The sequence below is a fragment of the Pseudomonas sp. LBUM1646 genome (assembly GCF_059716165.1).
Map to the genome: position 1 here is coordinate 1,715,677 of NZ_CP166810.1, position 461,373 is coordinate 2,177,049.

The following is a 461,373-nucleotide window of genomic DNA, read 5'->3' on the forward strand; positions in this document are numbered from 1 at the left end:
CAGGCTGATGTCGATGCCACCGGCCAAATTGCCCAGCACACCGACGAACTGCCCCGGCAGGTTCACAAAGCACAAACCCACCAGCGCACTCGGGATCCAGGCTCCCAGGCCACGCCAGTTCCAGCCGTGGGTGAACCAGTAGCGGCCACCTTTCTCGCCACGGGTGAACACTTGCAGGTCATCCGGGCAGTAGAAGCCGCGACGCACCACCAGGCCGATGATCATGATCACCATCCACGGGGTAGTGCAGGTGATGATCAGCACGGCGAAGGTCGACACGCTCTGTACCAGGTTCGCCGCAAAGCGCCCGATGAAGATGAAGGCAATCGACATCACACCGATCAGCAATGTTGCCTTGACCCGCGACAGCACCCGAGGGAACACGCTGGACATGTCCAGCCCGGTGCCATACAGCGACGTGGTGCCGGTGGACATGCCGCCGATCACCGCAATCAGGCACACCGGCAGGAAGAACCAGCTCGGCGAAACGGCCAGCAGACCGCCGACGTAGTTGTTGGCTGCGATATAGTCCGGTGCCTTGATCGCCACGATGGTCGCGGTGGCCAGGCCGAACAGGAACGGGATCAGCGTCGCGATTTGCGCCGCAATCACCGCGAACATGATTCGGCCCTTCGGGGTTTCACGCGGGATGTAGCGCGACCAGTCACCGAGAAACGCACCGAAGGAAATCGGATTGCTCATGGCCACCAGCGCGGCGCCGATGAAGGCGGCCCAGAAACCGGCCTGTCCCAGGGCGACGGTGCCGGCGAACTGACTGTCGAAGGTCGGGGCGAATGCAAAGATGCCGAGCAGGAACAGCAGGCTGGCGGCCCACACCGCGATGCGATTGACCCACAGCATGAAGCGGAAGCCGTAGATGCACACGGTCAGCACGAGGATCGCAAACAGACCGTAGGCCAGGCCCAGGGTCAGGTCGGTTTCCGGCAGGCCGATCAGCCGTTTGGCGCCACCGATCAGCGCATCTCCCGAACTCCATACCGAGAGCGAGAAGAAGGCGATGGCGGTCAACAGCGACAGAAACGAACCGACAATCCGTCCGTGCACGCCGAAGTGCGCACCGGAGGACACCGCGTTATTGGTGCCATTGATCGGCCCGAACAGACCCATCGGCGCAAGGATCAGCGCGCCAAGCACTACGCCCAGCACAATCGCCCACACGCCCGCCTGGAAGGAAAGGCCGAACAGCACGGGAAAACTGCCGAGCACCGCTGTGGCGAAAGTATTGGCGCCGCCGAAGATCAAGCGAAACAGGTCGCTGGGTTTGGCGTCGCGCTCATGATCCGGGATCTGTTCGACCCCGTTTGTTTCAATGCTGCTAAGGCTTTTTTCTTTGTTGTTGTTATTCATGATCAGCTCCGATCATAAAGGCGCGCTCATCGTGCGTGAGCGTCACCTGTTTGGCTAAGGGGAGGGCAGCCCTTCCGGCATTGCGGACAAATGTTCATGGCAGGCTAGCCAATGGCCTTGTTGTTCTTGGCCAGACGCTTGTTTCTTGAAAACAATCGTCTCGCGCTCCTGGCTGAAGTGTTGCTCCCCTTGCATGCGCAGCTCGGTGGCCACGTCATGGATGAAAATCGCCACGTCACCCTGCAGGCTGACGAAGGCGTTGCTCGAGGTGCACGAGAGCACTTCGAAGCCATCCTCGGTGCGCCAGCTATCCCACAACGCCTGATAGGCATCGCGCGACAGCAGAGGCTGTTCGAGGGTGTAGAACACGAAGCTGGCATCGGTGCTGAACGCACCGAAGTAGGCTTCGCGATCGTTACGGGCGAAGGCGGTCACCAGATCGGCGGCCGCTTTCAAAACCTGATCGCGTTCGTTCATGACCAATCCTCAGCGGTGGGCCACGCCAGGCAGTACGCAGAGCATTTCGTACAGCAGGTTGGCGGCCAGCAGCGAGGTGTTGCCGGTGGTGTCATAAGCCGGCGAGACTTCTACCAGATCGCAGCCGACCAGGTCGAGGCCTTGGCAGCCTCGCACGATTTCAATCGCCTGAATGGTCGTCAGACCACCGATTTCCGGGGTGCCGGTGCCAGGCGCCCAGGCCGGGTCGATGCCGTCGATGTCGAAACTCAGGTACACCGGACCGCCGCCGACTTTCTCGCGAACTTCGGCCATCAGCGGTGCCAGGGATTTGTGCCAGCACTCTTCGGCCTGAACCACACGGAAGCCTTGTTTGCGGCTCCAGTTGAAGTCTTCAGCGGTGTAGCCCTGGGCGCGCAGACCAATTTGCACCACGCGGTCCGGGTCCAGAAGACCTTCTTCAACGGCGCGACGGAAGGTGGTGCCGTGGGCGATTTTCTCGCCGAACATGTGATCGTTCACATCGGCATGGGCGTCGATGTGCACCAGGCCGACCTTGCCGTGCTTTTTATGGATGGCCCGCAGGATCGGCAGGGTGATGGTGTGGTCGCCGCCCAGGGTCAGCGGGATCACGTCGTGTTCGAGGATGCTGTGGTAGGACTCTTCGATGATCCGCACGGCGTCCAGCAGGTTGAAGGTGTTGATCGCCACGTCACCGATGTCGGCGACCGACAGCGAATCGAACGGTGCAGCACCAGTGGCCATGTTGTACGGGCGGATCATCACCGATTCAGCGCGGATTTCCCGAGGCCCGAAACGGGTACCGGGGCGCAGCGAGGTGCCGATGTCCAGCGGCACGCCAATGAAGGCAGCGTCCAGGCCGGCAGCGCTCGTCAAGTGGGGGAGTCGCATCATGGTGGCGATGCCGCCGAAGCGCGGCATTTCGTTGCCGCCCAGTGGTTGGTGAAGAATCTTGTCCACGGGTAAGGCCTCATCGTCGTTGTTTTATTTATGTCAGTGCGCCGTTCACGGGAGAGACGGGCACCGCTGTGGGCCGATCATGCGAAATGTAGTGGGCGGGAAGAATCGCTACGGGCAAATACTTAGTTCAGATTTTTCTAAACTAATGGAAAATGTGACGATAGACTCACAACGCATTATCTCGTCGTGCCCTGTAGCAGCTGTCGAGCACCGCGAGGCAGCGTTCGGCGGCGCAGCCGTCGTGAAATCAGACAACGCGGTGTTTCAGGAAAACCTCGCGTTCAGGTTTTACGACGGCTGCGCCGCCGAACGCTGCCTCGCGGTGCTCGACAGCTGCTACGGGATCGGTTTTCTGCTGGAGTACCCCATGGCCAACGCTTTACCCGACCTGAAACTGTTGCGCATCTTCGTCAGCGTGGTCCGTCATCAGGGGTTTGCCAACGCCCAGCAAGAGCTCAACCTCTCGACCTCGGCGATCAGTACCTACATGAGCCAGCTCGAAGCGGCGCTTGGCCTGGTGCTCTGCCATCGCGGTCGCGGCGGTTTCAGCCTGACCAGCAAGGGCGAGTTGTTCCACCAGGAAACCCTGCGGCTATTGGGCGAACTCGAAGGTTTCGAGCAATACGCGGCAGCGTTGAAGGGCGAACTGCGCGGCACCTTGAACCTCGGCGTCATCGATTCCACCGTCAGCGACAAGGCCTTGCCCTTCGCCGAAGCCATCGGCGCCTACAGCCAGGAACACCCGGCGGTGCATTTGCATTTGTCGGTGATGAGCCCCTACGAACTGCAACTCGGCGTGCAGGACAACCGCCTCGACCTGGCCATCGGCGCGTTTTCCACGCGCATGAGCGGGCTGGTCTATATGCCGCTGTACCGCGAGCAGCACTGGCTGTATTGCAGCAGCCGTCACCCGTTGTTCACCGAGCGGCGTATTCCCGAACAAGTCATCACCCAGCAACGCATGGTCGGCCGTGGCTATTGGAGCCAGGCGGAACTGGCGCGTCACGGCTTCAAACACAGCGCCGCCACCGTGGAAAGTATGGAAGCGCAGCTGATTCTGGTGCTGTCCGGCGCCTACATCGGCTACCTGCCGGAGCACTATGCGCAGGCCTGGGCCGACAAGGGTGATTTGCGGGTGTTGCTGCCGGCGACCTTTGGTTATCAGGCACCGTTCTCGATGATCGTACGCCGTGGCCGCAGCCGCGAACCGCTGATCCAGACCTTCCGCGATTTGCTTAAAGCACAGCTCAACCAGGCTGCTTAAAGGAAAAAGAAGCATGCCCAGAATCCAATGCCCGCGCTGCCTGCGCCCACAAACCCATTGCCTGTGCCCGCTGATCCCAAGCCTCGACAGCCGCACCCGGGTGTTGCTGTTGCAGCATCCCAGTGAAGTGAACCATGCGCTGAACACCGCGCGTCTCGCCGCATTGGGCTTGAAGAATGCCGAGCTGATCGTCGGTGAGGTGTTCGAGGATTTGCCGGCGCTGTTGAACCAGCCCGGTTATCAGGCGCGGTTGTTGTTTCCTGCTGACGAGGCGCAGCCTTTGCAGTGCTATGCGGAAAATGATCAGCCGCTGTTGCTGGTGGTCCCGGACGGCACCTGGCGCAAGGCGCGCAAGATGTTGCACCTCAATCCGTTGCTGGCGGCGTTGCCCCGCGTGACCCTGGTGGATGGCGGCGTGTCGCGGTATCGCTTGCGCAAGGCGCCGGGGCCGGGGGCGTTGTCGACGGTAGAGGCGATTGCGCAGGCGTTGCAGACGCTGGAAGCGCCGACGTCGTTCGAGCCGTTGTTGAAACCGTTCGAGGCGTTGATCGAGGGGCAGATTGCGGCGATGGGGGAGGAGACTTACCAAAAGAACCACGGCGGTTAGATGATCGTTCCCACGCTCCGCGTAGGAATGCATCCCGTGACGCTCTGCGTCACATCCGGAAAGGGACGCGGAGCGTTCCGGGCGGCGTTCCCACGCGGAGCGTGGGAACGATCTAGCGTTCGCGCATCGCTTCGGTCCGGGCCTTAAGCACTGGTTTCAGCAGATAATCCAGCACACTTTTCTCCCCGGTAATAATGTCCACCGTCGCCACCATTCCCGGAATAATCAGCAACGGTTTCACATCCCCGCCCAAGTGGTTCTTATCGGTCCTGACCTGAATCAGGTAGAAGCTGTTGCCCTTGTCATCGGTAATCGTGTCCGCGCCGATCAACTCCAGCTTCGCGCTCAACCCACCATAAATCGTGTAGTCATAGGCACTGAACTTGACCATGGCTTTCTGGCCCGGGTGCAGGAACGCCACGTCCTGCGGCCGGACCTTGGCTTCGATCAGCAGGTTGTCTTCCAGCGGCACGATTTCCACCATGTCGCTGCCCGGCTGCACCACGCCGCCGATGGTGTTGACCTTCAATACCTTGATGATCCCGTGCACCGGCGACACCACCGTGGTGCGGGTCACCCGGTCGTCGATGGCGATGCTGGAGGCGGTGATTTTCGACAGGTCGGTGCGTTTTTCATTCAGCTCCTTGGCCGCATCCGAGCGGAAGGATTGCTCCGATTCGTCGATCTTGCTTTTGATCTCGTTAATCGCCGATTCCGCCCGAGGAATCGCCAACGTGGTGGCATTCAGCGAGCCGCGAATCTCCACCGCGCTGCGTTTGAGTCGCAGGATTTCAACCGGCGACACCGCCCCGGTGCCCACCAGCGGCGCGGACATGTTCATTTCTTGTTGCAGCAACGCCAGGCTGGAACTGAATTGCCCCTGTTTCGAGCGGAACTCCGCCAGTTCCTGGGTTTTTTGCCGAAGTTGTTCGGTCAATGTGCGTTGTTCGCTGGCCAGTCGCCGTTGCCGTTGTTCGTACAGCGAGCGTTCGTCTTCGGCCACTTGCGGCGCCTTGGCGATCACTTCGGGTGAGAGCTTGAATGGCCGCCCCTCGGCCTCGGCCGACAAGCGTTCGACCTGCGCGGTCAAGGCATAGCGATCCGCCTCGCTTTCGCCCTTGTTCGACAGAAACCGCGTGTCATCCAGGCGCAGCAGGGTGTCGCCCTTGTTCACCATTTGTCCTTCGCGGACGAAGATCTCGGTGACGATGCCGCCCTCCAGGTTCTGGATCACCTGGACCTTGCTCGACGGAATCGCCTTGCCTTCGCCCATGGTGACTTCTTGCAATACCGCGAACTTGGCCCAGACCAACGCAGCGATCAGCAACCCCGCCGCCAACCACACGGTGATCCGCGACAGGCGCGGGGAATCCTGCAACGCGGCGCCGGCGGTTTCCGGCATGTATTCGCTTTCCGCACTTTTGCTGAAGCTGCCGAAGTAGCCGCGATCCTTTGAAACGTCGGACGATGAGCGAGCCATGGGCAACTCCTAGACAGCCGCAGAGCCGACACGGCCCTTGCGCAGTGCATCGATGACCGCTTCTTTCGGACCGTCGGCGACGATCCGCCCGTTGTCCAGCACCACCAGCCGATCCACCAGGCTGAGCATCGAGGTGCGGTGGGTCACCAGCAGCAGGGTTTTGCCCTGGACCCAGCTATGGAGCTTCTGCCGCAGAACGTCTTCGCTGCTGTTGTCCATGGCGCTGGTAGGTTCGTCGAGCAGCATGATCGGCGGGTCGAGCAACAATGCCCGGGCCAGCAACACCGCTTGGCGTTGACCGCCGGACAGCAGTTGTCCGCGTTCACCCACGGGGCGGTCGAAGCCTTGCGGATGCTGGCGGGCGAGTTCAGTCACACCGGTCAATTCCGCCACTTCGAGCATCCGTGAATCGCTGACGTAACGGGCGCCGAGGGTCAGGTTGTCGCGCAGGCTGCCGGCCAACAGCGGCAAGTCATGGGCGACGTAGCCGATTTGTTGGCGCAGGTCGGCGACATCGAGTTGTCGCAGATCCAGGCCATCAAGCAGCAACTGGCCTTCTTCCGGTGTGTAGAAACCCATCACCAGTCGCGCCAGGGTGCTTTTGCCCGAACCGCTGCGGCCGATGATGCCGATCCGCTCGCCGGGTTTGACGCTGAAACTGATGTTGGCCAGCGCCGGAGCGTTCTGGCCGTTGTAGTGGAAGGTCACGCCGCTGACGTCCATCGCGCCTTGCAATTGCGTGCGCTCCAGCGGACGTTGCTTGGGATCGCGTTCTTGCGGCAACGACATCAGCGCATCGGTGCTTTTCATGGTCAGCTGCGCTTGCTGGTAGCGGGTGATCAAACCGGCGATCTGCCCCAGCGGTGCGAGCACCCGGCTGCCGAGCATGTAGGTCGCCACCAGCGCGCCGACGCTGAGGTTGCCGGCGATGATGCTGTAGACCCCGGCGACGATGGTCGCCATGCCGGAAAATTGCTGGACGAACAACGTGCCGTTGGTCGCCAGAGCCGAGAGGTTGCGCGCATGGCTGTCGAGGCGGGTGAGGGCGCCGTGGGTGCTTTCCCATTTGTGCTGGCGCTCGCTTTCGGCGCTGCACGCTTTAAGGGTTTCCAGGCCACCGAGGGTTTCGATCAGCAGCGCCTGGCGTTCGGCACCGAGGCTCAAACTCTTCTGCACGGTGTCGCGCAGACGCACCTGAATGATCATCGCGAAAATGATCGTGATCGGAAACGCCAGCAAAGGAATCACCACCAGCCAGCCACCGAGCAGGCCGATCACCACCAGCATCAACACGGCGAAGGGCAGGTCGATCAGGCTGGTCAGGGTCACGGCGGTGAGAAATTCGCGCAAGCCCTGGAAGTCGTGGATGCTCTGGGCAAAACCGCCGATGGTCGCCGGTCGGGCCTTCATCGACATGCCGGTGATGCGTTCGAACAGGGTTGCGGAAAGGATCACGTCGGTTTTCTTGCCGGCGGTGTCCAGCAAGTGTGCGCGGACCACCCGCAGCACCAATTCAAACCCGGTGCCGATCAGCAGTCCGATCGCCAGCACCCACAGGGTCGAAGTGGCCTGGTTCGGCACCACCCGGTCGTAGGTTTGCATCACGAACAAGGGCACCATCAGCCCCAGCAGGTTGATCAAAAAACTGGCGAGGATCGCATCGCTGTACAGCCACTTCGACAGCTTCAGCGTGTCGCGAAACCACGCTTCGACTCGCGGTACGAGCGGCGAGCGCAGGTCTTCGAGTTCATGGCGCGGCCGGGCGAATAACGCCTGGCCACTGTAATTGGCGGTCAGCTCTTCACGGCTGACCCATTGTTCACCGCCCTCCGCTTCGCTGGGCAGAATCAACAGCTGACCATCGTCGCCAAAGCGCCGCAGCACGGCGGTACGGCCATTGTTGAGGATCAACAGGACCGGCAGATTGAGCGCGGAGATATCCGCCAGATCTCGCCTCAGCAAGCGCGCCTGCAAACTGGCCCGTGCCGCTGCGCGAGGCAGCAGATCCAGGCTCATGCGTTGCTTGTTCAGAGGCAGGCCGGCACTCAGGCTGGCGCGGCTGACTGCCGCGCCGTGGAGTTTGCAGAGGATCAACAGACCGTCCAGAAGCGGGTCATCGAAGCTCAGGCGCGGATCGACACCACTGTTGCCGGGTTCCATGCTGGTCAAATTGATCGCTCCTGTTGTTGGCACAGACCTCTACACATTGCCCCGCGTAGGCGCTGCCGCAGGCTGCGATCTTTTGACTTTGGGTTTTTCAAGATCAAAAGATCGCAGCCTTCGGCAGCGCCTACCGGGTTTACTTCAGCTCAGGCAAACGGGCTTCGTTTTTCACTTCCGAGGAGGCAATCGCATCGGCGGGCAGCACCACCCGTTGTTTGCTCAGCAACTGACCCATGTTCGCCAGCACGCGGTACATCGAGTACTCCTCGGTGTAGCGCACTTCGGTGTAGCGGCGGTTGGCGTTGTAGAGCTCGTTTTCACTGTCGAGCAAGTCGAGCAGGGTCCGCTGGCCGAGGCCGAATTGATCCTGATAGGCCGCGCGCACGCGTTTGGTGGTGTCAGCGTATTCGCGAGCAGTCGGGGTTTGCTTCTTCGCATTGACCATGGCGTTCCAGGCCAAGTGGATGTTTTCGTTGAGCTGGCGCAGGGCGTTGTTGCGGATGTCCATCGCCTGGTTGATCTGGTGCGCATCGGAGGCCAGGCGCGCCTTGTCGCTGCCGCCACGGAACAGGTTGTAGTTCATCACTACGCCGACGCGCCACTCGTTGTCGTGGCCCTCATCGCCCTGCACGTTGTTGTTGGCGCCCACCGCGGCTTCGGCGTCGAAGCGTGGGTAGAACGGCGACTTGGCGACTTCGTACTGGCTCTCGGCCGATTGCACGTCGGCCTGGGCGGATTTCAGGTACGGGTTGTTCTCGACCATGCTCTGCTGGGCTTCCGGCAGGCTGGTCGGCAATTCGCCACGGGTCGATGCCGGGGTTTCGAGCTCATCGGGGATACGCCCCACAACGCTGTAGAAGTTCGACTCGGCGTCGGCCAGATCCACTTCGGCAGTGTCCAAGTTGTTCTGCGCCAGGGCCCGGCGAGCGGTGGACTGATCGGAGTCGGCGTTGCTGCCGACACCGCGCTGGGTGCGCAGGCCGATCTGGTCGTTGACCCGCATGTGGGCTTGCAGGTTGTTGGTGGCGAGCGTCACCAGTTCACGGCGCTTGAGCACTTCGAGGTACACCTCGATGGTGCGCAGGGCCAGATCCTGGGCGGTGCCCTGGGCGTAATAGGCCCGGGAGTTGGACACGCCTTTGGTGCGCTCGACTTCGTTGGCGGTGTTGAACCCGTCGAACAACATCTGTCGCAGGCGCAATTCCGACTGGGTGTAATTGAGGATTTCGGTGTGGTGATTACCGAAGGCCCGGGTGTTGGTGTTGTCGCTGTAACCGCGCCCGTAAGCGGCGTTCAAATCTACTGATGGATAGAAGCCCCCTTTGGCGACTTTCACTTGTTCATCCGCTGACAGACGCGCGTCCACGCGCGATGCAAGTTCGGGATGCGTCGCGATGGTGCTTTGAATCGCGTCGGTCATCGACATGGCCTGAGCCTGAGAAGTGCAGGCCATGGCCAGCAAAACCGCGCTGCAGAGGGGGGTTAAAAGGCGCATGGGTACTTCTCCCTGTTTCCTGATGGTGCTTACTTGTCGTCAAATACTTGACGCTTTTTAGGCGAAACCGTTTCACTCTTGTAACAACAGAGCTAAGAACATTCTAGGGAAAACCTAAGAACTATTTCTCATAAGGGTTATGTCAAAAAAAACTTATGCGCTCTGAAAAATCCAGCACATTGTTCAATCCGAAAGCCCTTGATTTATGAGCCTTAGGGAGCTTGTGAAGGGTTTGAGGAAAGTTCAATCCACTTAGCGACATAGGGCGGAGAAGTGCTGGAGGGGAGGGAGTGGGACGGTTTTTGAGTGACAGTTTTTTGTCACTCTGATGATTCAGAACCGTTACGCATCGCTCGCAGGGAGGTTGTTCCGCAGTTGGAACCCGATGCCATTGATTGCAGAGGGTTTTATGCCGAGCCGGACAAATGGCCCGCGAGTGACACGCTTGGCGAGAACGTCGCCAGGAACGCGGTTTACTTCGGTAAACGCGTTCCGGTAGACGATCCGCCAGACAGCCCGCTGTCGCCATGAGCACGTTTTTCGCGCAACCAGATGCCGACAGCGGTTGGCAGCGCAGGAGATTTGCACATGGCTACGCTCATTGGGATCGTCAGTAAGGTTATTGGTCAGGTGTTCGCGGTTGCGGCCGACGGTACTCGACGTGCGTTGGTCGAGGGCGACCGGTTGTTCGCCGGCGATCAACTGGTCACCGGGGCCGAAGGCGCGGTGGCGGTGCATCTGCAAAATGGCCAGGAATTGACGCTTGGGCGAGGCAGCAGCCTGCAAATGACCTCCCAATTGCTCGCGCATCAAGCGCCCCATGTGGACACGCCTGAAGCGGTGACGCCGAGCGAAGCACAACTGACCGACGTACAAAAACTCCAGCAAGCCATTGCGGCCGGCGCCGACCCGACCCAAACCGGTGAAGCCACCGCGGCGGGCCCGACCTCAACAGGTACCCCTGGCGGTGTCTTGGGTGGCGGTCACAGTTTCGTGCTGCTGGAAGAAGTGGGCGGGCGGATCGATCCGAACATTGGTTTCCCTACTGCCGGTTTCGGCGGCATTCCGGAGTTTCCTGAAGAACGGCACAACGCCGATGTGCAGCAAAACGACAACACCCCGGCGCCGCCGGTCAACAACCTCGTGACCCTCGGCGGCCTCGACTCCGTGGGCGGTGAACTGACCCTCAACGAAGCCAATCTGCCCGACGGCTCGGCGAGCAATCCGGCGGCCCTGACTCAGAACGGCACGTTCACTGTGACCGCGCCTGACGGCCTGCTGAGTCTCAACATCGGCGGCATCAGCGTGATCAGCGGCGGGGCGGCTTCAGGTTTTCCGCAATCGATCACCACTCAACTCGGCAACACCCTGACCATTACCGGCTACAACCCGGCCACCGGCGTGGTGAGTTACAGCTACACCCTCAACGGCAACGAAACCCATTCGGCCGGCGATGGCGCCAACAACCTCAGCGAACAATTCACCGTGGTCGCCGGGGACACCAATGGCGATACGGCCACGGGCTCGCTGGACATCAACATCACCGATGACGTGCCCAAGGCTGTGGATGACAGCAACGGCACCGCGTCTGAAACGCTGCTGACGTTGACCGGCAACGTGCTGACCAACGATGTGCAAGGCGCGGATCGCGTGCCCACCGGGCCGGTGACTCCGGGCACTTTTACCGGGACTTACGGCACCCTCGTTTTGAATGCCAACGGCACTTACACCTACACGCTGAACACCAGCGATGCCGATTTCAAAGCGCTGCACGGTGGCGGTAACGGCACGGAAACTTTCGCCTACACCATCACTGATTCTGACGGCGACACCAGCACCGCCAACCTGGTGCTGCAGATCCACAACAACGATGACCCGGTGACGCTTGGCGGGTTGAACGCTGATGGTGGCGAGCTCACCGTTTTCGAGAAAAACCTCAGCCTCGGCAGCGCCCCCGACAGCACCCAACTGACCCAAAGCGGAACCTTCACCATCACTGCCCTCGATGGCGTGCAAACCCTCAGCGTCGGCGGCATCACTGTCGTCAGCGGCGGCGTGGCGGCTGGCTTCCCGCAATCGATTTCTACCGGGTTGGGCAACACCCTGACCATCACTGGTTTCGATGCAACTACCGGCGTGGTCAGCTACAGCTACACCTTGAACGGCAACGATGCGCATCCGACTGCGGGCGGTGCGAATAACCTGCCTGAGCAATTTGCAGTGACCGTGGTCGATGACAACGGCACCACGGCGAACGGTTCGCTGGACGTCAATGTGATCGACGACGTGCCCAAGGCTGTGGACGACAGCAATGCGAGCACGGCTTCGGAAACCTTGCTGACACTGAATGGCAATGTGCTGACCAACGATGTGCAAGGCGCGGATCGCGTGCCCACCGGGCCGGTGACTCCGGGCACTTTTACCGGGACTTACGGCACCCTCGTTTTGAATGCCAACGGCACTTACACCTACACGCTGAACACCAGCGATGCAGATTTCAAAGCCCTGCACGGTGGCGGTAACGGCACCGAAAACTTCACCTACACCCTCACCGATTCTGACGGCGACACCAGCACCGCCAACCTGGTGCTGCAAATCCACAACAACGACGACCCCGTCATCATCAATGGGCTGAACGTCGAGGGCGGCGAACTCACTGTCTACGAGAAAAACCTCAGCCTCGGCAGCGCCCCCGACAGCACCCAACTGACCCAAAGCGGCACCTTCACCATCACTGCCCTCGATGGCGTGCAAACCCTCAGCGTCGGCGGCATCACTGTCGTCAGCGGCGGCGTGGCGGCTGGCTTCCCGCAATCGATTTCTACCGGGTTGGGCAACACCCTGACCATCACTGGTTTCGATGCAACTACCGGTGTGGTCAGCTACAGCTACACCTTGAACGGCAACGATGCGCATCCGACTGCGGGCGGTGCGAATAACCTGCCTGAGCAATTTGCAGTGACCGTGGTCGATGACAACGGCACCACGGCGAACGGTTCGCTGGACGTCAATGTGATCGACGACGTGCCCAAGGCTGTGGACGACAGCAATGCAAACACCGCTTCGGAAACGCTGCTGACACTGAATGGCAACGTGCTGACCAACGACGTGCAAGGCGCGGATCGCGTGGCCACCGGGCCGGTGACTCCCGGCACTTTCGCCGGGACTTACGGCACTCTGGTGCTCAACGCCAACGGCACTTACACCTACACGCTGAACACCAGCGATGCAGATTTCAAAGCCCTGCACGGTGGCGGTAACGGCACCGAAAACTTCACCTACACCCTCACCGATTCTGACGGCGACACCAGCACCGCCAACCTGGTGCTGCAAATCCACAACAACGACGACCCCGTCATCATCAATGGGCTGAACGTCGAGGGCGGCGAACTCACTGTCTACGAGAAAAACCTCAGCCTCGGCAGCGCCCCCGACAGCACCCAACTGACCCAAAGCGGCACCTTCACCATCACTGCCCTCGATGGCGTGCAAACCCTCAGCGTCGGCGGCATCACTGTCGTCAGCGGCGGCGTGGCGGCTGGCTTCCCGCAATCGATTTCTACCGGGTTGGGCAACACCCTGACCATCACTGGTTTCGATGCAACTACCGGTGTTGTCAGCTACAGCTACACCTTGAACGGCAACGATGCGCATCCGACTGCGGGCGGTGCGAATAACCTGCCTGAGCAATTTGCAGTGACTGTGGTCGATGACAACGGCACCACGGCGAACGGTTCGCTGGACGTCAATGTGATCGACGACCTGCCAAAAGCCGTGGACGACAGCAACGCCGGCACCGCGTCCGAAACCTTGCTGACGTTGAACGGCAATGTGCTGACCAACGACGTGCAAGGCGCGGATCGCGTACCAACGGGTCCAAGCGCAGGCCCGATCACCCCCGGCACTTTCACCGGCACATACGGCACCTTGGTCCTCAATGCCAACGGCACTTACACCTACACCCTGAACACCAGCGACGCCGACTTCAAAAACCTGCACGGCAATGGCAACGGCACGGAAACGTTCACCTACACCATTACCGATGCCGACGGCGATACCAGCACCGCCAACCTGGTGCTGAACATCCATAACAACGATGACCCGGTGACCCTCAACGGCCTCGATGTCGTGGGTGGCGAACTGACGGTCTACGAGAAAAACCTCAGCGACGGCACCAGCCCCAACACGCCGGCCCTGACTCAGACCGGTTCGTTCACCGTCACCGCCCTCGACGGCTTGCAAACCCTCGACGTCGGCGGCATTCATGTGGTGGTCGGTGGCGTGGCTGCCGGTTTCCCACAATCGATCGTGACGCCGCTGGGCAGTACGCTGACCGTGACGGGGTACGACGCAACCACTGGTGTTGTCAGCTACAGCTACACCCTGGTGGACAACGAAACCCACCCGACCGCCAACGGTGCGAACAGCATCACTGAAAACTTCAACGTGGTGGCCACGGACACCGACGGCAGCACGGCAACCAATCAAATCAACGTCAATATCGTCGACGACTTGCCGACGGCCCACCCGGACAGCGCGTCGGTGGCGGAGGGCGGGACGGTTTCGGGCAACGTGCTGGATAACGATATCGGCGGTGCCGACGGCCCGGCGCTCGGAGGTGCGGTGGTGGGCGTTCGCGCCGGCGGCGATACCTCGACCTCGGCCATCGGCGGCCTGGGCTCGAACATCAACGGCACCTACGGTTACCTGACTCTGGATGCCAACGGCAATGCGGTCTATCACAGCAATCCCAACGCGGTGAACGCCCCGGGCGCCACCGATACCTTCGTCTACACCGTGCGCGATGCCGATGGCGATGAAAGCACCACCACCATCACCATCGACGTGTCGAACAGCTGCATCAAAGCGGTCAGCGATACCGACGTGACCGTCTACGAAAAGGCCCTGGACCTGACAAAAGATGGCCAGGACCTGGCGGCCGGCACCGTCGTCGGCAGCGACCCGACCAGCACCGGCGAAACCGCCAGCGGCACCCTGGTCGGCTCGGTCACCGGGGCCATCGGTGCGATCACTTACACCCTGGTCGGTAGCGCCAATGGCAACTTTGGCCAGATCCAGCTCAACCCCAACGGCACCTATACCTACACCCTGACATCGCCTGCGAGCACCACGCCGCATGCCGATGACGGCGCCAATGCGCTGACTGAAAGCTTCACCTACCAGGCCACCGATTCGCTGGGCAACAGCACCACCAGCACCATCGTCGTGCAGATCGTCGATGACGTACCAAAAGCGGTAAACGACAGCAACGTTGGCGCGGCTTCAGAGACTGCGTTGACGCTCAATGGCAACGTCCTGGCCAACGACATTCAGGGCGCGGACCTCGTTGCCACCGGGCCGAATGCCGGGCCTGTCACCCCTGGCACCTTCGCCGGGACTTACGGCACCTTGGTGCTGAATGCCAACGGCACCTACACCTACACCCTCAACACCAGTGATGCAGACTTCAAAAACCTGCACGGCGGCGGCAACGGCACGGAAACGTTCGCCTACACCATCACCGATTCGGACGGCGATACCAGCACCGCCAACCTGGTGCTGAACATCCACAACAACGACGACCCCGTCACCCTCAATGGCCTCAACGTCAATGGCGGCGAACTGACCGTCTACGAGAAAAACCTCAGCGACGGCACCAGCCCCAACACGCCAGCGCTGACCCAGAGCGGCACCTTCACCGTCACCGCGCTGGACGGCTTGCAAACCCTCGATGTCGGCGGCATTCATGTCGTTGCTGGCGGCGTGGCGGCAGGCTTCCCGCAATCGGTAACCACGGCGCTCGGCAGCACGTTCACCATCACCGGTTACAACGCGAGCACCGGCGTGGTCAGCTACAGCTACACACTGGTGGACAACGAAACCCATCCGACCGCCAACGGCGCCAACAGCATCAGCGAAAACTTCAACGTGGTAGCGACGGACGCCGATGGCAGCACCGCTTTGGGGCAGATCAACGTCAACATCGTCGATGACTTGCCAACCGCTGCACCGAACACTGGCACCGTGGCCGAAGGCGCGACCGTCAACATCAGCGTGCTCGGCAACGACGTGCTCGGTGCCGATGGCGCAGCAGCGGGCGGGGCGGTGATCGGCGTGCGCGCCGGCAGCAGCACCGCGACTTCGGCCGTGGGCGGCCTGGGCACCAACATCAACGGCACCTACGGCTACTTGACCCTGGATGCCGCAGGCAACGCCGTGTACCACAGCAACCCGAACTCGGTCGGCGTGGCGGGGGCCTCCGATACCTTCGTCTACACCGTGCGTGATTCCGACGGCGATGAAAGCACCACCACCATCACCATCAACGTCACCGACAACGCTCTCAAAGCCGTGGTCGATCAGGACGTGACAGTCTTCGAAAAAGCCCTCGACCTGAGCAAGGATGGCCTGGACCTGGCACCCGGCACGGTCACTGGCAGCGACCCGACCAGCACGGGCGAAACCGCCACGGGCACCCTGGTCGGTTCGGTCACCGGCGGCACCGGTCCGCTCACTTACAGCGTGGTCGGCAGCGCCACCGGGACCTACGGGCAGATCCTGATCAACCCGGACGGCAGCTACACCTACACCCTGACGTCGGCGCCGAAAACTTCGCCGAATGCCAACGACGGGCCGAACACCCTGAGCGAAAGCTTCACTTACAAAGCCACCGATGCGCTGGGCAACAGCACCACCAGCACCATCGTGGTCAACATCGTCGATGACGTGCCAAAAGCCGTGGCGTCGGACCGTTCGGTGACGGCGGTGGAAATCGATTCCAACCTGCTGCTGGTGATTGACGTCTCTGGCAGTATGGTCGACCCGTCCGGCGTGCCTGGCCTGTCGCGACTGGAATTGGCCAAGCAGGCGATCAGTGCCTTGCTCGACAAGTACGACGACCTCGGCGATGTGAAAGTACAGATCGTTACCTTCAGCAGTAGCGCCACCGACAAGACCTCGGTCTGGGTCGATGTGGCCACCGCCAAGTCGATCATCTCTGGCCTGACGGCAGGTGGTGGCACCAACTACGATGCCGCTGTGGCGATGATGCCAGCCGCGTTCAACACTGCCGGCAAACTGACCGGTGCACAGAACGTCGGTTACTTCTTCTCCGACGGCAAGCCGACCTCCGGCCAGGAAATCGGCACGGCGGACGAAACCGCTTTGAAGAACTTCCTCGACGCCAACGGCATCAAGAACTACGCGATTGGCCTGGGCAGCGGCGTCAGCAACGCCAACCTCAACCCGGTTGCCTATGACGGCAGCACCCACACCAACACCAACGCGGTGGTGGTGACCGACCTCAACCAACTCAACTCGGTGCTCTCGGGCACTGTGCAGGGCGCACCGGTCACCGGCACGCTGCTGGAGGGCGGCACGTTCGGCGCCGATGGCGGTTTTATCAAAACCCTCGTGGTCGATGGCACCACCTACACCTACGACCCGAAAGGCAACAGCAACCAGGGCGCGCTGACGTTCAGTGGCACTAACCACGGCACGTTCAACACGGTGAACAACACCATCAGCATCGCCACCAACAACAGCGGCACGCTGGTGGTGAACCTCGACACGGGTGAGTACACCTACACCTCGCAGAAAACCACAGCGGTGATGATCACCGAAAACATCGGCTTCACCGTCAGCGACAACGACGGCGACCTGGCCAGCTCGACGCTGACCGTCAAAGTCATTCCGAATGCGCCACCGGTGGCGGTCGATGACCACATCATCACCAACGTGCTGTCGAGCACCATCGTGGTACCGGGCGAACTGCTGCTGGCCAACGACACCGACGCCAATGGCGATCCGATGACCGCGACCCCGACCACGTTCAACACCGGTTGGGTGGCCAAGGGCGCTGACTTCACCGGCACTGGCGCCATCAGCTTTGCCGGCAACGGCAACAATGCCGCCAATCAGGCACTGGCCGATGTGCGTAATTCCTTTGCGGCGAACTCGGCAGCCATGACGGCGGTGCTGGTGATCAGCGGCTACCTGGGCGCGGTCACTACGTCCAACGCCAACGATGAAGACCTCATCACCGTCAAACTGAAACAGGGCGAAACCCTCAACCTCGACCACAACCTGGCGGGTGGTCACATCACCATGGAGTACTCGCTCAATGGCGGTGCGTTTGTGACCATCGCCGATGGCGCAACCATCACCGCGACATCCGATGGCACCTACCAGATCCACGTCACAAACATCACCAACACCAGTGGCAGTAACACCACGGGGTCCGAAAACTATCAGCTGACCATGACCGTCAACTACGCCGGGGCCCACGACCTCACCCCGGACTACCACGGCACCTACACCGCCAACGACAACCATGGCGGCAGCGACACGGCGAACGTGACCATCAGCTACCAGGACGGCCACACCCTCACCGGCACCTCGGGCGATGACGTATTGGTGGCCGGCACCGGCAACAACATCCTCAACGCCGGCGACGGCAACGACGTGCTCACCGCAGGCTCAGGCAACAACGAACTGCATGGCGGCGCCGGCAATGACTTGCTCTACAGCGGGGCAGGCAACGACCTGCTCGACGGCGGCACTGGCACTGACACCGCCAGCTACGCCCACGCCACGGCCGGCGTCACCGTCAACCTGGGCCTGCTCACCGCGCAAAACACAATTGGCGCGGGCACCGACACCCTCACGGGCATCGAGAACCTGACCGGCTCCAATTTCAACGACACCCTGACCGGAGACAACAACAGCAACGTGATCAACGGCGGCCTGGGCAACGACACGCTCAACGGCGGTGGCGGCGACGACATCCTCATCGGCGGCCTGGGCAACAACACCCTCACCGGCGGTTCGGGGGCCGACACCTTCCAGTGGCTGGCCGGCAACAGCGGCCACGACGTGGTCACCGACTTCACCCCCGGCACCGACAAACTCGACCTGTCACAACTACTGCAAGGCGAAAACGGCACCACCGCCTCGCTGGATGACTACCTGCACTTCACCGTCACCGGCAGCGGTGCAAGCCTGGTCACCAGCATCGACGTCAGCGCCATGGCCGGCGCCACACCGACCCAGACCATCGACCTGGCCGGCGTCAACCTGGCCAGCCACTACGGCGTTACGCCGGGAGCGGGTGGGGTGGTTGCTGGCGGGCATGACACGGCGACCATCATCACCGGCATGCTCAATGATCACTCGTTGAAGGTGGATACGGTTTGATGCGGTAGGGCTGAAACGACGAAACCCGCCATCCTCTTGATAGGGGTTGGCGGGTTTTTTTGTGGTCGCAGGATCGTCCCACGCTCCGCGTGGGAATGCCTCAACGGACGCTCCGCGTTCGGCTCTAGAAGGGACGCGGAGCGTCCCGGGCTGCATTCCCACGCGCGAGCGTGGGAATGATCAGTCTGCGCTAACTCTGCGGATCGAGATTATCCAGTGCCTGATTCACCGCCAATTCGCCGAGCATGATGACCTGCGCGATACCGAGCAGCGTGTGGCGGTGAGGACTTTCCAGGAAGCCAGCCAAATCGTTGGGCATGACATTGGCCGAGGCCAGTGATTCATAGGCGTGAGATGTCGGGGGAGACGAAGAAGAGTGAACGGGGTTTGCGCGGCGGATTGGGTGTGGCTTTGAACACGGCGAAGCTCCTTGATTGTGGGATCCGCCACCGTTCGCGATCAAACGAATCAAGGTGGCAGCTGTACACAGGTTGATCGACCGGAAATCAAGGGATCCGGCACACCCGAAGGTGTCCCACGCACAACCACCGCAACGCGATAGTCCAGGCAGACCACCTGAACCAGGTCTTGGACGCTGGCGTGCCCTGATTGAGTCGGACGGTTAACGCCGATCAATGACTCATCAACGACCCTGAAACGATAAAGCCCGACCCCATAGCGCACAAGCCGGCGGATTCTGGCGCTGCTGTAGGTAACGACGCAAGGATGTGGAGCCTGAGTCAGTGTCTGGAGATGTCGATTAAATATCTGTGTTTAAGGCTCGCTTATAGAGCTGACTCATGCGTCGAAAGTCTCCGACGAGCGGTAGTAAAACCTGTAATTTCTGACAGTAGCCAGCATCGCGAGCCTGGCATTAAATCGACTCATAGCAACGACGAGCAGTGTCCTTGAACGCTTACTGCTAAAGGGCTGACGCCTTGTCGTTAACCGTTCAGGAGTCTGTGCGATGTCAACGCGTGATAAGGACGTGAAATCAGCCAAGGTGCAGGAAGAGCCCGCGTTCGAGCCGGACGCACCGACGGTCCCTGCCATTCTCAAAGACGAAGACGGCAACGAAAGCACCGACGGCTTGATACCGCGCTCAGCCTTGAGCGCGGAGCTGATGTTAATTGTGCCGCCGTGGTCATTTTCCACCGCGCCTGATTTGCAAGATGCCATCACCGTGGGGTGGAGACTATTGGGAGCGCCGTTCAACGGAGTCAATACCTACACGTATGATCCGCCCATTGATCCGACGCCTAAATTCGTTTTCGTACCCATGGCCGAACTGGAGCATGGCGTGTATGACTTGTCTTACGAGTTGAACGTCGGGGGCAACAAATCGGAATCGCGGAAAAAACGCATCACCATCGACAGACTTCCGCCCAATGACAATCAAGAGCCTCATAGGCTCGTCATGCTGGGGGTCGTGGGCGACATCACTGACGACTACCTCACACAGCATGGGGAAGTGCGCTTTCGTATGACCCCCTATGCAGGCATCAAGGCCAGAGATCGCGCGATTTATTACTGGACCGACACCAATAATCCGCCCAGTGACGAGGTCGAAATCCGCGAGCAGGCGTTCAGCCAGCAGGATATTGATACCGGGCAACTGATCATCACTGTTTATGAAGCGGATATCCGTAACGGAGGGCCGGGGCCGCGCTGGATTTACTATCGCCTGCGGGACTGGGCGGGTAATCGTGGGCCGAGATCATCTCTGTTGCCGCTCTATGTCGATTTAAGTGCGGGTCCGGGTGTGCTGAAACCACCGACCGTTCCGCTTACCATTAGAGGGCTCATCGATCGTCAACATGCTCGCGAAGGGGCTGTCGATGAACGGGGGGTGACCGTTGAAATAGATCCCTACGACAACCCTGATGCGTCCCATAAGGTGCTGATTTCGTGGAATGGGGTCGAACTGGATCCTTTGGATGTCGACCCTTTGAACTTTCCGCTCCAGGGCTATGTACCTTGGGACGTGTTGCGACGGTTCCCAGGGCCGCAGGATGTAAGGGTTTCATACAAGGTGCGTCGCGGCGCTTCAGATAGCCCCCCTTCGCCGGGCATCTGGGTGCCGGTGAACCTGACCATTGCCGGGCCGGATCACCCCAATGCCCCGCAGTTGCTGAATGACGATTTGCCAAAGGTCGACGTGTATGGGGCCAGGTCAAAAATCAAGAATACTTTGGTCGCCGAAGACTTCGGTCTGTGCGCGCTGGCCGAGCTCGCGCTGTATGACGACCCCGAGGTCGATCAACTGATTGAACTGTACTGGGGCGCGATCAGTGCGCCGGTAGCGCACTACCGAGTCGAGCCAGGGGACGTCGCCGGTAAGATTGTGCCGTTCACCATCCCCTGGAGTGCAATCGATACCGATAAGGACAATCCGCAATTGCCGGTTTATTACACCACCAGTAATGGGGTTAACCAGCAGCAGGCACCGCATCAGAACATCAGTGTTTCTATCGTTATTATCGCTGACTTGAAAGAGCCCAGGTTCCCTCACGCAGATCGCAATGGCGTACTTGATTGCTGCGCCAAGCCAAGATTGTGGGACGGCGTTTGGGTGGAGATCAGGGGGGATACGGCGTTTGATGATGGCGACACTGTAGAACTGGTCTGGCAGGGGTGCAGGAATATGAACGGAACTTCATTCATCCCAGGTGTACGGGACACGTTTCCCAAAGAGTTGAATGCGCAAGAGGCTCGCGACGGTTTCCAAATACACGTTGATGACTACGAGAAGTTAATCGCGCCGATGATTGATAACGGTTCTGCACTTGTACATTACACGCTGAGGAAACTAAGCGGAGGAATAGGAACGTCTAAGTCTGAATTCGTTATTATTAACAGGACCATGCCGAGTGGTGAGGTGTGTTCGCGTGATAACGAAACGTGTCGAGAGTGATTCTTAGTAGTTTCAATTAAATGGTTCGCCTGACTTGCTCTTGCTCTTTGAAGTGAGATCGAAGCGCTGTTGGTCTGGCGATTGGTCGTTGCATCATCCTACTTATGTAAGGAACGTTAAAATGTCCAATTTTCAAAAGCTGACACCCGCGCAAAAAATACGTCGCAGTTATCAATTCATGCTTCTTAACAGCCCTAAAACCAAGGATCCGGCACCCAGGATGCATGATGACAATCCCCTATTGCCCCAAACGCCTGCTGATCAGACTAATCAACTGCCTGCTCAATATAGAGGATTGCCGCTAAAAGTGTGGCTTGATGGATTTTCCGAGTCAGGAAATTTGCCGGAAGTCGTGGCGATTCAATTGAAATGGAATGGCACTAAAGTAGGTGAACCAATTGTCACTAGTACACCAATTGATTCAGGTGATTTTCCACTTGAGTTGGTACTGCCGGGTCAATATACGGAAGTGCAAGGGCTTTACGAGCTGAAGGTTGAAGTCGATTTCGGTGGGAACCCTGAAGATACAGAATCGTTGATGATTAATATTGATTCCACCGCGCCCATTCCCAATGGGGTGGTCAGCCTTCCCCCCGATGTAGAACGCGACGGTATTACAAAGGCATACCTTGAAGCCAACGGATCTGTGCGCGTGGCTATTCCCGCCTATGCTTCAAGGATCGGTGATGTTATTGAAGTGTATTATGGTGACTCATTGCCGTCGGCGATTAGGTTTGGCACGTTTGAGCGAATTGATAACGTTACACCGATTAGTTTTGAATTGACTGCGGAAACTATCGGCTCGCTCGAAGGGAAACATACAATATTTTATTACCTGACTGACCGACCCGGTAATCGGAGCGGACATTCACCGTTCAAAGATGTAGAGGTCATCCTGACGGATCCACCACTGAACCTGTCGTCGCCAGACATCCCATTGGCCGTCGACGATATCGACCTTGCGGACGCCTACGCAGGCGTCGGCGTTGGCATTTTGGGGGAATACACCAATTATCTGCCGGGAGATCAACTGGTTGTAACGTGGGACGGTCTGTTGCAAGGACCACAGATCATTCCCGGTTTTCCTTTTTACGTCACGTTGCCGTATAGCGTTATAAAAAACGGCGATGAGGGGGACAAGACGGTGACCGTCAGTTACCAGATTCTGCGGGCGGGTAAGTATTACCCGGTACCGCCAGCACCTGCTCCCTCCAGTAACGTGAATGTTGACCTGAGAAAACCTGGTCCGGACCATCCGAATCCGGAAAATCCTGATCCCGTTAACCCTAACTTGCTCCCGGTCGTCGTTAGAGGGGGCGGGGTGAGTCCAGATGAGGACAAACTAAAACTTGATGATGCAACTTTCCCAGCAACCGCAACACGATTAATTTATGACAATTTTAAAGTAGGGGATTTCGTGCAGCTCCATTGGAAAGGCGTAGCGGTACCTGAAGATACTAGTGCGCGGGGGCAAGGAGGCCTCTGGAAAGTGGAGGCTGCCGATACGGCTGCAACCATCATGGCGTTTACTATCCCGTGGACTATTATTGAAGAGGGTGGCAACTTGGATAAGCTGCCTGTGCATTACACAGTGGGTCACGATGTTAATGAAAATATAGAAACGTCGGTTTCCAAGGAGGTCGAGGTATTTATTAGAAATGGTGTCGTTCCTCCTCCGAGGTTCTTGCATTTGCATCCGATTTTCCCTAATAGGATTGTTTGCGATTCGATACGGTACGATAGTTTATCGAATCCTGTTATTGAAGTTGCAGTAGGCGGAGGAGAGCGTCAGTTGGCAGATCAGGAGTTGACGTTTACGTATCAAGGGTATACCGAAGCTACCGGTACTGATCCAATACCAGGGAATACACAAGAGGTTAAATATAGGCCTACTGCCCAAGAGGCCGCAGCCGGTTTTATTGTAAGAATTCCTTATGAACCTTTCCGGGTGACAAAAAGTGCATGGGGAGATATTACTTACAAGGCAATCATCGATGGTTTTGAAACACCTTCGGCGCGACACCTGGTCAGGGTGCACATGTTACTGGGGAGTGGTGATACGTGTGCAATCCCGACCCCTTGATTGACTGCTGATGGCGGGAGGCAACTTGTGCCTCTCGCTTTTTAATCGGAATCTACTTTCGATTTCTTTGGTCTTGGAAGGTTTTTTCGTATGTATTTAAGGATTTATCCTACATTTTTTAGCGAGCTATGGCGGTATTGTGCGCGTTTTTATAGTTGTCTCAACTCGTTTGCTTGTGATGGGACGTGATGATGGAAATAAGAGGATAAAATCAGATGAGTGTTAATAATTCGAGTATTTACTGTTTGGCTTCGGCTGGCGTACTGAGAAAACTGGTGGTGACACCGGTTTTTTTTTTATTGAGCCCTTCGTTGCTTGCGGCAACAATTGTCGATAACGGTGCAACCCTTGATATTGATTCAACCACTGCATCTATCGACTATCTGGTCCGCAACAACAGCATTTTGAACATGGCGGGAGCCGTCACCCAGAGCGTCACGATTCAATCTGGATCGACGCTGAATATCAACCGGGCAACCATTGTTGGCAATCCGGGCGACACGGGCATCACGATCAACAACAGCCGCGCAGTGATCGACAGGGCCACTGTGAGCAGTGACACCATCGGCCTGGCCGTCAATCGACCGAACGCTGCCACCACTGGCTCAACGGTATCGGTCTCGAACAGTCAGATCAGTGGCGGGCGTATAGGGGCTCAAGTCACCGGGTTGAGCAGTCTTGAACTGGTCAACACGCAAGTGACAGCCGCGGCTGCCAATGGTATCGGTTTGAATATTCTCGGTGGCGATGTGCGTGCCAGCGCCGCTACTCAGATCCTCGGTGCTACCAACGGTGTCCGGATGGCCAATGACCCCGCCAGGGTCGGGGCCAATTCCCTGGTTCTGGACGGTTCGAGCGTGGAAGGTGTCAGCGGTTCTGCGATTCTCGTCGAGCGAGGCATCAACGCGAATATCGAAGTATTGAACAATTCGTCCCTGACGGCCGGTAACAACACCCTGCTTGATGTACGAGGGGCTTCGACTGCTGCTATGAAAGTGGCCAACAGCACCCTCGAAGGCAACGTTCAAATCGCCGGAAACAGCACCGCCAACCTCACCTTCGACCAAGGCCACATGACCGGCGACGTGCTGGTCGAAAGCGGTTCCACCGCCAACGTCACCCTGAACAACCAGTCCCAATTCACTGGCCGTCTGGACACGGTCAACGGCGTGACGATCAACAACCAATCCAACTGGACCCTGACCGGTAACGACTCGGTTGGCACCCTGGCCATGAACGGCGGCTCCGTCAGTTTTGGCGCCGCCGACGCCGCCACGTTCTATCAGTTGAATGTCGGCACCCTGGCCGGCAACGGCACCTTTGCAATGAAGGGTGACTTTGCCAGCGGTGAGCGCGATTTTCTGAACGTCACCGTTGTGGCAACAGGCGATTTTGGCCTGGCCATCCAGGCTTCCGGTCTGGACGCGGTGACGCCTCAGCAGTTGAATGTTGTACGCATCGGTGCGGGTGATGCCCATTTCTCACTGGTCGGTGGCGCGGTTGATCTGGGCGCCTGGTCCTATCAGTTGTCCAGCGCCACCGACGGTACCGCCACCGACTGGTTTCTCGACCCCACCACCAAAACCATCAGCCCCGGCGCGCAGTCGGTGCTAGCCCTGTTCAACACCGCGCCAACCGTCTGGACCAGCGAGTTGAGTTCCTTGCGCAGCCGCATGGGCGAACTGCGCTTGAACAACGGCCAGTCCGGTGGCTGGGTGCGCACCTATGGCACCAAGGTCAACGTCGCCGACGGTTCGGGCGTGGGCTATCAGCAGACGCAACAGGGGCTTTCCCTCGGCGTCGATGCGCAATTGGGCGACAGCCAATGGCTGGTGGGTGTGTTGGCGGGCTATAGCCAATCCGACCTGGACGTCAATCGTGGCACCTCCGGCACGGTGAAAAGTTACTACCTGGGGCCGTATGTCACCTGGCTCGATGCTGACACCGGTTACTACTTTGATGGCGTGCTCAAGTTCAACCGCTTTCACAACGAATCGAAAGTCAGCCTGAGTGACGGCAGCCGCGCCAAGGGCGATTACAACAATATGGGCGTGGGCGGTTCGGTGGAGTTCGGCCGGCATATCAAACTGGATGACGGTTACTTCATCGAGCCGTTCACTCAGGTGTCGGCGGTGGTCATCCAGGGCCGCCATTATGACCTGGACAACGGCATGCAAGCCGACGGCGATCGCGCACGTTCGTTGCTCGGCAAACTCGGCGCCACGGCCGGACGCAGCATCCCGCTCAATAATGGCGGCATCGTGCAGCCGTACGTGCGGGCGGCGATGGTGCATGAATTCGCCAAAAACAACGAAGTGCAGGTCAACGACAATCAGTTCAACAATGACTTGTCGGGTTCCCGTGCGGAGTTCGGAGCCGGTGCGGCGGTTTCGTTGTCCGAAACGTGGCAGGTCCATGCTGATTTCGGTTACAGCAAGGGCGAGCATTACGAGCAGCCGTGGGGGGCGAATGTTGGGGTGAGGTATTTTTGGTAGATATTATTGGACAGCCAAACCCCCGCACCTTCAGCCTGTGTGAAAACCTGGTAATCCGCTAGCCGATTAAAGAAAATGCCCGTATCGCAAGATACGGGCATTTTTTTTCGCTATATCCAAGGTGAAAACCGCTCCCAGAGCGCTCTGTTTCCACTCTCGCTGGACGAACTCATTCCCGATGAGCATCTGCTTCGGATGATCGAGGCCTATGTTTTGCTTTTGGACTTTGAGCCGTTGGGCTTCGACAAAGCCAGGCCCAAGTCCACGGAGCGCCCTTCGTACGATCCCGCCGATTTGCTCAAACTCTACTTGAACGGTTATTTCCAGCGCATCCGTTCGTCGCGGCGGCTGGAGGCTGAGTGTCAGCGCAATGTTGAAATCATGTGGCTGCTTGGCCGGTTGGCCCCTGACTTCAAAGCCATCGCTGACTTTTGTCTGATAACAGTGCTCTGAAGCAATGGATCTTTGGCAATGGCCGGTTTTTGCTGCGCCACTTGCAAGGCCCTCGCGCAGAAATGGCACTGGCGGTGCAGGCCTGCAACTTGAAAAAAGCCCTCCAGGTGCTGGGGGCACAAAAGCTGATGGCGCTAATGGGCTGAGAGGCCCTTTTATTATTCAGACTTCAGAAAAGCAAAGGCCCCGATAAGTCGGGGTATTTGCTTTTAGCCGGGGCAGATTGCGTTTTCACATAGCCTGAAATTGGCGGTTTTTTTATTCCGGGGTTACGCCGGCACTATCTCGATATCGTCAATCTCATAGTCATTACCGACGCCTGTTGTGGCAGAACTGAATACATCAAGCGTCGATCGTGTCGTGGTGCGCGTGAAGTAGCCTGACAGGGTGATGAAGTTGAACGACGTGATGTTGCTAGGGCCCGCTATGACGACGCCGTCGGCTCTGATCGATATTGTAGGGCTCGCAAATCTTCCGTCGTATCGAGCGATCTTGAGTGAGAAGCGATAGCGCTGTTGGGGACGCAAATTTGTTAGGGTTTTTTGGATGATCACGCCACTCGAAGTGTTGGTGTAGGTGTAGTTATTGAGTCGCCAGTTCCCGCTGGCATTGCGCAATGTGAGATCGCGGGTATTGGCTCCCGGGCCCGCTTGCCAGCCATTCCAGGTCTGGTTATTGAAGTCGGTAAAGTCCCTGGCCAGCGTTGCGTGTATGGTGAAACTTCGTACGGGTGAGTTCAGGCCACTGCCATTGGTACTCCGCACGGTAATGTTATGAGTACCGGTACTGAATGACCTTTGAGGCAAACTCCACGAGTTGTTTGATACGGGTACCCTCTGCAAGAAACTTTGTCCGTCATACAGGTCTACCTGAGTATTGCCGGGAGCGCTGCCTGCGATTGCCACCGAACCTTGGTAGGTGCTGCCGCCCGGGCTAACACTGCTGCCTATGGTGTCAATGACTGAGGTAATTGAAGGCTTAACGCCATTCTCCACTTTGAAGGTTCGCGGTGGTGTGGATACGGGCCCCTCGCCATACAGTGCCAGAACGGTGAGGCTGTAGGTTTTGACGGTCAGCGAACTGATCACTTTGTCCCAGTCGCCATTGGTCCTGGCCTTGGCGTCGCCCAGCGGATTGGCACCATCCCGTAGGCGGATTTCCTGATTGGGGCTGGCCTTGCCACTGACAGTGACCGTTTTGTCGAATGTGACGGAGCCCTCTGCGACGGTGCCTTTGGAGCCGGTCACGTTGGCAATGGTCGGCCGGACGGCGTCTTCCACTGTGAAGGTGCGTGGTGGTGTGGATACGGGCCCCTCGCCATACAGTGCCAGAGCGGTGAGGCTGTAGGTTTTGATGCTCAACTCAGTGATCGAGTGTCTCCATTCACCTTTTTCATCAGCGGTCGGGTCATCACCCAGTGGGGTGGATTTGTCGAATATCCGCACGTTCTGATTGGGGCTGGCAATACCCGACAAGGTCACGGCCTTGTCGAAGGTCACGCCATTGGGAGCGACCGCCCCCCAAGTGTCAGTGACGGTGCTGATCACCGGAACGAGGGCTTGTGCGATCGTAAAGTTACGAGGGGGACTCGACTCGGGTTCGCTGCCGTAAAGTCCCTTGACGACCAGGCTGAACGCTTTGACTGCCGGCGCCGTGTGAGTGTAGGTCCATTCGTTGTTGCTATCGACGGGACGATCTGCGAGAACAGTGAGGCCGTCTAGGATCCAGACCTTCTGATTCGGGCTGGCCTCGCCCTTCAGCGTAAAGGTCCTGTCGAAAGTGACGCCTTCCTGAGGGATTTCACCCCGGGAGTCGGTGAGCGAGAGGATGCTTGGCGTGATGGTCTCCACTGCTCTGAACACTCGGGGCGCGGACTCCGGTCCACTGCTGTACAGGCCTTTGGCGGTCAGGTTGTAGGGTTTTATTTGTAATTCATTCAACCAGTAATCCCAATCGCCGTCGGCACTGACATCGACCACCTCAAGCGGTTTGGCGCCGTCGAAGAGTTGAATCTTTCTACCCGGGTGAGCCTTGCCATCGATTTTTACGCGGTTGTCGAAGGTGACTCCGTTTGGCGCAATCGGGCCTTTGGAGTCTGTGACTGAAATAATCTCTGGTTCTATGGCCCGGCCAATCTGCAGTAGCAGCGTCTCGGAAAAGTAATATTGTTCAGGCTTGCCGCGTTGGATGCTGTAACGCACCGCGACGATTTCACTGATGTTCGGCGTGATGAACGTTGTATCGACTCGAAAATTAATGGGCTTGCCGACTGTGAGACTGGTGATGGGGACCGAGGCGCGGGTACTGCCGCTGGCAGTCGGGCCTTTCCAGTAATAGGTCAACTCATCTCCGATAGCGGTTGCCGGGTTTTCCACTCGCACAGTGGCGCTATGGGGGACCGCTACCGGATCGAGAAAGCCATCCGGCGCTTCCACCACCGTGGGCGCAGGGTACTCGCCAGGGATTGCTGCGATCCTCAGGTACCGGTGCTCCGACTCGTAGACGCCATACAGTTGTATATCGTCCCTGGCCACTCGGTAAACCCGGTAAAACAGGTCGAAGCTGCCGTTTTTCAGCGCCGTGATGTGTTCGTTTTCGATGTGCAAGGTAATGATTTTTACCGCTGCGTCGCCATCACTGACGGGATGTTGATATTCAAATACATAAGGCTGGCTATTGGATCGGCTACCCACCCCGATCAGATAGATAATGTCGCCATTGGCCATATCGGTGTACCCGATGTCCACGGTGCCAACGTTGGTGTCGGGGTCCAGCGTATCGCCCTGTGCTTCACGTACGGTCGGTGCCGGTAAATCCAGGAACTTACCGATGATATTGGCAAAGGTGCGTTTGGAGGACAGTGGCGGACTACCGTTTTTCTTGATCAGTGTGTAGGAAGCTTCCACTGAACCATTGGCAATCGCTCTAAACAGCGCATTGGGCGCGGGCACTTTCAGGATCATCGGCGGTGTGCTGGTGATCTGCGCCGGTACTATGTGAGTTAATGTCTGGCCCGTTGAGGTCAGCCCCACGCATTTCATCTCGATCGTGTCGTCCAGTTCAAACTCGCCGCCTTCAACGAGAATCTGCACAATGACATCGTCGTAGCCCAAAGTTTCGAGATCTATCACGCCGCCGGACGCTTGCTGGATGATCGGCGCTTCCAGCCGCCAGGCGCCAGCGTCGACGGCAACCGTCGTGGTTTGCGACCATTTTTCGGCGAAGTTCCAAAGTTCGTCTACGACGTCGTACTGCACCAGCAGGGCATCGCTGTCGCCGGCGGCCAGGATCGCCTCTTGATCGGCCTCTATGACGATGGGCATTGTCCCCGAGGCTTGCTCCTGGGTGACGAGATGTGGTGGCAGCAACACGCTACCCCATTTCACTTGTACGGTATCGCGCGGGGCGATGTTCGGGTAAACGGGGACGGTCATAGGCACGCCTCTCTCTGCCCACACGGTATCAATGCCGTTTCTGATGACATCCGCAGGCAATTGCGCGATCTTCAGCTCTGAATGGCCGGGTTTGTGCGGTTCCTTGTCATGGCCTGCGGGCCGGTCCAGTTTGACCCGCAGCCGCATTGACACCGACGGCTCGTCGGGAACGGTTTGACCGTTGCGGGTCAACAGGTAGTAACACTCTCCCCAGTCAGGAACGATGCTCGTAGTGGGCAGGTAAAAGAACAAAGGCTTGTTGACTTCTGTGGGCAGAACTTCTTTGGTGAAGATCTTTCGTTCTTCCCAGTAGATGTCATGTCGATCACCTGCCTGCATTCCGATGTAGGGATTGATGGCGCTCAACATACCGGCGGGATGGTCGGTGACAACGGCAATGTTGATTCCTCCATCGCCGTCGACGACGGGGTAAGTCATTCCGGCAATCTGCAAGGGGTGCAGTGCCAGCGGGGATATCTCGGTTTCTAAGCGCGGGAAGAGAAACAGGCTGTAAGCATTCATGCCGCTGGCTCCTTATCGATAGCGATGTATCGACGTCAAATGAAAACAGGTCGTTTCATTTGGCGACTTCTCGTCAGGCGCGACTACTGTCAGATCTGACAGTTGCGACGAATGGTTTATTCCAGTTTTTTTTATATCCCCGTCCATGACTGGCGGTTCAAGGGACACGCTTTATTGTTAAGTCATCGACCTCGTAATCATTGCCGAAACCACTCGCCTGATAGCTGTTGATCCTCAATTCGATCTGATTTGTTTGTGCCGTGAACTCTACCTGCAGTGTTTGCCATGTGGTGGTCAGCACGGTGGTCGGTGACAGTTCTCCTTGTGATGTACTTAATGAAAGCGAGGGTATCGTTCCCCCAAGCGCGCGACAGATGGCGGCGATTGAAAACCCATAGCGTTGTCCAATCTTTAGATTGGGAATGGATTTTGTTAGAACGATGCCTTGGGAACTATTGCTGAATGTATTGTTAAACAGGCGCCGATTGTTATCGGCCAGCCGGACCGACCAGTCTTGCGGGTCGGTCGCGGGCCCTCGTTCCCAGCCCCCGAATGTTCCATCTTCAAAATCCGTAATTTCTTCAACCAAGGAGCCGTCTACTCCAACCCGGAACACCAACGCTTCTGAATAACTGACCCGCGCAGGCGGCCCGACCCTGGCAATCTCATACCACGCCGTGATGCTGCCCTCCCGATTCGGTTCGATATGCTCGGCGACAAACCTTGCATTGAGTGCGAAGGGCACATCCTGGCCGGCGTTGTTTGATGTGATGTTGATACTGTCGCGGGTCCTTCCGGTCACCGACCCGACCCAGCTGAACGTCACCGTGTCTCTGGGTTGGGTGGCTTCGGTGGGTTTGGGCACGGTGAGTTGACTCACGCCATTGGGCAGGTTATCAGGCTCGAGCGCGCCATTTTCCTCACCGAGAACAATGGGTTTGACCAGTTCGAGCAAGGGTTCGCCAACGATCAACACGGCTGCCGGACGGGACCCGCGCCGGTCGATCCGGCCATCTTCGTCACTGAGCAGGTTGTAGGACAGCGCCAGCGTGCCGCCTTCGAGTATTTTGAGGTGTTTGCCGTCCACCGTGATGAACAAGTCTTTTTTGCCCACGATTTCTTCATCAGTCGGGAAGTACCAATCCAACTCAGGCTCGTAACTGCTCTGGTCGGACCGAGTGCCGCTCCATTTGAGCTCAATAGCCATGTCAAGTTTGATGGCGTCATCAAAGGGAATTCTGATGAGGACACTGCTCAGGTCCGGATCTATAGCGCCCTGCATTGCCTTTTCAGCGATGGGTGCCGCAAGGCGTCTCGGTTCGCCGACCATGTTGATGAAGCGGCCCTTGGAGCGCTGGATAATCGAGCCATTGCGTTCCAGTTCGTAGGAAAACACCGCCTGGGTTTTGGCCAGTGACCGGCCGCTGGCGTTTTCCAGGGACACGAAAACCACCGTGGGTGGCGGGCTCAGAATCTCGCGTCTGACTTTGAGATCCACGGGGTCACCCTCAAGAGGAGTACCCCGCAGGTTCATGATGATGAAGTCGTGCTGTGCGAACTCATCGACTGATTCGGCCCACACCTGCGCGACCATATCGTCTTCGCCCAGGGTGTCCAGGTCCAGGTCATTGCCGTTGGTTTTGGCAATGATCGGTGCGCGCAGCCGAGAGTTACCGGTATCGACCTCAATGCGCGTTTCCTTGCACCAGTCTTCGGACTGGTTTTTCACCAGGTCCCTGACCATGAAGGTCACGGCCAGGCCGTCAGGGCCGGTATCCTGCGCATCGAGAATGGTCTGTTCGTCCACGGTAATAACGATGGGATGGTCGACGGGGTCGTTGATCTGTTCCCGGGTGACAGGCGCCGAAAGCACATACTTGCCGCCCCAGCTCAGCGTGCAGACATCGTCCACGGCGATGTTCGGGTAAGGCTTTGGGTTGTCGCTGTCAGGGTGGGCCTGGATGGTGATTTTAACGCCGTCCCTGGCGGTGTCCTTGTCGACACCACCCATCACAATCTGCGGATCGATGTACTGGAACAACCCGGAATGTTGTCCTTCCACCGGGTCCAGGTCCTGGCCACCGGGCAGTTCGAGTTTGACGTAGAGCCTGACGGGCGGAATGAACGTCTCAGGCGTCTGAAGCGGCCGTGTCACTCGGTAGCTCAACAAATATGAACCTGTCTGCAAGCGTCCGGGGTTGACCCACAAAATCGTCGGTTCGCCCACTTCTGCGGGGTCGCCAATGGTGTGCTGGTCAACCGGAGTGTTGTTGAGTAGCAGCTCGACCTTGTCACCCAATCCCTTGGCGGACCAGACGAGAATCTGCACCTTCAACCCCTTGTCAGGGAAGTTGCCTTGGGCGGCCGCGAGGTTGATGCCCCACTCACCGGAAGGCAGCTGCGGTTCGGTGCGGCCAGGGATTTCCGGTTCGAGCAGGGTAGCGGGGGCAAATTGTTTTGGGGGTTGAACGAGCATGACCATGACTCCTGTTTAACGACCCACGCTGAACACCAGAAAATTGGAAAGACTGGTTTTATCCGTCGCTGCACGCCAGATCCGATAACGCACCGTCACTGTTTTGCCACGGTTCGCTTCGATGTGTTCAGCAACAAACGCGGCGTTGAGCGGGAAGTCCACATCCTTACCCTCAGTGAGAGCGGTGATCGTTTTAGGCTGCTCGGTCTCGCCGCTTTCTTCGCCAACCCAGGTAAAGGTCACGATGTCATTGCGTTTGGTAGGATTATCGGCCGGGTTAGGGGCGGTGAGCTTACTGATGCCGCCGACCAGGTCGCCAGGCTCCAGCACACCCTCCTCTTCACCCAGGACGATGGGTTTGACCAGTTCGTACTGGGGGGCGCCCACATTCAGTTGTTCGGCATACAGAGAACGGCGGCTGATAATCTCCTCGCCTTCTGCACGCAGATGGTTGTAGGACAGCACCAGCGTGCCGCCTTCAAGTGTCTTGAGGTGCTTGCCGTCAACGGGGATGAAGAAGCCTTTTTCGGCCTTTACTTCATCTTCATTCGGGAAGTACCAGTCCAGTTCCGGGTCGTAGGTGCTCAGGTTGGGGCGCAGGCCAAACCAGTTGACTGCGATGGCATGCTCCTCTTTGATGAGCTCGTTGAAGGGGATATTGACTTCGATACTGGGCAGATCCGGGTCAAGGGTGTCTTCTACTTTGCCCTTCGCAATCGGGGCCGCCAGCTGTTCAGTGTCACCGACGATATTGACGAAACGGGATGGGGACGTTTGGACAATGGAACCATTGCGTTCCACTGCGTAGAAACAGCTCGCTTGGGTTTTGGCCAATGCCCGGGCGGCGGCGTTGGGGAGACTGAGGGAAAACAGTTTTGGAGGGGTGTTAGTGATGGTTTTTCGAACCTGAGTGTTTTGCGGTTCACCTCCATAGGTGGTGCCCATGAGGTTCACGATAATAGTGTCGTTCTGCTTGAACTCATCGATTGATTCAGCCCAGACCATGACCTCCAGATCTTTACCATCCAACGTGTCCAAATGAAGGTCATACCCATCGGTGTTGCTGATGATGGGGGCAGGCAGCGGCGAGGTGCCGAGCTTGACCTTGATTTGCGCTGCCGTGCACCAGTCTGTGGAAACGTTACTCACCCGATCCACGACTCTGAACGTGACGGCCAGGCCTTCCGGGCCTGTGTCCTTTACTTCAAGGATGGTTGGCTTGCTGACGTGAATGACCAGAGGATTTTCGTCAGGTCTGTCGATCTGGTCCTGAGTCACCGGTTCTGAAAAAACGTACCGCCCGCCCCAACTCAAGGTGCATACGTCGCCCACGGCGATATTGGGGTAGGGGATTTTGGAGGTGGTTCCCGGCGTGGCCTTGATCGTGATGTCGATACCGTCATTGACGTTATCCTCGTTCACTCCATCACGCAGGATATCCGGATCAATTTCCATGTAGAGATTGGAATGGCTACCTTCCACCGGGTCCAGGTCCGGGCCTCCGGGCACATCAAGTTTTATGTAGAGCCGCAGCGGTGGCTCGAACGTCTCGGCCGCCTGATCGCGCCGCGTTATCCGATAGGAGAGCGTATGCGAACCTGTCTGGATAGCCTCCGGCGCTACCCATAATGTCGCGCGTTCACCCACTTCGACCGGTTCGTTGATGACGTGTTGGTCAACCATGGTGTTGTTCAGCAAAAGCTCGACCTTGTCGCGCAAGCCCTTTTGCGCCCAGACGGGAATCAAGACTTTCAGCCCTTTCTCGGGAAAGTTTTCCTTTGCCGCTGCGACACTGATGCCCCACTCGCCGGAAGGCATCTGTGGTTCGGTACGGTCGGGGATGATTGGTTCGCGTAAAGCTTGTGGTGCGAGGATTTTCTTTTGTTGGATAAGCATGTTCAGTACTCCTGTCGAAGGCGGGGACGATGGAGTGATTTGAATCTTTTGGCGCAAACGTGGGCAACTGTCAGATCTGACAGTTGCGACAAACGGTAGGGTTAAAGCGTGCGGCTAAACCTGTAGGAGTATGGCTTGCCCGCGGTGAACGATAACGCGGTCTATTGGCGAGATCACATCGGCTCCGGCGGCCCGATCAACCGCCCCATCACCCCAAAAAGTCCCAGCTCTCGAATCACCTCCAACTCTCCATGCGTCTCCACCCTCTCTGCAATCAACGGCAAATCAATGCTGTTGGTCGCCCGAAAAATCGCCTCGATGAATAGCCGCTTATCACTCTGCTCATCAATCCCCCGAATGTAACTCCCATCAATTTTCAAGTACGCCAAACCCAACTGCGTGAGGTTGCCGATCTGACTGAAGCTGCCCCCAAAGTGCTGCAATCCGATGCGGTAGCCGGTGCTGAGCAAGCTGTTGCTCAGGCGTTGCAATTCCTCTGGGGGCGGCAATTGCCGTTCATCGATTTCCAGGATCAGCAGCGGCGCGAGCTCCGGCAGGGAGTCGAGGGATTGCACGATCTGTTGCAATGATTGCGGATCGCGCAGGGTGGTGCCGGACAGGCTCAGCGCCAACGGCCAGCGATTGGCGGCAAGGTACTCTAGGGTGGCGTCGAGCATGGCCAGGTCGAAGCGGGCCGACCAGCCGAGACGTTCGATCCACGGCAGGAAGTGCCCGGCGGCAATCGCTTCGCCCTGCGGGTCGAGCAGGCGGGCGAGGACTTTGTGGTGCAGCACCTGGCTGGTGTCAGCGCATTGCACCACCGGTTGGAAGTACAACTGCAGCTTGCCGTGGGTCAGGGCGTCATCGATCCAGTTGCGCCAGTCGTGCTGGGACTGGTTCGGTGCGGTGTTGGCGTGATCGAGGTGAATCCATGGCCGCTCGGGATGTTGCTGCGCCTGGGTCAAGGCTTGATCGAGGCGCAGCAGCACGTCGCCGGCCGGTTCGCCCGGTTGGTAGGCGACGATGCCCAGGTGCGCCACCGGCATGCTGTCGCTGGCGCCGGTCAGTCGCAGGTTTTCCAGGGTGGCGCTGATCTCGGCGCACAGGCGCGCGGCGTCCTTGTCGTCCAGGCCTGGGGTCAGCAGGCTGAACTCGCCACCGCGATTGCGTGCCGCCAGCCAGGTACGCCGCTCCGAGAGCTGCGTCAGGCGTTTAAGCAATTCGCCGACGGCACCGATCAAGGCATCGGTACGCTGACCGCCCAAGCGCTGGTTGAGGCCCGCGAGGTCGTTGATCCGCAGCATCAACAAGTGACCGTCGCTGCTCTGTTCGCTGACCAGCAAGTGGTCGGCCAATTGTTCATCCAGCAAGCGTCGATTTGCCAACCCGGTGAGGCTGTCCTGATAGGAATCGGCCCGCAGTTTTTCACTGCGCGCCGCTTCTTCGGCGAACAGTGCCTTGAGCTTCTCGACCATCTGGTTCATCGCCAGCACCACCCGTTTCAGTTCAGGGGTACGCGGCAGTTTCGGCAGGCTGAGAAATTCCCGTTTGCTGATGGCCTCGGCCTGTTTGACCATTTTGTCCAGCGGCCGCAATTGCCGACGCAGCAACCAGCCGCCGAACATTGCGCTGAGCAGTCCGCACAGCAGCAACCAGACCAGGCTGCCGAGGGTGCTGTCCCAGAGTTTGGCCAAGGCGAACTGCGGATTGCTCAACACTTCGACACGCGCCACTTGCTCCCAGCCGCGCATGATCAGCGCGTCGCCCCCTTGCGCGTGCAGGTTCACCAGGCGGACGAACCAGTCGGGCACGCCCTCGATCCGCGCCGGGGCGTCACGTTCCACCAACACCTGTTCATCGGCGATGTTGACCACCCGGATGCTGCTGAAATAGCCGCTGTCGAAAATCGAGCTGACCATCAATTCGATCATCGCCGGGTCGTCGATCTGCGTCGTCAGCGACAACCCCAACGCGGTGGCGGCATCCTGGGCGTGGGAGCGCAGTTGGCCGAGCATCTGCTCGCGGGAGCTTTCCAGGCTGACAAAAAAACTGCCGCTGAACGCCACCAGCAGAAACAGGCAAATGGCGAGAAACAATTGTTTGCGCAGTGACATAAAACGCTCCTTGCTGTGGCGGCTAGCCGTCGCCTACGGCGAACCCTTCGGCCTGCATCTTTTTCAATACGTCTTGCCAGCGCGACAGCTTTTTCGAATCGCTGCTGCGCTTGCCGCCATTGGCGCCGGGCAAATACAGGCCTTCGGCGTTGAAGGCGTACACCGGCAGCAGGTCTTTGCGTTGCGAGGCGGGGCGGATCTCGCCGATCAGGTTGTCCAGCACCAGCGGATCGGCCGTGGGGCTGCTGTAGAAGGTCAGCACCATGTGCGCCTGGTTCTGGGTCAGGGCCTTGACGTAGGTGATGCGCAGTTTTTCGCTGGGAACCCCGAGCTGACGCAGGCTGAAATATTTCGCCAGGGCGTAGTCCTCGCAGTCGCCGGCGCCCTTGATCAACGATTCTTCTGGCGTGGCCCAGTAATCGATCTGCTGCCAGATGCGGCTGTCGTCCTGAAAACTCAGTTGCTGATTGAAGAAGCGATTGACCGCGTTCAATTGCTCGCGTTCTGGCTGGTTGCGTTCGCTGTGCAGCATCTGGTTCCAGACCTCGATCCGCCCCTGGGCCGGGCCGAGGGGGCCGTAGCGTTTTTCGGCGGTCTGCAGGATCAGCCCGAAATCCCAGTCGGCGCACACACGGCCCAACCCGGCGAGCAAAAAAATCGCCAGCAGAGAACCGCCGAACCGAAGTCGGAGCGTTGGCCATCCTGGACTACGCCGACTGCAAGACATATCTGGCTGCTCGGGTGCAGATGACTGGAGTTTAGGTGGTGTTTTTTGAAAGACAGGGTAGATCGTCGGGTGGATACGCGGACTGGTAGCAGCTGCCGAGCACCGCGAGGCAGCGTTCGGCGGCGAAGCCGTCGTCAAACCAGGCAACGCGGTGTGTCAGTAAAACTTCGCATGTAGGGTTTACGACGGCTTCGCCGCCGGACGCAGGCTTCGCCAGCTGCTACAGGGAGTGTGTTCAGGATTTGCGTAGGGTCTTCTGCTTGAGGATGTAGATGCTCACCAAAACAGCACTGGTCAACATAAACCCCCGCGCCCAAGGCAGCGGCACCAGATAGCAGGAGAACAGAATGCTCACCCACATCAGGCCGATGGCGTAGACCTTGCCCTTGAGCGGGATGCCGTTGCCGTCCAGGTAGTCGCGAATCCACGGCCCAAGCCGCGGATGCTCGACCAGCCACTGATAGAAACGCGGCGAACTGCGGGCGAAACAGGCGGCTGCCAGCAGCAGGAACGGCGTGGTGGGCAACACCGGCAGGAAAATCCCGATCACCCCCAACGCTACGCTCAGCCAGCCGATGGCCAGCAGCACGTAGCGCAACATCAGGGAGCGGTTGCCTATGGGGTTGTCCATAGGCAAAACCTTAGTGGTGACGTGGCTTGAGGATCGCCGGTTTTTCGTCGGGTGCCTGGCACAGCAGGTAGAGCGCGGTCAGGGCTTCCGGGATCTGCACGATCATGTCGTCCATGAGGTTGGCGTCCTTGGCGATGTCTTCGAACTCAGGCTGTTCGTCGAACAGACCGGAACCGACCATGATCGGCAGCAACATTTCGCTGACTTCGTCTTCGGCGGTTTCGAACCAGGCCGCTTCGCGCAGGAACACGCCCTCCATGAAACCGATGCACCAGCCGCGCAGGTCGGAATCGTCCGGCTCTTCGCCCAGGTCCAGGTCGCACGGCAGCTCGAATTCTTCATCGGAGGCCAATTGGCGAGCGATGTGAGCCTTGAGGGCCAGCAGGGTGGATTCGATCGCTTCACGCTCGGTGTCGTCGGCGTAATGCGGCTCTTCGGCGAAGAGGGCGTCGATCCATTCACGGTCGGGAACGCTTTCGGAACAGATCGACAGCGCAGTGAGGTAGCCGTGGGCGGCCACGTAGTCCAGCGCCTCGTCATGCAGCTCGTCGGCGTCGAGGAAGACTTGCAGGCGGGTTAGTTGCTCAGCGAAGGACATTAAAAGCTACCTTGGGGAATTAAACAGATGCGCGAATTCTAGGCCTTCTTGAGCCCTCAGGCCAGCCGCGCGGGATATTTGCCCTCGATGCGCACCACCTCTCACCTGTAGGAGCTGCCGAAGGCCGCGATCTTTTGATTTTGCTTTTTAAAGACAAGATCAAAAGATCGCGGCCTTCGGCAGCGCCTACAGGGGCTCAGAGTTTGTCCTTATGTGTCTTCTCAGCGGCACCCTTTGCCGGGGAGGGCTCGGGTATACTCGCGCGTTTTGTGATGCCCTGCTGGCGTCGCGGCTGAGATGTGAAGCGTCATGCAACGCGCACTTACGATTTGTCAGTGCAGCCTGCGTGGTTCTGAACCAGCCTTGCAGGGATGTTTCGGTGATTTTTGGAGTTTTTATGCTCGAACAGGCTCAACGCGTCCTCAAGGACATCTTCGGCTACGACAGTTTCCGTGGCCGCCAGGGTGCAATCATTGAGCGCGTGGCCAATGGCGGCGACGCCCTGGTGCTGATGCCCACCGGTGGTGGCAAGTCCTTGTGCTTCCAGGTCCCGGCGCTGCTGCGCGAAGGCCTGGCGGTGGTCGTTTCGCCGCTCATCGCGTTGATGGACGATCAGGTCGCGACCCTCGAAGAGCTGGGCGTCGCTGCCGCGGCGTTGAATTCGACCCTGAGCGCCGAGCAACAGCGCGACCTGGCTGCACGGATCAAGCGCGGCGAAGTGAAAATGCTCTACCTGGCGCCCGAGCGCCTGGTGCAGCCGCGGATGCTGGCCTTCCTGCAAAGCCTCGAAATCGCCCTGTTCGCCATCGACGAAGCGCACTGCGTGTCGCAATGGGGTCACGATTTCCGCCGCGAATACCTGCAACTGGGGCAGTTGGCGGAACTGTTTCCCAACGTCCCGCGCATCGCCCTGACCGCCACCGCCGACAAGCGCACCCGGGAAGAAATCGTCGATCGCCTGCATTTGCAGGATGCCGAGCGCTTTCTGTCGAGCTTCGACCGGCCGAATATTTTTTATCGCATCGTCCCCAAGGAGCAGCCGCGCAAGCAATTGCTGGCGTTCCTCGCCGAGCGGCGCAGTGATGCCGGCATCGTTTACTGCCTGTCGCGAAAGAAAGTCGACGAAGTGGCGGTGTTCCTCAGCGAACAAGGCTTCCCGGCGCTGCCGTACCACGCCGGCCTGCCCAACGAGACGAGATCCCATCACCAGAAGCGCTTCCTCAACGAGGAAGGCCTGATCATGGTCGCCACCGTGGCGTTCGGCATGGGCATCGACAAACCCAACGTGCGTTTTGTCGCTCACCTCGACTTGCCGAAATCCCTTGAGGCGTATTACCAGGAAACCGGTCGCGGCGGTCGTGACGGCTTGCCGGCGGACGCCTGGATGGCCTACGGCCTGCAAGACGTGGTGATGCTCAAGCAGATGCTGCAAAACTCCGAAGGCGACGAGCGCCACAAGCGTTTGGAGCAGCACAAGCTCGACGCCATGCTCTCGCTCTGCGAAGAAACCCGCTGCCGGCGCCAGACGCTGCTGGCCTACTTCGACGAAGACATGCCCGAGCCTTGCGGCCACTGCGATAACTGCGTCGACGGCGTGCAGACCTGGGACGCCACCGAGCCGGCCCGCCAGGCGCTCTCAGCGATTTATCGCACCGGCCAGCGCTATGGCGTCGGCCATCTGGTGGACGTGCTGCTGGGCAAGGACAACGAAAAAGTCCGCAGCTTCGGCCATCAGCATCTGTCGGTCTACGGTGTCGGCAAGGCGATGGGCGAAAGCGAATGGCGCTCCCTTTTCCGACAGCTTGTTGCCCGGGGTCTGGCGGACATCGACCTTGAAGGCTACGGCGGCCTGCGCCTGAGCGACACCTGCCGGCCGCTGCTCAAGGGCGAAGTGACCCTGGAACTGCGCCGCGACCTCAAGCCGCAAACCACCGCCAAAAGCAGCAAGAGCCAGGCGAGCCAACTGGTCCGTGGCGAAGAGCGCGAACAGTGGGAAGCCCTGCGTGCCCTGCGCCGCAAACTCGCCGAAGAGCATGGCGTGCCGCCTTACGTCATCTTCCCCGACTCGACTTTGCTGGAAATGCTCCGCAGCCAGCCGACCTCGCTGGCGGAAATGGCCACGGTCAGCGGCGTCGGCGCGCGCAAGCTGGAACGTTACGGAGAAGCCTTCCTCGAAGTGCTCGGCGGTCAGGTCGAGGCGCCGAAAGTCGTGGCCGACGTGCGCCACGAACTGATGACTCTGGCCCGGGCCGGCATGACGCCGCTGCAGATTGCCGGTCAGCTGCAATGCTCGGAAAAGAACGTCTACACCATGCTCGCCGAAGCGATCGGCAAGCAGCAATTGTCGCTGGAGCAGGCGCTGGACCTGCCGGAAGAGTTGATGGGCGAAATCCAGGACGCGTTCCTCGACGGCGAAGGCGAGTTGCCACCGGTAGCGGAAATCGCTGCGTTGTTCGCCGGTCGGGTGCCGGAAGGGGTTTTGTACTGTGTGCGGGCGGCGCTGCAATCCGAATTCGAGATTTAACTGACCCTGCGCATAGATGTAACGATTCAGTACAGAGCAAGCCTTGCCTATAGCCAAAGGTCATGCTTAGCTGACTAATAATTAGTTTTTCTCTATTTCAGTCTAATCATGAGTTTTTTATGCCGTTAACCGATCAACACCGTTTTGGCATGCAATTGGCCCAGATGTCTCGCGGCTGGCGTGCCGAACTGGACCGCCGTCTGGCTGGCCTGGGCTTGTCTCAGGCGCGCTGGCTGGTGCTGCTGCACCTGGCGCGTTTCGATGACGCCCCGACCCAGCGCGAATTGGCGCAAAGCGTCGGCGTTGAAGGGCCGACCCTGGCTCGGCTGCTCGACAGCCTGGAAAGCCAAGGCCTGGTGCAGCGCCAAGCGGTGCTGGAAGACCGCCGGGCGAAAAAAATCGTCCTGTGCGCCCCGGCCCGGCCGTTGATCGAACAAATCGAAACCATCGCCACGCAACTTCGCCACGAGCTGTTCGACGGCGTCGATGAGGCGGATTTGAAGGTCTGCATGCGTGTGCACGGTCACATCCTGGCCAACCTCGAAAAGTCTTGAGGTAAAACCACGCGCCGGATTTTTGAGATACCCCGTTGGGCAGACTATAAAGAACTACTAGGCAATATCGTGTTCGTACCGGATGTGCGAACGCGTACAGGTTGGTTCTGCTTAATCTAAGGGATGCTCATGCTCGAGAGTTGGCACGTGGTTTTGCGGTATTGCACCCAGCTGCTTGTGGTTGGTGGTGCGGTCACTTACTCGGCATTGGCACCGGCCCTGGGGTTGGGTGACATCACCCTGCATTCGGCGCTGAACCAGCCGTTCAGCGCCGATATCGCGCTGGTGGATGCCGGCGGTCTGGCGGAAGGCGATCTGTCGGTCAGCCTGGCCACGGCCGACGAGTTCGGCCGTGCAGGCGTCGAGCGAGTGTTCTTCCTCAATAACCTGAAATTCGCACCGATCCTGCGGGGTAACCGCACGCTGATCCGGGTGACCTCCAGCAAACCGGTCAATGAACCCTTTCTGAATTTCCTGGTGCAGCTCAATCAGCCCAACGGGCGTTTGCTGCGCGAGTACACGGTGCTGATCGATCCACCGGGTTCACCGGGGATTGTTCCCGCGACTGACGAACCGACGGCCAGAGCTCCGGCATCCGGATTCCCAAGTGTCGAACCAAGCGTCGCGCCGGCGCCAGTCCCCAAGGCCAAGCCTTCGGCGAAAGAACTGGCGCTAGCCCAGATCACAGCCCAACCGACCGCTGCGCCAGCAAACGATGCCGTAGCCGAACAATTGGCCGCCAGCGTGCTGCAAAACCAGCAACTGCAAAAAACCATTGATGAGTTGAATGCCAGGCTCAAGACCCAGGACGGGCAAATCGCGGACGAGAGAAAGCAGGTCAGTGACTTGCAGACCCGGTTGTCCGAGGTCGCGCAGACGCCTGCCGCTGCGCCAGTCGTCGTGGCGCCTGCACCTGTCGTGGTTGAAGAGCCCGAGGCAAACCACTGGCTGTTGATTGCCGGATTGCTGGCGTTGGTGCTGCTCGTGTTGCTGGGGCTGTTGGTTCGCCGCCAGCGGCAGCAGGCGTTGACCGAGCCGTTATCGATAGCGCCCGATGAGCCAGTACGTGAGGTGCTGCCACCGTCGGTCAGCCTTGTGAAAGCCCCCGTTCACCGCGAAGAAACACCCGCCGGCGACGTGCTGGAAGGCGTTGGCATCTACCTGGCTTACGGTCGGTTTTCCGAAGCGGCCGGTCTGTTGCGTGAGGTGTTGGCCAAGGAACCGCAGCGCACCGACCTGGCAGTGCAACTGTTGGAGGTGCTGGGTAAGCAGGCCGACGTGGCGGCGTATGACGCGCAGGAAAGCAGCCTGCGCGATGCCGGGTTCGACCCGCAGCAGTTGGCGGACATCCGTGCTCGCTACCCGAAACTGGCAAATGCCGCACCGGTCGTGGCCATCGCACCAATCGCGGCCATTGTGCCTATCGCAGCAGCAGAGCCCGAAGCGGCACCTCGCGATGAGTTCCAGCTGAATCTGGACGACCTGTCGATGGATTCCAATTGGGATCTGGTCAGCCCTTTCGAAGACTCACCGGCGGCTAAACCCGCGAGTCAGCCGTTGCCGGACGAACCTGCGTTCACTTCAAATCTGCACGTCATGCCTGATGTGTTCGAAATGCCCGACGAACCGACGCTGGGCGAGCCTGAGTTGGAATGGGATGCCATACCCGATTCAGAACCGCAGGACGATAGCTTCCTCGACGCGTTCAACGAGCCTGGCCTGCCGCTGGAGCTTGAACCCGTTACGGAGCCTGAGCCGGGCAGCGTCGGCAAATTGGAACAAGCCCAGACCTGCATCGACGACGGCGATCTGGACAGCGCCATCGAGCTGCTCAACGAACTGCTCAAGGAAGGCGACGAGCCCCTGAAGCAGACCGCTCGCAATCTGTTGGCCGGAATTCGTTGAAGATCAAAAGATCGCAGCCTTCGGCAGCTCCTACAGGTGTACACAAACCCCTGTAGGAGCTGCCGAAGGCTGCGATCTTTTGCTTTAGAACGTCTGCCCCAGATTCAAATAAACCGCCTGCTCATCCGCGTCATTGAGGCCATAGCTGAAGTTCAGCGGCCCCAGTGGTGTGTCGAAACCGATAAACACACTGGCGGCGTTGATGTAGCCGCTGTCGAACTCATTGTCGTTGTTCCATGCCCGACCGCGTTCCAGCGAGCCGCCGATGTACAGTGGGAAGTCCAACGGCAGGTACGAGCGCGGTGTCAGGCGTCGGTAGTAAACCCCGCGCATCAGGCTGACGTTCTGCCCGGAGATCGCGTCCTCACGAAAGCCCGACAACTGCCGCGCACCGCCGAGCAGGAAGCTTGAAGTCACCACATTGGCCTCGTCCAGGGTACGGCCATAGCGCCCGCCGAGAATGAGGGTGTCCGGGCCGCTGCTCATGGCCTTGTCCAGTTTGAATTCCCATTGCCGGTAACGTTGATCCGAGCCCAGCCCCGGTTCGAATTGCCGGAACGCGAGGCTGATGTCCTTGCCTTCGTGAGGGAAGTAGACGTTGTCGAAGGAGTCGAACGAATACTTCAGCTCATAGAAGCCCTCGTTGAAGCTTTCACTCGGCAAATCCTGATCGCCGATGCGCACGTCCGCCTTGCCCCAGGCCTCGCCGACGCCGAAGCGGATCTCGCCGCTGTTGCCGATCTGTCGGCCGACGTTCAGGCCGAAGCCATAACGTTCGACGCGGTACTGGGCGATCGGGTCGTTATCCAGGATCGACTCGACGTTCTGCGCTTCAAACGCCGCATACGGCGCGATGAAGTAGCGCGAACCGACGTCCAGTGGTTGATAGAACTCGCTGTAGAGTTCCTGTTTATCGCCCAATTGCGCCCGGGTAAGCCATTCGGCGCCGAGGCGATTGATGCCGTTGACCCGGTAACTGGCGCCGAGGTTGAAGGCGCTATCGCCACGCATGTCGTCCGACAGGTTCAAGCCGACCCGCAGGTAATCGGTACCACTGCGTTTGCCTCGGGCGCTGATCACCAGGGTGTGATCCTCGCCCTTGTGCACCACGCGGTATTGCACTTGCTCAAAGTAGTCGAGGCCGTACAGCGTGCCCATGTCGGTTTGCAGACGGCCCATGTCCAGCGGCTCGCCGACGTGTTGACGGATGTAGTAGCGGATCACGTCGTCGCCGACTTTCGAGTCGTTCTCCACTTTGATCGCGGTAATGATCGGCGTGCGCTGGCTCGGTGCCCGGGCGGCGGTCAGTTCGGCGTCCAGCGGTTGCGCCGGTTTGAGTTGGGCCAGGCGTGGTTCGAGGAGTTTGGTCGCGCGGTAACCGGCGTCGATCATGTCCTGGGCGCGGCCGAAATCAGTCACGCCGAAACTGGCGAGTGGCGGCTGGATCAGTACGTCGTTCTTGTGCAGGGCGGCCAGCTGTTCTTCGGAGTTGCGTCGGGTCATCAGGGTGATCGATTGGTTCAGCACATCGACTACGGTGGTCAGTTGTTTGCGGTTGCGCAGCGGGGTGCCGATGTCGACCACGATGGCGATGTCGACGCCCATCTCCCGCGCCACATCCAGCGGAATGTTGTCGGTCATGCCGCCGTCCACCAACAGTCGACCGCCCAGTTCGACCGGGGCGAACACCGCCGGGATCGACATGCTGGCGCGGATCACCTGGGGCAGGTGGCCTTTGCGGAACACGACTTTTTCGCCGGTGGAAATGTCGGTGGCGACCGCGCGGAACGGGATCGGCAGTTTGTCGAAATCGCGGGTGTCACTGGCGTGGGCCAGCAGGCTTTCCAGTAGCAGCGCGAGGTTCTGGCCTTGAATTACCCCCAGCGGCAGGCCGAGGCTGCCGTCATCGCGGAAACTCAGTTTCTGTTTCACCAGGAAGTCCCGGTCATCCTGCTTGCGCCGGAACGGCACGTCTTCGCGCGGCGGAGCGTCGGACAAGGCTTGTTGCCAGTCGATGTTCAGCGCCAGTTTTTCCAGCTCATCGATCTTGTAGCCCGACGCGTAGAGCCCGCCGACCACCGCGCCCATGCTGGTGCCGGCAATGGCATCGATCTTGATGCCCTGTTCTTCCAGGGCCTTGAGCACACCAATGTGCGCGAGGCCACGGGCTGCGCCGCCGGACAACACCAGGCCGATTTTCGGTCGGGGCGCCTCGGCGGCTTGGACGATCAAAGGGAAGAGGGAGAACAGCAGGCAAAAGAATAAACGGCGCATCGTGAATCTCGGGGCAAGCGACAAAGGCGGCTATTATAGCGGCGCCTCTCTAGCTCAGGAGTTTCAACGATCATGACCGTACAAAAAGCGGAAATCGTCATCACCTACTGCACGCAATGCCAGTGGCTGTTGCGCGCTGCCTGGCTGGCCCAGGAACTGCTCAGCACCTTTGGCGATGACTTGGGTAAAGTGTCCCTGGCGCCGGGCACGGGCGGGGTCTTTCATATTTTTTGCAACGACGTGCAGATCTGGGAACGTAAGGCCGACGGCGGTTTTCCCGAGGCCAAGGTGCTGAAGCAGCGGGTCCGGGATCAAATCGATCCGGACCGCGACCTCGGGCACAACGACCGCACTCAGTGAGAGGCTGCTTCAGCCGCCACGGTTTTCTTGCTGCTGCCGGATAAGCGGCTGGATACCACGATTGCGACGATGATCAACGCGCCGCCGAGCAACATGCGCAGGGTCGGATTTTCATTGAACAGCAGCCAAGCCATGGTGATGCCGTAGACCGGTTCCAAGGCAAACACCACCGCGGCAGTCCGCGCCTTGATCACCGCCAGGCTGGCGACGAACAGGCTGTGGGCGACGCCGGTGCAGAACACCCCGAGCAGGCCGATCCACAACCAGTCGAGCGCGCGCACCTCGCTCAACTGCGGTGCCGCTACGGGCAGCAGGCACAACGCGACCACCACGTTCTGGCACAGCGCAGCCTGCACCGCCGGGATACGTCCGGAACTGGCGCGGTTGGTCAGGGACAGCAGGGCGAACAGCAAGCCGGAGCCCACCGCCCACAGCAGGCCGGTGGTGGCGCCGCTGGCCAGGTCGAAATCCGGGGTGACCAACACCAGGCCGACGCTGACCAGCACCACCAGCAGGATTTCATTGACGCGGATTTTCTCACGGAAAATCAGCCCTTCGAGGATCACGGTAAATGCCGGGAAACTGGCAAAGCCCAAGGTCGCAATCGCCACCCCCGCGACTTTGACCGCGATGAAAAAACTCACCCAGTGTCCGGCCAGCAGCAAGCCGCTGAGCAGCAGCCGGCGCCAATCGACGGCTTCGAGTTTTTGCCAGCGAGTGTTGCTGGCGAATCGCGCAAAGAAGGCCAGCGCCAACACGGCGAATGCGGCACGGCCGAAAACGATGACTGCGGGGGAGGCGGCCGCGAGTTTGCCGAACACGCCGGTCAGGCCAAACATCAATGCGCCGATATGCAGGGCGCCCAGGGCGGTACGGGGAGTCATTGCAGTCCTTGTTAAACGTATTAGGGCGACGACACCGCCGTCCTGTAGCAGCTGGCGAAGCCTGCGTTCGGCTGCGAAGCAGTCGTGAATTCAGACAATGCGGTGAATCAGAAAGACCGCGCACTCAGGTTTAACGACTGCTTCGCAGCCGAACGCAGGCTTCGCCAGCTGCTACATTTAATCGCGCAATGGCCAGGTAAGTCTGTCGGCAGACTATCGTCTTTTGTCGCCAGCCTCGCGCCGCAATGTCCCCGGCGAAGCGCCAAACTCGCGCAACACCGCCGCCGCAAACGCACTCTGGGAACTGTAGCCGACGCGGCTGGCAATCTCGCCAATGGGCAATGGCGTATCCCGCAACAAACCCACCGCCATGTGCAGCCGTCGACTGCGAATGTAGTCCATCGGCGTCTGCCCGCATTCCGCCACGAATCGTGCGTGCAACCGCGCACCCGATAAACCGGCAATGCGCGCCAGATCCGCCACTTGCAGCGGATAGGCCGCGTGTTGATCGATGTGCTCATTCATCGCCGCGTACGGCAGGCGCCGCCCACCGATGACCTGCGGTTTGACACTGTTCAGGCTGGCCAGCAACAACACCGCACCTTGCTGGGCAATCAGCGGATCGCTCACCGGGCTGCCTGCCAGCCAACTGACCAATTGGCTTTGCCCGGCATCCAGCGGCAGCCGCCCGGCGTTGTCGAGCAAGCGGCGGCTGGCGTCGGCATGTTCCCCCAGCGATTGCGAAACCCACTGATCGCTGGGCACATCCAGCACCAGACAACGACTGCCATTGGCGCTGCCACAGGCGTGGTGCATGCCGGACGGGACCACCACGAAACTTTGCTGGATCACTTGACTGCCGTGCCCGCCGACCTCGAAATCCAACGCACCCGAGAGCCCGAACACCAATTGCGCGTGGTCGTGGCTATGGATGATCAGGTCTTCGGTGTACTGGCGCAGCGTGAGGATCGGTCTCATCGCAGGTCTCCTGGCAAGATGCGGCCAGTCTACACCGGCCGGGCGCTGTCACAGGATTGACTCGTCACTGTCATGGGCAATTAACCCGACCGGCGCAAGCTTGTAAAAACATCGCAGAGGGTTGCCCATGACCAGCGCCGAGCTCGCCAAACCCAGCCGTAAACAACGTGTGCGCACCCTATGGATTTCCGATGTGCATTTGGGCACACGGGATTGCCAGGCCGAGCACCTGTCGCAGTTTCTCAAGGGCTACCACGCCGACAAGATCTACCTGGTGGGCGACATCATCGACGGCTGGAAACTGCGCGGCGGCATGTATTGGCCCCAGGCCCACACCAACGTGATCCGTCGCCTGCTGACCATGAGCAAGCGTGGCACTGAGGTCATCTATGTCACCGGCAACCACGACGAATTCCTGCGTCGTTATTCGAAGCTGATCCTGGGCAATATTCAGTTAGTGGACGAAGCGGTGCACGTGACCGCCGATGGCCGTCACCTGTTGGTGATCCACGGCGACCAGTTCGACGTGATCACCCGTTATCACCGCTGGCTGGCCTTCCTCGGTGACTCGGCCTACGAATTCACCCTGACCCTAAACCGCTGGCTCAATCACTGGCGCGCGCGTTATGGCTACGGTTATTGGTCGTTGTCGGCGTACCTCAAGCATAAGGTGAAAACTGCGGTCAGCTTTATCAGCGACTTCGAAGAAGCCATCGCCCATGAATGCGTCAAACGCGAGTTGCATGGTGTGGTGTGCGGGCACATTCACCATGCCGAGATTCGCAAGGTCGGCGGGGTGGACTACCTCAACTGCGGGGACTGGGTGGAGTCGTGCACGGCGCTGATCGAGCATTGGGACGGCTCGATCGAGTTGTATCGGCTGGCGGATGCTCAGGCGCGGGAGGCGGAGTTGAAAGCGGTCAAGGTCGCCGAGCCGGCGTAAAAGCAAAATCAAAAGATCGCAGCCTTCGGCAGCTCCTACGCGTTTGTGGGCGCTGCCGAAGGCTGCGATCTTTTGATCTTAGGCCGGCGCGTATTCTTCCATCGCGGCCTTGTAGATCGAGTTCTTCGGCTGGGCAAACAACCGTTCCATCATCGGCTCGAAGAAGCTCAACGGCAGATTCTCATACCCCGGATCAAACGCCGCCGCATCGTATTTGGCACAGAACTCAATGGTCGCCTGGTACTGCGGATGCCCGCTGAATTGCTCGCGCAGGTGCCGATCCATCCCCAGGTGATGGAAGAAGTAGTAGCCCTGGAAAATCCCGTGTTTTTCCACCATCCACAAATTCTCGGCACTGACGAACGGCTTGAGGATCGCCGCCGCGATGTCCGGGTGGTTGTAGGAACCGAGGGTGTCGCCGATGTCATGGAGCAGGGCGCAGACCACGTATTCTTCGTCGCGGCCATCGCGAAAGGCGCGGGTGGCGGTTTGCAGCGAGTGGGTCAGGCGATCCACCGGAAAGCCGCCAAAGTCACCCTCGAGCAACTTCAGGTGCGCCACAATCCGTGTCGGCAATTGCCTGGCATAGGCACTGAAGTCGGCGGCGATGATCGCCCAGTCCTCTTGCGTGCCGTCCTGCATGTGGGTGAAGCGGGCATTGGCGTTCATCGGCAATCTTCTTGTTTTGGCAAAGTGATGGATTGAGTGTAGAACTTGGATCCACTGCCGCAGTGGCTGCACAGGACGCATTGTTGGCCCGCGGAGCCTAGAACGGCACGCGGCCCAGAATCATGTCGCGGTACATGACGAAATCGCCGAGCAGGCTGTAGAGCGGATGCTGGAAGGTGGCAGGACGATTCTTCTCGAAGAAGAAATGCCCGACCCAGGCGAAGCTGTAACCGGCCAGCGGCAGGGCGATCAGCAGCAGCCAGGCGCCTTTGCCGATGGTCAGCGCCAGGATGAAAATAACCAGGGAGGTGCCGATGAAGTGCAAGCGTCGGCAGGTGCTGTTGCTGTGTTCGCTGAGGTAATACGGGTAAAACTCAGCGAAGCTATTGAAGCGCTTGATGTTTTCCACGACTGCGATCTCTGTGGTTATTGTTCTGGCAACAAGTTGTTCTGCGGGTAGCTTATTTGAGTCTAGAGTGATCATTGGCATCAGCCAGTGACAATAGGCGCCACTTTAGTATCCTTCGGTAATTGGCCGTAGCATGCGGCTCATCATTTAAGTAAACGCCATGAGCGAACGAACGACTTCTGCAAGCTGGGCGATGGGGATTGTCAAAGCACTGGAAATGGACGGCCTGGATTGCCGGGTTTTGTTCAAGCAGCTGGGGCTCGACTACGCGTCGCTGGATGATCCGGATGCGCGCTTCCCGCAAGATTCCATGACGCGGCTGTGGCAGCGCGCGGTCGAGCTGTCCGGTAATCCGGCGATCGGCCTGAACATGGGCAAGGTGGTGCGACCGGCGTCCTTTCATGTCGCCGGTTACGCGTTGATGTCGAGCCAGACGTTGGCCGAAGGTTTTCAGCGGCTGGTGCGTTATCAGCGGATCATTGCCGAAAGTGCCGACCTGAGTTTCCGCTTGCTGGACGAGGGCTACGCGCTGATTCTGACGGTCCACGGCGACCACCTGCCGCCGACCCGGCAAAGTGCCGAGGCCTCACTGGCCTGCGCGCTGGCGCTGTGCGGTTGGCTGACCGGGCGCACCCTGCAACCGCGCAAGGTGTTGGTGCAGGGTGATGAACCTGCCGATCTCGCCCCCTATAAACAAGCCTTCCACGCGCCCTTGGTGTTCAACGCGCCTTACGACGCGTTGATCTTCGAGCGCGCCGACATGGAAGCGCCGCTGCCGACCGCCAACGAGGCGATGGCGCTGCTGCATGACCGGTTTGCCGGCGAGTACCTGGCGCGGTTCTCCGAAAGCCGCGTGACCCACAAGGCCCGGCAAGTGCTCTGCCGTTTACTGCCTCAGGGCGAACCGAAGCGCGATACCGTGGCGCAGACGTTGCACCTGTCACAGCGCACGTTGCAGCGACGCTTGCAGGAAGAGGGCACGAGTTTCCAGACCTTGCTTGACGACACTCGCCGCGAATTGGCCGAGCAGTACCTGGCGCAGCCAACGATGACCCTGCTGGAAATCGCCTACCTGTTGGGGTTTGCCGATCCGAGCAACTTCTTCCGCGCCTTCCGTCGCTGGTTCGACGCCACGCCCGGCGAGTACCGGGCGCGGCTATTGGATGCGCCGAAACAGGTCAGTGACGCCAGAACGCCGGAATACACAGAACGAACACCGTAATGATCTCCAGTCGGCCGAGCAGCATGCCGAACGAGAGGATCCACTTGGCGGCATCCGGCAGGGTCGCGAAGTTACCCGCCGGGCCAATGGTTTCCCCCAGCCCCGGGCCGACGCCGGACACGGTGCTGGCGGCGCCGGTCAGCGCGGTCATCCAGTCCACGCCCAGCAGCGACAGCAGCAGGGCGATCACGCAGATGGTAATGGCGAAAAAGAAGGAAAAGGTCAGGATCGAGCGCACGATCTCTTCGTCGAGACGGTGGCCGTTGTACTTTTGCTTGATCACCGCGCGGGGGTGAATTAGCTGGTTAAGGTTGGCCTTGAGCAGGATGTAGGCGACCTGGAAACGGAAAATCTTGATCCCGCCCGCCGTCGAGCCCGAGCAACCGCCGACAAAGCCCAGGTAAAAGAACAGCATCAGCGAGAAATTGCCCCACAGGCTGTAGTCCCCAAGCGCAAACCCTGTCGTCGTGACCACCGAGGTCACGTTCAGCGCCACATGCCGCAGCGCATCCAGCCAATGCAGGTTGGTGGTCCACCAGTACCAGGTGCCGAGCACCAGCCAGGTCACCAGCAACATGCCGAGCAAACCCTGCACCTGCTGATCCTTGATCAGGGCCCTGCGGTTGCCGCGCAAGGTCGCCACGTACAGGGTGAAGGGTAGGCTGCCGAGAATCATGATCACCACCGCGACCCAGTGCACCGCCGGTTGACTCCACTTGGCCAGGGACTGGTCGGAGGTAGAGAAGCCTCCGGTGGAAATCGCCGACATCGCGTGGTTGATCGCATCGAACAGGCTCATCCCGGCCCACCAGAACGCCAGGCTGCCGACAATGGTGATACCGACGTAAGCCGCCACGATCAGGCGCGCCACCATGTGCGAGCGGGGCATAACCTTTTCGGAGCGGTCCGACGACTCGGTCTGGAACAGCCGCATGCCACCGATGCGCAGCAGCGGCAGAATCGCCACCGCCATGCCGATAAAGCCGATACCGCCGAGCCAGTGCAGCAGCGAGCGCCACATCAGGATGCCGGGGGACATGCTGTCCAGGCCGCTGAGCACCGTGGAACCGGTGGCGGTAATGCCGGACATGCTTTCAAAGAACGAGTCGGTGTAGCTGATGTGCTGGGTCAGCAGGAACGGCAGTGCGGCGAAGATGCACACCACCACCCAACTGCTGACGGTCAGCAAATACATGTCTCGCGGGCGCAGGTGAATATGCTCGGGGCGGCCGGGGATGACTAGGGCCAGGCCGGCGACGAAGGTGATCATGCTGGCCCAGAGGAACGACGGCAGATCGCTGGTGCGGTCGAAAATCACCAGCGTGGCCATGGGCACGACCATGGCGATGGCCAAGGTGATCAGGAAGATGCCGATGATGAAACCAATGATCCGTAAGGTCGGCAACGCCATGAAGTCCGCTCGGGCTGAAATAGGGAAGGTCGCCATTCTACCTGTGGGGCAGGGCATGTAAACCGGCACTCCCGGAGTGGTTGCAGCTAGAATAGCCAAACATTTTTTTCAGGAGGTGGCCGATGCAGGCTCTCGACGCTTTGCTCAACCGTGTTTCCGTCCCACGACTGCTGGACCCTGCGCCGACTGCCGAGCAACGGGAAGTCCTGTTCGCCGCCGCCATGCGTGCACCGGATCACGGCCATTTGCAGCCTTGGCGCTTCCTGACCGTCGAAGGCGCGGCGCGGGAGCAAATGGGTGAGATGCTGGCCGAGGCGGCGAAGCTGCAGGACAGCGAGGTGTCCGAAGCGGGGCTGGACAAGGCGCGCAATGGTCCGCTGCGCGCACCGCTGGTGGTTGTGGTGATCGCGCGGTTGCAGGATCACGTCAAATATCCGAAGTCCGAGCAACTGCTGGCGGCGGGATGTGCGGCGCACGGGATTTTGCTCGCGGCTTATGCGCAAGGCATTGGCGCGGTGTGGCGTACGGGTGAGTTGGCGTATTCGGCACATGTGGCCAAGGGCTTGGGGCTGGCGGATGGGGAGGAGGTGATTGCCTTCCTGTACCTCGGCACCCCGCAGAAAGAGCCGCGAGTGGCGGAGAAGGTTGAGCTCGCCGAGTTCGTTAGCGCCTGGCCTGTCGCCTAACGATCGTTCCCACGCTCTGCGTGGGAATGCAGCACGGGACGCTCTGCGTCCCATTGGAACGCGGAGCGTCCCTGGAGGCATTCCCACGCGGAGCGTGGGAACGATCTCTAAGCAGGCACTCCCGGCACCAACGGCAATTCCAGGCTGGCGATAAACCCGCCTTCGGGGTGATTGGCCAGCACCAGACTGCCGCCATGACGCTCTGCGGCACGGCGTGCGATGGCCAGCCCCAGGCCATGCCCGGCGGCGGTCTGTCCCGGCGCGCGGTAGAACGGTTCGCCCAGCAGGTTCAAGTGTTCGGCCCCGACCCCCGGCCCATGGTCACGCACGCTCACCACCATCCGCTCGCCCTGGCGTGAGGCCTGCATTTCAATCGGCTGGCCCACCGGGTTAAAGCGCTGGGCATTGCGCAGCAGATTGTCCACGGCGCGCTCGATCATGGTCGGCCAGCCTTTGAGGTTCAACTGCGGCTCGGCTTCCAGGCGCACGGTCTGTTCCGGGAAGCCCAGTTGTGCATCCTTTTGCAGGGTATGAAGCAAGGCGTTGAGATCGACCTCTTCGGCGCTGGCGTTATCGGCATCGACCCGGGCCAATACCAGAATTTCGCTGATCAGCGCTTCCAGTCGGTCGCATTCACGGGTCAGGCGCGGCCAGAGTTTTTCCCGTTCTTCGGGGTTGGCCCGCTCGGCCAATGCCAGCGCAATCCGCAACCGGGCAAGGGGTGAGCGCAGTTCGTGGGACACGTCCCGCAGCAGTTGCCGCTGGCTACCGATCAGGCTTTGCAGGCGCGCACCCATGCGGTTGAAATCGTTGGCCAGCACGCCGAACTCATCGCGACGGTTGGCCAGTTTCACCAGACTGTTTTGCTGATAGGTGGTTTGCCCCAGATCATGCACCGCGCCGCGTAAACGGCTGAGTGGGCGGGTGATCGAGAGCGTTACCAGCAGACTGAACAAAGTCAGCACCACCAGTGCAATCCCCAGCGCACTCAACGGCCAGAGCAGGCTTTCGCGGTGCCACGAGTCCAGTTCCGGGTGCGGGATGCGGTAGATCAGCAGGTAGGTGTTGCCGGTTTTTTCACTGGTGTACTCGGCGGTCAGGCGCCGCCACGGCAGGCGGCGATCATCGTCATTCTGTCGCGCCTCGAAAGCCGCTGCCCGACGCGGGAAGGTGCCGCGCACCACCGGGTCGCCACTCTCGTTGAGCACCTGGACGTCGATGTGATACTGGCGTTTGCGCTGTTCGAGGATGTCCTGGGCGGCATCTTCGCCCTGGGCTTCGTAGGTTTGCGTCCACTCTTCGGCCAAGGTGTTGAGGCCCGGATGGCGGCTGAGAATCCACGCGTCCTGGTTGAGCATGTGCCCCAGCAGAATGGAAAGCCCTGCCACCAGAGCGATGGCCAGCCAGAAGCTGGCCAGAATACGCCAGAACAATGAGCGCACAGGAAATCCTCAAACAAAGAAAGCCCAACGGCGATAAACCGTTGGGCTGGATCGAAACACTAGAACATTATTGCGCTTTTTGCGGCTGTTGCGCTTTCCAGGCCTTGAACTCGGCCCACTCGGCGCGGCGCTCGGCTTGTTTCTTCTGGATCTCGTCGAATTTCTTCTGTTGATCCGGTTTCAACACGGCGCGGACATCGGCTTCGGCTTTCTGATGCTTGGCGGCCATTTCGTCTTTCATGGCTTTCTGATCGGCTGGGGAGAGCTTCTCCAGGTACTTGTCGACCAGTTGTTTGCGATCATGCATCTGCTCGCCCATGATTTTGCGGATCTGCTCACGCTGTTCGCGGCTCAGGTCCAGTTGGCTGTACGGGCCTTTACCGTGCATGCCGTGCATCTGACCGCCGTGGCGCGAACCGTCCATCGGGCCGGCACCTTCAGGCATGGCCATGGCAACGGTCGGCAGGGCGGCAGCGAACATCAGAGCGATAAGAGTCTTGCGCATGGTGAATCTCCTTGTCTCGTTCCCGGTACGTTCCGGATGAGTTCAGATTACGGAGATCAAGGTCAGCGGCGGTCAGCGGAGCGTAAAGCTTGGGTAAAGACGATTTCTCGCTGACCTGACAAAACTTACAGGCTGCTACAGAGATAGCGTCGAAATTAGAGGCTGTAGTAATAGCCGCGGCTACGCAGGGCCACGATGCGCGGGCGCCCATCGGGGTGCGGGCCGATCTTCTTGCGCAGGTTGCTGACGTGCATGTCCAGGCTGCGGTCATACAGGGTCAGCTTGCGGCCGAGGGCGATCTGCGCCAGTTCCTGTTTATCCAGCGGTTCGCCGGGTTGTTTGATCAATGCTTCAAGCAAGCGGCTTTCGGAGACGGTGAGGGTGAACTCCTGTTCATCGATGCTGACCACGCCGCGCACCGGGCTGAAACACAAGTCGCCCAGTTCGAGCTGGCTGGACACCGCGGCCGGATGACTGCGGCGCAATACCGCGCGCAACCGGGCTGTCAATTCTCGTGGGTCGCACGGCTTGGCCAGGTAATCGTCGGCGCCGAGTTCCAGGCCGAGGATGCGGTCCAGCGGCTCGCCGCGGGCCGAGAGCATCAGCACTGGCAAGTCAGGATGGTCGCTGCGCAATTGCTTGAGAAGCTCCAGGCCACTGCCGTCGGGCAGCATCACGTCCAGCACCACGGCGGCCGGGGAGGTTTCGGCCAGCGCACGGCGGGCACTCTGGCCATCGTGACAGGCACGGACCACAAAACCTTCCTGGCTCAACCAACTGCTCAGGAGCTCGCACAGCTCCTGGTCATCATCAATTAATAACAGCTCGCTCATGACTCACTCAATTTAGCCATTGCCGACGTTTTCGACTTGCTCCACTGGCAAAGATACCGCAGAGCAGGGCCAATAGCGCTACTCCGCCACCGGTGACGAACCATTGCTGCTGATCGGTCAGCAAGCGTGGCAGGGGGCTGCTAGCCAGGGCTTCCTTGAGTTGCAGCTTCAGACGCTGGTTCTCTTGGCGCAACCGGCTCAGCTGGGCGCTTTCGCGTTCGGCATCGGCACTTTGCAGTTGTTTGTTCAGTTCTTCTCGCTGCTGCTCGCTGACTTTCAAGCGTTGCTGCAACTCGGCGATCTGGCTGCCGGCGCTCAACGACAACGGCGTGGAATTGCCGCCAGCGGCTTCTTCACCGTGCACGGGAGCCACGATCGACAACGTCACCAACATCAGACACAACGGACCCTTGCGCATCACGACTCCTGATTCCAATCGAGTTATTGGGCAAGTTGTCGGCAGGCAAACGAGAATAATGAGCGATTGAGAGCGCGATGAACCGATAAGGTTCATCGCGTGAGGGGGATTTACGGCAGTACTTGCTTGAACGGTTTGACGGAAACGTTGGCGTAGACGCCTGCAGCGACAAATGGATCGGCTTCGGCCCAGGTCTGTGCGGCGGCCAAAGATTCAAATTCGGCGACGATCAGGCTGCCGGTGAAACCTGCGGCACCCGGGTCATTGCTGTCCACGGCAGGGTTCGGGCCGGCCAGCACGATGCGACCTTCGCTCTTGAGCTGTTGCAGGCGCTCAAGGTGCGCAGGCCGGTTGGCCAGGCGGGCTTCCAGGGAGTTGGCGACGTCTGTGGCAACAATGGCGTAGAGCATGTCAGTCCTCGGTTTTTGGCGTTGTAGTGTCAGCGTCATGCAGGTGGCGGGACAGGTAGATGCCCTGCGCGACCAGGAACAGCAGGGTCATGCCCAGGCTGCCGAACACCTTGAAGTCGACCCAGTAGTTCTGGAAAGTGAACGCGACGAACAGGTTGGCGGCGCCGCAGAACAGGAAAAACCCGATCCAGGCGATGTTCAGGCGAGTCCAGACTGCATCCGGCAGGGTCAGCGCGTGGCCCATGATGCGTTTGATCAGCAGTTGGTCGCCGATGAAGTGGCTGCCGATGAACGCCAGGGCGAACAGCCAGTTGACCACCGGGGCTTTCCATTTCAGGAAGGTTTCGCTGTGGAAGGCCAAGGTCAGGCTACCGAAGACCAGGCAGGCGATCAGGGTCAGCCACTGGCTCTTTTCCAGCTTGCGCTGTTTGATGAAGAGCGTGCCGTACACCACCAGGGAACTGATGATCAGCATCGCCGTGGCACTGTAAATACCGCCTACAGTAACCTCATGACCGGCAATGTCGACGACCCGTGGATCGATTTTGAAGACGATGAAAAACAGCAGAAGCGGGATGAAGTCGATGAATTGTTTCACAGTGGCAGCCAGAAGCAGGATGTGTCGGCATAATAACAAACATATTGGCGCGCGATAGCGCCAGCTGATTTGAGGTTACAAAGCCCTGTGAATGTTGATTTGCACTGCCATAGCACGGCCTCCGATGGCGCCCTGGCGCCTGCGGTACTGGTTGCGCGTGCGTTCGAGAAAGGCGTGCGAGTCCTGGCCTTGACCGATCACGACACCCTGGAAGGCCTCGACGAGGCCCGCAGCGCCGCGACGGCGTTGGGGATGCAACTGGTCAACGGCGTCGAATTGTCCTGCACCTGGGGCGGCGCGACCATTCACGTGCTGGGCTACGGCTTTGACGTGAATGCCGTACCGTTGGTCGAGGCGATTGCCAAGTTGCACGATGGCCGCTGGCTACGGTCCGAAGAAATAAGCCGCAAATTGGCGCTCAAGGGCATGCCCGGTGCGATGGAAGGTGCCCGGGCGATGCAGCAGGCGCTGGGCGACAGCGGCAACGCGCCGGCCCGCCCGCATTTTGCCGACTGGATGGTGCGCGAAGGCTACGTCAAGGATCGCGCCGAAGCGTTCCGCAAATGGCTCGGCGCCGGCAAGCTGGGGGACGTCAAGCAACACTGGCCGACTCTGGAAGACACCGTCGCAACCCTGCGCGCCGCCGGTGCCTGGGTCAGCCTGGCGCACCCGTGGCATTACGATTTCACTCGCAGCAAGCGTCGCCGGCTGATTGCCGACTATATTCAAGCAGGGGGCCACGCTATCGAAGTGGTCAACGGCCATCAGCCCGCCGAACAGGTGGGCAGCCTGGCCATTCTTGCCCGCGAGTTCGGTCTGCTGGTCAGCGCCGGCAGTGATTTTCATGGCCCTGGAGGCTGGTCGGAAATCGGTGAATACCGCCCGGTTCCGGAGGATCTGCCACCGTTATGGTGTCGATTCAAACATGACCCAATTATTGCCGCCGTCTGAACAGGTAGAGAATGTGAGTCAATTTTTCCAGATTCATCCGGAAAACCCGCAAGCGCGCCTGATCAAACAGGCTGTCGAGATCATCCGCAAAGGCGGGGTGGTGATTTATCCCACAGACTCGTCCTACGCCATTGGTTGCCAGATCGGCGACAAGAACGCTGTGGAACGTGTGCGCCGCTTGCGCCAGCTGGATGACAAGCACAACTTCGCGCTGATTTGCAGCGACCTGTCGCAATTGGGCATCTTTGCCAAGATCGACACCGGCACCTTCCGTATCCTCAAGGCCCATTTACCTGGGCCTTATACGTTTATCCTCAACGCCACCCGCGAAGTGCCGCGCCTGTTGCTACACGCCAAGAAGCGCACCATCGGTCTGCGGGTGCCGAGCCATCCGATCGCCCTGGCGTTGCTGGCCGAGTTGGGCGAGCCATTGATGAGCGTGACCCTGATCATGCCTGGCGACACTGACCCGCTGAGCGATCCCCATGAAATGCGCCAGTTGCTGGAGCACCAGGTGGACCTGATCATCGATGGCGGTTTTGGCGGGATCAAGGCGTCCACGGTGATCAACCTCGCCGACGGCGAACCCGAAGTGATCCGCGTCGGTTGCGGCGACCCTGCGCCGTTCATGGCCGAGGCGTAGATGTCTGCAGTAGAACCCGTCGACAGTCAGGCCGGAGCCCAGCAAGAGCTGCCCTTCGCCATGGTCTATGGCCAGGCGGTCATGGAAATGCCGCTGGACCTGTACATCCCGCCGGATGCCCTCGAAGTCTTTCTCGAAGCCTTCGAAGGCCCGCTCGATTTGCTGCTGTACCTGATCCGCAAACAGAACATCAACATCCTCGATATCCCGGTGGCGGAAATTACCCGGCAATACATGGGTTATGTCGAGTTGATGCAGTCGGTGCGCCTGGAACTCGCCGCCGAGTACCTGGTGATGGCGGCGATGCTGGCTGAGATCAAATCGCGGATGCTGCTGCCGCGCGCCGAATCCATCGAAGCTGAGGAAGACGATCCCCGGGCCGAGCTGATCCGCCGCTTGCAGGAATACGAGCGATTCAAGGCAGCCGCCGAAGGCATCGATGGCCTGAGCCGGGTCGGTCGCGACGTAGTGGTGCCCAAGCTCGATGCCCCGGAAGCGAGGGCGCGCAAGTTGGTGCCGGACGTGAGCCTGGAAGAGTTGCTGATGTCCATGGCCGAGGTCCTGCGCCGGGGCGACATGTTCGAAAGTCACCAGGTCAGCCGCGAGGCGTTGTCCACCCGCGAGCGGATGAGCGACGTGCTGGAACGGCTCAAGGGCGGCGGTTTCGTGCCGTTTGTCGAGCTGTTTACCGCAGAAGAAGGAAGGCTGGGGGTGGTGGTGACCTTTATGGCGATCCTCGAACTGGTCAAGGAATCCTTGGTCGAGCTGGTACAGAATGAGCCGTACGCGCCGATCCACGTGCGGGCCCGAGCCGAATAACGAGTTGAATCATGAACCTGACTGAACCCCGCGAGCTGGCGCCACTGCTTGAAGCCTTTCTGTTGGCCTCGGGAAAACCGCAATCGCTTGAACGCCTGTTCGAACTCTTCGAAGAGGGCGAGCGGCCCGAACCGCCGGTCTTCAAGAAAGCCCTGACGATTCTGGCCAAGTCTTGCGACGGCCGTGCCTTTGAATTGAAGGAAGTCGCGTCCGGTTATCGCCTGCAGATTCGCGAGAAGTTTTCGCCCTGGGTCGGCCGGTTGTGGGAAGAGCGCCCGCAGCGTTATTCCCGCGCCATGCTCGAAACCATGGCGCTGATCGCCTATCGCCAGCCGATCACCCGGGGCGAGATCGAAGATGTGCGGGGCGTTGCGGTCAACAGCCACATCGTCAAAACGTTGCTGGAGCGCGAGTGGATTCGTATCGTCGGTTACCGCGATGTGCCAGGCAAACCGGCGATGTTCGCCACCACTAAGGTGTTTCTCGATCACTTCAACCTGAAAAACCTCGACGACCTGCCACCGCTCGCTGAACTGCGCGAGATGGAGCCTGATCCGATACTCGATTTCGACGACGCACCGGTGCCAGCCGGGTTGCAGGAACTGGCGGATGCCAGTGCCGAGCCGGAAGAGCCCAAGGAAGAAACCAGTTTCCATACGCTGTTGCTGGAACTGGACACCATGGAGGAGGGGATCAAGACCGACTTTGATGACTTGTTGCGGGATGGGGCGGTGACTGAGACTGAAGAAGTGTTGGAACAGCCTGAGCCAGAGCCGGAAATTGAAGTTGAACTTCAAATCGAGCCTGAAGCCACAATCGAAGAAGAGCCGGAAGACGAACAGGAAGACGACGTGCTCGGCGTTGCCGAAGCCCGCGAAAAACTCCTGGCCGCCGTCGCCGCTCTGGAACAACACAAACCCGAACCAGAGCTGAGCGACGAAGAAGCCGAAGCCCGTGCCCTCGCCGAAGCGATCGAAGCCGAACGTCGAGAATTCGAAGACGATTAACCTTCCACTGATCGTTCCCACGCTCCGCGTGGGAATGCCGCCACGGACGCTCTGCGTCCGCTGTGACGCAAAGCTTCACGGGATGCATTCCCACGCGGAGCGTGGGAACGAGCGGAGTCAAAAAAATGAGCTCAACCAAAGACCCCTGCATCAGCGTCTGCAAATTCACTGATGACATCTGCGTGGGTTGCGGCCGCAGCAAGCGCGAAATCAAGGCCTGGAAGAAACTCGATAAGTCCGACAAGCGCACGGTGCTCGCCGAAGCGGCGCTGCGTTTGATCAAGCTAGGCGCCACCGGTCGGCGGAAAGGCAAGTAAGTCTGCATTCATCAGCTAGTCTCTGATGCGCGAACGCTTGCATGAGCGTATGATTCGCGACCCTCCGGCGATCCCTTCGTCCGAGACCCAGCTTTCAACGCTTCAGGTCCCTCACTTCAGAGCGTCCTGAACAGACCACACCGGGAGGTGCCCAGATGAGTATCAACGACCAGAAAGACGACGCCGAAATCGGCCCAGCAGGCGAAAAACTGCAGAAAGTCCTCGCCCGTATCGGCGTCGGCTCGCGCCGTGACGTAGAAGCCTGGATCAGCCACGGCCGCATCAAGGTCAACGGCAAAGACGCCACCCTTGGCCAGCGCGTCGACATGCACGACGCCATCACCATTGATGGCCGCGTGATCAAGCGCGAAGAAGCCGCCGAGTCGGTACGCCGCGTGATCATGTACAACAAGCCCGACGGTGAAATCTGCACCCGCCTTGACCCGGAAGGCCGTCCGACCGTATTCGACAAGATGCCAAAACCGAAAGAAGGTCGCTGGATCAACATCGGCCGTCTGGACATCAACACCACTGGTTTGCTGATGTTCACCACCGACGGTGAACTGGCCAACCGCCTGATGCACCCTTCCTACGAAATGGACCGTGAATACGCGGTACGTGTGCGTGGCGAAGTCGATGACGAGATGATCGAGCGCTTGAAAGCAGGTGTTGTCCTCGAAGACGGCCCGGCCAAGTTCACCGACATCAAGCAAGCCCCGGGTGGCGAAGGTTTCAACCACTGGTATCACTGCGTGGTGATGGAAGGTCGCAACCGCGAAGTCCGTCGTCTGTGGGAATCCCAGGGCCTGGTGGTCAGCCGCCTGAAGCGCGTACGTTTCGGCCCGGTGTTCCTCAACTCCGACCTGCCGATGGGTCGCTGGCGCGAAATGAGCCAGTACGAAGTCGACATTCTGAGTGCTGAAGTGGGCCTGACGCCTGTGGCCATGCCGCAGATGAACGCCAAGAGCAAAGACAAGCTCGACCGTATGCAGCGTAAATCGTCGCGTCCGATGGGCAAGACCGAGCGCGTGCGTTCGTTGCGTCCAGCCATCGGTAACCAGACCGCTGCTACACCGCGTGATACCCGCGAACCGCATATCGAAGGCGAGCGTCCAGCCCGCAAACCCGCAGCGCCACGCGCTGACGGCGAGCGCGGTCCACGTACGCCACGTCCGGCCAACGGCCGCACCGAACGCGGCGAAGGCCGTGGTGCACCAAGCGGTGGTCGTAGCGATCGCGGTGCCCCTCGTGGTGAAGCTCGTGGTGATTCGAGTCGCGGTACGCCAGTGGCAGACCGTCCGGCCGATACCAAGCGTCCGGCCAAGGCTCCGGCGAAGAAACGTCCAGGCATCGTCCTGGTCGACAAGGACACGCCATCGGGCAAACGCCGTGGCGCGCCAGCCGGTTCCGGCCAGCGTCCGGGCTTTGGTCGTCGCAAGCCGGAGTAATCGGTAAGCGCATCATAAAAAACGCCAACCTTCGGGTTGGCGTTTTTTTTTGCGTTCGGCTTTGATTGATCGTTCCCACGCTCTGCGTCACTAGTGTCCGGTAAAAACTGAAGGGGGAGCTTGCTCCCCCTTGCTGTTGGCGGACTTCAGTCATAATCGGATTTTTCAGACTCGATTTTGACTCATGTTCTCCAGCACCCGTTTAGCCCAACTGCTCAGTGCGATCCCTCGCCCGTCCTTCCAGCAATCCACCGAAAAGTACCAGGCGGATCGCTACGTCAAACGCTGCACATCCTGGCAATTGCTGGTAACACTGGTCAGCGGCCATGTAACCCAAGCCTTAAGCCTGCGGTCATTGGCGACTTTCTCCGAAACGCTGGCTGCGCATAGCTACCATCTCCAAGCCGGCCCCATTGCCCGCTCGACCCTGTCAGATGCGTTGAACAAGCGTGATTACCGGCCGTTCCAAGACCTCTGTGAGAACCTGTTGCGCGGTGTCGGCCGTCAACAGCGCAAGGAAGTCGGCGCCATGGTTAGTCTGATTGATTCCACTTCGATTACCTTGCGTGGACCTCACTTTGATGACTGGACTGCCGCAACTAAAACCCGCATCACACAAGGCCTCAAGGTACACGTAGGGTTGGATCTGGCTCAGTTGGCCCCGGTGTACGTGAACATTACCCCCGCCAACGTCAACGACATGAGCGATGCGCTGAATATGCCGATTCAGGCCGGCATGACTTATGTCTTTGACAAAGGTTACTGCGATTACAACTGGTGGTACCAGTTGCAGAGCAAAGGTGCTTATTTCGTCACTCGGTTTAAGAAAAATGCCAACTACGAGGTGCTGCACGAGCACTCAACCGTTGCCGAACAAAGCCCGGTCATGAGTGATGAGGTCGTTCAGTTCGGCAAAAAACGTCTGGGTGGCAAACGTGTGAATGACTATCGAGACGAACCAGTAAGACGTGTCGTGATTGAACGCGAAGGGCACGTGACACCGTTAATCCTGGTGACCAACGACTTTGCCAGAACAGCTGAAGAAATCGCGGGTTTGTACAAGAATCGCTGGAAGATCGAGTTGTTTTTCAAGTGGATCAAGCAACATCTGAAACTCAAGCGGTTCTATGCTTTCTCCGAAAATGCCGTTCGCCTGCAGATTTACAGTGCTTTGATCAGCTACTTGTTACTGCACCTTTTTCACCGTCGCTCAGGGTTTCCCGGCTCGTTGTTTGAGCTGACGGTGCGGATTGCACATGTCCTGCATGAACGGCCCGCTACCCAAGAATTCAAAGACCGACGAAGGCAGGAACAAGAAAAACTAAAGGCTGCCCAGGGCAACCTTCAGCTTTGAAACATGTTTACCGGACACTAGTGACGCTCTGCGTGGGAATGCATCAATGGACGCTCCGCGTCCGCCTCGGAAGGGACGCGGAGCGTTCCAGGCTGCATTCCCACGCAGAGCGTGGGAACGATCATTTAAAAGACAAACCGCCCATCAAACACCGGCTCATCATCCAGCGCCAACACGCCTCCGGAGAAGATCAGGTCCAGGTGATGACTGCCCTTGGCCCCGCCGCCCAACCCGAGGTGTAAGCCGCAATGGCGTTCCTCGAACCCGGCGTTGCGCGCATAGAGGTCCTTCACGCCTTCGTTGGTGCCAATGCCCAGTTCCTCAATCCGCCGATTCGACGGATTGGCGTCCAGGTACTTATTGAAATCATGTTCCAGCCCCGGCACGTCCGTGGCGATTTTGCTGATGGTCGAGTTCTCGATCCACAGTTCCAGCGGTGATTCCAATACTCCGTATTTGCGAGCGAACGGAATGGTGCTGAGGAACGTTCCCATGAACTTCACTCGGCCATTAATCTCTTCGCTATGAGTAGCTATCTCGCCGGGTGCCAGGTCAAAGTTGCCGACACCGTTGATGTCCGTCCACTTCTTGATACTGCTCAGCGGTGTTTCAAACCATGAGCCGTGATCATCTTTGAAACTTAAGGTGGTGGCGTGGGACATGCGCTGGATCAAGTGGCTGTTCAACCCGGCAATGCGCTGCGGAGTGACACTGAAGGTGTCGTAGAAGTAATCGCCGTAATCCTTGAATAGCAGCGACTTCTTCCAGTTTTCTGCCATCACCCCTTGCAGCGCGCGGACAAACTCCGGGCCGTCAGGACGTGGATTGGGCAGGGTGGAAGAGTCGTAGAAGAAAATGTACAGATCGCTGTCAATAATCGCCTGAGTCAGCAATTCGGTGGGTTCAAGGTCCAGGCGCATGGCGCTGAAGCTGAACCGTTGGCTGTTACCGGCCTGTTCGGCGATGGCGCCGGTCAGTGCCTCGTAATCAGCGGTGTGGCCGAGCAGGACCTTTGCCGGGTTGATGCCGACAAGGGCCGGGTGGTGTTCGAGGTAGTAAAGGAAATGCGAGATAGCCCGTTGCTTATCCATGTAGTCCTCCCTGACAAACCGAGATGTGGCAGACACGACCGGCCGGATCGTGCCTGCCGGGATGGCTTACAGAGGCCACATCGCCGTGCCGAACGGAACAACCGCGTCGGCTTGCATCATTTCAACGGCGGCTTCATGGGTCGGCGCTTCAAACCAATCGTCCAGTTGCAGTTCAGTTTCCAAGTCTTTGTCCAGTTGCATTGTGAATCTCCTAGATGACTTTGATGACTGTTGAATACGAACAGCGGGGTTGTTTTCAATCGGTGAATACAACTCCAACTTGTCGGTCGATGCAGCTCGGCAAGTCGCTGAAAACCTAGTTCACCGGTTTTTAAAATGCAAAAAAATAATTAAATAAGATTTGTTTGAACTATTTATTCCATTTTTTCAGCGCGAACTTCTTAATAAAAAACAAAAAACTAACTCGACCTTTTCCTTAGGAAGCTTCCTACCGTCAATTTGCAGTCAGCCTGCTGCTGGATCTGATTTGGCAAATTTACGTTACAGCCTGTAAAGAAATATTGACGAAATCCGCGACCAAACCCCGTCGGGGGAGTCCTTCACAGGAGCTGTAAGGAAAACCTTCCGACTCTGAGCCTATCAACGCTCTTGCAGGGCTCTGGCGCGCTTGTTTCAGCGGCGTTTGAAGGGTGAGATGCGCCCCATGCCTGCCGTGCAGGTGCATAACAAGAAGGAGGCGCAATGAACGCCGTGACTGATCTCCATTTCTCCCCGTGGGTCGATTTTTTCATCGCCCGCGCCGACGACCTGCAAAGGTCTGACTCTTTTTTTGCAGCCGCCCGAGACGCTCGGAGCGGACACAGGCAATCCCGGCAACCGACGCGCTGATCCAGCGGGTCTGGCAGCAGGGGGTTAGCGGTGTACAATGCGCCGCGTTTTAACTGTGACCTCCTGCGCATCTGCGCAAACTTCAAGGCTACCCGTCTTGTTCACTCCGCCGCGCCACAAGCGTGTCGGGTTCGATTTCGTCACAGATAAAAACAAACAGGTGACGCATGACCGTTGTAAATACGCTGAACTCCTGGTGCTTGCGCTGGGGTTTGATCGGCGCTGCTTGAAATTGAAACCGAGCAGCAACGTCTACTGAACATCATCAAACCTTGCGTGAGACCCTTTTCATGAGTGGACAAAACTCGCATTCAGGCGAGCTGAAACGCGGCCTGAAAAATCGCCACATCCAACTGATCGCCCTCGGTGGCGCGATCGGTACCGGGCTGTTCCTTGGCTCGGCCGGGGTGCTCAAATCCGCCGGCCCGTCGATGATCCTCGGCTACGCCATCTGCGGCTTCATCGCTTTCATGATCATGCGCCAGCTCGGCGAGATGATCGTCGAAGAGCCGGTGGCCGGTTCCTTCAGCCACTTTGCCCACAAATATTGGGGCGGTTTCGCCGGTTTCCTGTCGGGCTGGAACTGCTGGATTCTGTACATCCTGGTAGGCATGTCGGAGCTGACTGCGGTCGGCAAGTACATCCACTACTGGGCGCCGGACATCCCTACCTGGGTCTCGGCAGCCGGGTTCTTCGTATTGATCAACCTGATCAACCTGGCCAACGTCAAAGTGTTTGGCGAGGCCGAGTTCTGGTTTGCGATCATCAAGGTCGTGGCGATTGTCGGCATGATTGCCCTGGGCAGCTATTTGCTGGTCAGCGGCAACGGCGGTCCGCAGGCATCGGTAAGTAACCTGTGGTCCCACGGTGGTTTCTTCCCGAATGGCGTCAGCGGTCTGGTGATGGCCATGGCGATCATCATGTTCTCCTTCGGCGGCCTGGAAATGCTCGGTTTCACCGCAGCTGAAGCCGACAAACCGAAAACCGTGATCCCGAAAGCCATCAACCAGGTGATCTACCGGATCCTGATTTTCTACATCGGCGCTCTGGTCATTCTGCTGTCGCTGACGCCATGGGACAGCCTGCTGGCGACCCTCAACGCGTCTGGCGACTCCTACAGCGGCAGCCCGTTCGTGCAGGTGTTCTCGATGCTCGGCAGCAACACCGCCGCACACATTCTCAACTTCGTGGTCCTGACGGCGGCATTGTCGGTGTACAACAGCGGCACCTACTGCAACAGCCGCATGCTGCTGGGCATGGCCGAGCAGGGCGACGCACCGAAGGTACTGGCGAAAATCGACAAGCGCGGCGTGCCGGTGCGTTCGATCCTGGCGTCGGCGGCCGTGACGCTGATCGCGGTGTTGCTCAACTACCTGATCCCGCAAAACGCCCTGGAACTGTTGATGTCCCTGGTGGTGGCGACCCTGGTGATCAACTGGGCGATGATCAGCTTCTCGCACTTCAAGTTCCGCCAACACATGAACAAGACCCACCAGACGCCGCTGTTCAAGGCCCTGTGGTACCCGTACGGGAACTACATCTGTCTGGCGTTCGTGGCGTTCATCTTGTGCGTGATGCTGCTGATCCCGGGGATCCAGATCTCGGTGTATGCGATTCCGGTGTGGGTCGCGTTCATGTGGGTCTGCTACGGCATCAAGAACAAGCGCAGTGCCCAGCAGGCGCTGCATGCAGAAGGCTCAAGCGTGAAGTAGGCGCTGAGCGCAGCAACAACAAACCCGGCCATGTGCCGGGTTTGTCGTTTCTGCGTCAGGCATTATTTCTGGTCGAGAAAGCTCTGCACCGAAGCATTGAAAAACGCCGGGTCCTGGATAAAGGCGAAATGGCTGACATTGGGCAGGATCAGCAGGCCGGCACCGGGGATGGTCGAGGCCATGTATTCGGTGTGCTCGCGCTTGATGGCCTCGTCATGGTCGCCGTTGACGATCAACACCGGGCTTTTGATTTTCGCCAGGTCTTCGGTGGTCCAGTTGGGCTGGCTCGCCCACATATGGCTGATTTGCTCGACGAACGCATCGTACTCTTTGGGCGTGGGCGACAGCTTCGCGTACTCCTTGCCGGCCCGTTCGATGTAGGCGGCGAACGTCGGGTTCTTCTCGACACCTTCCTTTACCCCCGACGTCTGGGTGTTGGCGGCGAAGGCGAACACCTTGCCCACGCGCTGTGGATAGCGCATCGCCAGATCAAGCCCAAGAATCGCGCCGTCACTCCAGCCCACGAAGTCGGCGCGCTCGATCTTCAGTTTATCGAGCACTGCGATGACGTCGTCTGCCATCAGGTCATAACCAAAAGGGCGCGCATCACGGGAACTGCGGCCATGGCCACGGCTGTCGAGGGTGATGACAGTATGTTTGGCCGAGAGAGCCTTGACCTGATAGCCCCAATAATCGGAGTTGGCCAGGCCGCCGTGAAGCAACACGACGGGCGAACCGTGGCCGGTGATCGAGTAATAGAGCTTGATGCCGTTGACGTCGGCACGGCCGGTTTTGGCGCTGGTGATCGGTGTGGGGGTGGCTGGCAATGTTTCCCAGCGTTCGGCGGCGTGAGCCGCGTTGAAGGACAGCAGCAGGCAGAAAGCAGCAAGCAAGCGACGAGGCATGGGGTTCTCCGTAAAAAGGCCTGATCAGTTTGATCCGAACCCTTTAGCGTAGAACCCAGTTGTCAGGAGGTCATGTGCGGGGTTTGTTGTTTTGCCGTTTTGTTTGTGAAGGAGCCAGCCGGTCATTCGCGGTATCCTGCACGTTCTGTATACGGACGCTTTTTTCCATGCTGGTGATTTCCAACAACGTGCATCTGCCGGATGCCGAGATCGAATTGACCGCTATTCGCGCCCAGGGCGCCGGTGGGCAGAACGTCAACAAGGTCTCCAGCGCCATGCACCTGCGCTTCGACATCCCGGCCTCGTCCTTGCCCGAGTTCTACAAGGAGCGGTTGCTGGCGCTGCGCGACAGTCGTATCACCAGCGAAGGCGTGTTGATCATCAAGGCCCAGCAATACCGCACGCAGGAGGCCAATCGCGCCGATGCGCTGGAGCGGTTGGTGGAGTTGATTCTCAGCGCCACCAAAGTAGAGAAGAAGCGCCGCCCGACCAAGCCGACCCTCGGCTCGAAGAAGCGTCGGCTGGAATCGAAGACCAAGCGCGGCAGCATCAAGGCCGGGCGCGGCAAGATCGACTTCTAGCGGGTCTCTCTTTCTTCGCGATACTTTGGCGCTTGCCGGTACAGGTAAACGCTCAGTGCCAAACCGCTCAGCGCGGCGAGGGCGGCAAACAGGAAGATCGAAGCAAAACCAAACCCCGCCGCAATCGCACCGGCCAGTGGCCCGGTAATCCCCAGTGACAAATCGATGAACAACGAATAAGCGCCGACCGCTGCGCCGCGACTGGAGGCGGGCACCAGGTTGACCGCTTCTACGCCCAGCGCCGGGAATACCAGCGAGAAGCCGAAACCACTCAGCGCCGCACCGGCCAACGCCCAATTTGCATCCGGTGCCAGCCATAGCAGCAGCAACCCCAGTGTTTCCACCGACAGGCAGGCAATCGCCACGCGAAATCCGCCGAGGCGGTTGATCAGGTTGCCGAACAGCAGGCGCGCGCCAATGAAACTGGCACCGAACAGGCTCAGACAAAGCACCGCATTCGACCAATGCTGCGTGGCGTAATACAGGGTGATGAAGGTGGCAATGGTGCCGAAACCGATCGAGCCCAGCGCCAAACCACAGCCGTGCGGCAGCACCCGACCCAGCACGTGCATGAACGGCAGGCGCTCACCGACGACAATCGGCGCAGCGGTTTTCGGCCAAGCCAGCGCCAGGCCCAGCACCGCCAGCAGCACAATGCTCACGCCCATGCTCCACAAGCCCAATTTATCGACCAGCCACACACCAAACGGAGCGCCGATGGCGATGGCGCCGTAGCTGGCGATGCCGTTCCAGGAGATGACCTTGGCGGTGTTCGCCGCGCCGACCCGGCCGATGCCCCAGCCGATCGAGCCGGAGCCCACCAGGCTTTCCGCGCTGCCGAGGATCAGGCGGCCGATCAACAGGCTGATCAGGCTCAGCATCGGCAGGCTTTGGGTCCAGGCCGAAATCAGCATGAACACACCGCTCAAACCGCAACCGGCGAGGCCATACATCACCGCCAGTTTGCTGCCCTTGTTGTCGATAATGCGCCCGGCGTAAGGCCGGCTGAGCAGGGTGGCCAGGTATTGCACGCTGATCACCAGCCCGGCGATCACCGCGCCAAAGCCCAGGTCGCTGTGGACGTAGCCCGGCAATACGGCCAGGGGAATGCCGATGTTGAGGTAACCGATGAAGGTGAACAGGACGATGGAGACGACTTGCAGCGTGACCGCCAGGGGGCGCTGGTTTTCTGACATGGGTAAAAGTCCACGGGGCAGCAGGATAGATAGGCTGCTTATGATAGCGGCGCGAGGGGCGGGCGGTCGTGGAAAAGTAAAACTATTTGCCGGAAGGTTGAATCAGGATTTGGCGGGGGCGACCAGTTGCGTGGTGACCAGGGCGGCGAGGGCGTTTTCTTCGCTGCCGAAACGGGCCAGCAGGGCGGCTTGTTTTTCGGGGGAGAGGCGATTCCAGATCTCGATCATCTTCTCGGCGGTGCCGATCAGGACGCTGGCCTGGGTGTCGGTGAAGTCATCGGTCATGGGGCAGGGCTCGGGTTTCAGGCGGTGTGGAAAGCGCATGTTAGCGCTTTCCACACGGTCTGGCATTGCAGGTGGATCAGTCTTCGCTGTCAGTCTTTCGACGGTCAGTGGCTTCTTTCGGCTCAGGCTGTTGGGCACTGGCTTGTTGCGGGGTTGTCTGCTCAGTTTCGTGCAGGCTTGGGAAGGGGAGATTAGGGATCTCGTGCATGTTTCGCGCTCCTCGCAAAGTCTGTTGATAGATCTGGTAGATCCGCGCTTTTAAAAAGCTTGGGCAGGATACAGCAGGAGAAATGACAAACAGACTTTTATCTGGGATTTCTGCGACCAATGGCCGCAGGGGGAGCGAAAAGCAAAAGATCGAAGACCCTACATGATCGTTCCCACGCTCTGCGTGGGAATGCCTCACTGGACGCTCCGCGTCCGCTTCGGAAGGGACGCGGAGCGCCCCGGGCTGCATTCCCACGCGGAGCGTGGGAACGATCAGTGTCGAGGAGGGTTACTTGCAGACTTCGGCAATCGCCTCGGCCAACAGCGCCAGGCGCGTCGCATCAATCCCCGCCACGTTCGCCCGGCCGGAACTGACCATGTACACGCTGTGATGATCTCGCAGCTGTTTAACCTGCTCCGCCGTCAAGCCGGTGTAGGAGAACATCCCGCGTTGCACGCCAATGTGTGCAAAGCGTTCGCGCAAGCCATGGGGTTCCAGGGCTTCCACCAGACCGCTGCGCAGCTGGGCGATACGCAAACGCATGGCTTCCACTTCGTCGGCCCAGAGACTTTTCAGCGCCGGGTCGCCGAGGATGGTCGCCACCACAGCCGCGCCGTGATCCGGCGGTGTCGACCACAGGTTACGGGCGATATTGGCCAGTTGACTGCGAATATCCACCAGCTTGTCGGCGGTTTTCGCGCAGACAATCAGTGCACCGGTGCGATCGCGGTACAGACCGAAGTTCTTCGAGCAAGAGCTGGTGATCAGCACTTCCGGCAGTGCGTCAGCGAACAACCGGGTCGACCAGGCGTCCTGTTCCAGGCCATCGCCAAAGCCTTGATAAGCGAAGTCGATCAGGGGCAGCAGCTCACGGCGACGAACCACGTCCAGCACCCGGCGCCAATCGTCATGGGACAGGTCGAAACCGGTCGGGTTGTGGCAGCAGGCGTGCAGCAACACCACGTCGCCCTTGGGCGCTTCATTAAGCACCGCCAGCATGGCTTCGACATCGAGACGGTTGTCGCTGCCCACGTACGGGTAGTGACTGACCTTGACCCCGGCCGTGGCGAAAATCGTTTCGTGGATCGGCCAGGTTGGGTTGCTCAACCACACGCCACGGCCCGGCAGCATTTGCGCGATGAAGTCCGCGCTCAAACGCAGCGCGCCCGTGCCGCCCGGCGTCTGGGTGACACCGGCGCGTTGCTCGGCGATCAACGCCGAATCGGCGCCGAGCACCAGTTCGTTCATGACCTTGCCGAACGCCGGTTCGCCATGGCCACCGATGTAAGTCTTGGTGGTTTGACGATCCGCCAGCCGCGCTTCGGCAAGTTTCACCGCTTGAGGAATTGGCGTCAGGCCCTGGGCGTCTTTATAGACACCCACGCCCAAGTCGAATTTGCGCGGGTTGGGGTCCTGCGCATAGGCCTCCATCAGGCCGAGAATCGGGTCGCCGGGTACTCGGCCGATGGCGTCGAAATGCATTATTTGCGGCCCTCTGCATCCTTGGCCACGTCGTCAGTGCGTGCGGCCATGATGAAGTCGTTACGGTGCAGGCCCTTGATGGAGTGGCTCCACCAGGTCACGGTGACTTTGCCCCACTCGGTCAACAGACCCGGGTGGTGACCTTCGGCCTCGGAGATTTCACCGACCGCGTTGGTGAACGCCAGGGCGTGCTTGAAATTCTTGAACAGGAAAACTTTTTCCAGCTGCATCACGCTGTCGCGCACTTCAATGTTCCAGTCAGGGATCTGCTTGATCAGTACCGGCAACTCTTCGTCGCTGACCTGAGGGGCGCCGGCCTGGCAGGCTTCGCAGTGGGCTTGGTTCAAAGTGGACATAGTCTGTTTCCCGATTCGATTCTTGTTAGACGTTACTATTTTTCAGCGCTTACCGCGACTGCCGGCATGCTCAGGCGGCTTTTGGCTTTGGCGGAAATTTCGGTGCGTGCAAGCCCAGCTGCATACCTTGCTTGACCATGCCCATGATGTCTTCGTGGGCCAGGTCGAACAGGCGCTTGAGGTTGGGCAGCACAAAGTACAGCGGCTGCAGGATGTCGATGCGATACGGCGTGCGCATGCATTCCAGCGGATCGAAGGCCTGATGCTCTGGCTCGTCCGACATGCAGTAAACGGTTTCTTTAGGTGAAGACAGAATGCCGCCACCGTAGATGCGTTGGCCCTGTGGCGTATCGACCATGCCGAATTCGATGGTCATCCAGTACAGGCGCGCCAGGTACACGCGTTCTTCCTTGGAAGCCTGTAGGCCGAGTTTGCCGTAGGTGTGGGTAAATTCAGCAAACCAGGGGTTGGTCAGCAGCGGGCAGTGACCAAAGATCTCGTGGAAAATGTCCGGCTCTTGCAGGTAGTCCAGTTCTTCGCGGGTACGAATAAACGTGGCCACCGGGAACTGCTTGTTGGCGAGCAATTCGAAAAAGGTCTGGAAGGGGATCAGTGCTGGAACCCGGGCAACTTGCCAACCGGTGGTTTCACCGAGGACTTTGTTGATCTCACCGAGTTGCGGAATGCGGTCGTGGGGCAGACCGAGTTTTTCGATACCGTCCAGGTATTCCTGGCACGCACGCCCTTCAATCACTTTCAGTTGGCGAGTGATCAGCGTGTTCCACACCGCGTGTTCTTCGGCGGGGTAGTCGATAAAACCTTGCGCATCGGGCTCGCGGGCCACGTATTGCGTCTGCTTCATGCTGCTCTCCTGCTAGGGGAATTCGTTCTTGTTATGTCCAGCTATGGACCTAGAGATACCCCAAGGCGTGCGGCAATGCAGCAGGTCGTTCGGGTCGCGCATAGGAGAATTCCGTGATTTTCGTAAAGTTTTCGTTACGAATTGGCGGCTATGGCGCAGGTATTGAGTTTTCCGGGTTTGAAAAGCGCTCTACCTGTCACATAATCTTGACGACTAACTGAACGCTTTCGCAGAAATTTTCGGCGGCAAGCCTCGATCACCCCTGTTCAGGCCTTTTATATGCGTATCAAAGTCCACTGCCAAAACCGCATCGGCATCCTGCGCGACATTCTCAACCTGCTGGTGGAATACGGGATCAACGTTGCGCGTGGCGAGGTCGGCGGTGAGCATGGCAATGCGATCTACCTGCACTGCCCGAATCTGATCAACATCCAGTTCCAGGCGCTGCGTCCGAAGTTCGAGGCGATTGCCGGAGTATTCGGCGTCAAGCGTGTAGGGCTGATGCCCAGCGAGCGTCGGCACATGGAGCTGAACGCGTTGCTCGGCGCCCTGGAGTTCCCGGTGCTGTCGATCGACATGGGCGGCTCCATCGTTGCGGCCAACCGGGCGGCGGCGCAGTTGCTCGGGGTTCGGGTGGACGAGGTGCCGGGGATTCCCTTGTCCCGTTACGCCGAGGACTTCGACTTGCCGGAACTGGTGCGTGCCAACAAGTCGCGGATCAACGGGTTGCGGGTGAAGGTGAAGGGCGACGTGTTTCTCGCCGACATCGCGCCACTGCAATCGGAACACGATGACAGCGAGGCCATGGCCGGCGCGGTATTGACGTTGCATCGGGCGGACCGGGTCGGTGAGCGTATCTACAACGTGCGCAAGCAAGAGTTGCGCGGTTTCGACAGCATCTTCCAGAGTTCGAAAGTCATGGCGGCGGTGGTGCGTGAAGCCCGGCGCATGGCACCGCTGGATGCGCCGCTATTGATCGAAGGCGAAACCGGCACCGGCAAAGAACTGTTGGCGCGGGCTTGTCATCTGGCCAGCCCTCGTGGCCAGTCGCCGCTGATGGCACTCAATTGCGCCGGCCTCCCGGAATCCATGGCCGAGACCGAGTTGTTTGGCTACGGCCCCGGTGCTTTCGAAGGGGCGCGGGCGGAAGGCAAGCTCGGGCTGCTGGAGCTGACGGCCGGCGGTACGCTGTTTCTCGATGGCGTCGGGGAAATGAGCCCGCGTTTGCAGGTGAAATTGCTGCGCTTTCTGCAGGACGGTTGCTTCCGCCGTGTAGGCAGTGATGAAGAGGTCTATCTGGATGTGCGGGTGATTTGCGCCACACAAGTAGACCTCTCCGAGTTGTGCGCGCGCGGCGAGTTTCGCCAGGATTTGTATCACCGCTTGAACGTGCTGTCGTTGCACATCCCGCCGCTGCGCGAATGCCTCGACGGTTTGACGCCGCTGGTAGAGCATTTCCTCGATCAGGCCAGTCGGCAGATCGGTTGTCCGCTGCCGAAGCTGGCGCCGGCGGCCATGGAACGGCTCGGTCATTACCATTGGCCGGGCAATGTCCGGCAGTTGGAAAACGTATTGTTCCAGGCGGTTTCCCTGTGCGAGGGCGGGACGGTCAAGGTCGAGCATATTCGCCTGCCGGATTACGGCGTGCGTCAGCCGCTTGGCGATTTCTCGCTGGAGGGCGGGCTGGATGCGATTGTCGGGCGCTTTGAAAAAGCGGTGCTGGAGCGGTTGTATTCCGAGCATCCGAGCAGCCGACAATTGGGTAAGCGATTAGGGGTTTCGCACACCACGATTGCCAACAAACTGCGCGAATACGACGTAGGCAAAGAGCCAGGCGCATAGCCCCGTTGTGACTGATCGTTCCCACGCTCTGCGTGGGAATGCAGCCCGGGACGCTCCGCGTCCCAAAAGCCGACGCAGAGCGTCCATTGAGGCATTCCCACGCAGAGCGTGGGAACGATCAGTCCGAGGTTTGCCGCGAAGCGGCATAACACCGCCGGTTTTTCGACTTCGACACAATTCCCACCTCCTCTCTAAATCCCCCAAGTCCTTTGTTTGCCGGGTCCGGCGCCGTCAGAAAAAAGTTGGTCTGCAAATTGCTTAAGGCTCAGCAGTACAGCAGTGGGCGGCAAACGTCCGGCATGCAGAGGAAAGAGTGTGGACAAGTACCTTTATGTGGCAATGACCGGCGCCAGCCAGAATGCACTGGCGCAGAAGGCTCATGCGAACAACCTGGCGAACATCTCTACCAACGGTTTTCAAAAGGACCTGGAACAGGCCCGTTCGATGCCGGTGTTTGGTGACAGCTTTCCGGCGCGTGCCTTTGCCATGAGCGAACGTCCGGCCACCGACTTCTCGCCAGGTTCGATGGTGGAAACCGGTCGTGACCTCGACGTCGCCGTGACCGGCAACGGTTGGATCGCCGTGCAGAGCCCCGATGGCGGTGAAAGCTACGTGCGCACCGGCAGCCTGAACATTGACGCCCTCGGCGTGCTGCGGGCCGGCAATGGTATGCCGGTGATGGGCAATGGCGGGCCGATCGCCGTGCCGCCCGAGCAGAAAATCGAAGTGGGCGAGGATGGCACCATCAGCATTCGTTCGATGGGTGAAGGCCCGCGCGTGATGGCCGAAATCGACCGCATCAAACTGGTCAACCCTGACCTGAAGAACATGACCAAAGGCCTGGATGGTTCGATCCACACCAAGGACGGCAAGCCGGCGCAAGCCGATGCGGGCGTCAAGCTGGTGTCCGGGTTCCTTGAGTCGAGCAACGTCAATGCCGTGGAAGAAATGACCTCGGTGCTGGCTTTGTCGAAGCAGTTCGAGCTGCACATCAAGATGATGAACACCGCCAAAGACGATGACCAGGCCATGGCTCGGGTCTTGCAGATCAGCTAATTATCAGAACGTCGCGCCGTAAAACAGGCGCACGAGGAGAATCGAATGCTTCCGGCTCTATGGGTTGCCAAAACAGGTCTGTCCGCCCAGGACACTAACCTGACCACCATTTCCAACAACCTGGCGAACGTCTCGACCACGGGTTTCAAACGTGACCGCGCCGAGTTCCAGGACTTGCTGTACCAGATCAAACGCCAGCCCGGCGCCCAGTCGACTCAGGACAGCGAACTGCCGTCCGGTCTGCAATTGGGTACCGGTGTGCGCATCGTCGGCACCCAGAAAAACTTCTCCGCCGGCAGCCTGCAAACCACCGAGCAGCCGCTGGACCTGGCGGTCGACGGTCGCGGTTTTTTCCAGATCCTGCAGCCGGACGGCACCACGTCCTACACCCGTGACGGCACTTTCCACCTCGACTCCAACGGCCAGATCGTAAACGCCAGCGGTTTCGCCCTGGAACCGGCCATTGTCATTCCGAACAACGCCCAGACCTTCACGGTCGGGACTGACGGCACGGTGTCCATCACCGTTCCCGGCAACCCGGCCTCCCAAGTGATCGGCAACCTGCAAACCGCCGACTTCATCAACCCGGCCGGTCTGCAAGCAGTGGGTAACAACCTGTTCCTGGAAACCGCCGCCAGCGGTGCGCCGCAAGTCGGCACCCCGGGCCTGAACGGTTTCGGTACCACGCTGCAGAACACCCTGGAAGGGTCCAACGTCAGCACCGTTGAAGAGATGGTCAACATGATCACCACTCAGCGTGCCTACGAGATGAACTCCAAGGTGATCTCCACCGCCGACCAGATGCTCTCGTTCGTAACGCAGAATCTGTAATCAAGTCTATGGGGCGGCCATGAGGTCGCCAGCAACACCGTGAGGTAGGGTCATGAATCGCTTTGTATCTGTTCTGGCAATGAGTGGGGTGGTCGCGCTCGCGGGCTGCGTCGCGCCGACGCCCAAGCCCAATGACCCTTACTACGCCCCGGTGTTGCCGCGCACGCCGCTGCCGGCTGCCGCCAACAATGGCTCGATCTACCAGGCCGGTTTCGAGCAGAACCTGTACAGCGACCGCAAGGCGTTCCGGGTCGGTGACATTATCACCATCACCTTGAACGAGCGGACCCAGGCCAGTAAGGGTGCCAACTCGCAGATCGACAAGACCAGCAAGACCAATATTGGCCTGACGTCGTTGTTCGGTGGCGGCCTGAGTACCAGTGACCCGATCGGCAGCGGCAGCCTGAGCCTCGACGCCGGTTACAGCGGCGACCGTGCCACCAACGGCGCGAGCAAGTCTGGCCAGAGCAACAGTTTGACCGGCTCGATCACCGTGACCGTCGCCGACGTCTTGCCCAACGGCATCATCGCCGTGCGTGGCGAGAAGTGGATGACCCTGAACTCCGGTGATGAACTCGTACGGATTGCCGGTCTGGTGCGCGCCGATGACATCGCCACTGATAACACCGTGTCGTCGACTCGCGTCGCCGATGCACGCATCACCTACTCGGGCACCGGTGCGTTTGCCGATGCGAGTCAGCCAGGCTGGTTCGACCGTTTCTTCCTCAGCCCGCTGTTCCCTTTCTAGGTGGCTACGTTGAACTTCAGAAGTCTCATGGTCGCTGCCTTGTTGATGTCCGCAGCCTTCACCGCTCAAGCCGAGCGACTGAAGGACATCGCCAGCATTTCCGGCGTGCGGACCAACCAATTGATCGGTTACGGCCTGGTGGTCGGGCTTAACGGCACCGGTGACCAGACGACCCAGACCCCGTTCACCCTGCAGACCTTCAACAACATGCTCTCGCAGTTCGGCATCAAGGTACCGCCGGGCTCGGGCAACGTGCAGTTGAAGAACGTCGCGGCGGTGTCGATCAGTGCTGATCTGCCGGCGTTTGCCAAACCGGGTCAACAGGTTGACATCACGGTCGCGTCCATCGGTAACTCCAAGAGCTTGCGCGGCGGCACCTTGCTGTTGACGCCGCTCAAGGGTATCGACGGCAACGTCTACGCCATCGCCCAGGGCAACCTGGTGGTCGGCGGTTTCGATGCCGAAGGTCGCGACGGTTCGAAGATTACGGTCAACGTTCCATCGGCCGGTCGTATTCCGGGCGGTGCGTCGGTTGAGCGTTCGGTGCCGAGCGGCTTCAACCAGGGCAACAGCCTGACCCTGAACCTCAACCGTTCGGACTTCACTACCGCCAAGCGTGTGGTCGACAAGATTAACGACTTGCTCGGCCCTGGCGTGGCCCAGGCCATCGACGGCGGTTCGATCCGCGTCACGGCGCCACTGGATCCGAGCCAGCGGGTCGACTACCTGTCGATCCTCGAAAACCTTGAAGTCGATCCGGGCCAGGCGGTGGCGAAAGTCATCATCAACTCGCGGACCGGCACCATCGTGATCGGCCAGAACGTGAAAGTGTCCCCGGCCGCCGTGACCCACGGCAGCCTGACCGTGACCATCACCGAAGACCCGATCGTCAGCCAGCCTGGCCCTCTGTCCAATGGGCAGACGGCGGTCGTGCCGCGCTCGCGGGTTAACGCCCAGCAAGAAGCCAAGCCAATGTTCAAGTTCGGCCCGGGCACCACCCTCGACGAGATCGTGCGTGCGGTGAACCAGGTCGGCGCGGCGCCGGGTGACTTGATGGCCATCCTTGAAGCACTGAAGCAGGCCGGCGCGTTGCAAGCCGACCTGATCGTGATCTGAGGACGGCGACCATGGACATGCGCAAGAGCGGTACGCTCAGCACCAGCGATTCGGGTTCTTACTCGGACCTCAATCGTCTGAACCAGCTCAAGATCGGCGACAAGAACAGCGACGCGAACATGCGCAAAGTGGCGCAGGAATTCGAATCGCTGTTCCTCGGTGAAATGCTCAAGTCCATGCGCTCGGCCACCGACGAACTGGGTAAGGACAATCCGCTCAACACGCCAGCCGCCAAGCAATACCAGGAAATGTCCGACCAGCAGTTGGCTGTTTCCATGTCCCGCGAAGGCGGTGGTATTGGTCTGGCGGACGTGTTGTTGCGCCAGATGTCGAAGAATAAACCGCTGGCCCCGGGTGAGGCTGCGGCGAATTCGGCGGCCAAGCAGGAGGCGGCGAAAGCCAAGGCCGAAGCGATCACGACGCCGGTGGCTGCCGGTACGAGCGCCACGAATGGCCCTTTGTCGCGCCTCAACGGCGAGCGTCCGTTGTGGGCTTCGCGCGGGGTCAAGTCGCCGACGGCGACGGCCGCTCATAGCAATGACGTGGCGCTGCTCAACCAGCGACGCCTGGCTTTGCCGCCGAAATTGGCCGACCGCTTGCTCGCCGGCCTGGTGCCGTCGACCGCGACCAATGCCACGACCGCCGCGACAATCAACAAAACCCTGTTGCCTGAACGCGCCACCACGCCGACCGGCGCCGGCCCGCTGTACAACGGCGATTGGCTGCCCTCGGCGACGGCATCGGCGTCGAGCGGGCAGATGCAGATATACGGACGCGCCATGGCGCAGATTCCGTTGGCGCCGGCGAAGAAAGCCTTCAGTTCTGCCGACGAATTCGTCAACGCCATGCTGCCGATGGCCAAGGAGGCCGCCGACCGCATCGGTGTCGATCCGCGTTACCTGGTGGCCCAGGCCGCCCTGGAAACCGGTTGGGGCAAATCGGTCATGCGCGCCCAGGATGGCAGCAGCAGTCACAACCTGTTCGGTATCAAGACCGGCAGCAGTTGGAAGGGCGATTCGGCACGGGCAATCACTAGCGAATTCAGGGATGGCGCAATGGTCAAGGAGACGGCGGAGTTCCGTTCCTATGCCTCTTACAAGGACAGCTTCCATGACCTTGTGACTTTGCTGCAATCCAATAATCGCTATCAAGATGTGGTGAAGTCGGCCGATAACCCAGAACAGTTTGTGCGCGAGTTGCAAAAGGCCGGTTATGCAACCGACCCGAACTACGCAAGCAAGATTTCGCAGATAGCCAAGCAGATGACGAGTTACCAAAACTACGCTGCGGCGGGCGCTTCCACCACGCCTTTATAGGCACAAGGCATAAGGTCTGAACCATGAGTTTGCTCAATATCGGGATGTCGGGTCTGGCGGCGAGCCAATCCTCTTTGGCTGTGACAGGCAACAACATTGCCAACGTCGACACCGCCGGTTATTCGCGTCAGCAAACCGTGCAGGGCACCAAGGCCTCGCAGCAGTACGGGAATGTCTTCATCGGCACCGGCACGACCCTGGCGGATGTGCGCCGGGTGTACAACGCCTACCTCGATTCCCAGTTGCAGACCGCCACTTCGCTCAACAGCGAAGCCGCCTCGTTCCAGGCCCAGGCCACGCCGCTGGATGCGTCGCTGTCGGACGTCAACACCGGCCTGACCGGCGTGTTGCAGAAATTTTTCACCTCGATGCAGGGTGTATCGACCTCGGCGACCGACGATACTTCCCGCCAGTCGGTACTGACCGGCGCCCAGGCGTTGAGCAGTCGTTTCAATACCATTGCCAAGCAGTTGAACGACCAGAACACCACGATCAACGGCAGCCTGGCGGACATGGCCGCGCAGGTGAACAAGCTGGCCACCTCGATTGCCAGCCTCAACCAGAAGATCGGCGAAGTCTCCACCAGCGGCGGCCAGCCGAACGACTTGCTCGATACCCGTAACGAAGCAGTGCGCCAACTGTCCGAAATGGTCGGTGCACAAGTCGTCGAGCGCGGCACCAGCTACGACATCTACGTCGGCAGCGGCCAGCCATTGGTGATGGGCAACACCACCAATACCCTGGAAACCGCCCCGAGCAAGGACGATCCGACCCGCATGGGCCTGCAGATGAACCGCGGCTCCAGCACCATCGACATCACGTCAGTGGTCAGCGGTGGCGAAATCGGCGGCCTGCTCACCTACCGCAAGGACGTGCTCGACCCGTCGCTCAACGAATTGGGGCGTGTGGCGTTGGTGGTCGCGGACCAGATCAACAGCCAGCAAGCGCAAGGCATCGACAAGAACGGCGATTTCGGCGCGGCCATTTTCAACAACATCAACAGTGCCGCCCTGATCAGTCAGCGCAGCATTGGCAATGCGAGCAACAGTGCCGGTTCCGGTAACCTCGATGTCACCATCAAGGACACCGGCAAGCTGACCACCAGCGACTATCAGGTGACGTTCACCAGCTCCACCGCCTACAGCGTCAAGCGTTCCGATGGCACTGACATGGGAAGCTTCAGCACCACGACTACACCGCCACCGGTGATCGACGGTTTCAGCCTGTCCCTGAACGGCGGAGCCCTGAGCGCTGGCGACAGCTTCAAGGTGACCCCGACTCGCGGTGCCGCGACCAGCATCCAGACCGTACTGACCGACCCGAAAAAGATCGCGGCGGCCGCCCCGTTGACCGGCGTAACCAGCGCCAGCAACAGCGGCACCTACACCCAGCCAACGCTCAGCAGCACCCTGGACATCTACAACCCGGCGTCCCAGACGGAGTTGCAGTCCGCACTGAAAAACTCGACGCCGGTCAAAATCACGTTCGGTGCCGCGGGCGGTGCCAGCCAGACCTATACCCTGACCGACGCCCAAGGCCACTCGCTGGGCAGCGGCACTATTGTTCCGGGCCAGAGCAATACCCTGAACCTGAAAATCGGTATGGTCGACGCCAGTGGCAACGCGATCACGGACGGCGGCACCCCGCCGATCCAGAAAACCTTCACTGTGCAGACCACGGTCGGCGGCACGCCGAAGGTCAACGAAAGCTTCACGATTTCCCTGACCGGCGCGGCCTCTTCGGACAACCGCAACGCGCAATCCCTGGTGGCGCTGCAAACCAAGCAAACCGTGGACACCGGTTCGGCGAGCAAGGGCATCAGCCTGACCGACGCTTACAACAAACTGGTGACCAACGTCGGTACCCAGGCTGCCCAGGGCAAATCCGACAGCGCCGCCACCACGGCGATCCTGGCTCAGGCCAAGGGCGCCCGTGATTCGCTCTCCGGGGTCGACCTGGATGAGGAAACCGGCAACCTGGTCAAGTACCAGCAGTACTACACCGCCTCTTCGCAGATCATCAAGGCTGCGCAGGAAACCTTCAGCACGCTGATCAACAGCCTTTAAGGAGTCGTAATTCATGCGCATTTCTACCGCCCAGTATTACGAGACAACCGCTGCCAACTATCAGCGCAACTTCAACAAGGCGATCGAGACCAGCAACGAAGCCAGCAGCCTGACGCGCATCAACACCGCCGCCGATGATCCGCTCGGTGCCGGGCGTTTGCTGCAGTTAGGCCAGCAGAGCGCGATGCTGAGTCAGTACAGCAGCAATATCAGTTCCACCAAGAGCTCGCTGAGCCTGCAGGAAACCACCCTGGACTCCATTGGCACCGCCTTGACGCGCGCCAAGGAAATCGCCCTCAGTGCCAACAACGGCATCGCCACCGATGATGACCGTAAAGCCTATGCGGCGGAATTGAACGAGATCAAGCAACAAGTGCTGGGCTTGATGAACTCCAAGGACTCGGCTGGCAACTACCTGTTCGCCGGCTCGAAAACCGACACCGCGCCGTACTCGCAGAATTCCGATGGCTCCTACACCTACAACGGTGACCAGACCAGCATCAACCTGGGCATTGGCGATGGCTTGTCGGTGGCGACTAACACCACTGGCTGGGACGCGTTCCAGCAGACCGTCAACACCAGCCGCACCCAGACCACCATGACCGCACCGGCGGTGGATGATGGTCGTGTGGTCCTGTCCAATGGTCAGGTCGGCACCAGCGCAACGTACGACGCCAAGTTCGCCAGCGGCCAGCCGTACACCGTCAGCTTCCTCAGCAGCACCCAGCTGAAGATCACTGATGCGCTGGGTAACGACGTAACGACCGAGGCCAGCCAGAACGGCTTGATCAGCAACAGCAACGGCGCCAACCAAGTGGTCAGCTTCCGTGGTGTCGACCTGAACCTGAACATCAACCTCAAGACGGGCGATGTGGCAGATACGGTCATTGCCGGCCACAGCTTCCAGCTGTCGGCCAAGCCGGACACGTTCAACGCCACGCGCAGCGCCGGCAACCCGTCCACGGCGGTCATCACCGGTTCCACCGTGACAGACCCGGCGGCCTACAACAGCGCTTTCCCGGCGGGCGGGGCGATCCTCAAGTTCACCAGCGCCACTGCATTCGATCTGTACGCGGCGCCAGTGACTGCCGACAGCCGTCCCGTATCGTCGGGCGCCGTGGTAGCCGGACCTCCCGCCACGGCCACCGCCGCGGGCGTGACGTTCGCCCTGGGCGGCGGCGCACCGGCTGCCGGCGACCAGTTTGCCGTGCAGTCCAACAATCACCAGACCCAAAACGTGCTCGACACCCTGAACAATATGGTCACCGCCATGAGCGTGCCGATTGACGGAAACACGGTCGCCAAGCAGCAGTTCCAGGCAGCCATGGATTCGGGCCTCGCGAATCTGGAAAGCGCCAGCAACCAGTTGGGCACGGCCATGACTTCGATCGGTGCTCGCGGTCAGTCGCTGGACGATCAATCCATCACCAACCAGAGTCTGGACCTGGCGAACACCGCCACCCAGGGAGCGATCCGCGACTCCGACCCTGCCGAAGTCATGACGCGTCTGACCCTGCAACAGACCATGCTGCAAGCCGCGCAACTGGCATTCAGCAAGATCACTTCGCTGGGCCTGTTCAACAAGATCTGACGGTGTTCGGGCGCGCCGGCGCCCGATTGCCTTGACCCTCCAATACCTACCGTCTTTTTTCGCGGTTTCAAAGGGCTCGCTTTCCTGAGCGGGCTCGCACCGCCTGTGAGCCCGCCGTGAATTCACTTCCCCTCGTCAGCCTGGTCATTCCCGCCTTCAATCCGCGCTTTTTTGGCCGGGCGTTGCACAGTGCCGTGAGTCAGGGTTATGGCAATCTTGAAATCATTGTTTGCGACGACAGTCGCGGCAATGAGATCAAAACCCAGGTCGATCAGGTGGTGGAGCAGACGGGAGTGGCCGTGCGTTATGTGCGCAATCCCCAGACGCTCGGCATGGTGGGCAACCTGCTTGCCGGTCTTGAGCAGGCTCAGGGTGAGTTCATCAAGTTTTTGTGTGATGACGACCAGTTGTTCGCCTCCTGTGTCGAGCGCCAGGCGTACATGCTGACCGAGCGCGCCGAGGTCAATCTGGTGTTGGCCCAGCGTTTGTTCTGGGACGCCGATGATATGCAACTGCCTTCGCGGCTCGAGAACACGCCGCTATCGCCATTGTGTGGGTTGTTCAAGGGTGAAGACCTGCTGGCGATGTTCGAGAATTTTCCGGTCAACATTCTGGGCGGATTCAGCAATGCCATGTTTCGTCGGGCGGACGTACTGGAGCTGCTGCCAGCGCTGACCCAGGCGGGTCATTGTTTTGTCGCGACCCTCGATTTCGCGCTGTTTGTGTGCCTGATGCGCCGCGGTAACGTGGTCGTCTTCAACCATGTGCTGAGTGTCGAGCGGCTGTATCCGGAGCGCATGAGCGCACAGCAGCCGATGAAGGATGCGGTAGAAGCCGAGCGTGATTGGCTGTTGCAAATGCTCAAGGCCCGCAGCGGCGAATCCGCCCCCGCGCCGGGATGGGTTCGTTACCTGCCGGTGACGCGGCTCGACGAGTCGCCGCGGGTCTGGGAAGAGTTGCCGCTGAGTCGATCCCTGGGCACCAAGCAAAGCACCCAGGAATGGCACGTCGGCATTGACAGTGTCAGCTTCTCTCAGCTGTACGCGCAGTGGCTGGCCTGTCGCACGCTGACAGAGCCCCAGCGGTTGCTGTTGCCGGACACATTGGCGAGCTGGGCCTGGCAACCGAAGATCGTCACCATCATCCTCGATGAAGACGCTAGCCGCTCGGCCCTGGACTTGACGCTGGACAGCCTCGCCGGGCAACTCTATCCCCCTGAATTGACGCTGGTGTTGTCCAGCACTTGTACCGATGCCGAGCTGGACGGGCGGGTGTTCCGTTTGCCGTTGCAGGAGAACTGGCAGCAACAGATCAATGACCTGTTGCCGCAGCTGGACGGGGCTGACTGGTTCTATTTGCTGCAACCCGGTGATCGCCTGGTGGAACCGGCATTGCTGATGCTGGCGGAACGCATCGTCGTCTCGGGCCATGTGACGTGCATGTACAGCGACGAAGGCGGCTTGGCTCAGGGCGAATCGGCAGAGCCCGCGTTCAAGCCCGATTTCAACCTGGACCTGTTGCGCAGTTATCCCTATGTCGGGCGAGCGCTGGCGTTCGAGCGTGAACGTTTCCTGGCGCTGGGTGGCCTGGATCCGCTGCACGGCGAACTGGCGCCCCATGATGTGCTCTGGCGCATGGTCGAAGCAGACGGGCCGCACGTCGTCGAACATATTGACGAAATCATGCTGGAGTCGACGTTCAACCTGTCTAAGTGGCTGGCGTTGCCGCAAGTGATGGAGGGCAACGCCCTGGTCGTGGAGGCGCATTTACGGCGCATGGGAATCGCCCATGGGATTCGCAGCGGCAGTTCGCCGTTGCTTAATCGTATTGACTACCTGCACGAGCGCCGGCCGCTGGTGTCGATCATCATCGTCAGCAAGGATCAAACGATCGCCTTGCAGCGGTGTGTCGAAAGCCTGCTGGAGAAAACCGCCTACAGCGAATATGAGTTGCTGCTGGTCGACAACGCAAGCGAGAGCGCCGAGGCCCGCGCGTGGCTGGCCGGCATGGCGCAATTGGGCAGTGACCGGGTGCGAGTGCTGGAGTATGCCGCGCAAGGCAACACGGCGGCGGTGCGCAATTTTGCGGTAGGACAGGCCCGGGGCGAGTACGTGTTGCTGCTCAACCCCTACACGGTGATCACCCAGGGAGAATGGCTGCACGAACTGCTTAATCATGCTCAGCGACCTGAGGTCGGCGTGGTGGGCGCCAAGCTGTTCAACCCGGACGGTCGTGTGTTGCATGCCGGCCTTACGCTTGGCCTGCGAGGCCCCGCAGGGCCGCAGTTTTATGGTGAATCCCTGCAGTCCGCCGGCTACATGTTCCGGTTGCAGGTCGCCCAGGATTTGAGCGCGGTCGGCGCCGACTGCCTGATGGTTCGAAAGGCCGTTTTCGACAGCGTCGGCGGGCTGGATGAACAGGATCTGACTCGCACCCTCCATGAAGTCGACCTGTGCCTGAGGGTGGGGCAAAGTGGCTACCTGGTGGTCTGGACCCCTTACGCGCAACTGGCGCTCGGGGCGCAACCGGTCACCGACGAGCCAGCCGATGAGCAAGTGCTGCTGGATCAAGAACAAGAGGTGTTCTACAAGCGCTGGTTGCCGATCATTGCGCGTGACCCGGCCTACAACACCAACCTGGCGTTGAAAGGGCTCAGCGGGTCGAGTTTCAGTCTGGAGCCGGGCTTGCGTTCCGGTTGGAGTCCGTTTTCCAAACCGCTGTTACCCAAGGTTCTGGCATTGCCGGTCAATGCGTCGGCCATCGGACACTATCGGGTGACGCAGCCGCTCATCGAACTGGAAGCGGCGGGCCGGGCTCAGGGGCGTATTCACTACAACCTGCCGAGCATCATTGAGGTCGAGCGTCAGTCGCCGGACGTGATCATCTTGCAGGGGCGTTATACCGAAGGCCCGATCAACGAGATTCCAAGCCTGCAAACCTACTCCAATGCCCGGCGGATCTACGAACTGGATGACTATGTCATTCACGTTCCCCATCGCAATGCGCATATCCGCAACATGCCTGCCAAGGATGAAATGGAGCGGCTGGTCCGGCGTGCGATCGGCATGTGTGATCGGGTGGTGGTTTCCACCGAGCCGCTGGCCAATGCTCTGTCGGACATGCACCACGACATTCGTGTGGTCCCGAACATGCTGGCGAGTCACTTGTGGAGCCATCTGCACAGCCAGCGCCGGACCTCGAAAAAGCCTCGGGTCGGCTGGGGCGGCGGTACCAGCCACCATGGTGATCTGGCAGTGATTGCCGAGGTGGTCCGTGAGCTGGCCAATGAAGTCGATTGGGTGTTCTTCGGCATGTGCCCGGATGACCTGCGTCCGTACATGCATGAGTTCCACGGTGTCATCGACCTGAAAAACTACCCGGCGAAGCTGGCCAGCCTGAACCTGGACCTGGCGTTGGCACCGCTGGAGTTTCATATTTTCAACGACTGCAAGAGCAACCTGCGTCTGCTGGAGTACGGTGCTTGCGGTTACCCGGTCATTTGCACCGACACTGAGGCTTATCGCGGCTACTTGCCGTGTACCCGGGTCAAAACCAACACCACGGACGAATGGCTGCAAGCCATCCGCATGCACCTGGCCGACCCTGACGCCAGCTACCGCATGGGCGATGCGTTGCGCGAGGTCGTTCTGCGCGACTACATCTTGCGTGGCGACAACCTGCGCTACTGGGAAAACGGCTGGTTGGCGGACTGATCGTTTCGCATGCTCTCCTAAAAAACAGGCGACCTTGAGTCGCCTTTTTTTTGCGTGGGGGTTTAATCGTGTTCGAGCCTTTTTTCATTGCGCCCGTCATACAGACGGCGTCTCCCACGCGGCTCCACGCACAGTCCAATTGAAAGAGCTGGCGCGTTTCCTGCAAGTCCCCCTCCATATCGCCATAAAACGAGCACTGGCGGCGTTGCCGGCAGCACCATGCGCGGCGTTCAGCGTTTTATCCAGAAGGCCTGCAAAAGCTTGATACAGCTTGCTCGGGCCCTGTGACGAACAAGAGGGAAAGAGGATGAAGGCAGTTATTTTGGCGGGTGGCCTGGGCACGCGAATCAGCGAAGAGTCGCACCTCAAGCCCAAGCCGATGATCGAGATCGGCGGCAAGCCAATTCTCTGGCACATCATGAAGCAGTACTCCGCGCACGGAATCCACGATTTCGTGATCTGCCTTGGCTACAAGGGCTACGCGATCAAGGACTTCTTCGCCAACTATTTCCTGCACACCTCCGACGTCACCTTCGACATGCGCAACAACCGCATGGATGTTCATCAGAACTACAGCGAGCCATGGCGCGTCACGCTGATCGATACCGGTGAAGAAACCATGACCGGCGGGCGTTTGCGTCGTGCATCGCGCTACCTGGAGGATGAACAGGCGTTCTGTTTCACCTACGGCGACGGCGTCTCGGACCTGAATATCGGCGCCTTGGTGGATTTCCATCTGGCCCACGGCAAACTGGCCACCGTCACGGCGGTCCAGCCACCCGGACGCTACGGGGCCCTGGAGCGCAACGGCGACACGGTATTGGGCTTCACCGAGAAGCCTCGCGGCGACGGTGGCTGGATCAATGGCGGCTTCTTTGTGCTGTCGCCCAAGGTTTTGCCCTACATCACGGGCGATCACACCTCATGGGAAGCCGAACCGCTGACGGCGCTGGCGAGCGAAGAACAATTGCAGGCCTTCCAGCACGACGGCTTCTGGCACCCGATGGACACCCTGCGTGACAAAAATCACCTTGAGGCGTTGTGGCAGAGCGGGGAGGCCCCATGGAAGCAATGGGATTGAGCCCGGAGTTCTGGCGTGGCAAGCGGGTTCTGGTCACCGGTCACACCGGTTTCAAGGGCAGTTGGCTGACCCTGTGGCTGCAAAGCCTCGGTGCCGAGGTCAGCGGGTTTTCCCTTGATCCGTCCACCGAGCCGAGCCTGTTTGAACTGGCGCGGGTACACGAAGGCATCAACGATCAACGGGGCGACCTGCGTGACCTGGGCGCCTTGCTTGAGGTGATCGCCGACACCGAGCCAGAGATCGTCTTGCACCTGGCCGCCCAGCCATTGGTGCGCGAAGGTTATCGTGACCCGCTGGGCACGTACTCCAGCAATGTCATGGGCACCCTCAACCTGCTCGAAGCGATTCGCCAGGTCGGCAGTGTTCGTGCCTGTGTGCTGGTGACCACCGACAAGGTCTACGCCAACAAGGAATGGCTGTGGCCGTACCGCGAAGACGAAGCCCTCGGCGGTCATGATCCTTACAGCAGCAGCAAGGCCTGCTGCGAATTGCTGGCGCAGTCCTACGCCGCTTCGTTCTTTGCGGCTGATCGTTATGACGAACATGGGCTGGCCCTGGCGACCGCGCGTGCCGGCAATGTGCTGGGCGGCGGTGACTTCGCACCGGAGCGGCTGATCCCGGATGTGCTCAAGGCCTGGTCGGCAAACGAGCCCGTGACCTTGCGCTACCCGCAAGCGGTACGGCCGTGGCAGCACGCGCTGGAGCCGTTGGCCGGTTACCTGCTGCTGGCTGAGCGCTTATATAACCAGGGGCCGGTGTTCGCTGGCGCCTGGAACTTCGGTCCCGGTGAAGCCGATATGTGCACAGTCGGGGAAGTGGTCGCGCGCCTGGCCAGTCGTTGGCCACAGGCACCGGGCGTGCGCCTAGAAACCAGCGACATGCATGAGGCCGGCCTGTTGCGCCTGGACAGCAGCCGTGCGCAGCAATTGCTGGGCTGGCGCGCCAGTTGGTCACTTCGCCAGTGCCTTGAACAGACGCTGGACTGGCACCTGGCCTGGAAAAATGGCGAGGACATGCGCGCGGTCACCCTGAATCAATTGAATCTCTACAAGGATCGGTCATGAGCGAGCTCACACTCCAGGCGCTGAAGCTGGAAGGGTTGTTTCTGATCAAGCAGAAAGTGTTCTGTGATGATCGCGGCCGGTTTGCCCGTTTGTTTTGCCAGACCAGTTTGACGTCCCAGGGCCGGCCGTTCGCGATTCGCCAGATCAACCATTCGCGTACCGCCGAGCAAGGCAGCGTTCGCGGTATGCACTATCAAAAAGCCGGGTTTGCAGAGTCCAAATTGATTACCTGTGTGCGCGGCGCGGTCTGGGATGTGGTGGTTGATCTGCGTCCGCAGTCGCCTACCTATTTGCACTGGCATGCTGAAGAACTGCGCGCCGACGACGGGCGCAGCCTGTTGATCCCGGCGGGCTTCGCGCATGGTTTTCAATCCTTGACCGACGACTCGGAAGTGCTCTATCTCACGGATGCGGACTACGCACCGGCCCATGAAGCCGGCCTGTCGGTCAACGATCCCGCGCTGGCTATTCCCTGGCCGCTGCCCGTCAAGAACTTGTCGGCCAAGGATGCCAGTCATCCGCTGCTGGACGAGACGTTCCGCGGTGTCGAGCTGTGACGGCCCGCGCGATGAACGTGTTGGTCACGGGGGCCACTGGCTTCGTCGGCCGGCATCTGGTCAGCGCGTTGCTCGCCAAGGGTTTCAAGGTGCGCGCGGTTTCACGCAACCTCGAAGCCGCCCGTGTGTTGCCATGGTTTAACGATGTGGAATTCGTCGCGGCGGATATCCAGGACCCGGACCTGGATGTGGCGGCATTGGCCGAGGGGATCGACGTCATCGCCCACCTGGCCTGGACCGGCTTGCCGAACTATCAGGCGCTGTTCCATTTCGAGCGCAACTTGCCGCTGGATTACACCTTTCTCAAGCGTGTGATCGAGGCGGGCGTCAGCCAGGTGCTGGTCACCGGCACCTGCTTCGAGTACGGGCTGCAAAGTGGTCCGCTGAGTGAGGCGGTGGCCGCGCAACCCAACACCCCCTATGGCTTGGCCAAACACACCTTGCGGCTGTTTCTCGAAGCCTTGCAGCGTGAGCGTCCGTTCACCTTGCAATGGGCTCGACTGTTTTATCTGCACGGCGAGGGGCAGAACCCCAACAGTCTGTTGGCCAGCCTCGACCGGGCCATCGACGCCGGTGATCCGCAGTTCAACATGTCGGCGGGCGACCAGTTGCGTGACTACCTGGAAATCAGCCAGGCCGCCGGCTTGCTGGCGGCGCTCATCGGCCGTCGCGATGTCGCGGGCGTCATCAATTGCTGCAGCGGGCAACCGGTGTCCGTCAGGGCACTGGTTGAGCAGCATGTGCGTCAGCGTCAAGCGTCCATCGCCCTGAATCTGGGGCACTACGGTTACTCCGCCCATGAACCCATGGCGTTCTGGGGCGTGGCCCAGCGGATTTCGCAACTGGCAGGAGAAGAACATGCAGCGTGAGCTATATCGAGTGAGCGGGCTGCCGGTTTTGCAGAACCGTACGTTTGCCAGCGCCGAACAGGCCCAGGCGTCGGGCAGCGCCGATATCGTGCTGGTGCAGGACAGCCAGAGCGGGCTGATCTTCAACCAGGCGTTCGACGCCAGCAAACTCAGCTACGACGCCGACTACCAAAACGAACAGGCCCACTCGGTGCAGTTCCAGCAGCACTTGAATGATGTCGAGGCCATCCTCGCTCATCATTTCAAAGGCCAAAGCCTGATTGAAGTCGGTTGCGGCAAAGGCTATTTCCTCGAGATGTTGCGCGGGCTGGGCTATGCCATCACGGGTATTGACCCTTCCTACGAAGGTGATAACGCCGAAGTCATCAAGGCGCCTTTCACTCAAGAGTTGGGGCTGAATGCCGACGCGATTGTCTTGCGTCACGTTCTGGAACACATCAGCGACCCGGTGAGTTTCCTGGCCGACATCGCCAGTGCCAACCAGGGCGGGCAGATTTACATCGAGGTGCCGTGCTTCGACTGGATCGTCGAGCACAACGCCTGGTTCGACGTGTTCTACGAGCATGTGAACTACTTCCGTCTCGCAGACTTGCGCGGGCTGTTCGGTACGGTGCACGAGGCCGGGCACCTGTTTGGCGGTCAGTACCTGTACATCGTCGCCGACCTCTCGACCTTGCGCCGCACCCCGGTCGAGTCGCCGCGTCTGCTCACGCTCGCGGACAACTTCACCGCCAGCATCGGTCGCGCGGTGCAGATCATTCAGGCCAGCGGCAGTCAGGCCGCAGGCATCTGGGGCGCCTCGTCCAAAGGGGTGATCTATTCGCTCTTCCTGCAGCGCGCCGGTGTGACCGTCGAGCATGTGGTCGACATCAATCCCTCCAAGCAGGGGCGTTACCTGCCGCTGAGCGGGGCGCGTGTGTCCTCTCCGCAAGAGGCCCTGGACGGTCTGCCCGAGGGCGCCAACCTGTTTGTGATGAACTCCAACTACCTCGAAGAAATCAAGCGGATGACTGGTGGACGCTACGTCTATCACGCCGTCGATAGCGCTTCGTTCCTGTGACCATTGAGAATTCCAACATGACTGACAACACCATCCATAAAGCCTTCGAAGCCGAATGCCAGGCCGAAATCGCCCGTCAGGCCGATGACCAGAAAGTCACCCAATTGGCCCGCGACTTCTTCAATGAATCGGCCCGCCACAAGTACAGCTACCACTTCTCGTGGATGGGGCGTCCGATCATCCAGTTGCCGCAAGACATGATGGCGATGCAAGAAATCATCTGGCAGGTCAAGCCAGACCTGGTGATCGAGTGCGGCATCGCCCATGGCGGTTCGATCATCTACTACGCGTCCCTGCTGGAGCTGCAAGGCCACGGCGAAGTCCTGGGCATCGACCTGGACATCCGCCCGCACAACCGCGAAGCCATCGAAAGCCACCCGATGAGCAAGCGCATCAAGATGATCGAAGGCTCGAGCATCGACCCGGCGACCGCCGCTCAAGTGCGTGCGCTGGCCGAAGGCAAGAAAGTCATCCTCGTGCTGGATTCCAACCATACCCACGACCACGTCCTGGAAGAACTGCGCCTCTATGCACCGCTGGTGTCAGTCGACAGCTACTGCGTGGTGATGGACACCGTGGTTGAAGACATGCCGGCCGACTTCTTCCCGGATCGACCATGGGGCCCGGGCGACAACCCGAAGACCGCCGTGTGGAAATACCTGGAAGAAAACCAGGACTTCGAGATCGATCAGCAGATGCACAACAAACTGCTGATTACCGTGGCACCGGACGGCTACCTGCGTCGGGTTCGTTAAGTCGCAAACATCAACAACGCGTTACTTTGGCGATATGCCGGTTGTGGGGAGAGGTTATGCAAGGCGAGTACAGTTCTGAACACACGTTGCCACTCAATGAGCTGTTGACGGTGGTGCTGATTACCCACAACCGGCCGGCGTTTTTGCGCCGGGCGTTGAAGTACTACAGCACCTTGCCTTGCAAAGTCCTGGTACTGGACTCCACTGCCGAGCGGCCCGACGGCGATTTTTCCGCGGTCGATTATCATCACGTGCCACAGTTTGCCTACTGGGGCATGCAGGCCAAACTGGCCTATGGTGTCGAGTTGTTGACCACGCCATATATGGTGCTGGCGGCGGACGATGACTTCATTCTGCATGACGCGTTGTTCGACTCGGTCGGCTTCCTCGAAGCAAACCCCGATTACGGCATGTGCCACGGCTATTGCCTGATGTACCTGACCCTTGCCGATGGCGTGAGCTATTACCGTCGTGACAAAAAGGTTTGCGAAGACTATTCGTCCGAGCGGGCCCAGGACCGCGTGCTGGATTACATGAAGCAGTACCTGCCGCCGTTCTACGCCGTGACCCGCACCGACCTGATGAAAACCTGGCATTCGGCATTGCCGCCGGGCACCGGTTTCGAATGGCAGGAAATCGGCCACGTGTACTTCCTGTTGGCGAGCGCCAAGGCGCGAATCCTGCCGACGGCCTACGTGGTGCGCGAGATCAACTATGGCGTCTCCGAGCACAGTACGGAGGTGTATTACTCGCTGACCTACACCGATGCCAAATCGGTGGCCGAGCGCGAAGCGTTTGCCGAATTCCTCGCTACGTTGCCCACCGGCATCAAGGATCTCGATGCGCAGCAGGGCAAGGCGTTTGCCCTGGAAAGCTTCGAAGCCATGGTCGACAGCCTGAAAACCGGCCGGGCACTGACAGCGGAGCTGATTATTCAGTCCACCTGGAATCAGGCCATGAAGGCGCCGGTCCGCCGCTTCGGGCCGTTGCAGTACGTGGAGATGCCGTTCTACAACCAGGCGTTTTTCGACCGTCTGACCCAGTTTGAATTTCTGCTGCACGCCATGCCGGCCGGGCGCATTCAGCTCGAAGGCCTGGAAGGTGTATGGACGCGTCAGGAGCACTTGCTGCGCGCTCGCAATAACGATACCTCGGAAAGTGTGGTCGATCGTTTGTGGCAGGCCCACGACGCCAATGCCTTCAACCGTACCGTGGTCAAACGCCTGGCGGCGCAACTGGAGTTGTTGGGCGAGGACGACGATGCGCAGACGATGCGTGACTGGATCGCGCGCCTTGAAGCGGTATCGGTCGAGGACCATCACCCGACGTTCGACAAGATGACGTCCGGGCGTCTGCTCAACTGGTTGGCGCCTCGTCAGCCCGATGCACAACAGGCCGGTTCGATTGCCCAGCATCTGGCAGCCCATGATGGCGGTCCGCAGTTCGGGATCTTTTTGCTGGACCTGGACAACGACATCGACAAGTTGCAGGTCACCCTCGACAGCCTGGTCGAAGGTCACGGCAAGGCGTTCAAAATCGTCGTGCTCACCACCGGTGAACCACCGGCGGCGACGACTGCGCAAAACACGCTGCACTTCGTCCGCGTCACGCAAAGCAACTTTGTCGACAAACTCAACCAGAGCGCCCATCAATCGACCTGCGACTGGCTGTTGCTGGCCGAGGCCGGTGACGAGTTCACCGCCGGCGGTCTGTTGCGCGCCAGCCTGGAACTGATGTCGGCCACCGACATCCGCGCCGTGGCCACTGATGAAATCCAGCGCACTGCCAAAGGCGCACTGGTGGATGTGTTCCGTCCGGGCTTCAACCTTGACCTGTTGCAAAGCCTGCCAGCCTTGATGGCGCGGCACTGGCTGATCCGCCGGGAAGTACTGATCGAGGTGGGCGGCTACCAGCCAGATTTCAGCAAGGCGTTGGAGTTCGACTTGTTGCTGCGCATCATCGAGCAGGGCGGCCTGAACGGGTTGGCCCACCTCGATGAGCCGTTGCTGATTTCCCAGGCACCGGTGCTGGAAGAAAACCCCGAAGAGCGCCTGGCGTTGTCGCGCCACCTGGGAAACCGCGGCTACAAGGCCAAGATCACCTCGCCGGTGCCCGGCACCTACCAGATCGATTACCGTCACACCGAGCGTCCGCTGGTCTCGATCATCGTACCGGCCGGGGACGATGTGGCGGTGTTGCAACGCTACCTGGACAGCGTGCTACTGAAAACGCGCTACACCCGTTACGAAGTGTTGGTCGCGGCAAACCCGAACCAGTCGGCGGACATTAATGATTTCCTGGGTACGCTGCGCAATTCGAAGGTCCGTGTGTTGTGCGCCGATCAGCCGTTGAGTGAGGCGGCCTTGTACAACGCCGCCAGCCAGCAGGCGCAGGGCGAATACCTGGTACTGCTGGCGGTCGACAGTGAAGTGGTCAATCCGAACTGGATCGAGTCGCTGCTCAACCATGCCCAGCGTCCGGAAGTGGGTATCGTCGGGGCCAAACTGATCGATCGTGATGGCAAGGTCACGCAAGCCGGCCTGATTCTGGGCATGAATGGCGGAGTCGGTTCGGCCTTTGTCGGTGAAAAACAAGACGCGGCCGGCTACCTGCATCGGTTGGCGCTGGAGCAGAACTACTCGGCCGTGTCGAAGGCGTGCCTGATGGTGCGCAAAGAGCTGTTTGGCGCCTTGGGTGGCCTGGACGATGAGACCTTCGCGCAAGGTTTCAGCGATGTGGATCTATGCCTCAAGGCCGGCCAGGCGGGTTACCTCACCGTGTGGACGCCACTGGTGCAGGTCATTCACTCGGGCGTGATGCCTCAGGCACCACAGGCCCTCGAAGCACTGCGCGAAAAATGGAGCGCTGCGTTCGCCCAGGACCCGGCCTACAACGCCAACCTGGCCTTGACCGGCAAAGGTTTTACCTTGGGTGAAAGTGCCCCGATCAATTGGGCGCAGTTGCTCGCATAAACCTGGCAGACAGGTACAAGGACTCAAGGCATGTTCAACGGTAAATCGATTTTCATCTCCGGCGGCACCGGTTCGTTCGGGCGCAATTTCATCCGTCGCTTGCTGGAGCAATACCAGCCCAAGCGCGTGGTGGTGTTCTCCCGCGACGAGCTCAAGCAGTACGAGATGCAGCAGACGTTCAACGCACCGTGCATGCGCTACTTCCTCGGTGATGTGCGCGATGCCGAGCGTTTGCGCCAGGCCATGCGCGGCATCGATTACGTGGTGCATGCCGCAGCCCTGAAGCAAGTACCGGCCGCCGAGTACAACCCGACCGAATGCATTCGCACCAACGTCAACGGCGCGGAAAACATCATTGCCGCCGCCATCGACAATGGCGTGAAGCAGGTCGTTGCGCTGTCCACCGACAAGGCGGCCAGCCCGATCAACCTGTACGGCGCAACCAAGCTGCTGTCGGACAAACTGTTCGTCGCCGCCAATAACATTGCCGGCGAACAGCAGACCCGCTTTGCCGTGGTGCGCTACGGCAACGTCGCCGGTTCGCGTGGCTCGGTGGTGCCGTTCTTCAGCAAACTGATCAACGAAGGCGCGACCGAGCTGCCGATCACCGACGAGCGCATGACGCGCTTCTGGATCACCCTCGATCACGGCGTGCAGTTCGTGCTCGACAGCTTTGCCCGGATGCATGGCGGTGAAGTATTCGTGCCGAAGATTCCGTCGATTCGCATCGTCGATCTGGCGCTGGGCATGGCCGAGCACCTGCCGCACAAGCATGTAGGGATTCGTCCGGGGGAAAAACTCCATGAGCTGATGGTGCCGCTGGACGATGCGCGCATGACCCTGGAGTTCGCTGATCACTACACGATCCAGCCGTCGATCCGCTTCACCAGCGTCGACGTGGATTTTGCCGTGGACAAACTGGGCGAGCAGGGCCGACCGGTCAGTGAAGACTTCGAGTATCGTTCCGACACCAACCCGCAGTTCCTCTCGGTCGGGCAGATCGCTGACCTGCATGCGGACCTGTCGGCATGATTCCCTATGGCCGGCAGAGTCTCGACCAGGCGGACATTGACGCGGTCGTCGCCGTGTTGCAGTCCGACTGGCTGACTCAGGGGCCGACCATCGAGCGTTTCGAGCAGGCCATGGCCGAGCGTTGCCAAGCCGATTTCGCGGTGGCGGTGTGTAACGCCACGGCGGCGTTGCACATCGCTTGCCTGGCGGCGGGGCTTGGGCCGGGCGATTGGTTGTGGACCACGCCCAATACCTTTCTGGCCTCGGCCAATTGCGGTCGTTATTGCGGCGCCGAGGTGGACTTCGTCGACATCGACCCGCTGACCTGGAACCTCGATGCCTACGCGCTGAAGGCCAAGTTGGAAGCGGCTGAAGACAACGGCACGCTGCCCAAGGTGCTGGTGGCGGTGGCGTTCTCCGGGCAGAGCTGCGATATGCGCATGCTCGCCGAACTGGCCGAGCGCTATGGTTTCACGATCATTGAAGACGCCTCCCACGCGGTCGGCGCGTCCTATGCCGGGCGACCGGTGGGCTGCGGTGATTTCGCGGCGATGACGGTGTTCAGCTTCCATCCGGTGAAAATCATCACCAGCGCCGAAGGCGGCATGGTGCTGACCAATCGCCGGGACCTGGCCGAGCGCCTGCAGCGCCTGCGCAGCCACGGCATGACCCGCGACCCCGAACAAATGACCGAACCCAGTCATGGCCCTTGGTATTACCAGCAGATTGAACTGGGTTTCAACTACCGCATCACCGATCTGCAAGCGGCCCTCGGGTTGTCGCAACTCAGTAAACTGGATGACTTCATCGAACGCCGGCGTGAATTGGCGGCGCGTTATGACCGCTTGCTGGCGTACTTGCCGCTGACCTTGCCCAGCGCTCAGCCAGAAGCGGAATCGGCGTGGCATCTGTATGTGGTGCGCCTGCAGCTTGATCGCATCAACCTCAGTCATCGGCAGGTGTTCGAAGGGTTGCGCGCGGCTGGGGTCGGGGTGAATCTGCACTACATTCCGGTGCATTTGCAGCCTTACTATCGTGACCTGGGTTTCGCTGACGGTGACTTCCCGGAAGCTGAGCGTTATTACGCCGAGGCGATTAGCCTGCCGCTGTTTCCGTTGCTCAGCGACGAGCAGCAGGACTATGTGGTCGAGCAACTGCGACGGCTGACGGAATAAATACCTTGAAAGGCTGCTGGGCAGCTCCTACGGGGATAGCACTTGGCCTGAGAGATAAGCGGATGGGAACTGTGCAATGCGTGAACTGAGTGAGCAGGAAAAATTCTGGCAGGGCGACTTCGGTAACCAGTACGTTGACCGCAACGTCGGACAGCCATTGGTGGCGGCCAACCTGGCCTTGTTTGCCAAGGCATTGACCCGTGCCGGGCGAATCGAAAGCCTGGTGGAACTGGGCACCAATGCCGGCAACAATTTGCAGGCGTTGCGTCAGTTGTTGCCGCAATGTGAACTGTTCGGCGTGGAGATCAACGAAAGCGCTTGCGCTCAGGCGCAGGCACTGGGGATCGCGCAGATCTGGCACGGCTCGCTGTTCGATTTCCCCCGCGAGCGCGGCTTTGACCTGACTCTGAGCAAAGGCGTGCTGATTCATCTGGCGCCGGAGCTGTTGCCGGCGGCGTATGCGCAGCTGTATGAATTGAGTCAGCGTTATATCCTGATCGCCGAGTACTACAACCCGGCGCCGGTCGAGGTGTCCTATCGCGGTAACAGCGGCAAGTTGTTCAAACGCGATTTTGCCGGGGAAATGCTCGATCGTTACGCTGATTTGCAACTGGTGGATTACGGTTTCGGTTACCACCGCGACCCGCAATTCCCGGTGGACGACATCACCTGGTTCCTTCTGGAAAAACGCCCGTGAACAGCATCGCAATCATCCCGGCCCGCGGTGGCAGCAAACGCATACCGCGCAAGAACCTCAAGCCGTTCGACGGCGTGCCGATGATTGCCCGTTCGATTCAAACCGCTCTCGATTCGAAGCTGTTCGCCCAAGTGGTGGTCAGCACCGATGACGAAGAAATCGCCGAACTGGCCCGGGCCTGCGGTGCGCACGTACCGTTCATGCGGCCCGCGCCATTGGCGGATGATTTCACCGGCACGGCAGCGGTGATTGTCCATGCGCTGCAAGCGTTGCAGGGACAGGATTTTGATTTTGCCTGTTGCATCTACGCCACGGCACCGTTGTTGCAAATCCGGTTTCTGCAACAGGGGCTGGCGCTGCTGGAGCAGCATCCGGACAAGTCCTTCGCGTTCTCGGTGTGCGACTTCGGTTTCCCGGTGCAGCGCGCCTTGACCCTTGACGATCACGGCGCATTGACCGCGTTGTACCCGCAGTTCAGCCAGACGCGCTCGCAAGATCTGCCGCCGGCCTATCAGGATGCCGGGCAATTCTATTGGGGGCGCAGCGACGCCTGGTTGCGCGGCGAGGTGTTGTATTCGCCGCAAAGCCTGCCGGTGATTCTGCCGCGTTATCTGGTGCAAGACATCGATACACCTGAAGACTGGAAGCGCGCCGAGTACCTGTATGCCGCGTTGAAGGCCGGTGGTGAGTTGCAATGAGTGCTTTGAAATGAGGGTGCTGATCCGCGCCGACGCTTCGCCGACCATCGGCAGCGGCCACATCGCCCGCTGCCTGACCCTGGCCAGGGTGTTGCGCCAGCAGGGTGTGTACGTGGCGTTTGCCTGTCGCCAATTACCGGGCCATCGGCTCGACAGTCTCGCCGCCGAGGGTTTTGAAACCTTCGCACTGCCGGACCGGTATCTCGATGAAGACCCGCACCAGGCCATCGAATCCCTGTTGCCGTGGCAGGCGGATATTGCGGCCCTGGGCCTGGCGCTGGAAAACCATCCCGCCTTCGACTGGATCATCGTCGACCACTACGGCCTCGACCATCACTGGCAGACCGCGGCCCGTCGCTGGGCGCCACGGATCGCGGCGGTGGATGATCTGGCAACGCGCACCTACAGCGTCGATCTGCTGCTCAACCAGAATCTTTCGGGCACGCCAGCGGCTTACGCGGGCCTGATTGCTCCCGACTGCCGGACCTTGCTCGGCCCACGCTTTGCCATGCTGCGCGATGAGTTCTGCTGCCCGGCGATTGAAATCAAACCCCGGGCCAAACGCGTATTGGTGAACTTCGGCGGCTTCGATGCGGCGATGCAGACCCATCACGCAATGCTGGCGCTGGCGGACTTCGCGGCGCTGGAAGTCGACTTCGTCGCCGGTGCCGACAACCCGGCCTGGGACGCGATGCAAGTGCTGGCAGCCGATCGTGCGAACTGGCGCTTGCACAGTTTTGTCAGCGACTTTTACCGGTTGATGACCGAGGCCGACCTGTTTATCGGCGCCGGTGGCGGCACCAGTTGGGAGCGCGCCGCCATGGGGCTGCCGACAGTTTGCATTGCCGTGTCAAATAACCAGCAGGCCAACGGTGAGGTCATGGCCACTTCAGGCGCCCATGTGTTCCTCGGGGCGCGGGAGCAGGTCAGCGTTGAGCAATTGCGCCAGGCCATCGGTTTTGTCGCGGGCAATCAGGGTTTGCGCCAGAGCCTGGCCGAGCGTTCCCGGCAGTTGGTCGATGGTCGTGGTGTGCAACGAGTGGCGGCAGCGCTGCTCGGTGCGGTGTTGCCGGTGCGCGCGGCGACCGTGGACGATGCGCGATTGTTGTTCGAAGGGCGTAATGCCGAAGCTGTACGGCGTTGGTCACTGGACAGCCGCATCATCGATTGGCCGTCACACCAGGCCTGGCTGGCTGCAAGTTTGAACAACGAGCAGCGCTTGCTGCTGATCGCCGAAGCGGGCGAAGGCCCGGTCGGCGCGTTGCGTTACGACCTGCGCGGGGTCAGCGCCGAAGTCTCGATTTATCTGTTCGAAGACCGTTTCGGTCTGGGCTGGGGCAGGGCGCTGCTGGCTCGGGGCGAAGCCTTCGTGAAGGCCCATTGGCCGCAACTGCAAACCATCACCGCGCAAGTATTGCCTGCCAACCAGCCGTCGCTGAGTCTGTTTCGCGAAGCCGGTTTTACCCAGAGTGCTTGCGTGTTCACCCGCGTATTGAAGGATCACGTAAATGACTAGTTTCAAGATTGGCGACCGTTGGATCGGTGCCGATGCGCCGCCGTTCATCATTGCCGAGATGAGTGGCAACCATAACCAGTCCCTGGACGTGGCGCTGCAAATCGTCGAAGCCGCCGCCAAGGCCGGTGCCCATGCCTTGAAGCTGCAAACCTACACCGCCGAGACCATGACCCTGGACCTCGATGAAGGCGAGTTCTTCATCAAGGACCCGAATAGCCTGTGGACCGGTACGTCGTTGTACGCGTTGTACGAGAAGGCCCATACGCCATGGGAGTGGCACGCACCGATTTTCGCCCGCGCCAAGGAACTGGGCATGCTCGCCTTCTCGACGCCGTTCGACGATACAGCCGTGGACTTCCTCGAAAGCCTCGATGTACCGGCCTACAAGATCGCCAGTTTCGAGAACACCGACCTGCCGCTGATCCGTCGAGTCGCCGCCACCGGCAAGCCACTGATCATCTCCACCGGCATGGCCAGCATCGCCGAACTTGACGAAACCGTACGCGCCGCCCGCGAGGCCGGGTGCAAGGACCTGGTGTTGCTCAAGTGCACCAGCACTTACCCGGCGACACCGGCCAACAGCAATGTGCGAACCATTCCTCATCTGCGGGAATTGTTTGGTTGTGAGGTCGGGCTGTCCGATCACTCCATGGGCGTCGGCGTGTCCGTCGCCGCCGTGGCACTCGGAGCGACGGTGGTGGAAAAACACTTCACCCTTGACCGTGCAGCCGGTGGCGTGGACGCCAGTTTCTCCCTGGAACCGGCGGAACTGGCCAGCCTGGTGATCGAAACCGAGCGTGCCTGGCAGGCCATGGGGCACGTGCATTACGGCGTGACCGAGGCCGAACGCAAATCGCTGGTGTACCGGCGTTCGCTGTACGTCACCCAGGACATGGCCGCCGGAGAACCCTTCACCGCCGCCAATCTGCGGGCCATTCGCCCGGGGCTGGGGCTGGCGCCCAAACACGCTGAAACCCTGCTGGGTCGCCGCGCTCGCCAGGCGATCAAGCGCGGAACGGCGCTGGACTGGTCATTGGTCGAATAACCCTTGTCGGGTTGATTCGGCAAAATAGCGTGACCTATGAGTCATAACGCGCATCTTCACTGTATTGTATTGACCGGGGAGATGGCGCCTGGCCCTTTATCGGGTCCAGTGATAGCCCTTGACGCTTCCTGCTGTCGCCCGTTTCGGGCGGCTGAAAATCTCTGTATGTCGGCGCCCCTCGAATCCTTGCGAGCGGTGGTATTGGGCTGTTTATTATTGGGAAGCCGTAATGATTGGCATAAAAAGCATTGCGAGCTACGTTCCTGTAGCCGGCGTGGACAATTACGCACAAGGTGCAAAATTCGAGAAGGATGAAGAGTTCATCCTGGGCAAGATCGGTTCGGCCTTCCTGCCGCGCAAAGACGCTGAGCAAGAAACCTCGGACCTGTGTGTCGAAGCAGCCAACGCGCTGTTCGCCAATAACCCCGATTTGAAACGCGAAGCTATCGACGTGCTGATCGTCGTCACCCAGAACGGTGACGAAGAAGGCCTGCCGCACACCGCCGCCATCGTTCAGGACAAGCTGGGCCTGTCGACCAACGTGGCCGCGTTTGATATTTCCCTGGGCTGCTCGGGCTACGTCTACGGCATCTACGCGATCAAGGGCTTCATGGAAGCCACGGGCCTGAAAAACGGCTTGCTGGTGACTGCTGATCCGTACTCCAAGATCGTCGACCCGGAAGATCGCAACACCACCATGTTGTTTGGCGATGCCGCTACCGCAACCTGGATGGGCGAAGATGCACCCTGGCAACTGGGCAAGGCCAAGTTCGGCACCGACGGTTCCGGCGCGCCGCACTTGAAGGTCACCGATGGCGTGTTCTACATGAACGGTCGTCAGGTCTTCAACTTCGCGCTGCTCAAAGTCCCGGCGCATTTGCATGAGTTGCTGGATGAGTCAGGCCTCAAGGCTGACGATATCGACGCGTTCTGCATTCACCAGGGCAGTGCGGCGATTGTCGACGCGGTCGCCCGCCGTTTCGAAGGCGAGCCGGAGAAGTTCATCAAGGACATGGTCGAAACCGGCAACACCGTGTCGTCGAGCATTCCGTTGCTGCTGGAAAAACACGTTCTGGATTCCGACTGGAAGCGTGTTGCGCTCAGCGGTTTTGGGGTGGGGCTGTCCTGGGGGTCGGCGATCATCTACCGTCCTTGAACCAGGCTCTTGCAGGAGCTGCCGATGGCTGCTCCTGCGGGATCATTCAGTGGTCCTGAAAAATCAAACGGGCCAATACAAAAATAGCGTTCAGGGGTTAACCTTGAACGCTATTTTTTTGCCTGTAAGAACAGCGAGGCAACATGAGCGAAAGCTTTGACGACAATGCTCGGGTGATAGAGCGGCGCTGGCCGACGCTGTATGCGCGATTGATGCTGGAAGACAGTACGGCGATCCAGGCCGAGTTGTCCGAAGGGCTGGGTTCGACGCTGAGCATTGGCGGGATTCAACTCACCAGTCGCCATGATCGTGTCCGCGAAGCTCGCGTGCAGGCCGCCAGTCTGCCGATGGACAAGGCGCAATTGCATGTCTATGGCACTGGCTTGGGCGATTTGCCGACGGTCCTGCTGGAGCGTGCCGAGCTTGAGCGGCTGTACGTGCATATTCTTAACGGCGCCCTGTTCGCCTTGGTGCTGCAGCTGCTCGACCAGCGCCAATGGCTCGACGATCCGCGGGTGGAGCTGCTGTATGCCGGTGATCAAGCGGATATCTACACACCGTTTTTTGCGCTGCCCTCCGAAATGGTGCTGGCAGACGACTTCAACGCGAAGATTCGTGATCGCCTGGTCAGTGAAGTGCACCTGAGTTTCAACAACCGCGAGTTTGATCCGCAATCCCCGGTGATTCTCCAGCGCTTGCAGGACAGCCTCGAAGTGCTGCTCGCCGACGATGATGTCGCGCAGTTGTTCGGTACCTGTGCGGGCCAGGAAATCTATGTGATCGGTACCGGGCCCAGCCTGGAATCGCATTTCGAGCAATTGGCGACGATACGCCAACAGGCGCAGCGACCGCTGCTCATTTGTGTCGACACCGCTTATCGACCGTTGCGCGAGCACGGGATCAAGCCAGACCTGGTGGTGAGCATCGATCAGCGCATCAGCTTGCGGCATTTGCCCTTCGAAGACTCCGACGGCATCCCGCTGGTGTACCTGCCCATGAGCGATCCACAGGTGTTGAAAGCCTGGAAGGGCAAGCGCTATGGCGGGTATTCGGCCAGCCCGATCTACGCCACGTTGCGTCACCAGCACAGCAGGGCACAACTCTATGTGGGCGGCAGCGTGATTCATCCCGCCGTGGACCTGGCGGTGAAGATGGGCGCCGGGCGCATTACCCTGTTTGGCGCCGACTTCGCCTTCCCGATGAACAAGACTCATGCCGGCTGGGGTGATGGTGATCTGGGACCAGGGGTCAATCTGGCCCGACACTGGGTGCGCGACGGGCATGGCGAGCGGGTCAGGACGCAACTGAATTTCCGCAGCTACCTGTGTGAGCTGGAGCGCTACATCGCCGGGCACCCCGAGGTGCGCTTCTTTAACAGTAGTCGGGCGGGCGCGATGATTGCCGGCACGCAGTTCAATCAGGAGTTCGTGCAGTGAGCGCGCTTTCGCAATGCGTCAACGAATGCCGGCAATGCGCCGGGTTGTTTCGGCTGGGCCGCGATGTCGAGGCAGCGTTGAGCATGGTTGACGTGTTCGATGAGGCGCAGCGACTGTTGTCGACGGCGCCCCGGGAGGTCCAGCTGCAGTGGGCGCAGGTGCTCACCCATCTGTTGGCCTGTCAGGAGCGCCAGGATTGGCTGGGTCTGGCTGACTTCATGGAGTACGAACTGGTCGAATTGCTGGAAAACGTGCAGGTTTGAAAGCCGGGGACGGCTCTGGTTGGGATGTTTGGGGGTCGGACGGTTTTATGGCGTCATTTTTCGGGTGGTCAGGGGCTGCTAAGCCTTTGTTTTCTAGGGGGTGGCAGTGTGATGGCAATATTTTTTCAAAAAGCCCTCAAGCAACCTGCATTCCCGACGATAACTATTACGAAGGTTCTCTAGGCCATACCCGGCGGTTGCCAGGGCCGGAAGCCGCAGTACCCAACCAACGAGGATTTCGTCATGGCTTTAACAGTAAACACCAACACCACGTCGTTGAACGTTCAGAAAAACCTGAACCGCGCTTCCGACGCTCTGTCGACTTCGATGTCCCGTCTGTCCTCCGGCCTGAAAATCAACAGCGCAAAAGACGACGCTGCCGGCCTGCAGATCTCCAACCGTATGTCCAGCCAGATCCGCGGTCAGAACGTAGCGGTTAAAAACGCCAACGACGGTATCTCGATGGCTCAGACCGCTGAAGGCGCTCTGCAAGAATCGACCAACATTCTGCAACGTATGCGTGAACTGGCTGTACAAGCACGTAACGGCACCAACGGCACTGCTGACCAAACCGCAACCAACGCTGAATTCGCTCAGATGTCTGACGAATTGACCCGTATCGCGGCTTCGACCAACCTGAACGGCAAAAACCTGCTGGACGGTTCGGCTGGCACCATGACCCTGCAAGTGGGTTCCAACACTGGTACTGCCAACCACATCGACCTGGTACTGAGCAGCAAGTTTGACGCCACCAGCCTGTCGGTTGCCAGCGGCACTGTAGTTCTGACCGGTGCTACCAGCGCTACTGCGGCCACCAACATCGACAACGCGATCACTGCAATCGACGCTGCAATCGCTGCCATCGGTGCAACCCGTGCAAACCTGGGTGCTTCGCAAAACCGTCTGACCAGCACCATCTCCAACCTGCAAAACATCACTGAAAACGTTACTGCTGCACAAGGTCGCGTACAAGATACCGACTTCGCCGCAGAAACCGCTAACCTGACCAAACAGCAAACTCTGCAACAAGCTTCCACCGCTGTTCTGGCCCAGGCTAACCAGCTGCCATCCGCTGTACTGAAACTGCTTCAGTAATATCGGATTGAGTTTTGGCGGGGGAGTGCGCTTGCGTGCTCTCTCGCTTTTTCCGTTTAAGAGGTGATGGTCATGGACATGAGCGTGAAGCTGAACTTGTCTTACCCGGCCGCTAAACCGACGGTCAGCACTACCGATAAGCCGTCCGAAAAGCCTCGTGTCGAAAGCCCAGAGGCTGTCGCTGCTACGGGTAAAAGCTCGGATTCGAACAATTCGGACAACTCGGATAAGTTGAAAATGGCCGTTCAGGAGATCGAAAAGTTCGTTCAGTCGGTCAAGCGTAATCTGGAATTTTCCATCGATGAAACATCCGGCAAAGTCATCGTCAAGGTGATTGCCAGCGAGTCCGGTGAAGTCATTCGACAGATTCCGTCGGCAGAGGCGATGAAGCTTGCTGAAAGCCTGCACAACGCCAGTAACGTATTGTTCGATGCCAAAGCCTGACACTGGCATGAAACGTGTTTGTACGATCATTGTCCGCGCGTAGTGGTCAAAAGACCGGCGACACACAGATAGGGAGATGCACATGGCAAGTCCAATTTTACCGGGTTCGGGTCTAGGGTCCGGTCTCGACATCGGTGCGATCGTGACCGCGCTGGTCAACTCCGACAAATCGGCCAAGCAGACGCTGATCACCAATCAGATGTCCATCAACACGGCCAAGATTTCTGCAACCGGTGCGTTGAAATCGGCACTGGGGGCGTTCCAGACCGCCATGACCAACCTCGGCAAAAGAGACGCGCCTGCGTTTTCCGGTTTTACCGCGACGTCGAGTACGCCAGCAACGTTGACCGTTACCTCGGATAACACCGCGGTAAACGGTAGCTACAACGTTACAGTCACGAACATGGCAACCGGTTCGAAAGTGGCCAGTGCGGCGTTTGCCGGCGGTGCCAGCAGTGCCATTCCGACTGGTACGTTGAAAATCAGTCAAAATGGTATTGATTACCCGGTGACCATTGCCAGTGGCGCGACCCTGCAGACCACTCGCGACGCAATCAACACCTCTTTGCAAAGCAAAGGCATCAGCGCCAACATCGTCACCGACGCCAACGGTTCGCGATTGGTCATCGGCTCCACGGTGACTGGCGCGGGCTCTGACCTCAAGGTCAGCGGCATTGCCGGCCTGGAGATCGATGGTTCCACCAGCCTGGGGACGACCCCGGCCGCTGGCGCATCGGGCAACATCGGCGGCTTGGCCGAGGATGCAATGGTCGTCATCGATGGCCTGACTGTTACCAGTAAAAGCAACACGATCAGCGGGGCGGTTGGCGGCATCAGCATGACCCTGGTGGCGGAAAGCCCGACACCGGTCAAGGTGACTGTCGGCACCAACAGCGACGGTCTGAAGACTTCGTTGCAAACGTTCGTCGACGCTTACAACAACGTGATCAATACCCTGACCACGCTGACCAAGCCGAGCCTCGATGATGAAGGTAATCCGACCATCGGCGCAGCAATGACCGGTGACTCCCTGCCACGTAACCTGATCACTGCCGTGCGCAATGAGCTGGTGGCGCCGGGTGCGGGCGGTCAGTTGTCGGCACTGTCGCAGTTGGGCATCCAGACCGATCAGAAGACCGGCACGCTGACTATCGATGCAACCAAGTACGCCAAGGCCATGGCGACCCCAGGCATGAGCAGTTCGGTCCAGAACCTGTTCACCGGTACTGATGCAAAGAATGGCCTGCTGGCGCGCATGTCGGATGCCATCACGCCTTACTACCAGACTGGCAAGATCCTGGATCAGCGCAACAGCAACCTGACCAAGATCCAGAAGGACCTGAGCAATCAGCAGACGGCACTGGACTTGCGGGTGGCTAACCTGACGGCCTCGCTGACTGCCAAGTACAACGCGATGGACCTGTTGGTCGGCCAGATGAAGGCTACCGCCAGCAACATCACCGGCTTCTTCGCGTCGTTGAACGCTCAGCAGTCCAGCAAGTAATCATGGGCTGACGACAAAAACCCGGCTACGCTTTTCGGCGTGCGCCGGGTTTTTGTCTTCTGATCTTAAAGTTTTCAGGCTCGCAGACGATACACTGGTCATACGAGTCATTGAGTGGCAACGAGGTAGAGCATGAATCCGATGTTAGCCCTTCGGCAATATCAGAAGGTTGGGGCGCAGGCCCAGACGTCCGAAGCCAGTCCGCACCGCTTGGTGCAAATGCTGATGGAAGGCGGCCTGGATCGCATTGCCCAGGCCAAAGGCGCGATGGAGCGCAAGGACATTCCCGGCAAGGGTTCGTCGATCAGCAAGGCCATTGGAATCATCGGTGGCTTGCGCGAAGGCCTGGATCTTGAAAAAGCCGCCGATACCGTTGGTGAGCTCGACCGTCTCTACGCTTACATGATGAAGCGCCTCGCCGAGGCGAACATCAAGAGCGACCCGCGGATTCTCGATGAAGTCGCCGGTTTGCTGCGCACGGTTAAAGAAGGCTGGGATGCCATCGCCGCGCCAGGTCCGCAGTTTTAAGGAGATCACCATGAGTCTTGTATTGCAGCGAATCGAACAAACCCGCGAAGCGCTGGTCGGTGCACTGGCCGAGCGCAACTGGGAGGCGATCGGTCAATTGGACCTGGATTGCCGTTCCTGCATGGAAGATGTCTTGAGTGAAGCTTCGCTGGACGAGGTGGCGTTGCGGGACAACCTTGAGGAGTTGCTGGGGGTCTACAAGCAACTTCTTGAGGTGGCCATGGGGGAGAGGCAGGCGATAGTCGACGAGATGTCTCAGATCCACCAAGCACAGAATGCCGCAAAGGTTTACCATCTGTTTGGTTAATCCGCGGTTAATCCAAACATAGTGCGCCATAAATTTGACTGTGCACGGTTTTTTGACTTAACTAGTGGCTGTATCCAGATTTCAGGCGTCTACAGGCATAACGTGTCTGCAAGCGTCTAGCTTGCCCCCTCATTTCGGGCATTGAGTTGACTAGGGAAGTTGCTATTGCATGTGGCGTGAAACCAAAATTCTGCTGATTGATGACGATAGCGTCCGTCGCCGCGATTTGGCGGTGATTTTAAATTTTCTCGGTGAAGAAAATTTACCCTGCGGAAGCCATGACTGGCAGCAGGCGGTCGGCTCGTTGTCATCAAGTCGTGAAGTCATTTGTGTGCTGATCGGGACGGTCAATGCTCCTGGCGCGCTTTTGGGTTTGTTAAAGACACTCTCAACCTGGGATGAGTTCCTTCCGGTTTTGTTAATGGGCGATAATTCTTCCGTTGACTTGCCTGAAGACCAGCGTCGCCGAGTGCTTTCGACCCTCGAAATGCCGCCCAGCTACAGCAAATTGCTCGACTCCCTGCACCGTGCCCAGGTCTATCGCGAGATGTACGACCAGGCCCGCGAGCGCGGTCGTCACCGTGAACCCAATCTGTTCCGCAGCCTCGTCGGCACCAGCCGTGCGATTCAGCACGTGCGCCAGATGATGCAGCAAGTGGCCGACACCGATGCCAGCGTGCTGATCCTCGGTGAGTCCGGTACCGGCAAGGAAGTGGTCGCGCGCAACCTGCATTACCACTCCAAGCGCCGTGACGCGCCGTTCGTTCCGGTCAACTGCGGGGCGATCCCGGCCGAGTTGCTGGAAAGCGAACTGTTCGGTCATGAGAAGGGTGCCTTCACCGGCGCGATCACCAGCCGCGCCGGGCGTTTCGAACTGGCCAACGGCGGCACGCTGTTCCTCGACGAAATCGGCGACATGCCGTTGCCGATGCAGGTCAAGCTGCTGCGGGTCCTGCAGGAGCGCACCTTCGAGCGGGTGGGCAGTAACAAGACCCAGAGCGCCGATGTGCGCATCATCGCGGCGACCCACAAGAATCTCGAAAGCATGATCGAGATCGGCGCCTTCCGCGAAGACCTCTACTATCGCCTGAACGTGTTCCCGATCGAGATGGCGCCGCTGCGTGAGCGTGTCGAAGACATCCCGTTGCTGATGAACGAGTTGATCTCGCGCATGGAGCACGAGAAGCGTGGTTCGATCCGTTTCAATTCGGCGGCGATCATGTCCCTGTGCCGTCACGGCTGGCCGGGCAACGTCCGTGAGCTGGCCAACCTGGTGGAGCGCATGGCGATCATGCATCCATACGGAGTGATCGGCGTGGTCGAGTTGCCGAAGAAATTCCGCTACGTCGACGACGAAGACGAACAATTGGTCGACAGCCTGCGCAGCGATCTGGAAGAACGGGTGGCCATCAACGGGCATACCCCGGACTTCACCGCAAATGCGCTGCTGCCGCCCGAAGGCCTGGACCTGAAGGACTACCTCGGTGGTCTGGAGCAAGGGCTGATTCAACAGGCGCTGGATGATGCCAATGGCATCGTGGCGCGTGCCGCCGAACGTCTGCGCATTCGTCGCACCACCCTGGTGGAGAAGATGCGCAAGTACGGCATGAGTCGTCGTGACGGTGATGAACAGGCGGATGATTGACGCCTGTTTTTCAAATCCTTCATTTATAAGCGGTTTTTTTTAGGCACGGGTATTGCTACATCTCTCGCAACGTTCCGTTTCACTGACGGTCAGCCAAGCGAGAGAGCACGATGCCCCAAGCCGCCCAGATGTCTCCTGTCCCTGACGCTTCGGGGCAACCGTCGTCCGTAGAGCAGACAAGCCGGCTGGGTCTTGAGCAGGCATTTGCGCTGTTCAACCAGATGTCGAGCCAATTGACTGACTCCTACAGCATGCTCGAGGCCCGGGTCACCGAGCTCAAGGGCGAATTGGCGGTGGTCAGTGCCCAGCGCATGCAGGAACTGGCGGAAAAAGAACGCCTGGCCAACCGCCTGCAAAACCTCCTTGATCTGTTGCCCGGTGGCGTCATCGTTATCGACGCCCAGGGCATGGTGCGCGAAGCCAACCCGGCGGCTTGCGAGTTGCTCGGCCTGCCCCTCGAAGGTGAGCTGTGGCGCCAGGTCATTGCCCGTTGCTTTGCGCCCCGTGAAGACGACGGTCATGAAATCTCCCTCAAGGACGGTCGGCGCCTGTCGATTGCCACGCGTTCGCTGGATGCCGAGCCCGGTCAGTTGGTGTTGCTCAACGACCTGACCGAAACCCGCCACCTGCAAGATCAACTGGCCCGCCATGAACGCCTGTCGTCCCTGGGCCGAATGGTTGCCTCGCTCGCCCATCAGATTCGCACCCCGCTTTCCGCAGCCCTGCTGTACGCCAGTCATTTGACTGAACAAGAGTTGCCGGTCGCCACCCAACAGCGCTTCGCCGGCCGTTTGAAAGAACGTCTGCACGAACTCGAGCATCAGGTGCGCGACATGCTGGTGTTCGCTCGCGGCGAGCTGCCGCTGACCAATCGCGTCACGCCTAAAGAGCTGCTGCAATCGCTGCAAGCGGCGGCGCTGACCCATGTTCAGGACCTGCCGATCCGCTGGCAGTGCGACAGTCATGCGGGGGAGTTGCTGTGCAATCGCGACACCCTGGTCGGGGCGATTCTGAACTTGATCGAAAATGCGATCCAGGCCAGTGGCGTTGCAGTGCGCCTGAAGGTTCATCTCTATACCCGTGGCAGCAATCTGCGCCTGTGTGTCAGTGATAGCGGCAGCGGCATCGATGACACGGTACTGGCGCGCCTGGGCGAGCCATTTTTCACCACCAAGACCACCGGGACCGGGCTGGGCCTGACCGTGGTCAAGGCAGTGGCACGTGCTCATCAGGGAGAATTGCAGTTGCGCTCGCGGCTCGGTCGCGGCACCTGTGCGCTGGTGTCCCTGCCGTTGTTTACCAGCGCATCGGACGCGGAGTGAAGGGCATGGCAATCAAGGTTTTACTGGTCGAGGATGACCGCGCGCTACGGGAAGCGCTGGCGGATACGCTGTTGCTCGCGGGGCACGATTACAAGGCCGTCGGTTCGGCGGAAGAGGCGCTGGCGGTGGTCGGTGTCGAGGCGTTCAATCTGGTCGTCAGTGACGTCAACATGCCCGGCATGGATGGCCATCAACTGCTCGGATTGTTGCGGGTGCGGCAGCCGCAATTGCCGGTATTGCTGATGACGGCACACGGCGCCGTGGAGCGGGCCGTCGATGCCATGCGCCAAGGCGCGGCGGATTATCTGGTCAAGCCGTTCGAACCCAAGGCTTTGCTCGATCTGGTGGCGCGGCATGCGCTCGGCAGTCTCGGCGCCACCGACGGTGAAGGGCCCATTGCCTTCGAGCCGGCCAGTGCGCAATTGCTCGAACTGGCGGCACGGGTGGCACGCAGCGACTCGACGGTGTTGATCTCTGGCGAGTCCGGCACCGGCAAGGAAGTGCTGGCGCGCTACATTCACCAGCACTCCCATCGCGCCACTCAGCCGTTCATTGCCATCAACTGCGCGGCGATCCCCGACAACATGCTTGAGGCTACGTTGTTCGGTCATGAGAAAGGCTCGTTCACCGGCGCCATTGCGGCCCAGGCCGGCAAGTTCGAACAGGCCGATGGCGGGACCATCCTGCTCGACGAAATTTCCGAGATGCCCATGGGCTTGCAGGCCAAGTTGCTGCGGGTGTTGCAGGAGCGGGAAGTCGAACGGGTTGGCGCGCGCAAGCCGATCAGCCTGGACATCCGCGTCGTCGCTACCACTAACCGTGATTTGGCCGGTGAAGTGGCGGCGGGGCGTTTTCGTGAAGACCTTTACTATCGGCTGTCGGTTTTTCCGCTGGCTTGGCGGCCATTGCGCGAGCGCACCGCCGACATCCTGCCGCTGGCCGAGCGTCTTTTGGCCAAACACGTCAATAAAATGAAGCATGCGGCGGCCAGACTGTCGCCGGAGGCGCAGGCGTGTTTGATCGGTTATCCGTGGCCGGGCAATGTCCGTGAGCTGGATAACGCAATCCAGCGCGCGTTGATCCTGCAGCAGGGCGGTTTGATCCAGCCGCAGGATTTCTGCCTGTCGGGGCCGGTCGCTTGTGCACCATTACCCGCGTTGGCGTCGATGCGGGCCGTGGAGGTCGAAACCGAATCGGCCAGCGCCCTGGGCGACGATCTGCGCCGTCACGAGTTCCAGATGATCATCGACACCTTGCGCTCCGAGCGCGGCCGTCGCAAAGAGGCCGCCGAGCGTCTGGGCATCAGCCCGCGCACCTTGCGCTACAAACTGGCGCAAATGCGTGACGCCGGAATGGATGTGGAAGCTTATTTGTTTGCCACCTGACTCCATTTTGTGGCTGCGTCCGGCTGCGAAGCAGTCGTAAACCCTGAGCCCCGGTTTTTCTGCAGCGCCGCGTTGACTGATTTCACGGCTGCTGCGCAACCGGACGCAGGCTTCGCCAGCTGCTACGGATCGCGGTCGACGTCAATCATTGGTGTGAGTGCGCGAATGGGTTTTTGTTTAGAGCGGCCGCCGAGCTGGCACCCTTGTTGCTAACACCTCACTACCCGCCGAGTGAGTGTCAAAAAATTGCGGGTCGCCAGAGAGAGTAGAGCATGAGCCAAGGTATTGAATTTAATCGATTGATGTTGGACATGCGCTCCATGCAAATGGACGCGATGTCGGCACCGAAATCGACTGCCGCAGTTCCCGAACTGGGTGGCAGCAGCTTTGCCGACATGCTCGGTCAGGCCGTCAATAAAGTGAACGACACCCAGCAGGCGTCAAATCAGCTGTCCAGTGCCTTTGAAATTGGCAAAAGCGGCGTTGATCTGACGGATGTGATGATTTCCTCGCAGAAGGCCAGCGTGTCTTTCCAGGCGCTGACCCAAGTGCGGAACAAGCTGGTTCAGGCTTACCAAGACATCATGCAGATGCCGGTTTAAGGACGAGATTGAGTCATGGCAGAAGCAGTCGCTGATAATGTTCCGGCCAAGGCCACCCCAGTAGACGGCAAACCGCCGCTGTTCGGGTTGTCCTTCCTGGAAAACCTCTCCGAGATGACCATGTTGCGTCAGGTGGGCCTGTTGGTCGGCCTGGCTGCGAGCGTGGCGATTGGCTTTGCCGTGGTGTTGTGGTCGCAGCAGCCGGACTACCGGCCTCTGTACGGCAGTCTTGCCGGTATGGACGCCAAGCAGGTCATGGAAACCCTGGCCGCCGCTGACATCCCTTATACCGTTGAACCGAACTCCGGTGCCTTGCTGGTCAAGGCCGATGATGTATCCCGTGCGCGGCTCAAGCTCGCCGCGGCTGGTGTCACTCCCAGCGACGGCAACATCGGTTTTGAAATTCTCGACAAGGACCAGGGCCTGGGCACCAGCCAGTTCATGGAAGCGACCCGTTATCGTCGCGGCCTCGAAGGCGAACTGGCCCGCACCATCTCCAGCCTGAACAACGTCAAGGGTGCCCGCGTGCACCTGGCGATTCCGAAAAGCTCGGTGTTCGTGCGTGATGAACGCAAGCCAAGTGCTTCGATTCTGGTGGAACTGTATTCCGGCCGCTCCCTGGAGCCCGGCCAGGTACTGGCGATCATCAACCTGGTCGCCACCAGCGTTCCTGAACTGAGCAAGTCGCAGATCACCGTCGTCGACCAGAAGGGCAACCTGCTGTCCGATCAGGCGGAGAACTCCGAACTGACCATGGCCGGCAAGCAATTCGATTACAGCCGCCGCATGGAAAGCATGCTGACCCAGCGTGTGCACAACATCCTGCAACCGGTGCTGGGCAATGACCGCTATAAGGCCGAAGTCTCGGCCGACGTGGATTTCAGTGCCATCGAGTCGACCTCCGAACAGTTCAACCCGGACCAACCGGCGCTGCGCAGCGAGCAATCGACTTCTGAACAGCGCACCGCCAGCAATGGCCCGCAAGGTGTGCCGGGTGCCCTGAGCAACCAGCCGCCATCGCCGGCCTCGGCGCCGCAAACCACCGGTGGCGCTACCGCGTCGGCCGGCATGGTGCAGCCAGGTCAGCCATTGCTCGATGCCAATGGTCAGCAAATCATGGACCCGGCCACCGGTCAGCCTATGCTTGCACCGTACCCGGCGGACAAGCGTCAACAATCCACCAAGAACTTCGAGCTTGATCGCTCCATCAGCCACACCAAACAGCAACAGGGCCGTTTGAATCGCCTGTCGGTGTCGGTAGTGGTCGATGACCAGGTCAAGATCAACGCGGCCAACGGTGAAACCACCCGCGCGCCGTGGAGCGCCGACGAATTGGCGCGCTTCACTCGTCTGGTGCAGGACGCCGTCGGTTTCGACGCCAGCCGTGGCGACAGCGTCAGCGTGATCAACATGCCGTTCTCCGCCGAACGCGGTGAAGTGATTGCCGATATTCCGTTCTACTCCCAGCCTTGGTTCTGGGACATCGTCAAGCAAGTGCTGGGTGTGTTGTTCATCCTGGTGCTGGTGTTCGGTGTGCTGCGTCCGGTGCTCAACAACATCACCGGTGGCGGCAAAGGCAAACAACTGGCCGGTCTGGGCAGCGATGTAGAGTTGGGTGGCATGGGCGGCCTGGACGGCGAACTGGCCAACGACCGCGTCAGCCTCGGCGGCCCGCAAAGCATCCTGTTGCCGAGCCCGAGCGAAGGCTATGACGCACAGTTGAATGCAATCAAGAGTCTGGTGGCAGAAGATCCGGGTCGTGTGGCCCAGGTCGTGAAAGAGTGGATTAACGCAGATGAGTGATAACCGAGCCGCTGTCGCCAAACTGTCCCGGGTCGATAAAGCCGCGATTCTGCTGCTGTCCCTGGGTTCGACCGACGCCGCCCAAGTGCTGCGCCACATGGGGCCCAAAGAGGTCCAGCGTGTGGGTGTGGCCATGGCGCAAATGGGTAACGTGCACCGTGAGCAGGTCGAGCAGGTAATGAGCGAGTTCGTCGACATCGTCGGCGACCAGACCAGCCTGGGCGTCGGCTCCGACGACTACGTGCGCAAAATGCTCACTCAGGCACTGGGCGAAGACAAGGCTAACGGTCTGATCGACCGCATCCTGCTGGGTGGCAACACCAGCGGCCTCGACAGCCTGAAGTGGATGGAACCGCGCGCTGTCGCCGATGTGATCCGTTACGAGCACCCACAGATCCAGGCGATCGTCGTGGCGTACCTCGACCCGGATCAGGCCGGTGAAGTCCTCGGCAACTTCGACCACAAGGTGCGCCTGGACATCATTCTGCGAGTCTCCTCGCTGAACACTGTGCAGCCAGCGGCCCTGAAAGAACTCAACCAGATTCTCGAGAAGCAGTTCTCCGGCAACTCGAACGCCTCGCGCACCACCCTGGGTGGCATCAAGCGTGCGGCCGACATCATGAACTTCCTCGACAGCTCGATCGAAGGTCAACTGATGGATTCGATCCGCGAAGTCGACGAAGACCTGTCCGGTCAGATCGAAGACCTCATGTTCGTGTTCAACAACCTGTCCGATGTCGACGACCGCGGAATCCAGGCATTGCTGCGCGAAGTGTCCTCCGACGTGCTGGTGCTGGCCCTCAAGGGTTCGGACGAAGGCGTCAAGGAAAAGATCTTCAAGAACATGTCCAAACGAGCGGCGGAACTGTTGCGCGACGACCTCGAGGCCAAAGGCCCGGTGCGCGTCAGCGACGTGGAAACCGCGCAGAAAGAAATCCTCACCATTGCCCGCCGTATGGCCGAAGCCGGAGAAATCGTTCTCGGCGGGAAGGGCGGCGAAGAGATGATCTAAGGTCACTATGTCGTCCAAACATGATGAGTCCAACACCGACCTGATCCGTGGCAAGGAGGTCGGTGGTTTCGACGTCTGGTCGCTGCCCAGCTTCGACCCGCATGTGCCCGAGCCCGAGCCGGAACCCGAGCCCGAGCCGCCTGAAATGGAAGAAGTGCCGCTGGAAGAAGTCCAGCCACTGACTCTGGAAGAACTCGAAAGCATCCGTCAGGAGGCCTACAACGAAGGCTTCGCCACGGGTGAAAAAGAAGGGTTCCACAGCGCCACGCTCAAGGTCCGTCAGGAAGCCGAAGTGGCCCTGACCGCCAAGATTGCTGGCCTGGAGCAACTGATGGCCAACCTGTTCGAGCCCATCGCCGAGCAGGACACCCAGATCGAAAAGTCCCTGGTCGACCTCGTGCAGCACATCACCAAACAGGTGATTCAGCGGGAACTGGCCATCGACTCCACGCACATCGAAAGCGTCATGCGTGAAGCGCTCAAGCTGTTGCCGCTGGGCGTGGGCAATGTGCGGCTGTACATCAATCCCCAGGATTTCGAACAGGTCAAAGCCCTGCGCGAGCGCCATGAAGAAACCTGGCGCATCGTCGAGGATGAGGCGCTGCTGCCCGGTGGTTGTCGGGTCGAGACTGAGCACAGCCGAATCGACGCCACCGTCGAAACCCGCGTTGCCCGGGTCATGGACAAGCTGTTCGATCAGTTGCACGAACAAGCCTTGCACCCCGCGACGCCGGACATGAGCCTTGAATTGCCCGTTGAGGCCAAGCCTGCGGCCGAGCCGGAACCGGAATTACCGCCAGAGCTGGACTCCCCCGATGCGCCTTGACCGCACCAGCTTCGCCAAGCGCTTGGGCAGTTACGCCGAGGCTACGGAGTTGGAAGGCGCGCCGATCCTTGAAGGTCGCCTGCTGCGCATGGTCGGCCTGACCCTTGAAGCCGAAGGCTTGCGTGCTGCCATGGGCAGCCGCTGCATGGTCATCAACGACGACAGCTATCACCCGGTGCAGGTCGAAGCCGAAGTCATGGGCTTCTCCGGCAGCAAGGTATTTCTGATGCCGGTCGGCAGCGTCGCCGGCATTGCGCCCGGTGCGCGCGTGGTGCCGCTGGCCGATACCGGTCGTTTGCCGATGGGCATGAGCATGCTCGGTCGGGTGCTCGATGGTGCCGGACGTGCGCTGGACGGCAAGGGCGGGATGAAAGCCGAAGACTGGGTGCCGATGGACGGCCCGACGATCAACCCGCTCAAGCGCCACCCGATCAGCGAGCCGCTGGATGTCGGGATTCGCAGCATCAACGGTTTGTTGACGGTCGGTCGCGGTCAGCGGCTCGGCCTGTTCGCCGGTACCGGCGTTGGTAAGTCGGTGCTGCTGGGCATGATGACGCGCTTTACCGAGGCCGACATTATCGTGGTCGGGCTGATCGGTGAGCGGGGTCGAGAAGTTAAAGAGTTCATCGAGCACATCCTCGGTGAAGAAGGGCTCAAGCGTTCAGTCGTCGTCGCCTCGCCGGCGGACGATGCGCCGCTGATGCGTTTGCGCGCGGCGATGTATTGCACGCGGATCGCCGAATATTTCCGCGACAAGGGCAAGAATGTCCTGTTGCTGATGGATTCGCTGACCCGTTTCGCCCAGGCCCAGCGGGAAATCGCCCTGGCCATCGGCGAGCCGCCGGCAACCAAGGGTTATCCGCCGTCGGTGTTCGCCAAGTTGCCGAAACTGGTGGAGCGGGCCGGTAATGCCGAGAAGGGCGGCGGTTCGATTACTGCGTTCTACACCGTTTTGTCCGAAGGCGATGACCAGCAGGACCCGATCGCCGACGCCGCGCGAGGCGTGCTCGACGGGCACATCGTGCTGTCCCGGCGCCTGGCCGAGGAAGGTCATTACCCGGCCATCGATATCGAAGCGTCGATCAGCCGGGTCATGCCGTCGGTGGTTACGCCGGAACACATGGTGCGCGCCCAGTACTTCAAGCAGTTGTGGTCGCGTTATCAGCAGAGCCGGGACTTGATCAGCGTCGGTGCCTATGTGGCCGGCGGGGATCGCGAAACCGACCTGGCGATTTCCCTGCAACCGCAACTGGTTCGCTACTTGCGTCAGGGCCTGAACGACAAAATCGGCCTGGGTGAAAGCGAAGCCTACCTCGGCACGATCTTCGCCCCCGCGGCCGGCGGTTAACCGGTCATGGCCCAGAGTCGAGCAGGGCGTCTGGCACCCGTGGTCGAAATGGCCGAAAAGGCCGAGAAGACTGCGGTCCAGCGCTTGGGTCACTTCCAGGGCCAGGTGCGCCTGGCCGAAAGCAAACTCGCCGACCTTGAAGCCTTTCGCCTCGATTATCAGGAGCAATGGATCGTGCGCGGCAGCAGCGGCGTTTCCGGCCAGTGGTTGCTGGGTTATCAGGGCTTCCTGGCGCAATTGGGCACGGCCATCGATCAGCAACGACAAAGCCTGGTCTGGCATCAAAACAACCTGAGCAAGGCGCGGGATGCCTGGCAGCAGGCGTTTGCCCGGGTCGAAGGCTTGCGCAAACTGGTTCAGCGTTACATGGACGAAGCGCGCAAGCTCGAAGACCGGCGCGAGCAGAAATTGCTGGACGAGTTGTCCCAGCGGTTGCCGCGGCAGGATCCGTATTAGGCGATCTTTTGATTTTGCTTTTTAGACTCAATGATTTCCCGCCTTGCCCCCATCCCCGGCAGGTGCTAAACCTTGTACACGCACGTTAGCCAATGACAAGGAAGCCGTTAAATGTCAGTCGTTACAGAAGTCTCCCAAGATGGGCAAAAGCTGACGATTTCGATCAAAGGACGATTCGATTTTGCCAAGCATCAGGAATTTCGCGAGTCCTACGAAAATCTCGAACCAAAACCCGAGTCCTTCGAAGTGAACCTGAAGGACGCCACCTACCTCGACAGTTCGGCGCTGGGCATGTTGCTGCTGTTGCGTGATCACGCCGGTGGCGAGAATGCCGAGATCACGTTGACCCACGCCAACGCCGATGTGCGCAAGATTCTGGCCATTTCCAACTTCGAACAAATTTTCGACGTGGCGTAACTGCCATGCAGTCTGTGTTCGAACCACTGACGATCCTGATCGCCGAAGACAGCGCGGCCGATCGCATGCTGCTATCGAGTATCGTCCGGCGTCAGGGCCATCAGGTACTGACGGCGGCCAACGGTGCCGAGGCGGTTGAAGCGTTTCGTCAGCAGCGGCCGCAACTGGTGCTGATGGACGCCATGATGCCGGTGATGGACGGTTTCGAGGCGGCGCAGCAGATCAAGGTACTGGCCGGGGAAACCCTGGTGCCAATCATCTTCCTGACCTCGCTGACCGAGAGCGAAGCCTTGGCCCGTTGTCTGGAGGCCGGGGGCGACGACTTTCTGGCGAAGCCCTACAACCAGGTGATTCTCGGCGCCAAGATCAAGGCGATGGACCGCTTGCGGCGCTTGCAGGCCACCGTACTTCAGCAGCGTGACCAGATTGCCCGGCACCACGAGTATTTGCTCAACGAGCAGCGAGTGGCCAAGGCCGTGTTCGACAAGGTTGCCCACTCCGGCTGCCTGAACGCGCCGAATATCCGCTACCTGCAATCGCCCTATGCGCTGTTCAACGGCGACCTGCTGCTGGCCGCGTTTACCCCGGCCGGCGACATGCACGTGATGCTCGGCGATTTCACCGGCCATGGTTTGCCGGCCGCCGTCGGCGCCATGCCCCTGGCGGAAGTGTTCTACGGCATGACCGCCAAGGGCTACGGCTTGTCCGAAATGCTGCGGGAGATGAATGCCAAGCTCAAGCGCATCCTGCCGGTTGACATGTTCTGTTGCGCCACCTTGCTGTGCCTGAGCTTCCAGCGCCGTTCGGTGGAAGTCTGGAACGGCGGGATGCCGGACGGTTATCTGCACCGCACGGCCACTGGCGAGCGTACGCCTCTGACGGCGCGGCACTTGCCCCTGGGGGTGTTGAGCCCGCCAACCTTTGACGATCGCACGGAAGTGTTTCCGATGGCGGTCGGCGATCGGGTATTCGTGTTGTCCGACGGCGTGATCGATACCTGCGATGCCAGCGACCAGTTGTTTGGCGTGGAGCGCCTGGAGCGGGTGTTTGCCGACAACCGCCGGCCTGACGCGTTGTTCGAAGAAATCCAGCAGGCCCTGCGCGACTTCCGCGGTGAAGCCCGGGACGATGTGAGCATGGTCGAGGTCAGTCTGCTGGAGGCGGCACAACTGAGTCCGCCAGCGCTGGTGTATTCCGACAGCGGCCAGTCCTGCCCGCTGGACTGGTCAGTCAGTTTCGAGTTTCGCGCCGCCACCCTCAAACGCTTCAATCCGCTGCCCTATCTGCTGCAATTGTTGCTTGAGGTCCATGGCCTGCGGGCGCAAAGCGGCGCGTTGTACAGTGTGCTGGCCGAGCTGTATTCCAATGCTCTGGAGCACGGTGTGCTGGGACTGGATTCCAGCCTCAAGCGCGATGCCTCGGGTTTTGCGCGCTATTATCAGGAGCGCAACACACGCCTGGACCAATTGCAGGACGGCTACGTGCGCTTGCATCTGGCGGTAACGCCAAAGGGCGAGGGTGGTTGCCTGTCGATCCGGGTCGACGACAGTGGCAAGGGCTTCGATGTGGCTCGAGTGATGGAGCGGCCCGTGGAGGGCGTCCGTCTATCGGGGCGCGGCGTCGGTCTGATCCGCCAGTTGAGCCGCAAGGCAACCTGGTCCGACGATGGCCGTAGTGCGCACGTGGAGTTTTATTGGGAGGCTCTGGCATAATCCCGCGAATTCTTGATCAAGGAGTGAACAAGTGGCTGATACACATCTGGATCGCGACGTGCTGAGTGCGTTGCAGGAGGTCATGGAGGACGAATATCCGGCGTTGCTGGATACCTTCATCGCCGACTCCGAGGAGCGTTTGCGCGTTCTGCGCAAGGCTGAGGATGCCGCGCAGCTGATGAATGCTGCCCATAGTTTCAAAGGCAGCAGCAGCAACATGGGCGCCATTCGCCTGGCCGAGCTCTGCGATGAGCTGGAGCAGCGCGCCAAGCAAAAAAGCCTCGCCGGCATCGAAAAACTCGTTGGCGAGATTGACGGCGAATTCGCCATCGTCCGCCCTCTCTACGAAGCCGAACGTCAACGTTCTTTGGCTGAGTAGCCCGACCGTCCGGCGCATCAGGCGCCGGTTTGGCAAACCTGGCTCGACCCTTGCACTAATCTTCCTCAACTGTACCTACGATCCCAGTGCAGCGGAGACCGCGTCATGCCCGTTACCCCCAATTTGCTTCTTCAGGCCGCTGCAAAGGCCAAGCCTCAAACCACCTCCGCCAATACCCCGGTGGTGGCCGCTGAGCCTGGGGATAAGGCGTCCAACTTCGCCAACGTCTTCGCCAATCAGGCGCGGAACAAGCCTGCCGTAGTGGCTGACGCATCGGTCAAGCCGGCTCGGGACAAAACACCGGACAGCCCCGCGAAAAAGGACGTCAGCAACACTAAGCCTGCCGCCTCGGAGCCAGCCGTTGCCGATAGCGGCAAATCCTTGCCCGCCGACAAACCGGCGCCTTCCTCGACGGACGACAAGAGCGCCAGCGACAGCGATCCGGACACGACCGATACACCGGTTGCCGTCGATGCGCCGCCGGTCGACCCGACGCTGGACCCGGCCTTGATGCAAGCGGTTCAACCAGTGGTTCCCGCGCCAGCACCCGAGACGCCGCCGGTAGTTGCCACCGCACAACCGCAAGTCGAGGTGGCCGTTGCTGTCGCCGTTAACGCCGTGCCAGTGCAGGCCGCCGCGACCACTGACACCGATTTCGATCCAGAGGCCGACCCGCTCGATGCGCTGCCGGCCCTGCGCATGGCCATGGAGCAGAGCGGTCACGTGTCCGCCTCCAGCCAATCCCAGGCCAAAGCAACACCGGCCCAGGTATCCGCCGACGGCGAGCTGACCTCTGCGCAGAATTTTGCCGCCGGCATGGCGACCATGCTCGATGTACAAACCGACAAGGACAGCACCAGTCAGGGGGGCGAGAAGGCGTTCAGTGGCTTGCTCAATGAAGGGCTCAAGGACCTGACGTCCTCCAGCAGCGACACCCGTGTCGATGATTTCGCCAGTCGTCTGGCGGCGTTGACCCAGGCCGCCACGCCGAAAACCGCTAATGCGCTGCCGGTCAATCAACCGATCGCCATGCATCAGAGTGGCTGGACCGAAGAAGTGGTGAACCGGGTCATGTACCTGTCCAGCGCCAATCTCAAGGCGGCCGACATTCAGTTGCAGCCGGCCGAACTGGGGCGCCTGGATATTCGGGTGAACATGGTGCCGGACCAGCAGACCCAAGTGACCTTCATGAGCGCTCATCCGAGTGTTCGCGAAGCGCTGGACGGGCAAATGCATCGCTTGCGTGACATGTTCGCGCAGCAGGGCATGGGCCAGGTCGATGTCAATGTGTCCGACCAGTCCCGTGGCTGGCAGGGCCAGGGGCAGGATCAACAGGCTCAGCAGGGGCAGCAGGGGCAGGGCGGTCGCACCAGCGCCAGCGGTGGTCGGGTTGAAGCCATGGATGACGAGATTGTGCCAACGGTTGCCGAAGTGGCGGCCAGCACGACCAGCGTCATTGGCTCCAGCGCCGTCGACTATTACGCCTGATTTGTCCCTGATCGTTCCCACGCTCTGCGTGGGAACGCGGCCTGGGACGCTCCGCGTCCCCCCGCTGAAGCGATTGCTGCGCGTCCATTGAGGCATTCCTTTGCTGCGCGAGGGAACGATCATCTCCAATAGCTCAACGCCTTCCCCGACACTTCTGGCATAACACTTGCTCTTGCCTTGCCGTGCGACTGTGAAAACCTGAATAGTGACGGATTATTGGCATGGCGAAGAGCGAAGCAGCAGCAGCGGTAAAAGACCCTGCAACCAAAGGCAAACTCAAGCTGATCATTGTGATCGTGGTGGCGGTGCTGCTGGCCATCGGCTTGTCCGTGGGGGCCACGTGGTACTTCATGCACAGCGCCCAGAGCAAACCGGCCGCCGCGGCTGAAACGGCCCCGATCGGCAAGCAACCGGCGATCTTCGAACCGATGGCGCCGGCCTTCGTTGCCAATTACAACCAGAACGGTCGCCAGCGCTACATGCAGGTGAGTATCACCATGCTGGGCCGCAATCAGGCTGATCTGGAGGCGCTCAAAGTGCACATGCCGGTCATCCGCAACAACCTCGTCATGCTGTTCTCCGGCCAAGACTTCGCTACCCTTGCGACCCCGGTCGGCCAGGAAATGTTGCGTCAGAAGGCCACCGCCAGCGTCCAGGAAGTGGCGCAGAAAGAGCTCGGCAAAGTGGTGATCGAACAGTTGCTTTTCACTAATTTCGTACTGCAGTAGGAACACGACATGGCCGTGCAGGACCTGCTGTCCCAGGATGAGATCGATGCGCTGTTGCATGGCGTCGACGATGGTCTGGTACAGACCGATACCGCTTCCGAACCCGGCAGCGTCAAAAGTTACGACCTGACCAGCCAGGATCGGATCGTCCGCGGACGCATGCCGACCCTGGAAATGATCAACGAGCGTTTCGCCCGCTACACCCGCATCAGCATGTTCAACATGCTGCGCCGCTCGGCAGACGTCGCCGTCGGTGGCGTGCAGGTGATGAAGTTCGGCGAATACGTGCACTCGCTGTACGTGCCGACCAGCCTCAACCTGGTCAAGATCAAACCATTGCGCGGCACCGCGCTGTTCATCCTCGACGCCAAACTGGTGTTCAAGTTGGTGGACAACTTCTTCGGCGGCGATGGCCGTCACGCGAAGATCGAAGGGCGTGAATTCACCCCGACCGAGCTGCGTGTGGTGCGCATGGTGCTGGAGCAGGCCTTCATCGATTTGAAGGAAGCCTGGCAGGCGATCATGGAAGTGAACTTCGAGTACATCAACTCGGAAGTGAACCCGGCCATGGCCAACATCGTCGGCCCGAGCGAAGCGATCGTGGTGTCCACATTCCACATTGAACTCGATGGTGGTGGCGGCGACCTGCACGTGACCATGCCGTACTCGATGATCGAGCCGGTGCGCGAAATGCTCGATGCCGGCTTCCAGTCGGACCTCGATGACCAGGACGAACGCTGGGTCAACGCCCTGCGCCAGGACGTGCTGGATGTCGATGTGCCGATCGGTGCTACGGTGGCCCGTCGTCAATTGCGCCTGCGGGACATCCTGCACATGCAGCCGGGGGACATTATCCCGGTCGAAATGCCGGAAGAAATGATCATGCGCGCCAACGGCGTGCCTGCGTTCAAGGTCAAGATGGGCTCGCACAAAGGCAACCTTGCGTTGCAGGTGATTGAGCCGATCGAGCGCCGTTGACCGGCGCTCCAACCCCTATTTGCCAAATGACTGCTTCTGATTGAAGAGTTGCCCGCCGAGGACACATGATGAACGACGATATGAACGCCCAGGACGACCAGGCACTGGCTGATGAATGGGCCGCTGCCCTGGAAGAAACCGGTGATGCCGGCCAGGACGATATCGATGCGCTGCTGGCCGCCGATACCGGCAGCTCGGCGTCCAACCGTCTGCCGATGGAAGAATTCGGCAGCGTGCCGAAGAACAACGACCCGGTGACCCTGGACGGCCCGAACCTGGACGTGATTCTCGACATCCCGGTATCGATTTCCATGGAAGTCGGCAGCACCGACATCAACATCCGCAACCTGCTGCAACTCAACCAGGGCTCGGTAATCGAGCTCGATCGTCTGGCCGGCGAGCCGCTGGACGTGCTGGTCAACGGCACCCTCATTGCCCATGGCGAAGTGGTCGTGGTCAACGAGAAGTTCGGCATTCGCCTGACCGACGTGATCAGCCCAAGCGAACGCATCAAGAAGCTGCGCTAAGTGAGCAAGGTCCTGGGGTTGTTGCTGGCGCTGCCGTTCAGCGCTTTGGCTGCCGAACCGGTGGCCACGGCTGCTGTGGCCGCTGCACCGGTGGTCAACAGCGGCGTAGCCGGGCAATTGACGCAATTGGTGTTCGGCTTGCTGCTGGTGCTGGGGTTGATCTTCTTCCTCGCCTGGCTGTTGCGTCGGGTCCAGCAGGCTGGGCCGGCGGGCAAGGGACAGGTGATCGAGATTGTCGGTTCCCGCGCGCTCGGGCCGCGTGACCGCCTGATGCTGGTACAGGTCGGCAACGAACAGATTCTGCTCGGTCTCAGCCCCGGTACCATCACTGCGTTGCATGTGCTCAAGGAGCCGGTGCACCTGCCGAGCGCGACTGAAAAAACGACCCCGGAGTTTGCCCAGCGCCTGATGGAACTGTTGGGCAAGGATCAGAAGGATAAGAAGTAATGGGTGCGCTACGCATCGTCTTGACGCTGGCCCTGATGCTGGCGGCGCCGCTGGCGTTCGCCGCCGATCCGTTGTCGATCCCGGCCATCACCCTGGGCACCAATGCACAGGGTGCGCAGGAGTACTCGGTCAGCCTGCAGATTCTGCTGATCATGACTGCGCTGAGCTTTATTCCTGCGTTCGTCATGCTGATGACCAGCTTCACCCGGATCATCATCGTCTTTTCGATCCTGCGCCAGGCCCTCGGCCTGCAGCAGACACCGTCGAACCAGATCCTCACCGGCATGGCGCTGTTCCTGACCATGTTCATCATGGCGCCGGTGTTCGACCGGGTGAATAACGATGCCCTGCAACCGTACCTGGCGGAGAAACTCACCGCCCAGGATGCCGTGCTCAAGGCGCAAGTGCCGATCAAGGACTTCATGCTCGCCCAGACCCGCACCAGCGATCTGGAGCTGTTCATGCGCCTGTCCAAGCGCACGGACATCGCCACGCCGGATCAGGCGCCGTTGACTATTCTGGTGCCGGCGTTCGTCACCTCGGAGCTGAAAACCGCGTTCCAGATCGGCTTCATGATCTTCATTCCGTTCCTGATCATCGACCTCGTCGTGGCCAGCGTGCTGATGGCGATGGGGATGATGATGCTCTCGCCGCTGATCATTTCCCTGCCGTTCAAGATCATGCTGTTCGTTCTGGTGGATGGCTGGGCGTTGATCATCGGCACGTTGGCCAGCAGCTTCGGCGGTGTTTCGCCATGACCCCCGAAGTCGCCGTAGACATCTTTCGAGAAGCGCTGTGGCTGACCACCATGATGGTCGCCGTGCTGGTTATCCCGAGTCTATTGGTGGGCTTGCTGGTGGCGATGTTCCAGGCGGCGACCCAGATCAACGAACAAACCCTGAGCTTCCTGCCGCGCCTGCTGGTGATGCTGGTGACGCTGATTGTGGCCGGCCCGTGGCTGGTGCAGACCTTCATGGAATACATCCTGCAGTTGTACGGCAGTATTCCTCAGGTCATCGGCTAAACCATGTCGCTGCTGCAACTGACCGATACCCAGATCAGCACCTGGGTGGCGACGTTCATGTTGCCGCTGTTTCGCGTCGGTACGCTGCTGATGGTCATGCCAATCTTTGGTACGACTCTGGTGCCGCGACGCGTGCGGGCATATTTCGCCTTGGCGATAACGGTGGTCATCACACCGGGCCTGCCACCCATGCCACCGGTCAATCCGCTGGACCTGAGCGGGCTGTTGCTGATTGGCGAGCAGATCATCATCGGCGCGGTGCTGGGCTTCTCCTTGCAACTGTTCTTCCAGGCGTTCGTCATCGCCGGGCAGATTGTCGCGATCCAGATGGGCATGGGCTTCGCGTCCATGGTCGACCCAACCAACGGCGTGTCGGTGGCGGTGATCGGGCAGTTCTTCACCATGCTGGTGACGCTGATGTTCCTGGCGATGAACGGCCATCTGGTGGTTTTCGAAGTCCTTACGGACAGCTTCACCACGCTACCGGTCGGTAGCGGTTTTCTGGTCAATCATTTCTGGCAGTTGGCCGGCAAGCTCGGCTGGGTGCTGGGGGCGGCGTTGCTGCTGGTGCTGCCGGCGATCACCGCGTTGCTGGTGGTCAACATCGCGTTTGGCGTGATGACTCGCGCGGCGCCGCAGTTGAACATCTTCTCCATCGGCTTTCCGCTGACGTTGGTGCTCGGGATGTTCATCCTCTGGGTCAGCCTGGGGGACATTCTCAACCAGTATCAACCCATGGCCTCCGAGGCCTTGCAGTTTTTACGCGAACTGGCACAGGCGCGCTGAGTCATGGCTGAGAGCGAAAGCGGTCAAGACAAAACAGAAGACCCCACGGACAAGCGCAAGAAGGACTCCCGCGACAAAGGCGAGGTGGCGCGCTCCAAGGAACTCAACACCCTGGCGATCATGCTGGTCGGCGCCAGCGCACTGCTGATTTTCGGCGGGGCCCTGGCCCAGGACATGATGGAACTGATGCGCATCAACTTCTCGCTGCCGCGGGAAGTGATCATGGACCAGAAATCCATGACCAATTACTTGCTGCACTCGGGGCAAATCGGCTTGTGGGCGATTCAGCCGATCATGATTTCGCTAGTGCTGGCGGCGATCATCGGCCCGATTTCACTGGGTGGTTGGCTCTTTGCCTTCAATTCCCTGGCGCCCAAGTTCAGCCGGATGAACCCGCTCAGTGGCCTCAAGCGAATGTTTTCCACCAAGGCCCTGGTGGAGCTGCTCAAGGCGTTCGCCAAATTCATCATCATCCTGTTCGTGGCGCTGGCGGTGTTGTCGTCGGACATCGATGACTTGCAGCGCATCGCCCATGAACCGTTGGAACTGGCAATCATCCACAGTCTGCAAGTGGTGGGCTGGAGCACGTTGTGGATGGCTTGCGGGTTGATCATCATCGCCGCGGTCGACGTGCCGGTGCAGTTGTGGGAAAGCCACAAGAAACTGCTGATGACCAAGCAGGAAGTGCGCGACGAGCACAAGGACCAGGAAGGACGACCGGAGGTCAAGCAGCGGATTCGTCAGCTGCAACGCGAGATGTCCCAGCGCCGGATGATGGCGGCAATTCCCGATGCCGACGTGGTCATTACCAACCCGACCCACTACGCGGTGGCCCTCAAGTACGACCCGGAAAAGGGTGGGGCGCCGATGCTGATCGCCAAGGGCAGCGACTTCCTCGCCTTGAAGATCCGCGAAATCGCCGTGGCCAACGAAGTGCTGCTGCTCGAATCGCCGGCCCTGGCGCGTTCGATCTACTACTCCACCGAACTCGACCAGGAAATCCCCGGCGGCCTGTACCTGGCGGTGGCTCAGGTGTTGGCCTACGTCTACCAGATCCGCCAGCACCGTGCGGGCAAGGGCAAACGCCCGGATCCGCTCAAGGATGATTTGCCGATTCCACCGGACTTGCGCCGCGACTCTTAAAAGATCGCAGCCTCGTTTCACTCGACAGCGCCTACAGGGGGTCACATTTCATGTGGGCGCTGTGTAGGCGCTGTCGAGTGAAACGAGGCTGCGATCTTTTGACCTTCCGCTCGTCAGAAAACCTCCCGTACCTGTTAGTTCTGACAGTAGACAGCCTTTTCTCAAAGCGATGTCATGAGTCCGGGAATCTTCCCGTTGATATACGGCTCAGAGGAAATCGTTATGGAAGAGGTAGCGCGCGAATATAAAAAGCTTCAGGGAATGGAGTTAACGTTTGTTAGGGGTGTTCTGGAGGAGCGGCTCGATGAAGCGGCCGGCTATATGATCGGCTATACGGTCACCTTCAGATTGTCGCTGGACTTCACACATTTCGTGCAGAGGGCGAATGCCTATATTCCGGGCTATCTAGACTCTAGGATCAACGCCATTCGACCCGTACTGGGCGGCCTGGGCTATCACAACGGTTATAACTATTTTAACGGTCAGGCAGGCAATATCCGTAGTACAGAGGATTTGTTCCGCGTCTTTGATCATGCTAGTAACTACCTTGATGACTGGGCTGAAGGGGATTTGCGGGAGCGATATCACAAACCAAAATTCGAGCTCGTCAAGGGCCAATTTGAAGTGACAGCAGGCAAGGACTTTCAGCTACGTGAAAAACGCCAGATTGAGATAAGTGATTTGCCGATTATTCAATTCGAATGGGCGCTCGATTTGATGGTCGGGCATGATTTTCAGGCTGATTCGCAACAACCCCGTGTCTCGGAGGGGGCGAGGTCGCCCGGTTCAGTCGCGGTTCTGGGGTATGCCCAGGAGGAGTCGGTACCGGTGGAAGGTCTGCTAATGCGCCGGGGTACACAGTATATGAACGCTAAAAAACTCAGTTATGGCGCTATTTCACCCGAGCAGATTCTGACGGCGCAGTGATTGTGCTGGCCTGAACCTGTGGGAGCGGGCTTGCTCGCGATGAGGCTGTGTCAGTCAATGAAGATGTTGGCTGATGCACCGCCATCGCGAGCAAGCTCGCTTGTATGTTTAGACTTGAAGGGGTGGGCTGAAGCCCTGCCCTAACTCTGCGGGTCGAGGTTATCCAGCGCTCGATTCACCGCTAATTCCGCGAGCATGATGTTCTGGGCGATCCCCAGCACCGTGCTGCGCTGCGAGCCTTTCAGCCCTGTTGCGAAATCGTTGGCCATGACGCTGGCCGAGGCCAGCGACTCACTGGCGTGGGCGAGCAAGCTTTCGGTTTTGTTGTCCGGGGCGACCATGAACATCGTGCTGGGTTTTCGCTCGCTGGCGTTCAGGCGGGCGCTCAGGTTGATGTACTCCTCGAGGGCGCGGTCGGCGGCTTCCTGAAGTTTTTGTCGGTCGATTGAGGTGTCGTCGATATCGGGTGGGTTCGGTGTTGGTTTGAACATGGATGAAACTCCTAATCCATTAAAAAGAGCCGTCACCTTCGCTACCAGACGAAGGGTGGCGGCCACACGCAGGTTGGTAGACCGGGATTAGGAACGGTCGCCCGAAGGCGCCTGCGCATGACCACCATAAAACCGAGACGAAAAGTCTCGGCAAAGGATAGTGCTTTGCGACCTAATCCCGGGCTACCAACCCGATCGCTGTTTTTCAGCGACCCGGAAACGATAAATCCCGGCCCTCAAGCGCACAAGCCGGCGGATTCTGGCGTAGTCGTAGTCCGTGGCGCAAGAATGTGTAGGGCGAGTAAGTGTCTGGAGATTTCGCTTAAACACCGCTGTTTAAGATCGTTCCCACGCTCCGCGTGGGAATGCCTCTACGGACGCTCCGCGTTCAGCCCTGGGTGGGACGCGGAGCGTCCCGGGCTGCATTCCCACGGGTCGCGCAGAAACGATCATCCCCGCCCCGACAAAAGTTGGAAGGCTTCTTGCAGTAGCCGCTCTGCGTCTGCTTCAGGCGTCAAAAGTTTGCTTTAAAGGAACGGGGAAAACCGGTGGATCGCTCTCAGTTAATCAACAGTGCTCGCACAAACGTCGCCGACTTGAGTCGGGGCAATCTGGGTGTGCCGCTGTTGCTGCTGGTCATGCTGGCCATGATGATGTTGCCGGTGCCGCCGTTCCTGCTGGACGTGTTTTTTACGTTCAACATCGCCTTGTCCATCGTCGTGTTGCTGGTCTGCGTCTACGCCTTGCGGCCGCTGGATTTCGCGGTGTTCCCGACCATTCTGCTGGTAGCAACACTGATGCGCCTGGCGCTGAACGTGGCCTCCACGCGGGTGGTAATGCTCCACGGCCAGGAAGGGCATGCCGCCGCCGGTAAGGTGATCCAGGCCTTCGGTGAGGTGGTGATCGGCGGTAACTACGTGGTCGGTATCGTGGTCTTCGCGATTTTGATGATCATCAACTTCGTCGTGGTGACCAAGGGTGCCGGGCGGATTTCCGAGGTGAGCGCGCGCTTCACCCTCGATGCGATGCCCGGCAAACAAATGGCCATCGACGCCGATTTGAACGCCGGCCTGATCGATCAGAACCAGGCCAAATTGCGCCGCATGGAAGTCGCCCAGGAAGCCGAGTTCTACGGTTCCATGGACGGTGCCAGCAAATTCGTACGCGGTGACGCCATCGCCGGCCTGCTGATTCTGTTTATCAACCTGATCGGCGGCATGGCGGTCGGTATCTTCCAGCACGGCATGACCTTCGGTGACGCTGGCCGGGTTTACGCACTGTTGACCATTGGTGACGGTTTGGTGGCGCAATTGCCATCACTGTTGTTATCGACAGCGGCGGCGATCATGGTGACCCGTGCTTCCGGCTCGGAAGACATGGGCAAGCAGATCGGTCGCCAGATGTTCGCCTCGCCGAAAGCGTTGGCGGTGGCGGCAGGCCTGATGGCGGTCATGGGCCTGGTGCCCGGCATGCCGCATTTCTCCTTTCTCAGCATGGCGGCCCTGGCGGGTGGCGGTGCTTACCTGTTCTGGAAGAAGCAGAGCGTGGTCAAGGTTCAGGCTTTGCAAGAGGTCAAGCGTCAACAAGAGCTGCTGCCATCCCCGGCCCGCGCCCAGGAAACCAAGGAATTGGGTTGGGACGACGTGACCCCGATCGACATGATCGGCCTGGAAGTCGGCTATCGCCTGATTCCGCTGGTGGATCGCAACCAGGGTGGTCAACTGCTGGCGCGGATCAAGGGCGTGCGCAAGAAGCTGTCCCAGGATTTGGGCTTCCTGATGCCGACTGTGCACATTCGTGACAACCTCGACCTGGCGCCAAGCGCCTATCGCCTGACCCTTATGGGCGTGATCCTCGCTGAAGCCGAGATTTACCCGGATCGCGAGCTGGCGATCAACCCGGGGCAGGTCTACGGCACGCTCAACGGCATAACCGCCAAAGATCCGGCTTTTGGCCTGGAGGCGGTCTGGATCGAAATCAGCCAGCGCGCCCAGGCCCAGTCCCTTGGTTACACCGTGGTCGATGCCAGTACGGTAGTGGCAACCCACTTGAACCAGATTCTGTACAAGCACTCCAGTGAGCTGATTGGCCACGAGGAAGTGCAGCAACTCATGCAATTGCTGGCCAAAAGCTCGCCGAAACTGGCTGAAGAGCTGGTGCCGGGTGTGGTTTCGCTGTCGCAACTGCTCAAGGTGTTGCAGGCGCTGCTCGCCGAACAAGTGCCGGTTCGGGACATTCGCAGCATTGCCGAGGCTATAGCCAACAATGCCGCCAAGAGTCAAGATACTGCCGCTCTGGTGGCGGCGGTGCGGGTCGGCGTATCCCGCGCAATCGTCCAAAGCATTGTAGGGACTGAGTCGGAGCTGCCAGTTATCACCTTGGAGCCAAGGTTGGAACAGATATTGCTCAATAGTCTTCAGAAGGCAGGACAAGGCTCGGAAGAGGGCGTTCTGCTGGAGCCAAGCATGGCAGAGAAGCTGCAGCGCTCGTTGATCGAAGCGGCACAGCGTCAAGAGATGCAAGGTCAACCGGTGATTCTGCTGGTAGCCGGTCCGGTTCGCGCGATGCTTTCGCGGTTCGGCAGGCTGGCAGTCCCGGGTTTGCACGTGTTGGCGTATCAGGAAATCCCTGACAACAAGCAAGTGACCATCGTTGCGACAGTAGGGCCCAACGGCTGAGGTAGTGGTTTATGCAAGTTAAGCGTTTTTTCGCCGCCGATATGCGTCAGGCCATGAAACTGGTTCGTGATGAGCTGGGGGCTGATGCCGCCATTATTGGCAACCGCCGGATCGCCGGCGGTGTCGAGCTGACGGCTGCCCTGGATTACAAATTGTCGGCGCTGGCCCCGCGCGTTCCGAACATGGAGCTCGAGGATGAGCTGCGCAAGACCCAGTCGCGCATCGTCACTGCCCAGGCCGAACTGAGCCTGCGCGGCGAAGGCGAGACCGACGGTGACAAGACCACCAATCGGCAGTTGTTCGCCGGCCTGCCGTTGACCGCCGCCGAGCCGCTGATCGAACCGACTTACGAACAGCCACGCCGTGCTGCGCCGGCCCCTGCGCCAGCCGCCGGTGGTGTTGACCCGCGGGCTTTCGATTCGATGCGCTTCGAGCTCAACAGCCTGCGCGAACTGATGGAAGTGCAACTCGGCTCCCTGGCCTGGAATCAGCTGCAAGGCAGCCGTCCGGCCCAGGCGAACCTGTGGCGTCGCCTGCAACGCATCGGCTTGTCCGGCCCGTTGTCGCGCGATCTGCTGGCACTGATTACCGATATTGAAGAGCCTCGTCAGGCCTGGCGCATGTTGCTGGCGCACCTGGCGCGGATGATCTCCACACCGGAAGTCGAGCCACTGGAAGAGGGCGGCGTGATTGCCATGGTCGGCCCTGCCGGCATGGGCAAGACCACCACCCTGGCCAAGCTCGCGGCCCGTTACGTGCTCAAGTACGGCGCGCAAAACATCGCGCTGGTGAGCATGGACAGCTACCGCATCGGCGCCCAGGAACAACTCAAGACGTTGGGCCGCATTCTCAATGTGTCGGTGACCCACGTCGATCCGGGCCAGTCCCTGGTGCAGGCGCTGGAGCCATTGCTGCGCAAACGCGTGGTGCTGATCGATACCGCGGGCCTGCAAGCCAGCGATCCGGCCCTGCGCATGCAGCTCGAAAGCCTGGCCGGTCGCGGCATCAAATCGAAAAATTATCTGGTCCTGGCAACCACCAGCCAGAAACAGGTTCTAACCGCTGCTTATCACAGTTACAAGCGGTGTGGGCTGGCCGGCTGCATCCTGACTAAACTGGATGAAACGGCGAGTCTGGGCGAGGTGTTGAGCCTGGCCATCAGTCATGAATTGCCGGTGGCTTACCTCACCGATGGCCCGCGTATTCCAGATGATCTGCATCTGCCGCGGCGTCACCAGTTGGTCAGTCGCGCGGTCAGCGTGCAAATGCAGGAAGAACCCAGCGAAGAAGCCATGGCTGACATGTTCGCTGATATTTACCACAGCCCGACCAAGCAGGTTGGCTGAGGTACTAATGAACAGTTTTTGTACCTACATCGATGGTCTGCCATGCATTGTTCAGTTAATGAACGCGCAGCCAGTAATGTGGCCTCCGTCTATGCAAGACAAGGTAAAGAAATAACATGGGCAGCATGCATCCCGTACAGGTGATCGCGGTGACCGGCGGCAAAGGTGGCGTCGGGAAGACTAACGTGTCAGTGAACTTGTCCCTGGCTCTAGCAGAGCTTGGCCGGCGCGTCATGCTGCTGGACGCCGATCTGGGTCTGGCGAACGTCGACGTTCTGCTGGGACTGACGCCCAAACGTACCCTGGCCGACGTGATCGAAGGCCGCTGCGAGCTGCGCGACGTTCTGTTGCAGGGCCCGGGCGGTATCCGCATCGTCCCGGCCGCGTCCGGCACCCAGAGCATGGTTCATCTGAGCCCTGCCCAGCATGCCGGCCTGATCCAGGCCTTCAGCGATATCGGCGATAACCTCGACGTATTGGTGATCGACACCGCTGCGGGTATTGGTGACTCGGTAGTCAGTTTTGTCCGCGCCGCCCAGGAAGTGTTGCTGGTGGTCTGCGACGAGCCGACCTCCATCACCGACGCCTACGCCCTGATCAAACTGCTGAACCGCGATTACGGCATGAACCGCTTCCGCGTCCTGGCCAACATGGCCCAGAGCCCGCAAGAAGGTCGCAACCTGTTCGCCAAGTTGACCAAGGTCACGGACCGCTTCCTCGACGTCGCCTTACAATACGTCGGCGCCGTGCCTTACGACGAAAGTGTGCGCAAGGCCGTGCAGAAACAACGCGCCGTCTACGAAGCCTTTCCGCGCTCCAAGTGCGCCCTGGCGTTCAAGGCGATTGCACAGAAAGTCGACACGTGGCCGCTACCGGCCAACCCGCGTGGGCATCTGGAGTTTTTCGTCGAGCGCCTCGTGCAACAGACCGCAGGACCCGTCCTATGACAGCCAGTGGCTACAACCTCTACAAGAAGTCGGCACGTGATGCGCAATACGAGCTGATCGAGCGTTACGCGCCACTGGTCAAACGCATTGCTTATCACTTGCTGGCGCGTCTGCCGGCCAGTGTCCAGGTGGAAGACCTGATCCAGGCCGGGATGATTGGCCTGCTTGAAGTGTCGACCAAATACGACGCCAGCAAAGGCGCGAGTTTCGAAACGTACGCGGGCATTCGAATCCGTGGCGCGATGCTCGATGAAGTACGCAAGGGGGACTGGGCACCACGTTCGGTCCACCGCAATACCCGTATGGTTAGCGACGCAATTCGCTCGATTGAAGCTAAAACCGGCCGTGATGCTAAAGATCACGAAGTTGCGGCCGAACTCCAATTGAGTCTCGACGATTATTACGGGATTTTGAACGATACCTTGGGCAGCCGCCTGTTCAGTTTCGACGACCTGTTGCAGGACGGCGAACACGAAGGGCTGCACGAGGATGGCGCCAGTGCTCATCTGGAGCCGTCACGCGATCTGGAAGATGAACGCTTCCAGACTGCGCTGGCGGACGCGATTGCCAATTTGCCGGAGCGTGAGCGACTGGTGTTGGCGCTGTACTACGACGAAGAGCTGAACCTCAAGGAAATCGGTGAGGTCCTGGGTGTCAGCGAATCGCGTGTCAGCCAGTTACACAGCCAGTGCGCGGCCCGTTTGCGGGGGCGTTTGGGGGAGTGGCGAGCGCGCTGAAGGCAGTGTGGGGACACTGCGAACGAGGCTGGTGTGGTGTTGAACTGCAGCGGTCTCGATTTGTTGTGCTCCAGACAGTCATTTGAGTGCTTTGCCGGATTGATTGAAATGGCGCGTCCAGGTGCTGGGCGCGTTTAAGACTGCTTGGAGGTCGAATTGGACAAGAACATGAAAATCCTCATCGTTGATGACTTCTCAACGATGCGGCGGATCATTAAAAACCTGTTGCGTGACCTTGGGTTCACCAACACGGTCGAGGCTGACGATGGCACCACTGCCATTCCGGTTCTCAACAGCGGCAGCATCGACTTTCTGGTAACAGACTGGAACATGCCCGGCATGACCGGCATCGACCTGCTGCGCCACGTGCGCGCCGATGAGAAGCTCAAGAGCCTGCCCGTGCTGATGGTGACCGCGGAAGCCAAGCGCGAACAGATCATCGAAGCGGCCCAGGCCGGTGTTAACGGTTATGTGGTCAAACCCTTCACGGCCCAGGCGTTGAAAGACAAAATCGAGAAAATTTTCGAACGCATCGGTTGAGCAACTGCGCCACGGGGGAGCTATGGAGCATAACGAATCTTCACAGGGCGATTTTGAATCGACCCTGAAAAAACACGCGGTCGAACTGGTCGAAAGCCTTGAAAAAGGCAGGTTCGGCGACGCTGTGCAACTGATCCATGAGCTCAACCAGACCCGTGACCGCGGCCTGTACCAGGAAGTGGGCAAGCTCACTCGCGAACTGCATAGCGCGATCGTCAATTTCCAGATTGACCCGAACATGCCGCAAGCCGAGGAAGTCTCGCAGATCACGGATGCCACCGAGCGTCTGGGTTATGTGGTCAAGCTGACCGAGGCCGCTGCCAACCGCACCATGGACCTGGTGGAAAACGCCACGCCGCTGGTCAATGGCCTGAGCAATGAAGCCCAGGCGTTGAGCACCGACTGGGGACGGTTCATGCGTCGCGAAGTCGGGGCTGAAGAGTTCCGCGAGCTGGCGCGGCGGGTCGACGGATTTCTGACACGCAGCAGCGAAGACAATCGCACGGTGTCGAGCAACCTGAACGACATTCTGCTGGCTCAGGATTACCAGGACCTCACCGGTCAGGTGATCAAGCGCGTGACCCAATTGGTCACCGAAGTTGAAAGCAACCTGCTCAAGCTCGTGCTCATGGCCAGCCAGGTAGACCGCTTTGCGGGTATCGAGCATGACCGTGAAGCGATGCTGGCTGAAAAAGATCCGCAAAAACATCTCTCTCAGGGTGAAGGTCCGCAGATTCATGCCGATAAAAGAGAAGACGTTGTGTCCGGTCAGGACGATGTGGACGATTTGTTATCCAGCCTAGGATTTTAGAGTTTTAGCATTTTAGGTTTTTTAGGTTTTTAGACCTCAGGAGCACCCCCTTAATGAGCTTCGGCGCCGATGAAGAGATCCTTCAGGATTTCCTGGTTGAGGCCGGCGAGATTCTAGAGCAACTGTCCGAGCAGCTGGTCGAGCTGGAAAGCCGACCGGATGATGCGGACTTGCTCAATGCAATTTTTCGCGGTTTTCACACTGTAAAAGGGGGCGCCGGCTTCCTCCAGCTCAATGAGCTGGTGGAATGCTGTCACATCGCCGAGAACGTGTTCGACATCCTGCGCAAGGGTGAACGACGCGTCGACTCGGAACTGATGGACGTAGTTCTCGAAGCGCTGGATGCGGTGAACGGCATGTTCACCGAAGTCCGCGAACGCAGCCCGATTACGGCTGCCACTCCAGAATTGCTTGAGGCCTTGGCCCGTCTGGCCGAGCCGCAAACTGCCGATGCAGCTCCGGTTGCCGACGTGGTGGAAGAACCGGCCGCTGAAAGCGAGTCGGGCGACATCACCGATAATGAATTCGAACAACTGCTGGACTCGCTGAACGCCGTCAAGGCCCAGGCCGAAGCTCCCGCCGCTGCGCCAGTGCCGAGCAGCAATGCTGCGGCCAGCGACGAAATCACTGACGCCGAGTTCGAGTCGTTGCTCGATCAGTTGCACGGTAAAGGTCAGTTCGCGGTGGATGCCGTAGCAGCTCCAGCTGCGAAGGCCCCGAAAGCGGCCGGCGACAGCTCGGACATCACCGACGACGAATTCGAAGCACTGCTCGATCAACTGCACGGCAAGGGCAACTTTGCTGTCGATGCGCTGGAAACCGCGATTGCTTCGGCGCCGGTTCCGGCTGCGCCAACCGCTAAAGCGGCCGGCGGCGATCTGATCTCCGATCACGAGTTCGAATCGCTGCTCGACGAATTGCACGGTAAAGGCAAGTTCACCGAGGTTGGCACTGGCGCAGTCGTGACTGCTCCTGCTGCCAAGGCGCCCGCTGCTGCACCGAAGCCAGTCGCCAAAGCGCCTGAGCCTAAAGCCGAAGCGCCAAAACCGGCAGCGGCTCCTGCTCGCGCCGCACCGTCCGCGCCGCCACCGGAAAAACCGGCCAGCGAAGCCGAGACCACCGTGCGGGTTGATACCGCGCGTCTCGACGAAATCATGAACATGGTTGGCGAACTGGTACTGGTGCGTAACCGCTTGGTCCGTCTGGGCCTTAACAGCGGCGACGAAGCCATGTCCAAGGCTGTGTCGAACCTCGACGTGGTCACGGCTGACCTGCAAACCGCGGTCATGAAGACCCGGATGCAACCGATCAAGAAGGTCTTCGGGCGCTTCCCGCGTCTGGTTCGCGACCTGGCTCGCCAGCTCAAGAAAGAGATCAACCTGGAACTGGTCGGCGAAGAAACCGACCTCGACAAGAACCTCGTCGAGGCCCTGGCCGACCCGCTGGTCCACTTGGTGCGCAACTCGGTCGACCACGGTATCGAAGAGCCGGCCGAACGCGAAGCGATGGGCAAGCCTCGCAGCGGCAAGGTGATTCTGTCTGCCGAACAGGAAGGCGACCACATCCTGCTGTCCATCTCCGATGACGGCAAGGGCATGGACGCTGATGTTCTGCGCGGCATTGCTGTGAAGAAAGGCTTGATGGACAAGGATGCAGCGGACCGTCTCAGCGAGTCGGACTGTTTCAACCTGATCTTCGCGCCGGGTTTCTCGACCAAAACCGAGATCTCCGACGTGTCGGGTCGTGGCGTGGGCATGGACGTGGTGAAAACCAAGATCGCCCAGCTCAACGGCACCATCAATATCTACTCGACCAAGGGCAAAGGCTCGAAGATCGTCATCAAGGTGCCGTTGACCCTGGCGATCATGCCGACGCTGATGGTCATGCTCGGCAACCAGGCGTTTGCGTTCCCGCTGGTGAACGTCAACGAGATCTTCCACCTCGACCTGTCGCGCACCAACGTGGTCGACGGTCAGGAAGTGGTGATCGTACGGGACAAGGCGCTGCCCTTGTTCTACCTCAAACGCTGGCTGGTCGCCTCTGCCGCTCACGAAGAGCAGCGCGAGGGCCATGTGGTGATCCTTTCGGTGGGCACCCAGCGGATCGGCTTTGTCGTCGATCAACTGGTGGGCCAGGAAGAAGTGGTCATCAAGCCATTGGGCAAAATGCTCCAGGGAACCCCGGGCATGTCCGGCGCCACCATCACCGGTGACGGCCGCATTGCGCTGATTCTCGATGTGCCGAGCATGCTCAAGCGTTACGCCGCACGGCGTATTTGATTCTGCCGCAGCGGGGCGACAACGCCCCGCTGCGTCTAACGGAGTGTTTATGGTAGTCAAAGTCCTGGTGGTGGACGATTCGGGGTTTTTCCGCCGCCGCGTCTCGGAAATTCTTTCAGCGGATCCGAACATCCAGGTTGTCGGTACGGCGACCAACGGAAAAGAGGCGATCGATCAGGCGCTGGCCCTCAAGCCAGACGTGATCACCATGGACTACGAGATGCCGATGATGGATGGCATCACGGCGGTGCGGCACATCATGCAGCGCTGCCCGACCCCGGTCTTGATGTTCTCCTCGCTGACGCACGAAGGCGCCCGGGTCACCCTGGATGCGCTGGACGCGGGTGCGGTGGATTTCCTGCCGAAAAATTTCGAAGACATCTCCCGCAACCCGGAGAAGGTCAAGCAACTGCTGTGCGAGAAGATCCTCAGCATTTCGCGCAGTAACCGTCGCGCCAATACCTACACGGCCCCGGCTCCGGTGGCGGCACCTGCACCGACGCCTGCGCCTTCGAGCGTCAGCAGCTACGGCAGCAGCGCACCTGCGCGTCCGGCACCGGCACCTTTGCCGATCCGTGCACCAGCGTCTTCCGGCCCATCGTCGCCCGCGCCGAAACGCAAAGCCTACAAACTGGTGGCCATCGGTACGTCCACCGGTGGCCCGGTTGCGCTGCAACGGGTGTTGACCCAATTGCCGGCCAACTTCCCGGCGCCGATCGTGTTGATCCAGCATATGCCAGCAGCCTTCACCAAGGCCTTCGCCGAGCGTTTGGACAAACTGTGCCGCATCAACGTCAAGGAAGCCGAGGATGGCGACATCCTGCGTCCGGGCCTGGCGCTGCTGGCACCGGGTGGCAAGCAAATGATGATCGATGGTCGTGGCGCGGTGAAAATCCTGCCGGGCGACGAGCGTCTGAATTACAAGCCGTGCGTGGACATCACCTTCGGTTCGGCGGCCAAATCCTACGGTGACAAAGTTCTGGCGGTGGTGTTGACCGGCATGGGCGCCGACGGTCGCGAAGGCGCGCGTCTGCTCAAACAGGGTGGCAGTGCGATCTGGGCTCAGGATGAAGCCAGTTGCGTGATCTACGGCATGCCGATGGCCATCGTCAAAGCGGATCTCGCCGACGCGATTTACAGCCTGGACGACATTGGCAAGCACTTGGTTGAGGCCTGTATCTGATGGATGTACTCAGCCTTATCGGGATCATCATGGCGTTCGTCGCCATCATTGGCGGCAACTACCTTGAAGGCGGTCACCTCGGCGCTCTGGCCAACGGCCCGGCGGCGTTGATCGTGATCGGTGGGACCGTCGGTGCGGCGCTGTTGCAATCGCCGATGAGCGCGTTCAAGCGCTCCATGCAGATCCTTGCCTGGATCCTGTTTCCACCGCGTGTGGATCTGGCCGGTGGCATCGATCGCGTAGTGAACTGGAGCCTGACGGCACGCAAGGAAGGCTTGCTCGGGCTGGAAGGGGTGGCCGACGCCGAACCGGACAACTACTCGCGCAAAGGCTTGCAACTGTTGGTCGATGGCGCCGAGCCGGAAGCGATTCGCAGCATCCTGGAAGTGGATTTCTACACCCAGGAAAGCCGCGACATCGAGGCCGCCAAAGTCTTCGAAAGCATGGGCGGCTATGCGCCGACCATCGGCATCATCGGTGCGGTGATGGGCCTGATTCACGTCATGGGCAACCTCGCCGATCCGTCGCAACTGGGCAGCGGCATCGCCGTGGCGTTCGTCGCGACGATCTACGGCGTGGCCAGTGCCAACCTGGTGTTGCTGCCGGTTGCAGCCAAGCTCAAGTCCATCGCGTTGCGTCAGTCGCGTTATCGCGAAATGTTGTTGGAAGGGATTCTGTCGATCGCCGAAGGTGAAAACCCTCGCTCTATTGAGTTGAAGCTTCAGGGCTTCATGGATTGATGGGGGAAATGGACCATGGCTCGTCGCCGTCAACCTGAAGAACACGTCAATCATGAGCGTTGGCTGGTGTCCTACGCCGACTTCATCACCCTGCTGTTTGCGTTCTTCGTGGTCATGTACTCGATCTCTTCGATCAACGAAGGCAAGTACAAAGTCATCTCGGAAGCGCTGATCGGCGTGTTCACCGATTCGGACCGTGCCCTCAAGCCGATCCCGATCGGTGAAGAGCGACCGGTGACCGTGACCCCGGCCAAGCCGCTGGTCAAGGATGCCGAGCAGGTCGACGCCGGCATCTCAGGCGCCAGCGATCCGCTGAAAACCATTGCCGACGACATCAGCGCCGCGTTCGGCGATTTGATCAGCTCCAACCAGATGACCATTCGCGGCAACGAGTTGTGGGTCGAGATTGAACTCAACTCCAGCCTGTTGTTCGGCAGCGGCGACGCGATGCCCAGCGACATGGCCTTCAACATCATCGACAAGGTCGCGGCGATCCTGAAACCGTTCGACAACCCGATCCACGTCGAAGGTTTTACCGACGATCAACCGATCCGCACGGCGCAGTACCCGACCAACTGGGAACTGTCCTCGGCCCGTTCGGCGAGCATCGTGCGCATGCTGGCGATGCAGGGTGTGAACCCCGGTCGCCTGGCGTCGGTGGGCTACGGTGAATTCCAGCCCGTGGCCAACAACGCCACCGCCGAAGGCCGCGCGCGCAACCGTCGGGTAGTGCTGGTGGTTTCGCGAAATCTCGATGTACGTCGCAGCCTCACAGGCACCGGAACCGCTAATGCAAAACCGGATGCCGCATTGAAGCGTGCTGGCACACAAACTGCACCGACCCCGGTCAAGTCGCCGGGACGAGAGAGCGCCGTCAATTCTCCGTCACCCGCATTAATACGTTGAGCTATTTCTCGGTCGACCTGATCGGCCGGGAGGAACAATCCGAATGAGAGTCTGGGCAGTTGCCAATCAAAAGGGTGGTGTTGGTAAAACCACTTCCTCTATCGCTTTAGCCGGGTTGCTGGCCGAGGCGGGCAAGCGCGTGGTCATCGTCGATCTTGACCCGCACGGCTCGATGACCAGCTATTTCGGCTACGACCCCGACACTCTGGAACACAGCTGCTACGACTTGTTCCTGCACAAGGGTAGCGTGCCCCAAGGCTTGCCTGGCCAGCTGTTGATGCCCACCAGTCACGAGAATATTTCCCTGTTGCCGTCGAGCACTGCGCTGGCGACCCTTGAGCGTCAGTCGCCGGGCCAGAGTGGCTTGGGCCTGGTGATCGCCAAGAGTCTGGCGCAATTGTGGCAAGACTTCGATTACGCGGTCATCGACAGCCCGCCGTTGCTCGGTGTGTTGATGGTCAATGCCCTGGCCGCCAGTCAGCAGTTGGTGATCCCGGTGCAGACCGAACACCTGGCCGTCAAAGGCCTGGAGCGCATGGTCAACACCCTGGCGATGATCAACCGTTCTCGCAAGCAGGCACTGCCGTTCAGCATCGTCCCGACCTTGTTCGACCGCCGCACCCAGGCGTCTCTCGGGACCTTGCGCGTGTTGCGCGACAAGTACCCGGAAGAAATCTGGCAAGGCTACATCCCGGTGGACACCCGCATGCGTGATGCGAGCCGGGCCGGTGTGACGCCTTCGCAGTTCGACGGCAAGAGCCGTGGCGTTCTCGCGTACCGCGCACTGCTCAAGCACCTGCTGGCCGCACAACTCGTCCCGGCGGTGGTCTGATGAACCCAATCCCCGTAGGAGCTGCCGCAGGCTGCGATCTTTTGATCTTGCTTTGTGGCGTCTCTGAAATTGCTAAAAGATCGCAGCCTTCGGCAGCTCCTACACTGGTGCGCGCATGAACCGGCCGGTGAAGGTCACCTCGCGTCCGCAACTGGCGCTCCAGTCTTATCTGGACAGCTTGCTGATGGAGGCAACTGAAGAGTTGCCGCTGGAAGTTGAAGCAGTTTCGGAAGTCGTAGCGGTTGTCGAAGCGGTCGAGGTCGAAGCGGCACTGGACGAGTTCCAGTTGGCGGTGCTCGAAGAACAGGCTCGTGATGCGCGTCCAACGGCGGCCGTTGCTGCACCCGCGGTTGCGCCAGTCGCCGAGAAAGCACCGGTCGCCGTGATCGAAGCCCCGGCCCCGATCCTGGCGCCGGTCTCGACCATCGCACCATTGCTGCAAGCCTTGGTGCCGCCCGTCGTTGAAGTTCACTTGCCGCCGAGCAACACGCCGCCACCGGTGGAAACCGATGGTCGTCCGTCCTGGGCCGCCGAGCCGTTCGAATGCCTGTTGTTCGACGTCGCCGGGCTGACCCTGGCGGTGCCGCTGGTGTGTCTGGGTTCGATTTATTCCCTGGCCGGCCACGAGTTGACGCCGTTGTTCGGTCAGCCGGAATGGTTCCTCGGGATCCTGCCGAGCCAGGCCGGCAACCTGAAAGTCTTGGATACCGCACGCTGGGTCATGCCGGACCGTTATCGCGATGACTTCCGCCAGGGCCTGCAATACGTTATTTCGGTTCAGGGCTACGAGTGGGGGCTGGCGGTGCATCAGGTCAGCCGCTCGTTGCGCCTGGACCCGAACGAAATCAAATGGAGAAGTCATCGAGGTCAGCGGCCATGGCTCGCCGGCACGGTGATTGAGCACATGTGTGCATTGCTGGACGTTTCCGCCCTGGCCGAGTTGATCGCCAGCGGTGGAGCAAAGCACATGGGCGGCAGCAAGCCGCTACACAAATCGACATAGCAGCCGACATAACAAGTAGGCGACGGCATTGTTGAATGCCGCCACACAGAACACACACCGCCAAGCGCGGTTTTTCGAGGGGTCAGGGTATGAGTAGTCACGCGACGAATGCAAAAGGTTCTGAAGATCCGATCCTGCAATGGGTAACCTTCAAACTGGACAATGAAACCTACGGCATCAACGTGATGCGCGTTCAGGAAGTCCTGCGTTACACCGAAATCGCCCCGGTCCCGGGTGCCCCGAGCTACGTGCTGGGCATCATCAACCTGCGCGGTAACGTGGTCACCGTGATCGACACCCGTCAGCGCTTCGGCCTGATGAACGCCGAGATCAGCGACAACACCCGTATCGTCATCATCGAAGCCGACAAGCAAGTCGTCGGGATCATGGTCGACAGCGTGGCCGAAGTGGTTTACCTGCGTCAGTCGGAAATCGAGACCGCGCCAAACGTCGGCAACGAAGAATCCGCCAAGTTTATCCAGGGCGTGTGCAACAAGAACAACGAACTCCTCATCCTGGTCGAACTGGACAAGATGATGAGCGAAGAAGAATGGTCGGATCTGGAGAACATCTGATTGATTCTTGAGGTTGCAGTCATTGTCCTGTTCTTGTTTTGGGCAGGCACGCTGGCCATGTTCCTGGCGTACATCCGCGGCCAGCGACTGATCGCCGCGCAACAGGCCGAGGGCGATGCGCTGCGCGATCAGCGCATCAAGGACCTGGCCAAGCGCGTCGACAACTACCAGAGCGGCAACGTGCGCATGGGTGAAGACCTGCACGAACTGCGCGCGGTGGTCAGCCCGTTGCCGGACAAACTGGCCCAGCTGGAACAACGCGACCCGTCGAGCCTGTCGTTTGCCCAGGCGGCGCGATTGGTGGGCATGGGCGCGAGCGTCGATGAACTGACTCAGTCGTGCGGCTTGACCCAGGCTGAGGCGGAGTTGATGAGTAAGATGCACAAGAACTGAGAAAGATCAAAAGATCGCAGCCTTCGGCAGCTCCTACGGGTGTACGCAAACCCTTGTAGGAGCTGCCGAAGGCTGCGATTTTTTTTGCGTTTAAACGCTGATTTTCCGGGGCGATGAGATCGTTCCCACGCTCTGCGTGGGAATGCCTCTTGGGACGCTCCGCGTTCCGCTCTTGAACTGTGACGCGGAGCGTCACGGCTGCATTCCCACCGCAGAACATGGGAACGATCAGTAGTCGTCGCCGCGATCGGTGACGTCCTTCTCAACCATCGGCGCATTCGGATCCAGCCCCTGTGGGAACTTCCCCTTCAAATTCCACGCAAACGCAATAATCTCGGCAATCGTGCGATACAACTCCTCCGGAATACTGTCTCCCAGTTCCATCTTCGCCAGCAGCCTCACCAGCTCCGGGTTCTCGTAAATCGGCACTTCGCATTCGCGGGCAATTTTCAAAATCGCTTCGGCCAGTTCTTCGTCGCCCTTGGCGGTGAGGGTCGGGGCGTGGCTGCCGTCGTATTTAAGGGCGATGGCCTGGCGAGGAGTGTTGGGGTTTCTCATGCGGTTTCGTCGACCCAGCGTTGTTCGAGGCGGGTTTGTGCGCCTTGGGGTGGAGTGCCGAGGTGGCAATCGAGGTCGCCGACGTTGAGGCCGGACGCCAGCAAGCGTTCGCGCAGCGCGGCCAGGTTGCTTTCGATCAGGCTCGCGGTGTACGGGCGTTCGGCCCACAGCTGGCTGGACAGGCTGCCCTGAATCAACTGCGCCTGAACCTGCAACGGCCCTAGCGGCTCCATGTCGAATGCCAGCTCGACCCGCCACAGTTGTTGTTTCGGTTCCCGTTCTTCACGCCGTTCGTTTTGCGCTTCTTTTTCCGGCGCTTCTTCGCGTTGGAACTTGACCTGCAACGGCACGATGTCCTGCAGGTTGCGCATCGGGATTTCCAGCTGCCAAGTGCTCATCAGCCGCCCATCGTCAGTGACGCCGGTTTGTTCCAGGCTCGACAGTTGATGGCTTTGCAGGCGCGAAACGGCGGCGGCTGCCAGACGCAACAAATGCTCAAGATCGCCTTCGCCATCCTGGTTTTGCAATAACCGATCAGGCAGCGGGAAATGGGTTGGCAGCGGTTTGGCGCTGACCTGGCCGAGCATGCCCAGCGCACTGCGCACGAAATTTGGCATCGCCTGGGCCAGGGTATTGGCGGCAATGATCGCGGTGAGGTTGGTGTTAGGCGGGGTCAATTGCGCGATCAGCTTGAGCAGGTCGGCTTTCATGTCCGGGGCCAGCGTCGGGGTCTGGCCGGTCAGCAGCTTCGCTTCGAGGAACATACCGCTGTTGGCCAACGCCAGGGCCAGGCCTTTTGGCGTACTCAATTGCTGCACGTCCGGCAGCCCGGCGAGCAGTTTGTTCACGGCGGCTTGCAGGTCGGCGGAGGTCTCGTCGGTCTGCGGCAGGTTCTGCAAGGCACTGAGCAAACCGTCCAGCGACCCCTGGCGGCTCTGCTGGGTGGTCAGCTGCTGCGACACCGCCAACTGGTCCTGGCGATTGCTCAGCGGCAGGAATTTCAAGGTCTGTGTGTCTTGCACCAAGGCACTCAATAGCGTGCCAATGCGCAGCGGCTGAGGACTGTCGATGGTCAGGGTGCTGCCGCTCAGTGTGGTGTTGAGCAGGCTCACCATTGAACGAAAAACCGTGGGCTGGCCCGGCGTCTGCGGCAACACCTGGGAGGTCAGCACTTTGCCTTGCAGCAAGGTGCCAACCGGCAGTTGCGCGGTGTCGAGGCGGGTGAGGGCGGCAACGTTGGAGGCAATCGCCTGTTGCACCGTGATCGCCAGGTTGCTGGCCGACGGTTGGGTGATCGCGAGGTTGGTGCCGGTGGGCAGCGGTTGCGTGCTGGTGGCCTGGACCGTGGTCTGGCGGCCGCTGTCGAGGGTGACTTTGAGCAACAGTTGAAAGGTCTGATCCGCCTGCTTCAGCGACAGCACTTCAGCGTTGGCGGTCTGGCCGGCACTGATCAGGCCCTCCATCGGCGTCAGCAGCTTGAGCAAGTCGCCACTGACCACCTGCGGACGTGTGGCGGTCGGCGCAGTCTGGGGGACTGGGAGGATGTTCATTTCGCCTGTCATACGCGGTCACAACCTTCGGAAAATGCGCTCTTTAGAGTAAGGCATGGCATGTATAATGCCGCCCGTCTTTCAGGGAGCGGTGAAAACATTGCAATTGTTTTGACGCAGCTCTCTAAAACCGGCCGCCAATGCATCTATGCTGCATCTCTTTAGCGGCCGCGCCACTGCCGACTTGAACCGCCGACTTGAAACGCCGATTTGAAACGAAAAGGCCCGTGATCTCTTGAACAGTCCACTCCTGCAAACCGTCGACCTCGCCTGTGAGCGAGACCTTCGGCTGCTCTTCGAAAATCTCGAATTGAGACTGTCCAGTGGCGAAATGGTGCAGATCAGCGGCCCGAACGGCAGCGGGAAGACCAGTTTGCTGCGCCTGCTGTCCGGGTTGATGCAACCGACCGCCGGTCAGGTGCTGCTCAACGGTCAGCCGCTGAACGAGCAACGCAGCGAGTTGGCGCGCAACCTGCTGTGGATCGGCCATGCTGCCGGGATCAAGGATTTGCTGACCCCGGAAGAGAATCTGAGTTGGTTGTGCGCCCTGCACCAGCCGGCGAGCCACGAAGCGATCTGGCAAGCGCTGGCGGCTGTCGGGCTGCGAGGATTCGAGGACGTTCCGTGCCACACCTTGTCTGCCGGCCAGCAACGCCGTGTGGCCTTGGCGCGCTTGTATCTGGACAGTCCGCCGCTGTGGATCCTCGACGAACCCTTCACCGCGCTCGATAAACAGGGCGTGGCGCAACTCGAAGAACATCTGGCCGCCCACTGCGAAAGCGGTGGCATGGTGATTCTGACCACCCACCACACCCTGAGCCGCCTGCCGGCCGGCTATCGCGACATTGATCTGGGGAACTGGGCCGTATGAGTGTTTTCGGCCTGTTGGTCGCCCGTGAGGCTCGCTTGCTGTTCCGCCGTCCGGCAGAGTTGGCCAATCCGCTGGTATTCTTCGCCATCGTGGTGTCGCTGTTCCCGCTGGCGGTTGGACCCGAGTCTCAATTGTTGCAAACCTTGTCTCCGGGACTGGTCTGGGTAGCAGCCCTTTTATCGGTTTTGCTCTCGCTGGACGGGCTTTTCCGCAGTGATTTCGAAGACGGATCGCTTGAACAGTGGGTCCTTTCGCCGCACCCCCTGGCTCTTCTGGTTTTGGCCAAGGTACTGGCACACTGGGCCTTCTCTGGCCTGGCACTGGTTTTACTTGCGCCACTGCTGGCGTTGATGCTCGGTTTGCCTGCCGCCTGTCTGCCGGTGTTGCTGCTTTCTTTATTGCTGGGTACACCGGTGCTGAGCCTGCTCGGTGCGGTGGGCGCGGCGCTGACGGTCGGATTGAAGCGCGGTGGCCTGTTGCTGGCGCTGCTGATTCTGCCGCTGTACATCCCGGTGTTGATTCTTGGCAGTGGCGCCTTGCAGGCTGCACTCCAAGGCATGCCGGCGACCGGTTATCTCTTGTGGCTTGGTAGCCTGACCGCCCTGGCGATAACGCTTACACCTTTTGCAATAGCTGCTGGCCTGAAGATCAGCGTCGGCGAATAATAATGAGGTCTGGTTATTTTTTAACCGATTTTTGTTAAAAAAAGCAGACCCTTGGCTCTTCAATAGCGAAGAGCACCCGTGATGGAAACAGTAATGAACTGGACCTGGTTTCATAAGCTCGGCTCGCCCAAATGGTTTTACGGCATCAGTGGCAAACTGCTGCCGTGGCTGAGCGTCGCGGCGTTGCTGCTGATTAGCGTCGGCATCGTCTGGGGCCTGGCTTTCGCGCCGCCGGACTACCAGCAAGGCAACAGCTTTCGCATCATCTATATCCACGTTCCGGCCGCCATGTTGGCGCAGTCCTGCTACGTGATGCTGGCGGTGTGCGGTGTGGTCGGGCTGGTCTGGAAGATGAAACTGGCCGACGTCGCCCTGCAATGCGCGGCGCCGATCGGTGCCTGGATGACCGCCGTGGCGCTGGTCACCGGGGCGATCTGGGGCAAACCGACCTGGGGCTCGTGGTGGGTCTGGGATGCGCGACTTACGTCCATGCTTATCCTGCTGTTTCTGTACTTCGGTCTTATTGCGCTGGGCAACGCCATCAGCAATCGTGACAGTGCGGCCAAGGCCTGCGCGGTGTTGGCGATTGTCGGTGTGATCAATATCCCGATCATCAAGTACTCGGTGGAGTGGTGGAACACCCTGCACCAGGGCGCAACCTTCACCCTCACCGAAAAACCGGCGATGCCCGCCGAGATGTGGCTGCCGCTGCTGCTGACGGTGCTGGGTTTCTACTGTTTCTTCGGCGCGGTGCTGTTGCTGCGCATGCGTCTTGAAGTGCTCAAGCGCGAAGCCCGGGCGAGCTGGGTGAAAGCCGAAGTGCAGAACAGTCTGGAGGCTGCTCGATGAGTTTTGCTTCATTCGGCGATTTCCTCGCCATGGGCCATCATGCCCTGTATGTCTGGTCGGCCTATGGCATCTGCCTGGCGGTGCTGGTTTTTAACGTGGCGGCGCCGATCCTGGCCCGCAAGCGGTATCTGCAACAAGAGGCGCGTCGTTTGCGCCGGGAGAACGGCAAGTGAATCCGCTGCGCAAAAAGCGTCTTATCATCATTCTCGCGATCCTGGTTGGGGTCGGCGCAGCCGTCGGCCTGGCCCTGAGCGCCCTGCAGCAGAACATCAATCTGTTTTACACGCCGACCCAGATCGCCAACGGTGAAGCTCCGCAAGACACGCGCATTCGCGCGGGCGGCATGGTCGAAAAGGGCTCGCTGCAACGCTCCGGCGACTCGCTGGACGTGAAATTCATCGTCACTGACTTCAACAAATCCGTGACCATCAGCTATCGCGGCATCCTCCCGGACCTGTTCCGCGAAGGGCAGGGCATCGTCGCCCTGGGCAAGCTCAACGCCGAAGGCGTGGTGGTGGCCGATGAAGTGCTGGCCAAGCACGACGAGAAGTACATGCCGCCGGAAGTGACCAAAGCCCTGAAGGACAGCGGCATGTCGGCACCCACTCCTGCGAAAGAGGGCTAACCCATGACGTCTGGAATCTTTATCCCCGAATTGGGCCAACTGGCGATGATCCTGGCGCTGTGTTTCGCGCTGGTTCAGGCCATCGTGCCGTTGATGGGGGCCTGGCGTGGTGACCGCCTGTGGATGAGCCTGGCCCAGCCGGCCGCCTGGGGGCAGTTTGCCTTCCTGGCGTTTTCCTTCGGCTGCCTCACTTATGCGTTCATGACTGACGACTTTTCGGTGGAGTACGTCGCCAGCAACTCCAACAGCGCCTTGCCGTGGTACTACAAATTCAGCGCCGTATGGGGCGCGCACGAAGGCTCGTTGCTGTTATGGGCCTTGATCCTCGGTGGCTGGACCTTCGCCGTATCGGTGTTCTCCCGACAGTTGCCGCAAGTCATGCTCGCCCGCGTGCTGGCGGTGATGGGCATGATCAGCACCGGTTTCCTGTTGTTCCTGATCCTCACCTCCAACCCGTTCGCGCGGATCCTGCCGCAAATCCCGGCGGACGGTCGTGACCTCAATCCATTACTGCAAGACATCGGCCTGATCGTTCACCCGCCGATGCTGTACATGGGTTATGTCGGTTTCTCCGTGGCCTTCGCGTTTGCCATCGCCGCGCTGCTGGGCGGTCGTCTTGATGCGGCGTGGGCGCGCTGGTCCCGTCCGTGGACCATCGTGGCCTGGGCCTTCCTCGGTATCGGCATCACGTTGGGTTCGTGGTGGGCCTATTACGAACTCGGCTGGGGCGGCTGGTGGTTCTGGGACCCGGTGGAAAACGCCTCGTTCATGCCTTGGCTGGTCGGTACGGCGCTGATTCACTCGCTGGCGGTCACGGAAAAACGTGGCGTGTTCAAGAGCTGGACCGTGTTGCTGGCCATCGCCGCGTTCTCGTTGAGCCTGCTCGGGACCTTCCTCGTGCGTTCCGGCGTGCTGACCTCGGTGCATGCCTTTGCCTCCGACCCTGAGCGCGGTGTGTTCATCCTGATTTTCCTGCTGTTTGTGGTCGGCGGTTCCCTGACGCTGTTCGCCCTGCGCGCGCCGGTGGTCAAGAGCCATGTCGGGTTCAACCTCTGGTCCCGGGAAACCCTGCTGCTGGGTAACAACCTGGTGCTGGTGGTGGCGGCGTCGATGATCCTGCTTGGCACCTTGTACCCGTTGATCCTCGATGCGATGACCGGTGCCAAGCTGTCGGTCGGCCCGCCGTACTTCAATGCGCTGTTCATTCCGTTGATGGCGTTGCTGATGGTGGTGATGGCGGTCGGCATGCTGGTGCGCTGGAAAGACACCCCGGTCAAATGGCTGGTGGGCATGTTGACCCCGGTATTGCTCGGCAGCGCCGCGTTGGCCGTGGTGGCTGGCGTTGCTTACGGTGATTTCAACTGGGCGGTGATCGCGACCTTCATGCTCGCGGCCTGGGTGTTGCTGGCCGGTGTCCGCGACATTCTCGACAAGACTCGCCACAAAGGCCTGATCAAAGGCCTGCCGACCCTGACCCGCAGCTATTGGGGCATGCAGGTCGCTCACCTCGGCATCGCCGTGTGTGCGCTCGGTGTCGTGTTGTCGAGCCAGAACAGTGCCGAGCGCGACTTGCGCCTGGCGCCGGGCGAGTCCATGGACCTGGCCGGTTACCACTTCATCTTCGAAGGCGCCAAGCACTTCGAAGGGCCAAACTTCACCTCCGACAAGGGCACGATCCGCGTGATCCGCGATGGCAAGGAAGTCAGCGTGCTGCACCCGGAAAAACGCCTCTACACCGTGCAGAACTCGGTGATGACCGAAGCCGGGATCGACGCCGGTTTCACCCGTGACCTCTATGTCGCTCTCGGCGAACCGCTGGGCGATGGCGCCTGGGCCGTGCGTGTACACGTCAAACCGTTCGTGCGCTGGATCTGGTTCGGCGGCCTGCTCACAGGTTTAGGCGGGTTGCTGGCGGCGCTGGATCGCCGTTATCGGGTCAAGGTGAAAAGCCGCGTGCGTGAAGCGCTTGGTATGACGGGAGCCACTGCATGAGACGTTGGTTGATGCTGTTGCCCCTGGCAATTTTCCTGGTGGTGGCTGTTTTCCTGTATCGCGGTCTCTACCTGGACCCGGCCGAGTTGCCCTCGGCGATGATCAACAAGCCGTTCCCGGAGTTTTCCCTGCCAGCCGTGCAGGGCGACAAGACCCTGACCAGGGCCGATATCCTCGGTAAACCGGCGCTGGTCAACGTCTGGGGCACCTGGTGCATTTCCTGCCGGGTCGAGCATCCGGTGCTGAACAAACTGGCCGAGAAGGGCGTGGTGATCTACGGCATCAACTACAAAGACGTCAACGCCGACGCTTTGAAGTGGCTGGCGGAATTCCACAACCCCTATCAACTGGACATCCGCGATGATGAAGGCACTTTGGGCCTGAACCTCGGCGTCTACGGCGCTCCGGAAACCTTCTTCATCGACGCCAAGGGCATCATCCGCGACAAGTACGTCGGTGTGATCGACGAACAGGTCTGGCGCGAAAAACTGGCGGCCAAGTATCAGGCGCTGGTCGACGAGGCCAAGCCATGAAGCGCTGGATTGCCGCTGCAGTATTGGGCTTGAGCATGGCCGGCGTGGCGCACGCGGCCATCGACACTTACGAGTTCGCCAAAGAAGGCGACCGTGAGCGTTTTCGCGAGCTGACCAAAGAACTGCGTTGCCCCAAGTGCCAGAATCAGGACATTGCCGATTCCAACGCCCCGATTGCCGCTGACTTGCGCAAAGAGATTTTCCGCATGCTCGGCGAGGGCAAGGACAATCAGCAGATCATCGATTTCATGGTCGATCGCTACGGTGATTTCGTTCGCTACAAACCCGCTCTGAACGCCAAGACCGCTTTGCTCTGGTTCGGCCCGGCCGGCCTGTTGCTGGGCGGCTTCGTCGTCATCGCCGTGATCGTTCGCCGTCGTCGCGTGCAACGCGCTGACACCCCGGACACGCTTTCTGCCGAGGAGCGTGAGCGCCTCGATCACCTGTTGGATAAAAACCAAGAATGATTGATTTCTGGCTCGCTGCAGGTCTGCTACTTCTGGTTGCCCTGAGTTTTCTGTTGATCCCCGTTCTACGTGGCCGTCGCGCCCAGCTCGAAGAGGATCGTACCGCCCTGAACGTCGCGCTCTATCAAGAACGCCTGGCTGAGTTGCAGACTCAGCAGGAAGAGGGCGTGCTCAACGCCACGCAAATGGACACCGGCCGTGCCGAAGCGGCCCGTGAGTTGCTGGCGGACACCGAAGGTGTTGCCGCGCCACGGGTATCGCGACTGGGCAAACCGTTGCCGCTCCTAGCCGCAATATTGGTGCCGGTGTTGGGCTTGGGTCTGTACCTGCATTTCGGCGCCAGCGACAAGGTCGAACTGACCCGTGAGTTCGCCCAGGCGCCACAGTCGATGGAAGAGATGACCCGTCGTCTGGAACGCGCAGTCGCTGCTCAACCGGATTCGGCGGAAGGCTTGTACTTCCTCGGTCGCACCTACATGGCTCAAGATCGTCCCGCCGACGCGGCGAAGATTTTCGAGCGTACCGTGAACCTCGCCGGTCGCCAGCCGGAACTGCTCGGCCAATGGGCGCAGGCCCAGTACTTCGCCGACGGCAAGAAATGGTCGGACAAGATCCAGGCCCTGACTGACGAAGCGTTGAAAGCCGATCCGAAAGAAGTCACCAGCCTGGGTCTGCTCGGTATCGCCGCATTTGAAGCTGAGCGCTTTCAGGATGCCATCGACTACTGGAATCGCCTGCTCGCGCAACTGCCGCCGGACGACAACTCCCGTGGCGCACTGCAAGGCGGGATTGCCCGGGCTACCGAAAAGCTTGAAGCGAGCGGCGGCAAAGTGGCCCAGGCACCTGTCACCAAAGGCGCGTTGCTCAAGGTCCGTGTCGATCTCGCGGCTGACCTGAAAGCCAAGGTTCAACCGGGTGACAGCGTGTTCATCTTCGCCCGCGCCACCTCCGGTCCACCGGCGCCATTGGCTGCCAAACGCCTGACCGTGGCTGACTTACCGGCCACTGTCGAACTGGGTGATGCCGACGCGATGATGCCGCAGTTGAAACTGTCGAACTTCCCTGAAGTCCAACTGGTTGCGCGCATCTCCCGCGCCGGCCAACCGACTGCCGGCGAATGGATCGGTCGCAGCCAGCCCTTGGCCAGCAGCACCACCGCGCCGCAAAAACTGACCATCGACAGCCCGGATAAATAACAGGAAGCGCCCCTATGACCGCCATCGCTCGTATCACCCTGCTCAGTATGGTTTTGGGGTTAAGCGCTTGCGTGGTCCAGCCGCAGCAGCCTGACCGACTGCCACCGATCCCACCGTCGCAGCCGCGGCCGACGCCGTCCCCGACACCAACGCCGGGCAAACCGAGCATTCCGGCCAAACCGGCCAAGCCGCTGCCTCGCACCTCGGCCAGCTTCGCCCCGCCACCGGGGGGCAACAGCCACTGGGATGCGAAGATGGGCGTCTATGTACTCGACGACCAGCCCAACACCTTCTACCGCCAGCGCACCTACTACCGCTGGAACAACGGCTGGAGCCGCTCGATCAGCCCGAACGGGCCGTGGGAAGATACGGACATCCATGGCGTGCCGGGTGGGTTGGGCAGGCAGTTTGGGGAGTAAATAGAAACGGCGATCTCAGGATCGCCGTTTTTTTTGTCTGGATTTCGAAAAGATTGCAGCCTTCGGCAGCTACGGGACCGCGTACGCGCGTACTCCGCTTTTGTAGGAGCTGGCGAAGCCTGCGATCTTTTGATCTTGATTGAGCGCACTGCGTCGTCAAAGAATGGAGCGGTAATTGTTCAGCGCCTCGACTGACCGGACCAAGCCTTGGCGCGACAGAAGATTGAGATAAGTACTGACATCCATCGACGGCATTTTTAATTGTTTGCGTTGCCGTTGAGCCGTGGCCACAACGGCTGCCGGGTCCAGATCAAACAGGTTATCGACGAACTCGTCAGGATGCTGTGCCTCGATGCCAAATGGCTCCAACTCGGTACAGGGAAAGTCTTTTTGATTGAAGGTCACGATGACACTGGCGTTGCAGCGAATGGCAGCCGCCAGGACATGACGGTCATTCATGTCCGGTAGGGTCAACCCTTCAACAAGATTTTCGTAACCAGTGACACAGGCATCGGGGATTGCCAGATCCATCAGCTCGGATGTTCGATCCAGTTGCTCTGTTGTCAGGTCTGGACGGTTCTTCAGCAGATTGCGTTTCCATTCGTTGTGTATCTCCAGTGACCACCGCGCCCTAAAACGTCCTGAAAGCGCGAGCCACATCAGGAAATCTCTCAACGGGGCGGGGTACAAAACACATGCGTCATATACAGCGGTAAAAGGGGAGTGCCTCACTCGTATCCTGTCCTTAACGCTTGTGCTTGCTCGGCGAGAAGCGTCATTGCTTGCTCGCTGGCGGTGTCGCGCCGGTTTTTATAATCCATCAAATCGGCAAAGCGCACACGTCGGTGCTTGCCTGTTTTGTGGTAGGACAACTCGCCGGATTCCAGCAGTTTAATGAGGTGTGGGCGTGAGACATTGAGCAGGTCCGCGGCTTCCTGAGTCGTCAGTTCTGCGTGAACCGGGACGACTTTGACGGCATTACCCTCCGCCAATGCGGCCAGGATATCGACCAGCAACCGAAGGGCTGACGTGGGCAGTTCGACGCTATGGGCTTCATTTCGCTCGTCGAATATCTGGATGCGTTGGGTTTCGAATTGTGTCGCGAGATAGGCGGCGAGGGCGCGCTGACCTTCGATAGCGGCCTGAACTTCGCGTGCCATGGGCAGGTTTATCGGTGGATGGATGACTAAGGACATAATGATTTCCAACATTCAAAGTAGCGATGCTGGAAGGCTATTCGAATCAAACGAAAATCGCAATAAACGAAACTGAAGCTTGTTTAAGACTTTTTTGCCATCAACGCCTGAACGTAATCGGCAAACGCCCGAGCCTTGGCACTGGCCATTCTTCCCGTTGGAAACACCGCCCACAGGTCCTGATTCGGCAGTGCCCAATCGCTCATCACCTCCACCACCGCGCCACTGGCCAGCTCCGGCGCAAACATCCACTCGGACGCCATGGTCAGCCCCAGATGAGCCAGGACCGCTTCACGCAGGCCTTCGGCGGCGTTGACGCGGATTCGGCCGCTGATGATCACTGGGTGTTCTTCGCTGGTTTTTTTGAACGGCCAATTCGCACCGCCGCCCAGGCTATAAACTATGGCTTGGTGTTTAGACAGGTCGGTAGGGCAGGCAGGTTTGCCGTGCTTTTCGAAGTACTGCGGCGTGCCCAGCACCACGCGCCGGCATTCGGCGATCTTGCGGGCGGTGAGGCCGGAGTCGCTCAAGGTGCCCATGCGCAGGGCAACGTCGACGCCTTCTTCCACCAGATTGATGTTGCGGTCGTCGAGCATAAGGTCGATGTTCAGTTGCGGATTCTGATCGAGAAACGGCCCCAGGTGCGGCACGATGTGTTGCCGGCCGAAGGTCACGGCGGCGCAGATTCGCAGGTTGCCGGTCAGCCCGCTGGCGGCACCGCGGGCGGCGTTGTCGGCCTCGTTGGCTTCTTCGATGGCACGTTTGGCTCTATCGAAAAAGGCCAGGCCCGCCTCGGTCGGTGTCAGGCCACGGGTCGAGCGCAACAACAGTCGCACGTCGAGCCGGGTTTCCAGGTGCGCGATGGTTTTCGACACGGCGGGCTGGCCGATATTCAGGCGCCGGGCTGCGGCGGAAAACGAGCCGGTTTCCACCACGTAGACGAAGGTTTCCATAGCGGCCAGGCGGTCCATCGGTTTTCCTTTTTTCTGTGAATCAAATCAGCCGCGAATCGCAGCCAGCATTGCGTCAGGCTCTGGTCGCTGAGTGTAATCCGGGTTGACCTCGGCGTAACGGATCACGGGAATGTCCAGCCTTCCAATCACACTCTGTAAAACAACCGAACGTCGAGCTTTCGATTTTTGTGCTTGAGTAAAGATAACTCTAGAGTTACTTTTGTTTGGGCCGGAGCAAGGAGGCTGGTGGTGCAAAGCAGGTTATTGATCAAGGAACTGGAGGAGGCGGGCTGGACACTGGATCGGGTCACCGGCAGTCATCACATCTTCACTCACCGTTACAACCCCTACACGTTTCCCGTCCCGCACCCGAAGAAGGATTTACCGATCGGGACGGTCAAAAGCATCAGGAGGCGAGCCGGGCTGTATAGCCCGCCAGCCAGTTACGCAGGAGATCCATAATGCAATATCCTATCTGTATCGAGTGGGGCGACGAGAACACCGCCATCGGTATTCAGATCCCCGATATTCCGGGCGCAGTGACTGCCGGGGATACGTTTGAAGACGCCTATAACGCAGCAGTCGAGATTGCCCACATCATGCTGCAAGAGATTGCGGCTGACGGGGAGCCGATTCCGATGCCGACTTCAGCGGCTGCACATCGTGGCAATCCTGAGTTTGCCGATATGGGCTGGGGAATGCTGGAGTTGGACATTGCGCCTTACATGGGCAAGACCGAGAAGGTCAATGTCACGCTGCCCGGTTATGTCATCCAGCGTATTGACCGTTATGTACGCGAGCATAACGTCAAAAGCCGCTCCTCCTTTCTGGCGGATGCGGCGATGGAAAAGCTGGTTCGGCACTGAGAGGTGACGGTTACATCGCCTTCGCGGGCAGGCCCAAGGCCTGCCCGCGATTGCTTTAAAACCTCACGCCGTCGCCAGCGAACGCTTCTGCGAAACACTCAAAAACCGCAACAACGCCACCAACGGAAACGCGCTACCCACAATCACAATCCACAACCAGCCGCCATGCTCATACACCGCACTGGCCACAGACGAACCAAACGCGCCGCCGATGAAGATGCTGGTCATGTACAGCGCATTCAAACGGCTGCGGCTCTTGGCGTCGAGGGCGTACACCGCGCGTTGGCCGAGGACCATGTTCATCTGCACGCAGAAGTCGAGCACCACGCCGGTGACGGCCAGGCCGATCACGCTGTAGATCGGGTGTATGAAGGCCGGCAGGAAGCTCAGGCTGGCGAACACCAGGGCCAGCAGTGAGGCTTTGCGGGTGTGCCCGGCATCCGCCAGTCGACCAGCAATAGGTGCGGCAATGGCACCGATGGCGCCGACCAGGGCGAAGATCGCGATCTGGGTTTGGCTCAGGCCATGATTACGCGCCAGTTCCAGTGGAACGGCGGTCCAGAACAGGCTGAAGGTGGCGAACATGCAACCCTGGTAAAACGCCCGTTGGCGCAAGACCGGTTGTTGGCGCAGCAACGTCCACAGCGAACCGAGCAATTGGCCGTAAGAGGCGCTGTGATCAGGCTGACGCTTGGGGATCGTCAACGCCAGCACGATGCTGATCGCCGCCATCAACGCCGCCGCAATGATAAACATCGCGCGCCAGCCGAAGTGATCCGCCACCACGCTGGACACCGGACGCGCCAGCAGAATACCCAACAGCAACCCGCCCATGATCCCGCCGACCACCCGGCCGCGAGACTCTTCCGGCGCCAGGTGCGCGGCCAACGGAATGAGGATCTGCACCGACACCGAACTGAAACCCACCAGCAACGAAATCAGCAAAAACACATTCGGCTGATCGGTAAACGCCGCGCCCAGCAGGCTGGCAATCGCCACCAGCGTGGTGATGATCATCAGCTTGCGGTTTTCCAGCAGGTCACCCAGCGGCACCAGGAAAAACAGGCCCAGCGCATAGCCAATCTGGGTCAGCGAAACGATGAAGCTGGCCATGGTGCTGGTCAGGCCAATGTCCGGCGCAATCAGGCCTATGATCGGCTGGGCGTAGTAGATGTTGGCGACAATGGCGCCGCAGCAGAAGGCGAACAACATCACCATGCCTTTGGTCATTGTCACGGCGCTGTGGGGCGCCTGAGTCGCTGGGTTCATAACGTGTCTCGCTAAACTGGAGGAATGCGCGAAGGCTAAAGGGCTGACCAAAACGGCGGAAGAGAGGTTGGAGTGATAGTAATCATTCCTTTGCGGAATGAATGACGGACGCGTGTGCTGTCCATCGATGAACCTTGCGTCAAAACATTCAGGTCCGATGATACATTCACTTACATCTTGTTCGATAGCGTGCTTATGTTCTCTCTTCACGTTTCATAACAGGAAGGCACTTCCATGAATGCGATGTTTCGTCACCTGATTCGCGGTGCATCAGTGGTTACCTTGATCAGCTTGTTCACGGCAGCTGCCGCCCAGGCCGCTGAAGCACCGGGCATGCGCATCGGCGTACGCGGCGAGATTACCGGTGTCAGCGATGACACCTTGAAAGTCCACGCCAACAGTGGCGAAAACGTGGTGATCAACCTGACCAAGGACACCAAAGTCCGTGCCGTCACCTTGGCCAATATCGAAGACATCAAACCCGGCAGCTATATCGGCTCAGCGGCGATTCCCCAGGATGACGGGACGCTCAAAGCCCTTGAAGTCCACGTCTTCCCACCCGAATTGGCCGGCAGCGGTGACGGCCATCGGCCCTTTGACTTGGCCAAAGGCAGCAGCATGACCAATGGCAGCGTTGGCGATCTGGTGGTCAGTAATGGCCGCACGCTTACCGTCAATTACAAGGGCGGCCAGCAGAAGATTCTGGTGCCGGAGGATGTGCCGATTGTGAACCTGATGCCGGGGGATCGCAGCTTGCTCAAGGTCGGGGTGAAGATCGTGACGTTCGTAACCCAGAGTGCGGACGGGACGCTGACAGCGCAATCCATCTCGGCCGGTAAGGATGGCGTGACACCGCCGATGTAACCCCCGTAACCGATCGTTCCCACGTTCCGCGTGGGAATGCCTCAATGGACGCTCCGCGTCCGCTGTTGGGACGCGGAGCGTCCCGGGCTGCATTCCCACGCAGAGCGTGGGAACGATCAACGGCGGATCGCCGTCGTGCGGTGGGTTTGGGTGACACAGCGGCCACAAAAAAGGCGACCTCTGCAGGTCGCCTTTTTCATGACTGTTTAACTCTTACTGTGCATAAATCTGATCAAAGATCCCGCCATCATTGAAGTGGGTCTTCTGCACGGTGCGCCAGTCGCCAAAGGTCTTCTCTACAGACAAGAAATCAACCTTCGGGAAACGATCCGTGTACTTGGCCAACACCGCCGGGTCGCGCGGACGCAGGTAGTTCGCCGCCGCAATTTCCTGGCCTTCCGGCGACCACAGGTACTTCAGGTATTCCTCGGCTGCCGCGCGAGTGCCTTTCTTGTCGACGACTTTATCGACCACTGACACCGGCGGCTCAGCCTCGGCGGAAACACTCGGATAAATCACTTCAAACTGGTCGCGACCAAACTCGCGGGCAATCATTTCCGCTTCGTTTTCGAAGGTCACCAGCACGTCGCCGATCTGGTTGGTCATGAAGGTGGTAGTCGCTGCGCGGCCACCGGTATCGAGCACCGGCGCTTGTTTGAACAGTTTGCCGACGAAGGCTTTGGCCTTGTTTTCGTCGCCGCCGTTTTTCAGCACATAGCCCCAAGCCGAGAGGTAGGTGTAGCGGCCGTTGCCCGAGGTTTTCGGGTTCGGCACGATCACTTGGACGCCGTCCTTGAGCAGGTCGGGCCAGTCTTTCAGGGCTTTCGGGTTGCCTTTACGGACGATGAACACGGTGGCCGAGGTGAACGGCGCGCTGTTGTTCGGCAGGCGGGTGACCCAGTTGTCCGGAACCAGTTTGCCGTTGTCCGCCAAGGCGTTGATGTCGGTGGCCATGTTCATGGTGATGACGTCAGCCGGCAGGCCATCGATCACCGAGCGTGCCTGTTTGCTGGAGCCGCCGAAGGACATCTGCAAGGTGATGTTTTCGTTGTGCTCGGCTTGCCAGTGTTTCTGAAACGCAGTGTTGTAGTCCTTGTAGAAATCGCGCATCACGTCGTAGGAAACGTTAAGCAGGGTCGGTGCGGCCTGAGCCACGCTGGTCAGTGCCAGGCCAGCGGCCAGAAGTGAGGCGCCAAAGAGTTTTTTCACTGCGCATTCCTTGTTCTAAATAGGTGTTTTTATTAAAAGTGAGGCAATTTGCCAGCGACTATAGCCGGGCTTGCATAGGCCTTTAAAGATTAAAAAGCACTTTGCTTATTCCATTTTTTTGAACAGCTGATTGCCACATCGCGAGCAAAACGCCGCGCCATGCTCATGGCTGTTCTTCTTGCACACCGGGCAGTCGTGTTGCAGTTGTTCGCCGCGCATGGCGTTGGCCAATTCGGCAGTGAAAATCCCGGTCGGCACGGCGATGATCGAGTAACCGGTGATCATTACCAGCGACGAAATTACCTGGCCCAGCGGGGTCTTCGGCACGATGTCACCGAAGCCCACGGTGGTCAGCGTCACGATAGCCCAATAGATGCCTTTGGGAATGCTGGTGAAGCCGTGTTCCGGGCCTTCGATCACGTACATCAGCGTACCGAACACCGTGACCAGCGTGCAGACGCTGACCAGAAACACCACGATCTTTTGCTTGCTGCCGCGCAATGCCGACATCAAGTAGTTGGCTTGCTTGAGGTACGGGCTGAGCTTGAGCACACGGAAGATCCGCAGCATCCGAATGATCCGGATGATCAGCAGGTACTGTGCATCGGCGTAATACAGCGCAAGGATGCCGGGTACGATCGCCAGCAAATCCACCAACCCATAAAAGCTGAACGCATAACGCAAAGGCTTGGGTGAGCAGTACAGGCGCAGGCCGTATTCGATGGCGAAGATGATCGTGAAGCCCCACTCGATGTACGCCAGCACATCGGCGTAGTTCTGGTGGATCGCGTCGATGCTGTCGAGCATCACGATCACGATGCTGGCGAGGATGATCAACAGCAAGATGCCGTCGAAGCGCCGCCCGGCCTTGGTGTCGCTCTGGAAAACCATGACGTAAAGCTCTTCACGCCAGTTTTTGCTGATGTCCATGGATAACGCCTGAACCAATAATCAGCGAAGCCTAGGGTGATTCTCCCCGGTAGCGCAAGGCGCACTGTCTTTGGCGGCCTGGCGCAGCAGCCGAAGGCCGGCGCGAATCAGCCAACAGGCGAGGATGAACGGTGCGGTCAGCGTGGTCAGGCCCACTGCGGCGAAACCCGGTGTCAGCAGCACCGCCAGCACAATGCCCAGCAGTGGTAGCCAAGGCTGGCGACGGATCTGGCTGAAGGCGAGGGCGGCGAGCACTGGGTTGTAGCTGCTCAAACCGAGCAGAGCGCTGGAGGTTTCGTGATGCAGCAGGGCGAATCCGAGACCGGCCAGCGAACCGAGCAATGCCCAGAAAAAGGCACGGCGGTCGGCGATCAGTAAACCCACGGCAATCAGTGCGCCAGCCAATGGATGACCGAGAAACATCACCTGCCCCAACCCTTTCACTGAAGCAGCAATCACGTTAACGGTGTTCATTTCAATCAGCGGCGCAGGATGTAGTGGCGCAGCAAACGCGAGCAGCATCCAGCTCAAACCAACGAACGGCGCGGTATAGGCGGGCAGGCACTGATGATCCCGGCAACGCTTGAGCCATTGCTCGGTCAGCATCGCACTCAGGCCTGCGCAGGCGATGATCAGCGGCGGTAACAATGCGGACCAGGGGAAATACAGGCTCAGCAGCAAGCCGAGCAAGACACCGTTGTAACTGAACAGCCCGGCCTGACGATCGGCCTTGGCATAGCCGCGCCGTTGCGCGGTGAGCAACCCGGCGACACCACCCAGCAGCGCACCGCCGAGCAAGGTCGGCGCGGTAAAAAGAATCGCCAACAGGCACAGCAGACCGCACAGCGGGTGGCGCTGGAGAAAGATCTGACTGAAGCCGTTGAGCAGGGCAGTGGCCCAGTCGGGGCAGTGGGTGTTGAAGTGCTTGGCAGGCATGATAAGGGTCGTTCAGTACTGATCGTTCCCACGCTCTGCGTGGGAATGCCTCAATGGACGCTCTGCGTCTGCTCTTGGGATGCAGAGCGTCCCGGGCTGCATTCCCACGCGGAGCATGGGAACGATCATCGTGTGGGGTTAAATCAGGGTTTCGATACGCAACGAGTTGGTCGACCCCGGCTGCCCAAACGGCACACCCGCCGTGATCAACAACGTATCGCCGCGCTGCGCCATGCCTTGGGCCTGGGCAATCTCCAGCGCCGTCGAGCACACCTCATCCACCTGCCGCAGCCGATCATTGACCACGGAGTGCACGCCCCACGCCACGGTCAAGCGGCGCGCGGTTTGCAGGTTCGGCGTCAGGTTCAGGATCGGCACCGTCGGCCGCTCCCGCGCCGCACGCAAACTCGATGTGCCGGACTCGCTGTAATTCACCAGCACCGCCACCGGCAACACGTTACTGATGCGGCGAATCGCACAGCTGATCGCATCGGAAACAGTCGCCTCAGCCTTCGGTCGGCTCACGTCCAGTTGCGCCTGATAATCCGGACCGTTCTCCACCTGACGAATGATCTTGCTCATCATCTGCACAGCTTCCACCGGGTATTCGCCGGACGCGGTTTCCGCCGACAGCATCACCGCATCCGCACCTTCCGCCACGGCGTTGGCGACGTCCGTCACCTCGGCGCGGGTCGGGGCCGGGGAGAAGCGCATCGACTCGAGCATTTGCGTCGCCACCACCACCGGTTTACCGAGTTGGCGGCAAATGGTGATGATGTTTTTCTGAATCTGCGGCACGCTCTCAGCCGGCACTTCCACGCCCAGATCACCGCGAGCAACCATGATCGCGTCGCTCAATTCGGCGATTTCACGCAGTTGAGTGACCGCTGACGGCTTCTCGATCTTGGCCATCAAAAACGCCTTGTCGCCGATCAGCGCGCGGGCTTCGCGGATGTCTTCCGGGCGTTGCACAAACGACAACGCCACCCAGTCCACACCCAGCTCCAGACCGAAGCTCAAATCGCGACGATCCTTGGCCGTCAGCGGGCTCAGGTTGAGCACCGCTTGCGGCACGTTCACGCCTTTGCGATCCGACAATTCGCCGCCATTGAGCACGGAGGTATCGATCGCGTCGGCGTACTTGGTCACCACCCGCAGACGCAGCTTGCCGTCGTCCAGCAGCAGGTCCATGCCGGGCTCCAGCGCAGCGATGATTTCCGGGTGTGGCAGGTTCACCCGGCGTTGATCGCCCGGGGTTGGATCGAGGTCCAGGCGCAGGGCCTGGCCGCGATGCAATTGCACCTTGCCTTCGGCGAACTTGCCGACTCGCAGTTTCGGGCCTTGCAGGTCCATCAGAATCCCGAGCGGGTAATTCAGTTGACGCTCGACTTCGCGAATCCACTGATAGCGCTGCGCATGGTCGGCGTGATCGCCGTGGCTGAAATTCAGGCGGAAGATATTCACCCCGGCCTCGACCAGCTCACGGATGTCATCGATCCCGTCCGTGGCCGGGCCGAGGGTGGCGAGGATTTTGACCTTTTTATCAGGCGTCATTTTTTGTGCTCTCGAGAATCAGGATGGCGCGGAAGTCGTTGACGTTGGTGCGGGTCGGCTCGGTGACGATCAGGGCGTCCAGCGCCTCGAAATAGCCGTAGCCATTGTTGTTGTCCAACTCGTCGCTGGCGCTCAAACCGAGGGCGACGGCGCGGGCGTAGCTGTCCGGGGTCATGATCGCGCCGGCGTTGTCTTCGGAACCGTCGATGCCATCGGTGTCGCCGGCCAGCGCGTAGACGCCGGGCAGGCCTTTGAGGCTGTCAGTCAGGCTCAGCAGAAACTCGGCGTTGCGCCCGCCGCGACCATTACCGCGCACGGTGACCGTGGTTTCGCCGCCGGACAGAATCACGCACGGCGCTGCCAATGGCTGGCCATGCAGGACGATCTGCCGCGCGATGCCGGCGTGGACCTTCGCCACTTCCCGGGATTCGCCTTCGAGGTCACCGAGGATCAGCGGACTGAAACCGGCTTGACGGCACTTCACCGCCGCCGCTTCCAGGGATTGCTGTGGGCGGGCGATCAATTGGAAATGACTGCGGGCCAGGCTCGGATCGCCGGGTTTGACGGTTTCCGATTCCGGGATTTGCAGCCAGGTGCGCACGGACACCGGGACTTCGATGGTGTAGCGCTTGAGGATCGCCAGGGCTTCGGCCGAGGTGCTCGGGTCGGCCACGGTCGGGCCGGAAGCGATGACCGTCGCGAGGTCGCCCGGTACATCGGAAATCGCGTAGGTATAAACCGTGGCGGGCCAGCAGGCTTTACCGAGGCGGCCGCCCTTGATCGCCGAGAGGTGCTTGCGCACGCAGTTCATCTCGCCGATGGTCGCGCCGGATTTGAGCAGGGCTTTGTTGATCGATTGCTTGTCGGCGAGGGTGATGCCCGCCGCAGGCAGGGCAAGCAGTGCCGAGCCGCCGCCGGAGAGCAGGAAGATCACGCGGTCGTCTTCGCTCAGGTTGCTGACCAGTTCCAGCACCCGCTTGGCCACGGCCAATCCAGCCGCGTCTGGTACAGGGTGCGCGGCTTCGACCACTTCGATTTTTTCGCAGGGGGCGCCGTGGCCGTAGCGGGTGACGACCAGGCCCGAGACTTCACCCTGCCAGCAGCGCTCGACCACTTGGGCCATGGCGGCGGCAGCTTTGCCGGCGCCGATGACGATCACGCGACCGCTGCGATCTTTGGGCAGATAGGCTTCGAGGACTTGCTGCGGATGGGCCGCGTCGATGGCTGTGGCAAACAGTTCGCGCAGCAGGTGTTGCGGATCGACCGACATGGCGGGCTCCCAATCTTATTGTTCTTGGTATGGTGCTAATGATCGTTCCCACGCTCTGCGTGGGAATGCCTCAATGGACGCTCCGCGTCCGCTTCGGCAGGGACGCGGAGCGTCCCGGGATGCATTCCTCTGCTGCGCGTGGGAACGATCAGTCGATCAGTGTCGAGCAGGGCTTACTTCTTATCGCGAATCGAGAAATTCGCCATGTGTTCCAGGCCCTTGATCAGCGCCGAGTGATCCCAGTTGCTGCCACCGATGGCCGCGCAGGTGCTGAACACTTGCTGGGCGTTGGCGGTGTTCGGCAGGTTGATGTTCAGCTCGCGGGCGCCTTGCAGGGCCAGGTTCAGGTCCTTCTGGTGCAGGCTGATGCGGAAGCCTGGGTCGAAGGTGCCTTTGATCATGCGCTCGCCGTGCACTTCGAGGATCTTCGACGACGCGAAACCGCCCATCAGCGCTTCACGAACCTTGGCTGGATCGGCACCGTTTTTCGAAGCGAACAGCAGGGCTTCAGCCACAGCCTGGATGTTCAGCGCGACGATGATCTGGTTCGCCACTTTCGCGGTTTGACCGTCGCCATTGCCACCGACCAGGGTGATGTTCTTGCCCATGGCCTGGAACAGCGGCAGGGCGCGTTCGAAGGCGTCGGCATCGCCACCGATCATGATGCTCAGGCTCGCGGCCTTGGCGCCGACTTCACCGCCGGACACCGGCGCGTCGAGGTACTGGGCGCCTTTTTCGTTGATCTTGGCGGCGAAGGTTTTGGTCGCGGTCGGCGAGATCGAGCTCATGTCGATGACGATTTTGCCTTTGCCGACGCCGGCGGCAATGCCATCGGCGCGGAACAGCACGTCGTCGACCTGCGGGGTATCCGGGACCATGATGATGATGAATTCGGCTTCTTGCGCGACTTCTTTCGGGTTGGCCAGGGCGACGGCGCCACCGGCAACCAGATCGGCCGGAGCGGCGTCGTGGTGGGCCGACAGGAACAGGCTGTGACCGGCTTTCTGCAGGTTCAACGCCATTGGGTGGCCCATGATGCCGGTGCCGATAAATCCGATTTTAGCCATGAGAAAATCCTCTCTTGTATTTATGTGTTCCCCCGGAGGAACTGCCGAAGGCTGCGATCTTTTGATCTTGATCTTGAAAGGCAAAATCAAAAGATCGCAGCCTTCGGCAGCTCCTACAGGGATGTCATGTTCGCTTAGATCGCGTTATGGGTTTTCAGCCAGCCCAAACCCGCTTCAGTGGTGGTCAGCGGCTTGTATTCACAACCAACCCAACCCTGATAACCAATGCGGTCCAGGTGCTCGAACAGGAAGCGGTAGTTGATTTCACCGGTGCCCGGTTCGTTGCGCCCAGGGTTGTCCGCCAACTGCACATGGTTGATTTCGCCCAGGTGCGATTGCAGGGTGCGGGCCAGGTCGCCTTCCATGATTTGCATGTGGTAGATGTCGTATTGCAGGAACAGGTTGGCGCTGCCGACCTGTTCGCGAATCGACAGGGCTTGCGCCGTGTTGTTCAGGTAGAAACCCGGGATGTCGCGGGTGTTGATCGCTTCCATCACCAGTTTGATGCCCACCGCTTGCAGCTTGTCGGCGGCGTACTTGAGGTTGCTGACGAAGGTCTTTTCCACGGTGGCATCGTCGATGCCTTGTGGACGAATACCGGCCAGGCAGTTGACCTGGGTGTTGCCCAGCACTTGGGCGTAAGCGATGGCCAGATCGACCCCGGCGCGGAACTCTTCGACCCGATCCGGCAGGCACGCGATACCGCGTTCGCCCTTGGCCCAGTCACCAGCCGGCAGGTTGAACAGCACTTGGGTCAGACCGTTGGCGTCGAGCGTGGCCTTGATCTCGGCGGAGCTGAAGTCGTAAGGAAACAGGTATTCGACACCACTGAAGCCGGCCTTGGCGGCCGCTTCAAAACGGGCAAGAAAATCCTGTTCGGTGAACAGCATGGACAGGTTGGCTGCGAAACGCGGCATGGTGGTCTCCCGTATGTGTGTGAAGGCTGATCGTTCCCACGCTCTGAGTGGGAATGCCGCCCCGGACGCTCTGCGTCCAGCCGTTATGTGACGCGGAGCGTCACTGGATGCATTCCCACGCAGAGCGTGGGAACGATCATGCGATCAGCTGTTAATCGAGCAACGAAATCGCGGTTGGCGCATCGTTGCCGACCAGCGCCAGGTCTTCGAATTCGTTGACCGCGTTGATCTCGGTGCCCATGGAAATGTTGGTCACGCGCTCCAGGATAATCTCGACGATCACCGGCACCTTGAACTCTTCCATCAGTTCCTGAGCCTTGCGCAGGGCAGGCTGGATCTGACCTGGTTCGAACACTCGCAGTGCCTTGCAGCCGAGACCTTCGGCAACTGCTACGTGGTCGACACCGTAACCGTTGAGTTCCGGAGCGTTGAGGTTATCGAAGGACAGCTGCACGCAGTAGTCCATGTCGAAACCGCGCTGAGCCTGACGGATCAGCCCCAGGTACGAGTTGTTTACCACAACGTGGATGTACGGCAGTTTGAACTGCGCGCCCACCGCCAATTCTTCGATCATGAACTGGAAATCATAGTCGCCCGACAGTGCCACGACCTTGCGGCTCGGGTCGGCCTTGACCACGCCCAGCGCTGCCGGAATGGTCCAGCCCAACGGGCCGGCCTGACCGCAGTTGATCCAGTGACGCGGCTTGTAGACGTGCAGGAACTGCGCGCCGGCAATCTGCGACAGACCGATGGTACTTACATAGCAAGTGTCTTTGCCGAACACTTGGTTCATCTCTTCGTACACGCGCTGTGGCTTGACCGGCACGTTGTCGAAGTGGGTCTTGCGATGCAGGCTGGCTTTGCGTTGTTGGCAATCTTGCAGCCAGGCGCTGCGGTTTTTCAGCTTGCCGGCGGCTTGCCATTCGCGAGCGACTTCGATGAACACGGTCAGCGCGGCAGCGGCGTCGGACACGATGCCCAGATCCGGCGTAAATACACGGCCGATCTGGGTCGGTTCGATGTCAACGTGAATGAACTTGCGGCCTTCGGTGTAGACGTCGATCGAACCGGTGTGGCGGTTAGCCCAACGGTTACCGACGCCCAACACCACGTCCGACTTCAGCATCGTCGCGTTGCCGTAGCGGTGCGAGGTTTGCAGGCCAACCATGCCGACCATCAACGGGTGATCGTCCGGAATCGTGCCCCAGCCCATCAGGGTCGGGATCACCGGGATGCCGGTCAGCTCGGCGAACTCCACCAGCAACTCGCTGGCGTCGGCGTTGATGATGCCGCCACCGGCCACCAGCAATGGGCGCTCGGCCTGGTCGAGCATGGCCAGGGCCTTCTCGATTTGCACGCGGTTGGCGGTGGGCTTGGCCAGCGGCAGGGGTTCGTAGGCGTCGATGTCGAATTCGATTTCGGCCATCTGCACGTCGAACGGCAGGTCGATCAGCACTGGGCCTGGGCGGCCGGAGCGCATCTCATAAAAGGCTTTCTGGAACGCATACGGCACCTGGCCCGGTTCCATGACGGTGGTGGCCCACTTGGTCACTGGCTTGACGATGGCGGTGATGTCGACGGCCTGGAAGTCTTCTTTATGCATGCGTGCCCGCGGTGCCTGGCCGGTGATGCACAGGATCGGGATCGAGTCGGCCGAGGCGCTGTAGAGCCCGGTGACCATGTCAGTCCCGGCAGGGCCGGAAGTGCCGATGCACACGCCGATGTTGCCGGCCTTGGTGCGGGTGTAACCCTCGGCCATGTGCGAAGCGCCTTCCACGTGGCGAGCGAGGACGTGATCGATGCCACCGACCTTCTGCAAGGCGGAGTACAGCGGGTTGATCGCGGCGCCCGGGATGCCAAAAGCGGTATCAACCCCTTCGCGGCGCATCACCAGAACGGCGGCTTCGATTGCTCTCATTTTGCTCATGGTTTTGGTGCCTCTTACGTTTTGTAATTGTATACAAGTGGCTTTGCGCAGAGTGTATTCACGGCGGACGGCGCAGGTCAATCCATTTTCTCAAGCGACTGTTTCATTCGTCGGAAGCCCGTTCTGCTGTGGCTTTTCGTCGCATGTAGCGCTTTTCGAGAATTATTGTATACAAATAAATAATCTATTGTGTTCTATTTGTTGCATCGAGCTGCGGCACAAAACCGCAGCCCATCAGCTTTCCCTATAACAAAATGAGGACGGCACCATGAGCGCTTTAACCTTGAAAGACGCAGTCAACCTGACCAATCAGGCCATCGCCGCAGGGCGTGCAGTATCCGCAGCGCCACTGACCATCGCGGTATTGGATGCCGGCGGCCATCTGATCTCTTTGCAACGCGAAGACGGCGCCAGCCTTCTACGCCCGCAAATCGCCATCGGCAAAGCCTGGGGCGCGATAGCGTTGGGCAAAGGCTCGCGCCTGCTGGCGCTGGATGCCCAACAGCGCCCGGCTTTTATTGCCGCGCTCAATAGCATGGGGCAGGGCAGCGTGGTGCCGGCACCGGGTGGTGTGTTGATTCGGGATCAGGACGGCAACGTGCTGGGCGCGGTAGGCATCAGCGGCGATCTGTCGGATGTGGACGAGCAGTGTGCGATTAGCGCGATCGAGGCCCAGGGCTTGCGGGCGGATGCCGGGGTGACGGCTTGATCTGAAGTAAATCGACACCGCCGGCAGCGCGGTGGTGACGAAGCGGGGCGGGGTCGATAGACTGCCGCCCCTCTCGTTTTTGTATCAAGGAAGATCTGCGTGAAGACGCTACTTGGCATCACCCTGGCCGCAGCCATGACCCTCAACACTGCCTTTGTGCACGCCGACGAACCGCTGGATGCCGAAGACATCGCGTTCCAGGCACTCAGCCCGGTGGTCACCGCGCTGCTCAACGCCGACGACGTGGATGAGCTAATGGCCAGGGCCGAAACGCTCGAAGACACCGACACCTTGCAGGCCATCGCGGTTTATCTGGCGGCCAGCCGTGAAGATCCCAAGCAAATGCTTGCGCCCTATCAGGTGGCGGCGCTGTTTGCCCGTCGCGGCGATGACAAACTGGCGCAGCGCTTCTTGAGGGAAGCCGATGATCGCGGCATGTGGTTCGGCCCGATGTTGGCCAGCGACGAAGACTTTTCCGACCTGCGCCAGACCGCCACTTACAAAACCGTGTTGGCCAATGCCCAGCAGCGCTATCAGAAAATCGCCCCCGGCAAGGTCGGCGCGATTTCGGTGCTCAATCCTGCCGCCAGTATTCCTGTGCCCGCCGCGTGCCGGCCGGTGCTGGTCTGGTTGCATGGCTACGGGGTCAACGGTGAGGTCGATGAGCGTTATCAGTCGCTCGCCGACACCGGCGCGATCATTCTCGGCATCAACGGTACCGAGATGATCAATGCGCTAGACAGCTTCCGCTGGATCGGTCCGGGCTTTGAAGGCACCCATAAAGCGGTGCAGAACGGCCTGAAAGAACTCGAGGCGCAGCAATGCATCGATCGCAAGCATGTTTACCTGATGGGCTTCTCCCAGGGCTCGCAACATGCCGGCGCGCTGTTGGCGCAGCATCCGGATGACTACGCCGGCGCACTGCTGTTGTCGCCCGGTGGTATGCAGCCAACGCCGACCGTGAGCAAGGCGCATGGCAAACGGGTGTTCGTGATCAACGGCAAGATGGAAGGGCCGGGCAACCAGCAGATGGCCACCGATTTCCGCAAGCTGTTCAGTGACGGCAACGAGGTTAAATCCCGCACCCATGAAGAAGGGCACACCTTCCCGGATGACTGGCGTACATCATTGCCGCAGGCGTTGCGTTGGTTGATGGGCAGCGAAGCTTAAAAGCAAAAGATCGCAGGCTGCCGAAGGCTGCGATCTTTTCGTTACGACCGGATCTAACGATCCGGCTCACACCCCTTGAGCACCAGTCGAATAATCGTCTGCGCCGCCGCTTCATAATCCGCCTCATCCAGCTTCGTCTTGCCGGTGACTGCAGAAATCTGCCAGTCGAAGTCGGCGTACGTCTGGGTCGCGGCCCAGATGCTGAACATCAGGTGGTTGGGGTCGATGGGGGCGATCTGGCCACGGTCGATCCAGGTCTGGATACAGTCGATGTTGTGCTTGGCCTGGCCGTTGAGGCGTTCGACCAGATCGGCGCTCAGGTGCGGCGCGCCGTGCATGATTTCGCTGGCGAACACCTTGGAGGCGAAAGGCAGGTCGCGGGAGATGCGGATCTTGGAGCGGATGTAGCCGCTCAGCACTTCACTGGGCACGCCGTCAGCGTTGAACGGCGTCGAGGCCTGCAGGATCGGCTCGATAATGCTTTCCAAGACCTCGCGGTAGAGGTTTTCCTTGGATTTGAAATAGTAGTAGACGTTGGGCTTGGGCAGTCCCGCCTTGGCCGCGATATCACTGGTTTTGGTCGCAGCGAAGCCCTTGTCGGCAAATTCTTCACTGGCGGCACGCAGGATCAGTTCTTTGTTGCGCTCGCGGATAGTGCTCATAAACCAGGGGGTTCCTTGCCTGTTCTGGCGGTTGCGCATGGTAGCACCGGCCTCGCGCGGCGCTCAAGAATGCACCGTGCGGCGCTCGGCCGCGCTATGCTGCGCGGCATTCAATATTCAAAGGAAACCTGATTCATGGCAGGAAGCAGTTTGCTGGTGCTGATCGACGACATCGCCGCGGTACTCGACGACGTAGCGTTGATGACCAAAATGGCCGCGAAGAAGACCGCTGGCGTGCTCGGCGACGACCTGGCGCTCAACGCCCAGCAAGTCAGCGGTGTGCGCGCCGAACGGGAAATTCCGGTGGTCTGGGCCGTGGCCAAGGGCTCGTTTCGCAACAAATTGATCCTGGTGCCGTCGGCATTGGCGATCAGCGCGTTCATTCCGTGGCTGGTCACGCCGTTGTTGATGGTCGGTGGCGCTTATTTATGCTTCGAGGGCTTCGAGAAACTGGCCCATAAGTTCCTGCACAGCAAGGCTGAAGATGACGCCGAGCACGCCCAACTGGTCGAGGCTGTGGCCGATCCGGCGACCGATCTGGTGGCGTTCGAACAGGACAAGATCAAAGGCGCGATCCGCACCGACTTCATCCTCTCGGCAGAAATCATCGCCATCACCCTCGGCACCGTGGCCGACGCTCCGCTGACCCAGCAAGTGATCGTGTTGTCGGGCATCGCCATTGTCATGACCGTCGGCGTTTATGGCCTGGTAGCGGGCATTGTCAAACTCGACGACCTCGGTCTGTGGCTGACCCAGAAACCGGGGCAGATGGCCAAAAGTATCGGCGGGGCGATCCTGCGCGCGGCGCCGTACATGATGAAAAGCCTGTCGGTGATTGGTACGGCGGCGATGTTCCTGGTCGGCGGCGGGATCCTGACCCACGGCGTGCCGGTGGTGCATCACTGGATTGAAAGTGTCAGCGCGAGTGCCGGTGGTGCCGGGTTTATCGTGCCGACGTTGCTGAATGCGGTGGCGGGGATTGTGGCGGGTGCGGTGGTGTTGGCCGGTGTCATGATCGTGAGCAAGATCTGGCGCTCAGTCAAAGGCTAAACCTGTAGGAGCAAAGCTTGCTCGCGATGATCGTTCCCACGCTCCGCGTGGGAATGCAGCCCGGGACGCTCCGCGTCCCATCAGATGCCGAACGCGGAGCGTCCGTTGAGGCATTCCCACGCAGAGCATGGGAACGATCTTCAGGAAGCAGAAAGGCCATTCGACTCGCATCGAATGGCCTTTTTTGTTGCCGCCAGATTTTGTACCGCCAGAGTTACTCGGCGATCTGCAACTTACGCGACTCGGTGTACACGTAACGCACCTTTTCGTACTCGAACGGTGAGTTCAGTTGGCCGTAGCGGAAACTGGTCTGGTAGCGCTTGTCGACGCCGCGCAGGACCCAGATTTCCGGGTGGTTGGAGCTGACTTCGGAGACGTTCAGGAAGTTGATCGCCGACTCGCCGGTGTAGTCGACCACCAGCCCTGCGGTGTCGCGCAGGTTGGACGGGCCGAGGATCGGCAGGACGAAGTAGGCACCGCCCGGTACGCCGTAGAAACCCAGGGTCTGGCCGAAGTCTTCGCTCTGGCGCGGCAAGCCCATGGCGGTGGCCGGGTCCCACAGGCCGGCAACGCCGATGGTGGTGTTGAGCAGCAACCGTGCGGTGGTTTCCAGCGAGCGATGGCCCTTGAGCTGCAGCATGCTGTTCAACAGGTTCGGTACGTCACCGAGGTTATTGAAGAAGTTGCTCACACCCGTGCGCAGAAAGCTTGGGGTGACGTAGCGATAGCCGTCCACCACGGGCAGGAACACCCATTGGTCGAAACGGTAGTTGAAGTGGTAGACCCGACGGTTCCACTCTTCCAGCGGGTCGTAGACGTTCAGCGCGTTGAGCGTCGAACGTTCGAACTCGCGCTGGTCCAGTCCCGGGTTGAACTTGAGTTTGCTCAGCGGTTCCTTGAAGCCATCGTTGTCGATCACGACCGGTGCGTTGGCTTTGCTGTTGTCGGCATTGGCGACGCCTGCACAGAGTAACGCTGCGATAAGCAGGAGATATTTAGCCACGGAAGAACTCCAGCATGGCGTCGCTGTTGACGCGATAGTTAAGGTTGCCGCAATGGCCGCCCAGTGGATAAACGGTCAAACGGTCACCGAACGTCCGGCGCAGGAAGCCGAGGTCGCCGGGGCCGAGGATCACATCGTCAGCGTTGTGCATGACCGAGATTTTCGGGCTGTCGTGCAGGTAGTCCTTCAGCGCATACAAACTCACCTGGTCGATCAGTTGCAGCAGGCTGCCGCCGTCGGTGCGGGCGCGCCACATCGGGATGACTTGCTCGGTGATGTAGCAGTCGAAGTCGCACTGCAGCGCACGCTTGAGGAACGGCGTGAGGCTGGTGCCTTCGGTGATCGGGTACTTCGGCGGGGTGATCAGGCCACGACGGTTGATCAGGTCCGAGGTGAAGGCAATGTCGGCCGCCGAGAAGCGGAACGAGGTGCCGATCAGCATGGCCATCTGTTCGTTGCTCAAGTGCTGCTTGGACTGTTGGAAGTCGTAGAGCAGGGCATCGTTGAGGTCGATGTAGCCTTTTTGCTGGAAGTAGCGGGTCAGTTTGTTCAGCACCAGTTCATAGAAGGTGGTGCTGTTGTTGATGCCCTTGACCTCGGTCTGCACCAGTTTGTCGAGGTTGGTGATCGAGGTGTAGAGGTTGACCGGCGGGTTGAGCAGCAAGACTTTCTTGAAGTTGAAGCTGCGACGGGTTTCGTCCAAGTGGGCGACGAACGCGGCATCCAGCGCGCCCAGGCTGTAACCGGTCAGGTAGTACTCGGTGACCGGCGTCTTCGGGTTTTGCGCCCGCACGGCCTGCATCACCCGGTACATGTCTTCGGCGTCTTCCTTGGTGATACCGGGCGTGGCAAAGCGTGATGCGGCGCTCATGAAATCGAAGCTGGTCGGCGACGACAGCTGCACCACGTGATAACCGGCCTTGTAGTAAAGCTTCTTCAGGTATTCGTTGAGGCTGCTGTCATAGCGCGCGCCGGTGCCGGCGATCAGGAAAATCAGCGGGGCGGCGTGATCCTGGGTGGCCATGCGGTAGGTGAGTTTCTTCACTGGCCAGAAATTGTCCGGCAGGCTGAACTCACGCTCCGGGCGTAGCCTGACGCTGCGGTCCTGCTGATTGATGTCTTCGTTGGCCGGCAACTCCGGGCGCAATTCCGGTGGCGTCGTGGCTATCGTCGCCTCGAACGGGTTGGTCAAAGGGTAGCCATAGCTGGCGGCGTCGACGTCGACCGCCAGTGCGGACGCACTCAAAATAAGGCCGCCAAACAGGGCGGCGAAGCGCAAGGAACGGAGCATGACTAAATCCCTTAGAGGAAAGGTGCCGATTGAGGTTCGCAGGCTATGACCACGGGGTGTGCGCCAAAGTGCCATGGATCGGCACCAATCAGGCCTAAATTCGGAGTAATAGTAGCTGGACGATACACTTTGCAGTGATTGCCTGCCCAGTTAACTGTTGTTAACGCTTGCACAAGGCTGCCGGGCGATTAAGCTGGCCGCCGTTTTCGTTTATTGGAGTGCTTCATGTCCCGCCGTCTGCCCGTGGTTCTGCTGCTTGTTTTGCTGCCTTTATGGCTGGCCGCCAGTTATGGCGCGCGTTATGGCTTCATGGAGGATGCGCAATGGGTCGGCCTCTGCGTGGACGAGGCGAGTCGCTGGGAATGCCAGGTCCGCTCGAACCTTGGGCTGATGATTCACTTCAAGGTATTGGGCTGGGGCGCATTGGCTGCGGCGCTCATCGGTTTTGTCGTGCCGGGTCGTGCCGGGTGGTGGCTGGCGGTGTTGGCGCTGATGTTGGGGTTCCCGGCGTTGGCGTTGTACAACACGACGCTAGCGGTGTTTGCGGTGGTGATTGCGGCTTTGCGGTTGGTCAGGGCCTCTCGTAGCGCCTGATACGAAAAGATCGCAGCCTTCGTCAGCTCCTACATGGAATGCGTATCCCTGTAGGAGCTGCCGAAGGCTGCGATCTTTTGATCTTGCTTTACCGGTGTTTACCCTTTGCGAACCCGCAAACAACGCCACAACGCCGCCACCATCAACACACTGACCAGCGCCCAACCCCAGGCCTGCTGGTTCTGCAACCCTTCACGGAACAGCTGCGGCGCAATGCCGGCACCGATGATGAAGGCCAGCAGCGCAATCTCCCGACGCGGCGCACTCACCGGACGGCACAGATACACCAGCGCCGGCAGGATAAACGCGACGCTCGGGAAGCTGCGATAGCGCGGGTCGAACACCAGCTCCAGCATCATCACCGCTGCGGCAAAGCCAGCCGCTGCGACTAACCAGCCCGCCCGACGTTCCAGCACTTCGAAGGCGCGTCCACGCCAACCGCTGCGGGCACTCAAGGTCAGCGAGGCATGGGCCAGCACCAACAGATTCAACGCCGTCAGCAAGCCGACCCACAGCCATTCACTGGCAAACCGCGTGGTGACCCGCGCCAGATCGCCCCAGGCGCCGATCGAGCAGGCCGCCAGTGCCGCCAGTAGTGGCAACACCAACGCCGCGCGGGTGCTGCGAATCCGACCGCCCAGCAGCAACGTGCCGAGGAAAATCAAACCACCCACCGCCAGCCATTGCGACCAGTACGGCACGTTCGACACCGGACCGGCCAGCACGCCCTTGTCCTGGCGATCGGCATCGAACAGACCCCAGTAACCGCCGACCGCACCTTCGCTGGCGCGTTTCCACGGCTGGTCAAAGGCTTCGATCAGGTTGTAATGCCAGCCTTGCTGCTCGGCCATGGCGACAAAACCACGAATGAACTTGGCCTCGTTGACCCGGCTCGGCAGGGCGGTTTCACGCTGGCGGCCTTCGCTCGGCCAGCCGGTTTCGCCGATCAGCACGTCCTTGGGCGCGAACTTGTTGCCGAACACCTGGCGCACTTCGGCCACGTGTTGCAGGGCTGCGTCGATGTTCGACGGATCATCTTCCCAGTACGGCAGCAAATGAATGGTCAGGAAATCCACCGCCGGGGCGACTTCCGGGTGCTTGAGCCAGAACTCCCAGACATCGGCGTAGGTGACCGGCTGCTTGATCTGGCTTTTCACCTGATTAATCAGCTTCGCCAACTGCGCGCCGGTGACTTCCTTGCGCAGCAGCGCTTCGTTGCCGACGATCACTGACGTCACGACGTCCGGGTTGGCGTTGGCCGAAGCGATCAACAGATCGACTTCTTTGGCCGTGTCCACCGGGTTGCTGTTGACCCAGGCGCCGATCATCAGCTTCAACCCGTGCTTGCGCGCCAGGTCGGGCAGGGCTTCGAGCCCGGTCATGGAATAGGTGCGGATGCATTCGAAGCTTTTGGACAGCAGCGCGAGGTCGGCGTCCATGCGCTCCGGGCGCAACTTGAACGGCTGATCGAACGGCGACTGATCTTTGTCGAACGGGGTGTAGGACGCGCATTGCAACTTGTGCGTGGCGCTGGCCACGTCCGGCAGGATCACCGGTTTGCCGAGGCCGTACCAGAAACCGCCGAGGGCAAACAGCCCGAGCAGGCAGGCGAAAAGATAAGCAAAAAAAGGAAAGCGTGATGTCGCGGGCATGGTCAGGCCGTCTGGGAGCAAAGCCGCGCATGTTACCTGCATTTGCCCCGGGCTTGGTGCCCTGCATGATTTTGACATGCAAAGTTCGGGCGGATCGGGCAGGGTGGTTGCGGCGACCACGATTAATGGCGTTCTGATGTCGTTTCTCGATGCCTTGAGGTCGCTGGTAGCACAGGTCGCTGTTGTCGTGAGGTTGATTATCGGAGCGTCAGTACTCCGCTGACGTTCTAACGATTTTGCGGTGAGGCGTGATGGGGGCGCTGTGCACCATAACAATACGTTGACGCCGCTCGGCATCCGTCGGGCGCAGCACTTTCGGGGAAGTAACGATGAAGATGCGACGACTTTTAGGCGCGAGTGCCGCTCTGGTGCTTGCGATTGGCTCCACATTCGCCAATGCCGAGAGCAAAACCCTGAGCATCGGTTACGTTGACGGCTGGTCCGACAGCGTCGCGACCACTCACGTGGCCGCCGAAGTGATCAAGCAGAAACTCGGTTATGACGTGAAGCTGCAAGCCGTCGCGACCGGGATCATGTGGCAAGGCGTGGCCACCGGCAAACTCGACGCCATGCTGTCCGCCTGGCTGCCTGTGACCCACGGCGAATACTGGACCAAGAACAAGGATCAGGTCGTCGACTACGGCCCGAACTTCAAGGACGCGAAAATCGGTCTGATCGTGCCGGAGTACGTGAAAGCCAAGACCATCGACGATCTGAAAACTGATGACAGCTTCAAGGGCCGCATCGTCGGTATCGACGCCGGTTCAGGCGTGATGCTCAAGACCGACCAGGCGATCAAGGACTACGGCCTGAGCAACTACACCCTCAAAGCCAGTTCCGGCGCCGGCATGATTGCCGAGCTGACCCGTGCCGAGAAGAAAAACGAATCCATTGCTGTCACCGGTTGGGTGCCGCACTGGATGTTCGCCAAGTGGAAACTGCGCTTCCTCGACGACCCGAAAGGCGTGTACGGCGCGGCTGAAACCGTGAACAGCATCGGCAGCAAAGAACTGGCGACCAAAGCACCGGAAGTCGCCAAATTCCTGAAAAACTTCCAGTGGGCCTCGAAAGACGAAATCGGCGAAGTCATGTTGGCGATTCAGGACGGTGCCAAACCTGAAGCTGCAGCGAAGGATTGGGTGGCCAAACACCCGGAACGCGTTGCCGAATGGATCAAGTGATTTAGCACAAAGCGTCTAGTCAGTACCTTCCAGAGCCCCTTGGCATTTTTGCCAGGGGGCTTTTTCGTTTCCGTGTTTTTACAGGGTACAAAGCAAGCTAATTATTTTGTTCTGAAAATTGGCGAAACCGTCATGTCGTTCTAATACTAAGGTCGTCTGGAACCCGTCCCGCAGCCGCATAGAGTGGCTACGTTCTAACAATAATCTGTGCTGCGAGGATAAAAACAATGAACGACAGCATTTACCTCTCGATTCAAAACAGCCCGCGCTTCAAGGAGCTGGTTAGTAAGCGAGAAAAGTTCGCCTGGATTCTTTCGGCGATCATGCTTGGGCTTTACTCCGGCTTCATCCTTTTGATTGCTTACGGGCCGCATATTCTGGGGGCGAAAATCAGCCCTGAATCTTCGATTACCTGGGGGATACCGATTGGTGTCGGGCTGATTCTCTCGGCCTTTATCCTGACTGCAATCTACGTACGACGCGCCAATGGCGAATTCGACGACCTGAACAATGCGATTCTCAAGGAGGCTCAGCAATGATCCGGCGTCTAATAGCTTTATTGAGCATCGCAGCCTTCGCTCCGGGCGCCTGGGCGGCTGAAGCCCTGACCGGCGAAGTGCACAAACAACCGCTCAACGTGTCCGCGATCCTGATGTTCGTGGCGTTTGTCGGCCTAACCCTGTGCATCACCTACTGGGCCTCCAAGCGCAACAACTCGGCAGCCGACTACTATGCGGCCGGCGGCAAGATCACCGGTTTCCAGAACGGTCTGGCCATTGCCGGTGACTACATGTCAGCGGCGTCCTTCCTCGGTATTTCCGCCCTGGTGTTCACCTCCGGCTACGATGGCCTGATCTACTCGATCGGCTTCCTGGTGGGCTGGCCGATCATTCTGTTTCTGATCGCCGAGCGCCTGCGTAACCTGGGTAAGTACACCTTTGCCGACGTGGCGTCCTACCGTCTCGGGCAAACCCAGATCCGCACGCTGTCCGCTTGCGGTTCGCTGGTGGTGGTGGCGTTCTACCTGATCGCGCAAATGGTCGGTGCGGGCAAGCTGATCCAGCTGCTGTTCGGTCTCGACTACTACGTCGCAGTGATCCTGGTCGGTATCCTGATGTGCATGTACGTGCTGTTCGGCGGCATGCTGGCGACCACTTGGGTACAAATCATCAAGGCGGTGTTGCTGCTGTCCGGTGCCTCGTTCATGGCGCTGATGGTAATGAAGCACGTCAACTTCGACTTCAACATGCTGTTTTCCGAAGCGATCAAGGTTCACCCTAAAGGTGACGCGATCATGAGCCCGGGCGGGCTGGTGAAAGATCCGGTGTCGGCGTTCTCCCTGGGCTTGGCGCTGATGTTCGGTACCGCAGGCCTGCCGCATATCCTGATGCGCTTCTTCACCGTGAGTGACGCAAAAGAAGCGCGCAAGAGTGTGCTGTATGCCACTGGTTTCATCGGCTACTTCTACATCCTGACCTTCATCATCGGTTTTGGCGCGATCCTGTTGGTCAGCACCAACCCGGCCTTTAAAGATGCGGCTGGCGCGCTGTTGGGCGGCAACAACATGGCGGCGGTGCACCTGGCCAACGCGGTGGGTGGCAGTATCTTCCTGGGCTTCATCTCGGCAGTGGCGTTCGCGACCATTCTGGCGGTTGTGGCTGGTTTGACCCTGGCGGGTGCGACGGCGGTGTCTCATGACCTGTACGCCAGTGTGATCAAGAAGGGCAAGGCCAACGACAAGGACGAGATCCGCGTTTCGAAAATCACCACCGTCGCTTTGGGCGTGCTGGCGATTGGTCTGGGCATTCTGTTCGAAAGCCAGAACATCGCGTTCATGGTCGGTCTGGCGTTCTCCATCGCGGCGAGCTGTAACTTCCCGGTGCTGTTGCTTTCGATGTACTGGAAGAAGCTGACGACGCGCGGTGCGATGATCGGTGGCTGGTTGGGTCTGATCAGTGCGGTGGGCTTGATGGTGCTTGGGCCGACCATTTGGGTGCAGATTCTGCATCACGAGAAGGCGATCTTCCCGTATGAGTACCCGGCGTTGTTCTCCATGGCGATTGCGTTTATCGGGATCTGGTTCTTCTCGATCACTGATAAATCCACGGCGGCTGACAATGAACGTGCGCTGTTCTTCCCTCAGTTTGTGCGTTCGCAGACTGGGCTGGGGGCGAGTGGGGCGGTTTCGCACTAAGGCTCTTTAGGTTTCTATATATAAGTTGAGCTACACAAAATGCCCTGGTCGAGAGATTGGGGCATTTTTTATTGGGCTGTTATCGTTCTCTGTAGGAGCAAGGCTTGCCCGCGATGGCGGCCTTCGGGCCGACCATGCTTTTGTTGGTGATACGAGTACATATCCATTCCTGCGGTAACGGCGACTTAGGGTTTCGCCCTTACGGCGACTCACTTTTTTTCAAACGCCAAAAAAAGTAAGCAAAAAAGGCTCGCCCCGGCGTCCGGCCCCTCGCCTAGGCTCGGCGTTCCTTCGTTCCGGTATTCATCTGGGGGCATTGCCCTCCGGTCTGCTTCGCTACGACCTACATGCAATGTGTTCGACTACGTCGAACGGCGCTGCGCGCCAATCCCCAGATGAACACCTCCACTCAGCCTCCCGAAGGGGCGGGTAGAGCAAGATCAAAAGCAGGCGAGCTAACGCTCGGCCTAATGAGTGGTGAAGAGCGGCGCGGTGTGCGTCGTTCTGCTTTTTGATCGTTCCCACGCTCTGCGTGGGAATGCCGCCGGGGACGCTCTGCGTCCCGCTATCGACGCAGGCTTGAATTCTGCGCTGGTGACGCGGAGCGTCACAGGATGCATTCCAACGCGGAGCGTGGGAACGATCGGCGCGTCCGCCAACGCGCAGGCCGGCCGGTAGGCCGCCTCGCTTTTCGGTGTTCGCCCCATCGAGAGGCCGAGTGGAGGTTCTGCGCAGTGGGCAACCCGGCATGGATGCCGGGTTAGCCGCCCCCGGCCATGGATGGCCGATGGCGGCGGGCCCACGGAGCAGGACCGGAGCGAGGGCATGCCGAGCCTGGGCGAGGCACCGAACGAAAGGGGCAAAAGCGTTTTGGTTACTTTGGCGCTTTTCCAAAGTGACCCGCTGTAAGAGCGGAACCAATAGTCGCCGTGGCCAAATAATCGGATATGTACACAACCGGCACAAACAGAAACGGCCTCTATATAGAGGCCGTTCCCGGTACAACTTAAGACGTTATCGCAAGACAGGTCTTATTTGCGGTCTTCCAGCTTGGTGATATCACGCGACTCGTAGCCGGTGTACAGCTGGCGCGGACGGCCAATCTTGTACGGGCTGGAGAGCATTTCTTTCCAGTGGGAGATCCAGCCGACGGTCCGCGCCAAAGCGAAGATCACGGTAAACATGCTGGTTGGAATGCCGATCGCCTTGAGGATGATCCCCGAGTAGAAGTCGACGTTCGGGTACAGCGAGCGTTCGATGAAGTACGGGTCGGTCAGGGCGATCTCTTCCAGGCGCATGGCCAGTTCGAGTTGCGGATCGTTCTTGATGCCCAGTTCCTTCAGTACTTCGTCGCAGGTCTGCTTCATCACGGTGGCGCGTGGGTCACGGTTTTTGTAAACACGATGACCGAAGCCCATCAACTTGAACGGATCGTTCTTGTCTTTGGCCTTGGCGATGAACTTGTCGATGTTCGACACATCGCCGATTTCATCGAGCATGCTCAACACGGCTTCGTTCGCGCCGCCGTGGGCAGGGCCCCACAGTGCAGCAATACCGGCGGCGATACAGGCAAACGGGTTGGCACCCGAGGAACCTGCCAGACGTACGGTAGAGGTCGATGCGTTTTGCTCGTGGTCGGCATGGAGGATGAAGATCCGGTCCATGGCCTTGGCGAGTACCGGGCTGATCGGTTTGATCTCGCACGGGGTGTTGAACATCATGTGCAGGAAGTTTTCCGCGTACGTCAGGTCGTTGCGCGGGTACATCATGGGTTGACCCATGGAGTACTTGTAAACCATCGCTGCCAGGGTCGGCATCTTGGCAACCAGGCGGATCGCGGAGATTTCGCGATGCTGCGGGTTATTGATGTCGAGGGAGTCGTGGTAGAAGGCCGAGAGGGCACCGACTACACCGCACATGACGGCCATTGGGTGGGCGTCGCGACGGAAGCCGTTGAAGAAGGTCTTCAACTGCTCGTGAACCATGGTGTGGTTCTTCACGGTGCTGACGAACTGGGCCTTCTGTTCTGCGGTCGGCAGTTCGCCGTTGAGCAGCAGATAGCAGGTTTCCAGGTAGTCCGACTTTTCCGCCAGTTGTTCGATCGGGTAGCCGCGGTGTAGCAGGATGCCGTTGTCGCCGTCGATATAGGTGATCTTCGACTCGCAGGAGGCGGTCGACATGAAGCCAGGGTCAAAGGTGAAACGGCCCGTGGCCGTCAGGCCCCGAACATCAATTACATCGGGACCAACGGTGCCGGTTAAAATGGGCAGCTCGACGGGGGCTGCGCCCTCGATGATCAACTGCGCTTTTTTGTCAGCCATGTGGCCTCCTATTTATGCTTGAAATCATCAGACAGACCCCCCACGCAGGGCCCGCACCACTATAGTGAGATAAATTCGAATGTCAATTTGCCTAAAGTCTTGCTCCAGAAGGCTTTAACCGGACTTTTTCCTCGAAATTACCTGCCATTTACGCCTTTTATCCGACTTGTGCAATGCGCTATTAGGGGAAGGTGAACGCGTTGTCATTAGTAGCCTAACTGTCTATACTCGGCCACCGACCGCCAGGGGCTTTTGGGCCTGCTTTACTGGGGGTCGCATCCCTGGGTGGTGGTTACCTGACCAGTGCACTCCCCAACAACTTTGCCCTGATTGTTAGGGGCTCTTCAGTGTGAAAAAAGCCGTGAAAAGCCAACGACCTGTAAACCTAGACCTAAGGACCATCAAACTCCCCATCACCGGCGTTACGTCGTTTCTTCACCGTGTTTCCGGCATCATCCTCTTCCTGGGCATTGGCTTCATGCTGTACGCATTGAGCAAATCCTTGGGTTCCGAGGAAGGTTTTGCCGACGTGAAGGCAACCTTGACCAGTCCGCTGGCCAAGTTCGTAGCATGGGGCCTCCTGTCCGCTCTGCTGTATCACCTGGTAGCCGGTGTGCGCCACTTGATCATGGACATGGGCATCGGTGAGACGCTGGAAGGCGGCAAGCTGGGCTCGAAAATCATTATCGCCGTGTCTGCGGTGTTGATCGTTCTGGCGGGAGTTTGGATATGGTAACCAGCGTTACGAACCTGTCGCGTTCAGGCCTCTATGACTGGATGGCACAGCGCGTGTCTGCGGTTGTTCTCGCGGCTTATTTCATCTTCCTGATCGGATACCTCGCTACGCACCCTGGCATTGGCTACGCCCAATGGCATGAGCTGTTTGCAAGCAACGGAATGCGTATCTTCAGTCTGCTGGCCCTGGTGGCCCTGGGCGCACACGCCTGGGTTGGCATGTGGACCATCGCGACCGACTACCTGACGCCGATGGCGCTGGGCAAGTCCGCGACTGCAGTACGTTTCCTCTTCCAGGCAGTATGCGGCGTTGCGATGTTCGCCTACTTCGTCTGGGGTGTGCAGATTCTTTGGGGTATCTGATTCATGTCTAATACAGTTAATACGCTTTCGTTCGACGCCATCATCATTGGCGGCGGCGGTGCCGGCATGCGCGCTGCGCTGCAATTGGCACAGGGCGGTCACAAGACTGCCGTAGTCACCAAGGTTTTCCCGACTCGCTCGCACACCGTATCCGCCCAGGGTGGTATCACCTGCGCCATCGCCTCGGCAGATCCGAACGATGACTGGCGCTGGCACATGTACGATACCGTCAAGGGTTCCGACTATATCGGTGACCAGGACGCTATCGAATACATGTGTTCCGTAGGCCCGGAAGCGGTCTTCGAGCTCGAGCACATGGGCTTGCCGTTCTCCCGTACCGAACAAGGCCGCATTTACCAGCGTCCGTTCGGCGGTCAGTCGAAAGACTTCGGTAAAGGTGGCCAGGCTGCCCGTACCTGCGCCGCTGCCGACCGTACCGGTCACGCACTGCTGCACACCCTGTACCAGGCCAACCTCAAGGCTGGCACCGTATTCCTCAACGAATACTACGGCGTCGACCTGGTGAAGAACGAAGATGGTGCCTTTGTCGGCATGATCGTCATCTGCATCGAAACCGGCGAAACTTCCTACGTCCGCGCGAACGCCACCGTATTGGCGACCGGCGGTGCAGGTCGTATCTACTCGTCCACCACCAATGCCCTGATCAACACCGGTGACGGCGTAGGCATGGCTCTGCGTGCTGGCGTGCCGGTGCAAGACATTGAAATGTGGCAGTTCCACCCGACCGGCATCGCCGGCGCCGGTGTACTGGTTACAGAAGGCTGCCGCGGTGAAGGCGGTTACCTGATCAACAAGCACGGCGAACGTTTCATGGAGCGTTATGCTCCGAACGCCAAAGACCTGGCTGGTCGTGACGTGGTTGCTCGCTCGATGGTTAAAGAAATCATCGCCGGCAACGGTTGCGGCCCGGATGGCGACCACGTAATGCTGAAACTCGATCACCTCGGTGAAGAAGTTCTGCACAGCCGTCTGCCAGGCATCATGGAACTGTCCAAGACCTTCGCCCACGTCGATCCAGCCGTGTCGCCGATCCCGGTCGTTCCAACCTGCCACTATATGATGGGCGGCGTGCCGACCAACATTCATGGTCAGGCAATCACTCAAGACGCTGAAGGCGTAGACCAAATCATTCCTGGCCTGTTCGCGGTAGGCGAAGTGGCTTGCGTATCGGTTCACGGTGCCAACCGTCTGGGCGGCAACTCGCTGCTCGACCTGGTGGTATTCGGTCGTGCTGCCGGCCTGTTCCTGGAACAGACCCTGAAAGAAGGCGTCGACTACGCTCGCCCGCGCCAGTCCGACATCGACGCTGCCCTGGCACGTCTCGATGGCCTGAACTCGCGTACCGAAGGTGAAGACGTCGCCACCCTGCGTAAAGAACTGCAAAGCTGCATGCAGAACTACTTCGGTGTATTCCGTACCGGCGAATACATGCAGAAGGGTATTGCTCAGTTGGCTGATCTGCGTAGCCGTATCGCCAACGTCAAGATCAACGACAAGAGCCAGGCGTTCAACACCGCCCGTATCGAAGCGCTGGAACTGCAGAACCTGTTGGAAGTGGCCGAAGCTACCGCCATCGCCGCAGAGATCCGTAAAGAGTCCCGCGGTGCTCACGCCCGTGAAGACTTCGAAGAGCGCGATGACGTTAACTGGCTGTGTCACACCCTGTATTTCCCGGGTGAGAAGCGCGTTGCCAAGCGTGCCGTGAACTTCTCGCCAAAAACAGTCCCGACCTTTGAACCAATGATTCGGACTTATTAAGGGTGGCCGCCATGTTGAAAGTCAGTGTTTATCGCTACAACCCTGATCAGGACGCTGCGCCGTTCATGCAAGAATTCCAGGTCAATACCAACGGTAAAGACCTGATGGTGCTGGACGTGCTGGCTCTGATCAAAGAGCAGGACGAGGGTTTCTCCTATCGTCGCTCTTGCCGTGAAGGTGTTTGCGGTTCCGACGGCATGAACATCAACGGCAAAAACGGCCTGGCGTGCGTCACGCCGCTGTCCGCTGTCGTAAAAGGTAACAAGCTGATCGTTCGTCCGCTGCCAGGTTTGCCGGTTATCCGTGACCTGGTCGTCGATATGAGCATCTTCTACAAGCAATACGAGAAGGTGAAGCCATTCCTGCAGAACGACACGCCGGCTCCGGCCATCGAACGTCTGCAGACCCCGGAAGAGCGTGAAAAGCTCGACGGTCTGTACGAGTGCATCCTGTGCGCTTGCTGCTCGACCTCTTGCCCATCCTTCTGGTGGAACCCGGACAAGTTCCTGGGTCCAGCTGCTCTGCTGCAAGCGTACCGCTTCCTGGCAGACAGCCGTGACACCAAGACTGCCGAGCGTCTGTCTTCGCTGGATGACCCGTTCAGCGTATTCCGCTGCCGCGGGATCATGAACTGCGTCAACGTCTGTCCGAAAGGCCTGAACCCGACTAAGGCCATCGGTCACGTACGTAACATGCTGCTGCAAAGCGGCGTGTGATACAGGCTGTAACCGCAGGACCGCTGTACCCGTAGATGCTACGGCGCAGGCTTCAACCGGCGCCGTAGTTTTAACCTGAGCAGCAGCCCATAAAGCTGCGGCTCTTATTTTGAAGAAATGAGACAAGCAGGGGCATCCGGGCTGGTACCCGGACTATCAGCGTGATCCTAAGTGGCTTGTTTTAGTCGCTGCATTCGGACTTCTGCAAGTTTGCTCGGTGTCGACGCCGGTGGTGTTCCCCTAACCGAGGGTGACCAAGCATGCAAGAAAGCGTGATGCAGCGCATGTGGAACAGCGCCTACCTATCCGGTAGTAACGCTGCCTATGTGGAAGAGCTCTATGAGCTCTACCTGCACGACCCTAACGCTGTGCCAGAAGAGTGGCGCACCTACTTTCAGAAGTTGCCTGCTGACGGCAACACTGCCACCGATGTTTCGCACTCCACAATTCGCGATCATTTCGTCTTGCTGGCAAAGAACCAGCGCCGCGCCCAACCGGTTTCCGCCGGAAGCGTGAGCAGTGAGCACGAGAAGAAGCAAGTTGAAGTGCTGCGATTGATCCAGGCCTACCGTATGCGTGGCCACCAGGCAGCCCAGCTTGACCCGCTGGGGCTGTGGCAGCGTCCTGCACCTGCAGACCTGTCGATCAATCATTACGGCTTGACCAATGCCGATCTTGATACGACCTTCCGTGCCGGCGACCTGTTCATCGGCAAAGAGGAGGCGAGCCTACGCGAAATTCACGAAGCGTTGCAGCAGACATATTGCCGCACCATCGGCGCTGAATTCACGCACATCACCGATTCCGAGCAGCGTCACTGGTTCCAGCAGCGTCTGGAAAGCGTGCGCGGTCGTCCGACGTACTCCGCCGACATCAAGAGCCACCTGCTCGAACGCGTCACTGCCGGCGAAGGTCTGGAAAAATACCTGGGCACCAAATACCCGGGTACCAAACGTTTCGGTCTGGAAGGCGGCGAGAGCCTGATTCCGATGCTCGACGAGCTGATCCAGCGTTCCGGTTCCTACGGCACCAAGGAAATCGTGATCGGCATGGCCCACCGTGGCCGTCTGAACGTGCTGGTCAACACCTTCGGCAAGAACCCGCGCGAGCTGTTCGACGAGTTCGAAGGCAAGAAGAAGGTCGAGCTGGGTTCCGGTGACGTTAAATATCACCAGGGCTTCTCGTCCAACGTCATGACCACCGGCGGTGAAGTTCACCTGGCCATGGCCTTCAACCCGTCCCACCTGGAAATCGTTTCTCCAGTGGTCGAGGGTTCGGTTCGCGCCCGTCAGGATCGTCGTAACGACCCTACCGGCGAGAAGGTTCTGCCGATCTCCATCCACGGTGATGCTGCATTCGCAGGTCAGGGCGTGGTGATGGAAACCTTCCAGATGTCGCAGACCCGCGGTTTCAAAACCGGCGGCACCGTGCACATCGTGATCAACAACCAGGTCGGTTTCACCATCAGCAATCCGGAAGACTCGCGCTCCACCGAGTACGCGACCGACGTTGCGAAAATGATCCAGGCGCCGATCCTCCATGTAAATGGTGATGATCCGGAAGCCGTATTGTTCGTGACCCAGCTGGCCATCGACTACCGCATGCAGTTCAAGCGTGACGTGGTGATCGACCTGGTTTGCTACCGTCGTCGCGGCCACAACGAAGCTGACGAGCCTAGCGGCACCCAGCCTTTGATGTACCAGCAGATCACCAAGCAGCGCACCACCCGTGAGCTGTACGCCGAACGCCTGACCCAGGCCGGTGTGGTTGATGATGCACGCGTACAGGCCAAGATCGACGAATACCGCAACGCGCTGGACAACGGTCTGCATGTTGTGAAAAGCCTGGTCAAAGAGCCGAACAAAGAGTTGTTCGTGGACTGGCGTCCGTACCTGGGCCACGCCTGGACTGCACGTCACGACACGCGTTTCGATCTGAAAACCTTGCAGGAACTGTCCGCCAAGCTGCTGGAAATCCCGGAAGGCTTCGTGGTTCAGCGCCAGGTCTCGAAAATCTACGAAGACCGTCAGAAAATGCAAGTCGGCGGCCTGCCGATCAACTGGGGTTACGCCGAAACCATGGCGTACGCGACCCTGGCGTTCGAAGGTCACCCGATCCGCATGACTGGCCAGGACATCGGCCGCGGTACGTTCTCGCACCGTCACGCCGTATTGCACAACCAGAAAGACGCCGGCAGCTACATTCCGCTGCAGAACCTGTACAAAGGCCAGCCACGTTTCGACTTGTACGATTCGTTCCTGTCCGAAGAAGCCGTACTGGCGTTCGAATACGGTTACTCGACCACCACGCCTGAGGCGCTGGTGATCTGGGAAGCCCAGTTCGGCGATTTCGCCAACGGTGCCCAGGTGGTGATCGATCAGTTCATCACCAGTGGCGAGCACAAGTGGGGCCGTCTCTGCGGTCTGACCATGCTGCTGCCGCACGGTTATGAAGGTCAGGGTCCGGAGCACTCTTCGGCACGTCTGGAGCGTTACCTGCAACTGTGCGCTGAGCACAACATTCAGGTAGCGGTACCGACCACGCCGGCCCAGATCTACCACTTGCTGCGTCGTCAGGTGATTCGCCCGCTGCGCAAGCCATTGATCGTTCTGACTCCGAAGTCGCTGTTGCGTCACAAGCTCGCCATATCGACCCTGGAAGATCTGGCCGAAGGTTCGTTCCAGACCGTTATCCCGGAAATCGATGTTCAAGACCCGAAAAAGGTCGAGCGCATTGTTCTGTGTAGCGGCAAGGTCTACTACGACCTGCTGGAAAAACGCCGTGCCGAAGGTCGTGATGACATCGCCATCGTGCGTATCGAGCAGCTGTACCCATTCCCTGAGGACGACTTGAACGAAGTCCTGGCTCCGTACACCAACCTCAAACATATCGTTTGGTGTCAGGAAGAGCCGATGAACCAGGGTGCCTGGTACTGCAGCCAACACCACATGCGCCGCATCGTTGGCAATCACAACAAGGCGCTCGTTCTCGAGTACGCCGGCCGTGATGCTTCTGCTGCACCGGCTTGTGGTTATGCATCGATGCACGCTGAGCAGCAGGAAAAACTGCTGCAAGACGCCTTTACTGTTTAACGCCTTCGCGCACCTGAAACCGAATTTAAGGACCCACAGATAATGGCTATCGAAATCAAAGCCCCCACTTTCCCGGAATCGGTTGCCGATGGCACCGTTGCCACCTGGCACAAAAAACCAGGCGACGCCGTCAAGCGTGATGACCTGATCGTCGATATCGAAACCGACAAAGTGGTACTGGAAGTGTTGGCCACCGCCGACGGCGTGCTGGGCGCTATCGTCAAGAACGAAGGCGACACCGTTCTGTCCGACGAAGTCCTGGGCTCCATCGAAGCGGGCGGCGCTGCTGCCGCTCCAGCTGCTGCCGCTGCACCGGCCGCTGCACAAGCTGCTGCCCCGGCTGCCGAAGGCGAAGACGATCCTGTTGCTGCACCGGCTGCTCGCAAGCTGGCTGAAGAAAACGGCATCAACATCGCTTCCGTTGCCGGTACTGGCAAAGGCGGTCGTGTGACCAAGGAAGACGTAGTCGCTGCTGTTGCTGCCAAGAAAGCTGCTCCGGCCGCCGCACCTGCCAAGGCTGCTGCTCCGGCTGCCGCTGCTCCTGTGTTCGCCGCTGGCGACCGCATCGAGAAGCGCGTACCGATGACCCGCGTGCGGGCCACCGTTGCCAAGCGTCTGGTAGAAGCTCAGTCGAACATGGCAATGCTGACCACTTTCAACGAAGTCGACATGACTGAAGTCATGGCCCTGCGTTCGAAGTACAAGGACCTGTTCGAGAAGTCCCACAACGGCGTACGCCTGGGCTTCATGTCGTTCTTCGTCAAGGCTGCCACCGAAGCGCTGAAACGCTTCCCGGCTGTCAACGCGTCGATCGACGGTGCTGACATCGTTTACCACGGCTATGCCGACGTTGGTGTGGCTGTTTCCAGTGACCGCGGTCTGGTTGTACCGGTCCTGCGTAACGCCGAACTGATGAGCCTGGCTGAAATCGAAGGCGGCATCGCCGCTTTCGGCAAGAAGGCTCGCGACGGCAAGCTGTCGATGGACGAAATGACCGGTGGTACGTTCACCATCACCAACGGTGGTACCTTCGGTTCGATGATGTCGACTCCGATCGTCAACCCGCCGCAAGCGGCCATCCTGGGCATGCACAACATTCTGCAGCGTCCTATGGCGATCAACGGTCAGGTCGTTATCCGTCCGATGATGTACTTGGCTCTGTCCTACGATCACCGTCTGATCGATGGCAAAGAAGCTGTGACCTTCCTGGTTACCATCAAGAACCTGCTGGAAGACCCGGCTCGTTTGCTGCTGGATATTTGATAGAAGCAGCCGCGAGTTTCAAGCTGCAAGCTGCAAGAAACGGCAGTTTGGCTTGGAGCTTGCGGCTTCACGCTTGCCGCAAAAAAGAGGATTTTTTGAATGTCGCAGAAATTTGACGTAGTAGTGATCGGTGCGGGCCCTGGCGGCTACGTGGCTGCCATCAAAGCAGCGCAACTGGGTCTCAGCACTGCCTGCATCGAGAAATACACCGACAAGGAAGGCAAACTGGCTCTGGGCGGTACTTGTCTGAACGTCGGCTGCATTCCATCCAAGGCGCTGCTGGACAGCTCCTGGAAATACAAGGAAGCCAAAGAAGGCTTCGCGATCCACGGTATCAATCACGCTGGCGTGACCATGGACGTGGCGGCAATGGTTGGCCGTAAAGCCAACATCGTCAAAGGCCTGACCTCTGGCGTTGCCACCCTGTTCAAGGCGAACGGCGTCACTTCCCTGCAAGGCCACGGCAAATTGCTGGCCGGCAAGAAAGTCGAACTGACCAAGCCAGACGGCACCGTTGAAATCATCGAAGCCGAGAACGTGATTCTGGCTTCGGGTTCGCGTCCGATCGACATTCCACCGGCTCCGGTTGACCAGAACGTGATCGTCGATTCGACGGGTGCACTGGAATTCCCGGCCGTACCTAAGCGTCTGGGCGTGATCGGCGCTGGCGTAATCGGTCTGGAACTGGGTTCGGTCTGGTCGCGTTTGGGTTCTGAAGTCGTGGTTCTGGAAGCTCTGGAGAAGTTCCTGCCAGCAGCTGACGAAGCGGTTTCCAAAGAAGCCTACAAAACCCTGACCAAACAAGGTCTGGACATCAAGCTGGGCGCTCGCGTCACCGGTTCCAAAGTGAACGGCGACGAAGTCGTTGTGAACTACACCGACGCCAATGGCGAACAGAGCATCACCTTCGACAAGCTGATCGTTGCCGTTGGTCGCCGTCCAGTGACCACTGAGCTGCTGGCAGCTGACAGCGGTGTGAACATCGACGAACGTGGCTTCGTTTTCGTTGACGACCAGTGCGCAACCAGCGTTCCGGGCGTTTTCGCAATCGGCGACGTGGTTCGCGGCATGATGCTGGCGCACAAGGCGTCCGAAGAAGGCATCATGGTTGTAGAACGCATCAAGGGCCACAAAGCCCAGATCAACTATGACCTGATCCCGTCTGTTATTTATACTCACCCGGAAATCGCGTGGGTCGGTAAAACCGAGCAAGCCTTGAAAGCTGAAGGCGTTGAAGTTAACGTCGGCACTTTCCCGTTCGCAGCCAGTGGCCGTGCCATGGCAGCCAACGACACCGGCGGTTTCGTGAAAGTCATTGCTGATGCCAAGACTGACCGCGTACTGGGCGTCCACGTGATTGGCCCGAGCGCTGCAGAACTGGTTCAGCAGGGCGCAATCGGCATGGAATTCGGCACCAGTGCCGAAGACCTGGGCATGATGGTTTTCTCCCATCCGACCCTGTCCGAAGCCTTGCACGAAGCTGCTCTGGCAGTGAATGGCGGCGCCATTCACATCGCCAACCGCAAGAAGCGTTAAGACAAGACAATAAGAAACCACGGCGGAAGGCCCGTCGTGAGCCTTGCGTGCAAGACTCACCGCGGAATGTCCGCCGGACGCAGCCTTGCGTAGTCTCACCGGTTATCCGGAACACCTACGCAAGCAGCAGTCACAGGTGGTGCGGCACTTCAACAGTGCAGCACCGAATGCGCAGTACCTAACGAAGACGGTAATAAGCATGAATCTTCACGAGTATCAGGGTAAGCAGCTGTTCGCTGAGTACGGCCTGCCAGTATCCCAGGGTTTCGCCGTAGACACCCCGGAAGCAGCAGCAGAAGCGTGCGACAAAATTGGCGGGACCGAATGGGTTGTCAAAGCCCAGGTTCACGCAGGTGGTCGCGGTAAAGCGGGCGGCGTTAAGCTGGTTCGCAGCAGAGAAGACGCCAAAGCATTCGCTCAACAGTGGTTGGGCAAGCGTCTGGTGACTTACCAGACTGATGCCAATGGTCAGCCAGTCACCAAGATCCTGGTTGAATCGTGCACTGATATCGCTAAAGAGCTGTACCTGGGCGCTGTCGTTGACCGTTCGAGCCGTCGCATCGTGTTCATGGCTTCCACCGAAGGTGGCGTGGACATCGAGAAAATCGCTCACGACACTCCAGAAAAAATTCTGAAAGCCACGATCGATCCACTGGTTGGCGCTCAGCCATTCCAGGGTCGCGAGCTGGCATTCCAGCTGGGTCTGGAAGGCAAGCAAGTTGCTCAGTTCGCCAAGATCTTCGTAGGTCTGGCCAAGCTGTTCAAGGATCACGACCTGGCTCTGCTGGAAGTGAACCCGCTGGTGATCAAGGCTGACGGCGATCTGCATTGCCTCGACGCCAAGATCAACATCGACGCCAACGCCATGTACCGTCAGCCTAAGCTGAAGACTTTCCACGATCCGTCGCAAGACGATCCGCGCGAAGCGCACGCTGCCAAGTTCGAACTGAACTACGTAGCACTGGAAGGCAACATCGGTTGCATGGTCAACGGTGCTGGCCTGGCCATGGGTACCATGGACATCGTCAACCTGCATGGCGGCAAACCAGCCAACTTCCTCGACGTGGGCGGCGGTGCTACCAAAGAACGCGTTACCGAAGCGTTCAAGATCATCCTGTCCGACACTAACGTCGCTGCAGTATTGGTCAACATCTTCGGCGGCATCGTTCGTTGCGACATGATTGCCGAAGGCATCATCGGTGCAGTGAAAGAAGTCGGCGTGAAAATCCCGGTTGTTGTTCGCCTTGAAGGCAACAACGCTGAGCTGGGCGCTAAAGTACTGGCAGAAAGCGGTTTGAACATCATCGCTGCTACCAGCCTGACCGACGCTGCTCAACAAGTTGTCAAAGCTGCGGAGGGCAAATAATGAGCGTCCTGATCAATAAAGACACCAAAGTTATCTGCCAGGGTATTACCGGTTCGCAAGGTAGTTTCCACACCCAGCAAGCCATCGAGTACGGCACCAAGATGGTTGGCGGCGTAACGCCTGGTAAAGGCGGCACCGAGCACCTGGGTCTGCCAGTGTTCAACACCGTGAAAGAGGCTGTAGCTGCCACTGGCGCCACCGCCAGCGTGATCTACGTTCCAGCTCCTTTCTGCAAAGACTCCATCCTGGAAGCAGCGTTCGGCGGCATCAAGCTGATCGTTTGCATCACTGAAGGCATTCCTACCCTGGACATGCTGGATGCCAAGGTCAAGTGCGACGAGCTGGGCGTAGTCCTGATCGGTCCTAACTGCCCAGGCGTGATCACTCCAGGCGAATGCAAGATCGGCATCATGCCAGGTCACATTCACTTGCCAGGCAAGGTCGGTATCGTTTCCCGTTCCGGCACCCTGACCTACGAAGCTGTTAAGCAGACGACTGACGCCGGTTTCGGTCAGTCGACTTGCGTCGGCATCGGTGGTGACCCGATCCCGGGTTCGAACTTCATCGACATCCTGAAACTGTTCCAGGAAGACCCGAAGACCGAAGCGATCGTCATGATCGGTGAGATCGGCGGTTCGGCTGAAGAAGAAGCGGCTGCCTACATCAAGGCACACGTGACCAAGCCGGTTGTTTCCTACATTGCTGGTGTGACTGCCCCTGCGGGCAAGCGCATGGGCCATGCTGGCGCAATCATCTCTGGCGGCAAAGGCACTGCAGACGAGAAGTTTGCTGCCCTGGAAGACGCAGGCGTTAAAACCGTGCGTTCGCTGGCAGACATCGGCAAGGCTTTGTCCGAGCTGACTGGTTGGGCGGTCAAATAAGCCACGTGCTTAGCTGACGCTTCACCAAACAAAGGCCACCTTCGGGTGGCCTTTGTCGTTTCCGGGGTTTGTGGATCGTTCCCACGCTCTGCGTGGGAATGCCGCCAGGGACGCTCCGCGTTCCGCCTTCGAATGCGACGCAGAGCGTCGCGGGATGCATTTCCACGCAGAGCGTAGGAACGATCTGTCCTGAGGTAGGAAAATTAGATATGTAAACGCGACATCGAAATGTCGCGTATCGGATAGTTCGCCCTCTAACAGTGCGTTTGTCAGGCAAATTCGTTAGGCTAGCAGCCATTTTTGCGTCCGCCGCCCACAAGGCCGCTACGCGCTAAACGGGTCAGTCCTATACGGATCGACAGCATTTCCCTCACCCATAAGGGAAATCCCTCTCTAAATTCCGATTCAGTAGTGTGGTATTTCCTTAATGAAAGTGTTGAAAGGCCAGGACATCCTGGCACTTGGTTTTATGACGTTTGCCCTGTTCGTCGGGGCTGGCAACATCATCTTCCCGCCCATCGTCGGTTTGCAGTCCGGGCCGAATGTCTGGATGGCGGCGCTGGGCTTTCTGATCACGGCGGTCGGCCTGCCGGTGATCACCGTTGTCGCCCTGGCCAAGGTCGGCGGCGCGATGGATGCGTTGAGCAGCCCCATCGGTAAAGTCGCCGGTGGCATTCTGGCCGCCGCGTGCTACTTGGCTGTCGGCCCGTTGTTCGCCACGCCACGCACCGCCACCGTGTCCTTTGAAGTGGGCCTGGCGCCGCTGACCGGCGAGAGCCCGCTGGCGCTGTTCCTCTACAGCTCGGTGTACTTCCTGCTGGTGTTCTTCATCTCGCTGTATCCGGGCCGTCTGCTGGATACCGTAGGACGCTTCCTCGCACCGCTGAAGATTATCGCCCTGGCCGTGCTCGGCATCGCCGCATTCGCCTTGCCTGCCGGTGATATCGGTGTGGCCACGCCTGAATACGTAGCGGCACCGTTCTCCCAAGGCTTCATCAATGGTTACCTGACCATGGATACCCTGGGCGCGCTGGTGTTCGGCATCGTCATCGTCAACGCGATCCGCTCCCGTGGCGTCGAGTCGCCAGCCTTGATCACCCGTTACGCGATCATTGCCGGGATGATTGCCGGTGTGGGTCTGGCGCTGGTTTACGTCAGCTTGTTCCGACTCGGTTCGGGCAGCCATGAAGTGGCCGCCGGTGCCGCGAATGGTGCGGCGGTCCTGCATGCCTACGTGCAGCACACCTTCGGTTCGCTGGGCAGCGGTTTCCTCGCGGTGTTGATCTCGTTGGCCTGTCTGGTGACCGCGGTCGGCCTGACCTGCGCCTGCGCCGAATACTTCAGCCGGGTGCTGCCACTGTCCTACAAGACATTGGTCATTATCCTGGCCGTGTTCTCCCTGTTTGTGTCCAACCTGGGCCTGACCAAGCTGATCGCGTTCTCGATCCCGGTGCTGACCGCGATCTACCCACCGTGCATCGCCCTGGTGGCCCTGAGCTTCTGCAAAGACTTCTGGCGTGAACAGGGCCGCATCGTCGGTCCGGTGATGCTGGTGTCGTTCATCTTCGGCCTGATCGACGCGCTCAAGGGCGCGGGCCTGGCGGACTGGATGCCGACGCAGCTGTCGCACCTGCCGTTGAGCGAGCAAGGTCTGGCGTGGCTGGTGCCGTCGGTCATGACCCTCGTTGTGGCGGCGGCGTGCGACCGCATGCTCGGCAAGCGCGCCGAAGCTTTGGCTTAAACCTGATAGCCCGTCACAAGCGGGCTATGGGTTAAAACAGAAATGCCCCGTATCAATCGATACGGGGCATTTTTTATGGGCGTGAGGCAGTGTCTTTTCCCACGAACCAACGTCGAATCACTACCTTGCTCCTACAGGTTTCATCGTTGCCCATACATCACAGGGAATTGCATGTCGTTCATCCACGCCAACCTGATCCACCTTCTCGCCGCGCTCTGGTTTGTCATCTGCTGGGGCGGTTACACCCGTTATGCAACGTGGAAGGGCCGTGATACCGCGTGCCTGGCCAGCGTGTTGCACCTGTACCGCGAAGACTGGATGCGCCGCATGTTGCTGCGCGACAACCGCATCGCCGACGCCAGCGTGATCGGCAACCTGGAGCGTAACGCCTCGTTCTTCGCCTCCAGCACGCTGATTATCCTGGCGGGTATTCTCACGGTGCTCGGTGCCTCGGAAAGAGCGGTGTCGTTGCTGGCGGATATCCCGATGGTGCAGCAGGCGTCCCAGGGCATGTCGGAGATTAAGTTGCTGTGCCTGGCGCTGGTGTTTGTTTATGCGTTCTTCACCTTCAGTTGGTGCATGCGTCAGTACAACTTCGCCGCGATTCTGGTGGGCTCGGCGCCGATGATCGGCGAGCGGCATGTCTCCGAGCAGGAGCGCAAAGCCTTCGCGGCTCGCGCGGCGCGGGTGATTTCGATGGCGGCCAACCAGTTCAACTTCGGCCTGCGCTCGTACTATTTCGGCATGACCATGCTGGCGTGGTTTGTCAGCCCCTGGCTGTTCATGTTGATGAGCGCCGGCGTCGTGCTGGTGTTGTATCGCCGGGAGTTTCATTCGGACGTTCTCGACGTGATGGTCTATACCCCTACAGAGGCGCCATTGCCCGAAGCCAACAAAGAGGCCGCTTGATGAGTATTCCGTTCTGGTGTGTGTTTATCAGCGCATTGCTGATCTACGTGGCCCGCATGCCGGTGGCCAAGGCGATGAAAGAGCAGGGTGGTTACAACAATCACCTGCCGCGTCAGCAACAGGCGCAACTTACCGGTTTTGGCGCCCGCGCGTTGGCAGCACATCAAAACAGTATCGAAGCATTCATCTTGTTTGCAGTCGGCGTGCTGATGGCGCACACCACGCAGACGGCGGGCTGGCTGATTGATTCGCTGGCGATCATCTTTGTGATCGCACGCGTTATTTATTTGCTGTGCTATTGGGGCGATCTTGCGTGGCAGCGCAGCCTGGTGTGGATTGTTGGGTTGGTGTGTTCGTTATTGTTGATAATTAGTCCGACTTTTAGAACGGTATTGCTCTAACGGAAGATCTGCCGGATATGCAGATCAATGGGCGTGAGCCTGATGACGTTGTAACATCCGGCTTCGGTTTCTCATGGAAGGCAGTTCTTGAACGGATTTCAAACGTGTCAGCCACCACGCCGCCGACGCGGCTGGTGGGTATGGGCCCTGATGGCCGGCAGTGCGTTAGCGCAGGCCTCGCCATCCGCTGTGCCCGTCGAGCCCAAGCCCGAGTCCAGGCGATTCGGTGATTTCCTGGTTGTCCCGCCGACATCCTCAGAGAGGCTTGGTGGCTACGGACCGCAGTTGTCTATCAGTTTTCGTTCCCGCAAGTACAGGCCCTTCGGTTCCTGGGAAGTCGGGGGTGTGCGGCCGATCAAGGCGCTGAGCGAAGGTCAGCCCATGCTGTTGGCAGTCACCTCGGGCTATAGCGGCGTCGGTACGCTGCTCATCAGCGTACAAAATGGTGTGCCCTTGTCGCGCCTGTTAAGCCCAATCAACGATCTGAAACATCCCGACTGGGGCGTGCCGCAACCAGGGCGTGAGGAGGTTTTGCTGTTTAGGGAGTCCGGCCGTGCGCTGGATACCAACACCGGCGAAGTGCTGTGGTTTGACACCCGGTTCAAGGCCAAGGTCTACAGCCCTTGGGGCGCGCTGATGTCGGTGTCTCCGGACAATCGGCTGGCGGCGTTCCTGACATTCAAACAAATACTGGTCGGCGGGCGTGAGGACGGCCTTGACGCTGCCTATCAGTTGCCGGCCGATGCCAACGTCGGTGAACTGGCCGACATTTACGATGCCGCTTACGCCCAGGCAGTTCAGGCGCATAAGGACGGCCTGCCAAGCATAGATAACAAGCGTCTGGCCCAGGACATGACGATTGCTTGGTTCGCAACGCGCTTCCACTGGCAGGCCAAAAACGGCTCGTGGGAGTTGGTCGGTCGTGGCCTCGGCCCCGCATTACCCCTTTCCGAGCGCTAAGCCTGATGAAAAACTCACTAATGGGTCGTGGCGTCTTGCTGCTGATCGGTATCGCCGTGTCTCTGGGTGGCTGCGTCAGTCAGGGTGGCGGGCACGACAGGGAGTTCCTGTCCGAAAACCTGGACGCCGACCAGGCGTTGCTGACATTTGATGTCGCGTTCGCGTTGGAGCCGGATTACGAGCCGTCCCAGGGGCGGTTTTATGGCGATGACCGTATCACTTACAGTGGCTTCCCTCATATCGAGGTGCCTTATTTCCAGAAAGGCCTGGATGTCGATATGGGGCTGACCGGGCTGCCCTATATCCTGCCGATTCCTTATCCGGTGCCCAAGATCGAGACTGGGCGTAGCAAATACAAGGTGTTTGGCCAGCGGCTGGACGAACAGCACTATCGTTTCGTGGTGCCGAGCAAATCGATGTGGAACAGCGGCCACACCTTTGCATTGTTATTTCAGCGTCGTGAACGGCGGGACACCATCACCTTTCGCTTCGATCCGCAGACCTCCTGTGTATCGTCATTGAAGGTGATAACGCCGGACTACGGTTATCCATTGTCCGTCAGTGCCAAGTTTAAAAACGAGGTGGGCTGTTTGACCGTGTGTGATGGTCGGCCGGGCTATCCGGGCGATTGTGCCTTTCAGCCGCAGCCAACTAGCGGCGGATGAAGTTGCTGTAACAGTAAATTTCAGGCAAAAGAAAACCCGCACTTGGCGGGTTTTCTTTAATCACGCTAAAAACTGTTTTAGTTTTTAGGTGCTTCGGTAGGAGTGGCCGGAGCGGACTCCTGGGTAGCTGCTTTGTTCGATTCGGCCTGAGCTTTGGCAGCTTCGGCGTTTTCTTTCGCAGCGTCGTTCACTTTATCCTGAGCTTTGTTCATATCTTGCTGAGCTTGCTCAGCATGTTGGTTGGCATCTTGAGCTTTGTCCTCGGATTTTTTATCGCAGGCAGCGAGACCGAGGGAAGCGGTCAACATCAAGGCAATAGCTAAAGTCTTACGCATGGGGTGTTTCTCCTTATGGAAAATATCTACTGGCCTTTCGAGCACAGCCGTCAGCGATAAGTTCCTCATTTCATACAGATATATAAGTTTTAAGCGCGATGGAACTTTTACCTGATAACCAAATGCTTTGATCCGACACTAAGAAGAGTTCTTATCCAATGGCCGAAAACCCCGTTTTTGAGCGCGCGACGCGTTTTTTATCTGCACTGCGACATTGTCAGGTGCTTGGTTTAAGAGTTCACAGCGCGAGTACGGACGGACTAACGGTAGTCCTGCCCTACAGCCCGCAAATTGTCGGAAATCCGCAAACCGGGGTCATTCACGGTGGCGCTCTGACGTCGCTGATGGACACCGCTTGCGGCATGTCGACCCTATGCGTGTTGCCGGAATTCGAAGTCTGCCCGACCCTCGACTTGCGCATCGACTACATGCACGCCGCCGAACCCCATAAGGATGTTTACGGTTTCGCCCAATGCTACCGGGTGACCACCGATGTGATCTTCGCCCGGGGCTTTGCCTATCAGGACGACCCTGAGCACCCCATCGCCCATGTGGTCGGCACGTTCATGCGCATGGGCAAGGGCATCAAGGGCACCAAAGGCTTTGGTGGCTCCATCGCCGGAGGTGCGAAATGACCGACTCCTTCAAGGAACAACTTCAACAGGCCCATGAGCAAGGGGACTACGCCTCGCTGCTGCACTTGATTCCTTACGCCAAATTGATCGGCATCGAATGCTCGCGGGTCGGCGATGAGCTGCTGTTTCGTCTGCCGGCGAACAAGGACAACATTGGTAACCCTTTACTACCAGCGATTCACGGCGGTGTGATCGCCGGGTTCATGGAGCTCTCGGCAGCCTTGCATCTATTGATCTTCACCGGCACGCCCGGTGTGCCGAAGATCATCGACTTCTCCCTCGACTACCTGCGCACCGGGCAATTTCGCGATACCTGGGCGCGCTGCCAGGTGTGTCGGCAGGGACGGCGGGTGGCCAACGTGGCGGTGACAGCCTGGCAAAGCACCGAAGCCGAGCCGATTGCCACGGCCCGAGGGCATTTCAAAATCGAAGAGCCCTTGAAATCCTGAACTCAGCCCCAAACTCTGATGACAACCCGCCGTCGACCCTGAAGGTCGCGGCCACTGCCATCTGATTGGAGTTTGATGACCATGAGTGTGGAAACTCAAAAGGAAACCCTGGGCTTCCAGACCGAGGTGAAGCAACTGCTGCACCTCATGATCCATTCGCTGTATTCCAACAAGGAAATTTTCCTTCGCGAATTGATCTCGAACGCCTCTGACGCTGTCGACAAATTACGTTTCGAAGCCCTGTCCAAGCCTGAGTTGCTGGAAGGTGGCGCCGAACTGAAAATCCGTGTGAGCTTCGACAAAGACGCCAAAACCGTCACCCTCGAAGACAACGGCATTGGCATGAGCCGCGAAGACGCGATCACCCATTTGGGGACTATCGCCAAATCCGGTACTGCCGATTTCATGAAACACCTGTCCGGTGATCAGAAGAAAGATTCGCACCTGATCGGTCAATTCGGTGTGGGTTTCTACTCCGCCTTCATCGTCGCTGACAAAGTCGACGTGTTCAGCCGTCGTGCCGGTGCTGCTGCTTCCGAGGGCGTGCACTGGTCGTCCAAAGGTGAGGGTGACTTCGAAGTCGCCACCGTTGAGAAAGCCGAGCGCGGCACCCGTATCGTCCTGCACCTGAAATCCGGTGAAGACGAATTTGCTGATGGCTGGCGCCTGCGCAACGTGATCAAGAAGTACTCCGATCACATCGCTTTGCCGATCGAGTTGCCGAAAGAAGTGGCAGCCGTTGAAGGCGAAGAGGCTCCGGCTGTTGAGTGGGAAACCGTCAACCGCGCCAGTGCCCTGTGGACCCGTCCTCGCACCGAGATCAAGGACGAGGAGTACCAGGAGTTCTACAAGCACATCGCCCATGACTTCGAGAACCCGCTGAGCTGGAGCCACAACAAGGTCGAAGGCAAGCTGGAATACAGCTCGCTGCTTTATGTGCCGACCCGTGCTCCGTTCGACCTGTACCAGCGTGAAGCGCCGAAAGGCCTGAAGCTGTACGTGCAGCGCGTGTTCGTGATGGACCAGGCCGAGTCGTTCCTGCCGCTGTACCTGCGCTTCATCAAAGGCGTGGTCGATTCCAACGACCTGTCGCTGAACGTGTCGCGGGAAATCCTGCAGAAAGATCCGATCATCGACTCGATGAAGTCGGCGCTGACCAAGCGCGTTCTGGACATGCTGGAAAAACTGGCGAAGAACGAGCCTGAGCAATACAAAGGCTTCTGGAAAAACTTCGGCCAGGTCATGAAAGAAGGCCCGGCTGAAGACTTCGCCAACAAAGAGAAAATCGCTGGCCTGCTGCGTTTCGCTTCCACTCAGGGCGAAGAAGGCGAGCAAGTGGTCGGTCTGGCTGACTACCTGGCCCGTGCCAAGGAAGGTCAGGACAAGATCTACTACCTGACCGGCGAAACCTACGCCCAGGTCAAAAACAGCCCGCACCTGGAAGTCTTCCGCAAGAAAGGCATTGAAGTGCTGCTGCTGACCGACCGTATCGACGAGTGGCTGATGAGCTACCTCAGCGACTTCGACGGCAAGAGCTTTGTCGACGTGGCGCGCGGCGACCTGGACCTGGGCAACCTGGACTCGGAAGAGGACAAGAAAGCCGCGGAAGAAGTCGCCAAGTCCAAAGAAGGCCTGGTTGAGCGTCTGAAAACCGCACTGGGCGATTCCGTCGCTGAAGTGCGGGTTTCCCATCGCCTGACCGATTCCCCGGCGATCCTCGCTATCGGCGAGCAGGACCTGGGCATGCAGATGCGTCAGATCCTCGAAGCCAGCGGGCAGAAGGTTCCGGACTCGAAGCCGATCTTCGAATTCAACCCGGCTCACCCGCTGATCGAGAAACTCGACGCCGAACAGAGCGACGAGCGTTTCGGCGACCTGTCGCACATCCTGTTCGATCAGGCGGCACTGGCGGCTGGCGACAGCTTGAAAGACCCGGCCGCTTACGTGCGCCGTCTCAACAAGCTGCTGGTTGAACTGTCGGTTTAACTGCGTTGTACAAAAACCCGCTTCGGCGGGTTTTTTTATTCTTGAGTCTTAGGAGTTTGAGATGAGCCAAGTCACTGTGCGTTCCGTGGTCTATCAGCTTGATGGCCAGTCATACGAAAGCCGTCTGGCCTTCGATGCCGACCACAAAGGGCCACGCCCGGGTCTATTGATGGCGCCGAACTGGATGGGTATCAGCGCCGGTGCCGAAGAGATCGCCAAGTCAGTGGCGGCCAAGGGTTATGTGGTGCTGATTGCCGACCTGTATGGCCAGTTGGTTCGTCCGCAGAACGGCGACGAGGCGGGCGCGGCGATGATGCCGTTGAAGAATGACCGTGGTTTGTTGCGCCAGCGTATGCAGGCGGCGTTCGAGCAGTTGCAAGGGCAGGGCGAGGCGGCGGTCGATACCTCGAAACTGGCGACTTTCGGTTTCTGCTTTGGTGGTTGCTGCGCGCTGGAACTGGCCCGCAGCGGTGCGCCGGTGAAAGCGGCGGTGTCGTTCCATGGCTCGCTGGATACGCCGAACGTGAGCGATGCAAAAAACATCAAGGGCTCGGTGCTGGTACTGCACGGGGCGTCCGATCCGCTGGTGCCGAAAGAGCAATTGCCGGCGTTCGAAGACGAAATGAACGCGGCGGGCGTGGATTGGCAACTGCTGAGTTACGGCGGTGCGGTGCACTCGTTTACCGATCCGCACGCCAATGTGCCGGGCAAGATGATGTATGACGCGAAGACCGCAGGGCGGGCGTTTGTGTCGATGCATAACTTGCTGGATGAAGTGTTCAAGGGCTGATGATCGTGATGATCGTTCCCACGCTCCGCGTGGGAATGCAGCCCGGGACGCTCTGCGTCCCATTGGAACGCTCTGCGTCCCTAGAGGCATTCCCACGCGGAGCGTGGGAACGATCATGTCAGCGGGGCAGTTCGATCCGCTCACTTTCCCCCGGCACCGTCGGCCAATCCCCGGCCGCCCAGCGCCGGCGCGCGTCATCAATGGCCGCCGGATCGCTCGCCACAAAATTCCAGTTGACCCGCCGTGGCCCATCCAGCGGCGCTCCGCCGAACAACACGGCATGACAGTCGCTCTCGGCAAATAACGTCATCTCTTCCCCAACCGGCAACACCACCAACGAGTGCGGTTCTATCAACTCGCCTTCGAGTTGCACCTCGCCGTCCAGCACATACAGTGCGCGTTCTTCGTGTTCGGTGGGAATCAGCAACGTCGTCGCGGTTTGCAGGTTCAGTTCGGCATACAAGGTAGGAGAAAGCACCGGCACCGGCGATTTGAGGCAAAAGCCTGACCCGGCAATCATCCTAATCTTCACTCCGAGGTTATCGCTGACCGGCAACGTGGCTGCCGGGTGATGGCTGTAGTGCCCCGGACCCTGCTCATGCTCCTTCGGCGATGCCAGCCAGATCTGCAAGCCGTGCATCGTGAAGCCGCTGTCTTTCAGTGCCTCAGGCGTACGTTCAACGTGGGCAATGGCGCTGCCGGCAGTCATCCAGCTGACATCTCCGGTGCCAACAACCTGATCGGAGCCGAGGCTGTCCTTGTGCTGGATTTGCCCCTGAAACAAATAGGTGAGGGTCGACAGACCGATGTGCGGATGTTGTCGGATGTTCATGCCTTTACCCGCCGGATACCGGGTTTCGAGCATGTGGTCGAAAAACACGAAAGGCCCGACGCTGCGGCATTTGGCTGACGGCAACGGGCGAAGAATCGGCTGGCCTTCGACATCTTCGGCGCGGGGGCGGATCACGAGGGGCGGGTTCATACTGCATTCCAGGCTGGGCGGGTGATGCACAGAGCATAACCCGCCGCTGACATCGTGGTGATTACTGGCTGTCGAAGCCCTGTGGGGCGTGGGTTTCGATGGTGACGTCGGTGGTGGTCATCAGTTTATGAATCGGGCAACGATCAGCAACTCGTAGCAGTTCTTCGCGCTGGGCGTCGCTGAGCACGCCTTTGAGCGTGAGGGTAACGTGCAGGGCATATTTGCCTTTCTGCTCTTCGCTGTTGTCGCGTTTGACCTCGACACCTACGCCGGTCAGCGGGATGTCTTTCTTCTTGGCGTACATCTTCAGAGTCAGCGCCTTGCAGGCACCGAGCGCGGCGTCGAAATAGTCGTGAGGCTCCGGCGCCGAGCCTTCACCACCCGCGGAGACGGGGGCATCGGCAAACAGTTCGTGGTCATCGATCTGGACGCTGTGACGAAAGCCTTCACTGGAAACGGTATTAACGGTAACAGTCATGGGAAACCTCATCGGCAGTAGGAAAAGTCATTCGAGCAAAAACGGACCCTGAAGGTATAGAGCATGTGTGCTGTGCTGCGTTCCACTTTCTTGCCGGCTGAACCCTGGTTGGCGCTGTGGGGTCTATGTCGCTAATGCCCCCGGAGATTGCCCGTGCCCCAGACTCGCTTGTGCCTCGCCTGGTTGTTGATGCTTTGCAGCGCATCCGCTAACGCCCGCGAATACGCCTACAGCGATGCGCACCTGCATTACGTGGATTTCTTCCAGGAAACGGCGGGAATGCCGACCTTGCTCAAGGCGATGGCTGACAACTCCATTGATCACGTGATGATTTCCGGCATCCCGGTAGCGAAGAAATGGCATGAAGACGAACCCAAGCGCCCGCGCTACTACGCCGGTGACGACGCCGATGCCTATTGGTACAGCGCAACCGATGTGATCGTTGCTGCTGCGGTGAACAAGCTTACGCCCGAGCAACGTCAGCGTTTTCACCCGTTCCTGTCAGGCTTCAACCCCAACGATAAAAACTCCGAGGCGCACATCCAGCGCATGCTCGATCTCAATCCGGGGCTGTGGCAAGGCATCGGTGAAGTCTTTACCCGGCACGATGACCTGACGGCGCTGACCTCCGGCGATACGCCGCGCGCCAACAACGAGGCGATGACGCGGATCTATCACCTCGCCGCCGAGAACGACCTGCCGGTGATGCTGCATTCCAACATCACCTCCAAGCGTGAGAAAAATCCGTTGTACCTCGCGGAAATCGAAGAGCCGCTGCGTAATCACCCGCACACCCGGTTTATCTGGGCTCACGCCGGTACCAGCGTCGAGATCCATCGGCACCAGACGCAGCTGGATTTTCTGTTGCCGACCCTGACCCGAATGCTAGAGGCGTACCCGAACCTGTTTATCGACCTGTCGTGGAGCATGCTCACCCCGTATCTATTGGATGAGCAGGGCAAACCTCGGGAGGAATGGCTGAAACTGGTGGAGCGCTTCCCGGAGCGATTCATGCTCGGTTCGGATGTGGTGGGACGTTTCAACAAGCTCGGTCAGGAAATGCGCAGCTTTAATCCGTTTCTCGACGCCTTGCCGGAGGACGTTGCGCGAAAAGTCGCGCGGGACAATTTTCTGTTGATCCTGCCGCGCGCCGTGCGCTGAATCGTTACCGCCCGAGTATCGAAGTAGTAAGGCGTTTTGATATCACGTTTTGGTCTTACGCAAAATTTCCCGGGGCCGATACCGTCTACAGCAACCCGCTGCAGGGATATGCAGTGTTTATTGGAAGGAACCAGAGCAATGAGTATCCGAAGTCTCAATATTGCGCCGCGCGCGAGCCTGGGTTTTGGCCTGCTGGCGTTGATGGTGTTCGGTCTGGGGGCGTTCGCCTTGCAGCAAATGTCGAGCATGCGGGCTCAATCCGATCAGGTCGATAACAACTGGCTGCCCAGCGTGATGGCCGTCGGGGAAATGAGTCAGGACATGTTGCGGCTGCGCGCCTTGACCATGCGCCTGCTGATCAACCGCGATCCGCAAGCACTGGCGCAGAATGTCGGCAAGCTCAACGAACTCAAAGGTGTTCTCGGTGATGCACAACAACGCTATAACGCGTTGATCGTGCTGCCCGAGGAGCGCTCGCTGTTTGATCGCTTTAAAGCGTCCGAGCAAAAGTACCTGCAATTTCAGGGGCAGGTGATGAACCTGTCCAGCCAAGGGCGGGTTGAGGAGGCGGCGGTCATCGTCAACGGCGAAATGAGCCCATTGGCCGATGACATCGCAGTCACCCTCAAATCCCTGGTGGAATTGAACAAGCAGAATGCCAACCTGGCAACCGAAGCGGCGCGTCTGGTGTTCAGCAGTTCGCGGGTCTGGGTCGGGGTGATGGTTGGGATCGCGGCGCTGATGACCATCGGCCTGGCAGTGCTGCTGACCCGCAGCATCGTCTTGCCGTTGTCCCAATCGTTACGCGTAGCCGAAGTGGTGGCGGGCGGCGACCTGACCGGCGACATCAGCATCACCGGCAAGGACGAGCCGGCGCGGTTGCTGCACGCGCTCAAGAGCATGCAGCAGAGCCTGCGCGAGACCATTCGGCGCATCTCCGACTCATCCAGCCAATTGGCTTCGGCTTCGGAAGAACTCAGTTGCGTCACCGAAGACGCCACCCGTGGCTTGCACCAGCAGAGTCTGGAAATCGAGCAGGCTGCCACGGCGGTCAATCAGATGACGGCGGCGGTGGAGGAAGTGGCGAGTAATGCGGTGGCCACCTCCGAAGCGTCTCGTGAGTCTGACCGGATTGCCCAGCACGGCCGTGAGCAAGTGCATCAGACGGTGCTGTCCATCGAGTCCCTGGCGGACGATGTCACCGCCAATGCGACCCAGGTCGAGGACTTGGCGCAAAAGGTCTATGGCATCAGCAAGGTGCTGGATGTGATTCGCTCGATTGCCGAGCAGACCAATTTGCTGGCCCTGAACGCGGCGATCGAAGCGGCACGTGCCGGTGATGCCGGGCGTGGTTTTGCCGTAGTGGCAGATGAAGTGCGGGCGCTGGCCCATCGCACGCAGCAGTCGACCCAGGAAATCGAGCAGATGATCAGCGGCATCCAGCAAGGCACCGATTCTGCCGTCAGCTCGATGCAACAGAGCAATAGCCGGGCGCGTTCTACCCTGGAAGTGGCGAAGGCCGCAGGTATCGCGTTGGAAGAGATTGCTTCGGCGTTCACCTTGATCAACGAGCGCAACATCGTGATCGCCAGTGCCTCGGAGGAGCAGGCTGCGGTGGCGCGAGAGGTGGATCGTAACCTGATGAACATCCGTGACCTGGCGTTGCAGACCTCGGCGGGGGCGAACCAGACCAGTGCGGCGAGTCAGGAGTTGTCGCGGTTGGCGGTGGATTTGAACACGATGGTGGCGCGGTTTTCGGTCTGATTGACGATCTACAGATCAAGATCAAAAGATCGCAGCCTTCGGCAGCTCCATGGGAATACATTCCGATCGTTCCCACGCTCAGCGTGGGAACGATCAGCAAAAAAAAGCCCCGCAATCGCGGGGCTTCTCATGTCGATCCGGATCAGCTGCCTTTGACAGCCTTGCCGTTGACCGTACCGTCGAGGAGCATGATGTTGTACTCCTTGCCGTCGGTTTCAACCTGTTGCAGGCGGACCAGAAGGTAATCCCAGTCCTTGGCGAACCACATCACGGTGATGCGTTTGCTTTGTGTCGGATCGCGCACGCGCTCGACCTTGATCGCATCGATCTGGCCGGCCTTGGTGTCGACTTTTTCCGAACCCAGCACGCGGAAGTCATAGGTATCGACTTCGCCATCATCGACGACCTGGTAGCTCATGCTTTTCTTGCCAGCGGCCACGTCGTGTTGCAGGGCCAGCTGATAAGTGGATTTGTCGACCATGCCGCGGTTGAGCGGGATCTTGACCGCGTCACCGCGATCGGTGCCGGTGACCATTTTGGTGGTCCAGTCGAAGTCCAGGTCAGCCTTCTTGGCTTTGCCCAGGCCACCACGTTCGAAGTGGTAGGACTGAGGCAACAAGGTGTCCTTGTCCAGGGTCAGGGTGCTTTGTTCGGACAGGCTGGCGATCATCATCGATGCCTTGAAACTGAGTGTCCAGACACCGTTGGCGCCCTTGGTCAGGCTGCGTTCGGCGGTGCCGCTCATGGGCAGCTGTTTCCAGTCGGCGGTGTAGCTGGCGGAGAAAGGTTGAAGGTCTGCGGCCTGCGCGAAGGGCAGGGCGAGCAGAGCGCAAGCGAAGAGCAAGGCGCGACGCATAATATCTCCTAGGTTCGAATCAAGTGGCCGCTGGCCGCGAGTAACTTTTCATCCAGTAAAGCACCTTGTTCGCCGAGGGATAAACGCCCTTCGGCAAACCAGCGTACGGCCATCGGGTAGATCAGGTGTTCCTGAACGTGGACCCGCTGCGCCAGACTCTGCGGCGAATCGTGCAACTCTACCGGTATTACTGCCTGTACGACCAGAGGTCCGCCATCGAGTTCCTCGGTAACAAAGTGCACGGAGCAGCCATGCTCGGTGTCTCCGGCCTCCAAAGCGCGCTGATGAGTGTGTAACCCTTTGTATTTGGGTAGCAGCGAGGGATGGATGTTGAGCAGGCGACCCTGATAGTGGCGCACGAAACCAGCGCTGAGAATGCGCATGAAGCCGGCGAGTACCACGAGTTTAGGGTTGAAGGCGTCGATCAGTTCGATCAGCGCGGCATCGAAGGCCTCGCGGCCTTCGAAAGCCTTGTGATCCAGGGAGCGGGTATCGATACCCGCGTCCCTGGCGCGTTGCAGGCCGAAGGCATCGGCGCGGTTGGAAATCACCGCAGCGATGCGGGCCGGGCTGTCGCCGGTCCGCGTGCTGTCGATCAAGGCCTGCAAGTTACTGCCGGTGCCGGAGAGCAGCACCACGACATCACAGGTGGCGGACATTAGTGCGCCTTAAGGTTCTTCAGTTCGACCTGAGCCGCGCCTTCGGCAGCGGTGGAGATCTGACCGATCACCCATGGCTGCTCGCCGGCTTCACGCAGGACGTTCAGGGCGGTTTCAACGTGCTCTTGAGCCACGCAGATAACCATGCCGACGCCGCAGTTCAGCACGCGGTGCATTTCGTTTTCGTCGACGTTGCCTTTCTCTTGCAGCCAGTCGAACACCGCAGGGCGGGTCCAGCTCGCGACGTCAACGACGGCTTGAGCGCCTTTTGGCAGCACGCGCGGGATGTTGTCCAGCAGGCCGCCACCGGTGATGTGGGCCATGGCTTTGACGGCGCCGGTTTCCTTGATCAGCTTGAGCAGCGGCTTCACGTAGATACGGGTCGGGGCCATCAGCAGGTCGGTCAGCGGTTTGCCGTCGAGCTGGATGTTTTCGATGTCGGCACCGGACACTTCGATGATCTTGCGGATCAGCGAGTAGCCGTTGGAGTGCGGGCCGGAAGACGGCAGGGCGAGCAGGGCATCGCCGGCAGCGACTTTGGAGCCGTCGATGATTTCGGACTTTTCCACGACGCCGACGCAGAAGCCGGCCAGGTCGTAGTCTTCGCCTTCGTACATGCCAGGCATTTCAGCGGTTTCGCCGCCAACCAGGGAGCAGCCGGACAGTTCGCAACCGGCGCCGATGCCGGTCACGACCTGGGTCGCGGTTTCGACGTTGAGTTTGCCGGTAGCGTAGTAGTCGAGGAAGAACAACGGCTCGGCGCCGCACACCACCAGGTCATTGACGCACATGGCGACCAGATCGATGCCGATGCTGTCGTGCTTGTTCAGGTTCAGCGCCAGGCGCAGCTTGGTGCCCACGCCGTCAGTGCCGGAAACCAGCACTGGCTGCTTGTAGCCGGCCGGGATTTCGCAGAGGGCGCCGAAACCGCCCAGGCCGCCCATGACTTCCGGGCGCGCAGTGCGCTTGGCGACGCTCTTGATGCGTTCGACCAATGCTTCACCGGCGTCGATGTCTACACCGGCGTCCTTGTAGCTCAGGGAGGGTTGCTTGCTCATGATCCAGGCCTTTAGGGGGGATTCAGGGGTAACGACCGAGTCCAGTGGGACCGCCGAAACAAACGAAGGCGAGTGCCTGCGCGAATTCCAGGGTGCCCGGCTGTTGCCGGTCTGCGAAGGCGCGCGATTTTATCAGGCTTGAGAGGCAGCGGCCATCCTCAGGCCGACGGCAGGGGCATATCGGCTGAAAAAAACCATTATTGCTCGCGTGAGTGACGTCTCTCATAGCTGTATAAGGTATCGCCATTAACCGTCTATCGTTATGGCAGTGCGAAAAACTTATCGAGGTCGGGTGAATGTTTTGCGCGGGGTGGTGGTCACAGCCTTGCTCTATACGTTCACGCGGCCAGTTCCAGCCGCTCTTGTCGTCAGGAATCTTCCATGCGTTTTTTTTCTAAATGTCTATTTGCCGGTTGTTTGTCGCTTGTCACCCTGGCGAGTCATGCCGAACCGGTGAAAAACCTTTATCAGGTCCGTCAACCGGTCAGCGGCCAGAGCCCGGAGATCCGCGATCAGGCGACCCAGGCGGCGCTGGATACGCTGGTGTTGCGCCTGACCGGTGATCCCAAGGCTGTGCAAAACCCGGGGTTGGCGGCGATCCGCAAGGACCCGCAGCAAATCATCAGTCAGTACGGCTTTGATGCCGGGCCGCCGGAAGTGCTGAAGGTCGATTTCGACCCGGCCACCACCGATCAGGCACTGCGTCGTGCCGGGCTGTCGTTGTGGGGCGCGAATCGGCCGTCGATCCTGGGTTGGTGGTTGAATGACTCCACCGAGGGTTCGAGCCTGGTGGGTGATGGCCAGGCCAGCGCCGCGCCATTGCGGCGTGCGGCGCAACACCGGGGTTTGCCATTGCGCTTGCCGCTGGCAGATTTGAGTGAGCAACTGGTGGCCACGGCGCCAAATCTTGAAGGCGCCGATGCAGCCCCGTTGCGCGGTGCATCGGAACGCTACAACGCGGACGCCTTGCTGGCGGTGCATGCCCATGAAGAGGGCGGCCAGTGGCAGGCCAAGTGGCATTTGTGGCTGGGCGACCAGAAAGAAGCGGGCACTGTGCAGGGCGCGGACCAGGCTGGTGTGACCGATGCGGTCATGCTGGCGGTGGCGGAGCGTCTGGCGCCACGGTTTGTGGTCAAGGCTGGCGCTTCGGGCGAACAATTGCTCGAAGTGCAGGGCATGAACCTGGAACACTATGCGGCGCTGGGGCGATTGCTCGATCCTTTTGGCGCGCGCCTAGTCAGTGTCGACGGCGATCATGTTGTTTATCGGGTCAACGGCAGTGCCGAGCAGTTGCGCTCGCAGTTGTCGCTGGCGAAGTTGCAAGAGGTTCCGGCCGGTGAAGCGCCTGCGCCTGTCACGCCGGTGGCGCCTGCGGCCGACGGTTCGGCGCCCGTCGCAGCACCGACTCCGGCACCGGTGCCGCAACTGCGATTCCGTTGGTAAGGTTTTCTTTCTTTATATAGAAGCATGGGGAGTTGTACATGGCCGATACGCGGCGGTGGTTCTGGTTGGGTGGGGTGGTTCTGCTCTGCGTTTTTGTCTGGCTGTTGCATCCGATCCTGACACCATTCCTGGTGGCGCTGCTGTTGGCCTATCTGTTCGATCCCCTGGTGGATCGCCTGGAGAAGGCCGGTCTGTCACGGACCTGGGGCGTGGTGGCGGTGTTTGCGCTGTTCACCTTGATCTTCACCACGTTGCTGCTGGTGTTGGTGCCAATGCTCGCCAAGCAGTTGTTCCGTTTGTACGAACTGGCGCCGCAAATGCTCGATTGGTTGCAGCACACCGCACTGCCGTGGGCGCAATCGAAGTTTGGCCTGTCGGATAACTTCTGGAAGTTCGACAAGCTCAAGGCTGCGATCAGTGAGCACATGGGCCAGACTACTGACATTGTCGGCGTGGTACTGAGCCAGGCGACGGCTTCCGGGCTGGCGTTGATCGGCTGGCTGGCGAATCTGGTGTTGATCCCGGTGGTGAGCTTCTACCTGCTGCGCGACTGGGATCTGATGATGGCCAAGATCCGCAGCCTGTTGCCCCGTGATCGCGAAGAGCGCGTGGTGACCCTGGCCGGCGAATGCCATGAAGTGCTCGGGGCATTTGTACGCGGGCAGTTGCTGGTGATGCTGGCGCTGGGCGTGATCTATGCGGCGGGCCTGATGTTGCTCGGGCTGGAGCTGGGGCTGTTGATTGGCTTGATTGCCGGTCTGGCGGCGATTGTGCCGTACATGGGGTTTGTCATCGGGATTGGCGCGGCGCTGATTGCCGGTCTGTTCCAGTTCCATGGCGACCTGTATCCGATGCTCGGCATCGTCGCGGTGTTCATGGTCGGGCAAGCGCTGGAAGGCATGGTGCTCACGCCATTGCTGGTCGGCGACCGGATCGGCCTGCACCCGGTGGCGGTGATTTTCGCGATTCTGGCCGGTGGCGAGCTGTTCGGTTTCACCGGCGTGCTGCTGGCGCTGCCAGTGGCGGCGGTGATCATGGTGCTGGTGCGCCATGTGCATGATTTGTATAAAGATTCGGATATGTACAGCGGTGTCGACGAACCCGAGCTATAAGCTGGCCTGATCGCTCGTGGCGGGCGGCCTGGTTCCCAGCCAGGTTGGCCCGCTTCCCTCTCGCGGCTGTCACATGCGCCGCCAAAGAAACTGTCACAAAACCAGTGCATTAACGCAAACCTTTGATTTTGCTTGTGGTCTGCCGCATTGTGCGGGCTGCCTCACGGGTATAAACTTCGCAAACTTTACACAGAGGCCACTAACGGTTCCTTTGGAACTGTTCAGTCAGCATGAAACCGATTCAGCTGCCCCTAGGTGTGCGTCTGCGTGATGACGCTACCTTTATCAATTACTACCCAGGCGCCAATGCCGCTGCACTCGGCTATGTCGAGCGGCTATGCGAAGCCGACGCCGGCTGGACCGAAAGCCTGATTTACCTTTGGGGCAAGGACGGGGTAGGGCGCACGCACTTGTTGCAGGCCGCCTGCCTGCGTTTCGAGCAAATGGGCGAACCGGCGGTATACCTGCCGCTGGCCGAGTTGCTGGATCGCGGCATTGAAATTCTCGACAACCTTGAACAATACGAACTCGTCTGCCTCGATGATCTGCAAGCCGTCGCTGGCCGGGCGGATTGGGAAGAGGCGCTGTTCCATCTGTTCAATCGTCTGCGTGACAGCGGTCGGCGTTTGCTGATTGCCGCTTCGACCTCGCCGCGTGAACTGCCGGTGAAGCTGGCGGATCTCAAATCGCGCCTGACCCTGGCGTTGATCTTCCAGATGCGTCCGCTCTCCGACGAAGACAAATTGCGCGCCTTGCAACTGCGCGCATCCCGTCGCGGTTTGCACCTGACCGACGAAGTCGGGCACTTCATCCTGACTCGCGGGACCCGCAGCATGAGTGCGCTTTTCGAGTTGCTTGAGCGCCTCGATCAGGCCTCTCTTCAGGCGCAACGCAAGCTGACCATTCCCTTCCTGAAAGAAACGCTAGGCTGGTAAATCCAAGGTCTGTAGCGGGTTTTGGCAAGTTTCAGGCGCCAGAAAATTCGCTTTCCTACAGGGTTGCAGGCTGCGCAAACATTCAAAATGGACTTAAGCGCTTAGATGTAAACGAGAAACCGAGAAGTCACAAAAAGATCGATTGAATTTGCAAATGAGGTTGATAGCGGGCATAGTCTCGGCTTCTTTACAACCATCAGCCACGGTCGTGCCCATGCTAAATCGCTTTGCACCCCTCGTGCCTCTCGCACTCGTCACCCTGTTGTTCGGTTGCGCTGCTCACTCTCCAGTGTCCCAGCAAGAGCAACAACAGCAGGTTAAAAACTCAGTTACCGCCCAATCTTCCGTCCTTTATCAGGACGCTCTTTATCAGGAAGAGACGGCTACCGAAAAAGAACTGGCAAGCTTCGCCGACGGCAAGTCTTACCAGCTTCCGGTTCTGGCCGACAGCATCCTCGAACGTGGCATGTCCCTGATCGGTACCCGTTACCGTTTCGGCGGTACCTCTGAAGCCGGTTTCGACTGCAGCGGTTTCATCGGCTACCTGTTTCGTGAAGAGGCCGGTATGAACCTGCCACGCTCCACTCGCGAAATGATCAACGTGGATGCCCCGCTGGTTTCGCGCAAGAACCTGAAGCCTGGCGACTTGCTGTTCTTCGCCACCAACGGTCGTCGCGGTCGCGTCAGTCACGCCGGGATCTACCTTGGTGACGACCAGTTCATCCACTCCAGCAGCCGCAAAAGCGGTGGCGTGCGGGTCGATAACCTGGGCGACAGCTACTGGAGCAAGACCTTCATCGAAGCCAAGCGCGCACTCGCGATGGCTCCGACTGTAGTCACTGCTCGCAAGTAAGCACACTTTATGTAAGGCGAACTTAAAGTCTTACTTGAAGTTTGGCGCATAGGCGCTAGAATCCTGATCTATTATTGATGGCAAACCGCCTGCGCCCTGCGCAGGCGGTTTTCTTTTCTGTCCTTCCGGCAGAAAAAGCCGCAGCCAGATCAGGATGCTCTGCTTATGACGATGTCGGCCCGCCTCACCCTGATGTTCTTCGCAGCGCTGCTCAGCGCCTGCGCCAGCCGTACACCACCGCCGTCTTCGCCGGTGGTTCGCGCTCCGATTGTTTTCAGTACCTCTCAATCATTCTCGCCTGAAGCAGAAGATGTGTTGTTCCGCGCCCTCGGCCTGGTCGGCACGCCGTATCGCTGGGGTGGCAACACGCCGGATTCCGGGTTCGATTGCAGCGGCCTGATCGGTTACGTCTACCGTGACGTTGCCGGCATTTCCCTGCCGCGCACCACCCGCGAGATGATCAGCATGCAAGCGGCCAATGTCGGCAAGGAAGGCCTGCAAACCGGCGACCTGATTTTCTTCGCCACCAACGGCGGTTCCCAGGTCAGTCATGCCGGGATCTACGTCGGTGAAGGGCGCTTCGTCCACGCGCCGGCTACTGGCGGCACGGTGAAACTCGACAGTCTGTCCAAAGCCTACTGGCAGAAAGCCTACCTGAGCGCCAAACGTGTTTTGCAACCTGAGCACCTGGCGCGTAATCAGTAATTTTTCCGGCAGAGGTTGTCATGACCGCTCGCACGCTTAACCTCGACGATTCCCTGTATCAATACTTGCTCGACGTTTCCCTCAGGGAAACGCCGCTGCTCAAGCGTTTGCGCGATGAAACCCAGGCGCTGCCGATGGCGCGCTGGCAGGTGGCGCCGGAGCAGGGGCAGTTCCTCGCCTTGTTGGTCAAGCTCACTGGCGCCAGGCGTTTGCTGGAAGTCGGCACCTTCACCGGTTACAGCGCCTTGTGCATGGCGGCGGCGTTGCCGGATGACGGTTCGCTGATCTGTTGCGATATCCCCGGCGACTACAACGCCACCGCGCAGCGTTACTGGCAGGAGGCGGGTTTGGCCACGCGCATCGACCTGCGCCTGGCGCCGGCGCTGGACACCCTCGCGCAACTGGAGCTACCAGGGCAGTTCGATCTGGTCTTCATCGATGCCGACAAGGCCAACTACCCGAGTTATCTGGAACACGCCCTGCGTTTGCTGCGGGTAGGTGGTTTGGCGGTGTTCGATAACACCCTGTGGAGCGGGCGGGTGCTGGAGAGCAATCCCGAGAGCGCCGACACCCGGGCGATCCAGGCACTGAATCGAGCCTTAAAGGATGACGCGCGGGTGGATTTGTCGTTGTTGCCGATTGGCGATGGGTTGACGCTTTGCCGCAAAAGGTAAGTGCCTATTGAAAAGATCGCAGCCTTCGGCAGCACCTACCTACATGGAGTGATGAAGACTGCGATTTTTTTGCGTTTATTTAACCGCCGAAACCCGCCACACCTTGTTCCCCACATCATCCGCCACCAGCAAGTCTCCCTGCTGATTGATCACCACACCCACCGGCCGGCCCAAGGCGTTTTCATCCTTATCGAGGAAACCGGTCAGCACATCCACCGGTTGCCCGGTCGGCTTGCCCGCCGTGAACGGTACGAAAATCACTTTATAGCCGCTGTGCGGTTTACGGTTCCACGAGCCGTGCTGGCCGACGAATGCGCCGTTGGTGAACGGTGCCGGCAGCTTGCTGCCTTCGGCAAAGGTAAAGCCCAGCGAGGCGGTGTGCGGGCCGACGGCGTAATCCGGGGCGATGGCCTTGGCCACCATGTCCGGGTTCTGCGGCTCGACGCGCACATCGACGTGCTGCCCGTAATAGCTGAACGGCCAGCCATAGAACGCGCCGTCCTTGACCGAAGTGATGTAGTCCGGCACCAGATCGCTGCCGATCTCGTCGCGCTCGTTGACCGAAGTCCAGAGTGCGCCGCTGCTGGGTTCCCAGCCCATGCCATTGGGGTTGCGCAGGCCCGAGGCGAAGATCCGGTGGTTGCCGGTGGCGCGGTCGACTTCCCAGATCGCTGCCCGACCTTCTTCCTTGTCCAGGCCGTTTTCGCCGACGTTGCTGTTGGAGCCCACGGTCACGTAGAGCTTGCTGCCGTCCTTGCTGGCGATGACGTTCTTGGTCCAGTGGTGATTCAGCGTGCCGCCCGGCAAGTCGATGACCTTCATCGGCTCGGACTTGATCGCGGTATCGCCGGTTTCATAGTGAAAACGCAGCAATCGATCGGTGTCGGCGACGTACAGATCATTGCCGACCAGGGTCATGCCGAACGGCGAGTTGAGGTTTTCCAGGAACACCGTGCGGGTTTCGGCCACGCCATCGTGGTCCTTGTCCCGCAGCAGTGTGATGCGGTTCGGGCTCGGCACGCCGGCACCGGCGCGGCCCATGACTTTCTTCATCACCCAGCCGCGAATGCCTTTGCTGTCATCAGGCTTGGGCGGCGCGTTGGTTTCGGCCACCAGCACATCACCGTTGGGCAGCACGTAGAGCCAGCGCGGGTGATCGAGGTTTTCGGCAAATGCCGCCACCTGCGTTCCCGCCGCAGCCGTGGGTTTGGCGCCGGCCGGCCAGCCGATCGCCGGGGCGATGTTCACCGTCGGGATCAGGGTTTTGTTCGGTTCTGGCAGCTTGGGTGATGGGCCGGTGCCGTCCGTGACTTGCAGGCTGGAGGTCTCGCCGCAGGCAACAAGCCCTCCGGCGAGCGCGATGACGATAACGAGCTGGGGCTTGCGCATGCTGATCTTCCCTATGAATGCACTGATTTAATCTAGAGAAGTAAACAGCCGCGATGGTTCAACCCATCAGCCACGGGCCTCTTTGAGCAGCACGGCGATGCCGGGGTGATAGTGGCCGGCTTCGTTGCGCAACTTGCGGTAGGCGTAAGGGAAATACCAGGCGACGGCGCAGGTGTGTTCCTTTTGCAGGTCGTCGACCATGTCCTGGAGTTCTTCCGGGGTGGCGCTTTGCTGGGCCTTTTGCGGGGCGACGAACAGGCAGCCGAGTTTCAGGTCGCTGGCGAAGCTGATGCGCTTGGCGTCGCTGGTGATATCCGCCAATGCCTGTGTCAGGTTCAAGCTGTTGACCCGCGGCCAGCGTTGGCTTGTCTGCAACCAGGCACGCTCGTCGCTGGTGGCGATAAACAGATCGGCGCGCCCGTTGCGTTCGCCTTCTTCGGTCTGTTTGCGGGTCGGCGCCTGTTGCAGCGTGACCATTTCCGCCATCCAGGCCGCCGCGGAAAGCAGGCCACGGTTGGCGTTTTCGTCAAACCAGTACGGCGCATCGTTATCGCCGCGCACGGCGTTGTAACGGTCGATACAGTCAAACCAGCGTTCCAGCAGCGGGCGCAGGAATTCCAGCTTCGGATTGCTGATGATCATGCCTTGCATGTGGCTCACCCTTGTTATTGTGTTGTGAGATTGTGGCTCTTTGATATCACCGCTAAGAGTGTGGCACAACAATGGCGGCAGATAATTGATCGACGGCAGTTATTCGCCCAGCGGCGTCCCGGCTTTAATTGACGCTCCACCCCCAACCCTCTAACCTTCGCGGCTTGTTTCAGGTGCTCTGTGACCGTGGTCGACAGAGTGAAACAGGGAAGCCGGTGAGTGCGTTCATTCGACGAATGAACAACCACGATCCCGGCGCTGCCCCCGCAACGGTAAATGAGTGAAAAACTGCGCTTTGAGCCACTGTGTTGAAAAACATGGGAAGGCGCGCAGCCAGGCGCAAGCCGCTCATGAGCCCGGAGACCGGCCTGATCCATCCAGCGGCATCACGGTGGGCGATGCCAGGCTTTTTGCCGTCTATTCTTGTGCCTGCCCGCCGTTATCCAGTCTCAACGGAGAGCTCCCCCATGACTGATACCCCCGATCGTGACGAACGCCACCTGGCGCGCATGCAGCGCAAAAAAGCCGTGATTGACGAACGCATCGCTAACTCGCCGAACGAATGTGGCCTGCTGCTGGTGTTGACCGGCAACGGCAAGGGTAAAAGCAGCTCGGCCTTCGGCATGCTCGCCCGCTCCATGGGCCATGGCATGCAGTGCGGTGTGGTGCAGTTCATTAAGGGGCGCAACAGCACCGGCGAAGAGTTGTTCTTCCGCCGCTTCCCGGAGCAAGTGCGCTTTCATGTGATGGGCGAGGGCTTCACCTGGGAAACCCAGGACCGCCAGCGCGACATCGCCGCCGCCGAAGCCGCGTGGGAAGTGTCCCGCGAACTGCTGCGCGATCCGTCGATTGGTCTGGTGGTGCTGGATGAACTGAACATCGCCCTCAAGCACGGTTACCTCGACCTCGATCAAGTCCTCAGCGACTTGCAGGCCCGTCCGCCGATGCAACACGTGGTGGTCACCGGTCGCGGCGCCAAGCCGGAAATGATCGAACTGGCCGACACTGTCACCGAAATGGGCGTGATCAAGCACGCGTTCCAGGCCGGGATCAAAGCGCAAAAAGGCGTCGAACTGTGAATCAACCCCGTCATTGCCCGGCGGTACTGATCGCCGCGCCGGCCTCCGGTCAGGGCAAGACCACCGTCACCGCCGCACTAGCCCGATTGCATCGCAATCAGGGGCGCAACGTGCGCGTGTTCAAATGCGGCCCGGACTTCCTCGACCCGATGATTCTCGAGCGCGCCAGCGGTGCGCCGGTGTATCAATTGGACATGTGGATGGTCGGCGAGCAGGAAAGTCGTCGACTGTTGTGGGAAGCCGCCGGTGAAGCCGATCTGATCCTGATCGAAGGCGTCATGGGCCTGTTCGACGGCACGCCGTCCAGCGCCGATCTGGCGCGGCACTTCGGCGTGCCGGTGCTCGGCGTGATCGACGGCACCGCCATGGCCCAGACCTTTGGTGCGCTGGCGTTGGGGCTGGCGAAGTATCAGCCGGACTTGCCGTTTGCCGGTGTCCTGGCCAACCGCGTCGGCACCTTGCGTCACGCGCAATTGCTCGAAGGCAGCCTGACCGAAGGCTTGCGCTGGTACGGTGCGTTGTCCCGGGAAACCGGGATCGAATTGCCGAGTCGTCACCTCGGCCTGGTCCAGGCCAGCGAGTTGAACGACCTCGATCTGCGCCTCGATGCCGCTGCCGACGCGTTGGCCAGCAGTTGCGAGGTAGCGCTGCCACCGGCCGTCGAATTCGCCGCCCCGGATGTGCTCGAAACCGAGCCGTTGCTGGCCGGCGTGCGCATTGCTGTGGCCCGTGACGAAGCATTTGCCTTCACCTACGGCGCCAGCCTGGATCTGCTGCGAGCGATGGGCGCCGAGCTGGCGTTTTTCTCGCCGATCCGCGATAGCCAATTACCCGAAGCCGACAGCCTGTATTTACCGGGCGGTTACCCCGAGCTGCACCATGTGGCGTTGTCGCAAAACACCTCGATGCTCAACGCTATTCGCGCGCACCACGTCGCGGGTAAACCGTTGCTGGCCGAATGCGGTGGCATGCTGTATCTGCTCGATTCCTTGACCGATGTCGAAGGCACTCGCGCTGAACTGGTCGGCTTGCTGGCGGGGGATGCGGTGATGCAAAAGCGTCTGGCGGCGTTGGCGTTGCAGGCGGTCGAGTTGCCCGAAGGTTCGTTGCGCGGGCATACCTATCATCATTCTTTGACCAGTACAGAACTTGAGCCGATTGCCCGGGGCCTGAGCCCCAATGGCGGGCGCGGGGCAGAAGCGGTTTATCGTCAGGGGCGGATGACCGCGTCCTACGTGCATTTTTATTTCCCGTCCAATCCGCAAGCGGTGGCGGCGTTGTTCAAGCCATGAAGTCAGATGATCTTGCGTTCAGCGAAGCTGAGCGCGCGGCGGTCTACCGAGCTATCGGCGAACGTCGCGACATGCGTCACTTCAGCGGCGGCACCGTCGAACCGCAACTGCTGCGCCGCCTGCTCGAAGCCGCACATCAGGCGCCCAGTGTTGGCCTGATGCAACCCTGGCGCTTCATCCGCATCAGCGATAAAGCCCTGCGCGGCCAGATCCAGCAACTGGTGGAAGAAGAACGCATCCGCACCGCCGAAGCCCTCGGCGAGCGCACCGATGAATTCATGAAGCTCAAGGTCGAAGGCATCAACGACTGCGCCGAAGTGCTGGTTGCCGCGCTGATGGACGACCGCGAGCGTCACATCTTCGGTCGTCGCACCTTGCCGGAAATGGACATGGCCTCGCTGTCCTGCGCGATCCAGAACCTCTGGCTGGCGTCCCGCGCCGAAGGGCTGGGGATGGGCTGGGTGTCGCTGTTCGAGCCGCAAGCCCTGGCGGACCTGTTGGGTTTACCCGCCGGCGCCAAGCCGTTGGCTGTTCTTTGCCTGGGCCCGGTCAAGGAATTCTATCCGGCGCCGATGTTGGTACTCGAAGGCTGGGCGCAGGCGCGTCCGCTCAGTGAACTGCTGTATGAAAATTATTGGGGAGTGAGTCAATGAGTGTGGCGTTGTTGAGTGTCGCCGCGGTTGCGCTGGATGCGCTGCTGGGTGAACCCAAGCGCTGGCATCCGCTGGTGGCGTTCGGCCGTTTTGCCGATCGCATCGAGCAACGTTTCAACTCCGGTGGCCGCGGCTGGCGCAGTCATGGCGTCACCGCTTGGGTGATCTCGGTGTTGCCGCTGACCTTGTTGGCCACGGCGCTTTCATGGGCGCCCTACGTGGGTTGGCTGGTCGAGATTCTGGCGCTGTATTGCGCCCTCGGCATGCGCAGCCTCGGCGAACACGTCGAGCCAGTGGCCAAGGCCCTGCGCAGTGATGATCTGGAAGAAGCGCGCAAACGCGTGGGTTATCTGGTCAGCCGCCAGACCAGCGAACTGGATAAAACCGAAGTCGCCCGCGCCGCCACCGAGTCGGTGCTGGAAAACGGCAGCGACGCAATATTCGCCGCGCTGTTCTGGTTTGCCGTGGCTGGTGCGCCGGGCGTGGTGCTCTATAGACTGAGCAACACCCTCGACGCCATGTGGGGCTATCGCAACGAACGCTTCGAACGGTTCGGCTGGGCGGCGGCAAAAATCGACGACGTCCTCAACTACATTCCTGCACGTCTGGTGGCATTGACCTACGCACTGCTGGGCAAAACCCGACTGGCGTTGAAATGCTGGCGCACCCAAGGCCCGACCTGGGACAGCCCGAATGCCGGGCCGGTGATGGCGGCGGGTGCCGGTGCGCTGGGTGTCGAGTTGGGCGGGGCGGCAATTTATCACGGCGAACTGCATCAGCGTCCGCAACTCGGCGAAGGCCCGGCGGCGGATGCCGATTCCATTGACCGTGGCTGGCAATTGGTCCAGCGCGGCGTATGGTTATGGCTGCTGATTCTCTGCGTGGGAGCTGAATTCTATGCTTGAGCACGGTGGCCGGTTGCGCAAGGCGGCGCTTGAATACGGCATCGCCGAAGCCGATTGGCTCGACCTCTCCAGCGGCCTGGCGCCGTGGCCGTTTCCGGTCCCGGAAATTCCGCTGCGGGCGTGGGCGCGACTGCCGGAAACCGATGACGGTCTGGAGCAGGCCGCCCGTGATTACTACGGCGCCACCCAAGTGCTGCCGGTGGCCGGGTCGCAGATGGCGATCCAGTTGCTGCCGCGTTTGCGTCGGGCCGGCAAGGTCGGCGTGTTGTCGCCTTGTTATGCCGAGCACGCTGAGGCGTGGCGCCGCAATGGCTACATCGTGCGTGAAGTGCTGGAGCAGGAAGTCGACTTCTTTCTCGACAGCCTCGACGTGCTGGTGGTGGTCAACCCGAACAATCCGACGGGCCTGAGCCTCAGCCCTAGTCGTCTGCTCGACTGGCACTCGCGACTCGCCCAGCGCGGTGGCTGGCTGGTGGTGGACGAAGCGTTTATGGACAACACGCCACAACTGAGCGTCGCGCCGTTTGCCAATCAGGTCGGATTAATCGTGTTGCGCTCCTTCGGCAAGTTTTTTGGCCTGGCCGGGGTGCGTTTGGGCTTCGTGCTGGCTGAGCGAAAACTGCTCAAATTGCTCGCCGAGCAAGTTGGGCCATGGGCAGTCAGCGGACCGACCCGGGTGCTGGGTCAGGCCTGTTTGCAAGACACCGAAGGCCATGCCCGGCAACGGCTGCGCAGTGACAAAGCCAGTCAGCGCCTGGCCGCACTGCTCGAACGTTACGATCTCAAGCCCGAGGGCGGTTGCGCCTTGTTTCAATGGCTGATCACCGAACGCGCCGAAGAGTTGCATACCTTCATGGCCCGGCGCGGCATCCTGCTGCGGTTGTTCACGAATAACAGCAGCCTGCGTTTCGGTTTGCCTGCTGACGCCATCGAAGAAGCCCGCCTCGAACAAGCCCTGCAAGCTTTCGCCAAGGAACTCCAATGACTACGTTGATGGTGCAGGGCACCACGTCCGACGCCGGTAAAAGCACGCTGGTGACGGCGCTGTGTCGCTGGGTCACGCGCCATGGCGTAAGCGTTGTGCCGTTCAAGCCGCAGAACATGGCGTTGAACAGCGCCGTGACCGCCGACGGTGGCGAGATTGGCCGCGCCCAAGCGGTGCAGGCCCAGGCTGCCAATCTTGAGCCGCACACTGACATGAACCCGGTGCTGCTCAAACCCAACAGCGACACCGGCGCCCAAGTGATCATCCATGGCCGCGCCGTCACCACCATGAACGCCGTGGCCTATCACGATTACAAAGCCATCGCGATGCAAGCGGTGCTGGCCTCCCACGAACGGCTGAGCGCGGCCTATCCGGTGGTGATGGTTGAAGGCGCGGGCTCGCCGGCCGAGATCAATCTGCGCGCCGGCGACATCGCCAACATGGGGTTTGCCGAAGCGGTGGATTGCCCGGTGGTGCTGATCGCCGACATCAATCGCGGCGGGGTTTTTGCCCATCTGGTGGGTACGCTGGAGCTGCTGTCGCCGAGCGAACAGGCACGGGTCAAAGGCTTCATCATCAACCGTTTTCGCGGCGATATTGCCTTGCTGCAACCGGGCCTCGACTGGCTCGAAGAACGCACCGGCAAACCGGTGATCGGCGTGCTGCCTTATGTGATGGACTTGCACCTGGAAGCCGAGGATGGCATCGACCAGCGCCAGACCGACAAGGCTGATCAAGTGCTCAAAGTGGTGGTGCCGGTGCTGCCGCGCATTAGCAACCACACCGATTTCGATCCGTTGCGTTTGCATCCGCAAGTGGACCTGCAATTTGTCGGCCCCGGCCAGGCGATTCCGGCTGCGGACCTGATTATTCTTCCAGGCTCGAAAAGCGTACGCAGCGACCTTGCGTACCTGCGGGCCAACGGTTGGGACACGGCGATCTCCCGGCACTTGCGCTATGGCGGCAAAGTGCTGGGGATTTGCGGCGGCCTGCAAATGCTCGGCGAACACGTCCATGACCCCCTGGGCCTTGAAGGCGCGCCGGGTTCCAGCGCCGGTTTGGGTTTGCTGGCGTTCGAGACCCTGCTCGAAGAAGAGAAGCAGTTGCGCAATGTGCGGGGGCGGCTGTCGCTGGAGAATGCCGAGGTCAGCGGCTATGAAATCCATGCGGGCGTGACCACTGGGTCGGCGCTGGAACATGCCGCCGTGCAGTTGGACGATGGTCGCTGCGATGGCGCACAAAGTCTCGACGGGCAGATTTTCGGCACCTATCTGCATGGGTTGTTTGAATCACCGGCGGCGAGCAGTGCGCTGTTGCGTTGGGCCGGTTTGCAGAACGTGCAGGAGGTGGATTATCACGCCTTGCGCGAGCGCGATATCGAGCGGTTGGCGGATTTGGTGGAGACGCATTTGGATACCCAACTACTGCGAGAGCTTTGCGGATTTTGAGGGTGCCTTCGCGGGCAAGAACACCGATGATTTTAAGGAATGAACCATGCTCCAACTAATCCTCGGCGGCGCCCGCTCCGGCAAAAGCCGCCTGGCTGAAAAACTCGCCACAGACAGTCAACTCCAGGTGACCTACATCGCCACCAGCCAACCCCTGGACGGCGAGATGAACGAACGGGTCGCCCATCACCGCGCCCGTCGTCCCGCCGAATGGGCGCTGATCGAAGAACCCCTGGAACTGGCCCGCGTCCTGCGCGAAAACGCCAGCGCCGAGCGTTGCCTGCTGGTGGATTGCCTGACCCTGTGGCTGACCAATCTGCTGATGCTCGACAACCCCGAGCGCCTGTCGGCCGAGCGCGATGCCTTGCTGGACTGCCTGGCCTCATTGCCGGGTGAAATCGTTTTTGTCAGCAACGAGACCGGAATGGGTGTCGTGCCGCTGGGCGAATTGACTCGCCGCTATATCGATGAAGCCGGTTGGCTGCATCAAGCCCTGGCTGAGCGCTGTCAGCGAGTCGTCCTGACCGTCGCCGGCCTGCCCCTGACTCTGAAAGGTACTGCGTTATGACTCAATCCTGGTGGCTGAACCTGTGCAAGCCGATCGATGCGGCAGCCGTTGAACAGGCCGAGGCTCGGCAGCAGCAACTGACCAAACCGGCAGGCTCTCTCGGTCGGCTGGAATCAGTCGCCGTGCAACTGGCCGGGTTGCAGGGGCAGGTCAAGCCGAGCCTCGATCAGCTGTGGATCGCGATCTTCGCCGGTGACCATGGCGTGGTCGCAGAAGGGGTGTCGGCGTTTCCCCAGGAAGTCACCGGACAGATGTTGCACAACTTCGTCACCGGCGGCGCGGCGATCAGCGTCCTGGCGCGGCAATTGGGCGCTCAACTGGAGGTGGTGGACCTCGGCACCATCACGCCGTCGTTGAACCTGCCAGGCGTGCTGCATCTGAATGTCGGCCCGGGCACAGCCAACTTTGTGAACGGCCCGGCCATGACCGTCGCCCAAGGCGAGTTGGCGTTGCAGGCCGGGCGCGACAGCGTGCTACGCGCCAGAGCTGCGGGTGCGCAGTTGTTCATCGGCGGCGAAATGGGCATCGGCAACACCACGGCGGCCAGTGCCTTGGCCTGCGCCTTGCTCGATTGCCCGGTGGCGCATCTGACCGGGCCGGGTACTGGATTGAACGCGGCGGGTGTCAGCCATAAAGCGCAAGTCATTGAGCGTGCGCTGGCGTTGCACGGCGCTCAACGCGGCGATGCATTGCAAACCCTGTTCAACCTCGGTGGGTTTGAGATTGCGGCGTTGGTCGGTGCCTATCTGGCCTGCGCCCAAGAAGGCGTGGCGGTACTGGTGGACGGCTTTATTTGCAGCGTCGCCGCATTGGTGGCGGTGCGCTTGAATCCGCAGTGCCGCGAGTGGTTGTTGTTCGGCCATCGCGGCGCCGAGCCGGGCCATCGTCATGTGCTGGAAACCCTGAATGCAGAGCCGTTACTCGACCTCGGTTTGCGCCTGGGCGAGGGCAGTGGCGCGGCGTTGGCGGTGCCGTTGTTGCGCCTGGCCTGCGATCTTCATGGGCAGATGGCGACCTTCGCTGAAGCGGCAGTGGCGGATCGTCCGGCATGACCTTGCGCCTGGATTTGCTGCGCCATGGCGAGACTGAACTCGGCGGTGGCCTGCGTGGCAGCCTCGACGATGCACTGACCGACAAGGGCTGGGCGCAGTTACGTGCAGCGGTGATCGGGCAGGGGCCTTGGGATCGATTGATCAGCTCGCCGTTGCAGCGTTGTGCGCGTTTTGCAGAAGAGCTGGGCGGGCAACTCGGTTTGCCGGTTCAGTTGGAAAAAGACCTGCAAGAACTGCATTTCGGCGCGTGGGAAGGGCAGAGCACGGCGCTGCTGATGCAAACCAGTGCCGAGGCGTTGGGGCTGTTCTGGACCGATCCTTATTCGTTCACCCCGCCCGAGGGTGAACCGGTGGCGGACTTTTCCACGCGAGTGCTGGCGGCGGTCGAGCGGCTGCACGCGGCCTACGCGGGCGAGCGGGTGTTGCTGATCACCCATGGCGGGGTCATGAAGTTGCTGCTGGCCCGGGCCCGTGGCTTGCCTCGCGAGCAGTTGCTCAACGTTGAAGTGGTCCACGCTTCGTTGCATTCGTTGGCGGTCGGCTCCGGCCCGTTGTTAAGGGAAGCGCGCTGATCATGTTGCCGTTCTGGATCGCCCTGCAATTCTTGAGCAGCCTGCCGATTCGTCTGCCGGGGATGCCGGCGCCTCAGGAATTGGGGCGCTCGTTGCTGTTTTATCCGCTGGTCGGCTTGCTGTTTGGCGGTCTGTTGTGGGCGTTGAACGGGGTGATGTCGGGCACGCCGTTGCTGCTTCACGCCGCGCTGCTGCTGACCGTTTGGGTACTGCTCAGCGGCGCACTGCACCTGGACGGCCTGGCCGACAGCGCTGATGCGTGGCTCGGTGGTTTTGGCGATCGTGAACGCACGCTGACCATCATGAAAGACCCGCGCAGCGGGCCGATTGCGGTAGTGACGCTGGTGTTGGTGTTGTTGCTGAAATTCGCTGCGTTGCTGGCGTTGATCGAGCAGGGGAACGGCCTGGTTTTGATTGTTGTTCCCTTGATCGGGCGTGCGGCGTTGTTGGGGTTGTTCCTGACTACGCCTTATGTGCGGGCTGGCGGATTGGGGCAGGCACTGGCTGATCATTTGCCGCGCAGGACTGGTTGGCAGGTGTTGGCGGTCAGTGCTTTGGTTTGTGTCGTGATAGCAGGCTTCAAGGGCTTGGCTGCGCTCGCACTGGCGGCGGTAGTGTTTGTCTGGTTACGCCAGGTGATGATGCGGCGGTTGGGCGGAACTACTGGCGATACAGCGGGGGCGTTGCTGGAATTGCTGGAGATGGCGGTGTTAGTCGGGTTGGCACTCCTGTAGGAGCAAAGCTTGCTCGCGATGGCCGCGCCTCGGTCTTGCTGGCAGAGCGCGTTATCGTTCTTCGCGGGTAAGCCTTGCTCCTGCAGGTAATTCGGCAAAACGCGCGATCCTGTTGCAGGTTTTATGTATCAAAAATTTGCTTTCATTTAACCGCGGGTATATACACGCACCATGCTCGACTCCCAATGTTTATGTACCAACCTGCGTCGCGCTGCCCGTGGCGTCAGCAGGCATTACGACGGCGCTCTCGACGGCTTCGGGATCAACGTTGCCCAGTATTCTTTGCTGTGCAATTTGCAGCGTCTGGATCAACCGAGTATTTCCACCTTGGCCGAGGCCATGGGGCTGGATCGCAGCACCCTGGGGCGAAATCTGCGGGTGCTGGAGGGCGAAGGGCTGGTGACGCTGGTCGAGGGCGAGGACATGCGTAATCGTATCGTCACGCTCACCGAGGCCGGCGCTGAACGACTGAAAGCAGCCTTGCCGGCCTGGGAAGCGGCGCAGCAGCGGTTGATCGACCGCCTGGGTGCCGAAAAACGTGAAACCTTGCTCAAATTGCTGGACGAACTGGCTTGATGCCGGTTTGTTCGATCTTAAGCGGGTATATACCCGCTACCGGAGAATAAGAATGACCTCGATGTGGCGTACTTGCGGTTGGGTGTTAGTGGGGAGTGCGCTGATTCTCGCGTTGTCCTTGGGCGTGCGGCATGGCTTCGGGCTATTTCTGGCGCCCATGAGCGCCGAGTTTGGCTGGGGCCGTGAGACGTTCGCTTTTGCCATTGCCTTGCAAAACCTGATCTGGGGCTTGGCGCAGCCGTTCACCGGCGCATTGGCCGACCGCTTCGGTGCCGCTAAAGTCGTGTTGGTCGGTGGCGTGCTGTATGCCGCTGGCCTGGTCTGCATGGGCTTGTCCGACTCGGCGGTGACCTTGTCCCTGAGCGCCGGCCTGTTGATCGGCATCGGCCTGTCGGGCACCTCGTTCTCGGTGATCCTCGGCGTGGTCGGGCGGGCAGTACCGCCGGAGAAACGCAGCATGGGCATGGGTATCGCCAGTGCGGCGGGTTCTTTCGGCCAGTTCGCCATGTTGCCCGGCACACTGGGGTTGATCGGCTGGCTCGGCTGGTCCGCCGCGTTATTGGTGTTGGGCCTGTTGGTGGCGCTGATTGTGCCGCTGGTGAGCATGCTCAAGGACAAGCCGCTGCCGGTGCTCGGCCATGAGCAGACCTTGTCCGAAGCCTTGCGTGAAGCTTGCTCCCATTCCGGGTTCTGGCTGCTGGCGTTCGGCTTTTTTGTCTGTGGTTTTCAAGTGGTGTTCATTGGTGTGCACCTGCCGGCCTATCTGGTGGATCAACACCTGCCAGCCACGGTCGGCACCACGGTGCTGGCGTTGATCGGGCTGTTCAATATCTTCGGCACTTACACCGCAGGCTGGCTCGGCGGGCGGATGTCCAAGCCGCGTTTGCTCACTGGTCTGTATCTGTTGCGCGCGGTGGTGATCGGGCTGTTCCTCTGGGCGCCAGTCACCACGACCACGGCGTATCTGTTCGGCATGGCGATGGGCTTTCTGTGGTTGTCCACGGTGCCGTTGACCAACGGCACGGTGGCGACATTGTTCGGCGTACGAAACCTGTCCATGCTCGGTGGGATTGTTTTCCTGTTTCACCAGTTAGGCTCATTCCTCGGCGGCTGGTTGGGCGGGGTGGTGTATGACCGGACCGGGAGCTACGACTTGATCTGGCAGGTAGCGATTCTCTTGAGCTTGCTGGCTGCAGCCTTGAACTGGCCGGTGCGCGAGCGGCCGGTGGCGCGGTTGCAAACCCGGATGAGTGCGATATGAACAGTCTCTGGCCGCGGATCATAGTCGCCGGAATCGGCGCCTTGCTGCTGGCCCTGGCGTGGTGGGGCTGGCATCAGGGCGGGTTGGCGCTGATGCAGTTGGGCATGGGTGCTTGCTAGGGCGTTGCGAGGGCGAGTAACTTCGCTTACTGACGATTTTTCAAGGATGCACCGACATGCTGAAACGCTGGCTTGCAGTCCCCGCGTTACTGATGGCGTTTACCGGATTGGCCCAGGCGGCCGACTGTCCGGAGCTGTTGCAGGGCTCATTGCCCAAGTTGCGCGCCAAGGAATCCATCGATCTGTGCCAGCGCTTCGCCGGCAAGCCGCTGGTGGTGGTCAATACCGCCAGCTTCTGTGGTTTCGCCCCGCAGTTCAAAGGCCTTGAGGCGCTGTATCAGCGTTACAAGGACCAAGGGTTGGAGGTAATCGGTGTTCCGTCCAATGACTTCAAGCAGGAGTCCAAGGACGGCGCCGAGACCGCCAAGGTCTGCTACGTCAACTACGGCGTGACCTTCACCATGACCGAACCGCAGAACGTCCGCGGCGCCGATGCAACCCACCTGTTCAAGGTCCTTGCCGAGCAAAGCAGCGCGCCGAAGTGGAATTTCTACAAGTACGTGGTCGATCGCCAAGGCAAAGTGATCGCCAATTTCTCCAGCCTGACCAAACCCGATAACCCTGAATTCATCGAGGCCGTAGAGAAGGCCATCGCCTCGAAACCCTGATCGACGGCCACTAAAAAGCCCCGCCTCTGTACAAGAGAGCGGGGCTTTTTCGATTCAGGTGGCGAGCGGTTCAGCCTCGCCTTGAATCATCAGAAGCGGTAGGTCGCGCCAACACCAAAACCGTTCGCATAGTTTTGGTATTTAGCATCGTAGCTCTGGCCACGGTCGTTGCTGTTGGCGATCTTGACCGACTCTTCACGCAGGTACGAGTACGCTACGTCGATGGTCAGGTCGTCGGTCGGGCTCCAGCCGGCGCCCAGGCTGAAAATCTTGCGATCGCCAGTCGGGATGCGTGGGGAACGGTCGACGTTGTTGGTCGGTGCCTGGTCGAAGGACAGGCCGGTACGCAGTACCCATTCCTTGTTCAACTGGTAGGACGCGCCGATAGCGTGAGCCCAGGTGTCGTGCCAGTTCTGTTCTTCGGTGATGGAACCGAATTGACCGTTCAGGATGGCCGGAACACCTTTGTTTTCGACGGTGATTTCCTTCAGGCGGCTCCAGCGAGTCCAGGTGCTGCCTGCGTACAGGGTCCACTTGTCGTCGAGCTGATGAGTGACTGAGAAGTCCACCGATTCAGGGGTGGTCAGGTCCAGCGAGGCGTCGTACTTCTGGCTTGGGTTTTGACCCACGGCACCGAGGACGCCGTAGTTGACCTTGGTGTTGCCTTCGAGCTTGTACTTCACTTTCGAGTGGTAGGTCAGGCCGACACGGGTGCTGTCAGTGGCTTGAACCAGTACGCCAATGTTGTAGCCCAGTGCGGTGTCATCGCCTTTGATCTTGACCTGGCCATCCGGAGCTGCCTGGGTAATCGACAGGTTCGATTCCAGCTTGCCGTCGATACGGTTGATGGTCGGGCCGAAACCGATCGACACCTTGTCGTTGAAGGCGTAGCTCACGGTCGGTTGCAGGGTCACGACTTTCACATCGCTGGTGCTGCCGAAGTAGCGGCCGGCAAAACCGTGCTCGTAGTCGGTCACCAGGCCGAACGGTGCATACACGCCAACACCGACTGCCCATTTGTCATCGATAGGCTTGACGTAGTAGCCCATCGGCACCGCGATGAACGGGACCATGTCGCCGTCGTTGCTACCGCTGTTAGGGCTGGAGCTGGCTTTGCTGATGTTGGTGTGTGCGTCGAGCATTGCAGCACCGCCGGTGACTTGTTCGCGCTTGATGCGTGACATGCCGGCAGGGTTGCCAAAAATTGTGCTTGCGTCATCGGCAGATGAAGATCGCCCGGCAAAACCTGTACCCATCCCGCTGATACTTTGTTCGTTGATGGCGAAGCCACTTGCGAAAAGCTGGGTGGATGCCAAGGCAACGGCGAGGCTAAGGGTGGTTTTGAGCATTACTTTTTTCATTATTAGAACTCCTGGTGATCACCGGGGCGAAAATTACCAACATTTTCGTCCCAGCGCTATAGCCTGTATGTGTTGAGTTAGAGCGGTTTTGTAGGACAATCAGACCAGATTCGCGACCCGTTGCGGGATCTTCTGAAACCGGGCGGTCAGCAAGCGACCTGATTCAGCGATGAAACACAGGTTTGCCAGGCACACGTAAAGTCACGCAGGCGTCCCTGAGGCTGAAAGGTCTGGCGCCAGATTCGAGCCATGCCCAGCACATCATCGGGATCGGGGAGGGGTGTGTTTTGCTCTTCTACCAACAGCCAGGCGATGGCGGTGGCGTAACGCAGGTTGACGGTCAATTCCAGGTGCGGACTGCTTAAAAAGGCATGCTGGCTGGCCAGGCCACGAACCAGGCTTGCGCGTTCAGGGTCGAGGGCCAGGTAGTGATCCCAGAGTGCCCGGTGACGCGGCTCGGCGATTCGGTACAGGCCATGTCCACGGCGGTCATGCAGGGCGGAGCCAAGGGCTGACTGGCTGGCGGCGATGCCCAGCAGCAGGGATTCGGCAGTCGCGCTATGGCGCCCGAGGTAGATCAAGGTCGGACGGATCACATAACGGCACAGTTCGCTGGCAGCGATACCCATAAAGCCCTCGAAACATGAAATGGGCGGCGATACCTGAAGGGGGGCTTGGCAGCGGTGAATCGACTCAGGCTCGCCGAAAGCGGATTAAGCCGCTTGAGTTGAAGTGTAGTGTCATATTCGCGACGTAAAGGCCTGTTTTTAAAATATTTCCGGCCGCCAGTTATAACCGTTATATCGGTTAGTACTTAGGCGCTGGGTAGGAAAAGAGAAATATCAGGCAATAAAAAGCCCCGCTTTTTGAGCAGGGCTTTTGAGGTTTTCAGTCTTTCTGGCGTCTCAGGCAACCAGTGCCTGGCGAGTACGATCGATTACGGCCTGCAGCGGTTCAGCGCTGGAGTATTGATCGGGGTACAGGCGTTCGCTGTGACGGGCGATGCCGTGTTCGTTGACCAGAGTGAAGCTGAAGCAGCCTTTGCGAGCGGCCATGATCAGGCAGTTCATTGGTGCAAAAGCGTTGGTTAGGGTGCGAATGGCATCCTGAGTGTGGATTTGAGTAGACATTATTAGGTGTTCCTACAAGCGACACGGATAAGAGCCGTGCAAAATTAATACGTTCCAGTGACGACGACCACCATTGGTCGAACGAAGAACCCGACTGGAACAAAGCAGCCAGTTTGAAGCGCTGATAATTGGCGCGCTTGGGCTGGCAGGTAGGTACTTAGGAGGGCAGGCAACACATCAAGGGCAAAGGTTCTGGGCCCGGGGTGAAGATCCTGATCAATTTGCAGGCTGGTTCGGTCAGAGTAAGTGAGCTTCGCAACACCCTTTGCATTCATTTCAAAGGCAGTGTCGACGCAAGGTTTACCTGGAAACCATCGAGGTGGTCGATCCCGCTTTGTCGGTGGAGGCTTCTCAAGGGAAGGCTGACCGGGGGGATTTGTTCGACCAGAATTGACTTTCAGCTTGGTACTAACGCCGCGGATACTAACGGATTGAATTGGAGAAAGGAAGTGTGTTAGCCAAAAAGATTCTCGGTAGCGCCATTCAAACGCTTCGAGGGGCGTAATTATAGGCTGTAAATAAGGGCGCTTGCCCTGTAATGGCACAGGATTTTACCGTTGGTCGTCGAGCTTCAGTCGCCGTGAATCGCGGTTTTGCCCAGGCTTATCCCCAGGCTTGGCTGCAAAATGCGCCGAAAAAGCGCATCGATATAACCGCCGCGAAGGTACTTGTGCACATAAGTTGCGCAGACTGTCACGCCACTGTCACCTTGGCTTCAAACGCAGTGGGTGCCTGTAATGAAAATTTAAGTCAATGAAAAACATCGCTTTTTTTTACTGGTGAAAAAATCGTCAGTTTGACTGCGAGCCCCATTCCACAGGGCTTTGCGAGAGTTCAAGGGCGGTTGTCCACTGAGTTATCCACAGCTTCTGTGGATTGTCCCAAGCGCTTGCTCTAGGACGGGCGTGCCGGGTTTTTTTCGACTTTACCTGTAAGAAAAAAAGAGTAGAGTGGCGCGCCTTCCGATCTGCCCTACAGTGCTTTATGAAGTTTCGCTCAGTATCAACCGCTGTTACCGCAACGTCCCCGACTGTTACCCCTCCCAAGCGCTTTTCCATGCGTGTGGCCGAGTGGCTTTTGGATAGCCCGCGCCTGGGCGATAACCCCAACGTCAAACACTTCGCTGGACGTTTGCTCAAGCAACCGGCCCGTGAGGGCGTGGTGGCCGCGCAAAGCCGTCTGGGTCAGTTGATGTGCCGCGAGTGCGGCAACGCCCGGGATCGGCGCATCGGTCACGACATGCTGCGCCAGGCCGCCCGCGCCGGTGACCGCCGCGCCCAGCAGGAATTGGGGCTGACCGAAGACTGAGCTGTCCAAGACCTGACGCCTTGGTTAACCTTCAAGCTTTATCTCATCGGCAGGAGTGGCTATGGCTATCGACTTGACCAGCATATTGCTCGGTCTGGCAGGCGCGGCATTGCCATTGCTGGCACTGGCCTGGCAAATCCAGCGCCGGGCGAGCGCCGGGCAGGCCGACGTGGCGTTGCTGGAAGAACGGCTGGCCATGGCCCAATTGGCTCAGGACGGCTTGAATGCCCAACTCGATGCGTGCCGCGACGAAATCGGTGACCTGAGCCAGGCCAACTCCACCAAGCAAGCTGATCTTGCTGCGCTACGCCGTGAAGTCGAGCTGCTGCAAATCGAGCGCGACGATGCCCGCGACGCGTCCCACGCCTGGAATATCGAGCGCGCCGGCAAAGAGGCTGAGTTGCGTCGCCTGGACGCGCAAGCCGCTTCGCTCAACGCCGAGCTGCGTGAGCAACAGGAAAGCCATCAGCAACGCCTCAACGACCTTCAGGGCTCGCGCGACGAGTTGCGGGCGCAGTTCGCCGAACTGGCGGGCAAGATCTTCGACGAGCGCGAACAGCGTTTCGCCGAAACCAGTCAGCAGCGCCTCGGGCAATTGCTCGATCCGTTGAAGGAACGCATCCAGTCCTTTGAGAAGCGCGTCGAAGAAAGCTATCAGGCCGAGGCCCGTGAGCGTTTTTCCCTGGCCAAGGAGCTGGAGCGCCTGCAACAACTGAACCTGCGCCTGAGCGACGAAGCCACCAACCTGACCCGCGCCTTGAAAGGGCAGAAAACCCAGGGTAACTGGGGCGAGCTGATTCTCGAACGGGTGCTTGAGCACGCCGGCCTGGAAAAGGGCCGCGAGTACCAGACTCAGGTCACCCTTAAAGGCCCGGATGGCGAGCGTTTCCAGCCGGATGTGATCATTTACCTGCCCGGTGACAAGCAGGTGGTGGTCGACTCCAAGGTCAGCCTCACGGCGTACCAGCAATACGTCGCGGCCGAAGACGATGCCATCGGCCAGATTGCGATCAAGCAACACGTGCTGTCCCTGCGCAATCACGTCAAAGGCTTGTCCGGCAAGGATTACAAGCGACTCGATGGCTTGCACAGCCTGGATTTCGTTCTGCTCTTTGTTCCCATCGAAGCGGCGTTTTCCGCGGCATTGCAGGCCGAGCCGACGCTGTTTCAGGAGGCGTTCGACCGCAACATCGTGATCGTCAGCCCGACCACGTTGCTCGCCACGCTGCGGGTCATCGACAGCCTGTGGAAGCAGGAGCGCCAGACCCAGAACGCCCGGGAAATCGCCGAGCGGGCGGGGTGGCTGTACGACAAGTTCGTGTTGTTCATCCAGGACCTGGACGAAGTCGGCAATCGCTTGCAGCAACTGGATAAAGCCTACAGCTCTGCGCGCAACAAGCTGACGGAAGGGCGCGGCAACCTGGTCAGTCGCAGCGAGCAACTGAAGTTGCTGGGGGCGCGCGCGAGCAAGAGTTTGCCCGTTGATTTGCTCGAGCGGGCGATGACCGATGTGGACGGATTGGCCGAGTTGCCGGAGTAACCGATCGTTCCCACGCTCCGCGTGGGAATGCCGCCATGGACGCTCCGCGTCCGCTACTACAGCTGTGACGCAGAGCTTCATGGGATGCATTCCCACGCGGAGCGTGGGAATGATCTGTGTTTACCCGCTACAACGGTAAATGCCGACTCAACAACGCCCTCAACGCCGCCGGCTTAACCGGTTTGGCCAAATAATCCAGCCCCGCCGCATGCACCTGCGCCACGGTTTCCGGGCGTCCATCGGCACTGATCACCACCCCCGGCACCGGCTCGCCCAAGCGCGTGCGTAACCACGCCATCAACTCAGTCCCGGTTTCGCCGTCGTCCAGGTGGTAATCCACCAGCGCCAATTGCGGACGCATCCCGTCGCCGAGCAACGTCGCGCACTCTTCACGATTGCGCGCGGTCCAGACCTGGCAGCCCCAGCGGGTCAATAGGCTGTTCATGCCAATTAAAATGCTGTCTTCGTTATCGATACACAGCACCTGCGCGCCCGTCGGCAATTTGCCGTTCAGTTCAACCACCGTGTTCGGCACCACGATCTGCGCGCGGGCCAGCGGCACGGTGACGCTGAATACGCTGCCGTGCCCTGGCCAGGAACGCACCTGCAAAGTATGGCCGAGCACCCGGCACAAGCCGTCGGCAATCGCCAGGCCCAGGCCCAAGCCTTTTTCAGCGCGGGTCTGGTGGCTATCGAGGCGTTTGAACTCTTCGAAAATTACTTGCCGTTTATCTTCCGGAATCCCCGGCCCACGGTCCCAGACTTCCAGGCACAGTTCGCCCTTGCGCCGCCGAACTCCCAGCAGCACCGGGCCTTTGGCGTAGCGAAAAGCGTTGGTCAGGAAGTTTTGCAGGATCCGTCGCAGTAACTTGATGTCACTGTCGACCCGCAAGGTGCTGCCGCGCAGACGGAATTTCAGACCTTGTTCCCGAGCCAGTGCCTTGAACTCGGCACCGAGGATATCGAACAGCTCATTGAGCACGAACGGCTTGGGGGCGGGGTTGATCTTGCCGTTTTCCAGACGGGAAATGTCCAGCAAATCACTGATCAAGTCCTCGGCCGAGCGTAACGAACTGTCGAGGTGATGGATCAGTTTCTGCGCCTCGCCGGACAAGCCGTCGTCCTGATGGGTCAGAGCGGCGGAGAACAGTCGTGCAGCGTTCAACGGTTGCATCAAGTCATGGCTGACCGCCGCCAGAAAACGGGTTTTCGATTGGTTGGCCGACTCGGCAGTGCCCTTGGCTTCAGTCAGGGCGACGTTGAGTTGCGAGAGTTCGTGGGTCCGCGCGGTCACCCGTTGCTCCAGGCCTTCGTTGGCCTCGGTCAGCGCCTGCTCGGCCTCGCGGAACGCGGTGATGTCGGTGAAGCTCATGACGAAACCGCCACCAGGCATCGGGTTGCCGATCAGCTCGATCACACGGCCATTGGGGAAAAGTCGCTCAGAGGTGTGGGCCCGCCCCTGGCGCATCCAGTGCAGACGGCGAGCAACGTGGACTTCCGCTTCACCCGGGCCGCACAACCCGCGCTCGGCGTTGTAGCGAATGATGTCGGCAATCGGCCGACCGACGCTGATCAAGCCGTCAGGGTAGTTGAACAGCTCCAGATATCGCCGGTTCCAGGCCACCAGTTTCAGCGATTGGTCGACCACGCTGATGCCCTGGGTGATGTTCTCAATCGCGCCTTGCAGCAAGGCGCGGTTGAACTGCAACACTTCTGATGCTTCGTCGGCGATACGGACGACGTCTTCAAGCTGCATTTCCCGACCTTCGATGGCGGCTTTTACTACAGCGCGCGTCGAAGAAGCGCCAAGCACACCGGCCAGCAAGCGTTCGGTATGCGCGATCCATTCACCGTCGGCGTTCTGGTTCGGGTTGAAGCCTTTGCCCTGGCGATAGGCGAAACGGATGAAGCTTTGGCGGGCGCGTTCTTCACCGACAAAACGCGCGGCCAGTTGCAGCAAATCATCGATTTGCACCGACAGCATCGAGCGCGCGCTAGGCCGGGCACTGATTTCCTGACCAATGAAACGACCGGCCTGCCAGTGCTCTGAAACTCGCGTGCGCGACAGCACCGAGACCCAGGCAAACAACGTGAAGTTGGCCGCCAGCGACAGCACCACGCCTTGGGTCAACGGGGTGAGCGGCAGGTGCAGCGGGTTGCTGTGCAACCAGGCCAGCCCCGGAAAAGTGCTCAGGGACAGGCCGAGGCTGTGGGCGGCGATCGGCAGAATCAAGGTGTAGAACCAGAGGAATGTCCCAGCAGCGAGGCCGGCAAATACACCGCGACGGTTAGCCTGTTTCCAGTACAGCGCGCCGAGCATTGCCGGGGCTAGTTGGGTCACGGCGGCGAAGGCGATCTGGCCAATAGTCGCCAGGCTGGCGGTCGAGCCGAGCAGGCGATAACTGACGTAGGCCAGCAGCAAAATCACCACGATGCTGACTCGACGCACCGACAGCATCCATTGGCGGAACACTTCGAATGGCCGCTCGGCGTTGTTGCGTCGCAGCAACCACGGCAACAACATGTCGTTGGAGACCATGGTCGATAGCGCCACGCTGGCCACGATCACCATGCCGGTGGCCGCCGAAGCGCCGCCGATAAACGCCAGCAGCGCCAGCGCCGGATGGGCCTGGGCCAGCGGCAGACTGATGACGAAAGAATCCGGGAGTACAGAGCTCGGTAGCAACATCTGACCGGCCAGGGCGATCGGGACTACAAACAGCGCGGCCAATGCGAGGTAGGCCGGGAACACCCATTTGGCCAGGCGCAAATCCTGGGGCTCGATGTTCTCCACCACCGTGACGTGGAACTGCCGGGGCAGACAGATGATTGCCATCATCGCGACGCCGGTCTGCACCACCATCGACGGCCAGTTGATGGTTTCCTTCCAGTACTCTTCCAGGCGCGGGGCGAGCATGGCCTGGTCGAACAGGTCGTCGAAACCGTCGTACAAGCCGTAGGTCACAAACGCTCCGACCGCAAGAAACGCGAACAGCTTGACCAGCGATTCGAAGGCAATCGCCAGCACCATGCCGCGGTGGTGTTCGGTGGCGTCGAGGTTGCGGGTACCGAACACAATGGTGAACAGCGCCAGCACCAACGAGACAATCAGCGCTGTGTCCTGGGCGCGAGTGCCCATGGCATCGGCTCCGGCGCCGATCAGCAGGTTCACCCCGAGCACGATGCCCTTGAGTTGCAACGCAATGTAGGGCAATACGCCAACCAGGCAGATCAGTGCCACCACCACGGCCAGCGACTGCGACTTGCCATAGCGCGCGGCGATAAAGTCGGCGATGGAGGTGATGTTCTCCTGTTTGCTGATCATCACCATTTTTTGCAGGACCCACGGCGCGCACACCAGCAGCAGGATCGGCCCGAGGTAGATCGGCAGGAAGGACCAAAGCTGTTCGGCGGCCTGGCCCACGGCGCCAAAGAAGGTCCAACTGGTGCAATAAACGGCCAGCGACAGGCTGTACACCCACGCGCGCACTCGCGGCGGCAACGGCGTGCTGCGACGGTCGCCGTAGAAGGCGATGGCGAACATGATGGCCATATAGGCCAGGGCAACGGCGGCGATCAGCCCGCTGGACAGCGACATGGGAACTCCAGACAAAGACACCCGAGACTCCAGCCCGGTCAGACAGTCTCGCACGATGGCAGGGGTTCGTCAGTGTCGACCAAGGTCGTGGCGTGGCGGGGTGTCGCAGGGAGTTTGCGTTGGATCGTTTGTGTCTGTACCGGCCCCTTCGCGGGCAAGTCGAATCGTCGCACCGCTCGCTCCTACAGCGAAGGCGTCATCACTGACTCAACGCAATCTCGATCAACCGATGCAACTCCTCAACCTCCAGCGCCGCCGTCGAAAACAGGATGCGAAACACCGTCGGCGCCGCGATCAGGTTGATCAGCCGATCGACACTCGGCAGCGGCTGGTCTGGATAACGATCCAGAATGGTCTGCAACTGCCCGCCAATAATGGTCACGCAATAACCCGGCGTAGCGCTACATTGCACGTCGCGCAGCATATTGCGGCCGGGCTCTGAACTCATCTCATCCAGATACTGCTCGCCCCAGGCGCGCAGATCACCGCGCAGGTGGCCGGTGTTGGCCGGCTCGCTGTCGGGACGCATGTGGGCGAGGGCGACATCCGCCAGCAGCACCGCCAGATCGCCCCAACGTCGGTAGATGGTCGATGGCGTCACTCCGGCGCGTGCGGCAATTTGCGGCACGGTAACGGTCGCACGGTCCTGCTCTTCCAAGAGAGCACGGACCGCCGAATGAACCGACTCTTGTACCCGGGCACTGCGGCCACCCGGGCGTAAACCTTCTTTAATAGCCATGCGGCGGACCTTAACACAAAGAATTTGCTTTAAGCGCTAGCGAGTAGCACACTCCGCAAAAGCAAAAACTTAGCTTTTGCGGAGTGTGCTCATGTCTCGTTCAACGTCAAACCGTGTGAGCCTGTGGTTTCTGGCGATCACTTTACTCAGTTTTCTCGCCGCTTCCACGGCACCGACGCCGTTGTATCACTTGTATCAGGAGCAGTTGCAGTTCTCGGCGGCGACCCTGACCCTGATCTTCGGCGTGTACGCCCTCAGCTTGCTGGCGGCGCTGCTCACGGTGGGTTCGCTCTCGGATTTCCTCGGACGCAAGCCGGTGATCTTCACCGCCCTGTGGCTCAACATGCTGGCGATGTTGCTGTTTATCAACGCCGACAGCGTCGCCTGGTTGATCAGCGCTCGCGTGCTGCAGGGCTTTGCAACCGGGATGGCCACCGCCGTGTTGAGCGCCGCGTTGTTGGACACTGATCGCCAGCAAGGCCCGCTGGTCAACAGCGTTGCGCCGTTGCTGGGCATGGCCGTGGGCGCCATGGGTTGCGGCTTGTTGGCCGAGTTTGCGCCGCTGCCGCTGCAATTGACCTTTTGGCTGTTGCTCGCGCTGTTTGTGCTGCAAGCGCTGTACGTCTGGCGTCTGCCGGAAAGCGTCAGCCCGCAGCCAGGTGCCTGGGCCTCGCTGCGCCCGACTTTGCACGTGCCGATCCAGGCACGGCGTACGTTGTGGTCGGTGCTGCCGATCAACACGGCAGTGTGGGCGCTGGGTGGTTTCTTCGCTTCTTTGGCGCCGTCACTGGTGCGCACGGCCACGGGCTCGACCTCGAACCTGATCGGCGGCGCGACGGTCGCCGCGTTGACAGTGACCGGCGCGTTGATGATCTACACCTTGCGCAATCGGCCGGCGGACAAGGTGCTGCGCCTGGGTGCCAGTTTGCTGCCGGCCGGCATCGTGCTGATCCTGACGGCCGTCCACAGCGCCAGCCTGTCACTGTTTTTCATTGGCACCCTGGTGGCCGGTTGCGGTTTCGGTGCCGGTTTTCTCGGTGCCGTGCGCAGCCTCGTGCCGTTGGCCTTGCCCCATGAGCGGGCGGGGCTGATGTCGGCGTTTTATGTGCTGAGTTACCTGGCGTTTTGCTTGCCGTCGTTGCTGGCGGGAAGTTTGACGCGCACCTTTGGGCTGATTGCGACCACCGATGGTTATGGCACGGTGCTGATCGTGCTGGCCGTTGGTGCGTTGCTGGGGTTGATGCGTCAGCGTGCTGTGAAAGTCTGTGGCGCCGATGCAGGATGACCGTTAGCCTTTGGCCACTCATTCGACGGACCGCCCCATGAAAATCATCCGCAGCAAATCCTTCACCGCCGAACGCGCCTGGGGCGCGCTGGACATCGCCAACATGAACGGCATCACCACCCGTTTGCACTGGACGGACCAGCCCTATAAATGGCACGTCAACGACGGTCAGGAAGTGTTCGTCGTGCTCGATGGGCAAGTGCAGATGCATTACCGCGAAGACGGTGTCGAACAGCAGACCTTGCTGGACGTCGGCGATATTTTTTATGCGTCGGTGGGCACCGAGCATGTGGCGCATCCGCTGGGCGCGGCGCGGATTCTGGTGATCGAATCAGAAGGCAGTGTCTGACGTATATCTACAAAACAGATAACAGTTAGAGATATTACCCGTTATATAGATATTCGATTCGGATCTACCATGGGCTCTACCTCATCAGAGGACAGGAGTTCGCCATGATCTGCCCCAATGCTGCCAAGCCCGGTTACAAACCTTTAAGTCTTCTTCCACGACCGCTGGAAGCGATTCGCCAATTCACCCCGAACTGGTTTGCCGCGACTATGGGCACTGGTGTGCTGGCCTTGGCGCTGGCGCAATTGCCCGTTGCGATCCCCGGTATACACGCGGTAGCCGAGGGCTTGTGGCTGTTCAACATCTTTCTGTTTGTGTTGTTCACGGGGTTGTACGCCGCACGCTGGGTGCTGTTCTTCGATGAGGCACGGCGGATTTTCGGACACTCCACGGTGTCGATGTTTTTCGGCACGATTCCCATGGGGCTGGCGACCATCATTAACGGCTTCCTTGTGTTCGGTTTGCCGCGTTGGGGCGATGGGGTGATTCAGGTTGCCGAAGTGCTGTGGTGGCTGGATGTGGCGATGTCTCTGGCCTGCGGCGTGTTGATTCCGTACATGATGTTCACCCGTCAGGAACACAGCATCGACCAGATGACCGCCGTCTGGCTGTTGCCTGTGGTGGCTGCGGAAGTGGCCGCCGCCAGCGGTGGTCTGTTGGCGCCGCACTTGGCCGATGCCCATTCGCAACTGGTGGTGCTGGTGACCAGCTACGTACTGTGGGCATTTTCCCTACCGGTGGCGTTCAGCATTCTTACCATCCTGTTATTGCGCATGGCGCTGCATAAATTACCTCACGAAAACATGGCTGCTTCGAGTTGGCTGGCGCTTGGGCCGATCGGCACGGGCGCGCTGGGCATGTTGCTGTTGGGCGCCGATGCACCCGCGATCTTCGCCGCCAACGGTTTGCCGGGTATCGGTGAAATCGCCGCCGGGCTGGGGTTGGTGGCCGGGATCACCCTGTGGGGTTTCGGGCTGTGGTGGATGCTGATCGCGGTGCTGATCACCGGGCGTTACCTGCGCGCCGGTATTCCGTTCAACCTCGGCTGGTGGGGTTTTACTTTCCCGTTGGGCGTCTATTCTTTGGCCACGCTGAAATTGGCGAGCACTCTGAACCTGACGTTCTTCAGCGTCTTTGGCTGCGTGCTGGTGGCGTTGCTGGCGGTGATGTGGCTGATCGTCGGCAAGCGAACCGTGCAGGGCGCCTGGCGTGGCGAGCTGTTTGTCTCGCCGTGCATCGCAGGATTAAAGAAATAATCTGCGAAGATTAGGTAATGTGTGGCCTGGATCGGCGTTCAACATTCCAAGAACAGTCTCCACGCCACTCTCTACCCAACATCAGGGAAACACGGAAGATGAGTCACCCCTCACAGTTCACCTTACTTCGCACCCGGCGTTTCCTGCCGTTTTTCGTGACACAGTCCCTCGGGGCGTTTAACGACAACATCTTCAAGCAGTCGCTGATCCTCGCCATTCTGTACAAGTTGACCATCGACGGTGATCGCTCGATCTGGGTCAACCTGTGTGCACTGCTGTTCATCCTGCCGTTTTTCCTGTTTTCGGCGCTGGCCGGACAGTTCGGGGAAAAATTCGCCAAGGACGCGTTGATCCGTCTGATCAAGCTCGGGGAAATCGCCATCATGGCGGTAGGGGCGGTCGGTTTCCTGTTCGATCACTTGTCGCTGATGCTGGTGGCGCTGTTCGCCATGGGCACCCACTCGGCGCTGTTTGGGCCGGTGAAGTATTCGATCCTGCCCCAGGCCTTGCGCGAAGAGGAGCTGGTGGGAGGCAACGGCCTGGTGGAAATGGGCACCTTCCTGGCGATCCTCGCCGGGACCATTGGTGCCGGGATCATGATGTCGTCCGGTCACTACGCGCCCATCGTCTCTACGGCGATTGTCGGTGTCGCGGTGCTCGGTTACCTGGCCAGCCGCAGCATTCCGCGCGCGGCCGCTGCGTCGCCAGAGATGCGCCTGAACTGGAACATCTTCACCCAGTCCTGGGCCACCTTGAAGCTGGGCCTGGGCCAAACCCCGGCGGTGTCGCGTTCGATTGTCGGCAACTCGTGGTTCTGGTTTGTCGGGGCGATTTACCTGACGCAGATTCCTGCCTACGCCAAGGAATGGATGCAAGGTGACGAGACCGTGGTGACGCTGATCCTCACCGTGTTCTCGGTGGGTATCGCCCTCGGTTCGATGCTCTGCGAGAAGCTTTCCGGGCGCAAAGTCGAGATCGGTCTGGTGCCGTTCGGTTCGTTTGGTCTGACGGTGTTTGGTTTGCTGCTGTGGTGGCACTCCGGCGGAATTCCGGACAGTGAGAACGGCTATGGCTGGATCGAAGTCCTTGGCTTTGGCCACACCTGGCTGGTGCTGATCGATATCCTCGGGCTCGGCGTTTTTGGTGGTTTCTACATCGTGCCGTTGTACGCACTGATTCAGTCGCGCACCGCCGAGAACGAGCGGGCACGGGTGATTGCCGCCAACAACATTCTCAACGCCCTGTTTATGGTGGTGTCGGCGGTTGTTTCGATCGTGCTGCTGAGCGTGGTCAAGCTGTCGATCCCGCAGCTGTTCCTGGTGGTGTCGCTGCTGAACATCGGCGTCAACGCCTACATCTTCAGCATCGTTCCCGAATTCAGCATGCGTTTCATGATCTGGCTGCTCAGCCATTCCATGTACCGCGTGGAGCATCGCAACCTCGACCTGATTCCCGACGAAGGCGCAGCGTTACTGGTTTGCAACCACGTATCGTTCGTCGATGCGTTGCTGATTGGCGGCGCGGTGCGTAGGCCGATTCGCTTTGTGATGTATTACAAGATCTACAACCTGCCGGTGCTGAACTTTATCTTCCGTACGGCGGGGACAATTCCTATCGCCGGACGCCAGGAAGACATTCAGATCTACGAAAAGGCCTTCAAGCGGATTGCCCAGTATCTGAAGGACGGCGAACTGGTGTGCATCTTCCCGGAAGGCAAGTTGACCGCTGACGGTGAGATCAATGAGTTCCGGGGTGGGCTGACGCGGATTCTCGAAGAGACACCGGTACCGGTGATTCCGCTGGCGTTGCAAGGGTTGTGGGGAAGTTTCTTCAGTCGCGACCCGGCCAAGGGCGTGTTTCGCCGGTTGTGGTCGCGGGTGACGTTGGTGGCAGGGCCGGCGGTGGCGGTTGAGGTGGCTGAGCCGGCGAAGTTGCAGGTGATGGTTGGGGAGTTGCGCGGCACGGTTAGATAGTTGTCGTGATTGAGGGCCTCTTCGCGGGCAAGCCTCGCTCCTACAGGTTTTGTGGTGTGCTCTGTAGGAGCGAGGCTTGCCCGCGAAGGCGATCTAAAGGTTATGCGCTGACCTTAAGCCCAATGAGACCGGCAATAATCAACGCCACACTGGCCAACCGGAACAGCGCCATGGATTCACCAAACAGAATGATCCCGGCGATCACCGTGCCCACCGCCCCCACACCCGTCCAGATCGCATAGGCCGTGCCCAGCGGCAATTCCTTCATGGCAAGGCCAAGCAAGCCAAGGCTGATGGCCATGGCGGCGACGGTGAGTGCGGTGGGGAGCGGGCGGCTGAAGCCGTCGGTGTATTTCAGGCCAACGGCCCAGCCGACTTCGAACAGGCCGGCGAAAAACAGAATGATCCAGGACATGAGAGACCTCCATCGATTGACGGGGTCGTCCCCAGATTAATGACTCGATCGAGCCGCGAGGTCGTCCTCGCGTTGCGCCATAGAGTGCCCATCATTAATCCGAGGATCAAGTTTGCCGCTTATTCAGTCGCCTGCCGCGCCGCCGTTTCCCGATCTTCTTTCTCGCTCATGCGGCGGAAATAGGTCGAGAGCAGCGCCCCGGAAATGTTGTGCCACACACTGAACAACGCGCTCGGCACCGCCGCCAATGGCGAGAAGTGCGCACTGGCCAGCGCGGCGCCCAACCCGGAGTTCTGCATGCCGACTTCCAGTGCCAGAGACTTGCGCTGGGGTAGCGGCAGCTTGAACAGGCGCCCGGTGAAGTAACCCAGCAGGTAGCCGAAGCTGTTGTGCAGCATCACCACCGCCATGATCAGCAGGCCGGACTCGGCGATCTTCGCCTGGCTGGCCGCCACGACCGCGGCGACGATGATCACGATGCTCACCACCGACACCAGCGGCAACACTTCAACCGCGTGGCGCACCTTGTTGCCCAGCAGCCGCTGCGCCACCACGCCAAGCACGATTGGCAGCAGCACCACTTGCAGGATCGACCAGAACAACTCCATGAACGACACCGGCAACCAGGCCGAGGCCAACAGCCAGATCAGCGCCGGGGTCAGCAGCGGGGCGAGGAGGGTGGTGACGGCGGCGATGGCCACCGACAGCGCCAGATCGCCGCGAGCGAGCCAGGTCATCACATTGGACGACGTGCCGCTTGGGCAGCAGCCGACCAGGATCACGCCGACCGCGATTTCCGGTGGCAGGTGAAACACCTGGCAGAGCAACCACGCCATACCCGGCATGATCACGAAATGCGCGACGACGCCCAACGCTACGCGCCACGGATGGCGAGCGACTTCGGCGAAGTCTTCAAGTTTGAGGGTCAGGCCCATGCCGAACATCACCAACCCCAGCAGCGGCACGATGGCGCCTTTGAGGCCAATGAACCATGTCGGTTCCAGGAACGCCAAGACGGCGAAAATCAGCACCCAGTAAGCGAAGGTGTTGCCGACAAAGCGGCTTAAAGCGGCGAGGGCACGCATGGACTGTTCCTTATTGTATGAAAGCGTTAGGGAGCTAAGCATACGTGGCCTGTAAAAAGATCGCAGCCTTCGGCAGCGCCTACTTTGGAATGCGTTTCCCGTAGGCGCTGCCGAAGGCTGCGATCTTTTTTACAGGCGCCTGCCAGTCAAGGCGGGCGCCCTTCAAGGCGGTCAGATGCCCTGCGGAGTCTCTTCCCCACCCAACGCCTCAACCAGCGCCGGCAGGAAGTCGCCGAAGGTCAGCATCATCAGGGTGAAGCTGGCGTCCAGTTGGCCCAGGGCTTCGTCGCCGCCGTCCTGTTCCGCCTGATCCTGCAGCAAGTCTTCGAACTTCAGGCGCTTGACGGTCATTTTGTCGTCGAGCATGAACGACAACTTGTCCTGCCACGCCAGGGACAGCTGAGTGACCACTTTGCCGGTGCTCAGGTGCAGCTGGATTTCGTCGCTGGTCAGGTCTTGACGCTTGCAACGCACGATACCGCCGTCTTCGTGGGTGTCGCGCAGTTCGCACTCGTCCAGCACAAAGAAGTCGTCCGCAGCTTTCTGGGTCTTGACCCAGTCGGTCATGGTGGCTGTCGGGGCCATTTTTACGGTCAGCGGACGTACCGGCAGCGAGCCGATCACTTCACGCAGGGTCGACAGCAGGTCTTCGGCGCGTTTCGGGCTGGCCGAGTTGACCAGGATCAGGCCTTGTTTTGGCGCGATGGCAGCGAAAGTCGACGAGCGACGGATAAAGGCACGCGGCAGGAAGGCCAGGATGATTTCATCCTTGATCTGGTCGCGTTCCTTTTTATAGACCTTGCGCATTTGCGTGGCTTCGATCTCTTCGACCTTTTCCTTCACCGCATCACGCACGACGCTGCCCGGCAGAATGCGTTCTTCTTTACGGGCGGCGATCAGCAGGAAATCACCGCTGACGTGCGCCAGTGGAGCATCTTCGCCTTTGCCGAATGGCGCGACGAAACCGTAGGTGGTCAACTCCTGGCTTGCACATGGACGGGCCAGTTTGGTCGCCAGTGCAGTTTCCAACGCCTCGGCATCAAAAGGCAGATCTTGGGTCAGGCGATAGATAAGCAGGTTTTTGAACCACATGGGGCAAGTCTCTCCTTTATACAAAGGGGGGCATTATTCTCTTCGCGGCGCCATAGGCCAACCCTTCTCTAAGCCTTTGGAAGGCCTGAATAAATTAATTAAAAAAGTGCTTGCCAGAGGTGGGGGTGCTCCGTAGAATGCGCGCCACACCGAAGCGAAGGGTGATTAGCTCAGCTGGGAGAGCGTCTGCCTTACAAGCAGAATGTCGGCGGTTCGATCCCGTCATCACCCACCATTCGTTCTTAGTGTTACGCGCAGCGGTAGTTCAGTCGGTTAGAATACCGGCCTGTCACGCCGGGGGTCGCGGGTTCGAGTCCCGTCCGCTGCGCCATATTCGGTAACCTGGAATGCTGAACGCCAGGTCACCACGGAAAAGCCCGCTAACGCGGGTTTTTTTCTGTCTGTTGTTTCTGCGGGACGTGTGATTTCACCGGTTTTCAGATTTTTTGATAAATTTATCAATTAAATCAACACTTTACGAAAACCTGTGGCATAATGCGCCCCGTAACGAAGGTACTGGGTGATTAGCTCAGCTGGGAGAGCGTCTGCCTTACAAGCAGAATGTCGGCGGTTCGATCCCGTCATCACCCACCATTACTTTCAATGCTACGCGCAGCGGTAGTTCAGTCGGTTAGAATACCGGCCTGTCACGCCGGGGGTCGCGGGTTCGAGTCCCGTCCGCTGCGCCATATTCGGTAACCTGGAACGCTGAACGCCAGGTCACCACACAGAAAGCCCGCTTAATGCGGGCTTTTTGCTGTCCGGAATTTGGCAAGCCGTACGGTGACCTTGTAGCCGCTGGCGAAGCCTGCGTTCGGCTGAGAAGCAGTCGTAAACCTGAGTGCGAGCTCTGCCTGACACACTGCGGTGTCTGAATTCACGACTGCTGCGCAGCCGGACGCAGGCTTCGCCAGCCGCTACAAAGGTGTGCTGTCTACTGCTGCTCGGCGTTGCGGCTGTGTCGGTAATCACTCACTGCTTCGTACACCGCCTTACGTAGCCGATTAATCCCACCAATCGGCCGATGCGCCTCCAACCCAAACCACGGGTTGAACGACTGATTGTCGCATTGCAGATTCAGCGCCGGGGTGTCGAAATCCTGCGCGGGGACGTTGATCCGCGCCACGGTTACAAAAGGTGCGTCGCTTTCGCTCCACTCGATGCTGGTGTCTTCGATGGGCATGTATTTGTTCGCATCCTGGCGCTGGATCTGCAAGACGAAACACGCCGGTACCCGGTCGGTCGACAACTGTTGGTTCAGCGCATTGCGCAGGAAGTTCGGCAGGTCCTGATTTTGCTTGGGCAGGACGTAGGCCGGGCAGCTTTCCGGGTCGGGCATGACGCGGAACTTGGCATTATCTGCACCAAACTTGTAGGGCGAAACCGAGAAATAGGTAGTCCGGGTCGGACTTTCTGGCGCGGGGGAGAGTGTCGCCAAGGCGATAAACAGGTGGCGAACCTGCCAGGTGCGCGGGTCCCAGCCCGGAAAGAATGCCAACGCCGTTTTGCCGTCAGCCTGGGCCGCCACATTCTGACGGTACTCGGCGACATCGCTGACGAAGAAATTCGGATGGCTGAACATTACGAAGTCTTGTTCGTTGCGAGCCGCCTGGTCGGCCAGCAATTGTTTGCCTGGCACATCAAGCAATTTGATGGCCATGCCTCGGGCGTCGCGGATGCTGTCGAATTGCGGGTAGGCATTGCCATTGGACAGTCGCACGGCCGCTTGCCATGTTTTGCCGGGTTCGCTGAACACGCCTTGACGCAGCTCCACTGCCAGCTCCGGCAACACCTGGACCTCGGCTTTCACGCAGCCATGGGCCTTGGCGTGGGCATCGCGCAGGTAGCGGGTGCTTTCGCGATGCTGATCGACGATGCGTACGGCGGTCTGGATGATGTCCTGGGTCATCGCCGATTCACCGTCCGGGATCCGTTCCTCGGCGGAGACCGCGCCGCTGTGCTGCCAGGCAAACCACGCGGTGGCGAGTGCCCATCCGAGCAATCCGAGGGCCAGCAACCACAGCAGGGTCTTGGCGAGGAAGGCGCCGAGGCGCAGCCAGAGCGTGATCAGCATGAGTAAGTCCTTTTGATGGAGGCAGGGGTCATGGCAGTTGCGCTTCCAGCGGACCACCCAACACTTTCAGGTATTCCAGCAACGCCCAGCGTTCCTGCGGTTGCAGCAAACGGCCGATGACGCCGTTACCGCGCTCACCGGCACGGAATTCGTGACCGCTGTTGTGATTGCCGGTGATGCGGGTGTCGAACACAAAGCCGTTGCTAAAGGCTTCGGTGCGATAGCCCAGGTGCCGGGGGTCGTACTCGAAAGTGCCTTTGTAGAAGGTGGTTGCGCGTTCGTCCTGGGGCGAAAGCAACTGATAAATGCTCGGCACCGAACCGTTGTGCAGAAACGGCGCCGTCGCCCATACGCCCGCCAGCGGCCGGGCCTTGTAGGCGCGCAGTTCCTGGACACCGATTGGCAGGCCGAAACCATCCAGGTTCGGCCGCTCTGCCGGGGTGATATTGGCCTCGCGATAAGCCCGGTTCTCGACAAGCGCAGTAACGTACGCGAGCCCCTTGGCTACCGAGAGTTTGCTCAGGTCCAATGGCTCGGTCGGCTTGGGATGCAGCTGAACGTCCAATTGGCCGAGCTCCGCCGGATCCCATTGCAGCGCCGTCAGATCGAATCGATGGTCGGCGATATTGTTGGCGGCGGTGGGGTCGGTGCCGATTGCGGCGACTGGCAGCAGTTTGAGCTGTTGCACCGCTCGCCCGTTGACTGGAGTCACACGCGGTACATGGCAACTGGCGCAGTTCTCGGCAAACAGCGCGCGTCCTTGGGCGGCTAAGGGCTTGTCGACGCTGCCCAGCAGCGCTTCCGGCCAGGCGGGCGGCTTGAGCCGTTGCAGGGTTTCTTCGATCAGGTTCAGGTCGCGAACGCGAACGCTTGAGGGGTAGCGTGCATCGCCTTTGAGCGGCTGGCCGTTGGCGTCGAAGAAATTCAGCGTCGCGCCGACACCCAGTGCCTCGCCGATATTGCGCGCCATCGGTTGCTGCGCCGAGCCGTTCCACTGCACCCAATCGAAGGTCCAGATGTCCCACAGTTGCGGATAGTCCACCGGGGCGTTAGCCACGCGATAGTTATCCGGCGAAATCGCATCGCCAAAGCTGGCATTGGCGATGCGCCCGAAGGCGTCGGTGCGACCGGGGCCTTCTTCGGTTGGATAGAGCCCGCGATGGGTGTCGTTCCAGGCGACTTTCAAGAACGTATCGAGTGAGCTTTTGAAGTCTTTGCGTAGGACTTGATGCCGAGCGTCGTAGTCCGCGCCCAACACTTTGCGTGCGAAACGTTCGAATTTCCATGGGTTGTAGTAGGTCGAGGCGAGGCTGGCCACCAGCGCCTGGCCGAAACTGCCACCGCGCAGTGTCGGAACGCTGGATGGCAGCACATGCTGCGCTGAGCCGCCGTCGATCCGCACGGCCTGGCCGTTAAAGCGCAGTTCGCCGGTGTGGCAGGCGGCGCAGGTGATGTCCAGGAACTGATCCTGGCTGCCAGGGTTCTGGTGCCGAGCGAAACCCACCGGCAGGTTGCCAGGGTTGTTCGGTGTGGCTTTCTGGGCTGGATCGATCAGGAAGCCAAAGCGTGCCAGGTACTCGGGGGCGGCAAATCGCTGTTGCGAGAACGGCAACTCAAGCGCTTCGAACCACTCGTAACGCAAGCCTTTGACTTGGGTGCCCTGGGGCGTGAAATAGTAAGTCTGACGGTCGGCGGCGCTCCACTGCTCCAGGTAATGCACCTGTTGGGCAGGGGAGTAGGCCGGCAGTTTGGGGTTGGCGACGTAGTACAGAACCACGGCCAGGCCAAGCCCCAGCAATATGGCGATCAGAACCAGCAAGCGGAGTAAGAGGCGCAAGATAAACATCCTTGTCGATTTGTAGCTCTCTTATGCCTCAGCTTCTTAGGGGGCGGCAAGTGGCCATTACGCCAAGTGTTGTAGGAACCGGCATCTGCGTCCGTGGGAGCAAGATGACAGAAACTTCACCCAGCCCATTCCCGAAATGCTTTAAAAGACCTGAACTTATCAGCAGATTCCTGCTCTCATGCCGGTAGCCATTGGTCGTGGCCGCCTGATAAGCTCGCGGCTTTATTCGATTGCCCTTTAGGCGCATGAACAAGGAAATAGCATGAAACAGCATCGGTTGGCGGCGGCGGTGGCCCTGGTAAGCCTGGTACTTGCGGGTTGTGATTCGCAGACCAGCGTAGAGCTGAAAACCCCGGCGCAAAAAGCTTCCTACGGGATTGGCCTGAACATGGGCAAGAGCCTGGCTCAGGAAGGCATGGATGATCTGGATTCCAAGGCCGTAGCCCAAGGCATCGAAGATGCCGTCGGCAAGAAAGAACAGAAGCTGAAGGACGACGAACTGGTCGAGGCCTTCGCAGCACTGCAAAAGCGTGCAGAAGAACGCATGGCGAAAATGAGCGAAGAGTCGGCATCCGCCGGCAAGAAATTCCTCGAAGACAACGCCAAGAAAGCCGGTGTAGTGACCACTGCATCCGGTCTGCAATATGAAGTGGTTAAAAAAGCTGACGGTCCTCAGCCTAAGCCGACCGACGTAGTGACTGTTCACTACACCGGCAAGCTGACCAACGGCACGACCTTTGACAGTTCGGTTGATCGCGGTAGCCCGATTGATCTGCCGGTCAGCGGCGTGATTCCAGGTTGGGTCGAAGGCCTGCAACTGATGCACGTCGGCGAGAAGTACAAGCTGTACATTCCTAGCGACCTGGCTTACGGCGCGCAAAGCCCAAGCCCGGCAATCCCGGCCAACTCGGTGCTGGTATTCGACCTGGAGCTGCTGGCGATCAAAGATCCAGCAAAACAAGACGCCGCCAAGTAAGCGTCGTCTGCTGCAAAAAACAACGCCTCGCATTATGCGGGGCGTTGTTGTATCTGGGGTTTGGCCAGGTGCGAACAAAGCGAACGGATGCTGTAGGCTGGAGTCATAGCCATTGAGGACGCCCGTGCTAGCCACACCGAGGCGCCAAGTCAATGAAATCTTGGGTTTTTTTATGTGAGTAAAAAACGCCCGATCTGAGTTGAGCCCTTATAAAACGGGGCTTTCAGCCGTGAAATGCAGCTCTGTTCACAAGGTTATCCACAATTTGTGTGGATAACATTTCAGCGGGAGGAAAAGATGAAAGCACCCTGGAATTTCGCTCGCTTCCTACCACTGGCCGGGCGCCTGCTGGCTAAAGGTCGACTACCAACCCTGCTGTTCGCCGTGGCCAGCAAAGGTGCCAGCGAAGGTGGGCGCCTGGGGAAACTCAAGGATGACCTGCGTCTGCTGCAGGCCCTGTGCCTGGCCTACTGGCGTGGCGAGTACCGGGCCATCAGCCGCAAATCGATTCTGACGGTCGTGGCCGGTCTGATGTACTTCCTCAGTCCTCTCGACGCCATCCCGGATTTCATCCCCGTATTCGGCATGCTCGACGATATCGCCGTGCTGGCCTGGGTCATGAAAACCCTCGACGACGAACTCAATGCCTTCCGCGCGTGGCGCAATCGGCAGTTGCCGGAGAAGCTGGCCGTGGTCGAACGCCTGCCCGATACCCCGGAACAACTCCAGCTTCAGGGGCCGAAAGAGGACTGAGCCGAATCAGGCTCATCCATAGATTCTTGCCCCCCGCGACCTTGGCCGCTGTTAGGATTACACTTCAAGGGAAAAGTGCCGACTCGCTAAGTGTCGTTGTCCTACGGGGAAGTCATGGATATTCAGATAATCACACGCGAAGGCGAGCCCGAATATGCGGTTCTACCGTGGGCTCAGTACCAGGCTTTACTGAAAGCAGCAGGCATCGAGCAACAACCGCCAAGGGCCGCCGTAGAGCGTCAGACGGTCGTTGCAGACCAGATCCTTCCGGGTCTGGATCAACTCCGCAGTTTGCGCGAAGGGAAGGGCATCGCCATCGAGGCGCTGGCCCGCACGGTAGGCATCAGCCCGTCTTATCTGGCCTTGATCGAAAGTGGCGAGCGTCTTCCTGACGCTGCGATTCGCCGCAGCCTGGCCTGGGAATTGACGGTGCCAGGATGGAGGGATGAATCGTGAGCGTACGCATCAGTCGTCAACATTGGGACGGGTTGTTGGGTGAACTGGACCAGGCGCGCCGCCAGCGCCATCTTCTGACTTACCGAGCGCTGTTGGAGCGTTTGCAATTGCCCACCCCGGCCATGCAAACCCTGACTGCCGCCCTTGAACATCTGGCCGCACTGGACGCCAAGGCCGAGCAGCCCTTGCGCAGCTCACTGGTGATCAGCCAGGGCGCCAGCCGCCTGCCGCGTACAGGTTTCTTCGAATGCGTCGAGCGCCTGGGGCGTTTCTCCGGCCCATCAGACGGCGTCGCCGCCGCTTCGTGGCACGCCTCGGAAGTGGTGCGAGTATTCGAATACGAGTACCCCGAATCCGCGGAGGCCTGAGTGTTTTTACGACTCAAGGCGCGGGCCTCTTACTGGCTGGCCCGTAGGCTGTTTCACTGGTCGTGGTTTGTGAAACAGCCACGCGGCTGGAAATGGCTTGAGGGCCAGTTTGCGCGCATGGCTAACCTTGGTGATGTTGGTGCTCAGAGCTTCTATGGCCACATCCTGACCTTTCGTGGCGTTGGCCTTGGCGCTCGCGAGGAGGGCGTGCGATTACTGCGCCTCGCGGCTTTGGCGGGGGATGGCAAAGCCGCGTATCAGGTCGGTGTGATCAGTTTGGCGGGCACGCCGAGCAAAGCGCCGGACCCGGTGGAAGCAGCGCGGTTTTGGCGGATTGCGTTGAAGGCTGGGCATCCGTTGGCGGAGATCAAGTTGAAAGGATTACCGAGCGACAGTTCTTCGCAGTGATCCGGTGATCGTTCAACAAGCAGACGCGGCGCCTCACCATCGCCCACGAAAAATACCCGCACGCGTCTTTACGCTTGTCGCGCGCAACGACTACCCCTTATAAAAGCAACTTTTCCCTCTCGAAGTAAAAGGATACGAGCATGAGCAATGCCTGGAACGAAGGGTATTTCACCGACGAAGGCTACACCTACAGCTATAGCCGGGAAATCAATCCAGTCTTCCTGCGCTATTGCTTGTTGTTGCGCGGTTTTGCCAGTCTGGAGACAACCGACGGCTATCACTGTGAATTGGGTTTTGGCCAAGGCGTCTCGATCAATATCCATGCCGCAGCTAACCCAGGATCCTGGATAGGCACCGACTTCCATCCGGGCCAGGCCGCCCATGCCAATACGCTTGCGAGCGCTTGGAACAGCGATGCGAAGCTGTATGACGACAGCTTCGAGCAACTGCTCGCCCGTCATGATTTGCCGCAATTCGACAGCATCAGCCTGCATGGCATCTGGACCTGGGTCAGCCGCGACAACCAAAAACTGATCGTCGAATTCGCCCGTCGTCACCTCAAGCCAGGTGGTCTGCTGTACATCAGCTACAACTGCTTCCCCGGCTGGTCGCCTCAGGCGCCATTGCGTCATCTGTTCAGCCTGCACGACCGTTTTGGTACAAACCGCTCCGAACGCCCGGACCAGCGCATAGATGCCGCATTGCAATTCTCCGAAGCGCTGCTGGCGGCCAACCCCAACTACGCCAGCGCGGCACCGAACCTGAACACTAAGCTGCAGAGCATCAAAGGTCAGGATCGGCAGTACGTCGCCCATGAATACTTCAACCGCGACTGGAACTGCATGTACTTCACCGACGTGGTCGATGCCCTGGCGCCTGCCAAACTCGACTTCGCCACGACGGCCGTGCCACTGGATACGGTAGACCCGCTCAACTTGAGCGCAGAAGGCATGGACTTCCTGGAAGGCATCGATCATCCGATCGTGCGCGAACAAGCGCGGGACTACTTCGTCAATCAGAGCTTCCGCCGAGATCTGTACCTGCGAGGCGCCAACCGACTGTCCGCTTCCGAACACCGCCAAGGCATGCTCAATACACGTTTCGTCCTGCTGCAACCGGCCGAAAGCGTCTCCGACACCGTCAAAGGCCCGGCAGGAGAAGCGTCGCTGCAGGCCGAGATCTACGGCCCCGTACTCGAAGCGCTGGCGGCCAACGCCTATGTACCCAAAACGTTGCGCCAGTTGTCAGCGGCCGTGCCTTCGATGCCTTATGACGACCTGGTCCAGGCCATCACCGTATTGGTAGGGATGAGCGCAGCGGCACCGTGCCAGAGCGAAGCGGCCGAAAACCTGGTACAGGCCCGCTGCAGCACACTCAACCTGCAACTGTGCAAACGCTCGCTGCTCAGCAACAAAATTCAGGTCCTGGCCAGCCCGGTAACGGGCGGCGGCGTGCCGATCAGCCGCTTCCAGCAACTGTTTCTGATATCGATCAAACAAGGCAAAAAACACCCGGCGGAATGGGCACAACTGGCCTGGAGCATCATCAGCGAACAAGGCGAAGGCCTGCTCAAGGACGGCAAGGCGCTGACCACCGCGGAAGAAAACATTGCGGAACTGACCGAACAGGCGCACGCATTTGCCGAGGAATCGCTGGTGGTTCTGAAGGCGTTGAGCATCGTTTAACCCACAGAAATTACTGATCGTTCCCACGCTCCGCGTGGGAATGCAGCCCGTGACGCTCCGCGTCACATCAGCACTCGACTCGACACCTGCGGTGTAATTGGAGCGCAGAGCGTCCCAGGAGGCATTCCCACGCAGAGCATGGGAACGATCATCTGAAACAGATTTCAGGACAGATGGATCAATCTACTCAAGGAAGATAAAACAGTGAAAAAAGCTCTCGGCCTCCTGGTTCTAACCTGCCTCACCACCAGCGCATTCGCCAACGATAACTCCATCGGTTTCCAGTCCTCGACCCTGCCGGACCCGCAAAACGAGCGCCCGCTGGAGATGGTCGTCTGGTACCCCAGCACAACCACCGCCACACCGCAGTTGTTCGGCGACAACCCCGTGTTCATCGGCGCCCTTGCCGTGCCCAATGCACCGCCGACCACCGGCGAGCACCCATTAGTGGTGCTCTCCCACGGTTACGGCGGCAACTGGATCAACCAGACATGGCTGGCCAGCGCACTGGCCCACAAGGGCTACATCGTGGTCGCGGTCAACCACCCCGGCAGCACCAGCAAAGACCGCAGCCCCCAAGCCGCCGCACAGCTATGGCAACGACCTGCCGACTTGAGCCGAGCCATCGACGCAGTCACGGCCCGGCCAGAAAAATTTGGCGCAGTCGCCAAGCGCCAAATTGCAGCCGTGGGCCATTCACTCGGCGGCTGGACCGTCCTGGAAATCGCTGGCGCACGCTTCGACCCCGATCGCTTTGCCAAGGACTGTAGCACCCAACCGAAGTTGGCCAGTTGTAGCGTTTACCAACAGATGAACCCCGCCGGCACCCCCGCCTCGAAGGCCCAACTGGCAGGCGATTTGAGCGACAAACGCGTCAGCTCCATTGTTTCATTGGACCTGGGCCTGTCACGGGGGATGACTGATGAAAGCCTCGCGGCGCTGCCGGTGCCGACGCTGGTGATCGCAGCGGGCGTGCCGTCTGAAGAGCTTCCTGCGCAGTTGGAATCCGCCGATTTGGCCAGGCGCCTGCCTCAAGCTTCGAAGCGCTATGTCGAGATTAGCGACGCCAGCCACTTCAGCTTTATGGCGTTGTGCAAACCTGGGGCGGTGGCGATGCTTGAAGAAGAGGTGCCGGGTGACGGGATTATTTGTGGGGATGGGGAGGGTGGGAGGGCTCGTGGGGTGATTCAGCAGCAGGTTACTTCGCTGATTGACGAGTTTCTGAAGCGGTCTGAGTCATAACGTTATGGAATCCTGCCCACGCTGTGGATCAATCCAGCACGTCAGACCCAAGGCAATCTTGATAGGCGCAGCAAGTCCAGAGAAGCGCTTAAACGGAGAAGAAAAAGCGGGCTATCGCCGTTTGGATCAACTTGCAGTTGATGAATGCGATCCTGTCGAACTGAAACCTGCGCCGCTGGAGCAGTTTGTCGATGGGTTTTATTGCGATGGTTGTGAGGTGGGGTTTGTGGCAAGTGGGCTTGTGCGGGATGGCGATTGATATTCACTAAAGTCGATATCAGGTGGATAAGATCGCTATTTTTTTTCGGTGAAATGAAATGCTAACCGACCAACAGGCCCGCTTGTCTCTGAAAGATCTTATTCAGAAGTACCTAAAGGGGAGCGATCCCGATTATGAGCGGCTGATAGAGGACGTCGAGAATCCGTCGCGCCAAGTACCCATAAGGGGTGTGCTTGAGAGCATTAGAAGGTTCAACAATGTGCAGCTAACGGAATCAGAGCTGGAGCTGATTCGGGAGCTTCTTTACATGTTTGGGTAGTCGATCTGTCACGAGCGCGATTTCCAGTTCGCTTTGAATTTACCGCCGTCGACCAAAAGCGGACACAGGGCGCCATAACTTAGGCATGCATCCCATCAGTCTGAGTGGGTGGGGTCCAGACACATCTTCACGTGTGCGGTCAGTCCATTGAAATCTTCAAATGCCAGATCCCTAAACCCGGGCTCCACCCGTTCGAGGTACTGCCAGATTGGAAGGCTCGCATTCGCTGCCTGGAGCTCGATCAGGTCGGAGCGTTCGAGGCAAATCATCCAGTTCGTGCCGGGTAGGGGCTCTCTGATATGGGCAATCAGCAGCCAGCGCTCACGGCCTTCATAACTTGAAACAGCCGCCTCCAAGCGTTTCATCGTGGCCTCGTCTTCCTGCTCGAAACGAAACACCACCCACGGTAGCTTGCCAGGAACCTCCACATATTCGCGACCATTCCAGGTCTGGGCTATTCGCGAACCGTATTTCCTCCATTCGAGAGTGCCCAGATCAGCGAGGAAATTCAGCAATTTACCCTCGGGAAGTTGTATTCGTGAGGCATCGCCACTCTTCATTTTTCTGGAGTCCAATAATTGATTGCCCGGCTTTTGCACGGAGTATGAGTGAATTCAAAGGGCTGCTTTGAGTTGATATCGGCCACCGAGTGGGGAAATCAAAGCTTGGCTTCAGCGAAACCTTTCACCACCGTTGCCTTTTTATCGAGCGAATTTTCTAGGCAAGGTCTTCGGAAATTTCCTTCACGTTGTGGCGGTTCTGGTGAACGGGTGCGCGGCGAGTTAGATCGGTAGGCTTTGGTGGTCGCTGCATATTCAGCGGCAGGGTGTAGGAACCCTCAAGACTTGTAAGGTGACATTGGCGTCGATGCTTGATTGCGGCCGTTGAATTGCGTCCGTAAGATTCGTTGTGGCGGCTGTGTGCGGGCACGCTTCGGTGTGGTCGAGTTTTGCCTTAAAAGTCTCGATATTCCTACCCCGCACATAGCTGCCACCCTAACCTGTAGGAAGGTGGATGGCAGTTTTCATCACACTTTTAAGGTTTCAAAAATGACAACACTTCATCCCGATCCACCCTACGAAAAACCAATCCCTCACCCCGAAAGCCGCTTCATGGCGCTCACTAGCAATTGCGACGACATGCCGACCTTGTTCGTCGATACCCGCGCGCCGCTTGATGTTTTATACGACGCTGCCAATTACCGAATCCGCGCGGTAACTCAAGTGCTGGAGAACCTGTCCATGCGTGGGTCGATCGACTGCGAATCCTTCATTCTCAGCGACTTTGCCTTGCTGTGCGCCATTCCGTTGAGAGATGGCTGTGATGTGCTGGATGTGCTTGGCCGGCGCTTGCGGGCGATGCCGTCGGAGTAGCGTATTGATCGTTCCCACGCTCTGCGTGGGAATGCAGCCCGTGACGCTCTGCGTCACTTCGGTGTAAGGCTGGACGCCGGGGTGGGGCTGGAACGCGGAGCGTCCCTGGAGGCATTCCCACGCGGAGCGTGGGAATGATCGGGTTAGCGGTGGCCGGCGATTAGTGTTTCTTCGGCTTCGGGCACCGCGAGGCTATCAATCACATGCACGCTATACCCCGGCACGTTCTTCGCGTGATGCTTGGCCTGTGATGCCATCTCCGCCAATTGGCTGGCATCGAGTTGTCCACAGGCTTGCGGATGCAAATGCACCACGCCGATCGATAGCGACAGCAGCGGAAATTCCTGTCGTATACCTTGGCGGTTGGGCGCGATGAAGCAGCCCGCTTCCAAGTGTTCAGCGCGATAGAAGCGTCGGCACTGGCTGTGGAAATCATCCAGCAACTGGTTCAACCGTTTACGCCAGTCTTCCGGCCCGAGCACCAGCAAAAAGTCATCACCGCCGATATGCCCGACAAAGTCGCGGGATGGGTCGACGCGGTCGTTCAGACATTGCGCCAGACACAGTAGGACTTCATCCCCACGGCCGTAGCCGTAGATGTCGTTGAAGGGTTTGAAGCTGTCGATGTCCACGTAGCAGATCACCGATTCCCGCGCTTGTTGCAGCAGGCGTGTCAGGCATTGCTGGATCGGTACGTTGCCGGGCAGCAGGGTCAATGGGTTGGCGTAGCGGGCTTGCTGGATCTTGAGTTCTGTAATCAGTTTGAGTACGTCGATGACCCGGCCCAATCCGAGATAGCCGCCGTTTAGGGTGATGATGAAGTCTTCTTCGATGCGTTGCCGGGCGCGGCTGGTGATCAGGCGGCTGACTTGTTGCAGCGACTGGCTCATCTCGACGGCGAGGAAGTCGTCGTTCATCAGGCGGCTGATGGGTTTGCGGGCGAAGAGGTCGGTGGCAAAGGGCTTGAGCAGCGCGTCGGAGAGCGAATGGCGATGGACGATGCCACACGGCTGGCCTTGTTCGTCGAGCACCGCCAGTGAGTTGAGGTTGGCTTGGCGGCGGAACGCTTCCAGCACCTCGGCTGTCGGTGTTTCGCGGTCCACGGCCGGTTGGTCGTTGAGCAGGGCGCTGAGATCGCTGCTGTCGTCGCTCAGTGCCACCGCAGTGCTTTCCTGTTTGGGCATCAGCGTCCGAGCGTCCCGAGGCGGATGTTCCTGGGGGCGGCAAAGCAAATAACCCTGCACCAGATCGACACCCATTTCGGTCAATACCGCGAGCTCTTCCGGTAACTCGATGCCTTCGGCGATCACCTGCGCGCGGGAGGCCTTGGCGATTTGCAGGATCGAGCCGACGAATTCACGCTTGAGCGCGTCCTGGTGAATGCCGTCGATGAAGTGCCGATCAATCTTGACGTAGTCCGGCCGCAGCTCGGACCACAAACGCAAACTCGAATAGCCTGCGCCCAAGTCATCCAGCGCGATGGAAAATCCCATCGCCCTATAGTGATGCAAGGCGTTTTGCAGCAACTGGAAATCATCGGTCGGGGTTTGTTCGGTGAGTTCGATTACTACCTGACTCGGGGGAATACCGAAGTCCTGCAGCAGTTGCAGCGTGCGACCCGGTTGGTGCGAGGTTTCGAGAAGGGATTCCGGCGACACGTTAAGGAACAACTTGCCCGGTAGTTGCTGTTCGTTGAAACGTCGGCAGGCGCTCTGGCGGCAAGCGATTTCCAGTTCACTAAGACGCCCGGCCTGACGGGCCACGGCGAACAGGGCGATGGGGGAGTGCAGCGGACTGTTGGAGGGGCCACGGCTCAGGGCTTCGTAGCCGACAATTCGTCGTTCAGAGAGGGAGATGATTGGCTGGAACAGGCTGTGCAAACCGCTTTGAGCCAGTATTGAACTCAAGGCACTCAGCTGTTCGGTTGTGGTCATGGCGATCTCTGGCGATAAAAAAAGGACTGGGAGCAGCTAGCTCCCAGTCCTTCATTTCACGACAGAATGATGACTGTTTGATGACGCTCCGGGGAGCGTCAGCATTAAATTGCCATCATCTTAGTGCTTGGCCACCTGGTTGCTCAGTTTCAGGTAATCCAGCAGCACTCGCCCGGTTTCGCTCAAGTAGGCGTCGTCTTCCGGCTTGATCTTGTCCGGCTCGGCCGCGATTGCATCTTCGTCTTCTTTCTTCAGCTCTTTGAGCGGTTCTTCGCCCTTGGCCTTGCGACGGATGTTTTCCATGACCAGTTGCTTGGCTTCGATGTCCGCATGTTGCTTGCGACGATCGGCTTCATTGAGGCTGACGGTTTTTTCTTCCATCAGCTTCTGGGCCAGGGCCAGCTTGTCACGGATAAACACGAACTCGGCGTCTTTGGCCGAACGCACGTCATGCTCGGATTTGAGCTCGGCGATGTAAGGCTTGAACGGGTCGGTTGCCGGCTTGATCGAGGCCTTGATGGTGTCCCATGGCATGGCTTCCGGCAGTGCGCTTTCGCCGATTTCCTTGGTGTCGATGATCGACGGGAAATCCACATCCGGCAGTACGCCCTGATGCTGGGTGCTCTGCCCGGAAACCCGGTAGAACTTGGCCAGGGTCAGTTTCAGTTCGCCATGGTTCAGCGGCTGAATGGTCTGCACGGTGCCTTTGCCGAAGGTCTGGCCGCCGATGATCAAGGCGCGGTGGTAGTCCTGCATGGCGCCGGCGAAAATCTCCGAAGCCGAGGCCGACAGGCGGTTGACCAGCAACGCCATCGGGCCTTTGTAGAACGCACCTGGATTTTCATCTTCCAGCACGTCGACCCGGCCATCGGCGTTACGCACGAGTACGGTCGGCCCCTTGTCGATGAACAGACTGGTCAGCTCGGTGGCTTCCTGCAAGGAACCGCCGCCGTTGTTGCGCAGGTCGATGACCACGCCGTCGACCTTGTCTTTCTGCAACTCGGTCAGCAGCTTCTTGACGTCGCGGGTGGTGCTCTTGTAGTCCGGATCGCCAGCACGGAAGGCCTTGAAGTCGAGGTAGAAGGCCGGGATCTCGATGACGCCGAGCTTGTAGTCCTTGCCATCCTGTTTCAGGTTGAGCACCGACTTCTTCACGGCCTGATCTTCTAGCTTCACGGCTTCGCGGGTGATCGGCACGATTTTGCTGGTCTGGTCGTTCGGCGCATTGCTGGCCGGGATCACTTCCAGGCGCACCACGGTGCCTTTCGGGCCGCGGATCAGCTTGACTACTTCGTCCAGGCGCCAGCCGACCACGTCGACCATCTCTTTGTTGGCCTGGGCCACGCCGATGATCTTGTCGGCCGGAGCCACCAGTTTGGTCTTGTCAGCCGGGCCTGCCGGCACCAGGCGCACGACTTTCACCTGGTCGTTATCGCTCTGCAACACGGCGCCGATGCCCTCGAGGGACAGGCTCATGTTGATGTCGAAGTTTTCCGCGTTATCCGGCGACAGATAGTTGGTGTGCGGGTCGTAGGACATGGCGAAGGTGTTGATGTACGCCTGGAAGATGTCTTCCGGACGGGTCTGGTCCAGGCGCGCCAACTGATTCTTGTAGCGCTTGGTCAGGGTTTCCTGGATCTGCTTGGAATCCTTGCCGGAGATCTTCTGGCGCAGCACTTCGTCCTTGACGCGTTTGCGCCACAGGTCGTCCAGCTCGGCGGTGGACTTGAGCCACGGGGCATCCTTGCGATCGATCAGCAAGGTTTCCTTGGTGGTGAAGTCGATCTTGTCGACGCCCTTGTTCAGCTCCGCAAGGGCAAAGTCCAGACGCGCTTTGACGCGGTCCAGGTAGCGCTTGTAGATGGTGAACCCGGCATTCAGGTCGCCGCTTTTGAGGAAGTCGTCAAACTGGGTTTTCCACTTGTCGAATTCGGCAATGTCGCTGGCCATGAAGTAGCTGCGCGACGGGTCCAGCAGCTTGAGGTAGCTGTCATAGATGATCGCGGAGCGCGCGTCATCGAGCGGCGGCTTGCTGTAATGATGGCGCTTGAGCAGTTCGACGACGTTCAGACTGGCGATTACTTCGTCACGATCAGGCTGAAGATTGTCCCAGCTATTGGCTGCAAACGAATTGCTCGACATCGGCAACAAGCCGATACCGATAAATAGGGCTAGGGCGGTGCTGGGGAACAGTTGCTTCATGCTGATTCGACGCGGGGACAATTGATCACGCATATTAGGCCGTCTTTGAAGTCGCCGGTTCCACAAAGGGCCGGTCACATAATGCAAGAAAGCCCGGCGCTACAGCTACGGGCTCAGTCCAGACTCACTATGGAGGCACTGTGAAAGCATTGCAAGGCGTTGACGGTCAAGTGGAGTGGGTTCAAGAGCCGAGTCCTACGTGTGATGTAGGACAAGTTCGGATCCGTGTGGCGGCAGCGGGCCTCAATCGCGCCGATTTGTTACAGAAAGCCGGGCTTTATCCGCCACCTCCGGGAGCCAGTCAGGTGCTGGGTCTTGAGTGTTCGGGGGTGATCAGCGAGGTCGGTCCGGGCTCGTCCTGGCAGGTGGGTGATCGGGTCTGCGCCTTGCTGGCCGGGGGCGGGATGGCCGAAGAGGTGGTTGTCGACGGACGGCATGTGCTGCCGGTGCCTGAAGGTTTGTCGCTGGCTGAGGCCGCAGCGCTACCCGAGGTCTACGCGACTGTTTGGTTAAATTTATTTCATCTGGCCGGCCTCAAACCCGGTGAGAAAGTTCTGCTGCACGCCGGAGCAAGTGGAATCGGTTCAGCTGCCATTCAGTTGTGCAAGGCGTTTGGCAACCCGTGTTGGGTCAGCGTCGGGTCCGCCGAGCGTTTGGCGTACTGCGAAGCCTTGGGCGCCCAGGGTGGCGTGGTACGCACCGGGGATCTGGAGAGCTTGAGAGATTTGGGGCCATTTGATGTGATCCTGGATCCGGTGGGCGGCAATTACGCAGCGCTGAATCTCAAGCTGACCGCCCTCGATGGTCGTTGGGTGCTGATCGGTCTGATGGGTGGCCGTGAGGCGAAGCTGGATCTGGCGCAGGTGTTGGGCAAGCGCGTGCAACTGCTGGGTTCGACCTTGCGCAGCCGGGACGATCAGTTCAAGGCGGATCTGTTCAGTGATCTGAGCCAGCATGTATGGCCGCTGTTTGCGGAAGGGCGGTTGAAGCCACAGTTGGCCAAGGCGTTTGCGATCAAGGATGCCGAAGCGGCGTTTGCGGAGTTGGCGAGCAACAAGGTGGCGGGGAAGTTGGTGTTGGTGATTGACGAAAGCCTGACCTGAACCCGGTCACTGATCGCTGATCGTTCCCACGCTCCGCGTGGGAATGCAGCCCGGGACGCTCCGCGTCCCAAAAGCGGACGCAGAGCGTCCATTGAGGCATTCCCACGCAGAGCGTGGGAACGATCAGACAAGGACGCGGAGCGTCCCGGGCTTCAGGTGGAGGTTATTTCCAGAGGTGGATTGGCCAGCCGGCCTTTTCGGCGTGTTCGAGCAACACAGCGTCCGGGTTGACCACGTGCGGGAAGTCCACCTTCAGCAACAACGGCAAGTCATTGCGTGAGTCCGAGTAGAAACTCGCGCCTTCGAGGTTTTCCTCTTCAGCATCCAGCCATTCCAGCAACCGGGTGATCTTGCCTTCGCGGTAGGTCAGGGTGCCGACCGTGTGGCCGCTGTAAACACCATGGGCCACTTCCAGTTCGATGCCGAGAATCTCGTCGATGCCCAGGCGATCGGCAATCGGCCGGACCAGGTGCGTGCCCGACGCCGAGATCACCAGGATCCGGTCGCCGGCCTTGCGGTGGGCGGCGATGGCTTTGGTGGCATCGCTGAAGATAATCGGTTCGATGAAGTCTTCCACCCAAGGGCCGACCAGGTGATCGACCTCTTCCGGCGTGCGCCCGATCATCGGCTCGAGGCTGAAGGTCATGTAGTCCTCCATCCGCAGCTTGCCGTGGCTGTAGGCGTCCATCAGTTCGTTGTTCTGCCGCATGAACGATTCGGGATCGACCCAACCCAGCCGGCCCATCTGTTCGCTCCAGAGGGTGGCGCAGTCGCCGTGGATCAGGGTTTCGTCCAGATCAAAAATTGCCAGGGCCATCAGTTTGGTTCTCTCCGAGAACAGCTTCAAGCCATAAGCTTCAAGCTGCAAGAAGTGGATTTAGGTGGTCAGCAGTCTACAACTTGAAGCTTGTCGCTTGCAGCTTGCGGCTGCTTTCATGCTACTTCGCACAGGGCCGTCGGATCGATGGAAAGCGCCAGGCGCTGACCATCGGGATGCAGATCGGCCGCCGAGCGGTTCAGCACATCCACCACCAATTCCACGCCCCGGGCTTCGACCCGGTAGCGAATCACGTTGCCCAACAGGCTGTGGCTGCGGATCTGCGCATCGAGTTCGCCATTGAGGCTCAGCTCGATGGCTTCCGGGCGAATCGCGATGCGATGGGTGATCGGCCGTTGCAGCAGCTTCGAGGCGGCGTCGGCGTCCAGCAGGTTGTAGTTGCCGATGAAGCCGGCGGCGAACACATCCACTGGCGCCGTGTAAAGGGTCTCGGCATCCCCGCTTTGTACGATCTTTCCCTGATTCATCAGGAAAATCCGGTCAGACATGGTCAGGGCTTCTTCCTGATCGTGTGTGACGAAGATCGTGGTCAGGCCAAGTTCGCGCTGGATTGCACGGATCTGTTCGCGCAGGTGCTTGCGAATCCGCGCATCCAGGGCCGACAACGGTTCATCCAGCAACAACAAGCGTGGACGGGTGACCAGCGAGCGGGCCAGCGCGACACGCTGACATTGGCCGCCGGACAGTTGATGCGGATAGCGGGCGGCGAAGTCGTTCAGCTCCACCAGTTTCAGCACTTCGGCGACGCGCTTGTGGCTGTCGTCGGCGTTGACTTTTTGCATGCGCAAACCGAAAGCGACGTTCTGCTCCACGGTCATGTTCGGGAACAGCGCGTAGCTCTGGAACACCATGCCGATCCCGCGTTTCTGCGGGCTCAGCGGCACGATATCGACGCCATCGAGCAGGATCTTGCCGCCATCCACCGAGGTCAGCCCGGCAATGCACCGCAGCAGTGTGGACTTGCCGCAACCGGACGGGCCGAGAAGGGTGACGAACTCACCTTTCTGGATTTCGCAGTTGATGTCGCTAAACACGGTCGTGCCCGCGTAGTTTTTCTGAAGATGTTGGACGCTGACATAGCTCATTCGCTTTTGTCCTTGTTCAAGATATTGGCCGCCCAGGTCAGAACCAGCACAAAGAAGAAGTAGGAAATCACCAGCGCACTGGTGAAGTGGCCGCTGCTGTTACGCATGTTGTTGAGGTACACCTGCAGGGTTTCATAGCGGGTGCCGACGAGAATGTTGGCGAACACGAACTCACCGAACAGGAACGAGAAGGACAGCAGCAACGCCACCATCAAGCCCTTGCGCAAGTTCGGCAGCACCACCAGGAACGCCGCTTGAAAGGTGCTGGCACCGAGCAGTTGGGCGGCGTCCATCAGGTCGCGCAGGTTGATCGCTTGCAGGTTGTTGGTGATCGCCCGGTACATGAACGGCAGCGCCACGGTGAAGTAGCAACCGATCAGGATCCACGGTGTCCCCACCATGGCAAACGGCCCGGAACCATACAGCTGCAGCAGCCCCACCGACGACACTACCGGCGGCACCGCGAAGGGCAGCAGAATCAGGATGTTCATCAGCGCATCAAGTTTGGGGAAGTGGTAATGCACCACGAACAGCAGCGGCAGAATCAACACTACCGAAAGAATCAGCGCGCCGACGCAGACCAGCAATGACTGACCGAAGGCATGCAGAAAGCGCGGATCACTCCACAGCTGCACATACCATTTAAAGGTGAAGCCGCTGGGCAGGATGGTCGCTGACCAACTGCTGGCAATCGAGTAGATCAGCGTTCCGGCAAGCGGCAGCAGCAGAATGGCAAACAGCAGATACACCACGACCCGGTGGTAGACACCCACAGGCCCTAATTCAGCGCGAGACATGGTAGCTCCTCTTCAACAGCAGCTGATGCACGATGGTCACCAGGGTCATCAACGCCACCAGCACCACGGCCAAGGCACTGGCCAGGTTCGGGTCGAGGGAAATGTCGCCAGAAACCATCGCCGCGATGCGGATTGGCAGCACGTTGAAGTTGCCGGTGGTCAGGGCGTAGACCGTGGCGTAGGCGCCGAGGGCGTTGGCCAGCAGGATCACGAAGGTGCCGAGCAGCGCCGGGGTCAGCACTGGCAAACCGATGTGGCGCCAGAATTGCCAGCCACTGGCGCCGAGCAGTTCGGCGGACTCGCGCCAGTCTTCGCGTAACGCGTCGAAGGCCGGGTAGAGCAGCAGCACGCCCAGGGGAATCTGGAAGTAGGTGTAGAGAATGATCAGCCCGGTCTTCGAGTACAGGTTGAAATCCTGAATGATCCCGGCCTGCTTCAGCATGATGGTGAAGCTGCCGTTGAAGCCCAGCAGAATGATGAAGGCGAAGGCCAACGGTACGCCGGCGAAGTTGCTGGTCATGTTGGCGAACGCGTTGACGAAGTTACGCAGTTTCGAATCGACCCGGCGCAGGGAATAGGCGCCGAGTACCGCGATGATGATCCCGAACACGCTGGACCAAAAACTGATCTCAAGGCTGTACTGGATCGCCTGCAAGTAGAACTTCGAACTGAAGATTTTGGTGAAGTTTTCGATGCCCCAGCCGAATTCTTCCGATTGCAGGCTGTTGATCATCACCCAGACCAGTGGGGCGATTTCGAACACGATAAAGAACAGTGCGAAGGGCACCAGGCACAGCGCTGCCAGCCATTTGCCGCGGGTTATGGAATTCACTTGAGCAGCTCCCGGCACACAGGTTTGTCGTGGGCCACACCCAACAGTTCGCAGACGGTGCCGCAGATTTCAGTCTGTTTTGGTGCGGCACCGGCGTTGAAGCTGAAGGCGTCGCCGAGGACGAACAGCGGCACTTCGCGTTCCTCCGGCAACAGGCCGTTGTGGGAGCGGTCGTTGTTCATGCCGTGATCGGCGGTCACCAGCACCTGGTAACCGGCGTCGAGCCAGCCTTGCAGGTAATCGGCGAGGATGATGTCGGCCGAGCGGGCGCTGTTGCGGTATTGCGCGGTGTCGAGGCCGTGCTTGTGCCCGGCGTCGTCGATGTTCATCGGGTGGATCAATAAAAAGTTCGGAGCATGACGCAGGCGCAGGTTTTCCGCGTCGGCGAACAGGTGCGAATCGGGGTAGTGATCGCTCCAGTAGAAGTGAGCGTGCTGGATCGGCAGTTCCGGGTTGTCGGTGTGGCGATCCCGGGCGGCCACGAACGGCGAACGGTTGTACAGCTCGCTGACCCAGTGATAAGCCGCCGCAGCGGTGGTCAGGCCAGCGTCGCGGGCGTAGTGATAAATACTGCGCTGGTTGGACAGGCGCGAGACGTTGTTGTGAACGATGCCGCTGTCGATCGGCGTAACGCCGGTCAGGATGCATTCATACAGAGGTCGGGACAGGGCCGGCAGTTCGCACTCCAGTTTGTAGAGCGCTGCGCGTCCTGCGCCAACGTAAGCCTGCAGGTGCCCCATGGCGTGGCGTGCGACCTCGTAATTGAGGCCGTCGAGCACGACAAGGATGACGTTGTGCTTCATAGGGGCGATGACTCCGAAATCAAAACTGAACGGTGTAGGAGCTGCCGCAGGCTGCGATCTTTTGATCTTGATTTAAAAAAACAGATCAAATGATCGCAGCCTGCGGCAGCTCCTACAGATGAAGCATTACTTCATTTCTACGATGACTTCTTCGTTCCACTTCTGCGGCAGGGCCTTGGAAGTCTTCTCCCACGCATCCGCGTCCTTGATCGGGGTCACGCCTTTGTACTGCTCGTTCGGCAGCAGCTTGGCTTTGACTTCGGCGGGCAGTTGCAGATGCTCGGCGCGGATCGGACGGGCGTTGCCGCGCGCCAGGTTGATTTGGCCGGCGTCACTAAAGATGTATTCGCGGGTCAGCTTGGCGGCGTTCGGGTTCTTCGCGTATTTGTTGATGATGGTGGTGTAGCCGGAAATCACCGAGCCATCGGATGGAATCAGCACGACGTAGTCATCCGGGTTGGCCATCTTGGCTTTGTAGCTCAGGCCGTTGAAGTCCCAGACCACGCCGACTTCGATTTCGCCTTTTTCCATGGTGGCGATGGTCGGGTTGGCCATCGACAGACGACCTTGCTTGGCGATGTCGGCGAACAGCAGCAGCGCCGGTTGCAGGTTCTTCTCATCGCCACCGTTGGCCAGCGCCGCGGCCAGTACACCGTTGGCGGCTTGGGCGGCGGTGCTCACGTCACCGATGGAGACTTTATATTTGCCGTTCTTGAGGTCAGCCCATTTGGTTGGGGCTTCAGAACCGTGCAGCAGCTTCTTGTTGACGATGAACGCGATGGTGCCGGTGTAGGCCAGGGCCCAGTTACCGTCCTTGTCTTTCGCCCAGTCCGGGACTTGTGCCCAGGTGGTGGGTTTGTACGGTTGCACCACGCCTTGCTTGACCGCGATCGGGCCGAAGGCGGCACCGACGTCGCCGATGTCGGCACTGGCGTTGTCTTTTTCAGCAGCGAACTTGGCGATTTCCTGGGCCGAGCTCATGTCGGTGTCGATGTGTTTCAGGCCGTAGTTCTTGGCCAGGTCTTCCCAAGTGCCTTTCCAGTTGGCCCAGTCATCGGGCATACCGACGCTGTTGACGGCGCCTTCCGCTTTCGCAGCGGCTTCCAGAGTTTTCAAATCCGTATCAGCAGCCATGGCGGCGGTGCACATGGCAATAGTCGAGCCTAACAGTGATGCCAGGAAAAGCTGTTTCATCCGAAGCTCCTTTGGGCGTTTTCAACGCTGCGATTGCGGTTGTGTTGGTCTAGGTCAGCAATACCTGAGCCAATTTAAGGGGACTGCATGACACTTTCATGTCGCTGGTCGCCCTACAGGACTTTTATTTGCCCGGAATTGGCGGGTGCCCGGTAAGCGTAGACCATGGTTAAAGGCCCGCAGGGCAAGGGACTTGGCCGATGTATTGCAAGGTTTTCACCGTTGTTCGGGATGACCGTTGGGCAGCTGTCATCTCTCAGTCATCTGCACTGCCTAGGCTTGCAGAATGTTTAAAGGAGCCGGTTTTCGCGTGCGGTTCTGCCCCGAAACAGTGCTGGTCTAGTCCAGATAGGTAACGTTGATGCGTGATGAGGCAACAAAAGCGGTGACAGCCATTGGCCAGGTGCTGCAGGAGCAGCTCGACCACGGCCTGCTGGCGGCTGGCAGCAAGTTGCCGGCCGAGCGCAAGCTCAGTGAGTTGTTTGGTACGACGCGGATTACCGTGCGTGAGGCGTTGTTACAGTTGGAAGCGCAGGGACAGATTTATCGCGAGGAACGCCGTGGCTGGTTCGTCTCGCCGCCGCGCCTGGCCTACAACCTGATGCAGCGCAGTCACTTTCACGCGATGGTCAGTGCCCAGGGGCGGGTGCCGTCGACGGAGGTGATTTCGGCGCGTTTGCAGCCGGCATCGGCGGCGGTGTGTGCGTGGTTGCAGTTGCCAGCGTTGTCCAGCGTGATCCAGATTTGCCGTGCGCGGCGGATTGATGGGCGGCTGGTGTTGTATGTGGAGCACTACCTGAATCCGCAATATTTCCCGGGGATTCTGGAGTTTGATTTGAATCAGTCGATTACTGAGCTGTATGCACGGCACTACGATTTGCACTATGGGCGGGTGCGGTTTGAGATTGTGCCGACGTCATTGTCGGTGGATGCGGCGGCGGCGTTGCGGGTGTCGGTGGGGAGTCCTGGGTTGCGAATTGCCCGGGTTAATTATGATCAGCATGAGCGGTTGATCGATTGTGATATGGAGTTTTGGCGCCACGATGCGATTCATGTTGGGGTTGATGTGGTTTGACCTTGGCGGCCTGCGGGCCGACCAGGTTTTTTGGGGGGGGGAGTACATATCCGTTTTTGCGGTTACGGCGGCTGGCGGTTTCGCCCTTACGGCGAGTCCCTTTGGCAAACGCCCCAAAGGAACCAAAGGTCTCGCCCCGAGCGTCCGGCCCCTCGCTTAGGCTCGGCGTTCCTTCGTTCCGGTATTCATCTGGGGGCATCGCCTCCGGTCGGCTTCGCTTCGACCTCCTCTCGATGTGTTCGACTTCGTCGAACGGCGCTTCGCGCCTCCCCCCAGATGAACACCTCCTCTCAGCCTCCCGAAGGGGCGGGCAAAGCAAGATCAAGAGCAGGCGAGCTAACGCTCGGCCTAATGAGTGGTGAGGAGCGGCGTGGTGTAAGCCGCTTTGCTTCTGTTTTCTGTAGGAGCGAGGCTTGCCTGCGAAGGCGGTCTGACAGCCCGCCAGTCGCTCGCAGGCGTAGTGGTTTCTGTAGTTATCGTCTTGAGTCTTCAGCACTCAAGGTTTGGCATTGGCATAGAGATAATCAGTCGCCAACGAAGCCAGCGTCCGCACCCCAACCACCAGCGCCGACTCATCCACAAAGAACCCCGGATTATGATTCGGCGCCGCTTTGCTCATGTCCTGGTCTCGCGGTGTCACGCCGAGAAACACAAACAATCCCGGCGTTTCCTTGGCGTAGAACGAGAAATCCTCCGCGCCGCCCACCAGCGGTCCTTGCACCACGTCATCCTTCGCGGCCCAGCGCAGGGTTGGCAGCATTTTTTCGGTCAGCGCCGGGTTGTTAATCGTTGGGTCGTATTTCTCGATGATGGTGACTTCAGCTTTCGCGCCGCCACTCTCGGCGATTTTTTCGACGGTCTGGCGCACGTCGGCGTGCAGTTTCTGGCGGATGCCGTAGTCGTAGGAGCGGATGGTGCCGGTCATGTCCACGGACTCGGGGATGATGTTGTAGCGGGTGCCGCCGTTGATGGTGCCGATGCTGACCACCGACGGATAAGAGGAGATGTCGGTGCGGCGGCTGACCACGGTTTGCAGGCCGACGATGGTTTGCGCGCCGACGGTGATCGGGTCGATGCCGTCCCAGGGGCGGCCGGCGTGGGTTTGTTTGCCGAGGATTTTGATGCGCAGGTCGTCGGAGCTGGCCAGGGTCGGGCCGGGGCGGTAGGCGATCTGGCCGGCGGGGACGCCGGCCCAGACGTGCAGGCCGAAGACGGCGTCTGGTTTTGGCGATTTCATCACGCCTTCCTCGATCATCATTTTCGCACCCCAGGTGTTTTTGCCGTCGGGGATGAAGTCGCTCGGGCCTTCTTCGGCGGGCTGGAAATAGAACACCACGGTACCGGGCAAGGTGTCGCGCATGCCGGTCAGGATTTTCGCTGTACTCAGTAGGATCGCGGTGTGGGCGTCGTGGCCGCAGGCGTGCATTACGTCGACTTCTTTATCGAGGTAGGTGCCCTTGGCTTTCGAGGCGAAGGGCAAGTCCGAGACTTCCTTGACCGGCAGCGCATCCATGTCCGCGCGCAGGGCCACGGTCGGGCCGGGCAGGGCGCCTTTGAGGATGGCGACCACGCCGGTTCGGGCGACGCCGGTCTTGACCTCCAGGCCCATGGCCCGCAGTTGTTTGGCGACCAGTTCCGCGGTGCGTTTTTCGGTGTTGCCCAACTCGGGGTGAGCGTGGATGTCGCGGCGGGTTTCCAGCAGTTCGGGTTCGAGGGCTTTGGCCTGGTCGGCGATCTGGTTGCGGGTGCTGTCGATCGTGGCGGCGCCCGCATGGCCGGCGAATAGGGTGAGCAAAACGGTTTGAGCAATGCGCGTCAGTTGCATCGGGTTTCTCCATGACTATTGTTTTTATGGCTTCCCTGCCTGTGACCCAAACGATGTGCCTAAGTGCTATTCCTTCTGCGGCCCGCCGCCCGCCGTCATCACTTGCACGCTCATGCGCGGCGTCGCCAGGTCCAGCCCGGCCTCATCCAGATGTCGTTTAAGCGACAGGTTGAACGCTCGGGAAACTTCCCACTGTTTGATCGGCGCGGTCTTGAAGCGGGCGCGAAGAATCGCATTACCGGACTCGAAACTCTCGACACCCTGGATCTCCAGCGGTGACCAGATGTTGCGGCGTTGCAGTGGGTCGGTGCGCATTTTCTGGCCGACTTCGCGCATCAGTTTGATTGCTTCGTCGATGTCCATGTTGGAGGGCACCGCCACCCGGAAGATCGCGTAGCCGAATTCCCGGGAGTAGTTCTTGATGCTTTTGATTTCGCTGAACGGAATGGTGTGGACGATGCCGTCGATGTCCCGCAGGCGCACGGTGCGGATGGTCAGGCCTTCGACGGTGCCGAGGTGGCCGCCGACGTCCACGTAGTCGTCGATGGCCAGGGAGTCTTCGATGATGATGAACAGCCCGGTGATCAAGTCCGCGACCAGCGATTGCGCACCAAAACCGATGGCCAGGCCGATCACACCGGCACCGGCCAGCAGTGGCGTGACGTTCATGCCCATGTTCGCCAGCGCGACGATCAGCGCGATGATGAAAATCGCCACGAACAGCACGTTGCGGATCAGCGGCATCATCGTTTGCGCCCGGGCATTGGCCAGGCCTTTGCGCGAACGGGTGAGGGCGTGGTGCACGGCGGTGTCGCTGAGGATCCAGATCAGCCAGGCAAAAATCAGCGTGCCGGCGAGGCTGAACAACTTGACGCTGACTTCATGGCCCTCGCCTTCGGTGAAGGCAATCAGCGACATGCCCCAGACCCGCAGGCCGAGCTCGATGAACACCAGCCATACCAACAGATGGGCGAGGGTGTAGCAGAAACTTTTCAGGCGTTCGGAATACAGCGCGTGACGCTTCACCCCGCGTTGCGGTTTCAGCGAATGCCGACGGACCAGCCCGTTGATGACCATGCACAACACCAGCAGCACGGTGCAGATCAGCGACTGGCGCAACGCGGTGCTGGTGTCGCCCGCCGAGATGAAGGTGGCGAACAGCGAAATGCACACCAGCACCAACGCCGGCACGTACCAGAAGGTACCGAGAATATCGATCGTATCGCTCAAGGCCCGGCGAGTCAGGCGCCGGGACAACGGTTGGTTGCGGATCAAATGCGCGATCGGTCGGCGGAAACGCAGGATGAACAACCCAGTGGACAACGCCGCCAGCACATTGGCGACGGTGGCGGCAGTGTGGGCGAGGTGGCTGCCGAGGCTGGCCACCAGACGCGGGTCGCTCAGGGCTTCACCGAACGCGGCGAAACTGCCGATCAGCCACAGTGGCCGGAAGGCCTGATGGCGCAGGATGTACAAAGCGCGATGGCGGTGCGGCCCGTCGAGCACGGAAAAGGCAATCACGCAGATCGCCGAAAAACAGGTGCCGACCACCAGCGCGTAAGCCAGCACCATCGCCAGGCTTTTGCCCAATGACGAAGGCAGCGCGTAGGTCATATAAACGGTCATCACCAGGGCAATCAGCCACGGCCCGAGTTTGCGCAGGGCGAAGCGCAGCATGTCGAGGGCCTTGGGGTGTTGCGGCAATTCTTCGGTGAGGCCGAAGCGCATGCGCACCCGGTGGCTGACCCAAATCAGCGCGGCAGCCAGCAGGCTCCAGACCATCAGGATCATGGCGAAGGCAAAGATGATCGGCAGCCATTCGTTGGCCGGCAGCATCAGCGCGGACAGTTCATCCTTGGCCAGTTCGAATTCTTCGGACCAGCGCGTGATAGGGCTGTCAGCCCCGGTGAACTGCTTTTCGAAACTGGCCAGGGTGCCGCCGATCAGCCCGAGTACACCTTCTTCAGCGGTCGGTTGGGCTTTTTTGGTGACGTCGCGCAGCTTTTTCAGGTCCGCCAGCAATTTGGTCCGTTGCTGGTCGTTTTCCAGGGACTTGATGACTTCGTCGAGGGATTGTCCCAGGGGTTCCTGGGCTTCAGGCTGGGTTTTCGCCGAGTTGTTGAGCAGGCCCGGCAAACTGACCGCCTGGGCGGACGCCATCGGCAGCAGCATCATGAGGCCGACAAGGAGTAAACAGGGCAGGGCGAAAAGACGAGCGAACACTAGGCGGTCAACCTCGGGAAGAGCGGATCGGCCGAGTGTACGAGCCCGTCAAAATCAATGCGAGCCGGGAGCACGGAATTTATTCGTTGAGTTTGGCGAGGATCTTGTAAACCACGGTGGCGAGGATCAGCAACATACCGAGCCACATGGCGAAGACGCCGGCATTCTTGTCACGGAAATTGAAGCCGATGGCCAACATGATCATGCCGGCGAGAATGGGGATCAGCATGGCGTGGAACGAGGACATCGAGATCATGGCGACTGCCTTGTCGTAGGGGATAACTTAACTCTAGGTGGCTTTTGGGCGACCGGTGGTGAGGTGTGTAGGAGCTGCCGAAGGCTGCTCCTACAAAGGCGCGGTTATGGCAACTCGCGGCAAGCGTAGAACGCGCTCAGCACTTTGACCAGGTGAGCCAGGTCGTGGCTGCCACACAGTTCGCGGATCGAGTGCATGGCGAAGGTCGGCAGGCCGATGTCCACGGTGCGTACGCCCAGGTGGCTGGCGGTGATCGGGCCGATAGTCGAGCCACAGCCCATGTCGCTGCGTACCACAAAGCTCTGCACCGGGACTTCTTCGGCCATGCACAGATGGCGGAAAAACCCGGCGGTTTCGCTGTTGGTGGCGTAGCGCTGGTTGCTGTTGACCTTGATCACCGGGCCGGCGTTGAGTTTCGGGCCGTGGTTGGCGTCGTGCTTGTCGGCGTAGTTCGGATGCACGCCGTGGGCGTTGTCAGCCGAGACCAGCAGGGATTTCTGAATGGTGCGTACGAATTCATCACCTTCAGGCAACAGGCGACGCAGTGTCTGCTCGAGCATCGGGCCATCGGCGCCGCACGCCGAGCAGGAACCGACTTCTTCGTGATCGTTGGCCACCAGCACGCAGGTTTCGTCGGTTTCGGTGGTCAGCAACGCTTGCAGGCCGGCGTAGCACGACAGCAGGTTATCCAGGCGCGCACCGGCAATGAAGTCGCCATGCAGGCCAATGACCGCAGCGCTTTGGGTGTCGTAGAAGCTCAGCTCGTAGTCGAGCACCACGTCGGCGTTGAGGCCGTGTTCGCGGGCGAGTTGGTCGGTGAGTACAGCGCGGAAGTCCACGCGTTCGTCACCGGCAAATTGCGCGAGGATCGGCGGTAGCTCGGTTTGCGCGTTGATCGCCCAGCCCATGTTGGCTTCACGGTTGAGGTGAATGGCCAGGTTCGGGATGGTGGCGATTGGCGCCTTGAAGTCGATCAACTGGCTCTCGACCTTGCCGTCGCGGCGGAAGGTCACACGACCGGCCAGGGACAGGTCACGGTCGAACCACGGCGCCAGCAGTGCACCGCCATAGACTTCGACGCCCAACTGCCAGAAACCCTGGCGTTGCAGCTCCGGCTGCGGCTTGACCCGCAGGCACGGGCTGTCGGTGTGGGCACCAACCAGGCGGATGCCGCCGTGCAGGGGCGAATGACGGCCCATCTTGAACGCGACGATCGACGAATCGTTACGGGTGACGTAGTAACGACCGTTGGTTTCGACGGTCCACGGCTCGCGCTCGTCAAGACGCGAAAAACCTGCCGCTTCCAGACGCTGAACAAGGCTGGCAGTGGCATGAAACGGGGTAGGGGAGGCCTTGAGGAAGTCGATCAGGCCTTGGTTCAACTCTTCGCGCATAAGAAACTCCAGACAGCAATGGGCGGGAGTTTAACGTATTGGCCTGGGGCTTTGGGCATGACGTGTGTCGCCAGCGTCAGCTGGCGGCTTCGACCCGTTTTCTCAGGTACTGCATGATCACCCGTTCATCTTCGGGCTTGTCCGGTTTGGGCAGCTCCTCCGGCCAGCGACTGCGGGCGTTCAGCAGCTTTTTCTGACTGCTCTTGTCCCAGCGCAGGATCTCCCGCGAGGCACATTCCCACCATTCATGTCGGCAGGCGGTGTAGTACGGATCAACCGGCGCGGCGCTGCCATACAGCAGGTCGCGGCCGACCTTGCGCAGGGCGCCGCTCTGGTTGCGCAGCTTCCATTTGATTTTCAGCCGTTGCCAGGCCGATGGGAAGGGTTTGACCCGCGGCACGTCACGGCAAAACTCTACCAGTTCCTGGCTGAACTGTTCGCCATGCCGAGAGAAGAAATAGGCCTGCATCGCATGGAAGAAGCGTTTTTCCGCGAAGTAGTGATAGATGTACTTTTTTGCTTCGCCCACGGGCTTGCCGTGCATCGCGAACGACAACGCAATCTGCTCGATGGTGTGGATGTCGAAGCCGTCCCGGGTCCATTCGTCGATCAACTGGATGGATTCGTCGAACAGGGCGCCGTCGCGGTCGGTCACGCCGCACAGTCCGCTGTTGTACAGCTTGAATCCGTTGTCCGGGGTGATGCCGCGGGCACGCAGGCAGAGGCCGAGTTTGGTGTAGCTGTCGCGCTCGCAAACGTCCTGCCAGTTGTACTCGAAGCGGTCCATCAGGTATCGACCGGGCTGGATGTGCTGGAAGACCTGGTTCGGGTCACTGGTGAACAGCGTGTCGGTATCGACGAACAGGGTTTTTTCCGCAAGCTTCAGCCCTGCGGCAATCGCGCAGGCTTTGCGGCGGTGGTGATAGCCGTTCTTGCCTTGCCACAACGTCAGGATTTCCTGGCTCAGCAACACGGTTTCGACCGGCCAGCCAGCATAGTCCTCGGGTCGGTCCGTAAGGATTCTGATGCTGGGAATTTCACCGTTTTTGGCGTGGGACAGCGCGGTCAAAATGCTGAACTTGGCTTCGCGACGGTAAACGTCCTGGTTGCCATAGATAAGGTAAAGCAATTGGTGGCGGGTTTTCTTGACGGGTGTTGCCAGGGAATCGGTACAACGCATCCGGATGGGTATCCTTTTGTTAAAGCGGGCGACTGCTTGTCAGGCAGTGCTTAAAACGGTGCCGGACACTCGAAACGCAAGCGTTCGCCGGTTTGAGGATGTGTGAAGCTGAGCATGCTCGCGTGCAGACACAGGCGCGGCCAGGCGGCGAGGGCCTGTTCGTGGGCGTAGAGCCCGTCACCCAGCAACGGATGGCCGATGGACAACATGTGCACGCGTAACTGATGAGAGCGGCCGGTGATCGGCGTCAACTCGACACGGCACCAGTCGCCACAACGTTCCAGCACGCGCCAGAAGGTCAGGGCGTTCTTGCCGAATTCGTGGTCCACCACATGCCGTGGCTTGGTCGGCGGATCGTAGCGTAGGGGCAAGTCGATGCTGCCGCTGTCCAGTTCCGGCTGACCCCAGGCCAGGGCGGTGTAGGCCTTTTCGGTTTCGCGGTCGTGAAATTGCCGAGACAGTTCACGATGGGTGTCGGGGTCACGGGCCAGCAGGATGATGCCGGAGGTTTCCCAGTCCAGGCGATGGACGATCCGCGCTTCCGGGTAGCCGTTTTCTTGCAGGCGGGTAATCAGGCAGTCCTTGTTGTCATCGGCCCGGCCAGGGACGGAGAGCAACAGGGTCGGTTTGTTCACCACCAGAACGGCGTCGTCCTGATGGATGATGTGGATATTGGACAACGGCATTAAAACAGCCTCGTAACAAACGCCAACGGCGGCTCAGAACCCCTTATGTCCAATGCAGGCGCTGCCGAAGGCTGCGATCTTTTGATTTTGCTTTTAAAAACAAGATCAAAAGATCGCAGCCTTCGGCAGCGCCTACAAAGGCCCGAAGGGCCCTGAGCCGCCGTGGCTCCCGCTCGATCGACTAGCGATCTGGCAGGGTGATATTGAGTTCCAGAATCGAGCAGCTACCCTGGTTTTCCAGGGCGACGTGCACGTCATCGGACCCGATATTGACGTACTTGCGGATCACTTCTACCAGTTCCTTCTGCAAGGCTGGCAGGTAGTCCGGGGTACTGCGCTGGCCGCGTTCATGCGCCACGATGATCTGTAGACGCTCTTTCGCTACCGACGCGGTACTAACCTTTTTACTGGCACGAAAGAAGTCAAAAAGATTCATTATTTACCTCCAAACAGGCGCTCGAAGAAGCCTTTCTTCGTCACATCGAGGAAACGATGTTCCTTTTCTTTGCCAAGGAGGCGGTCGACCGCATCGCCGTATGCCTGACCGGCATCGCTCTGGTCGTCGAGAATCACGGGCACACCCGAGTTGGAGGCTTTCAGCACCGCCTGGGATTCCGGAATGACGCCCAGCAGGGTCACAGCCAGAATCTCTTTAACGTCTTCAACGCCGAGCATTTCGCCGTCGCTGACGCGTTGCGGGTTGTAGCGGGTCAACAGCAGGTGTTCCTTGATCGGGTCTTCACCCCGTTCGGCGCGACGCGACTTGCTGGCCAGCAGGCCCAGCATGCGGTCCGAGTCACGCACCGAGGAGACTTCCGGGTTGGTCACGATAATCGCTTCATCAGCGAAGTACATGGCGAGGTGAGCACCTTTCTCGATGCCGGCCGGGGAGTCGCAGACCACGAATTCGAAGTCTTCTTTCAACGCCATCAGGACTTTTTCCACGCCTTCGACGGTCAGCGCGTCTTTATCGCGGGTCTGACTGGCGGCCAGTACGTAGAGGTTTTCCAGGCGCTTGTCTTTGATCAGGGCTTGCTGCAGGTTGGCTTCGCCGTTGACCACGTTGACGAAGTCATACACCACGCGACGCTCGCAACCCATGATCAGGTCGAGGTTACGCAAACCGACGTCGAAGTCGACGATAACTGTTTTGTGACCGCGCAGAGCGAGGCCGGTACCGATAGCGGCGCTGGTGGTGGTCTTACCCACACCACCCTTGCCGGATGTAACCACGAGAATCTTGGCCAAGGTGTTTCACCCCTAAGGAAAAAGGACTTTTAGCCCCTGAAAAACATCTCTTGAAAAACTACTGCAGTCGGACAGCCTTGGCTGGAATCCGGTCCTGGGCGGCACTTACCTCCGGTAAACACTGCTTTTGGCCTTTTTCCTACTTCGTTTGAGCCGTTTTCGCTACGTTTTAGAGATGCTTGGAAAATGCGGCAGTATCCGTTAAAGCCGAATGATGTTCAACACGTCGCCCGACAGGCTGACTTGTACGCCCGAGCCCCACAACGGATCGCGGCGCAGATCCTCGGAAACCTTGTAATGGCCTGCGATGGAGAGCAGCTCAGCGCTCATCTGCTGGCAGAAAATCCGGGCTTTCGTGTCGCCCTTGACCCCGGCCAGCGCACGACCGCGCATCGGGCCGTATACATGGATGTTCCCATCGGCGAGAAGTTCCGCCCCCGGACTGACCGACGAAACGATGACCAAATCGCCACCTTGGGCATATATCTGTTGGCCACCACGTACTGGCGAAGTGATTACCTTCGTCGGTTTGATGGTCGGTTCCGGTGGTTTTTCCGGTTTTTTTGCAACGACGCCTTCGTTCGGGTCCAGCGGCCGCTCACGGGCGCCGGACGGTGGCAGCACCGGCAGGTCGACGGCGATGGCGGCAGCGATGTCTTCGATGCGGCTGGCACGGATCGCCAGGGTGCGCAGGCCATGGGAACGGCACACGCGCATCAGGCCAGGCAAATCGACGGCGCCTTCGCTGGCCGGGAGCTTGTCCAGGGCCAGCACCAGCGGTGCATTGCTAAAGAAATTCGGCGCCTGGGCGACCTTGGCGGCCAGTTGTCGATCGAGGTTCTCGAGGTCGTTACGGGCCAGTTCCAGCACCGTAATGGCGAGCATGCTGCCCTTCAACTGGAACACAGGATCTTGGTCTAGCGGTTCGGTTTGGCTCATGGTCGGCATACAACGGCTTGTCACTAAAAGTGCCGAGACTTATAACGAGAACGCCCGCAGGCCGCAAGCCGGGTCGAACGATGTAGAATGCGCGGCCATCGTCTTTCCGGAAGCTTTAATGGATCGCCCGCGTTTTCGTACCGCCTTTCTTTCTCCACGTTTCTGGCCCCTGTGGTGCGGGCTGGGGCTGTTGTGGCTGATTGTCCAGTTGCCGTATCCGGCGTTGCTGCGGGTCGGCCGCCTCTTGGGTGCCTTGATGTACCGGGCGGCCGGCGACCGACGGCGCATCGCCAAGCGCAATCTTGAGCTGTGTTTCCCTGAAAAGTCCGCTGCCGAGCGTAAGCGCCTGCTCAAGGAAAACTTCGCTTCCACCGGCATCGCTTTCTTCGAAATGGCCATGAGTTGGTGGTGGTCGCGCCAGCGCCTGGCCAAACTGGCCCATGTCGAAGGCCTGGAGCATCTGAAAAAAGCCCAGCGCGATGGCAAGGGAGTGATTCTGATGGCCGTGCATTTCACCACGCTGGAAATCGGCGCGGCGTTGCTCGGTCAACAGCACACCATTGATGGCATGTACCGCGAACACAAGAATCCGTTGTTTGACTACATCCAGCGTCGAGGTCGCGAGCGGCACAATCTCGATTCGCTGGCAGTGGAGCGCGACGACGTGCGCGGCATGCTCAAGCTGCTGCGGGCCGGCCGGGCAATCTGGTACGCACCGGATCAGGACTACGGTGCCAAACAAAGTATTTTTGTGCCGTTGTTCGGGATTCAGGCCGCGACCGTCACCGCCACCAGCAAATTTGCGCGGTTGGGCAAGGCGCTGGTGGTGCCGTTCACCCAGGAGAGGCTGGCGGACGGCAGTGGTTATCGACTGGTCATTCATCCGCCGCTCGAAGGCTTCCCCGGCGAGACCGAAGAAGCCGACTGCATCCGCATCAACCAATGGGTCGAAGGCGCCTTGCGCGATTGCCCTGAGCAGTACCTCTGGGCCCATCGCCGCTTCAAGAGCCGCCCGCCGGGCGAGCCGAAACTGTACGCAAAACGCGGTTGAACCACCGATCCCCTTAAGCACCATGGAGTGTTGCGATGCGCCCAGCTGAACCGGTTACAGGGTTGATTCTTTCCGGCGGCGGGGCTCGAGCGGCGTATCAGGTGGGCGTGCTGGCGGCGATTGCCGAATTGCTGCCACCGGGCGCGGACAATCCGTTCCCGGTGATCGTCGGCACTTCGGCCGGGGCGATCAACGCGGTCAGCCTCGCGAGTGGGGCGATGGACTTTCGTGGCGCCATCGAGCGCCTGACCGCCTTCTGGCAAGGTTTCCGCAGTCATCTGGTGTTGCGCAGCGACTGGCCCGGCGTGATCCATCAGGCCAGCCGCTTTGTCAGCCACAGTTTGCTCGGCATCGGCGCCCAGGTGCCGGTGGCGTTGCTCAACAGTTCGCCGTTGCGTGGCTTGCTCAACGACAAATTGCAAATGAACGGCATCGCTGAAGCCATCGAGCAAAAGCAGTTGCAAGCCGTTGCGGTCACCGCGTTCGGCTATGAATCCGGTCAGGCGGTGACCTTCTATCAGGGCGGCGGCACCATCGGCGCCTGGTTGCGCCATCGGCGGATCGGCGTGCCGACGCAATTGACCGTTGAACACTTGCTCGCCAGTTCGGCGATTCCGCTGTTGTTCGCTCCAGTGAAAATCGGCGAAGAGTTTTTCGGTGATGGCGCGGTGCGCCAGTCGGCACCGATCAGCCCGGCCCTGCACCTGGGTGCGAGCAGGGTGCTGGTGGTGGGCGTCAGCGGCAACCCGCGAGGGGTTGACCCGGAGCAGCCGCTGCAACGGGCCTACACCGGCCAGCAGCCAACCCTGGCGCAGATTGGTGGGCACATGCTCAACAGCACGTTCATTGACAGCCTGGAAAGCGATATCGAACTGTTGCAGCGTCTGAATCAGTTCAGCCACTTGATGCCCGATGGCACACCGACCCGTGCCCTGGGCGTTGCACCGGTGGAAGTGTTGGTGATTTCGCCGAGCCAGCCGATCGATGAAATTGCCGCGCGGCATCGTCAGGAATTACCGGCAGCGTTGCGCCTGTTCCTGCGCGGACCGGGTGCGACCAAGACCAGTGGGGCGGGGGTGTTGAGTTATCTGCTGTTCGAGGCGGGGTATTGCAGCGAGTTGATTGATCTGGGGCGACGGGATGCGTTGGCCAAGCGGGATGAGTTGTGTCGGTTTTTGGGGTTGGTTTAAAGCAAAAGATCGCAGCCTTCGGCAGCTCCTACAGAGACCGCATTCCAATGTAGGCGCCGCCGAAGGCTGCGATCTTTTGATCTTGATCCTGAAAAACAAAAGACCACAACCACCACCCACCCCGGATGCGCACGTAGCGGATAGCAACTGCGGTCTCTTGCCTTCAACGCATCAGAAGTGGAGCTTCACCAGGAAGCTCGTCACGTTCTGATTGGTGGTAAACGCATTGGTGTCATCAATCCCGTACTTGTCTTTCCAGTAGTCGTACTCGACACCGACATACAACTGCTTCTCACCGAAATTCAACGCCTTGCCCAGGTCGTATTTGACCTGCGGGTTGAAGTGCAGGTTGGCGTGGTATTCGCCACGGGCATTTTTGTCGTTGTCGACCACCCAGTCCATGTAGCCATCGATCAGGATGTTCGAGTCGCCAATCGGGATGGTGTAGGACCAGACCGGGGTGATCTGCCAGACGTTGTTGCCTGGACGATCGCCATCAGGATGGCGCTGGTAGAAGTTCAACTGGAAGTAGTCGAAACCGGGAATCGCCAGGTCGAAACCCGGGCCGATCAGGTAAGACTCGGAATCACCTTCGCCGAACTCATAAGTCATCGCCAGCAAGACGTCTTTGATCGGGCCGAATTCGATCTTCTGGTCCAGGACTTTGCCCAACGAAATGCGCGGCTGGAACTCACCGTAATAGGTGTTCGGGCCGTTGTTGAAGTCCTTGTCACCGTTGTAGAAGATCTTGTCGATGAACAGGAAGTTATCCCCATATTTCCAGGCATCGGCGTGCTCGAAAGTGACCGTCTGCTGAATGGCCGGGTTGACCTTAAAGTCTTTGCCATACAGGTAGGTCAGGCTGTTGTTTTGCCATTGCAGCAGGTCGCCGGCCATTGCTTGGCCCCCGGCCAGCAAGGATCCTGCGAGCATCAGGCTGGTGCACGTACGTTTCATTCGGTTGCTCCCAAAAAGTAGGTGGTTCCACGTTTTTTTTCTTAGGTCGGCGCTCTGGTGTGGCGCCTTTTCTTGCCGCTGTAAAAATTCATCCATTCGGTCAGCTTTAGTGCTGTTAGCAAGAGCTGAGCCAAGGCTTTCGAAAAGCCAAAAAACTCCCGTTCGGCTGTTCGAAAACAGTCGATTACGGGAGATTTTTGAATGCCTTGCTACCGTCCAGTGCCGGGATAAGTTGGCTTTCTGGTCAGGAATTAAATCCGGGCTTTTTTTTAGACTGGATTTGGGCGGCCGCGGAGAATACTGACTCCTTGGCCAGGTCTCAAGTGCCCCGCAACAGCGCACCGACGACAGGTTTGGGGCACGGTTGGCGACGGGTGGCCTGGCGTCGTTAAACAACAGGCTTGAGTGGGTAAAAACCATCTGGTGCTTCCTCTTGTTTTTATTGTTGAGGCGCAGGCAGTCGCTGGCTGCCACAAGGCAGCCATTTCACAGGTTTCGATCAGTGCGGGTGGGCGGCGCAGTCGTTGATGGCCGCGCGCTCTTTACCACCGAGAATGTTGAACAGCAGGTTCAAGGACAGGGCACTCAAGGTCGCCATGGCGATGCCGCTGTGGGTGATCGGGCTCATCCACAAAGGCAGGTGCGCGAAGAATTCCGGACGTACCACCGGGATCAGGCCCATACCGATGCTCACCGCTACCAGCAACTGATTACGACGATCGCCGATGTCGGCTTCTTGCAGAATCTTGATCCCGGTCGCCGCGACCATGCCGAACATCGCAATGGCTGCGCCACCGAGGACCGCCGGGGGAATCGACGCCACCAGGAACGCCGCTTTCGGCAGCAGGCTGAGCACCACCAGCAAGCCACCGGCGACGATGGTCACCGAGCGGCAACGCACGCCGGTCATCTGCACCAGGCCGATGTTCTGGGCGAACGAGGAGTGGGTGAAGGTGTTGAAGAATCCGGCAAAAAACGAAGCGCCGGCATCACAGAGCAAACCGCGACGCAGCATCCTTGGGCAGACTTCCTGGCCGGTGATCTTGCCCAGGGCGAGGAACATCCCGGTGGACTCGACGAAGATAATCACCACCACCAGACACATGGACAGGATCGGTGCGAGTTCGAATTTCGGCATGCCGAAATGTAGCGGCGTGACGATCTGCACCCACGGCGCTTGAGCCATGCCGCTGAGGTCGACCATGCCGATCACGCCGCAGAGTGCGTAGCCCAGGCACATGCCGATCAGCACGGAAATGTTGACCCAGAAACCGCGCATGAAGCGGTGGATCAACAGAATGGTCGCCAGCACCAGCGCGGCGATGGCCAGGTATATCGGGGAGCCGAATTGAGCCGCGCCAGCACCGCCGCCAGCCCAATTCACGGCGACGGGGAACAGCGACAAACCGATCGAGGTGATGACTGTGCCGGTCACCAGCGGTGGGAAGAAACGCACGACTTTGGACATGAACGGCGCAATGAGCATGCCGAAGAACCCGGCGGCGATGGTCGCGCCGAAGATCCCTTGCAAGCCGATTCCGGGCATCCCGGCCATGGCGACCATGCTGCCGACCGCGGCGAAACTGGCGCCCATCATCACCGGCATGCGAATGCCCATCGGGCCGATGCCGAGCGATTGCACGATGGTCGCGATGCCGGCCACCAGCAGGTCAGCGTTGATCAGGAAGGCGATTTCTTCACGATTCAGGCCAGCAGCCTGTCCGATGATCAGCGGGACCGCGATAGCACCGCCGTACATCAGCAGAACATGTTGCAGACCGACCAGGATCAGTTGCAAAAGGGGCAAACGCTGAATGGCGGGTGCGTCGGGGATGCGCGCTTCGGATAGCTCGGACATGCAACACCTCGGATCTTTTTTATTCTTGTGATTTTTGTATCAGGTTGACCGCGGCGCGGCCGATCGCGGGCAAGTCGGAACGCCGCCCGCTCGCTCCTACAGGTCAGCGTGGACCTTATCGGAGCGAGGCTTGCCCGCGAAGCTTTTCAACGATTAATTGGTCTGGGCTCCCTGAACAATCCAGGCACCAATCAGGTCACGTTCCTGCTGGGTCATCTGTGTGATGTTGCCCAGTGGCATGATCTGGCTGGCGACGGCTTGCGCCTGGATCCGCGGGGCCAATTGCTGGATTTGTTGCGGGGTGTCGAACATCACGCCGGCCGGGGCTGCACTGAACAGCGGGCTGGTCGGTTTGGCCGAATGGCACACGGCGCAGCGTTCCTGAATCACGCTGTGCACCTTGTCGAACGCTGGGCCCTGATTCGAAGCTTGTGCCGGTGCAGCAGCAGGCGCGGCAGGCTTGGCTTCAGCAGGTTTGGCACCACCACCGAGGGCGGTTTCCGGCAGCGGCTGGTACTCGATGGTGCCAGGGGCCTTGGCCACTTCCGGTGCGCTCGGCATTTGTGCCGGGCCAGTCACGTACGCTAGGCAAATCATGCCGACAGCCGCGACAGGCAGGGTCCAGGCAAACTTGTGGCTGTCGTGACGGGTGTTGAAGTAGTGACGCACCAACACCGCCAGCACCGCGATCCCGGCCAGGATCAGCCAGTTGTATTGGCTGCCGTAGGTGCTTGGGAAGTGGTTGCTGATCATGATGAACAGCACCGGCAAGGTGAAGTAGTTGTTGTGCCGCGAACGCAGCAAGCCTTTGGCCGGCAGTGCCGGATCGGGCGTGCGGTTCTCGGCAATCGCCGCTACCAACGCACGTTGCGCCGGCATGATGATGCGGAACACGTTGCCGACCATAATGGTGCCGATGATCGCGCCGACGTGCAGGTACGCACCACGACCGCTGAACACTTTGCTGAAGCCGTAAGCGGCCGCAATGATCAGCACAAACAGGATGCCGCCGAGCAGGGCAGGGCGTTTGCCCAGGGCGGAGTCGCAGAGGAAGGAGTAGACGAACCAGCCGACGAACAACGAGGCGATGCCCAGGGCAACCCCTTCAGGACCGCTCAGGCTGCTGCCCGGTGCCAGCAGGTACAGCGTCGGGTTGGAGTAGAACACCACGCACAGCAGCGCGACCCCCGACAGCCAGGTGAAATAGGCTTCCCATTTGAACCAATGCAGGTTGTCCGGCATGGTCGGTGGAGCCAGTTTGTATTTTTCCAGGTGATAGATACCGCCGCCGTGGATCGCCCACAGATCGCCCGCCAGACCACTTTTCGGGTTGACCCGATTGAGGTTGTTTTCCAGCCAGACGAAATAGAACGACGCACCGATCCAGGCCACGCCAGTAATCATGTGAACCCAGCGCACGCTCAGGTTCAGCCATTCCAACAGATGTGCTTCCACAGTCTTTACCTCTCGCCTGTCACTCTGTTGTCGAGTGATCAGACCTTCTCTTATTGGTGGGGGGCAAGGATCAAACGCTCATCCTCTTTGAAAAAATGCTCATCGCAGTTATTGCCTGTGCCACTGCGATCAACCACCAGGAAGTCATCCCGCTTTTCGATCGTCAGCACCGGATGGTGCCAAACGCCGCGATGGTAATTAATGCCCTGCCTGCCGTTGGTGACGAAGGCGCGGACCAAGCCTGATACAGGTTCATCGCCAAGCGGCGCGACCACGATCAGAAAGGGGTTGCCGAGCAGCGGGATGAAAGCCTGGCTGCCCAGCGGGTGACGCTCCAGCATGCTGACGGTCAGCGGCATGTCCTGCGCGTCGGCGCGGAAGATGCTGATGATCGCGTTGTCTTCTGGCGTGGCGGTTTGCACCGTCGCCAGTTTATGAAAGCGCATGGTCGAACCGTTGTTGATCATGAAGTGATCGCTGCCGTCGGTTTCGATCACGTCACCGAAAGGGGCGAAAGCTTCTTTGGTCAGCGGTTCAATCGTCAGTGTGCGCATGCTGGTCTTCTTAATCTTTTGGATTGATCGTTCCCACGCTCTGCGTGGGAACGCCTCACCGGACGCTCCGCGTCCGCTTTGTGACGCAGAGCGTCACGGGCTGCATTCCCACGCAGAGCGTGGGAACGATCATTGTGTTACTTCGCGACCTTGCCGAGAACCCGCAGGCGACTCACACCACCATCCGGGAACACGTTCAGGCGGATGTGGGTGATCGGTCCCAGCGCCTTGATCTGCTCGGCGAAGGTATGTTCGGCGTGCATTTCCAGTTTCTGCGCCGGCAGCAGTTCGCGCCAGAACAGCGATTGGGTTTCGATCTGGCTGTCGGTGCCACCCTTCACGAAAGCGCCCTGGATCGAGCAGGTATCCGGGTAGTTACCCTTGAAGTGCAGGGTGTCGACGATGACTTTCTCGACTTCGCCGGCATGACCCAGCGCAACGATTACCCAGTCATTGCCCGGGGTGCGACGACGTGCGGTTTCCCAACCGTCGCCCATGTTGATGCCACGGCCCGGGTTGAGGATGTTGCTCATGCGGCCGAAGTGTTCGTCGGAGCAGGCGAGGGCGCGGCCACCATTCAGGGCTGCTGCCAGGTCGATCTGCTCGTTGTCGCCCACAGCAGACCAGTCGCGGTGCGGCACACCGTACACACGCAGACGCGCTACGCCGCCATCCGGGTAGATGTTGAAGCGCAGGTGGCTGAAGGCCTGGTCGTTGTTGATTTCGTGGAAGTGATGGCTGTTGCCTTGCAGCTCGACGGCGGACAGCACTTCAACCCACTGGGTGTTTTCAGTCGGTTCGCCGTCTGCCAGGAAGCACGCTTCCAGGGAGGCCGATGGCGGGAAGTTGCCGGTGAAGAATGAAGTGTCGATGTCCACGCCTTTGATCGAACCCGGTACGCCCAGGCGGATCACGGCGCTGTCATAGCCTTCGAAGCGCTTGCGGCGCGATTCCCAGCCGTCCATCCACTTGCCGTTGTCATCGAACACGCCTTCTTTCCACACGGCCGGGGTCGGCTGGAACAGGCGGTTGGCATCAGCGAACCAGTCATCGGTGACCGAGATGATTTTGGTGCCCAGGCGGGCGTCGGCCAGGTTGACGAACTTCTCGAAAGGTACGGCGTAAGCTTTCATTCTTCTTGTCTGCCTTTAATAAAGTTGGCTTGGGATGCTTGCAGGGCCCTGGGCACTTTCCGCGTTTGATGGTGCTCGGGCCAAGTTCGCTAGAGAGTCAGTAATCGGAACAACGCTATCTTGTTGATCTCCGCCAGCGCGCATTTGAATTCGGTGTCTTCCGAGTTGTGAATGCGCGTTTCGAATGCCGCGAGGATCTGATGCCGGTTGCTGCCTTTTACCGCCATGATGAAGGGAAACTTGAACTTGGCTTTGTAGGCGTCGTTCAGCTCGGTGAAGCGCTGGAACTCTTCGGCCGTGCATTGGTGAATACCGGCGCCAGCCTGTTCATTGGTGCTGGCTTCGGTCAGTTCGCCCTGGACGGCAGCTTTGCCGGCCAGGTCGGGGTGAGCGTTGATCAGGGCCAGTTGATTGGCGTGATCGGCGCTCAACAGAATGTCGCTCATGCGCTGGTGCAGGGTTTCGATCTCGTCGATCGAGGCGTCCTGGCCCAGGTCGAAGGCCTTCTCGGCCACCCATGGCGAATGTTCGTAGATGTCGGCGAACGCGGCGACGAATGCATCGCGGTTCAGGGTCGACGGTTTCAGCGTTTGAAAGGTGCTCATTGGGCAGCCCCTTGGTACGGATAAGTTTCGTGCCAGTGGCGAGCGATGTCGACGCGACGGCTGAACCACACCTGTTCATGACTTTTAGCGTATGCGATAAAGCGCTTGAGCGACGCCAGACGCGCCGGACGGCCGATCAGGCGGCAGTGCAGGCCGATCGACAACATCTTCGGTGCTTCGGCGCCTTCGGCGTACAGCACGTCGAACGCGTCTTTGAGGTACTCGAAGAAATCGTCGCCCTTGTTGAAACCCTGGACCTGAGTGAAGCGCATGTCGTTGGTGTCCAGGGTGTACGGGATCACCAGGTGCGGCTTGCCGGTCGGGTTGTTCGGCTCCCAGTAGGGCAGGTCGTCGTCGTAGGTGTCGCAGTCGTAGAGGAAACCGCCTTCTTCCATCACCAGCCGACGGGTGTTCGGGCCGGTGCGGCCGGTGTACCAGCCCAATGGGCGCTCGCCGGTGAGTTCGGTGAGGATGCGGATCGCTTCGAGCATGTGCTCGCGTTCCTGGGCTTCGTCCATGTACTGGTAGTCGATCCAGCGATAGCCGTGGCTGCAAATTTCGTGGCCGGCCTCGACCATGGCGCGGATCACGTCCGGGTGACGCTGGGCGGCCATGGCCACGGCGAAGATGGTCAGCGGGATGTCGAATTCCTTGAACAGCTTCAGCACCCGCCACACACCGGCGCGGCTGCCATACTCGTAAAGGGATTCCATGCTCATGTTGCGCGCGCCTTGCAGCGGCTGCGCCGAGACCATTTCCGAGAGGAAGGCTTCGGACTCTTTGTCGCCGTGCAGAATATTGCGCTCGCCACCTTCCTCGTAATTGAGCACGAAGGACAGGGCGATGCGGGCATTGCCCGGCCAGTGTGGGTGCGGAGGGTTACTGCCGTAACCGACCAGGTCGCGTGGGTAGTCAGCGCTCACTGCAGTCTTCCTTCTTATTCGTGGCTTATACAAAGTCAGGGTTGTGTGGCGGCCCGGCGATCAGTTGACAGGCTGGCGTCACAGCGATGGGCTGATTGTATACAACTTTATATCAACTTTGTAAGCCTGAATTTTTGCATTTTTCATGAACTGTCATCTTTCGATGGTATTGCAAGAAACCTGCCTGATTGGTCAGGTAATGGATAGGAGGTCCGCTGTACGCATGGTTTGTGGTCAGATTCGCCGGGAATCCCGGAATGACGGTGGCTGCGATAAAAATGTCGTTTTTATTGTGTACAATTTTTTTGAAAAGTGTCTTAATCAGTCGCTCGCCGCAGCTTTTCGTGCTCCGAAACGGTGCGGTCTCCTTTTCAACTGACTTCGGGAGGCGCGAGGTCTGACTGCCCTAAGCAGCCAGGCGCGCAGAATCAATGGGACGTTTGACTACACACGTTTTAGACGCTGCACACGGTTGCCCGGGCAGCTCGATCAAGGTCGAGTTGTACCGCGTTGAAGGCTCGCAGCTGGAATTGGTCGCCAGCGCGATCACCAACAGCGATGGCCGTGTCGATGCACCGCTGCTGCAAGGCGATGACTACCGTTCCGGGGTCTATCAGGTTCAGTTTCATGCGGGCGATTACTATCGCGCCCGTGGCGTCCAGCTGCCGGAGCCTGCGTTCCTCGACGTAGTTGTGCTGCGCTTCGGCATCTCTGCCGAACAGGATCACTACCATGTGCCGCTGCTGATTTCGCCCTACAGCTATTCGACCTACAGAGGAAGCTAGGCTCCCCCAAGAATCTGCGCATAAAGCTTCTTTGGTCTTTTGCCCGCCCACACTGCGGGCTTTTTTTTGCCTCCAGAAAAGTCAAAAGATCGCAGCCTTCGGCGGCGCCAACAGGCGCGTAGGAGCTGCCGAAGGCTGCGATCTTTTGGTCTTGCTCTGCTTACCGGCTTAACAACGACGCCGCACCCGCACCACTGAACAACCCGGCACTGATCCGGTTAAACCAACTCTGCCCCTTGCCACTGCGCAAATACCGCGCCGCCCCATGGGCACCCAGCCCATACGCCAATTTGCACAGCAGATCCAGCACGGTCCAGGTCGCAATCATCACCAGCAACTGCGGCAGAAACGGCTGCTCGGCGCTCAAGAACTGCGGCAGGAAAGCGGCGAAGAACAGAATGTCCTTCGGATTGCTCGCGCCCAGTACAAACGCGCGCCCGAACAGGGCACGAAAACGCGGCACCGGCGCAGCCTGGGGCACTTCAGCGCCCACTGATGGCTGACGCGATTGCTGCCAGCTCTGCCACGCGAGGTAGAACAGGTACAGCGCGCCGACAATCTTCAACGCGCTGAACAGCTGTTCCGACGCCAGCAGCAGGGCGCCCAGGCCCAGCGCCGAGGCACTGAGCAGACAAATCGAGGCAATCACCCCACCGAGAAACGCCGGGTACGACCGACGCAAACCGTAGTTCAAACTGTTGCTGATCATCAGCAAAGACAATGGCCCCGGGATCAGGATCACCACCAGCGCAGCGCCGCTGAACAGCAGCCAGGTTTCCAGACTCATCACTTTCCTCCTAATGTGCAAAAGCCCCACCCGACGGGTGAGGCTGTTTGAAACGATGACCGCTTACAAGAAAATGAACTTGGCGATGAAGATCGCGCAGAGCACCCACAGACTGACGGAAATTTCCTTGTACTTACCGGTGCCGGCCTTCAGCACCACGTAAGTGATAAAGCCCAGCGCGATGCCGTCGGCGACCGAAAAGGTCAGCGGCATCATGATCGCGGTGACGATCGCCGGAATGCTGTCGGTCGCTTCATCCCATTCGATGTGCGCCATACCGCTCATCATCAGCATTGCCACGTAAATCAGCGCGCCGGCGGTTGCATAAGCCGGAATCATGCCAGCCAGCGGTGCGAAGAACATCGCGGCAATAAATAGCACACCTACGGTCACTGCGGTAAGACCAGTCCGACCACCAGCGGCGACACCCGCGGCACTTTCTACATAACTGGTGACCGGCGGAACACCGACCATCGCCCCGAATACGCTGGAGGCGCTGTCGGCTTTCATCGCGCGGGAGAGGTTTTCGATCCGACCGTCAGCGTTCACCAGGTTGGCGCGCTGAGCGACGCCCATCAGGGTGCCGGCGGTGTCGAACATGTGCACAAAGAGGAACGCCAGCACCACGCTGATCATGCTGACGTTGAACACGCCAGCAACGTTCATCGCCATCCAGGTCGGTGCCAGGCTCGGCGGGGCGGACATGATGCCTTCGTAGTGGACGAGGCCCAGGCCCCAACCGGCGGCGGTCACGGTGATGATGCTGATGAGGATCGCGCCGAAGACTTTGTGGTAGCTGAGCACGGCGATCATCAGGAAGCAGATGGCGGCCAACAGCGGGCCGGGCTCGCGCAGGGAACCGAGCTTGATCAGGGTCGCCGGGCTGTCGACAACGATACCGGCGGTTTTCAGGCCGATGATCCCCAGGAACAGCCCGACACCGGCGCCCATGGCGTAGCGCAGGCTCACGGGAATACTGTTGAGCAGCCATTCGCGAATCTTCGAAAAGGTCAGGATCATGAACAACACACCAGAAACAAACACCGCGCCGAGGGCGGTTTCCCAGTTGTAGCCCATGGTGCCGACCACGGTGTAGGTGAAGAACGCGTTCAGGCCCATGCCCGGCGCCAGGCCGACCGGCCAGTTGGCGTACAGGCCCATCAACAGGCAACCGAGCGCGGCGGCGATACAGGTGGCGACGAACGCGGCGCCGTGATCAATGCCGGCGTCAGCCATGATGTTCGGGTTGACGAAGATGATGTAAGCCATGGTGATGAAGGTTGTCAGACCGGCAATCAACTCGGTCTTCACCGTGGTGCCATGCAAGCTGAGTTTGAAGAGACGTTCCAGCCAGCCATTGCGTAATGGCGGCGAGAGGTCCAGCGACGGGGCTTCGGATTTGCGGCTTTCCACAGCGAGTACTCCTCAAGAGTTTTATTTTTATTTCCAGGGCCGGACCCATGAGGGTGGCAGCGGCCCTTTGAGGCACTTGCGAATTTGTTGACCGCTTGGTCAGGAACTCGCACGAAGTGGATTATGCTTTTGTATACAAATAAAGCAAATAATGTTTTTGGTTTTGTCGACGAAAATTTTGGCGATAGGGGTATATCGATGGGAAGGAGTACAAAGTGATCGTTCCCACGCTCTGCGTGGGAATGCCGCCATGGACGCTCCGCGTCCGCTGTGAGAAGCGACGCAGAGCGTCGCGGGATGCATTCCCACGCAGAGCGTGGGAACGAGCGGTTACTCGGTGGCTCCCTGGCTTTTCCCCAACGCCAGATTCACCGCCAACCATCCATTCACCGCTGTCTCCCCAGCTTCGGCGAACACCCGCTCCAGCAATTTCACCTGCTCACGCCGCAGCGACTGCTCAAACTTCGCGCCATCGTCAGTCAGTTCCAGCAGTCGTTTCCGCTTGTCCGTTTCTGATGCCACGCTGTTGACCAAATGCATTTCCAGCAACTGGCGCAGTGGAATGTTCAGCGCCTGCTTGCTCACGCCGAGCAACGCGAGCAATTCCTTCACGCTCAGGTTCGGGTAGCGGGCGATGAAAAATACGATGCGCTGATGCACTCGGCTCAAGCCACGACGCTCAAGCATTTCGTCGGCCTTGGCGGTGAACGCCTGGTAGCCGAAGAAAAACGCTTCCATGGCGTGCTGCTGAGTCGTGGGGTTTTTAAGGTCAAGCATATTGACGTATCCGCTCAAGCTGTCGTAATTTCGGTCAACCAGTTTGACTTATTTTCCTCAGGCTTCGCTACCGGTGACCCCATGGCTTTTTCCGAACGTGTCTCGCGCCTTAAAAGTTCTTTGATCCGAGAAATCCTCGCTGCCGCCCAGCGCCCGGAAGTGATGTCGTTCGCCGGCGGCTTGCCGGCCGAAGCCATGCTGCCGAAAGTCGAGTGGGCCGATATGCCGCTGTCCATGGGCCAATACGGCATGAGCGAAGGCGAGCCGGCGCTGCGTGAAGCCTTGGCGGCCGAAGCGCGGAAGTTGGGCGTGCCATGCGAGGCGAGCCAGGTATTGGTGGTCAGCGGTTCCCAGCAAACCCTCGATCTGGCAGCCAAGCTCTACATCGACAAAGGCACCGAAATCCTGCTGGAAGCGCCGACCTATCTGGCGGCGCTGCAGATTTTCCAGTTGTTTGGCGCCGACTGCATCACCGTGCCGCTGGAAGCCGATGGTCCCGACCTGGTGCAATTGCGCGCGCGCTTGGAAAAACACCGTCCGGCGTTTATCTACCTGATTCCGACCTTCCAGAACCCGTCGGCCGTGCGCTACAGCGAAGCCAAGCGCGATGCCGTGGCGGCGTTGCTGGATGAGTTCAGCGTCACGTTGATCGAAGATGAGCCCTACCGCGAACTGACCTTTGACGGCGCCAGTGCCACGCCGATTGTCAGTCGCTTGAAAAAGGCCAGTTGGATCTACACTGGCACCGTGTCCAAAACCTTGCTGCCGGGCCTTCGGGTCGGATATCTGATTGCCAGTCCGGACTTGTTTCCGCACTTGCTGCGGCTCAAGCAATCGGCGGACCTGCACACCAATCGGGTGGGGCAGTGGCAGGCGCTGCAATGGATCGGCACCGAGAAATTCCAGCATCATCTGAGTGAGTTGCGGGACTTCTATCGGATTCGTCGGGATGCCTTCCAATCAGCGCTGGAAACACATTTTTCCGATCTGGCGGATTGGAACGTACCGCAAGGCGGGCTGTTTTTCTGGCTGACGCTCAAGCAACCGCTGGACACCCGCACCTTGCTCCAAAGCGCGCTGGCAGCAGATGTGGCGTTTATGCCCGGGGAGCCGTTCTTCCCTGACCCGGATAACAATCCCGGTCATTTGCGGCTGAACTTCAGCCACATTGATCCGGCGCGGCTGGATGAAGGGCTCAAGCGGTTGGCGGCGGTGGTGAGGCAGGCTCAGGCGGCAAAGGCAGCCTGAAGTCATAAAAAAACCGGCTTGAGGGCCGGTTTATTTTGGTCTGGGGTTTGCGATGGCGTCCGCAAACGCACCACTGAAAAATCAGGCTGCGGCAAACCGCTTATCCAGATAATCAATAATCACCTTGGACTCATACATCCAGGTGGTCTGCCCATTCTCTTCAATCCGCAAGCACGGCACCTTGATCTTGCCACCTTGGTCCAGCAGGGCCTGGCGATCCTGTTCGTTGTTCTTCGCATCGCGTAGCGCCACCGGCACGTTCAAGCGGCGCAGGGTGCGGCGGGTTTTCACGCAGAACGGACAGGCGTGAAACTGGTACAGGGTCAGGTCCTTGGCGGCGGTGTTGACCTGCGCTTGAACCTCGGCCGGGCGCTGTTTTTTGCCCGGGCGGGTGATGAAGTCGATAAAGATGATCAGTTGGCCAAGGCCGACACGAAGCGCTTTTACGAACACGTTGAAAGCCTCACGGTGGGAATTGAGAAAGGCGCGCAGCTTACCTGATTTTTCACAGGCGAAAAAAAACCGGCGATGAATGCCGGTTTTCTTCGTACTGCGGATTACTTGATCAGGCTGAGAAACTCGCTGCGAGTCGCGGCGTTTTCCCGGAACTCACCGAGCATCACCGAAGTGATCATCGACGAATTCTGCTTCTCGACACCGCGCATCATCATGCACATGTGCTTGGCCTCGATCACCACTGCAACGCCCAGGGCGCCGGTGACTTGCTGGACCGCATCGGCGATCTGGCGGCTGAGGTTTTCCTGGATCTGCAGGCGACGGGCGTACATATCGACGATCCGCGCGACTTTCGACAGCCCCAATACCTTGCCGCTCGGGATATAGGCGACGTGGGCTTTGCCGATGAACGGCAGCAGGTGGTGTTCGCACAGCGAGTAGAGCTCGATGTCCTTGACCAGCACCATTTCGCTGTTGTCGGAGCTGAACAAGGCACCGTTGGTGACTTCTTCCAGTGTTTGTTCATAGCCGCGGCAAAGGTACTGCATGGCTTTGGCGGCACGCTTTGGCGTGTCGAGCAGGCCCTCGCGGGAGACGTCCTCGCCCAATTGGCCGAGAATCGCGGTGTAATTCTGTTCCAGTGTCACAGGGGCTGATTCCATAAGGGTTTCAGAGGGGTACTGTTTCTGTTCGTACCAATTTTGTACCAATCAGGCTCTTTTCAAGCTTCCCGAGTTCACTCCAGTCAGTGCTGGAGTTGATCCATCGGGCGTAGGTCGATAGCAGCATCTGAACGCTATGACCGAGCTGAGTGGCGATAAACGCAGGGTTCATCCCCGACATGAGGGACATGGTAGCGTATGTGTGACGGCAGTTGTATTGCCGGCGGGCGCGAATGCCCAAATCGGTCAGCGCCGCCTGGAAGTGCTTGTCGGTCACACTGGACTGTTGGATGAACTCAAAGTTCTTGGTCGGCGGGAACACGAAGGGCGACTCGCCCTGCTTGCGACGGCTCTGCGTCACGCGCTGCTGGGCCACGCGCTTGGCCTCCTCGATGGCGTGCAACGCGCGGCTATTTAGCATGACTTGCCTGCCATTGCGGGTTTTGGTGCGCTCCTCAATCTTGTAGTCCGCGACGATCCGACACACGTTGACCAGCCGCTGTTCCTTGTCCACTTCGTCCCAGCGCAACGCCGCCATCTCACTCGGACGCATACCGGTATAAAAAGCGAACTCGAAGTGCGCCGCGTAGATCCGCATCGAACGGGTCAGCGTCTTATAAAGGTGGTCGATGATCGCGTCCGCTTCCGCCACTGTGAAAGGGTCGATGGGCTTCCTGGTCTTCGTTGGCAGTTCGATGGACTCGACGGGGTTGCGATTGAGCAGACCATCTTTCACTGCTGTGCCGAACAAGGTCGTTAGCCGTTGGATGGCCGAGCGCTTCACGCCCGACGATTTCCACTCAATGTCACCGACGATCTTGCGCAGCATCACCGAGGTGATGCTGTCGATGGGAAGCAATGCCAGATAAGGCATCCAGTACAGGTTGAGGGAGGCGAGGTAGTTCTTGCGCGTGCCTGCGATCTCGCGGCTGTTTAATCACTCCTGGGCATACTCCCCGAATCGGGAAGTTGCCGAGTAAGTGGCGTAGGTGGAGTTGGGGAACAGTTCGGTATAGCGCTGATCGTCGAGTACGCCGTGCTTGATCAGTCTCGTTTCGTTAGCGCGTAGATCAGTACCTGAGCAAATACGACACCGGCAACCTGGCTGCGAATCTGGGCAACTCGCCGGAAGCGGATGGGGATGGCCAGCGCTATCGCGGTCGCGGCCTGATTCAGGTGACCGGCCGCAACAACTACCTGCGCTGCAGCCTGGCCTTGTTCGGCGATGAGCGCTTGCTGCGAACCCCTGAACTGCTCGAGCTGCCGCAATGGGCCACCGAGTCGGCTGCGTGGTTCTGGTGGGTACGCGATTTGAACGCCCTGGCGGATCGGGATGAGTTCGACGCGATCACCCGCAAGATCAACGGCGGCCTCAATGGCCTGGCGGATCGACTGGAGTTGTGGGGCCGGGCGAGGGCGGTGCTATGCGTCTCGTCGACCTGATCCCGGCACCGTATCAGTTGCTCGCCAAAGGGATGCTGCTGGCCGCGTTGGCCGGCGGATCGGCCGCGCTGGCTTGGCAAGTCCAAGACTGCCGCTACGGCCAGCAGCTGGAGCAGCAAGCCCGGCTGCAGGCGGAAGCCCTTAACCAACAGACGCTGGCGGCGGCGACCCAACAACAAACCGAGCAGGACAAACGTCTGGCCCTGGAGCAACGGCTTTCTGCCAGTGAACAAACACATTACCGAGTTCTGAGCGATGCCCAACGTGATCAAGGTCGCCTGCGCGACCGCCTTGCCACTGCTGATCTGCGCCTGTCAGTCCTACTCGACGCCACCGCTGTTGCCGGCAACGACTCAGTACCAGCCACCACCGCCATCGGCGGCGTGGTTCATGGCGCCACAAGAGCCCAACTTGACCCGGCGCATGCTCAACGAATTATCGGCATCAGCGATTCCGGCGACCAAGGACTGATCGCGCTGGCGGCCTGCCAGGTCTATGCCAAAGAAGTATCAACACCGAAGTGAAAAAGAGCGGCCGGGGTGGATGCGTCAACATCCAGCCCGACCGCCGTCCCTGCAGAATGTCCCTGCAAGTCCAGCCAAGGCTCTTACTCCGTGCACGAAGCGCGGCGAGCCTAGAACCTGTTTATCCATACAGTAAAGGTCTTGCTCTCTATGTCTACCCCCATCATCCCTTGGATGGGCGGCAAACGCCGCCTGGCCGACCGCCTCATTCCGCTCTTCCCACCACACGAATGTCACGTCGAAGTCTTTGCCGGCGGTGCCGCGCTCTACTTCATGCGACCCCAGGCCGCGCCGGTTGAAGTCCTCAACGACATCAACGGCGACCTGGTCACGCTATACCGCGTCGTACAGAATCACCTGGAAGAATTCGTGCGCCAGTTCAAATGGGCACTCAGTTCGCGCCATGTGTTCGAGTGGCAGAAGATGACCCGCCCCGAAACCCTCACCGACATCCCGCGCGCCGCCCGATTCTTCTATCTGCAGCACCATGCCTTTGCGGGCAAGGTCACCGGCCAGACCTTCGGTACCGCCACCACCGGTCCGGCCATCAACCTGTTGCGGATCGAGGAAAACCTCTCGGCCGCCTGGCAGCGCCTGTCCGGCACCTATGTCGAACACCTACCCTGGCTTGAATGCGCCGAGCGCTACGACCGCGCCCATACCTTTCACTACATGGACCCGCCTTATTGGCAGACCGCTGGTTATGGTGTGGACTTTCCATTTGAAAACTATGAGCGAATGGCCGACTTTATGCGCCGTTGCAAAGGCAAGGTGATGGTCAGCATCAATGACCACCCGGATATCCGCCGAGTGTTTGAGGGCTTCCACTTTGAGACGCTCGACATCCGCTATAGCAACACTAATCAGCGCCAAGGCAAGGCCGAGGTCAGCGGCGAGCTGGTGATTATGAACTGGGAGCCCGCGGCGCTGGGAGGGTTGTTTTAATAATGCTGGTTAACGACCTGATTTGCTTGCGATAGGTTTGGAGTGGCGCGTTGCTGGGCGCGCGAGTTAGCGATGCGAGGCCTTTTGTTCGATTCGTTATAGGCGTCGTACGATCCGGTTTCTCCATGTCTCCGGATCGGGGAGTTGTTCACTCGCCTTTGAACCCCGGTAAGCCCTGAGCGGCACGCCACTCTTTTACTGTCTGCGTCACGCCTTCAGCGGAATTATCTTCCCCTGGTTCTGGGTAAAAAATGAGGTCGGTACCATCAGGGTGACCAGCAAGTTTCCTGAATTGTGCCAGAAGCTCACCAAGTTCTTCGTCTGAGCCTCCTTTGTTGGTAGCACGTATCCTTTGAATGAACTCGATGAACTCGGCTTCCGTGTAATCAGAAATGTTTGCCATGATGCGCCTACTTCTTCCTGTGCTGATTGATATGATTCTTAGGGGTGTTTACGCGTAAGTTATCTACATCATAGACGGCACCACCATCTACGATGCGCTCAACGTGGTGGATCTCAAATACACCTCGGGTTCCTACGGCTTCTCTCTCACGAACGGCAGGGGCATTGCCTGACATCAAACGGTCTTGAGCGTCTTCATTGAATTGGCTGAAAAGCTCCGGGTCATTCTTCACTGCATTCCAAAATGCAGTTCTGAATGTTTTGAAGCTTGAAAATTGACGTCCCCGGAGTACATCCGCGATTCGTGTCGGAATGGGTGCGCCCAAACCTGTATTCGCTCCAGCGAGCCAGATGCCAGCAACATCTTCACCCAACCCCGTTACGGTCCCCGAGCTAAGTCGGGCGCTGAGCATGATGTATATCGGTTGTATGTCAGTGCTTGGAAACCAGATTATGGCGTCCTGATACTCAGGTGGATGTTCTGGATTCACCAATGCCTTGTTGGATTGTTCGGTGGGCGGGTACACCCAAACAGAAGGAAGCTGCGGCGCTCCCTCCAGAGCAGGAATACCCAGCACATCGTCAGGATTCGATGCTGGAGTCCAAGTGAGGCCAATGCCGTTGCCGATGTCCGCGACAAACTTCTCGCCGTCCTTGGCTGCCTTGATGACAGGGACGTTTTCCCACTCCTTTTTCCCGCCTGTATAGAATCCGTAAGCATTAACTGAGCCATCCGGCAAGGTCTTCACATTGATACGGACGCGCGTACGGCCCGTATCAAGTGAGGCGTATTGCTCATTTTTGTAAAAGGCGCTGTCAGGCGAGATGCTAGTGTTCGGTATCAGCAACGCAACAGTACCCATCGCAAAGCCAGAAGCAACAACGCCTGATCCTTTTAGGAGACTCAGAGATAGCGATCCACCAAGACGTCGAGCAATTGCACTGCCAGTAGCAGACCCGCCCACCAGTTGCAGTAGGGTGCCTTGGGCGGTAATGGCGGTGCCGGTGGCCAGCACTGCCCATAGTCCGTAGTCGGCCAATTTCTCAACGGGCACAAACCCGGCTGGGTTGTTGTGATTGATGACACCGTCAGGAAGGTTGCAGCTCTTGGCAAACACACAGCCCATCGTGTCTGGCTTATCTTCCGGCTCCGGTGCAAGGTCTTTGTATTCCGCCCAACGCTGGGCGTGGGTATCGACAGGCTCGCCGCCGCTATAGCTATAGCCTTTCGGCGGGTTGGGTACATAACCGCTCATGCAGCGTCCTTGTTCGTCCTTGGAGGTTCCCGGCCTGAGGCTGGGGCAGAATGACGTTAACGGGAAGCGCAAGCGCTGGCTGTAGGACAATTCCTGTTAGCTGCGCTTATTTCCCTGTTCCATGTCATTGCAGAGAGCGGATGGTGACTGAACGAGCCCCATGAAAGACAGGACACCGTTTCCCTCTTACGATAAGGGATAGGCAAACGGTTATGTTTATGACTAACAGCAACGATAAGAGTGGTGAGCTTTTGGGTCAGGAGCGGCGACGCCGCTGGAGCCCGGAGCAAAAACTGGCCATGGTTCGCGAGAGCCTTGAGCCAGGGCAAAGTGTGTCGGTCGTCGCTCGGCGCAACGGCATCAATGCCAACCAGTTATTCCTGTGGCGCAAGCTGTATCAGGACGGCAGCCTGTCGGCGGTCAGTGCTGGCGAAGCCGTGGTGCCGGCCTCCGAGCTGAGCGATGCGCTCAAGCAGATCCGTGAGCTGCAACGGATGCTGGGCAAGAAAACGATGGAAGCCGAAATCCTCAAAGAGGCCGTGGAGATCGCCCGGTCGCGAAAATGGATTGCGCACTCACCCTTGTTGCCGGGGGACGACCAGTGAAGCTGGTCAGCGAATGTCTCGGTGTGGCGCGCTCGCAATTAACGGTTCGAATCAAGCAATCGGTATCGCCCAAAGTACGGCGAAGCAGGCCTGTGAACGATGTAGAGCTGGTCGCTGAAATCCAGCAAGAGGTCAGCGAACTGCCCAGCTATGGATACCGTCGCGTCTGGGGACTGCTGCGTCGTGCACGTGAAAAGCGGTCGCTGCCCGCGATCAACGTGAAACGGGTTTACCGGGTCATGCGTGATCACAATCTGCTGCTTGAACGCCGGATCAAACAGCCCGGCGTGCCGCGTCGGCACGAAGGCCGTATTGCGGTGGAAACCAGCGATACGCGTTGGTGCTCGGACGGCTTTGAGTTCCGCTGCGAGGACGGCGCCAAACTGAGCGTAACCTTCGCCCTGGATTGCTGTGATCGCGAAGCCATCGGCTGGGTCGCCAGCCCGACCGGGTACAGCGGCGATGATATCCGCGACTTGATGCTGGAAAGCATGGAGAAGCGTTTTGGTGATCAACTGCCCGCCACCCCAGTTCAATGGCTAAGCGACAACGGCTCGGCGTACACCGCCGAACAGACACGCCTGTTTGCTCGACAGATCGGCTTGCAGCCGGTAACCACCCCGGTACGCAGCCCGCAGAGCAACGGCATGGCCGAGAGCTTCGTGAAGACGATCAAGCGAGATTACGTGGCGCACATGCCCAAGCCAGATCGAGAAACGGCGTTGCGTAACCTGGCAATTGCCTTCGAGCACTACAGCGAGCAGCATCCGCACAGCGCCTTGAACTATCGCTCACCGAGGGAGTTCAGGCGCTTGGCGGCGGCATTAATTTAACAGGGAGTTGGTGTCCGGTTTTGTAGGGGCAAGTCCAGTACCTAAGCCCCGTTTTTATTGCCCCTGACGACCTAGAAGTCACCTCATGACATGGCGGTGTAATTCTGTTCCAGGGACATGAAACTACCTGTGGGATTTTTCGCAAAGGGCAAGGGTACGGTGGCGGACACGGCGCTGCAAGCGTGGCGCGACAGCTTTACTCGTCGCGACCTTCCATCATGGTCCGTTTGAGCAGCACATAAACCGCGCCGGCGCCGCCGTGTTTCGCTTGGCATGAGGTGAAGCCGAGCACTTGGGAATGCTGGCGCAGCCAAGTGTTGACGTGGCTTTTGATCATCGGCCGCTTGCCGTCCAGGCGCACAGCCTTGCCGTGGGTGACGCGCACGCAGCGGATTTCGAATTTGGTGGCTTCGGCGAGAAAGGCCCAGAGGGTTTCCCGGGCTTTTTCCACGTTCATGCCGTGCAGGTCGAGGCTGCCTTCGAACGGGATCTGGCCAATCTTGAGTTTGCGGATCTGGCTTTCCTGAACGCCGTCGCGGGCCCACATCAGCTCGTCTTCCGGGCCGACATCGATCACGAACTGGTCGGACAGGCCGTCAACGGTGGTGGCATCGGTGCGCACGGTGGCGGCCTGGCGCAGCTTGGCGATTTGCGCGCGGTCGCTTTTGGGTTTGCCGGTTTCGGCGCGATCGTGCTTGATCGGCTTGATGCCTTGGGTCGCACTTTTGAACAGGGAAAAATCGTCGTCTTGCATGTCAGCCTCCGCGAAGGCCGCCAGTTTACCCAAGTCACGACGCTATCCATAACAATTGGGCCCGGCAAGTTGCCGAGCCCAAGAATTCAGTCGTGTTTTTTCATCAAATGCGGGGCCATGTTCAGCGCTTGCGACTGGCGCGAGCGGCGCCGGCAGCGGCGCCACAGCCACACGCCGATGTACAGCACGAACAGGCCAATGACCACGATCACCGCCGCACCGACCTTATTGGTATTCAACTCGCCCATGGCGGGCGCGTGACCGAGCAGGCTGCCAACACCGGCCAGCGTCATCAACACGCCGAGCATCGCCAGCAGGGCGGCAATCGCTGCGCCGATTCGAAAACGCCAGTTGCTTTGGCCTTTGGGCCGCAAGCGGCGTGCGTCAAAACCATCGGATAACTTCATTCCGACCTTCCTCAATGGGTATCGGCCCTTCGACCGGGAGTTGACCGGGATGTTCCTGAGGCTAGGGCAATTGCAGCAAATGAGAGGCTTTTGCGGATGAGCGGCGGCAAGAACCGCTCATCGAACGTTGATCAGATCAGATCGTGGGTCAGGGCAAGGGTGGCGAAGTTGTCCGCCATGATCGCCATCTCGGTCTGCTGAACGTGCTCGGCGCTGAGTACACCGCCCTTGTAAGGCAGGTCGCGGGTAGCACAGGCATCCTCGACCAGGGTGCAGCGAAAGCCCAGGTTCTTCGCGGCGCGCACGGTGGTGCTGACGCTGGAATGACTCATGAAACCGCAGACGATCAGGTCCAGGGAGCCGAGGTCTTGCAGGCGATCGTACAGCGTGGTGCCGTGGAACGCGCTCGGCAGCAGCTTGCCGATGATGGTTTCGTCGCTCGTTGGCTCGAGCCCCGGAATGAACTCGCCGCGCTCGCCCTGTGGATCGAACAACCCGCCGACAGTGCCGAGGTGACGCACATGCACGATCGGCCGACCGGCTGCACGGGCAGCGGCCACTATTTGCTTGATGTTCGCGACGGCGGCATCCATGCCGCTCAGGGCCAGCGGGCCGCTGAGGTATTCTTTCTGGGCATCGATGATGATGAGGGTCGCCTGGCTCAGTTTGGCCGCCGGATAACCGCGACCGCTGAGTTGAAACATCGTTTGTGGAACGGACATTCTGGGGCTCCTTGGAGTGGGGCTTTTGCGACATTGTCCTCTGGCTGAGCGGTTCTGTGAATCGCTACCATCGTAGGCACCGTCGTTGTTGGCTTGCAGCCTTGTCAAGATGCTTATTTTGTTCAATAGCCAAGCGAAAAAATGGATAAGTCCTACATCTGATCCGGTGTTTTTCCTGCGTCGTCGTGGCGCGTTTTGGCTGTTAGAATCGCCAGTCGTTTTATTTGCCAGTCGTTTTATTTGGAGCTGCCGCTGTGATCACTTCCCGACTTCGTACCCTGCGCGACCATATTCGTTGGGCCGTCAGCCGCTTCCATGGGGAGGATCTGTTTTTCGGCCATGGGACCGACAACGCCTGGGACGAAGCCCGTCAACTGGTGTTGGGTGCGCTGCACCTGCCGTGGGAAATTGCCGACAGCTATCTGGACTGCAATCTGGAAGACGATGAGCTGGTCAATCTGCAACGGTTGCTCCGGCGCCGTATCGAAGAGCGCATTCCCACCGCTTACCTGTTGGGCGAGGCGTGGTTCTGTGGCATGTCGTTTATCGTTGATGAGCGTGTGCTGATCCCGCGTTCACCGATTGGCGAGCTGATCGAAAAGCGCTTTACGCCGTGGCTGGGCACCGACCCAGCGCGGATTCTCGACCTGTGCACCGGCTCCGGCTGCATCGGTATCGCCTGTGCCTACGAGTTCCAGAATGCCGAAGTGGTGTTGGCGGACCTGTCGTTCGAAGCGCTGGAAGTGGCCAACCAGAACATCGAGCGTCATGGCGTCGATGAGCGGGTGTATACGGTTCAGGGCGACGGCTTTGATGGTTTGCCAGGGCAACGTTTCGACCTGATCGTGTCGAACCCGCCCTACGTCGATGCGGAAGATTTCGCCGACATGCCGGACGAATACCAGCACGAACCGGAACTGGGCCTGGCGTGCGGTGACGACGGCTTGAACCTGGTACGCCGGATGCTCGCCGAAGCGGCGAATCACCTGACCGAGAAGGGTTTGTTGATTGTCGAAGTGGGCAACAGCCAGGTGCACGTCGAAGCGCTGTACCCGGAAGTCGACTTCGCCTGGCTCGATTTCGAGCGCGGTGGGCATGGGGTGTTCATGTTGACCGCAGAGCAGTGCCGCGATCATCAGGCGGTGTTCGCTTCTCGCGTTTAACCCGTAAAGATCGTTCCCACGCTCTGCGTGGGAATGCCTCCACAGACGCTCCGCGTTCGGCTTGAAAAGGGGCATGGAGCGTCCCGGGCCGCATTCCCGCGCAGAGCGTGGGAACGATCAGTCGTCAACGGTGCGTCGCAATCCAGATCAACAACCCCGCCTGAAACACCGAAAACGCCACCAGGCACGTAATCGTGAAACGCAGTCCGGCGTCTTCACGCTTGTACTTGCTGACTTTCTCTTCGTGCTTCTTGAGCTTCACTTCCTGCTCGGCCAGATTCTGCTCGGCCTGCTGAAGCATTTGCGCGGCTTCGAGAATTTCCACCTGTTGCAGCTTTTCACTGTTCCAGTCGGCCAGCAAGTCGCCGACCTGGACCTCTTTGACGCTGCCCTTCAAATGCTGGGCATCGGCGTAGGCCACATCAAAACCGTGTACGCGCAAAAAGTGATCGCGGCGCAGGCGCGTGTCTTCGTTCAGCGCGTCCTTGTTGTTCAGGTCGGCACCGTCGACGGTGTAGCCGGGCCAGCGCTTTTTCGCCCAACTAATGCCTTGAGCGGCGAGGTAACGCCCGATACCGCGGTTCATCGGTTCGATCTGCAACCCGCTCTCAGGCCCGAAATGCACGCGTTGGGTCTCGTGATCGACCCACACGTCCAAGTGATTCTGCTCTTTGCGCACCCGCTGGCCCGGCAGCTTGATGGTCAGGCGCATCAGGCTGCGTTCCTTGCTGTTGCGCTCGGCATAACCAAACTCGACAAAGCGCAACGGCCGGCTCCCGGTGTTGCGGTCGGTCTTCAGCGGCGCCAGGCGGAGCATCTTGTGGTGCTCGGCGTGGACGTCCGCCCACGGCAGCTCGACCGCTGGCGGTGCGTCTTTTTCAGCGGTGGTGTCGGGTGAAATCTGGGTATCAGTCATAACGGCGAGATCCTGTCCAAGCTCTGCTTGCCGCCAGTCATAGCGCTGGCGACAAAGGCTTATCGGCCGTTTTTTTCAAGACTGGAGGGCTAGGGAGCGTTCTCAGCTAGTTTTCACGCCGCGTTGTCGCCTTAAAGCGGGCCAGGCAAGGCGCAGGCCGCGGGGAATGGTTGTTCCCTTTCCAAGGCCTGCAACGCAGCCTGGCCCGCTTTAAGGAACAACCTGAAGGGCCGGGCCTGCTGTTGTGCAGGGCTGCGTTGCTCGAAGCTTATTTGGAATGACCAAACCACGCTTCTCGCGCCTTGCCCTGCACCGCAGCAGACCCGGCGCGGCGTGAAAACTAGCTGAGAACGCCCCCTGACAGCGCTTAACTGGAGCGAAGTCCGTCAATAAAACCGAGAATTCGCGAGCCGAGTTCGGCGGCCAGGGGCAATTGCGGATCCTTATAGGAGGCCAGTTGCCGTTTCACGTCGTTGGGCACGATGCGCATCACGTGGTTCATGCCCTCGATCACCGCCAGCTCAGCGTCGGGCTTGGCAGCCTTGAGCAGCCGTGCGTCACCGACACCGACCTGGATATCGCTGGTGCCCTGGATGATCAGCGCCGGCATCTTCAACTTGGCAAACGCCGCGGCCGGGTCTTGGCGGAACAGCGAAATCAGGTATGGCTGCACACTCGGGCGGAAAATCACCTGCAACTGCGGTGGGACGTTGTCGTCGGTGTGCCCGGCCTTAAGGCTGTCGAGCAGTTCATTGCTGCGCAGCATCAGCGGGGGTGGCAGGCGATTGCTCAATTGCTGGCGTAGCACCTGATCCACCGGCCGGGCGCTGCCGGACATGGAAATCACCGCCGCCGCACCGACACTCGGCGCCGCCAGGGTGGCAATCAAGGCGCCTTCGCTGTGGCCGAGCAAAATCAGTTGGCCAAAGCGCGGATCTGCTTTCAGTTTCTGGCTCCAGGCCTCGGCGTCGGCCACGTAGGCTTCCACTGAAAGATTGCGCTCGTCCGGCGTCGCGGCAAGGCTCGCTGCCACACCGCGTTTGTCGTAGCGCACGCTGGCGATATTGTGTTTGGCCAGCACCCAGGCCAGGCGCTTGAGGCTGTCGTTGCGTCCGCCGTCAGGGTTATTTCCGTCGCGATCCGTAGGACCTGAGCCGGAAATGATCAGGACAACCGGCACCGGTGTGTCGGATTTAGGCAGCAACAATGAGCCGAAAAGCTCTCCGGTGCCGGTATCCAAAGTAATCGGTCGTTGTAGGACAGTCGCCTGAACGAAGCCGGTAAACAGGGTAAGGCTCAAGGCTAGAACTCGCAGCATCATCACGCCATCATGAACAAGATGCCGGTTGGACTCGCGGGCACCCATAAGGTTCGAGGATGAACTACTTGGGTAGCCTGCGTATACTGGCGCGCATTACGTATTCAGGTTCGATTTCACGGAGCGTCCCGCATGTCCGGCAATACCTACGGCAAGCTGTTCACTGTCACCACCGCTGGCGAAAGCCATGGTCCGGCGTTGGTCGCCATTGTCGACGGCTGCCCGCCGGGTCTGGAGATTTCCCTGGAGGATCTGCAGCGTGACCTTGACCGCCGCAAACCCGGCACCAGCCGCCACACCACCCAGCGCCAGGAAGCCGACGAAGTCGAAATCCTCAGCGGTGTGTTCGAAGGTCGCACCACCGGTTGCGCCATCGGCCTGCTGATCCGCAACACCGACCAGAAGTCCAAGGACTACTCGGCGATCAAGGATCTGTTCCGTCCGGCCCATGCCGACTACACCTACCACCACAAATACGGCGAACGCGATTACCGCGGCGGCGGTCGCAGCTCGGCGCGGGAAACCGCGATGCGCGTGGCGGCCGGGGCGATTGCGAAGAAGTATCTGGCCAGCCAGGGCATTGTCATTCGTGGCTACATGAGCCAGCTCGGCCCGATCGAAATCCCGTTCAAGACCTGGGATTCGGTAGAAGAAAATGCGTTCTTCAGCCCCGACCCGGACAAAGTGCCGGAATTGGAAGCCTATATGGACCAGTTGCGCCGCGACCAGGATTCGGTCGGCGCGAAGATCACCGTGGTTGCTGAAGGCGTGATGCCTGGCCTCGGCGAGCCGATCTTCGACCGCCTCGATGCCGAACTGGCCCACGCGCTGATGAGCATCAACGCGGTCAAGGGCGTGGAAATCGGCGCCGGTTTTGCCAGCGTTGCCCAGCGCGGCACCGAACACCGCGATGAAATGACCCCGGAAGGTTTCCTCAGCAACAACGCCGGCGGCATTCTCGGCGGGATCTCGTCGGGCCAGCCGATCGTGGCGCACCTGGCGCTGAAGCCGACATCGAGCATCACCACGCCGGGCCGGTCCATCGACATCCATGGCAACCCGGTGGACGTGGTGACCAAGGGCCGCCACGACCCGTGCGTCGGCATCCGCGCCACGCCGATTGCCGAAGCGATGATGGCCATCGTGCTGATGGATCACCTGCTGCGTCACCGTGGGCAGAACGCCGATGTCCGGGTGAGCACGCCGGTGTTGGGTCAGCTTTAATGGCTGACCTGACAGCCGCTGTGGTCTGACGACTTTGGCGGCGCTCCCGTACTGGCGGCTTTCCAGTTTCTATCTGTTCTATTTCGCCTTGCTCGGTTCGACAGCGCCATTTCTGGCGCTGTACTTCGATCACCTGGGCTTTTCCAGCGCGCGCATCGGCGAGCTGGTGGCGATCCCGATGCTGATGCGCTGCGTGGCGCCGAACATCTGGGGCTGGCTCGGCGACTACACCGGCCGGCGTCTGGCCATCGTGCGTTTTGGCGCCGTGTGCACGCTGCTGACGTTCTCGCTGATCTTCGTCAGCAAGACCTACGCCTGGCTGGCGATGGTCATGGCCCTGCACGCGTTCTTCTGGCATGCGGTACTGCCGCAGTTCGAAGTCATCACCCTGGCGCACTTGAAAGGCCAGACCTCCCGCTACAGTCAGATCCGCTTGTGGGGTTCCATCGGTTTCATCATCACCGTGGTCGCGCTTGGACGGGTGTTCGAATGGTTGAGCCTGGATGTGTACCCGGTGGCGCTGGTGCTGATCATGGCCGGGATCGTCGTCAGCAGTTTGTGGGTGCCCAACGCGCAACCGGTCCAGAGCGAGCGGGTGACGGGGGAGGGTTTCCTCAAGCAATTGCGCAGCCCCGGGGTGTTGGCGTTTTACGCTTGCGTGGCACTGATGCAGATGAGCCACGGGCCGTATTACACCTTTCTGACCCTGCACCTTGAGCGTCTCGGTTATAGCCGTGGCGTGATCGGTATGCTCTGGGCCGTGGGCGTGGTGGCTGAAGTCTTGATGTTCCTGGCCATGAGCAAAATCCTCGCGCGGTTCTCGGTGCGCCGGGTGCTGATGGCGAGTTTTCTGCTGGCGGCCCTGCGTTGGTTGCTGCTAGGTTCGTTTGCCGAATTTCTTTGGGTACTGCTGTTCGCCCAAGTGCTGCACGCGGCGACGTTCGGCAGCTTTCACGCGGCTGCCATCCAGTTCGTGCAACGTAGTTTCGGTGCCCGTCAGCAGGGCCAGGGCCAAGCGTTGTACGCGGCACTGGCCGGTACCGGCGGCGCACTCGGCGCGTTGTATTCCGGCTACAGCTGGAACGCCCTCGGCGCCACATTGACCTTTAGTATTGCCAGCCTCGCAGCCTTCGCCGCTGCCGTTATCATTGCCACACGTATGCAAGAGGACCGGCCATGAGCCTTACCCGTGAACACCTCGCCCAGGAAATCATCGACGCCGGGCGTTTTTTGTATGGTCGCGGCTGGTCGCCGGCCACCAGCAGCAACTATTCAACGCGCCTGTCGCCGACCGAAGCGCTGCTGACGGTGTCCGGCAAGCACAAAGGCCAGTTGGGCCTCGACGATGTGCTGGCCACCGACCTGTCCGGCAACAGCCTGGAACCGGGCAAAAAGCCGTCCGCCGAAACCCTGCTGCACACCCAGCTCTACAGCTGGCGCCCGGAAATCGGTGCGGTGCTGCACACCCATTCGGTGAACGCCACGGTGCTGTCGCGCCTGACGCCGGAAGATTTCATCGAATTCGAAGACTACGAACTGCAAAAAGCCTTCAGCGGCGTCTCGACCCATGAGTCGTTGGTGCGGGTGCCGATTTTCGACAACGATCAGGACATTGCGCGCCTGGCCGCCAAGGTGCAGCCTTGGCTGGACGCCCATCCCGATTGCGTTGGTTACCTGATTCGCGGCCACGGTCTCTACACCTGGGGCGCGCGCATGAGCGACGCCCTGCGGCAGATCGAGGCCTTTGAATTTTTGTTCGAGTGCGAGTTGAAGACCCGCAGCGTCATGAACCGCCAAGGCTGACTTCACCAGAAGTCGCCCATTTGCCTGATGAAGCGCCGCGCCCGACCGGTCTGAAAGAACCGGACGGCGCGGCCGAAACCGAGGAATTGCCCCATGAGCAGCCTGTCCGTTTATCACGTCTCCAGCCCTGAAATACCGAACAAGGTTCTGACCCACTTCGAAGACATCGCCTCGACCCTGGCCGAACAGGGCGTGCGATTCGACCGCTGGCAAGCCACCGCGAAAATCCAGCCCGGCGCCAGCCAGGAAGAAGTGATCGCCGCGTACCAGGAACAGATCGACAAGCTGATGACCGAACGCGGTTACGTCACCGTCGATGTGATCAGCCTCAACAGCGATCACCCGCAAAAAGCCGAACTGCGGGCCAAGTTCCTCGATGAACACCGCCATGGCGAAGACGAAGTACGATTTTTCGTCGCCGGCCGTGGGCTGTTTACCCTGCACATCGACGATTACGTCTACGCCGTGCTCTGCGAGAAAAACGACCTGATCTCGGTCCCGGCCGGTACGCCGCATTGGTTCGACATGGGCGAGCATCCGTATTTCGTCGCGATTCGCCTGTTCAACAACCCCGAAGGTTGGGTCGCGAAGTTCACCGGCGAAGACATCGCCAACCGCTTCCCGCGCCTGGAGGACTGAGTCGATGCCGATCAAAGCGATTCTCACCGACATCGAAGGCACCACCAGCGCGGTGAGTTTTGTGTTCGACGTGCTGTTTCCCTACGCGGCTAAACACTTGCCGGACTTTGTTCGCCAAAACGCTGCGCGAACGGATGTCGCCGAGCAACTGGACGCGGTGCGCCGGGACAGCAACGAACCTCAGGCCAATATCGAGCGGGTGATCGAAATCCTCCTGGGCTGGATCGCCGAAGACCGCAAGGCCACGCCGCTCAAGGCGTTGCAAGGCATGGTCTGGGAGCAGGGTTATCAGGCCGGGCAGTTGAAGGGCCACGTGTACCCGGACGCCGTTGAAGCGCTGAAGCGCTGGCATCAGGCCGGTTATCAACTGTTTGTGTATTCCTCGGGCTCGATCCAGGCGCAGAAACTGATCTTCGGCTGCTCCGAGGCAGGGGATCTGTCGCCGCTGTTCAGCGGTTACTTCGACACCACTTCGGGGCCGAAACGCGAAGCGCAGTCCTACCAACGTATCACCCAGGCGATTGGTGTGGATCCAGCGCAGATTCTGTTCCTGTCCGACATCGTCGAAGAGCTGGACGCGGCGCGCGCGGCGGGCATGGCGACTTGCGGATTGGCGCGAGAGGGTGGTGAATTGGCAGGGCACGTGACCGTTGACAGCTTTGCGCGGATCGATCCTTCCTCCGCATAACCCGCAAAACCTGTGGGGATGGTGTTACTCCAGATACAACTCAGGCCGTGAAGCGAAAGCTCCCACGGCCTGTTTGTTTAAAGCGGCGAACGATTTACACCGAATGATAAGTCGGCAAAGCAAACCGCTGCTGACTTTGCAGCATGGAGATCTGTGGCAGTTCGCTGGCCTGTTCAGCCAGGTCACGGCGAATAGCACTGATCACCCACGAAAGCTGATCGCCAGCATGCAATTGCTGGTAGGAAATCGAACGTTTAAAGACTTTGCCTTCGGTGCTGCGCAGTGTCAGCAGAATGCCGCCGTCAGGTCGTGCCTGGGTGGTCACGTCGAAGTTGGAGAACAGCGAGGTAAATTTTTCTTGGATCAGGCTCATGTCTATCAGCTCCGTTAGCACTTGATTAGCAAGCATGGAGAGGTAGTTGCAGCGATTGTGCCAGCACTGATTTTTTTTAAAATCGTTATAAATCAATAAGTTATTTATATGTCGTTTTTTTGCTTTCGTGCAATCTGCATGAATGGCCATCGTGCATCCTGCATTTTGCGTGGTCGCACGCAATTTGATGGAACCAATGGCACGGCCAGGGTTCGCGTTTTCAGAGGCATCGAAGGCGGATACAAAACATTGCAAAAACCGCGTGTACAGCTCCAGAACCGCTGACGTATTTTCGGGCTGAATCAACGCCGCCCGACAATAAGAAGATCGAACGGGAGCTACCATGAGCGACACGATCACCTGGGGCATGATGCTCCGCAAATTGCCGACCATCGCCAAAGCCATTCCCCGCGTGGTGAAGGGCATGAAGGTCGCTAACGTCAAGGACCCGACCCAACCGTGTGGCCTCGGCTGGAGCTTCGAGCAAGCGACCTTGCGCAATCCCGACGGCTTCGCCTTGCTGCAAGACGCGGTGGCGCTGACGTATACGCAGGTCAATCAGTGGGCCAACCGCATTGCTCATCACCTGATCGGCCAAGGGATTGGCAAGGGCGATGTGGTGGCGATCTTCATCGAGAACCGTCCGGAACTGCTGGTGACAATCCTGGCGGTGGCCAAGGTCGGTGCGATCAGCGCGCTACTCAATACCTCCCAGACCCGCGATACCCTGGCCCACAGCCTGAACCTGGTGGCGCCGGTGGCGATCATTGTCGGGGAAGAGCTGGCGCCGGCCTATTCGGCGGTTCGCGGGCGGGTCGACATCGCGCCGACACGCACCTGGTTCGTCGCCGACCGCGATACTTACAGTTATCCGGGCATTTTGCCCGACAGCTTCATCAACCTGATGATGGCCAGCGCTGACGCCCCTGACGGCAACCCGGCCAGCAGTCAGCAGGTGTTTTTCGACGACCCTTGCTTCTACATCTATACCTCCGGCACTACAGGGTTGCCCAAGGCTGGCGTGTTCAAGCACGGACGCTGGATGCGCAGCTCCGCCAGCTTCGGTCTGATCGCCCTGGATATGCAGCCGCAGGATGTCGTCTATTGCACCTTGCCGCTCTATCACGCCACCGGGCTTTGCGTGTGCTGGGGCTCAGCCATCAGTGGTGCCGCGGGGTTCGTCATTCGCCGCAAGTTCAGCGCGAGTCAGTTCTGGAACGATGTACGCAAGTACCGCGCGACCACCCTCGGTTATGTTGGCGAATTGTGCCGCTACCTGGTCGATCAACCTGTCAGTGCCGACGACAACCGACACGGCGTGACCAAGATGATCGGCAATGGCCTGCGCCCCGGTGCCTGGCGCGAATTCAAGACGCGATTCGGGGTGCACCACATCTGCGAGCTGTACGCGGCCAGCGACGGCAACATCGGTTTTACCAACATCCTCAACTTCGACAACACCATCGGTTTTTCCCTGATGTCCTGGGAACTGGTGGCGTACGACCACGACAGCGGCGCGCCGATTCGCAATGCCAAGGGTTTGATGAGCAAAGTAGCCAAGGGCGGGCAGGGCTTGTTGCTGGCGAAAATCGACGACAAGGCGCCGCTGGACGGCTACACCGATCCGCAGAAAACCGAGAAAGTCGTGCTCCACGATGTGTTCGCCAAGGGCGACCGTTACTTCAATACCGGCGACCTGCTGCGCAACATCGGTTTCGGTCACGCGCAGTTTGTCGATCGTCTGGGCGACACCTACCGCTGGAAGGGCGAGAACGTCTCCACTACCGAGGTCGAAAACATTCTTTTGCAGCACCCGAACATTTGCGAGGCGGTGGCGTATGGCGTGGAAATCTGCAACACCAACGGCCGAGCCGGGATGGCGGCGATTACCCCCGCCGAATCCCTGGCGACCCTGGATTTCACCGAGCTGCTGACCTTTGCGCGCCAACACATGCCGGCGTACGCGGTGCCGTTGTTCCTGCGGCTGAAGGTGAAAATGGAAACCACCGGGACCTTCAAATACCAGAAGACCCGGCTCAAGGATGAAGCCTTCGACCCGAGTAAAACCGGCGATGACCCGATCTACGCCTGGCTACCCGGCACCCAGACGTACGTGCAAGTCACTGAGCAGGTGCTGGCGGATATTCGTGGTGGCAAGTACCGCTATTGAATCTGGCTATGGCCGCTCTTGAGAAAAAAGGAGTGACAGGTGCCGGAGCGCTCGGGAAACTGTCGACTTTCCGATTGACCGAATAGAGAGTTCTCCATGTCAGACCAAAGCCGCCAGATGACGCCCGAAGAAGCCGCTGAATTTGCCGAACAGGTGTTCAACAAAGCGCGCGAGGGCGATGCGGCCATGATGGCTGCGCTGCTGACCAAAGGCCTGCCGCCGAACCTGCGTAACCACAAGGGCGACACCTTGCTGATGCTCGCCGCCTATCACGGCCACGTCGAAACCGTGAAAGTGCTGCTGGAACACAAGGCCGACCCGGAAATCCGCAACGACAACGGCCAGAGCCCGATTGCCGGCGCCGCGTTCAAGGGCGACCTGGCGGTGGTCACGGCATTGGTCGAAGGCGGCGCGCAAGTGGAAGGTTCGTCGTTCGACGGCCGCACGGCGCTGATGATGGCAGCGATGTTCAACCGCGTTGAAATCGTCGATTACCTGATCAGCAAAGGCGCCGACCCGCAAGCCAAGGACGCCAATGGCGTTTCGGCGCTGGACGCGGCGAAGACTATGGGTGCCGTTGATACCACTGCGCAATTACAGAAATTGTTGGCGTAACCCTCTAGGAGCAGGCTTGCCCGCGATGGCGATCCTCGAGATCGCCATCGTGGGCAAGCGTTGCTCCTACAGAACCATTGCGGGGCCTTTTGCGCTATCCTTCGCGCCCTAAAATTTCCCTCGCTACAGGATTCATCCCCCATGAAAACCGCACTCGTCGAACTCATCAGCAAAATCAGCTCCGGGTGCATGGGCGATGACGAAATCCTGAAGATCGCTGACGAAGCGGCCCAGGCCTACGCCGATCCCGAGGCTTTTCTGACAGCCAACCCGGACATCAACTTCGACGACACCTTCCCGATGCCATTGGGCGAATGGGTGGTGGTGGGCAGTCTGCCGGAGACCGTGCTGTTCCAGGCCGATACCTACATGGACCTGTTCGCCCAGATTGTCGCCTCGTTCGGCCCCGGCGTAGATTTCAACATCAAACCCAAGCAACTGGCCAAAACCGAAGCCCTGACCGCGCTCAACCGCATTCAGGTGCAGATGGACAGCATGAACAAGGAGAACGGCGGTTACACGCTGATGAACTTCAGCCAGTTGCTCGACGACGAACTGCAAGTGGTGCTGGTCTACGGCAACGACGTGCCGCGCGTACTCGAACTGTGCGCCCAGGTCGGTATCGCCGCCGCACCATCCCTGGAAGCGTTGAAAGTGGCCATCCACGTTTAATGCAATAAAACGGAACCCTCGCACGGGCCGACTATCCTAAGACTGCATGCCACTATCTTGGGAGCGACACCATGGGTTCCAGTTTCAACGGTCTGGTTGGCCTGATCATTCTTGCCCTGGACATCTGGGCCATCATCAACGTGCTGAAAAGCGGCGCCGAAACCGGGATGAAAATCATCTGGGTGCTGCTGATCCTGCTGCTGCCGGTACTGGGCCTGATCATCTGGGCCATCGCCGGGCCACGGGGCAATGTCCGCATCTGACAGACATGACGCCGAAACCGTCGGAGCAAAGCTTGCTCGCGAAGAACGATGACGCGGTCTAACAGGATTACCGCGTCATCGTTCTTGGCGAGCAAGCTTTGCTCCTACAGGATCGCGGCGAGTCATCACGTGACGTTCGACCTGTCATGTTCCGCAACGTAGAATGCGCGCCTTTCCCGGGCAATCGAGCCTTTCGATTGGCCATCATGGGCGGGTAACCGTCCGTTGCCGCCGCATTCATCGGAGCACTTCCCATGACCACCACCAAAACCAGCGAATACCTGGAAACCCTCTACGAAGGCTACGGCCAGCGTTTTCGCATGGAAAAACTGCTGCACGAAGTGCGCACCGAGCACCAGCACCTGGTGATCTTCGAAAACCCGCGCATGGGCCGGGTCATGGCGCTGGACGGTGTGATCCAGACCACCGAAGCCGACGAATTCATCTACCACGAAATGCTCACCCACGTGCCGATCCTCGCCCATGGCTCCGCCAAGCGCGTACTGATCATCGGCGGTGGCGACGGCGGCATGCTGCGTGAAGTGGCCAAGCACCGCAGCGTCGAGCACATCACCATGGTCGAGATCGACGGCACCGTGGTCGACATGTGCAAAGAGTTCCTGCCGAACCACTCCAAGGGTGCTTACGACGACCCACGGCTGAACCTGGTGATCGACGACGGCATGCGTTTCGTCGCCACCACCACTGAAAAATTCGACGTGATCATTTCCGACTCCACCGACCCGATCGGGCCGGGCGAAGTGCTGTTCTCGGAAAACTTCTACCAGGCGTGCCATCGCTGCCTGAACGAGGGCGGCATCCTGGTGACCCAGAACGGCACGCCGTTCATGCAGCTGGGCGAAGTGCAAACCACTGCCGGGCGCCTGCGCAGCCTGTTCCCGGATTGGCACTTCTATCAAGCGGCCGTGCCGACCTACATCGGCGGGGCGATGACCTTCGCCTGGGGCGCGACCAACACCGCCTATCGCAAGTTGTCCCGCGAAACCCTGCAACAGCGTTTCGCCGGCAGCGGCATCATCACCCGCTACTACAACCCGGAAATCCACATCGGCGCGTTCGCCATGCCGCAATACGTGCTGAACGCGATCAACAAGCCAAGCAACGACTAAAATCTGTGCGTACCCCTGTAGGAGCGAAGCTTTGCTCCTACAGGTTTATGTCGTTTTCATGCTTGCGTGCTGTAATCCGTTTGAACGATCAGTCAGGCCAAAAGTCCAGATAGTTGTAAGCCCATTTACGGGCTTTATCGAGGAGGCACTGATGCAAAAGTGGAAAATCACTTTCGTGGATGATCACGGTGAAACAGTCGATGAAGTCTTCGAGTGCGACGAGTGCCCGGATAATGAGCACGCCGCCAAACTCATCAAGGCCCGACTCCTTCCTGTTGCTGCCGAACTGGATCTGAACGATCTGGAAGGGCGAATCGCTGACGCCAGTGTCAAAAGTCTCAAGGCCCAGAACAGCATTCAAATCCTCGGCATCACTCCTGTCTGAACCTCACCTGTCCCATTCTCAACCAGGCCTTGGCAGCGGCTCCGACTTGGGGCTACTCTGCAAGCGAGATCAGCGAACGGATCGCTAAGGTCTGGTCTTGTCAGCTACATGCTTAAATCCCGGCGGCAACCTGGTTGCCGTATCGCCTTCACCATTCGGTTGCGGGCGTCGGGAGTACGGAAAGTCTATCCATAGGGTTTTAGGAGGACGTTTCATGAGCACAGCCTATCAAGAAGACATCAGCACCAGCGTACTGCGCCGTATGAAAGAAGGCGGTTTCGACTTTTCACGATTCCATCCCATCGAGTTCTACGCGATTTTCCCGGACGAGGAGCGGGCACGCAGGGCGGCAGGTCATTTCTGTGGTGAATCCTTGAATGCCCAGATCAGCGTGCGCGACGACGGCGCATGGCATCTGGAACTGAGCAAAGTGATGTATGCCACCTACGACGGCATCGGCGACTTTGAGCAGGACTTCGAGGCTGTGGTTGAGCCTCTGGGCGGCATCATCGAAGGGTGGGGCGTCAAACAGGAGGTACGAGGGCTACTCGCATAACATTATGAACAGCGACAACATTCAGCAACGGCTGACCTTCGGGTTGGCCGTTTTCGTTTGTGCGTTTAGGAAGATCAAAAGATCGCAGCCTCGTTTCACTCTGTAGCAGCTGTCGAGTGAAACGAGGCTGCGTCATGTCTGAGCTCACTTTCATTTCACTACATTTCAAAACCCAAAAAAAAGCCGCCTAAACAGGCGGCCAAAGGGAAGTTCGAGAGGTTTTGCAACGAATGCGCCGATTATCCGCACCATCCCCCGGGCAGTGAAATCAACTCTGACTATGCTGGTGATAGTCGACAACATTGCTTCGCAATGAAGCGGGGGCGATCAGGTTGGGGCGTTTGCCGCACAAGATTGGTGCGGTGCTTTTGGGGCGATTATCCAACTGATTGATATCAAAGCGTTTATGCCGATGGCACGGGCCTTGCGAAGCCTAGATGTCCGGGTGACAAGGAGTACGGCATGATCCGCACCTATTTTGATGAGATGTACGATGCCGGCGGCCAGGTCCGCCCGCATTACCGGGAGTTTGCCCGTTGGCTGGCCGAAACGCCTGACGAGCTTTTGGCACAACGGCGACGCGAGGCCGATCTGTTGTTTCATCGTGCCGGGATTACTTTCACGCTCTACGGTGATGAGCAGGGGACAGAGCGCCTGATTCCCTTCGACACCATTCCCCGCAGTATCCCCGCCAGCGAATGGCGGATCGTCGAACGTGGATGCATCCAGCGGGTCAAGGCGTTGAACATGTTCCTCGCCGACCTCTATCACGAGCAGCGCATCATCAAGGCCGGCATCATCCCGGCCGAGCAAGTGCTGGCCAACGAGCAATACCAGTTGGCGATGCAAGGGCTGGATCTGCACCGGGATATCTATTCCCACATTTCCGGCGTCGATCTGGTGCGTGATGGCGACGGCACGTACTACGTGCTCGAAGACAACCTTCGTACACCGAGCGGCGTGAGCTACATGCTCGAAGACCGCAAGATGATGATGCGTCTGTTCCCCGAGTTATTCGCGGCGCAGCGTATTGCCCCCATCGACCACTATCCGAACTTGTTGCTCGACACCCTGAAAAGCTCCAGCCCGATCGATAACCCGAGCGTGGTGGTGCTGACCCCTGGCCGTTTCAACAGCGCGTTTTTCGAGCACGCCTTTTTGGCGCGAGAGATGGGCGTTGAGTTGGTGGAAGGCGCGGACCTGTTCGTGCGTGACGACAAGGTTTTCATGCGCACCACGGACGGGCCGAAAGCCGTCGACGTGATCTACCGGCGCCTCGACGACGCGTTCCTTGATCCGCTGGCGTTCAACCCGGATTCGATGCTTGGCGTGCCGGGGCTGCTGTCGTCCTATCGCTCCGGCAACGTGGTGCTGGCGAATGCCATCGGCACGGGGGTGGCGGACGACAAGTCGGTGTATCCATTTGTCACGGACATGATCCGTTTCTATCTGGATGAAGAGCCGATCCTGAAGAACGTGCCGACGTTCCAGTGTCGCAACCCTTCTGAGCTGTCCCACGTGCTGGCCAATCTCCCCGACCTGGTGGTCAAGGAAACCCAGGGCTCCGGCGGTTACGGAATGCTGGTGGGGCCGGCGGCGACGGCGGCGGAAATCGAGTCGTTCCGCGCGCGGATCAAAGCCAAGCCCCACGCGTATATCGCGCAACCGACGTTGTCCCTGTCGACCTGTCCGACCTTTGTCGAAAACGGCATCGCGCCACGCCACATCGACCTGCGTCCGTTTGTTTTATCTGGCCGCGAAACCCGGGTTGTACCCGGCGGTTTGACCCGTGTTGCCCTGCGTGAAGGTTCCCTGGTGGTGAATTCATCCCAGGGCGGCGGAACCAAGGACACCTGGGTGGTCGAGGATTGAAGGAAGCCTGCCATGTTAAGTAGAACTGCCTCGGATTTGTATTGGATGTCGCGTTACCTGGAGCGAGCGGAAAACCTCGCGCGGATGCTCGACATCAGTTATTCGCTGTCGCTGATGCCGCAGGACGGCCGTGGTGACGGTCTGCACGAACTCGCCATGCCGCTGCTGATCACCGGCACCCTGGAAGATTACCTGGAGCGCCACGGCGAGCTGCATGCTGAACGGCTGCTGCATTTCTTCGCCCTGGACGCCGCCAACCCGGCGAGCATCTACAGCTGCCTCGGTTCGGCGCGGGCCAGTGCCCATGCGGTGCGTGGGCGAATCACCGCCGACATGTGGGAAAACATCAACGCCACCTGGCTGGAAATTCGCGGGATCGCGGAGCAGGGCTTGAGTCGCTACGGCATGAGCCGTTTTTGCGAGTGGATCAAGGAACGTTCCCACCTGTTTCGCGGCGCATCCTACGGCACGATCATGCGTAACGATGCGTTTCGCTTTATTCGTCTGGGGACGTTTATCGAACGGGCCGACAACACCTTGCGTCTGCTTGATGCCCGTTACGAAATGGCCGGCGATCAGGCCGAAGCGGTCAGTGACGGAACGGCGCACGCGTATTACCAATGGAGTGCCTTGCTGCGAGCGTTGTCGTCGTTCGAGGCCTACACCGAGATCTACCGCGATGCGCCCGGCGCCCGGCATGTCGCCGAATTGCTGCTGTTGCGCGCCGATGTGCCGCGCTCCCTGCGCGCCTGCACCGAAGAAATCGACCAGATCCTCGCGCAATTGCCGGGGGCCAACGGCCGCCCGGCACAACGTCTGGCGGCAGAAATGGACGCGCGCCTGCGCTACACCGGCATCAACGAAATTCTCGAGGAAGGCCTGCACGCCTGGCTTACCGAATTCATCCCGCTGGTGCGCCAGTTGGGCAACGCCATACACAGTTCCTACCTGGAGGCTGCATGAGACTTTCCATTAGCCACGAGACCACCTATCACTACGAAGATCAGGTGCGGGCGAGCATCCAGTACCTGCGACTGACTCCTCACGACAGCGAACGCCAGCACGTGCTCAGCTGGCAGCTCGACCTGCCGCGCCCGGTGCGCGCGCAACTCGATCCGTTCGGCAACATCCTGCACGTGCTGACCATGGACGAACCCCACGAGGCAATCATCATTGGCGCCCGTGGCCAGGTGGACATCGACGAACTGCGTGAGGCCGAGCATGAGAGCCAGTCGGCGTTGCCGTTCCTGCGTTTCACCCGGCTGACCGAGCCCGACGAAGCCTTGCGCGCGTTCGCTGAGAAGGAGTGCAAAAAACGTCGCGATCGCACGGCACTGATCGACTTGATGCAGGGCCTGAACCAGTACATGACCTACACGCCGGGCTCCACCGAAGTCGACACGACTGCGGCCAAGGCCTTCGCCGGGCGTTCCGGCGTCTGCCAGGATCACACCCACGCGTTCCTCGCTTGCGCCCGCAGCCTGGGCATTCCGGCGCGCTATGTGTCGGGGTACTTGTACAGCGAGAACAGCGAACACCTGGCCAGCCATGCCTGGGCCGAAGCCTGGCTGGATGATGCGTGGTACAGCTTTGACGTGACTAACCAGTTGGCTCGACCTGAACGCCATCTGAAACTGGCGGTGGGCCTGGATTACCTGGACGCCTGCCCGGTACGCGGGATGCGCCGGGGCGGTGGGTGCGAGCAGATGCATGCGAAGGTGTTTGTTTCGCCGACACCGGTGTTCGCGCCGGTGATTTCCGTCCAGCAACAGTAATCCTCACGCTGATCGTTCCCACGCTCCGCGTGGGAATGCAGCCCGGGACGCTCCGCGTCCCAGAAGCGGACGCAGAGCGTCCATTGAGGCATTCCCACGCAGAGCGTGGGAACGATCGGGCAACGATCGGCTTGCTGTCAGGGCTGAATCTTGCGCCCCGCCATATGCTTCAAATACCCCACCAACAAATCCAGATCTCCCGCCGGCAATACCTGCTCGGAAAACGCCGGCATCTTCGCCTGCGGCCACTGCCGCAAACTCTGTGGATCCCGAATGTAGCGCTTGAGGAAGTCCGCACCGAAGTACTCGGTGGGGTTGTACGGAATATTCAGGTCCGGCCCGAACTGCGCATCCCCCGCGCCATTAAGTCGATGGCACGCCAGGCAATTCTTTTGGAACAACGCAAACCCCAGGTTCACCGGATCGCCCGCCTTCAACGCCGGATCCGGCAGCAGGGCAGGGAAGCGCTGGGCCACTGGCGCCATGCGCTTGATGCTGGCGACTTCGAACGGCCATTGTTCGGGGCTGATATTACCGGCCTGCGGATCGGTCCAGACCAGATAAAACGGCCCGGCGCTGTGCTTGCCCTCGGACAGAGGTGGCCACGGCTTGGCCGGGTCTTCGATCGCCAGCCAGGCCTGTGCGCCTTTGGCATTGAGCAACGGTGCCGCCGCCAACTCGGCGGCGAAACCGTCCAGCGCCACGGCTTGCAGGTGGTCGTCAGGCTTGATACCCGTCAACAACGCCGCCAACGGCACCGCGCGATAGCTCATGTCCCGTTTGTAGGAAACGTCATTGCTGATGCTGATGGTCTGGACCTGAGGATGCTTGAGCAACTCCTCGGTCTGCCAGGTGCGACTGCTCGCGCCCAGCTCGAGGTTCAGCTGTGCGGCGTAAAGGGGCGTGCCGAACAGCAAGGCCCCGAACAGAATAAGTGCTTTCAAGTGATCGCCATCCCTGTCGTGGAAAGTGCCGTAAAGGTTGGCACACCCACGCTGGCCCGGGTAGCGAGCCAGTCACATTTTTATGAGGCGATAGCAAATCCTTGCGCTGTTTTTTTGCCAGCGACTAGCCGATCACCTTGGTCAGGTTCGGCAAAATCAACAACAGCGTAGTGGCGAATAGGATGAGTCCGGCTTGACGTACTTTCGAATGCTTGAACATGGCTGACCGCCTTTTTTGTTATTTCCTGATGCCTGCCTGCATATCTCCATGACGGCAAAGCGCTGCACTTCCTGTAGGACGAGTGCCTCGGCAAAACCCGACGACAACTTCGTACATGTTCACCTTAGAGCCCGCGTCACGCTTGGTTTAGATCCATTTCGTATGGTGTGAGCGTTAAAAGCGCTTAAAAAGGCATGAGGCTTATTGCCAGCTGCTTGGGCGCCCTTTGGCTAGACAGCTTCGTCACCTGAATCGGTTAATCCGATAGCTGACTACCGTCCGTCTGAGCGTGACCGTCAACGTCGGTGAGCGTTGCGGTCATTGAATCCATCGCTGCTCGGCATAAGGTATTAGTTCATTCAAGATCAAAAAATCGCAGCCTGCGGCAGCCCCTACGTTGGAAGGGTGTTCACCCTGTAGACGCTGCCGCAGGCTGCGATCTTTTGATCTTTCGTACTTAATTACCATCAAGTTCGAGGACCACATGACCGAAGCTTTGATTTTCGACGCGTTACGCACGCCCCGTGGCAAAGGCAAAGCCGATGGCGCGTTGCACAGCGTCAAACCGGTGAACCTGGTGGCCGGGTTGCTGACGGCGTTGCAGCAACGCACCTCGCTCGACACCAGCCAGGTCGATGACGTGGTGCTCGGTTGTGTCACGCCGATCGGCGATCAAGGCTCCGACATTGCCAAAACTGCGGCGCAGGTGGCCGATTGGGACGTCAGCGTGTCCGGTCTGCAGATCAATCGCTTCTGTGCCTCGGGGCTCGAAGCGGTAAACCTCGGCGCGATGAAAGTCCGTTCTGGCTTCGAAGATCTGGTGGTGGTCGGCGGTGTCGAGTCGATGTCCCGGGTGCCGATGGGCAGTGACGGTGGCGCCTGGGCGCTGGACCCGGAAACCAACTTGCACAGCCATTTCACGCCGCAAGGCGTCGGCGCCGACCTGATCGCCACCCTCGAGGGTTTTAGCCGTCAGGACGTCGATGCCTACGCGCTGCACTCCCAGCAAAAAGCCGCGCGGGCCCGGGCGGACGGTTCGTTCCACAAATCGCTGGTGCCGGTGCAGGACCAGAACGGCATCATCCTGCTCGATCACGATGAATTCATCCGCGCCGAATCGACCATGGAAGGGCTGGGCAAACTCAAACCGAGTTTCGAAATGATGGGGCAAATGGGCTTCGACGCCACGGCGCTGCGGGTCTATAGCCACGTGGAACGAATCAATCATGTGCACACGCCGGGCAACAGTTCCGGGATTGTCGACGGTGCGGCGCTGGTGCTGATCGGCTCCGAGGCCAAGGGCCGAGCGCTGGGCTTGCAGCCACGGGCGCGGATCGTCGCCACGGCGGTCACCAGCACCGACCCGACCATTATGCTCACCGGCCCGGCGCCGGCCACCCGCAAAGCCTTGTCCAAGGCTGGGCTGCGGGTCGAAGACATCGACCTGTTCGAGGTCAATGAAGCCTTCGCCTCGGTGGTGTTGAAGTTCATCAAGGACATGGCCATCGACCCGGACAAAGTCAACGTCAACGGCGGCTCGATCGCCATGGGGCACCCGCTGGGCGCCACCGGTTGCGCGATCCTCGGCACCCTGCTCGATGAACTGGAAACCCGGCGCCTGCGCTACGGCCTCGCGACCCTGTGTGTCGGCGGCGGCATGGGCATTGCCACCATCATCGAACGCCTCTGAGCCTCGACTTCAAGGAAACCTTTCATGACTGAAGCCATTCGTTACGAAAAAGGTCAGGACCAGATCGTCGTCCTGACCATCGACATGCCGGGCCAGAGCGCCAACACCATGAACGCGGTCTACCGCGAAGCCATGGCCACCTGCGTCGCCCGATTGGTTGCCGAAAAGGACAGCATCGCCGGCGTGATCATCACCTCGGCCAAGAAGACCTTCTTTGCCGGTGGCGACCTCAATGAACTGATCAAGGTCGGCAAACCCGAAGCCAAAGCCTTTTACGACATGGTACTGACGTTGAAGGGGCAGTTGCGCACCCTGGAAACCCTCGGCAAACCGGTGGTCGCCGCGATCAACGGTGCAGCGCTGGGCGGCGGTTGGGAAATCTGCCTGGCCTGCCATCACCGCGTGGCGCTGGACAACTCTTCGGTGCAACTCGGTCTGCCGGAAGTCACTCTCGGCTTGTTGCCGGGCGGTGGCGGGGTGGTGCGCATGGTGCGGATGCTGGGCCTGGAAAAAGCCCTGCCGTACTTGCTCGAAGGCAAAAAAGTCCGGCCCCAACAGGCGTTGCAGGCCGGTTTGATCGATGAACTGGCGGCGAATCCTGATGAACTGCTGGCCAAGTCGCGCGCGTGGATCATTGCCAATCCGACGGCGGTGCAGCGTTGGGATGTGAAGGGCTATCAGATCCCGGGTGGCACGCCATCGAACCCGAAAGTCGCGCAGATGCTGGCCATCGCGCCGTCGATCCTGCGCGCCAAAACCCAGGGCTGCATGCCCGCGCCGGAGAAAATCCTCTGCGCTGCAGTGGAAGGCGCCCAGGTGGATTTCGACACGGCGCACCTGATCGAAACCCGCTACTTCACTGAATTGACCACCGGCCAGGTGTCGAAGAACCTGATCGGCACGTTCTGGTTTCAGCTCAATGAAATCAATGCTGGCGGTTCGCGGCCGCAGGGTTTTGCGCCTTACGTCACTCAGCGCGTAGGTGTGCTGGGCGCGGGGATGATGGGCGCCGGGATCGCTTTCGTCAGTGCCTCGGCGGGCATCGACGTGGTGCTCAAGGACATCAATATTGCAGCGGCGGAGAAGGGCAAGGCGCATTCGGCGACGCTGCTGGACAAGAAGGTTTCTCGTGGCCAGTTGAGCATTGAGCAGCGGGATGCGGTGCTGGCGCGGATCAAAACTACGGAAAGCGATGCCGATCTGGCTGGTTGCGACCTGATCATTGAAGCGGTATTTGAAGATCGCGAACTGAAAGCCAAAGTCTCTTCGGCGGCACAGAAAGTCGTCGGTCTGGACGCGGTGATTGCCTCCAACACCTCGACCTTGCCGATCAGCGGCCTGGCCACCGCCGTGCCGGATCAAACGAAATTCATCGGTCTGCATTTCTTCAGCCCCGTGGAGAAAATGCCTCTGGTAGAAATCATCAAAGGCGCGAACACCAGCGACGAAACCCTGGCGCGCGGTTTCGATTTCGTCCTGCAAATCAAGAAAACGCCGATAGTGGTCAACGACAGTCGCGGCTTTTTCACCTCACGGGTGTTCGGCACCTTCACCAATGAAGGCATCGCCATGCTCGGCGAAGGCGTGAGCGCGCCGATGATCGAGACCGAAGCGCGCAAGGCCGGGATGCCGATCGGTCCTCTGGCCATCTCCGACGAAGTTTCCCTCAGCCTGATGAGCCATATCCGTCAGCAAACGGCCAAAGACCTGCAAGCAGAAGGGAAACCGCTGATTGAGCACCCGGCGTTCGCCGTGATTGACTTGCTGCTCAACGAATACAAGCGTCCGGGCAAGGCCGCAGGAGGCGGTTTCTACGATTACCCGGCCGCAGGGCCAAAGCATCTGTGGCCAGAGTTGAAGATCCGTTTCGAGAAAGCCGACGGGCAGATTTCGCCGAAGGACGTGCGTGATCGCCTGCTGTTCGTGCAAGCCATCGAAACTGTGCGCTGCGTTGAGGAGGGCGTGCTGACCTCGACGGCGGATGCCAACGTCGGTTCGATCTTCGGTATTGGCTTTGCGGCCTGGACCGGCGGGGCGCTGCAATTCATCAATCAATATGGCGTAAGAGACTTTGTCGCCCGCACCCAGTACCTGGCCGAGCAGTATGGCGAGCGGTTCGCGCCGCCCGCGTTGCTGTTAGAAAAAGCGGCAAAAGGGGAGACGTTCTAAGGGACCGATGACGCATTCCGGGGCTTGCCTTGCCACCGTGTTTCAAGGCAGGCTCTGGGGTGTGCATTATTCCCATCACGTGTCAGGTATTTTTTATGTCGTTACGCATCTGCATTCTGGAAACCGACATCCTGCGTCCAGAACTGGTCGATCAATATCAGGGTTACGGGCAGATGTTCCAGCGCCTGTTTTCGCAGCAACCCATCGCTGCCGAGTTCACCGTCTATAACGTGATGCAGGGCGACTACCCCAGCGATGAACTGACTTACGACGCCTACCTGGTCACCGGCAGCAAGGCCGATTCCTTCGGCACTGACCCGTGGATTGAAACCCTCAAAACCTATTTGCTGACCCGCTACGAACGCGGTGACAAACTGCTGGGCGTGTGCTTCGGTCATCAGTTGTTGGCGTTGCTGCTGGGTGGCAAGAGCGAGCGTGCGACCCAAGGCTGGGGTGTTGGCATCCACAACTACAAACTCGCCGCCAAGGCCCCGTGGATGAGCCCGGTGATGGAAGAGCTGACTTTGTTGATCAGTCACCAGGATCAAGTCACGGTGCTGCCGGAAAACGCCACCGTGATCGCGTCGAGCGATTTCTGCCCGTTCGCCGCGTACCACATCAACGATCAGGTGCTGTGCTTCCAGGGGCATCCGGAGTTCATTCACGATTACTCTCGGGCGCTGTTGGAGATTCGTCAGCAGCATCTGGGGGAGCAGATTTATACGAAAGGTGTGGCAAGCCTTGAGCATGCGCATCACGGCACTACGGTTGCGGAGTGGATGATGCGGTTTGTGGCGCACAAGCCTCAGACGATTTGAAACTAAAGGCTTCGCGGGCAAGCCTCGCTCCTGTAGGCGCCAGGCTTGCCCGCGAATTTCACTGACGCCTCGGTTTTGACTACAGCCACCCAGACTTCTTGAAACTCACCCACAAACTCACGCACCCTACGGCAATAAACCCCAACACCCCGAAATACCCGTAATGCCAGCTCAACTCCGGCATGTTCTGGAAGTTCATCCCGTAAATCCCGGCCACCGCCGTCGGGAACGCCAGAATCGCCGCCCACGCGGCAAACTTGCGCTGCACCACGCTCTGGCGTGACGCCTCCAGCAACACCCCGACCTCGATGGTCTGGCTGGCAATATCCGCCAGGGTCATCAGGTCTTCCATCTGCCGCGTCACATGAATCTGCACATCGCGGAAATACGGCCGCATGTTCTTGTCGATGAACGGGAAGCTCAGCTTCTGCAATTCTTCACCGATCTCCACCATCGGTGCCGCATACCGACGCAGGCGCAGAACGTCGCGACGCAGGCTATGAAGTTTCTGGATATCGTGCTCATTCAGCGCGCTGCACAACACATTGCGTTCCAGCTCATCGATCTCGGCATGAATCGCTTCGCCCACCGGTTGGTAGTTTTCGATCACAAAATCGAGGATGGCGTAGAGCACGAAATCTTCCCCATGCTCCAACAACAACGGGCGCGCCTCACAGCGTTGTCGGACATGGGCGTAGGACGCCGAGTGACCGTTGCGCGCGGTGATGATGTATCCCTTGCCTGCAAAAATATGAGTCTCGATGAACTCCAGTTTGCCTTCATGACGGATTGGCGAGTACGTGACGATAAATAGCGCATCGCCGAAGGTTTCCAGCTTCGGTCGACTGTGTTTTTCTAGTGCGTCCTCGATGGCCAGTTCGTGGAGGTTGAACTGGCGTTGCAGGTTGGTCAGCTCCTGGGCGTTGGGCTCTTCGAGGCCGATCCACACAAAATGGCCGGTCTTGGCGGCCCAGGCTGCGCCTTCATCGAGGGTGATATTGGTGATTTTCTTACCGGCGCTATAAACCGCAGCAGCAACAACTCTACCCATGATGGTGGTTCACTTCTTATTCAATGGCAGTGGCAGGCAGTGTGCAGCTTAGCCTTCTGCTTGTTCAGATTCAGTGAAATCTGCAGAGTTCGCCGGCAAGCGTTTCGCAGACAAAAGAAAACCCGCACAGGGCGGGTTCTGTAGCAGTTGCCGAGCTTGCGAGGCTGCTTTCGGCTGCGCAGCAGTCGTCAAACCTGAGCACAGGGTCTTCCTGAAACACCGCGCTGGCTGATTTTTTACGACTGCTTCGCAGCCGAACGCAGCCTCGCAGGCTCGGCAGCTGCTACAGGGCGCGTGCTCGCGTGATTTTATTCAGGCGGCTTGCAGTTGCCGATCCATCGAGGCGATGCACTCGCGCATCTGCTCGCGGCACTGGGCGATCAGCAGCGGCATGTCGTCCATGCTCAACCCGGCGGTAGGAATCGCCGGCAGCGAGCGAATCAGAATTTTCCCACTGCGCCAGCGGTTCAATCGCATGTGTTTGACGTAACTGCTGACACACACGGGAACGATCGGCACCCCGGCGGCAATCGCCATCTGGAATGCGCCTTTCTTGAACGGCAGCAGGTCCTCGCCGAGGTTGCGCGTGCCTTCCGGGAACACCCAGATCGAGGTGTCTTCATGCTGCAAGGTGTGGGTGGTGGTCAGCATTGACTGGCGCGCCTTGTGCGCATTACCGCGATCGATCAACACATTGCCTGCCAGCCAGAACAACTGGCCAAACAGCGGCACCCACTTCAGGCTCTTCTTGCCAATGCACACGGTGCGGCGGGGCACCACGTTGCCGAACACAAACAGATCGTAGTTGGATTGATGGTTGGCGATGATCACGCAACTGTCGGGCTTGTCCATCAACGGTCCGACGTCGGTCTTCACCCGCAGGCGCAAAATACACATCGCCGGCCAGGCATAGAGACGCGCGCATAAACGGCTGTTGTCCGGGTTGAACGGTCGGCACAGGCCCAAGATCACCCCCAGCACGCCGGCGAGAATAAAGTGCAGGCCCATCAATAACATACGAAACACAAACAGCATTTACAGGCCCCACCGGGACAAAAGGTGGCGCAGTGTACGGATGTGCACTGTTTTCGGCAATTGCCGCTATAGAGGTGGGAGATAGGCGATGTTTAAGCGCATGTTTCCGACTTGTGGGTCAGACGCGGCCTAGAGCGGTTGCAGTCTTTTCAACAGAGCACGTACGAAAAAGCCCGACACGACGCTCGGGCTTTTCGTTGAAGCTGGCGTGGGCTTAACCCAGATGTTCCTGATCCTGGATGATCGCGTTGTCCAGCGTCTCCAGCAGCGCCTTGCGCACTTTCAGCTTGGTGTTCTTGTGTGCGGTCATGTTGATCTTCTTCAACTGACGCGCCGCTGCCAGCGCTGCACCTTGCAGCTCCTCCGCCGACACCACGACATCGAGGAAACCCGCAGCAATTGCGCTCTGCGGATTAAACATCTCGCCATTGATCACCGAACGATGCAGCGCCGAGTTGCTCAGGCGATCACGGGCCAGCTCGATCCCGGCGTGATGCATGGTCATACCGATCTGCACTTCGTTCAGGCCGATGCTGAACGGGCCGTCGACACCAATGCGGTAATCCGCCGACAACAACAGGAACGCACCCTTGGCCACTGCATGCCCAGGGCACGCCACGATCACCGGAAACGGGTGCGACAACAGACGACGCGCCAGCGTAGAACCGGCCGTCACCAGCGCCACGGCTTCTTTAGGCCCGGCCGTCATCACCTTCAAGTCATAACCGCCCGACAGAATCCCCGGCGTACCGGTAATGATCACCACCGCACGATCAGTCACCGCCTGATCCAGCGCAGCGTTAAACGCAGCAATCACGTCCGGCGAAATGGCATTCACCTTGCCGTTGCTCAACGTCAGGGTCGCGATACCGTCTTCGAGGTGGTAGGAAATCAACTCACTCATGACGCTATTCCTTGTATGAAAGTTGAGGCAGACGTTACCCACCGACGCAGGCCAGGTAAAGCGCCGTGACTGACCCGCCGGTCATGCTTTCCCCGCTGTGCAAGCGTAGCCCGCCACGCCTGCCGCGCATTCCCCTCTATATAGGAGAGGGCGCGACGCCGGAGATTGGCGGGTTTGCCATGCCCCGGAACCTGCCGCAGCGCCTGAATCGCTAACCGCATGAAAATTCTGAAAAAAATATTTGCCATCGGAAAAGCTTTCGACTACATTAGCGCGCCTCGACAGACAGAACATGTTTGAAGAGATACGGTGAAGTGTCCGAGTGGCTTAAGGAGCACGCCTGGAAAGTGTGTATACAAGAAATTGTATCGAGAGTTCGAATCTCTCCTTCACCGCCAAATTCGATGTAACCAGAACCCCTGATTTCGAGAGAAGTCAGGGGTTTTGTGGTTTCTGGGGTCTGGGTTTTGGATAGGGCATTTAGAGACGCTTCTGAAACTGATGTAGGAAAAACGAAGGTGGTGTAGGAAGGGGGGCTGGAAAGACAGGTGGTCGGGGGGCTTTGATAGGTTTGGCACCTCAAATGAGCTGCCTCGGGGTGGGGCTGTTCGTTTTATGCCTTCCGGGTACAAAATGAATCAAAGGGCAGCGTATACGGCGCACCCCTCTACCCGGACCGACGGAAAGACGCACGCTATGCAGGAACTCACCATGGAACAGGCCGAGCTGGAAAAGATTCACGTGGAAATCGTCAAGTTGATGGCGGAGCAGCGCAAGCTGAATGCTGAAGCGGGAAAGATGACCCGTGAAACTTTTTGGTATCCGGTGGCTGTTGCAACTGGGTTGATTGGAGCGGTAGCGACCGTCACTGCTCTGTTGATTAAGCTTCTTTAAGCTTCCAGCCCTGTAATTAGATGAATAATGAATCTCGCATTGCGAGCGTTTAGCCAGTTGTTGGTAAACATACTCTCGCCATTGAGTGGCGTGATGGGACGCATCATCGAGTCGATTTGACCGGGCATATTCAAACTTTCGCGATATTAAAGCCTCGTTTCGAGGCGAACTCCATCTCGCCTGTTCTAGACTGCTGGCCCCATCGGACGGAATCGACTGATGGTTGTGTACCGCATCCAGTGGCGAGTAACTCGGCCAATGATCCGGTAACCTTGCCGGCGTTTGAGGCGTTGGCTGAGCATTTGTCCAAGTTGCCTTGAGTAACTATCCATGAACAAGGAAACCGCATGATCACCACCACAACCCACACCATCGAAGGCCGGCAAATCACCGCCTACCTGGACATCGTCAGCGCCGAGTCGGTGCAGGGCGTTAACGTGATCCGCGACATGTTCGCCGGGATGCGGGATTTTTTCGGTGGGCGTTCGCAGACACTGGAGCGTGCATTGAAGGAGGCGCGCATCCAGGCGACCGACGAGCTCAAGGAGCGGGCGCGGGCGTTGCAGGCGGATGCGGTGGTGGGGCTGGATTTCGAGATCAGTATGCCGGCCGGCAAGGGTGGGATGGTGGTGGTGTTTGTGACCGGGACGGCGGTCAAGTTGAGATGAGACAGCCCGTGGCGGTCAGCGCACGGGCGTCGTCAGGCTGATCAGACGGTATGCGGGGCGCGCTCGCCCTTGGTGTAGACCTGGTTGAAAAAATAGTTGCTCATGTTCATGTTTCCCGACTTTTGATAGGTAAACAACTGGCCGAGGTCGATGGTTTTTTCGAAGTTGTCCTTGTTCAGAACAAAGCCACCCGTGCCCAGGTACTCCCTGTCCTCCTTCACAAAATCGAACGAACTTTTAGCGTATTCGTTGGCGGCATCTTTCAAGGCGCCAGACTGATTCATGTAGTCGGAAAGACGGGTAAGGTCCTCGGCGCTGATCGAGCCGGAGAGGGACGTGGCCTTGAGTTGGCCTTGTGGATCGACGGTAAAACCGAAGTCTTTTTCCTCAAGTGCCGGGTCGATGTTTTTCAGATCGTCCAGAAACTGCATGTAGGTAGTCTTGAGGTTGTCATGGGCTGCCATCAGACGGTCACGGGCAGCCGGAAAGTCTTTGGTGGGCTCGGTGCGGCCGATATAGGTAATGACAGCGACCAGGGGCGTTCCTGGTTCGGTGGGCTGTGACGGCGACGGATTGCTCGGGTGATAGATGACGCCAGGCGTCAGCGGCTTGCCTTCAGGGTTTTTCATGTCGATGGCGCCGGAGTCGATCATCTCCTTTATTTTTTCGCCACCTGCTTTACCGGCCGCGATCTGCTCGGGGGTGAGCGTGATGGGCGTGGTGTTGATCAGCAACGGCATTCCCTTGATTTCCATGTTCTCTCCCTGAGTTTTTTACGTAGGAGTAAGGGCAACGGCCTGTAGGCGAAAATCTTGAGCCTGGCGGGACAGGTGGTGTGTTTTTGTTTATTGCGCGACCTGCTTTGTACGACGCCGACGTCGGCCATTCGTCGGGCACCGGGCGATCTGAATCACAAGTCCAGTAATGACCGGCTAGTCTCAAAAGCCTTGGTGGTCGATATTTTTCAGGCAAATTAGGGCTTGCCGGTATCGACCCTGTTTTGAAAGGGGCGAAGAGATGGCGGATCCGTATATCGAAGACGACGGGGCTGAGTTTCCAATCAACAATTGCGTGCAGTGTGGCCAGACGGAGTATGTGGCTGGCTTTGGCGAGGATCAGGTCAAGACTGGCAAGATCAAATCGGCGGCGCCTCGAGCAACGAGGTCGAAGTTTCTGCCCAAAGTGGCAGCGCCTTCCAGGAAGTAACCGGTAGCAAAGCAGACCCCGCCATTGAGCGGGGTTTTTCATACTTGGTGGGCAAGGTTTTGGGAAAGGCCCTACAGCTCAAATCGCGCTTTTTCTTTCACAAACTTTTCACAAGGTCTTACGTAGTCTCAACTCATCCGTTAGAAAGCAATATTCCAGCCCGTTACCCCAGCGGGCTTTTTTTTGCCCGTCATAAAACCTTTTCCATAAATACTGTCCAACCGTTGCCTATAGCGAGGTTGCGCCTGATTGTGTCTGGACTTTGCCTTCGCTAAAGCATTCAATCTCCGCCTTTTCGTTTCCCCCTATTTTTGAGGTTTTCGTCATGCGTTTAACACTGCCTGCTCTGGTTCTGGGGCTTTTGGTTGCTCAAGGTGCGATGGCTGCCGGTCAAGGTACTGCCGCGCTCGGCGGTGGTCTGGGTGGCGCGTTGGGTAATGTCGTCGGCCAGAACATGGGCGGCAGCACCGGCGCAGCGATTGGTGCTGGCGTAGCGGGCGCGGCAGGCAGTGCCATTGCCGCTCCGAAGGGTAGCCGCACCAAAGCGGCCATCGGCGGTGGCGTCGGCGCGGCAGGTGGTTCGGTCATCGGCCACAGCCTGGGTGGCAAGACCGGTGCAACCATCGGCGCCGGCCTGGGTGGCGCAGCGGGCGGCGCGGTAGGTACCAACCTGTCGAAGGGCCACAAGCGCCACTGATTCTGAGGGTCAGCAAAAGAAGCCTGGCGTAATGCCGGGCTTTTTCGCTTCGGAACGTTTTTTGCGAATCTGTCTCCAATCTCTTACAAGCTCTCGCTCGGTTAGCGGGTACTGTAGTGGCAGGTTGAGATAGTTGTGCTCCCCCAATACGGAAATTCTGAGGTTCATATCATGCGTTTGACATTGTCCACGTTGGTTTTGGGCCTTTTGGTCGCTCAAGGTGCCATGGCGGCCGGTGACGGCACCGCGGCAGTCGGCGGCGGTCTTGGCGGCGCGTTAGGTAACGTAGTCGGCCAGCAAATGGGCGGCAGCACCGGCGCAGCGATCGGCGCGGGTGTGGGCGGCGCGGCAGGCAGCGCAGTCGGCGCACGCAAGGGCAGCCGCACAGAAGCGGCGATCGGAGGTGGTGTCGGCGCGGCGGGCGGTTCGGTCGTCGGCCATAGTCTTGGCGGCTCCACCGGTTCCACCATTGGCGCAGGCCTTGGCGGCGCGGCGGGTGGCGCAGTCGGCAACAACCTGGGCAGCGACAGCGGCAGTTCCCATTCCGGTGGCGGCCATAAACACAAGAATAAACACAAGAACAAGCATCACTGATTCAGCATCGACTGACAGCAGAAACCCGGCCCGGCGCCGGGTTTTTCGTTTCTGTGGGCAGGGCTCTGGAACGTTTGGTCGCGGGACACCTCGAACTTCATACACTCCCCAAACTATGTGAGGCGCGCCATGACGCTTGAAGCCGAAGATGATGCTGACGAACTCAACGATCCTGGTAATGAAGATCCGGGTTCGTTGATGGACGATGCAACGGTGCCGCTCAACGATTCCGATGATGCGGGGGATGTGGGCAACACCGAGTATGAAGAGGTAGACTCAGACGAAGATTGACCGATCGTCCCCTGGGACGAACGCTTGCATAGCCGCTTCCTCGAATGAACAAGGGCCTGCTTTTCAGGCCCTTCGAGAGGTGCTTAATGAACGCTGATCCGAAAGTCGCTGACATTGATGAAACGCCGGAATACCCACTGCCTTCTCCTACTGATTCCCTGAGTCGTGATCAGCGTCCGCCTGATGACGAGGATGACACGGGGGTTGAGCAGGTTCCGGATAATGATGTGAAGCGCGGGGATGTTGAAGCGAGTCCTGATGATCCGGATATTGCGGGGGAGGATGGGTCGGGGGAGCCGAGTTGAGGGATATAGGGGTTGAGCCACTCGACCCCTAGCACCCCATGCTAGTGCGCTGGTTAATCGATCCACCGTTCGTACGGATTCAAATAAATCTATTCCCTTTAATCACATAAAGCCCATCGGTGCCTGGCAATATTTTTTCAATTTTTTCTATTGAAATATATTCTTCGAATTCGGCTTCTAGGATTTTTTTGTCAGTGTATTTTTTGTACTGAAGCGGTAGTTCACACGCATACATATATAGACGCCAAACATCGAAACCGTCAGTCCTTCCATTCGGGCCATAATCAAAATCTATACAGGCTTCTGGTAAATAGATAGCGCAGCCTACTCCATGTAATTCATAGGTTATGTTGTCAACGATCGTTCCGCATCGTTCTATCTTGTTAGTGCGCCATAGCCTCAAAATGCATCGAGTACCAAATTTATCCTCAAGTAATGCAGTAGCCTTATCTACTTTAGATAGAAAATCGACGATAAGCTGTTCTAAGTGGACGTTTCTGTAACTCATCTTCTCCGATGCTCCAGTCTGTCATGGCCAACGTTATTCGCAGACTCTAAAACCTCTTCGATGCTGTTGAGGGTTCCATCGTGTCCTCTGATGTCTTTCACAAGCTTTATTATCACGCTAGTCAATGTTTGTCTTGCAGCTGCGGCTCGATGATGTCCGTCAAGTATATAAAGCTTGCCATCGTGTTCGGCTACTTCAATAGGAAATCTAGCGTCAAAACCATCGTTACGCATATCTTTTGAGAAACTCTCTACTTTTTTTGTAGAACCTTTGCCTGAAATTGCATGCGTTCTATTCAGGGTCCTTGCGTCTACGCCATGAATCACATCAGGTAAATGTGGCTCCCCCTCATCAACCCCAACCTCCGCAGCCGGATCCTCCTCCCCAATCCCCGGCCGCTTACACCCATCCCCACCCGGACACTCATTCAACCCCAACGGATCAACCCACCCTGTCGGATTAACCCCATACCGATACCCGTTCAACCCCCCGGCCAATTTCACCGGATCCGGCGTCAGATACCGTCCAACATCCGGGTTGTAATACCGATGCCGGTTGTAATGCAGCCCCGTCTCCGCATCGAAGTACTGCCCCTGGAACCGCAGCGGTTGATCCAGCACTTGATGGGTATCGCGGTTCAGGCGGGTCAGGCGGCCGTAGGCGGTGTATTGCGCGGCCCAGACGATTTCGCCGCTGTAGTCGGTCAGTTCCTGAGGGGTGCCGAGGTGGTCGAGTTGGTAGTAGAACGGGCAGGCTTGGCGCGGGCCTTTGCCGTCGAGCATGGCCAATGGGCGGAAGGTGCCGGGTTCGTAAACGTAGCTGCGGTAATGCTCGTGACTGCTTTCAGCGACGATCTGGTCGCCTTGCCAGAAGAACTCGGTGGTTTTTCCATCGACGGTTTTGCTGATGCGGCGCCCGAAGGCGTCGTAGCGATAGTTCGAGCAACGTCCGTCCGGGGTCGTAACGCCAACCAGTCGGTGCTGGCAGTCATACCGATATTCGGTGACGAGTTTTTGCGCGGTGCCACGCCGTTCACGAATCAGGTTGCCGAAGGCGTCGTAGTCGTAATGCCGATCACCCTGCATCAGCAGGCGGTTTCCCAGAACCTTCGCCGCTCCCGGACGGTCCTGCATCAGCAAATTGCCTGCTGGATCGTGGGCGAAGCTTTCCGGCAGGTGGTCGCGGGAGTGGCGGACGCGAATCAGGCGGTCGAGCGGGTCGTACTGGTAGCTGCGTTGGCCGTGGCGAGTGTCGGCGATGTGGTCGAGATTGCCGTTGGTGCTGTAGGCATAATCGCGTCGGTACAGCGGTTGTCGCTGTTGGCTGACGGAGTGGGCTTTCAAGCGACCCTGCTCGTCATATTGGTAATCGCTGAGTAACAGGCCCTGTTGGCGGTGCTGTTCGCGACCGGCAGAGAACGTATGCGACGTCAGCCGCGCGCCATTCAGGTCGATGGCCGTCAGCACGCCGCCCTTGGCGTGGTGGTAATCGAGTCTGCTGCTGTCGGGCAGACGAATGTGGTTGAGTTGGCCGCAGGCGTTATAGCCGTAACGCAAGGTGCCCCAGCCCTGGTGCTCGGTGATCAGCCGGTCTTGACGGTCGTATTCGAACTCCAGCGGATGATCGTGACTGTCATCAACACTGACCAGTCGGCCGAGGCTGTCGTAGCGATACTCAACCGTCGTCCCGTCAGGCAGCGCCTTGACCAGCAACCGGCCTGTCGCATCCCTTAGATAGCCGGTGAACAACTGAGAGCCGTCGTCGCCGAACTCGGTTTTCTCCAGCAGATTTCCATTGAGGTCATAGGCGTAAGCCGTACGGCGGCCATCGAAGCCGGTTTCTTGTCGGATCAAACCGCTGGGGGTGTAGTCCAGCTGATATTTTTCGCCGGATTCGTTCTCGATTTCCGTCAGAAGCAATCGCACGTTGTCGTAGCGGTACTTCAGTTGGGTACCGTCAGGGCTGATCCGGCGGCTGACCAGATGCAGGTCGTCGGCGTATTCGTAACGGGTGATGCGGCCGAGTTCGTCCCGTTCGGCGGTGATTTTTCCGTAGGCGTTGTAGCTGAAAGCGCGGGTCGCCCCTGCGGGACGTGTCGTCTGGATCAGTCGACCGACGGCGTCCCATTGGTAGCGGGTAACGGCGTCATGTTCGTCCTGGCTGGTAATCCGCCGGCCCAGCGCATCGTAGGAAAAGTGTCGCCGACCACCCTGCGGCAACGTTTCTTCGACCAGCTGCCCCAAACCGTTCCAGACAAACACAAGCCGGCTGGTGTCCGGATAACGGATCGACAGCAGCCGACCCTGAGCATCGTAGTGATAATGGGTGACCTGCCCATCCGGATCGGTCACCTCAGTCACATCACCCTGAGCATTACGCTGATACTTCCACACCGCTTTGCCACGACACCGCGCATGCAGGAAACCATTGCGATACTCGTAGGACGTCGGCTCGCCTTCGGGTGGAATCAGCGCAACAAGGCGTCCGACCTCGTCGTAGCGATAGCGGGTAATCGCCCCCAACGGATCCTGCTCGGCAATCAACCGACCTTTATCGTCGTAAGACTTGAGGTGCTCTCCGCCGCTCGGTTCGACCCGGCGCACCAGCCTCGCCTCGTCGTCATGGGCGTAAACTTCTTCACTGCCATCGACGTTTTTAACCACAACGCCGCCCTGGTCGTCCCAGACGTAAGCGGTGTCCATCTGCGAAAAGGTCGCCCGGTGCCGGACACATCGCGCAGCCTTTCCAGACCTTTCCCACTCCCAGAAGAAACTCGCCCCGCCGGCCAGTTGCCGCTGGAGGATCACGTGCTGGTCGTCGTAGTCATACCGTTCGCTTTCGCCAGCGGCATTGGTCGCTTCGATCAGGTGATGGCGGGCGTCGTAGCGGTAGGAAACCAGCGTTTGTTCTGTACGCCAGGCGTCACTCAGCGCCGAGGCAGGGTGAAACGTCTGGTACTCGACGGCGACGAGGTGCCGGCGCTCGTAACACAACAGCAGTGAGCGCCCGGCGCCGTTGTCGAGGCGCTGGATGCGATCCTGGCGATCTCGGATGATGTGTAGCCGGTTGCCATAGGCATCACTGATCGCCGTCAGTCGCCCGTTATGAAAGTGGTAAAACCTTGGAGTCTCAGCCGCCAGTGCAACGATCAGTTCCTGCGGCTCATCTCCCCGATAAATCGCCGCTCGTGAGAGGCTGTTATGGATCGTCGGGCGCTCGACACTCGGCAGCAGAAATGTCGTACGGCGGTTTTCATGGTCGATCCAGATAACGCAATCGCCATCGATTTCCAGTCGATGGGCGAGGGAGTGACTCCAGCCCCAGCCCAGCCCGCAATCCAGTTCCACCGCACTGGTGCGATACAGCCGGGTGAAATCAAATGCCAGCAACCCGTCGAGAGAACCATCGGTCAGGGTCAGCAGTTCTTCGCCGGTGACCATCGACACCGGGCACCCGTTGGTGCAAGTCAATGGCCCGCAATCGGCGCTATCGCCGTTGGGGTTTTTCGCCTGATCCGGCGCATCGTCATGGGGTTCGTGCCGGACCATTCGGGTTTGCGCGTCGGTTTTATCGCGAGCGATAGGGGCCGGATTTTTCACCACCAGGACCGGTGACTCACCACTGCGGATCTCTAACGGCAACGTCGGCGTCGGGTTCAACGGCGCATGGCGCGCATTGACCGCCAACGGTTTGAACGCACCTGCGTGGGCGGTCAGCCTGGATTCGGTGGTCAGTTCGGCCAGGCGCAAGGTGGCGGCCGCCAGCCATTGCCGCGCCCGTGGGGATTTGATTTTGCCCAGCACTTTGGCGCTCAAACCCCGCTTTACGCCTAACGTGCCAGTCACCCGCGCCAGTAGGAAAGCGATCAGCAGGTCTGTGCGAATTTCTGCCACCACCTCGGCGACGAATTGCGGCGGCAGCATTCTCAGCCAACTGGTAAACGCAGCGAGGTGAATGAACAGCAGCGGCTCATCGCTGAGCACCAGCAAGCCATTGGCGATGGCGTCTGCGGAGGCATTGAGCAGCGCGTCCAATTCGGCCTGGCTCAGGTACTCCAACAACTTTTCACTGTTGGCTTGCAGGTCGGCGAGCAGGGCGTAGACCTGTTTCACGTCATCCCAAACGCCCTGCAGTGAATTCCCGACACCCAGCCAATTCGCCTCTTGCAGCAGGCCGTAGCGCTCAAGGAAACCGGCGCTGGCGAATTCGGTCCACATTGGCTCGAACTCATTGCTCCACTCGGCACGCAGCCAGCTTTCGAGTTCATTGATCAAGCCTTGATACGAGGCGTAGAGCACCTTGACGTGCTCGGCGGAAACATCGGGAAAGAAGGTGATGCGATAACGCTGGCCCCGCGAGCAATCGGAAACTTCGAGAATGCCGCTCGGGCCGATGGTCTCGTGAATAGGCTCGCCAAACGTCAGTTCGCCGTTGCGATCCGCGATCACCGGTTCGAGCATCACCGGCGTGTTGCCGATCGGCACGAAGCGCGCGGCCTCGAACATATGCACCAAGGTCAAAGGACCTTCGGCGGGGCACTGGGTAACGACAGCGCTGACCGGTTTGGTGGAGTTCAGCGGCGCGCTGAGTTGAACGTCGTTGCCAACCTTGAACACCTGTTCGACGTCCAGTGCCCAGCCGGTCCAGAAGTTTTCCGCCCAGCCTTCGTAGTCGTTCAGGCAGAGGCGGAACTCACCGAGCAAGCTTTCGATGTCAGGTCGCTCCGGGTTCATGGCGGCGACCACCAGCAAGCCGATGGTGTTGTTCAGGGCCAGGAGTCCATTGGGGTCGAACATTCGCAGTCACTCGCGCGCTTCAATTTGGAAGCGCCAGACTTTGCGCAGGATCAGCGAGGAAAGAAGTCAGGAAAGGAGGTGTTTGCTGTAGGGATAATCGCTAAATCATGGTTGTAGGTTTTTTCATCCACAGGGCATTGCCCGTTGCCCTATGCCAGCCGCGCTCGTTATGCTGCTGAACCCTTTAATCGATCCGAGTACTGGCCGTACCTGAGCCGCCTGGGATGTCATTAAAAACGGATCAGATGCGATGAATGCACCACTGAAAGCGCTTGGCCCGATCAAAGCCGTGATTTTCGACATGGATGGCTTGCTGCTGGACACCGAGGGCATTTACACCGAGGTCACGTCGATGATTGCCGAGCGTTATGGCCGGACCTTCGACTGGAGCGTCAAACAGAACATCATTGGCCGGGGCGCCGGTGACCTGGCGCGCTACGTAGTCGAGGCGCTGGATTTGCCGATCACCGCCGAAGAGTTCCTGGTGATCCGCGAGCCCCTGATGCGCGAGCGTTTCCCCAAGGCACTGGCGATGCCGGGCGCCGAGGAGCTGGTTCGGCACTTGAAGGCCAACAACATTCCGATTGCGGTGGGCACCAGCTCTTCCCGTCAATCGTTTGGCCAGAAAACCACGTTGCACCGCGACTGGTTTGCGCTGTTCGACTTCATTGTCACCGCCGATGACCCTGAAGTCGGTGCGGCCAAACCGGCGCCGGATATTTTCCTGACGGCCGCACGACGCCTGGGTGTCGCACCCGAGGACTGCCTGGTGTTCGAGGATTCGCCGTTTGGTGTCACGGCGGCGAAAGCGGCGGGGATGACCGCGATTGCGATCCCGGATGCGGCCATGGCCGACGAAAAATACGCACACGCCGATGGCATTCTTCGTACGTTGAAGGCGTTCACGCCGAGTGCCTGTGGCTTGCCAGCGCTTGAATGGGCCTGAAAACCAGGCATAAAAAAACGCCGGCAATGATTGCCGGCGTTTTTGTTTCAGCGATCTAGTCCATCAAGCGCCAAAACCACCGTCGATCGACAGGCTGGCACCGGTGATGTAACCCGCTTCGGGGCCGACAAGGTAGGCGACAAAACTGGCGATCTCTTCCGCTTTGCCGTAACGACCTACGGACATCATCGGGATCAGGCTATCGGCGAAGTCACCGTCGGCCGGGTTCATGTCGGTATCGACCGGGCCCGGTTGCACGTTGTTGATGGTGATGCCCCGTGGGCCGAGGTCGCGGGACAAGCCTTTGGTCAGGCCGACCAGCGCCGATTTGCTCATGGCGTACGGGCCACCGCCGGCGAAAGGCATGCGGTCGGCGTTGGTGCTGCCGATGTTGATAATGCGGCCGCCTTCGGTCATGTGTTTGGCGGCGGCCTGGGTGGCGATGAACACGCTGCGCACGTTGATGGCCAGGGTCTGGTCGAAGTCTTCGAGCTTGAAATCTTCCAGCGGTGCGACGGCCAGCACGCCGGCGTTGTTGACCAGGATGTCCAGGCGACCAAAGGCTTCGACGGTAGCAGTCACGGCGTTGCGAATGGCTTCGGCGTCGGCGCTGTCGGCTTTAATGGCGAGGGCTTTGCCGCCGTTACCGGTGATGCTGTTTTGCAATTCTTCAGCTTTGGCAGTGGAGCTGACGTAAGTGAAGGCAACCGCGGCGCCTTCAGCGGCCAGGCGCTTGACGATGGCAGCGCCGATACCGCGTGAGCCACCTTGAATCAAAGCCACTTTGCCGCTGAGGTTCTGAGTAGTCATATCGATCTCCGGAAAATTCAAGGCGGGCTGCCTTGTTGATGGAGTCGAGTATCGGCCTCGCATTACCCGCTGGGTAGACTGTAATTGTATAGTCTGTGTAAACCAGAAGTTTATAGTGACGATCATGGAAACTTTCAGCAGCATCGAATGCTTTGTGCGCAGCGCCGAAGTCGGCAGCTTCGCCGAAGCTGCGCGGCGCTTGAGCCTGACTCCGGCAGCGGTGGGCAAGAGCGTCGCCAAGCTTGAAGCCAGACTGGGTGTGCGGCTGTTTCAGCGCAGCACGCGCAGCCTGACCTTAACCGAGGCCGGCCAGTTGTTTTTGAGCGAAGTCAGCGCCAGCCTGCACACCATTCAAAACGCCGTGGCCAACCTCGCCAGTGCCGAAGGGCGCCCGGCCGGCACGCTGAAGGTCAGCATGGGCACGGTGTTCGGGCGTCTGTATGTGGTGCCGCTGCTGGGGGAGTTTTTGCGGCGCTTTCCGGCGATCAATCCGGACTGGCACTTCGATAATCGCCAGGTCGATCTGATTGCCCAGGGTTTTGATGCGGCGATTGGCGGCGGGTTCGAGTTGCCCCTGGGCGTGGTCGCTCGAAAGTTGACCCCGGCCCATCGGGTGCTTGTGGCGTCAGCCGAGTATCTGGCCGGACGCGAAGCCATTGTCGAACCTGACGATCTCAAGCAGTGCGACGGGATTCTGATTCGCTCCCCGCAAACCGGTCGCGTGCGCTCCTGGCAGTTGACCAGTCGTACTCAGCAACACAGCCCGCTGGTGCTCAAGGCACGAATGACCATGAGCGATTCGGAAGCGGCCTGCGCCAGTGCCGCCCAGGGGTTGGGCATCGCGCTGGTGAGCATGCCGTTTGCCGTGGGTTATCTGCAGGCCGGGACGTTGCAGCGGGTATTGCCGGACTGGTATGTCGATGATGGCAATATTTCGATCTATTACGCGGAACATAAACTGCTGCCCGGCAAGACTCGGGCATTTGTGGATTTCATTATTGAGCAGTTTGCGGGGCAGGGGTTGGGGGAGCGGTTTAGTGCTCTTTGAGCCAGGTTCCAAACCGAGTCGTGGCCTTCGCGGGCAAGCCTCGCTGCTACACGGGGTTGCGCGAACCCTGTAGGAGCGAGGCTTGCCCGCGAAGAACGATAACGCGGTCTACCGCCCAAACCGCCCCGGCCAACCAATAATCGTCTTCGGCCGCGGCGTCGCATACGTCCGCACCTTCGACGTCGACAACCCCAACCGCACCAACGACTCGGCAATGGTCACTGCCGCCGTCACCCCGTCCACCACCGGTACGCCGGTGCGCTGGCGAATCTGCTCATCCAGCCCGGCCATGCCGCCGCAACCCAGGCAAATCACCTCGGCCTTGTCCTCCAGCACCGCCAATTCCGCCTGGCGAACAATCGCCTCCAGCGCGCGCTGCGGATCAGACTCCAGCTCCAGAACTGCCAAGCCACTGGCTCGCACGGACGCGCAGCGGTCCCACAGCCCCGACAACTTGAGGCGATCCTCGATCAGCGGCACGGTGCGGTCCAGCGTGGTAATCACCGAGTAGGCATGACCGAGGAACATCGCCGTACTGGCGCCCGCATCGGTGATGTCCACCACCGGCACGTTGAGCAACTCCTGCAAGCCTTCGCGACCGTGTTCACCGTAACCGGCCTGGATCACCGCATCGAAGGGCTGGTCGTAGGACATGACCCGGTCCATCACCGCGATGGCCGCCAGGTAGCTCTCGAAATTTCCTTCGATGGAATCGGCGCCGAAATGCGGGGTCAGGCCGATGATTTCGGTGCCGGGCGCGGCCACGGACTGAGCCTGGCGGGCGATGGCCTGGGTGATGGATTCGGTGGTGTTGACGTTGACCACGAGAATTCGCATGTGAAGTCCTTATAGCGGGGTAGTTCGGCGGCCCGACATTGCCAGACCGCGATGGGATTAATGGCCGACGTTATCGACGGCGATGCATTCACCGCTGACATCGGCGTAATGCGGCTGCCGCTTGGCGATGATCAGATAGAGCATCCCGGCAATCCCGGCACCAATCAGCCAGGAGAACGGCGACACGAGGTGGAAACCCGGCACCAGCGCCAGGACGATGGCGATCAAGGCTGCAGGAATAAACGCCGCCACGGCTCGGAGATTGACGCCACGGCTGTAGTAATAAGCGCCGTTGGGGTCTTCGCTGTACAACTGCGGCACGTTGACCTGGCCTTTTCGTACAAGCCAGTAGTCGACCATGATCACCCCGTACAACGGGCCGAGCAGGGCGCCGAGACCGGACAGGAAATACACGATCACCAATGGGCTGTTGTAGAGGTTCCACGGCAGGATCAGCACGGCGATGGTCGCGCTGATCAGCCCGGCACGGCGGAAGGTCAGGTATTTCGGCGCCAGGTTGCTGAGCACGAAGGCCGGGGCGACGAAGTTGGCCATGATGTTCACCGCCACGGTGACGATCAGGAACGCCAGGCAACCGAGCACCAGGAAGAAGGTGTTGGGGATCGAGGCGATGATTTCGGTCGGGCTTTCGATGATCCGGCCATTGATCTGAAATTGCGCACCGCAGAGCAGGACGGTGATGCTGGCGAACACCAGAATATTCACCGGCAAGCCCCAGAAGTTTCCGACCTTGATGGTCTTGCGGCACGGCGAGGAACGGGCGAAGTCGCAGAAGTTGAGGATCAGCGTGCCGTAGATCGACAGCCACAACGCACCGCCGGCAAAGATATTGCGCCACATCTCGCCGCCAGTCAGCGGTTCACGAGTCGACCAGGCAATGGTCGCATCGGCCTGGAAGTACATCCACCCGGCGAGGGAGGCGACGGTCAGCAGAATCACCGGCCCGGCAAATGCCTCATAACGCCGGACCATTTCCATGCCATACGCCAGGATCGCCAGTTGCACGAACCAGATGGCAACGAAACATATCCAGCCCAAGGTCGACAGGCCGAGGATCGAGTTGTGGTCGTAATCGGCGAAGCCGGGATGGACCGCCGTCAGCAACACACGAAAGACCACCGAGGCCAGGTACGTCTGAATCCCGAACCAGGCGATGGCGATAACGGCGCGGATCAACGCAGGAATTTGCGCCCCGTGGATGCCGAAACTGATCCGGCTGATGACAGGAAACGGCACACCGGTCTTTTGGCCCATATAACCCGACAGGTTCATGAAGCAATACACCAACGCCGCGCCGATCCCCAGGGATAGCAGAATCTGCCAACCCCCCAGCCCCAAGGCATACAGGCCGATGGCGAACGAGTAGTTGGCGATGTTGTGAACGTCGTTAGTCCACAGGGCAAAAATGCTGTAGCGGCCCCAGCGCCGACCTTCGGCCTTGGTCGGCGCCAGGTCCTTGTTGTGCAGGCGTGGGCTGAGGACCACCGGGGCTTGATGCGTTTGATCGTGAGTATTAAAGGCTGGTGGGGAGGAGGGCAGATCCAGCGCGGTGTTGTTATTGGATAGGCTAGTACGCATTCCGGCAGGCTCCTGAGGCTTGGCATCGCGATGACTGTGCATGAGCGCAGGCTCGACAAATCTTCGTCGCGGGCAATAAGCATCATTGGTTACGGGGCATCTGCAGCCTGTACGGGATAGGGCGCTTCAGGCTTGCGGATCGAAAGTGTGTGTATGTTTTGATTTTAATTGTATACAAAACATAAGTGCACTAAAGCCAGATCTATGCCAATTCAGGATCTATGAAGTTGTTCTGTAATTTCGTTTTGTTATTTAAAGAAGATAAGTTGCTGAAATAAAGGCGATATAAATTGACCGATTGAACAGGTATTTATTTTTTGGCGGGATTTGTGAAAAACGTCGTCTGAGGAACTCAGGAATGGAGGATGTAACTTTTTGGGGCGAACAAATAAAAAGTGCACACATAAATGGCACCTATGGTGACATTCGTGTGTACACATTCATGAAGACATCCACGCACCCTGTAGGAGCAAGCATTGTTCCTACAGGGGAATTGCACGAGGCTTGGTTTATGCCTTGGATTTGCTGATGATGTTCCCCGCATGCAATCCGCATTCTTTCTGCGTCGCTTCTTCCCACCACCAACGACCTTCGCGCTCATGCTGGTTCGGCAGCACTGGGCGGGTGCACGGCTCGCAACCAATGCTGATAAAGCCGCGCTCATGCAGGCTGTTGTACGGCAGCTCCAGCATGCGGATGTAACCCCAGATCTCTTCGCTGGTCATTTGTGCCAGCGGGTTGAATTTGTACAGGGTGCGCTCGGGTGTGGAGAACGCGGTGTCGATTTCCATCACGGCGACGGCGCTGCGGGTGCCCGGGCTCTGGTCCCGACGCTGGCCGGTAGCCCAAGCGGTGACGCCGGACAGCTTGCGGCGCAACGGTTCGATCTTGCGGATGCCGCAGCATTCGCCATGGCCATCCTTGTAGAAACTGAACAGGCCTTTTTCCTTCACGAACGGTTCAAGTTTCGTGTAGTCCGGCGACACCAGTTCGATGTCGATCTTGTAGTGCTCGCGCACCTGATCGATGAAACGGTAGGTCTCGGGGTGCAAGCGGCCAGTATCGAGGCTGAACACTTTCACGTTCTTGTTCAGCTTCCAGGCCATGTCCACCAGCACCACGTCCTCGGCGCCGCTGAAAGATATCCACAGGTCATCGCCAAACTCGGCGAACGCCAGTTTCAGGATGTCTTGGGCGGATTTGTTGGCATAGGTCGTGGCGAGTTCCACGACATCGAACGATGGGCTCATCAGGGCGGCTTCCTACAGGTCGGTGGCGCTGGGCGCTCTATATGGCGTCGATGGTAACAAAATCCCACAGCCCCTGGCGCGCCCTCTGCGTTGCGCGGGCTGGCCCGAGTCGCTAGAGTTCGGCAGTCCTTTTGCTCGCTCGACTCAATAATCAATACAAATGGGAGTGTCTTGTGGAAATTGCCTGTCTGGATCTTGAAGGTGTGCTGGTCCCGGAAATCTGGATCGCCTTCGCCGAAAAAACCGGGATCGAATCCCTCCGGGCCACCACCCGGGACATTCCCGACTACGACGTGCTGATGAAGCAACGCCTGCGGATCCTCGACGAGCACGGCTTGAAGCTCTCGGACATTCAGGAAGTGATCGCCACGCTGCAACCGCTGGACGGCGCCATCGAGTTCGTCAACTGGCTGCGCGAGCGCTTCCAGGTGGTGATCCTGTCAGACACCTTTTACGAGTTTTCCCAGCCGCTGATGCGTCAACTGGGCTTCCCGACCTTGCTCTGCCATCGGCTGATTACCGACGACGCCGGGCGGGTGACCAGTTATCAGTTGCGTCAGAAGGATCCCAAGCGTCAGTCGGTATTGGCCTTCAAGAGCCTCTACTACCGGGTGATTGCGGCGGGGGATTCCTACAACGACACGACGATGCTGGGCGAGGCCGATGCCGGGATTCTGTTCCATGCGCCGGACAATGTGATCCGCGAGTTTCCGCAGTTTCCGGCGGTGCACAGCTTTGCGGAGTTGAAGCAGGAGTTTATCAAGGCTTCGAATCGCGCCCTTAGCCTGTAAACCCGGTTGCGGTCGCTGATCGTTCCCACGCTCTGCGTGGTAATGCCTCACCGGACGCTCCGCGTTTGCTTTTGGGACGCAGACCGTCCCTGGCTGCATTCCCACGCGGAGCGTGGGAATGATCATGGTGTCGGTTACAGGTTTTGCAGGGTATCGAGCAACACCTTCACTTTGGTGATCGATTCCTGATATTCGGCCTGCCACTGCGAGTCCGCGACAATCCCGCCGCCGCCCCAGCAACACACCTGCCCATCCTTGACCAGCAAACTGCGAATAGCGATGGAGCTGTCCATCTCACCGCGCACGTCCAGGTACAGCAACGATCCGCAGTACAACCCACGCCGGGTCGGCTCCAGTTCATCAATGATCTGCATCGCACGGATCTTCGGCGCGCCGGTGATCGAGCCACCGGGGAAGCTGCCCGCGATCAGGTCCAGCGCATCCTTGTCATCCGCCAGTTCACCAGTGACGCTGCTCACCAGGTGATGCACATTCGGATAGCTTTCCAGGCTGAACAACTCCGGCACCCGCACCGAACCGATGCGGCAAGTGCGCCCGAGGTCGTTGCGCAGCAGGTCGACGATCATCAGGTTTTCCGCGCGATCCTTGGGGCTCGCCAGCAGCTCGGCGGCGTTCGCCGCGTCTTCGGCGGGGCTCAGGCCGCGAGGCCGGGTGCCTTTGATCGGGCGGGTTTCCACTTGGCGTTCGCTGACTTTGACGAAGCGCTCCGGCGACAGGCTCAGCACTGCGCCGCCGTCGGGCAGGCTCTGGAACCCGGAAAACGGTGTCGGGCAGGCTTCACGCAGTGCGCAATAGGCGACCCACGGATCACCCTGGCATTGCGCGCGAAAGCGCTGGGCGAAGTTGACCTGATAGCAGTCGCCGGCCTGGATGTATTGCTGGATGCGCTCAAGGGCTTGGCGATAGTCGTCGGCGCTCAGATCGGCCTGCATCGGCGCCTTCAGCTTGAACGGCTCGACCGGGTGGGATGCAGACTGAGTAAACATGGCGATCAAACGCTGCCGCTCGCTTTCGATCAGCGTCGGGTGAAACACCAGTTGACTGGTCAGCCGTTGGTGATCGCTGATCAACGCCCAGTCATACAGGCCGAAACGCGCATCCGGCAAGTGCAAATCGTCCTGGGCCTGGCTCGGCAGATTTTCCAGATGACGGCCGAAGTCGTAGCTCAGATAACCGATCAGGCCACCGGCGAAGGGCAGCTCATCCGGGACTGACGCTTCGCCGAGCTGTGTCAGATTATCCCGAAGGCGTTGCAGGAAATCCGCTCCGCTTTCCTCCGACAGGACGGCCAATTGCTGCAGCGGCCAGGCGCTGAGCAAGTCAAAACGCCCGCGATCGGCCGTTGGTCGGCCACTATCGAGCAGCACGGCGCCGGGGGCATGACGGATCGCCGCGAAGTACTCGGCGGGGTTGGCGCGATAGGGGAGCGGGTATACGGAACAGGTCAACATGGGCGGCGCGGATCAGCCATCGAGGCGGGGTGGCGATTGTAGTCCTCCGCAGGATTTGCTCCTAGAGGGGATGTCGGGGATTGGCAGATTGGTGACCGATCGTTGCCACGCTCCTCGTGGTAGCGCCGCCACGGATGCCCCGCGTCCGCCTGTGACGCGGAGCGTCACGGGATGCGTTCCCACGCAGAGCGGGAACGATCATCAACTACCCCTCAACCGGCGGAATATGCCCAAACATCTCCTGAACAAATTCCACCCGTTCCTGCACCGTCTCGGTAATCCCGCGGGCCTTCAACTCTTCCAGCCGTGCCTCGACCGCATGGGTGCGCAACGTCAGCCCGCAATCATTGGCAATCTGGATGTTCAACCCCGGCCGGGCATTGAGCTCAAGGATCAGCGGGCCTTTCTCCTGATCGAGCACCATGTCTACGCCGATGTAACCCAACCCGCACAGTTCATAGCAACCGGCGGCGAGCTTCATGAAACCGTCCCAATAGGGCAGTTGCACGCCATCCACGGCGTTGGTGGTGTCCGGGTGTTTGGTGATGATGTTGTTCAGCCAGGTGCCGCGCAGAGTCAGGCCGGTGGCCAGGTCGACACCGACGCCGATGGCGCCCTGGTGCAAGTTGGCCTTGCCGCCCGACTGGCGAGTCGGCAAGCGCAGCATGGCCATCACCGGATAACCCATCAGCACAATGATGCGGATGTCCGGCACGCCTTCGTAACTGATGCTTTTGAAAATCTGATCGGGTGTCACTCGGTATTCGATCAGCGCCCGGTCACGGTGGCCGCCCAGGGAATACAGGCCGGTGAGGATGCTGGAGACATGGTGCTCGATTTCCTCATGGCTGATGATCTTGCCGGACACCGTGCGATAGCGGCCCTCGAAACGGTCGGCCACCACAATAATGCCGTCACCGCCCGCGCCCTGGGCCGGTTTGATCACGAAGTCGTTGCGCCCGCCGATGATCCGGTCGAGGTTGTCGATTTCTTTCTCGGTGGAAATGATCCCGTACAACTCCGGCACGTTAATGCCGGCGGCAATCGCGCGTTCCTTGGTGATGATCTTGTCATCGACAATCGGGTAGAGGCTGCGCTTGTTGTACTTGAGCACGTAGTCCGCGTTGCGCCGATTGATCCCCATGATGCCCCGGGCTTCCAGGGCCTTCCAGGTCTTCCAGAAACCGAACATTACGAATCAGCCTTGAGGAACGCTTTGAAGCGGATCAGCTCGGTCAGGCGGTAGCCGCGATAGCGACCCATGGCCAGCATGAAGCCCACCAGGATCAACAGGATCGCCGGGAAGGTGAACACGAAGTAGACCAGCTCCGGCACGCTCATGATCAGGTGCGCCAGGGACGCGGCGAACAGCGTTCCGATCGCCACTTTCATCGCATGCCCGGCACCGCGTTCTTCCCAGGTGATCGACAGCCGTTCGATGGTCATGGTCAAAATCACCATCGGGAACAGCGCCACCGACAACCCGCGCTCCAGGCCGAGTTTATGGCTGAACAGACTGATCGCCGCGATCAATACCACGACAAAAGTCAGCACCACCGACAGCCTCGGCAGCATTTGCAGTTTCAAGTGTTCAAGGTAGGAACGCAGCGACAGCCCGAGCGCCGTGATGATGGTAAACAGCACAATCCCGAAGCCCAACTGCGTCTCGCGGAAGGCCAGGGCGATCAGCACCGGGGTAAAGGTGCCGAGGGTCTGCAGGCCGATCAGGTTGCGAAGAATCAGGATCACCAGCACGCCAATCGGGATCATTACCATGATCATGAACGTCTGCTGGGTTTGCAGCGGCAGGCCGTACAGCGAGTACTCGAGGAAGTTGGCGTCGGTGTTTTCGTCGGTCAGCTTGGCCAGGCGAATGGCGTTCATTTCGCTGTTGTTCAGGCTGAAGGTCACGTTGGCTTTCTTGCCGCCATCGACGGTGATCAGGTTTTCATCGCCGGTCCACCACAGCAGGCGGTCGGTCGGCATGCCCTGTTCACCGGTTTCCGGGTTGAAGTACAGCCAATCGGTGCCATTGAAACTGCGCAACCACAGTTCAGGCATTTGCGGCTGATCGGCGACCAAACGGATGGTGTGAACCTTCTCCACCGGCACGTGGGCGATGGACAGCACCAGTTCGACGATCCGGGCTTTGTTCGAGGTCGACGGGTCACCGCCGAGCAACAGCTTCACGTTGTCATCGCTGAGATTGTTGACGCGCTTGATCGCTTCGCCGACGAAGGTTTCGACGTCGGCCGAGTGCTGGCGGATCGGTGCGAGCAAGGCTTCGGCCGCGATTTTTTCCGCGCCTTCGACGGCGATGCTGTCGCGGAAGGTCGGGCCTTTGATCTTGGACTTCTCGCCACTGTAGCGTTTGGTCAGCACCAGGCGGTAATAAAGGGTCTGGTTGCCCTTGGCCCGGCGCGCCGACCAGGTGACCTTGCGGTTGCCGTCGATCCGGTTCACGGCCACGCCGTAGTTATTGGAGATAAAGCTTTCGTTCAGGCTCACAAAGTCGCGGCTCAGGGGCGGCACGAACATCTGGATCTTGACCGGGTCCTTGGCACTGGCGACGAACTCGACCTTGGCGTCGATGTTCCACAAGTCGTCCGTGGCGTCTTCGGTGACGGGTATGCCGAGCACGAAGATCTGATAGGCCGTAACTGAAATGCCCAGCACCACCAATATGGCGATGAGGATTTTCAGATGGAGGTTAAGAGAGCGCATTGGAATTACTCTGCGGTATGAGCGTCGGTGGCGCAGGCGGGTTTGCCAGCAGCGTATTTAAGACTGGGGTCGACCAGCGCATCAAAGCGTTTGAGCGCTTCGGAGCCGATCAGGAGCGGGTATTGGAAGGCGCTGCGGTCGGTCAGGTTCACTTCGATGCTGCGCAAGGCCGTACCCATGCAGATATCCAGTTCGATCACCGGGCGGGCGGTGTACTTCTTGCCTGCTTCCGGGTCGTAGTCGCCGGCCCGGCGCTTGATCTTGCTGACTCGGGCCAGGGGGCGTTCGATCGGGTGCGAATGCGCGGCGTCGATCGCGAGATAGAAGCGCACCCAGGATTCGCCATTGCGTTTGAAACGCTTGATGTCCCGCGCACTTAAAGAAGCGGTTTTCGCCCCGGTGTCGAGTTTGGCGGCGACTTCCAGATCAATGCCGTTCAGCGAGGCGTACTCGTTGAGGCCGTACACAGTCTTTTCCCCCGCAGCAGCTACACCGGGCAGGAAAAGAAAATAAAGGAATGTGGTGAAGGGCTTGAGTCTCATAAATCCTGGGTGCGCAGCGGTCCGTACTTCGATTCAAGGCCCTGGCATCACTGCGCAAGCTCCCTCGTATGCCTATCAGCTATTTATGACAAGCCGTGCAGATGCAGATGACAAGCAAAGGCGGGCGGCATTCTAGCACGGTGGTTTTATGGCGCCACCGCTGGCAGGGGGCTATAAACAAGGGAGCTGCTTCGTTATGGTGCGGGCGGTTATTAGACGATTGTCGACAATACCTATTTATCCTTTGACTAAACGGCCTGTATTCGCTAGTTTTTGCCGCATTAGCTTTCAAGGTGTCGACAATATGCTGGATCAACTCGATCCCCCAGTGATTGCGCAGGACGACTCGGAAACACTTTCCGAGAACGTCTTCCGGCGCATCCAGGCGGCCATCGTCAAAGGCGAGATCGCTCCCGGCAGCAAAATCTCCGAGCCGGAGCTGGCCCGCACCTATGGCATCAGCCGCGGGCCGCTGCGCGAAGCGATCCATCGCCTGGAAGGTCAGCGCCTGCTGGTGCGCATACCGCACGTCGGGGCGCGGGTGGTATCGCTGAGCCATGCCGAGTTGCTGGAACTCTACGAAATCCGCGAATCCCTGGAAGGCATGGCCTGTCGCCTGGCCGCCGAGCGCATGACTCTCGAAGAAATCGACGAGCTGCGCCGGGTCCTCGAAACCCATGAGCGCGATGCGGCGTTCCAGGCCGGGGTCGGCTACTACCAGCAGGAAGGCGATTTCGACTTTCATTACCGGATCATCCAGGGCAGCGGCAACCGCACCCTGACCCAGATGCTCTGCGGCGAGCTGTATCAACTGGTGCGCATGTACCGCATCCAGTTTTCCACCACACCCAATCGCCCGCGCCAGGCCTTTGCCGAGCACCACCGGATTCTCGACGCCATCGCCGACCGTGACGGTGAACTGGCCGAGTTGTTGATGCGCCGTCACATCGGCGCCTCCAAACGCAATATCGCCCGTCACTACCAGGACGGCGCTAATAAGACAGCCACTGAACGAGGTGAGTCATGAGTTCGAACAAGAGCACTCCAGGCCAGCGTTTCCGCGATGCGGTCGCCAGCGAGCATCCGTTGCAAGTCGTTGGCGCGATCAACGCCAACCACGCGCTGCTGGCCAAGCGCGCCGGTTTCAAGGCGATCTACCTGTCGGGTGGCGGGGTGGCTGCCGGCTCCCTCGGCGTGCCTGACCTGGGCATCACCGGCCTGGACGATGTGCTGACCGACGTGCGCCGCATCACCGACGTCTGCGACCTGCCTCTGTTGGTGGACGTGGACACCGGTTTCGGTTCCTCGGCGTTCAACGTGGCGCGTACCGTCAAGTCGATGATCAAGTTCGGCGCGGCAGCGATTCACATAGAAGACCAGGTCGGCGCCAAGCGCTGCGGTCATCGCCCTAATAAAGAAATCGTGTCGCTGCAGGAAATGGTCGACCGCATCAAAGCCGCCGTCGATGCCCGCACCGATGACAGCTTCGTGATCATGGCGCGTACCGATGCGCTGGCAGTAGAAGGTTTGGAATCCGCCCTGGATCGCGCCGCCGCGTGCATCGAGGCCGGCGCCGACATGATCTTTCCGGAAGCCATCACCGAACTGGACATGTACAAGTTGTTCGCCAACCGCGTGAAAGCGCCGATCCTGGCCAACATCACCGAATTCGGCGCGACGCCGCTGTACACCACCGAGCAACTCGCCGCTGCCGACGTATCGCTGGTGCTGTACCCGCTGTCGGCGTTCCGCGCGATGAACAAGGCCGCGGAAAACGTCTACACCGCGATCCGCCGCGACGGCACGCAACAGAACGTGATCGACACCATGCAGACGCGCATGGAGCTTTACGATCGCATCGACTACCACACGTTTGAGCAGAAGCTCGATGCGCTGTTTGCCGCGAAGAAATAATGACGAAAGAACCTTTGTAGCAGCTGCCGAGCCTGCGAGGCTGCGTCCGAGGCCGAAGGACTCGCCAAACCAGGCGATTGAGTTTTTCCGGTGATGCCGCGTATGCCGGGCTTACGACGGCTGCGTCGCCGAACGCTGCCTCGCGGTGCTCGACAGCTGCTACAGAGGGCGATGTAAACCGAAAGAAATTGCAGATTCCCTAAAAATTTCAAGATTGGAGACAGCAATGGCCGAAGCAAAAGTACTCAGTGGCGCCGGGCTCCGTGGCCAGGTTGCCGGGCAAACCGCACTGTCCACCGTGGGCCAGTCGGGCGCCGGCCTGACCTATCGCGGCTACGACGTTCGCGAACTGGCGGCTGACGCGCAGTTCGAAGAAGTCGCCTACCTGCTGCTGTACGGCGAACTGCCGACCAAAACGCAACTCGCTGCTTATATAGACAAACTGAGCAAGCTGCGCGACCTGCCGCAAGCGCTGAAAGAAGTGCTGGAACGCATCCCCGCCGACGCCCACCCGATGGACGTGATGCGCACCGGTTGCTCGTTCCTGGGCAACATCGAACCAGAGAAAGACTTCAGCGCCCAACACGACATCACCGACCGCCTGTTGGCCGCGTTCCCGGCGATCATGTGCTACTGGTATCGCTTCAGCCACGACGGCAAGCGCATCAATTGCGTGAGCGACGAACAGTCGATAGGCGGCCATTTCCTGCACTTGCTGCATGACAAGAAACCGAGCGAGTTGCACGTCAAAGTGATGAACGTGTCGCTGATCCTCTACGCGGAACACGAGTTCAATGCTTCGACCTTCACCGCCCGTGTCTGTGCGTCGACCCTGTCGGACATGTATTCCTGCGTTACTGCCGCCATCGGTTCCCTGCGCGGTCCGCTGCACGGCGGCGCCAACGAAGCGGCGATGGAAATGATCGAGCGCTTTTCGTCGCCGGAAGAGGCGATCAAAGGCACCCTCGGCATGCTCGAGCGCAAGGACAAGATCATGGGCTTCGGCCACGCGATCTATAAAGACAACGATCCGCGCAACGAGGTGATCAAGGCCTGGTCGAAAAAACTCGCCGACGAAGTGGGTGACACGGTGTTGTTCCCGGTCTCCGAAGCCATCGACAAGACCATGTGGGAGCAGAAGAAACTGTTCCCGAACGCCGATTTCTACCATGCGTCGACGTACCACTTCATGGGCATTCCGACCAAATTGTTCACACCGATTTTCGTCTGCTCGCGCCTGACCGGCTGGGCCGCGCATGTGTTCGAACAACGTGCCAATAACCGCATCATCCGCCCGAGCGCCGAGTACGTCGGCGTCGAACAGCGCAAGTTCGTGCCAATCGAACAACGCTGACCGGTGGGCCTGAGGCAGCTAACTGAAAGAACCGAGCACCCCTGTAGGAGCTGCCGCAGGCCGCGATCTTTTGATCTTCGGCGATTTTTGAATCGCTAGAGAATCAAGATCAAAAGATCGCAGCCTGCGGCAGTCCCTACGCGGGATCGGAGTCACTTCAGCATCGATGCCAGGCCCCACCTTTTGCAACTACCGTGACCGAGTCCTGACCTGATGAACACAGAATTCCGCAAACCGCTGCCCGGCAGCCATCTGGATTACTTCGACGTCCGTGCGGCGGTCGAAGCCATTCAGCCTGGCGCCTACGACACTCTGCCATACACCTCCCGCGTGCTCGCGGAAAACCTGGTGCGTCGCTGCGACCCGGCCACGCTCACCGATTCCCTGAAGCAATTCATCGAACGCAAACGCGACCTCGACTTCCCGTGGTTCCCGGCGCGTGTGGTGTGCCATGACATACTCGGCCAGACCGCTTTGGTCGACCTCGCCGGCCTGCGTGACGCCATCGCCCTGCAAGGTGGTGACCCGGCGCAAGTGAACCCGGTAGTGCCGACGCAATTGATCGTCGATCACTCCCTGGCTGTCGAGCGCGGTGGCTTCGATCCGGAGGCGTTCGAGAAGAACCGCGCCATCGAAGACCGTCGCAACGAAGACCGTTTCCACTTCATCAACTGGACCAAAAAAGCCTTCAAGAACGTTGATGTAATTCCGCCGGGCAACGGGATCATGCACCAGATCAACCTGGAGAAAATGTCGCCGGTGATTCAGGTGCGCGACGGCGTGGCCTTCCCGGATACCTGCGTCGGCACCGACAGCCACACCCCGCACGTCGATGCGCTGGGCGTGATCGCCATCGGCGTCGGTGGTCTGGAAGCCGAGAGTGTGATGCTCGGCCGTGCGTCGTGGATGCGCCTGCCGGAAAGCGTCGGCGTTGAACTGACGGGCAAGCTGCAACCGGGCATCACCGCCACCGACATGGTGCTGGCGCTGACCGAGTTCCTGCGCAAACAGAAAGTCGTCGGCGCCTGGCTGGAGTTCTTCGGCGAAGGCGCCTCGGCGCTGACCCTCGGTGACCGCGCGACCATTTCCAACATGGCCCCGGAATACGGCGCCACTGCAGCGATGTTCTACATCGATCAGCAAACCATCGACTACCTGAAGCTCACCGGCCGTGAAGACGAGCAGGTGCAGTTGGTCGAGAACTACGCGAAGACCACCGGCCTCTGGGCTGACAGTTTGAAGCATGCGCAATACGAGCGCGGCTTGAGCTTCGACCTGTCCTCGGTGGTGCGCAATATGGCCGGCCCGAGCAACCCGCATGCTCGCGTCGCGACCTCGGATCTGGCCGCTCAAGGCATCTCCGGCGAGTGGACCGAAGTGCCGGGCCAGATGCCGGACGGCGCGGTGATCATCGCCGCCATCACCAGTTGCACCAACACCAGCAACCCGCGCAACGTCATCGCCGCCGGCCTGCTGGCGCGCAATGCCAACAAGCTCGGTCTGACCCGCAAGCCATGGGTCAAATCGTCCCTGGCGCCGGGTTCGAAAACCGTCGCGCTGTACCTCGACGAAGCGGGTCTGACCAGCGAACTGGAGCAACTCGGTTTTGGCATCGTTGCTTTCGCCTGCACCACCTGCAACGGGATGTCCGGCGCACTCGATCCGGTGATCCAGCAAGAGATCATCGACCGCGATTTGTATGCGACTGCCGTGCTCTCCGGCAACCGCAACTTCGACGGGCGGATTCACCCGTACGCCAAGAACGCGTTCCTCGCTTCGCCGCCGTTGGTGGTCGCTTACGCCATCGCCGGGACCATCCGTTTCGACATCGAAAAAGATGTGTTGGGCGTGGTCGATGGTAAGGAAATCCGCCTGAAAGACATCTGGCCGAGCGACGAGGAAATCGACGCCGTGGTCAAGGCTTCGGTCAAGCCGGAGCAGTTCCGTCAGGTCTACATTCCGATGTTCGCCATCCACGAAGACACCGGCCCGAAAGTCACGCCGCTGTACGATTGGCGCGAGATGAGCACCTACATCCGCCGTCCGCCGTACTGGGAAGGCGCGCTGGCCGGCGCACGTCCGCTCAAGGGCATGCGCCCGTTGGCGGTGCTGCCGGACAACATCACCACCGATCACCTGTCACCGTCGAACGCGATCATGCTCGACAGCGCGGCGGGTGAGTACCTGGCGAAAATGGGCTTGCCGGAAGAGGACTTCAACTCTTACGCGACCCACCGTGGCGACCACTTGACCGCGCAGCGCGCCACCTTCGCCAACCCGAAACTGTTCAACGAAATGGTCCAGGAAAACGGCAAGGTCAAGCAGGGTTCGCTGGCTCGCGTCGAGCCGGAAGGCCAGGTGATGCGCATGTGGGAAGCCATCGAAACCTACATGGAACGCAAGCAGCCGCTGATCATCATCGCGGGCGCCGACTACGGTCAGGGTTCGTCCCGGGACTGGGCGGCGAAGGGCGTGCGTCTGGCCGGTGTGGAAGCGATTGCCGCTGAAGGTTTCGAGCGTATTCACCGCACCAACCTGGTGGGCATGGGCGTGTTGCCGCTGGAGTTTTTGCCGGGCACCGATCGTCACACCTTGGCCATCGACGGCAGCGAAACCTACGACGTGATCGGCGACCGCACCCCGCGGGCGCAGTTGACGTTGGTGATCAATCGTCTGAATGGCGAGCGCGTTGAAGTGCCGGTGACTTGCCGACTCGACACCGCCGAAGAAGTGTCGATTTACGAGGCGGGCGGCGTGTTGCAGCGTTTCGCTCAGGACTTCCTCGAAGAATCGGCGGTCGCCGTTTAAAACACGATGGGCAGGCAGGGGATTTCAAGTCCCCTGCCTGCTTTGAAGGAGTACCAATGACTCACGCACCGCAGATCAAAATCCCCGCCACCTACATGCGCGGCGGCACCAGCAAAGGCGTGTTCTTCAGCCTGCAAGACCTGCCCGAAGCGGCACAGATTCCCGGCCCGGTTCGCGATGCGCTGTTGCTACGGGTGATCGGCAGCCCCGACCCGTACGACAAGCAAATCGACGGCATGGGCGGCGCGACCTCCAGCACCAGCAAAACCGTGATCCTGTCGAAAAGCATCAAGGCTGATCACGACGTCGATTACCTGTTCGGTCAGGTGTCTATCGACAAGCCTTTCGTCGATTGGAGCGGCAACTGCGGCAACCTGTCGGCAGCGGTCGGCTCATTTGCCATCAGCAATGGCTTGGTGGATGCCAGCCGCATCCCGCACAACGGCGTTGCCGTGGTTCGCGTGTGGCAGGCCAACATTGGCAAGACCATCATCGCCCACGTGCCGATCACCAATGGTGAAGTGCAGGAAACCGGTGGTTTCGAACTCGACGGCGTGACCTTTCCGGCCGCCGAAGTGCAAGTCGAATTCATGGACCCGGCGGCGGAAGAAGAGGGCGGCAGCGGGTCGATGTTCCCTACCGGCAACCTGGTAGATGACCTCGAAGTGCCCGGCGTCGGGACCTTCAAGGCGACCATGATCAACGCCGGTATCCCGACGATTTTCATCAACGCCGAAGACCTCGGCTACACAGGCACCGAGCTGCAAGGCGCGATCAACGGCGACCCGAAAGCCCTGGCGATGTTTGAAACCATCCGTGCCTACGGCGCGTTGCGCATGGGTTTGATCAAGGACCTGGACGAAGCGGCCAAGCGTCAGCACACGCCGAAAGTGGCGTTTGTGGCCAAGCCTGCGGACTACGTGGCGTCGAGCGGCAAGGCGATTGCGGCGGGTGATGTCGACCTGTTGGTACGTGCGTTGTCGATGGGCAAATTGCACCACGCGATGATGGGCACGGCGGCGGTGGCGATTGGTACTGCGGCAGCGATTTCCGGGACGTTGGTGAACCTGGCGGCCGGTGGTATCGAACGTAATGCCGTGCGCTTCGGGCATCCGTCCGGGACCTTGCGTGTGGGCGCCGAGGCCAGCCAAGTGAACGGCGAATGGACCGTGAACAAAGCCATCATGAGCCGCAGTGCGCGGGTGTTGATGGAAGGGTTTGTGCGCGTGCCGGGCGACTCTTTCTAACGAACACATTCCCCTGTAGGAGCTGCCGAAGGCTGCGATCTTTTGATCTTGATTCTAAAAAGCAAAATCAAAAGATCGCAGTCTTCGGCAGCTCCTACAGGGATCGCATTTCAATAATAAGAATGATTAGTCCTGAACCGAGGTCCCATTAACGAACCACTTCAAGAGTGAATCGAACATGAGCGCCAACGTCGACCTGAACAACCGCCCCGACTACGACACAGTCCTGCAGGACATTGCCGACTACGTCCTCAACTTCAAGATCGAGTCCGCTGAAGCACTCGACACCGCCCGCAACTGCCTGATGGACACTCTCGGCTGTGGCCTGCTGGCCCTGCGCTTTCCCGAATGCACCAAACACCTGGGCCCGATTGTCGAAGGCACCGTCGTGCCGTTCGGTGCCCGTGTCCCCGGTACGTCATTTCGTCTCGATCCGGTCAAGGCAGCGTGGGACATCGGCTGCATCGTGCGCTGGCTCGACTACAACGACACCTGGCTCGCCGCTGAGTGGGGCCATCCGTCCGATAACCTCGGCGGGATTCTCGCGGTGGCTGATCACCTGTCGCAAAAACGTTTGGCCAATGGCGATGCGCCGCTGACGATCCGCGCAGTGCTGGAAGCGATGATCATGGCTCACGAGATTCAGGGCGTTATCGCCTTGGAAAACTCCTTCAACCGCGTAGGACTCGATCACGTGCTGCTGGTGAAAGTTGCCTCCACGGCAGTCACCGCCAAACTCATGGGCGCCAATCGCGAACAGCTGTTGTCGGCGTTATCCCACGCGTTTGCCGACGGTCAGGCGCTGCGCACCTATCGTCATGCGCCGAACGCCGGGTCACGAAAATCCTGGGCCGCCGGCGACGCTTCCAGCCGAGGCGTGCGTCTGGCGGACATCGCCATGCGGGGCGAAATGGGCATCCCCGGCGTGTTGACCGCCAAACAGTGGGGCTTCTACGACGTACTGTTCAGCCACACCAATAACGACCTGGCGCTCAAGCCTGAAGACAAACGCGCCTTCAGCTTCTCCCGCCAGTACGGCAGCTACGTGATGGAAAACGTGCTGTTCAAGATCAGCTTTCCGGCCGAGTTCCACGCGCAGACTGCCTGTGAAGCCGCCGTCACCCTGCACCCGCAAGTCAGGAATCGCCTGCACGAAATCGACAAGATCGTCATCACCACTCATGAGTCGGCGATTCGGATCATTTCCAAAGTCGGTCCGCTGGCCAATGCCGCGGACCGCGACCACTGCATTCAGTACATGACCGCCGTGCCGCTGGCCTTCGGCAACTTGGTGGCCGAGCAGTACGAAGACGACTTCCACGTCGCGCACCCGATCATCGATGTGCTGCGCGAGAAAATGGTCATCGTTGAAGAGCCGCGCTTCACCCGCGAATACCTGGAGGCTGACAAGCGTTCCATCGCCAACGCGATCCAGGTGTTTTTCAAGGACGGTTCCAGCACCGAGAACGTGGTGGTCGAATATCCAATCGGCCATCGCCGTCGTCGCATCGATGGCATTCCGTTGTTGGAAGACAAGTTCAAGGCCAACCTGGCGACGCGTTTCACCGCTCAGCGCAGTAATGAGATCTTTGCGTTGTGCAAGGACCAAGCGAAGCTGGAAGCAACGCCGGTGAACCGGTTTGTCGACCTGTTCGTGATCTGACGCCAACCCGTGCAGGCGCTGCCGAAGGCTGCGATCTTTTGATCTTTGCCGTTAAAAGAAAAATCAAAAGATCGCAGCTTTCGGCAGCTCCTACGGGGGGATTTACTCAACCTTTTAGCCATTTTTCGACCGGCAATTTAGTAATCGAAAACCCCGCCAAAAGCACCGCCGAATACCCCATCAACTCCCGCGACAGGCTTTGCCCCTCGTACCAAGCACCAATCATCACCGCGAACACCGGAAAAATAATAAACACGAACGACAGAATGATCGGGCTCAGTCGTTTGAGCAGCATGAAATAAACGATAAACCCGCCCACCGACGCCACCAGCCCCAGGTAGAGCAGGGCGCCCCATGAGCGCGAGGTGATGTCGTCGAACACCGGCGCCTCAACGTTCAGTCCCGCCATGAACAGCATCAAACCTGCGAGGCCGATGGGCAGCGTGTTGTAGGTGATCACGCTAATCGCCGCGCCTTGTTTCTTGGTGATCACGTAACACAGCGCATGCATCACCGCCGCCGCCAGAATCGCCAGCACCCCGAAGAACTCGGCATGATCCAGGTGCAGCCCCTGGCTGCGGATAATCATAAACAGACTGCCAAACCCGATGGCGATACCAACCACCTGCGAGGGGTAGATTCGCTCCCGCAAAAACACCGCCGAAAAGATCAGGATGAACACCGGCATGCAACTGAACAGCAGCGCCGTCAGCCCCGAGGACACGTGCATCTCGCCGTAGTTGAGCAAGTAATACGGCAGGCTGAAATACGACAGCGTGACGAACACGAAAAACCAGCGACTCTGCCGTGGGAACAGCAGCGGTTCGCGACGTAGCAGGGCGAAGCTCAGAAACAGCGGAAAGGCGATCAGAAAACGCAGGCCGGCGGCGGTCAGTGGCGGCACGCTTTCGACGGCGATCTTGATCCCCAGCCACGTGGTTCCCCAGCTCAGGCACACGATCAGGAACAGCACGCTGGTGACCAGTCCGGCCAACCAGGGTTTTCGAATACTTGAAGCGGTGCTAAGGGCCATGGACATGTTCGTGCTCCTTCGTCATCGGAATTGACCTGGTGACTGAATAGGTCTATCCCTGATTGAACCTGTTTTCAGCACGCTATTCGGGATGGAAATGACTGTCAAAGTAAGTATTGCCACGGTGTCAATCCTGCGCGAGGGCCTGGCCCATGGGCGCGGCGTCAAGTACAAGCGCCTGGCCGAGGCCCTGGAAAAAAGTATCGGTGAAGGCGTGATCGAACCCGGGAGCAAACTGCCGCCCCATCGTTTGTTGGCGGACAGCCTGGGCGTGACCATTGGCACCATCAGCCGTGCGTATGGCGAACTGGAACGGGTAGGGTTGGTGGTGGCGCGTGTAGGAGATGGCACTTATGTGCGTCAGCGCGGGATGGAACGGCCGCGGGATGCTGGCTTTCGCAATGTCAGCGACGAGCCTCAGCCGTTCTTCGACATGAGTCGGAATCAGCCGATTCCGGGGCAGGAAGCTGCCTTTCTCAGTCAGGGCCTGCAGGCCTTGGCAAGTGATCCACACACTTTGCAGCTGCTCAGCGGTTATACGGCCGATTGCGGGTTGCCGCGTCACCGTGCGGCAGGCGCGGACTGGCTGCGGCATCTGGAATTCGTCCCGAATCCCGAGCAAGTCATTTGCGTCAATGGCGGCCAGCACGGCTTGCTTTGCGTGTTGATGGCGCTGCTCAAACCCGGTGACACGTTGGTGACCGAGCATTTGACCTACCCAGGGCTGATCAGCGTTGCACGCATGCTCGGGATCAAGCTGATTGGTGTCGGCATGGATGACGAAGGGTTGTTGCCCGAAGCGCTGTCGGACGTCTGCCAGCATCATCGGGTATCAGCGCTGTACTGCACGCCGACGATCCAGAATCCTACGGCGGCAGTGATGTCGGTCCCACGGCGTGAGGCGATTGCCGAGGTCTGTCGTCAGCACAACTTGCTGATCATCGAGGACGAAGCCCATGCGGTTCTGGCTCAACAACGACCCTTGCCGTTAAGCCATTTCGCGCCGGAGCGTTCGGTGCTGATCGGCAGTCTGAGCAAAGCGGTTTCGGCTGGTTTGCGGGTCGGTTATCTGCACGCACCGCTGCCGTTGATCGGGCGATTGAGTGCCGCGTTGCGCGGGACGTGCTGGATGGCCAGCCCGCTGTCGATGGAGCTGGCGACTGCGTGGATTGAAAACGGTATCGCCGAGCAATTGCTGGGGCAGCAGATTGCCGAAATCAGCCGCCGCAAGCGATTGGTCAGCGCAGTGTTAGAAGATGTCAGTTACAAGACTCATCCCAATAGCCCGCACTTCTGGATCGAAGTGCCCGAGCCGTGGCGTGCATCGCAGGTTGCAGCGGAGCTGAAGGAGAATAATTATCTGGTGGCCACTGCCGAGGCGTTTGCGGTGGGGCATGGCGCGGTGCCGCAGTTTATTCGGGCGAGTGTGTGTAATTCGGCGGGGGATGATCGGTTGTTGCTGCAAGGGTTTGATGCGTTGGCGGGGGCGTTGAGGGAGACCGTGTAATCGTTCATCGCGGGCAAGCCTTGCTCCTACAGATCAAGCCTTGCCCGTCGTCGAAAAACTACTTGAACCGTCGCTCCACCCCTTTCTCCACGAGGATCTTCGCCGAAATCTCTTCCACGGAAAAATGCGTGGAGTTGATGTGGGGAATGTTCTCGCGGCGAAACAGATTCTCTACTTCACGCACTTCGAACTCGCACTGGGCATAGCTCGAATAGCGGCTGTTGGGCTTGCGCTCGTTGCGGATCGCGGTGAGGCGGTCCGGGTCGATGGTCAGGCCGAACAGCTTGTGCTGGTGGGCGCGCAGGGCGGCCGGCAGAGTCAGGCGCTCCATGTCGTCTTCGGTCAGCGGGTAGTTGGCCGCGCGGATGCCGAATTGCATGGCCATGTACAGGCACGTCGGCGTCTTACCACAACGCGACACGCCCACTAGGATCAGGTCGGCCTTGTCGTAATAATGCGTGCGCGCACCGTCGTCGTTGTCGAGGGCGAAGTTCACCGCCTCGATCCGCTCCATGTAATTGGTGTTACTGCCGATGGAGTGGGATTTGCCGACGGTGTAGGAAGAATGCTCGGTCAGTTCCTGTTCAAGCGGCGCCAGGAAGGTCGAGAAAATGTCGATCATGAAACCATTGGACGTTGCGAGGATCTCACGAATGTCCTGATTGACGATGGTGTCGAAAATAATCGGACGAAAACCATCGTTTTCGGCGGCTTTGTTGATTTGTTGTACCATGGCCCGCGCTTTATCGACGTTGTCGATGTACGGTCGCGTGAATTTGCTGAAGGTAATGTTTTCGAACTGCGCCAACAGGCTTTGCCCGAGGGTCTCGGCGGTAATACCCGTGCCATCGGAGATGAAGAAAGCAGATCGTTTCATTTGCACCTTGGGCCTTAAGCTAGTGAAGATTTCTGGATATGATAGGCGCGATTTGCTGGCCGCCAGTGGCCCGCATTCTCACTTATTTTCCAGGTCCAGGCCATACAGTCGGCAAAGGCTCCCCCGAGCCGCCGGCTTCTGAGCTTTTCCAACACAGTTAGTGGAGAGATCACCTTGGTAGAGTACGTAGTTTCCCTCGATAAGCTCGGCGTCCATGATGTAGAGCACGTAGGGGGCAAGAACGCATCCCTGGGCGAGATGATCAGTAACCTTGCAGGTGCCGGTGTTTCGGTGCCCGGTGGCTTCGCCACGACAGCTCAGGCTTATCGTGATTTTCTGGAACTGAGCGGCCTGAACGATCAGATCCATGCCGCGCTCGACGCCCTGGACGTCGACGATGTCAACGCCCTGGCCAAGACCGGCGCCCAGATCCGCAAATGGATCATGGAAGCCGAATTTCCCGAGAAACTTAACGCCGAGATCCGCACCGCATTCGCCACGCTGTCGGCCGGCAACCCTGACATGGCCGTGGCCGTGCGCTCTTCCGCTACTGCCGAAGACCTGCCGGACGCATCCTTCGCCGGTCAGCAGGAAACCTTCCTGAACATCCGTGGTGTCGAAAACGTCATTCGCGCCGCCAAAGAGGTGTTCGCTTCCCTCTTCAACGACCGCGCCATTTCCTACCGCGTCCACCAGGGCTTCGACCACAAGCTGGTAGCCCTGTCGGCCGGTGTGCAGCGCATGGTCCGCTCCGAAACCGGCACCGCCGGCGTGATGTTCACCCTCGATACCGAATCGGGCTTCCGTGACGTGGTGTTCATCACCGGCGCCTACGGCCTGGGTGAAACCGTCGTCCAAGGCGCGGTGAACCCGGACGAATTCTACGTCCACAAACAAACCCTTGAAGCCGGTCGCCCGGCGATCCTGCGCCGCAACCTCGGCAGCAAGGCCATCAAGATGATCTACGGCGAAGTGGCCACGGCCGGCAAATCGGTCAAGACCATCGACGTGGACAAGGCCGATCGCGCACGTTTCTGCCTGACTGACGCCGAAGTCAGCGAGCTGGCCAAACAAGCGATGATCATCGAGAAGCACTACAAGTGCCCGATGGACATCGAATGGGCTAAAGACGGCGACGACGGCAAGCTCTACATCGTTCAGGCCCGTCCTGAAACCGTGAAGAGCCGCACCCAGGCCAACGTCATGGAACGTTACCTGTTGAAAGAAACCGGCACCGTGCTGGTTGAAGGGCGTGCCATCGGCCAGCGCATCGGCGCCGGCAAGGTCCGCATCATCAAGGACGTGTCCGAGATGGACAAAGTCCAGCCAGGCGACGTGCTGGTCTCCGACATGACCGACCCGGACTGGGAACCGGTCATGAAGCGCGCCAGCGCCATCGTCACCAACCGTGGCGGTCGTACCTGCCACGCGGCGATCATCGCTCGCGAACTGGGGATCCCGGCTGTAGTCGGTTGCGGTAACGCCACCCAGCTGTTGAAAGACGGCCAGGGCGTGACCGTTTCCTGCGCGGAAGGCGACACCGGTTACATCTTCGAAGGCGAACTGGGCTTCGACATCAAGAAAAACTCCGTGGACGCCATGCCTGATCTGCCGTTCAAGATCATGATGAACGTCGGCAACCCGGACCGTGCCTTCGACTTCGCGCAACTGCCGAACGCCGGTGTGGGCCTGGCCCGCCTGGAGTTCATCATCAACCGCATGATCGGTGTTCACCCGAAAGCGCTGTTGAACTATGACGGTCTGCCTCAGGACATCAAGGACAGCGTCGACAAGCGCATCGCCGGTTACGACGATCCGGTTGGCTTCTACGTCGATAAACTGGTCGAAGGCATCAGCACCCTGGCCGCAGCGTTCACCCCGAAAAAGGTCATCGTGCGTCTGTCGGACTTCAAGTCCAACGAATACGCGAACCTGATTGGCGGCAAACTCTACGAGCCGGAAGAAGAAAACCCGATGCTGGGCTTCCGTGGTGCGTCGCGTTACATCAGCGAAGCGTTCCGCGATTGCTTCGAACTTGAATGCCGTGCCCTTAAGCGCGTGCGTAACGAGATGGGCCTGACCAACGTTGAAATCATGGTGCCATTCGTCCGCACCCTGGGCGAAGCGAGTCAGGTGATCGATCTGCTGGCCGAAAATGGCCTGGCCCGCGGCGAGAACGGTCTGCGCATCATCATGATGTGCGAATTGCCGTCCAACGCGATCCTCGCTGAAGAGTTCCTCGAATTCTTCGACGGCTTCTCCATCGGCTCCAATGACCTGACCCAGCTGACCCTGGGCCTGGACCGTGACTCCGGGATCATCGCTCACTTGTTTGACGAGCGTAATCCGGCGGTCAAGAAGCTGCTGGCCAATGCCATCCAGGCCTGTAACAAGGCTGGCAAGTACATCGGTATCTGCGGTCAGGGTCCTTCGGACCACCCGGACCTGGCCAAATGGCTGATGGAACAGGGCATCGAAAGCGTTTCGCTGAACCCCGATTCCGTACTGGAAACCTGGTTCTTCCTGGCTGAAGGCCAAGCTTCGACCTGATGGTGTGTGAACGACCGCTCACTGTAGGAGCAAGGCTTGCCCGCGATGGCGTCTTCAAAATCGCCATCGCGAGCAAGCTGTGCTCCTACAGGGGGTAGCCGTTTTTTGAGATTGAAGTAGGGCGGGCTCCTCTGGATGCCGCCCTTTTTTGTGCAAGAGCATTATGCAAAGCAGCAGCAACCTATTTCCTGTCGCCCTGATCAGCGCCGAGCGGCGCGGCGATCTGAGCGAAGACGTGTATCGATTGAAACCCGGCAACAGCCCCGACGGCACCGTCGAGCTGGCGGTGACCCGCCTGGGCATGGCAGACGGCTCCGACACGCGTGGTGTTCCGGTGATTTTGCTGCACGGCAGCTTTTCCAATCGCCGGTTCTGGTTTTCCCCCAAAGGCCTGGGTTTGGGCGCCTATCTGACGCGTCTGGGATTCGATGTTTGGATCCCGGAGATGCGCGGTCACGGCCTGTCCCAACGCAACCAGGACTACCGCAAGAACCGCGTCTCGGATTACGCCCGTTACGATCTGCCGGCCATCGGTGCGTTCGTGCGCGAGCAAAGTGGCCAGGTCCCGCACTGGATTGGTCATTCCCTCGGCGGCATTACCCTGGCCGCCGCCTTGGGTGGTCAGTACATCGGCGAGCCGGTGGTGGCCTCGGCAGCGTTTTTCGGTACGCAGGTCAGCCGCACCTACTGGCCGTTGAAGATTCCGCCGGTGGAGTGGAGCGGGCGCTTTATCCTCAAGCGATTTGCCCAGCTGTCCGGTTCACGGCTCAAGCGCGGCCCGGAGGACGAGCCGATTGGCCTGGCCCTGGAAAGCATGCGCTGGTACGGCCTGTTCGGGCGCTTTGGCGATGCCGACAAGGATTGGTGGGCCGGTTTGGCCGAGGTGGAGCTGCCGGTATTGGCCGTAAGCGCGGCCGGCGATCACCAGGATCCGGCCTGGGCTTGCCGCAAGCTGTTCGATCAGCTTGGCTCCGAGCACAAGCAGTTCATCAACCTGGGGCGCGAGCAGGGGTTTGCCGACAATTTCGGCCACGTTGAAATGCTGATCAGCAAAGCTGCCCAGGCCGAAGTCTGGCCATTGGTGGCCCGCTGGCTGGCCGATCAACAAACGCCGCTGTTGGGCGAAAAGCCGGATTTGGCCGCGGCGGTCTGAGCCCAGTGCTCTAACAAGGGCATTTCGCTCTGATCGGCTTGCGGCTAAGATATGACGCATTGCGCTTTTTCGGTCACTTTGCGACATCCTCGATTGTCTTCCTCTTTACAGGAGTTTCTCGATGAACCATTACGTTACGCCTGACCTGTGCGACGCCTATCCGGAGTTGGTGCAGGTACTGGAACCGATGTTCAGCAATTTCGGCGGCCGTGATTCCTTCGGCGGCGAAATCGTGACCGTCAAGTGCTTCGAAGACAACTCGCGGGTCAAGGAGCAGGTCGAACTCAAGGGTAACGGCAAGGTGCTGGTGGTCGACGGTGGCGGTTCCCTGCGTCATGCGTTGCTGGGTGACATGCTGGCCGAGAAAGCCGCGAATAACGGTTGGGAAGGGCTGGTGATCTACGGTTGCATCCGCGACGTCGATATCATCGCGCAGACCGATCTGGGCGTGCAGGCCCTCGCTAGCCACCCGAGGAAGTCCGACCGGCGTGGGCTCGGCGACCTTAACGTTTCGGTGACGTTCGCCGGTGTGACGTTCCATCCAGGCCACTACATCTATGCGGACAACAACGGCGTGATCATCTCGCCAAGCCCGCTGAAGATGCCTGAATAAAGCGTCGATGCGAATTTTCGTGGCAAGCATGGGGTGAGGATGTTCGAGGAAGAAAACGCGCAGTGGGGGCTGGTGCATGCCCTGGTGCTGGATGGAAAAGGCGGTGCGCGTTCGATAGCCCGGACTGAACTCGACGAATTGCAGCTGCAGGCTCATGAAAGCCTGTGGCTGCATTGGGATCGCAGTCACCCGCAAACCCAGACCTGGTTGCGTAAATCCAGCGGCCTGAGTGAATTCAGCTGCGACCTGCTGCTGGAAGAAAACACCCGTCCGCGTCTTCTACAGCTTTCCGACAGCGAACTGCTGTTATTTTTACGCGGGGTCAACCTGAATCCGGGCGCCGAGCCAGAGGATATGGTCTCGGTGCGGATCTTCGCTTCGGCCCAGCGGGTGATTTCCCTGCGTTTGCGTCCGTTGCGCGCCACCGATGAGTTGCTGGTGCAGCTTGCGGAAGGCAAGGGTCCGAAAACCGCCTCCGAACTCATCCTTTATATGGCTCAGTACCTCACCAACAAGGTGCAGGATCTGGTCACTTGCCTCTCGGAAGTGGTCGATGAGGAAGAAGAAAAACTGGATGCCGACGAACGGTATGCGCCCGAGCATGGAGCCATTTTGCAGATCCGTCGCCGAGCGGCCGGGCTGAAACGATTCCTGGCCCCGCAGCGGGAAATCTTCGGGCAACTGACGCGGATAAAACTGCCCTGGTTTGTCGAAGATGACGGCGATTACTGGAACGAATTGAACAACAGCCTGACCCGCTATCTCGAGGAGCTGGAATTGACCCGGGAGCGAGTGGGGCTGGTCCTGGAGGCCGAAGACCGGCGTTTGAGCGTGCGCATGAATCGCACGATGTACCGCTTCGGGATCATCACCGGGATCTTTTTGCCGATGAGTTTTCTGACCGGTCTCTTGGGCATCAATGTCGGCGGCATTCCGTTCTCTGCCAGCCCGTATGGCTTCCTGATTGCCTGCCTGATGATGGTGTCGGTGGCGCTCGGGCAGTGGTGGTTATTCCGACGTTTGCGCTGGGTCTGACCATGAGCCATGTGACCCGAGCAAATTTGATCGCGTCTTTCACAGACATCACGAGAGGTGCGTATGCACGATCCGTTTGAACAGTCTTTGCGTGACATGCTCAAGGCATCTCCGTCCACTCGGGACGACGATGCGTGCCTTGGCCGTGTACTGAAAACCGCCAACCGCCAGGTCGGCGCTGGCGATCTGTTCAGCCTGCTGGGCCGCTGGCTGCCCGCGCTGATGATTGCCTTGAACAATGGATCGGCCCACGTCGCGCCGGTCTCCCGCCACCGTAAACCTACCGTTCGCACTGCTGATAAGGCTGATTGAATATGGAACTTGATCTCTGGACTCAGAGCCTCGTCACTGCAATGACTGCGTTGTGGACCAAGGTTGCGAATTTCATTCCGAACCTCTTCGGTGCACTGGTTGTCCTACTGCTGGGCTTTGTCGTAGCCAAGCTTCTGGACACTTTGTTGTCGAAATTGCTCGCCAAGCTGGGCCTTGATCGCCTGATGGGCGGCACCGGTTTGACCAAGTTGCTGTCCCGTGCCGGCCTTCAGGTGCCCATTTCGACCCTGATCGGCAAAATCGTTTATTGGTTTGTTTTACTCATTTTCCTGGTTTCTGCCGCAGAATCCCTTGGACTTGAGCGAGTTTCAGCTACGCTGGATATTCTTGCGCTGTATTTGCCGAAAGTATTTGGCGCCGCGCTGGTGTTGCTGGTGGGTGTGCTGCTGGCGCAATTGGCCAATGGGCTGGTGCGCGGTGCGGCAGAGGGAGTAGGGCTGGATTACGCGTCGGGCCTGGGGCGAATTGCCCAGGGCCTGGTGATTATCATCAGCCTCTCGGTTGCCATCAGCCAGTTGGAGGTCAAGACTGACCTGCTCAACCATGTGATCGTGATCGTATTGATTACCGTTGGTCTGGCTGTTGCGCTGGCCATGGGCTTGGGAAGCCGGGAAATTGCCGGTCAGATTCTTGCGGGAATCTATGTGCGTGAGTTGTATCAGGTTGGGCAACAAGTGCGTGTTGGCGAGGTCGAAGGCCAGATCGAAGAGATCGGCACGGTTAAAACCTCATTGCTGACCGATGAGGGTGAGCTAGTCTCTCTCTCCAATCGGATCCTCCTGGAGCAGCATGTGAGTAGCCGCTAACCCGGCAAACCCTGCTAATGTATGCCGCCGCAAAATGCCCTGTAAGGGCTGCGGCGGACATTGACCTGACTGTCGGCCCGACTTGTTTTGAATAAAGCTCAATCGCTCTCCACGCGCTACGACCCCCGCGAGCTCTCTGATGAGGAGTTGGTCGCGCGCTCGCATACCGAGCTGTTTCACGTAACACGCGCCTATGAAGAACTGATGCGGCGTTACCAACGAACATTATTTAACGTCTGTGCACGATATCTTGGGAACGATCGCGACGCAGACGATGTCTGTCAGGAAGTGATGTTGAAGGTGTTGTACGGCCTGAAGAACTTCGAGGGGAAATCGAAGTTCAAGACATGGCTATACAGCATCACGTACAACGAATGCATCACACAGTATCGGAAGGAACGGCGAAAGCGTCGCTTGATGGACGCTTTGAGTCTGGACCCCCTCGAGGAAGCGTCTGAAGAGAAGGCGCCGGCCCCCGAGGATAAGGGTGGACTTGATCGCTGGCTGGTGTATGTGAACCCGATCGACCGTGAAATTCTGGTGCTACGATTTGTCGCAGAGCTGGAGTTTCAGGAGATCGCAGACATCATGCACATGGGTTTGAGTGCGACAAAAATGCGTTACAAACGTGCTCTAGATAAATTGCGTGAGAAATTTGCAGGCGTTGCTGAAACTTAGTTCAGCGCAAATATCTCTTACGTGTAGGCAAGTTCTGATAGACTTGCCGCCGAGTTGTCCCCCGGTTTGCGGGACTGCTTCACAATCACCAGATGGGGATTTAACGGATGAAACTGAAAAACACCTTGGGCTTTGCCATTGGTTCTCTTATTGCCGCTACTTCGTTCGGCGCGCTGGCACAAGGCCAAGGCGCAGTTGAAATCGAAGGCTTCGCCAAGAAAGAACAATTCGACAGCGCTCGTAACTTCAAGAACAACGGCAACCTGTTCGGTGGTTCGGTTGGTTACTTCCTGACCGACGACGTTGAACTGCGTCTGGGCTACGACGAAGTGCACAACGTACGTGCAGACAACGGCCGTAACATCAAGGGCGCCAACACCGCTCTGGACGCTCTGTACCACTTCAACAACCCGGGCGACATGCTGCGTCCGTACGTTTCGGCTGGTTTCTCCGATCAAAGCATCGGTCAGAACGAGTCCGGTCGTAACCGCTCCACCTTCGCCAACGTTGGCGGCGGTGCCAAGCTGTACTTCACCGAGAACTTCTACGCCCGTGCTGGCGTTGAAGCTCAGTACAACATCGACCAGGGCGACACCGAGTGGGCTCCAAGCGTCGGTATCGGTGTGAACTTCGGTGGCGGCTCCAAGCCTGCTGCTGCTCCAGTTCCAGCACCAGCTGAAGTCTGCTCCGACAGCGACAACGATGGCGTTTGCGACAACGTTGACAAGTGCCCGGACACCCCAGCCAACGTAACTGTTGACGCTGATGGCTGCCCAGCAGTTGCTGAAGTTGTTCGTGTTGAGCTGGACGTGAAATTCGACTTCGACAAGTCGGTAGTCAAGCCTAACAGCTACGGCGACATCAAAAACCTCGCTGATTTCATGAAACAGTACCCATCCACCACCACTACTGTTGAAGGTCACACTGACTCCGTCGGTCCTGACGCTTACAACCAGAAACTGTCCGAGCGTCGTGCAAACGCCGTTAAGCAAGTTCTGACCAACCAGTACGGTGTTGAATCGACTCGCGTTCAGTCTGTTGGCTACGGCGAATCCCGCCCAGTTGCTGACAACAAAACTGAAGCTGGTCGCGCTGTAAACCGTCGCGTAGAAGCGCAGGTTGAAGCTCAAGCTAAGTAATTAGCTCGCAGCTCTGAAAAGCCCGGCTTAGGCCGGGCTTTTCTTTGTCTGCGATTTGAGTTTCAGCTTGGGTTTAGCGTCTTTTTTAAAAGATCGCAGCCTGAACCATCTCCTACAGAGCGGTACGCCGAACCCATGTAGGAGCTGCCGAAGGCTGAGATCTTTTGATCTGATCACCCGCCGCCACCGCGCCGATCACCAGAATCGCCGGGCTCTTCAGCTCGAAGCTGTGGGCATCTTCTTCCATGGCTGTCAGAACACTGCGACATTCGCGTTGATGCGGCAGTGAAGCGTTTTCGATCATCGCCACGGGCGTATCCGCCGCCATTCCCCCAGCCAGCAACTGCTCACGGATCTCACTCAGTTTCGCCACGCCCATGTAAACCACCAGCGTAGTGCCACCTTGGGCCAAGGCTTGCCAGTTCAGACTGCTGTCGTCCTGGGTGTGGGCGGTGACCAGCGTCACGCCGCGTGCCACGCCGCGCAGGGTCAAGGGGATATCGCATTGCGTCGCCCCAGCGAGTCCGGCGGTGATGCCATTGACCAGCTCGACATCGACCCCACGCTCGCGCAGCCACTGCGCTTCTTCGCCGCCGCGCCCAAAAATGCACGGATCGCCGCCCTTGAGCCGCACCACACATTTGCCGTGGCGGGCATAGCGCAGCATCAATCGATGAATAAACGCTTGAGGCGTCGAACGACAGCCGCCGCGCTTGCCGACGGGAATGATCCGCGCACCTGAGCAATGCTCCAGCACCGCTTCGTTGACCAGGTCATCGATCAGCACCACATCCGCTTCCCGCAAGGCCCGAACCGCCTTGAGGGTCAACAATTCAGGGTCGCCGGGACCTGCACCCACCAGCCAGACTTTTGCGTTCATCGTATTTTCCTCACGAGATAACAGCGACCGGTTGCGCAGTGGCGGCCAGCAGACGCTTGATTTCCGGGACGCAGGAGCCGCATTGCGTGCCACAGCCCAGTTCTTGTTTCAGGCCCTGCAAGTCCAGACCACGGCTGATGCCGGCGCAGACTGCGCTTTGGCTGACGTTTTTGCAGTTGCACAGGGTTTTATTGCCGGCGGCCGGCGCGTCGACGTTGCCCGGCGGCGCACTCAATGGCGCCAGCAGCCAGCGCCGCAGTTGTTCGTCGGCCCGACCTTCGAGCCACAGGCTTTGCAGCCAGTGCTGGGCGAGGGTTTCACCCGCCAGGCGAATCGCGGTGATCCGGCCGTTCTCGATGCGCACGCGTTTGCCAATCGAGCGCCGAGGGTCGTCGTAGGCCAATACTGGGCCGTCGTTCAGACCCAGGCATTGATCGATTTCCCGCAGCAACTGCGCGTCGGGCGGCGTGGCGCTGGCAGCACGTATCAGCAGCGCCGGGCGTTCACGGCCGGCGAGGCTGAGGCTGACGTAGGAAAACGCTTCGCAGAGTGGTCGTAGGGTCTCGAAATGCTGCTGAACATCGCCTTCGATCAAGGCGAAAAGGTGCCAGGGCAGTTGCACCGGTTCCAGGCGTACGCCGCTGTGTTTCAGTTCCGGCTGTTTCGACAACGGGTCGAACGCCGGTTGGGTGATCGCATTGACGCCACCCTTGAGAAAACGATCGCCCCAATGCATGGGCAGAAAGGCCTGCCCCGGACGCACGCTGTCATCGCTGCCGACGGCGACAATCACCGCGCCGCGACGGCTTTTCAGGCTGACCAGATCCCCCGGTTGCAGCCGATGCCGGCGCAGTTCGTCCGGGTGCAGGCTCAATACGGCTTCGCTGACATGCCCGAACAATTGCGCCGCGGTGCCGGTGCGGCTCATGCCGTGCCATTGATCGCGCAGGCGGCCGGTGATCAAGGTCAGCGGGAAACGTGCATCGCGCTGCTCTTTGGCTGCGCGGTAGGGGTCGGCGATGAACTGCGCACGACCGCTGGCGGTCGGGAAAATCCCGTCCAGGTACAACCGCGCCGTGCCTTCGCTGGCGCCGGTGGGGAAGGGCCATTGCTGCGGGCCGAGCCGGTCCAGCAGCGCGTGGCTGATGCCGGACAGGTCCAGATCCCGGTCTTGGGTCAGTTGCTTGTATTCGTCGAAAACCTCGGCCGCCGTGTCAAAGGCAAACAGGCCGGGTTGTGCAGGGCGCAGACGTTTCTCCAGGCGTTGTGCGAAGTCCACTGTAATCGCCCAATCCGACCGCGCTTCACCGGGTGCGCCAATGGCCTGGCGGACGTGGGAAATTCGCCGCTCGGAGTTGGTCACTGTGCCGTCCTTTTCACCCCAGCTTGCGGCAGGCAGCAGCAGGTCAGCGAACCTGGCGGTTTCAGTGGTACGAAAGGCTTCCTGCAAGACCACGAACGGGCAAGCCTCCAGTGCAGCGCGCACGGCGGTTTGATCCGGCAAGGATTGCGCCGGGTTGGTGCAGGCGATCCACAGCGCCTTGATCTGGCCGCTGCGCACCTGTTCGAACAGCTCGATAGCCGTGAGCCCGGTGGTTTCGGGTAATTGCTCAACTCCCCAGTAAGCCGCTACTTCGGCGCGATGTTCGGCATTGGCGGCTTCGCGATGGCCGGGCAGCAGGTTCGATAAACTGCCGGTTTCCCGCCCGCCCATGGCATTCGGCTGACCGGTCAGGGAGAAAGGTCCTGAGCCGGGACGACCAATTTGCCCGGTGGCCAAATGCAGGTTGATCAGTGCGCTGTTCTTCGCGCTACCGGCGGTGGACTGGTTCAGTCCCATGCACCACAGCGACAGAAAACTCGGTGAAGTGCCGACCCATTCGGCGCATTGCTGCAGTTGCTCGATACCAATCCCGCACAGTTGCGAAACCATTTGCGGGGTGTAATCGCGCACCAGGTTTTTCAGCTCGGCCAGGCCTTCGGTGTGAGCTTTGATGAAGTCGCGATCGATCCAGTCTTCCCACAACAGCACGTGCAAAATCCCATGGAACAAGGCGACATCGGTGCCTGGCAGAATCGCCAGGTGCAAGTCAGCCAAATCGCAGGTGTCGGTACGACGTGGGTCGATGACGATGACTTTCATCTGCGGGCGGCGGGATTTGGCCTCTTCCAGGCGTCGGAACAGGACCGGGTGGGCGTAGGCCATGTTGCTGCCGACAATCATCACACAATCACTCAATTCCAGGTCTTCGTAGCTGCATGGCGGTGCATCGGCACCCAGGCTGCGCTTGTAGCCGACCACGGCCGAAGACATGCACAACCGCGAATTGCTATCGATGTTATTGGTGCCGACCAGCGCCCGCGCCAGTTTGTTGAAGGCGTAGTAATCCTCGGTCAGCAACTGCCCGGAGATGTAGAACGCCACGCTGTCCGGGCCGTGTTCGGCGATGGTGTCGGCAAATACGTTGGCGGCGTGATCGAGGGCGGTGTCCCAATCGGTGCGGCTACGGGGCAGGCCTTTGCCCAGGCGCAGTTCCGGGTACAGCGCCCGGGCCGTCAGGTCGCCGGTCAAGTGCAGGGTCGAGCCTTTGCTGCACAACTTGCCGAAGTTGGCCGGGTGGGCCGGATCGCCGCTGACGCCAAAGATGCGCTCGCCGTCATGCTCGATCAGCACACCGCAACCGACCCCGCAGTAACAGCAGGTCGAGGCGGTGATTTGGCGCTCCATCAGCCTGCATCCCGCAGGGACAACAGCACCCGGCCGTTTTCCACCCGCGCCGGATGATGATGGGCGCAGCCAATGTCCGGCGCCTGGGCTTCGCCGGTTTGCAAGTCGATCTGCCAGTTGTGCAGCGGGCAGGCGACGCGTTTGCCGTAGATCAAACCCTGGGACAGCGGCCCGCCCTTGTGCGGGCAGCGGTCATCGAGGGCGAAAACCTCATCGTCGCTGGTACGAAAAATCGCGATGTCACCTTTCGGGCCGGCGATAATCCGCGAGCCGAGGGCATTGATCTCTTCCAGTGCGCAGATATCCAGCCAGTTCATGCCAGCACCTCCAGGTTTTTCACGGGGATGACGTCGAATTCTTTTTTCAGCAGCGGCTGTTCCAGGCGTTCTTTCCACGGATCCTGTTCGAACGACAGGGAGAATTGCAGGCGATCATTCAAGGCTTTGCGGCGCTCAGGGTCTTCCAGCACGGCTTTCTTGATGTGTTCCATGCCGACCCGTTGCAGGTAGTGCACGGTGCGTTCGAGGTAGAAGGCTTCTTCCCGATAGAGCTGTAGGAAAGCGCCGTTGTATTCGCGCACTTCTTCGGCGGTTTTCAGCTTGACGAAGAATTCGGCGACTTCGGTTTTGATCCCGCCGTTGCCGCCGATGTACATTTCCCAACCCGAGTCCACGCCGATAATTCCGACGTCCTTGATCCCCGCTTCCGAACAGTTGCGTGGGCAACCGGAGACCGCCAGTTTCACCTTGTGTGGCGACCACATGTTGAACAGGTCGTGCTCCAGTTCGATGCCCAGTTGCGTCGAATTCTGCGTGCCGAAGCGGCAGAACTCGCTGCCGACGCAGGTCTTCACGGTGCGGATGGATTTGCCATAGGCGTGGCCGGACGGCATATCCAGGTCTTTCCAGACCCCCGGCAGGTCCTGCTTCTTGATCCCCAGCAGGTCGATGCGCTGACCACCGGTAACCTTGACCATCGGCACGTTGTACTTGTCGGCGACGTCGGCAATTCGGCGCAACTCGGACGGGTTGGTCACACCGCCCCACATCCGCGGGACGACAGAGTAGGTGCCGTCTTTCTGAATGTTGGCGTGGGCGCGCTCGTTGATCAGCCGCGATTGTGGGTCGTCCTTGGCTTCCCCGGGCCAGGTGGAAATCAGGTAGTAGTTAAGCGCCGGACGGCAGGTGGCGCAGCCGTTGGGCGTGCGCCAGTTCAAGTAGCTCATGGTGGTGGCGATGGTCAGCAAGTGCTGTTCGCGGATGGCGTGGCGAATCTGCCCGTGATTGAGGTCGCTGCAGCCGCAGATGGCTTTTTCGCTTTTCGGTTTGACGTCCGCCGCGCCGCCCACGGTGTTGATCAGGATCTGTTCCACCAGTCCGGCGCAGGAGCCGCACGAGCTGGCAGCTTTGGTGTGTTTCTTCACGTCATCGACGCTGAACAACCCGTGTTCCTGAATCGCCTTGACGATGGTGCCTTTGCACACGCCGTTGCAGCCGCAGACTTCGGCGGTGTCAGCCATGCTCATGGCTTTGTCCTGGCCCTGGTGTCCTACGTCGCCGAGGGCGTTTTCGCCGAACATCAAGTGATCGCGGATCTCGCCGATGGCGTGATTCTCACGGATCTGTCGGAAATACCAACCGCCATCTGCCGTATCGCCGTACAGACAGGCGCCGACCAGCACGTCATCCTTGATCACCAGTTTTTTGTAGACCCCACCAATCGGGTCGGACAGGGTGATGGTCTCGGTACCTTCGCCGCCCATGAAATCGCCGGCGGAGAACAGGTCGATGCCGGTGACTTTCAACTTGGTCGAGGTCACCGAGCCCTTGTAGGTGGCGAAACCCAACTGCGCGAGATGATTGGCGCAAACCTTGGCCTGTTCGAACAGTGGGGCGACGAGGCCGTAGGCGATGCCACGGTGGCTGGCGCATTCACCGATCGCGTAGATGCGTGGGTCGTAGGTTTGCAGGGTGTCGTTGACCAGAATCCCGCGATTGCAGGGGATGCCGGATTTTTCCGCGAGTTCGGTGTTGGGGCGAATGCCGGCGGCCATCACCACCAGGTCGGCGGGGATGATGTCGCCGTTTTTGAACTGTACCGAGCCGACCCGGCCATTGCCGGCATCGTGCAGGGCCTGGGTCTGTTCGCAGAGGCGAAAGTGCAGGCCGCGGGCTTCGAGGGCGGTTTGCAGCAACTGGCCGCTGGTTTTGTCCAGTTGCCGTTCCATCAACCATTCACCGATATGCACCACGGTGACGTGCATGCCGCGCAGCATCAGGCCGTTGGCGGCTTCCAGGCCCAGCAGACCGCCGCCGATCACCACGGCGTGCTTGTGGGTTTTCGCAGTGTTGATCATCACTTGGGTGTCGGCGATGTCGCGGTAGCCGATCACGCCATGCAAAGTGTTGCCGGGGATCGGCAAGATGAAGGGCGTCGAGCCGGTGGCGATCAGCAGGCGATCGTACTCGGCTTCGGTGCCGTCCTCGGCGATCACCCGGCGCTTGATCCGGTCGATCTCCACCACTTTGCGGTTGAGCAGCAACTTGATGTTGTTGCTCAGGTACCAGTCCAGATCGTTGAGCACGATCTCTTCGAAGGTTTGTTCGCCGGCCAGCACCGGCGACAGCAGGATGCGGTTGTAGTTGGTATGGGGTTCAGCGCCGAAGACCGTGATGTCGTACAGCTCGTTGCTCAGCTTGAGCAGTTCTTCCAGGGTGCGAACCCCGGCCATGCCGTTGCCGATCATCACCAGTTTTAGTTTTTTCATCAGGTTCTCCGGGAGCTCAGACTCGCCTCATCAGGGCTTTCAGGTCGTGCTCGACAAATTTCGCGCAAACAAAAAAAGGCGTCCCGCTAGTTGCCTAGCGAGGACGCCTTTGTCCTGGTCCCGTTCTCTCGGGAAGCGCAGCCTTCGTCGTTGAAGGCTGGGCTTTATGTATGGTGGGAAAGGTAATGCAGTGGTTGTGCCAAGTCCGTTCAGTCCAGCATTTGCCGTGAATGAGTCGACGGCAAAGCCTCTGTGCTGAAAGTTTTCGCACCGATTCAAGGCGCGTCGCCCGAAGTTGGAGCGCCCTTGGTGTTAGCCATGGAACAGCAAAAACATCAGCACCAGATTCACCACCAGCGACACCAGCGCCAATGTGCGCCAGACCTTCAACGGCTCACGCTCCAGTAATGGGCGGGGACGCACACTTAAACTGCGCCGCTCACCCTGTTCCAGCAGCAATAACCATTCTTCCGCCGTTTCAAAACGCTGCTGCGGATCAACCGCGACCGCGCGCTCCAGGCTTAACGCCAGCCACTCCGGCAAGTCCGGTCGATAGCGACTGGCACTGACCGGCACCCCAAATCGCGGGCGTTGAAACGCCTCAATTTCGCCGTAGGGATAGTGCCCGGTCAGCAGGAAAAACAGGGTCACGCCGACCGCATACAAATCCTGTTGCGGTGTCGGCGCTTCTCCCTGAAACGCTTCCGGCGCGATGTAGCTCGGCGTGCCGGGCAGGGCGCAGGGCTGATCTTCGGACAGGCCGGGGCAATAGGCGAGGCCGAAGTCCAGCAAGCGCAACTCGCCGTCGTCCCCCAGCAGCAGGTTGTCCGGTTTGATGTCGCGATGCAGGATCTGCCGGCGATGTAGCATGCCCACCGCCCGTAGCAGGCGTTCGGCCGAATTTCGCCATTGGGGCAGCGGCAGTGGTCCGACATCGGCGTGCAGTTGCGCCAACGTAGATCCGGAATATTCCCGCATCACGTAGTACAAATGCTGACGCTGAGTGGCGGCATGGACTTCAGGAAAATGCCGCCCGGCCACCCGTTTGAGAAACCATTCTTCCGACAGCAATGCCTGCCCGGCCAGATGATCATCGTGTAAATGCCCGGGCAAGGTTTTCAGCAGCCAGGGTTGTTGTTGCCCGTCCCGCACCCGATACAGCAGCGATTGCTGGCTCTGGTTGAGGATGCCTTCGACCTGCCAGCCTTCAAAGGACTGACCCGGTTTCAGCACGGGCGGCAGCGGCCATTGCTGCAAGTGAATCAGCGCATCGCCAATGCTCGTTTCACCGAGGGCATCGACCCGCACCAGCAGAGCGCTGGCGTTGTCCTGGCTGCCGGCCAGGTGCGCGGCGTTGACTAAGGTCTGCGCGGCGTTGTCCAGATCGGGCTGATCGCGCAGGATTGCCGCAATTGCCGTGTCGCCCAGCACCGCCCAGATACCATCGCTGAGCAGCACGAAACTCTCATCGACGCGTAATTCGCCATCGAGAAAATCCAGCACCAGATGCTGATCGAGCCCGAGTGCGCGCTTGAGCACATGCTGCATGCCTTGCTGATCCCAGACGTGATCCTCGCTGACCCGCTGCAACTGATCAGCGTGCCAGCGATACACCCGGCAATCGCCGACATGAGCCAGGGTAAAACGCCTACCGCGCATGACCAAAGCACTGACAGTGGTCAGCAGCGGTTGCCCACCGCCATTGGCTTGCAACCAGCGATTCTGCGCTGACAGCAGGCGGTCGAGTGCCTGGGCGACGCCCCAGGTTTCCGGGGTGGCGTAGTAGTCCAGCGCCAGCGCCTGCAAGGTCGAACGGGCGGCGAGACCGCCGTCGGCGCACTGACTGACGCCGTCGGCGATGGCGAACAGGTAACCTTTGCTCGCCGCCAGCGCCGGGGCCGGGGTGACCAGGCGCAGGGCGTCCTGGTTCTCCGCGCGGGGGCCGATGGCGCTGGCTTCGGCGAAACTCAGTTGCAGGCTCATGAGTGCCTCAGACCCGGGCCGCCGTCACGGCTGCCGAACCCCAAGTGGTCCTCCAGCGACGTTTCACACCGTACAGACCGAACCAGGCGAGCACACCCAGGCTGGCGAACAACCACAGCGCCAGTTGATAGCTGCCGGTGCTTTGCTTGATCGCGCCCATGCCTGCCGCGAGGGCGAAGCCGCCGATGCCGCCGGCCATGCCGATCAACCCGGTCATTACGCCGATCTCCCGACGAAAACGCTGCGGCACCAGTTGGAAAACCGCCCCGTTACCCGCACCCAAACCGAGCATGGTGCAGACGAAAAGGGCCAGTGCCGCGTAGGAACTTGGCAAGTTGAAACCGACTGCGGCGATGCAGATCGCCGCCACCGTGTACATGCCCAGCAAGGTCCGAATGCCGCCAAAACGGTCCGCCAGGGCGCCGCCCAACGGACGCATCAGGCTGCCGCCGAACACGCAGGCGGCGGTGTAGTAACCGGCGGTCACCGGGCTCAGGCCATATTGGTCGTTGAAATAACCGGGCAGGGCGCTGGCCAGGCCGATGAAGCCGCCGAAGGTCACGCTGTAGAAAAACATGAACCACCAACTGTCACGGTCGCCGAGGGCCTTGAGGTAGTCGGCCATGGACTTGGCTTTCGGCCGTTCCGGGGCATTCCTGGCCAGCCAGGCGAAGACGATCAGGGTCAGGATCAGCGGGATCAGGGCGAAGCCGAACACATTGCTCCAGCCGAATGCCGCCGCTAGGACCGGGGCGATCAGCGCCGCGAGAACGGTGCCCGAGTTACCGGCGCCGGCAATGCCCATGGCCTTGCCTTGATGCTGCGGCGGATACCATTGCGATGCGAGCGGCAGGGCGACGGCGAAGGATGCGCCGGCCATGCCGAGGAACAGGCCGAGCACCAGCGCCTGTTCGTAGCTGTGGATCCCGAGTTTCCAGGCACCGAACAGTGCGCAGATCACGATCACCTGGCCAATGATCCCGGCGGTTTTCGGTGACAAGCGATCCGCCAGCAGGCCCATCACAAAGCGCAGTACAGCGCCGGCCAGAATCGGCGTGGCCACCACCATCCCGCGTTGTTGGGTGGTCAGGTGCAGGTCAGCGGCGATTTGCACCGCCAGTGGGCCGAGCAGGTACCAGACCATGAAACTCAGGTCGAAATAGAGGAAGGCCGCGAACAATGTCGGGGTATGGCCGGATTTCCAGAAGCTTGAATTCATCGCGCACCTCAGCTGTTAAGCGTCTCGAGAAGGAGTCATTAGCTTGCAGGTGGGGCGCCGCCACGGCCGCACCACCGACCCCGGTCTCTGGGGCCAAAACGAAAAAACGCCGCCACCGGATCCGCCATGGGCGAATGAGGTGAGCGACGTCTTTGTCGTAGGTGGGGCAACCGCCGTTGGTTACCTGTATCGATTACATAGCGAGATCTGTGCCAGGTTCGGCATGATCGTTCCCACGCTCTGGGTGGGAATGCCGCCATGGACGCTCCGCGTCCGCTTTGGATGCTGGGACGTGGAGCGTCCCGAGATGCATTCCCACGCGGAGCGTGGGAACGATCGGTTAACCCAACAGTTCACTCATGGCAATAATCTGCTCCGCCACCTGAATCAGCTTCTGCTGCCGGCTCATGGCCTGGCGGCGCATCAGGGTGTAGGCCTCTTCTTCATTGCAATCCTTCATCTTCATCAACAACCCTTTCGCCAGCTCGATGCGCTTGCGCTCGGCCAGTTGCTGGTCCCGTGCATGAAGTTGGGCGCGCAGGGCCTGGTCGCTTTCGAAGCGCGCCATGGCCACGTCGAGAATCGGCTGCAAGCGTTGTGCGTGAATGCCTTCGACGATGTAGGCACTGACCCCTGACTTGATCGCCTGGCGCATCACGCCGGGGTCGTGTTCGTCGGTGAACATCACGATCGGCCGGGGCTGATCACGAGTGACCAATACAACTTGCTCCATCACATCGCGGCTCGGTGACTCGGTATCGATCAGAATCACGTCCGGACGCACCGTTTCGACGCGTACGGGCAGGTCGATGGTCAAACCGGACTCGTCGATCACCTCGAACCCCGCCTCGGTCAGGGCGGCTTTCAGTCGTCCGACTTTCTTTGCCGTGTCGTTGATCAGCAGGATACGCAACATATTCGCAGGCTCCTGTCAGCGACTGGCCAGAATGGGCGAGCTGTCGCTCATGGCGTGGAGTTTGAAGCTTCGGGCATAGGCGGCCGGATCTGAACCGTCCCAGACCTTGCCGTCGATCAATTGACTGCTGCGCATGTCCTGACCCCAGGCGGCAACGCCCAGCGCCGTCGCGGCCTCACGGTACACGTCCAGTTGTTGGACTTGGCGGGCCACACCGAGGTAATCCGGGTCTTCGCGCAGCAAGCCCCAGCGGCGGAACTGGGTCATGAACCACATGCCATCGGACAGATACGGCAGATTGACCTCGCCGCCGCCATGGAAGCGCAGGGCGTGCGGGTCTTGCCAGCGATGGCCCAGGCCGTCGGCGTAATCCCCCTGCAGACGCGGTTCGATGCAGTCCAGCGGTGCATCGAGATACTCGGGCGCGCTCAGTAACTGCGCGGTACTGCGGCGATTCTCGGGGCTTTCTTCAATGAAGCGACTGGCTTCGAGAATCGCCATCACCAGCGCTCGTGCGGTGTTGGGGTATTGCTCGACAAAGGCGCGGGTGCAGCCGAGGACTTTTTCCGGGTGATCGGGCCAGATGGTCTGGGTCGTTGAAATGGTAAACCCAAGATCCTGTTTAACCGCGCTGGCGCACCATGGCTCGCCGACGCAAAAACCGTCGATACGCCCGGCTTGCAGGTGCGCGACCATTTGCGGCGGCGGCACCACCACGCTGTCGACGTCCTGCAACGGATGAATGCCCTGACTCGCCAGCCAGTAATACAGCCACATGGCGTGAGTACCGGTCGGGAAGGTCTGGGCGAAGGTCAGTTTTGGGCGAGTTTGGTGCACGTGCCGGTGCAGTGCTTCAGGACCGGTCACCCCCAGCGCCTGCAAGCCGTGGGACAGGTTGATGCTCTGGCCGTTCTGGTTCAGGCCCATGAGCACTGCCATATCCGTGGGCGCGATACCGCCGATGCCCAGGTGCACGGCGTAGATCAGGCCGTAGAGGCTGTGGGCGGCGTCGAGTTCGCCGCTGACCAGTTTGTCCCGCAGGTTGGCCCAGGACGACTGGCGCTTGAGGTTCAGGGTCAGGCCGTAAGGTTGGGCGAAGCCCTGGGTCGCGGCGACCACCACCGAGGCGCAGTCGCTCAGGGCCATGAAGCCGACATTGATTGCGGACTTTTCCGGGGCATCGCTGCCGTTGACCCAAGCGAGCGGGCCGACTGTGCTTTCATTCATTGCTAAACACCTTGCAAAAAAAAGCGTCGTCCCAGGTCCCCGCGTGAGCAGAACCGGGTGACGACGCCATTGTCCGTCGACTCATCCCGTCGTTGGCATGAGTGCTGATGCCTTTACCGGTGCAAGGCATATGCCATCGAGCGTTGATTTGCGTGTGCGCCTCGCTTGCGACCCCGATGCCCGGCTATAATCGCCGCCTCATTTCGCCGCCATTCGAGTCAAACCCGCCCATGTACACCCTGGCCCGTCAGCTGTTGTTCAAACTTTCCCCGGAAACCTCCCACGATCTGTCCCTGGACTTGATCGGCGCGGGCGGGCGTTTGGGCCTCAACGGCTTGCTGTGCAAGGCCCCGGCGAAAATGCCGGTGAAGGTCATGGGCCTGGAATTCCCGAACCCGGTGGGTCTGGCGGCCGGTCTGGACAAGAACGGCGCGGCCATCGACGGTTTTGCCCAGTTGGGTTTTGGTTTCGTCGAAATCGGCACCATTACCCCGCGTTCGCAGCCAGGCAACCCGAAACCACGGATTTTCCGCCTGCCGGAAGCCGAGGCGATCATCAACCGTATGGGTTTCAACAACCTCGGTGTCGATCACTTGCTGGCCCGGGTCGCGGCCGCCAAGTACAAGGGCGTGCTGGGCATCAACATCGGTAAAAACTTCGATACGCCGGTTGAGCGTGCAGTCGACGACTACCTGATCTGCCTGGACAAGGTCTACGCCCACGCCAGCTACGTGACGGTCAACGTCAGCTCGCCGAACACCCCGGGCCTGCGCAGCCTGCAATTCGGTGATTCGCTCAAGCAATTGCTCGCCGACCTGGCCCAGCGCCGGGCCGAACTGGCGTTGCGCCACGGCAAACATGTACCGCTGGCAATCAAGATCGCCCCGGACATGACCGATGAAGAAACCGTGCAGGTTGCACAAGCGCTGATCGACACCGGGATGGACGCGGTGATCGCCACCAACACCACGCTGAGCCGGGTCGGCGTCGAGGGTATGGAGCATGGCGACGAGGCGGGCGGTCTGTCCGGCGCGCCGGTTCGCGACAAGAGCACCAATACCGTTAAGGTGCTGGCGGCAGAGTTGGCCGGCCGTTTGCCGATCATCGCCGTAGGCGGCATCACCGAAGGCAAGCACGCAGCTGAGAAAATCGCTGCGGGTGCGAGTCTGGTGCAGTTGTATTCGGGCTTCATCTATAAAGGCCCGGCACTCATCCGTGAATCCGTCGACGCCATAGCCGCCTTGCGCTGATGTAGCAGCTGCCGAGCCCGCGAGGCTGCGTTCGGCGGCGGAGCCGTCGTGAAACCTGAAAGGATGGTGTACCTGCAAGACCGCGGTGTCTGATTCTACGACTGCTGCGCAGCCGAACGCAGCCTCGCAGGCTCGGCAGCTGCTACAAAAGGGTTGTGTTTCGGCAAAATGCAGGCATAAAAAAGGGCACCTCTAGGGTGCCCCTGGGCCGGAGCCCGCCGTCCGGATGGGACGTGCGTGGTTAATGTGTTACGTATTCAGATGATTGTGTTGCAGTGTCAGGCCCTTTGTTAGCCAACGGCGTGAAGTTCGTTGAGTCTATGGATTCCCGCAGTGCCGGTCATACCGTCCCAGTTGTCGCCGCGTCCTTCGCGCCAGCCGTTAATCCAGGCTTGGCGTACCGACGGTAGAGTAAATGGGCAAAGCTCACGGGATTTGCCACCAACGCCATATTGATATCCGCGCAAAAATGCTCTTTCCAACGGATCACGCTTAAGTCTTCTCATAGGGTGTTGCCCTCACTTGTTGACTGTATTTATCGCGTCGACCTCAATCGAGGTCTGGCAGAAATTTTCTGCCGTTGGCGGCTCGCTGCCGGCGTCGCGAGCCAAGGTGTTGACGCCGTTGCGACGTCAACCTGTGTTGAGTTCTAACCAATGCGTCACATCGAGGGAATGATCGTTTTGTCATAAGGACGTAACCAGAAAGATGCTATGGCCATAAGTAACACGATGTTTGCCCCGTGTTTATTGGTCAAACCCCGGTATGATCAGCCCCGCGCTGTATGACGGGGTTAATCCTTTAGTGAGAATGACCCACGTTTACGCTGGGGTACTATTCGACGAAGGGTCGCTTTATGACATTTTGTTGCTTCAACTTTTTTATCTGCCCTGACATCTAAGCTCTTTTAACCCGAGCAGTCAGGGTGGGACGGCACACCTTCGTGCCACGCGGGCGCTCTTTTAGAAAAGCGCCTGATTGAAAACCGGACCGGCAATGCGTTGTCGGTTCACTTAGCCAAAGGCTCTGAAATTCCAATGTCCGATCAATTCGAAATCTTCCTCACTTGCCCTAAAGGCCTTGAAGGCCTGCTCATCGAGGAAGCCGTCGGGCTTGGCCTTGAAGAAGCGCGTGAGCACACCTCGGCCGTGCGTGGCATGGCGACCATGGAAACCGCTTATCGCCTGTGCCTGTGGTCGCGTCTGGCGAACCGGGTGCTGCTGGTGCTCAAGCGGTTCCCGATGAAGGACGCCGAAGACCTGTACCACGGCGTGCTCGATATCGAGTGGCAAGACCACATGCTCAACGACGGCACCCTGGCCGTCGAGTTCAGCGGTCACGGCTCGGGCATCGACAACACCCACTTCGGCGCCTTAAAAGTTAAAGACGCCATCGTCGACAAACTGCGCACCCCGCAGGGTGACCGTCCGTCCATCGACAAGCTCAACCCGGACCTGCGCATTCACCTGCGCCTGGACCGTGGCGAAGCCATCCTCTCCCTCGACCTGTCCGGCCACAGCCTGCACCAGCGCGGTTATCGCTTGCAGCAGGGCGCGGCACCGTTGAAGGAAAACCTCGCGGCCGCGATCCTGATCCGTTCCGGCTGGCCACGCATTGCGGCCGAAGGCGGCGCGCTGGCTGACCCGATGTGCGGTGTCGGTACATTCCTGGTAGAAGCCGCCATGATCGCCGCCGATATGGCGCCGAACCTGCGTCGCGAGCAGTGGGGCTTCACCGCCTGGCTCGGCCACGTCCCGGCGCTGTGGAAAAAACTCCACGAAGAAGCCACCGAGCGTTGCGCCGCCGGCCTGGCCAAGCCACCGCTGTGGATTCGCGGCTACGAAGCTGATCCACGACTGATTCAACCGGGCCGCAACAACGTTGAGCGTGCCGGCCTGAGCGAGTGGATCAAGATCTACCAGGGCGAAGTCGGCACTTTCGAACCGCGTCCGGACCAGAACCAGAAAGGCCTGGTCATCTGCAACCCGCCGTACGGCGAGCGTCTGGGCGACGAGGCGAGCCTGCTCTACCTCTACCAGAACCTTGGCGAACGTCTGCGCCAGGCCTGCCTGAACTGGGAAGCCGCGGTGTTCACCGGCGCCCCGGACCTGGGCAAGCGCATGGGCATCCGCAGCCACAAACAGTATTCGTTCTGGAACGGCGCGTTGCCGTGCAAGCTGCTACTGATCAAGGTCACCCCGGATCAGTTCGTCACTGGCGAGCGTCGCACCCCGGAACAGCGTCAGGTCGAGCGCGAGCAGGCGGAAGTCGAAGTCGCAGACAACGACGTGGCGCCGGGCAAGTACGAGAAGTACAACAAGAACGGCAACCCGATCAAACCGGCTCCGGTCGTGATCGAGCAACCGCGCTTGAGCGAAGGCGGGCAGATGTTTGCCAACCGCCTGCAAAAGAACCTCAAGGCGTTGGGCAAGTGGGTCAAGCGTGAAGGCATCGACTGCTATCGCGTGTATGACGCCGACATGCCGGAATACTCGATGGCCATCGACCTGTACCAGGATTGGGTCCACGTCCAGGAATACGCCGCGCCGAAATCCATCGACCCGGAAAAAGCCTCGGCCCGTATGTTCGATGCCTTGGCGGCGATTCCGCAGGCCTTGAACATCGACAAGAGCCGCGTGGTGGTCAAGCGTCGCGAGCGTCAGAGCGGCACCAAGCAGTACGAACGCCAAGCGGCCCAGGGCAAGTTTGTCGAGGTCAATGAAGGCGGGGTCAAGCTGCTGGTCAACCTGACTGACTACCTCGACACCGGGCTGTTCCTCGATCACCGGCCAATGCGTATGCGCATCCAGAAAGAGGCCGCCGGCAAACGCTTCCTCAATCTGTACAGCTACACCGCGACCGCCAGTGTTCATGCAGCCAAGGGCGGCGCGCGCAGCACCACCAGCGTTGACCTGTCAAAAACCTACCTCGATTGGGCGCGTCGCAACCTGTCACTGAACGGTTTCTCCGACAAGAACCGTCTGGAGCAGGGCGACGTCATGGTCTGGCTCGATGCCTGCCGTGATGAGTTCGACCTGATCTTCATCGATCCGCCGACCTTCTCCAACTCCAAGCGTATGGAAGGGATCTTCGACGTGCAGCGTGACCAGGTGCAGTTGATCGACCTGGCCATGGCGCGCCTGGCCCCGGGCGGGGTGTTGTACTTCTCCAACAACTTCCGCAAGTTCGTGCTGGAGGAGAACCTCACCACCCGTTACGCGGTCGAGGAAATCACCGACAAGACCATCGATCCGGACTTTGCCCGCAACGGCAAGATCCATCGTGCCTGGAAAATCACGGCCCGCTGACACCTGACTGGATTGGATCCACAGAGCCTTGATTTTTAAAGGCTCTTGGGTTCTTTCAGTGCTGGTCAAATTAGTGGCTAATAGCTATAACTCAAGCACAGCCAATGGGCTTCTCCGGCACCTGGCGTTTTGAGTTGCGTTTATGTCGTTGCACGCCGTGCGCCCCAAGATCCTGGGTTTTATCAGCGAAGATGTCTCGGCCTGGCTGGTCGCGATATTGGTATTGCTCGCTGGCGGGATTCTCACGGGACTGCTGGCCTGGGCCACGTTGAACCTGTTTCACCATCAATTGCGGCAACGCTTTCAACTGCTGGCCAGTGAGCGTTACAGCCGTATCGAAGAACGTTTTGAAGATCAGGAGCAGCGCCTCGACGGCCTCCGCCGGTTCTTTGCCAATTCCGAATCGGTGTCCCGCGCCGAATTTGACGGTTACACCCAACCTTTATTGCACCGCACCCAGGCGTACTCCTTCGCGAAGCGGGTCAGCGGCGACGAACGTCCGGCGTTTGAGCAAGAGGCGCGCGCCCAGGGGGTGAGCGACTTTTCCATTCGTGAACTCAACGCCTCGGGCGAGCTGCAACTGGCGGCGGAACGCGATGAGTACGTGGTGGTGCTTTACAGTCAGACGCAAAGTCGACTCGGCTCGCCGCTGGGCTACGACTTGCTCGCCCAGCCGTTGCGGCGTGCGACGCTGGAACGGGCGGATGCGCGCGGTGGCATGGCGGTTTCGCAACCGATGCACCTGGTGAGTGTCGAACCGGCCTATGCCCGGGGTGTGCTGCTGGTGGCGCCGGTGGTTCGACGTGAAGACCTGCAAGCGCCGACGACCAAGCCGTTCGGTTACGTCATGGCGGTGATCAGCATGCGCCAGTTACTGGCCGACGGATTGCCGGAGGCCGGTCATGATTATCTGACGGTGCGCATTCTCGACCTGTCCACCAACGATCAACACGAAGTGCTGTACGAATCGGCGAAGCCTCCAGCCGTCAGTGAATTGTCCGCGAGCCGCTTGCTGCGCCTGGCCGACCACGACTATCAAGTGGACATCCAGCCCAGCGAAGCCTTTGTGCAGGCCAACCACTCTTCGGCGAGCAGCCTCGTGGTGCTCGGCAGTTTGCTTAGCCTGTTGCTCAGTGCCTTGCTCTACGTGCTGGTCAGCCAGCGCCAACGGGCGCTGAAAATGGTCGAACAGCGCACCGAGGAGCTGCGCGCTCGCGAGCAAGAATTGCGCGGCACCCACGGCCAGTTGCGCGGCGTGCTGAATGCGGCGACCCAAGTGGCGATCATTGCCACCGATTTGCGCGGGGTCATCAGCACCTTCAACGCCGGCGCCGAACAAATGCTTGGTTACACTGCTGCCGAGGTGGTGGGGCGCATGACCCTGGAAAACCTGCACTTCCCCCGGGAACTGGTGGCCCGTTCGGCGGAGTTGAGCGCGCGTTATGGCAAGTTGATCCCGACGTGCCAGGCGATGCTGGTCGAGGGCGGCGAAGAGGGGGGGCACGAAGCCCGCGAATGGACCCTGGTGCGTCAGGATGGCAGCCACTTGACGGTGAACATGCTGGCGACGCCGGTGTTGGATGAGCAAGGGCTGTGGGTCGGGCACTTGGCGATCTGCATCGACATCACCGAGCGCAAACGCGTCCACGAGGCCTTGGCGGCGCGGGATTTGTTGCTGAAGAAGCTCAGCGCCCATGTGCCCGGCGGCATCTACCAGTTCAAGATGGAATTCGACGGACGCTTCAGTGTGATTTATGCCAGCGACGGCATCCGCGAGATCTACGAGCTGGAACCGGATGTGTTGCTGCTCAACGCCGAAGCAATCTTCACCCGGATTCATCCACAGGATTCAACTCGGGTCCGCGCCTCAATCCGCGCCTCGGCCGATACCCTCAGCCCCTGGCGCGAGGAGTACCGCGTGCAACTGCCTCAGCGCGGACTGCGCTGGGTGCGTGGTGAAGCGACTCCGGAAGAACTGCCGGGTGGCGGCGTGCTGTGGCACGGCTACATCTCGGATATCTCTGATCTGAAACGCGTTGAAGAAGAGTTGCGGGCGCTGTCGGTGACCGACTCCTTGACCGGCATTAATAACCGTCGTTACTTCCAGGAGCGCCTGACCACTGAAATGGCCCGGGTCGAACGCGGCGGTGGCGAGTTGTCGGTGATCATGCTCGACATCGATCACTTCAAACGGATCAATGACCAACATGGCCACGCCGTGGGCGACCGGGTGTTGCAGGCCGTGTGCGAGCGCATTGGCCATCGCCTGCGCCGCACCGACGTGTTCTGTCGTCTGGGTGGCGAGGAGTTCATGGTGCTGTGCCCGGACATCAATGGCGAACACGCCCATGTCCTGGCCTTGCAATTGTGGCAAGCGTTACGCAGTTCACCGATCGACGGCGTCGGCACGGTGACCGCCAGTTTCGGGATTGCCAGTTGGCAGGTCGGCGAGGGTGCGGATGCGCTGTTGCTGCGGGCGGATTCGGGGGTGTATGCGGCGAAGCAGGCGGGCAGGGATCGGGTTGAGGCGCAGCACGTGTAGGAGCAAGGCGTTGATCATCGTTCCCACGCTCTGCGTGGGAACGCAGCCCGGGACGCTCCGCGTCCCAAAGCGGACGCAGAGCGTCCATTGAGGCATTCCCACGCAGAGCGTGGGAACGATCAGGTGGAGGGGGTTACAACACCGAAGCGGTGGCTGGAACCTTAGGCTGGCGATACAAATCCAGCAGCACCTGATCCAGTACCGAAGACGCGCCAAACGGCGCCTTGTCGTTGAGAATCGCGACCACGGCCCAGGTGTTGCCATTGATGTCGCGGCTAAAGCCGGAGATCGCCCGCACGGTGTTCAGGGTGCCGGTCTTGATGTGAGCTTCGCCGCGCATCGCGGTGGTCTTCAGGCGTTTGCGCATGGTGCCGTCGGTGCCGGCAATCGGCATCGAGCTGATGAACTCGGCAGCGTACGGGCTGCGCCAGGCGGCTTGCAGCATGCCGGCCATTTCACGGGCGCTCACTCGTTCGGCGCGGGACAGGCCGGAGCCGTTCTCCATCACCAGGTGCGGCGCGGTAATGCCTTTCTGGGCCAGCCACTGACGCACGACACGCTGGGCCGCCTTGGCGTCGTCGCCGTCGGCATCGTTGCGAAACTTTTGGCCCAGGCTCAGGAACAGCTGCTGGGCCATAGTGTTGTTACTGTATTTGTTGATGTCGCGAATGATTTCCGCCAGGTCCGGCGAGAACGCCCGCGCCAGCACTTTGGCATCTTTCGGTGTCGATCCCAGCACATCCTTGCCTTGGATGCTGCCGCCCAGTTCTTTCCAGATTGCCCGCACGGCGCCTGCGGTGTAGGTCGCGTGATCCAGCAGCGACAGGTAAGTCTGTGAGCTGCAGCCTTCGCCCAACTGGCCGCCAACGGTTACGGTCACGCTACCATCGGCCTGGGTCACCGGGTTGTAGCGCACGCCACCGGTGCACTGCTTGGAGTTGATCGCCTTGACCTGATTGTCGATGTTAATCGTCGCAATCGGCGGCTCAACCGACACCAGCACCTTGCCGTTGTCGTTGCGCGCCACAAAGCGCAGGGCTTTGAGGTTGACCATCAGCGAGTCGGGTTTGACCAGGAACGGTTTGTTCTCGTCATTGCCGTCGTCATTGAACTCGGGCAGTTGCGGTTGCATGAAGAAGCCACGGTCCAGCACCAGGTTGCCGGTGACCTGGATCACGCCGTTGGCCCGCAGGTCGCGCATCAGCAGCCAGAGTTTTTCCATGTTCAGCTTCGGATCACCGCCACCCTTGAGGTAGAGGTTGCCGTTAAGGATGCCGCCGCTGAGGGTGCCGTCGGTGTAGAACTCGGTTTTCCACTGGTGGTTCGGGCCGAGCATTTCCAGGGCAGCGTAAGTGGTGACCAGTTTCATGGTCGAGGCCGGATTGACCGAGACATCCGCGTTGAAAATGGTTGGGGTGCCGGGGCCGTTCAGCGGGATCATCACCAGGGACAGGGCGTTGTCCTGCAATTTGCTGGCCTTGAGGGCTTTTTCAACGTTGGGTGACAGCGCGGTATTGATCGGAGCGGCGGAAACCGGGAGGGCCAGGGGGAGAAGAAGACCGGCAAGTAGTAGTGGACGCAAAGATTTGATCATGTGAAGTAAAACCCTACGGGCGAGGGGAAAAAAGGCGAGGGCATGAAGATAAAATCCCTCAGTGGTCATGAAAGTGTCGGCATTATGCCCCAAGGTGACGCGGCTTGTGCCGTGCCCCGACCTTCTAATCCGCTATTTTTTTACCGACGGTAGGCTGGCCACTACTGCGAAACGGGCAATTGGCGCCTTAAACTGCTAAAGTGCCGCCCGTTATTACTTATGAGGATTGTTCCAATGGCGACTAACCGTTCCCAGCGTCTGCGCAAAAAACTGTGCGTCGATGAATTTCAAGAGCTGGGTTTCGAACTGAACCTGGATTTCAAAGAAGATTTGGCTGATGAAGCCATTGATGCTTTCCTCGACGCGTTCCTGAAAGAAGCTATGGAAGCCAACGGTCTGGGTTATGTTGGTGGCGACGACTTCGGTCTGGTTTGCCTGCAGAAACGTGGCTCGGTGTCCGAAGAGCAGCGTGTTGCTGTAGAAGCCTGGCTCAAAGGCCGCAGCGAACTGACCGAAGCAACCGTCAGCCCGCTGCTGGACGTCTGGTACCCGGAGAAGCCAATCAATCCGGTAGCTTGATGTCATAAAAAACGGCGACCCACGGGTCGCCGTTTTTTTATGCGTAGATTAAATGACCGCAGCCTCGTTTCACTCGACAGCTGCTACATGGATTGCATCGCCCTGTAGCAGCTGTCGAGTGAAACGAGGCTGCGTGCTTTTAGCTTTTACGCCAATTCAAAATCACCAACGTCAAAACCCCCGCCACAATCCCCCAGAACGCCGACCCGATGGAAAACAGCGTCAACCCCGACGCCGTGACCATAAAGGTAATCAGCGCTGCTTCCCGCTCCTTCACTTCGCTCATGGCGATGCTCAAGCCATTGATGATCGAACCGAACAGCGCCAGCGCCGCGATCGACAGCACCAACTCTTTAGGCAACGCGGCAAACAACGCGGCCAGCGTCGCGCCGAACACTCCGGCAATCCCGTAGAAAATCCCGCACCAGACCGCGGCGGTGTAGCGCTTGTTGCGATCTTCATGGGCGTGCGGCCCGGTGCAGATCGCCGCGCTGATCGCTGCCAGGTTGATGCCGTGGGAGCCGAACGGTGCCAGCAGCAACGAGGCGATGCCGGTAGTGGTGATCAGCGGCGAGGCCGGGACGTTGTAGCCGTCGGCGCGCAACACGGCGATGCCGGGCATGTTCTGCGAGGTCATCGCCACCACGAACAGTGGAATGCCGATGCTGATGGTCGCCGCCAGGGAGAAGTGTGGCGTGGTCCAGACCGGCGTCGCCAGTTCCAGATGAAAGCCGCTAAAATCCAAAAGCCCCATGAACCCGGACAATGCGGTGCCGACCAACAGCGCGGCGAGCACCGCGTAACGGGGCGACAGGCGTTTGATCACCAGATAAGTGAAGAACATCCCCAGCACGAGTGCCGTGCGATGCTGGGCCGCGACGAAAATCTCGCTGCCGATCTTGAACAGAATCCCCGCCAGCAATGCCGCGGCCAGCGACGCCGGAATCTTTTTCACCAGCCGTTCGAAGCTGCCGGTCAAACCACAAATCGTCACCAGCACCGCGCAGGTAATGTAGGCGCCGATGGCTTCGCCGTAAGTCACACCGCCCAGGCTGGTGATCAACAAGGCCGCGCCGGGTGTCGACCAGGCGATGGTGATCGGTGTGCGGTAACGCAAGGACAGGCCAATCGAACACACTGCCATGCCGATAGAGATCGCCCAGATCCACGAGGAAATCTGCCCGCTGGTCAGGCCCGCCGCTTGCCCGGCCTGGAACATCAGGACCAGGGAACTGGTGTAGCCGGTCATCATGGCGATGAAACCGGCAACGATGGCCGAGGGTGACGTGTCGGCCAGGGGGCGCAGTTGCGTTTGCGTGGCGTCGTTCATGACAGCGGTGTTCCTTGTTCTGGTGAAGATGTCCGCCGCAACGCTAAACCTGTAGGAGCAAGGCTTACCCGCGATGGCGTCCCTGAGATCGCTATCGCGGGCAAGCCTCGCTCCTACACAGGAATTGCGTTCGGGCAGCGGATTCCAGGTTCAAGCCTAAACTCAAATGTAACGGACCGTTGCAATACAGCCGAGGCCGCAAACAGCCATACAGTCGTGTTGCCACCATCCATTGTGTACAATCGCGGTGTTTTTTACGCGATACTTGCCAGCGACCCACTGTGCCGTATTACAGTCACGGTCTATTCGCCGCAGTTCTCCCGACTCGAGTGCCCATGAACGAACAGTTGCAGCCCCTAAAGAAACAATCGCGAGCAGGCAAAGCCGGCCGCAGCGGCACCCAGGACGATATTGTCTACGCGCATATCTTCGAGGCCATCCTCGAACAGCGCCTGGCGCCCGGCACCAAGTTGAGCGAAGAAGCGCTGGGGGAAATTTTCGGGGTCAGCCGCACCATCATTCGCCGCGCGCTGTCGCGCCTGGCCCATGAAGGCGTGGTGTTGCTGCGACCAAACCGTGGCGCGGTCGTCGCCAGCCCGAGCGTCGAAGAGGCTCGCCAGGTGTTCCTCGCCCGTCGTTTGGTCGAGCGGGCGATCACGGAACTGGCAGTGCAGCACGCCACCGCCGAGCAAATCGCCGAATTGCGGCAGATGGTCAACGACGAACGCGACAGCTTCTCCCGTGGCGATCGCGGCGCGGGCATCCGCCTGTCGGGTGAATTCCACCTGAAACTGGCCGAAGCGGCGAAGAATGCACCGCTGATCAGCTTTCAGCGCAGCCTGGTGTCCCAGACCTCGTTGATCATCGCCCAGTACGAAAGCGGCAACCGCTCGCACTGTTCTTATGATGAACACACCCAGTTGATCGATGCGATCGAAGCGCGCAACGGTGAGCTGGCGGTGGACTTGATGATGCATCACATGGATCACATCGACAGCAAACTCAACCTCGACGAAGAAAGTGCGTCGGATGATTTGCACGCGGTGTTCTCGCATTTGTTGCAGACCAAGAAGCCGGGTAGGTCTTCCGCAAAAATCTGACGGTTCGACGCTGATCGTTCCCACGCTCCGCGTGGGAATGCCTCAACGGACGCTCCGCGTTCGGCTTTGGATGGGACGCGGAGCGTCCCGGGCTGCATTCCCACGCGGAGCGTGGGAACGATCAACGATCAAAAAATCCCCCGCAACCATCGATTGCGGGGGATTTTTTTTGCCCGGGAAGCCTTAACGCTGATCAGATCGTTCCCACGCGGAGCATGGGAACGATCAGCCCGAAGAAAACCTTAGCGCTGATGCACCAATTTCCCCGCCGCATACGTCTGCAGAACAGTCCGGTCATCCCCCAACGTCATCAACACAAACAACGTCTCGGCAATGTTATTGGTCTGCTTCAAGCGATAGCTGAGCAGCGGCGTGGCGTTGTAATCCAGCACCAGGAAGTCCGCATCGGTGCCGGCATGCAAAGTACCGATCTTGTCTTCCAGCCGCAGCGCCCGCGCACCGCCGAGGGTCGCCAGGTACAGCGATTTGAATGGGCTCAACCGCGCACCTTGCAACTGCATGACCTTGTACGCTTCGTTCAACGTTTGCAGCAGCGAGAAACTGGTGCCGCCGCCAACGTCCGTACCCAAGCCGACATTCACTTTGTGCTTCTCGGCCATCGGCAAATTGAACAAACCGCTGCCGAGGAAGAAGTTCGAGGTCGGGCAGAAGGCGATCGCCGAGCCCGTCTCTGCCAGTCGTGCACATTCGTCGTCACACAGGTGCACGCCATGGGCAAATACCGAGCGCTCGCCCAGCAATTGGTAGTGATCGTAAACGTCGAGGTAGCCCTTGCGCTCCGGAAACAGCTCCTTGACCCACTCGACTTCCTTGAGGTTTTCGCTGATGTGAGTCTGCATGTACAGATCAGGATATTCGCCGAGCAACTGGCCGGCGAGGGTCAGTTGTTCCGGGGTGCTGGTCGGGGCGAAGCGCGGGGTGACCGCATAGTGCAAGCGACCCTTGCCATGCCAGCGCTCGATCAGCGCCTTGCTTTCGACATAGCTGGATTCGGCAGTATCGGTCAGGTAGTCCGGCGCGTTGCGGTCCATCATCACCTTGCCGGCGATCATCCGCAGGTCCAATTGCTCGGCCGCTTCGAAGAACGAGTTCACCGATTGCGGATGCACACTGCCGAACACCAGCGCGGTCGTGGTGCCGTTGCGCAGCAATTCCTTGATGAAAATATCCGCGACTTCATCGGCGTGGGCCTTGTCGGCGAACTGGCTTTCGCAGGGGAAGGTGTAAGTGTTGAGCCAGTCCAGCAATTGCTCACCGTAAGCGCCAACCATGCCGGTTTGCGGCAAGTGGATGTGGGTGTCGATCAGGCCCGGGGTGATCAGCGCATCCTGGTAATGGGTGATCTCGATGTCCGCCGGCAGGGCTGCCAACAATTCGGTGGCGTGACCGATGGCGCTGATCTTGCCATTTTCGACTACCAGCAAGCCGTCTTCGAAATACTCATAGGAGGCTTCGATCCCCACTTCGGCGGGGTCGGCGATGCTGTGCAGGATGGCGGCGCGGTAGGCTTTGCGAGTGAAAGGCATGTGAGTTCTCAACTAGAGGCTTGGCTGCGGCGTGAAGCGGGCAGCAGTTTGGCAATCGATGATCCGGCGCTGGCGGTCTGCTGGCCGAAATTCGCGTTATACGTGGCGATGATTTCGCCGGCGATGGAGATGGCGATTTCCACAGGCAACTTGCCTTTGACTTCGCCGATGCCCATCGGGCAGCGCATGCGTTGCAGCACGGCGCTGTCGAAACCGCGATCACGCAGGCGGTGTTCGAACTTCACCCGTTTGGTCTTCGAACCGATCAGGCCGAAGTAGGCGAAGTCGTTGCGCTTGAGGATCGCGGCGGTGAGTTCGAGGTCGAGCTGGTGATTATGCGTCATGACGATGCAGTAGCTGCCGACGGGCAGGTCGTCGATTTCATCCACCGGTTCTTCGGTGACGATTTTGCGCACGCCGTGAGGGATATGCTCCGGGAACTCCGCTTCCCGAGAATCGATCCAGCGCACCCGGCAGGGCAGGCTGGCGAGCAACGGCACCAGCGCCCGACCGACATGGCCGGCGCCGAACACGGCGATTTGCGCCTGGACCTGGCCCATCGGTTCGAACAGCAACACGGTCACGCCGCCGCAGCACTGGCCCAGACTGGCGCCGAGGCTGAAGCGTTCCAGGTGCGTGTCCTGCTTGCCGCTGGCGAGCATCTCGCGGCCGATCTGCATGGCCTTGTATTCCAGATGCCCGCCACCGATGGTGTCGAAGGTCTGGCTGGCGCTGATGACCATTTTCGAACCGGCATTACGCGGCGTCGAGCCGAGTTCTTCGATGATGGTCACCAGCACGCAGGGTTCACCCTGGGATTGCAGGTCGGCGAGGGCGTCGATCCAGTTGTACATGTTTCACCTCTCAAGATCGTTCCCACGCTCTGCGTGGGAACGCATCTCTGGACGCTCCGCGTCCGCTGTTCACAATGCGACGCAGAACGTCGCGGGCTGCATTCCCACGCAGAGCGTGGGAACAATCAAACCACCACCTCGGATTCAGCTTCCACCGCTTTAACGGCTTTCAACTGGCGCATCTGCTCACACCCCCACAACACCCGCTCCGGGGTCGCCGGCGCATCGATGTTCGGTTGATGCTTGTAGTCGCCCAGACTGGCCACGGCATCCTTGATCGCACACCACGAAGCGATGCCGAGCATGAACGGTGGCTCACCCACAGCCTTGGAATGGAACACGGTGTCTTCCGGGTTCTTGCGGTTTTCCACCAGCTTCACCCGCAGGTCCAGCGGCATGTCGGCCACGGCCGGGATCTTGTAGCTCGCCGGGCCGTTGGTCATCAGTTTGCCTTTGTTGTTCCACACCAGTTCTTCCATGGTCAGCCACCCCATGCCCTGGATGAAACCGCCCTCGACCTGGCCGATGTCGATGGCCGGGTTCAACGAGGCGCCGACGTCGTGAAGAATGTCGGTCCGCAGCATTTTGTACTCGCCGGTCAGGGTGTCGACAATCACCTCGCAGCACGCCGCGCCGAAGGCGTAGTAGTAGAACGGACGACCCCGGGCCTGACTGCGGTCGTAGAAGATTTTCGGGGTCTTGTAGAACCCGGTGCTCGACAACGAAACCTGGGCGAAATACGCCTGCTGGATCAGCGCTTCGAAGGTCAGGATATGGTCGCGAACTCGCACATGGCCGTTGTGGAATTCCACGTCTTCTTCGCTGACCTTGTAGTGCCGCGCGGCGAACTCTACCAAGCGTTTCTTGATAATTTCCGCTGCGTTTTGCGCGGCTTTGCCGTTCAGGTCAGCACCGCTGGAAGCAGCCGTCGGCGAGGTGTTCGGCACCTTGTCGGTGTTGGTCGCGGTGATCTGCACGCGGTCCATTTCCACTTGGAACACTTCAGCCACGACCTGCGCGACTTTGGTGTTCAGGCCCTGGCCCATTTCGGTGCCGCCGTGGTTCAAGTGGATGCTGCCGTCGGTGTAGACGTGGATCAGTGCGCCGGCCTGGTTGAGGAAACTGGCGGTGAAGGAAATACCGAATTTCACCGGGGTCAGCGCCAGGCCTTTTTTCAGGATCGGGCTGTTGGCGTTGTAGCGACGGATCGCTTCGCGGCGCTCGGCGTACTGGCTGCTTTCTTCCAGTTCGGCGGTCATTTCCTCGAGCATGTTGTGCTCGACGGTCTGGTAGTAATGGGTGACGTTGCGCTCGGTCTTGCCGTAGTAGTTGGCCTTGCGCACCGCCAGTGGATCGAGGGCCAGATGACGGGCGATGGCGTCCATCACTTCTTCGATAGCGACCATGCCTTGCGGGCCACCGAAACCACGGTAAGCGGTGTTCGACGCGGTGTTGGTTTTGCAGCGATGACCATTGATGGTCGCGTCGCCCAGATAGTACGAGTTGTCGGCGTGGAACATCGCACGGTCGACAATCGACGCCGACAGGTCCGGTGAGCAACCGCAGTTGCCGGCCAGTTCCAGGGCTATGCCGTGCAAGCGACCGGTGCTGTCAAAGCCGACGTCATACTCGACGTAGAACGGGTGACGCTTGCCGGTCATCAGCATGTCTTCGACCCGTGGCAGGCGCATCTTGGTCGGTTGACCGGTGAGGTGCGCGATCACCGCGCACAGGCACGCGGGGCTCGCGGCCTGGGTTTCCTTGCCGCCGAAACCACCGCCCATGCGGCGCATGTCGACGACGATTTTATTCATCGACACATCCAGCACTTCGGCAACAAGCTTCTGCACTTCGGTTGGGTTCTGGGTCGAGCAGTAGACGATCATCCCGCCATCTTCAGTCGGCATCACCGAAGAAATCTGGGTTTCGAGGTAGAAGTGTTCCTGGCCGCCGATGTGCAGCGTGCCTTGAATCCGATGTTCAGCGGTGGCCAGCGCGCCGGCCGAATCGCCGCGCTGATGGGTGTGGCTGTCGAGCACGAAGTGGCGTTTGCGCAAGGCTTCGACCACGTCCAACACCGGTTCGAGGTCTTCGTATTCGATGATCGCGGCCATCGCGGCTTTGCGCGCGGTTTCCAGATCTTTCGCCGCGACGGCGAGCACTGGCTGACCGACGAATTGCACGTCATCGATCGCCAGCAGCGGATCGCCCGGCAGCAACGGGCCGATGTCTTTCAGGCCCGGTACGTCTTCGTGGGTGATGGCGATGCGCACGCCTTCAAAGGCGTAGCAAGGCTTGGTGTCGATGCTGATGATTTTTGCGTGGGCGCGGTCCGACAGGCGTGAATAAACGTGCAGCTGATTCGGAAACTCCAGCCGGTCATCGATGTACTGCGCTTCCCCGGACACATGCTTGGCGGCGCTGTCGTGCTTGACGCTGCGGCCGACACCGGTGGTCAGGTCCTTGGCGAACAATTCAGCCAGTTCGGCTTGGGTCTTCTCTACAGCGTGATGATTAGACATAAGCGGTCACCCGAGTCTCGATGTGCGGCGTTTGCAGTTCGATGAAGTATTTGCGCAGCAGGTTTTGCGCGCTGAGTAGGCGGTATTCCTTGCTCGCGCGGAAGTCCGAGAGCGGCGTGAAATCTTCGGCCAGGGCGGCGCAGGCGCGTTCGACGGTGTCGTTGTTCCAGGTGGCGCCGAGCAATACGGCTTCGCAGCTTTTTGCACGTTTTGGTGTTGCGGCCATGCCGCCGAAAGCGACGCGGGCGTCGGCGATCACGCCGTTGTCGATGCGCAGGTTGAACGCGGCGCAGACAGCGGAAATGTCATCGTCCAGACGCTTGGAAACCTTGTAGGCGCGGAACAGTTGTTCGGCGCTGGCGCGCGGCACGATGATCTTTTCGATGAACTCGCTTTCCTGGCGCGCGGTGACCCGGTAATCGATGAAGTAATCTTCCAGCGCCAGGGTGCGGCGGGTTTCGCCTTTGCACAGGACGATCTGCGCGCCCAGGGCAATCAGCAGCGGAGGTGAGTCGCCAATCGGCGAGGCGTTGCCGATGTTGCCGCCCAGGGTCCCTTGGTTACGAATCTGCAGCGAAGCAAAGCGTTGCAGCAATTCGCCGAAGTCCGGGTATTCGGTTTTCAGTGCGTCGTAGCAATCGGAGAGGGCGGTCGCGGCGCCGATTTCCAGGCGATCATCGAAGCGTTCGATGCGCTTCATCTCGGCGACGTTACCGACGTAGATCATCACCGGCAGGGTGCGGTGGAACTGCGTGACTTCCAGCGCCAGGTCCGTACCGCCAGCCAGTAGGCGAGCCTGTGGATAAGCGTCGTAGAGGTCGGCCAGATCAGCGACGGTCAGCGGCACCAGGCAGCGTTTGTCGCCACTGTTGAGTTCGCCGATGTCGGTGGGGGCGATGGCTTTCAGGCGGGCGATGGTGTCGGCTTCGCGAGCATCGAACTGGTCCGGTTGCTTGCCGCAGCAGGACTGTTCGGCGGCTTGCAGGATCGGCCGATAGCCGGTGCAGCGGCACAAGTTGCCGGCCAGCGCTTCGTGAGCTTTATGGGAATCGGGTTCGTCGCTGTTCTTTTGCAGGGCGAACAGTGACATCACGAAGCCCGGGGTGCAGAAGCCGCATTGCGAACCGTGGCACTCGACCATGGCTTTTTGCACGCTGTGCAGTTCGCCTTGGTGCTTGAGATCTTCGACACTGATCAGTTGTTTGCCGTGCAGCGACGAAACGAACGTCAGGCACGAGTTGAGGCTGCGATAGCGAATGTGCTCGCGGCCGTCGTCTTCCGTTTGCAACTCGCCGACCACCACGGTGCATGCGCCACAGTCACCGCTGGCGCAGCCTTCTTTGGTGCCGGGTTTGCCCACATGGTCGCGCAAGTAATTGAGCACGGTCAGGTTCGGGTCCAGGGCGTGCTCGCTACGGAGTTCCTGGTTTAGTAAAAACTGGATCACGGAAGGCCTCGCAGACTCATTATTGTTGTTAACCGATTTGAACCGAATTTATCAGGTCTGACTTTTCGGTCAATGGTTTTCTGACTTAAAGGTCAGGAAATCACGTTTTGTCGATCAACAGCGCGTTCCATCAGTATTGACCCTCACGGGTTAGCCTGCTTTTTGCTTAATTCGTGCCAAAAACCGCCGGGTGGGCACTCCGCCATGACGTACCAATTGCGCTACACTGCGCCGCTTGTGCAGATCGAAGAGTTTGAAGGACAACCATGACGTTCAAGGCGCCGGACAGCCTCGCCGAGCAAATTGCTCACCACCTCGCCGAACGCATCATTCGCGGCGAAATGAAGCCGGGAGAGCGCATCCAGGAACAGAAGGTCACGCTGGCCCTCAATGTCAGCCGCGGTTCAGTCCGTGAGGCCTTGCTGATCCTCGAGCGTCGCCACCTGATCGCGATCCTGCCGCGACGGGGCGCCCATGTCACCGAACTCACCGCGCACAAGGTCCAGAGCCTGTGCACGCTGATGAGCGAGCTCTACATCTTGCTCGGCAACGCCGTGGCCACGGGCTGGCAAGTCCAGGCCGACCTCGCGCCGTTCGTGCAGATTCAGCAGCGCCTGACCGCCAGTTACGAGCGCCAGGACATCCGCACGTTCGTCGACGACAGCTTCAGCGTGATGCGCGCCGCGTACCCGTTTGCCAACAACCCGTACTTGCAGGAAACCGTCGAGAATCTGCAACCGGCCATGAGCCGCGCGTATTTCCTCGCCCTGGAACAGCGCAAGGCCGAGATGAGCGAGTTCCTGGAGTTGTTCGAGCGCTTGCTCGCGGCGGTGATCGCCCGTGACTTTCCGCAGATTCGCGAAGTGCTGACGGCGTATGCCCAGCGCAGCTGTGATCTGGTGGTTTCCGCCCTGACGGTCGCTTAAGCGTGCGGCTCAAGTGCATCAAACTGGCGGGGTTCAAATCCTTCGTCGACCCGACCACGGTGAACTTCCCCAGTAACATGGCGGCAGTGGTCGGGCCCAATGGTTGCGGCAAGTCGAACATCATCGACGCCGTGCGTTGGGTGATGGGCGAGAGCTCGGCCAAAAACTTGCGCGGCGAGTCGATGACCGACGTCATCTTCAACGGCTCCACCAGCCGAAAACCGGTGAGCCAGGCGAGCATCGAACTGGTGTTCGATAACTCCGACGGCACCCTGCTCGGCGAGTACGCGGCCTATGCGGAAATTTCCATTCGCCGCAAAGTGACCCGCGACAGCCAGACCACTTATTACCTCAACGGCACCAAATGCCGTCGCCGAGACATCACCGACATCTTCCTCGGCACCGGCCTGGGCCCGCGCAGCTACTCGATCATCGAGCAGGGGATGATCTCCAAGCTGATCGAGTCCAAGCCCGAAGACCTGCGCAACTTTATTGAAGAAGCCGCCGGCATCTCCAAGTACAAGGAGCGCCGGCGCGAAACTGAAAACCGCATTCGCCGCACCCATGAAAACCTGGCCCGCCTGTCTGACTTGCGTGAAGAGCTTGAGCGACAGCTCGAACGCTTGCACCGCCAGGCCGAGTCCGCCAGGAAGTATCAGGAATACAAAGGCGAAGAGCGTCAGCTCAAGGCGCAACTGTCGGCCCTGCGCTGGCAAGCGTTGAACGAGCAGGTCGGGCAGCGCGAAGCGATCATCGGCACCCAGGAAATCACTTTTGAAGCCTTGGTGGCTGAGCAGCGCAATGCCGATGCGGCGATCGAACGCCTGCGAGACGGTCACCACGACCTGTCCGAACGCTTCAATCTGGTGCAGGGGCGCTTCTATTCGGTGGGCGGCGACATCGCCCGGGTCGAGCAAAGCATTCAGCACGGCCAGCAGCGTTTGCGCCAGTTGCAGGATGATCTGAAAGAAGCCGAGCGCGCGCGCTTGGAAACCGAGTCGCACCTGGGCCACGACCGCACCTTGCTGCTGACCCTCGGCGAAGAGTTGGACCTGCTCACGCCTGAGCAGGAAGTCACCAGCGCCGCCGCCGAAGAAGCCGCCGCCGCGCTGGAAGAATCCGAAACCACCATGCATGGCTGGCAGGAGCAGTGGGACACCTTCAACCTCACCGCCGCCGAGCCGCGTCGTCAATCTGAAGTGCAGCAGTCGCGGATCCAGCAGCTGGAAACCAGCATGGAGCGATTGGCCGATCGGCAGAAGCGTCTGGGCGAGGAGCGCGCGTTGCTTTCGGCGGACCCGGAAGACGCGGCGATCATGGAAATCAGCGAGCAGTTGGCGGCTTCCGAGGCAACGCTTGAAGATTTGCAGGCCAGTGAAGAAGCGCAGGTCGAACGCCTGGAACAACTGCGTCAGGAATTGCAGTTGGCCCTGCAAAATCAGCAACAAGCCCAAGGCGATTTGCAGCGCCTCAACGGTCGTCTCGCGTCTTTGGAAGCCTTGCAGCAAGCCGCTCTCGATCCGGGCACCGGCACTGCCGAATGGCTACGTGAACAGAATCTGGCCGACCGTCCGCGTCTGGCCGAAGGTTTGAAAGTTGAAGCGGGTTGGGAGCTGGCGGTGGAAACCGTGCTCGGTGCCGACCTGCAAGCGGTGCTGGTGGATGACTTCGGCGATTTCGATCTGGCCGGGTTTGCCCAAGGTGATTTGCGTTTGCTCAGCCCCGCCAGTGATGGCGTGCGCGTGGCTGGCAGCTTACTCGAGAAGGTCGAGGCGCAGATCGATCTGTCGCCGTGGCTGGGGCAGGTCAAACCGGTCGATAACCTCGAACAGGCCTTGGCCTTGCGCGGTCAATTGGCGGCAGGGGAAAGCCTGATCAGCCGCGACGGTTACTGGGTCGGCCGACACTTTTTACGCGTGCGCCGGGCCAGCGAGGCGGAAAGCGGCGTGCTCGCTCGCGGCCAGGAAATCCAGAGCCTGGGCCTTGAGCGTGAAGAGCGCGAAGCCGCAGTCGAAACCCTGGAAACCCAACTGCAAAATCTCAGGGCGCAACAGCGTCAGCAGGAAAACGGTCGTGAACATTTGCGCCGTCTGCTGCAAGACGAAGCCCGTCAGCAAGGCGAATTAAAAGCGCAGTTGTCCGCCGGGAAAGCCAAGGCTGAACAACTGACCTTGCGCCGCACTCGCCTCGACGAAGAGCTCGTTGAGCTGGGCGAACAACGGGCGCTGGAACACGAAAATATCGGCGAAGCGCGCCTGCAATTGCAGGAAGCCCTCGACAGCATGGCGCTGGACACCGAGCAGCGCGAGTTGCTGCTGGCCCAGCGCGACAGTTTGCGCGAACGCCTCGATCGGGTACGCCAGGAAGCTCGTCAGCACAAGGATCACGCCCATCAACTGGCGGTGCGTCTGGGCTCGCTCAAGGCGCAGCATGATTCCACGCGTCAGGCGTTGGAACGGCTGGAGATGCAGTCCGAGCGCCTGACTGAAAAGCGCGAGCAGCTGAGTTTGAATCTGGAAGAGGGCGAGGCACCGCTGGAGGAACTGCGCCTGAAACTCGAAGAGTTGCTCGACAAGCGCATGACCGTCGACGAAGAACTCAAGACCGCGCAAATGGCCATGGAAGATGCCGACCGCGAACTGCGTGACGCCGAGAAGCGCCGCAATCAGGCCGAGCAGCAATCGCAATTGATCCGCGGCCAACTCGAACACCAGCGCATGGAATGGCAAGCCCTGACCGTGCGCCGCAAAACCCTGGAAGATCAGTTGCTGGAGGACGGCTACGACCTCCACGGCGTGATCGCGACCCTGGTGGCCGAAGCCAACGAGAAGGAGGCTGAGGAAGAGCTGGAGCGGATTGCCGCGCGCATTGCGCGTCTGGGCGCGATCAACCTGGCAGCCATCGACGAATACACGCAACAATCCGAGCGTAAACGTTATCTGGATGCGCAGAACGACGATCTGGTGGAAGCGCTGGATACGTTGGAAAACGTGATTCGCAAGATCGACAAGGAAACCCGCAACCGCTTCAAAGATACCTTTGATCAGATCAATGCCGGAATACAGGCACTTTTCCCAAAAGTTTTCGGTGGAGGGCGCGCGTATTTGGAACTGACGGGCGAAGATCTACTCGATACAGGGGTAACGATCATGGCGCAGCCGCCAGGGAAGAAGAACAGCACCATCCATTTGCTCTCCGGTGGCGAAAAAGCCCTGACCGCATTGGCCCTGGTTTTTGCGATCTTCAAGTTGAACCCGGCGCCGTTCTGCATGCTCGATGAAGTTGACGCGCCACTGGATGACGCTAACGTTGGACGCTACGCACGGCTGGTCAAAGAGATGTCGCAGACGGTGCAGTTCATCTATATCACCCACAACAAGATCGCCATGGAAATGGCCGATCAACTGATGGGGGTGACGATGCACGAGCCGGGTTGCTCACGCTTGGTGGCAGTGGATGTCGAGGAGGCGATGGCGATGGTGGATGCCTGAGTCGCTGGCTGTAGGACAGGTGTTTAAGCGCTGTAGGCTTATTTACTTGCCCTTTACTTGCTGGCCAATCGACATATTCGCTCAAGCCATTGTGACAGACGGTGTAAAGTTGCCTTTGGTCGTGCTAGTTTAATGTCAATTTTTCGTATACGTGGGCAAAACGCCTGTCAGAACATAGAGTTGGCGCCACGTTTTAAAGCGGTTTGCACGTTGTAAACCCCTTATTTTTCAGCATTTTTTATAGAGGCACGGGATTACATGGAAATCGGTCTGCGCGAGTGGCTGATCGTCATCGGCATTATTGTCATTGCCGGTATTCTTTTCGATGGCTGGCGTCGCATGCGCGGCGGCAAGGGAAAACTTAAATTCCGTCTTGACCGAAGTCTGTCCAACCTGCCGGACGAGGACACCAGCGCCGAGCTGTTGGGCCCGCCTCGGGTGCTGGATACGCATAAAGAGCCGCAACTGGACGAGCACGATCTGCCGTCGGTGAGCATGCCGGCCCGGGAACCCCGTGAGTCGGGTTCCAAGCGCGGCAAGCGTGGCCATGGCGAGCCTTCCCAGGGCGACATGAACTTGAGTCTGGACCTGGATGGTGGCCCGAGCTTCAGCAGCCGTGACGACGATTTCCCGGATGACACCAAGTCTTCGCCTTCGGTCAGCGACAAGGAACAACCGCAAGCCGAAGAAGTGCTGGTGATCAGTGTGATCTGCCGCGACGCTGCTGGCTTCAAAGGCCCGGCGCTGTTGCAGAACATTCTGGAAAGCGGTCTGCGTTTCGGCGAGATGGATATTTTCCACCGCCACGAAAGCATGGCTGGCAACGGTGAAGTGCTGTTCTCCATGGCCAATGCGGTCAAGCCGGGCATCTTTGATCTGGACGACATCGACCACTTCAGCACCCCGGCAGTGAGCTTCTTCCTCGGCCTGCCAGGCCCGCGTCATCCGAAGCAAGCCTTCGACGTGATGGTGGCCGCAGCGCGCAAACTGTCCCAGGAGCTGAATGGCGAACTGAAAGACGACCAGCGCAGCGTGCTGACTGCCCAGACCATTGAGCACTACCGTCAGCGCATCGTTGAATTCGAACGTCGCGCCCTGACCCAGAAGCGTTGATTCAAAAGGTTGCTACCGCGCGGTGCGCGGGACGATCGGCAAAATAGATTGAGCAGCCTCGGCTGCTCTTTTGCTTTATGAGAGAACACCCATGACTGCCGCCAAAACCCGCATTCTAGAGCTGCGCGCTGAGCTGGATCAGCACAACTATCGCTATCACGTGATGGACGAGCCGAGCATTCCGGACGCCGAGTACGATCGGTTGTTCCACGAGCTCAAGGCCCTCGAAGCGGCCAACCCCGAACTGATCACCAGCGACTCGCCGACCCAGCGCGTCGGCAGCGCGGCGCTGTCGGCGTTCACTCAGGTTCGCCATGAAGTGCCGATGCTCAGCCTCGGCAACGCCTTCGAAGAAACCGACATGCGCGAGTTCGATCGCCGGGTGACCGAAGGCCTGGACCTGCCGGCCGGCGACCTGTTCGGTGGCGGTGCGGCGGTGGAATACAGCTGCGAACCGAAACTCGATGGTCTGGCGGTCAGCCTGTTGTATCAGGACGGCGTGCTGGTGCGTGGTGCCACGCGCGGCGATGGCACCACTGGCGAAGACATCAGCGTCAACGTGCGCACCGTGCGCAATATTCCGCTCAAGCTGCACGGCACCGGCTGGCCGACGACCCTGGAAGTGCGCGGCGAAGTGTTCATGTCCAAGGCTGGTTTCGAACGGCTCAACGCCACGCAATTGGAAGTCGGCGGCAAGACCTTCGCCAACCCGCGTAACGCGGCGGCCGGCAGCTTGCGCCAGCTGGATTCGAAGATCACCGCCAACCGCCCGCTGGAGTTCTGCTGCTACGGCATCGGCCAGATTTCCGCCGATATTGCCGACACCCACATCGGCAATCTGAAGCAGCTTCAAGCCTGGGGCATGCCCATCAGCCATGAAATGAAACTGGCCCATGGCATCGATGAATGCCTGGATTACTACCGCGATATCGGCGAACGGCGTAACGCGCTGGGCTATGAAATCGATGGCGTGGTGTTCAAGGTCAACAGCATTGCTTCGCAGCGTGAATTGGGATTTCGTGCGCGGGAGCCGCGTTGGGCGATTGCCCACAAATTCCCGGCGATGGAAGAACTTACCGAATTGCTCGACGTGGAATTCCAGGTCGGTCGTACCGGTGCCGTGACGCCGGTGGCGCGTTTGAAACCGGTCAAGGTGGCCGGCGTCACCGTGGCCAATGCGACGTTGCACAACATGGATGAAGTCGCTCGCCTGGGCTTGATGATTGGCGACACGGTAATCATTCGCCGCGCCGGCGATGTGATTCCGCAAGTGGTGCAAGTTGTACTTGAGCGACGTCCGGAAGACGCACGGCCGGTGCAGATTCCCGAAAAGTGCCCGGTGTGCGGCTCCCATGTCGAGCGCACGCAACTGGTCAAGCGCAGCAAGGGGCGCGAGACCGTCAGCGAAGGCGCGGTGTACCGCTGCGTCGGACGCCTGGCCTGCGGTGCTCAGTTGAAGCAGGCGATCATCCACTTCGTCTCCCGTCGCGCCATGGACATTGAAGGCTTGGGTGACAAGAGCGTTGAGCAACTGGTCGACGAAGGCCTGGTCAGTTCGCCGGCCGATCTGTATGCGCTGAAGTTCGAAGACATTGTCGACCTGGAAGGCTTTGCCGAACTGTCGAGCAAGAAACTGCTCGGCGCCATCGAAGACAGCAAGCAGCCGAGCCTGGCGCGTTTCATCTACGCCCTCGGCATCCCCGATGTCGGCGAAGAGACGGCCAAGGTCTTGGCGCGCTCCCTGGGCTCGCTGGAACGGGTTCAGCAGGCGTTGCCGCAAGTGCTGACGTACTTGCCGGATGTCGGCCTGGAAGTGGCTTACGAGATTCACAGCTTCTTTGAAGATGCGCATAACCGGCAGGTGATTGCGGATTTGCTCAAGCACGGTTTGCAGATTCAGGATCAGGGTGAGTTGGGCGCCGAGTTTTCCGCGAGCACCACGCTCGGCGGGTTCCTCGACAAGCTGCACATTCCGTCGGTGGGGCCGGGCGGGGCGCAGAAGCTGGCGGACAAGTTTGGTTCGCTGGAAGGGGTGTTCGAAGCGGATTGGCTGGACATGCGTCAGGCGCTGCCGGAGAAGCAGGCGAATTCGGTTCGGGAGTTTTTCGCCGTCGAAGACAATCGCCAGATCGCTGAAGCCGCCGAGAAGCAACTGCGTGATTTCGGCATGCATTGGCAGAGCGAGAAGAAAGTCGTCGAAGGCTTGCCGCTGGCCGGGCAGACCTGGGTGCTGACCGGTTCGCTCGAATTGATGAGCCGTGATGTGGCCAAGGACAAGCTTGAAAGCCTTGGCGCCAAGGTGGCGGGCTCGGTGTCGGCCAAGACTCATTGCGTGGTCGCAGGGCCGGGAGCGGGCTCCAAATTGGCCAAGGCCAATGAGCTGGGGTTGAAGGTGCTGGATGAAGAGGCGTTTGTGGTGTTCCTGAAGGAACACGGCATCCCGGTCGAGTGATGATGATCGTTCCCACGCTCCGCGTGGTAATGCCGCCACGGACGCTCTGCGTCCGCTTCTGAATGTGACGCGGAGCGTCACGGGATGCATTCCCACGCAGAGCGTGGGAACGATCTTGAAGCTGAAATGATCTAGTCTTGGCACCCCTCAGGGAGAGTTCGCCATGTACCGTTTCTTCGAACAGCTCAGTTCCCGCATCGCCGCGCCCTTCATCGGCGAGAGCTCGCGCAATAGCAAAGTCTGGCATTGCCGCTGTGGGCAGTCGTTGTTCTTTCGCAACAGCCAGTGCCTGGCCTGCTCGGCGGCGCTGGGCTATCAGCCGGAACAGAGTCGCTTGTCGTCGCTGCAACCCGGCCCGCAAGCGGACACCTGGCTGCTCGATGCTGATCCTGAGGCGGGTGTGTTTCGCCGTTGCGCCAATCTCGATTCCCCGGCCGCCTGCAACTGGCTGCTGCCGGCCAACGACCATGATGCGTTGTGCATTGCTTGTAGCCTGAACCACACCATCCCTGATCTATCGATTCCCGAAAACCCTGAACGCTGGCGCAAGGTCGAGACGGCCAAGCGTCGATTGGTCGCGCAACTGGTCAGCCTCGGTTTGCAGGTCATCCCGAAAGCCGTGGACGAAGAAACCGGCCTGGCCTTCGATTTCATCGGCGTCGACCTCGAAGGCAAACCGCCGACCACCGGTCACGCCAATGGCCTGATCACCCTCGACATCAAGGAAGCCGATGATGCTCACCGCGAGCAGGTGCGGGTGCAGATGCACGAACCCTATCGTACGTTGCTCGGGCACTTCCGCCATGAAGTCGGGCATTACTACTGGGATCGACTGATCGCCAATAGCCAATGGCTGGAACCGTTTCGTGGGCTGTTCGGCGACGAGCGCGCCAGTTACGCCGATGCGCTTGAACGGCATTACCAGCAAGGCTCACCACTGGATTGGCAGCAGCATTACGTCAGCGCCTACGCGACGATGCATCCATGGGAGGACTGGGCTGAAACCTGGGCTCACTACCTGCACATGATGGACGCTGTAGACACCGCCCTGGGCTTCGGCATGAGTGCCCGGGAAATGGACTTCGATTACCAGCCATTCCCGCCCAGCACCCTCTACGACCCGCAGCATCCCGGCGGCGCGGCGTTCCTGTCGTTCGTCAACGCGTGGATCGAGCTGGCCGGCATGCTCAACGAGTTATCGCGAAGCATGGGGCAGCCGGATTTCTATCCATTCGTCCTGCCGCCACCGGTGATCGCCAAGCTGCACTTTATCCACCTGGTGATCCAACAGGAGGGCGGCAGGGCGGATGAGGTGTTGGCGCAATAGGCACGACGCAAGCCTGTGTAGCAGCTGGCGAAGCCTGCGTTCGGCTGCGTTCGGCTGCGAAGCAGTCGTTTATCTGGCTAGCGCGGTTTAACTGACAAACCGAGGCGTCTGAGTTTACGACTGCTGCGCAGCCGAGCGCAGGCTTCGCCAGCTGCTACGAGGCGGGTTTTCGGGGGCTGCGCATGTCCTTGACCTGATTCATATTTTTAATCTGGATCGAACGGTTGTAACTTCGTCTCAGATAGGTACAATGGCGCCGTTCGCCGTCAGGTGAACGTCGTTATGGTGACCCCATCGGTCCCCCCGCAACGATTACCCGTGAACCTGGTCAGATCCGGAAGGAAGCAGCCACAGCGGGAACATTGTGTGCCGGGGTGTGGCTGGTGGGGTTGCCTCCATAACGCCACGTCCTCAGCTTCGAGGAGGTGAGCGCGCAACGCCCTTCGATACATCTCGTTTTAAAAACCCCGATTTTTGTTTGCCTGCTGCACTGCATGCGGCGGATTTTTCGTGCCTGTTGTTTAAGGATCCTGTGCTGCCAGCGTTCCCTGGCAGCACAAAAAACCAAATCGCTTAAGACGACTTGCGGCTAAACAACTTACGTACAAAACCTGCGATCACTACCAGCCCGACGATCAGGAACTTCTTCGCGGCCAGCAGGAAGATGCCGATCTTGGCAAACAAACCGGCCTTGGCCGCCAGTCCACCACCCACCAGTGCCGCCAGACCATAAGACGCCAGTTTGTCGGTGCCGGGGCTGTAGTCGGTGTACAGGTTGCCGTCGGTGAAGTTGGTGAAGGCGATGACTTTCGGCAGTTCCTGCTTGATCATCGGCAGGTCTGCCATGGCGGCGACGGCGTTCAATTCCAGTACCCCTTTGCGGCCGAGTACCCGAATGCTGTAGTTCAGCGTGCTGTCTTCGGCATCGTCGGCTTTCAGCTCTCGGGCCCAGTACATTTTGTGGCTGGCTTCGTCGTAATGCGGTTGCTCGGCCCAGCCCAGCAAGTGCAGACCGGCATAGCCCTGCTTTTGCCGCTCCTTGTTGTCTTCCTCATCCTCCTCCTGCATTTGCTTGAGCAGGTCGGCGTAATCGATTTTGGCCGCGTCTTCGTCGGAGACGTGCCCGTCGTCCTTATAGCTGACGATCACGCCCCAGCCGCTGGCGGTCAGTGGGTTCACGGCTTTTGGGATGATCATGCCCAGGGTCTTGTGGCCGGGCGGGTTGCCCCAGCCTTCGGTCAGCAAGCGCTCGGTGTCTTTCGGGTCGAGGTAGTAAAACTCGTCATTGAGTTTCATCGTCGCAATGCCGGAGGGCAGGGTGATGGTGCCGTGCTGCTTCTTGAGGCTGGCGAGAAACTGTTCGGGTGTTTGCTCGACCTGTGCCGCTTCGACAGGTGTTGGCTGCGGAGCTGTGGTCGCTTGTGCCGGGTTATGGAGTGCGCACAGCAGCGCAGCCATCAGGAATGGGCGGAGGTGTTTCATCGTAGTCCCTTACATTTTGAATTAATTTCGCGTAAGGATATCGGATGGCCATTATTGACGCACGCTCTTCGAGACTAATTCTGGTGCCTGGATAAGCAAAAGGCAGGTGTGTCGTTTTCGACAAACCTGCCTTTTCTATTACTGGCACTAAGGCTTGGACAAGGCCTGGTCAACCGCTGCGATCAGCTTTCCCAGATCCTTCGGGGTGGCTTTGTGTATGACGCTGAACAGGTACGCCCGCTGTTCGTCTTCATCGCCTAAATCTGCGAAAAACGCTTTCAGCTTCACGCCCAGCACATCGGCAAGCAGGAACAATGCTTCCACGCTGGGGGTATAGGTGCCGGTTTCGAAGCGGCTGATGGTTTTGGGGTCAAAACCGGTTTTTTCGCCGAGTTCAGCCTGAGTAAGCCCCGCGACCTTGCGATAGCGTCGGATGGCCAGACCCAAACTTGAAATTTGCATCGCTCAATTCCCATTTAGAATCAAGAACTTAACGATAGATTTTTGCATTAGACAACTGCATGATCCATCACCTTGTCTTGCAAAATGTGATGTATTTCGTAGAATCGCCGCTCAAAGGGGACATTTGGTGACCTGCTTTCAGAAGTTGAGGCGATATGAAACAGCCGGCATTGCGTTCCAGTGCCGGGTGTGCGGAGAGGCCATGAGTGGCTCGAATGCCTTGCAATAGGTTGCCTGGATCGCTTTTTCCAACTTCGCCGAGGCCTTTGAGCCTAGTTGATCTTCGGCTGTCCCGGGGCCATCAACTGCTGTCCATGGAGTGATTACGTGTCTCTGCGCAGTCCGTCTCAAAACATCTCTTCCGGGCATTGTGCGCTGGTCGAGCGGTACCACCGCTAGCGACAGCGAGCCTGACTCATGGATGAGAAATACCGCAGGGCCGTGGATGCCGCCGCCATCTTTTCCGAAACGGACCTGAGCGGCCGGATCACTTACGTCAATGACCAGTTCTGCGCCATCTCCGGCTATAGCCGCGAGGAGCTGATCGGACAGAACCACAGTCTGCTGAATTCCGGCCTGCACTCCGCCGATTTTTTCGCCACGCTGTGGCGCACCATTGCCCTGGGCAGCGTCTGGAAGGGCGAGATCTGCAATCGGGCCAAGGATGGCAGCCTGTACTGGGTCGACAGCACCATGGTGCCGGTGCTCAATGACGCCACCGGGCGAGTCGACCGCTACCTGTCGATTCGCTTCGACATCAGTGAAAAACGCCAACTGCTGCATTCCCTGCAATGGCGGGTCGGACATGACGTGCTGACGGGCCTGCCCAATCGCGCGTTCCTCTCGGACCTGCTGGATCAGGCGCTGGAGTTCTCGCGCCAGGAAAACATCCCGCTGGCGGTGTGCATGCTCGACCTCGACGGCTTCAAGGCTGTCAATGATGGTTACGGTCACGCCAGTGGCGATCTGCTGCTGGTGGAAGTCGCCAAGCGATTGCGCGCGATTGTGCGTGGTGAAGATGTAGTGGCGCGGCTCGCCGGTGACGAGTTCGTACTGGTGCTGCGTTACGTGCGGGATCTTCCGGAATTGCGCGCGGCGCTGAATCGGGTGCTCGGGGCAATTTCGGCGCCATATTCGCTGCACGGTAAGGACATCAATGTGTTCGCCAGCATTGGCGTGACCCTGTTCCCCTACGATAACGAAGATGCCGAAACCTTGTTGCGCCACGCCGATCAGGCCATGTACGTGGCCAAGCAGCGCGGGCGCAATCGTTTTCACCTGTTCGATGTCTCTCGGGATCAGGAAGTCAAAGCCACCCATCAGACCGTCGAGCGGGTGCGTCAGGCCCTGGCCGACGGCGAGATGCGCCTGCATTTTCAGCCCAAGGTGAACATGCGTCGTGGCGAGGTCGTTGGTTTCGAGGCGCTGTTGCGCTGGGAACATCCGCAAAATGGCCTGGTGCTGCCGCGCGATTTCCTGCCGCTGGTGGAGGAGACGGACCTGATCATCGACATTGGTGAATGGGTGATGGATCAAGTCCTGACGCAATTACACCGTTGGCAGCAAGTGGGGCTGGGCTGGCCGATCAGCATTAACATTGCGGCGCGACACTTTCAGCGGGCGGATTTTGTCGAGCGGCTCCGGCAGGTGCTCGCCCGGCATGCCCAGGTCGCCCCGCAACTGCTGGACCTGGAAATCGTCGAGTCGGTGGCGGTCGAGAATATCCAGCATGTCAGCGCCTGTTTGCAGGCCTGCCAGGCCCTAGGGGTGCAGTTTTCGCTGGGGGATTTCGGCACTGGCTATTCGTCGCTGAGCTACCTCAAGCGCCTGCGCACGCAGACCATCAAGATCGATAAATCCTTTGTCCGCGATATCCTTCACGACCGTGACGACCTGGCCCTGACCACGGCGGTGATCGGCCTGGCCCGGGCGTTTGGCCGGCAGGTGATTGCCGAGGGACTGGAGAGTATCGAACATGGTCAATTGTTGCTGCAGCTCGGCTGTGAAGTGGCCCAAGGCTATTTCATTGCCCGGCCGATGCCGCCCGCCGAGGTGCCGGGCTGGGTCGCCGGATTTGTTGCGCCGGTGCAGTGGCAGACGCTGGATCAGGTTGGCTGACGTTCAAGGCGTTCCGGGCTCGTTGCCGATGTAGAGACCGATAATGTCATCGATCTCCCCGGACATTTTCATTCGCAGCAGCGTGCGCAAAATCCGCTGCACCGGCACTTTCGGATCGTTGCGCACATAGCAGCCGACATTCTGCTCCTGCAACACCGCGACCGCTTGCAGTTGCCGACCGGGCATCAGGCGTTGGTTGAACCAGTCCAGGGTCCATTGGTTGCTGACGGCGTAGCGCGAGCGTCCGGCCAGTAGTTTATCCAGCACCTGTTCCTGATTACGCGCGTCTTCGCGTTGCAACTGGCCGGAATCGAAAAACGGTTGCAGCGTCGGGTAAATGTAGCCAAGCACGGTGCCGATGGTTTCGTGCCGCAGATCGGCGGGGGCGACTGACGTGGGCGAGCCCTTGCGGCTGACCAGCAGGTCCCGTTGCAGAAACAGCGGAATGCTCCAGATGTAATCCCCGGACTGGTTCGGTAGCCATGATTGCGCGGCATAGCAGCGCACATCGACTTCGCCGTGCTCCATGGCGTTTTGCACACGAGCCCGCGGCAGCACATGAAACTCAGCCGGTACGCCGACCTGGGTCGAGAGGCTGAGCATTACGTCATAAAGGATGCCTTGGGTCGGTCGGCCCCGGTCCAGTTGCACCATCGGCATCGCCCAACTGTCGGCCATCACGTAACGCACAGGCGCGTCGGCGGCCGTGACGTTCAGGCTGATTAACAACAATGCCCCCAAGGCCAACCGCATAAACGCTCCGGTACTGATCAATCCTGAACCGACAAATAGCCCCCCAAAATGCAGCTTAGCCAGATTAGACGAGCACACCGGATGCAATTTTGGGCCTGCTCCGCTAGCATTAGCCGCTTCTGCTTCCCAGTGGCGATGGTTTTCGATGAGTTATCAGGTTCTTGCACGTAAATGGCGTCCGCGCTCGTTCCGCGAAATGGTCGGCCAGACCCATGTGCTCAAGGCTCTGATCAATGCCTTGGACAGCCAGCGGCTGCACCACGCCTACCTGTTTACCGGGACGCGCGGGGTCGGCAAGACCACCATCGCACGAATCATTGCCAAATGCCTGAACTGTGAAACAGGTATCACTTCGACGCCCTGCGGCGAGTGCTCGGTGTGCCGCGAGATCGATGAGGGGCGCTTTGTCGACCTGATCGAGATCGACGCCGCGAGCCGGACCAAGGTCGAGGACACCCGCGAGCTACTCGACAACGTGCAGTACGCCCCGAGCCGCGGGCGCTTCAAGGTCTACCTGATCGACGAAGTGCACATGCTCTCCAGCCATTCCTTCAATGCGCTGTTGAAAACCCTCGAAGAGCCGCCGCCCTACGTCAAGTTCATCCTGGCCACCACCGACCCGCAGAAACTTCCGGCAACGATTCTTTCACGGTGCCTGCAGTTCTCCCTGAAGAACATGACCCCGGAGCGGGTGGTCGAGCATTTGACCCACGTGCTGGGCGTCGAACAGGTGCCGTTCGAAGACGACGCACTGTGGCTGCTGGGCCGCGCCGCCGACGGTTCGATGCGTGACGCCATGAGCCTGACCGACCAGGCCATCGCCTTCGGTGAAGGCAAGGTCATGGCCGCCGACGTACGGGCGATGCTCGGTACGCTCGATCATGGCCAGGTGTTCGATGTCCTGCATTCGTTGATCGAAGGCGACGCCAAGGCGTTGCTCGAAGCCGTGCGTCACCTGGCCGAACAAGGCCCGGACTGGAACGGCGTGCTCTCGGAAATTCTCAACGTGCTGCACCGTGTCGCCATCGCCCAGGCCCTGCCGGAAGGCGTCGACAACGGTCACGGCGATCGTGACCGGGTGCTGGCGCTGGCCCAGGCGTTGCCGGCCGAAGACGTACAGTTTTACTACCAGATGGGCCTGATCGGCCGGCGCGACTTGCCGCTGGCGCCGGACCCGCGTGGTGGCTTCGAAATGGTCCTGCTGCGCATGCTGGCGTTCCGGCCGGCGGATACGGCGGACGCCCCGAGGCAACCGCTAAAGCCAGTGGGGATCAGCCAGGCCACAGTTGATTCCGCAAATTCAGTGGCTGCCGCGCCGAAAGTTGCGCCGGTAGTCGCTGCGGCAGTTGCCCCGGTTGTGGCCGCGCCTGTCGCGGCGGTCGTTGCACCGGTCCCGGAGCCTAAACCGGTTGCGCCAGTTATCGTGCCCGAGCCTGTGGTTGAAGCGGTTGCGGTTGAAGCTGTCGTCGACCTGCCGTGGAATGATCCGGTCGAACCCGAAGTGGTCCAGCAACCCGCCATCGAGCCGGTACTGGAAACCGCCAGCGAGCAACCCGACTTGCCGCCGATGCCGATGCCTACGCCGGACAGCGTGGTGCCGGACGCGCCGGAATGGGCCGCTGCGCCGATCCCGGAACCGTCCGTGGCCGAAGTCGATGCCGCCACCCCGGGCATCGACGATGACGAGCCGCCACTGGACGAAGATTACATCGAGCCGGACATCGACTCGGCCTACAGCTACCTCGATGAACTGGCCAGCGAACACACCGCCGAGCCGGCGCCGGAACCCGAGCCAGAGCCCGCCGCTGCACCGGCCACCGGTCTGGCGCTGCAATGGCTGGAGCTGTTCCCGAAGCTGCCGATCTCCGGCATGACCGGCAGCATCGCCGCCAACTGCACGCTGATCGCCGTCGATGGCGATAACTGGCTGTTGCACCTGGACCCGGCCCACAGCGCCCTGTTCAACGCGACCCAGCAACGACGTTTGAATGACGCGCTGAACCAGTTCCACGGGCGTACGCTGAGCCTGAGCATGGAACTGATCAAGCCCGAGCAGGAAACCCCGGCCCAGGCCGCGTCCCGCCGGCGTGTGAACCGTCAGCGCGAGGCCGAGGAATCGATCCACGGTGATCCGTTCATCCAGCAAATGATGCAGCAGTTCGGTGCGGTGATCCGTAACGATACTATTGAACCTGTCGAAGCCCTGGTCAGTCAGGGCTAATAACTGAAGGCGTTCGGCTAAAAGTTGCCGAGCGCCGTTTTTATCCAAGTACTTTGAGGTGATTACCATGATGAAAGGTGGCATGGCCGGCCTGATGAAGCAGGCGCAGCAGATGCAGGAAAAAATGGCCAAGATGCAGGAAGAACTGGCCAACGCCGAAGTCACCGGTAAGGCCGGCGGCGATATGGTCACCGTGGTGATGACCGGTCGTCACGACGTCAAGCGCGTGACCATCGACCCAAGCCTGGTAGAAGGCCTGAGCGAAGACGACAAAGAGATGCTGGAGGCCGTGTTCGCCGCCGCCGTCAACGATGCCGTGCGCAAGATCGAAGCCAACAGCCAGGACAAAATGTCCGGCGTGACCGCTGGCATGCAACTGCCACCGGGTATGAAACTGCCCTTCTGATTCGCCAACGCGCGTCGGATGAGCTACAAAAAAATGCCAGACATTGCGTCTGGCATTTTTGTTTCTGCTAGCGACTGATCGTTCCCACGCTCTGCGTGGGAATGCCTGTTGTGACGCTCCGTGTCACGCTTTGGGACGCGGAGCGCCCCGGGCTGCATTCCCACGCGGAGCGTGGGAACGATCTGCGCCCTTAAAAACAGAAACATCGAACGCCATACCGCCACAAAGGTCTGCACCCTATACCGCTGAATTCATCGATCAAAGGAGACGCTCACATGCCACAAGCATTGACCCTCAACCAACGTATCGTCCTGGTGTCCCGCCCGGTGGGCGCGCCGACCCCGGAGAATTTTCGCCTGGAGCGCGTGGCGCTGCCGGACCTGGCCGATGGTCAGGTGCTGCTCAAGACCCTTTATCTGTCGCTCGACCCCTACATGCGCGGACGCATGAGTGACGCGCCGTCCTACGCCGCGCCGGTGGAAATCGACGAAGTGATGACCGGTGGCGCGGTCAGCCGTGTCGAGCGCTCGCTCAATCCCAAGTTCCACGAAGGTGATCTGGTGGTCGGCTCTACCGGCTGGCAGAGCCACAGCATCAGCGATGGTCGCAACATCATTCCCATCCCGTCCGGGCTGCCGAGCCCGTCGATGGCCTTGGGCGTCCTGGGCATGCCGGGCATGACGGCCTATATGGGCCTGATGGACATCGGCCAGCCCAAGGCCGGCGAAACCCTGGTGGTGGCCGCTGCGTCTGGTGCCGTGGGTTCGGTGGTCGGCCAAGTGGCGAAGATCAAAGGCCTGCGAGTCGTCGGTGTAGCCGGCGGTGCGGACAAGTGCCGTTATGTGGTCGAGGAGTTGGGCTTCGACGCCTGTATCGACCACAAGAGCCCGGACTTCGCCAATGACCTGGCAATGGCGTGCCCCAAGGGCGTCGACATTTACTACGAGAACGTCGGCGGCAAGGTCTTTGAAGCGATCGTGCCGTTGCTCAATGCCAAGGCGCGGATTCCGCTCTGTGGCCTGATTGCCGGCTATAACGCCCATGAAGCGCCGAGCGGCCCGGATCGGCTGCCGCAATTGCAGCGCACCTTGCTGACCAAGCGCGTGCGGATCCAGGGCTTTATCGTGTTTGATGACTATGGTGATCGCCAACCGGAATTCGTCAGCGCCATGGCGCCGTGGGTGCGCGACGGCAAGGTCAAGTTCCGCGAGGACATCGTCGAGGGCCTGGAGCAGGCGCCCGAGGCGTTCATCGGTCTGCTGGAAGGACGCAATTTCGGCAAACTGGTGGTGCGGGTCGCCCAGGACTGAGTATTTGACGCTGGCCAGAGGCGCGGGTATAAACCGCGTCTCGTTGTTTTGTCGGACTTTTCCCCATGAGCTTCAGCCCTCTGATTCGCCAACTGATCGATGCCCTGCGAACATTGCCGGGCGTGGGTCAGAAAACCGCCCAGCGCATGGCGTTGCAACTGCTCGAGCGCGATCGCAGCGGCGGCTCGCGACTGGCGCTGGCCCTGAGCCAGGCCATGGAAGGGGTCGGTCACTGCCGCTTGTGCCGCACGCTGACCGAAGACGACCTGTGCCCGCAATGCGCCGACAACCGCCGTGACGACACCTTGCTGTGCGTGGTGGAAGGGCCGATGGATGTCTACGCCGTGGAGCAGACCGGTTTCCGCGGTCGCTACTTCGTGCTCAAGGGCCATTTGTCGCCGCTCGACGGTCTCGGACCAGAGGCCATCGGCATTCCGCAATTGCTGGCGCGGATCGAAGAGGCGGGTACCTTTGCCGAAGTCATCCTGGCCACCAACCCGACGGTGGAAGGTGAAGCCACGGCGCATTACATCGCCCAGTTGCTCAGCAACAAAGGCTTGATCGCCTCGCGCATCGCCCATGGCGTACCGTTGGGTGGCGAGCTGGAATTGGTGGATGGCGGGACGTTGGCGCATTCGTTTGCGGGGCGTAAGCCGATCGCGTTGTAAGAACTGCAAAAGATCGCAGCCTTCGGCAGCTCCTACAGGGTGTACGCCATCCCAATGTAGGAGCTGCCGAAGGCTGCGATCTTTTGATCTTGAAATCCTTGTTGAAAACCAAGCAAGCGCTCGGTTAACTTCGCTGAACCCTTCAGTGGAGCTCGCCGATGCCTGCCTTTCAGGAATACTTCGACCCCAGCCACCAATTGGTCCGCGACAGCGTCAGGCGTTTCGTCGAGCGCGAGATCCTGCCGGACATTGACCAATGGGAAGAAGCCGAAAGCTTTCCTCGGGAGTTGTACCTCAAGGCCGGGGCGGCGGGAATCCTGGGGATCGGTTATCCCGAAGCCCTGGGCGGCAGCCACGAAGGTGATCTGTTCGCCAAGGTCGCCGCCAGCGAAGAGCTGATGCGCTGCGGCTCCGGCGGATTGGTGGCGGGCCTCGGTTCGCTGGATATCGGCCTGCCGCCGATTCTCAAGTGGGCCAGGCCTGAGGTTCGTGACCGGGTGGTGCCTCAGGTGTTGTCCGGCGAGAAGATCAGCGCCCTGGCCATCACCGAACCCAGCGGCGGCTCCGATGTGGCCAACCTGCAAACCCGCGCCGTGCGTGACGGCGACTCCTACCGGGTCAGCGGCAGCAAAACTTTTATCACCAGTGGCGTGCGGGCGGATTTCTACACCGTGGCGGTGCGCACTGGCGAGCCGGGGTTCGGCGGTATCAGCCTGTTGTTGATCGAGAAGGGCACACCCGGTTTCACCGTCGGGCGGCAGTTGAAGAAAATGGGCTGGTGGGCGTCGGACACTGCCGAATTGTTCTTCGACAATTGCCAGGTGCCGGTAGGCAATCTGATCGGCGCCGAGAACATGGGCTTCGCCTGCATCATGGGCAATTTCCAGAGCGAACGCCTGGCCCTGGCGCTGATGGCCAATATGACCGCGCAGCTTGCCCTCGAAGAGAGCCTGAAATGGGCGCGGCAGCGCGAGGCCTTTGGCAAGCCGATCGGCAAGTTCCAAGTGCTCAAGCACCGCCTCGCCGAAATGGCCACGGCCCTGGAAGTGTCACGGGAATTCACCTACCGCCAGGCGGCGAAAATGGCGGCAGGGCAGAGCGTGATCAAGGAAATTTCCATGGCCAAGAATTTCGCGACCGACACGGCGGATCGCATCACCACGGATGCGGTGCAGATTCTGGGGGGTATGGGTTACATGCGTGAAAGCCTGGTGGAGCGGCTTTATCGCGACAATCGGATTCTGTCGATTGGCGGCGGGACGCGGGAAGTGATGAACGAGATCATCAGCAAGCAGATGGGGTTGTAACAGTTGATCGTTCCCACGCTCCGCGTGGGAATGCCTCAATGGACGCTCTGCGTCCGCTTTGGGACGCGGAGCGTCCCTGGCTGCATTCCCACGCGGCGTGTGGGAATGATCGAGTGGAGGCCGCTTACTGTTCGCTCAACGCAAACTGCGTCAGGCAGAACGTAGGAATCCCCATATCCTCCAGCCGCTGCGACCCGCCCAACTCCGGCAAATCAATAATCGCCGCCGCTTCATGAATCCGCGCACCCATGCGTCGAATCAGATTCGCCGCCGCAATCAACGTGCCGCCGGTCGCGATCAGGTCATCGAACATCACCACCGAATCGCCCTCGCACAGACTGTCGGCGTGTACTTCGAGGAAGGCTTCGCCGTACTCGGTCGCGTACCCCTCGGCCAGCACGTCCGCCGGCAGTTTGCCTTGCTTGCGAAACAGCACCAGCGGCTTGTTCAACTGGTAGGCCAGTACCGAGCCAATCAGGAAGCCCCGCGCATCCATCGCACCGATGTGAGTGAAATCGGCTTCAACGTAACGATGGGCGAAGCTGTCCATCACCAGGCGCAAGGCCGTGGGCGATTGAAACAACGGAGTGATGTCACGAAAGATCACGCCCGGCTTGGGGAAGTCGATCACGGGGCGGATCAGGGATTTGATGTCGAAGGAGTCGAAGACCATCGTCGAGTTGTCCTGGCAGGCTACAAACGACGCAGTATAACGGCGGCTGAACCGTTTCGCTCAGCCGCAATTGCACTAGTCAGTCGAGAGAGCCGCCGGCCAGGGCGCACAGCTGGATCGGGTCGAGAATATGGATTTCCTTGCCCTCGGCAGCGATCAGTTCGTTTTGCTGGAAGCGCGTGAACACCCGGGACACGGTTTCCACCGCCAGGCCCAGGTAGTTGCCGATTTCGTTGCGTGACATGCTCAGGCGGAACTGGTTGGCCGAGAAGCCGCGGGCGCGGAAGCGCGCGGACAGGTTGACCAAGAACGTGGCGATGCGCTCGTCGGCGGTTTTCTTCGACAGCAGCAACATCATTTGCTGATCGTCGCGAATCTCGCGACTCATCACCCGCATCAACTGACGACGCAGTTGCGGCAGTTGCACAGCCAGTTCGTCGAGGCGTTCGAAAGGGATTTCGCAGACCGATGTAGTCTCCAGCGCTTGCGCCGACACCGGGTGCTTTTCAGTGTCCATGCCCGACAGGCCGACCAGTTCGCTCGGCAAGTGGAAACCGGTGAGCTGTTCTTCGCCGCCATCGCTGAGGCTGAAGGTCTTGAGGGCGCCGGAGCGAACTGCATAAACGGAATCGAACGTGTCGCCCTGGCGGAACAGGAACTCGCCTTTTTTCAGTGGGCGACCACGTTTAACGATTTCGTCCAGCGCATCCATGTCTTCCAGATTCAGAGAAAGTGGCAAGCAGAGGGGGGCCAGGCTGCAATCCTTGCAATGGGCCTGACTATGAGCGCGCAGCTTTACTGGCTCGGACATTTCTTCAATCCTTGTGGGAAAACACACATAAGCCGTAAGGGTAACTCACGGGAGGACAATCAGGCCAGCGTATGGCGATTTTGTCGCAGGCAGGTAAAGGCCGCGGCCGGGCGGCCGATAACCTGTCAACTGATCGCCTGCAGGGAACCGCATTCATGTCCGCCATTGGCACGTTGAACCCCGGTAATAGCGGCTTACCGTCGTTGCTCGATACCTCGAAAATCCCGCCGGTCAATGAGTCGGACGTCACCTTGGCGCCCGTCGAAACCCCGACCAGCGTCGAAGGCATCAAAGTGTCGCTGTCCGGTGCAGGGATTGAGAAAGCCGCCGGGTCCAAGGGCGAAAACAGCGACATCGAAGAAAGCGGGTTGCCGGAAAACATTCAGCAGATCCTGAAAATGATTCGCAAATTGCAGCAGCAGATCGCCGAAAAAATGGCGGAAATGCAGGCGGTAATGAGAGACAAACGTCTGAGCCCGGAAGAAATGAAGGCCAAACTCGGAGCCCTGCAAGCGTTCATCAACAACCTCAACGGTGGCCTGATCACCGCCAATACCGCGCTCAGCAAAGCCATGAAGCAGGCAGGCCTGACGCCGGAGCAAATCCTTAAAGCGGCGTCGCTGGTCATGAAATCCTAAATCACCCGGGAAAAGCGCTGACGATTTTGCTGTTCCAGGTAAGCGTCGAACACCATGCACACCGAGCGCACCAGCAGTCGTCCGGCCGGCAGTACCGTGATCCGCTCGCTGTCCAGTTCGATCAAACCGTCCTTGGCCATCTCCTCCAGTTGCGGCCAGAGTTCGCTGAAGTAGCCGCGGAAATCGATATTGAAGGCTTTCTCGATTCCGGCGAATTCCAGGTTGAAACTGCAGATCAGTTGCTGAATCACTGCTCGTCGCAGGCGGTCGTCGGCGTTGCACAGCAGGCCACGGTTGGTGGCCAGTTGCGCCGAGGCCAAGGTGTTTTGGTACAGGTTCAGGTCACTGGTGTTTTGGCAGTACAGGTCGCCGATCTGACTGATGGCCGAGACCCCGAGGCCGATCAAGTCGCAATGACCGTGGGTGGTGTAGCCCTGGAAGTTGCGTTGCAGGGTTGATTCTTCCTGGGCAATCGCCAGTTCGTCATCGGGAAGGGCGAAGTGGTCCATGCCGATGTAGCGGTAGCCGGCCTTGGTCAGCTGTTCGATGGTGCCCTGCAGCATCTCGAGTTTTTGCGCCGGCGTCGGCAGTTCGTTGCTGTTGATTCGCCGCTGCGGCATAAAGCGTTCCGGCAGGTGCGCGTAGTTGAACACCGAGAGCCGGTCCGGTTGCAGGGCGATGACTTCATCGACCGTGCGGGCAAAGTTCTCGGGGGTCTGGCACGGCAGGCCGTAGATCAGATCAATGTTGATCGAGCGAAACTGCAAGGTTCGCGCAGCGTCAATCACCGCGCGGGTTTCTTCCAGGCTTTGCAGGCGATTGACCGCGCGTTGCACCGCCGGATCGAGGTCTTGCAGGCCGATGCTGACCCGGTTGAAGCCCAGCTCCCGCAGCAAGCCCATGGTCGACCAGTCGGCTTCGCGGGGATCGATCTCGATGCCGTAGTCGCCGGAATCATCGTCCAGCAAATTGAAATGCTTGCGCAACTGCGCCATCAACTGGCGCAGTTCGTCGTGGCTGAGAAAGGTCGGGGTGCCACCGCCGAAATGCAGTTGCTCGACTTTCTGTGCCGGGTCCAGGTGACAGGCGATCAGCTGGATCTCCTGCTCCAGGCGCTGCAAGTAGGGGAGTGCGCGACCGCGGTCCTTGGTGATGACCTTATTGCAGGCGCAGTAGTAGCAAATGTTCGCGCAGAACGGCACATGCACATACAACGACAGCGGGCGCAGCGCTTTGCGGCTGTCGCGCAGGGCATGGAACAGGTCGAACGTGCCGACCTGACTGTTGAATTGCACGGCGGTCGGGTATGAGGTGTAGCGCGGCCCCGACAGGTCGTAACGGCGAATCAGATCGGTGTCCCAACGAATGGCGTCGAGCATGCGGGCATTCCCCCGGATAGGCTTGCAGTGGCTGCGAGTCTATGGGGTGCGGCGTTGCGGCATCTTGATTTGCATCAACGGTGTCATTGCCAACCATCGCCCTGTAGCAGCTGCCGAGCCTGCGAGGCTGCGTTCGGCGGCGAAGCCGTCGTACACCCTGACTCCCAGATCATCCTGATACACCGCACTGCCTGATTTCACGACGGCTTCGCCGCCGAACGCAGCCTCGCAGGCTCGGCAGCTGCTACTGGGCTGCGATCTAATGCCCCATGAGCCAATGCTGATGCGGCCCTGGCAATGTCCAGATCCCGAACAGCATCACCAACAAACCGCCACTCATCCGCACACTGCGCTTGCGCAACAGCGCCGTCACGCGCTCGGCTGCCAAACCCGTGGCCAATAAAACCGGCCATGTCCCCAGCCCGAATGCCAACATCAACAACGCACTATCAAGCGCATTGCCCTGACTCGCCGCCCACAGCAAGGTGCTGTAAACCAGACCACAAGGCAGCCAGCCCCAGAGCGCCCCCAGCAGCAAGGCGCGGGGCAGGGTCGATACGGGCAGCAGTTTGTTGGCAATCGGCTGGATATGCCGCCACAGGCCACGACCGAGGCTTTCGACGCGGGTCAGGCCGCTCCACCAGCCGGCCAGGTACAGGCCCATGCTGATCAGCAGCAACCCGGCGATGATGCGCATGAACATCGCCGCCGGGCTGTTGGCCACTGCCCAGCCGGCCAAGCCAATCAGCAGGCCGGCGGTCGCGTAGCTGAGAATTCGTCCAAGGTTGTAGGCCAGCAACAAGCGGAAGCGGCGACTGCGTTGTTCCTTGGGAATCGCCAGGGTCAGCGCGCCCATCAAACCGCCGCACATGCCCAGGCAATGCCCGCCGCCGAGCAGGCCGAGGATCACTGCAGATACCAGCAGCGGCGCCAACTCAAGCATGGGGTGGCGCCTTGTCATCCGGTTTGGCCGGATGGCCGCTGGCTTCATCGACCGCCGCTTTGTGAGCCGGGTCCTGGTCGTCGAACAGAATGCTATGGGCCGGGCCATCGAGGTCGTCGTACTGACCGCTGTCCACCGCCCAGAAGAAGATGTAGACGGCGATGGCCACGATCAGCAGCGCGGCCGGGATCATCACGTAAAGAGCTGGCATGGGTAAACTCCATGCCCGCGCGGCTCAGGCCGGCAGCGGGCGGGTTTCTGGCGTGGCGCTGGCCTTGGGCGTGCTCGGCATCCGAGTCAGGCGCAGGGCATTGAGCACCACGGTCAACGAACTGATCGACATGCCGACCGCGGCCCACACCGGAGTGATCCAGCCGAGGGCGGCGAACGGCAACATGAGGCCATTGTACAGCCCGGCCCACAGCAGGTTCTCGATGATGACCCGGCGGGTGCGCCGCGCCAGGCTGAAGGCTTGCACCAGGGCGTCCAGACGATTGGACAGCAGCACCGCATCGGCGCTGGTTTTCGCCAGGTCGGTGGCCGAACCCATGGCCACGCTGATATCGGCAGCGGCCAGCACCGGCACATCGTTGACCCCGTCACCGAGCATCAACACCTTGCGCCCTTCCTTGTGCAGCTGTTGCAGCACCTGCAACTTGTCATCGGGGCGTAAGCCGCCACGGGCCTCGTCGATCCCCAGTTCGGCGGCGACGCTGGCGACCATCGGCGAACTGTCGCCGGACAGCAACAGTGTGCGCCAGCCGCGCGCCTTGCAGGCAGCGAGCAGGGCTGGCGCGTCGGCGCGCAAACGGTCGTCGAGGACAAACCATGCCAGCGGCCCGAAGCTGTCGCCAAGCAGCAGCCATTGGCCCGCTTCATTTGGCATCAGCGGCACGCTGGCGCCACTGAGTTCGCAAACAAACCCTGGTTGGCCAATACGTAAACGTTGTTCGCCGACCAATCCTTCAAGACCCAGCCCCGGCGTACTGAGGACTTCTTCAGCGGCCAATGGGGCGCGGCCAAACGCACGGGCGATCGGGTGTTCGGAGCGGTTTTCCAATGCGGCCGCGAGCCCCAGGCACTCATCGCTGCCGAGTGAGCCGAGCGGGCGAATCGAACGCAACGCCAGGCGACCTTCGGTCAGCGTGCCGGTCTTGTCGAAAATCACGGTATCGATCTGGTTCAGACCTTCCAGCACATGGCCGCGGGTCAGCAGCAAACCGAGTTTGTGCAGTGTGCCGGTGGCGGCGGTCAGCGCAGTTGGCGTGGCGAGGGACAGGGCGCATGGGCAGGTTGCCACGAGCATGGCGAGCACGATCCAGAACGCTCGCGAGGAATCCAGCTCCCACCACAGCAGACCAATGGCGGCGGCGGCAATCAACGACAACAGCAGGAACCATTGGGCGGCGCGGTCGGCGATTTCCGCCAGACGCGGCTTTTCGGCCTGGGCGCGGTCGAGCAGGCGGACGATGGCCGACAGCCGGGTGTCGTGACCCAGCGCCAGCACTTCCACAGTCAACGCGCCTTCGACGTTCAACGTGCCGGCGGTGACCGCATCGCCGAGGGTGCGCGGCTGCGGCAGGTACTCGCCGGTCAGCAGGGACTCGTCGATGCTCGACTGGCCGTCGAGGATCTTGCCGTCGGCCGGCAGGATCGCGCCAGGATGCACCAGCACCTGATCGCCGACGCGTAATTCGCTGAGCAGGATGCGTTCGCTCTGGCCATCGGCACTCAGGCGCAAACATGAGGCGGGCAATAGATTCACCAGCTGCGCGGTGGCGGCGGCGGTGCGTTCCCGGGCGCGGCGTTCCAGGTAACGCCCGGCCAGCAGGAACAGCGCGAACATCCCGACGGCATCGAAATACAGCTCGCCGACCCCGGTGATCGAGGTCCAGATCCCGGCAAGGTACGCGCTGCCGATGGCCAGCGAGACCGAAACGTCCATGGTCAGGTGCCGGGTGCGCAGGTCGCGCATCGCGCCCTTGAAGAACGGCGCGCAGCTGTAGAACACGATGGGTGTGGTCAGGAACAGCGCGACCCAGCGCAGGATGGTGTGCAGCTCCGGACTGAGGTCAATGTTGAATTCCGGCCAGGTGGCCATGGTCGCCATCATCGCTTGGAACCACAGCAATCCGGCGACGCCGAGTTGGCGCAGGGCCAGGCGGTTTTCGCTGGCCAGTTGTTCGCTGGCGCGGTCGGACTGATAGGGGTGGGCGGCGTAACCGATGTGGCGCAGTTCACTGAGCACTTGGCTCAGTGGCAGTTGCGCGTCGGCCCAGCGCACGTACAGGCGATGGTTGGACAAATTCAGCCGCGCCTCGGCCACGGCCGGCAAACCGCGCAGGTGTTTCTCGATCAGCCAGCCACAAGCGGCACAGCTGATGCCTTCCATGAGCAGCGTGGTTTCGGCGAGTTCGCCTTCGTGACGGACGAAGGGTTGCTGGACGTCGGCGCGGTCGTACAGCGCCAGTTCGTCGACCAATTGCACCGGCAAGGACTCGGGGTTGGCGGAGGCTTCGCTGCGATGCTGGTAATAACTTTCCAGCCCGCCGGCCACGATGGCTTCGGCCACAGCCTGGCAACCCGGGCAGCAGAGCTCGCGGGTTTCACCGAGGACGACGGCGGTGAAGCGGCTGCCGGCCGGGACGGGCAGGGCGCAGTGGTAGCAGGGGGTTGGGGTGGTCATGGGGTTTTCACAGGGTGTTGTCCGATGATCGTTCCCACGCTCTGCGTGGGAATGCCTCCCCGGACGCTCCGCGTCCGCTTCGGCTGGGACGCGGAGCGTCCCTGGCTGCGTTCCCACGCAGAGCGTGGGAACGATCAGGTGTGAGCTTACTTTTTCAGGTCTTCAGCACCTTGCAGCGGCTCATCGCCCAGCAGCAAGTCCTTGTCATGGCTGACTTGTTCTTCTTCGAACATGCGCCAGGTCTTGTCGTCCTGCACGCCCAGCAGTTCGACGAAGCGGCGGCCTTCGACCTGGTCGCTCATCTGGCCAATGTAGCGGCCCTGTTCGGTTTCGCTGCGGGCCAGGGTGATCTTGCGATCCTTCTCCGGCTGGGTCGGCGAGATCAGGTTCAGCTCAAGCGTCTTGGGCTGGCTGTTGCCGCTCAGGCGCAGATCGACTTCACCGGTCAGCTCATCCAGATGGACACTGGCACGCAATTGCAGAGTCTGGGCCCGCAACTCACGGTCCAGGGAGCGGTTGATGCCTTTGCCGGCCTCGTAGTAGTTGTCGTTGACCAGGTTGTCCGGGTTCTTGACCGCGATGGTCACCATGGACAGGGTCAGGGTCACCGAACAGGCGAGAATCCCGATGATGATCCACGGCCAAAGATGCTTGTACCAAGGGCTTGCGGCAGTTGCTGCGGGCATGATCACTTCTCTCAACGAATTTGTGGGCCGATGAATCGGCTCTTGGCTTCAACGTGGACGCTGTCGTCATCGGCATCCTTGAGGGTGAATTTCACCTCATTGGTGCTCGATGGCAATTGCTCCGGCGCGCTGGACAGCTCCACCGGCTGGCTGAAAATTTCCCCGGCGGCGACTTTGATCTCGCGCTTGCCTTGCAGCTTGAGGTCCGGCAGGCCGCTGGCTTCCAGCACATAGGTGTGGTCGCGCTGGTCTTTGTTCATGATCTTCAGGCTGTAGACGTTTTCGATCCGGCCTTCGGCGTTCTCGCGGTACAGCACGCGGTCCTTGCTGACGTCGAACCCCACCAGCGACCGCATGAAGAACGCGGTCGCCAGCAGACCGATCATGGTCAGCAGTACCAGTGCATAGCCGATCAGGCGCGGGCGCAGTTTATGGGTTTTCTGCCCGGACAGGTTGTGCTCGGTGGTGTAGCTGATCAGGCCGCGCGGGTAGTCCATCTTGTCCATGATGCTGTCGCAGGCATCGATGCATGCGGCACAACCGATGCACTCGATTTGCAGGCCGTCGCGGATGTCGATGCCGGTCGGGCAGACCTGCACGCACATGGTGCAGTCGATGCAATCGCCCAGGCCCTGGGCCTTGTAGTCCACGCCTTTCTTGCGCGGACCACGGGATTCGCCACGACGCGGGTCGTAGGAAACGATCAGGGTGTCCTTGTCGAACATCACGCTCTGGAAGCGCGCGTACGGGCACATGTAGATGCACACCTGCTCGCGCAACCAGCCGGCGTTGCCGTAAGTGGCGAGGGTGAAAAAGCCGACCCAAAAGTACGACCAGCCATCGGCCTCGCCGGTGAAGAAGTCGATGGTCAGCTCGCGGATGGGCGAGAAGTAGCCGACAAAGGTCATGCCGGTGACGAAGCCGATCAACAGCCACAGGCTGTGTTTGCTGAACTTGCGCAGGAATTTGTTGGCGCTCATCGGCGTCTTGTCGAGCTTGATTCGCTGGTTGCGGTCGCCTTCGGTGACCTTCTCGCACCACATGAAGATCCAGGTCCAGACGCTTTGCGGGCAGGTATAGCCGCACCAGACGCGCCCGGCATACACGGTAATGAAGAACAGGCCGAAGGCGCTGATGATCAGCAGGCCTGAGAGCAGGATGAAGTCCTGGGGCCAGAAGGTCGCGCCAAAGATGAAGAATTTACGTTCCGGCAGGTTCCACCAGACAGCCTGGTGCCCCCCCCAGTTCAGCCACACCGTGCCGAAATACAGCAGAAACAAACCGGCCCCGCCCATCATCCGCAGGTTGCGGAACAGGCCGGTGAAGGCGCGGGTGTAGATCTTTTCTCGAGAGGCGTAGAGGTCGACGCTGTTGTTCGCGTTTTTGGCAGGGGTAACGTCGTGTACCGGAATCTGATTGCTCATCATTGCATCCCACGGCAGTGGAAAAATGCCCCGATCAGTACATGCCGACCGCGGTCAAAAAGAGGTGTTGCAGTGGCGCAATGATACGCCTGTAGCTCTAGCTCAAGGGTGCGACCTTTGGTCGCGTTGGGGGAAATCAATTGATGGTGTAATGACTTGAATCAATTGACTTGTGAATTATGGACGGTTTTGCCGGTTTCGGTGATCAATCGTCTTCGTGCGGGCAGGGAGACCATCGCTACCCGTCGACGCCACTTTGAGGGCGTCATTGCGATTCAGGTTTTTTGGCTTGATATCCTGTCTGCTCACAACGATCCCCTCCTAAGACGAAAGCCAAGGCTTATTAGTTGAAGTAAGTGTGATTGAAATAATTAAACTTGAAGTCATGTTTGTGGATTTTATTTTTCTGGAATAAGTTGCCTGAGACATACAGCTACTGAACAGTTGTATGCACCTCTACTGTTAAAGGAAATGGAGTTCCATGAGTATCAAGAAAGGCACTAGGTTTTTGGCGGGTCTGTGGTTGTTATCGATGGCTTCGCTTGCGTATTCGAATGAAGGTATGCCTCGTCATATGGTCTTTGCATCTGACCCTCAATATCCCTGGACGGATAAGACTGATCGGCGTGAAGAAGAACCGGATGCGGAGTTCGAACAACGCGCGAAGTTTTTGGTAGAGAGCCAGTTTGCGAGCATCGCGGACTTCAGGAGCAAGGTGGGTGGCCAGTCGCAAGTACCACTGATGATTAATGGCGACATGACTGCGTTTGGTCATGCCTGGCAACGCTCGTATATCAATTCGACCCTGAAGAAATACTTCAAGACGGATTTCCTGTACGGGTTGGGTAATCACGATTATGCAAACAACGTCGATGATTGCTTCAGCAATAATTGTGCGGCAGGCAGTATTGTTGAATATAAAGAGCATCACGCTGATAAGGTTGACGACTTCGACGTGAAGATCTCGGGTGGGTTTCTTAATAAGTTGTATTCGGGCAGCCTGGCGTACTCAAAAAATATAGGAGAGGTTCATCTGGTACAGCTCAATAACGAACCTACTTATCAGGTAAACATTTCTCATGCCTTGAATCCGACAACGTTCAACATCACCCATGCTCTGGATTGGCTAGAGAATGATCTGAAGATCGCTCGAACTCAGGGCTACGCCATCATTATCAATATGCATAAGCCTGACGATTGGATGGGAAGCTGGGATCAGATAAAACGCTTCAGGGAAATGATCGCCAAATATGAGGTGACTGCCATATTTGCCGGTCATTTACATACCGACGGTGGCGATGTCTCTTACCTGGGCAATGTGCCGATGTTTCTCAGCGGCAGCGCTTCTCAGGAGACCTACCTGACCGCCAGTTTTTCCGAGGATCGCAAGCAGTTGCACGTCAGTCTGGTAGAGAAGAACCAATGGCAAAACCGTCAGCTAGTGGAGACGGTTCCGGTGAAATCGATTTTTGCTCGCCGCCCATAAAAAAAGGCCCCGCCGGTTAATGGCGGGGCCTTTTTTAACTTCAAGCGTTTGCCTTACTGGGCATCCGCCGCCGGAGCCTTCTCACCGTGAGACAGGCTGTAGACGTAAGCGGCCAGCAGGTGAACCTTGTCGTTGCCTTGCAGCTGTTCTTGCGCAGGCATCTGGCCCTGACGGCCGTAACGGATGGTCTGCTGCAGTTGCGCGAAGCTCGAGCCGTAGATGAACGCGGCCGGGTGCGTCAGGTTAGGCGCGCCCATGGCTGGCGTACCTTTACCTTCCGGACCGTGGCACACCGCACAGTTGGCGGCGAACAGTTTCTGCCCGGCAACCGGGTCGGATTTGGTGCCTTCCGGCATCTTGCGGCCATCGAGGTTGGTCAACACGTAGCCGGCAACGTCGGCAACGCCTTGTTCGCCGATCACTTCAGCCCACGCCGGCATGACCGCATGACGGCCACCCATGATGGTGGTCTTGATGGTTTCCGGCTCGCCGCCCCAGCGCCAGTCGGCGTCGGTCAGGTTCGGGAAGCCATAAGCGCCCTTGGCGTCGGAACCGTGGCACACCGAGCAGTTGGAGGCGAACAAGCGGCCACCCATCTTCAGGGCTTGCGGGTCCTTGGCGACTTCTTCGATCGGCATGGAAGCGAACTTGGCGAAAATCGGACCGAACCTGGCGTCCGACTTGGCCATTTCCTTTTCCCACTCGTGAACGCCGGTCCAGCCGGTCTGGCCGTTGGCAAACGCAGTCTGCTTATCGTTATCGAGGTAGTTATAGCCCGGCAGCAGGCCTTTCCAGTTACCCAGGCCTGGATACAGAACCAGGTAGCCGAGGGCGAAAATGATGGTGCCCACGAACAGCATGAACCACCATTTCGGCAGTGGGTTGTCGTACTCCTCGATCCCGTCGAAGGAGTGGCCAACAGTCTCTTCGGTGGCCTCGCTGCGCTGGCCCTTGCGGGTGGACAGCAGCAGCCAGGTCAGGGCGAAGATGGTGCCCAGACTGAGGACTGTGACGTACAGACTCCAGAACGTAGTCATTCTTTGTTACTCCTAGAAGCTTGCTCGACGTGCTTGATGGCTTCGGGATCATCCGCGAAAGGCAGCAAGGTCGCGTCTTCAAACTCCGACTTGCGCTTGGGGCTGAACACCCACAACGCCAGACCGATAAAGGCCACCATCACAACAACGGTGCCCAGGCCACGAATCATCCCGATATCCATCTAAATCACCGTTTGCTTTTGATGATGGTGCCCAGGCCTTGCAGATAGGCCACCAGCGCGTCCATTTCGGTTTTGCCCTTCACAGCATCCTTGGCACCGGCGATGTCTTCGTCGGTGTAAGGGACGCCGAGCGTGCGCAAGACTTCCATTTTCTTGGCGGTGTCTTTGCCGTCGAGCTTGTTTTCCACGAGAAACGGGTAGGCCGGCATTTTCGACTCCGGCACCACGTTGCGCGGGTTGTACAAGTGCGCACGCTGCCAGTCATCGGAGTAACGACCACCGACACGGGCCAGGTCCGGACCGGTACGCTTGGAACCCCACAGGAACGGGTGGTCCCAGACGCTTTCACCGGCGACCGAGTAGTGGCCGTAACGTTCGGTTTCAGCACGGAACGGGCGGATCATCTGCGAGTGGCAGCCGACACAACCGTTGGCGATGTAAATGTCGCGGCCTTCCAGTTCAAGGGCGGTACGAGGCTTCATGCCTTCGACCGGCTTGTTGGTGACGTCCTGGAAAAACAGCGGAACGATCTGGGTCAGGCCGCCGATGCTGACGGCGATGACCATGAAGAAGGCCAGCAGGCCAATGTTCTTCTCGACTGCTTCATGCTTCATCAGTGAGCTCCAACTACAGCAATCTGAGCAGCGGCTTCGGCTTCAGCCGGGTTCGAGGCACGTACGGTACGGAATACGTTGTAGGCCATGAACAGCATGCCGCTGGCGAAGAACGCACCGCCCAGGGCGCGAACGATGAAACCAGGGTGGCTGGCTTGCAGCGCTTCGACGAACGAGTAGGTGAGGGTGCCGTCGTCGTTGATTGCACGCCACATCAGGCCCTGGGTGATGCCGTTGACCCACATCGAAGCGATGTACAGAACGGTACCGATGGTCGCGAGCCAGAAGTGCGTGTTGATCAGGCCGATGCTGTGCATCTGCGTGCGACCGAACAGTTTCGGGATCATGTGGTAGATGGCGCCGATCGAGATCATTGCTACCCAGCCCAGCGCGCCGGCGTGTACGTGGCCGATGGTCCAGTCGGTGTAGTGCGAGAGCGAGTTGACGGTCTTGATCGCCATCATCGGGCCTTCGAACGTCGACATGCCGTAGAACGCCAGCGAGACCACGAGGAAGCGCAGGATCGGGTCGGTGCGCAGCTTATGCCAGGCGCCCGACAGGGTCATCATGCCGTTGATCATGCCGCCCCAGCTTGGCGCGAGCAGGATGATCGACATCGCCATGCCCAGGGATTGAGCCCAGTCCGGCAGTGCGGTGTAGTGCAAGTGGTGCGGACCGGCCCAGATGTACAGGGTGATCAGCGCCCAGAAGTGCACGATGGACAAGCGATAGGAGTAGATCGGACGCTCGGCCTGTTTCGGCACGAAGTAGTACATCATCCCCAGGAAGCCAGTGGTCAGGAAGAAACCTACTGCGTTGTGGCCGTACCACCACTGGATCATTGCGTCCGTCGCACCCGAGTAGGCCGAGTAGGACTTGAACAGGCTGACCGGCAGCGACATGTGGTTGACGATGTGCAGCATGGCGGTCACGACGATGAACGCGCCGTAGAACCAGTTACCCACATAGATGTGCTTGGTCTTGCGCTTGACGATGGTGCCGAAGAACACCAGGCCGTAAACGACCCAGACGACAGCCAGCAGAATAGCCAGTGGCCATTCCAGTTCGGCGTATTCCTTGGTGGTGGTGTAACCGAGCGGCAAGGTGACGATGGCGCCGATGATCACCGCTTGCCAACCCCAGAAGTGGAAGGCCGCGAGGCTGTCGGAAATCAGTCGCGTTTGGCAGGTTCGCTGCACGACGTAATAAGAAGTGGCAAACAGTGCACAACCACCGAAGGCGAAAATCACCAGGTTGGTGTGCAACGGGCGTAAGCGTCCAAAAGTCGTCCACGGCAGACCGAAGTTCAATTCCGGCCATACGAGCTGTGAGGCGATGAAGACACCAAGCCCCATGCCAAGGATCCCCCAGACCACCGTCATGATGGCGAACTGGCGGACTACCTTATAGTTATAAGCAGTCGGACTGATTGCTGTGCTCATTCTAAGGTTCCACGGTTTGGGTGTTTTATTAGGATAAAAATCGGCCGCAAGTATGTAGAAAGCAGGGGGGCATTGCAACGCACCATGACCTGGGTCAATGCTTTCAGAAGCTGATTCTGCGGCCTTTCCATGCGCCGCGTAAGGACAAAATCGGCCCCGGACAAAATGTCGCAGCAGACGAAAAAGGCGAGGGGTTCAGGTCAGTTGTAACGGGGTGTGTTGAAACACAACGAGAAGGTGACCGATGGCATTTGGCACGACAGCCGGTAACTACCAGCCTTTGCGGCCTGTCATCGAGCAGATTCGTCGAACACATCGGCTAATGTCGACCTGGAACCGGTACTTTGCCAGTCCGCATCGAGCAAGCGTAGACCCGAATTCGGGGAACCGAAAGGGAGACTAATTGAGGGTGCGACAAAAAGAAGCAGCATAGATGCAGCTGCAAGTCGCAAGCTGCAAGCTTCAAGCTAGAGCTCGTCGCCTGCAGCTTTTGCTTTTGCCTTTACTTGCCGCTTGTAGCTTGCAATTTGCCGCTCAACTGCTCTTCACCCTTCGAAAGGCTGTAGACGTATGCGGCGAGCAGTTGCACCTTGTCGTTGCCGAGCAGTTCATTCTGCGCCGGCATATGGCCCTGGCGGCCATGACGAATGGTTTGTTGCAGTTGCGCCAGGCTTGAACCGTAGATGAATCCGGCCGGGTGCGTCAGGTTCGGCGCGCCCATGGCTTCAGTGCCCTGGCCGTTTGCCCCATGACAGGCTACGCAGGTGGTGCTGAACAGTTGCTGACCCGCTTGTACATCGGCGTTGCTGTCGGCGGGCAACGGCAGGCCGGCCAGTTCGTGACGCACATACGCTGCGACATTTTTCACGCCAGCGTCACCGAGGATTTCGCCCCAGGCCGGCATCGCCGCCATCCGACCGCCCATGATCGTGGTTTTGATCATGTCGGCATCGCCACCCCAGCGCCAATTACTGTCGGCCAGGTTGGGGAAGCCAAAGGCGCCCTTGGCGTCCGAGCCGTGGCACACCGCGCAGTTGGAGGCAAACAGACGACCGCCCATTTTCAGCGCTTGCGGGTCTTTCGCCACTTCTTCCACCGGCATGGCGGCGAATTTGGCGAAGATCGGTCCGAACCTGGCGTCAGCCTTGTTCATCTCCTTTTCCCACTCGTGAACGCCGGTCCAACCGTCTTCATAGCCCGGCAGGACGCCTTTCCAGTTGCCCAGGCCCGGGTAAAGGACCAAATAACCGACGGCGAACACCAACGTGCCGGCGAACAGCATGAACCACCACTGCGGCAGCGGGTTGTCGTACTCCTCGATGCCGTCGAAGCTGTGGCCCATGGTCTGGTCGACGCTACCCTTGGTCTCGCCCTTGCGGGTGCCGATCAACAGCCAGGTCAGGCCGATCAGGCTGCCGATGGTCAGTACGCAGATCCACGTACTCCAGAAGGTGGTCATGGCCGGGTACTCCTTGTTTCAGGTTCTTGGGTGTTGGCGTTGTCGGGGAGCGGCTCGTCGGCGAACGGCAGCAAACGTGCTTCGGCGAATTCCTTGCTGCGCTTGCTGTTGAACACCCACAACGCCAGGCCGACGAAGGCCACAAACACCACGACCGTGCCCAGGCCGCGGATCATTCCACTGCTCATCACGCTGACTATTTCAAAGGGAATGGCCATGGCTCACCTCTTGCTCTTGATGGCAGTGCCGAGCACTTGCAGGTAGGCGACCAGAGCGTCCATTTCGGTCTTGCCCTTGAGCGATTCCGTGGCACCGGCGATGTCGCCGTCGGTGTACGGCACGCCGAGGGTGCGCATGGCCTTGATCTTGGTTTCGGTGTGGCTGCTGTCGAGCTGATTGGCCACCAGCCATGGGTAGCCGGGCATTTTCGATTCCGGTACCACGTTGCGCGGGTTGTACAAATGCGCGCGGTGCCAGTCTTCCGAGTAACGACCGCCAACCCGTGCCAGGTCCGGCCCGGTACGCTTGGAGCCCCACAGGAACGGGTGATCCCAGACGCTTTCGCCGGCCACCGAGTAGTGCCCGTAGCGTTCGGTTTCGGCGCGGAACGGCCGGATCATCTGCGAGTGGCAACCGACGCAGCCTTCGCGGATGTAAATGTCGCGACCTTCCAGTTGCAGCGCGGTGTAGGGCTTCATGCCTTCCACCGGTTTATTGGTCACGTCCTGGAAGAACAGCGGGACGATCTGGGTCAGACCGCCGATGCTCACGGCCAGGACCATCAGCAACAGCAGCAGGCCGACGTTTTTCTCGATTGTTTCGTGTTTCATGGCGGACTCCTCAGGCCATCTGCGCGGCAGCGGCGGCTTCGGCAGGCTGCGAGGCCCGCACGGTGCGCCAGGTGTTGTAGGCCATCAGCAACATGCCGCTGAAGAAGATCGCACCGCCTACCAACCGCACGACGAAGCCTGGGTGGCTGGCCACCAGGGTTTCGACGAAGGAGTAGGTCAGCGTGCCGTCTTCGTTGACAGCGCGCCACATGAGGCCCTGGGCGATGCCGTTGACCCACATCGAGGCGATGTAGAGCACGGTGCCGATGGTCGCGAGCCAGAAGTGCGCGTTGATCAGGCCGATGCTGTGCATCTGCGTGCGACCGAAGATTTTCGGGATCATGTGGTACAGCGCGCCGATGGAAATCATCGCCACCCAACCGAGTGCCCCGGCGTGTACGTGGCCGATGGTCCAGTCGGTGTAGTGAGAGAGGGCGTTTACAGTCTTGATCGCCATCATCGGCCCTTCGAAGGTCGACATGCCGTAGAACGCCAGCGAGACCACGAGGAAGCGCAGGATCGGGTCGCTGCGCAACTTATGCCAGGCGCCCGAGAGCGTCATCATGCCGTTGATCATCCCGCCCCAGCTCGGCGCCAGCAGGATCAGCGACATCACCATGCCCAGCGACTGTGCCCAGTCCGGCAAAGCGGTGTAGTGCAAGTGGTGCGGACCGGCCCAGATGTACAGGGTGATCAGCGCCCAGAAGTGCACGATGGACAAGCGATAGGAATACACCGGACGCTCGGCCTGTTTCGGCACGAAGTAATACATCATCCCGAGGAAGCCGGCCGTCAGGAAGAAACCCACCGCGTTGTGCCCGTACCACCACTGCACCATGGCGTCGGTTGCGCCGCCGTACAGCGAGTAGGACTTGGTCCAGCTGACCGGGATTTCCAGGTTGTTGACGATGTGCAGGATCGCCACGGTGACGATGAACGCACCGAAGAACCAGTTGCCGACGTAGATGTGCTTAGTCTTGCGCTTGGCCAGTGTGCCGAAGAACACGATGGCGTAGGCGACCCAGACGATGGTGATCAGGATGTCGATCGGCCATTCCAGCTCGGCGTATTCCTTGGAACTGGTGTAGCCCAGCGGCAGGCTGACGGCCGCCAGGACAATCACCAGTTGCCAGCCCCAGAAACAGAACTGGGCGATTCTTGGTGCAAACAGTTGGGTCTGGCAGGTGCGTTGCACCGAATAGAACGAACTGGCGAACAGGGCGCAACCGCCGAAGGCGAAGATCACCGCGTTGGTGTGCAGCGGGCGCAAACGGCCGAAGCTGGTCCACGGCAAATTGAAGTTGAGTTCGGGCCAGACCAATTGAGCCGCGAGAAAAACCCCGAGCCCCATGCCGACGATGCCCCACACCACCGTCATAATGGCGAATTGGCGGACCACCTTGTAGTTGTAGGCGGTACTGATAGAAGTGTTCATGGTTCCCCATCCACGGTTCAGCCGAAGTGAAGGCCTGTCTTTGCGAGTAAGCCGCAAGGCAATGACGCTTCCTTCGCCTGGAGTTATAGGCAGACTAAAAGCGAGGCAAGCATGGACAAAGAGCACAAGGCCAGTATTGACGGGGATCAATGGAGCCGGTGCGTGGCCGAACATGGCTGGTTGTGGGACGCCGCCTCGGGGCCGTCATCGACCACGCTGATCCTGGCTCACGGAGCCGGTGCGCCGATGGACAGCGGTTGGATGAACGACATGGCTGCGCGCGTTGCTGCATCTGGGGTCAACGTGTTGCGCTTCGAGTTTCCCTACATGGCGCAACGACGCATCGACGGCGGTAAACGCCCTCCGAATCCGGCGCCGAAACTGCTGGAATGCTGGCGTGAGGTGTATGCCGTGGTGCGACGCCATGTCACTGGGCGTTTGGCCATTGGCGGCAAGTCCATGGGCGGGCGGATGGCGAGTTTGCTGGCGGATGAATTGGGCGCGGATGTGCTGGTGTGCCTGGGGTATCCGTTTTACGCGGTAGGTAAACCGGAGAAGCCGCGGGTCGAGCATTTGGCTGGGTTGAAGACCCGGACCTTGATTGTTCAGGGTGAGCGGGATGCGTTGGGTAATCGTGAGGCGGTCGAGGGTTATACGTTGGCGCCTAGCATCGAGCTGTTCTGGCTGGTGGCGGGGGATCATGATTTGAAGCCGTTGAAGGCGTCGGGGTTTACCCATGAGCAGCATTTGGCGGCTGCGGCGGGAAAGGTTGCTGATTTCCTTCGCTAAGTGATCGTTCCCACGCTCCGCGTGGGAATGCAGCCCGGGACGCTCCGCGTCCCAACAGCGGACGCAGAGCGTCCATTGAGGCGTTCCCACGCAGAGCGTGGGAACGATCATCATTCGGGTTTTGTTTTAACCAACCACAATCAGCGGTTAAACCGCTCCACCAGCGAATACTGGGTACTGGCCGTCTTCGTCAGCTCTTCACTCAACAACGCCGAGTGTTGCGCCTGTTCCGACGTCTGGTCCGCCAGTTGCGAGATGTTGCTGATGTTGCGGCTGATCTCTTCGGCCACTGAGCTTTGCTCTTCGGTCGCGGCAGCGATCTGCGTGGTCATGTCGGTGATGTGCGCCACCGCTTCGCTGATGCCGATCAGTGCCTGGTCGGCTTCCAATACCCGCGCCACACCTTCTTCGGCCTGGCGATGCCCGGCGTCCATGGTTTGTACGGCGGTGTTGGCGGTTTGTTGCAGCTTGGCGATCAAGGCATGGATCTGCCCGGTGGACTCGCTGGTGCGTTGCGCCAGTTGACGTACTTCGTCGGCGACGACCGCAAAGCCACGACCCATTTCCCCGGCGCGAGCCGCTTCGATGGCGGCGTTCAGTGCCAGCAGGTTGGTTTGGTCGGCGATGCCTTTGATCACATCGACCACACCACCGATTTCGTCGCTGTCCTTGGCCAGTTGGGTCACGGTCAGGCCGGTTTCACCCACCACTACCGACAGGCGTTGAATGGCTTCGCGGGTTTCGCCGGCAATATCGCGGCCGCGACTGGTCAGGCGATTGGCTTCCTGAGTGGCGTCGGCGGTGCGTTGCACGTGGCTGGCGACTTCCTGGGTGGTGGCAGCCATCTGATTGACGGCGGTGGCCACTTGCTCGGTTTCGACGCGCTGACGTTCCAGGCCGTTGGAGCTGTTGTGGGCCAGGGTGTCGGACTGCTTCGCTTGTTCGGTCAGGTGCTCGGCGGTGTCCTGCAGACGGGTCAGGCAGGTTTTCAAACGCGCTTCCTGGCTGAGGATCGACATTTCGAGACGCGCCTGGGCGCCACGGCTGTCGGTGTACATCTGCGCGATCAGCGGGTCGGACGTGGTTTGCCCGGCCAGGACCAGCAGGCGCTTGAGGCCGCGCTGTTGCCAGCTCAAACCCATCAGGCCCAGCGGCACCGACAAACCGGCGGCCAAGGCAAAACCCCACTGGGAGGTGAGCGAGGCACCGATCATGAAGCTGATCTGGCTGATCAGAATGAACGGCACCCAGTCCTGCAGGACCGGCAGCCATTTGTCTGATGAAGGAATCGCCGACTTGCCCTGGTTAATACGCTGGTAGAGCGCTTCGGCTCGGCGGATCTGTTCGGCGGTGGGTTTGATCCGCACCGACTCGTAACCGACCACCTGATTGCCTTCGAAAACCGGTGTGACATAGGCGTTAACCCAGTAGTGGTCACCGGTCTTGCAGCGATTCTTGACAATGCCCATCCATGGCAAGCCTTGTTTCAAAGTACCCCACATGTGCGCGAATACCGCCGCCGGGACGTCAGGGTGACGAACCAGGTTGTGCGGCGCACGGATCAGCTCTTCACGGGAAAACCCACTGATTTCGACAAAAGCATCGTTGCAGTAAGTGATCACGCCTTTGGCGTCGGTTGTGGAAATCAACCGTTGCTGAGCCGGGAAGGTCCGTTCGCGTTGTGTAGTGGGTTGGTTGTTACGCATGGCTTTTTCAATCCGTGAGGCTTTGAGAGGTTGTCGGCGTGGTCAGGGATTTATTGAAATTAATTTTCAATAATCAGCGGCGTGTCGCAAAACGACCGTTGCGTCATCCAGCGAGCATCGGGTAGGTGAACAGGCCGAAATGCAGCAGGTTCAAGCCGAAATGGGTGGCGATGGCCGCACCCAACCCGCCAAATCGGTAGGCCAGACCATAGCCGACACCCGCCAGACCCGCCAGTAACACCCATTGCCAGCCTGCGCCCACATGCGCCAAGCCGAACAGCAGCGAAGCGAGCAGCAGCGCGAGGTTTTCGCCATAGGGCAGGTTTTTGAAACGCCGGCTCAGGCCGCCCTGGATGTAGCCGCGAAACAGCGCTTCTTCTACCAGCGTCACCAGTAGCAGATTGTTCAAGACCCAGAGCCAGGCTTGGTCCGGCCATTTCGGTGCCCAACTGATCACGCCCAGCAATAAGGCACCACCGAGGGCAAGCACGACACTCAGGGTCAAGGCGAGGGCGGTGGCGTAGATCGACAGCCGCAACGAGCGCCGGCCGACAATCCATGGGCAGACCAGCAACAACCAGAAACCAATCAGCGGTTTGTCTTGGTTCAAATACATGGAAAACGGCACGGCATCGTCGGTGAACCGCTGCGGGTCGATGCCGCGACCATTGTAGAAACCGGGCAGCCAATGCATCGCCAACGCCAAGGCCAGGACGATGAACAAACCGTGGCCGATGTACCGGCCAGCCTGGATCTTTTGCTGGCGTACGGCGAAACCGGCGAACAGCAGCAATGCGACGGAGATTGCGGCCAGCCAGCCGAGTTGGCCGTAGATCAGCGCGATGGCATAGCCGATGGAGAGGAGTGCCAGGTAGAGCCATGGCAGAGCGAGCATGAGAAGTCCTTCTTGAACAATGGTGCTTATGTAGCCGCCAGGATCGCAGCCTGCGACAGCTCCTACAGGAGAATGCATTCCAGGGTAGGAACTGCCGAAGACTGTGATCTTTTCTGGGCCGCGGCGATTATAAGGATGTAAGCCGCACAAACAAAAACACCGCCCGAAGGCGGTGTCTGTGTCAGCAGTGGTGCTTATGAGGCAATCAACTGCCGCAACACGTAATGCAAAATCCCCCCAGCCTTGAAGTACTCCACTTCATTCAACGTATCGATCCGGCACAACACCTCGACCTTCTCGCTGCTACCGTCTTCACGGGTGATGATCAGCGTCAGGTTCATGCGCGGCGTCACTTCAACGCCGGTCAGACCCAGAATATCCACGGTCTCCTTACCGGTCAGGTTCAGGCTCTTGCGGTTCTGATCCAGCTTGAACTGCAGCGGCAGCACGCCCATGCCCACCAGGTTGGAACGGTGAATCCGCTCGAAGCTTTCGGCGATGACCGCTTTTACCCCCAGTAGATTGGTGCCCTTGGCCGCCCAGTCGCGGCTCGACCCGGTGCCGTATTCTTGCCCGGCAATCACCACCAGCGGCGTGCCCGACGCTTGATAGCGCATGGCGGCGTCGTAGATTGGCAGGCGCTCGCCGGTCGGAATGTAGATCGTGTTGCCACCTTCTTCGCCGCCGAGCATTTCATTGCGGATACGAATGTTGGCGAAGGTGCCGCGCATCATCACTTCATGATTGCCGCGACGGGAGCCGTAGGAGTTGAAGTCCCGCGGTTCCACGCCTTTCTCGCGCAAGTAATGGCCGGCCGGGCTGTCGGCTTTGATATTGCCGGCGGGGGAGATGTGGTCGGTGGTCACCGAATCGCCGAGCAGCGCCAGCACGTTGGCTTTCTTCACGTCCCGGATTACCGGCGGCGGCCCGCCGATGTCATCGAAGAACGGTGGATGCTGGATGTACGTCGAATCCTCCTGCCACACATAGGTCGCCGCTTGTGGCACTTCAATCGCCTGCCACTGCTCGTCACCGGCAAACACTTCGGCGTATTCCTTGTGGAACATGGCGGTGTTGACCTGATTCACCGCGTCGGCAATCTCCTTGGTGCTCGGCCAGATGTCGCGCAGATAAACCGGGTTGCCGTTCTGGTCATTGCCCAGCGGTTCACTGCTGATGTCGATCCGCACCGTGCCGGCCAGCGCATAAGCGACGACCAAGGGAGGGGAGGCCAGCCAGTTGGTTTTCACCAGCGGATGCACCCGGCCTTCAAAGTTGCGGTTACCGGACAGCACCGAGGCCACGGCCAGATCGGCCTTTTGAATGGCTTTCTCGATCGGTTCCGGCAACGGCCCGGAGTTGCCGATGCACGTGGTGCAGCCATAACCGACCAGGGCAAAACCCAGTTCATCGAGGTATTGGGTCAGTCCGGCGGCCTTGTAGTAATCGGTCACCACTTTCGAACCCGGCGCCAGCGAACTCTTGACCCACGGTTTGCGTTTCAGGCCTTTCTCGATGGCTTTCTTCGCCACCAATCCGGCCGCCATCATCACACTCGGGTTGGAGGTGTTGGTGCAGGAGGTAATCGCGGCGATCACCACCGCACCGTTCTTCAGGCGATAGGTATGGCCTTCAGACTCGTAGTCCGCCTCGCCGATCAGGTCGGCATTACCCACCGCGACGCCACCACCGCCTTCACTTTCCAGGCGACCTTCTTCCTTGCTGGTGGGTTTGATTTGCAGGCCGAGAAAATCGCTGAAGGCCTGGGCGACATTCGGCAGCGAGACGCGATCCTGCGGGCGTTTCGGCCCGGCGAGGCTGGCTTCGACGCTGGCCATGTCCAGTTCCAGGCTGTCGGTGAAGATCGGTTCCTTGCCCGGCAGGCGCCACAGGCCCTGAGCCTTGGTGTAGGCCTCGACCAGTTTGACCACTTCGGGTGGGCGACCGGACAGGCGCAGGTAGTCCAGCGTCACGTCGTCCACCGGGAAGAACCCGCACGTCGCGCCGTATTCCGGGGCCATGTTGGCGATGGTTGCGCGGTCGGCCAGCGGCAGATCGGCGAGGCCGTCGCCGTAGAACTCGACGAACTTGCCGACTACGCCTTTCTTGCGCAGCATCTGCGTGACGGTCAGCACCAGGTCGGTGGCGGTGATGCCTTCCTTGAGCTTGCCGATGAGTTTGAAGCCGATCACTTCTGGAATCAGCATCGACACCGGTTGGCCGAGCATCGCTGCTTCCGCTTCGATCCCGCCGACGCCCCAGCCGAGCACGCCGAGGCCGTTGATCATGGTGGTGTGGGAGTCGGTGCCGACCAGCGTGTCGGGGAAGGCGTAAGTGCGGCCATCCTCATCCTTGGTCCAGACCGTGCGCCCGAGGTATTCCAGGTTCACCTGGTGACAGATCCCGGTACCCGGCGGCACCACGCTGAAGTTGTCGAAGGCACTCTGGCCCCAGCGCAGGAACGCGTAACGCTCACCGTTGCGCTGCATTTCAATGTCGACGTTCTGTTCGAAGGCGCTGGAACTGGCGAATTTGTCGACCATCACCGAGTGGTCAATCACCAGATCCACCGGGGACAGCGGATTGATCCGCTGCGGATCGCCGCCAGCCTTGGCCATGGCGGCGCGCATGGCGGCCAGGTCGACCACCGCAGGGACGCCGGTGAAGTCCTGCATTAATACCCGGGCGGGGCGGTATTGGATTTCGCGGTCGGAGCGGCGCTCCTTGAGCCACGCGGCAATCGCCCTGAGGTCGGCGCCGGTGACGGTTTTTTCATCTTCCCAGCGCAGCAGGTTTTCCAGCAGCACTTTCAACGACATCGGCAGCTTGTCGAGATCACCGAGGCTCTTGGCAGCGTCGGGCAGACTGAAATAGTGGTAAGTCTTGTCGTCGATTTGTAAGGTTTTAAGGGTTTTCAGGCTATCGAGGGACGGCATTTGAAATAACTCCTTTGGGTCCGCACGGCTACGGACTGACGGGACAAACAGAGCCTTTAACCTAGCCCTGTTTTAAGTAGCTGGCTAATTACTGGACTCTATCGACAAGTCCAAGGTTCCGAACTCGGCTATCATGCGCCGGTTTTCGTGACAGGCTTTGCTTCAACGCAAGCCTGGGCATCGCGCAGTGGTTGAATTTCTCGCCATCTGCCCAGGAGTAAGAATGAACACCCTCTTTATGCATTGCCGGCCGGGCTTCGAAGGCGAAGTCTGTTCCGAGATTTCCGAACACGCCGCACGGCTGAACGTGGCCGGTTATGCCAAGGCCAAGACCGCCAGTGCCTGCGCCGAATTCATCTGCACCGAAGAAGACGGCGCTCAGCGCCTGATGCGCGGCCAGCGTTTCGCCGATCTGATCTTCCCGCGGCAATGGGCGCGCGGGATTTTCATCGACCTGCCGGAAACCGACCGTATTAGCGTGATCCTCGCGCACATCGTCGACTTCCCGGTGTGCGGCAGCCTGTGGCTGGAAATGGTCGACACCAACGATGGCAAGGAACTGTCGAACTTCTGCAAGAAATTCGAAGGTCACCTGCGCAAGGCGCTGATGGCCGCCGGCAAACTGGTGGAAGACGCCAGCAAGCCGCGTCTGCTGCTGACCTTCAAAAGCGGTCGTGAAGTGTTTGTCGGCCTGGCCGAGTCGAACAACTCGGCAATGTGGCCGATGGGCATTCCACGCTTGAAGTTCCCGCGTGACGCGCCAAGCCGTTCGACCCTGAAGCTGGAAGAGGCCTGGCACCACTTTATCCCGCGGGATCAATGGGACGAGCGCCTGCACAGCGACATGACCGGGGTTGACCTCGGTGCCGCGCCGGGCGGCTGGACCTGGCAACTGGTCAACCGTGGCATGCTGGTGACCGCCATCGACAACGGCCCGATGGCCGAAAGCCTGATGGACACCGGCCTGGTGCAGCACTTAATGGCCGACGGTTTCACCTTCAAGCCGCGCCAGCCGGTGGACTGGATGGTCTGCGACATCGTCGAGAAACCGGCGCGCAACGCGGCAATGCTGGAAGAATGGATTGGCGAAGGGCATTGTCGCGAAGCGGTGGTCAACCTCAAGCTGCCGATGAAACAGCGTTACGCGGAAGTGAAGCGCCTGTTGGAACGCATCGCCGAGGGCTTCAAGGAACGTGGGATCAAGGTCGAGATCGGCTGCAAACAGCTGTACCACGACCGTGAAGAAGTGACCTGCCATTTGCGCCGGATTGATGTGAAGAAGACCAAGTCCCGCTGAGTTTGCACGCTGATCGTTCCCACGCTCTGCGTGGGAATGCCGCCGGGGACGCTCCGCGTTCCGCCTTTGGATGTGACGCGGAGCGCCACGGGATGCATTCCCACGCAGAGCGTGGGAACGATCAGATCAGGCGATCAGCCGTAGATGACCGAACACCCGGCAATGCGCGACAATGCCGGCCAGTTTCAGGAGTGAATCATGAGTGAAATGATTGATACGCCGGTAGACGGCACCCTCGACGCCACCGGCCTCAACTGCCCGGAGCCGGTGATGATGCTGCACCAGCACATCCGTGACCTGGCGCCCGGTGGCTTGCTGAAGGTGATCGCCACCGATCCGTCGACCCGTCGCGATATCCCCAAGTTTTGCGTGTTCCTCGACCACGAACTGGTCGCGCAGCACGAAGAGGCAGGCACCTACCTCTACTGGATCCGCAAGAAACTCGCTTAACCCGCCGACTTGCTGATGCGGATCCGCTTGCGCGCACTGCGCGCCAGGCGGATCGACAGCATCAGCGCCGCGCAACTCAAGCCCACGATCAAACCCTGCCACAGCCCGCTCGGGCCGCTTGGCGCGCCCAGCCAATCGGTCAGGCCCAGGGCGTAGCCCACCGGCAAACCAATCCCCCAGTACGCGAACAACGTCAGGATCATCGTCACACGCGTGTCCTGATAACCACGCAGTGCGCCGGCCGCGGTAACCTGGATCGCATCGGAAAACTGAAACAGCGCCGAGTACACGATCAGCATCGCCGCCACGTGAATCACCGTCGGATCAGTCGTGTAGATCGTGGCAATGTGTTCGCGCAGCAGCAACATCATGCTCGCCGACAGGCAGGCATAGGCCAGCGCGCTGCCCATGCCGACACCAGCGGCGAAGCGCGCTTCGCGGGGTTCATTGCGGCCGAGGGCTTGGCCGACGCGCACGGTGACGGCCATGCCCAGCGAATAAGGAATCATGAACACCAGGGAGCTGACGTTCAGCGCGATCTGGTGGCCGGCGACGACGGTCGCGCCCAAGCTGCCGATCAGCAGCGCAATCACCGCGAAAATGCTCGATTCGGCAAACACCGCGATGCCGATCGGCAGGCCGATGCCCAGCAGGCGTTTGATCACCGCCCATTGCGGCCAGTCGAAACGGCTGAACAGTTCGCTTTTCTTGTAGGCGGGAGCCCAGTGGGTATAGGCCACCATGCCGAGGGCCATGAACCACATGACAATCCCCGTCGCCCAGCCGCAGCCGGCACCGCCCATGGCAGGTACACCGAAGTGACCATAAATGAAGACGTAATTGAGCGGGATGTTCAGCGCCAGCGCGCACAAACCGAGGATCATCGCCGGGCGCGTGCGGCCCATGCCGTCACTGAAGCAGCGCAACACATGATAGAACGCGACCGCTGGCAAACCGGCGGCAATGCCGTGCAGGTATTGCATGCACGGGCCGATCAGTTCCGGATCGACTTTCATCAGGTGCAGGATCGGTTCGGCAGCGATGAGCATGGCGGTCGCCATCAGGCCCACCACCAGCGCCAGCCATAGTGCCTGACGCACGATCGGGCCGATTTCGCTATGAGTGCCGGCGCCGAAGCGCTGGGCGACTTTCGGTGTAGTCGCCAGCAGCGTGCCGGTCATCAACAGGAACACCGGCACCCAGATCGAGTTGCCCAGCGCTACGGCAGCAAGATCTCGCGACCCGACCCGGCCGGCCATCACCGCATCGACGAAGCCCATGGCGGTGGTCGCCAGTTGCGCGATCATGATTGGCAGCGCCAGGGCGAACAGGTTCTTCAGCTCCAGACGAATCCGGGCCGGGCGGGTGAGGGCGGTTGCAGCGGGGTGATCAGTTACGGAATTCAAGGGCGAAGCGTCCAGGGATATTTGATGCGCAAGGGCGGCGCATTCTACCCGTTGACGCAGTAGTCAGGAAAAGAGCTGTGTTGGGGATTTGTAATCCTTGTGACCCTGCATCCCCCTGTAGGAGCTGCCGAAGGCTGCGATCTTTTGATCTTGCTCTTAAAAACAAGATCAAAAGATCGCAGCCTCGTTTCACTCGACAGCTCCTACACAGCTTCTATGCAGGACGGGATCGGCGCTAGGCGTTAAAGGTCATCTACAACTACACTGCCGATCCGCCAAAGGAGCCTCGCCATGCTGATTGTTGCCGACGAAAATATCCCGCTGCTTGATGCGTTCTTCGAAGGTTTCGGCGAAATCCGCCGGGTGCCGGGGCGTTCCATTGATCGCGCCACCGTCGAACAGGCCGACGTGCTGCTGGTGCGCTCGGTGACCAACGTCAATCGCTCCTTGCTCGAAGGCAGCAACGTGAAGTTTGTCGGCACTTGCACCATCGGCACCGATCACCTGGATCTGGATTACTTTCAGCAAGCTGGCATCACCTGGTCCAGCGCACCCGGCTGTAACGCCCGGGGCGTAGTCGACTATGTGCTCGGCAGCCTGCTGACCCTGGCCGAAATCGAAGGCGCCGACCTGACTCAACGCACCTATGGCGTGGTCGGTGCCGGTGAAGTGGGCGGGCGCTTGGTCAAGGTCCTGCAAGGCCTGGGCTGGAACGTGCTGGTCTGCGATCCGCCACGGCAAGCGGCTGAAGGCGGCGATTATGTCAGCCTCGAGCAAATCATCGAACAGTGCGACGTCATCAGCCTGCACACCCCGTTGAAGAAGCACGGCGCGCAATCGACCTGGCATCTGTTCGACAAACCCCGGTTGAATCGACTCAAGCCCGGCACCTGGTTGATCAACGCCAGCCGTGGCCCGGTGGTGGATAACGCCGCCCTGCGTCAGGTGTTGTTGCAGCGAGAAGACCTGCAAGCGGTGCTGGACGTCTGGGAAGGCGAACCCGAGGTCGATGTGGCACTGGCTGACCTCTGCGTGCTGGCGACGCCGCACATCGCCGGTTACAGCCTCGACGGCAAGCAGCGCGGCACCGCGCAGATCTATCAGGCGTATTGCGACTTTCTTGGTCAGCCGGCTCAGGTCAGCCTGAGCGATTTGCTGCCAGCGCCGTGGTTGTCGCAAGTGACCCTGCACGCCGACAGCGATCCAGCCTGGGCGCTGGCGATGGTATGCCGCGGCGTGTACGACCCGCGCCGCGACGATGCAGATTTTCGCCGCAGCCTTGTAGGCAATGTGAACGAGCAGCGTGCGGCGTTTGATGCGTTGCGTAAGCACTATCCGTCGCGGCGGGAGATTGATGGGCTGCAGGTGCGGTTCGAGGGGGATTCGCCGGTGTTGCGTCAGATCGTAGCGGCGTTGGGCGCCACCTCAATTTAAGACCCTAATCCGCTACAAAAGCCTCACAAACATGCACCCACAAAAAACCCGGCCAACCTGGGCCGGGTCAAGAAGACGGTGGCTATATCACTTTTGTTCGGCAGGCTTGACCAATCGCTGTTCCAGTTCACGGCACGCGTCCTGGATCATGTCTTCAGTGATCGGTACTTCGTGCCCGTCCTTATCGATAATCGAGCAACCCAGAGACTGGTCGGGCTGTGTGCGGATCACTTGAATCTTGTCTTCGCTGCTGTTTTGCAAGGACATGGCCTGTCTCCTCATCAGGTTGTGTGCTTACTCTAGAACCGCCAGGTGACCGGGCTGTGACAACTCCCTACGGTCTCTCGAGGCCGGCAATATCAGTCCACCAGAAATACCGCGACCTTGCCACCCAGACGTTAGACCAATAGCGTCTAGGCGCTAGGCTTGGCGGACATAATTAACCTGACTCATTGTGATTTACAGAGTTCCACCCCATTGAGTGTGTAGGCGGGCCCTATCAATCGCTTGGGCTGCGAACCTGGATGAACCCGATGCTCTCTTCCCGTCACCGTCGTGCCCTGCGCCTGACCAGTCATTTTCTTGCGCCATATCGCTGGCCGGCCTTTGGCGCCTTGCTCGCGCTGATCGTCACGGCGGGCATCACCTTGTCCATGGGCCAGGGCATTCGCCTGTTGGTGGATCAGGGTTTCATGACGCAGTCGGCGCACCTGCTCAACCAGACCATTGGTTTGTTCATGTTGCTGGTGCTCGGTCTGGCTGTTGGCACTTTCGCGCGTTTTTACCTGGTGTCGTGGATCGGCGAGCGGGTCGTCGCCGATATACGTCGCCAGGTATTCAACCACCTGGTTTACCTGCATCCGGGGTTCTACGAAGACAATCGCAGCTCCGAGATCCAGTCGCGACTGACCGCCGATACCACGCTGCTGCAATCGGTGATCGGCTCGTCGTTATCGCTGTTTTTGCGCAATCTGCTGATGGTGATCGGCGGGATCGTGCTGCTGTTTATCACCAACCCCAAGCTCACCAGCATCGTGGTGATTGCCTTGCCCTTGGTGGTCGCGCCGATCCTGATCTTCGGGCGCCGGGTGCGCAGCCTGTCGCGCCTGAGCCAGGACCGGATTGCCGACATCGGCAGCTACGTCTCCGAAACTCTCGGCCAGATCAAAACCGTGCAGGCCTACAACCATCAAGTCCAGGACGAGCGACGTTTTGCCGTGACTGTGGAGGAGGCGTTCAACACCGCGCGCAAGCGTATCTTCCAGCGGGCCTGGTTGATTACGCTGGTGATCGTGCTGGTGCTGGGGGCGGTCGGGGTGATGCTGTGGGTTGGCGGCATGGACGTGATTGCCGGGCGGATTTCCGCGGGTGAACTGGCGGCGTTTGTCTTCTACAGCCTGATTGTTGGCAGCGCCTTCGGCACCTTGAGTGAAGTGATCGGCGAGTTGCAGCGAGCGGCCGGTGCGGCGGAGCGGATTGCCGAATTGCTGCGCTCGGAAAACATCATCCAGCCACCGACCACAGGGCTGGTGACCTTGCCCGAGCGGGTGAAGGGGAATCTTGAGTTGCAGGATGTGCGTTTTTCCTACCCGTCGCGTCCCGAAAGCTTTGCCGTCAATGGCTTGAATCTGACGATCAACGCAGGCGAAACCCTCGCGCTGGTCGGACCGTCCGGCGCAGGCAAATCCACGGTGTATGACTTGCTGCTGCGGTTTTACGACCCCGCCGAAGGACGCATCCTGCTTGACGGCGTGCCACTGACGCAGCTTGATCCGTTGGACTTGCGCCGCTGCTTCGCCCTGGTGTCGCAAAACCCGGCGCTGTTCTTTGGCAGCATCGAGGAGAACATCCGCTACGGCAATCCGACCGCGACCCTGGCCCAGGTCCAGGACGCGGCAAAAATCGCCTACGCCCACGACTTCATCGAACAAATGCCCAACGGCTACCAGACACACCTCGGCGACGGCGGCCTCGGTTTGTCCGGCGGCCAACGCCAACGCCTGGCCATCGCCCGGGCGCTGCTGGTGGACGCACCGATCCTGCTGCTGGACGAAGCCACCAGCGCCCTCGACGCCCAAAGCGAACACCTGATCCAGCAAGCCCTGCCCAGCCTGATGAAAAACCGCACCACCCTGGTCATCGCCCATCGCCTGGCCACGGTGAAAAACGCAGATCGGATTGCGGTCATGGATCAAGGAAAGCTGGTGGCGGTGGGGACGCACCAGGAGTTGGTGGCAAGTAATGCGTTGTATGCGCGGTTGGCGGCGTTGCAGTTTAGTGATGGTAAGACCGAGTACGACATGCACCCGTAGGAGCTCTGTAGGAGCTGTCGAGTGAAACGAGGCTGCGATCTTTTGACATTCAATGAGGGCTGTCGGGGTCCGTTTGTTCGGGCATCATGTCGCCTTGATCGAGCTGCCCGGATGAGGATATGAGTCGCTACCAACCACCGTTGACCCTGACCACGAGAATACTGGCGCTGATCGCTGAGATCAGCGAGCAGATCGGTCAGCTATCGGCTGTAGGGGATAGTCGGCAGACGCCTCAACTGCGCCGGGGTAACCGTATTCGCACGATTCAGGCTTCGTTGGCGATCGAGAACAATACCCTCAGCATTGAGCAGGTAACGGCTGTTCTGGCAGGGCAGCGAGTACTGGGTTTGCCACGGGAAATCCAGGAAGTACGCAACGCTTTTACAACCTACGAGTCCATGCCTGACTGGCAGCCGGGCAGCCGAGCTGATTTGCTCCGGGCTCATGAATTGCTTATGCACGGACTGATTGATGATTGCGGCCGGTTTCGTCAGGCGGGTGTAGGCATTTGCCGGGGCGAACAACTGGTGCATATGGCTCCGCCACCGAGTCGCGTCGGATACTTGATGGATGACTTGCTGAATTGGCTGAATGCCTCTGACTGGCATCCGTTGATCATCAGTTGCGTGTTTCATTACGAATTCGAATTCATCCATCCCTTTGCCGATGGCAATGGGCGGATGGGTCGTCTCTGGCAGGCATTGATACTCAGTCAGTGGCGTCCTGTGTTGGCTTATCTGCCGGTCGAAGCGGTGATTCGTGAGCAGCAAGATGCGTATTACGCGGCATTGTCGGCTGCTGACCAGTTGGCCGAGTCGACACCTTTTGTTGAATTCATGCTCCAGGCATTGAGTCTCGCGCTGGCGGAAGCAGCTCGGAGCGAACCGCTGACCGACCAAGTAACCGACCAAGTAGCGAAACTGCTTCTGGCGCTCCAGGCCGCTCGTTCACTCAAGGTCAATGAGTTGATGGTTGAGGTCGGTTTGGCCCATAAGGCAACCTTTCGGGCCAACTATCTCAAGCCAGCATTAGCCGCCGGTTTGATCGAAATGACTGATCCCGACTCACCTAGGAGTCCGGCTCAACGATATCGTTTGACTGAGCCCGGCAAAGCATTGGTACGGGCTGGATCGTCGTAGGAGCTATGTAGGAGCTGTGTAGGAGCTGTCGAGTGAAACGAGGCTGCGATCTTTTGATCTTGCTTTAAAAAAAATGCCCGCATCGATTGATGCGGGCATTTTTTAAGAGCAGATCAAAAGGTCGCAGCCTTCGGCAGCTCCTACGTGACCGGCGTCACCGATCACTGATCATCAAAATACCGCTCATGCCAATCCACCAGCGGTTGTGGCGAATTCAGCTTCTGGCCGTAGATCACCGAGTACGACAGCACGTTCTGCACGTACTGACGGGTTTCGTCGAACGGGATGCTTTCCACCCAGACATCGAAGCTCAGGTGATCGGCACCGCGCAGCCACTGGCGCACGCGGCCGGGGCCGGCGTTGTAGGCGGCGGAGGCGAGGACGCGGTTGCCGTTGAACTGGCTGTGGACCTGGCTCAGGTACGCGGCGCCGAGCTGGATGTTCTTGTCCGGGTCGAGCACTTGCTGCGGCGAGGCCAGGGGAATGCTGAACTTGCGCGCGGTTTCCTTGGCGGTACCGGGCATCAGTTGCATCAGGCCGCTGGCGCCGACGCCGGAACGGGCGTCGTCCATGAAGGCACTTTCCTGGCGGGTGATGGCGAACACCCAGCTCGAATGCAAGCCACGCACCTTGGCTTCGCGCACCAGGGTTTCGCGGTGGGCCATCGGGAAGCGGATGTCCAGGTCGTCCCAATACTGTGCCTGGCTGATGGTGCGGATCGCTGGGAAATACCATTTCAGGTCGTAGGCCAGTTTCGCCTGGGCGACCATCTCGTCACGGTTGAAATGACGGCTGACGTGATACCACTCGCGCCGACCGTCGACGATCTGCCCGCGGGCGTGGAATTCCAGGGCGCGACGTACGCCGGGGGTGTTGCGTACTTTGTTGATGATCGCCTGGCTGAGTACCAACGGCTTGTTGAGCAGCGAATAGGGCAGTTGCGAACGGTCGGCGGCGAGGAAGCCGTAGAAATCACGCTCGCGGGCGAGGCCTTTGTAAAGCGTCTGCGCTTCCGGGTTCTGCGGCTGCGCCAATTCCAGGCTGCGGGCCTGCCAGTAGCGCCAGCGGTTGGTGGTAGCCAGGTCCTGCGGCAGACGGCGGGTCAACTGATAGGCGTCGTCCCAGCGGGCCAGGCGCAGCAACAGGCGCAGGCGCCATTCGGACACGGTGTTGTCGCGCAGTTCCGGGTCGTACTTGGTCATCACGTCCAGTGCGCGCGGATCGAAACGTCGGGCGAGGGTCAGACCGATTTCCCGGGCAATGGCGACTTTCTCATCACGAGAGAAGTGCATGCTGTTGGCGTAACCGTCGAGCAGGTCCATGGCCTTGTCCGGGTCCTGCTTGGCCAGGCGGCGCAGGCCGAGGCTGACGATGTCGGACATCGGCTCATCGGCTGGAGCAAACCGCGACGGCTGATTGAGCAGCTCGGGTTTCTGCGCCACATCCACCAGCAAACGACCGCGCGGGGCGAGGGTGGTCAGACCGCTCACCAGGCTGTTGGCCAGCGGGTAGTTGCGCGCCTGGGCCGCCAGTTTGGTGCGTTCCCAGCGTTTCTGTTCGGTCAGTTGACCTTCGGCGGCCCAGATCCCGAACAGGCCATCACAGGCCGCGGGTTGCGATTTGCCGGTCAGCCAGAGTTTTTCAGCGTTGGCGTAACCGACAGCTTTCTGGTTATGCCCGATCTGATACTGCGCGTTCAGGCAGTCCAGTTCGGTGAAATTGAGCTTGGGGTCGTAGTACTTGACGAAGGTCGCCCAGTCGCCGCGATCGGCCAGCCAGCGCAACCAACGCAATTTCATCCAGTTGGCCTGGGGCAGGTCACCGTGTTCGGCGAGGAATTTCTCGATTTCGACGTTGCTCGCAGTTTTAAGGCGCGCGGTCAGTTCGTCGTAGGCGAGGTACGGCTCCAGCGGGTAATCGCTGAGGGCCTGGCTGTAACGGAAATAAGGCCCGGAATCGCCTTTGGCCAAGGCACGCTTGGCTTCATCGTAATACTGGCGTTGGGTAGACAGGTCTACCGCCTGGACTGATTGAGCGGCAGTGGCAGAAAGAAGCAAACACGATAAAAGACTGAAAAGGCGACTGCGCATGAGACATCCGGGCAGAAAAATCATGACAAGTGCTGACAGCATCAGCACTGAATAATCTGTAGCTTAGCCTTTTGCCAGCAACGGGCGAAAGCTTTGCCGGCCTGTCGGTGCAAGATCGCAACATTTGTTATGCAGAGTGCTACACAGTTGAAATTGCCGGCCTTCTGAAGCCTCAAGTCAGGTAGAATGCGCGCCCGGTTTTTGGAGAAGCTCATGACCCTGCTCAAATTCAGCGATGTGTCCCTTGCTTTCGGCTCTACGCCGTTGTTGGACAAGGTGTCCTGGCAGATCGCCCGTGGTGAGCGGGTGTGCATCATCGGCCGCAATGGCACTGGCAAGTCCAGCATGATGAAGCTCGTCAAGGGCGACCAGAAGCCCGATGACGGCTCCGTTTGGCGCGCACCCGGCCTCAAGATTGGCGAATTGCCGCAAGAATTGCCGGTAGCCGACGAGCGGACCGTGTTCGACGTTGTCGCTGAAGGCCTGGACGGTGTGGGCGAGCTGCTTGCGCAGTATCACCACCTGAGCCAGAACATCGTCACCGACGCTGACCTGGACAAGCTGATGCACGTCCAGCACGACCTCGAAGCCCGCGACGGCTGGCGTTTGCAGCAATTGGTAGACAGCACCTTGAGCCGTCTGCAATTGCCTGCCGACAAGACCCTCGCCGAATTGTCCGGCGGCTGGCGTCGCCGCGTCCTGCTGGCCCAGGCCCTGGTTTCCGAACCGGACCTGCTGCTGCTCGACGAACCGACCAACCACCTGGACATCGGTGCGATCGCCTGGCTTGAAGAAGCGCTGAAGGATTTCCAGGGCGCCGTGCTGTTCATCACGCACGACCGTTCTTTCCTGCAAAACCTTGCCACCCGCATCCTCGAACTGGATCGCGGCGGCCTGATCGACTGGAACGGCGACTACGCCAGTTTCCTCGTGCACAAAGAAGCCTCGCTGGCTGCTGAAGACACCGCCAACGCGCTGTTCGACAAAAAACTGGCCCAGGAAGAAGTCTGGATCCGCCAGGGCATCAAGGCGCGCCGCACCCGTAACGAAGGCCGCGTCCGTGCCCTCAAAGCCCTGCGTAATGAACGCAGCGAGCGTCGTGAGCGTACTGGCAAAGCCAACATTCAGCTGGATACCGCCGACAAGTCCGGCAAGCAGGTGATGGTCCTCGAGAACGTGAGCTTTGCTCACCCGGGCGGCCCGTTCCTGATCAAGGACTTCTCGATGGTCCTGCAGCGCGGCGACCGTATCGGTCTGCTGGGCGCCAACGGTACCGGCAAGACCACCTTGCTGAAACTGATGCTCAACGGCCTGCAGCCAACCAGCGGCACAGTGGAAGAGGGGACGCGTATCGACGTGGCCTACTTCGATCAGTTGCGCCATCAGTTGGACCTGGAAAAGACCGTGATCGACAACGTGGCCGAAGGTCGCGACTTCATCGATATCGATGGTCAGAGCCGTCACGTGTTGAGCTACCTCGGCGACTTCCTGTTCAGCCCGCAGCGTGCTCGCACGCCGGTCAAGGCGCTGTCCGGTGGTGAGCGTGCCCGTCTGTTGCTGGCCAAGCTGTTCAGCAAACCGGCAAACCTGCTGGTGCTCGACGAACCGACCAACGACCTCGACGTGGAAACACTCGAACTGCTGGAAGAGGTCTTGCTGACCTTCAACGGCACCGTGCTGATGGTCAGCCACGACCGGGCATTCCTCGACAACGTAGTGACTAGCACCCTGGTCTTCGAAGGTGAAGGCAAGGTTCGCGAATACGTTGGTGGTTACCAGGACTGGCTGCGTCAGGGCGGCTCGCCGCGCCTGTTGGGCGTGACCGAGAGCAAGTCCGGCAAGGCCGACCTGACCTCCGCTGTGGTGACGGCCGAAGCGGCGCCGGTCGCTGCGGTCGAAGCGCCAGCGGCGAAGAAGAAGCTCAGCTACAAATTGCAGCGTGAGCTGGAAATGTTGCCGGGTCAGATCGAAGCGATGGAGCAGCAGATTGCGGCGGTGGAAGCGCAGATGGCGGACGCC

408 protein-coding genes, 5 tRNA genes, 1 other RNA gene, 3 pseudogenes and 1 riboswitch (2 of these 418 cut by a window edge) are annotated in these 461,373 nt (G+C 59.7%); of the genes and pseudogenes, 248 read left to right on the plus strand and 169 right to left on the minus strand.

The window, feature by feature from the left end; translation table 11 throughout:
- The 3 genes in view from ACA071_RS07655 to speB are tightly spaced (at most 54 nt apart) and all read right to left on the minus strand, a layout consistent with a single transcriptional unit that may run on beyond the window.
- Positions 1-1,368: the 5' portion of a purine-cytosine permease family protein gene (locus ACA071_RS07655; RefSeq protein ID WP_497643807.1), read on the minus strand. 144 nt of this gene lie to the left of the window's left edge; the window shows 1,368 of its 1,512 coding nt (coding positions 1-1,368); it begins with the start codon at positions 1,366-1,368; the stop codon falls past the left edge of the window.
- A 54-nt stretch (positions 1,369-1,422) separates the two neighbouring features.
- Positions 1,423-1,845: a YybH family protein gene (locus tag ACA071_RS07660; protein ID WP_497643808.1), complete on the minus strand. Its 423-nt coding sequence runs from the start codon at positions 1,843-1,845 to the stop codon at positions 1,423-1,425.
- A gap of 9 nt (positions 1,846-1,854) precedes the next feature.
- Positions 1,855-2,805, minus strand: a complete 951-nt coding sequence (speB, locus tag ACA071_RS07665; protein ID WP_497643809.1) for an agmatinase — start codon at positions 2,803-2,805, stop codon at positions 1,855-1,857.
- A 367-nt stretch (positions 2,806-3,172) separates the two neighbouring features.
- Between speB and ACA071_RS07670 the strand changes: the two genes are divergently transcribed.
- Together ACA071_RS07670 and ACA071_RS07675 are read left to right on the plus strand one after the other, a co-directional pair.
- Positions 3,173-4,069, plus strand: coding sequence for a LysR family transcriptional regulator (locus ACA071_RS07670; protein WP_008153227.1), 897 nt, complete (start codon positions 3,173-3,175; stop codon positions 4,067-4,069).
- Between the two features lie 13 nt (positions 4,070-4,082).
- Positions 4,083-4,676, plus strand: a complete 594-nt coding sequence (locus ACA071_RS07675; protein ID WP_497643810.1) for a tRNA-uridine aminocarboxypropyltransferase — start codon at positions 4,083-4,085, stop codon at positions 4,674-4,676.
- 112 nt (positions 4,677-4,788) lie between these two features.
- Here ACA071_RS07675 and ACA071_RS07680 read toward each other — a convergent pair whose 3' ends face one another.
- The 3 genes from ACA071_RS07680 to ACA071_RS07690 all read right to left on the minus strand — a co-directional run bounded on the left by ACA071_RS07680 (position 4,789) and on the right by ACA071_RS07690 (position 9,814).
- Positions 4,789-6,156 carry an HlyD family type I secretion periplasmic adaptor subunit gene (locus ACA071_RS07680; protein WP_497643811.1) on the minus strand — a complete coding sequence of 456 codons (1,368 nt, stop codon included), beginning with the start codon at positions 6,154-6,156 and terminating at the stop codon, positions 4,789-4,791.
- 9 nt (positions 6,157-6,165) lie between these two features.
- A complete protein-coding gene (locus ACA071_RS07685; protein ID WP_497643812.1) occupies positions 6,166-8,325 on the minus strand; it encodes a type I secretion system permease/ATPase in 2,160 nt (719 codons plus the stop codon).
- A 130-nt stretch (positions 8,326-8,455) separates the two neighbouring features.
- Positions 8,456-9,814 carry a TolC family outer membrane protein gene (locus ACA071_RS07690; protein WP_497643813.1) on the minus strand — a complete coding sequence of 453 codons (1,359 nt, stop codon included), beginning with the start codon at positions 9,812-9,814 and terminating at the stop codon, positions 8,456-8,458.
- A gap of 588 nt (positions 9,815-10,402) precedes the next feature.
- On the opposite strand from ACA071_RS07690, the gene ACA071_RS07695 reads away from it, so the two are divergent.
- Positions 10,403-19,009, plus strand: a complete 8,607-nt coding sequence (locus ACA071_RS07695) for a retention module-containing protein (RefSeq protein WP_497643814.1) — start codon at positions 10,403-10,405, stop codon at positions 19,007-19,009.
- 190 nt (positions 19,010-19,199) lie between these two features.
- Here ACA071_RS07695 and ACA071_RS07700 read toward each other — a convergent pair.
- Positions 19,200-19,361, minus strand: a pseudogene (locus tag ACA071_RS07700) (DUF6124 family protein); the annotation flags it as partial.
- Positions 19,362-19,976: 615 nt separating this feature from the next.
- Here ACA071_RS07700 and ACA071_RS07705 point away from each other — a divergent pair.
- From ACA071_RS07705 to ACA071_RS07720, 4 genes and pseudogenes are all read left to right on the plus strand, one after another.
- Positions 19,977-21,923 (plus strand): hypothetical protein, encoded by a 1,947-nt coding sequence (locus ACA071_RS07705; protein ID WP_497643815.1) that lies wholly within the window; start codon positions 19,977-19,979, stop codon positions 21,921-21,923.
- Positions 21,924-22,044: 121 nt separating this feature from the next.
- The gene (locus ACA071_RS07710; protein WP_497643816.1) at positions 22,045-24,006 is read left to right on the plus strand and encodes a hypothetical protein; all 1,962 of its coding nucleotides are present in this window, start codon (positions 22,045-22,047) and stop codon (positions 24,004-24,006) included.
- Between the two features lie 215 nt (positions 24,007-24,221).
- Positions 24,222-26,501 carry an autotransporter outer membrane beta-barrel domain-containing protein gene (locus ACA071_RS07715; protein ID WP_497643817.1) on the plus strand — a complete coding sequence of 760 codons (2,280 nt, stop codon included), beginning with the start codon at positions 24,222-24,224 and terminating at the stop codon, positions 26,499-26,501.
- 75 nt (positions 26,502-26,576) lie between these two features.
- Positions 26,577-26,933 (plus strand): annotated as a pseudogene (locus ACA071_RS07720) (transposase); the annotation flags it as partial.
- Positions 26,934-27,223: 290 nt separating this feature from the next.
- Here the strand turns inward: ACA071_RS07720 and ACA071_RS07725 are convergent.
- The 7 genes from ACA071_RS07725 to ACA071_RS07755 all read right to left on the minus strand — a co-directional run bounded on the left by ACA071_RS07725 (position 27,224) and on the right by ACA071_RS07755 (position 39,352).
- A complete protein-coding gene (locus ACA071_RS07725) occupies positions 27,224-30,910 on the minus strand; it encodes a hypothetical protein (RefSeq protein WP_497643818.1) in 3,687 nt (1,228 codons plus the stop codon).
- Between the two features lie 157 nt (positions 30,911-31,067).
- Complete coding sequence (locus tag ACA071_RS07730; protein ID WP_497643819.1) at positions 31,068-33,386, minus strand: hypothetical protein; 2,319 nt, start codon at positions 33,384-33,386, stop codon at positions 31,068-31,070.
- Between the two features lie 15 nt (positions 33,387-33,401).
- Positions 33,402-35,282, minus strand: a complete 1,881-nt coding sequence (locus tag ACA071_RS07735; protein ID WP_497643820.1) for a hypothetical protein — start codon at positions 35,280-35,282, stop codon at positions 33,402-33,404.
- A 173-nt stretch (positions 35,283-35,455) separates the two neighbouring features.
- The gene (gene lapD / locus ACA071_RS07740) at positions 35,456-37,396 is read right to left on the minus strand and encodes a cyclic di-GMP receptor LapD (RefSeq protein WP_497643821.1); all 1,941 of its coding nucleotides are present in this window, start codon (positions 37,394-37,396) and stop codon (positions 35,456-35,458) included.
- Positions 37,397-37,418: 22 nt separating this feature from the next.
- Positions 37,419-38,123: a cysteine protease LapG gene (gene lapG / locus ACA071_RS07745; protein WP_497643822.1), complete on the minus strand. Its 705-nt coding sequence runs from the start codon at positions 38,121-38,123 to the stop codon at positions 37,419-37,421.
- Positions 38,124-38,358: 235 nt separating this feature from the next.
- The gene (locus ACA071_RS07750; RefSeq protein ID WP_497643823.1) at positions 38,359-38,754 is read right to left on the minus strand and encodes a YbaN family protein; all 396 of its coding nucleotides are present in this window, start codon (positions 38,752-38,754) and stop codon (positions 38,359-38,361) included.
- Between the two features lie 10 nt (positions 38,755-38,764).
- Positions 38,765-39,352 (minus strand): UPF0149 family protein, encoded by a 588-nt coding sequence (locus tag ACA071_RS07755; protein WP_030130067.1) that lies wholly within the window; start codon positions 39,350-39,352, stop codon positions 38,765-38,767.
- A gap of 397 nt (positions 39,353-39,749) precedes the next feature.
- Here ACA071_RS07755 and recQ point away from each other — a divergent pair, with 397 nt between their 5' ends.
- The 3 genes from recQ (at position 39,750) to ACA071_RS07770 (ending at position 44,335) form a co-directional block, all read left to right on the plus strand.
- Positions 39,750-41,876: a DNA helicase RecQ gene (gene recQ, locus ACA071_RS07760; RefSeq protein ID WP_497643824.1), complete on the plus strand. Its 2,127-nt coding sequence runs from the start codon at positions 39,750-39,752 to the stop codon at positions 41,874-41,876.
- Between the two features lie 119 nt (positions 41,877-41,995).
- Positions 41,996-42,430 carry a MarR family transcriptional regulator gene (locus tag ACA071_RS07765; protein ID WP_150630290.1) on the plus strand — a complete coding sequence of 145 codons (435 nt, stop codon included), beginning with the start codon at positions 41,996-41,998 and terminating at the stop codon, positions 42,428-42,430.
- 129 nt (positions 42,431-42,559) lie between these two features.
- Positions 42,560-44,335 (plus strand): motility hub landmark protein FimV, encoded by a 1,776-nt coding sequence (locus tag ACA071_RS07770; RefSeq protein ID WP_497643825.1) that lies wholly within the window; start codon positions 42,560-42,562, stop codon positions 44,333-44,335.
- Positions 44,336-44,419: 84 nt separating this feature from the next.
- Here ACA071_RS07770 and ACA071_RS07775 read toward each other — a convergent pair whose 3' ends face one another.
- Positions 44,420-46,609: a patatin-like phospholipase family protein gene (locus ACA071_RS07775; protein WP_497643826.1), complete on the minus strand. Its 2,190-nt coding sequence runs from the start codon at positions 46,607-46,609 to the stop codon at positions 44,420-44,422.
- Between the two features lie 72 nt (positions 46,610-46,681).
- Between ACA071_RS07775 and ACA071_RS07780 the strand changes: the two genes are divergently transcribed.
- The gene (locus tag ACA071_RS07780; RefSeq protein WP_497643827.1) at positions 46,682-46,969 is read left to right on the plus strand and encodes an Rdx family protein; all 288 of its coding nucleotides are present in this window, start codon (positions 46,682-46,684) and stop codon (positions 46,967-46,969) included.
- On the opposite strand, the gene ACA071_RS07785 is transcribed toward ACA071_RS07780, so the two are convergent.
- Together ACA071_RS07785 and ACA071_RS07790 are read right to left on the minus strand one after the other, a co-directional pair.
- The gene (locus ACA071_RS07785) at positions 46,963-47,853 is read right to left on the minus strand and encodes a DMT family transporter (protein ID WP_497643828.1); all 891 of its coding nucleotides are present in this window, start codon (positions 47,851-47,853) and stop codon (positions 46,963-46,965) included. The genes ACA071_RS07780 and ACA071_RS07785 overlap by 7 nt on opposite strands.
- 213 nt (positions 47,854-48,066) lie before the next feature.
- Positions 48,067-48,831, minus strand: coding sequence for a helix-turn-helix transcriptional regulator (locus tag ACA071_RS07790; RefSeq protein ID WP_497643829.1), 765 nt, complete (start codon positions 48,829-48,831; stop codon positions 48,067-48,069).
- A gap of 127 nt (positions 48,832-48,958) precedes the next feature.
- Between ACA071_RS07790 and ACA071_RS07795 the strand changes: the two genes are divergently transcribed.
- Positions 48,959-49,774, plus strand: a complete 816-nt coding sequence (locus ACA071_RS07795; protein WP_201201647.1) for a UDP-2,3-diacylglucosamine diphosphatase — start codon at positions 48,959-48,961, stop codon at positions 49,772-49,774.
- 78 nt (positions 49,775-49,852) lie between these two features.
- Here ACA071_RS07795 and ACA071_RS07800 read toward each other — a convergent pair whose 3' ends face one another.
- Together ACA071_RS07800 and ACA071_RS07805 are read right to left on the minus strand one after the other, a co-directional pair.
- Complete coding sequence (locus ACA071_RS07800; RefSeq protein ID WP_497643830.1) at positions 49,853-50,443, minus strand: HD domain-containing protein; 591 nt, start codon at positions 50,441-50,443, stop codon at positions 49,853-49,855.
- Positions 50,444-50,540: 97 nt separating this feature from the next.
- Positions 50,541-50,852 (minus strand): Mpo1-like protein, encoded by a 312-nt coding sequence (locus ACA071_RS07805; RefSeq protein WP_497643831.1) that lies wholly within the window; start codon positions 50,850-50,852, stop codon positions 50,541-50,543.
- Between the two features lie 160 nt (positions 50,853-51,012).
- Between ACA071_RS07805 and ACA071_RS07810 the strand changes: the two genes are divergently transcribed.
- On the plus strand, positions 51,013-52,074 hold the full coding sequence (locus tag ACA071_RS07810) for an AraC family transcriptional regulator (RefSeq protein WP_497643832.1): 1,062 nt from the start codon (positions 51,013-51,015) through the stop codon (positions 52,072-52,074).
- Here the strand turns inward: ACA071_RS07810 and ACA071_RS07815 are convergent.
- Positions 52,031-53,485 carry a TrkH family potassium uptake protein gene (locus ACA071_RS07815; RefSeq protein WP_497643833.1) on the minus strand — a complete coding sequence of 485 codons (1,455 nt, stop codon included), beginning with the start codon at positions 53,483-53,485 and terminating at the stop codon, positions 52,031-52,033. The genes ACA071_RS07810 and ACA071_RS07815 overlap by 44 nt on opposite strands.
- Before the next feature lie 122 nt (positions 53,486-53,607).
- Here ACA071_RS07815 and ACA071_RS07820 point away from each other — a divergent pair, with 122 nt between their 5' ends.
- Complete coding sequence (locus ACA071_RS07820; RefSeq protein ID WP_497643834.1) at positions 53,608-54,171, plus strand: nitroreductase family protein; 564 nt, start codon at positions 53,608-53,610, stop codon at positions 54,169-54,171.
- 107 nt (positions 54,172-54,278) lie between these two features.
- Here the strand turns inward: ACA071_RS07820 and ACA071_RS07825 are convergent, their stop codons facing one another.
- The 6 genes from ACA071_RS07825 to ACA071_RS07850 all read right to left on the minus strand — a co-directional run bounded on the left by ACA071_RS07825 (position 54,279) and on the right by ACA071_RS07850 (position 58,377).
- A complete protein-coding gene (locus tag ACA071_RS07825) occupies positions 54,279-55,613 on the minus strand; it encodes a sensor histidine kinase (protein WP_497643835.1) in 1,335 nt (444 codons plus the stop codon).
- Positions 55,614-55,680: 67 nt separating this feature from the next.
- Positions 55,681-56,118: a Spy/CpxP family protein refolding chaperone gene (locus tag ACA071_RS07830; protein ID WP_497643836.1), complete on the minus strand. Its 438-nt coding sequence runs from the start codon at positions 56,116-56,118 to the stop codon at positions 55,681-55,683.
- Positions 56,119-56,273: 155 nt separating this feature from the next.
- Positions 56,274-56,951, minus strand: a complete 678-nt coding sequence (locus ACA071_RS07835) for a response regulator transcription factor (RefSeq protein ID WP_123509090.1) — start codon at positions 56,949-56,951, stop codon at positions 56,274-56,276.
- Positions 56,952-56,958: 7 nt separating this feature from the next.
- Complete coding sequence (locus ACA071_RS07840; protein WP_497643837.1) at positions 56,959-57,369, minus strand: SH3 domain-containing protein; 411 nt, start codon at positions 57,367-57,369, stop codon at positions 56,959-56,961.
- A 110-nt stretch (positions 57,370-57,479) separates the two neighbouring features.
- A complete protein-coding gene (locus tag ACA071_RS07845; RefSeq protein ID WP_123509092.1) occupies positions 57,480-57,779 on the minus strand; it encodes a YciI family protein in 300 nt (99 codons plus the stop codon).
- Position 57,780: 1 nt separating this feature from the next.
- The gene (locus ACA071_RS07850) at positions 57,781-58,377 is read right to left on the minus strand and encodes a septation protein A (RefSeq protein WP_123509093.1); all 597 of its coding nucleotides are present in this window, start codon (positions 58,375-58,377) and stop codon (positions 57,781-57,783) included.
- A gap of 87 nt (positions 58,378-58,464) precedes the next feature.
- Between ACA071_RS07850 and ACA071_RS07855 the strand changes: the two genes are divergently transcribed.
- From ACA071_RS07855 to ACA071_RS07885, 7 genes are all read left to right on the plus strand, one after another.
- A complete protein-coding gene (locus ACA071_RS07855) occupies positions 58,465-59,328 on the plus strand; it encodes a PHP domain-containing protein (RefSeq protein ID WP_497643838.1) in 864 nt (287 codons plus the stop codon).
- A gap of 13 nt (positions 59,329-59,341) precedes the next feature.
- Positions 59,342-59,971 carry an L-threonylcarbamoyladenylate synthase gene (locus ACA071_RS07860; protein WP_169371067.1) on the plus strand — a complete coding sequence of 210 codons (630 nt, stop codon included), beginning with the start codon at positions 59,342-59,344 and terminating at the stop codon, positions 59,969-59,971.
- Positions 59,972-60,790 (plus strand): segregation and condensation protein A, encoded by an 819-nt coding sequence (locus ACA071_RS07865; RefSeq protein ID WP_497643839.1) that lies wholly within the window; start codon positions 59,972-59,974, stop codon positions 60,788-60,790.
- 11 nt (positions 60,791-60,801) lie between these two features.
- Positions 60,802-61,797 carry an SMC-Scp complex subunit ScpB gene (gene scpB / locus ACA071_RS07870; RefSeq protein ID WP_497643840.1) on the plus strand — a complete coding sequence of 332 codons (996 nt, stop codon included), beginning with the start codon at positions 60,802-60,804 and terminating at the stop codon, positions 61,795-61,797.
- A 125-nt stretch (positions 61,798-61,922) separates the two neighbouring features.
- A complete protein-coding gene (locus ACA071_RS07875; RefSeq protein WP_497643841.1) occupies positions 61,923-62,114 on the plus strand; it encodes a DUF1289 domain-containing protein in 192 nt (63 codons plus the stop codon).
- A 155-nt stretch (positions 62,115-62,269) separates the two neighbouring features.
- Positions 62,270-63,562: a 23S rRNA pseudouridine(2605) synthase RluB gene (rluB, locus tag ACA071_RS07880; RefSeq protein WP_149657061.1), complete on the plus strand. Its 1,293-nt coding sequence runs from the start codon at positions 62,270-62,272 to the stop codon at positions 63,560-63,562.
- A gap of 184 nt (positions 63,563-63,746) precedes the next feature.
- Entirely contained in the window at positions 63,747-64,916 is a 1,170-nt protein-coding gene (locus ACA071_RS07885) for an IS4 family transposase (protein WP_497641581.1), read from the plus strand.
- 125 nt (positions 64,917-65,041) lie between these two features.
- Here ACA071_RS07885 and ACA071_RS07890 read toward each other — a convergent pair whose 3' ends face one another.
- Together ACA071_RS07890 and ACA071_RS07895 are read right to left on the minus strand one after the other, a co-directional pair.
- The gene (locus ACA071_RS07890) at positions 65,042-66,007 is read right to left on the minus strand and encodes a M29 family metallopeptidase (protein WP_497643842.1); all 966 of its coding nucleotides are present in this window, start codon (positions 66,005-66,007) and stop codon (positions 65,042-65,044) included.
- A gap of 66 nt (positions 66,008-66,073) precedes the next feature.
- Positions 66,074-66,208 carry a hypothetical protein gene (locus tag ACA071_RS07895; protein ID WP_054049237.1) on the minus strand — a complete coding sequence of 45 codons (135 nt, stop codon included), beginning with the start codon at positions 66,206-66,208 and terminating at the stop codon, positions 66,074-66,076.
- Positions 66,209-67,146: 938 nt separating this feature from the next.
- Between ACA071_RS07895 and ACA071_RS07900 the strand changes: the two genes are divergently transcribed.
- Positions 67,147-68,568 carry an amino acid permease gene (locus tag ACA071_RS07900; RefSeq protein ID WP_497643843.1) on the plus strand — a complete coding sequence of 474 codons (1,422 nt, stop codon included), beginning with the start codon at positions 67,147-67,149 and terminating at the stop codon, positions 68,566-68,568.
- Between the two features lie 62 nt (positions 68,569-68,630).
- Here the strand turns inward: ACA071_RS07900 and ACA071_RS07905 are convergent, their stop codons facing one another.
- Entirely contained in the window at positions 68,631-69,473 is an 843-nt protein-coding gene (locus ACA071_RS07905; RefSeq protein WP_497643844.1) for an alpha/beta fold hydrolase, read from the minus strand.
- Positions 69,474-69,640: 167 nt separating this feature from the next.
- Between ACA071_RS07905 and arfB the strand changes: the two genes are divergently transcribed.
- Positions 69,641-70,054, plus strand: a complete 414-nt coding sequence (arfB, locus tag ACA071_RS07910) for an alternative ribosome rescue aminoacyl-tRNA hydrolase ArfB (RefSeq protein WP_123409224.1) — start codon at positions 69,641-69,643, stop codon at positions 70,052-70,054.
- On the opposite strand, the gene ACA071_RS07915 is transcribed toward arfB, so the two are convergent.
- The 6 genes from ACA071_RS07915 to phhA form a co-directional block, all read right to left on the minus strand.
- Positions 70,051-71,250 carry an MFS transporter gene (locus ACA071_RS07915; protein WP_497643845.1) on the minus strand — a complete coding sequence of 400 codons (1,200 nt, stop codon included), beginning with the start codon at positions 71,248-71,250 and terminating at the stop codon, positions 70,051-70,053. The two genes, arfB and ACA071_RS07915, sit on opposite strands and share 4 nt — an antisense overlap.
- A gap of 102 nt (positions 71,251-71,352) precedes the next feature.
- Entirely contained in the window at positions 71,353-71,535 is a 183-nt protein-coding gene (locus tag ACA071_RS07920) for a hypothetical protein (protein ID WP_497645281.1), read from the minus strand.
- A gap of 76 nt (positions 71,536-71,611) precedes the next feature.
- Complete coding sequence (locus ACA071_RS07925; RefSeq protein ID WP_256672193.1) at positions 71,612-71,743, minus strand: hypothetical protein; 132 nt, start codon at positions 71,741-71,743, stop codon at positions 71,612-71,614.
- A 288-nt stretch (positions 71,744-72,031) separates the two neighbouring features.
- Positions 72,032-73,225 (minus strand): amino acid aminotransferase, encoded by a 1,194-nt coding sequence (locus tag ACA071_RS07930; RefSeq protein ID WP_497643846.1) that lies wholly within the window; start codon positions 73,223-73,225, stop codon positions 72,032-72,034.
- Positions 73,225-73,581 (minus strand): 4a-hydroxytetrahydrobiopterin dehydratase, encoded by a 357-nt coding sequence (locus ACA071_RS07935; RefSeq protein WP_123509107.1) that lies wholly within the window; start codon positions 73,579-73,581, stop codon positions 73,225-73,227. Before ACA071_RS07935 ends, ACA071_RS07930 begins: the two co-directional genes overlap by 1 nt.
- A 70-nt stretch (positions 73,582-73,651) precedes the next feature.
- On the minus strand, positions 73,652-74,443 hold the full coding sequence (gene phhA / locus ACA071_RS07940; protein WP_169371059.1) for a phenylalanine 4-monooxygenase: 792 nt from the start codon (positions 74,441-74,443) through the stop codon (positions 73,652-73,654).
- A gap of 279 nt (positions 74,444-74,722) precedes the next feature.
- Between phhA and ACA071_RS07945 the strand changes: the two genes are divergently transcribed.
- The 52 genes from ACA071_RS07945 (at position 74,723) to ACA071_RS08200 (ending at position 130,910) form a co-directional block, all read left to right on the plus strand.
- Complete coding sequence (locus ACA071_RS07945; RefSeq protein ID WP_497643847.1) at positions 74,723-76,285, plus strand: sigma-54-dependent transcriptional regulator; 1,563 nt, start codon at positions 74,723-74,725, stop codon at positions 76,283-76,285.
- 315 nt (positions 76,286-76,600) lie between these two features.
- The gene (locus tag ACA071_RS07950; protein WP_054049254.1) at positions 76,601-77,341 is read left to right on the plus strand and encodes a flagellar basal body rod protein FlgF; all 741 of its coding nucleotides are present in this window, start codon (positions 76,601-76,603) and stop codon (positions 77,339-77,341) included.
- A 45-nt stretch (positions 77,342-77,386) separates the two neighbouring features.
- A complete protein-coding gene (gene flgG / locus ACA071_RS07955; protein ID WP_054049256.1) occupies positions 77,387-78,172 on the plus strand; it encodes a flagellar basal-body rod protein FlgG in 786 nt (261 codons plus the stop codon).
- A gap of 52 nt (positions 78,173-78,224) precedes the next feature.
- Positions 78,225-78,920, plus strand: a complete 696-nt coding sequence (gene flgH / locus ACA071_RS07960) for a flagellar basal body L-ring protein FlgH (protein WP_497643848.1) — start codon at positions 78,225-78,227, stop codon at positions 78,918-78,920.
- Positions 78,921-78,947: 27 nt separating this feature from the next.
- Positions 78,948-80,036 carry a flagellar basal body P-ring protein FlgI gene (locus tag ACA071_RS07965; RefSeq protein WP_429513996.1) on the plus strand — a complete coding sequence of 363 codons (1,089 nt, stop codon included), beginning with the start codon at positions 78,948-78,950 and terminating at the stop codon, positions 80,034-80,036.
- 11 nt (positions 80,037-80,047) lie between these two features.
- Positions 80,048-81,352: a flagellar assembly peptidoglycan hydrolase FlgJ gene (gene flgJ, locus ACA071_RS07970; RefSeq protein WP_497643849.1), complete on the plus strand. Its 1,305-nt coding sequence runs from the start codon at positions 80,048-80,050 to the stop codon at positions 81,350-81,352.
- A 23-nt stretch (positions 81,353-81,375) separates the two neighbouring features.
- Positions 81,376-83,418 carry a flagellar hook-associated protein FlgK gene (gene flgK / locus ACA071_RS07975; RefSeq protein WP_497643850.1) on the plus strand — a complete coding sequence of 681 codons (2,043 nt, stop codon included), beginning with the start codon at positions 81,376-81,378 and terminating at the stop codon, positions 83,416-83,418.
- Positions 83,419-83,431: 13 nt separating this feature from the next.
- Positions 83,432-85,009, plus strand: coding sequence for a flagellar hook-associated protein 3 (locus ACA071_RS07980; RefSeq protein WP_497643851.1), 1,578 nt, complete (start codon positions 83,432-83,434; stop codon positions 85,007-85,009).
- A 116-nt stretch (positions 85,010-85,125) separates the two neighbouring features.
- Positions 85,126-88,722, plus strand: coding sequence for a glycosyltransferase (locus ACA071_RS07985; RefSeq protein WP_497643852.1), 3,597 nt, complete (start codon positions 85,126-85,128; stop codon positions 88,720-88,722).
- 307 nt (positions 88,723-89,029) lie between these two features.
- Positions 89,030-89,803: a glucose-1-phosphate cytidylyltransferase gene (gene rfbF / locus ACA071_RS07990; RefSeq protein WP_169371049.1), complete on the plus strand. Its 774-nt coding sequence runs from the start codon at positions 89,030-89,032 to the stop codon at positions 89,801-89,803.
- On the plus strand, positions 89,785-90,867 hold the full coding sequence (gene rfbG, locus ACA071_RS07995; protein WP_169371048.1) for a CDP-glucose 4,6-dehydratase: 1,083 nt from the start codon (positions 89,785-89,787) through the stop codon (positions 90,865-90,867). Before rfbF ends, rfbG begins: the two co-directional genes overlap by 19 nt.
- Positions 90,864-91,424, plus strand: a complete 561-nt coding sequence (gene rfbC, locus ACA071_RS08000) for a dTDP-4-dehydrorhamnose 3,5-epimerase (RefSeq protein WP_497643853.1) — start codon at positions 90,864-90,866, stop codon at positions 91,422-91,424. The genes rfbG and rfbC overlap by 4 nt, the downstream gene beginning before the upstream one ends.
- Before the next feature lie 11 nt (positions 91,425-91,435).
- On the plus strand, positions 91,436-92,293 hold the full coding sequence (locus ACA071_RS08005) for an NAD-dependent epimerase/dehydratase family protein (protein WP_169371046.1): 858 nt from the start codon (positions 91,436-91,438) through the stop codon (positions 92,291-92,293).
- Positions 92,283-93,353 (plus strand): class I SAM-dependent methyltransferase, encoded by a 1,071-nt coding sequence (locus ACA071_RS08010; protein WP_497643854.1) that lies wholly within the window; start codon positions 92,283-92,285, stop codon positions 93,351-93,353. Before ACA071_RS08005 ends, ACA071_RS08010 begins: the two co-directional genes overlap by 11 nt.
- A gap of 17 nt (positions 93,354-93,370) precedes the next feature.
- The gene (locus tag ACA071_RS08015) at positions 93,371-94,108 is read left to right on the plus strand and encodes a cephalosporin hydroxylase family protein (RefSeq protein WP_497643855.1); all 738 of its coding nucleotides are present in this window, start codon (positions 93,371-93,373) and stop codon (positions 94,106-94,108) included.
- 56 nt (positions 94,109-94,164) lie between these two features.
- Entirely contained in the window at positions 94,165-97,080 is a 2,916-nt protein-coding gene (locus ACA071_RS08020) for a TIGR00180 family glycosyltransferase (protein WP_497643856.1), read from the plus strand.
- 30 nt (positions 97,081-97,110) lie between these two features.
- A complete protein-coding gene (gene pseB / locus ACA071_RS08025; RefSeq protein ID WP_497643857.1) occupies positions 97,111-98,112 on the plus strand; it encodes a UDP-N-acetylglucosamine 4,6-dehydratase (inverting) in 1,002 nt (333 codons plus the stop codon).
- Positions 98,109-99,266, plus strand: coding sequence for a UDP-4-amino-4,6-dideoxy-N-acetyl-beta-L-altrosamine transaminase (gene pseC / locus ACA071_RS08030; RefSeq protein WP_497643858.1), 1,158 nt, complete (start codon positions 98,109-98,111; stop codon positions 99,264-99,266). The genes pseB and pseC overlap by 4 nt, the downstream gene beginning before the upstream one ends.
- Before the next feature lie 76 nt (positions 99,267-99,342).
- Positions 99,343-99,963 (plus strand): pseudaminic acid biosynthesis-associated methylase, encoded by a 621-nt coding sequence (locus ACA071_RS08035; RefSeq protein ID WP_497643859.1) that lies wholly within the window; start codon positions 99,343-99,345, stop codon positions 99,961-99,963.
- Complete coding sequence (gene pseF, locus ACA071_RS08040; protein ID WP_497643860.1) at positions 99,960-100,661, plus strand: pseudaminic acid cytidylyltransferase; 702 nt, start codon at positions 99,960-99,962, stop codon at positions 100,659-100,661. The genes ACA071_RS08035 and pseF overlap by 4 nt, the downstream gene beginning before the upstream one ends.
- A 10-nt stretch (positions 100,662-100,671) precedes the next feature.
- Positions 100,672-102,177: a UDP-2,4-diacetamido-2,4,6-trideoxy-beta-L-altropyranose hydrolase gene (gene pseG / locus ACA071_RS08045; RefSeq protein WP_497643861.1), complete on the plus strand. Its 1,506-nt coding sequence runs from the start codon at positions 100,672-100,674 to the stop codon at positions 102,175-102,177.
- Positions 102,170-103,222 (plus strand): pseudaminic acid synthase, encoded by a 1,053-nt coding sequence (pseI, locus tag ACA071_RS08050; protein ID WP_497643862.1) that lies wholly within the window; start codon positions 102,170-102,172, stop codon positions 103,220-103,222. Before pseG ends, pseI begins: the two co-directional genes overlap by 8 nt.
- 229 nt (positions 103,223-103,451) lie before the next feature.
- Positions 103,452-104,378, plus strand: coding sequence for a ketoacyl-ACP synthase III (locus ACA071_RS08055; RefSeq protein ID WP_169371036.1), 927 nt, complete (start codon positions 103,452-103,454; stop codon positions 104,376-104,378).
- Positions 104,379-104,521: 143 nt separating this feature from the next.
- Positions 104,522-105,814 (plus strand): motility associated factor glycosyltransferase family protein, encoded by a 1,293-nt coding sequence (locus tag ACA071_RS08060; RefSeq protein WP_497643863.1) that lies wholly within the window; start codon positions 104,522-104,524, stop codon positions 105,812-105,814.
- Positions 105,811-106,077, plus strand: coding sequence for a hypothetical protein (locus ACA071_RS08065; RefSeq protein WP_497643864.1), 267 nt, complete (start codon positions 105,811-105,813; stop codon positions 106,075-106,077). Before ACA071_RS08060 ends, ACA071_RS08065 begins: the two co-directional genes overlap by 4 nt.
- A 243-nt stretch (positions 106,078-106,320) precedes the next feature.
- The gene (locus ACA071_RS08070) at positions 106,321-107,172 is read left to right on the plus strand and encodes a flagellin domain-containing protein (RefSeq protein ID WP_497643865.1); all 852 of its coding nucleotides are present in this window, start codon (positions 106,321-106,323) and stop codon (positions 107,170-107,172) included.
- 72 nt (positions 107,173-107,244) lie between these two features.
- On the plus strand, positions 107,245-107,616 hold the full coding sequence (locus ACA071_RS08075) for a flagellar protein FlaG (protein ID WP_497643866.1): 372 nt from the start codon (positions 107,245-107,247) through the stop codon (positions 107,614-107,616).
- 82 nt (positions 107,617-107,698) lie between these two features.
- On the plus strand, positions 107,699-109,120 hold the full coding sequence (gene fliD / locus ACA071_RS08080) for a flagellar filament capping protein FliD (protein ID WP_497643867.1): 1,422 nt from the start codon (positions 107,699-107,701) through the stop codon (positions 109,118-109,120).
- A gap of 132 nt (positions 109,121-109,252) precedes the next feature.
- The gene (gene fliS / locus ACA071_RS08085) at positions 109,253-109,648 is read left to right on the plus strand and encodes a flagellar export chaperone FliS (protein WP_497643868.1); all 396 of its coding nucleotides are present in this window, start codon (positions 109,253-109,255) and stop codon (positions 109,646-109,648) included.
- Positions 109,649-109,658: 10 nt separating this feature from the next.
- Positions 109,659-109,955, plus strand: coding sequence for a flagellar protein FliT (gene fliT / locus ACA071_RS08090; protein ID WP_169371029.1), 297 nt, complete (start codon positions 109,659-109,661; stop codon positions 109,953-109,955).
- A 169-nt stretch (positions 109,956-110,124) separates the two neighbouring features.
- Positions 110,125-111,600, plus strand: a complete 1,476-nt coding sequence (locus ACA071_RS08095) for a sigma-54 dependent transcriptional regulator (RefSeq protein ID WP_497643869.1) — start codon at positions 110,125-110,127, stop codon at positions 111,598-111,600.
- 128 nt (positions 111,601-111,728) lie between these two features.
- Positions 111,729-112,922, plus strand: coding sequence for a sensor histidine kinase (locus ACA071_RS08100; protein ID WP_497643870.1), 1,194 nt, complete (start codon positions 111,729-111,731; stop codon positions 112,920-112,922).
- Between the two features lie 5 nt (positions 112,923-112,927).
- Complete coding sequence (locus ACA071_RS08105; RefSeq protein ID WP_497643871.1) at positions 112,928-114,307, plus strand: sigma-54-dependent transcriptional regulator; 1,380 nt, start codon at positions 112,928-112,930, stop codon at positions 114,305-114,307.
- A gap of 272 nt (positions 114,308-114,579) precedes the next feature.
- Positions 114,580-114,909, plus strand: a complete 330-nt coding sequence (gene fliE / locus ACA071_RS08110; protein ID WP_054049322.1) for a flagellar hook-basal body complex protein FliE — start codon at positions 114,580-114,582, stop codon at positions 114,907-114,909.
- Positions 114,910-114,924: 15 nt separating this feature from the next.
- Entirely contained in the window at positions 114,925-116,712 is a 1,788-nt protein-coding gene (fliF, locus tag ACA071_RS08115; protein ID WP_497643872.1) for a flagellar basal-body MS-ring/collar protein FliF, read from the plus strand.
- Positions 116,705-117,724, plus strand: a complete 1,020-nt coding sequence (gene fliG, locus ACA071_RS08120; protein ID WP_003184041.1) for a flagellar motor switch protein FliG — start codon at positions 116,705-116,707, stop codon at positions 117,722-117,724. Before fliF ends, fliG begins: the two co-directional genes overlap by 8 nt.
- Positions 117,725-117,731: 7 nt before the next feature.
- Positions 117,732-118,550, plus strand: a complete 819-nt coding sequence (gene fliH / locus ACA071_RS08125) for a flagellar assembly protein FliH (RefSeq protein ID WP_497643873.1) — start codon at positions 117,732-117,734, stop codon at positions 118,548-118,550.
- Positions 118,540-119,898, plus strand: a complete 1,359-nt coding sequence (gene fliI / locus ACA071_RS08130) for a flagellar protein export ATPase FliI (RefSeq protein WP_497643874.1) — start codon at positions 118,540-118,542, stop codon at positions 119,896-119,898. The genes fliH and fliI overlap by 11 nt, the downstream gene beginning before the upstream one ends.
- A gap of 6 nt (positions 119,899-119,904) precedes the next feature.
- Positions 119,905-120,354 carry a flagellar export protein FliJ gene (fliJ, locus tag ACA071_RS08135; RefSeq protein ID WP_497643875.1) on the plus strand — a complete coding sequence of 150 codons (450 nt, stop codon included), beginning with the start codon at positions 119,905-119,907 and terminating at the stop codon, positions 120,352-120,354.
- A 111-nt stretch (positions 120,355-120,465) separates the two neighbouring features.
- Positions 120,466-120,771: an STAS domain-containing protein gene (locus tag ACA071_RS08140; RefSeq protein ID WP_497643876.1), complete on the plus strand. Its 306-nt coding sequence runs from the start codon at positions 120,466-120,468 to the stop codon at positions 120,769-120,771.
- Between the two features lie 5 nt (positions 120,772-120,776).
- Entirely contained in the window at positions 120,777-122,483 is a 1,707-nt protein-coding gene (locus ACA071_RS08145) for a SpoIIE family protein phosphatase (RefSeq protein WP_497643877.1), read from the plus strand.
- 31 nt (positions 122,484-122,514) lie between these two features.
- A complete protein-coding gene (locus tag ACA071_RS08150; RefSeq protein ID WP_497643878.1) occupies positions 122,515-122,862 on the plus strand; it encodes an Hpt domain-containing protein in 348 nt (115 codons plus the stop codon).
- A gap of 105 nt (positions 122,863-122,967) precedes the next feature.
- Positions 122,968-124,350 (plus strand): flagellar hook-length control protein FliK, encoded by a 1,383-nt coding sequence (locus ACA071_RS08155; protein WP_497643879.1) that lies wholly within the window; start codon positions 122,968-122,970, stop codon positions 124,348-124,350.
- 221 nt (positions 124,351-124,571) lie between these two features.
- The gene (gene fliL, locus ACA071_RS08160) at positions 124,572-125,078 is read left to right on the plus strand and encodes a flagellar basal body-associated protein FliL (protein ID WP_497643880.1); all 507 of its coding nucleotides are present in this window, start codon (positions 124,572-124,574) and stop codon (positions 125,076-125,078) included.
- A gap of 9 nt (positions 125,079-125,087) precedes the next feature.
- Positions 125,088-126,056, plus strand: coding sequence for a flagellar motor switch protein FliM (gene fliM / locus ACA071_RS08165; RefSeq protein WP_092271441.1), 969 nt, complete (start codon positions 125,088-125,090; stop codon positions 126,054-126,056).
- A gap of 68 nt (positions 126,057-126,124) precedes the next feature.
- On the plus strand, positions 126,125-126,583 hold the full coding sequence (fliN, locus tag ACA071_RS08170) for a flagellar motor switch protein FliN (protein ID WP_149657019.1): 459 nt from the start codon (positions 126,125-126,127) through the stop codon (positions 126,581-126,583).
- Positions 126,584-127,030 (plus strand): flagellar biosynthetic protein FliO, encoded by a 447-nt coding sequence (fliO, locus tag ACA071_RS08175; RefSeq protein WP_497643881.1) that lies wholly within the window; start codon positions 126,584-126,586, stop codon positions 127,028-127,030.
- Positions 127,030-127,788 (plus strand): flagellar type III secretion system pore protein FliP, encoded by a 759-nt coding sequence (gene fliP / locus ACA071_RS08180; protein ID WP_169371016.1) that lies wholly within the window; start codon positions 127,030-127,032, stop codon positions 127,786-127,788. The genes fliO and fliP overlap by 1 nt, the downstream gene beginning before the upstream one ends.
- Positions 127,785-128,054: a flagellar biosynthesis protein FliQ gene (gene fliQ / locus ACA071_RS08185; RefSeq protein ID WP_007948918.1), complete on the plus strand. Its 270-nt coding sequence runs from the start codon at positions 127,785-127,787 to the stop codon at positions 128,052-128,054. The genes fliP and fliQ overlap by 4 nt, the downstream gene beginning before the upstream one ends.
- 3 nt (positions 128,055-128,057) lie before the next feature.
- Positions 128,058-128,840, plus strand: a complete 783-nt coding sequence (gene fliR, locus ACA071_RS08190) for a flagellar biosynthetic protein FliR (RefSeq protein WP_497643882.1) — start codon at positions 128,058-128,060, stop codon at positions 128,838-128,840.
- 3 nt (positions 128,841-128,843) lie between these two features.
- On the plus strand, positions 128,844-129,983 hold the full coding sequence (flhB, locus tag ACA071_RS08195) for a flagellar biosynthesis protein FlhB (protein WP_497643883.1): 1,140 nt from the start codon (positions 128,844-128,846) through the stop codon (positions 129,981-129,983).
- A gap of 222 nt (positions 129,984-130,205) precedes the next feature.
- Complete coding sequence (locus tag ACA071_RS08200) at positions 130,206-130,910, plus strand: hypothetical protein (protein ID WP_497643884.1); 705 nt, start codon at positions 130,206-130,208, stop codon at positions 130,908-130,910.
- 140 nt (positions 130,911-131,050) lie between these two features.
- Here the strand turns inward: ACA071_RS08200 and ACA071_RS08205 are convergent, their stop codons facing one another.
- Positions 131,051-131,401, minus strand: a complete 351-nt coding sequence (locus ACA071_RS08205) for a DUF6124 family protein (RefSeq protein WP_497643885.1) — start codon at positions 131,399-131,401, stop codon at positions 131,051-131,053.
- A 548-nt stretch (positions 131,402-131,949) separates the two neighbouring features.
- Between ACA071_RS08205 and flhA the strand changes: the two genes are divergently transcribed.
- The 14 genes from flhA (at position 131,950) to ACA071_RS08275 (ending at position 146,371) form a co-directional block, all read left to right on the plus strand.
- Complete coding sequence (flhA, locus tag ACA071_RS08210; protein WP_497643886.1) at positions 131,950-134,079, plus strand: flagellar biosynthesis protein FlhA; 2,130 nt, start codon at positions 131,950-131,952, stop codon at positions 134,077-134,079.
- An 11-nt stretch (positions 134,080-134,090) separates the two neighbouring features.
- Positions 134,091-135,425: a flagellar biosynthesis GTPase FlhF gene (gene flhF / locus ACA071_RS08215; RefSeq protein ID WP_497643887.1), complete on the plus strand. Its 1,335-nt coding sequence runs from the start codon at positions 134,091-134,093 to the stop codon at positions 135,423-135,425.
- 116 nt (positions 135,426-135,541) lie between these two features.
- Positions 135,542-136,372, plus strand: coding sequence for a flagellar synthesis regulator FleN (fleN, locus tag ACA071_RS08220; protein ID WP_003222917.1), 831 nt, complete (start codon positions 135,542-135,544; stop codon positions 136,370-136,372).
- Entirely contained in the window at positions 136,369-137,109 is a 741-nt protein-coding gene (gene fliA / locus ACA071_RS08225; protein WP_497643888.1) for an RNA polymerase sigma factor FliA, read from the plus strand. The genes fleN and fliA overlap by 4 nt, the downstream gene beginning before the upstream one ends.
- A gap of 168 nt (positions 137,110-137,277) precedes the next feature.
- Positions 137,278-137,649: a chemotaxis response regulator CheY gene (locus ACA071_RS08230; RefSeq protein ID WP_497643889.1), complete on the plus strand. Its 372-nt coding sequence runs from the start codon at positions 137,278-137,280 to the stop codon at positions 137,647-137,649.
- Between the two features lie 22 nt (positions 137,650-137,671).
- On the plus strand, positions 137,672-138,460 hold the full coding sequence (locus ACA071_RS08235; protein ID WP_497643890.1) for a protein phosphatase CheZ: 789 nt from the start codon (positions 137,672-137,674) through the stop codon (positions 138,458-138,460).
- A 53-nt stretch (positions 138,461-138,513) separates the two neighbouring features.
- Positions 138,514-140,739 (plus strand): chemotaxis protein CheA, encoded by a 2,226-nt coding sequence (locus ACA071_RS08240; RefSeq protein ID WP_497643891.1) that lies wholly within the window; start codon positions 138,514-138,516, stop codon positions 140,737-140,739.
- Between the two features lie 49 nt (positions 140,740-140,788).
- The gene (locus ACA071_RS08245; RefSeq protein ID WP_497643892.1) at positions 140,789-141,922 is read left to right on the plus strand and encodes a protein-glutamate methylesterase/protein-glutamine glutaminase; all 1,134 of its coding nucleotides are present in this window, start codon (positions 140,789-140,791) and stop codon (positions 141,920-141,922) included.
- Positions 141,922-142,662, plus strand: a complete 741-nt coding sequence (locus ACA071_RS08250) for a flagellar motor protein (protein ID WP_092271414.1) — start codon at positions 141,922-141,924, stop codon at positions 142,660-142,662. The genes ACA071_RS08245 and ACA071_RS08250 overlap by 1 nt, the downstream gene beginning before the upstream one ends.
- A 15-nt stretch (positions 142,663-142,677) precedes the next feature.
- Complete coding sequence (gene motD / locus ACA071_RS08255; RefSeq protein WP_497643893.1) at positions 142,678-143,568, plus strand: flagellar motor protein MotD; 891 nt, start codon at positions 142,678-142,680, stop codon at positions 143,566-143,568.
- A gap of 43 nt (positions 143,569-143,611) precedes the next feature.
- Positions 143,612-144,400, plus strand: a complete 789-nt coding sequence (locus ACA071_RS08260) for a ParA family protein (RefSeq protein WP_497643894.1) — start codon at positions 143,612-143,614, stop codon at positions 144,398-144,400.
- Positions 144,401-144,515: 115 nt separating this feature from the next.
- Positions 144,516-145,403, plus strand: a complete 888-nt coding sequence (locus ACA071_RS08265) for a CheW domain-containing protein (protein ID WP_497643895.1) — start codon at positions 144,516-144,518, stop codon at positions 145,401-145,403.
- 89 nt (positions 145,404-145,492) lie between these two features.
- A complete protein-coding gene (locus ACA071_RS08270; RefSeq protein WP_149657007.1) occupies positions 145,493-145,978 on the plus strand; it encodes a chemotaxis protein CheW in 486 nt (161 codons plus the stop codon).
- A complete protein-coding gene (locus tag ACA071_RS08275; protein ID WP_497643896.1) occupies positions 145,979-146,371 on the plus strand; it encodes a DUF2802 domain-containing protein in 393 nt (130 codons plus the stop codon).
- Positions 146,372-146,599: 228 nt separating this feature from the next.
- Here the strand turns inward: ACA071_RS08275 and ACA071_RS08280 are convergent, their stop codons facing one another.
- Positions 146,600-146,929, minus strand: coding sequence for an EscU/YscU/HrcU family type III secretion system export apparatus switch protein (locus ACA071_RS08280; protein ID WP_497643897.1), 330 nt, complete (start codon positions 146,927-146,929; stop codon positions 146,600-146,602).
- A complete protein-coding gene (gene fliK, locus ACA071_RS08285) occupies positions 146,926-148,491 on the minus strand; it encodes a flagellar hook-length control protein FliK (RefSeq protein WP_497643898.1) in 1,566 nt (521 codons plus the stop codon). Before fliK ends, ACA071_RS08280 begins: the two co-directional genes overlap by 4 nt.
- Before the next feature lie 223 nt (positions 148,492-148,714).
- Here fliK and ccmA point away from each other — a divergent pair, with 223 nt between their 5' ends.
- The 10 genes from ccmA to ACA071_RS08335 all read left to right on the plus strand — a co-directional run bounded on the left by ccmA (position 148,715) and on the right by ACA071_RS08335 (position 156,096).
- Entirely contained in the window at positions 148,715-149,350 is a 636-nt protein-coding gene (ccmA, locus tag ACA071_RS08290) for a cytochrome c biogenesis heme-transporting ATPase CcmA (RefSeq protein WP_497643899.1), read from the plus strand.
- Positions 149,347-150,015 (plus strand): heme exporter protein CcmB, encoded by a 669-nt coding sequence (gene ccmB / locus ACA071_RS08295; RefSeq protein ID WP_007980754.1) that lies wholly within the window; start codon positions 149,347-149,349, stop codon positions 150,013-150,015. Before ccmA ends, ccmB begins: the two co-directional genes overlap by 4 nt.
- Before the next feature lie 93 nt (positions 150,016-150,108).
- Positions 150,109-150,864: a heme ABC transporter permease gene (locus tag ACA071_RS08300; protein ID WP_497643900.1), complete on the plus strand. Its 756-nt coding sequence runs from the start codon at positions 150,109-150,111 to the stop codon at positions 150,862-150,864.
- Entirely contained in the window at positions 150,861-151,037 is a 177-nt protein-coding gene (gene ccmD / locus ACA071_RS08305; RefSeq protein WP_463259771.1) for a heme exporter protein CcmD, read from the plus strand. Before ACA071_RS08300 ends, ccmD begins: the two co-directional genes overlap by 4 nt.
- Positions 151,034-151,489, plus strand: coding sequence for a cytochrome c maturation protein CcmE (ccmE, locus tag ACA071_RS08310; protein WP_497643901.1), 456 nt, complete (start codon positions 151,034-151,036; stop codon positions 151,487-151,489). Before ccmD ends, ccmE begins: the two co-directional genes overlap by 4 nt.
- A 3-nt stretch (positions 151,490-151,492) precedes the next feature.
- Complete coding sequence (locus ACA071_RS08315) at positions 151,493-153,481, plus strand: heme lyase CcmF/NrfE family subunit (RefSeq protein ID WP_497643902.1); 1,989 nt, start codon at positions 151,493-151,495, stop codon at positions 153,479-153,481.
- Positions 153,478-154,014: a DsbE family thiol:disulfide interchange protein gene (locus ACA071_RS08320; RefSeq protein ID WP_497643903.1), complete on the plus strand. Its 537-nt coding sequence runs from the start codon at positions 153,478-153,480 to the stop codon at positions 154,012-154,014. Before ACA071_RS08315 ends, ACA071_RS08320 begins: the two co-directional genes overlap by 4 nt.
- A complete protein-coding gene (locus ACA071_RS08325) occupies positions 154,011-154,481 on the plus strand; it encodes a cytochrome c-type biogenesis protein (RefSeq protein WP_123409143.1) in 471 nt (156 codons plus the stop codon). The genes ACA071_RS08320 and ACA071_RS08325 overlap by 4 nt, the downstream gene beginning before the upstream one ends.
- On the plus strand, positions 154,478-155,677 hold the full coding sequence (ccmI, locus tag ACA071_RS08330; RefSeq protein ID WP_497643904.1) for a c-type cytochrome biogenesis protein CcmI: 1,200 nt from the start codon (positions 154,478-154,480) through the stop codon (positions 155,675-155,677). Before ACA071_RS08325 ends, ccmI begins: the two co-directional genes overlap by 4 nt.
- Before the next feature lie 14 nt (positions 155,678-155,691).
- Complete coding sequence (locus ACA071_RS08335) at positions 155,692-156,096, plus strand: hypothetical protein (RefSeq protein WP_497643905.1); 405 nt, start codon at positions 155,692-155,694, stop codon at positions 156,094-156,096.
- Positions 156,097-156,252: 156 nt separating this feature from the next.
- On the opposite strand, the gene ACA071_RS08340 is transcribed toward ACA071_RS08335, so the two are convergent.
- The 3 genes from ACA071_RS08340 to ACA071_RS08350 form a co-directional block, all read right to left on the minus strand.
- Positions 156,253-156,828 (minus strand): VapC50 family PIN domain-containing toxin, encoded by a 576-nt coding sequence (locus tag ACA071_RS08340; protein WP_497643906.1) that lies wholly within the window; start codon positions 156,826-156,828, stop codon positions 156,253-156,255.
- Positions 156,825-157,292: a helix-turn-helix domain-containing protein gene (locus ACA071_RS08345; protein WP_497643907.1), complete on the minus strand. Its 468-nt coding sequence runs from the start codon at positions 157,290-157,292 to the stop codon at positions 156,825-156,827. Before ACA071_RS08345 ends, ACA071_RS08340 begins: the two co-directional genes overlap by 4 nt.
- 83 nt (positions 157,293-157,375) lie before the next feature.
- On the minus strand, positions 157,376-158,263 hold the full coding sequence (locus tag ACA071_RS08350) for a LysR family transcriptional regulator (RefSeq protein WP_497643908.1): 888 nt from the start codon (positions 158,261-158,263) through the stop codon (positions 157,376-157,378).
- Between the two features lie 231 nt (positions 158,264-158,494).
- Between ACA071_RS08350 and ACA071_RS08355 the strand changes: the two genes are divergently transcribed.
- Both ACA071_RS08355 and ACA071_RS08360 read left to right on the plus strand, forming a co-directional pair.
- A complete protein-coding gene (locus tag ACA071_RS08355) occupies positions 158,495-158,707 on the plus strand; it encodes a type II toxin-antitoxin system HicA family toxin (protein WP_497643909.1) in 213 nt (70 codons plus the stop codon).
- Positions 158,707-159,111, plus strand: coding sequence for a type II toxin-antitoxin system HicB family antitoxin (locus ACA071_RS08360; RefSeq protein WP_123409122.1), 405 nt, complete (start codon positions 158,707-158,709; stop codon positions 159,109-159,111). The genes ACA071_RS08355 and ACA071_RS08360 overlap by 1 nt, the downstream gene beginning before the upstream one ends.
- Positions 159,112-159,174: 63 nt before the next feature.
- Here the strand turns inward: ACA071_RS08360 and ACA071_RS08365 are convergent, their stop codons facing one another.
- Positions 159,175-160,380, minus strand: a complete 1,206-nt coding sequence (locus ACA071_RS08365) for an MFS transporter (RefSeq protein WP_497643910.1) — start codon at positions 160,378-160,380, stop codon at positions 159,175-159,177.
- A 234-nt stretch (positions 160,381-160,614) separates the two neighbouring features.
- Here ACA071_RS08365 and ACA071_RS08370 point away from each other — a divergent pair, with 234 nt between their 5' ends.
- A complete protein-coding gene (locus tag ACA071_RS08370; protein ID WP_497643911.1) occupies positions 160,615-161,244 on the plus strand; it encodes a hypothetical protein in 630 nt (209 codons plus the stop codon).
- Positions 161,245-161,457: 213 nt separating this feature from the next.
- Here ACA071_RS08370 and ACA071_RS08375 read toward each other — a convergent pair whose 3' ends face one another.
- The 8 genes from ACA071_RS08375 to gcl all read right to left on the minus strand — a co-directional run bounded on the left by ACA071_RS08375 (position 161,458) and on the right by gcl (position 171,054).
- Positions 161,458-162,453, minus strand: coding sequence for a sulfate ABC transporter substrate-binding protein (locus ACA071_RS08375; protein ID WP_092271375.1), 996 nt, complete (start codon positions 162,451-162,453; stop codon positions 161,458-161,460).
- Positions 162,454-162,558: 105 nt separating this feature from the next.
- Entirely contained in the window at positions 162,559-163,383 is an 825-nt protein-coding gene (locus ACA071_RS08380) for an ion transporter (protein ID WP_497643912.1), read from the minus strand.
- Between the two features lie 21 nt (positions 163,384-163,404).
- Complete coding sequence (locus ACA071_RS08385; RefSeq protein ID WP_497643913.1) at positions 163,405-164,319, minus strand: urea transporter; 915 nt, start codon at positions 164,317-164,319, stop codon at positions 163,405-163,407.
- 138 nt (positions 164,320-164,457) lie between these two features.
- The gene (gene pyk, locus ACA071_RS08390; RefSeq protein WP_497643914.1) at positions 164,458-165,873 is read right to left on the minus strand and encodes a pyruvate kinase; all 1,416 of its coding nucleotides are present in this window, start codon (positions 165,871-165,873) and stop codon (positions 164,458-164,460) included.
- The gene (locus ACA071_RS08395; RefSeq protein ID WP_497643915.1) at positions 165,863-167,143 is read right to left on the minus strand and encodes a glycerate kinase type-2 family protein; all 1,281 of its coding nucleotides are present in this window, start codon (positions 167,141-167,143) and stop codon (positions 165,863-165,865) included. Before ACA071_RS08395 ends, pyk begins: the two co-directional genes overlap by 11 nt.
- A 173-nt stretch (positions 167,144-167,316) precedes the next feature.
- Positions 167,317-168,210 carry a 2-hydroxy-3-oxopropionate reductase gene (locus ACA071_RS08400; RefSeq protein WP_497643916.1) on the minus strand — a complete coding sequence of 298 codons (894 nt, stop codon included), beginning with the start codon at positions 168,208-168,210 and terminating at the stop codon, positions 167,317-167,319.
- 134 nt (positions 168,211-168,344) lie between these two features.
- Positions 168,345-169,127, minus strand: coding sequence for a hydroxypyruvate isomerase (gene hyi / locus ACA071_RS08405; RefSeq protein ID WP_497643917.1), 783 nt, complete (start codon positions 169,125-169,127; stop codon positions 168,345-168,347).
- Between the two features lie 151 nt (positions 169,128-169,278).
- Positions 169,279-171,054, minus strand: a complete 1,776-nt coding sequence (gene gcl, locus ACA071_RS08410) for a glyoxylate carboligase (RefSeq protein WP_497643918.1) — start codon at positions 171,052-171,054, stop codon at positions 169,279-169,281.
- Between the two features lie 268 nt (positions 171,055-171,322).
- Here gcl and ACA071_RS08415 point away from each other — a divergent pair, with 268 nt between their 5' ends.
- Positions 171,323-171,763: a GlcG/HbpS family heme-binding protein gene (locus tag ACA071_RS08415; protein WP_149656983.1), complete on the plus strand. Its 441-nt coding sequence runs from the start codon at positions 171,323-171,325 to the stop codon at positions 171,761-171,763.
- Between the two features lie 99 nt (positions 171,764-171,862).
- A complete protein-coding gene (locus ACA071_RS08420; protein WP_497643919.1) occupies positions 171,863-172,933 on the plus strand; it encodes an alpha/beta hydrolase in 1,071 nt (356 codons plus the stop codon).
- A gap of 53 nt (positions 172,934-172,986) precedes the next feature.
- On the opposite strand, the gene ACA071_RS08425 is transcribed toward ACA071_RS08420, so the two are convergent.
- Positions 172,987-173,595, minus strand: coding sequence for a TetR/AcrR family transcriptional regulator (locus tag ACA071_RS08425; RefSeq protein ID WP_497643920.1), 609 nt, complete (start codon positions 173,593-173,595; stop codon positions 172,987-172,989).
- Positions 173,596-173,730: 135 nt separating this feature from the next.
- Here ACA071_RS08425 and ACA071_RS08430 point away from each other — a divergent pair, with 135 nt between their 5' ends.
- Complete coding sequence (locus ACA071_RS08430) at positions 173,731-174,645, plus strand: DUF808 domain-containing protein (protein WP_497643921.1); 915 nt, start codon at positions 173,731-173,733, stop codon at positions 174,643-174,645.
- A 214-nt stretch (positions 174,646-174,859) separates the two neighbouring features.
- On the opposite strand, the gene ACA071_RS08435 is transcribed toward ACA071_RS08430, so the two are convergent.
- Together ACA071_RS08435 and ACA071_RS08440 are read right to left on the minus strand one after the other, a co-directional pair.
- The gene (locus ACA071_RS08435) at positions 174,860-175,648 is read right to left on the minus strand and encodes an MlaA family lipoprotein (RefSeq protein WP_497643922.1); all 789 of its coding nucleotides are present in this window, start codon (positions 175,646-175,648) and stop codon (positions 174,860-174,862) included.
- On the minus strand, positions 175,641-176,939 hold the full coding sequence (locus tag ACA071_RS08440; protein WP_497643923.1) for a serine/threonine protein kinase: 1,299 nt from the start codon (positions 176,937-176,939) through the stop codon (positions 175,641-175,643). Before ACA071_RS08440 ends, ACA071_RS08435 begins: the two co-directional genes overlap by 8 nt.
- Before the next feature lie 225 nt (positions 176,940-177,164).
- Between ACA071_RS08440 and ACA071_RS08445 the strand changes: the two genes are divergently transcribed.
- Positions 177,165-177,533, plus strand: coding sequence for a hypothetical protein (locus tag ACA071_RS08445; RefSeq protein WP_497643924.1), 369 nt, complete (start codon positions 177,165-177,167; stop codon positions 177,531-177,533).
- Between the two features lie 98 nt (positions 177,534-177,631).
- Here ACA071_RS08445 and ACA071_RS08450 read toward each other — a convergent pair whose 3' ends face one another.
- Complete coding sequence (locus ACA071_RS08450) at positions 177,632-179,227, minus strand: glycoside hydrolase family 17 protein (RefSeq protein ID WP_497643925.1); 1,596 nt, start codon at positions 179,225-179,227, stop codon at positions 177,632-177,634.
- Positions 179,228-179,514: 287 nt separating this feature from the next.
- Here ACA071_RS08450 and ACA071_RS08455 point away from each other — a divergent pair, with 287 nt between their 5' ends.
- The 3 genes from ACA071_RS08455 to ACA071_RS08465 all read left to right on the plus strand — a co-directional run bounded on the left by ACA071_RS08455 (position 179,515) and on the right by ACA071_RS08465 (position 182,560).
- Positions 179,515-180,366, plus strand: coding sequence for a glycine betaine ABC transporter substrate-binding protein (locus tag ACA071_RS08455; protein WP_497643926.1), 852 nt, complete (start codon positions 179,515-179,517; stop codon positions 180,364-180,366).
- Between the two features lie 227 nt (positions 180,367-180,593).
- Entirely contained in the window at positions 180,594-180,905 is a 312-nt protein-coding gene (locus ACA071_RS08460) for a DUF485 domain-containing protein (protein WP_008148580.1), read from the plus strand.
- Positions 180,902-182,560, plus strand: coding sequence for a cation acetate symporter (locus ACA071_RS08465; RefSeq protein ID WP_497643927.1), 1,659 nt, complete (start codon positions 180,902-180,904; stop codon positions 182,558-182,560). The genes ACA071_RS08460 and ACA071_RS08465 overlap by 4 nt, the downstream gene beginning before the upstream one ends.
- Before the next feature lie 1,031 nt (positions 182,561-183,591).
- Here the strand turns inward: ACA071_RS08465 and gltA are convergent.
- Positions 183,592-184,881: a citrate synthase gene (gene gltA, locus ACA071_RS08470; RefSeq protein WP_123510544.1), complete on the minus strand. Its 1,290-nt coding sequence runs from the start codon at positions 184,879-184,881 to the stop codon at positions 183,592-183,594.
- A gap of 349 nt (positions 184,882-185,230) precedes the next feature.
- Here gltA and sdhC point away from each other — a divergent pair, with 349 nt between their 5' ends.
- From sdhC to ACA071_RS08540, 14 genes are all read left to right on the plus strand, one after another.
- On the plus strand, positions 185,231-185,617 hold the full coding sequence (sdhC, locus tag ACA071_RS08475; RefSeq protein ID WP_178076575.1) for a succinate dehydrogenase, cytochrome b556 subunit: 387 nt from the start codon (positions 185,231-185,233) through the stop codon (positions 185,615-185,617).
- A complete protein-coding gene (sdhD, locus tag ACA071_RS08480) occupies positions 185,611-185,979 on the plus strand; it encodes a succinate dehydrogenase, hydrophobic membrane anchor protein (protein WP_054049453.1) in 369 nt (122 codons plus the stop codon). The genes sdhC and sdhD overlap by 7 nt, the downstream gene beginning before the upstream one ends.
- A gap of 3 nt (positions 185,980-185,982) precedes the next feature.
- Positions 185,983-187,758, plus strand: coding sequence for a succinate dehydrogenase flavoprotein subunit (gene sdhA / locus ACA071_RS08485; RefSeq protein WP_497643928.1), 1,776 nt, complete (start codon positions 185,983-185,985; stop codon positions 187,756-187,758).
- Between the two features lie 11 nt (positions 187,759-187,769).
- Entirely contained in the window at positions 187,770-188,474 is a 705-nt protein-coding gene (locus ACA071_RS08490) for a succinate dehydrogenase iron-sulfur subunit (protein ID WP_497643929.1), read from the plus strand.
- Between the two features lie 260 nt (positions 188,475-188,734).
- Positions 188,735-191,566, plus strand: coding sequence for a 2-oxoglutarate dehydrogenase E1 component (locus ACA071_RS08495; RefSeq protein WP_497643930.1), 2,832 nt, complete (start codon positions 188,735-188,737; stop codon positions 191,564-191,566).
- A gap of 42 nt (positions 191,567-191,608) precedes the next feature.
- Positions 191,609-192,829, plus strand: a complete 1,221-nt coding sequence (odhB, locus tag ACA071_RS08500) for a 2-oxoglutarate dehydrogenase complex dihydrolipoyllysine-residue succinyltransferase (RefSeq protein WP_497643931.1) — start codon at positions 191,609-191,611, stop codon at positions 192,827-192,829.
- Between the two features lie 99 nt (positions 192,830-192,928).
- The gene (gene lpdA / locus ACA071_RS08505; protein WP_497643932.1) at positions 192,929-194,365 is read left to right on the plus strand and encodes a dihydrolipoyl dehydrogenase; all 1,437 of its coding nucleotides are present in this window, start codon (positions 192,929-192,931) and stop codon (positions 194,363-194,365) included.
- Between the two features lie 199 nt (positions 194,366-194,564).
- Complete coding sequence (sucC, locus tag ACA071_RS08510; protein ID WP_092271323.1) at positions 194,565-195,731, plus strand: ADP-forming succinate--CoA ligase subunit beta; 1,167 nt, start codon at positions 194,565-194,567, stop codon at positions 195,729-195,731.
- Positions 195,731-196,612, plus strand: coding sequence for a succinate--CoA ligase subunit alpha (gene sucD / locus ACA071_RS08515; RefSeq protein ID WP_497643933.1), 882 nt, complete (start codon positions 195,731-195,733; stop codon positions 196,610-196,612). Before sucC ends, sucD begins: the two co-directional genes overlap by 1 nt.
- Positions 196,613-197,039: 427 nt before the next feature.
- A complete protein-coding gene (brnQ, locus tag ACA071_RS08520; RefSeq protein ID WP_497643934.1) occupies positions 197,040-198,353 on the plus strand; it encodes a branched-chain amino acid transport system II carrier protein in 1,314 nt (437 codons plus the stop codon).
- A 171-nt stretch (positions 198,354-198,524) separates the two neighbouring features.
- A complete protein-coding gene (locus ACA071_RS08525; RefSeq protein ID WP_133836535.1) occupies positions 198,525-199,262 on the plus strand; it encodes a DUF599 domain-containing protein in 738 nt (245 codons plus the stop codon).
- Positions 199,262-199,663, plus strand: a complete 402-nt coding sequence (locus ACA071_RS08530; protein WP_497643935.1) for an MAPEG family protein — start codon at positions 199,262-199,264, stop codon at positions 199,661-199,663. Before ACA071_RS08525 ends, ACA071_RS08530 begins: the two co-directional genes overlap by 1 nt.
- 285 nt (positions 199,664-199,948) lie before the next feature.
- Positions 199,949-200,623: a hypothetical protein gene (locus tag ACA071_RS08535; RefSeq protein WP_497643936.1), complete on the plus strand. Its 675-nt coding sequence runs from the start codon at positions 199,949-199,951 to the stop codon at positions 200,621-200,623.
- A 35-nt stretch (positions 200,624-200,658) separates the two neighbouring features.
- On the plus strand, positions 200,659-201,288 hold the full coding sequence (locus ACA071_RS08540; RefSeq protein WP_497643937.1) for a hypothetical protein: 630 nt from the start codon (positions 200,659-200,661) through the stop codon (positions 201,286-201,288).
- Between the two features lie 77 nt (positions 201,289-201,365).
- Here ACA071_RS08540 and ACA071_RS08545 read toward each other — a convergent pair whose 3' ends face one another.
- A complete protein-coding gene (locus ACA071_RS08545) occupies positions 201,366-201,623 on the minus strand; it encodes a hypothetical protein (protein WP_475267077.1) in 258 nt (85 codons plus the stop codon).
- Positions 201,624-201,781: 158 nt separating this feature from the next.
- On the opposite strand from ACA071_RS08545, the gene ACA071_RS08550 reads away from it, so the two are divergent.
- From ACA071_RS08550 to ACA071_RS08565, 4 genes are all read left to right on the plus strand, one after another.
- A complete protein-coding gene (locus tag ACA071_RS08550) occupies positions 201,782-202,258 on the plus strand; it encodes a PaaI family thioesterase (RefSeq protein WP_497643938.1) in 477 nt (158 codons plus the stop codon).
- Entirely contained in the window at positions 202,255-202,707 is a 453-nt protein-coding gene (locus ACA071_RS08555) for a PaaI family thioesterase (protein WP_497643939.1), read from the plus strand. Before ACA071_RS08550 ends, ACA071_RS08555 begins: the two co-directional genes overlap by 4 nt.
- Before the next feature lie 81 nt (positions 202,708-202,788).
- Positions 202,789-204,693: a molecular chaperone HtpG gene (htpG, locus tag ACA071_RS08560; protein WP_497643940.1), complete on the plus strand. Its 1,905-nt coding sequence runs from the start codon at positions 202,789-202,791 to the stop codon at positions 204,691-204,693.
- A gap of 61 nt (positions 204,694-204,754) precedes the next feature.
- Positions 204,755-205,483: a dienelactone hydrolase family protein gene (locus ACA071_RS08565; protein WP_497643941.1), complete on the plus strand. Its 729-nt coding sequence runs from the start codon at positions 204,755-204,757 to the stop codon at positions 205,481-205,483.
- 118 nt (positions 205,484-205,601) lie between these two features.
- Here ACA071_RS08565 and ACA071_RS08570 read toward each other — a convergent pair whose 3' ends face one another.
- Both ACA071_RS08570 and ACA071_RS08575 read right to left on the minus strand, forming a co-directional pair.
- Positions 205,602-206,465, minus strand: coding sequence for a pirin family protein (locus tag ACA071_RS08570; RefSeq protein ID WP_497643942.1), 864 nt, complete (start codon positions 206,463-206,465; stop codon positions 205,602-205,604).
- 61 nt (positions 206,466-206,526) lie between these two features.
- Positions 206,527-206,943, minus strand: a complete 417-nt coding sequence (locus tag ACA071_RS08575) for an OsmC family protein (protein ID WP_497643943.1) — start codon at positions 206,941-206,943, stop codon at positions 206,527-206,529.
- A gap of 147 nt (positions 206,944-207,090) precedes the next feature.
- On the opposite strand from ACA071_RS08575, the gene ACA071_RS08580 reads away from it, so the two are divergent.
- Both ACA071_RS08580 and ACA071_RS08585 read left to right on the plus strand, forming a co-directional pair.
- Positions 207,091-208,104 carry an amidohydrolase family protein gene (locus ACA071_RS08580; protein ID WP_497643944.1) on the plus strand — a complete coding sequence of 338 codons (1,014 nt, stop codon included), beginning with the start codon at positions 207,091-207,093 and terminating at the stop codon, positions 208,102-208,104.
- Positions 208,105-208,242: 138 nt separating this feature from the next.
- Positions 208,243-209,868 carry a methyl-accepting chemotaxis protein gene (locus tag ACA071_RS08585; RefSeq protein WP_497643945.1) on the plus strand — a complete coding sequence of 542 codons (1,626 nt, stop codon included), beginning with the start codon at positions 208,243-208,245 and terminating at the stop codon, positions 209,866-209,868.
- Positions 209,869-210,010: 142 nt separating this feature from the next.
- On the opposite strand, the gene ACA071_RS08590 is transcribed toward ACA071_RS08585, so the two are convergent.
- The 3 genes from ACA071_RS08590 to purM are packed head-to-tail and all read right to left on the minus strand — an operon-like array spanning position 210,011 to position 212,441.
- Entirely contained in the window at positions 210,011-210,724 is a 714-nt protein-coding gene (locus tag ACA071_RS08590; RefSeq protein WP_403020937.1) for a DUF3108 domain-containing protein, read from the minus strand.
- 8 nt (positions 210,725-210,732) lie between these two features.
- Complete coding sequence (gene purN / locus ACA071_RS08595) at positions 210,733-211,383, minus strand: phosphoribosylglycinamide formyltransferase (RefSeq protein WP_497643946.1); 651 nt, start codon at positions 211,381-211,383, stop codon at positions 210,733-210,735.
- Positions 211,383-212,441 (minus strand): phosphoribosylformylglycinamidine cyclo-ligase, encoded by a 1,059-nt coding sequence (gene purM, locus ACA071_RS08600; protein ID WP_008148639.1) that lies wholly within the window; start codon positions 212,439-212,441, stop codon positions 211,383-211,385. The genes purN and purM overlap by 1 nt, the downstream gene beginning before the upstream one ends.
- Before the next feature lie 381 nt (positions 212,442-212,822).
- Between purM and ACA071_RS08605 the strand changes: the two genes are divergently transcribed.
- From ACA071_RS08605 to ACA071_RS08630, 6 genes are all read left to right on the plus strand, one after another.
- Positions 212,823-213,884 carry a DUF2066 domain-containing protein gene (locus tag ACA071_RS08605; RefSeq protein ID WP_497643947.1) on the plus strand — a complete coding sequence of 354 codons (1,062 nt, stop codon included), beginning with the start codon at positions 212,823-212,825 and terminating at the stop codon, positions 213,882-213,884.
- Between the two features lie 38 nt (positions 213,885-213,922).
- Entirely contained in the window at positions 213,923-214,996 is a 1,074-nt protein-coding gene (locus tag ACA071_RS08610; RefSeq protein WP_497643948.1) for an AI-2E family transporter, read from the plus strand.
- 230 nt (positions 214,997-215,226) lie between these two features.
- Positions 215,227-215,931 carry a DnaA regulatory inactivator Hda gene (gene hda, locus ACA071_RS08615; protein ID WP_054049492.1) on the plus strand — a complete coding sequence of 235 codons (705 nt, stop codon included), beginning with the start codon at positions 215,227-215,229 and terminating at the stop codon, positions 215,929-215,931.
- A 214-nt stretch (positions 215,932-216,145) separates the two neighbouring features.
- The gene (locus tag ACA071_RS08620) at positions 216,146-216,784 is read left to right on the plus strand and encodes a C40 family peptidase (RefSeq protein WP_497643949.1); all 639 of its coding nucleotides are present in this window, start codon (positions 216,146-216,148) and stop codon (positions 216,782-216,784) included.
- Between the two features lie 165 nt (positions 216,785-216,949).
- The gene (locus ACA071_RS08625) at positions 216,950-217,489 is read left to right on the plus strand and encodes a C40 family peptidase (protein ID WP_497643950.1); all 540 of its coding nucleotides are present in this window, start codon (positions 216,950-216,952) and stop codon (positions 217,487-217,489) included.
- A gap of 20 nt (positions 217,490-217,509) precedes the next feature.
- Positions 217,510-218,163 (plus strand): O-methyltransferase, encoded by a 654-nt coding sequence (locus tag ACA071_RS08630; RefSeq protein ID WP_497643951.1) that lies wholly within the window; start codon positions 217,510-217,512, stop codon positions 218,161-218,163.
- Positions 218,164-218,238: 75 nt separating this feature from the next.
- On the opposite strand, the gene ACA071_RS08635 is transcribed toward ACA071_RS08630, so the two are convergent.
- Together ACA071_RS08635 and ACA071_RS08640 are read right to left on the minus strand one after the other, a co-directional pair.
- Positions 218,239-219,552: a PQQ-dependent sugar dehydrogenase gene (locus ACA071_RS08635; protein ID WP_497643952.1), complete on the minus strand. Its 1,314-nt coding sequence runs from the start codon at positions 219,550-219,552 to the stop codon at positions 218,239-218,241.
- Positions 219,553-219,618: 66 nt separating this feature from the next.
- Positions 219,619-220,203: a hypothetical protein gene (locus ACA071_RS08640; RefSeq protein ID WP_497643953.1), complete on the minus strand. Its 585-nt coding sequence runs from the start codon at positions 220,201-220,203 to the stop codon at positions 219,619-219,621.
- A gap of 154 nt (positions 220,204-220,357) precedes the next feature.
- Positions 220,358-220,589, plus strand: a riboswitch (cobalamin riboswitch).
- Positions 220,590-220,670: 81 nt separating this feature from the next.
- On the opposite strand from ACA071_RS08640, the gene cobO reads away from it, so the two are divergent.
- The 14 genes from cobO (at position 220,671) to ACA071_RS08710 (ending at position 232,055) form a co-directional block, all read left to right on the plus strand.
- The gene (gene cobO / locus ACA071_RS08645; protein WP_213937078.1) at positions 220,671-221,282 is read left to right on the plus strand and encodes a cob(I)yrinic acid a,c-diamide adenosyltransferase; all 612 of its coding nucleotides are present in this window, start codon (positions 220,671-220,673) and stop codon (positions 221,280-221,282) included.
- Positions 221,279-222,574: a cobyrinic acid a,c-diamide synthase CobB gene (locus ACA071_RS08650; protein WP_497643954.1), complete on the plus strand. Its 1,296-nt coding sequence runs from the start codon at positions 221,279-221,281 to the stop codon at positions 222,572-222,574. Before cobO ends, ACA071_RS08650 begins: the two co-directional genes overlap by 4 nt.
- Positions 222,571-223,227 (plus strand): 5,6-dimethylbenzimidazole synthase, encoded by a 657-nt coding sequence (gene bluB / locus ACA071_RS08655; protein ID WP_497643955.1) that lies wholly within the window; start codon positions 222,571-222,573, stop codon positions 223,225-223,227. Before ACA071_RS08650 ends, bluB begins: the two co-directional genes overlap by 4 nt.
- Positions 223,224-224,132 carry an adenosylcobinamide-phosphate synthase CbiB gene (gene cbiB, locus ACA071_RS08660; protein WP_497643956.1) on the plus strand — a complete coding sequence of 303 codons (909 nt, stop codon included), beginning with the start codon at positions 223,224-223,226 and terminating at the stop codon, positions 224,130-224,132. The genes bluB and cbiB overlap by 4 nt, the downstream gene beginning before the upstream one ends.
- Positions 224,125-225,117, plus strand: a complete 993-nt coding sequence (cobD, locus tag ACA071_RS08665) for a threonine-phosphate decarboxylase CobD (RefSeq protein WP_497643957.1) — start codon at positions 224,125-224,127, stop codon at positions 225,115-225,117. The genes cbiB and cobD overlap by 8 nt, the downstream gene beginning before the upstream one ends.
- Positions 225,114-226,565 carry a cobyric acid synthase gene (locus ACA071_RS08670; RefSeq protein ID WP_497643958.1) on the plus strand — a complete coding sequence of 484 codons (1,452 nt, stop codon included), beginning with the start codon at positions 225,114-225,116 and terminating at the stop codon, positions 226,563-226,565. Before cobD ends, ACA071_RS08670 begins: the two co-directional genes overlap by 4 nt.
- Positions 226,566-226,611: 46 nt before the next feature.
- Positions 226,612-227,133 (plus strand): bifunctional adenosylcobinamide kinase/adenosylcobinamide-phosphate guanylyltransferase, encoded by a 522-nt coding sequence (gene cobU / locus ACA071_RS08675; protein ID WP_497643959.1) that lies wholly within the window; start codon positions 226,612-226,614, stop codon positions 227,131-227,133.
- Positions 227,130-228,185, plus strand: a complete 1,056-nt coding sequence (gene cobT, locus ACA071_RS08680; protein ID WP_497643960.1) for a nicotinate-nucleotide--dimethylbenzimidazole phosphoribosyltransferase — start codon at positions 227,130-227,132, stop codon at positions 228,183-228,185. Before cobU ends, cobT begins: the two co-directional genes overlap by 4 nt.
- Complete coding sequence (gene cobC / locus ACA071_RS08685; protein ID WP_497643961.1) at positions 228,182-228,757, plus strand: alpha-ribazole phosphatase family protein; 576 nt, start codon at positions 228,182-228,184, stop codon at positions 228,755-228,757. Before cobT ends, cobC begins: the two co-directional genes overlap by 4 nt.
- A 2-nt stretch (positions 228,758-228,759) precedes the next feature.
- Positions 228,760-229,491, plus strand: coding sequence for an adenosylcobinamide-GDP ribazoletransferase (locus ACA071_RS08690; RefSeq protein WP_497643962.1), 732 nt, complete (start codon positions 228,760-228,762; stop codon positions 229,489-229,491).
- A 171-nt stretch (positions 229,492-229,662) separates the two neighbouring features.
- Positions 229,663-230,067 (plus strand): MarR family winged helix-turn-helix transcriptional regulator, encoded by a 405-nt coding sequence (locus ACA071_RS08695; protein ID WP_497643963.1) that lies wholly within the window; start codon positions 229,663-229,665, stop codon positions 230,065-230,067.
- 52 nt (positions 230,068-230,119) lie between these two features.
- Positions 230,120-231,328, plus strand: coding sequence for an MFS transporter (locus ACA071_RS08700; protein WP_497643964.1), 1,209 nt, complete (start codon positions 230,120-230,122; stop codon positions 231,326-231,328).
- Positions 231,325-231,447 (plus strand): hypothetical protein, encoded by a 123-nt coding sequence (locus tag ACA071_RS08705; RefSeq protein ID WP_497643965.1) that lies wholly within the window; start codon positions 231,325-231,327, stop codon positions 231,445-231,447. Before ACA071_RS08700 ends, ACA071_RS08705 begins: the two co-directional genes overlap by 4 nt.
- A gap of 56 nt (positions 231,448-231,503) precedes the next feature.
- Positions 231,504-232,055: a glutathione peroxidase gene (locus tag ACA071_RS08710; protein WP_497643966.1), complete on the plus strand. Its 552-nt coding sequence runs from the start codon at positions 231,504-231,506 to the stop codon at positions 232,053-232,055.
- 89 nt (positions 232,056-232,144) lie between these two features.
- On the opposite strand, the gene ACA071_RS08715 is transcribed toward ACA071_RS08710, so the two are convergent.
- The 3 genes from ACA071_RS08715 to ACA071_RS08725 all read right to left on the minus strand — a co-directional run bounded on the left by ACA071_RS08715 (position 232,145) and on the right by ACA071_RS08725 (position 234,546).
- Positions 232,145-233,416 (minus strand): OmpP1/FadL family transporter, encoded by a 1,272-nt coding sequence (locus ACA071_RS08715; RefSeq protein ID WP_497643967.1) that lies wholly within the window; start codon positions 233,414-233,416, stop codon positions 232,145-232,147.
- A 146-nt stretch (positions 233,417-233,562) separates the two neighbouring features.
- Positions 233,563-234,045: a hypothetical protein gene (locus ACA071_RS08720; RefSeq protein WP_133836569.1), complete on the minus strand. Its 483-nt coding sequence runs from the start codon at positions 234,043-234,045 to the stop codon at positions 233,563-233,565.
- Between the two features lie 276 nt (positions 234,046-234,321).
- Positions 234,322-234,546 carry a hypothetical protein gene (locus tag ACA071_RS08725; protein ID WP_003214941.1) on the minus strand — a complete coding sequence of 75 codons (225 nt, stop codon included), beginning with the start codon at positions 234,544-234,546 and terminating at the stop codon, positions 234,322-234,324.
- A 984-nt stretch (positions 234,547-235,530) separates the two neighbouring features.
- Between ACA071_RS08725 and ACA071_RS08730 the strand changes: the two genes are divergently transcribed.
- Both ACA071_RS08730 and ACA071_RS08735 read left to right on the plus strand, forming a co-directional pair.
- Positions 235,531-235,854, plus strand: coding sequence for a sel1 repeat family protein (locus ACA071_RS08730; protein WP_497643969.1), 324 nt, complete (start codon positions 235,531-235,533; stop codon positions 235,852-235,854).
- Between the two features lie 175 nt (positions 235,855-236,029).
- The gene (locus ACA071_RS08735) at positions 236,030-237,394 is read left to right on the plus strand and encodes a DNA recombination protein RmuC (RefSeq protein ID WP_497645282.1); all 1,365 of its coding nucleotides are present in this window, start codon (positions 236,030-236,032) and stop codon (positions 237,392-237,394) included.
- A 127-nt stretch (positions 237,395-237,521) separates the two neighbouring features.
- On the opposite strand, the gene ACA071_RS08740 is transcribed toward ACA071_RS08735, so the two are convergent.
- Both ACA071_RS08740 and ACA071_RS08745 read right to left on the minus strand, forming a co-directional pair.
- Positions 237,522-240,992, minus strand: a complete 3,471-nt coding sequence (locus tag ACA071_RS08740; protein ID WP_497643970.1) for a hybrid sensor histidine kinase/response regulator — start codon at positions 240,990-240,992, stop codon at positions 237,522-237,524.
- 199 nt (positions 240,993-241,191) lie between these two features.
- Positions 241,192-241,731: a TetR/AcrR family transcriptional regulator gene (locus tag ACA071_RS08745; protein WP_497643971.1), complete on the minus strand. Its 540-nt coding sequence runs from the start codon at positions 241,729-241,731 to the stop codon at positions 241,192-241,194.
- Between the two features lie 91 nt (positions 241,732-241,822).
- Here ACA071_RS08745 and ACA071_RS08750 point away from each other — a divergent pair, with 91 nt between their 5' ends.
- The 4 genes from ACA071_RS08750 (at position 241,823) to ACA071_RS08765 (ending at position 246,594) form a co-directional block, all read left to right on the plus strand.
- Complete coding sequence (locus tag ACA071_RS08750; RefSeq protein WP_497643972.1) at positions 241,823-243,016, plus strand: MFS transporter; 1,194 nt, start codon at positions 241,823-241,825, stop codon at positions 243,014-243,016.
- A 37-nt stretch (positions 243,017-243,053) separates the two neighbouring features.
- The gene (locus ACA071_RS08755; protein WP_497643973.1) at positions 243,054-243,365 is read left to right on the plus strand and encodes a cupin domain-containing protein; all 312 of its coding nucleotides are present in this window, start codon (positions 243,054-243,056) and stop codon (positions 243,363-243,365) included.
- Between the two features lie 104 nt (positions 243,366-243,469).
- Positions 243,470-244,621, plus strand: a complete 1,152-nt coding sequence (locus tag ACA071_RS08760; protein WP_497643974.1) for a TDT family transporter — start codon at positions 243,470-243,472, stop codon at positions 244,619-244,621.
- Between the two features lie 98 nt (positions 244,622-244,719).
- A complete protein-coding gene (locus ACA071_RS08765; protein ID WP_497643975.1) occupies positions 244,720-246,594 on the plus strand; it encodes an MFS transporter in 1,875 nt (624 codons plus the stop codon).
- A gap of 100 nt (positions 246,595-246,694) precedes the next feature.
- On the opposite strand, the gene sugE is transcribed toward ACA071_RS08765, so the two are convergent.
- The 3 genes from sugE to rdgC form a co-directional block, all read right to left on the minus strand.
- Positions 246,695-247,009 (minus strand): quaternary ammonium compound efflux SMR transporter SugE, encoded by a 315-nt coding sequence (gene sugE, locus ACA071_RS08770; protein ID WP_010456757.1) that lies wholly within the window; start codon positions 247,007-247,009, stop codon positions 246,695-246,697.
- Between the two features lie 119 nt (positions 247,010-247,128).
- Positions 247,129-248,094 carry a bile acid:sodium symporter family protein gene (locus ACA071_RS08775; RefSeq protein ID WP_497643976.1) on the minus strand — a complete coding sequence of 322 codons (966 nt, stop codon included), beginning with the start codon at positions 248,092-248,094 and terminating at the stop codon, positions 247,129-247,131.
- A gap of 171 nt (positions 248,095-248,265) precedes the next feature.
- Complete coding sequence (gene rdgC, locus ACA071_RS08780) at positions 248,266-249,186, minus strand: recombination-associated protein RdgC (RefSeq protein WP_123510650.1); 921 nt, start codon at positions 249,184-249,186, stop codon at positions 248,266-248,268.
- 159 nt (positions 249,187-249,345) lie between these two features.
- Between rdgC and ACA071_RS08785 the strand changes: the two genes are divergently transcribed.
- The 4 genes from ACA071_RS08785 (at position 249,346) to ACA071_RS08800 (ending at position 249,875) form a co-directional block, all read left to right on the plus strand.
- Positions 249,346-249,421: transfer RNA gene (locus ACA071_RS08785), tRNA-Val, on the plus strand.
- 19 nt (positions 249,422-249,440) lie between these two features.
- Positions 249,441-249,517: transfer RNA gene (locus ACA071_RS08790), tRNA-Asp, on the plus strand.
- 187 nt (positions 249,518-249,704) lie between these two features.
- Positions 249,705-249,780, plus strand: a tRNA-Val gene (locus ACA071_RS08795).
- Between the two features lie 18 nt (positions 249,781-249,798).
- A tRNA-Asp gene (locus ACA071_RS08800) sits at positions 249,799-249,875 on the plus strand.
- A gap of 245 nt (positions 249,876-250,120) precedes the next feature.
- Here ACA071_RS08800 and ACA071_RS08805 read toward each other — a convergent pair.
- Together ACA071_RS08805 and ACA071_RS08810 are read right to left on the minus strand one after the other, a co-directional pair.
- Positions 250,121-251,260, minus strand: a complete 1,140-nt coding sequence (locus ACA071_RS08805) for a catalase family protein (protein ID WP_497643977.1) — start codon at positions 251,258-251,260, stop codon at positions 250,121-250,123.
- A gap of 28 nt (positions 251,261-251,288) precedes the next feature.
- Positions 251,289-253,097, minus strand: coding sequence for a di-heme-cytochrome C peroxidase (locus tag ACA071_RS08810; protein ID WP_497643978.1), 1,809 nt, complete (start codon positions 253,095-253,097; stop codon positions 251,289-251,291).
- 271 nt (positions 253,098-253,368) lie between these two features.
- Here ACA071_RS08810 and bamJ point away from each other — a divergent pair, with 271 nt between their 5' ends.
- The 7 genes from bamJ to ACA071_RS08845 all read left to right on the plus strand — a co-directional run bounded on the left by bamJ (position 253,369) and on the right by ACA071_RS08845 (position 258,994).
- A complete protein-coding gene (bamJ, locus tag ACA071_RS08815) occupies positions 253,369-254,082 on the plus strand; it encodes a BamJ family beta-barrel-assembly machinery protein (RefSeq protein WP_169370926.1) in 714 nt (237 codons plus the stop codon).
- A 297-nt stretch (positions 254,083-254,379) separates the two neighbouring features.
- A complete protein-coding gene (locus tag ACA071_RS08820) occupies positions 254,380-254,835 on the plus strand; it encodes a YkvA family protein (protein ID WP_497643979.1) in 456 nt (151 codons plus the stop codon).
- 114 nt (positions 254,836-254,949) lie between these two features.
- Positions 254,950-255,291 carry a helix-turn-helix domain-containing protein gene (locus ACA071_RS08825; RefSeq protein ID WP_497643980.1) on the plus strand — a complete coding sequence of 114 codons (342 nt, stop codon included), beginning with the start codon at positions 254,950-254,952 and terminating at the stop codon, positions 255,289-255,291.
- Positions 255,288-255,659 carry a hypothetical protein gene (locus ACA071_RS08830; protein WP_003223109.1) on the plus strand — a complete coding sequence of 124 codons (372 nt, stop codon included), beginning with the start codon at positions 255,288-255,290 and terminating at the stop codon, positions 255,657-255,659. The genes ACA071_RS08825 and ACA071_RS08830 overlap by 4 nt, the downstream gene beginning before the upstream one ends.
- Entirely contained in the window at positions 255,660-256,067 is a 408-nt protein-coding gene (locus tag ACA071_RS08835) for an SEL1-like repeat protein (protein ID WP_497643981.1), read from the plus strand.
- 140 nt (positions 256,068-256,207) lie between these two features.
- Positions 256,208-257,752, plus strand: coding sequence for a methyltransferase regulatory domain-containing protein (locus tag ACA071_RS08840; protein ID WP_497643982.1), 1,545 nt, complete (start codon positions 256,208-256,210; stop codon positions 257,750-257,752).
- Positions 257,753-257,956: 204 nt separating this feature from the next.
- Positions 257,957-258,994, plus strand: a complete 1,038-nt coding sequence (locus ACA071_RS08845; protein ID WP_497643983.1) for an alpha/beta hydrolase family protein — start codon at positions 257,957-257,959, stop codon at positions 258,992-258,994.
- 634 nt (positions 258,995-259,628) lie between these two features.
- Here ACA071_RS08845 and ACA071_RS08850 read toward each other — a convergent pair.
- Positions 259,629-260,093 carry a hypothetical protein gene (locus ACA071_RS08850; RefSeq protein WP_497643984.1) on the minus strand — a complete coding sequence of 155 codons (465 nt, stop codon included), beginning with the start codon at positions 260,091-260,093 and terminating at the stop codon, positions 259,629-259,631.
- Positions 260,094-260,582: 489 nt separating this feature from the next.
- Between ACA071_RS08850 and ACA071_RS08855 the strand changes: the two genes are divergently transcribed.
- On the plus strand, positions 260,583-260,906 hold the full coding sequence (locus ACA071_RS08855) for a hypothetical protein (RefSeq protein ID WP_497643985.1): 324 nt from the start codon (positions 260,583-260,585) through the stop codon (positions 260,904-260,906).
- A gap of 143 nt (positions 260,907-261,049) precedes the next feature.
- Here ACA071_RS08855 and ACA071_RS08860 read toward each other — a convergent pair whose 3' ends face one another.
- Together ACA071_RS08860 and ACA071_RS08865 are read right to left on the minus strand one after the other, a co-directional pair.
- The gene (locus tag ACA071_RS08860) at positions 261,050-262,840 is read right to left on the minus strand and encodes a bifunctional diguanylate cyclase/phosphodiesterase (protein ID WP_497643986.1); all 1,791 of its coding nucleotides are present in this window, start codon (positions 262,838-262,840) and stop codon (positions 261,050-261,052) included.
- 120 nt (positions 262,841-262,960) lie between these two features.
- Positions 262,961-265,042: a carboxy terminal-processing peptidase gene (locus ACA071_RS08865; protein ID WP_497643987.1), complete on the minus strand. Its 2,082-nt coding sequence runs from the start codon at positions 265,040-265,042 to the stop codon at positions 262,961-262,963.
- A 140-nt stretch (positions 265,043-265,182) separates the two neighbouring features.
- On the opposite strand from ACA071_RS08865, the gene ACA071_RS08870 reads away from it, so the two are divergent.
- Positions 265,183-266,145, plus strand: coding sequence for a zinc-binding dehydrogenase (locus ACA071_RS08870; protein WP_497643989.1), 963 nt, complete (start codon positions 265,183-265,185; stop codon positions 266,143-266,145).
- A gap of 163 nt (positions 266,146-266,308) precedes the next feature.
- Here ACA071_RS08870 and ACA071_RS08875 read toward each other — a convergent pair whose 3' ends face one another.
- From ACA071_RS08875 to ACA071_RS08900, 6 genes are all read right to left on the minus strand, one after another.
- Complete coding sequence (locus ACA071_RS08875) at positions 266,309-266,962, minus strand: HAD family hydrolase (protein WP_497643990.1); 654 nt, start codon at positions 266,960-266,962, stop codon at positions 266,309-266,311.
- 116 nt (positions 266,963-267,078) lie between these two features.
- Positions 267,079-268,068 (minus strand): ABC transporter ATP-binding protein, encoded by a 990-nt coding sequence (locus ACA071_RS08880; protein ID WP_427630025.1) that lies wholly within the window; start codon positions 268,066-268,068, stop codon positions 267,079-267,081.
- Positions 268,065-268,865, minus strand: a complete 801-nt coding sequence (locus ACA071_RS08885) for an ABC transporter permease (protein ID WP_054049589.1) — start codon at positions 268,863-268,865, stop codon at positions 268,065-268,067. Before ACA071_RS08885 ends, ACA071_RS08880 begins: the two co-directional genes overlap by 4 nt.
- The gene (locus ACA071_RS08890) at positions 268,852-269,697 is read right to left on the minus strand and encodes an ABC transporter permease (protein WP_427630022.1); all 846 of its coding nucleotides are present in this window, start codon (positions 269,695-269,697) and stop codon (positions 268,852-268,854) included. The genes ACA071_RS08885 and ACA071_RS08890 overlap by 14 nt, the downstream gene beginning before the upstream one ends.
- Positions 269,694-270,500: an alkaline phosphatase family protein gene (locus ACA071_RS08895; RefSeq protein ID WP_497643991.1), complete on the minus strand. Its 807-nt coding sequence runs from the start codon at positions 270,498-270,500 to the stop codon at positions 269,694-269,696. Before ACA071_RS08895 ends, ACA071_RS08890 begins: the two co-directional genes overlap by 4 nt.
- A 126-nt stretch (positions 270,501-270,626) precedes the next feature.
- The gene (locus ACA071_RS08900) at positions 270,627-271,694 is read right to left on the minus strand and encodes an ABC transporter substrate-binding protein (protein WP_497643992.1); all 1,068 of its coding nucleotides are present in this window, start codon (positions 271,692-271,694) and stop codon (positions 270,627-270,629) included.
- Positions 271,695-272,055: 361 nt separating this feature from the next.
- On the opposite strand from ACA071_RS08900, the gene ACA071_RS08905 reads away from it, so the two are divergent.
- Positions 272,056-272,769, plus strand: a complete 714-nt coding sequence (locus tag ACA071_RS08905; protein WP_497643993.1) for a UTRA domain-containing protein — start codon at positions 272,056-272,058, stop codon at positions 272,767-272,769.
- Between the two features lie 496 nt (positions 272,770-273,265).
- Here ACA071_RS08905 and ACA071_RS08910 read toward each other — a convergent pair whose 3' ends face one another.
- From ACA071_RS08910 to minC, 9 genes are all read right to left on the minus strand, one after another.
- Positions 273,266-274,594, minus strand: a complete 1,329-nt coding sequence (locus tag ACA071_RS08910) for an amidohydrolase (RefSeq protein WP_497643994.1) — start codon at positions 274,592-274,594, stop codon at positions 273,266-273,268.
- Positions 274,595-274,660: 66 nt separating this feature from the next.
- The gene (locus ACA071_RS08915; RefSeq protein WP_497643995.1) at positions 274,661-276,817 is read right to left on the minus strand and encodes a mechanosensitive ion channel family protein; all 2,157 of its coding nucleotides are present in this window, start codon (positions 276,815-276,817) and stop codon (positions 274,661-274,663) included.
- A 79-nt stretch (positions 276,818-276,896) separates the two neighbouring features.
- Positions 276,897-277,073: a hypothetical protein gene (locus tag ACA071_RS08920; protein ID WP_169370907.1), complete on the minus strand. Its 177-nt coding sequence runs from the start codon at positions 277,071-277,073 to the stop codon at positions 276,897-276,899.
- 104 nt (positions 277,074-277,177) lie between these two features.
- Positions 277,178-278,467, minus strand: coding sequence for a M18 family aminopeptidase (locus tag ACA071_RS08925; protein ID WP_497643996.1), 1,290 nt, complete (start codon positions 278,465-278,467; stop codon positions 277,178-277,180).
- A gap of 76 nt (positions 278,468-278,543) precedes the next feature.
- Entirely contained in the window at positions 278,544-279,647 is a 1,104-nt protein-coding gene (locus tag ACA071_RS08930) for a hypothetical protein (protein ID WP_497643997.1), read from the minus strand.
- A gap of 50 nt (positions 279,648-279,697) precedes the next feature.
- Positions 279,698-280,333 carry an RluA family pseudouridine synthase gene (locus ACA071_RS08935; protein WP_497643998.1) on the minus strand — a complete coding sequence of 212 codons (636 nt, stop codon included), beginning with the start codon at positions 280,331-280,333 and terminating at the stop codon, positions 279,698-279,700.
- Positions 280,334-280,514: 181 nt separating this feature from the next.
- Complete coding sequence (gene minE / locus ACA071_RS08940) at positions 280,515-280,769, minus strand: cell division topological specificity factor MinE (protein ID WP_007898843.1); 255 nt, start codon at positions 280,767-280,769, stop codon at positions 280,515-280,517.
- Positions 280,769-281,581, minus strand: coding sequence for a septum site-determining protein MinD (gene minD, locus ACA071_RS08945; protein ID WP_123409029.1), 813 nt, complete (start codon positions 281,579-281,581; stop codon positions 280,769-280,771). The genes minE and minD overlap by 1 nt, the downstream gene beginning before the upstream one ends.
- A 201-nt stretch (positions 281,582-281,782) precedes the next feature.
- The gene (gene minC / locus ACA071_RS08950; protein ID WP_497643999.1) at positions 281,783-282,520 is read right to left on the minus strand and encodes a septum site-determining protein MinC; all 738 of its coding nucleotides are present in this window, start codon (positions 282,518-282,520) and stop codon (positions 281,783-281,785) included.
- A 118-nt stretch (positions 282,521-282,638) separates the two neighbouring features.
- Here minC and ACA071_RS08955 point away from each other — a divergent pair, with 118 nt between their 5' ends.
- On the plus strand, positions 282,639-283,571 hold the full coding sequence (locus ACA071_RS08955) for a lipid A biosynthesis lauroyl acyltransferase (RefSeq protein WP_497644000.1): 933 nt from the start codon (positions 282,639-282,641) through the stop codon (positions 283,569-283,571).
- Between the two features lie 35 nt (positions 283,572-283,606).
- Positions 283,607-284,761: a patatin-like phospholipase family protein gene (locus ACA071_RS08960; RefSeq protein WP_497644001.1), complete on the plus strand. Its 1,155-nt coding sequence runs from the start codon at positions 283,607-283,609 to the stop codon at positions 284,759-284,761.
- A gap of 171 nt (positions 284,762-284,932) precedes the next feature.
- Here the strand turns inward: ACA071_RS08960 and ACA071_RS08965 are convergent, their stop codons facing one another.
- From ACA071_RS08965 to puuE, 7 genes are all read right to left on the minus strand, one after another.
- Entirely contained in the window at positions 284,933-285,718 is a 786-nt protein-coding gene (locus tag ACA071_RS08965) for an outer membrane protein OmpK (protein WP_497644002.1), read from the minus strand.
- A gap of 499 nt (positions 285,719-286,217) precedes the next feature.
- On the minus strand, positions 286,218-287,576 hold the full coding sequence (locus ACA071_RS08970) for a nucleobase:cation symporter-2 family protein (RefSeq protein ID WP_497644003.1): 1,359 nt from the start codon (positions 287,574-287,576) through the stop codon (positions 286,218-286,220).
- A gap of 153 nt (positions 287,577-287,729) precedes the next feature.
- On the minus strand, positions 287,730-289,031 hold the full coding sequence (locus tag ACA071_RS08975; RefSeq protein ID WP_497644004.1) for a urate hydroxylase PuuD: 1,302 nt from the start codon (positions 289,029-289,031) through the stop codon (positions 287,730-287,732).
- A 50-nt stretch (positions 289,032-289,081) separates the two neighbouring features.
- Entirely contained in the window at positions 289,082-289,585 is a 504-nt protein-coding gene (locus ACA071_RS08980) for an ureidoglycolate lyase (protein ID WP_010456681.1), read from the minus strand.
- Positions 289,586-289,722: 137 nt separating this feature from the next.
- Positions 289,723-290,718: an allantoicase gene (alc, locus tag ACA071_RS08985; protein ID WP_497644005.1), complete on the minus strand. Its 996-nt coding sequence runs from the start codon at positions 290,716-290,718 to the stop codon at positions 289,723-289,725.
- An 89-nt stretch (positions 290,719-290,807) separates the two neighbouring features.
- Positions 290,808-291,323: a 2-oxo-4-hydroxy-4-carboxy-5-ureidoimidazoline decarboxylase gene (uraD, locus tag ACA071_RS08990; RefSeq protein WP_497644007.1), complete on the minus strand. Its 516-nt coding sequence runs from the start codon at positions 291,321-291,323 to the stop codon at positions 290,808-290,810.
- Positions 291,320-292,246: an allantoinase PuuE gene (puuE, locus tag ACA071_RS08995; protein ID WP_497644008.1), complete on the minus strand. Its 927-nt coding sequence runs from the start codon at positions 292,244-292,246 to the stop codon at positions 291,320-291,322. Before puuE ends, uraD begins: the two co-directional genes overlap by 4 nt.
- A gap of 431 nt (positions 292,247-292,677) precedes the next feature.
- On the opposite strand from puuE, the gene uraH reads away from it, so the two are divergent.
- Positions 292,678-293,031 carry a hydroxyisourate hydrolase gene (uraH, locus tag ACA071_RS09000; RefSeq protein ID WP_010456673.1) on the plus strand — a complete coding sequence of 118 codons (354 nt, stop codon included), beginning with the start codon at positions 292,678-292,680 and terminating at the stop codon, positions 293,029-293,031.
- A gap of 160 nt (positions 293,032-293,191) precedes the next feature.
- On the opposite strand, the gene ACA071_RS09005 is transcribed toward uraH, so the two are convergent.
- The 3 genes from ACA071_RS09005 to ACA071_RS09015 all read right to left on the minus strand — a co-directional run bounded on the left by ACA071_RS09005 (position 293,192) and on the right by ACA071_RS09015 (position 296,008).
- Positions 293,192-293,818, minus strand: coding sequence for a LysE family translocator (locus ACA071_RS09005; RefSeq protein WP_059404689.1), 627 nt, complete (start codon positions 293,816-293,818; stop codon positions 293,192-293,194).
- Between the two features lie 63 nt (positions 293,819-293,881).
- Entirely contained in the window at positions 293,882-295,231 is a 1,350-nt protein-coding gene (locus ACA071_RS09010; protein WP_497644009.1) for an NCS2 family permease, read from the minus strand.
- 330 nt (positions 295,232-295,561) lie between these two features.
- The gene (locus ACA071_RS09015; protein WP_497644010.1) at positions 295,562-296,008 is read right to left on the minus strand and encodes a MarR family winged helix-turn-helix transcriptional regulator; all 447 of its coding nucleotides are present in this window, start codon (positions 296,006-296,008) and stop codon (positions 295,562-295,564) included.
- Between the two features lie 81 nt (positions 296,009-296,089).
- Here ACA071_RS09015 and ACA071_RS09020 point away from each other — a divergent pair, with 81 nt between their 5' ends.
- The gene (locus tag ACA071_RS09020; protein WP_497644011.1) at positions 296,090-297,256 is read left to right on the plus strand and encodes an aminotransferase-like domain-containing protein; all 1,167 of its coding nucleotides are present in this window, start codon (positions 296,090-296,092) and stop codon (positions 297,254-297,256) included.
- Between the two features lie 81 nt (positions 297,257-297,337).
- Here ACA071_RS09020 and ACA071_RS09025 read toward each other — a convergent pair whose 3' ends face one another.
- From ACA071_RS09025 to ACA071_RS09035, 3 genes are all read right to left on the minus strand, one after another.
- Positions 297,338-297,709 carry a glutathione S-transferase N-terminal domain-containing protein gene (locus tag ACA071_RS09025; protein WP_497644012.1) on the minus strand — a complete coding sequence of 124 codons (372 nt, stop codon included), beginning with the start codon at positions 297,707-297,709 and terminating at the stop codon, positions 297,338-297,340.
- A gap of 104 nt (positions 297,710-297,813) precedes the next feature.
- Positions 297,814-298,359 (minus strand): GTP cyclohydrolase I FolE, encoded by a 546-nt coding sequence (gene folE, locus ACA071_RS09030; RefSeq protein WP_010456659.1) that lies wholly within the window; start codon positions 298,357-298,359, stop codon positions 297,814-297,816.
- Positions 298,360-298,381: 22 nt separating this feature from the next.
- Entirely contained in the window at positions 298,382-299,248 is an 867-nt protein-coding gene (locus ACA071_RS09035; RefSeq protein ID WP_497644013.1) for a tyrosine-type recombinase/integrase, read from the minus strand.
- A gap of 194 nt (positions 299,249-299,442) precedes the next feature.
- On the opposite strand from ACA071_RS09035, the pseudogene ACA071_RS09040 reads away from it, so the two are divergent.
- The 3 genes and pseudogenes from ACA071_RS09040 to ACA071_RS09050 all read left to right on the plus strand — a co-directional run.
- A pseudogene (locus ACA071_RS09040) lies at positions 299,443-299,817 on the plus strand (glycoside hydrolase family 19 protein); the annotation flags it as partial.
- Positions 299,799-300,341: a lysis system spanin subunit gene (locus tag ACA071_RS09045; protein ID WP_497644014.1), complete on the plus strand. Its 543-nt coding sequence runs from the start codon at positions 299,799-299,801 to the stop codon at positions 300,339-300,341. The pseudogene ACA071_RS09040 and the gene ACA071_RS09045, both read left to right, overlap by 19 nt.
- Before the next feature lie 150 nt (positions 300,342-300,491).
- Positions 300,492-301,286: a DNA adenine methylase gene (locus ACA071_RS09050; protein ID WP_497644015.1), complete on the plus strand. Its 795-nt coding sequence runs from the start codon at positions 300,492-300,494 to the stop codon at positions 301,284-301,286.
- Positions 301,287-301,434: 148 nt separating this feature from the next.
- On the opposite strand, the gene ACA071_RS09055 is transcribed toward ACA071_RS09050, so the two are convergent.
- On the minus strand, positions 301,435-301,689 hold the full coding sequence (locus ACA071_RS09055) for a bacteriocin immunity protein (RefSeq protein WP_497644016.1): 255 nt from the start codon (positions 301,687-301,689) through the stop codon (positions 301,435-301,437).
- A 7-nt stretch (positions 301,690-301,696) separates the two neighbouring features.
- Entirely contained in the window at positions 301,697-302,944 is a 1,248-nt protein-coding gene (locus ACA071_RS09060) for an S-type pyocin domain-containing protein (protein ID WP_497644017.1), read from the minus strand.
- 218 nt (positions 302,945-303,162) lie between these two features.
- Between ACA071_RS09060 and ACA071_RS09065 the strand changes: the two genes are divergently transcribed.
- Positions 303,163-304,382, plus strand: a protein-coding gene (locus tag ACA071_RS09065) for an IS3 family transposase (protein WP_497644018.1) whose coding sequence is annotated in 2 segments (ribosomal slippage) — positions 303,163-303,508 and positions 303,508-304,382 — 1,221 coding nt in all. Because the reading frame shifts where the segments join, the coding sequence is not laid out codon by codon here.
- Between the two features lie 196 nt (positions 304,383-304,578).
- Here the strand turns inward: ACA071_RS09065 and ACA071_RS09070 are convergent.
- The 3 genes from ACA071_RS09070 to ACA071_RS09080 form a co-directional block, all read right to left on the minus strand.
- Positions 304,579-305,136, minus strand: a complete 558-nt coding sequence (locus ACA071_RS09070; protein ID WP_133836618.1) for a Smr/MutS family protein — start codon at positions 305,134-305,136, stop codon at positions 304,579-304,581.
- Between the two features lie 86 nt (positions 305,137-305,222).
- A complete protein-coding gene (locus ACA071_RS09075; protein WP_497644019.1) occupies positions 305,223-305,543 on the minus strand; it encodes a hypothetical protein in 321 nt (106 codons plus the stop codon).
- A gap of 131 nt (positions 305,544-305,674) precedes the next feature.
- The gene (locus ACA071_RS09080) at positions 305,675-306,265 is read right to left on the minus strand and encodes a cysteine hydrolase family protein (protein ID WP_497644020.1); all 591 of its coding nucleotides are present in this window, start codon (positions 306,263-306,265) and stop codon (positions 305,675-305,677) included.
- A 254-nt stretch (positions 306,266-306,519) separates the two neighbouring features.
- Between ACA071_RS09080 and prmB the strand changes: the two genes are divergently transcribed.
- Complete coding sequence (prmB, locus tag ACA071_RS09085) at positions 306,520-307,428, plus strand: 50S ribosomal protein L3 N(5)-glutamine methyltransferase (protein WP_497644021.1); 909 nt, start codon at positions 306,520-306,522, stop codon at positions 307,426-307,428.
- Positions 307,429-307,552: 124 nt separating this feature from the next.
- On the opposite strand, the gene ACA071_RS09090 is transcribed toward prmB, so the two are convergent.
- Together ACA071_RS09090 and ACA071_RS09095 are read right to left on the minus strand one after the other, a co-directional pair.
- Positions 307,553-308,344 carry a hypothetical protein gene (locus tag ACA071_RS09090; RefSeq protein ID WP_497644022.1) on the minus strand — a complete coding sequence of 264 codons (792 nt, stop codon included), beginning with the start codon at positions 308,342-308,344 and terminating at the stop codon, positions 307,553-307,555.
- Positions 308,345-308,711: 367 nt separating this feature from the next.
- Entirely contained in the window at positions 308,712-309,710 is a 999-nt protein-coding gene (locus tag ACA071_RS09095) for an alpha/beta hydrolase (RefSeq protein WP_497644023.1), read from the minus strand.
- Between the two features lie 84 nt (positions 309,711-309,794).
- Between ACA071_RS09095 and aroC the strand changes: the two genes are divergently transcribed.
- The 5 genes from aroC (at position 309,795) to mtnC (ending at position 314,016) form a co-directional block, all read left to right on the plus strand.
- Entirely contained in the window at positions 309,795-310,886 is a 1,092-nt protein-coding gene (aroC, locus tag ACA071_RS09100) for a chorismate synthase (protein WP_497644024.1), read from the plus strand.
- 34 nt (positions 310,887-310,920) lie between these two features.
- Positions 310,921-312,066 (plus strand): MFS transporter, encoded by a 1,146-nt coding sequence (locus tag ACA071_RS09105; RefSeq protein WP_133836624.1) that lies wholly within the window; start codon positions 310,921-310,923, stop codon positions 312,064-312,066.
- Entirely contained in the window at positions 312,063-312,689 is a 627-nt protein-coding gene (locus tag ACA071_RS09110) for a methylthioribulose 1-phosphate dehydratase (RefSeq protein ID WP_497644025.1), read from the plus strand. The genes ACA071_RS09105 and ACA071_RS09110 overlap by 4 nt, the downstream gene beginning before the upstream one ends.
- Positions 312,690-312,782: 93 nt before the next feature.
- The gene (locus ACA071_RS09115; protein WP_497644026.1) at positions 312,783-313,328 is read left to right on the plus strand and encodes a 1,2-dihydroxy-3-keto-5-methylthiopentene dioxygenase; all 546 of its coding nucleotides are present in this window, start codon (positions 312,783-312,785) and stop codon (positions 313,326-313,328) included.
- 4 nt (positions 313,329-313,332) lie between these two features.
- Positions 313,333-314,016, plus strand: coding sequence for an acireductone synthase (gene mtnC, locus ACA071_RS09120; protein WP_497644027.1), 684 nt, complete (start codon positions 313,333-313,335; stop codon positions 314,014-314,016).
- Positions 314,017-314,110: 94 nt separating this feature from the next.
- On the opposite strand, the gene ACA071_RS09125 is transcribed toward mtnC, so the two are convergent.
- On the minus strand, positions 314,111-314,389 hold the full coding sequence (locus tag ACA071_RS09125; RefSeq protein WP_123403165.1) for a DUF3509 domain-containing protein: 279 nt from the start codon (positions 314,387-314,389) through the stop codon (positions 314,111-314,113).
- A gap of 343 nt (positions 314,390-314,732) precedes the next feature.
- Between ACA071_RS09125 and ACA071_RS09130 the strand changes: the two genes are divergently transcribed.
- From ACA071_RS09130 to ACA071_RS09175, 10 genes are all read left to right on the plus strand, one after another.
- Positions 314,733-316,559 (plus strand): long-chain-acyl-CoA synthetase, encoded by a 1,827-nt coding sequence (locus ACA071_RS09130; protein ID WP_497644028.1) that lies wholly within the window; start codon positions 314,733-314,735, stop codon positions 316,557-316,559.
- Between the two features lie 96 nt (positions 316,560-316,655).
- Positions 316,656-317,174, plus strand: coding sequence for an ankyrin repeat domain-containing protein (locus tag ACA071_RS09135; RefSeq protein ID WP_497644029.1), 519 nt, complete (start codon positions 316,656-316,658; stop codon positions 317,172-317,174).
- 141 nt (positions 317,175-317,315) lie between these two features.
- Entirely contained in the window at positions 317,316-317,846 is a 531-nt protein-coding gene (locus ACA071_RS09140; protein WP_497644030.1) for a hypothetical protein, read from the plus strand.
- A 71-nt stretch (positions 317,847-317,917) separates the two neighbouring features.
- Positions 317,918-318,109 carry a PLDc N-terminal domain-containing protein gene (locus tag ACA071_RS09145; protein ID WP_123403173.1) on the plus strand — a complete coding sequence of 64 codons (192 nt, stop codon included), beginning with the start codon at positions 317,918-317,920 and terminating at the stop codon, positions 318,107-318,109.
- A 254-nt stretch (positions 318,110-318,363) separates the two neighbouring features.
- Complete coding sequence (gene speE / locus ACA071_RS09150; RefSeq protein WP_497644031.1) at positions 318,364-319,239, plus strand: polyamine aminopropyltransferase; 876 nt, start codon at positions 318,364-318,366, stop codon at positions 319,237-319,239.
- Positions 319,240-319,390: 151 nt separating this feature from the next.
- Positions 319,391-319,624 carry a hypothetical protein gene (locus ACA071_RS09155; protein ID WP_497644032.1) on the plus strand — a complete coding sequence of 78 codons (234 nt, stop codon included), beginning with the start codon at positions 319,391-319,393 and terminating at the stop codon, positions 319,622-319,624.
- Between the two features lie 214 nt (positions 319,625-319,838).
- On the plus strand, positions 319,839-320,180 hold the full coding sequence (locus ACA071_RS09160) for a ribonuclease E inhibitor RraB (RefSeq protein WP_054048564.1): 342 nt from the start codon (positions 319,839-319,841) through the stop codon (positions 320,178-320,180).
- Between the two features lie 462 nt (positions 320,181-320,642).
- Complete coding sequence (locus ACA071_RS09165; RefSeq protein ID WP_090181836.1) at positions 320,643-322,052, plus strand: circularly permuted type 2 ATP-grasp protein; 1,410 nt, start codon at positions 320,643-320,645, stop codon at positions 322,050-322,052.
- A 12-nt stretch (positions 322,053-322,064) separates the two neighbouring features.
- Complete coding sequence (locus tag ACA071_RS09170; RefSeq protein ID WP_426234858.1) at positions 322,065-323,015, plus strand: alpha-E domain-containing protein; 951 nt, start codon at positions 322,065-322,067, stop codon at positions 323,013-323,015.
- Positions 323,012-323,827 carry a transglutaminase family protein gene (locus ACA071_RS09175; RefSeq protein ID WP_169370879.1) on the plus strand — a complete coding sequence of 272 codons (816 nt, stop codon included), beginning with the start codon at positions 323,012-323,014 and terminating at the stop codon, positions 323,825-323,827. The genes ACA071_RS09170 and ACA071_RS09175 overlap by 4 nt, the downstream gene beginning before the upstream one ends.
- A 137-nt stretch (positions 323,828-323,964) precedes the next feature.
- Here ACA071_RS09175 and ACA071_RS09180 read toward each other — a convergent pair whose 3' ends face one another.
- A complete protein-coding gene (locus tag ACA071_RS09180; RefSeq protein WP_497644033.1) occupies positions 323,965-324,771 on the minus strand; it encodes a c-type cytochrome in 807 nt (268 codons plus the stop codon).
- Positions 324,772-325,475: 704 nt separating this feature from the next.
- On the opposite strand from ACA071_RS09180, the gene ACA071_RS09185 reads away from it, so the two are divergent.
- The 3 genes from ACA071_RS09185 to ACA071_RS09195 all read left to right on the plus strand — a co-directional run bounded on the left by ACA071_RS09185 (position 325,476) and on the right by ACA071_RS09195 (position 329,668).
- On the plus strand, positions 325,476-326,681 hold the full coding sequence (locus tag ACA071_RS09185; protein WP_497644034.1) for an acetyl-CoA C-acetyltransferase: 1,206 nt from the start codon (positions 325,476-325,478) through the stop codon (positions 326,679-326,681).
- Positions 326,682-326,705: 24 nt separating this feature from the next.
- Positions 326,706-328,850, plus strand: a complete 2,145-nt coding sequence (locus ACA071_RS09190; RefSeq protein ID WP_497644035.1) for a 3-hydroxyacyl-CoA dehydrogenase NAD-binding domain-containing protein — start codon at positions 326,706-326,708, stop codon at positions 328,848-328,850.
- Positions 328,851-328,945: 95 nt separating this feature from the next.
- The gene (locus tag ACA071_RS09195) at positions 328,946-329,668 is read left to right on the plus strand and encodes an amidotransferase (RefSeq protein WP_497644036.1); all 723 of its coding nucleotides are present in this window, start codon (positions 328,946-328,948) and stop codon (positions 329,666-329,668) included.
- Positions 329,669-329,747: 79 nt separating this feature from the next.
- Here ACA071_RS09195 and ACA071_RS09200 read toward each other — a convergent pair whose 3' ends face one another.
- The 3 genes from ACA071_RS09200 to ACA071_RS09210 form a co-directional block, all read right to left on the minus strand.
- Positions 329,748-330,719, minus strand: a complete 972-nt coding sequence (locus ACA071_RS09200; protein WP_497644037.1) for a magnesium and cobalt transport protein CorA — start codon at positions 330,717-330,719, stop codon at positions 329,748-329,750.
- 312 nt (positions 330,720-331,031) lie between these two features.
- A complete protein-coding gene (locus tag ACA071_RS09205) occupies positions 331,032-331,754 on the minus strand; it encodes a 1-acylglycerol-3-phosphate O-acyltransferase (RefSeq protein ID WP_169370873.1) in 723 nt (240 codons plus the stop codon).
- Between the two features lie 214 nt (positions 331,755-331,968).
- A complete protein-coding gene (locus ACA071_RS09210) occupies positions 331,969-332,658 on the minus strand; it encodes a crotonase/enoyl-CoA hydratase family protein (protein ID WP_497644038.1) in 690 nt (229 codons plus the stop codon).
- 308 nt (positions 332,659-332,966) lie between these two features.
- Between ACA071_RS09210 and ACA071_RS09215 the strand changes: the two genes are divergently transcribed.
- The 3 genes from ACA071_RS09215 to ACA071_RS09225 all read left to right on the plus strand — a co-directional run bounded on the left by ACA071_RS09215 (position 332,967) and on the right by ACA071_RS09225 (position 334,220).
- Positions 332,967-333,056 (plus strand) — tRNA-Ser (locus tag ACA071_RS09215).
- Between the two features lie 313 nt (positions 333,057-333,369).
- Positions 333,370-333,552 (plus strand): hypothetical protein, encoded by a 183-nt coding sequence (locus tag ACA071_RS09220; protein ID WP_497644039.1) that lies wholly within the window; start codon positions 333,370-333,372, stop codon positions 333,550-333,552.
- Between the two features lie 347 nt (positions 333,553-333,899).
- Positions 333,900-334,220, plus strand: coding sequence for a YbjQ family protein (locus ACA071_RS09225; RefSeq protein WP_462049193.1), 321 nt, complete (start codon positions 333,900-333,902; stop codon positions 334,218-334,220).
- Positions 334,221-334,261: 41 nt separating this feature from the next.
- Here ACA071_RS09225 and ACA071_RS09230 read toward each other — a convergent pair whose 3' ends face one another.
- A complete protein-coding gene (locus ACA071_RS09230; RefSeq protein WP_497644040.1) occupies positions 334,262-334,960 on the minus strand; it encodes a hypothetical protein in 699 nt (232 codons plus the stop codon).
- Between the two features lie 277 nt (positions 334,961-335,237).
- Between ACA071_RS09230 and ACA071_RS09235 the strand changes: the two genes are divergently transcribed.
- The 5 genes from ACA071_RS09235 to ACA071_RS09255 all read left to right on the plus strand — a co-directional run bounded on the left by ACA071_RS09235 (position 335,238) and on the right by ACA071_RS09255 (position 337,313).
- Positions 335,238-335,426 carry a hypothetical protein gene (locus tag ACA071_RS09235; RefSeq protein ID WP_169370831.1) on the plus strand — a complete coding sequence of 63 codons (189 nt, stop codon included), beginning with the start codon at positions 335,238-335,240 and terminating at the stop codon, positions 335,424-335,426.
- A 325-nt stretch (positions 335,427-335,751) separates the two neighbouring features.
- Positions 335,752-336,123 (plus strand): bacteriocin, encoded by a 372-nt coding sequence (locus ACA071_RS09240; protein WP_133836672.1) that lies wholly within the window; start codon positions 335,752-335,754, stop codon positions 336,121-336,123.
- A 171-nt stretch (positions 336,124-336,294) separates the two neighbouring features.
- Positions 336,295-336,717 (plus strand): hypothetical protein, encoded by a 423-nt coding sequence (locus ACA071_RS09245; RefSeq protein ID WP_497644041.1) that lies wholly within the window; start codon positions 336,295-336,297, stop codon positions 336,715-336,717.
- Between the two features lie 129 nt (positions 336,718-336,846).
- Positions 336,847-337,008, plus strand: coding sequence for a hypothetical protein (locus tag ACA071_RS09250; protein ID WP_497644042.1), 162 nt, complete (start codon positions 336,847-336,849; stop codon positions 337,006-337,008).
- 86 nt (positions 337,009-337,094) lie between these two features.
- Positions 337,095-337,313: a hypothetical protein gene (locus tag ACA071_RS09255; RefSeq protein WP_497644043.1), complete on the plus strand. Its 219-nt coding sequence runs from the start codon at positions 337,095-337,097 to the stop codon at positions 337,311-337,313.
- A 79-nt stretch (positions 337,314-337,392) separates the two neighbouring features.
- Here the strand turns inward: ACA071_RS09255 and ACA071_RS09260 are convergent, their stop codons facing one another.
- Entirely contained in the window at positions 337,393-337,821 is a 429-nt protein-coding gene (locus tag ACA071_RS09260) for a DUF6896 domain-containing protein (RefSeq protein ID WP_497644045.1), read from the minus strand.
- The gene (locus ACA071_RS09265) at positions 337,818-342,617 is read right to left on the minus strand and encodes an RHS repeat-associated core domain-containing protein (RefSeq protein ID WP_497644046.1); all 4,800 of its coding nucleotides are present in this window, start codon (positions 342,615-342,617) and stop codon (positions 337,818-337,820) included. Before ACA071_RS09265 ends, ACA071_RS09260 begins: the two co-directional genes overlap by 4 nt.
- 250 nt (positions 342,618-342,867) lie before the next feature.
- Between ACA071_RS09265 and ACA071_RS09270 the strand changes: the two genes are divergently transcribed.
- Entirely contained in the window at positions 342,868-343,563 is a 696-nt protein-coding gene (locus tag ACA071_RS09270) for an HAD-IA family hydrolase (protein WP_149656861.1), read from the plus strand.
- Positions 343,564-343,626: 63 nt separating this feature from the next.
- Here ACA071_RS09270 and ACA071_RS09275 read toward each other — a convergent pair whose 3' ends face one another.
- A complete protein-coding gene (locus tag ACA071_RS09275) occupies positions 343,627-344,373 on the minus strand; it encodes a 3-oxoacyl-ACP reductase family protein (protein ID WP_497644047.1) in 747 nt (248 codons plus the stop codon).
- 124 nt (positions 344,374-344,497) lie between these two features.
- On the opposite strand from ACA071_RS09275, the gene ACA071_RS09280 reads away from it, so the two are divergent.
- Complete coding sequence (locus tag ACA071_RS09280) at positions 344,498-345,421, plus strand: LysR family transcriptional regulator (RefSeq protein ID WP_497644048.1); 924 nt, start codon at positions 344,498-344,500, stop codon at positions 345,419-345,421.
- Positions 345,422-345,529: 108 nt separating this feature from the next.
- On the opposite strand, the gene ACA071_RS09285 is transcribed toward ACA071_RS09280, so the two are convergent.
- From ACA071_RS09285 to ACA071_RS09295, 3 genes are all read right to left on the minus strand, one after another.
- Positions 345,530-346,258, minus strand: coding sequence for an aspartate/glutamate racemase family protein (locus ACA071_RS09285; protein WP_497644049.1), 729 nt, complete (start codon positions 346,256-346,258; stop codon positions 345,530-345,532).
- A 57-nt stretch (positions 346,259-346,315) separates the two neighbouring features.
- On the minus strand, positions 346,316-347,857 hold the full coding sequence (locus tag ACA071_RS09290; protein ID WP_497644050.1) for an NCS1 family nucleobase:cation symporter-1: 1,542 nt from the start codon (positions 347,855-347,857) through the stop codon (positions 346,316-346,318).
- 509 nt (positions 347,858-348,366) lie between these two features.
- Positions 348,367-349,107 (minus strand): phosphoadenylyl-sulfate reductase, encoded by a 741-nt coding sequence (locus tag ACA071_RS09295; protein WP_150800675.1) that lies wholly within the window; start codon positions 349,105-349,107, stop codon positions 348,367-348,369.
- Between the two features lie 173 nt (positions 349,108-349,280).
- Here ACA071_RS09295 and thrH point away from each other — a divergent pair, with 173 nt between their 5' ends.
- Positions 349,281-349,898, plus strand: coding sequence for a bifunctional phosphoserine phosphatase/homoserine phosphotransferase ThrH (gene thrH, locus ACA071_RS09300; RefSeq protein WP_497644051.1), 618 nt, complete (start codon positions 349,281-349,283; stop codon positions 349,896-349,898).
- 134 nt (positions 349,899-350,032) lie between these two features.
- Here thrH and pabB read toward each other — a convergent pair whose 3' ends face one another.
- The 4 genes from pabB to rloA all read right to left on the minus strand — a co-directional run bounded on the left by pabB (position 350,033) and on the right by rloA (position 354,636).
- Complete coding sequence (gene pabB / locus ACA071_RS09305; RefSeq protein ID WP_497644052.1) at positions 350,033-351,370, minus strand: aminodeoxychorismate synthase component I; 1,338 nt, start codon at positions 351,368-351,370, stop codon at positions 350,033-350,035.
- A 205-nt stretch (positions 351,371-351,575) separates the two neighbouring features.
- A complete protein-coding gene (locus tag ACA071_RS09310; protein WP_497644053.1) occupies positions 351,576-352,562 on the minus strand; it encodes an alpha-L-glutamate ligase-like protein in 987 nt (328 codons plus the stop codon).
- Complete coding sequence (gene rloB / locus ACA071_RS09315; RefSeq protein WP_497644054.1) at positions 352,562-354,094, minus strand: osmotic stress tolerance membrane protein RloB; 1,533 nt, start codon at positions 354,092-354,094, stop codon at positions 352,562-352,564. The genes ACA071_RS09310 and rloB overlap by 1 nt, the downstream gene beginning before the upstream one ends.
- A 5-nt stretch (positions 354,095-354,099) precedes the next feature.
- Complete coding sequence (gene rloA, locus ACA071_RS09320; RefSeq protein ID WP_497644055.1) at positions 354,100-354,636, minus strand: retropepsin-like aspartic peptidase RloA; 537 nt, start codon at positions 354,634-354,636, stop codon at positions 354,100-354,102.
- A 307-nt stretch (positions 354,637-354,943) separates the two neighbouring features.
- Between rloA and ACA071_RS09325 the strand changes: the two genes are divergently transcribed.
- From ACA071_RS09325 to prpD, 6 genes are all read left to right on the plus strand, one after another.
- A complete protein-coding gene (locus tag ACA071_RS09325) occupies positions 354,944-355,663 on the plus strand; it encodes a GntR family transcriptional regulator (protein ID WP_208295457.1) in 720 nt (239 codons plus the stop codon).
- Positions 355,660-356,550: a methylisocitrate lyase gene (prpB, locus tag ACA071_RS09330; RefSeq protein ID WP_010456549.1), complete on the plus strand. Its 891-nt coding sequence runs from the start codon at positions 355,660-355,662 to the stop codon at positions 356,548-356,550. Before ACA071_RS09325 ends, prpB begins: the two co-directional genes overlap by 4 nt.
- A gap of 226 nt (positions 356,551-356,776) precedes the next feature.
- A complete protein-coding gene (gene prpC, locus ACA071_RS09335) occupies positions 356,777-357,904 on the plus strand; it encodes a bifunctional 2-methylcitrate synthase/citrate synthase (RefSeq protein ID WP_497644056.1) in 1,128 nt (375 codons plus the stop codon).
- 213 nt (positions 357,905-358,117) lie between these two features.
- Positions 358,118-360,712 (plus strand): Fe/S-dependent 2-methylisocitrate dehydratase AcnD, encoded by a 2,595-nt coding sequence (gene acnD, locus ACA071_RS09340; protein ID WP_497644057.1) that lies wholly within the window; start codon positions 358,118-358,120, stop codon positions 360,710-360,712.
- 56 nt (positions 360,713-360,768) lie between these two features.
- Positions 360,769-361,959: a 2-methylaconitate cis-trans isomerase PrpF gene (prpF, locus tag ACA071_RS09345; protein ID WP_497644058.1), complete on the plus strand. Its 1,191-nt coding sequence runs from the start codon at positions 360,769-360,771 to the stop codon at positions 361,957-361,959.
- Between the two features lie 178 nt (positions 361,960-362,137).
- Positions 362,138-363,622: a 2-methylcitrate dehydratase gene (gene prpD / locus ACA071_RS09350; protein WP_497644059.1), complete on the plus strand. Its 1,485-nt coding sequence runs from the start codon at positions 362,138-362,140 to the stop codon at positions 363,620-363,622.
- 106 nt (positions 363,623-363,728) lie between these two features.
- Here prpD and ACA071_RS09355 read toward each other — a convergent pair whose 3' ends face one another.
- Positions 363,729-364,616: a DMT family transporter gene (locus ACA071_RS09355; RefSeq protein WP_497645283.1), complete on the minus strand. Its 888-nt coding sequence runs from the start codon at positions 364,614-364,616 to the stop codon at positions 363,729-363,731.
- Between the two features lie 136 nt (positions 364,617-364,752).
- Here ACA071_RS09355 and ACA071_RS09360 point away from each other — a divergent pair, with 136 nt between their 5' ends.
- Positions 364,753-366,162 carry an aminotransferase-like domain-containing protein gene (locus ACA071_RS09360; RefSeq protein ID WP_497644060.1) on the plus strand — a complete coding sequence of 470 codons (1,410 nt, stop codon included), beginning with the start codon at positions 364,753-364,755 and terminating at the stop codon, positions 366,160-366,162.
- Positions 366,163-366,220: 58 nt separating this feature from the next.
- Here the strand turns inward: ACA071_RS09360 and ppsR are convergent, their stop codons facing one another.
- The gene (gene ppsR / locus ACA071_RS09365; RefSeq protein WP_497644061.1) at positions 366,221-367,039 is read right to left on the minus strand and encodes a posphoenolpyruvate synthetase regulatory kinase/phosphorylase PpsR; all 819 of its coding nucleotides are present in this window, start codon (positions 367,037-367,039) and stop codon (positions 366,221-366,223) included.
- Positions 367,040-367,213: 174 nt separating this feature from the next.
- Here ppsR and ppsA point away from each other — a divergent pair, with 174 nt between their 5' ends.
- The 8 genes from ppsA to ACA071_RS09405 all read left to right on the plus strand — a co-directional run bounded on the left by ppsA (position 367,214) and on the right by ACA071_RS09405 (position 375,346).
- Complete coding sequence (gene ppsA, locus ACA071_RS09370) at positions 367,214-369,589, plus strand: phosphoenolpyruvate synthase (RefSeq protein ID WP_497644062.1); 2,376 nt, start codon at positions 367,214-367,216, stop codon at positions 369,587-369,589.
- A gap of 163 nt (positions 369,590-369,752) precedes the next feature.
- A complete protein-coding gene (locus ACA071_RS09375) occupies positions 369,753-370,742 on the plus strand; it encodes an alpha/beta fold hydrolase (protein WP_497644063.1) in 990 nt (329 codons plus the stop codon).
- 121 nt (positions 370,743-370,863) lie between these two features.
- Positions 370,864-371,355 (plus strand): ribonuclease E activity regulator RraA, encoded by a 492-nt coding sequence (rraA, locus tag ACA071_RS09380; protein WP_497644064.1) that lies wholly within the window; start codon positions 370,864-370,866, stop codon positions 371,353-371,355.
- 39 nt (positions 371,356-371,394) lie between these two features.
- Entirely contained in the window at positions 371,395-372,390 is a 996-nt protein-coding gene (gene cmaX / locus ACA071_RS09385) for a divalent cation transporter CmaX (protein WP_497644065.1), read from the plus strand.
- 63 nt (positions 372,391-372,453) lie between these two features.
- Complete coding sequence (locus tag ACA071_RS09390; RefSeq protein ID WP_008146303.1) at positions 372,454-372,702, plus strand: hypothetical protein; 249 nt, start codon at positions 372,454-372,456, stop codon at positions 372,700-372,702.
- 2 nt (positions 372,703-372,704) lie between these two features.
- The gene (locus tag ACA071_RS09395; protein WP_497644066.1) at positions 372,705-373,529 is read left to right on the plus strand and encodes a mechanosensitive ion channel family protein; all 825 of its coding nucleotides are present in this window, start codon (positions 372,705-372,707) and stop codon (positions 373,527-373,529) included.
- 87 nt (positions 373,530-373,616) lie between these two features.
- A complete protein-coding gene (sigX, locus tag ACA071_RS09400; protein ID WP_497644067.1) occupies positions 373,617-374,207 on the plus strand; it encodes an RNA polymerase sigma factor SigX in 591 nt (196 codons plus the stop codon).
- 107 nt (positions 374,208-374,314) lie between these two features.
- Positions 374,315-375,346 carry an OmpA family protein gene (locus ACA071_RS09405; RefSeq protein WP_497644068.1) on the plus strand — a complete coding sequence of 344 codons (1,032 nt, stop codon included), beginning with the start codon at positions 374,315-374,317 and terminating at the stop codon, positions 375,344-375,346.
- Positions 375,347-375,458: 112 nt separating this feature from the next.
- On the opposite strand, the gene cobA is transcribed toward ACA071_RS09405, so the two are convergent.
- The 8 genes from cobA to ACA071_RS09445 all read right to left on the minus strand — a co-directional run bounded on the left by cobA (position 375,459) and on the right by ACA071_RS09445 (position 387,066).
- Positions 375,459-376,226 (minus strand): uroporphyrinogen-III C-methyltransferase, encoded by a 768-nt coding sequence (gene cobA, locus ACA071_RS09410; RefSeq protein WP_497644069.1) that lies wholly within the window; start codon positions 376,224-376,226, stop codon positions 375,459-375,461.
- 10 nt (positions 376,227-376,236) lie between these two features.
- Complete coding sequence (locus ACA071_RS09415; RefSeq protein WP_497644070.1) at positions 376,237-378,954, minus strand: nitrate reductase; 2,718 nt, start codon at positions 378,952-378,954, stop codon at positions 376,237-376,239.
- A complete protein-coding gene (gene nirD / locus ACA071_RS09420; protein WP_429527462.1) occupies positions 378,954-379,271 on the minus strand; it encodes a nitrite reductase small subunit NirD in 318 nt (105 codons plus the stop codon). The genes ACA071_RS09415 and nirD overlap by 1 nt, the downstream gene beginning before the upstream one ends.
- A complete protein-coding gene (gene nirB, locus ACA071_RS09425) occupies positions 379,268-381,721 on the minus strand; it encodes a nitrite reductase large subunit NirB (RefSeq protein WP_497644071.1) in 2,454 nt (817 codons plus the stop codon). Before nirB ends, nirD begins: the two co-directional genes overlap by 4 nt.
- Positions 381,722-382,033: 312 nt before the next feature.
- Complete coding sequence (locus tag ACA071_RS09430; RefSeq protein ID WP_497644072.1) at positions 382,034-383,704, minus strand: bifunctional protein-serine/threonine kinase/phosphatase; 1,671 nt, start codon at positions 383,702-383,704, stop codon at positions 382,034-382,036.
- A gap of 7 nt (positions 383,705-383,711) precedes the next feature.
- Positions 383,712-384,923 carry a nitrate/nitrite transporter gene (locus ACA071_RS09435; protein WP_497644073.1) on the minus strand — a complete coding sequence of 404 codons (1,212 nt, stop codon included), beginning with the start codon at positions 384,921-384,923 and terminating at the stop codon, positions 383,712-383,714.
- Positions 384,924-385,263: 340 nt separating this feature from the next.
- Positions 385,264-385,839 (minus strand): ANTAR domain-containing response regulator, encoded by a 576-nt coding sequence (locus tag ACA071_RS09440; protein ID WP_497644074.1) that lies wholly within the window; start codon positions 385,837-385,839, stop codon positions 385,264-385,266.
- Positions 385,840-385,854: 15 nt separating this feature from the next.
- On the minus strand, positions 385,855-387,066 hold the full coding sequence (locus ACA071_RS09445) for a CmpA/NrtA family ABC transporter substrate-binding protein (RefSeq protein ID WP_497644075.1): 1,212 nt from the start codon (positions 387,064-387,066) through the stop codon (positions 385,855-385,857).
- A 230-nt stretch (positions 387,067-387,296) separates the two neighbouring features.
- On the opposite strand from ACA071_RS09445, the gene ACA071_RS09450 reads away from it, so the two are divergent.
- On the plus strand, positions 387,297-388,316 hold the full coding sequence (locus tag ACA071_RS09450) for a quinone-dependent dihydroorotate dehydrogenase (RefSeq protein ID WP_497644076.1): 1,020 nt from the start codon (positions 387,297-387,299) through the stop codon (positions 388,314-388,316).
- A 290-nt stretch (positions 388,317-388,606) separates the two neighbouring features.
- Here ACA071_RS09450 and rmf read toward each other — a convergent pair whose 3' ends face one another.
- Positions 388,607-388,822, minus strand: coding sequence for a ribosome modulation factor (rmf, locus tag ACA071_RS09455; RefSeq protein ID WP_003223300.1), 216 nt, complete (start codon positions 388,820-388,822; stop codon positions 388,607-388,609).
- A 531-nt stretch (positions 388,823-389,353) separates the two neighbouring features.
- Between rmf and rlmKL the strand changes: the two genes are divergently transcribed.
- The gene (rlmKL, locus tag ACA071_RS09460) at positions 389,354-391,624 is read left to right on the plus strand and encodes a bifunctional 23S rRNA (guanine(2069)-N(7))-methyltransferase RlmK/23S rRNA (guanine(2445)-N(2))-methyltransferase RlmL (protein ID WP_497644077.1); all 2,271 of its coding nucleotides are present in this window, start codon (positions 389,354-389,356) and stop codon (positions 391,622-391,624) included.
- Positions 391,625-391,766: 142 nt separating this feature from the next.
- Positions 391,767-394,166: a sensor domain-containing diguanylate cyclase gene (locus ACA071_RS09465; protein ID WP_497644078.1), complete on the plus strand. Its 2,400-nt coding sequence runs from the start codon at positions 391,767-391,769 to the stop codon at positions 394,164-394,166.
- Between the two features lie 133 nt (positions 394,167-394,299).
- Here ACA071_RS09465 and dacB read toward each other — a convergent pair whose 3' ends face one another.
- Complete coding sequence (gene dacB, locus ACA071_RS09470; protein WP_497644079.1) at positions 394,300-395,760, minus strand: D-alanyl-D-alanine carboxypeptidase/D-alanyl-D-alanine endopeptidase; 1,461 nt, start codon at positions 395,758-395,760, stop codon at positions 394,300-394,302.
- Between the two features lie 234 nt (positions 395,761-395,994).
- Between dacB and ACA071_RS09475 the strand changes: the two genes are divergently transcribed.
- Complete coding sequence (locus ACA071_RS09475) at positions 395,995-396,339, plus strand: YggL family protein (protein WP_497644080.1); 345 nt, start codon at positions 395,995-395,997, stop codon at positions 396,337-396,339.
- A 139-nt stretch (positions 396,340-396,478) separates the two neighbouring features.
- On the opposite strand, the gene ACA071_RS09480 is transcribed toward ACA071_RS09475, so the two are convergent.
- Positions 396,479-397,669 carry a benzoate/H(+) symporter BenE family transporter gene (locus ACA071_RS09480; RefSeq protein WP_497644081.1) on the minus strand — a complete coding sequence of 397 codons (1,191 nt, stop codon included), beginning with the start codon at positions 397,667-397,669 and terminating at the stop codon, positions 396,479-396,481.
- 335 nt (positions 397,670-398,004) lie between these two features.
- On the opposite strand from ACA071_RS09480, the gene ACA071_RS09485 reads away from it, so the two are divergent.
- Positions 398,005-398,769 (plus strand): GntR family transcriptional regulator, encoded by a 765-nt coding sequence (locus tag ACA071_RS09485; protein WP_497644082.1) that lies wholly within the window; start codon positions 398,005-398,007, stop codon positions 398,767-398,769.
- Between the two features lie 242 nt (positions 398,770-399,011).
- Here the strand turns inward: ACA071_RS09485 and guaD are convergent, their stop codons facing one another.
- The 4 genes from guaD to xdhA form a co-directional block, all read right to left on the minus strand.
- On the minus strand, positions 399,012-400,316 hold the full coding sequence (gene guaD / locus ACA071_RS09490) for a guanine deaminase (RefSeq protein ID WP_497644083.1): 1,305 nt from the start codon (positions 400,314-400,316) through the stop codon (positions 399,012-399,014).
- 8 nt (positions 400,317-400,324) lie between these two features.
- The gene (xdhC, locus tag ACA071_RS09495; protein WP_497644084.1) at positions 400,325-401,170 is read right to left on the minus strand and encodes a xanthine dehydrogenase accessory protein XdhC; all 846 of its coding nucleotides are present in this window, start codon (positions 401,168-401,170) and stop codon (positions 400,325-400,327) included.
- 125 nt (positions 401,171-401,295) lie between these two features.
- Entirely contained in the window at positions 401,296-403,692 is a 2,397-nt protein-coding gene (gene xdhB, locus ACA071_RS09500; RefSeq protein WP_497644085.1) for a xanthine dehydrogenase molybdopterin binding subunit, read from the minus strand.
- Entirely contained in the window at positions 403,685-405,139 is a 1,455-nt protein-coding gene (gene xdhA, locus ACA071_RS09505; protein ID WP_497644086.1) for a xanthine dehydrogenase small subunit, read from the minus strand. Before xdhA ends, xdhB begins: the two co-directional genes overlap by 8 nt.
- A 266-nt stretch (positions 405,140-405,405) precedes the next feature.
- Between xdhA and ACA071_RS09510 the strand changes: the two genes are divergently transcribed.
- The 6 genes from ACA071_RS09510 to ffs all read left to right on the plus strand — a co-directional run bounded on the left by ACA071_RS09510 (position 405,406) and on the right by ffs (position 414,837).
- Positions 405,406-406,065, plus strand: a complete 660-nt coding sequence (locus ACA071_RS09510) for a GntR family transcriptional regulator (protein WP_497644087.1) — start codon at positions 405,406-405,408, stop codon at positions 406,063-406,065.
- A gap of 2 nt (positions 406,066-406,067) precedes the next feature.
- The gene (gene smc, locus ACA071_RS09515; protein WP_497644088.1) at positions 406,068-409,556 is read left to right on the plus strand and encodes a chromosome segregation protein SMC; all 3,489 of its coding nucleotides are present in this window, start codon (positions 406,068-406,070) and stop codon (positions 409,554-409,556) included.
- Between the two features lie 258 nt (positions 409,557-409,814).
- Complete coding sequence (gene zipA / locus ACA071_RS09520; RefSeq protein ID WP_109628880.1) at positions 409,815-410,669, plus strand: cell division protein ZipA; 855 nt, start codon at positions 409,815-409,817, stop codon at positions 410,667-410,669.
- A 91-nt stretch (positions 410,670-410,760) separates the two neighbouring features.
- Positions 410,761-413,121 (plus strand): NAD-dependent DNA ligase LigA, encoded by a 2,361-nt coding sequence (gene ligA / locus ACA071_RS09525; RefSeq protein ID WP_497644089.1) that lies wholly within the window; start codon positions 410,761-410,763, stop codon positions 413,119-413,121.
- Between the two features lie 163 nt (positions 413,122-413,284).
- Positions 413,285-414,448 carry a zinc-binding metallopeptidase family protein gene (locus ACA071_RS09530; protein ID WP_497644090.1) on the plus strand — a complete coding sequence of 388 codons (1,164 nt, stop codon included), beginning with the start codon at positions 413,285-413,287 and terminating at the stop codon, positions 414,446-414,448.
- Between the two features lie 292 nt (positions 414,449-414,740).
- Positions 414,741-414,837, plus strand: an RNA gene (gene ffs, locus ACA071_RS09535) — signal recognition particle sRNA small type.
- A 184-nt stretch (positions 414,838-415,021) separates the two neighbouring features.
- Here ffs and ACA071_RS09540 read toward each other — a convergent pair.
- Together ACA071_RS09540 and ACA071_RS09545 are read right to left on the minus strand one after the other, a co-directional pair.
- Positions 415,022-415,930, minus strand: coding sequence for a DUF2167 domain-containing protein (locus tag ACA071_RS09540; protein WP_497644091.1), 909 nt, complete (start codon positions 415,928-415,930; stop codon positions 415,022-415,024).
- A gap of 147 nt (positions 415,931-416,077) precedes the next feature.
- Complete coding sequence (locus ACA071_RS09545) at positions 416,078-416,392, minus strand: helix-turn-helix domain-containing protein (protein ID WP_258696753.1); 315 nt, start codon at positions 416,390-416,392, stop codon at positions 416,078-416,080.
- 417 nt (positions 416,393-416,809) lie between these two features.
- Between ACA071_RS09545 and ACA071_RS09550 the strand changes: the two genes are divergently transcribed.
- Positions 416,810-418,510 (plus strand): putative bifunctional diguanylate cyclase/phosphodiesterase, encoded by a 1,701-nt coding sequence (locus ACA071_RS09550; RefSeq protein WP_497644092.1) that lies wholly within the window; start codon positions 416,810-416,812, stop codon positions 418,508-418,510.
- 3 nt (positions 418,511-418,513) lie between these two features.
- Here the strand turns inward: ACA071_RS09550 and ACA071_RS09555 are convergent, their stop codons facing one another.
- Positions 418,514-419,263, minus strand: coding sequence for a substrate-binding periplasmic protein (locus ACA071_RS09555; RefSeq protein WP_497644093.1), 750 nt, complete (start codon positions 419,261-419,263; stop codon positions 418,514-418,516).
- A 145-nt stretch (positions 419,264-419,408) separates the two neighbouring features.
- On the opposite strand from ACA071_RS09555, the gene dnaX reads away from it, so the two are divergent.
- The 5 genes from dnaX (at position 419,409) to ACA071_RS09580 (ending at position 425,175) form a co-directional block, all read left to right on the plus strand.
- Positions 419,409-421,484 carry a DNA polymerase III subunit gamma/tau gene (gene dnaX, locus ACA071_RS09560; RefSeq protein WP_497644094.1) on the plus strand — a complete coding sequence of 692 codons (2,076 nt, stop codon included), beginning with the start codon at positions 419,409-419,411 and terminating at the stop codon, positions 421,482-421,484.
- A gap of 67 nt (positions 421,485-421,551) precedes the next feature.
- Positions 421,552-421,890, plus strand: a complete 339-nt coding sequence (locus tag ACA071_RS09565) for a YbaB/EbfC family nucleoid-associated protein (RefSeq protein WP_007905413.1) — start codon at positions 421,552-421,554, stop codon at positions 421,888-421,890.
- 275 nt (positions 421,891-422,165) lie between these two features.
- Positions 422,166-423,200 carry an NADPH-dependent curcumin/dihydrocurcumin reductase gene (curA, locus tag ACA071_RS09570; RefSeq protein ID WP_497644095.1) on the plus strand — a complete coding sequence of 345 codons (1,035 nt, stop codon included), beginning with the start codon at positions 422,166-422,168 and terminating at the stop codon, positions 423,198-423,200.
- A gap of 65 nt (positions 423,201-423,265) precedes the next feature.
- Entirely contained in the window at positions 423,266-423,868 is a 603-nt protein-coding gene (gene recR / locus ACA071_RS09575; protein ID WP_123403316.1) for a recombination mediator RecR, read from the plus strand.
- A 158-nt stretch (positions 423,869-424,026) separates the two neighbouring features.
- Entirely contained in the window at positions 424,027-425,175 is a 1,149-nt protein-coding gene (locus ACA071_RS09580) for an acyl-CoA dehydrogenase family protein (RefSeq protein ID WP_497644096.1), read from the plus strand.
- A 124-nt stretch (positions 425,176-425,299) separates the two neighbouring features.
- Here the strand turns inward: ACA071_RS09580 and ACA071_RS09585 are convergent, their stop codons facing one another.
- Entirely contained in the window at positions 425,300-425,848 is a 549-nt protein-coding gene (locus tag ACA071_RS09585; protein WP_092270846.1) for an adenine phosphoribosyltransferase, read from the minus strand.
- 79 nt (positions 425,849-425,927) lie between these two features.
- Positions 425,928-426,659 carry a fumarate/nitrate reduction transcriptional regulator Fnr gene (fnr, locus tag ACA071_RS09590; protein WP_123403321.1) on the minus strand — a complete coding sequence of 244 codons (732 nt, stop codon included), beginning with the start codon at positions 426,657-426,659 and terminating at the stop codon, positions 425,928-425,930.
- Between the two features lie 155 nt (positions 426,660-426,814).
- Here fnr and ACA071_RS09595 point away from each other — a divergent pair, with 155 nt between their 5' ends.
- A complete protein-coding gene (locus ACA071_RS09595) occupies positions 426,815-427,297 on the plus strand; it encodes a hypothetical protein (RefSeq protein WP_497644097.1) in 483 nt (160 codons plus the stop codon).
- On the opposite strand, the gene hemN is transcribed toward ACA071_RS09595, so the two are convergent.
- The 6 genes from hemN to ccoG form a co-directional block, all read right to left on the minus strand.
- Positions 427,294-428,676: an oxygen-independent coproporphyrinogen III oxidase gene (hemN, locus tag ACA071_RS09600; protein ID WP_497644098.1), complete on the minus strand. Its 1,383-nt coding sequence runs from the start codon at positions 428,674-428,676 to the stop codon at positions 427,294-427,296. The two genes, ACA071_RS09595 and hemN, sit on opposite strands and share 4 nt — an antisense overlap.
- A 259-nt stretch (positions 428,677-428,935) precedes the next feature.
- A complete protein-coding gene (locus tag ACA071_RS09605; protein ID WP_497644099.1) occupies positions 428,936-429,619 on the minus strand; it encodes a sulfite exporter TauE/SafE family protein in 684 nt (227 codons plus the stop codon).
- Positions 429,612-429,830 carry a cbb3-type cytochrome oxidase assembly protein CcoS gene (ccoS, locus tag ACA071_RS09610; protein WP_027921715.1) on the minus strand — a complete coding sequence of 73 codons (219 nt, stop codon included), beginning with the start codon at positions 429,828-429,830 and terminating at the stop codon, positions 429,612-429,614. Before ccoS ends, ACA071_RS09605 begins: the two co-directional genes overlap by 8 nt.
- Positions 429,831-429,854: 24 nt before the next feature.
- Positions 429,855-432,305 carry a heavy metal translocating P-type ATPase gene (locus ACA071_RS09615; protein WP_497644100.1) on the minus strand — a complete coding sequence of 817 codons (2,451 nt, stop codon included), beginning with the start codon at positions 432,303-432,305 and terminating at the stop codon, positions 429,855-429,857.
- Between the two features lie 146 nt (positions 432,306-432,451).
- A complete protein-coding gene (locus ACA071_RS09620) occupies positions 432,452-432,991 on the minus strand; it encodes a FixH family protein (RefSeq protein WP_497644101.1) in 540 nt (179 codons plus the stop codon).
- Positions 432,992-433,002: 11 nt separating this feature from the next.
- Entirely contained in the window at positions 433,003-434,415 is a 1,413-nt protein-coding gene (ccoG, locus tag ACA071_RS09625; RefSeq protein WP_497644102.1) for a cytochrome c oxidase accessory protein CcoG, read from the minus strand.
- A gap of 481 nt (positions 434,416-434,896) precedes the next feature.
- Between ccoG and ACA071_RS09630 the strand changes: the two genes are divergently transcribed.
- Positions 434,897-435,901, plus strand: a complete 1,005-nt coding sequence (locus ACA071_RS09630) for a metallophosphoesterase family protein (RefSeq protein WP_497644103.1) — start codon at positions 434,897-434,899, stop codon at positions 435,899-435,901.
- Positions 435,902-435,954: 53 nt separating this feature from the next.
- Here the strand turns inward: ACA071_RS09630 and ccoP (ACA071_RS09635) are convergent, their stop codons facing one another.
- The 8 genes from ccoP (ACA071_RS09635) to ccoN (ACA071_RS09670) all read right to left on the minus strand — a co-directional run bounded on the left by ccoP (ACA071_RS09635) (position 435,955) and on the right by ccoN (ACA071_RS09670) (position 442,900).
- Positions 435,955-436,938, minus strand: coding sequence for a cytochrome-c oxidase, cbb3-type subunit III (gene ccoP, locus ACA071_RS09635; protein ID WP_497644104.1), 984 nt, complete (start codon positions 436,936-436,938; stop codon positions 435,955-435,957).
- The gene (locus ACA071_RS09640) at positions 436,935-437,120 is read right to left on the minus strand and encodes a CcoQ/FixQ family Cbb3-type cytochrome c oxidase assembly chaperone (protein WP_003175465.1); all 186 of its coding nucleotides are present in this window, start codon (positions 437,118-437,120) and stop codon (positions 436,935-436,937) included. Before ACA071_RS09640 ends, ccoP (ACA071_RS09635) begins: the two co-directional genes overlap by 4 nt.
- A gap of 5 nt (positions 437,121-437,125) precedes the next feature.
- Entirely contained in the window at positions 437,126-437,734 is a 609-nt protein-coding gene (gene ccoO, locus ACA071_RS09645) for a cytochrome-c oxidase, cbb3-type subunit II (RefSeq protein WP_018925301.1), read from the minus strand.
- Positions 437,734-439,176 (minus strand): cytochrome-c oxidase, cbb3-type subunit I, encoded by a 1,443-nt coding sequence (gene ccoN / locus ACA071_RS09650; RefSeq protein WP_497644105.1) that lies wholly within the window; start codon positions 439,174-439,176, stop codon positions 437,734-437,736. Before ccoN (ACA071_RS09650) ends, ccoO (ACA071_RS09645) begins: the two co-directional genes overlap by 1 nt.
- Before the next feature lie 502 nt (positions 439,177-439,678).
- Positions 439,679-440,635, minus strand: a complete 957-nt coding sequence (gene ccoP / locus ACA071_RS09655) for a cytochrome-c oxidase, cbb3-type subunit III (RefSeq protein WP_497644106.1) — start codon at positions 440,633-440,635, stop codon at positions 439,679-439,681.
- A complete protein-coding gene (locus tag ACA071_RS09660; RefSeq protein ID WP_497644107.1) occupies positions 440,632-440,853 on the minus strand; it encodes a cbb3-type cytochrome oxidase subunit 3 in 222 nt (73 codons plus the stop codon). The genes ccoP (ACA071_RS09655) and ACA071_RS09660 overlap by 4 nt, the downstream gene beginning before the upstream one ends.
- Before the next feature lie 3 nt (positions 440,854-440,856).
- Entirely contained in the window at positions 440,857-441,465 is a 609-nt protein-coding gene (gene ccoO / locus ACA071_RS09665) for a cytochrome-c oxidase, cbb3-type subunit II (protein WP_497644108.1), read from the minus strand.
- A 10-nt stretch (positions 441,466-441,475) separates the two neighbouring features.
- Positions 441,476-442,900: a cytochrome-c oxidase, cbb3-type subunit I gene (ccoN, locus tag ACA071_RS09670; protein WP_497644109.1), complete on the minus strand. Its 1,425-nt coding sequence runs from the start codon at positions 442,898-442,900 to the stop codon at positions 441,476-441,478.
- 111 nt (positions 442,901-443,011) lie between these two features.
- Here ccoN (ACA071_RS09670) and ACA071_RS09675 point away from each other — a divergent pair, with 111 nt between their 5' ends.
- Positions 443,012-443,689 (plus strand): alpha/beta family hydrolase, encoded by a 678-nt coding sequence (locus ACA071_RS09675; RefSeq protein WP_497644110.1) that lies wholly within the window; start codon positions 443,012-443,014, stop codon positions 443,687-443,689.
- A gap of 140 nt (positions 443,690-443,829) precedes the next feature.
- On the opposite strand, the gene ACA071_RS09680 is transcribed toward ACA071_RS09675, so the two are convergent.
- The 3 genes from ACA071_RS09680 to acnA form a co-directional block, all read right to left on the minus strand.
- Positions 443,830-445,395 carry a methyl-accepting chemotaxis protein gene (locus ACA071_RS09680; RefSeq protein WP_497644111.1) on the minus strand — a complete coding sequence of 522 codons (1,566 nt, stop codon included), beginning with the start codon at positions 445,393-445,395 and terminating at the stop codon, positions 443,830-443,832.
- A 103-nt stretch (positions 445,396-445,498) separates the two neighbouring features.
- Positions 445,499-446,290 carry a CPBP family glutamic-type intramembrane protease gene (locus tag ACA071_RS09685; RefSeq protein ID WP_497644112.1) on the minus strand — a complete coding sequence of 264 codons (792 nt, stop codon included), beginning with the start codon at positions 446,288-446,290 and terminating at the stop codon, positions 445,499-445,501.
- Positions 446,291-446,484: 194 nt separating this feature from the next.
- Positions 446,485-449,226 carry an aconitate hydratase AcnA gene (acnA, locus tag ACA071_RS09690; RefSeq protein WP_497644113.1) on the minus strand — a complete coding sequence of 914 codons (2,742 nt, stop codon included), beginning with the start codon at positions 449,224-449,226 and terminating at the stop codon, positions 446,485-446,487.
- A gap of 223 nt (positions 449,227-449,449) precedes the next feature.
- Here acnA and rlmM point away from each other — a divergent pair, with 223 nt between their 5' ends.
- Both rlmM and tusA read left to right on the plus strand, forming a co-directional pair.
- Positions 449,450-450,523, plus strand: coding sequence for a 23S rRNA (cytidine(2498)-2'-O)-methyltransferase RlmM (rlmM, locus tag ACA071_RS09695; protein WP_497644114.1), 1,074 nt, complete (start codon positions 449,450-449,452; stop codon positions 450,521-450,523).
- A 198-nt stretch (positions 450,524-450,721) separates the two neighbouring features.
- The gene (tusA, locus tag ACA071_RS09700) at positions 450,722-450,973 is read left to right on the plus strand and encodes a sulfurtransferase TusA (RefSeq protein WP_095052036.1); all 252 of its coding nucleotides are present in this window, start codon (positions 450,722-450,724) and stop codon (positions 450,971-450,973) included.
- Here the strand turns inward: tusA and ACA071_RS09705 are convergent.
- Positions 450,970-452,379 carry an MATE family efflux transporter gene (locus ACA071_RS09705; RefSeq protein ID WP_497644115.1) on the minus strand — a complete coding sequence of 470 codons (1,410 nt, stop codon included), beginning with the start codon at positions 452,377-452,379 and terminating at the stop codon, positions 450,970-450,972. The two genes, tusA and ACA071_RS09705, sit on opposite strands and share 4 nt — an antisense overlap.
- A gap of 291 nt (positions 452,380-452,670) precedes the next feature.
- Between ACA071_RS09705 and pdxB the strand changes: the two genes are divergently transcribed.
- Positions 452,671-453,813: a 4-phosphoerythronate dehydrogenase PdxB gene (gene pdxB, locus ACA071_RS09710; protein WP_497644116.1), complete on the plus strand. Its 1,143-nt coding sequence runs from the start codon at positions 452,671-452,673 to the stop codon at positions 453,811-453,813.
- An 87-nt stretch (positions 453,814-453,900) separates the two neighbouring features.
- Here the strand turns inward: pdxB and ACA071_RS09715 are convergent, their stop codons facing one another.
- Complete coding sequence (locus tag ACA071_RS09715; RefSeq protein WP_497644117.1) at positions 453,901-454,080, minus strand: PA1571 family protein; 180 nt, start codon at positions 454,078-454,080, stop codon at positions 453,901-453,903.
- Positions 454,081-454,337: 257 nt separating this feature from the next.
- Between ACA071_RS09715 and ACA071_RS09720 the strand changes: the two genes are divergently transcribed.
- Complete coding sequence (locus ACA071_RS09720) at positions 454,338-456,125, plus strand: ABC transporter transmembrane domain-containing protein (protein WP_497644118.1); 1,788 nt, start codon at positions 454,338-454,340, stop codon at positions 456,123-456,125.
- A 119-nt stretch (positions 456,126-456,244) separates the two neighbouring features.
- Positions 456,245-457,264, plus strand: coding sequence for a Fic family protein (locus ACA071_RS09725; protein WP_497644119.1), 1,020 nt, complete (start codon positions 456,245-456,247; stop codon positions 457,262-457,264).
- A 161-nt stretch (positions 457,265-457,425) separates the two neighbouring features.
- Here the strand turns inward: ACA071_RS09725 and ACA071_RS09730 are convergent, their stop codons facing one another.
- The gene (locus ACA071_RS09730) at positions 457,426-459,354 is read right to left on the minus strand and encodes a transglycosylase SLT domain-containing protein (protein ID WP_497644120.1); all 1,929 of its coding nucleotides are present in this window, start codon (positions 459,352-459,354) and stop codon (positions 457,426-457,428) included.
- A 213-nt stretch (positions 459,355-459,567) separates the two neighbouring features.
- Here ACA071_RS09730 and ACA071_RS09735 point away from each other — a divergent pair, with 213 nt between their 5' ends.
- On the plus strand, positions 459,568-461,373 hold the 5' portion of the coding sequence (locus ACA071_RS09735; protein ID WP_497644121.1) for an ATP-binding cassette domain-containing protein. Its footprint extends 111 nt past the window's final position; 1,806 of the gene's 1,917 nt are visible here — the first part of the coding sequence; the start codon lies at positions 459,568-459,570; its stop codon lies beyond the right edge, outside the window.

What these genes read in the sequence shown, in the direction of transcription:
- ACA071_RS07660 (WP_497643808.1), bottom strand. Translation starts at nt 1,845, where the DNA reads ATGAACGAACGCGATCAGGTTTTGAAAGCGGCCGCCGATCTGGTGACC.
- ACA071_RS07670 (WP_008153227.1), top strand. Translation starts at nt 3,173, where the DNA reads ATGGCCAACGCTTTACCCGACCTGAAACTGTTGCGCATCTTCGTCAGC.
- ACA071_RS07675 (WP_497643810.1), top strand. Translation starts at nt 4,083, where the DNA reads ATGCCCAGAATCCAATGCCCGCGCTGCCTGCGCCCACAAACCCATTGC.
- ACA071_RS07680 (WP_497643811.1), bottom strand. Translation starts at nt 6,156, where the DNA reads ATGGCTCGCTCATCGTCCGACGTTTCAAAGGATCGCGGCTACTTCGGC.
- ACA071_RS07690 (WP_497643813.1), bottom strand. Translation starts at nt 9,814, where the DNA reads ATGCGCCTTTTAACCCCCCTCTGCAGCGCGGTTTTGCTGGCCATGGCC.
- ACA071_RS07695 (WP_497643814.1), top strand. Translation starts at nt 10,403, where the DNA reads ATGGCTACGCTCATTGGGATCGTCAGTAAGGTTATTGGTCAGGTGTTC.
- ACA071_RS07705 (WP_497643815.1), top strand. Translation starts at nt 19,977, where the DNA reads ATGTCAACGCGTGATAAGGACGTGAAATCAGCCAAGGTGCAGGAAGAG.
- ACA071_RS07710 (WP_497643816.1), top strand. Translation starts at nt 22,045, where the DNA reads ATGTCCAATTTTCAAAAGCTGACACCCGCGCAAAAAATACGTCGCAGT.
- ACA071_RS07715 (WP_497643817.1), top strand. Translation starts at nt 24,222, where the DNA reads ATGAGTGTTAATAATTCGAGTATTTACTGTTTGGCTTCGGCTGGCGTA.
- ACA071_RS07725 (WP_497643818.1), bottom strand. Translation starts at nt 30,910, where the DNA reads ATGAATGCTTACAGCCTGTTTCTCTTCCCGCGCTTAGAAACCGAGATA.
- ACA071_RS07730 (WP_497643819.1), bottom strand. Translation starts at nt 33,386, where the DNA reads ATGCTCGTTCAACCCCCAAAACAATTTGCCCCCGCTACCCTGCTCGAA.
- ACA071_RS07735 (WP_497643820.1), bottom strand. Translation starts at nt 35,282, where the DNA reads ATGCTTATCCAACAAAAGAAAATCCTCGCACCACAAGCTTTACGCGAA.
- lapD (WP_497643821.1), bottom strand. Translation starts at nt 37,396, where the DNA reads ATGTCACTGCGCAAACAATTGTTTCTCGCCATTTGCCTGTTTCTGCTG.
- lapG (WP_497643822.1), bottom strand. Translation starts at nt 38,123, where the DNA reads ATGTCTTGCAGTCGGCGTAGTCCAGGATGGCCAACGCTCCGACTTCGG.
- ACA071_RS07750 (WP_497643823.1), bottom strand. Translation starts at nt 38,754, where the DNA reads ATGGACAACCCCATAGGCAACCGCTCCCTGATGTTGCGCTACGTGCTG.
- ACA071_RS07755 (WP_030130067.1), bottom strand. Translation starts at nt 39,352, where the DNA reads ATGTCCTTCGCTGAGCAACTAACCCGCCTGCAAGTCTTCCTCGACGCC.
- recQ (WP_497643824.1), top strand. Translation starts at nt 39,750, where the DNA reads ATGCTCGAACAGGCTCAACGCGTCCTCAAGGACATCTTCGGCTACGAC.
- ACA071_RS07765 (WP_150630290.1), top strand. Translation starts at nt 41,996, where the DNA reads ATGCCGTTAACCGATCAACACCGTTTTGGCATGCAATTGGCCCAGATG.
- ACA071_RS07770 (WP_497643825.1), top strand. Translation starts at nt 42,560, where the DNA reads ATGCTCGAGAGTTGGCACGTGGTTTTGCGGTATTGCACCCAGCTGCTT.
- ACA071_RS07775 (WP_497643826.1), bottom strand. Translation starts at nt 46,609, where the DNA reads ATGCGCCGTTTATTCTTTTGCCTGCTGTTCTCCCTCTTCCCTTTGATC.
- ACA071_RS07780 (WP_497643827.1), top strand. Translation starts at nt 46,682, where the DNA reads ATGACCGTACAAAAAGCGGAAATCGTCATCACCTACTGCACGCAATGC.
- ACA071_RS07785 (WP_497643828.1), bottom strand. Translation starts at nt 47,853, where the DNA reads ATGACTCCCCGTACCGCCCTGGGCGCCCTGCATATCGGCGCATTGATG.
- ACA071_RS07790 (WP_497643829.1), bottom strand. Translation starts at nt 48,831, where the DNA reads ATGAGACCGATCCTCACGCTGCGCCAGTACACCGAAGACCTGATCATC.
- ACA071_RS07795 (WP_201201647.1), top strand. Translation starts at nt 48,959, where the DNA reads ATGACCAGCGCCGAGCTCGCCAAACCCAGCCGTAAACAACGTGTGCGC.
- ACA071_RS07800 (WP_497643830.1), bottom strand. Translation starts at nt 50,443, where the DNA reads ATGAACGCCAATGCCCGCTTCACCCACATGCAGGACGGCACGCAAGAG.
- ACA071_RS07810 (WP_497643832.1), top strand. Translation starts at nt 51,013, where the DNA reads ATGAGCGAACGAACGACTTCTGCAAGCTGGGCGATGGGGATTGTCAAA.
- ACA071_RS07815 (WP_497643833.1), bottom strand. Translation starts at nt 53,485, where the DNA reads ATGGCGTTGCCGACCTTACGGATCATTGGTTTCATCATCGGCATCTTC.
- ACA071_RS07820 (WP_497643834.1), top strand. Translation starts at nt 53,608, where the DNA reads ATGCAGGCTCTCGACGCTTTGCTCAACCGTGTTTCCGTCCCACGACTG.
- ACA071_RS07830 (WP_497643836.1), bottom strand. Translation starts at nt 56,118, where the DNA reads ATGCGCAAGACTCTTATCGCTCTGATGTTCGCTGCCGCCCTGCCGACC.
- ACA071_RS07835 (WP_123509090.1), bottom strand. Translation starts at nt 56,951, where the DNA reads ATGAGCGAGCTGTTATTAATTGATGATGACCAGGAGCTGTGCGAGCTC.
- ACA071_RS07840 (WP_497643837.1), bottom strand. Translation starts at nt 57,369, where the DNA reads ATGCGCAAGGGTCCGTTGTGTCTGATGTTGGTGACGTTGTCGATCGTG.
- ACA071_RS07845 (WP_123509092.1), bottom strand. Translation starts at nt 57,779, where the DNA reads ATGCTCTACGCCATTGTTGCCACAGACGTCGCCAACTCCCTGGAAGCC.
- ACA071_RS07865 (WP_497643839.1), top strand. Translation starts at nt 59,972, where the DNA reads ATGTCTGCAGTAGAACCCGTCGACAGTCAGGCCGGAGCCCAGCAAGAG.
- scpB (WP_497643840.1), top strand. Translation starts at nt 60,802, where the DNA reads ATGAACCTGACTGAACCCCGCGAGCTGGCGCCACTGCTTGAAGCCTTT.
- ACA071_RS07875 (WP_497643841.1), top strand. Translation starts at nt 61,923, where the DNA reads ATGAGCTCAACCAAAGACCCCTGCATCAGCGTCTGCAAATTCACTGAT.
- rluB (WP_149657061.1), top strand. Translation starts at nt 62,270, where the DNA reads ATGAGTATCAACGACCAGAAAGACGACGCCGAAATCGGCCCAGCAGGC.
- ACA071_RS07885 (WP_497641581.1), top strand. Translation starts at nt 63,747, where the DNA reads ATGTTCTCCAGCACCCGTTTAGCCCAACTGCTCAGTGCGATCCCTCGC.
- ACA071_RS07890 (WP_497643842.1), bottom strand. Translation starts at nt 66,007, where the DNA reads ATGGATAAGCAACGGGCTATCTCGCATTTCCTTTACTACCTCGAACAC.
- ACA071_RS07895 (WP_054049237.1), bottom strand. Translation starts at nt 66,208, where the DNA reads ATGCAACTGGACAAAGACTTGGAAACTGAACTGCAACTGGACGATTGG.
- ACA071_RS07900 (WP_497643843.1), top strand. Translation starts at nt 67,147, where the DNA reads ATGAGTGGACAAAACTCGCATTCAGGCGAGCTGAAACGCGGCCTGAAA.
- ACA071_RS07905 (WP_497643844.1), bottom strand. Translation starts at nt 69,473, where the DNA reads ATGCCTCGTCGCTTGCTTGCTGCTTTCTGCCTGCTGCTGTCCTTCAAC.
- arfB (WP_123409224.1), top strand. Translation starts at nt 69,641, where the DNA reads ATGCTGGTGATTTCCAACAACGTGCATCTGCCGGATGCCGAGATCGAA.
- ACA071_RS07915 (WP_497643845.1), bottom strand. Translation starts at nt 71,250, where the DNA reads ATGTCAGAAAACCAGCGCCCCCTGGCGGTCACGCTGCAAGTCGTCTCC.
- ACA071_RS07920 (WP_497645281.1), bottom strand. Translation starts at nt 71,535, where the DNA reads ATGACCGATGACTTCACCGACACCCAGGCCAGCGTCCTGATCGGCACC.
- ACA071_RS07925 (WP_256672193.1), bottom strand. Translation starts at nt 71,743, where the DNA reads ATGCACGAGATCCCTAATCTCCCCTTCCCAAGCCTGCACGAAACTGAG.
- ACA071_RS07930 (WP_497643846.1), bottom strand. Translation starts at nt 73,225, where the DNA reads ATGCATTTCGACGCCATCGGCCGAGTACCCGGCGACCCGATTCTCGGC.
- ACA071_RS07935 (WP_123509107.1), bottom strand. Translation starts at nt 73,581, where the DNA reads ATGTCCACTTTGAACCAAGCCCACTGCGAAGCCTGCCAGGCCGGCGCC.
- phhA (WP_169371059.1), bottom strand. Translation starts at nt 74,443, where the DNA reads ATGAAGCAGACGCAATACGTGGCCCGCGAGCCCGATGCGCAAGGTTTT.
- ACA071_RS07945 (WP_497643847.1), top strand. Translation starts at nt 74,723, where the DNA reads ATGCGTATCAAAGTCCACTGCCAAAACCGCATCGGCATCCTGCGCGAC.
- flgG (WP_054049256.1), top strand. Translation starts at nt 77,387, where the DNA reads ATGCTTCCGGCTCTATGGGTTGCCAAAACAGGTCTGTCCGCCCAGGAC.
- flgH (WP_497643848.1), top strand. Translation starts at nt 78,225, where the DNA reads ATGAATCGCTTTGTATCTGTTCTGGCAATGAGTGGGGTGGTCGCGCTC.
- ACA071_RS07965 (WP_429513996.1), top strand. Translation starts at nt 78,948, where the DNA reads ATGGTCGCTGCCTTGTTGATGTCCGCAGCCTTCACCGCTCAAGCCGAG.
- flgJ (WP_497643849.1), top strand. Translation starts at nt 80,048, where the DNA reads ATGGACATGCGCAAGAGCGGTACGCTCAGCACCAGCGATTCGGGTTCT.
- flgK (WP_497643850.1), top strand. Translation starts at nt 81,376, where the DNA reads ATGAGTTTGCTCAATATCGGGATGTCGGGTCTGGCGGCGAGCCAATCC.
- ACA071_RS07980 (WP_497643851.1), top strand. Translation starts at nt 83,432, where the DNA reads ATGCGCATTTCTACCGCCCAGTATTACGAGACAACCGCTGCCAACTAT.
- rfbF (WP_169371049.1), top strand. Translation starts at nt 89,030, where the DNA reads ATGAAGGCAGTTATTTTGGCGGGTGGCCTGGGCACGCGAATCAGCGAA.
- rfbG (WP_169371048.1), top strand. Translation starts at nt 89,785, where the DNA reads ATGGAAGCAATGGGATTGAGCCCGGAGTTCTGGCGTGGCAAGCGGGTT.
- rfbC (WP_497643853.1), top strand. Translation starts at nt 90,864, where the DNA reads ATGAGCGAGCTCACACTCCAGGCGCTGAAGCTGGAAGGGTTGTTTCTG.
- ACA071_RS08005 (WP_169371046.1), top strand. Translation starts at nt 91,436, where the DNA reads ATGAACGTGTTGGTCACGGGGGCCACTGGCTTCGTCGGCCGGCATCTG.
- ACA071_RS08010 (WP_497643854.1), top strand. Translation starts at nt 92,283, where the DNA reads ATGCAGCGTGAGCTATATCGAGTGAGCGGGCTGCCGGTTTTGCAGAAC.
- ACA071_RS08015 (WP_497643855.1), top strand. Translation starts at nt 93,371, where the DNA reads ATGACTGACAACACCATCCATAAAGCCTTCGAAGCCGAATGCCAGGCC.
- ACA071_RS08020 (WP_497643856.1), top strand. Translation starts at nt 94,165, where the DNA reads ATGCAAGGCGAGTACAGTTCTGAACACACGTTGCCACTCAATGAGCTG.
- pseB (WP_497643857.1), top strand. Translation starts at nt 97,111, where the DNA reads ATGTTCAACGGTAAATCGATTTTCATCTCCGGCGGCACCGGTTCGTTC.
- pseC (WP_497643858.1), top strand. Translation starts at nt 98,109, where the DNA reads ATGATTCCCTATGGCCGGCAGAGTCTCGACCAGGCGGACATTGACGCG.
- ACA071_RS08035 (WP_497643859.1), top strand. Translation starts at nt 99,343, where the DNA reads ATGCGTGAACTGAGTGAGCAGGAAAAATTCTGGCAGGGCGACTTCGGT.
- pseG (WP_497643861.1), top strand. Translation starts at nt 100,672, where the DNA reads ATGAGGGTGCTGATCCGCGCCGACGCTTCGCCGACCATCGGCAGCGGC.
- pseI (WP_497643862.1), top strand. Translation starts at nt 102,170, where the DNA reads ATGACTAGTTTCAAGATTGGCGACCGTTGGATCGGTGCCGATGCGCCG.
- ACA071_RS08055 (WP_169371036.1), top strand. Translation starts at nt 103,452, where the DNA reads ATGATTGGCATAAAAAGCATTGCGAGCTACGTTCCTGTAGCCGGCGTG.
- ACA071_RS08060 (WP_497643863.1), top strand. Translation starts at nt 104,522, where the DNA reads ATGAGCGAAAGCTTTGACGACAATGCTCGGGTGATAGAGCGGCGCTGG.
- ACA071_RS08070 (WP_497643865.1), top strand. Translation starts at nt 106,321, where the DNA reads ATGGCTTTAACAGTAAACACCAACACCACGTCGTTGAACGTTCAGAAA.
- ACA071_RS08075 (WP_497643866.1), top strand. Translation starts at nt 107,245, where the DNA reads ATGGACATGAGCGTGAAGCTGAACTTGTCTTACCCGGCCGCTAAACCG.
- fliD (WP_497643867.1), top strand. Translation starts at nt 107,699, where the DNA reads ATGGCAAGTCCAATTTTACCGGGTTCGGGTCTAGGGTCCGGTCTCGAC.
- fliS (WP_497643868.1), top strand. Translation starts at nt 109,253, where the DNA reads ATGAATCCGATGTTAGCCCTTCGGCAATATCAGAAGGTTGGGGCGCAG.
- fliT (WP_169371029.1), top strand. Translation starts at nt 109,659, where the DNA reads ATGAGTCTTGTATTGCAGCGAATCGAACAAACCCGCGAAGCGCTGGTC.
- ACA071_RS08095 (WP_497643869.1), top strand. Translation starts at nt 110,125, where the DNA reads ATGTGGCGTGAAACCAAAATTCTGCTGATTGATGACGATAGCGTCCGT.
- ACA071_RS08100 (WP_497643870.1), top strand. Translation starts at nt 111,729, where the DNA reads ATGTCTCCTGTCCCTGACGCTTCGGGGCAACCGTCGTCCGTAGAGCAG.
- ACA071_RS08105 (WP_497643871.1), top strand. Translation starts at nt 112,928, where the DNA reads ATGGCAATCAAGGTTTTACTGGTCGAGGATGACCGCGCGCTACGGGAA.
- fliE (WP_054049322.1), top strand. Translation starts at nt 114,580, where the DNA reads ATGAGCCAAGGTATTGAATTTAATCGATTGATGTTGGACATGCGCTCC.
- fliF (WP_497643872.1), top strand. Translation starts at nt 114,925, where the DNA reads ATGGCAGAAGCAGTCGCTGATAATGTTCCGGCCAAGGCCACCCCAGTA.
- fliG (WP_003184041.1), top strand. Translation starts at nt 116,705, where the DNA reads ATGAGTGATAACCGAGCCGCTGTCGCCAAACTGTCCCGGGTCGATAAA.
- fliH (WP_497643873.1), top strand. Translation starts at nt 117,732, where the DNA reads ATGTCGTCCAAACATGATGAGTCCAACACCGACCTGATCCGTGGCAAG.
- fliI (WP_497643874.1), top strand. Translation starts at nt 118,540, where the DNA reads ATGCGCCTTGACCGCACCAGCTTCGCCAAGCGCTTGGGCAGTTACGCC.
- fliJ (WP_497643875.1), top strand. Translation starts at nt 119,905, where the DNA reads ATGGCCCAGAGTCGAGCAGGGCGTCTGGCACCCGTGGTCGAAATGGCC.
- ACA071_RS08140 (WP_497643876.1), top strand. Translation starts at nt 120,466, where the DNA reads ATGTCAGTCGTTACAGAAGTCTCCCAAGATGGGCAAAAGCTGACGATT.
- ACA071_RS08145 (WP_497643877.1), top strand. Translation starts at nt 120,777, where the DNA reads ATGCAGTCTGTGTTCGAACCACTGACGATCCTGATCGCCGAAGACAGC.
- ACA071_RS08155 (WP_497643879.1), top strand. Translation starts at nt 122,968, where the DNA reads ATGCCCGTTACCCCCAATTTGCTTCTTCAGGCCGCTGCAAAGGCCAAG.
- fliL (WP_497643880.1), top strand. Translation starts at nt 124,572, where the DNA reads ATGGCGAAGAGCGAAGCAGCAGCAGCGGTAAAAGACCCTGCAACCAAA.
- fliM (WP_092271441.1), top strand. Translation starts at nt 125,088, where the DNA reads ATGGCCGTGCAGGACCTGCTGTCCCAGGATGAGATCGATGCGCTGTTG.
- fliN (WP_149657019.1), top strand. Translation starts at nt 126,125, where the DNA reads ATGAACGACGATATGAACGCCCAGGACGACCAGGCACTGGCTGATGAA.
- fliP (WP_169371016.1), top strand. Translation starts at nt 127,030, where the DNA reads ATGGGTGCGCTACGCATCGTCTTGACGCTGGCCCTGATGCTGGCGGCG.
- fliQ (WP_007948918.1), top strand. Translation starts at nt 127,785, where the DNA reads ATGACCCCCGAAGTCGCCGTAGACATCTTTCGAGAAGCGCTGTGGCTG.
- fliR (WP_497643882.1), top strand. Translation starts at nt 128,058, where the DNA reads ATGTCGCTGCTGCAACTGACCGATACCCAGATCAGCACCTGGGTGGCG.
- flhB (WP_497643883.1), top strand. Translation starts at nt 128,844, where the DNA reads ATGGCTGAGAGCGAAAGCGGTCAAGACAAAACAGAAGACCCCACGGAC.
- ACA071_RS08200 (WP_497643884.1), top strand. Translation starts at nt 130,206, where the DNA reads ATGGAAGAGGTAGCGCGCGAATATAAAAAGCTTCAGGGAATGGAGTTA.
- ACA071_RS08205 (WP_497643885.1), bottom strand. Translation starts at nt 131,401, where the DNA reads ATGTTCAAACCAACACCGAACCCACCCGATATCGACGACACCTCAATC.
- flhF (WP_497643887.1), top strand. Translation starts at nt 134,091, where the DNA reads ATGCAAGTTAAGCGTTTTTTCGCCGCCGATATGCGTCAGGCCATGAAA.
- fleN (WP_003222917.1), top strand. Translation starts at nt 135,542, where the DNA reads ATGGGCAGCATGCATCCCGTACAGGTGATCGCGGTGACCGGCGGCAAA.
- fliA (WP_497643888.1), top strand. Translation starts at nt 136,369, where the DNA reads ATGACAGCCAGTGGCTACAACCTCTACAAGAAGTCGGCACGTGATGCG.
- ACA071_RS08230 (WP_497643889.1), top strand. Translation starts at nt 137,278, where the DNA reads ATGAAAATCCTCATCGTTGATGACTTCTCAACGATGCGGCGGATCATT.
- ACA071_RS08235 (WP_497643890.1), top strand. Translation starts at nt 137,672, where the DNA reads ATGGAGCATAACGAATCTTCACAGGGCGATTTTGAATCGACCCTGAAA.
- ACA071_RS08240 (WP_497643891.1), top strand. Translation starts at nt 138,514, where the DNA reads ATGAGCTTCGGCGCCGATGAAGAGATCCTTCAGGATTTCCTGGTTGAG.
- ACA071_RS08245 (WP_497643892.1), top strand. Translation starts at nt 140,789, where the DNA reads ATGGTAGTCAAAGTCCTGGTGGTGGACGATTCGGGGTTTTTCCGCCGC.
- ACA071_RS08250 (WP_092271414.1), top strand. Translation starts at nt 141,922, where the DNA reads ATGGATGTACTCAGCCTTATCGGGATCATCATGGCGTTCGTCGCCATC.
- motD (WP_497643893.1), top strand. Translation starts at nt 142,678, where the DNA reads ATGGCTCGTCGCCGTCAACCTGAAGAACACGTCAATCATGAGCGTTGG.
- ACA071_RS08260 (WP_497643894.1), top strand. Translation starts at nt 143,612, where the DNA reads ATGAGAGTCTGGGCAGTTGCCAATCAAAAGGGTGGTGTTGGTAAAACC.
- ACA071_RS08265 (WP_497643895.1), top strand. Translation starts at nt 144,516, where the DNA reads ATGAACCGGCCGGTGAAGGTCACCTCGCGTCCGCAACTGGCGCTCCAG.
- ACA071_RS08270 (WP_149657007.1), top strand. Translation starts at nt 145,493, where the DNA reads ATGAGTAGTCACGCGACGAATGCAAAAGGTTCTGAAGATCCGATCCTG.
- ACA071_RS08280 (WP_497643897.1), bottom strand. Translation starts at nt 146,929, where the DNA reads ATGAGAAACCCCAACACTCCTCGCCAGGCCATCGCCCTTAAATACGAC.
- fliK (WP_497643898.1), bottom strand. Translation starts at nt 148,491, where the DNA reads ATGACAGGCGAAATGAACATCCTCCCAGTCCCCCAGACTGCGCCGACC.
- ccmB (WP_007980754.1), top strand. Translation starts at nt 149,347, where the DNA reads ATGAGTGTTTTCGGCCTGTTGGTCGCCCGTGAGGCTCGCTTGCTGTTC.
- ACA071_RS08300 (WP_497643900.1), top strand. Translation starts at nt 150,109, where the DNA reads ATGAACTGGACCTGGTTTCATAAGCTCGGCTCGCCCAAATGGTTTTAC.
- ccmD (WP_463259771.1), top strand. Translation starts at nt 150,861, where the DNA reads ATGAGTTTTGCTTCATTCGGCGATTTCCTCGCCATGGGCCATCATGCC.
- ACA071_RS08315 (WP_497643902.1), top strand. Translation starts at nt 151,493, where the DNA reads ATGACGTCTGGAATCTTTATCCCCGAATTGGGCCAACTGGCGATGATC.
- ACA071_RS08320 (WP_497643903.1), top strand. Translation starts at nt 153,478, where the DNA reads ATGAGACGTTGGTTGATGCTGTTGCCCCTGGCAATTTTCCTGGTGGTG.
- ACA071_RS08325 (WP_123409143.1), top strand. Translation starts at nt 154,011, where the DNA reads ATGAAGCGCTGGATTGCCGCTGCAGTATTGGGCTTGAGCATGGCCGGC.
- ccmI (WP_497643904.1), top strand. Translation starts at nt 154,478, where the DNA reads ATGATTGATTTCTGGCTCGCTGCAGGTCTGCTACTTCTGGTTGCCCTG.
- ACA071_RS08335 (WP_497643905.1), top strand. Translation starts at nt 155,692, where the DNA reads ATGACCGCCATCGCTCGTATCACCCTGCTCAGTATGGTTTTGGGGTTA.
- ACA071_RS08345 (WP_497643907.1), bottom strand. Translation starts at nt 157,292, where the DNA reads ATGTCCTTAGTCATCCATCCACCGATAAACCTGCCCATGGCACGCGAA.
- ACA071_RS08350 (WP_497643908.1), bottom strand. Translation starts at nt 158,263, where the DNA reads ATGGACCGCCTGGCCGCTATGGAAACCTTCGTCTACGTGGTGGAAACC.
- ACA071_RS08360 (WP_123409122.1), top strand. Translation starts at nt 158,707, where the DNA reads ATGCAATATCCTATCTGTATCGAGTGGGGCGACGAGAACACCGCCATC.
- ACA071_RS08365 (WP_497643910.1), bottom strand. Translation starts at nt 160,380, where the DNA reads ATGAACCCAGCGACTCAGGCGCCCCACAGCGCCGTGACAATGACCAAA.
- ACA071_RS08370 (WP_497643911.1), top strand. Translation starts at nt 160,615, where the DNA reads ATGAATGCGATGTTTCGTCACCTGATTCGCGGTGCATCAGTGGTTACC.
- ACA071_RS08380 (WP_497643912.1), bottom strand. Translation starts at nt 163,383, where the DNA reads ATGGACATCAGCAAAAACTGGCGTGAAGAGCTTTACGTCATGGTTTTC.
- ACA071_RS08385 (WP_497643913.1), bottom strand. Translation starts at nt 164,319, where the DNA reads ATGCCTGCCAAGCACTTCAACACCCACTGCCCCGACTGGGCCACTGCC.
- pyk (WP_497643914.1), bottom strand. Translation starts at nt 165,873, where the DNA reads ATGACGCCTGATAAAAAGGTCAAAATCCTCGCCACCCTCGGCCCGGCC.
- ACA071_RS08395 (WP_497643915.1), bottom strand. Translation starts at nt 167,143, where the DNA reads ATGTCGGTCGATCCGCAACACCTGCTGCGCGAACTGTTTGCCACAGCC.
- ACA071_RS08400 (WP_497643916.1), bottom strand. Translation starts at nt 168,210, where the DNA reads ATGGCTAAAATCGGATTTATCGGCACCGGCATCATGGGCCACCCAATG.
- hyi (WP_497643917.1), bottom strand. Translation starts at nt 169,127, where the DNA reads ATGCCGCGTTTCGCAGCCAACCTGTCCATGCTGTTCACCGAACAGGAT.
- gcl (WP_497643918.1), bottom strand. Translation starts at nt 171,054, where the DNA reads ATGAGCAAAATGAGAGCAATCGAAGCCGCCGTTCTGGTGATGCGCCGC.
- ACA071_RS08415 (WP_149656983.1), top strand. Translation starts at nt 171,323, where the DNA reads ATGAGCGCTTTAACCTTGAAAGACGCAGTCAACCTGACCAATCAGGCC.
- ACA071_RS08425 (WP_497643920.1), bottom strand. Translation starts at nt 173,595, where the DNA reads ATGAGCACTATCCGCGAGCGCAACAAAGAACTGATCCTGCGTGCCGCC.
- ACA071_RS08430 (WP_497643921.1), top strand. Translation starts at nt 173,731, where the DNA reads ATGGCAGGAAGCAGTTTGCTGGTGCTGATCGACGACATCGCCGCGGTA.
- ACA071_RS08440 (WP_497643923.1), bottom strand. Translation starts at nt 176,939, where the DNA reads ATGCTCCGTTCCTTGCGCTTCGCCGCCCTGTTTGGCGGCCTTATTTTG.
- ACA071_RS08445 (WP_497643924.1), top strand. Translation starts at nt 177,165, where the DNA reads ATGTCCCGCCGTCTGCCCGTGGTTCTGCTGCTTGTTTTGCTGCCTTTA.
- ACA071_RS08450 (WP_497643925.1), bottom strand. Translation starts at nt 179,227, where the DNA reads ATGCAGGTAACATGCGCGGCTTTGCTCCCAGACGGCCTGACCATGCCC.
- ACA071_RS08455 (WP_497643926.1), top strand. Translation starts at nt 179,515, where the DNA reads ATGAAGATGCGACGACTTTTAGGCGCGAGTGCCGCTCTGGTGCTTGCG.
- ACA071_RS08460 (WP_008148580.1), top strand. Translation starts at nt 180,594, where the DNA reads ATGAACGACAGCATTTACCTCTCGATTCAAAACAGCCCGCGCTTCAAG.
- ACA071_RS08465 (WP_497643927.1), top strand. Translation starts at nt 180,902, where the DNA reads ATGATCCGGCGTCTAATAGCTTTATTGAGCATCGCAGCCTTCGCTCCG.
- gltA (WP_123510544.1), bottom strand. Translation starts at nt 184,881, where the DNA reads ATGGCTGACAAAAAAGCGCAGTTGATCATCGAGGGCGCAGCCCCCGTC.
- sdhD (WP_054049453.1), top strand. Translation starts at nt 185,611, where the DNA reads ATGGTAACCAGCGTTACGAACCTGTCGCGTTCAGGCCTCTATGACTGG.
- sdhA (WP_497643928.1), top strand. Translation starts at nt 185,983, where the DNA reads ATGTCTAATACAGTTAATACGCTTTCGTTCGACGCCATCATCATTGGC.
- ACA071_RS08490 (WP_497643929.1), top strand. Translation starts at nt 187,770, where the DNA reads ATGTTGAAAGTCAGTGTTTATCGCTACAACCCTGATCAGGACGCTGCG.
- ACA071_RS08495 (WP_497643930.1), top strand. Translation starts at nt 188,735, where the DNA reads ATGCAAGAAAGCGTGATGCAGCGCATGTGGAACAGCGCCTACCTATCC.
- odhB (WP_497643931.1), top strand. Translation starts at nt 191,609, where the DNA reads ATGGCTATCGAAATCAAAGCCCCCACTTTCCCGGAATCGGTTGCCGAT.
- lpdA (WP_497643932.1), top strand. Translation starts at nt 192,929, where the DNA reads ATGTCGCAGAAATTTGACGTAGTAGTGATCGGTGCGGGCCCTGGCGGC.
- sucC (WP_092271323.1), top strand. Translation starts at nt 194,565, where the DNA reads ATGAATCTTCACGAGTATCAGGGTAAGCAGCTGTTCGCTGAGTACGGC.
- sucD (WP_497643933.1), top strand. Translation starts at nt 195,731, where the DNA reads ATGAGCGTCCTGATCAATAAAGACACCAAAGTTATCTGCCAGGGTATT.
- brnQ (WP_497643934.1), top strand. Translation starts at nt 197,040, where the DNA reads ATGAAAGTGTTGAAAGGCCAGGACATCCTGGCACTTGGTTTTATGACG.
- ACA071_RS08525 (WP_133836535.1), top strand. Translation starts at nt 198,525, where the DNA reads ATGTCGTTCATCCACGCCAACCTGATCCACCTTCTCGCCGCGCTCTGG.
- ACA071_RS08530 (WP_497643935.1), top strand. Translation starts at nt 199,262, where the DNA reads ATGAGTATTCCGTTCTGGTGTGTGTTTATCAGCGCATTGCTGATCTAC.
- ACA071_RS08545 (WP_475267077.1), bottom strand. Translation starts at nt 201,623, where the DNA reads ATGCGTAAGACTTTAGCTATTGCCTTGATGTTGACCGCTTCCCTCGGT.
- ACA071_RS08550 (WP_497643938.1), top strand. Translation starts at nt 201,782, where the DNA reads ATGGCCGAAAACCCCGTTTTTGAGCGCGCGACGCGTTTTTTATCTGCA.
- ACA071_RS08555 (WP_497643939.1), top strand. Translation starts at nt 202,255, where the DNA reads ATGACCGACTCCTTCAAGGAACAACTTCAACAGGCCCATGAGCAAGGG.
- htpG (WP_497643940.1), top strand. Translation starts at nt 202,789, where the DNA reads ATGAGTGTGGAAACTCAAAAGGAAACCCTGGGCTTCCAGACCGAGGTG.
- ACA071_RS08565 (WP_497643941.1), top strand. Translation starts at nt 204,755, where the DNA reads ATGAGCCAAGTCACTGTGCGTTCCGTGGTCTATCAGCTTGATGGCCAG.
- ACA071_RS08570 (WP_497643942.1), bottom strand. Translation starts at nt 206,465, where the DNA reads ATGAACCCGCCCCTCGTGATCCGCCCCCGCGCCGAAGATGTCGAAGGC.
- ACA071_RS08575 (WP_497643943.1), bottom strand. Translation starts at nt 206,943, where the DNA reads ATGACTGTTACCGTTAATACCGTTTCCAGTGAAGGCTTTCGTCACAGC.
- ACA071_RS08585 (WP_497643945.1), top strand. Translation starts at nt 208,243, where the DNA reads ATGAGTATCCGAAGTCTCAATATTGCGCCGCGCGCGAGCCTGGGTTTT.
- ACA071_RS08590 (WP_403020937.1), bottom strand. Translation starts at nt 210,724, where the DNA reads ATGCGTCGCGCCTTGCTCTTCGCTTGCGCTCTGCTCGCCCTGCCCTTC.
- purN (WP_497643946.1), bottom strand. Translation starts at nt 211,383, where the DNA reads ATGTCCGCCACCTGTGATGTCGTGGTGCTGCTCTCCGGCACCGGCAGT.
- purM (WP_008148639.1), bottom strand. Translation starts at nt 212,441, where the DNA reads ATGAGCAAGCAACCCTCCCTGAGCTACAAGGACGCCGGTGTAGACATC.
- ACA071_RS08605 (WP_497643947.1), top strand. Translation starts at nt 212,823, where the DNA reads ATGCGTTTTTTTTCTAAATGTCTATTTGCCGGTTGTTTGTCGCTTGTC.
- ACA071_RS08610 (WP_497643948.1), top strand. Translation starts at nt 213,923, where the DNA reads ATGGCCGATACGCGGCGGTGGTTCTGGTTGGGTGGGGTGGTTCTGCTC.
- hda (WP_054049492.1), top strand. Translation starts at nt 215,227, where the DNA reads ATGAAACCGATTCAGCTGCCCCTAGGTGTGCGTCTGCGTGATGACGCT.
- ACA071_RS08620 (WP_497643949.1), top strand. Translation starts at nt 216,146, where the DNA reads ATGCTAAATCGCTTTGCACCCCTCGTGCCTCTCGCACTCGTCACCCTG.
- ACA071_RS08625 (WP_497643950.1), top strand. Translation starts at nt 216,950, where the DNA reads ATGACGATGTCGGCCCGCCTCACCCTGATGTTCTTCGCAGCGCTGCTC.
- ACA071_RS08630 (WP_497643951.1), top strand. Translation starts at nt 217,510, where the DNA reads ATGACCGCTCGCACGCTTAACCTCGACGATTCCCTGTATCAATACTTG.
- ACA071_RS08635 (WP_497643952.1), bottom strand. Translation starts at nt 219,552, where the DNA reads ATGCGCAAGCCCCAGCTCGTTATCGTCATCGCGCTCGCCGGAGGGCTT.
- ACA071_RS08640 (WP_497643953.1), bottom strand. Translation starts at nt 220,203, where the DNA reads ATGCAAGGCATGATCATCAGCAATCCGAAGCTGGAATTCCTGCGCCCG.
- cobO (WP_213937078.1), top strand. Translation starts at nt 220,671, where the DNA reads ATGACTGATACCCCCGATCGTGACGAACGCCACCTGGCGCGCATGCAG.
- bluB (WP_497643955.1), top strand. Translation starts at nt 222,571, where the DNA reads ATGAAGTCAGATGATCTTGCGTTCAGCGAAGCTGAGCGCGCGGCGGTC.
- cbiB (WP_497643956.1), top strand. Translation starts at nt 223,224, where the DNA reads ATGAGTGTGGCGTTGTTGAGTGTCGCCGCGGTTGCGCTGGATGCGCTG.
- cobD (WP_497643957.1), top strand. Translation starts at nt 224,125, where the DNA reads ATGCTTGAGCACGGTGGCCGGTTGCGCAAGGCGGCGCTTGAATACGGC.
- ACA071_RS08670 (WP_497643958.1), top strand. Translation starts at nt 225,114, where the DNA reads ATGACTACGTTGATGGTGCAGGGCACCACGTCCGACGCCGGTAAAAGC.
- cobU (WP_497643959.1), top strand. Translation starts at nt 226,612, where the DNA reads ATGCTCCAACTAATCCTCGGCGGCGCCCGCTCCGGCAAAAGCCGCCTG.
- cobT (WP_497643960.1), top strand. Translation starts at nt 227,130, where the DNA reads ATGACTCAATCCTGGTGGCTGAACCTGTGCAAGCCGATCGATGCGGCA.
- cobC (WP_497643961.1), top strand. Translation starts at nt 228,182, where the DNA reads ATGACCTTGCGCCTGGATTTGCTGCGCCATGGCGAGACTGAACTCGGC.
- ACA071_RS08690 (WP_497643962.1), top strand. Translation starts at nt 228,760, where the DNA reads ATGTTGCCGTTCTGGATCGCCCTGCAATTCTTGAGCAGCCTGCCGATT.
- ACA071_RS08695 (WP_497643963.1), top strand. Translation starts at nt 229,663, where the DNA reads ATGCTCGACTCCCAATGTTTATGTACCAACCTGCGTCGCGCTGCCCGT.
- ACA071_RS08700 (WP_497643964.1), top strand. Translation starts at nt 230,120, where the DNA reads ATGACCTCGATGTGGCGTACTTGCGGTTGGGTGTTAGTGGGGAGTGCG.
- ACA071_RS08705 (WP_497643965.1), top strand. Translation starts at nt 231,325, where the DNA reads ATGAACAGTCTCTGGCCGCGGATCATAGTCGCCGGAATCGGCGCCTTG.
- ACA071_RS08710 (WP_497643966.1), top strand. Translation starts at nt 231,504, where the DNA reads ATGCTGAAACGCTGGCTTGCAGTCCCCGCGTTACTGATGGCGTTTACC.
- ACA071_RS08715 (WP_497643967.1), bottom strand. Translation starts at nt 233,416, where the DNA reads ATGAAAAAAGTAATGCTCAAAACCACCCTTAGCCTCGCCGTTGCCTTG.
- ACA071_RS08720 (WP_133836569.1), bottom strand. Translation starts at nt 234,045, where the DNA reads ATGGGTATCGCTGCCAGCGAACTGTGCCGTTATGTGATCCGTCCGACC.
- ACA071_RS08725 (WP_003214941.1), bottom strand. Translation starts at nt 234,546, where the DNA reads ATGTCTACTCAAATCCACACTCAGGATGCCATTCGCACCCTAACCAAC.
- ACA071_RS08730 (WP_497643969.1), top strand. Translation starts at nt 235,531, where the DNA reads ATGAAGTTTCGCTCAGTATCAACCGCTGTTACCGCAACGTCCCCGACT.
- ACA071_RS08740 (WP_497643970.1), bottom strand. Translation starts at nt 240,992, where the DNA reads ATGTCGCTGTCCAGCGGGCTGATCGCCGCCGTTGCCCTGGCCTATATG.
- ACA071_RS08745 (WP_497643971.1), bottom strand. Translation starts at nt 241,731, where the DNA reads ATGGCTATTAAAGAAGGTTTACGCCCGGGTGGCCGCAGTGCCCGGGTA.
- ACA071_RS08750 (WP_497643972.1), top strand. Translation starts at nt 241,823, where the DNA reads ATGTCTCGTTCAACGTCAAACCGTGTGAGCCTGTGGTTTCTGGCGATC.
- ACA071_RS08755 (WP_497643973.1), top strand. Translation starts at nt 243,054, where the DNA reads ATGAAAATCATCCGCAGCAAATCCTTCACCGCCGAACGCGCCTGGGGC.
- ACA071_RS08760 (WP_497643974.1), top strand. Translation starts at nt 243,470, where the DNA reads ATGATCTGCCCCAATGCTGCCAAGCCCGGTTACAAACCTTTAAGTCTT.
- ACA071_RS08765 (WP_497643975.1), top strand. Translation starts at nt 244,720, where the DNA reads ATGAGTCACCCCTCACAGTTCACCTTACTTCGCACCCGGCGTTTCCTG.
- sugE (WP_010456757.1), bottom strand. Translation starts at nt 247,009, where the DNA reads ATGTCCTGGATCATTCTGTTTTTCGCCGGCCTGTTCGAAGTCGGCTGG.
- ACA071_RS08775 (WP_497643976.1), bottom strand. Translation starts at nt 248,094, where the DNA reads ATGCGTGCCCTCGCCGCTTTAAGCCGCTTTGTCGGCAACACCTTCGCT.
- rdgC (WP_123510650.1), bottom strand. Translation starts at nt 249,186, where the DNA reads ATGTGGTTCAAAAACCTGCTTATCTATCGCCTGACCCAAGATCTGCCT.
- ACA071_RS08805 (WP_497643977.1), bottom strand. Translation starts at nt 251,260, where the DNA reads ATGCTGATCACGCTCTGGCTGCGCCTCGGCGCCTTCCTCGCCAAGACC.
- bamJ (WP_169370926.1), top strand. Translation starts at nt 253,369, where the DNA reads ATGAAACAGCATCGGTTGGCGGCGGCGGTGGCCCTGGTAAGCCTGGTA.
- ACA071_RS08820 (WP_497643979.1), top strand. Translation starts at nt 254,380, where the DNA reads ATGAAAGCACCCTGGAATTTCGCTCGCTTCCTACCACTGGCCGGGCGC.
- ACA071_RS08825 (WP_497643980.1), top strand. Translation starts at nt 254,950, where the DNA reads ATGGATATTCAGATAATCACACGCGAAGGCGAGCCCGAATATGCGGTT.
- ACA071_RS08840 (WP_497643982.1), top strand. Translation starts at nt 256,208, where the DNA reads ATGAGCAATGCCTGGAACGAAGGGTATTTCACCGACGAAGGCTACACC.
- ACA071_RS08850 (WP_497643984.1), bottom strand. Translation starts at nt 260,093, where the DNA reads ATGAAGAGTGGCGATGCCTCACGAATACAACTTCCCGAGGGTAAATTG.
- ACA071_RS08855 (WP_497643985.1), top strand. Translation starts at nt 260,583, where the DNA reads ATGACAACACTTCATCCCGATCCACCCTACGAAAAACCAATCCCTCAC.
- ACA071_RS08860 (WP_497643986.1), bottom strand. Translation starts at nt 262,840, where the DNA reads ATGACCACAACCGAACAGCTGAGTGCCTTGAGTTCAATACTGGCTCAA.
- ACA071_RS08865 (WP_497643987.1), bottom strand. Translation starts at nt 265,042, where the DNA reads ATGAAGCAACTGTTCCCCAGCACCGCCCTAGCCCTATTTATCGGTATC.
- ACA071_RS08875 (WP_497643990.1), bottom strand. Translation starts at nt 266,962, where the DNA reads ATGGCCCTGGCAATTTTTGATCTGGACGAAACCCTGATCCACGGCGAC.
- ACA071_RS08880 (WP_427630025.1), bottom strand. Translation starts at nt 268,068, where the DNA reads ATGAGCTATGTCAGCGTCCAACATCTTCAGAAAAACTACGCGGGCACG.
- ACA071_RS08885 (WP_054049589.1), bottom strand. Translation starts at nt 268,865, where the DNA reads ATGTCTCGCGCTGAATTAGGGCCTGTGGGTGTCTACCACCGGGTCGTG.
- ACA071_RS08895 (WP_497643991.1), bottom strand. Translation starts at nt 270,500, where the DNA reads ATGAAGCACAACGTCATCCTTGTCGTGCTCGACGGCCTCAATTACGAG.
- ACA071_RS08900 (WP_497643992.1), bottom strand. Translation starts at nt 271,694, where the DNA reads ATGAAACAGCTTTTCCTGGCATCACTGTTAGGCTCGACTATTGCCATG.
- ACA071_RS08905 (WP_497643993.1), top strand. Translation starts at nt 272,056, where the DNA reads ATGCGTGATGAGGCAACAAAAGCGGTGACAGCCATTGGCCAGGTGCTG.
- ACA071_RS08910 (WP_497643994.1), bottom strand. Translation starts at nt 274,594, where the DNA reads ATGCAACTGACGCGCATTGCTCAAACCGTTTTGCTCACCCTATTCGCC.
- ACA071_RS08920 (WP_169370907.1), bottom strand. Translation starts at nt 277,073, where the DNA reads ATGATCTCGATGTCCTCGTTCCACGCCATGCTGATCCCCATTCTCGCC.
- ACA071_RS08925 (WP_497643996.1), bottom strand. Translation starts at nt 278,467, where the DNA reads ATGCGCGAAGAGTTGAACCAAGGCCTGATCGACTTCCTCAAGGCCTCC.
- ACA071_RS08930 (WP_497643997.1), bottom strand. Translation starts at nt 279,647, where the DNA reads ATGCGTTGTACCGATTCCCTGGCAACACCCGTCAAGAAAACCCGCCAC.
- ACA071_RS08935 (WP_497643998.1), bottom strand. Translation starts at nt 280,333, where the DNA reads ATGCCGTTGTCCAATATCCACATCATCCATCAGGACGACGCCGTTCTG.
- minE (WP_007898843.1), bottom strand. Translation starts at nt 280,769, where the DNA reads ATGAATCTTTTTGACTTCTTTCGTGCCAGTAAAAAGGTTAGTACCGCG.
- minC (WP_497643999.1), bottom strand. Translation starts at nt 282,520, where the DNA reads ATGAGCCAAACCGAACCGCTAGACCAAGATCCTGTGTTCCAGTTGAAG.
- ACA071_RS08955 (WP_497644000.1), top strand. Translation starts at nt 282,639, where the DNA reads ATGGATCGCCCGCGTTTTCGTACCGCCTTTCTTTCTCCACGTTTCTGG.
- ACA071_RS08960 (WP_497644001.1), top strand. Translation starts at nt 283,607, where the DNA reads ATGCGCCCAGCTGAACCGGTTACAGGGTTGATTCTTTCCGGCGGCGGG.
- ACA071_RS08965 (WP_497644002.1), bottom strand. Translation starts at nt 285,718, where the DNA reads ATGAAACGTACGTGCACCAGCCTGATGCTCGCAGGATCCTTGCTGGCC.
- ACA071_RS08970 (WP_497644003.1), bottom strand. Translation starts at nt 287,576, where the DNA reads ATGTCCGAGCTATCCGAAGCGCGCATCCCCGACGCACCCGCCATTCAG.
- ACA071_RS08980 (WP_010456681.1), bottom strand. Translation starts at nt 289,585, where the DNA reads ATGCGCACACTGACGATTGAACCGCTGACCAAAGAAGCTTTCGCCCCT.
- alc (WP_497644005.1), bottom strand. Translation starts at nt 290,718, where the DNA reads ATGAAAGCTTACGCCGTACCTTTCGAGAAGTTCGTCAACCTGGCCGAC.
- uraD (WP_497644007.1), bottom strand. Translation starts at nt 291,323, where the DNA reads ATGAGCACCTTTCAAACGCTGAAACCGTCGACCCTGAACCGCGATGCA.
- uraH (WP_010456673.1), top strand. Translation starts at nt 292,678, where the DNA reads ATGGGACGTTTGACTACACACGTTTTAGACGCTGCACACGGTTGCCCG.
- ACA071_RS09005 (WP_059404689.1), bottom strand. Translation starts at nt 293,818, where the DNA reads ATGAGTCTGGAAACCTGGCTGCTGTTCAGCGGCGCTGCGCTGGTGGTG.
- ACA071_RS09015 (WP_497644010.1), bottom strand. Translation starts at nt 296,008, where the DNA reads ATGCTTGACCTTAAAAACCCCACGACTCAGCAGCACGCCATGGAAGCG.
- ACA071_RS09020 (WP_497644011.1), top strand. Translation starts at nt 296,090, where the DNA reads ATGGCTTTTTCCGAACGTGTCTCGCGCCTTAAAAGTTCTTTGATCCGA.
- ACA071_RS09035 (WP_497644013.1), bottom strand. Translation starts at nt 299,248, where the DNA reads ATGCCTTATCTGGCATTGCTTCCCATCGACAGCATCACCTCGGTGATG.
- ACA071_RS09045 (WP_497644014.1), top strand. Translation starts at nt 299,799, where the DNA reads ATGCGTCTCGTCGACCTGATCCCGGCACCGTATCAGTTGCTCGCCAAA.
- ACA071_RS09050 (WP_497644015.1), top strand. Translation starts at nt 300,492, where the DNA reads ATGTCTACCCCCATCATCCCTTGGATGGGCGGCAAACGCCGCCTGGCC.
- ACA071_RS09055 (WP_497644016.1), bottom strand. Translation starts at nt 301,689, where the DNA reads ATGGCAAACATTTCTGATTACACGGAAGCCGAGTTCATCGAGTTCATT.
- ACA071_RS09060 (WP_497644017.1), bottom strand. Translation starts at nt 302,944, where the DNA reads ATGAGCGGTTATGTACCCAACCCGCCGAAAGGCTATAGCTATAGCGGC.
- ACA071_RS09070 (WP_133836618.1), bottom strand. Translation starts at nt 305,136, where the DNA reads ATGCAAGACGACGATTTTTCCCTGTTCAAAAGTGCGACCCAAGGCATC.
- ACA071_RS09075 (WP_497644019.1), bottom strand. Translation starts at nt 305,543, where the DNA reads ATGAAGTTATCCGATGGTTTTGACGCACGCCGCTTGCGGCCCAAAGGC.
- ACA071_RS09080 (WP_497644020.1), bottom strand. Translation starts at nt 306,265, where the DNA reads ATGTCCGTTCCACAAACGATGTTTCAACTCAGCGGTCGCGGTTATCCG.
- ACA071_RS09090 (WP_497644022.1), bottom strand. Translation starts at nt 308,344, where the DNA reads ATGACTGATACCCAGATTTCACCCGACACCACCGCTGAAAAAGACGCA.
- ACA071_RS09095 (WP_497644023.1), bottom strand. Translation starts at nt 309,710, where the DNA reads ATGGGTGCCCGCGAGTCCAACCGGCATCTTGTTCATGATGGCGTGATG.
- aroC (WP_497644024.1), top strand. Translation starts at nt 309,795, where the DNA reads ATGTCCGGCAATACCTACGGCAAGCTGTTCACTGTCACCACCGCTGGC.
- ACA071_RS09110 (WP_497644025.1), top strand. Translation starts at nt 312,063, where the DNA reads ATGAGCCTTACCCGTGAACACCTCGCCCAGGAAATCATCGACGCCGGG.
- ACA071_RS09115 (WP_497644026.1), top strand. Translation starts at nt 312,783, where the DNA reads ATGAGCAGCCTGTCCGTTTATCACGTCTCCAGCCCTGAAATACCGAAC.
- mtnC (WP_497644027.1), top strand. Translation starts at nt 313,333, where the DNA reads ATGCCGATCAAAGCGATTCTCACCGACATCGAAGGCACCACCAGCGCG.
- ACA071_RS09125 (WP_123403165.1), bottom strand. Translation starts at nt 314,389, where the DNA reads ATGAGCCTGATCCAAGAAAAATTTACCTCGCTGTTCTCCAACTTCGAC.
- ACA071_RS09130 (WP_497644028.1), top strand. Translation starts at nt 314,733, where the DNA reads ATGAGCGACACGATCACCTGGGGCATGATGCTCCGCAAATTGCCGACC.
- ACA071_RS09135 (WP_497644029.1), top strand. Translation starts at nt 316,656, where the DNA reads ATGTCAGACCAAAGCCGCCAGATGACGCCCGAAGAAGCCGCTGAATTT.
- ACA071_RS09140 (WP_497644030.1), top strand. Translation starts at nt 317,316, where the DNA reads ATGAAAACCGCACTCGTCGAACTCATCAGCAAAATCAGCTCCGGGTGC.
- ACA071_RS09145 (WP_123403173.1), top strand. Translation starts at nt 317,918, where the DNA reads ATGGGTTCCAGTTTCAACGGTCTGGTTGGCCTGATCATTCTTGCCCTG.
- speE (WP_497644031.1), top strand. Translation starts at nt 318,364, where the DNA reads ATGACCACCACCAAAACCAGCGAATACCTGGAAACCCTCTACGAAGGC.
- ACA071_RS09155 (WP_497644032.1), top strand. Translation starts at nt 319,391, where the DNA reads ATGCAAAAGTGGAAAATCACTTTCGTGGATGATCACGGTGAAACAGTC.
- ACA071_RS09160 (WP_054048564.1), top strand. Translation starts at nt 319,839, where the DNA reads ATGAGCACAGCCTATCAAGAAGACATCAGCACCAGCGTACTGCGCCGT.
- ACA071_RS09165 (WP_090181836.1), top strand. Translation starts at nt 320,643, where the DNA reads ATGATCCGCACCTATTTTGATGAGATGTACGATGCCGGCGGCCAGGTC.
- ACA071_RS09170 (WP_426234858.1), top strand. Translation starts at nt 322,065, where the DNA reads ATGTTAAGTAGAACTGCCTCGGATTTGTATTGGATGTCGCGTTACCTG.
- ACA071_RS09175 (WP_169370879.1), top strand. Translation starts at nt 323,012, where the DNA reads ATGAGACTTTCCATTAGCCACGAGACCACCTATCACTACGAAGATCAG.
- ACA071_RS09185 (WP_497644034.1), top strand. Translation starts at nt 325,476, where the DNA reads ATGACCGAAGCTTTGATTTTCGACGCGTTACGCACGCCCCGTGGCAAA.
- ACA071_RS09190 (WP_497644035.1), top strand. Translation starts at nt 326,706, where the DNA reads ATGACTGAAGCCATTCGTTACGAAAAAGGTCAGGACCAGATCGTCGTC.
- ACA071_RS09195 (WP_497644036.1), top strand. Translation starts at nt 328,946, where the DNA reads ATGTCGTTACGCATCTGCATTCTGGAAACCGACATCCTGCGTCCAGAA.
- ACA071_RS09200 (WP_497644037.1), bottom strand. Translation starts at nt 330,719, where the DNA reads ATGGGTAGAGTTGTTGCTGCTGCGGTTTATAGCGCCGGTAAGAAAATC.
- ACA071_RS09205 (WP_169370873.1), bottom strand. Translation starts at nt 331,754, where the DNA reads ATGCTGTTTGTGTTTCGTATGTTATTGATGGGCCTGCACTTTATTCTC.
- ACA071_RS09210 (WP_497644038.1), bottom strand. Translation starts at nt 332,658, where the DNA reads ATGAGTGAGTTGATTTCCTACCACCTCGAAGACGGTATCGCGACCCTG.
- ACA071_RS09220 (WP_497644039.1), top strand. Translation starts at nt 333,370, where the DNA reads ATGGAACAGGCCGAGCTGGAAAAGATTCACGTGGAAATCGTCAAGTTG.
- ACA071_RS09225 (WP_462049193.1), top strand. Translation starts at nt 333,900, where the DNA reads ATGATCACCACCACAACCCACACCATCGAAGGCCGGCAAATCACCGCC.
- ACA071_RS09230 (WP_497644040.1), bottom strand. Translation starts at nt 334,960, where the DNA reads ATGCCGTTGCTGATCAACACCACGCCCATCACGCTCACCCCCGAGCAG.
- ACA071_RS09235 (WP_169370831.1), top strand. Translation starts at nt 335,238, where the DNA reads ATGGCGGATCCGTATATCGAAGACGACGGGGCTGAGTTTCCAATCAAC.
- ACA071_RS09240 (WP_133836672.1), top strand. Translation starts at nt 335,752, where the DNA reads ATGCGTTTAACACTGCCTGCTCTGGTTCTGGGGCTTTTGGTTGCTCAA.
- ACA071_RS09245 (WP_497644041.1), top strand. Translation starts at nt 336,295, where the DNA reads ATGCGTTTGACATTGTCCACGTTGGTTTTGGGCCTTTTGGTCGCTCAA.
- ACA071_RS09250 (WP_497644042.1), top strand. Translation starts at nt 336,847, where the DNA reads ATGACGCTTGAAGCCGAAGATGATGCTGACGAACTCAACGATCCTGGT.
- ACA071_RS09255 (WP_497644043.1), top strand. Translation starts at nt 337,095, where the DNA reads ATGAACGCTGATCCGAAAGTCGCTGACATTGATGAAACGCCGGAATAC.
- ACA071_RS09260 (WP_497644045.1), bottom strand. Translation starts at nt 337,821, where the DNA reads ATGAGTTACAGAAACGTCCACTTAGAACAGCTTATCGTCGATTTTCTA.
- ACA071_RS09265 (WP_497644046.1), bottom strand. Translation starts at nt 342,617, where the DNA reads ATGTTCGACCCCAATGGACTCCTGGCCCTGAACAACACCATCGGCTTG.
- ACA071_RS09270 (WP_149656861.1), top strand. Translation starts at nt 342,868, where the DNA reads ATGAATGCACCACTGAAAGCGCTTGGCCCGATCAAAGCCGTGATTTTC.
- ACA071_RS09275 (WP_497644047.1), bottom strand. Translation starts at nt 344,373, where the DNA reads ATGACTACTCAGAACCTCAGCGGCAAAGTGGCTTTGATTCAAGGTGGC.
- ACA071_RS09280 (WP_497644048.1), top strand. Translation starts at nt 344,498, where the DNA reads ATGGAAACTTTCAGCAGCATCGAATGCTTTGTGCGCAGCGCCGAAGTC.
- ACA071_RS09285 (WP_497644049.1), bottom strand. Translation starts at nt 346,258, where the DNA reads ATGCGAATTCTCGTGGTCAACGTCAACACCACCGAATCCATCACCCAG.
- ACA071_RS09290 (WP_497644050.1), bottom strand. Translation starts at nt 347,857, where the DNA reads ATGCGTACTAGCCTATCCAATAACAACACCGCGCTGGATCTGCCCTCC.
- ACA071_RS09295 (WP_150800675.1), bottom strand. Translation starts at nt 349,107, where the DNA reads ATGAGCCCATCGTTCGATGTCGTGGAACTCGCCACGACCTATGCCAAC.
- pabB (WP_497644052.1), bottom strand. Translation starts at nt 351,370, where the DNA reads ATGTTGACCTGTTCCGTATACCCGCTCCCCTATCGCGCCAACCCCGCC.
- ACA071_RS09310 (WP_497644053.1), bottom strand. Translation starts at nt 352,562, where the DNA reads ATGTTCGGTTTCTGGAAGACCTGGAAGGCCCTGGAAGCCCGGGGCATC.
- rloB (WP_497644054.1), bottom strand. Translation starts at nt 354,094, where the DNA reads ATGCGCTCTCTTAACCTCCATCTGAAAATCCTCATCGCCATATTGGTG.
- rloA (WP_497644055.1), bottom strand. Translation starts at nt 354,636, where the DNA reads ATGAGACTCAAGCCCTTCACCACATTCCTTTATTTTCTTTTCCTGCCC.
- prpB (WP_010456549.1), top strand. Translation starts at nt 355,660, where the DNA reads ATGAGTTCGAACAAGAGCACTCCAGGCCAGCGTTTCCGCGATGCGGTC.
- prpC (WP_497644056.1), top strand. Translation starts at nt 356,777, where the DNA reads ATGGCCGAAGCAAAAGTACTCAGTGGCGCCGGGCTCCGTGGCCAGGTT.
- acnD (WP_497644057.1), top strand. Translation starts at nt 358,118, where the DNA reads ATGAACACAGAATTCCGCAAACCGCTGCCCGGCAGCCATCTGGATTAC.
- prpF (WP_497644058.1), top strand. Translation starts at nt 360,769, where the DNA reads ATGACTCACGCACCGCAGATCAAAATCCCCGCCACCTACATGCGCGGC.
- prpD (WP_497644059.1), top strand. Translation starts at nt 362,138, where the DNA reads ATGAGCGCCAACGTCGACCTGAACAACCGCCCCGACTACGACACAGTC.
- ACA071_RS09360 (WP_497644060.1), top strand. Translation starts at nt 364,753, where the DNA reads ATGACTGTCAAAGTAAGTATTGCCACGGTGTCAATCCTGCGCGAGGGC.
- ppsR (WP_497644061.1), bottom strand. Translation starts at nt 367,039, where the DNA reads ATGAAACGATCTGCTTTCTTCATCTCCGATGGCACGGGTATTACCGCC.
- ACA071_RS09375 (WP_497644063.1), top strand. Translation starts at nt 369,753, where the DNA reads ATGCAAAGCAGCAGCAACCTATTTCCTGTCGCCCTGATCAGCGCCGAG.
- rraA (WP_497644064.1), top strand. Translation starts at nt 370,864, where the DNA reads ATGAACCATTACGTTACGCCTGACCTGTGCGACGCCTATCCGGAGTTG.
- cmaX (WP_497644065.1), top strand. Translation starts at nt 371,395, where the DNA reads ATGTTCGAGGAAGAAAACGCGCAGTGGGGGCTGGTGCATGCCCTGGTG.
- ACA071_RS09390 (WP_008146303.1), top strand. Translation starts at nt 372,454, where the DNA reads ATGCACGATCCGTTTGAACAGTCTTTGCGTGACATGCTCAAGGCATCT.
- ACA071_RS09395 (WP_497644066.1), top strand. Translation starts at nt 372,705, where the DNA reads ATGGAACTTGATCTCTGGACTCAGAGCCTCGTCACTGCAATGACTGCG.
- ACA071_RS09405 (WP_497644068.1), top strand. Translation starts at nt 374,315, where the DNA reads ATGAAACTGAAAAACACCTTGGGCTTTGCCATTGGTTCTCTTATTGCC.
- cobA (WP_497644069.1), bottom strand. Translation starts at nt 376,226, where the DNA reads ATGAACGCAAAAGTCTGGCTGGTGGGTGCAGGTCCCGGCGACCCTGAA.
- ACA071_RS09415 (WP_497644070.1), bottom strand. Translation starts at nt 378,954, where the DNA reads ATGGAGCGCCAAATCACCGCCTCGACCTGCTGTTACTGCGGGGTCGGT.
- nirD (WP_429527462.1), bottom strand. Translation starts at nt 379,271, where the DNA reads ATGAACTGGCTGGATATCTGCGCACTGGAAGAGATCAATGCCCTCGGC.
- nirB (WP_497644071.1), bottom strand. Translation starts at nt 381,721, where the DNA reads ATGAAAAAACTAAAACTGGTGATGATCGGCAACGGCATGGCCGGGGTT.
- ACA071_RS09430 (WP_497644072.1), bottom strand. Translation starts at nt 383,704, where the DNA reads ATGAGCCTGCAACTGAGTTTCGCCGAAGCCAGCGCCATCGGCCCCCGC.
- ACA071_RS09435 (WP_497644073.1), bottom strand. Translation starts at nt 384,923, where the DNA reads ATGAATTCAAGCTTCTGGAAATCCGGCCATACCCCGACATTGTTCGCG.
- ACA071_RS09440 (WP_497644074.1), bottom strand. Translation starts at nt 385,839, where the DNA reads ATGTTGCGTATCCTGCTGATCAACGACACGGCAAAGAAAGTCGGACGA.
- ACA071_RS09445 (WP_497644075.1), bottom strand. Translation starts at nt 387,066, where the DNA reads ATGAATGAAAGCACAGTCGGCCCGCTCGCTTGGGTCAACGGCAGCGAT.
- ACA071_RS09450 (WP_497644076.1), top strand. Translation starts at nt 387,297, where the DNA reads ATGTACACCCTGGCCCGTCAGCTGTTGTTCAAACTTTCCCCGGAAACC.
- rmf (WP_003223300.1), bottom strand. Translation starts at nt 388,822, where the DNA reads ATGAGAAGACTTAAGCGTGATCCGTTGGAAAGAGCATTTTTGCGCGGA.
- rlmKL (WP_497644077.1), top strand. Translation starts at nt 389,354, where the DNA reads ATGTCCGATCAATTCGAAATCTTCCTCACTTGCCCTAAAGGCCTTGAA.
- ACA071_RS09465 (WP_497644078.1), top strand. Translation starts at nt 391,767, where the DNA reads ATGTCGTTGCACGCCGTGCGCCCCAAGATCCTGGGTTTTATCAGCGAA.
- dacB (WP_497644079.1), bottom strand. Translation starts at nt 395,760, where the DNA reads ATGATCAAATCTTTGCGTCCACTACTACTTGCCGGTCTTCTTCTCCCC.
- ACA071_RS09475 (WP_497644080.1), top strand. Translation starts at nt 395,995, where the DNA reads ATGGCGACTAACCGTTCCCAGCGTCTGCGCAAAAAACTGTGCGTCGAT.
- ACA071_RS09480 (WP_497644081.1), bottom strand. Translation starts at nt 397,669, where the DNA reads ATGAACGACGCCACGCAAACGCAACTGCGCCCCCTGGCCGACACGTCA.
- ACA071_RS09485 (WP_497644082.1), top strand. Translation starts at nt 398,005, where the DNA reads ATGAACGAACAGTTGCAGCCCCTAAAGAAACAATCGCGAGCAGGCAAA.
- guaD (WP_497644083.1), bottom strand. Translation starts at nt 400,316, where the DNA reads ATGCCTTTCACTCGCAAAGCCTACCGCGCCGCCATCCTGCACAGCATC.
- xdhC (WP_497644084.1), bottom strand. Translation starts at nt 401,170, where the DNA reads ATGTACAACTGGATCGACGCCCTCGCCGACCTGCAATCCCAGGGTGAA.
- xdhB (WP_497644085.1), bottom strand. Translation starts at nt 403,692, where the DNA reads ATGTCTAATCATCACGCTGTAGAGAAGACCCAAGCCGAACTGGCTGAA.
- ACA071_RS09510 (WP_497644087.1), top strand. Translation starts at nt 405,406, where the DNA reads ATGACGTTCAAGGCGCCGGACAGCCTCGCCGAGCAAATTGCTCACCAC.
- zipA (WP_109628880.1), top strand. Translation starts at nt 409,815, where the DNA reads ATGGAAATCGGTCTGCGCGAGTGGCTGATCGTCATCGGCATTATTGTC.
- ligA (WP_497644089.1), top strand. Translation starts at nt 410,761, where the DNA reads ATGACTGCCGCCAAAACCCGCATTCTAGAGCTGCGCGCTGAGCTGGAT.
- ACA071_RS09530 (WP_497644090.1), top strand. Translation starts at nt 413,285, where the DNA reads ATGTACCGTTTCTTCGAACAGCTCAGTTCCCGCATCGCCGCGCCCTTC.
- ACA071_RS09540 (WP_497644091.1), bottom strand. Translation starts at nt 415,930, where the DNA reads ATGAAACACCTCCGCCCATTCCTGATGGCTGCGCTGCTGTGCGCACTC.
- ACA071_RS09545 (WP_258696753.1), bottom strand. Translation starts at nt 416,392, where the DNA reads ATGCAAATTTCAAGTTTGGGTCTGGCCATCCGACGCTATCGCAAGGTC.
- ACA071_RS09550 (WP_497644092.1), top strand. Translation starts at nt 416,810, where the DNA reads ATGGATGAGAAATACCGCAGGGCCGTGGATGCCGCCGCCATCTTTTCC.
- ACA071_RS09555 (WP_497644093.1), bottom strand. Translation starts at nt 419,263, where the DNA reads ATGCGGTTGGCCTTGGGGGCATTGTTGTTAATCAGCCTGAACGTCACG.
- dnaX (WP_497644094.1), top strand. Translation starts at nt 419,409, where the DNA reads ATGAGTTATCAGGTTCTTGCACGTAAATGGCGTCCGCGCTCGTTCCGC.
- ACA071_RS09565 (WP_007905413.1), top strand. Translation starts at nt 421,552, where the DNA reads ATGATGAAAGGTGGCATGGCCGGCCTGATGAAGCAGGCGCAGCAGATG.
- curA (WP_497644095.1), top strand. Translation starts at nt 422,166, where the DNA reads ATGCCACAAGCATTGACCCTCAACCAACGTATCGTCCTGGTGTCCCGC.
- recR (WP_123403316.1), top strand. Translation starts at nt 423,266, where the DNA reads ATGAGCTTCAGCCCTCTGATTCGCCAACTGATCGATGCCCTGCGAACA.
- ACA071_RS09580 (WP_497644096.1), top strand. Translation starts at nt 424,027, where the DNA reads ATGCCTGCCTTTCAGGAATACTTCGACCCCAGCCACCAATTGGTCCGC.
- ACA071_RS09585 (WP_092270846.1), bottom strand. Translation starts at nt 425,848, where the DNA reads ATGGTCTTCGACTCCTTCGACATCAAATCCCTGATCCGCCCCGTGATC.
- fnr (WP_123403321.1), bottom strand. Translation starts at nt 426,659, where the DNA reads ATGTCCGAGCCAGTAAAGCTGCGCGCTCATAGTCAGGCCCATTGCAAG.
- ACA071_RS09595 (WP_497644097.1), top strand. Translation starts at nt 426,815, where the DNA reads ATGTCCGCCATTGGCACGTTGAACCCCGGTAATAGCGGCTTACCGTCG.
- hemN (WP_497644098.1), bottom strand. Translation starts at nt 428,676, where the DNA reads ATGCTCGACGCCATTCGTTGGGACACCGATCTGATTCGCCGTTACGAC.
- ACA071_RS09605 (WP_497644099.1), bottom strand. Translation starts at nt 429,619, where the DNA reads ATGCTTGAGTTGGCGCCGCTGCTGGTATCTGCAGTGATCCTCGGCCTG.
- ccoS (WP_027921715.1), bottom strand. Translation starts at nt 429,830, where the DNA reads ATGCCAGCTCTTTACGTGATGATCCCGGCCGCGCTGCTGATCGTGGCC.
- ACA071_RS09615 (WP_497644100.1), bottom strand. Translation starts at nt 432,305, where the DNA reads ATGACCACCCCAACCCCCTGCTACCACTGCGCCCTGCCCGTCCCGGCC.
- ACA071_RS09620 (WP_497644101.1), bottom strand. Translation starts at nt 432,991, where the DNA reads ATGCCCGCAGCAACTGCCGCAAGCCCTTGGTACAAGCATCTTTGGCCG.
- ccoG (WP_497644102.1), bottom strand. Translation starts at nt 434,415, where the DNA reads ATGAGCAATCAGATTCCGGTACACGACGTTACCCCTGCCAAAAACGCG.
- ACA071_RS09630 (WP_497644103.1), top strand. Translation starts at nt 434,897, where the DNA reads ATGAGTATCAAGAAAGGCACTAGGTTTTTGGCGGGTCTGTGGTTGTTA.
- ccoP (WP_497644104.1), bottom strand. Translation starts at nt 436,938, where the DNA reads ATGACTACGTTCTGGAGTCTGTACGTCACAGTCCTCAGTCTGGGCACC.
- ACA071_RS09640 (WP_003175465.1), bottom strand. Translation starts at nt 437,120, where the DNA reads ATGGATATCGGGATGATTCGTGGCCTGGGCACCGTTGTTGTGATGGTG.
- ccoO (WP_018925301.1), bottom strand. Translation starts at nt 437,734, where the DNA reads ATGAAGCATGAAGCAGTCGAGAAGAACATTGGCCTGCTGGCCTTCTTC.
- ccoN (WP_497644105.1), bottom strand. Translation starts at nt 439,176, where the DNA reads ATGAGCACAGCAATCAGTCCGACTGCTTATAACTATAAGGTAGTCCGC.
- ccoP (WP_497644106.1), bottom strand. Translation starts at nt 440,635, where the DNA reads ATGACCACCTTCTGGAGTACGTGGATCTGCGTACTGACCATCGGCAGC.
- ACA071_RS09660 (WP_497644107.1), bottom strand. Translation starts at nt 440,853, where the DNA reads ATGGCCATTCCCTTTGAAATAGTCAGCGTGATGAGCAGTGGAATGATC.
- ccoO (WP_497644108.1), bottom strand. Translation starts at nt 441,465, where the DNA reads ATGAAACACGAAACAATCGAGAAAAACGTCGGCCTGCTGCTGTTGCTG.
- ccoN (WP_497644109.1), bottom strand. Translation starts at nt 442,900, where the DNA reads ATGAACACTTCTATCAGTACCGCCTACAACTACAAGGTGGTCCGCCAA.
- ACA071_RS09675 (WP_497644110.1), top strand. Translation starts at nt 443,012, where the DNA reads ATGGACAAAGAGCACAAGGCCAGTATTGACGGGGATCAATGGAGCCGG.
- ACA071_RS09680 (WP_497644111.1), bottom strand. Translation starts at nt 445,395, where the DNA reads ATGCGTAACAACCAACCCACTACACAACGCGAACGGACCTTCCCGGCT.
- ACA071_RS09685 (WP_497644112.1), bottom strand. Translation starts at nt 446,290, where the DNA reads ATGCTCGCTCTGCCATGGCTCTACCTGGCACTCCTCTCCATCGGCTAT.
- acnA (WP_497644113.1), bottom strand. Translation starts at nt 449,226, where the DNA reads ATGCCGTCCCTCGATAGCCTGAAAACCCTTAAAACCTTACAAATCGAC.
- rlmM (WP_497644114.1), top strand. Translation starts at nt 449,450, where the DNA reads ATGAACACCCTCTTTATGCATTGCCGGCCGGGCTTCGAAGGCGAAGTC.
- tusA (WP_095052036.1), top strand. Translation starts at nt 450,722, where the DNA reads ATGAGTGAAATGATTGATACGCCGGTAGACGGCACCCTCGACGCCACC.
- pdxB (WP_497644116.1), top strand. Translation starts at nt 452,671, where the DNA reads ATGCTGATTGTTGCCGACGAAAATATCCCGCTGCTTGATGCGTTCTTC.
- ACA071_RS09715 (WP_497644117.1), bottom strand. Translation starts at nt 454,080, where the DNA reads ATGTCCTTGCAAAACAGCAGCGAAGACAAGATTCAAGTGATCCGCACA.
- ACA071_RS09720 (WP_497644118.1), top strand. Translation starts at nt 454,338, where the DNA reads ATGAACCCGATGCTCTCTTCCCGTCACCGTCGTGCCCTGCGCCTGACC.
- ACA071_RS09725 (WP_497644119.1), top strand. Translation starts at nt 456,245, where the DNA reads ATGAGTCGCTACCAACCACCGTTGACCCTGACCACGAGAATACTGGCG.
- ACA071_RS09730 (WP_497644120.1), bottom strand. Translation starts at nt 459,354, where the DNA reads ATGCGCAGTCGCCTTTTCAGTCTTTTATCGTGTTTGCTTCTTTCTGCC.